The following is a 381,038-nucleotide window of genomic DNA, read 5'->3' on the forward strand; positions in this document are numbered from 1 at the left end:
TCAAAAATTCGATCCGGAACGTGGTTTCCGTCTGTCGACCTATGCAATGTGGTGGATCAAGGCGGCAGTGACCGAATATATCCTTCACAGTTGGTCGATGGTGAAACTTGGCACCATGGCAGCGCAGAAAAAGCTGTTCTTCAGCCTTCGTAAAGCCAAAAAGCAGCTTAACATCTATGACAATGGCGAACTGTCACCCGAACAGGCAGATGCCGTTGCCGAGAAGCTTGGCGTGACCGGTAAAGAAGCGCTTGAAATGAACCGTCGCCTTGCAGCGCGTGATTTCTCGCTTAACACACCAATGCCGAAAGACGAAGGCATGGAGTATCTTGATACTCTGTCGTCTGATGCACCAAGCCCGGAAAGCATCGTTGCAGATGCCGAGGAGCGTGTTTTACATAACGACATGCTGAAAAGCGCGATGGGTGAGTTGCCAGAGCGTGAGCGTGAGATTATCGAAGCCCGTTTCCTGAGTGATGATCCGATTACGCTTGAAAAACTTGGCGAACGCTTTGGCGTAAGTCGCGAACGTGTTCGTCAGCTTGAGGCGCGCGCATTCAAAAAAATTCAGGAATCTGTTCTGACGCAGCATGCTGCAGCGTGATCAGATTTCCACTAATCGATCAAAAGGCGGCATCTTCTGATGTCGCCTTTTTGTTTTCGTGAGGGTTGAATTTACCTACGTAAAGCGCGCGAGCGGGTAATGATGTCTTTGGTTTTGTCCCAAAGCCTGTAGTCATCAAGCTGCACGAAAGGCACCCAGCGGGCATCGGCAGCATCGCCGCCAGTCTTTAAATCGGTTTCTTGTGCTTCGGCGACAAAGTCGATCAGGGTATAGTGATATTGAACCTGCCCATTGCCATCTGGCGTGATCAGGTCGACTGTATCAATCAGAACCGGGGTTGATACGATGATACCGGCTTCCTCCAGGACTTCCCGCCGAACCGCATCACGCAATGTTTCACCAAGCTCCTGTGCGCCGCCGGGAATGCTCCAACTGCCTTTACTTGGCGCCTTGCCCCGTTTGATCAGTAAAACATTTTCGTCATTCCAAATAACAGCACCAACTCCGATGATCGGTCTGGCAAGGTAATCTCGCTTATCGTCTATATCAGACATCATCCTCATCTTCTATGTCTTCATCCGGATCAGGAACGTCATGGGCGACTTTTCCTGTCATTTCCCGCGCCCTTATGGCAGGTCGGCCAAGAAACTGATCTTCGGATTCCGGACGCAAAGACATCACGAAATCGACTGCTGGCGCGTCACCCAGGGCAAATTGACGTGCAGTTTTATAATCGGGCGCTGTTACCTTCGCTGTGCGGATACCGACAGAGCCATTATCATCGTATATGTATTCAACAATCCAGACCTGCAAAACAACTCCTTTTCAATGGCGGTTGATGCCGCCTGTTTTGTTTGGTTGCGCCACAAACTTGAATGCTGCTATCACTCTATAAATAGGAACTTTCCAGCTTAATAGTCGCAGCATTGCCATACTGTTAATGACAAATGGTGAATGCAAATATGTATTACAGGTCAAAAGATGTAATGCGATGTCTCTTCACAGGTGATCAATGACCGCCAATCACGATAACCAACATGATTCGGATAGCGAAAACGCCGGACATGCCCTTCCCAGTCCGGGCTTTTTTGCCCGTGTGCGTGCCTATTTTCTGACAGGCGTTCTCGTCAGTGCGCCACTTGTTATAACATTTGGTCTGGCATGGTGGTTTATAGAATTCGTCGACAGTAAGGTCATGCCGCTAATTCCGGGGCATTACAACCCGGTCTATTACCTGCCCGAAGGTTATCAGGAATACGGTATCCCGGGATTTGGTTTGTTGGTGATCCTGATTTTCATTACGGTTGTCGGCTGGTTCACCACCAACTTTGCCGGACGCGCGCTGATCAAGCTTTATGAACGTATTCTGGCGCGTATTCCTGCGGTTCGCAGCATTTATGGCGCGGTCAAACAGATACTTGAAACGGTGCTGGCCAATCAGTCAAATGCATTCCGTCAGGCTGTTTTGCTGGAATATCCGCGCCGCGGCATGTGGGCTATTGGCTTTATTACCGGCGAGACAAAGGGTGAAGTGCAGAACCTGACGGAAGATACGGTTATCAATATCTTTTTGCCAACCACACCAAACCCGACATCGGGGTTCCTTTTGTTCGTGCCACGCCGGGATATCGTGATCCTTGATATGACGGTCGAAGAGGCGATCAAAATGGTTATGTCAGGCGGGATTGTTACACCAACTGATCGTCGCAGTGCTGAACTTCAGGCCAAGCCGCGTGTTTCCGCAAAGACATACGAAGACGTAGATGTTTTGCGTGAAAAAGAAAACATACCGGTTCTGGTTTCCAAACATCCCGAACCGGGGAACGAGAATACCGATGACAAAAGCCGCGAGGATGCGTAAAGCGGTTTAATGGAAAACAAAAAACAAGGGCACCGCAATTTGCAAGCGCCCTTGTTTTTTAGCCGGACCGGAAATAGCGAACGGCTTCGTCGCGCTCGAAAAGATACAGCAACAACCGCAATGCCTCGCCGCGCGGCTTTTGCAGATCGGGATCAAGTTCGACAATCAGTCGGGCATCATCACGTGCAATTGCAAGCAAATCCCCATGCATCTCGAGACTGGCTAGGCGATAGGCTTGCAAACCGCTTTGCCGGGTGCCCAATACTTCGCCAGCGCCTCTCAAACGAAGGTCTTCTTCGGCAATGATAAAACCGTCTTCGGTTTCGCGCATGATTTTCAGGCGAGCTTTTGAAATTTCGCCTAATGGTGAACCGTAAAGCAGCAGACAGGTTGATGCCGCGTCTCCACGTCCGATCCGTCCGCGTAGCTGATGCAGCTGTGCCAACCCAAAACGTTCAGCATGTTCTATGACCATGATTGTCGCTTCCGGGACGTTGACACCAACCTCAATCACGGTGGTTGCGACAAGAATTGACAGATCACCGTGGGCGAAGCGTTCCATCACGGTGTCCTTGTCCTTGGCTTTCATTTTGCCGTGGATAAGCCCGACACGACTTTCGCCAAAAAGTTCGACCAGAATGCGATAACGTTCTTCTGCTGCCTGCAGGTCAAGGATTTCGGAATCCTCGACCAACGGGCACACCCAGTAAATCTTGGTCCCGGTGCGCATGGCGCGCCCGATGCCTGATATCACGTCATCCGCTTTGTCAGCGGGTAGGACACGTGTATCAACGGGCTTTCTTCCTGGTGGTTTTTCATCCAATCGCGATACTTCCATATCTCCAAAGGCCGTTAGGGTCAGGGTTCTGGGGATAGGTGTTGCCGTCATGACCAGGACGTCGACAGCCTGTCCCTTGCCAGCCAGCATCAAACGTTGATGGACGCCAAATCGATGTTGTTCATCGACAACGGCGAAAGCCAGATTGCGGAATTTCACGTCTTCCTGAAACAGTGCATGTGTACCAACGGCAATCTGAAAAGTGCCATCTGCAAAACCTTCGAGCGCAGCTTTACGACTTTTGCCTTTATTACGACCCGTCAGGATTGCGCAGGTCACACCGATCTTTTCAAGAAGCGGGGTGATCGTTTCAAAATGCTGACGGGCAAGAATTTCAGTCGGCGCCATCAAAGCAGCCTGACTGCCTGTTTCGATTGCATTCAGCATGGCCATCAGGGCGACAACCGTTTTTCCCGAGCCAACATCCCCCTGAAGCAGGCGTAGCATGCGTCCGTTGCCACCCATGTCTTCGTAAATGTCTTTCAGTGCGCGTTGCTGCGCACCTGTCATGGCAAAGGGAAGTTCTGCTTCAAGTGCCTTGCGCAAACGGCCATCACCGTTTGTTGCTCGTCCGCCCAGCTTCCGCATCTTTGCTCGAATAAGCGCAAGGGCAAGCTGGTTTGCCAGCAGTTCGTCATAGGCAAGTCGTTTGCGGGCAGGGTGGTCAGGTGACAGGTCGCCATCATTTTCAGGGTTATGAACCTGATGCAGGGCGGACTTCAGATCAGGCCATTTGTGCCGTGCCTGTAGGGCGGGGTCATGCCATTCCGGGAGCTCCGGTACCATCGCAAGAGCCGCACGAGTTGATTTGGTAAGAGTTTTACCCGTGACACCAGCTGACATCGGGTACACAGGCTCCACGGTTTGAATTTCATCACGCTCGGCCTCGGTACCAATTCGGTCAGGATGGGTGATCTGGTATTCACCGCGATAATGATCAATTTTGCCCGAGATGATACGCTTTTCACCAACCGGCAGAACTTCGTTCAGATATTTGGCCCTGGCATTGAAAAATGCCAAAACCAGAGGGCCACTTTGAGTTTTGCAAATGACCCGATACGGGCGGCGCCGATTTGGCGGTGCATCATGGCGTTCGATCCAGACATCCAGCGTAACAATCGATCCATCAATTGTTTCTGTTAGAGGCGGAGAAAAACGTCGATCAATCAGCCCCGATGGCAGATGCCACAGCAAATCGACCACATGTTCGCCGCCGATCAACCGCGCAAGCAAAGGCTTCAGGCGCGGACCAATGCCGGGCAGGCTGTCGATTTCAGCAAAAAGCGGGAACAATATTTCCGGGCGCATGACGGTTTCGTTGTGTTTTCGGATAAGAACGTTAATAGAACAAATCGGTTTAGGTGCTGGGTATACAACAAAATTATCGTGCGACAACCGACAAGTCACGAGCCAATGCAAATTGGATGGATGACAGCATGGACCAATTGGCGAATTTACCGTACAAACCATGCCACAAAAGACAAACTGTGCCTTTGGTTTTATGCCGATGCACAGTGATCAGAAAAGACAGGAGATGAACGTGAGTATCGACAGCAAAGAACTTGAAGTCCGACGCAAGAAATTGCTGTTTCGCGGCGGCCATCGCGGTACCAAGGAAAACGATATCCTGATCGGTCGTTTCATGGAGGCGCACCTTGCCACCCTGTCAGAAGAACAGCTCGAACGTTTTGAAATCCTGATGAATGATGTTCCCGATGCCGATTTCTTTAAGTGGGCAACGGGCAAAGAGCAGGCACCGGAGGAATATGATACCGACGTGCTGCACATGATTCAGGAACTTAGCAACGCCAGATAAGAAATTGAATAAATTAAAAGAAATCATTTCAACAAAAGGTCGCAAGCGGCTGTGTGGCGTTCCCGAGGGTGCCGACGCTTTATTGTTGCGCGAATTGCTGGATGCATTGGCAAACGACGCCACAATCCTGCATATCGTGCGCGATGACAAACGCATGGCCCAGCTTGCCGAGGCACTTGCTTTCTTTGCGGGCGAGGTCGAAGTCTTAACCTTGCCGGCGTGGGATTGCTTGCCCTATGACCGGGTTTCACCGATTGCCGAAGTAACGGCACGCAGGGTTGAAACATTGACGACACTGGCTGAGGATATCAAACCGGCCAGCGGGCAGGGACGTATCGTTCTGGCAACAGCAGCGGCAGTCATGCAGCGCGTCCCGCGGGTAGATGTTATGCGCGATGGCAAACTGACCTTTAAATCAGGACAGGAGCATTCGCGCGCCGATCTGACCGGCTATTTTGATCGGATGGGCTATAACCGTGCCGAACAGGTTATGGAGCCCGGTGATTACGCGGTTCGCGGCGATATTGTTGATATCTTTGCGCCGGGTATGAAAGAGCCTGTGCGACTTGATTTCTTTGGTGACGAGATCGAAAGCATTCGCCGGTTTGACGTTGAAACCCAGCGCACGGTCGGACGGATCAACGAAATCGCCCTTCTGCCCGTTGGCGAAGTGTTTCTGGATCACGAAAGCATTTCCCGGTTCCGCAGCGGATATCGCGAACTTTTTGGCGTCGTATCGCAAACTGATCCACTTTATGAATCGATCAGTAACGGCTTGAAATATGGTGGCATGGAGCATTGGCTGCCGTTGTTCCACGACGGTATGGACACTGTATTTGCCTATCTTCCGGGTGTAATGGTCAGCCTTGATCATCAATATGGCGAGGTCATCGAAAACCGCCTTGAGATGATTGACGATTATTATCAGGCACGCCTGAATATAAAGGGCGGCGGGCTTTCGGGGGACAATGTTTATAAACCTGTGCCGCCCGAGCGGCTTTACCTTGATCAGGCCGAATTTGACCGGATGCTGAATGATCGCACGGTTCTAGAACTTTCACCTTACTACGAAGAAGAAAGTGCTGAGCGTGCCGTTTTTGACATGGGGGCGCGTCCTGGGCGCGACTTTGGTGATGTTCGGGCACGGGCCGATACCAATCTTTATGATGAATTGCGTGATTTCATCGTCGCCCAACGTGGAAAGAATCAACAGGTTGTTATCGCAGCTTATTCCGATGGATCACGTGACCGTATGGTTTCGGTTCTGCGCGAACATGGTGTTGCAAAGGTTGTTACGGCAGAATGCTGGGAAGATGTTACGGACGATCTGACGCCAGAACAGCTTGCTGTTGTTATTCTCGATCTTGAACACGGGTTCCGCCGTGAAGGTCTTTGGATACTTTCGGAACAGGATATTCTTGGCGATCGTATGAGCCGTCCAGGCGGACGACGTCGCAAGGCTGAAAACTTCCTGCGTGAGGCATCCGAGATTTCAGAGGGGGACCTTGTCGTCCATCTTGACCACGGGATCGGTCGTTATCTTGGTCTTCGGACCGTTACGGCGGGTGGTGCGCCTCACGATTGTCTGGAACTGGAATATGATGGCGGCGACAAGCTTTTTGTTCCGGTTGAGAATATCGAAGTTCTATCGCGCTATGGCTCGGACGAGGGGCTGTCGATCCTTGATAAACTTGGCGGCGTCGCCTGGCAGGCCCGCAAGGCCAAATTGCGCGAGCGCATTCGCGATATGGCAGGCAAGCTGATAAAGGTTGCCGCCGAACGCCATCTGCGCAAAGGGGCGGCCTTGACCGCCCCCGAGGGAAGTTATGACGAATTCTGTGCAAGCTTCCCGTTTGCTGAAACCGAAGATCAGGCACGTGCCATTCGCGATACGCTTGACGATCTGGCCGCAGGAAAGCCGATGGATCGTCTTGTATGCGGGGACGTTGGCTTTGGCAAAACAGAGGTCGCATTGCGCGCAGCCTTTGCCGCCGTAATGTCGGGCAAACAGGTTGCGATTGTTGCACCGACCACATTGCTATGCCGTCAGCATTACCTGACCTTCAAGCAGCGCTTTGACGGGCTTCCGGTGCGGGTAGAGCAACTGTCGCGTCTGGTGACCGGCAAGAATGCCAAGCTGGTCAAGGACAACCTTGAAAGCGGGCATGTAGACATCGTGTGTGGGACACACGCGCTTTTGGGTAACGGTGTAAAGTTCAAAGATCTTGGGCTTCTGATCATCGATGAAGAGCAGCATTTCGGCGTCAAGCATAAGGAACGCCTGAAAGAGCTTAAAACCGATGTCCATGTGCTGACATTAACAGCGACGCCGATCCCACGCACATTGCAGCTTGCACTGACCGGGGTAAAAGAACTTTCGATTATTGCAACCCCGCCGGTCGACCGTCTTGCTGTTCGGACTTATATCACGCCATATGATCCGGTTGTCGTGCGCGAAGCGATATTGCGTGAACGTCATCGTGGCGGGCAAATCTTCTATGTCTGCCCACGGGTCAATGAACTTGGACGGGTTGCCAAGGAACTTGAAACACTTGTGCCTGAAATCAAGTTTGACGTTGCACATGGCCAGATGGGGCCTCGTGACCTTGAACAGGTGATGACCGATTTCACTGATCGCAAATTTGATCTGTTGCTTGCGACCAATATTATCGAGTCCGGCATCGATGTTCCGAACGCCAATACCATGATCATACATCGCGCCGACATGTTTGGTTTGGCGCAGCTTTATCAGTTGCGCGGGCGTATCGGTCGATCAAAACAGCGTGCCTATGCCTATCTGACATTGCCAAATGGCAAGAAGCTTACAGCAACTGCATTAAAGCGACTTGAAGTCATGCAGACGCTTGACAGTCTTGGTGCCGGTTTCAATCTTGCCAGCCATGACCTTGATATACGCGGGGCAGGGAACCTGCTTGGCGAGGAACAATCCGGTCATATCAAGGAAGTCGGGATCGAACTTTATCAGCAGATGATCGAAGAAGCCGTGGCCGAGGCCAAGGGCGAAATCGAGGCAGATGATGCGGCATCCTTCGTTCCGCAGATCAATGTCGGAATGCCGGTGCTGATACCGGATCGTTATGTGCCCGATCTTGGCGTGCGGCTTGGCCTGTATCGTCGTATTTCGGAACTGCGTTCCCGCGAGGAAGTCGATCAATTTGCGGCAGAGATGATCGACCGGTTTGGCAAGCTGCCAAAAGAGGTCGAAAACCTTTTGGACGTGGTCACGATCAAACAATGGTGCCGTACATCCAATGTTGAAAAACTTGATGCCGGCCCCAAAGGGGCGCTTATCACGCTTCGGAATAATGAATTCCCGAACCCGGCCGGTCTGGTTGGTTTTATCCAGCAACAGGTTGGCGTGGCCCGTTTGCGCCCGGATCACAAGATCGTTTATGCTGCGGGGTGGGATGGTCCGACAGATCGATTGGAAGGTTTAAAGCGCCTGATGCGTCGCTTGGCCGACATTGCTGCAAAAGCATAACGAAAAAGGCAGGTACCCGTTCAGGACCTGCCTTTTTTATTCCCAGACGGAATACATGTCAGATGGGTGTTTCTTCCTGACGCGCCAGACGGATCATGCGTTGCAGGATTTCGGGTTCCTGCGCGCCCGAAAGAGCATGGCGGCCATTAAACAGGAAGCATGGGACCCCGGTTACGCCCATTTGATGGGCAACCCGGTTTTCCTGCGATACGAATTCGCGATCCATGTCACCCCCAAGGTAATCAAGGATTTCGTTTCTGTCTTCACCATGGGTGACGGCAATCTCAACCAGAACATCAAGATCACCAATGTCGCGTCCATCAAGGAAGTAAGCCGTAAACAGGTCTTCAACCAGATCATTCCCGACAGCAGAGCGTTCGGCGCAAACTTTATAGATCAGGCGATGGGAATCTGTTGAATCCGGCGTCAGACGAATGGCATCGAAATTGAAATCGATCCCGACAGCCGCACCCGCAGCCTCAATCGCCTTGTAAACCCGAGTTGCACTTTCAGTGCCGCCAAATTTGGCCGACAGATATAATTTCCGGTCTATCCCGCCCGTTGGCATATCGGGGTTCAAAAGGAATGGACGCCAGGTAATTGGCATATGGTCAAGTTTTTCCCGGACAAGTGCCTTTTCCAAACGTTTCTTGCCGATGTAACACCATGGACACACGGTATCGATGATCGCCTCGATACGGATCGGCGCCATCGGTGCTTTGCTATGACCGGGTTGCCAGTTCATGTTTTATCCATTCAGGAACGAAGTACCCGCGGCCAGCGGCGCGATGCCAAGGTGATCCGCAACGGTTTGGCCAATATCGGCAAAACTGTCACGCATGCCAATCGGCCCGGGTTGAATGGCTGGACCGAATGCCAGAATCGGCACGAATTCGCGTGTGTGGTCATTGCCGCGCCAAGTTGGATCGCAGCCATGATCCGCGGTGATGATGACAAGGTCGCCCGGCTTTAAAATCGCGCGCAGTTCGGGAATGCGGGTATCAAACTCTTCAAGGGCATTGGCATAACCCGGCACATCGCGACGATGACCAAACTCCATATCAAAATCGACAAGATTGGTGAAAACGATGCTGTTATCAGGCGCCTGATCAATTTCAGTCATCATGGCATCAAAAAGGGCCACATTACCCGATGCCTTTACCTTCTTTGAAATGCCGCGCTGCGCATAGATATCGGCAATTTTGCCCACCGAGATGACCGTGCCGCCAGCCTCGCTAAACTTATCCAGTAGGGTCGGTCTATGCGGCGGGATCGCTATATCACGACGATTTGCCGTTCGCTTGAAATCAGCCGGACTGCAGCCGACAAACGGGCGGGCGATGACACGGCCAATATTATATGGTTCAACGAGTTTAAAGGCGATCTCGCAAACCTCGTACAACCGATCCAGACCAAAATGCTCTTCGTGGGCGGCAATCTGAAACACGCTATCGGCCGAAGTATAGCAAATCGGCATGCCGGTTTTGATGTGTTCTTCCCCGAGTTCGGCAATGATTGTTGTACCAGATGCGTGACAATTGCCAAGAATACCGGGCAACTTTGCCTGCTTGATCAGCGTATCGGTCAATTCTCTGGGGAAGGTCGGCACTTCAAGCGGGAAATAGCCCCAATCAAAATCAACGGGCACACCCGCAATTTCCCAATGGCCGCTTGGCGTATCCTTACCGCGTGACAGTTCCTGGGCATGGCCATAGGCGCCAATCATCGCGCCACCATGTTCAAGTCCCGGTGGGACACGACCGGTTGCATCCCTGGCGGCTTCGCCGAGACCTAACGCGGTCATGTTGGGAATATTCAGTTTTCCCTTACGAATATCATTGTCTGCCAGACCATTAGCACAGTTTTCTGCAATGTGACCCAAGGTGTCTGAGCCCTGATCACCAAACTTGGCTGCATCTGGGGCTGCGCCGATACCGAAACTGTCTGCAACAATGATGATGGCGCGGGCCATTCCGTCTTCCTTCAGCTGTGTCTGCCATTTGGATTGATTGGCAGATAGTCATTATGCTCAGTAGTTGCCAGTCGTTCTGGGTACCGATGCCTGATCAATACCGCAAGTTTCCAACAAGGCTGTCAGGACGCCGCTTGCACCGAAGCGGAACGTTGCAGGCTCTGCCCAGCCTTCACCCATGATCTCGTCCGCTATGGCAAGAAAGAGTGCTGCGTCATCGGTCGTTTTGACGCCGCCAGATGCCTTGAAACCACAAGCAAGACCATCTTCCTCCCGGGCATCGCGAATGGCCGAAATCATTGCTACCGCCGCCTCGGGCGTCGCGCCAACTGGCACTTTCCCGGTCGAGGTTTTGACGAAATTCGCACCATGTTTGATCGCAAGGCGGGCGGCATCATAGACCTTGGAAAGATCGTCAAATTCGCCGCTTTCAAGAATGACCTTCATCGTGGTCATCGGACCGCAAGCCATGCGGGTTGCTTCAATAACATCAACGACAGTCTGGATATCCCCGGCGAGAAAAGCCTTGTAAGGCAAAACCAGATCAACCTCGTCCGCACCCTTGGCAACGGCGTCTGCTGTTTCGTCGCCCACGCGCTGCGCATTGGTGCCACCGTCCGGGAAATTGACAACAGTAGCAGTTTTAACACCGCTTTGGCCCAGCGCCCGCCATGCGGTTTCGATAAATGGGGCATACACACAAACAGCGGCGGTATTCCCTGCCGGGCTTTGTCCGCGGTCACACAGTACTTCGATCTTTTCGACCGTGTCATCGTCATTCAGGCTGGTCAGATCAAGAACGGAAATGGCCAGTCGCGCGGTTTCCGCATCGCTTCTTGCTGCTGCTTTGGCAGATGTAATGACTTCTGAAACGGAATTCGGGTCGAACATGTCGATATCCTTAAAACGCGCGGGACGCGAAGTGTTGAATTCGGCACGGATTATACCGAACTCTTGCTATCGCGTCCCGTAAAGAAGGTCAACGTGCGGTCAAAAGAAGCCCTTCGCGACCAGGCAATGCTTTGGGCCCTGCGACAGAGCAAAGCAAACCGCCGGGGACCACAAGACGCCCACCGACACGTGCGTACATGAAACCGTCTGTACGACTGGAAAACGGTGTTTTGTCACCTGTTTCGCAATCAAGAACATAGCCCAGTTCCTGACCTGCTTTTACATGGACACCGGCATCGACGGAAAACACGATCATCCCGCCATGGGTTGCCGTTACGCGATCAACACCTGCAAGCGGTGTGGCCGTGCATTTTGCCTGGGGCAGGGGGCCGGGATCACCTGCGATAACGCCACGACGTTGCAGGAATGCAAACAGGTTCTTTGCATCCTGACTGGCAAGGTGATCATAAACGTCCTGTTCGCCGCGCAATTCAATTGTTGTTGAGAGCGTTGCCATTGGGATAGGGAACTTGTCACCATAGACACGACGCAGTTCGACCCACGGGCGGCTGAAAGCTTCGTCGAACGGGTTCGCACCGCTTTCCTCGGCGATCAGACATGCTTCCGCACCAATTTGGGCAGAGAGGTCTGCTGCATCAGGCCAGCTGGAATCGCTCGTGTAAAGGTGTATTGCAGCTTCCCAGTCGCAATGCAGGTCAAGAACATAGTCCGCATCAATTGCCAGTTCCGCCAGCGTCAGACGCAAATCCTCAAGATCGGTCAAGGGCCCGGCATTAACGCGATGCTCTTTGATCAGTCGGCGAAGTTCGACACGCACACATTCGACGTTGGCATCGGGATCCTGACCAAGTTTCCCATCAACAACCGCAATAAGTTCCTTGCACAGGTCAGGATAGTGCCGGTTGAAGTTCTGGCCGGTGCGCATTTCAAAGCGACCAAGCGGCTTCATGTCAACATATTGGGTGAAACCGATCGGGTTGGCGAATGGCACAACAACGATTTCCCCCTTGATCTGGTTGTTTTCTTCGGCCGTTTTCAGAAGAATTTCCAAATGGTGCAGGGCGATAACACCGGGTAGTTCATCGGCATGTAGTGCTGCCTGAAGATAAGCTTTCGGTCCTTTGCCTTGGGTGCCGTAGCGACGGACGGTAAGCGCGCGGGCAGTACCCATTTGGGGGCGAATCAGTTCAATGCGTTCTTGTTGCATGATATTCCTGTGGGAGTTGGTGGTGGCATTATCAACAGCACTTGCAAACTACTGGGTTGCTTGGCTGGCTGGGGCGCGTAGCCCCGAGCGATGCTTATCTTCGCTCGAGGGGCAGGCACAAAAGGCTGGATCAAATATGTCCGCCAGCTTTGGCCGGAAGGGATTTGTTTTCTTTCCGTTTTTCGTTTCGGCGAAGGTGCTTCTCGATCCCCTTGAAGCCAAAGGTGAGAACGTAAACAATGATCAGGTAGATCACACCGGCCGAAATAAAGGCTTCATATGGCAATGCAGTGCGAGCAACAATTTTGCGCGCGGCTCCGGTTAGTTCCATCATTGTCACCGTTGACGCCAGTGACGTTGCCTTAAGCGTGAAAATTACATCGTTGGTGTAGGCGGGCCAGATAATCTGCCACATACGCGGGAAGATGATCCGGCGATAAATGGTGGCGGGGGCCATTCCGCACGCGCGCGCCGCCTCAATCTCGCCATTCGGAACGTTCTGGATGCCGCCACGCATGATCTCGGCCATATAAGCCGCCGTGTTAAGAACAAACGTCAACAGACAGTACCAGTAAGGATCACGCAGATACGTCCAGGACCAGTGATCCTGAATACCATCAATGCTGGCGATCAACTGCCCGCAGCCATAATACATCATGAACAGCTGTGCAATTAGCGGCGTGCCGCGAAACACATAAATAAAGGCAAACGGAAGAGCCTGAACCCAGATCAGCTTTGACACCCGCGCAATCGCAAGCGGAATGGCAAGCAAGGTGCCAAAAACAACCGAAACGACAAGCAATTGCAGGGTCAGAAGGAAGCCCTGCCAAAGCCATGCATCGTACTTGGTAAGGACGTATATCAGATCTTCAAACATCGATCACGCCCTCGCAATGCCGCGGGAAGCCCGCTTTTCAAGTCGATTGAAGACAAATAGCGATACGGTGGTAAAGGCCAGAAACATTGCCATGGCGACCAGATAAAACGTAAAGGGCGCTTTTTCTGTACCTGCACCGACCGCGGCCTTGCGCAGAATTTCCTCGACGCCCACGACGGATATCAATGCCGTATCCTTGATCAGAACCTGAAACAGATTGTTAAGGCCGGGCAGGGCAAAACGCCAGAGCTGCGGCAATTTGATGCGAATGAATATCTGCGTAGGAGTCATGCCGCATGCGGTTGCCGCTTCTATCTGGCCAAGTGGAATGGACTGCATTGCAGCCCGGAATACCTCGGATGCAAAGGCCCCCTGAACAAGCGCAAGGGCAGCAACCCCCGACCAAAATGCAGGAATGTCAACGCGAACCGCCTCACCGCCGATCAGTTCGGCGAGGTTCTGAATGGCAATAGTACCGCCAAAATAGATCAATAAAATAACCAGAAGTTCGGGAATACCGCGAATAATAACGGTATAACTTTCCCCGATGATCCGAAGGGCCTTGTAACGCGACAGCTTTGCCGATGCGCCCAGCAAACCCAGAATAATCATGAATGGTAGCACGGTCAGGCAAAGCTGGACCGTCACAAGTCCACCTTCAAGCATCTGCCAACCGCGGCCGTATAAATCAAACATGCTATCTCCTGCAAACCTTCATGCCGCGCCAATATGGGGGCAATAAGGAAGGGCGGCACATTAAGTGCCGCCCTAAACTGCCTTCCGATCAATTCGGGTGCAGGTTGATTTCTTCGAAGTATTTTTTGTTGATTTCCTGATACGAACCGTTGGCAAGCATTTCTGCCAGTGCCTTGTTCAGGATCTCTTTCAGCTCCTGGTCTTCTTTACGGATACCGATACCAGTACCTTCGCCAAAGAATTCTTTAGGCGCAAAGGTATCGGAAATAAACGCATAGCCTTTGCCCGCATCCGATTTGACCCATTCAACCAGCACGCCGGAATCAGCAAGCGTCGCATCAATACGACCTGCTGTCAGATCGAGCAGCGCGTTGTCCTGCGTGTCGTACATGCGAATTTCCGCATTCGGGAAATTGTCTTCAAGGAAGGCCGAATGGGTGGTCGAACGCTGAACGCCAATGACCAGACCATCCAGCGCATCTTCAACTACAGCATCGTCTTTCCATGCCGTGACAGACATTCCTTCCTTGCCAACAAACACAGCCGGTGTGGTGCTGTAATAGTTGGTGAAATCGATCGAACGTTTGCGCTCTTCGGTGATCGACATCTGGGCGATGATTGCATCATATTTTTTCGCCAGCAGCCCCGGAATGATCCCGTCCCAATCCTGAGCTACGATCTCGCATTCGATGCCAGCGGTTTCGCAAAGTTTTACAGCGAAATCGACATCAAATCCCTGCAGGTTGCCGTCTTTGTCGACATAGTTGAACGGAGGGTATGCACCTTCGGTTGCGATGACGACTTTTTCCCAGGCTGCACTTGCTGCCGATGCACTCAGTGCGACACCCACGGCTGCAGCGGTTGCAACCTTGATCCAGTTTTTCATTCATAGTCTCCCTTGTTGTTGAGAACAGGCCGTGTCGACACTGTCCTTGTCGGAAGGTTCTTTAAGGGAACCGTCCTTTCCAGATCAGAAATCTCGCTGAAGGAATTGCTTCATGCGCTCTGATTTTGGATTTTCGAAAACTTCTTTCGGGGCACCAAACTCTTCGACCCGTCCCTGATGAAGATACATAACGTGGCTTGATACGCCTTTGGCAAATCCCATCTCGTGGGTTACAACGAGCATGGTTCGGCCTTCTTCGGCAAGGCCCGTCATAACGTGCAGAACCTCGCCAACCAATTCGGGGTCAAGAGCCGATGTCGGTTCGTCAAACAGCAGAACTTCGGGCTCTATCGCCAAAGCACGGGCAATGGCAGCGCGTTGTTGCTGTCCGCCGGAAATATGGCCGGGATAATAGTCGCGGCGTTCATACATCCCTACTTTGTGAAGCAGTGCATCAGCACGTTCTATTGCTTCTTTTTTGGGAATGCCAAGAACATGCACCGGTGCTTCGATCACGTTTTCAAGAATGGTCAGATGGCTCCAAAGATTGAAGCTTTGAAAGACCATGGCCAATTTGGTGCGAATGCGTTGAAGCTGTTTCTTATCGGCGGGCTCCTGACTTCCGTCTTTCAGGCCGCGCATTTTGATCAGTTCGCCGTGGACATGCACGGCACCGGAATTCGGTGTTTCAAGAAGGTTGATACAACGCAAAAAGGTACTTTTGCCAGAACCGGACGAACCGATGATCGAAATCACGTCACCGGTATTCGCGGTCAGATCAATACCTTTGAGGACTTCATGCTCCCCAAAGCTTTTGAACATCCCTTCGACCTTTAGGGCGGGTATGTTTGTGCTCATATCGAGATAAAAAGTCCCCTGTTGAAAGTTCTTGTTGTGTCGGGCCAGTCCGATCCGCATCAAATCGATGCTTCACCCCTTTGGACAATCCCAATCACATTTTCCCCTGAATAATTGCCTGTCTGGGCACCGTAATTCTACTGATTTTTTGCAGTTATATGAAGAAAACGGTCGTCACGGCATTATATTTGGTCGGGCTTTGGAAAGCTTGGCAAATATACTGCTGTGCCAAGTGGTTTTACGCAATAAAAATTCCCGCCATTGCCAAGGCCACCGAATCACCCATGGATCTGCTGTAAATTTTTGCACCTAAATCTTGGCGATTTGATTTTCGACCATTTTTACGGCAGCCAAATGGCAAATTAAAAGCCTGCACGATGATCAACACACGATGCCGGGACCAATTATGACGAAGGGTCAATTATCGCGAACCGTTTTAAGGAAGCCAATCACTTCCTGGCGAAGCTTTCCAGCCAAAGCCTGCATTTCATTTGACGACTGCAAAAGGGCACGGGCCTCGTCACTGACCATGGTAGAAGCATCGGAAACCGCCAATACGTTCCGCGAAACATCCTGCGTTCCCGATGCGGCTCGTTGCACGCTATCTGCAATTTCCTGTGTCGCAGCTCCCTGTTGCTCAACAGCCGCGGCGATCGCATTGCAGAACTCGTTAATCCGTTCGATTGTTGTGGTGATATCGCCGATCTCTGTTACCGAGCGGGTAGACGAGGACTGTATGCCATGGACCTGCGTCTGAATGTCGCCGGTCGCCTTGTCTGTCTGATTGGCAAGAGATTTGACCTCGCCGGCGACAACGGCAAAACCTTTGCCAGCATCTCCGGCGCGGGCAGCTTCGATGGTGGCGTTCAGGGCCAAAAGGTTTGTCTGCCCTGCAATATCTTGAATTAGGCCGACAACCTTTCCAATCCGTTCTGCTGCATCGGCAAGCTCCGTAATCGTCTGGCTGGTATTCTTCACACCGTTAACTGCCATGCTCGCAACCTGGATCGATTGCGTAACTTGCGCTGCGATTTCCCTGATGGCAGCAGATAATTCCTCGGTAGCGGATGCGACGGTCTGAACGCTTTCAGTCGTCTCGGCTGCGGCTTTGGAAACGGCAGCTGCCCGCATATTGGATTCATCGGCACTTGCTGTCAGCTGTTTGGCAACATGCTGGGTCTGCTCGGACGCATGTGCGACAGTTTCAACGATCGAAAGGACATTTTTCTCGAAACTGTCTGCCATTTGGTTGAGTGCGCGTCTGCGTTCCTCCGCCAGCCGTTTTGTGGCGGTCTCGTTCTCTTTGGCAAGGCGTTCCATTTCGATAGCATTGTCCTTGAATACAACAACAGCAGCAGCCATTGAACCGATTTCATCCTTGAGTTCGGTACCCGGTACTTCTACGCTGCGATCACCACTTGCAAGGCGTGTCATGGCATCTGTCATGCTCAGAACGGGTCTCGATACCCATTGGCGTACCAAAATCCCCAGAAGTCCCATTATGGCAAGGACCGCGATAATGGCTGTGATAGCGGATGTCTGCCGGAAGTTTGTCAGTGACAGGTAAGCAAGGTCACGGTCGATGGCAAAGCCAAGGTACCAGCTTACGGCAGGCAGACCTTCAACCTTGAAGAAAGTGAAAATTTGATCACCACTTCCATTCAGGACGTCATCCATGCCTTCCTGAACAGTCGGGGTACTCTCCGGAAAGGCTTCTGCAATTGGTTTGAGGGTTAAATTGGTATCAGGATGGATCAGGATAGTTCCCTGATCGTTAACCAGAAATCCGTACCCGATCCTGCCCAGATCAACGCTCCGCACCAGTTCCCCCAAGGTGGTGATGTCAATATCTCCCCCTACGACGCCAACGATTTTCCCATCAGAAGAAACCGGTGTAGTCGCTGTCACAATCAGCTTTCCAGTTGAGGCATCCGTATAAGGTTCGGTAAGCGTACTGCCACCTGCGGTAACTGCGTCCGAATACCATGGTCGTTTACGTGGATCGTAATCGGCAGGCAGTTCGTCCGGTGGAAACATCAGCATTTCTCCAGATGCACTGCCAAAATACGAGAACATGAATGTATTGGCGAGGGCAGGGCCGCTGACCAGATCCTTCACACTGTCACTGTCATTCTTCCGGGCAATATTTTGCCCAAGGCTCTCTACCAGCAACTTTCGGCCCTCAATCCAATTTGCGATCCCGGTTGTTGCCAGAGAACCCGTTTCAATCAGCTTGGATTGAAGTGAATCCTGAATTGCAGATCTTTGTTGAAGGTCGAAATACAGAATGAATGCCACAAATGTGGTCACAACAATCAGTGCCGCTGCCAAAAGAATACGGCTGCCAATATTCAGTGACATCAGGTTTTCTCCGCTGATACGCTCCACCCTGTTTTATCAGGTTGGCATCATGTACCCCGGTTACAAGAGAACTTAAGCACCCCAAACATTAGTAAAAGGCGCGTGATTTTATCTGGCTTAATCGTGTGATTGAACTGAACCGACTCATGCGTGCGAACAAACGCGATGACAAACACTTGTCTTAGCGCTGTTCAAAATTCGGCTAATAATAAGGGAGGTGGCGGAGAGACAGGGATTCGAACCCTGGGTACCCGTAAAGGCACGCCGGTTTTCAAGACCGGTGCATTCAACCACTCTGCCATCTCTCCGCATTGTGGTGGCGGTTATCGCCCTGCGAGCTCTCAATAAATTGCCGGGATGCACCTGTCAATATGCCAGTGTCGGCTTTGTTAAATTTCTTAGGGGGGTAATTTACGTTCAGGCATACTCGAGACATTTAACAAGTCTTAACGTGTAAGACGGTATCAGCATTATGAAGCGCACAAAATGAGTGCAGATACAAAGATGACTGGATCCCCTGTCAAATTGATTGGGAATTTTAAATTGAACCGGCACGAGGCGAGCAAAATGAATTATCGGACCATCGGGACTGTAGCGTCAATTATTAGCATGCTCGTGACGGCTTCACCTGTTCTTGCTCAAGCCAATACCGATGAATTACCGGCCTTTACGACCGAGGGTTTTGATGCGTGGCTGGCTGATTTCAAAAAGGATGCCGCGTCAAAGGGCATTTCCCAATCTACATTGGATGTTGCCTTTGCAAACACACAGCCGATCCCGAAAGTTATCGAGTATGATCGCAGCCAGCCGGAATTCAAACTGACCTTCGAACAGTATTTACAGCGTGTGGTCCCGCAGTCTCGAATAGACGAGGGACGCCGCAAATATGAAGAGAACCGTACCGTCATTGATGCTGCTGCCAAGAAATACGGTGTTCCGGGGCATTACCTGACGGCGTTCTGGGGAATTGAAACCGGGTTTGGACGTCATACTGGCGGATATTCGGTTGTTGACTCGCTCGCGACCCTCGCATTTGAAGGTCGGCGCGCAGAATATTTCCGCACGGAACTGATCAATGCACTTAAAATCATTGATGCAGGACATATCGCGGCTGAAAAGATGGAAGGGTCCTGGGCCGGTGCCATGGGGCAGGCGCAATTTATGCCCTCTACCTTCCTGAATTATGCGCGCGATGGAAATGGCGATGGAAAGATTGATCTTTGGGGCGCCAAGGAAGACGTGTTTGCCTCTGCTGCGAATTATCTGTCTACCGTTGGCTGGAAAACGGATGAACGCTGGGGCCGCAAGGTCAGCATTCCCGAAAATCTTGATAAATCAATGACAGGGCGCGAAATTCGCAAACCGATCAGCGAATGGCAGAAGATTGGTGTGCGGATGCCCGACGGTTCCAGCCTGCCATCAGCCGATATGGAAGCCGCAATTGTCATTGTAAATGACGGTGTCGGACCTGCTTATATGGTTTATAACAATTTCCACACCATTATGCATTGGAACCGATCTACCTATTTTGCAATTGCAGTTGGCACACTTGCTGATGCGATTGCGGGTCGCTAATTATTCTGGATTTATCAAATACAGGTTCAATATCTGGACGGGGACAACTGAATGCCGAGAAACGCGCGCAAGGCGCTTGTACAGGGCTGGAACAAAGGCCGTTGGGCTGCTGGTGCACTTGCCATGACCGTTTTATTGGCCGGTTGTGCTGAAACGCAACTTGCTGTCCATGGCGTCAAACGTATTGGAGGCTCCCAACAGCAGGCACCAGTGCAAGTTGGCTCTTACAAAATTGGCAATCCTTACGAGATAGCAGGGCAATGGTATTACCCGGCGGCCGATTACGAGTACAAGGAAACCGGTATTGCGTCCTGGTATGGCCCGAAATTCCATGGCAAGAAGACCGCGAATGGCGAAATCTTTGACCAGTACGAGGTATCTGCAGCCCACCGTACACTTCCAATGCCAAGTGTGGTGCGTGTGACCAATCTTGAAAACGGACGCTCGCTTAAGGTGCGCATCAACGATCGCGGACCGTTTGCGCATAGCCGTATCATTGATATGTCACGCCGCGCCGCCCAGCTTCTTGGGTTCGAGCAAAAAGGAACGGCCAAGGTTCTGGTTGAAGTGATCGAAGATGAGAGCCGGCAGATGGCTGCAATTGCGCAGGGTAAGGCTGCGCCTGCTGTGACAGTCGCAGAACAGCAGACTGTTTCCGCAGCCCCCCGCGATACGGTGGAGACGGTTCAGCTTGATAATGACGGGCCGATTACGGACAGCGGGGAACCAACGAAGTCGACCATCAGGTTAACGCCACCAGTTGAGAAGAGAGCAACCACACAATCTGTTGAGCAAACCGCACTTGACGGTACGGTTGATGAGGGTGCAGTCGTCAGGGTTGAGCCTGTTTCACCGTCTTCAATCTATGTGCAGGCGGGTGCGTTTTCTGTTTATGACAATGCCCTTAACCTTCGTAACCGCCTGTATGACATGGCACCAAGCAAAATAGAGCCGGTTGACGTAAAGGGAACCACCTTTTACCGCGTTCGCCTTGGACCGTTAAATACCGTTCCGGAAGCAGACATTTTGCTCGAGCGGGTCATTGCCACGGGGCAAAATGGTGCAAAAGTTGTCGTCGAATGCGCCGATGGCGCTTTGCAAAGCAGCGTTTCAGGTTGCTAGGAATTTGTCGAAAAGTCGAAGCGGTTGCACAATTTTGCCGGATTTGCGACATAGAGACCGATCTTTGTCCGCCGCAGCAACGGCGGTACGATTTTTGAATTTAAAGAATAAGGTTAGGACGTTATGAGTTTGATGCCGCCAATTCCGTTCAAGACAAAACTGAACCGGGTAGTGGCCGGGGCCGCAATATTCGGCTCGGCCATGGCGATATCCCTGACCAGTGTGCAGGCACTCGAAACAACTGCACGCGAAGCCTATCTGATGGATTACGACACCGGTACGGTCTTGCTTGACAAGAATGGTGACGCGCTTACCGAACCGGCATCAATGACCAAAATGATGACAGTTCATATGCTGTTTGATCGCATCAAAAGTGGCAGCGTATCGCTTGATGACACGTTTCATGTTAGCGAAAAAGCATGGCGCAAGGGCGGATCGAAAATGTTCGTCGAGGTAAACTCCGATGTTTCGATCAACGATTTGCTGCATGGCATTATTGTTCAATCGGGAAATGATGCCGCCATTGTCGTCGCCGAAGGACTGGCTGGAACCGAAGAAGCCTTTGCTGAGGAAATGACTGCCGAAGCCCGCAAAATCGGTATGACAAAATCCGTGTTTAAAAACGCAACCGGCTGGCCAGATGAAAGCCATCTGGTCACGGTGCACGATCTCGCTATTCTTGCACGCGACACCATCCGGAATTTTCCCGAGCTTTATGAGCTCTATGCCGTCAAGGAATTCACGTATAACGGTATTCGCCAGCCAAACAGGAATCCGCTTTTGGGCACCAGTGCCGGCGTGGATGGCATGAAAACCGGTCACACTGAAACGGCTGGCTATGGCTTGACCGCGACAGCAGAACGTGATGGTCGACGCCTTATTCTTGTGGTGAATGGTCTGGGTTCCGTACGTGAACGCCGGACAGAGTCCCAAAAATTGCTCGATTGGGGCTTCCGTGAATTTGACAATTACGACCTGTTTGATTCCGGTGAAGTTGTCAGCTCAGCCAACGTCTGGCTTGGTTCTGAAGCAAAAGTCGATCTGGTCACCGATCAGGACATTCTTTTGACTCTGCCGCGCACCAATCGTGACGACATGAAAGTTTCGGTCGTTTACGAAGGCCCAATTCCGGCTCCGATTGCTGCAGGACAGCAGGTTGCAACGCTTAAGGTCGAACTTCCGGGCGGAGAGCCGCATGAATTCCCGCTTTACGCGGCAACCGAAGTTGATCGCCTTGGCTTTATTGGTCGCATCGGTGCGGCAATCAAATACCTGCTTTGGGGAGCAAACGGGTGAGTGTGATGCCCGGTTTATTCATCAGCTTTGAAGGTGGTGAAGGCAGTGGCAAAACAACCCAGATACGTCGGCTTGAGAGCTGGTTCAGTCAGCGCGGACGCGCCGTTGTCGTAACCCGAGAACCCGGCGGTTCACCGGGAGCTGAGGAAATCAGAAATCTTTTGCTCACCGGCGACCCGGGACGTTGGGATGCCGTGACGGAGGCGTTGCTGATGTTTGCATCGCGTCGCGACCATGTTGAACGCACCATTCGCCCTGCACTTGGCGAAGGCAAGGTAGTGCTGTGTGATCGCTTTGCCGATTCCTCAGTCGCCTATCAGGGATATGGTCATGGTCTTGGCGCAGAATATATCCGCAATCTTTGGCACGTCGCGATTGGCGATTTCAAACCTGATCTGACACTGATTTTTGATCTACCGGTTGATGTCGGTCTGAAACGGGCGGGGGCTAGATTTGCCAATGTTAGTGCGGCAGAAGACCGCTTTGAGCGTATGGGATCAGATTTCCATCAACGGCTTAGACAGGGCTTTATCGATATTGCCCGTGAAAATCCGGAACGCTGTAAAATTATCGACGCCGACAGTGACATCGATACCGTTTCCGAACGCATGATTTCGGCGGTTTCTTCCAGATTATCCGCGCAGGGGACCGGATAATGGCTGTTGATGATCAGGAAGAAAATGGTACTTTCCCAACGCCCCGCCGCAATGGCCATTTCGTAGGTCATGACGACGCTGAAAAGACCATTCTGGACGCTTGGAACAGTAAACGCATGCATCATGCATGGTTGTTATGCGGCCCCCGCGGGGTCGGCAAGGCAACACTCGCCTATCGTATGGCGCGTTTCGTTCTTTCTGATGGTAATGAACAGGGCGGTGGGTTGTTTGGAGATGCTCCCGAAGGACTACATGTTGATCCTGAAAACCCTGTTTTCCGTCGCATTGCAGGGGGTGGGCATGGCGATCTCAAGGTTATTGAACGCCAGTATGACGAAAAGAAAAAGCGTCTGCAGGGGGAAATTACCGTTGATAGCGTTCGTACGGTTGGCAATTTCATGTCAAAAACCGCTGCCGAAGGCGGCTGGCGGATTGTCATTGTCGATGCTGCCGATGAATTGAACCGGAACGCGGCCAATGCGATTCTCAAGGTTCTTGAAGAACCGCCTGCGAACGCAATGATGATCCTGGTTGCGCATCAACCCGGCAAGCTTTTGCCGACGATCCGATCGCGCTGTCGCCGTCTTAATCTTGGTGTTCTTGAAGACCATCAGGTGATCGATCTTCTGGGGCGCTATTGCCCGGACCTTGATCTTGATGACCGGGATGCGTTGTCTGGTTTGGCAGAAGGCAGTATTGGCCGGGCATTGCAACTGCACGATGTTGGCGGGCTTGAGTTTTATACCGAAATGGTCCGTTTACTCGCGGCATTGCCGGATGCGGACGTGCTGGCACAGCATAAATTTTCAGAACGGTTTTCCCCGGCGGATCGTGATGCCGCCTTTGCCACGGTGACGAACCTCCTGCATTGGTGGCTCGGTCGTCTGATACGCTTTGCGGCAACAGGGCAGGCGCCGCGCGAAGTGATTGCAGGGGAATTGCCCGCGATGCAGCGCATGGCCGCTGCGCAACCGCTTGATCAATGGATTGAGGTGTGGGAAAAGATCAGCGAACTGATGAGTGCCACGCGTGGTTTGCATCTTGATCGCAAACAGGCTCTGCTCAATGCGTTCTTCATGCTTGAAGAAACCATGCGAAACTGAAAAAAGCACCAATCAACCGGAATTATGACCATAACGGCCCATTTCGGGCCGTTTTGTTTCACGACTTGCGCGAAGGATTTGCGATCATGACCGGGCACAAACAGCCCTATTACATCACAACACCGATCTATTACGTTAATGACAAGCCGCATATAGGACATGCCTATACCACGCTTGCCTGCGACGTTCTGGCCCGCTTCAAGCGCCTGGACGGTTATGACGTGATGTTCCTGACCGGCACCGATGAACATGGCCAGAAGGTCGACAAATCGGCTGCGGCCAAGGGGATCGATCCGCAAACCTTTACCGATCAGGTCTCGCAGAATTTTCGCGATCTTGCCGTTCATATGAATTATTCAAATGACGATTTCATTCGCACGACCGAAGAACGCCACAAGAAAGCCTGTCAGGCACTCTGGAACACATTGCTTGAAAAGGGCGAAATTTATCTTGGCTCTTATGACGGTTGGTATTCCGTTCGCGATGAGGCGTTCTACGGCGAGAAGGAACTGATTGAAAAGGATGGGGAAAAGGTTGCACCAACCGGTGCCCCCGTCGAGTGGGTTTCCGAGCCCAGCTATTTCTTCAAGCTGTCCGCCTGGGGCGATCGCTTGCTGAAATTCTATGACGACAATCCCGATTTCATTGCGCCACAGTCACGCCGTAACGAGGTGATCAGCTTTGTAAAGGGTGGCATGCATGATTTGTCGGTATCGCGGACCAGCTTTAAATGGGGCGTACCGGTACCGGGCGACGAAGATCATGTCATGTATGTCTGGCTTGACGCGTTGACCAACTATCTGACCGCGATCGGTTATCCGGATGCGGATCCGGCGAAACTTGCAAAGTTCTGGCCTGCAGATCTGCATATGGTTGGCAAGGATATCCTTAGGTTCCATGCGGTTTACTGGCCAGCATTCCTTTTGGCCGCCGGGATCAATCCGCCGAAACGGGTCTTTGCGCATGGCTGGTGGACCAATGAGGGGCAGAAAATCTCTAAATCGCTTGGAAATGTGATTGATCCCTACGACCTTACAGATCGGTATGGTTTGGATCAGACACGTTATTTCCTGCTGCGCGAAGTTCCTTTCGGTAACGACGGTGACTTCTCGCATCGTTCGATGGTCAACCGCATGAATAGCGAGCTGGCCAACGATCTTGGCAATATGTGCCAGCGCGTCCTTTCGATGATCCACAAGAATTGCAACGCTTCTGTCCCGACCGCAGGTGACTTTACCGAGGCTGATCTGGCCATCCTTGGCAAGGCCTATGGCATGCTTGATAACGTTCGCCCACTATTTGATGCACAGGCATTTCATAAAGGCATCGAAGCAATTTGGGAATTGGTTGGTGACGCGAACCGCTACGTCGATGAAATGGCTCCTTGGGGCTTGAAGAAGACCAACCCGGCGCGTATGGAAACTGTCCTGTATGTCCTGGCCGAAGTCATTCGTCATGTCGGTATTCTGGTACAGCCGTTGATGCCCGCATCTGCTGCCAAAATCCTTGACCAGCTTGTTCTACCGCTTGATCAGCGCGGATTTGAACAGCTTGGCGCAGATCACGCCCTGGTCGCAGGCGCCAAACTGCCAAAGCCGGAAGGCGTATTCCCGCGCTATGTCGAAGCCGAAGACGAAGGAGAGAAGGCATGAATGTCGCACTTGTCGACAGCCACTGCCATCTGGACTATCCCCAGTTTTCCGAAGACCTTCCGGGCACAATTGAACGTGCCCGGAATGCTGGTGTCGGTATGATGGTTAGTATCGGCGTCAAGCTTTCGACTTTCGAAAATGTTCGCGCCGTCGCTGCCAAAGCTGACCACATTTACTGCACGGTAGGTGTCCACCCGCACGAGGCGGGCGAGGAGGGGCTTTCATCACCTGATCGCCTGATCGAAATGGCATCCGATCCGAAGATTATCGGTATCGGCGAAAGCGGCCTTGATTATTATTACGATCATGCCCCCCGCGAAGCACAGCGCCAAAGCTTTCGCGCCCATATTGCCGCATGTCGCGAAACCGGTCTGCCATTGATTGTCCACACACGTGACGCAGACGACGACACGATGGATATCCTTGAAGAGGAATATGAAAAGGGGCCGTTTACTGGTGTCATTCATTGCTTTTCAAGTTCGGCGACACTGGCGCAACGTGCCTTGAAGATTGGTTTTTATATCTCGTGCTCCGGGATTATTACCTTCAATTCCGCAAAAGAAATCCAGGCAGCGGTCGCTGATGTTCCGCTTGACCGTTTGCTTGTGGAAACCGATGCGCCATATCTGGCACCAGTCCCGAAGCGCGGTAAACCAAACGAACCAAGCTATGTCGCACATACAGCGGCAAAACTTGCTCAGATCAAGGGCGTTGATGTTCATGAAATAGCCCGGATAACCAGCGATAATTTCTTCACACTATTCAAGAAAGCTGATCGCAAGAATCTTCTGTCCCCGGAGGCGGGCGAACAGTGACAAAAATCACCATTCTGGGCTGCGGATCATCAAACGGTGTCCCATCCGTTGGCTTGGGATGGGGAAAATGCAATCCGAAAAATCCGAAAAACCGTCGTCTGAGAAGTTCAATCCTGATCGAGCAGGCAGGTAAAAAAATCCTTGTCGATGTGACACCGGATTTTCGTGAACAGGCATTGCGCCATGACATCAATCATGTTGATGCGGTGCTGTTCACACATGCACATGCTGATCATGTCCATGGCATAGATGAGCTTCGCTGGATCAATGTCGCGATGCATCGACCGATCAATATTTACGCGTCTGCCGAAACCATCTCCGACATTGATCATCGTTTTGCCTATGTGTTTGAACCATTGGCCAACGGCACAGACTTTTATTACAAACCTGTGCTGATCCCGCATGTAATATCCGGGCCGTTTGAAGCGGCAGGGGTTCCGATAACCGTTTTCCTTCAGGATCACGGTTACGGTGAAACACTTGGCTTCAAAGTTGGGAAATTTGCCTATTCAACGGACGTGGTCAATTTCCCGGAAGAATCTCGAGAACATCTTTACGGGCTGGATGTCTGGGTTGTTGATTGCCTTCGTCATAAACCGCATGCGACGCACGCACATCTTGAAAAAGCGTTGCAGTGGGTTGAGGAATTCAAACCCAAACAAACTTACTTCACGCACATGAGCATTCTTTTTGATTACGATGAAGCAATGGCAGATACGCCGGATCATGTCGCGCCAGCGTATGATGGGCTGGTTATTGATCTGGATTGAAGGTCGGAAAGGTTGTTCGTTCTCCTATATCACAAAGTTCTATAATATATATTAGCCGCAAATCATGTGTTAATCCGTTGCTATCCTGTTCGCTACTCTAGGGTAGGGCGCAAAATCACGTAGGATATACACAAAGGTAGGATTGCGATCAGGCCGCAATCCCGTCCATTGCTTTGTGAATATTGTCATGCATCTTAATATAATAAGTCTCGGCGTCCGTTCCTTTGGTGCGCCAGTAATTGAGGTCTAGTAAAGCCTCAAATGGATCATTGCCGCCAAGCAAGGCTAACTTGATCATTATTTCATCACCGGGCAGGCCATGCCCGCGATGATAACGCGTCATGTTGATGCTATTGATGCCAAGTTCGCGGGCGACCGCATTGTTCGAATGCAGGTTTGAATGCCGTCTGGCGTCGTCAATGTAACCGCTGATTGATTTCATCGCTCATATCTCCGTTTCCCGCAAAGATTGTATCTCCAAAAAAACCCATTTGACAACATACGGGGAGTTGTGGAGTTCTATTTGCAAGTTGCATAGTGATACTGTGCAATGTGCGATCCGTACCCATAGGGGCACCCCGTTTCCCAAAGCTCGGTGCCCCGTCCGGTACAGAGGATCGCCGGACAAAGGGAAACGAAGATGACGCAATTAGAGCAAGATCAGGGCATTACGTCCGGGCCGTGCATATCCCCTTCAAAAAAAACCAGTTCGGCGCGTATGCGTTCTTTCCGGGCACTGGCCCAAAGGACAAGCGTTGCGCCGACTGCATGTATTGCCGCGATCCCGAAAAGAAGCCGACCTGCAATATGGTTGCGGCCTTTCCGGGCCGGTACAAGTCGGGGCCGATAAAGTCGGGTTCGGCAAGCTGCAAGTATTTCCGGCAGCGATAGCAGTTTCGCCCGTGTGAGGCTGGGGAGCCAAAATTCACGGGGGTTTGGAAGGGGCTTCTGCCTCTCCACAAGTGGGGAAGGTGGTTTTTGTCAAAATTCTGCCTTCCCCTTCTAAACCTCAAGAAAACCCTCTGCGCGAAGCGCCAATTTCCACATTCCACGAGGATGACGAACGATGAACCAGCTTAAATTTTCCGATGATCGCAAGCATGCATCCGGGCAGTTCTCGACGCTGCATTTCGGCCTTGATATTGAAATTCATGCCATTGATGGCAATTGGGATAAAGGCAAGCCGCCAGTCGGCACCGGCAAAGAGCCGGGGCGTCCGGCCTATGATGTGTTCGGCGCTGGCCGGGGTGGCGCGGTCAAGCTGGGCGCGGCATGGCTCAAAACCATTCAGAACGGCCCGAACACAGGGAAGCAGTTCCTTACCATGTCACTTGATGATCCCAGCTTCCCATCAGCGTTGAACCTGTCGGCGTTCGAAGGTGACGCGCCGGGTATCTATAATCTGAAATGGGAGCGCCCGCGTCAGGCGACCCAAGATGCCGCATAAGGGCAACGAGCAAGCCGGGGTTAACGCCCCGGCCTTTCGTATTCCAGACGGTTTTTCGCATGAGACAATGCCGATTTTTGGCGGTGCGTTCTCTCATGCGAAACACTGTTTCGTGGAATGGTCAGAAGATGGCGAGGAATACGCGGCTTTTCTGCCGACTGATCGCGCTTTCGACTGTCTGGCGGCATGTGAAGCCATGATGAAGGCTAAGAACCCGCCGATAGAGAGCGCGGAAATCTGGCCTATGTGCCGGTCTGTCACCAAAGGAAACCTTGACCGCCTTTGGAAGCAGGTGCGGCGGCTGCGTGAGCCGGGAAATCAGAAAACATGGTCAATCGAGTTTGCCCGGTTCGGGTATGGCGGAGGGTTTGAACGATAATGGGTGGTTGTCTTTTTACAGGTCCGGCAGGAAGTCAAAACAGCGCGAAAATTGTTTACCCGTCCGCGTGGGTGCTTGTTGATATTGACTTGAAAACTGGCGATGTCGCCGGGGTTGTGGGGCCGTTTTTCTCTGAATTTGAGGCGGATAATTTTGACCGGCAACGTGCTCAGGTGCGGTCCTTCCGTCGGACGCATAAGACGCGGATTTTTTCCGTGACATCACCATACGACGAAATGCGGAAAGGATGCGAACGATGAGCGGCGTAACGATAATTGCCTTTTTCGTTGGTGTTGTGATCGGTGCGGCGGTTGTTGCTGCCGTGTTCGCGGGCATCATTGATGGCTGGTTTAACAACTGAGGTGAAACATGGGTAACGGAATGGATGCACTGAGCCGGGAAGAACGCGAAGAAATGCGCGGTAATCGCTTTCCTGAATGTTGGTGCGTAATGGTTTCTCGGTCCAAAACCAGTTGGGGCTGGGGTGTTGTCGTTGTTTACGGGCCGGTTGCGCGGCAAGGCGCAGAGGCGCTTGAAAAGGTTTTGACTGGCGCGGGATTTTTGGCAGAAGCGGTCAAGATGTCAGGGCACACCGTTGATATTGCCGATTTGAGGAAACTGGTTGATTGACGGGCGAAGGGGGCATTTTTGTATCACGCCCCCTTCTGATTACAGGGTAGGGAAAATGGATTTAATCTACGCAGGGTTTGACGGTCTTGATGTGACGTTTCAGGGAGTCATCCCGCTTCGGGCGGTTGATGCTTTCGAAGCGGCCAAGGTGGCAGCACAGGAAACCAAACAGGAAACCTTTGCACAGGTCGGCAAATTCAAGGGTCATGTTGCCGAAACCGGGGCGCGTGGCGGCTATACGTATCGGGTTGATACCGGCAATCTTGGCTTTACGTGGTTCTTTTCCAAATCCCAGAAGCGCGAAGGCTGGAATATCCGGGTTTCCTGCAAGTCGGCAACCCTTGCGACATACGGCTTTGAGGGGGCCATAGGGCTTATGTATGCCGATCTTGAGGCCGTGGGGGCGACGGTCCTGCAAGAGGCCATTGCAAGGGTCGATTTCGCGATGGATTGGCGCATGCCCGGTGATTTCCGGCTTGATCCGCACCGCTTCGCGCTCCATGGGACAACCAAGGCCGACATGCACGGCGAGGAAATCGGGCAGCACTGGCAGAAACGTCAATGCACCGGCTTGACAATCGGTAAAATGCCGGGGCGGCAAATCTGCATCTATGACAAGCGCCGCGATATCGTCGCCAAACGCAAAGACGAATGGTGGAAAATCTGGGGGATTGACCGGGACGAATTTGAGAGGTCCGGGGATCAGATGTGGCGCATCGAATTGCGGGCCGGAAAGAAGCATTTAAAGGAACAATGGGGCGTTACGTCATGGGCCGATCTTCGCGCCAAATTGGGCGATATCTATGCGCATGCGCTCCTACGTATACGTTACAAGGCCCGGACATGGGATGAAGACGAAAATATCACCCGCATTGAGGACGATCATATGTGGGAACGCTGCCGGGCTGTAACGGGTGGAAGCCTGTTTGAGTACACGAGCAATTGCGGGCCGGGTGTCGTCAAACAGGTCATGCAGGAACAACAGCGCCAGACCATCGCCGCGATGATGATCGGCTTGTCAGCAAACCTTGCAGTTCTGTCCGGGGTGGACAAAGACCAGCTATGGGAATTGCCGCCCCTGATTTCAAAAATGATTGCCAGCAACATCCACGGGGAGGAAAGCGGAAAAGAGTTCAAATCGAAAATGAAGAAGGTCTATCGCCGATATGAAATCTATGACGAAGATGGAGTGATCCTAGATGAAAGAACGATTGGACAAATTGGTGGCGGCACAGGAAGCTGCACAGAAAGCGCCTTTGTTTAACAAGGCCCATCTGATCGACAAAGCATTAGTCGAATTGGGCGGGCTGTTGAACGAAATGGTCGAGCGGATCGAGCGGCTGGAAAATGGCAACCGTTGATCCGGGCACTGTGATTGAAGTTCGCGCTTGTTCAGGGTGTGGGAACCCGGTCTACGTCAAGGCGAACAAAAATCAGATTGCATATTACTTTTGCACACCTAACGACGACAACAACGGTCAAGGGTGTTCGCATCATGAAAAATGGGGACGGGTCGCATCAAACCAGAAATTGAGGGCGTATTGGGAAGCCAGACGCGCCCACGAGCGTAAGGGGGTTGATGATGACCGAAAAGACCGATTGGCTACCGGGAGCCAGCCAGACGAAGCCGAAAGCCGGGCCGACGAAAGCCAGCCTGAACCAGTCCACGAGCCTCAACGGGCCATCCTCGCCGGATTTGCCGAATACATCCGATCATGACGATATTGATGCGGGTGCTGAACATCTGGCGTCGTTCACGGTTGATCCGCTAGAAGGCGAGGCCGACGAATTTGGCGGGCTGGATGGCCTGTCAAATCTGGCCGATGACAGCGGCGAATTTATCAGTTCGGACGTGTTCTTTTCGTCCTTCTGTACCGCCTTCCAGATCGGCGCATGTGTGCCGCCATATCTGACCAGCCTCAAGATTGATGACAGCGAAATGGATCAGGCGCGCGCCGCGTCCGATGCGCTGTATGATATCTGTCTTGATACACCTTCCATGCATTTCCTTGTTAAGCCCGGTGGTGTGTGGTTTCAGCGCGTTGCCGCGATTTCGGCCTTTGCCTTGCCTAAGGCAATGGGGGTTGTTTCGGAAATCAAGGCGAAGAAGGCAAGGCCGGTCAATCAATCCCCTGGACAAGATAAAAAAGCCGAAAGGGCCAAGCCGGAACCAGCCAAAGAACCGCCTGCAAATGGTGGTCAATATGACTGGGCTCCGACGTAATGGCGGCGTTTTCAGAAGCGGGCCGGATTGGCATCTGGGGTCGATCCGGGTCCGGCAAATCGACGCGGGCAAAGCGTTTGATTGCGAAACGAAAGCGGGCCGTTGTCTTTGATCCTCAGGACGAATACCAGCACGAGCGCGGCTTTTTCCGGGTAACAACGATTGATCAGGTCCGGGCCTATATGGCGCGAAACTGGCGGCGCAATTTCCGGGTGGCTTATGTGCCGCCAGCCGGGCAGGAAATGGCCGCGCTTGATCGGCTATCAAAGTTGTTGAAAGTCGCCCAACGGCCATTTTTCGACGGGCACGACGAACGGCAAATCTGTTTGCTGGTCGAGGAAATGAACGAATGTTTCCCCGTGACAGGGATACCACGCGCATTCGGTGGGTTTGGTGATCTCTGTTCGCGGGGGCGGCATTCGGGGATTGAATTGATCGGCGTTTCACAGCGAATTGCAGAAGTCAATACCCGGTTTCGAGGTAATTGCACCGAAACTTATGTTTTCCGGCAAAAAGGGCCGCGTGATCTTAAGGCGGCAAGTGACGAGTTGGGCGGCGTGTCAACCGCAGAAATCCAAGCGTTACAGCCGCACCATTACATTCACGAGAAAAACGGGACCATTACCAAAGGGAAAAACTGAAAAATCGTGAATTTTCCTACGTAAGGTAATGTAACGTTACCTAGATTTGCCGCCCCCGAAATTGCGGCGTAACCCGGTTGTCAGACAGGCGACCGGGTTTTTTGTTTCCCCGGCTGTCACACAGGAAAAAGGGGTTTTCCGTGAGTGCAAAGAGTTTTGCAGTGGGCGTTGCTACCGCGCTGGTCGCGACGGTCATTTATGACAAATTCATCAAGCCGAACATGGCTTAGGGGGTCAATTTGAAGGGTGATATCAAAACGGTCGTTCTGACCGCGTTGGGCGTCATGGTTGCCGGTTACGTCATGAACATGATGTACGACGTGGCGATTGTGAAACAGGCCTCTGACGGCTTCGATAAGTAAGGGGGCGGCGCGTTGACCAATCGCATTTCCAAAAAAATGCCGAACGGCTCCGGTATCGGTGCGGGACAAACCGCAACGTTCAACCTGCCGAACGGCGTAACCTATCATCAGCTTTTGTTCCGCATTCAGGCCGATCTGGGCGCGGGCGTGGTTGATGTGCCGAAAGCCAGCCTTGGCACCGTGCTTGGTGAAATCCGGCTCTATATCGACGGGCAGGAAACCATTCGCATTGACGCTGCCGATCTGGCGGCAATTCTGACCTACAAGGGCCAGACAGTTAAGGACGGGGCGTTGCCGCTCATGTTCTCTGATCCGGCACAGCGCACCCCGATGGGTGAAGATGCGCCGGCTATCGGCACCGCCGATATTCAGTCACTTTCCCTTGAGGTTGATATCAAGGCAGGTGTTACGTCGCCGTCACTGGTCGTTTATGGCCTGCTGGGTCCAAACACACCGCTTGGTCAGTTCTACGCGATCAAGAAATATCCGTTCAACGTCGGTAATACCGGCATCCGCGAATTGCAGGATTTGCCGCGCTCTGACTATCACATCACGAAAATGCATATCAGCACGGATGATATTGATAGCGTTCAGGTCGAGGCAAACCAGCGAATTTTGCGTGACTTTGACCGGGTTGTTGGTGCGGCGGCGGCAATTCAGACCGGCAAGGTCTGGCAGACCGGCTGGACGCACATTGATTTCACGATCAGTGATCGTCTTTCCGACTTCCTGCCGATGCTGCTTGAAGATTTCCGGGTGCGTCTGGATATGACCGCTACAGGCAACTTCAACCTGTATACCGAGGAAATTCGCGGGCGCGTTGCCGCCTGACAGGTGGATGTAAACCGGGGCGCTAGCGCGTCCCGGCTGGCCTTAAGGGGGTAATATGGCTGAAACGACGCAAAGTGCCGGTGGGCTGGAAATTCTTGACAGTATTTTTGGGTATCTGAACAAAACCAAGAATGCCGTTTTTGAAACCTATTCCCAATGGCAAGCGACCTTTGGCAGCGAGAACGCCATGGATGGCGGGGGGGATTATGCAACGGGTGAAAATGCCGGTAGCTGGTCAAACCCAAATCCGTCACCGCCTGCAAGTGGCTCGGCAAATACCGGGCTCTATATCGGTGTCGGTGTGGCTTTGCTGGCCGGAATGATCGTTCTCACGCGCAAAAAATAGGGGGCGCATATGTTTCCTGCGCTTTCTGGTCTTACCGGAATGATGGGCGGCGGGGGTGGCGGCGGTAGCTGGCTGGAAACGTCCAGCGAAGCAACTGCCATGTCCAACGCCCGCGCAACATCCGGGCAGATTTACAGCTACAACACTGCGCCGTTTATCGTCGGAGGTGACGATGACAACGCGGTTTCAATGATCAAGATGGCCGTTCCGTTTGTGGCCGCTGGGGTGATGGCATGGCTGGTATTGAAACGGTGACGTTGGGGGTTGTGGCGTGGGATGACACGGCGGCGGAACATTTCCGCCCCGTTGTCCTGCCAGACAGCCCAACCGGCCTTGAGGGGCTGCAAAACGACGTGGAAGCGGGGGCGGCTTCTGTGCTGGCCGTTATGGCCGATGGGGAGCGTATCGGGTCGGTTTTGGTCCGGCTTCTGGCGGGCGGGGATGGTCTGCATTTCGTGATTGAATGCGCCAATGCCGATCTGCCGGGGTTTGATCTGGTCGAAACCTGCATGCCCGCCCTTGAGGGCTGGGCCGCAAAACTCGGATGTGTCGCGGTCGATGTACCAACGCATCGTCCCGGATTGGTTTTCAAGATGAAACGGCGCGATTACCAAGTGGTTCAAACCGTGATGCGAAAGGCGATTGCATGAGTTCCGCACTAAGCAATTCCAGTAGCAAAAGTAGCAGCACAACGACCAGCAACAACTATGACCAGCGGGCAGGGGCCGAAGATGGTTCTATCGCGGTTTCGGGTGGTGGACAGGTCAATATCGACGCGACCACGCCAGAGGCTTGGGATTTTGCCGCCGATGTGAATGCAGACGCGCTTGATCTAGCGGCTATCACGGTCGGATCGGCCTTTAGCGCACTGGAAAAGTCCAATCAGACGGTTGGCACCGCACTTACGGAATTGCGCAAGGCGAATACGTCTGACACCGCAAACACGCTGGAAATGTTGATCAAGATCGGCGTTCCGGTGCTTGGCGCGGCCTTCATCCTTCCAGCGATCTTTAAGAAATAGGGGCAGCATGGCCGATAGTTCATTTTTCCAAAGCTACAAAGGATCGGTTCAGCCGGGGGATTTGTTCACGATCCATCGCCGGGGCCGCTCCGTTGCCATGGTTGCTGCGTCCGATGATCTGGAAATCGTGATCAATGACGGGTCGCGTTCCCGGTTCTTTGCCGGTGCGTCCCTGAGCTTTGATGTCGAGTTCGAGAAAATCCAGATTTTCAACCCGAACGCAACGGCGGCGACCTTCGAACTATGGACCGCCATGGGCCGGGTTGATGACAACCGCCTGACCGCTTCGGGCGATCTGAATGTGATTGATCCGAACACGGGGGACAGCTTCGCCAACGTGATCGCCAAGAATGCCGAAATTCTGGCGATGATGCAGAGCGACACGGATCAAGGGCACCCGGTAAAGGTGTTAGGGGAGAATGCTGCAACGGCAGGTTTTATAGCGTCCTCTGTGGAAATCATAAGCCCATTGCTAAACACAAACGGGGTGATTGTTCGTCATGCTTCGATTTTGACAGCGGCGTCTTATGCTGCTGGGCTTTTTTATGGGGCGTCTGCACCGGGAAGCATGGTTTCAAATCATGCGTTAATACGAAGTTCGAACGCTGTGCCGGTCCATGATGGTCAGTTTTTGTTGTCTGCCGGTTTGGGGCTGTGGGCGTTATCCACTGTTGTGAATGGATATTACACCGTTAGCTGGGATTATTTGCCATGAGTGATATGGAAGTTTTAAGCCTTGCCTATCAGCGTCAGGCGCAGGGAGACACTCGTGATCTATCGGTTATCATAGCGGATATCCGGGCAGATCTTGCCACCATGCAATCGCCCGCGCCGGGGCCAACGGATGAAATCGGTTTCAAGTCCGAAGTGATCAAGGGTGTTCGCACTGAATACAAGATCATGGGTGATGGCTCTATGGTCGAGGTGACGTCATGATGAAAGATGCACTCCTTCTGGTCGGGGCTGGTGGGCTTGCTTTTGCAGCGTTTCAGGTTGCCAAGGGCAAATCGGTCACAACGATCGATCTGACCAATGCCGGACAAATCAGTCAGGAAGTCGACACCATCGCCCGGACGATCTGGGGCGAGGCGCGGGGCGAGGGTGAACGCGGCATGCATGCCGTTGCCAACGTCATTATGAACCGTGCGCGGGTTGGCGGATGGTGGGGCAATAGCCCGGTGGAAGTCTGCCTGAAGCCTGCTCAGTTCTCCGCTTGGAACCGCAATGATCCGAATTTTGACCTTGCCCGCAAGGTGACTACGCAGGACCCGCAGTTCCGTCTGGCCTTGCAGATTGCTGGCAGGGCGATTGCGGGCACCCTGGACGATATCACCGGGGGTGCAACGCACTATTTCAATCCGAATGTGGTCTTGCCGTCTTGGGCCAGTGCGCTAACGCGCCTTACCGATATCGGCAACCATCGCTTTTACGTTTAGGTGACGCATGGCGACCTTCGAACCGCATTACGATAGCGCATTGCATTCCGTGGAATACATGGACGGGCGCTGGATGACGTGCGGTGTGCTGGATCAGCATGCATGCATGAATTTGGCGCTTGATGCGGCGACAATTGAAGGTGAAGGCGATCCGGTGGGCGATCCGTTCGAAGATGATACCGGGTTGGTAATTGGTATGCCCCTTGAATACGAAACGATTGATTGGGGCGTGATTGCGCTCATGTGCGGCGCGGTGCTGTTCATGGCGGCTTTGGAAAGGGGGTAATCGTGCGTCTGGGCTTGCGATTGCAGATGATCAACAAACAGGAGGGTGATGACGACATGGCAAAAGGTAAAAAAGCCAATGGTCGGCTGAAAAAGGGCTATCGCTACGCCAAGGGCGGGCGCGTGGTCAAAGCGAAAGGCCGTAAGTAATGCCGTTGCCGCTGATTTATTTTGGCGTCGGCGTGCTGTTTGGCGGCGGGGGCGTCTGGCTTGCCGGGGATGCTGCCAAAAAGGTCGGCAATGCCGCCCTGATCGTCGGCGGCGTCTATCTCGGCGGCAAATACCTGAAAGCGTGGTGAATGGCTGATATCACGCTATGGCAGGTTCTATCCGGGGGCGGCGATCTGGCGACAATCGGTTTTCTGTACTTGAGGGTCGGCAACGATTCTGACGCAATCCTCCAAAATTTGCCTTAACCTATTGTATTTAAATTATTTTGGCGTTGTAGCTCATGGGTGAAACCTGCCGATCAAAATCAAGCGTATAATCGCCAAATCGGTTGATATGGTCCGTGCGGTATGGGGCCAGCCCTTTGAGAATATCGTGATCAATATGATGACCGCGCTCTTTGAGATCTTTAAGGGTTAACGTCATCGACTCCACATTGTGAAGAATGACCAGGTTGGCCACCAAGTGGTTATATTTGATCACCTTCCGTTGCTCGTGACGGATATTCTCGGCGATCACCCCCTCGCCGCCGAAGAACAGCCATTTCACGAACTGGTTGAACTCTTCCGTTTTGTTCGTCTCCGCATGAATGGTTCGCCGCAACTCCACGCTGCCAATGTAGTCCAGAAGAAAGGTTGTCCGAACGACCCTCCCCAGTTCCCGGAAAGCAAAGTAGAGTTTGTTCTTGAGGCTTGCGGTACCTAAACGTCGCAGTACCGTAGACGGTGCGATTTTTCCAGCCTTAATCGATAGCGCCACCCGGAGCATGTCCGGCACATGGGTTTCAATCAGTTTCCAGTTGATAGTCTCGCTGAACAAAGCATTGATGTGCTCATACCGTTGGCGTTTGTCAGACTTGTAGAACACCAGCTGCTTCAGATTCCGGATGCGGGGCATCAGGTTGATACCCAGCAGGTAAGCCAACCCGAAGACGGGCGCACTTTGCGCCTGAGTATCGCCATGCAAGGTGTCAGGCTGGATATCGGAGTCGTTTTTGATCAGTCCATCAAGGATGTAAATGGCCTCATAAACGCCGCAAGGAATGAAGTGGCTGAACAGCGCGATGTATTTGTCCGAGACGTGGTAGTAGCCCACCCCGCCATAGCCACCGTACCGTATGTGGTATTCCGATAGCAGATTCTGTTCGTACAGGTTCCATTTTGTGCCATCGGCGGCGGCCCGCTGGCCAGTTCCCCAGTGTCGCGGCAGCCGGTAGCGGTTGTAGGCATTGATAACCTGTACAATCGCCTGCTCCAGGCGCTCTTCGGTGACGTGCCGCAGGTTGAGCCAGGACACCTGCCGGCGATTAAGCGTCGTGATGGATCGCGCGGTCTGAGTTGGCCCGAGATTGCAGCCATAGCAAAATAAGGTCGAAACAAAGCGGGTACGGGGGTCGTCCAGCTTGCCCTCAAATCCGGAAAGTGGCCCAAAGCGTTTGTGGAGGCCCAGCCATTTTTCGGCTTCCACCAGGATGTCGAGAATGTTCTTTTCGGGCATATTTTGGGATAACTGCTTATCAATCTCAGCTAACCCATCCGGAGGCGCTCTACGGCGGTGCTTCCGGATCACCAGATCTTCACCATGGAAGACGGCGTATTCATTCTCCGGGAAGCCACGGTCAATGCGGTCGGCCGTTTCGCTCAACCGGGAGTGGGCTTGTACCACAAAAGCGGCTGGGTCGGATTCGATATCAATCATCGCACTGTAGTCCGCTATCTGGGCATCATAGACACTCCAATCCACCAGCTGATCGCGGTAGTCACTGTACTGGTCGCTATTCGCGACCGCGAGATCGCCGGAAATCAGTTCACGCTTCACCTGTGTCAGTACGCCCAGCTCGAAATACTTCCGGTAGACCATCCCGGGGGGCAGCTGGCTTGGCCCGGTCCCCAATACCAAACGGCGCCAACGCTCCGGTAGCCAGGACACGTCGACGGGTTGACTACTGAGGACAAGGCATTCCTTACGGCTGTGCCGGTGCTTTTTCAGAGTCGCAATCGCCTCAATCAAAGATTGATCGTGGCTGGTTGCCGCCAGATCCAGTAGTTCAAGGCAATTGAATAACAGGGGGCGTAACGGGCGGTAGGGTTGCAGCATGAACGGGATGAAGTTATTGCCAGCATAGGCCATGTGTTCCTCACACTCTGCCAGTAATTCATCAGGATCGCTCTGGATGGCAGCCGCCACTCGGGCACCTCGCTCGGAGTCCGTTGGCGCTTCCTGGACGGCGGTCAGTACGTCACGCAGTTGAGCCACCAGCCTGTCCATGCGTTTCATGTGATCCAGGTGATACTGGTTCAGGTTGGCTTCTGCCTTGGTTTTGATGTTGCGCATCTTGCGAACAAAGATGTCGACCGCATCGTCCATCGCGCGACGCAATTGGGCATGGACCAGCAGAACCATCAAAGCGTAGCGTTTGGTGCTTTGCATGGCCTTGATGTTGGCCGCGCCCAGCGCTCGTGCTTCCAGTATGAAGTGGTGATATTTGGCGGCGGGAATGTGATCAACAGCGGGCAATTGTTGACACCAACCCTGAAGCCATTCCAGGTGCTGAAGATACTTCTTCACTTCCGTATTGGTCGGCTTTTTGGGTTCCTGTTTCAACTTATGCCAACTGGTATGAGGGGAATCATCCGGCACTTGCAGCAACTGGTCAAATTCGTTTTTTTGATGCGCTGTCAAACCCACATTGAGCGTCCGAAAGTAACCGGTATTGACCGTGCTGCGAGCCTGACGCGCGGTCCGTTGCAACGTTGAAAAACCCGGTAACTCAAAACGCTGGCGCACCAGCTCTTCAATCACCACATTGATGATGTCCGCCAGGTCCTGCTTGGTGGTGGCCGCTTCACGCGCTAGTTCCCGTACAATTGCCTTGCCTTCAACGGTGAACGCCTTGATGCCCACCTGTTGACGAACCGTCTCCAGCATCCGCTGACGGGCGCCGCCATTGCGGTCGTAGACCCTGAGCTGGCTCAATGCGAGATGTGAAAGGTCGTCGCACGCCAGAATGTGCGTTGTAATGGATTGGGGAACGGCTTTGAGATGGACAAAGTAGCCCAGACGCTGCACTGTTTTCAGGAGAATGAGTAGGGCGCCACGAGCAGCCGGAGTTCGACCGTGCTTTCGGGCAAAGGATCGTTCCTGGGTAGAGGGTGTATAAATTTCTGCCAGTTCTTGATCCGAGACCACCGCCTTCAATCGCGGATAGGCGGTTTCATGGAGGCTACTCATACGCAGTTCTTCGCTATGGGGTTCCAGTGAAAGGCATTAGCCCACAGTACTTTCGCTCTTGAGGGGGGCATTGCTTATAGTAGGCAGCAATTCGTCAAGACCAAAGGAACCGCCCGTTATTTTGTGAACGCCACGCTCGCTTTACGTTACGGGATTATTCGGTCATCGATCGCCGGTTCCCCGATTTATTGAATCGTTACACCACACCGCAGACTGATTCGAGCTATGGCCATTGAGCATCTTTCCCCCCCCACTGATCATTCACACCTACCAACGCCTTTCTAGTGCCCAGCTAATCGCTCTGGCAGGGACCGGGCTAACGACGGTGGCGCTGGCGCCGCTGGCCCATGACTGACGGGCGGCAGTGCGGGCCAGGTGCTCGGCATTGCGCTGGCCCTGAAGATGATTGCCTACGCCCTAATAGCACCTCTGTTTGGGGCTGTTGCCCAAAAACTTCCCCGCCGTACTCTGCTGGTCACACTGGACATTCTGAGGGCCTGCGGGGTTGCCCTTTGTCACTGAGGTTTGGCAGGGGGCCCACTCTGGCTAGGGTAGGTACAAAATTTTCGCCCAACCCCTTCATGTAATGACGCAATTAAGGGGCACGAGATATTGCCCTCTTGGGCGCAGCACCGATCAACCATGGCGCTCAGTAAAACCTCAATTTGCTGTAGCTTTTCGATCTTCCCACGTACGTCGTGCAACTTGCGCTCCGCGAGAGTGCTGGCTTCCTGGCAGTGGGTGCCGTCTTCGAGTCGGAGCAGGTCGCTGACCTCATCGAGACTGAAGCCTAACTGCTGCGATGTTTTCACAAAGCTCAACCTGCCGATATCGCTGGGACCGTAGCGTCGAATACCCCCGAGAGGACGCTGGGGCTCAGGTATTAACCCACGTCGCTGGTAGTAGCGGATGGTCTCAACTGAGACGTTCGCCGCCTTAGCCAGCCCCCCGATGGTCAATGAGTTCATTTCATCCGGCATTTGCCTTGACTCCGTAGTTGACTACGGCCTCAAGCTTAACCTATCGAACAAGGCCGTAGAAGGTGTAATTGCAATATCAGAGTTGAATTCCGAGTCACAATCCGGTCGCGAGTCGTTAATCGCAGGCGGGGTTGCAGCCTGCTCGCGTCGGCCTGCTGTCTGGGCACCTTGGCCCTGATCGCCCTGGGGGGTTCCGGTGCCTGGATCGGCAACCTGGCGAAGTCTGCGAGGTACCGCAAGTGCGCACCGCTTCGAGACACCCCGCTACCTAGGTATCGACGAGCTGTACCTGAACCGCCGCTACCTCTGCATCCTGACCAACCTGGAGGAGCGTACCTTGTTAGACCTGCTGCCCGGTCGTCAGCAGGAGGCAGTGACGAAGCGGCTCATGAGCATGACCGAGCGCGACAAGATCGAGATCGTCAGCATGGACATGTGGAAGCCATATCGCCGTGCCGTCCAGGCGGCGCTGCCACAGGCCCGCATCGTGGTCGATAAGTTCCATGTTGTGCGTATGGCCAACGAAGCCCTGGAGAAGGTCCGCAAGGGGCTCAGGAAGGAGCTGAAGGCCAACCAACGCCGAACCCTCAAGGGTGACCGGAAGACCTTGCTGAAGCGGGCTCACGACGTCTCCGACCGCGAACGTCTCATCATGGAAACCTGAATGGGGGCCTTCCCCCAGCTCCTGGCAGCCTACGAGCACAAGGAGCGGTTCTACCACATCTGGGACTGTGCCAGCCGGCGAGATGCTGAGCAGGCGCTGGCTGCCTGGATTGACGACATCCCAGTCACCAATGCCTTCACGGAGTCGATCAACCGGCTGGCCAAGGACAAGAACCGCGATGGCCGGGGCTACTCATTCGAGGTGATGCGGGCCCGGATGCTCTACACCACCAAGCAGGGGTCAGTTCACGAAACGGAAAAAATTGTACGCTAAGCCTTTGGCATCAATGATATCGACACCATTTTTTCCACAATTCATAAAGTTGCGCAGTAATTAGTCGACGACTGGCCCTTGCTAAATAATTTTCATTTCAGCATGAGTTGTGCTTTAAAAATTCAATTCTGCAACTACACTCATTGGGCGAACAGAGCGAGAAATCCGCCGTTAATTCCAATAGCGGGTACGCGAATGAATATCCGTTATCGCCAGTTCTGGCAAACCTGTTTCTGCATTATGCATTGGATCGTTGGCTGACCGTTCGTCATCCGGATATCCCATTCTGCCGATATGCAGATGACGGAATACTGCGTTGTCGAAGTGAGCGTGAGGCTCAGTATCTGCATTCCCAGCTAGATATGCGTGAGGTGGACCCAATAGCTATTCACAGAGATGCCCAACAAACGAGTATACTGGCCTGTGTTTGTCCAGGCTGCTCGGATAAATCACCATCAGCTCCTTGCTAAGGCCAGGCTCACTCACGGGAATAGCCACCAGACTTCCATTTTGGACCTCCTCCCGTACAGAACTTTCAAGCACCAACGATGCGCCAAGTCCGACCTTAACCGCTTGCTTGACGGCTTCGGTGCTACCCAGCTGCATAGATACCGTCGGAAATGGCCCATGCTCACCGAAGTAGGTCGCCAAAAGCCGGCCAGTGCCGGTGCCGGGTTCGCCGCCGATCAGAGCCATGTTAGACAGCGTATCGCGGTCGATATCGGTTCGACGGGCTAACGGGTGACCAGGCGGAACGATTAGAACAACGGGCTCGTTACGCCACGCCTGAGCATGGAATCCGGGTAGATCATGCCACCACTCCATAATCGCCACGTCCAGCTCACCGTCCGATAAATGCCGTGCAATAGTCGGATTGGAATCTATTACCACATCCACCTCGGGCCCTACGCCCAGCTCCTTGTAACGACGGATGTAGGGCTGGAGCATATAAATCCCAATATTGGAGCTCGCCCCAACGCGAAGTCGAGCCTCCATAATGGAAGATCTCGCCTGCTCCTCCAGCCGGAGCAGACTTCGGGCAAAAGGCAACAAGGTTAAGGCAGCCCGGGTTGGCTCACAGCCAGAGCGCCCCCTGTGGACCAATAAAACGCCAAGTTGGTTTTCGAGTTTTTGAAGGTGCTGGGACAGTGTGGGTTGTGCGATGTCCAACTGGCGGGCTGCGGCCTGAAACCCGTTGTGGTCCAGCACCGCCACGAAACTCTTCAGCCAGACAAGATTCAGCATGGGCCGCTCTCGCGGCCACTGGGATCATTGATCGCATCACCCGGCCGCTCACCCCGAAGCACTTGCAGAATGTTCCGAGCAGCGCGTTGCTCGATAGCCAGACGCACCTGGCTGACTGCCGATCCGATGTGAGCAGTAAACAGCGTGTTGGGGTGGGCCCTGAGCCCCTGGGCGATCTCCCTCGGACGATCTTCTCTCGCCCAATCTTCCATCTCAAACACATCAGCGGCGTACCCCCCCAACTGACCGGATTGAAGCGCTTGCAGAACACTACCCTCATCCACCACAGATCCACGGCAGGGATTGATAAGGAATGCGCCCGGTTTCATTCCTGTTAGCGTTTCGCGATTAATGGTGTGGAGGGTTTGCTCATTGAGCGCCAGTGCCAGGATCACAATATCTGACTGGGCCAGCAGCATCTTGAGGGGAGTATGGGACAAACCCAGTGCCTGCTCATGCTGCACGGGTAAACGTTCCGGCTGGGAATAGATTAAATCCGCTCCCCATCCGTTCAGGCGCTGCGCCACCGCTTGGCCGATGGCCCCCATACCCACAATACCAATCCGTGAGCCTTCGATCCCCTGCCCATAGAAGCGTGGTGTCCAGCCAGTAAATTCACCGGATCGAACGAAGTGGTCCGCCGCCTTGACTTGTCGGGTGAGACTGATCGTCAGCCCGACCGTTAGCTCTGCAGTAGGCACGGTTAGCAAATCCGGTACAAATGTCAGCCAAACCCCATGACGCGTGCAGGCATCCACATCAAAGTTGTCATAGCCTTTCAGGGCTGCACCAATCACCTTCAAGCGCGGACACCCCTGTAGGAACTCCACTCCAACTCGGTCTGGCATGAACGCCATCATCGCATCAGCGTCTGCAACGCGCGCAGCCACTTCCTCCTGGGGCAACGTGGCGCCGGATTGGTTGGTGACCAGCTCGCAATCTTGGGCAAGTTCATCCAGAACACTGTCATGGATCTTATGGGTTATCACAACCTTGGGTTTCATCGACGTTCCTTATTTGAATTTCTTACGAAGGCGGCCACTGAGACTGTCCACGACGGTGACCATCAACAAGATGACAATGAGAATGGCGCTGACTTCCTGATACTGCATGATTCTCAGCGAGCCCATCAATTCGAAGCCAATACCACCGGCACCCACCATGCCCATTACGGTCGAGGCACGGAAATTGTATTCCCAGCGATAAATGGACACGTCCGCGAATTGAGGAAGTGCTTGTGGCAGCACGGCGTGATAGAGCACCTGCAAGCGAGTAGCGCCGGCAGCATCGGCCGCTTCCACTGGCGCCTCATCTACATGCTCAATCGCTTCGGCAAAAAACTTTCCAACCATGCCAATGGAGTGAAGACCGAGCGCCAGTACGCCAGGCAACGCCCCAAAACCAACAGCAGCCACGAAGATGATGCCCATGATCAGTTCCGGGACTGAACGCAAACCGTTTAAAAGGGTTCGAGTTACTTGGAACACCACCGGATGTGGAGAGGTGTTGCGCGCAGCCAGGAATGCCAGTGGCACAGACAAGGTTACTGCAATGGCAGTACCGGCAATGCTCATCGCAAGCGTGTCGATTAACGGCGACACCCAGCTGGCCACATTGGTGAAGTCAGGTGGAAGAGATTCGCCAATGAGTGTGCCTATGGCTGGCACGCCATTGGCAAGTGTATTGAAATTGAGCAGCCCTACGTACCAACTTGCGACAAAAATGATGAGCAGCACTAACAGCGACTGTCCGAGTTTTTTCCGCCAGCCTTTCGCGTGCTCATCCAGCACGGAGGCCGACGGGGCCGGCGACAGAGTCGCCGGTTCCGTCGTTGTATAGTTCATGGGGCACTCCTCACATTTTTGCGAAATCAAGATTGAGCAGGCCACCCATAGCGCGGATGACATCGTAATCTTCGTCGGTAATTGCCGCGAATCCCTCAGCCTTCAGGTTGTCGAGAATCTCCGGGTCATCGATCTGCAGAAAGGCTTTCTGAATGTTGCTCTTCAGCTCAGGGGCCAGGTTCGAACGCATGGCCCAGGGGTATTGAGGAAAGTCACCGCTGTAGCCCAGCACTTTGACCTTGCTCCGATCAATCAAACCGCGGTCCATCACATGCTCGAAGATAACTTCGGACAACCCTCCGGCGTCGGCATTGCCATTGGCGACGTTAACCGCAACAGCGTCATGGCTACCGACGAAATGAGCCTCATAGTCCTTTCCGGCTTCGAGCCCTGCCTTCTCAAGGAGTACGGTCTTGGGGATCAGGTGGCTGGAAGTGGATGCGCGGTCACCGTAGGCCATTTTCTTGCCTTTGATATCCGCGAAGGAGCCAACGCCAGAGTCCGCATTGGCAATAATGATGGAGCGATAAGTCGGCTTCCCGTCTACCACCATGGCGGCAAAGGGTTCAATGTCACTCTTACTCTTGGCCATCACATAGGACAACGGACCAAAGTAAGCCAGGTCAATTCGGCCAAAACGCATGGCTTCGATCATGGAGGAGTAATCGGTGGTAACAATCAGTTCTACTTCCTTACCAAGAGTGGTTTCCAGGTAATCCTTCAAAGGTTGGTTTCGCTTGATCAGTTCTGACGCGTTCTCATCCGGCAGCAAGGCAACTTTCAAAAGATCAGGGTCTGTATCTGCGGCATGGGCTGACCAATGGATGCCGAGCATCATTATCAGAGCCAGCAAAGAGTGAATCATTGTCTTCATTGTGCTATCTCCAGTACGTCTGTCGTTATCGGGGTGGTCTTAGGTTTATGGATGGCTGGTTTGCCTTCCGCAGCTACCACGCTGGGTGAACGGTGGTAAATCTCGTCCAGGTGTTTCGATTTCAGGTTTTCAGGAGCATCGTCAAAAACGATATGAGCGTTCGAAAGGCCGATGATCCGGTCTGCAAAACGCTGGGCGTATTCCAATTGGTGCAAGGAAATAACCGCGGTGATTCCATCTTCCTGACAAATATCGCGCAGTAGGCCGAGTACCTTTTCAGAAGTGGCCGGATCCAGGCTGGCAACGGGCTCATCGGCAAGAATCATGGATGGTTGCTGCACCAATGCTCTGGCGATTCCAACCCGCTGCTGCTGGCCGCCGGACAACTGATCTACTCGGGAAAGCGCTTTGTCAGCCAGACCTACGCGGTCGAGGCATTGCAGAGCCAACTCCAGGTCCTGCCGGGGCAGGGGAAGCAGGCTTCGCCAAGTACCGTGATACGCAAGTCTGCCTGTCAGCACATTCTGTAACGCGGTGTATCGTTCGATCAGCTGGTGATGCTGGAACACCATGGCGGTGCGGCTGCGGTGCTGTCGCAGGATTCTACGGTTGGTCAGTTCACCAAACTCGCCAGACACAACCTTCCCGGTTGTGGGCTTAACCAGGTGATTCAGTGAACGAAGCAGAGTGGATTTACCCGCGCCTGAAAGTCCCAGTAGCACGGTGAATTCGCCCTTGTGAAAGTGAACGTTGGTGGGTTTGAGCGCGAGGACGTTTCCCGGGTAGGTTACGCCCATACTCTCGACTCGAAGCATCACATTGGTTGATTGAGTTGGCGCCATAGGATCACCTTTTGCAATAAATAAGCTCGCCGTATTGCGAGTTACAATTGAACGGTAAAGCTGAGAGATGACACTGTCGTGTCACTGACGTGACAGGTTGATGAAGTGCTTTTGGTTCGCAAGGATTTTCCGAAGGGCTCTGTGAAATACATGGAGCTCAGCCAAAGTGGAACGAGCCACCCAGGAGCTTAAGCAACAAAAATTGCGTTCCACCGTCAGTCGGCGAATCTCACGGTACAGTTCGTCCGTGCTGAGTTCATCGAATTGCTTACCGACTATACTCTTGCCTTCGAGGAGGTCGGACGCGCTCTCCAATAGGTCGCGCTTCCAGGTGCTGACTATGGTGGGGTGGATCTGGAAACGGGCAGCAATTCAAGGTGTGGCCTTAAGGGTGGGCAAGGACAGCCTTGCACTTACTAATTCGAAATAAAGTAAGCAGGGCACTGTCACCGCATCACTGATGCTGCGCAAGCTCGGGAGCTATCCGCGTCAGAATGGCCTCGCGATCGCATTGCGCGAGCTGGGCCGCATTGAGCGAACATTATTCGCACTCGACTGGATGCAAAACGTCGAACTGCGTCGCCGCGTGCAGGTTGGTTTGAATAAGGGCGAGGCTAAGAACGCGCTGGCTCGTGCCGTCTTCCTGAACCGGCTCGGTGAACTCCGCGATCGCAGTTACGAGAATCAACGCTACCGTGCAAGCGGACTCAATCTCGTCGTCAGCGCTATTATCCTTTGGAATACGGTTTATATGGAGCGGGCGGTTCAAGCACTGCGCGAAGACGGCCGGGATATCGACGAGACGCTTCTGCGGCATCTTTCTCCCTTGGGCTGGGAGCACATCAACCTGACCGGCGACTATAAAGGATGTCAAACAACTATCCTGCTGCGCGGGATAAGGCAAGGCCCCGTGAATGATATGCGAGAAATCGTGAATCGGCTGGGCCTGACCGGAGAAGCGGAGGCCACGCTTCATGTGGCGCTATTGCGTGAGCTGGTCCAGGGTCGTCCTGTCACTCTTAAGCGGCTTGCAGCGTCGCTCAACTGGACGACGGACCAGGTGGTGCAGGTGCGGGAACAGCTGCCTTGCGGAACCGTCGAGTATGACGGTCAGGGGTTGGTCGGTTCGTAGCTAATCTGGGCCCAACCGGGCGCCCTTTCTCACCCAATGTGGTCCCACTGCTCAGGATAATTGCGGGCCCAACAGATTAGCTTTGTGAGCCACTACAGATACCTGTTCATCGTATTCTGAGTGCTTCCGGGCAGCGTAGCCAGCCGCGACCACACTCACCATTAGTCGGTGTCCCGGATCAACCTGGCGACTTTGGTCAGTAAGGTGTTTGCGGCGTTGTCCGTAAATTGCTGTCCTTCCTCGATGTAGCCCCGCACCGTCCCGTCATGCTTCCAGCCACCCTGGCGCTTGATCTGCGCAAAGTCGACCTTTTCCCGCGCGGCGGCGGTGGATAGACCGCGCCGGAAGCTGTGACTGCTCAGGGTCGGCACGAAGTCCAGGCCGCAGGTTTCCCCAAGCGCTTTCAGGATTCGGTTCACCGACCCGCCTGAAAGGGCCTGGGATTGCAACCGATCCCAGCGGTTGACGGCGCGGAAGACGGGGCCTTCGTGAATGCCGGCATGCTCTAGCCAGGTTTCGAGGGCGCTGACCGGGCAGACCAGCTCGTTGCCCCGAGGCAGGGCCCGCTTCAGGCCTTCACCGTGAGGGTCTGTTTTAGAGCGCGGCAGGGTCACCACCAGCCCTTCCGGCTCCCACGACAAGTGCTTCACCTCAATCGCTACCAATTCACTGCGGCGAAACGCCCCAAAAAAACCGACCTGCAGCAGGGCCCAGTCACGATGCTTCTTGAGCGAGTCAGGCTGTTGCTGGAGTGTTTCCAGGAAGGCCGCAATGTGTTCGAGGCGCAGCGCCCGGGCTTGCCGTTTCGGCCGACCATGGGCGCGACGAATCCCTTCCAACGTTTTGCGCACGCCGGGGTCTCGAGCGGGATCACGCAATCCCTGAGTCTGGTGCCAGCGCCCCAGGGCCGTCAGGTAAACATCCAGCGTGCGAGGATTAAGCGCGTCTGCCTGATCGGACAGATAGGCCGCAAGGGTCGCCGGCTGTGTCGGGAGACGTCCACCCCAGCGCTCAAAGCTGCGAATGGCCGCACGGTAGGTCCGCCGCGTGTTGTCGGTGGTGGCCATGTGGATGTACCGATTAGCCGTATCGGCTAATACGGTCTTTTCCGCGTTACGTAATGTGGACTTGACGGTGGGTTTTGGATCCATGACCGCTCCAATTCGAGGCGTGCTTTCAAGAGCCGCTGATGTACCGGCGTTACAGGAGCAGGATAGAACAGACCACACACTAACGCACGTTAACGCGCTTTAACGTGCGTTAGGCATCTTAAATAAATTTTGTTAATTATCGAATAAATAATGTAATATTACATATCACGTTATATGATAAAATGAGGCATGTCATGGCCCGCGCCGGAATTACTTACCAGGATGTCGCCAACGCTGCGCAACGCGTCCGCCAACGCGGTGACGAGCCCACTGTCGACCGGGTGCGATCGGAACTCGGTACCGGCAGTCGCAGCACTCTCGGGCCAATGCTGAAACGTTGGAAATCAGGCAGCGAAGCCGCAGCGGATCTGAACGGACTCCCGGCTGACTTGGTGGCCGCCGTGAAAGCCCTGCATGAGCGAGCTCAATACGCGGCCGATGAACGTATTACGCAGGAGCGCGAAGCGCACCAGACGCTGGAACAGCAATGGCGCACCGAGCTGGAAGAGGTGCGGCAGCGGTGCGAGTCACTGGAAGAGCAACGCTGCGGGCTGGAGAAGGCCAATGAAGCGCTTCGCAACGAAAGCGATGCCCAGGCCCACGCTCTTCAACAGGAACAGCTCCGGGCGGCCTCACTCACGTCCAAACTGGAGGCAAGTCAGGAGAAACTCAGTGAGACCACTGCAACCGTCCAAGAGATGAAGCAGGAAAACCGCGATATCCGCAGCCATTTCGAGCACTACCAGCAGGAGATTGCCGAGGATCGCCGTCATGAACGGGACCAGTTCCACAGGACCCAGTCAGGGCTGGAGGGTCAGGTGGATCAGCTGACGCAGCAGCTCCGTTCCAGCGAACAGGACCGCGACACGCTGAGACAACATCGCGACCAAATAAACCAGCGCTATGAGGCCAGTCAGGATCACGCTGAAAACTTGAAAGAAAAATTGCACGCGAGCCAGGCCGTCATAACACAATGGGCAACGCGAACAGAAACGCTGGAAGCGACAGTCGACCGCCTCCAGCTGGAGCGAGATAGCGACGCCGAACACAGGGAGAAGCTTGGTGCGGCCCTAACGGATTCTGAAAAACATCTCGCGGCCTGCCAGCAGCGGATCTCCGACCTCAGAGAGCGCGTGGCAGCGGCTGACGACCGAAACCAGTTCCTCAACGATCAGAATCGCGAATTACTGCAGGAAAAAGCTGTCCTCCAGGGTCAGTTGAAACAACTACAAACAAGCCTGGCTAAATAGCCCGCTATTGTCTCGGCCTGATCATCCCTGAGAGTTGCGAGTGATGCCAATCGCGCAAGGAGTAGTTAGATGTCTACCGTGATCTTTGGCAGGCTGCGAGCTGCGGCAAAACGCATTCAGCATGATGCGCTGACGGTTATTTTGTGGCGCGAGACCCGAATACCCCCCATAGTCGTTCGGCTGCTCGCAATCGCAGCGTACGCCATGAGTCCAATTGATCTCATTCCGGACTTCATGCCGATCCTGGGCTATCTTGACGACATTATCTTGGTCCCGCTGGGCATCGTCCTTGTCATCAAGCTGACGCCATCGAATGTGATAGAAGCAAGTCGCTCGAAAGCAGCTAAAGTGGCAATCAAGCCGATCAGCCACGTTGCGGCCGCAGTCGTTATTGGCACATGGCTTTTATGTGCCACGGCTTTTGGCTACTGGGTGTGGGAATACAGCAGGTAACGCATCGTCTGCACGTGATGAAATAGTTAATTTAAGGCTTGTAAAACAGATGGTTAATGCGCTTTTTGGAGGATTTCGTCAGAATCGTTGCCGACCCTCTACTTGATGTGGAAAATCGACCGCCGATTGCTGGCTGTTGAATTGAAATTAGAGGGGTAATCCAATGTGGGATAAAATCAAACAGCGGTTTGCAGAACCGTCTACCTATGCAGGGCTGGCCGCTGTGACGGTCGGCGTGGGTCAGGTCGCAAAGATCAATGAAGCGCCTCAGGTGGCCGAATTGATCGGGCAGGCTGGTCAGGCGGCGGTGACAGGCGACTACGTTACGGCGGTTGGCATGGGCCTGTTTGGCCTGCTGTCGATTTTCATGCGTGAAAAGGGCGGTCGTTAAGGTCTGCGCTAGCTGGCTCCGTGCATCAACTAACCCCGGACGTTGCCGCGTCCGGGGTTTTCTTATGGCCGAAGGATCGGTTTCAGTATCCGGCAAACAGAAACCTCATGTAATCCGGTCCTTTGCGCGATTTCCCGGTTGGTCAGGCCGCGCCGGGCGAGGGACGCCACCAACCGCTTGCGCCGGTCAATTGCTGCCGCGTCGCGTCGCCTGAGGTACTTTTTCCAGTAGTAATCAATCGTTTCCGGTGGTGTTTTGTAGTGGTGAGCCAATTTTTTTTGAACATACTTATACTCGTATTGATTGAGAAGGTCGGCCATATCGGGACCGATGCCGTGTAAGCTTTTTAGCCTGTGATTGATATCAATCAGGCTTTGTTCCCTCATTTCGATCTCTGCCGCTCTTGATCGGGCTTTTTTGGCAAATTCTTCATATGCTCGTGCCAGTGAGAGAAGCGATTTCGGGTCAAGCTGTTCTAAAAGAATAGTGTCCATGTGCTTCACTCTGTCTAGCGGGAGAGTGAAGCCTTTAGCCGATGGGTTTAACATTCTGTTAACGCTCAATCCGTTGGGAATGCTGGGAAACGGAGAGCGGCTAAAGTTCTATAATATATATTATGACAAATTAAACGTTATCTGTTTAATAAGAAAGTTCAGTCAAGATGTTGTTATAAAACATAATGCCTTTTCATGATCGGCGTTGTTAAATTTCTGCTCGACTATCATCACGACACATTCCAAGCTTTTCTTTTTGCGCCTGTCGTCTGTATTTTCGTACGCGAACCTCTTGGCTGCAGACCAATTAATGAGCGGATCTGGGTGGTTCACCACCCTTCTCTACGATTACCTCATGATCAAGCAGTGGTGCGACGTCATAGTCGCTGGCGTCCATCATACCGGAAACACGCTGCAGGGCTGCGACGAGGAAGCTTTGCTCCCACTCGTCAAGCGCCTTGAACTTATCAGAAAACCGATCATGAAGTGCCATTGGTGCACGACCCAGAACATTTCGACCATGCTCGGTCAATTGCACAAAGACCTTTCGTTTGTCTGTATTTCCGCGCGCACGCATCACGAGGTTTATCGCCTGAAGCCTATCGACAAGCGCCGTTGCGGAAGCCTGGGCAAGGTTGACCTTTCCCGCGATTTCCCCAACGGTCATTTCCCCGAATTCTTCAAGAGACTGGAGGACAATAAGTTGCGATGTCTTGAGGCCGGTGACTTTTCCAAGCTTTTTGGCGTGAATGTCGCTGGCACGTAAAATGCGTCGAATTGAAATGAGCGCTTCGTGCAACTTGTCCATGCGGCAATTTCCGGAATTTGTTGTTCTGATTTGACCAACTAATACCCCATAAAACTGATACTCTGCAACGTTTTCCGGACTCTTTGCATAGATGATCGAAATATATTTCAATCGAAATCCGTTGTATCATCTATGAAAATTTCTTTGATTTCCCCATAAGGCGAATGAGTCCACTAAAAATAGAATATCAAATAATATCAATATATTGAGAGATATCACGATTTCGTCACAGAGAGCATGTTGACCTTTTTGCATCGATATTCTATATATTTATCGCGACATGAAAGATCGTGTATCGAAATAATAGAGCAGATAGATCGATGAAAATTGCCACCACAAACGGCAATAACGACCGTAAAGCCAATTTGATGATCCGGAAACCCAAGGCCACAGACGGTGCAGCAGTCAATGAATTGATTGCTGAATGCAAGCCGCTGGACGAAAATTCTGTTTATTGCAACCTTTTGCAATGTTCGCATTTCGCAGATACCTGCGTGATCGCAGAACTTAACGGCGCGCCCGTAGGGTTCGTTTCCGGCTACATTGTTCCGGAAAATCCGGAACGTCTGTTTATCTGGCAGGTTGCCGTTTCACCAAAGGCGCGCGGCCTGAAGCTTGCGAAGTCCATGATTCTTGAAATCCTTGATCGCCCGATTTGCCATGACGTGACCGAGCTGCAGACGACCATCACGTCGTCGAATGCACCGTCACAGGGTGTTTTCCGTTCCGTGGCACGCGAACTGGAGGCCGAGGTCAAACGCAAGGTCCTGTTCGAACGCGAAACGCATTTCGATGGCGCATCCGCAAGTGAAATACTTTGGCAGATCGGCCCGTTCGAGCGTGAGGACGTTGCGCGCGTAGCAGCCTGATCGCCAGATCATCATTTTCCTGCTTTCTGCTGTCATTTAGTTGGAACAAACCGGCCTGCCCGGACGTTTGCTATGACAGGACCATTTTTTATTTTCCCAATCAAAAGAGGGAATTATGACTGTATTTGATCGTCTTGAATCGGAAGTCCAGAGCTATGCTCGCTCCTTTCCTGTTACCTTTGAAAAAGCGGAAGGTGCTTGGCTGACCGATACCGATGGCAAACGTTATCTCGACTTCCTTGCTGGTGCAGGTAGCCTTAACTATGGGCATAATCATCCTGTGTTGCAGGAAAAACTGATCGATTATATCAAATCGAACGGCATTACTCATGGCTTGGATATGCACACCAAGGCCAAGGCTGCTTTCCTGAATGCGATGGAAAGAAAAGTGCTGAAACCACGCAACATGGATTATAAAATCCAGTTTACCGGCCCAACCGGTACCAACGCGGTTGAGGCGGCCCTTAAGCTTGCGCGCCGTGTAAAAGGACGCGAAACCGTGATTTCATTCACCAATGGTTTCCACGGTGTAACACTTGGTGCACTGGCAATTACTGGTAACGAGCATCATCGTGGTGCTGCCGGGGTATCTCTTGATAATGCCGTGGCGGTCCCCTTCGATGGTTACATGGGTGACGGTGCCGACACGACTGAATATCTGGACCGTGTTCTGGGCGACAATTCAAGTGGTATCGCCCTGCCCGCTGCCATCATCGTTGAGACCGTTCAGGGCGAAGGCGGGCTGAACGCTGCTGATTTTGACTGGCTGAGAAAGCTGGAACAGGTCTGCCGTAAGCACGATATCCTGCTGATCGTTGATGATATTCAGGCGGGTTGTGGCCGAACAGGCACCTTCTTCAGCTTTGAGCCAGCCGGGATCAAACCCGATATGGTGACGCTGTCTAAATCGCTTTCGGCTTATGGTTTGCCGCTGGCCGTTGTTCTAATCAAACCGGAATATGATGTATGGCATCCGGGTGAACACAATGGCACGTTCCGCGGCAATAACCATGCATTTGTGACGGCGGCGGCTGCACTTGATCATTTCTGGTCGGATGACAAGTTCGCTAGCGATATCCGAGACAAGGCCGACTTCCTTGGCAAGCGCCTTGAACAGATTGCCGAACGCTATGGCGATGGGAAAATCTATCGCAAAGGTCGCGGCTTGATGCAGGGTATCTGCTTTGAAAGTGGCGAGGTCGCATCCAAGGTTACCAAGGAATGTTTCGCGCACAATCTGGTTATCGAAACCAGTGGCCCGGAAGACGAAGTCGTCAAATGCCTGGTGCCCTTGATCATTTCCAAAGAAGATCTGGCCCACGGCCTTGATATTCTGGAAATGGCGACCGCCAAGGCAATGGACAAGGAAATTGTTGCACCGAAGGCTGCTGCTGAATGATTTTAACTGGGCGACATCACGGTGTCGCCCTGTCCCACGGTTCTAATTAAATCAAAGAGTTATACATGATTGTTCGTACACTGAAAGAATGTGAAGCATCCGGTCGCCGTATCGTTGCCGATAACTGGGAAAGCACTCGTCTGTCGCTTGCTGATGATGGCATGGGTTTCTCGTTCCACATCACCACGATCTATGCCGGCACCGAGACCGAAATTTGCTACGCCAACCATTTCGAGACCGTCTATTGCATTTCTGGTAATGGCGAAGTCGAAACCATCGCGGATGGCAAGAAGTACAAGATCGTGCCTGGCACAGTTTACATACTCAATAAGCACGATCGTCATTATCTGCGTGGCGGCACCGAGGATATGGTGGTTGCCTGTGCTTTCAACCCGCCGCTTAACGGGCGCGAAACCCACGATGAAAATGGGGTTTACCCGCTTGATGGTGATGCACTCGCCAGCTAGGGCTTTTGCTTTGGGGCGGCCATCACGGACCGCCCCAAGCTTTGAATGAATAGACTTTTCAAGGAAACGCCCCCAAAGGAGGCACCATGCTTTCAGCCCAGAAAAAGACAGTCGCAAAAACGGACGCTGGGCATAGCGTTCACAAGATCGGCGGAACATCGATGTCGCAGGTCAATGCCGTGATGGACAACATCCTTGTCGGCAATCGTAGCGATGAAGAACTTTATAACCGCGTTTTTGTGGTTTCGGCTTATGGCGGTTTCACTGACATGCTGCTGGAAAACAAAAAGACCGGTGAAGCCGGCGTTTATCAGCTTTATGCGGGTTCGGAAACCGATTGGGCATGGGGCGATTCCCTGACCAAGGTTTCTGAAAAGATGTGTGCGATTAACGAAGAAATCTTTGGCGATGCGCCGGAGCTCAAGCTGGCAAATGCATTCGTTCAAGAGCGCATTGAAGGCACGCGCAGTTGTCTGATGGACCTGCATCGCCTGTGCAGCTTTGGGCATTTCAAACTTGAAAAGCATTTGCTAACTGTTCGCGAAATGCTCAGCGCGATTGGTGAATCGCATAGTGCCCACAACACCATGCTGTTGCTCCGTGCCAAGGGTGTTAATGCTGTTTTTGCCGACCTTTCTGGCTGGCGTGAGCCGGAAGCATCAACGCTTGATGGTCGTATCGAAAAGGTGTTTTCCGATATCGATATCGCCAAACAGCTTCCGATTGCTACCGGCTATGCCCAGTGCAGCGAAGGTTTGATGAGCATCTATGGCCGCGGATACAGCGAAGTGACGTTTTCTCGTATCGCCTGCCTGACACAGGCCCGCGAAGCGATCATTCACAAGGAATTCCACCTGTCGAGTGCTGATCCGCGCATCGTCGGTGAGGATGCCGTGCGTCCGATTGGTCGCACCAGCTATGATGTCGCCGATCAGTTGTCAAATATGGGTATGGAAGCCATTCATCCGCGCGCAGCAAAGGGGCTGCGTCAGAATGATATCCCGCTTCGTATTGCAAATACATTTGAGCCGGAACATCCGGGGACCGTCATTGACGATCATTGGGACCCGGATGACAGCCGTGTCGAAATCGTGACTGGCGTACCGACAGCATTCGAGATCGAAGTGTTCAATCAGGACATGGTTGGTGTTGCCGGTGGTGAAGAGACAATTCTGAGTGTCCTGAAACGCTTCAAGGTTCCAACCGTCACCAAGAACCTGAATGCAAACACGATCACGCATTATGTATCCGCACCGCTTAAGCAAATCCGCCGCTGTGTAGATGAGATCGAAGAGAAACAACCCGAAGCGAGTGTGAAAACCCGCAAGGTTGCAATTGTTTCTGTGATCGGTGCCAATATTGATCAGCCGGGCCTCTTTGCCCGTGCGGTTGGCATTCTTGACGCCGACGGCATTGAACTGGTCGCCAGCCACTATCCAAGTCGCCGTGTTGATCTTCAGTTCGTGGTTGCCGAAGGCGACTTCAACAAGGCAATCAAGGCGTTGCATCGGGGTCTTGTCGAAGGCAAGCGTAGCAAAGCTGACGATAAAAGCGCTGCCAAACCCGAAGAGCGTGCCGCAGCCTGATTAAATCAAGCGGCAATTACAAATCGAAACCCGCCAGTCATCTTCTGGCGGGTTTTGTTTTGCCTTGCTTTTCCGCGAGCTTGCCATGCAGGGTATGTCGCGTTACGACAGAATGAACAAGTCACAACGAATAAGCAGGACATTACGGACATGGCGAACCATAACAGCAAGGCAATCAATGCATTACTGGATGTCATGGCCAGATTACGTGATCCCGATGGCGGCTGCCCTTGGGACCTGGAACAGAATTTTGCGACCATCGCCCCCTACACAATCGAGGAGGCATATGAAGTTGCCGATGCGATTGCCCAGAATGATATGAGCGAACTGCGCGAGGAACTTGGCGATCTGTTGCTTCAGGTCGTTTTTCATTCGCAGATGGCCACCGAAGAAGGTCATTTCACCTTTGAAGATGTCGCAAACAGCATTGTTTCGAAAATGATTGATCGTCATCCGCATGTCTTTGGCGATGGTGATGCCATAACCACGGATGGTGTCAATCAGACATGGGAAAAGATCAAGGCCGAAGAACGTGCGCAAAAGGCTAAAACAAAAGGGCAGCAACGCCATAGCGCCCTTGACGGTGTGGCAAGCGCCCTGCCCGCGCTGATGCGTGCCGAGAAACTGACGAAACGGGCTGCGCGTGTCGGGTTTGACTGGCCATCCACGGATGAAGTTTTTGATAAACTGCATGAAGAAATCGGCGAGCTGCAGGCCGAACTGACTGAAAACCCTGATCAGGATCGGATTGAGGACGAACTCGGTGACATGCTGTTCGTCATGGCCAACCTGTCGCGCAAGCTGGGTGTTGATCCCGAAGTTGCCTTGCGTCGCGCAAACCACAAATTCACACGACGTTTTCATTTCATCGAAAACGAATTGGCACGCGATGGGCGAAGTGCAGGGCAATCCGATCTGGAAGAAATGGATGCGCTTTGGAATGCCGCCAAACAGGCGGAGCGCAATAGCGGTTGAAGGATAAAGAGCGAAAACTACTCGAACAAAGGCAGCAATAACTCGTTCATTTCCGCCCAAAGTTCAGGTGAGGATGCACACAGTAAACCTGGCGCATTGCCATTGGCGTGATATTCATTCGATCTGTCAGCGGTGATATATTTGGCAACACCACCAGCCTCCCGCACAAGCAACGTGCCGGGCGCATGGTCCCAGGGTTTCAGGTTGCGATAGGCGCAGAAATCAAAAAGTCCCCGGGCAATTTCCTGATATTCGGCCCCACAACAGGAATAGTGGGCAATCTCGTCAAAGAAATCGATATGACCATAATGATTGCGAATACGATCACGCGCGAACGAGATCAGAAATCCCTTGGCATCTTTGGCTGCCTGAATGTCTGAGCGAACCCGGACGGGGGCGGCATTATGATACGTCCCCGCCCCTTTTTCCGCGACCGTTGCCGAACCCTCAATAGGGTCAACGATCCACGCAGCAATAGTCTCGCCACCGTGATAAAGGGCAACCATGCAGCGAAACGGCTGTTTGTGGTGGGCGAAGTTTTTGGTGCCGTCTACAGGATCGATGATCCAGATCGTGGCATCTTCACCAAACACACGTTCCGGCAGTTTCGGGTCTGCATGCGCGGCCTCTTCACCCAGTGCGACACTGCCGGGCAAAAGATCGCAAAACCTCTTTGTTAGAACACGTTCTGCCTCGGTATCCGCAATCGTTACCAGATCCATTGCATGGGTTTTGGTATCGATATCGCCTTTTTCCAGCTGCCCAAAACGCGGTGCGATCTCTTCTGCCGATACTTCGCGGATAATCTCAGTCACCTTATCCATATCGACACTAAGCACACCTTGTTCCTTTCCAGTCTGAGTTCTAACAGGCAATTCTAGACCAAATGCAGATCAAACCCGGATTTGGCGCACCAATCTTCGAAACGACCGACGCGACTGTCATCAATTCTGACCTGCACCGAAATGCCGTCCTCACCGTCAATCCGTTTTAGCACTTCGCCCTGTTCATAGAGCCGAGCCAACGCCTTGCCATCCGAATAAGGGACAAGGAGCTCGAAAACAGGCATGTCTTCGGTCAGCCTATCCTCGATCAGAGCCAGCAACGCATCGCAGTTGGTGCCTTTGATCGCTGATATTGCAATCGTATTGGCATTACGTGCCGAATATTCCTGCACAGCGGTCAAATCTTCGCCTTCAAGCTGATCGCATTTGTTCAGCGCCTCGACCAGCTCTTCGCCGTCAATTGCCTTTTGCAGACCAAGCGCTTTTAGAACTTCCAGCACGTCAAGCTTCTGGGCTTCCGCCTCGTGCGAGGAGGCATCACGCACATGCACGATCAAGTCAGCTTCGAGAACTTCTTCAAGTGTCGCCCTGAACGCTGCCACAAGATCGTGCGGCAGGTCTGAAACAAATCCGACAGTATCGGACAGGATCACCTTGCGACCACTTGGCAGTTCAAGACCGCGCATGGTCGGATCGAGGGTTGCAAACAGCATATCCTCGGCAAAGACGTCCGAAACGGTCAACTGGTTGAACAGCGTTGATTTGCCAGCGTTGGTATAGCCGACAAGTGCCACAATCGGATAAGGAACACGTCGACGTGCCTCGCGATGAAGTTCGCGTGTCCGCTTGACTTCCTCAAGCTCACGGCGAAGTTTGGCCAGCTTGTCGCCAATCAAACGACGGTCTATCTCGATCTGGCGTTCCCCAGGACCGGCAAGGAATCCGCGACCGCCACGCTGGCGTTCAAGGTGCGTCCATGTGCGAACCAGACGGGACTTTTGATAGCTCAGCAACGCCAGTTGGACTTGCAGGCGCCCTTCACGAGTGCGCGCACGATCAGCAAAGATTTCAAGAATAAGACCGGTCCGATCAATAACCTTGCATTTCCATTCCCGTTCCAGATTACGTTGCTGGATCGGGGAAAGCTGGCCATTGATCATGACAATGTCGGCTTCTTCGGCTTTGATCTGATTTCCAAGGCGCTCAACGACACCGGTCCCAAACAGGGTGGCCGGACGTGTCTTTGCTATGGGCACAACCTCTGCGCCCACAACTTCAAAATCCAGTGCGCCGGTCAGGCTGACGGCTTCTTCCAGTCGCGACGACGCGTCGCGCCAGGATCCAGCTTGATCCGCACGTTTCAGTTCCGGATGGAAAACGAGGACCCGGGGGCTGTCATCGTCGCCGTTAGCCCCCGCAGTCAGAGATTCATCAGCTATTTTCTTCGTCCGTCGCAGGCTGGCTCGGATCAAACAGTTTAATCGGTGTCGTCGGCATTACCGTCGAAATCGCGTGTTTGTAAACGAGCTGGGTGTGAGCATCGCGCCGCAGCAAAACAGAGAAATTGTCAAACCAGGTAATAATGCCCTGCAATTTGACTCCGTTGACCAGAAACACGGTAACCGGCGTTTTGTTTTTACGGCAATAATTCAGGAATACGTCCTGAACATTTTGTGATTTTTCCGCCATTGGTTAGACCTAGCCTTCTTTTATGAGCGTTTTTATCGTTTCGGGCGGTCAAGGAAAATGCAGAACCGACGACTTTTCTGTCAATTACGGCTCCGGCCCCATTTTTATGACCTGATTGAACTATAAGACTTTCGCAAAGCTTTTTACAAGCCTTACAAGCGCTTCGCAATCGGGGAAATGCCAATCTGGTCCAAGATTCGCGGAATTCGTGGTGTCCCCGTGGCCGGTAACTTCGTCGCCGATCAGTATCGCGGTTGCACCAACATTGCGCGCGCACTGAATATCGACCACGCTATCACCCACAAACCACAGATTCTCATATTGCGCCGCAGCAGAGTCGCCCATCGCCAGATGCACCGGATCAGCCGCCGGTTTGTCTTTTTTTGCATCTGTAGCCCCGACCACACCACCGAAAAAATGCCCCCAACCAAGATAGGCAACTTCCGAGCGCAGAAAATCACCGTTCTTGTTGCTAACCACCCCCATATAGGCACCAGTATCACGAAGCGCACCCAAAAGATCATGCGCGCCCGCGAGTGGCGTAAGGGTTTCCAAGTGTATCGCCTTGAAATGGGTATAGAAACGGTCTTTGGCTTCTTCCCAGCGGTCGTCGCCAAACAGTGTTGGGAAACTGTCCCGCAATGAACGCGCGACCCGTGTTTTTGTCTCGGCAAGGTCCCACCGATCCTTTCCAAAATCATCAAATGTCAGATTAAGAGCCGCCTGAATGGTTTCCCAGCTATCGACCAGCGTGTTGTCCCAGTCGAAAATAACGGCTTTGGGCGGCAATAGCATTTTTTCTGACATGAATATATCCGGAACGCACGTTAATCTGATTTACAATAATAATTCTGCAAGCCTTTGAATTTTTAGAAATATTCCAGCCGTACAGCAAACATCTTTTCGACCTTTTTGATTTGCTCGGAGCCCGCAAAGACCACAATCCGGTCATTGGCTTCGATTACCGTATTGGCGCGTGGCATCACGACTTCGCCATCGCGCAGGATTGCACCAAACACGACGCCTGCCGGCATGGCAATATCCTTGATCGCCTTACCGACAATAGGTGCTGTCTCAAGTGCTTCTGCTTCCAGAACTTCTCCAAATCCTTCGGAAAGACTGTGCACCGCACGAATTCGCCCACGACGAACATGGTGCAGAATGGTCGACACCGTCGTCATGCGCGGGCTGATGACAACGTCAATCCCAAGCTCGGAGACCAAGGATGTATAGGTGCTTTTGTTAATTAGCGTCAGCGCGCGCGGGCAGCCATACCGTTTCGCCAGAAGCGATGACAGAATGTTGGTTTCATCATCGTTTGTCAGCGCGACAACCGCCTCGGCATTGCCGACATTGGCCTCTTCCAGCAGTTCGGGATCAAGCACATCCCCCCGCAGAACCACGCTTTTCTTTGGCAGTTTCTGAGCTACGAAACGGGCACGTTCCGGATCCGCCTCGATCAGGCGGGTGGTGACACCTGGGAAGTTCTGATTGATTTCCTCGGCCAGGAAAAGTGCGATGTTCCCCCCCCCGAAAATAACGATCCGTCGTGCTTCCGGGTCTTCGTGACCAAAGGCCGACATGGCGCGATCCACCTGGTCACTGGACACCGCCAGATAGACCAGATCGCCAGCCAGCATCTGATCATCGCCCTTGGGATAAACCGGTTTATCATTACGGATCATACCCAGGATCGAAATATTTAGGTCCGGGAACAACTGGTGCAACTGCCGAAGCGGTGTATTGATCACCGGACAATCTTCGTTGCAGCGAAGACCAAGGATTTTGACCTTGTCATCCGCAAACGGGATCATGTCGAATGCACCGGGCGCCCGTAAACGCCGTGCGACGGCGCGGGCTACTTCCATTTCCGGGGAAATCACAACATCAATCGGAAGTTTTTCGCGACCAAACAGGCTGGCCCATTCCGGTTGCAGATAGGTCTGGCTGCGAATACGGGCGATTTTCGTCGGCACATTAAACAGCGAATGCGCAACCTGACAGGCCGTCATGTTGACTTCGTCGGCAAAGGTCACCGCGATCAGCATATCTGCTTCATCGGCCCCAGCCTGCTGCAAGACATCAGGATGTGATCCAAAGCCGATGATACCCTTGACTTCCAGTGTATCGGAAATCTTGCGAACCAATTCTTCCGACTGGTCGATAACCGTCACATCATTGTTTTCGGCAGCAAGGTATTTGGCAATGTGGAAGCCCACCTGCCCGGCGCCGCAAATGATGACCTTCATTGTTTCGTCTCCCGTTCAAAAGTTCCGGATCGTATGAGGCGGCTTATTCAGCACGTTCTCCATTCACGCCCAGACTTTTGAGTTTTCGATGCAAGGCCGAACGTTCCATTCCTACAAAACTTGCGGTTTTGGAAATATTCCCGCCAAAGCGCTCTACCTGTGTCTGAAGATATTCCTTTTCGAACATCTCGCGGGCTTCACGCAGTGGCAATGCCATGATTTCACTGGTTTTATCAAAATTCAAAGATACAGGAACATCTTCAAACAGCTCGGCTGGCAGCATTTTACCGCTGATAATATCCGTACTGTCATCCGGCGCCATGATCATCAATCGTTCAATCACATTTCGCAGCTGACGAACGTTTCCCGGCCAGTCATAGGAATGCAACGCAGCCAATGCTTCCCCCGACAGTTTACGCTTTGGCAGGCCGGTCGCTTCGGCGTAACGCACAAGGAACCATTCGGCAAGATCCGGGATATCATCGCGACGTTGCTGCAATGACGGCACCTGCAAGGGTACAACATTCAGACGGTAGTATAAATCCTGACGGAAACGCTGTTCAGCAATACGCTCTTCCAGGTCGCGCGCAGTCGTCGCAACGACACGAACATCAACACTGACCGGAACAGAACCACCAACACGTTCAAAGGTTTGTTCTTGCAGCACACGAACGATTTTTCCTTGCGTTTCCAGTGGCATATCAGCCACTTCATCAAGCAAAAGCGTACCGCCATGTGCGAGTTCGAGCACCCCGGTGCGGGCTTCCCGATTGGCAGCCGCAACCGCACCAAACAGGGATTCCTCCATCGTTTCCGGCGAAATATTTGCGCAGTTCAGCACAACGAATGGTGCATCTGAACGGGCGGAATTTTTGTGGATCAGGCGCGCGACAACCTCTTTTCCCGAACCAGCAGGGCCTGAAATCAGGATACGGCTTCCTGTGCGGGCAACCCGATCAATGGCCTGGCGCAATCCGTTGATGGCACTTGAGCTACCTACAAGTTCGGTATCGCCCCCTGCCCGCATGGTTAGTTCGCGGTTTTCGCGGCGCAGGCGCGCATCATCGATGGCACGCTCAACCACCAGCAAAAGCCGATCCGTATTGAACGGTTTTTCGATGAAATCATATGCCCCGTTGCGTGAAGCTTCGAGCGCGGTTTCAATATTTCCGTGGCCGGAAATCATGACTACAGGGACTTCGCTATGCTCACGTTTGATCAGCTTGAGAGTCTCGATACCATCGTGATCGCTTTCATCCATCCAGATATCGAGGATAACAAGGCTCGGACGGCGTGCAGCAACCTCGGAAAGCGCTTCCTGGCTGGAGCCTGCCTGACGGGTCTTGTGTCCTTCGTCTTCCAGAATTCCGGCAATCAGAGCCCGGATATCTTCTTCATCATCGACGATCAGAATATCGTGCGCCATGTCTTGACCAATATGCCCGTATTTAAATTATTGCTGATGAAACAACCAGATCAGTTGTTCAAAGAATTGCTGTCCGCAGTATATTCAGCAGTTATGTGTTTGCCTGCGGTCGGAAACGCCAGCGTAATGGTTGCACCGCTCTCGACACCGTCGGCAAGTATAAGCTCTCCGCCATGGTCTTCCATGATTTTCTTGACGATTGCAAGACCAAGACCAGTACCTTTTGATCGTGTGGTCACGTAGGGTTCGGTCAGCCTTTCACGGTTTTCAACCGGTAGACCTTTGCCATTATCCGAAACTGTCACATAGATACGTTGATTTTCATCAGAACGTGTCACAGAAATTTCGATACGTCCTTGTGGAAGTTCGGTAACATCACCTTCCCGCCCCTCGATCGCCTCTGCGGCGTTTTTAAGGGTGTTGGTCAGACATTGGTTAACTTGACGCGCATCACAGGATACCTCAATTTCTCGACCTGCCTTTGCGTCGAAGTCATAGATGATTTTGGTGTAGGCCTGTTTTTGCAGGAACACGGCACCTTTCACCAGATCAACAATCTTTTCCGATTTCATCTTTGGCGATGGCATTCGGGCAAAGCTTGAAAATTCGTCAACCATGCGTCCGATATCTCCAACCTGACGAATAATCGTGTCGGTACAGGTTTTAAATACCTCGGTATCGCTTTGAATTTCCTTCAGGTATCGACGTTTAAGACGTTCTGCTGAAAGCTGTATCGGTGTTAGCGGGTTCTTGATCTCGTGGGCGATACGGCGAGCAACATCGGCCCATGCGGCCATCCGTTGCGCGGTTTGAAGTTCAGTGACATCGTCAAAAGTTACGACATATCCGAAAATAGACCGGTCTTCCGCACGCTCGATCGTGACGCGCGCCAAAAGCATAAGGTTCAAACCATCGCGCCGTATTTCGATCTGCCGTGATTTACTGCGATCCCCTTCCTTGCTGAGATCTTCGAACAGCACGGAAAATTCCGGGATAACCTCGCAGATCGACTGCCCGATAGCCCCATCCAGATCAATTCCCATCAGGTCCGATGCACTGCGGTTTGGAAGATTGATGTGACACTCTGCATCCAGTCCGATAACGCCTGCCGTCACACCACCCAAAATGGCTTCTGTAAAGCGCCGACGTTCATCATTCAGGCGGTTGGCTGCCACCAGTTCCGTCCGCTGCGTGTCAAGCTGGGACGTCATGCGGTTGAAGGCACGGGTTAATGCCTCAAGCTCGTCCTCCTGCCCCGCAAGTGGAACGCGGAAGGTTAAATCGCCATCGCTGACTTTTTCGGCACCGATGATCAACTGAGAAATCGGTTCAACCAATCGCGTTGCGACCATCAGCCCTAGCGTAACCGCCGCCAAAAGCAGAACAACCGCGATCAGAACAAAGATCATGACAAAGGTGATCACGATCCCTGACCGTTCGCCTTCAAGGTTTTCGTATGCGGTAACCGCTTTGCGGGCCTTATCGATACGTTCCAGCACATTGGGATCGACGAACCGGCCAACAAGAAGATACCCGTCAATGAAGCTATCAAGATGTGTCATTGCGCGGATGCGATTATCGGTATTGCCCAAAATCAGAACCACATCATTATTTCGGGCGCGATCATATACTTCCTGCGGGATTGGCGACAAAACCGGATCGTATGAGAAACTGTAATCGGATTGCGCCAGAACGGCTCCGCTTCCATCAATAATGACGGCTTCGGGCAAACCACGTGCATCTGCCTGCGCCGTCAGAATTCTGTTGATCCGCTCCCGGTCAGTTGCAAAGTTGACGCCAAGACGTTGAAGGTCATTGGCCGTTGCCAGAACGTCTGCCCGAATAAGTTCCTGATGTTCTTTCAGATATGCTTCGGCAATCACCATACTTTCTTCGACGGCGGTTCGGATGCGATCACTGAACCATCCCTGAATACCGAAATGCAGGAACAACGCGGAAAATACGGCAACGATAATCGCTGGCGTTACCGCGACCAGCGAAAACAGCAGAACCATTCTTGTATGCAGTTTGGCGCCGGCCGTACCACGACGTCGCTCTGCCCATATCTGGACGAGCTTGCGGGCAACCAGCGTGGCAAGAGCAAGAACAAGAACAAGGTCAATATTCAGCAAAAGGATGATCAGACGGGGTTCAGGCCGTAGCGGCGCGGTACCGGTCATCGCGAGATAGGTCGCAAGAACAGATACAAGCGCGGCACAGACCAAACCTATCGCAAACTTTCGCGATTGGCTAAGTCGCCCCAGGAACCTGACAAACCACGACTGCATAAGACGACTGGTGACGGGTCGTCCGGCTTCGGTCATTTTGCGCCCCTGACAACTTCCAGTCCGAGATCACGAATTTTCTTGCGCAGGGTATTGCGATTAAGCCCAAGAACCTCGGCTGCCTTCACCTGATTGCCCCTGGTCGCTTCCAGTGTAACAGTCAAAAGCGGGCGTTCCATTTCACGCAGAATACGATCATAGAGACCACTTGATGGCAAATCCTCGTCATGGGCATCGTAATACTCGCGAACATGACGTTCGATCGATTCAGCAAGTGACTGGGGCTCTCCGACTGGGGCTGACTCGCTGATGTTATTTTCGGAAAACTCGGTTTCGATAACATCGACACCAATCACATCATGCGAATATAGAGCCGTCAGACGGCGAACCATGTTTTCCAGTTCGCGGATGTTGCCCGGCCAGCGATGTACCTTCAAACGCGCCATCGCATCGGAAGAAAGCGTCTTGCGAGGAAGTCCCTCTTCGCTTGCCTGCATCAGGAAGTGATTGACCAGTTCCGGGATATCTTCAAGCCGCTCCCGAAGGGATGGCAAACGGATCGGCACGACATTCAGGCGATAGAATAAATCCTCGCGGAAAGTTCCTTCGCGGATCAGTTTGCGCAGATCGCGATGTGTTGCCGCAACAATACGAACATTAACGCGGATTGGCGTGCGCCCGCCAACACGGGTATATTCGCCTTCCTGAAGGACGCGAAGCAAACGGGTTTGCGCTTCAAGCGGCATATCACCGATTTCATCGAGAAACAGCGTACCGCCCTCGGCCTGCTCAAAGCGGCCAACCTTGCGCTCGTTGGCACCGGTGAAAGCACCCTTTTCATGACCGAACAACTCGCTTTCGATCAGTTCACGCGGGATTGCTGCCATGTTAATGGCAACGAACGGCCCATGACGACGACCGCCATATTCATGAAGTGCACGCGCTACCAGCTCCTTGCCGGTACCACTTTCACCAGTCACCATCACTGTCAGGTCGGTGTTCATCAACCGGGCCAGCGCACGATAGATTTCCTGCATTGCCGCGGAACGACCGATCAATGGCAGACGGTCATCACCTTCATCATCTGATGATTTGGCATTGTCGGCGGCTTGTGGTGTTTCAAGCGCACGATCAACAATGCTGATCAACTCGTTTAAATCAAAAGGTTTTGGAAGATATTCAAAGGCACCGCGCTGTGCTGCTTTTACGGCTGTCATCAGGGTGTTCTGCGCGCTCATGACGATAACGCGTAAATCCGGTCGAAGCTTGCGGATACGCGGCACCATATCAAGCCCGTTTTCATCTGGCATCATGACATCCGTAATCACCAGATCGCCGTCCCCATCGGCAATCCAGTCCCACAAGGTACGTCCGTGACCGGTACTGCGGACCTCGTGCCCCTGACGCGACAGAGCCTGCGTCAGAACAGTACGGATCGCACGGTCATCATCAGCAACAAGAATTCTGGCCGGGCTCGGGCTCATACGGTTTCTTCCTTGTTTTTCATTATATTATCCGCACTGACGTCTTCGGCCAACGTGCGGTTATAGATCGGCAGCATGATCTGAAATTCGGCACCGCCCCCCGGTGCGTCTTTCACTTCGATAACACCACCATGATCATTGATAATTTTTGCCACCAACGCCAACCCCAGTCCGGAACCGGTTGGTTTGGTGGTCACAAACGGATCAAACAGGCTTTCGCGCATATCGGGCGCAATACCCGGTCCATTGTCGCGCACCGACACAACCAGTGGCAAATGCACACGTGCATCGCCGCCAGCCACAGCCAGACGGATCCCATGCTGGTAACGCGTTGAAATCACAATATGACCGCTGTCATGGTCGACAGCCTCGCCGGCATTTTTAAGAAGGTTCAGAAATACCTGAATCAGCTGATCGCGGTTGCCAAATACCGGTGGCAACGACGGGTCATAGATTTCTTCAAATGCAAGGTGTTTGCCAAAACCGTTTTCAGCAAGCCTGCGGACATGTTCAAGCACGGTATGAATGTTAACCGCACCGCGTTCCATCGGCTTGTCGGAAAAGATTTCCATGCGGTCAACAAGGTCAACGATCCGGTCGGCCTCATCACAGATCAACCGCGTTAGTACCCGGTCGTCTTCATTCGATGTTTGTTCAAGCAACTGTGCCGCGCCACGAATACCCGATAGCGGATTTTTAATCTCGTGCGCAAGGATCGCTGCCATCGCACTTACCGAACGTGCCGAGTTCCGGCTTAACAACTGATTATCAATCTTCTGAGCGATAGAGCGCGGCTCGAACGTCAGAACAGCGCAATCAGGTTCATCTGGCATCGAGCCCACTGTCAGATTGACGGTATGTTTGCCAATCTTCGGGCTTTCGATCAGAAGATTATGATCCGCCACCAAGGTTGCTTCGTCGATAGCCTGACTGATCAGCGAGAAAACCGGGCTGTCACCGGGAATGAAGTCCTTGAGGTTGCTGCGGCACAAAACGGCGGCGCTGGTATTGAACAGCTGTTCCGTCGCCTGATTGACGAAGCGGATTTTGCCATCCCGATCAGAAACGACGACCGCACTAGCAATTGCATTAAGCACGCCAGTCGGGTCCACCCCGTTTCCTTTGCCAAATCCAAGTCTCATTCAAAGTTTCCCCGATAATATCGCTATTTAATTCTTGTTTTTCTCAGGCCGCGGCCTGTTTGTCCGCATTTTCGATCAATGGCTCGTAGAATGCCCTTATCTGATCCTTGACTTCAAATGGGTCACTTAACTCATTCACAATACGACGGAATTCAGTCGCGTTGCGTAAGCTGTTGCAATACCACGCCAAATGTTTTCTTGCGATACGGACACCTTGCTGACCGTGATGATCAATCATCGCATCATAATGACTAAGGATCGTTTGCAGTTGCACAGAAAGCGACGGCGCTGACAGTTTCTGACCGGTTTTCAAATAATGTGATACCTGTGCCAGAAACCACGGTCGTCCCTGCGCGCCACGCCCCACCATTACACCATCAGCACCGGAACGTTTCAGAAGCTCTGCCGCATCTTCCTCGCTATTGACGTCCCCATTGCCGATAACCGGGATCGATACAGCCTGTTTGACCAGTGCAATTGCGTCCCAGTCCGCATCGCCTTTATAAAACTGGCAGCGTGTCCGACCATGGATGGTCAACATCGCAATTCCCAGATCCTCGGCGATTTTTGCCAGACGCGGCGCATTACGATTGTCATCGTCCCATCCCAAACGCATCTTAAGCGTCACGGGTACGGAAACGGCATTGACGGTTGCCTCAATGATATCGGCAGCAAGATTCTCATCACGCATCAGGGCCGATCCGGCATAGCCCTTTGTGACCTTTTTGGCAGGACAGCCCATATTGATGTCAATGATCATAGCACCGCGATCTTCGTTCATCTTTGCGGCAAGCGCCATCTCATCGGGTTCAGTTCCGGCAAGCTGAACGGAAAGCGGGCTTTCGGCTGCACAATCGCCGTGCATTTTGCGCACTTCTTTTTGATGGCGCTGGATACGTGTCATGGCATCAGACGCAATCATTTCCGAGACAACCAGATGCCCGCCAAACTGGCGCACCTGTTGCCGAAAAGGAAGGTCAGTCACACCTGACATTGGTGCCAAGATGACATTCTCTGGCACATTTACAGAACCGATCTGCAAAGACATGAAGGAAATCCGATTGCCTAAAACTTGGGCAGATTAATGAAACTGGCTCGGCGTTGCAACAACTCTAAGCGAATTGGCGAATATAAGCCAACCAACACGGCCGCCACCTTTAAACAAGGCCCGGAATATTCATCCGATCAGATATCCCGAAACAAATCGAACGCCCGGGAATGCCAGGGTAAGCAGCAGCCATGCCCCCAGCACAAACCGAACAGCCATACGCCCGCGCAGAGTGGATTTTTCATGAATGAATATCAGGCCGCAAATCACGGCAAAACCAAGCAGGGTAAGAAGCATCTTGTGATCAAGATAGAGCAGCGACTGCCCCTCGACCTGACGCAATGCAAAACCGGTAATAATTCCGATCACAAGGACCCATGCCGACCATTTCAGAAAACTCACAAGCATGTGTTCGCTGTCGCGCAACGGCGGCAGGCGACGGCTCCAGCGGTTTGGACGGCGGTTTTTAAGTGCATCTTCCTGAACAACATAGCCCATGGCCGCAATTGCAGACAGTGTCACAAGCGCATAGGTTACAAGTGACGTTCCGATATGAACCCAAAGCCAGCCAGAATAAAGAACCGGTTCTGCAACCGACGGGTCAGCAACAGGTTCAAATACGTTAAAAACAGCTGCAACTCCGCCGAATGCCAAAAGATATCCACCGATATAACCGGCAAGACGCCAGATTTGTTTCGGCCCGTTGCATATGACAAGCCCGCCAAAGATCAGGATCACGGAAAGTTCCGACCAATGCAAAGCCGCTGTAAATCCGCGCGATTGCACTTCCTCGCCCGTCAGGCCAAGCACGATCACCGTACCAGCCGCGGCAACAAATATGGACAAAAACAGCCATATGTCGCGCTGCGGGTTGCGCCGCATGATTTGCGTGGTTAGCGGTAGCAAACATAAGATATGTAAGGCGGCAGCAATCATGTTCGGATCCGGCCTAAAGGCGTTTACATCATAACATCAGGCAAATGGCGACTTGGCAAAGTCATCGCAGAAAGATAGCCTGCGGCGCAATTCAGACAAGTCACGGCATCACGTTTATGACCAAAAAAATCGCAGTTGTCATCGTTGCAGCAGGCAGCGGTAGCAGATTTGGTGATCCGATACCAAAACAATATCATCTGCTTGGCGCAAAGACATTGCTGCGTCACTGCATTGAGAGCTTCGCTAAGTATGTGCCGTCCGAACTGATCAGGGTCATTTATAATCCTGACCATCAGGATTTGTACGATAATTCGGTTAAAGGCCTATCCTTGGACGCCCCGGTGCCCGGCGGAGTGACAAGACAACAATCTGTCCTGAACGGATTACGTTCACTGGAAAATGAAAACCCTGACCACGTGCTTATTCATGATGCGGCAAGGCCGGGCATTTCAGACGATGTTATCGACCGCGTCATCTCAGCTCTAGCGACATATCAGGGTGCCATTCCCACCCTTCCCGTTCTCGACACCATCAAGCAGACGGAATCCACCGGGATAATTAGACGAACCATTCCACGAGAACAGCTTCATCGCGCCCAGACACCTCAGGGGTTTCATTTCAAAACAATCCTTGATGCTCACCAACGGTTTGAGGGGCACGAATTCACTGATGATGCCGCCCTGCTGGAACAACTTGGCCTGGATGTGGTGTGCGTAGAGGGGGCTGGTTCAAACGACAAGATTACGCGCCCCGACGATATCGAACGCGCCCGTGACTGGATTAACCCTGTTCCAGCCTCAGAGAAAGACAGCGATATGACCCACGAAGAGTTCCGGGCCGGTACCGGTTTTGACGTTCATCGATTTGCCCCAGGTGACCATTGTATCCTTTGCGGTGTCAAAGTCCCCCACTCTGCACGCCTTGAAGGCCATTCAGATGCGGATGTCGGCCTGCATACGTTAACAGACGCATTGTTGGGTTCCATTGGTGCCGGCGATATCGGCCAACATTTCCCGCCTTCTGACATGAAATGGAAGGGGGCAGCATCGGATCAGTTTGTTCTTCACGCAGTCAATCTGATCCGCGAACGCGGCGGACGCATCGTCAATGCGGATATCACCCTGATTTGTGAGCGGCCCAAAATAGGACCGCATACACAGGCCATGCGCGAAAAGGTTGCTGAAATTCTTGGTATTGAAGTTGATCGCGTCAATGTGAAGGCGACAACGACAGAGCGCCTGGGCTTCACCGGACGCGAGGAAGGTATCGCGGCTCAGGCTGCGGTCAGCGTCGCCCTACCCGTCAAATAGCGTGTTCTTCCATTCAATAAGAAAGGCAGGGTGAAAATCCCGCCTTTCTTATTTTCGTTCAGACCTTATGCCGGAGATGAACCGTTCTCTTTTTCTGGCAATTGATGTTTCATCAGGACTGGAACCTGGGCCATGCCAAACACCATGGTCAGCGGCATAATCCCCCATACCTTGAACGCGACCCATGTATCAGTCGAAAAATTGCGCCAGACAATTTCATTGATCACGGCAAGAACGACGAAGAAAATGCTCCAGCGCCAGGTCAGGATGCGCCATCCTTCGTCCGTCGCCTTAAATGCACTTTCCAAAACCAATTTCAAAAACAGCTTTCCAGCAATCAAACCGCCAAACAGGATCGCTGCAAAAAGCAGATTGACAATCGTCGGCTTGATTTTAATGAACAGATCATTGTCGAGATAAAGCGTTAAGCCGCCAAACACGATCACGAAAGCGCCGCCAATCAACGGCATCACCGGAATGGTTCGGGCAATAGCATACGATACTACCAGCGCAACCACTGTTGCCGTTACAAAAACCGCTGTTGCAGTCATAAGATTGGTTGTCGCATTGACTGCGAAAAACAGGATCAGCGGCCCCATTTCAAGGGCAAGTTTTGTAAGCTGGTTCATTGGTCACTTCGTTAAATGTAAAATTTCGGCCATCCTAGGGGCCAAAGGCCATTGATGCAATCAATTCGGGATTGTTGCCCCTGCGACCTGACCGCGCAACCAATCGACATATGGTTCATTTCCCCTGCCTAATGGAATTTCCAGAATACAGGGAACATCATAGGGGTGATGATCTGTGATCCATTCCGAAAGCGCCGTTGCCGCTGCGCTGGTCGATTTCAGAATAACAATTATCTCGTTTTCTTCTTCGATATCACCATCCCATTCATAGATTGCCGTCATTTGGGGCATGATGTTCGCGCAGGCCGCCAATCTTTCTCGAACGGCACCGCCCGCAATCAAGCGGGCGACTTCCATGTCCGGCGCGGTCACATAAAGAAAGACCATGTCACTACGATCAAAGGACTTCGATGTCATGGTGATTGCCCCTCGGTTGATTATCCGTCACACTTACCTGCAATATATAGCTTCATCATCACATCGCGCCACACACAAACCTATTCTATCAATTCAGGGATGCCATGACGGGGAAAAAGCAGGTGAAACCGACACAAACACAACTCGATTGGTTGCGCCGTGGCCTTAGCCAGCCGGGTGGAAAGTTGCCGCTCTTTGACACCAATGGCAAGCAAATCAGTGAAAAAACAGTCAAAAGCTGCATTGATCATGGATGGGCTGCCCCATGGTTCGACAACCCGATCAAACCGGACTGGCTTATTTGCAAACTGACCGATGAAGGTCGTAGGGTTGCGACCTCCGTTGCTGATAAAAACGCATAAGGACATCCGGTCGCGATCCCGAACCGCTCCACTGATCTAATCAGCATATCCACGGGTATCAAGGTTAATTACCTTTTGCCAATGACTGTGCCCAATCATGTGTTCATTTGTCAGAAATACGGTTGCTGTTCTCACCCTCGCATGCTCCTTTGTCGCACACAGCGCCAAAGCGTCAGATACCGAGCACGCGTGGGATATATGGCATCGGCCAGGTGTGCATGCGCTAATGCGTCATGCCATTGCGCCGGGTACTGGCGATCCGGAAAACTTCACCATTGGCGATTGCAGCACCCAACGGAATCTTGACGAGACCGGTCGCAATCAGGCGCGTGCCATCGGCGAACGCGTCCGTGAAGCGGGCATTGAGTTGGATGTAATTCTCAGCAGTCAGTGGTGTCGCTGTTTGGAAACCGCCAGCTTGCTTGGCCTTGGCCCCGTGACAGAAGAACTGGCACTTAATTCGTTTTTCCGTGATAGCGGTACCAAGAAAACTCAAACAGACCAAATCATTGACCGACTTGGTGCACTCCCTGAAGGAATCAAGGCCCTGTTGATTACCCATCAGGTGAATATCACCGCATTAACCGGCATCTATCCGAGATCAGGCGAAATCATTCTGATCCGTGTTGACGAAAATAACACCGTGGAAATGCTTGCCCGACTGATGCCGTAGCCTCACCAGTACCAATGATCGTATATCAGATTTTGATGGAGAATAAATTGGTCGGAGCGAGAGGATTCGAACCTCCGACCCCCTGCACCCCATGCAGGTGCGCTACCAGGCTGCGCCACGCTCCGACCGTAAAGAATGCGTCGTTTGACGCGGCTCGATAAATAGCCGCGCAAGCCCAAAGACGCAAATGGTTTTTACGTATTTTTTTCCGACTGTTGCAGTGCCGACCTGAGGATACCTTGAAGCTCTTCCAATTCACCTAACAGGTTTGCAAGAACAGTCTTATCTGGTGTTCCTGCTGTGCCTGTCGAATAAGCCATATCTGATGCTTCATCCGATGGACCATCGACGGTTTCAGCCAGCGACGCCACCGCGACTTCCGAAGGCAACTGCCCCTTGTTCTGATCAAGCAACTTTTGCACACCCTTAATGGTGTAGCCCTGATCATGGAGCAGTGAACGAATATCAGCCAGCAGCACCAGATCTTCCGGACGATAATAACGTCGCCCGCCAGCACGTTTCATTGGTTTGATCTGAGGAAACTTGGATTCCCAAAAACGCAGGACATGCTGCTGCAGCCCCAGCTCTTTTGCTGCTTCGCTAATTGTACGAAACGCAGAGTCAGACTTTGCTGTGCGGCGGTTTTCCGCCTCAGCCCCCAAGTTATTTTTCATGAGTTCAGTTCTTAAGCGTTAATGCGTGCTTTCAACACCTGCGACGGCCGGAACACAAGCACTTTGCGCGGCAGGATTGGCACTTCTTCACCTGTCTTGGGATTGCGACCAATGCGCTGTCCCTTCTGGCGAACGGAAAAACTGCCAAACGAGGAAATCTTTACGACTTCATCCTTGATCAAGGCAGATGAAATTTCGTCGAGAACCGTTTCCAGCAACTGGGCGGACTCGTTACGCGACAAACCGACTTCCTGATAAACGGCTTCGGCAAGATCAGCGCGGGTAATCGTAGCTTCCGACATAACAGGCCGCCTCCTTAAAACGGGACTTTATACACAAGGCTATATCTGGTGGCGAAATCAGTCAATATCAACAGGATACATCGCTTTGCGGCAGAATGTTGTGTTTTTTAAGCAAATGCTTTGTTTTTGTCAGATATCCCACAGAATCCAGAGCTTACCAGCGAACCAGTGCTGCGCCCCAAGTGAAACCGCCGCCCATCGCTTCCAGAATTACAATATCACCACGCTTGATCCGGCCATCATGAACGGCTTCGGCAAGTGCCAGGGGAATCGACGCCGCGGACGTGTTCGCGTGACGATCAACCGTGATGACCACCTTGTCTTCGGAAATGCCAAACTTTCTGGCAGTGCTGTCAAGAATGCGACGATTGGCCTGATGTGGCACGAGCCAATCAATATCCGCGGCTTCAAGCCCGGTATCGGCAAGGACTTCGCGAATAACGCCTGCAAGGTTGGTCACTGCGTGGCGGAAAACTTCCTTGCCTTCCATCTGAAGAAAACCAACAGTCTGGGTCGTTGATGGACCGCCATTGACATACAGCAGTTCGTATTTACCACCATCCGAATGCAATCGACTTGCGAGAATACCCTGATCCTCGACGGTGCCCTTGCCTTCAACGGCCTGAACAACAACCGCCCCTGCTCCGTCCCCGAACAAAACGCATGTCCGGCGGTCTTCCCAATCCAGAATACGCGAAAATGTTTCTGCCCCGATCACGAGAACCGTTTTTGCCTGACCGTTCCGGATATACATGTCTGCAGTGGTAAGGGCGTAAACGAAGCCCGAGCAAACCGCCTGAACGTCGAAGGCAAAACCGACAACGCCCAGTCGATGCTGAACCTTTGTTGCCGTTGCCGGAAAGGTATTATCGGGTGTCGCGGTCGCAACGATAATCATGTCAATGTCCGCGGCAGTTACACCGGCATGTTCCATTGCACGTGTTGCAGCAGCAACCGCAAGATCACTGGTGGTTTCCCCTTCGGCAGCGATATGACGCTGTCGTATTCCCGTCCGCGCAACGATCCATTCATCAGATGTATCGACGCGCTTTGCCAGTTCATCATTGGTTACAACATTCGAAGGAAGATAAGAACCGCAACCAATAATGCGAGAACGAACAGTCATGATTTAAGAACCGCCAGTTTTAGTGGGAATAGTTGGGACAGTATCAGTCGACCTGGCCAGCTGCGAGGGCGATGGTTTCCTCATCGATCGGAGCTTTGGAAATCGCTTCTTCGAAGGCGGCAAGTTCACCCTTGATCGTTTCGTTCAGCCGGTTCGCAATAAGGTCGTGACAAACGCCAATGGCATTCGAGAACCCCAGCGCATCGGTGCCACCGTGGCTTTTGACGGCAATCCCGTTCAGCCCCAGCAGCATCGCACCATTGTAACGACGCGGGTCCATACGTTCCCGGAAACGCTGCAATGAACGACGGGCCAACAGATAGCCGACCTTCGCCCAGAATGAACTTTTGAAAGTTTCACGCAGAAAGTGCACCAGCAGTCGCGCCGTTCCTTCGGCGGTTTTAAGTGCAACGTTACCGGTAAAGCCGTCGGTCACAATCACGTCCACGGTACCCTTGGCAAGGTCATCGCCTTCAACAAATCCTTCGAAGCGGATCGGAAGGTCGATTTCACGAAGTATCGCTGCGGCTTTCTTGACCGACTCATTGCCTTTTAGTTCTTCAATCCCGACATTGAGCAAGCCCACAGAAGGCCTTTCAATACCAAACAGAATGCGTGCGAAAACCTCGCCCATAAGCGCGAACTGCACCAGGTTGTTCTCATCACATTCAATGTTGGCGCCAAGATCGAGCATGACAGTCTCGCCGCGCTGGGTTGGCATATAGGTCGCAATTGCAGGCCGGTCGATACCACGTACGGTTTTAAGGACGAATTTGGCCATAGCCATCAGAGCACCGGTATTTCCGGCAGATACGACGCCTTGTGCGTCCCCCTCTTTAACAGCATTGATGGCCAGTCGCATGCTGGAATCCCGACGCTGCCGCAAGGCAACAGACGGTTTGTCATCCATCGTCACTTCTTGAGAGGCATGACGAATTTGACTGACGGTTTCGAGCCCCGGATATTTGGCGAGCAGCGGTTTGAGCCGCGCTTCATCCCCAAACATCAAAAATTTAAGATGAGGCAACCGTTTCAGGGCAATTTCTGCACCCGCCACGACCATCTCAGGCGCGTGGTCTCCTCCCATCGCGTCAAGTGATATGCAGACCTGTTCAGGCAATGTATTCTCTTATGGTTGTTCTAAAACATCTGAACCGGAATTTACCGGCAGGCTTGCCTATCGGCTAAACTTGTCTTCGGCATGCCGGAAAGCCCGTAATTACCGGAATTCTCAGCCAGATACAAGGTAAAGCCGATATGCAATCAAAAGCGACCAGTGTCCGGCTTGCTCTTCGTCTTTTCGGTCAAAAGCGTAAAATGCCGGTCGTTACCGGCATTTTCCTGACATTTTACGTGACGAAAAACGCAACCAGAATGGTAATTTAGTTTTTCTTCTCTAGCTTGTCCTTAAGACCTGCGAGTTTTGCAAACGGGTTGGGACGCTCTTCTTCGTCTTCCGATTTGACCACGTCCGCAACTTTCGCGCCGTCCTTGCGCGGATAAGGGTTCATGGCGACAGCAAGAAACTGTGCGACAACTTCACCAACATCAATTTTGCCATCTACCAATGGCTCTGGCTGATCCAGAAGCGCCATAAGCTCTTCTTCGGAAAGATCATCCAGATCATCGGGATTCGAAGGAAGGTCATCTTCGGATACGTGCGGAGAAAACAGAACCTCCACCTCGTCTTCGATGGTTTCGGGGACCGGCTCGAGTGTCGCAACACAACGCTGAACAATATCGGCATGCATGGGACCACGAAGGGTGACTTCGCCATTGCCTGCCGTCGTAGTCGTCAGGGTTGCTTTCAAACTATTAATAGCAATCAGTTCGAAGCGTTCAGCAAGCGCCTCGCGCTCCTTTTCATTTGCTTCGATCTCGATCTTGCTTTTTTTCCCGACCTGTTCGTCCGTATTAACGATGCGGGAAAATTCGGGTGTAATCTGTTCAGGCATTGGGGCCTCTTTCTATTCGGTTGGTGCAACGGCGACTTCCGGCACAGCCGGAAAATGGATAACGCCGTTGTGTAATTCTTCGGTTTTCTGACGGTCAAGGTGTGCAAGGGCATCATTGATATAACCGACCATGGCCATCAATTGCGCATCACTAGCCTCGTTGTCGGCATAAAGATTGCGGTTGAGTGCGGCGGCAAGTTCTATGGCACCGGATTGAACACCCTCTTCGTAGGCGACAATGCGACCGTGATAGGACTCCGACATTTTCCGGATGCGCTTAAGGATTCCGACATCACCAATTCCCATCTCACGCATATTCTGGTCAAGATCGGAAAACATCACGTCAAAGATTTCCTGCGCCAGTTCACGACTTTCATTGTCTTTTTTCAGACGCCGAAACAGAACAAAGGCATGCACCAGAATCAGGTCAAATCGCCCTTCCATGGTATCTGCGACGCCAAGGCGTGTATAGAATTCAGGCTTGCGCGACTGCCCCACCATTCCAGTGTAAAGCGCAAAGGCAGCACTTTGTTTGCGGTCTTTTTTCTTCAACCAGCCGAACAACAGTAACACTCCTTCGTTGACATTCCAGCCATGGCACGCAGAATGCCGTAAATTTCCCGGGGCGGCATCGCCCCAACATTGCCCGGCAATATCATGCGCCCAGCGCTGAAACTCAAGGCAATTCCTTAATGACTTTAACTGGCTGATCGCTTTGGTGAGTTCCATGCATACAAGAACAACACGCCTTTCCCTTATGATGCTGGCCGGATTGGCAGTGGCATTTGTTGCTGCCTGCAGCCCGCGTATCGCAACGCGCGGTAATGCTCCTGAACCCGAAGTTCTCGAACAAATCATCGTCGGGCAATCCACAAAGGGTGATGTGACCGATCTTTTGGGATCGCCATCAAGCGTTGCCGCCTTTGACGAAAATGTCTGGCTTTATATTTCGCGCAGAACCGAAACAATTGCGTTTCTGGCACCGGATGTCGTTGAGCAAAAGGTCATTCTCGTCAGTTTTGATGCGGCAAACCGGGTCGATATCCTAAGCGAATATGACCTTGAAGACGGTAAACCGGTCATTCCGACGGATCGGATCACGCCAACCGCAGGCAAGGAAATTACAGTTCTGCAGCAGCTGTTTGGCAATCTTGGTCGCTTCAGCGAAACCAAATAAATTCCAAATTCGTTTTCAGGCTTTGAAATGGTCGAACCCGTCATTGGCGAGTTCGACTATTTTTTTGTCGGCTCCGATGAGGTCGACCTGTCCGGGCTGGTCCGTCACCTTGCCAATGACCGTGACATCGTTACCCAACGTTTTGATATCTGCTTGATCGGCGCAAATCAGAAGTTCGTAATCATCCCCGCCCCCCAGCACAGACGCCCATAGGGCGGGATCGGTATTTACCGCATTCATCGCTGCCTTTGATAATGGAATAAGATCCTTGTCAAAAACCATGCCGACACCAGACGCCAAACAAATCTTGCGACAATCCCCGGCCAATCCGTCCGAAATATCCATCGCAGCATAGCGGCCATAAGCATCAGCGCATTTTCTGCCAATCGTCAGGCGTGGTTGCGGTAACAGGTATCGCGACGAAAGATAGGCACTATCGGCGACGTCCAGCCCTATAAGGTCGCCCTGTAAGACCTTTAAGCCGAGTGCGCCATCGCCCAATGTACCGGTAACCGCAATCAAATCACCCGGTTTGGCCGCATCCCGGCGTATGGCGCGCCCAATTGGCACGGCACCGAACGCCGTCAGGCTGAAAAATGTGGGACCTGGTGTTCCAACAGTATCGCCCCCCAGAAGCGGTGTATCATAGGTAGCGCAATCCTGCCCCAAACCGTTCGCAAAGGAAGCGATCCAGTCTTCGGAAAGGTCGCGATTATAACCAGCCGTTAGCAGCACCCCCAAAGGATAAGCCCCCATAGCTGCAAGGTCAGACAGATTGACACGCATAACCTTGCGCGCGATGTCGGCCGGATCATCCTGACTGCGAAAATGTACATCGGCCACAAGTGCATCGACCGTAACAACAATTTCGTGCCCATCAGGTGGTGACAAAAGAGCCGCATCGTCCAGCAGGGACAATGCGGCTTTTGACTTTTGCGCGATTGGCGCAAAATGACGTGCGATCAGATCGAATTCTCCTGATCGCGCGACCATATCAATTCTTACCGGCTTCACCCGCACGAAGCGTTTTGCCGATCCGGTCAAGGACAGCGTTTACAAGCTTCGGCTCGGTTTCGTCAAAGAACGAATGGGCAGCATCCACATATTCAGTGATGACAACGCGCATCGGTACATCTTCGCGCATCATCAACTCATAGGTTCCTGCACGCAGAATACAGCGCAAAACAGTTTCAAGACGTTTGGTTGTCCAACCCTTTTCCAGAGCTGAGTCGATCAGCCCGTCAAGATCGACCGTGCGCGCAGTAACCCCCTGAACCAGGTCGGCAAAAAATCCGCGATCCGGATCAATCAGATTGTCATTGGGCTCATCAAGGTCGCGAATACCTTCGCCATCAAGGCGGAAATCCGAATATTCGCGCACGACGTCACCTGCCGAAAGCTGGGAAAGCTCTGCCTGGTAAAGCGCCTGAATGGCGGCAAAACGCGCAGCACTGCGTCGTTGGGCGGCTGATGCCTTGGGTTTATCAGTCATTACTTGTGATGTATTCCAAAATGGTTTTGAACTTCAATCATACGAAGAACAGCACGGGCGGCCTCGCCACCTTTATTCTTCTGATCTGCCTTGGCGCGTGCAAGTGCCTGGGCTTCATTTTCAACGGTCAGGATGCCATTGCCGATCGCCAGACGGTAATCAAGGCAAAGCTGCATCAATGCGCGATTTGCTTCTTCACAGATATGCTCGTAATGCGTGGTTTCACCGCGAATAACGCAGCCAAGTGCCAAGTAGCCATCATAGCGCGGACCAGTCGCAAGATCAGCCATGGACTGAACAGCGTAGCGGATTGCTATAGGAACCTCGAAGGCACCTGAAACAGAAATCCGGTCCCAGGTTGCACCGCCAGCTTCGAGCGTCGACGCAGCCCCTTTGACCAGATCTTCGACGATATGGGTGTAATAAGGCGCATCAACGATCAGAATGTGCGGACCGTTACTCATGTTTATTCCTCCGAGACAACAAGCGGACGCTGATCAACCAGATTTAGACCGAACCCGTCAAGTCCTACGATGTGTCTTTTGGTATTTGAAAGCAAAATCATATCGCGAACGCCAAGATCAAGCAGGATCTGTGCGCCAACACCATAGTCACGCAAATCAGAGTCGTCAGCAGATTTTGCGATTTCGTGACGCAGAGCATCTCCGTCCCCACCATTGACCTCGATAAGCTTTGCAATAGACGATGAAAGCGTATTGGGGCGCGGTTCACGGATGAGAACAATAACGCCACGCCCCTCCTCGCCAATCTGCCGCATTGCGGCCTGCAACTCGCCGCCATGCGCTCCTTGCCGGTCGCCAAGCACATCTTCAAGCACATTTAATGCGTGGACACGCGTCAGAACCGGCTTTGCATCAGAAATGTCGCCCTTCACCAAAGCAATATGTTCGGCATATGTGACATTGTTGACATACAGATTGAGCTCAAACTCGCCGCCATGCACCGAATTGATTTTTGTTGTCGCCTTACGCTGAACAACTCTTTCATGCTTCCGGCGATAGCGGATCAAATCGGCAATCTGGGCGATTTTGAGATTATGCTTTTTGGCGAACTCAACAAGTTCCGGCAAACGCGCCATTTCGCCGCTTTCGCTCATGATCTCGCAAATAACGCCAGATGGATTGAGGCCCGCAAGGCGCGAAATATCAACCGATGCTTCGGTGTGCCCCGCCCTCACAAGAACGCCACCTGGACGCGCGCGCAAAGGAAAGACATGCCCCGGGGTCACTATATCGTCGGAAGTTGATTTTGTATCAATCGCCACGGAAATTGTTCGCGCCCTGTCCGGGGCGGAAATACCGGTTGTCACACCTGTTGCCGCTTCGATCGAAACTGTAAACGCCGTTTCATGCCGCGTACCATTTCGCGCGCTCATCAACGGCAGCCCAAGATGATCGCAACGTTCGGATTCCAGCGTCAGACAAATAAGCCCACGGCCATGAGTTGCCATAAAGTTTACGGCATCCGGTGTTGCCATTTGGGCGGGAATAACCAGATCACCCTCGTTTTCCCGGTCCTCGTCATCGACAAGAATAAACATCCGGCCATTTCGGGCTTCTTCAATAACATCTTCAATTGGTGACAGATAACGATGCGGCATGGTCGTTCAATCCTTACCCAGCATGCGCGCGACATAACGCGCCAGCATATCAATCTCGAAATTGATCCGGTCACCTGGTTGTTTCGATCCCAGCGTCGTGTGAGTCTGGGTATGGGGTATCATATTGATACCAAAAGTGTTTCCGTCAACCTCATTGACAGTCAATGAAACACCTTCAAGCGTTACCGAGCCTTTTGACGCAATGTATTTCGCAAAAGCTTCAGGAACCTCGAATGTCAAACGAAGGGAATCACCTTCGGGAATGCGTTTTATCAGCGTCGCAACACCGTCCACATGACCGGATACGATATGCCCGCCCAACTCGTCCCCGATCCGTGTGGCCTGTTCCAGGTTTATGCGCGATCCGACGTCAAGATCGCCCAAAGTCGTCTTATCAAGACTTTCGGCAGATGCCTCGATGGCAAACCAGTCCGAACCAGTTTCGATAACGGTCATGCACGCACCATTACAGGCAATCGACGCCCCAAGAGCGATTTTAGAGGTATCAAAAGCGGTCGAGAATTCGAAACGGGTGTCGCCGCGTTTTTCGATTTTCCGAACAAATCCTATATCCGTAATGATGCCAGTGAACATTTATCTATTCCGTTATTTTTTCGTAAGTTATCGCAATATCTTTACCAACTGGACGAATAGATGTGCGCTGAAAACGTGGCATGTCTGAAAGGTGATAAAGCCCGAGCTCAGCGATCATCGCCTTGCCTTCGGCCCCGATCAGGGATGGTGCAATGAAATGAACCACCCTATCAATCAAATCTCGATGCACCAAGTCGGCAGCCAGATTGCCGCCACTTTCAACCAAAACACGCGTCAGACCCTGCTCGCCCAAACGTTTCATCACGTCATTTAGGTCGAAATGATCATTCTCGCACCCGGCAGTAAGTACTTTGACCCCGGTTTTTCCAAATTTTTCAAAAACTTCGTCAAGTTTGTCTTGGGATGTAATGATCCAGGTAGGAACTTTTTGGGCACCACGGACCAATTCCGCCAATACAGGTACATCGCCATTGCGATCAAGGACAACACGAACAGGTGATTGGGCTTCTCGTCCGGGGATACGGCATGTGAGAGTGGGGTTATCAACAATGACAGTCTTGGCACCAACAAGGATCGCATCGTGATTGGCTCTCAACAGGTGACCATACTCACGCGCAATATCCCCCGTTATCCACTGGCTCTGACCAGAGCGCGTCGCGGATCTGGCATCGATGGTGGATGCCAGTTTTAATGTAATGATCGGCCGACCGGAAACAATGCGCGATAGGAACCCGGCATTGATGCGATGGGCTTCGTCGCCATAAAGCCCTGTTTCAACCGTGATGCCCGCATCACGCAACATTTTGTACCCTTTTCCTGAAACACGACGATCAGGGTCTTCGAGGGCGCTGACGACACGCTTTACACCGGATTCGATCAGTCCCAACGCACAAGGCGGCGATTTACCAAAATGACTACAGGGTTCGAGCGTTACATAGGCAGTAGAGTTGCGTGCTTTATCGCCTGCCTCGTCAAGTGCGACACGTTCTGCATGTGGGCGACCGCCCGGCTTGGTAAAACCACGACCGACGATTGCCCCTTCAGAAGAAACCAGAACACACCCAACTGACGGGTTGGGCCAGACATTTCCCAGACCACGTTTTGACAGGCTTAGCGCAACCCGCATGAAATGCCGGTCGTCATCTGAAAACGCGGTGGCTGTCATTACTCTGTGTCCGCCTCTTCTTCCCCATCATGCATGTTTTCCACGAACTGCTCAAAGTCGCGGGCTTCTCGGAAATTTTTATACACCGAAGCATAACGGACATAAGCAACCTGATCGAGAGCGATCAAAGCTCCCATGACCATTTCACCGATTGTGTCGGTGGAAATGTCGCTTTCACCACTGCTTTCAAGGCGTCGTTGAATGCCGTTTAACGCCTTTTCGACACGTTCGTCCTCAATCGGGCGCTTCCGGCAGGCAAGAAAGATTGATCGCGCCAGTTTGTCACGATCAAACAATTCGCGTTGCCCGTCCTTTTTCACCACCATCAATTCACGCAGCTGAACACGTTCAAATGTCGTGAATCGCGACCCGCAGGCCGGACAAAACCGGCGTCTGCGAATAGCGTGATGTTCCTCGGTCGGACGGGAGTCCTTGACCTGGGTGTCTGTATGGCCGCAGAACGGACAACGCATTGTTTTTACTCTCTCCCGATATAATCAGGCATAAATCGGGAAGCGTTTGCAAAGGTCTTCGACCTTGGTGCGAACTGCCGTTTCGACCTGGGCATTGCCATCAGGATTATCAACAAGAGCATCAAGCACATCGCCAATCAGTTCCCCGATCTGCCTGAACTCCTCAACACCAAAACCACGCGTGGTGCCTGCCGGTGTCCCCAAACGAACGCCGGACGTGATGGTCGGTTTCTCGGTATCGAACGGAATGCCGTTTTTGTTGCAGGTGATTCCTGCACGCTCAAGCGCAACTTCTGCATTGTTGCCTTTGAGGCCTTTTGGACGCAGGTCAACCAGCATCAGATGCGTATCGGTGCCTCCGGTCACGATATCGAAACCACGCTTGACCAGAACTTCGGCCAATGCCTTGGCGTTATCGACAACCTGCTGCGCATATTCCTTGAATTCGGGGCGCAATGCTTCGCCAAAGGCAACCGCCTTGGCAGCGATAACATGCATCAATGGGCCGCCCTGCAAGCCAGGGAAGACTGCCGAATTGATCTTTTTGCCGATTTCAACATTGTTCGACAGGATCATACCGCCACGCGGACCGCGAAGGGTTTTATGCGTCGTGGTTGTCACGACATCGGCGTAAGGAAGCGGGCTCGGATGAACGCCACCGGCGACAAGACCGGCGAAATGCGCCATATCAACCATCAACAACGCACCGACCTTGTCGGCGATTTCACGGAAGCGTTTGAAATCGATCTGGCGCGGAATGGCTGAACCACCTGCAATGATCAGTGTCGGCTTGTGTTCCACAGCAAGAGCTTCGACCTGATCGTAATCAAGCGTCAGATCGTCTTCACGCACACCATACTGGATGGCATTAAACCATTTGCCAGAAAGTGCCGGGCGTGCTCCGTGGGTAAGATGCCCGCCAGCGTCCAGCGACATGCCAAGGATGGTATCCCCCGGCTTGCAAAGGGCAAGCATGACCGCACCATTTGCCTGCGCGCCAGAATGCGGCTGCACGTTGACAAATTCACACCCAAACAGTTCTTTTGCACGATTGATCGCAAGTTCTTCTGCAACGTCGACAAACTCGCAGCCACCATAATACCGGCGCGAAGGATAGCCTTCGGCGTATTTGTTGGTCAGAACCGTTCCCTGTGCCTCGATCACAGCCTTGGAAACAATGTTTTCCGAAGCAATCATTTCGATCTGGTTCTGCTGGCGATCCAGTTCATCGGTGATCGATTTGAACAGTGCCGGATCTGCTTCTGACAAGCTGGTAGAGAAAAAGCCTTTGAATGACATTATGGGGCCTCTCGATACAATGTGGCGGGGCCGAACGCAGCAAAGTTCGAAACCCGTACCGGGTTATTGCCAGGTGGCGAAAATCAGTCGGTAAGTGAAGAAAGTTTTTCAACACGCCGTTCGTGACGACCGCCTTCGAATTCAGTCATCATAAACGCGTTAACGCAATCAAGCGCCGTCGCATCACCCAAAAGGCGTGCGCCGAGGCACAGAACATTGGCGTTGTTGTGCTGACGGCATAGTTCGGCTGACAGGCGATCATGTACTAAGGCAGCACGAATTTGAGGATATCGGTTGGCAGCGATGCTCATACCGATCCCGGAACCGCATACAAGAATACCGCGTTCAGCCTTGCCATCGATAATCGATTTGGCAACGGCTTTCGCATAATCCGGGTAATCAACTGACGTAGAACCGTCGGTTCCAAGGTCGAGAACCTCCCAGCCATTTCCGGCAAGCGACTTGATGATTTGGGATTTAAGTTCAACACCACCGTGATCGGCAGCGATGGCAATGGTCTTGGCTGTCATATGCGAGCCCTTGGTAAATGCGCCAAACAGTAATTTGGAGCGCCTTTTAGCACATAGCTTTGCAACTGCCAACGCACAGCGGCCTATGTTGCCAAAGTTTTAAGTCAGCAACTTTTAAGCGTACAGAACAACACTTGACTACACTTAAAAAAGACATTCACCCCCATTGCGTTAGAAAATCATCAACTAAAGAAAAGCAACGACACATATACATTGATATAAACCCCACCATACGCTGTCGAACAAAATCGACGAAACAAAAGGTGTGGAATCTTTATCAATTAAACCGCATTACCGGTCATGCCTTTGCAGATTTTATTTGTTTCTCATCTCGCATAGGTTTCCCTCGTTTTGAAAATTTAAGTAGAATCGATATATTGAATAACAGTCTTGTTTGACTATATTCGTAAAATAATGCAAAAAGCATTGCCTATTCATAATAGCGAAGGAAATATTTTAAGATGACCGATGCTGAAAACAGCGTTCTGGACCGCGACGAACTGCTACAGATGACTGTTGATATCGTTTCTGCTTATGTCAGTAACAATGCAATTGCATCTGCACAGATTCCGGAATTGATTTCGACAATTTTCAATTCGCTTGACGTTCTGCGTGAAGACGAAACCATTGAAGAAGAAGAACCGCTCAAACCGGCTGTTCCGATCCGCAAATCAATTGGCGATGATTACATCATCTGCCTTGAAGACGGCAAGAAGCTCAAAATGCTCAAACGCCACCTTCGGACAACATACAATTTGACCCCGGAAGAATACCGGGCGAAATGGGGCCTGCCGTCAGATTACCCGATGGTTGCGCCGAACTATGCAAAACAGCGTTCGCAGTTTGCCAAGAAAATCGGCCTGGGTCGCAAGGCGAAGTAATCGCCTGCCCTTTGACCTAAAAGAAAAAGCGTTTTCAGCAATTTTCTGAAGACGCTTTTCTTTTATGTGGTCGGCAACAAAAAAGCCCGGCATTGCTGCCGGGCTTTCCGCTGATCAGAATATCTGATTAGTTGGCGTAATCGTAGCCACCGTCTTTCCATTCATAGAAGACGTAACCCGGTGCTGCGACGTCACCCTTGGCATCGAACGCAATCGAACCAAGAACGGTGTCGAATGTATCACCGCTATGCAGTGCTTCGATAACAGCTTCAGAGTCGGTGGTACCGGCCTTTTCAACTGCCTGTGCCCAAGCCTGAACCGCACCATAGGTGTAAAGGGTGTAACCTTCCGGCTTGTAGCCCTGACCTTCGAAGTATTTTACGAGTTCAGCGTTACGCGGGTCTTTTTCAAGCGCCGGACCGGCGGTGAAAAGTGTTCCGGCACCGGCATCGCCCGTGATCGACCAGTATTCGAGCGAGTTGAGCGCATCACCAGAAATCGCAACGGTCTCAAGACCCTGACTGCGCATCTGACGAACGATCAGGCCCAGCTCGGTGTGGTAACCGCCATAATAAAGGACGTCAACGCCTTCGGATTTCAGTTTGGTCACCAGAGCCGAGTAATCTTTCTCGCCCGGGGTGATGGCTTCGTACATGACTTCTTCAACGCCAGCAGCGTTCAGGTTTTTCTTGGTCTCGTCTGCAAGACCTTTGGAATAAGCCTGTTTGTCATGAACAATGGCGATTTTCTTGTCGCCATAGTTTTCAGCAAGATACTTGCCGGCAACTTCGCCCTGCTGGTCATCACGACCGCAAACACGGAAAACGTTGTCCATGTCACGTTCGGTCAGCTGCGGGTTGGTCGAAGCCGGGGAAATCTGCACGATACCCTCTTCGAAGTAAACTTCCGAAGCCGGGATCGAGGAACCCGAGCAGAAGTGACCAGCGACAAGAGCAACACCCTTGCTAACGAGCTGGTTTGCAACAGCAACAGCCTGTTTCGGATCGCAAGCATCATCACCGATTTCGAGAACGACTTTTTCGCCGTTAACGCCACCAGCAGCATTGAGGTCTGCAACCGCTTTCTGGGCGCCCTGGGTCATCTGTTCGCCAAAGGCGGCGTACGGGCCGGTCATCGGACCGACGGTCGCGATAACGATGTCTGCTTTTGCTGCACCCATCGAGAGGACAAGCGCGGAAGCAGTTGCCAGAAGGCCGAGCTTGGTTTTCGACATAAGAGAAGTCTCCCTGTTCCAAAGGTTGGTTCCGTCACCATGACAGAACCATCTTTTTCGGACCCTAAACCGGCTCGCTTTTTTTTCGATTACCGGTTTTGGCTCCCTGTACTTTAACACCCCAGAATTGGTGTGCAATAGTACTAAACATTGCATTGCCAACAATTTAGCAATGTGGTGGTGACAGTTGCCCATCACCACCGAAAAGATCAGACGTCCGCCCCGTCACGTGCGCGAAATCCGAAGGGTCCGACACGTTCATAAAGCCACGGATATTGCGACAGCATCTTGTTGACCCGCGTTACGCGGAAGGCGGCCGCCATAATCACAAACAGGATAACCGTATCGAAAATATATCCTGTAAGCGAAAGAAGCTCACCCTCGAACAGCGCAAACGTCATGAAACGGTCCGTCGCCCCCAGCAACAAGGCATACGGATAAAGCTGGTAGAACGGCCGCCATGTATTGGCGATCGCCTGCCCTGTCATAAATGCACAGAACCCCATCAGGATGACGGTAATTCCGATTGTGACACCAATGCTGGTACCTGTAATCGCTTCCATATCCGTCCTCCTAGTGGCCACCCTCGAGATAGGCGGCACGAACTTCCGGATTTGCCAGAAGTTCAGCCCCCGTACCCGAGAGAGTAATATTGCCATTGACCATCACATAACCGCGATGGGCAAGCTTGAGTGCGTGGAACGCGTTCTGCTCGACCAGGAAGACCGTGACCTTCTTCTCGCGGTTGATCTTCTTGATCGTCTCGAAAATCTGCTTGACGACAAGTGGCGCAATCCCGAGAGAAGGCTCATCAAGCAAAAGCAAACGGGGACGCCCCATAAGGGCACGACCGATTGCCAGCATCTGCTGCTCGCCCCCGGACATTGTTCCCGCACGCTGGTTGATGCGTTCTTTCAGGCGGGGGAACAGATCAAACACCATCTCCAGATCCTCTTCGAAATATTTCGGATCCTGGGTGCTTGCCCCCATCTGCAGGTTTTCATAGACAGACATGCGCGGGAAAATCCGACGCCCTTCAGGGGATTGCTGAATACCAAGACGACAAATCTCATGCGTTGGCATGCGACTGATATCCTGACCTTCAAACAGAATGCGCCCTTTTGACGCCTGCGGTGATCCGCAGCATGTCATCAGCAAGGTCGTCTTGCCGGCACCATTGGCCCCGATCAAGGTGACAATCTCGCCCTCGTTGACTTCCATATCAATGCCCTTGAGGGCTTCGATATTGCCATAGAAGGTGTGAACACCTTCAATCTTCAGCATGGACATATCGATCTGCTCCCTCGCTACGCATTCGGATCTAGATGAAGGTCGGCGGCGACTTCCGGCGGCAGTTCATCGTCTTCATCCTCACCGAGGTAAGCACGAATAACAGCCGGATCATTCTTGACGGCTTCCGGATTGCCATCAGCAATCTTCTTTCCGTAATCAAGGACGATCACATGATCGGAAATCTTCATGACGACGCTCATATCATGTTCGATCAACAGAAGGCCGATTCCCTGATCATCGCGGATGCTCTGTAACAGAACGTTAAGCTCCGCGGACTCACGAGGGTTAAGGCCTGCTGCCGGCTCGTCAAGACACAGCAAGGAAGGATTGACGCACATTGCACGCGCAATCTCGAGGCGACGCTGGGAGCCATAAGGCAGGTTCCCGGCATTCCAGTCAGCCTGTTCATACAGGCCAACCTTGTTAAGCCAGAACTTGGCGGTTTCAAGCGCTTCTTTCTCGGCACTGGTATAGCGACCAAGATTGAAAAGCCCTGCCAGCGAAAAGGCGGATGCCTCCATAAGCTGGTTATGCTGGGCGACAACCAGGTTTTCCAGAACGGTCATGCCCGTGAACAGGCGGATATTCTGGAAAGTACGTGCCACACCGTTGTTGCGTGGAATACGGAAACCTTCCATACGCTCCAGCAAACGCGGTCCGTCATTGGCATAAAGCGTCAGACGTCCCTCGGTCGGCACATAGAACCCGGTAAGACAGTTGAAGACCGTGGTCTTCCCTGCCCCGTTCGGGCCGATAATTGCCGTGATCTCACGCTTTCTTGCGGTGAACGAAAGATTATCAATCGCGACCAGACCGCCAAAGCGCATGGTTAGATGTTCGACTTCAAGCTGTACGTTGTCGGTCATTTGACTTCTCCGGCAACTTTTTCTTTCTTGCTCATATTCAGCAAAATGGTCGGGTCACGGAAAGACAGAAGACCGCGCGGACGCCACAACATGATGGCAACCATACCAGCTCCGAAAATCAGCATGCGATATTCGGCCAGTTCGCGGAACATTTCCGGGAAACCGATCATGACAATCGCGGCAAGAACCACCCCGATCTGACTGCCCATACCACCCAGAACAACGATGGCCAGGATCACGGCAGATTCAAGGAAGGTAAAACTTTCCGGGCTTATGAAGCCCTGACGTGTCGCAAAGAACGCGCCAGCAAAACCACCGAACATTGCACCAATCGCAAATGCCGAAAGTTTGGTATTCGTCGGGTTGATCCCCAGCGAGCGGCAGGCGATTTCGTCTTCGCGCAACGCTTCCCATGCACGACCAATCGGTAGTTTGCGAAGGCGTACGGTAACAAATGCGGTTACCAGTGCCAGCACAAGGATCAGGTAATACAGGAAGATCAGGCGATGCATCGTCGAATAGTCCAGACCGAACAATTCGTTGAATCCCATAACCCCTTCCGGCAAGCGTCGATCAAACTCGGCAAAGCCAAAGAAGCTGGGCCGGGCAATCGACGAAATACCGTCTGGTCCACGGGTCAGATCATACCAGTTGATCAGGACAACACGGATGATTTCACCGAAACCAAGCGTCACAATCGCCAGATAATCGCCACGCAGTCGCAATACCGGGAAACCAAGCACAATACCGAAACTTGCGGCAAAAATACCGGCCAGCGGCAGGCACAACCAGAAGCTCAGATCGAAATGCTGGGACAACAGTGCATAGGAATAGGCGCCGACCGCATAAAATGCGACGTAACCCAGATCAAGCAAACCGGCCAGACCGACCACGATATTCAGCCCCCAACCCAGCATGATGTAGATCATGACCAGGGTCGCGAGGTCGATAGCGGAGCGGTTTTCACCAAACAGGAACGGGAAGATAATGAAGAATACAATCCCCAATGCCCCGATCTTCTTGGTGTTGGTCCGATATGCCATCTGGATTTTTGACGAAAGCCTGGAGCCGCTTTCTTCCTCTTCGGCACCTGGCTTTTTTATGCTGAAATAGGCAATTGCGAAAACGATCGTGACGAAGGCAACAGCCACAATCACGCTCGTTGCACTGCCAAACGCCATATCAAGGAAGACTGGCGAAGCCCAGCGATCATCCATGTCGCGGAAGCGGACGAACATCTCGAATACCGCCACTGCGGCGGCGGTAATCAGCAAAGCCTGTCCCACACGCGAAATGTGTTCGCGGCGAAGGATCAATGCCAATCGACCAATGATTGTCGAGATGATGGCGGTAACCACCAGATCCCAACGAACAGCCAGTTCAAGCCCGGTCGGACGGTCAACCGTCTCGACACCAAGGATCATGACCGACATCAACAGTGCAATAACAGCAAAGAACGCGAGTTCCTTGACAATTTCCGCACCGGAAATCCGTGAAGAAGTGATAAGAGCGGACATCAGACTTTCTCGACCTCCGGCTTACCAAGCAGACCCCACGGACGGAAAATCAGCACGAGAACCAGAATACTGAACGTTGCGACGTCCTTGTATTCGATCGTGAGATAACCCGACCAGAATGCTTCGATCAGACCAATCAGAAGACCACCAAGCATTGCACCCGGAAGCGATCCGATGCCTCCCAGAACGGCAGCGGTGAACGCCTTAACACCGGCAAGGAAGCCGATATAGAAGTCGATCACACCGTAATACAGGGTCACCATCATCCCCGCGACTGCGGCAAGAGCTGCCCCCATGACAAAGGTCGTGGAGATGGTGCGGTCAACGTTAACGCCAAGCAGGCCAGCCATGGTACGGTCCTGCTCACAGGCGCGCTGAGCACGACCAAGCGACGTTTTCGCAATCAGTGTCGAAAACACAGCCATCAGAACAAACGTCAAAAGGATAATGACGATCTGCATGTAGCTGAGCTGAACATTGAAATTCGGGCTTTCCATCAGGATGATGCCGCCCTCGATCAATGGCTGCATCGGTTTCACGCGCGCACCCTGCGAAATCTGAACAAAGTTCTGCAGGAAGATCGACATGCCGATGGCCGAAATCAGCGCTGCGAGCCGGAATGACCCGCGCAGCGGCCTGTATGCAATCCGTTCAACGCCCCACCCGTAGATCGAAGTGAGCACCATTGACACAAACAGCATCAAAAGAAGTGTAAGCGGAAGGATACCGCTAATCCCTGCTGCCTGACAGATCAGGAAGGTGATCAGGGAATGAAACGCGCCCAGCATATAGATTTCGCCGTGCGCAAAGTTGATCATACCGATGATGCCGTAAACCATCGTGTAGCCGATGGCGATCAAACCGTAGATGGCTCCCAGCGTCAGACCGTTGATCAATTGTTGTAAAAAATAAGCCCAATCCATTGCACAACCTTAGATTTGGCACAGACAAACGAGGTCTTCGACCGACTGGCTGAAGGTGCAAAACAAGATACAGTTGTATTGATTGGATGAGACCAAGTCTCCCCATTGCCCCCTAGCAAACCTCCGAAGCCTCCGTCTTTTTGTTATCGGGTTTTCCCCGGTTCTAGCCTTTGGACACGACCATTCTTATTGTGGTTCTTTATCCAAAAGCGCGATTAGAGCACAAACCTTAGACACATGAGGTCGAAGGCTGCAAGCGGCTTTGATAAATTGGTCAAAAACACCAAATCGTATTTCATTCTTAGAATAAAACACCAACGCCACCGAATGCACCGGCCCTTATATTGTATATTTTATCCCTTATTAAGGACGTATTCAAGTTTTTGTACCGCGACGCGCTTTAGTTGCTCCGGATTCCTTGAAACCGGCCCTGCCACGGTCACCTCGATTCCCGTTTTGCCATCAATTGCCGTGCAGCGCAGATAGCTGCCAATCTGTCGCAATTCGAAATAAACCTCGCGCGGCGCATTGCTTCTGGTTGTCATTCATCAATCCGGAAAATTCTGTTCAGCACTTTGCCCGTTAGACAGCACAAATCTAACATTAATGCAGGCCACGGTATTCATAAAAAAACAGGCCCGGTATTTGCCGGGCCTGAATGATACACCTCATAATGCCGTAGCGTTACTTGTCGCCATCCAGCATTTTGACAATAGCCGAGAAATCCATCCCGCCATTTCCGCTATTTGAATAAAGCGCATACAGGCTTTCAGCCAATGCCCCCATTGGCGTTGTTGCCCCGGCGGATGCCGCCGCCTGTTGCGCCAGTTTCAAGTCTTTCAGCATCATGTCCACCGCAAATCCCGGTTGATAGTCACGATTTGCCGGAGACGTCGGAACCGGTCCCGGCACGGGACAATAACTTGTAAGCGACCAGCACTGGCCGGACGCCTTCGATGAAATATCAAACAGCTTCTGCGCATCCAGCCCCAAACGCTTTGCAAGCATGAAGGCCTCGGATACGGCAATCATACTGACGCCAAGCACCATATTGTTGCAAATCTTTGCCGCCTGCCCGGCCCCGCTTGTGCCTGCGTGAATGATATTGCTACCCATTCCCTCAAGAACCGGTTTCGCACGATCAAAATCACCATCATCGCCACCAACCATAAAGGTCAGTGTTCCGGCAGTAGCCCCCGCAACCCCGCCAGAGATCGGCGCGTCAACAGAGCCAAGACCTTTGGCCTTCGCCAGATCGGCAGCTTTGCGTGCGGCATCAACTTCGATGGTGGAGCTATCAATCAAAAGTGTGCCCGCCCTGGCGTTGGCAATCACGCCGTCTGGTCCGTCATAAACCGACAGCACGTGCTTTCCAGCAGGAAGAACCGTGACAACGAACTCGACATCCTTTGCCGCATCGGCAACCGTCGATGCCTTGGTGGCACCCTCTGCAACCGCCTTGCTGACCGCGGCTTCGGACAAATCAAAGACCTTGAGTGCATGCCCAGCCTTAATCAGGTTGGCCGCCATCGGCCCTCCCATGTTACCCAGACCAATGAAACCGATTTTCGCCATTTGGAGTCTCCTCTGATCTCTCGATTGCGAGATTATCTTTTGATTTGTTGATGTTACAGAGCTGTTCAGAACTGCAGTTTTAGCTCTTTGTCTTCGGGTAAAAGGTCAAAATATGCGGCGACCTCACGAGGATCGACTTGCCCGATATCGGCATGTTGCCATCTTGGACTGTGATCCTTGTCGACGATCACGGCACGAACCCCTTCAAACAAATCTGGTTTGCGAACGGTCCGTTGCGACAGACGGAACTCCATCATCAGGTCCTGCGCAAGTGTCATATCGCGCGCTTGACGGATTTGATCAAAGGCAACAGCAACTGCTATCGGTGATTTGGTGCGCAATATCTTGGCCGTTTCCCGGGCGAAGTCTGACGGAGATGTATCAAGTCGGGCAAAAACGTCGCTAACCGTCTCGCTGCCAAACAAGTCATCGACTTCACCCCGAACCGATCCAAGAATGCCGACACCATCATCAGAATGATGTTCATCCAGAATCCGTTGAACGGCCACGAAGCCATCGCCGCCTTCCGAAATCTTTGCCAGTTCACCTTTCAAGGACGCGATATTTTCACTTTGTGTTCGATGCGTAGCCAAACCCGCATAAATGCAATCTGCCGCTTTGATCCGCGCGCCCGTCAGGCCAAGATACATTCCGACTTCGCCGGGACAGCGAGAAAGGAAGTACCCGCCGCCAACATCGGGAAAGAACCCGATCCCAGTCTCGGGCATTGCAAACAGGGTGCGCTCGGTCACCACACGGAAACGTCCGTGCACGGAAACGCCGACACCTCCCCCCATCGTAATGCCGTCCATCAAGGCAACATACGGCTTGGGATAATTTGCAATGTAATGGTTAAGGCGATATTCCCGCCGATAAAAGGCATCAAGAAGTTCTTCGTCGTCGCGCTGCCGCGCGTCATAAAGCCCCCGTATATCGCCCCCGGCACAGAATGCCTTTTCGCCAGCGCCCTCAATTACAACGACAGCAACCGTCGGGTCCGTCTCCCACGCGCGAAGTTTGCCTGTGATCGCATCAACCATCGGCAGATCAAGCGCATTCAATGCCTTGGGCCGGTTTAACAGGATATGACCGATGGCCCCGTCTTTCGAGAAAACGACGGATGCTTCATTGTCATGCGGTGAACTGGTCGCGTTTTCACTGCTCATAAATCAATCCTTCAACGCGGCACGAGAGATGATCAGGCGCATGATTTCGTTGGTACCTTCCAGAATCTGGTGAACCCGAAGGTCGCGCAGAAGCCTTTCGACCGGGTATTCGCGGATATAACCATATCCACCATGAAGCTGTAGCGCTTCATTACATACCCTGAACCCGATATCCGTACCGAAACGTTTCGCCATTGCACAAAACTGTGTGGCGTCCGGTGTCTTGTGATCCAGTTTCCAGGCCGCTTTGTGCAGCATCAGCCGTGCCGCTTCGAGCTCTGTCACCATGTCGGCATATTTGAACTGCAATGCCTGAAACTGATCAAGGGTTTTGCCAAATTGCTTGCGAACCTTGATATGGTCGCGCGCATGCTCCATTGCGGCCCGTGCACCACCGATGGAGCATGCCGAGATATTAAGTCTGCCGCCATCAAGACCCATCATGGCAAACTTGAAACCTTCGCCCTCTTCTCCCAACCGGTTTTCCACCGGAATTTTGCAATTACTGAAAATGACGGCTGATGTCGGCTGACTGTTCCATCCCATCTTTTCTTCAAGCTTGCCAAATGACAGGCCTTCGGCATCTTTTGGAACGATAAAGGTCGATATTCCCTTCGGGCTGTCATCGCCGGTTCGCGCCATGACAATGTAAACATCACTGCGCGATCCCCCGGAAATAAAAGCCTTTTCGCCATTAAGGATGTAATGCGCACCGTCGCGCGCAGCACGCGTACGTAACGAACCTGCATCTGATCCCGCTCCCGGTTCCGTCAGGCAATAGCTGGCGAAGTGTTCCATGGTAACGAGTTTTGGAAGATATTTTTGCCGCTGGTCTTCATTGCCGAAACGGTCAATCATCCAGCATGCCATATTGTGGATCGAGATATATGCCGCCGTTGACGGGCACGCGCTTGCCAGTTCTTCGAAAATCACCGCGGCATCCAAGCGACCAAGGCCCGATCCCCCGACATCTTCGCGCGTGTATATCGCAGCAAAGCCAAGTTCGGCTGCCTTGCGCAGGGTTTCTTCAGGGAAAATATGCTTTGCATCCCACTCGCCCGCATGCGGTGCCATTTCGTTTTGTGCGAAATCGCGGGCTGCCTGTGCAAATGCCTGCTGGTCTTCAGACAGGTTGAATTCCATTGGATCGCCACCTCTGAATGTTTTGGTATTTTCCCTTTACGTAAACGTGAATTCGGTTCTTTGTCAATTCATTCGGTATAACAGTACCGAATTATGTGAATAATTTCGCCTCCGACAGTTTCAGGGGCGAATTTGCGAATTTTTGTTCCAATTTCTTGTCGGCTCGCAGCGAATATGCATTACTCCGGTGAAACCAATGCAACTTAAAAATCAGGGGAAACGACATGTCAGGTTCCACAAAACCGGAAACTATTGTTCTACACGCCGGATACCGCGCAGACCCGGCAACCGGATCGGTTGCCGTGCCGCTTTATCAGACAACGAGCTACCAGTTCCGCGATACCCAACACGCGGCCGATCTTTTCGCGCTGAAAGAACTGGGTAACATCTATACCCGCCTGATGAACCCGACCAACGATGTGCTGGAACAGCGAATTGCTGCACTTGAGGGTGGCGCAGCAGCCGTTGCCGTCGGCTCTGGTCAGGCTGCATCAACCTTTTCCGTTCTCAATATCGCCCAGGCGGGTGACAATATTGTAAGTTCCACAGACCTTTACGGCGGTACTTGGAACCTTTTTGCCAATACATTCAAACAGATGGGTATCGAAGTTCGCTTTGCAGATCCATCTGACCCGGAAAACTTCCGGCGTCTGACGGATGACAAAACGCGCGCCTATTACGCCGAAACCCTGCCAAACCCTAAACTTCAGGTCTTTCCGATCAGGGAAGTCGCCAATATTGGTGACGAGCTTGGCATCCCGTTGATTATGGACAACACCGCCGCACCGGTGCTGTGCCGCCCCATCGATCATGGCGCGACGATTGTCATGTATTCGACCACCAAGTTTATCGCTGGCCACGGTACGTCTGTCGGCGGGATTGTCGTCGATTCCGGCAAGTTTGACTGGGAAAAGCATGCCAAACGCTTCCCGTTACTGAATGAACCGGATCCCAGCTATCACGGTGCGGTCTGGACGCAGGCCGTCAAACCCATCGGCCCGGTTGCTTATGCGATCAAACTGCGCTGCACATTGCTACGCGACGTTGGCGCGGCCGCCTCGCCTTTCAACTCGTTCCAGACCATTCAGGGCATGGAAACGCTGCCGCTGCGCATGGAACGCCATTGCGAAAACAGCGCCAAAGTTGCCGACTTCCTGTCGTCCCATCCCAAGGTTTCCAAGGTGATCTATCCGGGCAAACAGGATGGCGAAAGCCGCCGCCGTGCCGATACCTATCTTAAGGGCGGATATGGATCGCTGATGGGGTTTGAGCTTGCAGGTGGCAAAGAAGCCGGCGAGAAATTCATCAACAGCCTTGGCCTGTTTTACCATGTCGCCAATATCGGTGACACAAGATCACTTGCCATCCATCCGGCCACGACAACGCACAGCCAGCTTTCCGAACAGGATCGCCTTTCATCTGGCGTGACGGACGGTTATGTCCGCCTGTCGATCGGTATCGAACATATTGATGACATTCTTGCCGATTTGAAACAGGCACTCGATAAAGCCTGATCCATCATATCGTTGAATATGAAACCGGCCCTGTTTTTACGGGGCCGGTTTTTTGTTGACCATTTTTCCGATCAAAGGTAAACGCGCATTATCGGCAAAACATGCAAAACAGGCAAATCAATGTCGAGTGTCAATTCGCGCCAGCGTGAAATCGAAAAACTGCTTCACAGCCAGGGCACAGTTCATATTCATGACCTGTCTGCACTTTTTCATGCGTCCCTTGATACCATTCGGCGCGACCTGCGTCAGATGGAAGATGCCGGAAGTCTCAGGCGTATTCATGGGGGTGCCACATTACCAAGTACTGCCCGCGAAGGATTCCATGACCGCGCACAGGATTTAAAGCCGGAACGATCCGAAATCGCCCGCAAGGTCGCCCATGACCTTGTTCCGGATCATGGTGTGATCTTTTTTGATAGTGGTACAACCATCTATGAAGTCGCCAGGAACCTGAAACCGACATTTTCCGGCACCGTGATCACGGTCAATCCCCTGATTGCCATTGAACTGGCCAATCACCCGAATGCGAATATCATCATGATTGGCGGCATGGTTCTAAAACGTGATCTGGCGATCTGCGGACCGACGGCCATTGATGAAATACGCAACTACAATGCCGATCTTGTGCTGCTGGGCACCTGTGCCCTTCATCCAGAACTGGGTTTGACCACCAGCACAGCCGAAGAACGCGCCACCAAGGCAGCGATGCTGGCGCAATCTGCCGAAGCGATTGCCGTCACCACTGCCGACAAACTCGAAACCAGCTTGCCATTCAGGGTCTGTGACCTTGATGCGATTTCACATCTTGTAACCGGACGGAAGCTGTCGAGCGGTTATCTGAGCAATTACACCGAACGCGGGATCAATGTGATCCTTGCCTGACGGATGCGGAGCCCCACATGCCCATCTCCAACCAGATTGCCCACAACCGGATCCGTGCCATTTTCTTTTTGCATGGTGCGGCCTTTTCAAGCTGGGTCCCGCATATTCCGCTGGTGCAGGAGCGCCTTGGATTTGGTCACGATGATCTTGGTGCCATATTGCTGGCGGCCGCAGTTGGTGTTCTTGCCGTTATGCCTGTTGCCGGTCGTCTATCGGACAAGTTTGGCAGCGAACGGGTCGCACGCTATTCCGGGGTGGCTTATTTCATTTCCGTTGGTATTCCGGTCTTCATGCCAAGCTTCATGTCGATTGCGATTGCCATGTTCGCACTCGGTTTTTGTGGCGCGTTCCTTGATATATCGATGAATGCCAATGGCCTGAATGTTGAGCGGGCCAAAAAACGCAGCGTCATGTCCGGCTTGCACGGTTTCTGGAGCCTCGGGGGTTTTGCCGGTGCGGGCACGACGGCGGCCTGGTTTGCCCTGCCCCTGTCGGTTGAATGGCATCTTCCGGTCATGCTGACCCTTTTCCTGATTCTGCATCTGGTCCTTCAACGCCAGTTGATGCCTGATGCCGCCGTTCCCCATCCAGTCCAAACGCATGACGGATCATCTGCCAAACAGCGCGCGATGTTTCTGACCCTGCTGCCATTTGGGGCCTGCGCCTTCATCGGCCAGTTTGGTGAGGGTGTGATTACCGACTGGGCAACGGTTCTGATGAATACGGAACTCAATTCCGGCCCGACAATGGCGGCCGTCGGTTTTGCCTGCTATTCGGCGACCATGGCAATCACGCGCCTTTCGGGCGACTGGCTGGTTACGAAATTTGGCCGCCCGCAAATCCTGCTGTCCAGTTCGGCATGCGCATCCTTTGGCCTGTTTGTTCTGGCACTTGCGCCGCATTACGTCGTTGCCTGGATCGGGTGTGCCATCGCCGGGATTGGGCTGGCTGTCATCCTGCCGCTTCTGATTTCTGCGGCGGCGGAGGCAAGTGGCAGAAGCGGCGGTGCGGTCGTTTCAACCATTGCAGCAACCGGTTACACGGCCCTGATGGCCGGGCCACCGGTAATCGGGGCAATCGGCCAACAGGTTGGTCTGGTTACGGCTTTTGTCCTGACGGCAAGTTTTCTGTCTTTAATCATCCCGGTCTATCTGCTGACCATGCGTAAACGCCTTTATCGCACCAGCAACAGTTGATCCGCCGTCAATTCTGCCCCATAAATTGGGCACCTCATTTCTGAATTCAGAATGCCGCCCCACTGACAAGAGAACAGATCATGGCCAAAACAGTCACCTATGGCACTTTCCCGCGCACCCGCCTTCGCCGGACCCGCATGAGCGACTGGTCGCGTCGCATGGTGGCGGAAACCCGATTGACCGCACATGATCTGATCCTGCCGGTGTTTGTGATTGACGGCAAAAACGAACGGACACCGATCCCATCAATGCCCGGTGTCGAACGACAAAGCGTTGACGTGCTTGTTGAAACGGCAAAACATGCGCAAAAGCTTGGCATCCCTGCCCTTGCGCTTTTCCCGTATATTGATGCCAGCCTCAAAACCAAGGATGCGCGCGAAGCATATAATCCCGACAATGTGGTTTGCCGTGCGACAAAGGCGATCAAAGACGCCTGCCCCAATCTTGGTGTCATTACCGACGTTGCCCTTGATCCGTTCAATGCGGATGGTCAGGACGGGATCGTGATTAACGGTGAAATCCTTAATGACGAAACGACCGAGGCCCTTGTGCGCCAGGCACTGGTTCAGGCACAGGCCGGATGCGATGTCGTCGCCCCGTCCGACATGATGGATGGCCGTATCGGTGCCATTCGTGATGTTCTGGAATCCGAAGGGCTTAAAAAGGTCCAGATCATGGCCTATGCGGCAAAGTACGCATCGTCCTTCTATGGCCCGTTCCGCGATGCAATCGGATCGGCTTCTGCCCTGGGCAAGGCGGACAAGAAAACCTACCAGCTTGACCCCGCCAATAGCAGCGAAGCGATGCGCGAAGTCGCCTATGATCTTGAGGAAGGTGCCGACTCCGTCATCGTGAAACCGGGCTTGCCATATCTCGACGTTCTGTATCGGGTGCGCGAAGAATTCGGCGTCCCTGTTTTCGCCTATCAGGTATCGGGCGAATACGCCATGTTGCGGGCTGCGGCCCAGAATGGCTGGCTTGATTATCTTGGCTGCGCCATTGAAACGCTATCCTGTTTCAAACGTGCCGGCGCGTCAGGAATCCTGACATACAGTGCGATTGACGTAGCCGAGGCAATTTAACAAGGGAACTTTTTCCGTTTTTCTGGAAGAAAGTTCTTGATTTGTTCTTTGTGTTGTGGCATAAAGATAAAGTCAACAGGACAAATGGGTCCGGAGACAAAACCCGCAAAGCGTGATTCGCTTTTGCGGGTTTTTGCGTTTCAGGCGGCAAAAATGGGAATGGGATGATGATGAAGCAGCTATCTGATCGTCTGAAAGGACGACGGCGGTATCGCCAAATGGGCATCACTGGCGCATGGAAAAGTCATTACGGCGGTGGTGCGTTTGGGCCGTGAGGCCGGGGGAAATTTACGAAAACTGTGTTTATCATGACGGGAGAGATGTGCCCTTGGGGCAAGGGTGTTTGTTCGGGACGGCGAGAGCCGGGCAGATGTCAGCCCATCCCGCCGCTACCCAACCGGTCGATGAAGTCTGGCAATGCCGAGGATCAGCAGGCCCGAATTGCGTCTGCATTGGATCGGCTGGTCATCAATGGCGGGATTTGTGCCTGCCCTGCGACAACGCCTTCGTCCTTGGGGCGAGGTGCGCTTGTAGTGTCCATCGAAAGCCCGAGGCGTTTGTTCGGGGCAGCAGGGACTGGGCGTGGTCGGTCTGGTGCAATCCAGTTCTGTCCAGCCTACCCGGTCGGTAGCGTTTGGCTATGCCGAGGGGTAGCGGGATCGATTGCCAGTGGGCCGAAGGAGCGTTCGAAGATGCCGAAAGGCTGGTCATCGATGGCGGGAGGTGTGCCTGCCGTGCGACAACGCTGTTGCCCGTGGAGTGAGGTGCGTTTTGGCGCAACCGAGAGCGACGGGCGTTTGTCCGGTCTTCCGGTCGGTGGCGTTTGGCGATGCAAAGGGCAGCGGGGTTGGCTTGGCTGGATTGGTTTGTTGGTTGATCAAATCGTCATTCCGGGCGAAGCGCAGCGCAGACCCGGAATCCATGCCCTGTTGAAAGAGGCTGGATTCCCGCCGTTACGGGAATGACGATCAGGTCGGGAGTACCTTGTCTGCGGCCCTTCTTACCGGGCCGTTTGATCCATCATCAGGCGCAACAGGCTTCACTTTCTGCACCTGGCACGGCAAGACCATGACCGATGGCGCGCGCACAAAAATGCGGACGCAGACCCGACTTTTCAAACAGGCTTTCGATATCGTCCTGGCCGTCAAGGAATCCCCCCTGATGCACCAGAAGTGTCTTGATGCCGGCTGCCAGCCCGCCCAGCACATCGGTATGGATTGTATCGCCTACCATCAGGACCCGATCCCGGCTGATATCGGGATGACGGTGCAGGACTTCATCAAACACATGGCCATAGGGTTTGCCAACGCAATCCGGTATTACATTGCAACGATCCGCTGCCTTATGGGCGAAATATCCGGACTCAACCGACAGGAATGCCCCCATCGGCGCGCAGATGTCGGGATTGCCGACCAGAATGGGGCGCGGATTGGCGGCAAGGCTTTCTTCCAGATGATTCTGCTGGATATCGGACCAGTTTTCAGAATCAATAAGAACAAAGCCGTCAACCGCATCATAAAGCGCGCGATCCGCACCAAGCGGTTCCACCCTGCCCGGCAGAATGTCAAATGGCCAGTGAACCGGTGCCATGGCTCCCCAATGGGACAGATCCCTGTAGGTTTCCATCATCGGGGCCACGAATTGCTGGCTGCTGATCAGGTTTGTCGTGTTGAAATCGAACCCGCGCCCGCGATGCCGTGCAAGGATCGCCTCGGCTGAACTCGATGCATCATTGGTGACAACGGCAAGTTTCTTTCCCGATTTCTGAAGTGCAGAAACGGTTTCGACCGCGCCGGGAATGGCTTGCGCCCCGCTGTTGAGCACACCAAAAGCATCGAACACGATCAGATCAAATTGGTCCGCGATTTCCAGAAGGTTTCCAACATACTGTGTTTTTGCAGGAACAGATGCCGGATCAACCTGCGGCAAACGCGGCGCATATTGCAGATAAGCGGCGATTGCCTGCTCAAAGCTGAGCTTCGGGCGGTTGATACTCATCTGTCCGTGTCTCCTGTCCGATAGAAAGCCATCCGTGAATTCGCCTGAAGGCATCAATCCGGATATGTTCGTATGAAAATCGCGATTGCTGTTGTAGCGGTTCCGCTTTCAATTGGAAAGCGATTGGTAATTTAATTAGCTATGCGCTGAAAACATAGCAATAAACAACGAAGTAAATCTGTATTATGACGTTATTTAAGCGTTTTCGTTGCAAAAACATGACTTTCTGCGCTTTCCAGCCTCCAGCCATGCAAAAAACGCATTGGATTTCACAATCAACCGGGCGTAGTTTGCACTCACGAAATAAAAACGATGTATCGACTGGCTGATGCGAAAAAATGCAGATGATCATTCGGTACATATCAAGCAGACCGACACGTCAAACCAGTTAACTATTCCTTCATGGAATATCTTCGGTGAGCACATGCCGGTTATCTGAATGACAGTGCCAATTTGAAATTGGCCGGTTTGAAATAGGTGATGAAATGATCGTAACCAAGATTTTTGCTTTCCTGCGCGCCCTTCGTGTTCAGTACCAGACCCAGACTGCGCTCCGTAAACTTGATGCACGTGAGCTGGCAGATATCGGCCTGAACCGTGACATGATTGACGATGTCGCACATCGCGTTGCTTTCGGTCGCTAAGCCAGACCGTAGCCGTCCAAAAGAAAAGCCCCGGCATTGATTGCCGGGGCTTTTCTTGTTTTCGGGATAATGTGCTGACGGGGCAAGCTGTCCCTCGCCCCGTTGTAGCGCCCCGTTCTAGTTGGCAAATACCGCGCTATAATCCTCTCGCAGGATATTCTTCTGTACTTTTCCCATCGCATTACGCGGAAGTTCGGACACGAAGAAAACGCGCTTGGGTACTTTGAAATTGGCAAGCTGCCCCTTGATCGCATTGACCACGTCATCTTCGGACAGTTTATCGCTGCTGCGGACGATCACGGCCACGACGGCCTCGCCAAAATCCGGATGCGCAACGCCGATCACGGCACTTTCGACAACACCATCCATCTTGTCGATGACCGTTTCGATTTCTTTGGGATAAACGTTAAACCCGCCGGAAATCACAAGATCCTTGGCGCGACCAACGATATGGACATATCCCTTGGCATCGATTTTCGCGATGTCACCGGTAATGAAGAACCCGTCTTCGCGGAATTCCTCGGCCGTTTTTTCCGGCATTTGCCAGTATCCGGCAAAAACGTTCGGCCCGCGTGCTTCCAGAACGCCGATCTCGTCGGTTCCAAGCACATTCCCTTTATCGTCACAGACCCGGACTTCCACATCCGGCAGGGCCGGGCCGACCGTATGCACGATCCGTTCCCCATTGAGCGGATTGGACGTAGCCATTCCCATTTCAGTCATGCCGTAACGTTCCAGCAACGCCTTGCCGGTCCGTTCCCTGAAGGCGACAAATGTTTCGGGCAACAAGGGTGCCGATCCTGAAATGAACAGCCGCATGCCCGAGGTCACATCGGCATTGAAATCATCACCGGATAACAGCCGGACATAAAATGTCGGCACGCCCATCATGACGGTACTGCGCGGCAACAGCGCCATGACCTGATCGCGATCAAACTTCGGCAGGAAGAACATTTTCGATCCCGACAGCATCACGCAATGACACGCAATGAAAAGCCCGTGCGTATGGAAAATCGGGAGCGCATGTAAAAGAACATCGTCCGGACCAAAGCCCCACAGCTTTTCCAGGGTCGCGGCATTTGACCATAAATTGGTCTGGGTCATCATGGCCCCCTTTGGCTTGCCCGTCGTCCCAGAGGTGTAAAGAATGGCCGCAAGTTCATCATCTGCACAGGCAACCGGGGTAAATTCGGCGGGGAAATCCGCCGCCTGATGGATCAACGTCCCCTCGCCCGTCGTGCCAAGTGTCAAAACCTTTTCAACACCCTGTGCGTCGGCAATTGCAGTTACTTCATCTTCGCGGTGTGGCTGGCAGACAAAAACAATAGGTGCCGCGTTCCCCATGAAATAGGCAAGTTCACCTGCCTGATACGCGGTATTCAGCGGCAGATAGACCAGACCTGCGCGGATACAGCCGAGATAAAGGAACAGGGCTTCGGGGGATTTATCGACCTGAACCGCGACGCGATCACCTTTTTTGGCACCAAGGGCTGTTAACAGCCCGGCAATACGTGCGGACGCCGCATCGGCATCACCGTAGCTGTATGTTGTGCCCTCTGCCGTTTCGATCAGGACCTTGGACAGGTCGGATGGAAATCGGCTTCGTATGCGCATGAAAAGGCTGTTGGTCACGGCGTATCTTCCCTGTTTCAGATCTTGTGCCGGGCATTCATGCTGCCCGGTGTCATACCGGGCAGCATAGTGCACACAAGAATATCCGCAAACAAGTACTGTTTTACCGCTATGACCGATTGTGGTCAGCCGACCTGCGGAAATTCGCCATCAATGAACGGGAATGTTTCGCCAACCGTCACCAGTAATTCCGGGTAAAAACCGTTGAAATGGGTGGCCAGCGCGTTGCTGTAGGCACCGATATGACCAAACTCGATCCAGTCCCCTTCGCGGATGTCGGCGGGCAAGGTTACCGTTGCCGGAAGCACATCCATATTGTCGCAGGTCGGGCCATAGATCGTAAAATCAAGGGTATCGGTGTCGTTGAAATCACCGCCGATCCGCATCGGTCGTACCGGGAAACGCAACTGCCCGGTGACCGCCTCGGAAAGGCTGCCATAGACTCCGTCATTGATGAAGAGCTGGTCCTCTTTACGCAGATGCACCTGCGTGATCAGCGACACGCCACTCGACACCAGTGCGCGGCCCGGCTCGCACATAAAGGTGGTATCAGGCAGGCCAAGCCAGCGAATGCAGTCCTTGATTTCCTCCATGAAGACCTCAAGCCCCGGTGCGCGCTGGTTCATATATTGGCCGGGGAACCCGCCGCCAACATCGATATAACGGACTTTTACCCCGGAAAAATCAACAACCTGCCGGATCAGTTCGACGGCAATGCGATACCCGTTGGGTGTCGTGCATTGCGACCCGACATGGAAGCAAAGCCCGGCGGTATAGCCATAGCCATCAACTTTCTTCAAAAGTTCCGATGCCGTCATCGGACGGGCACCGAACTTTGCCGAAAGGTTATAGGCCGCCCCTGCCGGCGGGGTTGCCAGGCGGACATGAATGACCAGATCGGTCTCGCCGTCGGTTTCGGCGCGGACTTTTTCAAGTTCATCCTCGGTATCGATCACGTAATGCTTTACGCCGAAAACACGGTGCGCGCTGCGAATGGCATCCCGGCTTTTGACAGGATGCATGAAATAGACGTTCATGCCGGGAAACTGGCGGCGGACAAGGGCAATTTCCTCGGGCGATGCGGTATCGAAATGACGAACACCGCCTTCATGAAGGTAGCGCATGATTTCCGGATGCGGATTGCATTTGACCGCATAAAGGACATTGCCGGGAAACATATCGACAAACCGTTTGGCCGATTCACGCAGGATGTCAGGGCGCAGGCAATAAACCGGGTAAGAAGGCTTAAGTTCACGAACAACATCAAACGTCGTATCGAAATGGCGCGGCATGGGTATCCCCTTGTCCTTACGGAATTGTATCTGTGGCGCATTCACAATTCGAAATGCAGCCCGCGTTTAAGTAACCCTATCAACCCTGCCCCTGACTGTCATGCCTAACATGGTGAAAGGACCTTGCCTTTCCGGTATCGGATCGATAAATTGGTAAACCAATACCGAATAACCGTTTATTTTGCGACGCAGCCGGAAAACGGGCGCGCAGCTATATGACAGGGAGCCTGAAATGTCTATCGAACCCGTGCTTGATCCCCACAAACTGGTCAAGGAACTTGATGGCCGTCACCTGATCGACGGGGAACTTGTACCGGCCAGAAATGGCAGAAATTTTGACGTGCTGAACCCGGCAACCGGCAAGGTTATTGCGCAGGCTGCCGAAGGTGACGCCGATGACGTCGATTTCGCGGTTTCGGTGGCAAAGAAGGCCCAAAAGGATTGGGCAAACCGCCCTGCCCGCGAACGCGGTAAGCTGGTGGCGGAATGCGGGCGTATCCTGACCCAGCATGTCGAGGAACTCGGCCGGATGGTGGCCCTTGAGTCCGGCAAGGCGTTGCGGACGGAAAGCCGGGTCGAGGCATCGGTCCTGGCCGACATGTTCACCTTCTTTGGCGGCCTTGCTTCGGAACTGAAGGGTGAAACCATTCCGTTCAACCCGAACATGATGACCCTGACAACGCGTGAACCGGTTGGCGTTGTCGGTGCGATCATTCCGTGGAACGTGCCGCTGCTTCTGATGGCGATCAAGGTCGCCCCGGCCTTGGTCGCGGGCAATACCGTTGTCGTTAAATCGGCAGAAGACACCCCCTTTACCGTCCTTCGCGTTTGCCAGATCATGCAGCAGGTCTTGCCAAAGGGTGTTTTGAACATCCTTTCCGGTTTTGGTCCGGGATGTGGCGGCCCGCTGGTGGCGCACAAGGATGTCAAAAAGGTATCCTTTACCGGATCGGTCGAAACCGGTCGTACGGTTTACCGCGCAGCGGCGGAAAAACTGATCCCGGTCACGCTGGAACTGGGTGGCAAATCGCCGATGATCGTGATGGATGACGCCGATCTGGACAAGGCCATTGCCGGGGCAATTGGCGGCATGCGCTTTACCCGTCAGGGCCAGAGCTGCACGGCGTCGTCGCGCATTCTGGTACATGAAAGCCTGCATGACGAATTCGTCAGCCGTCTTCTGGCCAAGGTCAACACCCTTAAAATGGGTGATCCGCTGGACGAGGAAACCGATATCGGCACCATCATCAATCGCAAACAGCGCGACAAGGTGTGCGGTTATATCGAGATCGGCGAGGAAGAAGGTGCGACCAAAAATGAACTCAGCGCCCTTCCGACCGATCCGGCACTTGCGGACGGCATGTTTGTCCGTCCGGTTGTCTTTACCAATGTCAAACCCGATGCGCGGATTGCCCGCGAAGAAATCTTTGGCCCTGTTGCGTGTGTGTTCAGGTTCAAAACCTTTGACGAGGCGATTGAGCTTGCCAATGACAGCGACTTTGGCCTTGCCGCAACCGTCTGGACCAAGGACCTTAAAACCGCGCTGACGGCCACCAAACGGCTTGAAGCGGGCTTTGTTCAGGTCAATCAGAACCTTGTCGTGCAGCCAAACCTGTCATATGGCGGCGTCAAGCTTTCGGGTCTTGGCAAGGAGGCATCGCTTGAAAGCATGCTTGAACATTTCACGCACAAGAAAACCATCATCATGAATATGGAATAACCCTGCCTGCGTTCCCAAACCGGCCGGGTTGCAAATGTTGCAACCCGGCCTTTTTGTTTGCAAACTTGACCTTGCGCGCCTAATCCGCAAAGCTGCATCACGATTACCGACCCATAACCCGGAAAGAACATGGCTATGTCTGCTTGCCTTGACATCCTCGCATCGCATCCCCGTCCGACGCTTCGTGCCGGTGCGATGGCCATGGTTATCGGGATTTCCGCCCTGCGAATGTGATCCCTGTCATCCGCGGATGACAGGCTTGGTTAAACATCCGAATTTTGCCCACACATGATAAAATGCCAGCACATCACGTAAAGTGCGGCTGGCCGCAGGAGTATGGAAATGACCGTTTCCTATCACGACATCGTACGCGCATCCGGCTTGCTTGAAGGCATCGTCAGCAAAACGCCATTGGTAAAATCGCAAACACTTTCAAATATTTGCGAGGCCGAAGTTCACCTGAAACTTGAAAACCTGCAATATACGGCCTCCTTCAAGGAACGCGGCGCTTATATCAAACTGGCCAGCCTGACGCCTGAAGAACGCGCGAAGGGTGTCATTGCCGTATCGGCCGGAAACCATGCGCAAGGTGTTGCCTATAACGCCAAACGACTTGGCATTCCGGCAACCATTGTCATGCCGAAAAACACACCCTTTACCAAAGTCCGTCACACCCGTTCACACGGGGCGGAAGTTGTCCTTGAAGGCAGTGTTTTCGCCGAAAGCCTTGAAGCCGCATCGAAAATTCAGAAAGAACGCGGCCTGACCTTTGTGCATCCGTTTGATGATCCGCATATCATTGCCGGTCAGGGGACTGTCGGGCTTGAAATCCTTAATGATGGGGCGGACATCGACACCATTATCGTCCCCATTGGCGGCGGCGGTCTTGCGGCCGGTATTGTTACGGCCATCAAGGCCCGACGCCCGGATATCGAGGTGATTGGTGTCGAGACCAAGCTTTATCCTTCGATGTATGAAGGCATCAAAGGCCTGCCGCTTTCGGGCGGTGGTGTGACGATTGCCGAAGGCATTGCGGTCAAGCAACCGGGTGGCCTGACCCTCGAAATCTGCAAGGAAAAGCTTGATGATGTGCTGCTGGTCGAGGAAAGCTCTATCGAGCGTGCCATCCAGATGCTGATCGAGATCGAGAAGACGGTTGTCGAGGGTGCGGGTGCGGCCCCTCTTGCGGCTCTACTTGACCATCATGACCGTTTCAAGGGCAAGAAGGTCTGCATGATTGTCAGTGGCGGCAACATCGATACACGCCTTCTGGCACAGGTTCTGATGCGTGGTATGGCGCGCGAAGGCCGCCTTGTGCGTGTGCGTATCGAAATTCCCGATGTTCCGGGCGCACTTGCAACCATCAGCGCGCTGATCGGCGACGCCGAAGCCAACATCATCGAAGTGTATCACCAGCGTCACTTCTATGATGTGCCGGCAAAGCAGACCGACGTCGACATGGTGCTGGAAGTCAGAGACACCTCGCACGCGGAACAGGTGATTACAAAACTGACCGGTGCCGGATTTGGCAGCCGCCTTCTGGGCAACACATCGCTCGACTGAAATTACAAGGGCCAGCGACAATGCCGTTGGCCCTTTGCTCATTTGCCAAGGGAGCGATAACGGCCACCATAATAAAGCAGAGGATCACCGGTATTCCCCAGCGAGATATCCTGCACATGCCCCACAATGATGCTGTGATCTCCGCCATCGTGAATTGCATGTCGTTTGCAGGAAAATGTCGCAAGATTACCGATCAGCTTTGGCACACCATGGCAATCATCTTCGAAAACAAGGTCTTCCCAACGGTCGTGAACCGGTGATGAAAACAGGTCAGACAGGTCACGTTGATCCCGATTAAGGATATTGATGCAAAAACGGTCACACTCACCTGCAAACAATGAATGTGTGGCCGCGCGCTGGTCTACTGAAAAAAGTACCAGAGCCGGATCGAGCGACACCGACGCAAACGAATTGATCGTAATGCCTGCTTTTGCGCCATTATTCGCCCGTGCCGTAACAACCGCAACACCGGTTGCGAATTGTCCCAGACAGTCCCGAAAATCGCGCGATGAAAATGACATATTGAAGAATGCTCTTGCTGATAAAACCTATTGGACATGCCCTGCGTACAGGATCAGGGAAAATGGCGGGAAAAACTTGTGCTGTCAAACCCCACGCGTCAGCGTTTTAAACGCTATATTAATAAGATTAAAAGTTAATATGAATCATATAAATACAAGCGCTGCGACCCTGAAACTCCGGCTTACCGGAAGGCTGTCCATAATGAGGAATTTACGGTTGCGGCGTATTTTGGGGTTAATGGGGACTGCATAATGTTTCTGATTATCGGTTACGTCATAGTACTTGGCTCGGTACTTGGCGGGTATTTACCACACGGGTCATTTAGCATTCTCGTTCAACCTCTTGAAGTTCTGATTATTTTCGGGGCTGCGTTTGGTGCCTTTCTGACAGCCAATCCGCTAAGCGTTGTCAAACGATCCTTCAGCTATACCCTGCGTGCCATGAAAGGCCCCAAGAAGAAAGCTTCCTATCTTGAGCTTTTGACCTGCCTTTATGCTGTTTTTCGTCTCGCCAAATCAAAGGGCGATCTGGCGCTTGAAAGCCATGTGGAAAACCCCGAAAGCTCAAGCCTTTTCGCAAACTTTCCCGGCGTCACCAAAGACCATCACGCCCTTGAGTTCATGTGTGATTATCTTCGGTTGCTGACCCTTGGCACCACCAATGCGTACGAACTCGAAGCCGTGATAGATCAGGAACTGGAAACCCATCACGAGGAAGAACACGCGGTTTCCGATGCGGTTCAAACAGTTGGCGACGGTCTTCCCGCGCTGGGTATTGTCGCGGCCGTTCTGGGGGTTATTGTCACCATGAGCTCCGTGACGGAACCGCCTGAAATTCTGGGCGGCCTGATTGCGGCAGCACTGGTCGGGACATTCCTTGGTATTCTTGGCGCTTATGGTTTTGTCGCGCCGACGGCATCCATCATCAAGAAAACCGTTGATGCCGACGCGAAATACTACAGCTGTATAAAGGCGGCACTTATCGGACACATGCAGGGTTATGCGCCGCAGGTTTCGGTAGAATTTGCACGAAAAACCCTGCCACATGATCTTCGGCCAAGCTTCAAGGAACTTGACGAAGCTTTGCAAAATGCACCAACCGCTTGATTTTTGAATAATCCATTTCCGGTTTAGAGAAAAACGCGACGCATGCCTGATATCGTTATAAAGAAAATCAAGAAAGGCGGTCACGGCCACCATGGTGGTGCATGGAAGGTTGCGTATGCCGACTTTGTGACAGCAATGATGGCGTTCTTCCTGCTGCTTTGGCTGCTTAGCAGTGCCACTGAAGAACAGCTACAGGGCGTGTCGAACTATTTCACCCCGGAAACGATTTCTCAAAGCGAGTCCGGTTCCGGCGGCATTCTGGGTGGCCAAAGCCTTGCAGAACAAGGTGCCTTACGCTCTGAAACGGGCGCGCCGACGGTCAGCATTGATATTCCCCCGGTGAAAACACCGGAAGAAATGGCCGAGCAACGTCTTGCCGAACAGGAAGACAAGGAATTCAAGGAAGCGGAAGAAGAACTTCGCAAGGCGCTTGAAAGTTCACCTGATTTGCAGGAACTTGCCAAGAATATCCGGATCGAAGAAACCGACGAAGGTCTTCGCATTCAGATTTTGGATGAAGACGGCACCGCAATGTTCCCAAGCGGTAGTGCCGTCATGGCCGACCACACCAAACTTCTGCTGTCAAAGGTTGTCGAAGCTATCCAGGGTATGCCGCAGGATATTTCGATTGAAGGCCATACCGATGCCGTGCCCTTCTCGACAGTCACTGGTTACAGCAACTGGGAACTGTCCTCGGACCGCGCCCTGGCAACCCGCCGGGAACTTGAAACGCAGGGCCTTGCATCCGGCCGCTTCGCCAAAGTTGCCGGCCTTGCCGATACGGACCCGCTGCTTCCCGAAACGCCGGAAAACGAACGCAACAGACGCATCAGCATCACGCTTCTGCGCGGAACCGGTGAACGCCCGGCCGTTGATGGCGAAACCTCCGCCCCTGCGCAGTCTGGCACCCCATCCACCGAACAGGGATCAGGACAAGAATCGGGCAATTCAGCGCCTTCAAACCGGCGCCCCAGCTTCTCTGTCCCTTCAAACCGCTAGGGAATTTTATGGCGAGCTCAGACAATCGTCGGGTTCGCCCTTTAAACCGTCATGATTCATACCTAATCTCATATTATCAGAAGAACCTCTGAAGCCGGGGCAAAACGGTAAATGACAGTCAATCAAAGGCGACTGACACAGCATTACTTCATGACCGCTCCCATGCCATGCCCCTATCTGCCTGGCAGGTTCGAGCGTAAGCTGGTGACAGAACTGCGCGGTCCCGAAGCAAATAACGTTCATGATCTGCTGTCTCGCGCCGGTTTCCGCCGCAGCCATTCTATTGCCTATTTGCCTGCCTGCAGCGAATGTGACGCGTGTGTTCCCGTCCGGGTACGTTCCGAAGATTTCCGCACGACCAGATCGTTTCGTCGTATCGCGGCAAAAAACAATGATCTGATCCGGGCCGTCTCGCCATCCGTCGCCACACAGGAACAGTTTCAGCTTTTCAGTCAGTATCAGGACGCCCGTCACGGCAATGGCGATATGGCGCGGATGGATGCCCGCGACTATCGGGCCATGATCGAAGACAGCACTGTCGACACCTCCATTTTTGAATATCGGCGCCAGAATGGCAGCCTGATCGCGGTTGCACTGGTCGATAACCTCTCTGATGGCCTGTCTGCCGTATACAGCTTCTTTGATCCCTCCGAACAGCGCCGCGGACTTGGAACCTTTATCATTCTTGATCTGATAAAAGAGTCCCAAACCCTTGGTTTACCCCATGTTTATCTTGGTTACTGGATCGGAGAGTGCCGAAAGATGTCCTACAAGATGCGCTTTCAGCCTCTGGAAGGTTTTCGGGGCGGAAACTGGGTTAGCCTTCCGGCCAGTGACGGTATTGACGGTTGATCTTTGGCTCGCGATACCCCGCCGCAACTACTAGACCAAAGTAGTAGTTCCCCCATCGATCCCCGGTTGCCACATTCTACAGACGCATATAAGCTTTGCTCCAAAGCCGCATGACGGCTTTGAGGCAATAAATCATGAGCTTGCATCTTTGGGAGGCTGTAATCTATGAAACGTCGCCAATTTCTTTCCGGCGCTGCGGTAGCCGGTGCGACCGCGGCGGTCGCGTCTACCTTTGCCAAACCGGCAATCGCACAGGAAGTCCGTGAGTGGCGCATGGTCACGACCTGGCCAAAAAACTTCCCGGGTTTGGGGACCGGGGCGAACCTTTTGGCTGAATATATAAACAAGGCATCAAACGGCCGCATGAAGGTGACCGTTTTTGGCGCGGGCGAAATCGTTCCCGCCTTTGAAGCCATTGATGCTGTCGGTAATGGTACCGTCGAAATGGGCCATGGCGCGCCTTATTACTGGAAGGGTAAAGTCGATGCCACCCAGTATATCGCAGCGATGCCATTCGGACTGAACGCTCAGGAACAGAACGCATGGTTCCAGTGGGGCGGCGGTCAGGAACTTGCGGACAAAGTCTATTCCGAACTGAACTGCAAATTCTTCCCGTCCGGCAATACCGGCACCCAGATGGGCGGCTGGTTCAACAAGGAAATGAATACGATTGATGACTATAAAGGTCTGAAAATGCGTATTCCGGGCCTTGGCGGTGAAGTCGTCAAAGCTGCGGGAGGTAACGTTGTGAACCTTCCGGGTGGCGAAATTCCGCCTGCCCTTCAGTCCGGTGCAATTGATGCGACCGAATGGGTTGGTCCGTATAACGACCTGGCGTTTGGTCTCTATAAATCAGCCAAGTTTTATTACTATCCGGGCTGGCATGAACCGGCGACCGTTCTGGACAACTTCATCAACCTTGATGCGTGGAATGCCCTTCCCGACGATCTCAAGGCAATCGTCGAGCAGGCCAACCGTGCTGTGAACCAGATGGTTCTGTCGGAATTCACCGCGCGGAACAATCAGGCGCTCCAGACCCTGCGCGACAAACACAATGTCGATGTTCGCCCGTTCTCGGACGACATTCTGACCAATCTTGGCGCATTGTCGGGCACGGTTCTGCGTGACCTCGTTGCATCAAATCCGCTGTCGCAGGAAGTGTTCGAAAGCCTGATCGCGTTCCGTACCCAGTCGATTGGCTGGTCGAAATTCTCGGAATCGGCTTTTGCCCAGGCACGTATCCTGCCGTTCAAATACTAAGTTTTCAGATATAGAAACCGAAAAGGGTCGGCATTTGCCGACCCTTTTTGCATGACAGGTTTTGGCGGGCCTGCGGTTACTTGAACAGCAAGTCCGGAAGCCATGTCGCCAGTGCCGGGAACGCCGCAACAAGCCCCAAGCCCAGGACCTGGATCAGGACAAACGGGACAATCCCGCGATAAATGTCCCAGGTCTTGATTGCCGCTGGGGCCACCCCGCGCAGATAGAACAGCGCAAAGCCGAACGGCGGCGTCAGGAAGCTGGTCTGCAGGTTGATGGCAATCATCACACCAAGCCAGACCGGATCGATATCCATCTTGAGCAGGATCGGGCCAACGATTGGCACAACCACAAACACGATTTCAATGAAATCAAGGAAGAAGCCCATGACAAACATCAGCAGCATGACGACCAGCATGGCGCTGAAAACACCGCCAGGAAGGTTATGCAGCAGTTCTTCGACCAGATGATCCCCGCCAAGGCCACGGAAGACCAGCGAGAACACCGATGCGCCCAGCAGGATCACGAAGACCATGGCACTGATCTGAACCGTCTGGCGTGTCACATGGCGCAACACGTCCCATGACAGGCGTTTATAGAACGCCGCCAGAATGACCGCACCAACACCGCCAAATGCGGCGGACTCAGTCGGTGTTGCAATACCTGTAAGGATCGAGCCCAGCACGGCAACGATCAGCAACCCCGGAGGCATCAGCGCGCGCAGAACTTCACCCCAAAGGCCATCCGGCCGTTTGTCGGTCACCAGCGGCGGTGCCGATTTGGGGTCAATAAAGGCCTGAATGATGATCCAGCAGATATAAAGCCCGACCAGAAGCATGCCGGGAATGAATGCACCGGCAAACAGGTCGATAACCGAAACCGGCTCCGGGGCCCAATTGCCCAGCGAACGTTGTGCTTCGGCGTAAGCGCCTTGCAGGATATCACCGAGCAAAACCAGCACGATCGACGGCGGTATGATCTGCCCCAATGTGCCGGATGCACAGATTACCCCGGTCGAAAGACGCGGACTGTATCCGGCCTTTTGCATCGCCGGAAGGCTGAGAAGCCCCATGGTTACAACGGTTGCCCCAACGATACCGGTCGAAGCCGCCAGCAGCATCCCGACCAGCACAACCGAAATGCCAAGCCCCGCCCGCATGGTGCCAAACAGAAGCCCCATGGTCGTCAGCAGCTTTTCGGCAATCCGGGCACGTTCAAGCATGACGCCCATGAAAACGAAAAGCGGGATCGCGACATAAAGCTCGTTGGTCATCACACCGAAATAGCGTGACGGCAACGACCCCAGAAGCGGCATGTCAAACACGCCCATCGAATTACCGATCAGCGCAAAGACAAGCCCCGTTCCTGCCAGGGAAAACGCAACCGGGAAACCGAGAAGAAGAACGCCGCAGGCTACTGCGAACATTACAAGGCTAAGAATTTCCCCCGACATCAAACGCCCTCGTGCTCTTCTTCTTTGATTTCAAATTCTTTATGCCCGGTCAGCACGAGAATGCTGCGCGCGGCGAGTGACAGCCCCTGCAAAGCAATCAACACGCAGAAAACGAGAATAACCGATTTATAAAGGAACAGCCCCGGCAAGCCGCCGGTTTCATGTGACCCTTCAAGACGAAGCCAGCTGGTCATCACATAGGGGTAACTATAGATATAGACCATAATGATCACCGGCAGCAGCAGCAGCAGGGAACCAAAGAGATCAACCCATGCCTTGTAGCGCGCCGAAGCCGGACGATAGAAGACGTCCACTCGCACATGACCGCCATGTAGCAGCGTGTAACCGGCACCGACCATAAAGACGATACCATGCAGCCACATATAGCTTTCCTGCATCGAAACCCAGCCAATGGAAAAACCGTACCGTAATGTCGCGACCAGGAATGTGATCACGACCATCGGGATTACCAGCCAGGCCACGCCACGTCCGATCCAGTCATTCAGACCGTCAACGAAACGGACGAAACTCCCTAGAAAATTCACGTTTTCACTCCCACGCCCTTTTGGAACTCACAGGGAAATTGCGGGCTCCCTGCCAATCAGGATGCGAAGTTACATATTTACGCCTTAAAACGCTATATATTTTGCCCGTTTCCCGCCTTGTTCAGCATCCTGAATAAAATCAAACCGCGTTTTCACCCGTGATTGACAAATTTCGCCCGGAAACGAGAAAAGGGATAAGAACATCCCTGCCCTTATCCCTTTGGAATCTCATCCATTCTGCGAAGGATGCGTTATTCGAACCTGTTTGACCGCGGGAACCCGGTTGGCGGCATACGCCCGGCACCGGCGCGCTTGCCAATCCATTCTGCAAGCTCGGTAACGGTACGTGTACGGCCCTCGCTGCCGCCCATGGTCCAGCTCAGTCCTTCTTCAAGATTGAACAGGACCAAATCAGCCATGCCACCCTGACGGTATTTCTGCAGGATAACACCGCGCCCGCGGGTCATTTCAGGGACTTCGGAAACCGGATAGATCAGAAGTTTACGGTTTTCGCCCAGAACAGCGACATGATCCTTGTCGACCGAAAGGCAGATTTTGGCCTCTTCATCCTTGCCAAGGTTCAAAATCTGCTTGCCGTTCTTGGTCTGGGCAACCACGTCGGCCTCTGCCACCTGGAAGCCGCGGCCGGCCGAGCTTGCAACAAGCAGGTTCCGGCCCGGCTTATGGATGACCATTGCGACAATGTCATGTTCCTGTGGCAGATCAATTGTCAGCCGGATCGGCTCACCATGGCCACGCCCGCCCGGAAGCTTGTCACATGACATCGTGTAACAACGGCCTTCGGTGCTCATGATCAGAAGCTTGTCAGTGGTGAAGGCTTTAAGGGCAAAGCGCCCCTCGTCACCATCCTTGAACTTCAGATCACTCGTATCGGCGGTATGCCCTTTAAGGGCTCTGATCCACCCCATTTTCGAACAGATCACCATGATCGGCTCACGCTCGATCAAGGCTTCAAGGGGCACTTCGATTTCTTCCGGCGCATCACCGATTTCGGTACGACGCTTGCCAAGGGCTGTCTTCTTGCCGAATTTCTCGCGCATTTCCTCGACTTCGTCGCGGATTTTTTCCCAACGCAGCGTTTCGCTGGCAAGAAGCGCTTCGAGGCCTTCTTTCTCTTCGGTCAGTTTGGCATGCTCGTTTTTGATTTCCATCTCTTCGAGCTTGCGCAACGACCGCAGACGCATATTAAGGATCGCATCCGCCTGAACTTCGGTGAGATTGAAGGTCGTCATCAAGGAAACCTTCGGCTCATCCTCGAACCGAATGATCCGGATCACCTCGTCCAGGTTCAGATAGGCAACAAGATAACCATCAAGAACTTCAAGGCGATGATTGATCTTGGCCAGTCGATGGTTGGAACGACGGATAAGAACATCCTGCCGATGCGCCAGAAACGCACGCAGCACTTCGCGCAGGTTCATCACGCGCGGCGTATTGTCCCCGTCCAGCACGTTCATGTTCAGACCAAACCGGATTTCCAGTTCGGTATTCTTGAACAACATTTCCATCAGATGTTCCGGCTCGACAGCACGGGTGCGCGGTTCGAACACCAGACGGATCAGGTCGGTCGACTCATCACGGACATCGGCCAGAAGCGGAAGCTTTTTCAGCACCATAAGGTCTGCAATACGTTCGACCAGTTTGGCTTTCTGAACCTGATAGGGAATTTCGGTCACAACGACCTGGAACAGTCCATGACTGAGCTTCTCGACTTCCCATCTGGCGCGCAGACGGAATGAACCGCGCCCGGTGGCATAGGCCTCAAGAATGTTTTCGCGCGGCTCAACCAGAACCCCACCGGTCGGGAAGTCCGGACCCGGCACACAGCGCACGAGTTCCGCAATCGAGGTATCAGGATTATCGATCAGCTTGATCAGGCCGGCACATAGTTCGCCAGCATTGTGCGGCGGAATGTTGGTTGCCATACCAACCGCAATACCGGCCGCACCATTGGCCAGCAGGTTCGGAAACGCTGCCGGCATGACAATCGGTTCGTGATCCTCGCCGTCATATGTCGGGCGGAAATCAACCGCATCTTCGTCAAGGCCATTCATCAGTGCCGCGGCAACGGCTGTCATGCGGGCCTCGGTATAACGCATTGCCGCTGCGTTATCGCCGTCAATGTTGCCAAAGTTCCCCTGCCCGTCGACCAGCGGATAACGGACGGCAAAATCCTGTGCCAAACGCACAAGCGCATCATAGACAGACTGATCACCATGCGGGTGATATTTACCGATCACGTCACCGACAACACGGGCGCATTTCTTGAACCCCTGCGCCGGATCAAGTTTTAGCTGGCGCATGGCATACAGCAGACGCCGATGCACGGGTTTCAGACCATCGCGTACATCGGGAAGAGAACGCGACATGATCGTCGACATGGCATAAGCGAGATAACGTTCGCTCAACGCGTCGGCAAGGCGCGTTTCCCTGATTTGGCCGGCATTGGCCGGATCGGAAGTCTTGGTGCTCATGAACGATTTTTCTTGTTGTTTGGCAGGTTGCAATCAATTCGGCAATTCAGTCCGGTGTCCGGCGCTCAATCACCATTTTGGCAACATACTACGGTGGGTACGGTTATGGTCAACACAAGTCCGCATCAAAGTACGGTATTTATTTTTCATCGGCGTCTACTGCGCGCCAGATATGGCTCACCAGCCGGTCGCGCGCGGCAACGGGCTTCACACCCTTTGCCTCAAAAATATCGCGATGAATGAAAAATCCGGTCAGTTTGATCCCTTGGCGAAACTGTTCATTCAATCCCTGATCGCGGCTGCTTTGTGCGGCCCTGCCTGCGGCAAGGAATGCCGGTAACGGCAACAGGCGATCACGATATGCCGTTCCTGCGGCCTCGGAAACAGCCCGACCGCTTTTGGGGGATACAAAGCAGAGGTCATCGGCAACATCTGTTGCTGCACAACGATCAAGGCTGAGCCCATAGCCAAGCTCGTCAAGCAACCCGACTTCCCATCGGATGTAAGACGCCAGCCATTGCTCCGTCTTAAGGGCGGAAAGCAGTGCAACCGTCCCCTGATACAATGTGGTGTGCGCTTCGCGTTCGGGCAATGTGACTTCCAGCATCGCACAGGCCGAACTCAACGCCATCAAGGGCCCGGGGGATAGCAGCAAATCGGCAACATGCGCGCCCGTCAGTTCGCAACGGAACTGCCCCAGATGTTCTGATAATCTGGCAGACCATCCGACACGAACTTCATTCCCCGGCTCCAGCGTACCGCGCATTGATTTGCTGGTGGCACCGCGCACCATGCCTGCATATCGACCATAGTCGCGCGTCAGCACCGACAAACGGACCGAGTTCTCACCGAGCTTGCGCGTGGAAAGGACGATCGCATCATCACGCCAGTCCATCCTGCACCTCTAGAAAAAACCGCGCGGCACGATCAGACGGGTAACAAGGAAGAAAAGCCCGACAAGGCTGGATGCAAGACAGATGAACGCAACAATAAAAACAATACGTTTCAATGTGTTGCTGCTTGAAACGTGATCAATTGCATCATTAATCGGGTCATTTTCGTGCCTGGTCATTACGACGGTCCATTTCCATTCAAACGCCAAAGCAACCCAAGAACGAAGGTGGCAATAGCCGCCAACAACGCCAGCAGATTAACCGGGCGCGAAAGGAATGATTTGTCGCGCTCGATATTTTTACCATCATGCCGGTAACGAAACGGTCGCCGGGCGACACGTGCAACGATCATCGCGGCAACGGCGCCAACGACGATCAACACTATTCCCCATAAAGATCCGTTTTCCATATCCAAACCTGCAGGCAGGGCAAATGTGCGCGAAACTTACGCGCCATGTATCAAGCGTTGGGATCAAGTCCCCACATCGCAAAGCGATTGGGATCATCGCCCCAATTTTCGCGCACCTTGACGAACAGGAACAGATGAACCCGACGTTCGAAAATCGCTTCAAGTTCCTTTCTGGCATCACTGCCAAGGGCCTTGATACGCTTACCACCCTTGCCAAGGATGATGGCTTTCTGGCCTTCGCGCTCGACGAAAATCGTCTGCTCCAGCTTGACGGAACCATCCTTGCGTTCTTCCCACAATTCGGTTTCGACCGTTGCGGAATACGGCAATTCCTGCTGCAGCTGATAGTAAAGTTTTTCGCGCGTTATTTCTGCCGCCAGCAACCGCAACGGCATATCCGAAACGTCGTCTTCGGGGAACATCCACGGACCATCGGGCATCTTGGCCGCAAGGAAATTCACCAGATCCTGCGTACCAGAACCCTTTTTGGCCGAAATCATGAAGACATCGGTGAAAACTTCCTCGGCAAAGAATTCCTGCGACAGACGCAGCAGCTTTTCCTTGTCGGCCACCTTATCGACTTTGTTCATCGCCAGAATGGCTTTGCGATTCTGGGATTTGAGCTGATCAATGATCGCGCGCACCTCGTCGGTGATCCCTGCCCCGGCATCAATCACCAGAACAACAAGATCGGCATCATCCGCACCGTTCCAGGCGGCTTTGACCATTGCACGGTCCAGACGGCGCTTCGGCGCAAAGATGCCCGGCGTGTCGATAAACACCAGCTGCGCGTCATCGGTCATGACAATGCCGCGCACGCGCGTGCGTGTTGTTTGCACCTTGGGCGAAACGATGGATACTTTTGTGCCAACAAGCTGATTGAGCAATGTCGATTTTCCGGCGTTTGGCGCCCCGACAAGTGCGACAAAGCCGCAACGCTGCTGATAAGGTAATCTGTCTTCGTTCACCGGAGTGGGAACCTCATTCATGGTTCAGTGTATCCAACATCAATTGAGCAGCCAGTTGTTCTGCCTCGCGTTTCGATTTGCCCTCGGCCTTTACACTTTCACCGTCTCCGGTGCTCAGTTCAATGGTAAAGACAGGTGCATGCGCGGGGCCCTGACGACCGACCATTTCATATTTTGGCAATGGCTTGCCACGTCCCTGCAAAAGTTCCTGCAATCGGGTTTTTGCATCTTGCGGCGGCTTGGGCGCTTCATCGAGAAGCGGCAGCCAAAGCCGTTCGATAAATTCTCTTGCCGGTTCCAGACCACCGTCAAGATAGAGTGCGGCAATCACCGCCTCCATGCAATCAGATAAAATGGCGGGATTGGTATCCGCACCGGCGGCACGTTCGCCTTTTGCCATCTGGATATGGCTGCCAAGGCCGATCTGCTGTGCCAGTCTGGCAAGCGTTTCACGACGCACCAGCGCGACAAAACGCTTGGCCATCGCGCCTTCGCGCTCGCGCCCGAAACGCGTATAAAGCATTTCGGCAACAACCAGCCCCAGAACCCTGTCGCCCAGAAACTCCAGCCGTTCATTGCCGCCGCTTAACGCATCCTTGCCTTTTGCGGCACTGCGATGCGTCAACGCAACCCGAAGCAAATCGGGTTGCGCAAACTCGTGATCAATCTCGGCAATCAATGGCACCGTTTCGGCCATCAGTTGACCCCCTGGAACAGCCGGTCAAACCGGATGCTGCCCAAGTCATAGATCGGCTGTGAACTGTCTTTGGAATAGAACAGGAATTCAGCACGTCCCACGAGGTTTTCGATCGGGACAAACCGGAAGCGCGACGGGAAGGCCCGGCTATCGGCCGAATTGTCGCGGTTATCGCCCATCATGAAGAAATGCCCTTCGGGGACGGTAAACGGTTCGGTGTTATCGCTTGGCCCCTGATCGCCAAAGATCTCGAGGATACGATGAACCTTACCATTCGGAAGTGTTTCGATATATTGCGGAACGGCAATCGCCTGCCCGCTGCCATCGGTCAGGATATAGTCTTCGATCCGGTCACGTTCTACCGTCTGGCCATTAATCAGCAAACGGCCATTGGTGACCTGAACCGTATCGCCCGGCAGGCCGATCACGCGTTTGATATAATCCTGCGACGGATCAGCAGGCAGTTTGAAAACCACCACATCGCCGCGTTCCGGTTCGGACGACATGATGCGACCGGGAATCAGCGGCACGCTGAACGGCAGGCTGTGCTTTGAATATCCATAGGAAAATTTCGACACAAACAAATAGTCACCAACCAGCAAGGTCGGGATCATCGAACCGGATGGAATATTAAACGGTTCGAAGGCGAATGTCCGAACCAGAAGCGCGATCACAATGGCCCAGAAAACGGTTTTGAAGGTGTCCAGAAGTCCACCCGTTTTCTTCTTTTGCACTAGCTTTTCCATTCAGTATTTAAACCAATCACTTTTTGCCAATCAATCGGCCGAAATTACAACGACCGCATTCGCCAGCGGGTATTCGTCTGTCAGCGTTACATAAACTGATGCAACTTTTCCCTCTGGCGTCAATTCTTCAAGTCTTTTCAGCGCCCCGTCAATCAGGACCATGTCGGGTTTGCCGCTCGGCTGGTGCACAACACCCATCGTGCTGTGATACACACCACGACGAAACCCCGTACCCAGCGCCTTGGAACAGGCTTCCTTTGCCGCAAAGGACATCGCCAGTGACGACGCCGTGCGGTGCGGGCGACGTTTGGCACGCGCGATCTCGACGTCGGTGAAAACACGGTTCATGAAACGCTCGCCATGGCGTTCCAGCGCGGTTTCAATCCGCCGGATATCACACAGATCGGTGCCAATGCCAATAATCATTATTGGTCGCCACTTTCCTGACGTGCCTCGTCCATCAACCGGCGCATTTCCGCGATACTGTTTTCAAGCCCGGTGAAGACGGCCTCGCCGATCAGAAAATGCCCGATATTGAGTTCGGCAATCTCGGGCATCGCCGCAATTGGTGAAACGGTATCAAAGCCAAGCCCATGCCCGGCATGAACTTCAAGGCCGATACTTGCGCCATAACGCACGGCATCCCTAATGCGGTCCAGTTCGCGCGCCTGTGCGGCACCGGTTGCTTCGCAATAGGCACCCGTATGGATTTCAACAACAGGCGCGCCAAGATGTCTGGCCGCATCGAGCTGCGCCTTCGATGCTTCGATAAACAGCGATACCCGAATACCGGCAGCCCCCAGTTCGGCAACATATCTTTTCAGGTGATTGTGACCACCCGCCGCATCCAGCCCGCCTTCCGTCGTGCGTTCTTCACGCTTCTCCGGAACAATGCAGGCGGCATGGGGTTTTGCCGCAATCGCAATGGCCAGCATTTCATCGGTTGCCGCCATTTCGAAATTCAGCGGAAGATCAATTTCCGCACGCAACCGCTTGATATCATTATCGGATATATGGCGACGATCTTCGCGCAAATGGGCCGTAATACCGTCAGCGCCGGCCTTTGCGGCCAGTTTGGCAGCCCGGACCGGATCGGGATGCGCCCCACCCCGTGCGTTACGGATCGTGGCAACGTGATCGATATTCACACCCAGTCTTAATTTCGCACTCATTGCGTTTCGTCCTGCTTTTTGGTGGCACTGGCCGCTGCCGAACCGATTTTCTTTTTGGCACTTTCAAGCATCGGTCCAAGACCGTGGCGTTCGGATGTTTTCATCCGGCGCAGAATGCGATTGTGACGATAGATGACCACTGCCCGACGTACCGGGAAGTAAAACAGCATCCAGACGACAAGTGAAGTGGGAACACACCCGACCATCATCGGCCAGATAATATCGACGATACTGTCCCACAACTGGCCAAGCCGGGCCTGATCGACCGTATCCCAGTGACCGAAAATCAGGCCACCACCGATATAGCTTAATCCCATGACCACAAAATCCCAAAGGACCGCCATGTTGAAATGCACGGTATCCGCGGCACGATCAACGCCAAGGATCCAGTTCCCGCACGTATATAACCACAGCCATATGAAGGGGAATGTCCAGGGATTGCCGACAATGGTGCCAAGCAATGACGCCACCAGATTGCTGCGCGTCAGCATGCTGAACAATGCCGAAAGGACAAAATGGAAGCCGATAAACGGAGTAAAGGATATTGCCGCCCCAATGGCAAAGCCCGAAGCAATGCTATAGGGCGTCCCGGGAAGTCGCGCGACCCGATGGGCGAAATATCGCGAAGACCTACGCCAGCCGCCGCGCGGCCAAAGCACATTTCTTATGCGTTGAAAAGATGTCGGTTTGATACGGCGCCGGAACATGCAGGATCAATTCATAGGCCAAACGGGACAGGCATAAAACAGGTGTGGCATATGCGTAAGTGTTAGCCGCCCGAATGGCAAGGGTTTTGCGCCCGATTTGACCAAAAGGCGAACTCCTTCACAATCCTGTTTCATCCGCGTGCACGCTCGACGGTGTTGACCACAGGTGTCGCGCGCAATGCCGCGATAATGTTGGTCAGATGTTTGACGTCAACCACATCAATATCGATCAGCATTTCAAAGAAATCCTGCGTGCGGTTGGTGAAGCGAAGGTTGGTGATGTTGCCGTGGTTCTTGGCAATCACACTGGTAATGGAACTTAATGCCCCCTGTTCATGGCCAACCGTAAGGCCAAGGCGGCCGATGAAATGTTCTGGTTCACCGTCATTATCCCAGCCGACATCAAGCCAGCGTTCCGGCTGTTCGGTAAAGGTTTCAAGCGTATCGCAATCAATCGTGTGAATGGTAACGCCCTTGCCGGTCGTGACGATCCCGACAATGCGGTCCCCCGGCAGCGGATGGCAGCAACCGGCATAATGCACGGCCATTCCCGGTATCAGCCCCTTAAGCGGTATGGCGTGATCATGCTTGCGGTTTCGCGCACGCTCATGCGGGATCACTTTCCGGGCGGTTTCGACGTCCTTTGAGCCCGGGAACACCGCATGCACGACTTCCCGACCGGTATGATGTCCCGCACCAACAGATGCCAGAAGCGTATCAACACTCGGCATTTTGAAGATTTTCAATACGCCATCAATAGCCTTGTCGGAATAGTCATACCCTTCCTGGCGGAATGCCTTCTGCAGGATGGCTTTCCCAAGGTCCTTGTATTGATCGTCCTGTTGTTGCCGGATAAAGCGGCGAATACGCGCGCGCGCCTTGCCTGTAACAACGAAGCGCTCCCATGTCGGATTCGGGGTCTGCGCCTTCGAGGTGACAATTTCGATCTGATCGCCATTGTTCAGCGTCGTGCGCAACGGCACCATCGCGCCGTTGACCTTCGCCCCGACACAGGTGTCGCCGATATGGGTGTGGATCATGTATGCGAAATCAACCGGCGTCGCACCAGCAGGCAGGGCAATCACATCGCCCTTGGGGCTGAAACAGAATACCTGATCCTGGAACATCGCCAGCTTGGTATGTTCCAGAAACTCTTCGGGCTCGGATGCGTGTTCAAGGATATCAAGCAGATCGCGCAGCCAGCGATACTGAACGCCTTCCTTGTTTTCATCCCCGCTGCCCTGTTTATAGGCCCAGTGCGCGGCAACACCGTTCTCGTTGACCTCGTGCATCTGTCGCGTGCGGATTTGCACTTCGATGCGATGGTTTTCAGGGCCAAGGACGGTGGTATGTATCGACCGGTAACCGTTGGGCTTGGGCGTTGATATGTAATCCTTGAACCGGCCCGGAATGACCTTGTAATTGGCATGCAGATAGCCAAGAACCTCATAGCATTGCGGCATGTCATCGACCAGAACGCGGAACGCCATGATGTCTGACAGCTCGCCAAACGTGATGTTCTTGCGCTGCATCTTCTGCCAGATCGAATATGGCCGTTTTTCACGTCCGTAAATATCGACCGACAGCCCCTGGCGGCTGATGACGTCTTTTAGCTCGGTAACGATGCGGTTGACGACATTGTCGTCCTTCTCGCGCAGGAATTCCAGCCGGGCGCGGATCGAATCACGTGCTTCGGGATTGATATGCTGAAAGGCAAGATCTTCAAGTTCTTCCTTGATGTCATGCATACCGATGCGTTCGGCAAGCGGGGCATAAATCTCAAGCGTTTCTGCCGCAATCCGCACCCGTTTTTCCGGCTTCGGGATGTAATGCAGCGTGCGCATGTTATGCAAACGGTCCGCAAGCTTCACCAGAAGAACACGGATGTCCTCGGACATCGCAAGCAACAGCTTGCGGAAATTCTCCGCCTGCTTTGAATCGGCAGATTTCAGTTCAATCTGTGTCAGCTTGGTCACACCATCGACCAGCTTCATGATGTTGCTGCCAAACAGCTTGGTAATTTCCTGCGGCGTTGCGTCGGTGTCTTCGATGGTGTCGTGCAGCAGCGCCGTGATGATCGTGTCGCAATCCAGCTTGTAGTTCGTCAGGATACCTGCAACTTCGATCGGATGGGAAAAGTACGGGTCGCCATTGGCACGCTTTTGCGAACCATGTTTCTGGGTCGCATAGACATATGCCCGGTTCAGCGATGTTTCGCATGCATCCGGATCATAGGCCTTAACCCGTTCCACAAGTTCGTATTGGCGCATCATTCAGTGGCTTCTCCGTATTCATCCAAAGGCCGAAATCCGGCCCTTTCATAAGATAGTACGATTTGGATAAAAAAAAGCCACGGAAGATAATCACCGTGGCTTTTCTTTTGAACTTTGCCTCAGAACAAGGTTTCTTTGGCCTTATTCGTCTTCGTCAGCAGACGGAATGGTCACACCAACCGAGGCATCCTGAATTGCTTCTGCCATCAGTTTCGGACCAAAATCGTCTTCGGATTCTTCGGGTTCATCGACTTCAACATGCCGCTGCAGGCCGGAAACCATGCCATTGCGCAGATCGTCATAATCAACGGTCTGTTCTGCGATTTCACGCAAAGCGACAACCGGGTTCTTGTCGTTGTCACGATCAATGGTCAGTTCGGCACCGGCCGAGATGTTGCGTGCACGCTGAGCTGCCAGCATCACGAGCTCGAAGCGGTTCGGAATCTTTTCAACGCAATCTTCGACGGTAACGCGCGCCATAAATGTCTCCAGAAATACTTTTGGGGTGTCCAGACCGGACTTTATAGCGTCGCATTTGCTTTGTTGCAACAGCGAAGCCATCGGGATGAACAGGTTTTTAGCGGATTTTTTGCATATCAGGATTGTTTTCGGATTTCCTGATCCGTCGGAAGGTCCGATATCAGATCGTTAATCGACCGATGAAGTTGCGGATGATGCCATTCGGGCACGATATCGCGCAGCGGCAGCAGAACGAACGCCCGTTGGTGCATGCGGGGATGGGGCACCTGAATGCCGCCCTCCTCGATCAGCAGATCATCCCCATAGGCAATCAGATCAAGATCAATCACCCGTGCTTCGTTTCTTTCGCGTCGAACGCGGCCAAATTCCGCCTCGACATGGTGAAGACGTGCCAGGAGATCATGCGCACCCAAAGCGGTTTCAAGCCGCGCAACGCCGTTGACATACCAAGGCTGATCCGAAACCGGAACCGGTGCCGTCTCGTAGAACGGAGATACGTTTGCCACAGAAATGTCGCCATCCTCGGTCAATCGTCTAAGGGCTGCTTTCAATGTATCGGCTGGTGCCCCATATTCCTCCGTAGGAAGATTGGCTCCAAAGGCGATCAGAATCACCCTGTCATTACGGGCAGTATCGTTGTTCATGGTCGACTTGCTCACGAAACTGGCTGTTGCACATCATTTGCGGGGATGCTGGCGCATAACTAAGGAAGCGATCCCGTTGTGTCCACGATATTTTCGCCCTTTCTTTGTGTGCAGTTGCACGGTAAAAAAGTCGGCGTTTCCCGAATTTTGGAAACGGCATTATTAAAAAGCTATGTTTGAGGAATTTTCAGATGATTTTTTACCCGCAGGAACGCATCGGGCTGTTCATTGACGGCTCGAACCTCTATGCCGCGGCCAGGGCCCTTGGTTTCGACATAGATTACAAACGCTTACTTGATCTTTTTGCACAAAAAGGTCAACTGATCCGGGCCTTTTATTACACCGCACTGATCGAAGATCAGGAATATTCCCCCATCCGTCCGCTCGTCGACTGGCTTGACTATAACGGCTATACCATGGTCACCAAACCGACCAAGGAATTCACCGATGCCGCAGGTCGCCGCAAGATCAAAGGCAACATGGATATCGAGCTGGCAATCGACGTGATGGAAATGGCACAACATCTTGATCATGTTGTCATTTTCTCCGGCGATGGCGATTTCCGCCGCCTTGTTGACGCTGTTCAGCGCAAAGGCGTTCGTGTCACTGTTGTGTCGACCGTGAAATCAAATCCGCCAATGGTTGCCGATGAATTGCGTCGTCAGGCCGACAACTTTATCGAGCTGACGGAACTGGAAGGCACAATCGCCCGCAAGATTCAGCAGCGTCGCGAAGACGATCATCCGGATTTTGACGATCATCCGGAACATCCTGATCTGAATGAAATTGATTTCGATTAATCACCTTTTTCAACCAAACGACCGGGCGCAGCACGCATTGCGCCCGGCAAACTGTCGGACACGTCATGACCACCTATCTGCAACCCGACAGGGACTGCGTACTTTGCCCGCGCCTTGTTGAGTTCCGCCGTGCCAATCAGGCAAAGTTTCCCGATTTTTATAACGGTCCCGTCCGCCCGTTCGGCCCCCTTGACGCACGTCTGCTTGTCGTCGGTCTTGCCCCGGGGTTAAAGGGGGCGAATGCAACCGGCCGTCCTTTCACCGGTGATTATGCCGGTGATCTGCTTTACGGCACGCTCAAGAAATTCGGCTTCGCCACGGGCACCTATGCAAAGCGCCCCGACGACGGGCTTGAACTGGTTGATTGCCGGATCACCAATGCCGTCAAATGCGTACCGCCTGAAAACAAGCCGACAGGCCCCGAAGCCAATACCTGCCGCCCCTTCCTGATCAGTGAATTTGCCGCGATGAAAAACCTTTCGGCCATTCTGTGCCTTGGACAGGTGGCCCATCAGGCAATGCTGCGCACCTTTGGCCTGAAACTTTCATCCCTGAAATTCGGTCATGGGGCATCCCATCAAATGGAAAACGGGATTACACTGTTTGATAGCTATCACTGTTCGCGCTACAACACCCAGACCTATCGCCTGACGCCAGAGATGTTTGAAAACGTCTTTGTCGATATCCGCGCACATCTGGACCGTTAAATTGCCCGATACAATACCCCTAACCGGCTTGCTCGACCGACCTGCGCAACGTCTGCCGATTGACGTTCTGCGGGAAGTTTTTGGCTATGACAGTTTTCGCGGTCAGCAGGCCGAAATCATCGATCATGTGATTGCCGGAAACGATGCACTGGTCCTGATGCCGACCGGTGGCGGCAAATCTTTGTGTTATCAGATCCCTGCCCTTTGTCGTTCGGGAACGGCAATTGTTGTATCGCCCCTGATTGCCTTGATGAAGGATCAGGTCGATGCGCTAAGCCAGCTTGGGGTCAAGGCGGCCTTTATCAATTCAACACTTTCCCCGGACGCGGCGCGCGAAATCGAAACCCGCGCAATTGATGGCGATATCGATCTGCTTTATGTCGCCCCAGAACGGTTTGCGACGGATCGTTTTCTGAACCTGCTTGACCGGATCAGCATATCGCTGTTTGCCATTGACGAAGCACACTGTGTTTCGCAATGGGGGCATGATTTCCGCCCGGAATACCGTCGGCTTGACCTTCTGCCAACGCGTTTCCCGCATGTACCGCGGGTTGCCTTGACCGCAACCGCGGACACGCCAACCCGCAAGGACATTGCCGAAAACCTGCATCTGACAAATGCGCAATGCTTCCTGACCGGCTTTGACCGCCCGAACATTACCTATCGGATCGAGACAAAGGGAAATTCAAAGCAGCGCCTTCTGTCGTTTCTGAACCGTGAGCATCCCGAAGATGCCGGGATTGTCTATTGCCTGTCGCGTCGCAAGACCGAGGATGTCGCGCAATGGCTTACCGATAACGGTCGCCCGGCCTTGCCTTATCACGCAGGTCTGACACAGGAAACAAGACAGCTTCATCAGGACAGGTTCCTGCGCGAAGACGGTCTGATCATTTGCGCTACGGTCGCCTTTGGCATGGGGATCGACAAGCCGAATGTCCGTTTTGTCGCCCATCTGAACCTGCCCAAGAGCATGGAAGCCTATTATCAGGAAACCGGCCGTGCGGGCCGCGATGGTCTGCCAGCCAATGCATGGATGAATTACGATCTGTCCGATATCGTTTCCATTCGTTCCATGCTGGCATCATCCGATGCGCCCGACAGTCAGAAACGCATCGAAAGCCGCAAACTCGATGCGCTGGTTGGCCTTGCCGAAACCACCAGATGCCGCCGACAGGTGATTTTGTCCTATTTCGGCGAAGAAGACACAAAACCCTGTGGCAATTGCGATACCTGCCTTGAACCGGTCGATACCTGGGATGCGACCGAGGCATCGCGTAAGGCACTTTCGGCGGTCTATCGTACCGGACAGCGGTTCGGACCAGCCCACATCATCGAAGTCCTGATGGGACGCAAGACCGAAAAAATCCGTCAGAACAACCATGACGATCTGTCCGTCTACGGTATTGGCAAGGATGTCTCACAGCCGCAATGGCGGTCGGTTTTCCGCCAGTTGCTTGCCATGGGATATCTTCAGGTCGATGTCGAGGGACACGGTGGCGTTTACCTGACCGAAGAATCCCGCCCCGTCCTGCGCGGCGAAAAAGTCGTTGAAATGCGCAAGGACCCGGGCGAAAGCAAACGCACCATGACCAAACGGCTGCGTGATTTCGATACCGAGTTCGAGAACGAGGAAGATCGTGATCTTTGGGAGCGCCTGCGCACCCTGCGGCGCGAGCTTGCCACCAGCCAGAATGTTCCGCCTTATGTCATTTTCAGTGACAGAACCCTTTGGGAAATGGTCCGCTTCAAACCACGGACATTGCAGGATATGGCATCAATCAACGGGGTTGGCGTCAAGAAACTCGACCAGTACGGTCTTGTTTTCCTTGATGTCATGGATGGTCGGCGCTGATCGGGACCGGCATCAAGACCCTGACAGTGCTTCCTTGATTGCACTCACAACCACATCATCTTCCGGCTTGATCCGGGTGGCAAAACTGGCAACCAGATTGCCGTTCGGATCGACCAGATATTTGTGGAAATTCCATTTCGGGGCCTGATCGCTGCCAAGTTCGGCCTCCGCCCATTTAAAGAACGGATGCGCATCTTCTCCGCGAACCGACTGTTTGGTGGTCATCGGGAAATCGACATCAAAATTGACGGTACAGAAATCCTTGATTTCGCTGTCATCGGCGTATTCCTGCCCGCCGAAATCGCCCGAAGGAACCCCCAGAACAACCAGTCCGTCGGCCCGATAGTCCGACCATAGCGCCTGAAGCCCGGTATATTGCGGGGTGTAACCACACATCGACGCCGTATTGACGACCAGAACCGCCTTGCCGCGATAATCCGCAAGGTCGATTTCGCCCCCGTCAATCGACGGGAATGAAAAATCATAGGCGTTGGTCGCTTTATCGCTGGCCATGGCAGAATTTCCAATCATCAGGCAAATGAAGCCGCACAAACCGGTATTCAACAGATTCCGCATTCCGTTTCCGAAAGTTCTGGTTTTCCTAGCCATATCGCTCTTCCGTCCATGGATCGGCATTATTGTGATAGCCACGTACTTCCCAAAATCCGGGTTTGTCGGTTTTGGAAAATGTTATCTGCTTCACCCATTTTGCACTTTTCCAGAAATACAGCTTGGGGATGATCACCCGAACCGGGCCGCCATGTTCCTCGGTCAGTGGTGCGTCTTCCCAATGATGGGCCAGCAACACGTCATCATCGATAAACTGATCAATCCGAACATTGGTCGTATAGCCGTCATGGGCGGTGAAAAGCACGTGGCGGGCATCTGATGTCGGCTTTACCAGATCGGCAAGCGATAAGGCTGACACACCCTGCCAGTGATTGTCGTAGCGCGACCAGCTGGTCACGCAATGAATATCGTTTTTGGCCATAAAGGGCGGCAGATCAAGCAATTGTCCGAAATCAAGCGTGACGGGGTTTTCAACCGCACCATCAATCGTCAGGCGAAAGTCATCCGTTCCGACATGCGGCGTAATGCCAAGATCAAGCACCGGCCAGTCCTTTACCTCGCGCTGGCCGGGTGGCAGGCGATTTTCATGTGCATGATCGGCCTGCCCCGTCAAAAGACGGCCGTTTTCTGCCCATTTCTGTTTCGCTTCGATCAGCTTTTCCTTGATCTTGCCACTGAAACCATCAGCCATTCATCATCCTCCCTGACCACATCATACGAAAAATGGCGCAGTCATGTTCACCATGTCTGCGCCATTTATGCATTCTATCGCCATTGGCAAGCAATACACATGCTTGCGAGGCAGGACTATTATCCGAAATCCCGCATGATCCGGGCCTTGTCACGCTGCCAGTCACGTTCCTTGACCGCCTCGCGCTTATCAGCCTTTTTCTTGCCTTCCGCTATCGCCAGTTCAAGCTTGGCGATGCCGCGATCATTGAAATAAAGCTTCACCGGAACAAGGGTGAACCCCTTTTTGTTCAGGGCGTCGCTCATTTTCGTGATTTCGCGTTTATGCAGAAGCAGTTTGCGCGGACGGCGTTCTTCATGGCCGAACGGCATCTTGCTTTGATATTCTGGAATATAGGCATTAATCAGCCAGATCTCGCCGTTCTTTTCTTCGGCATAGGATTCCTGAATGTTCCCCTTGCCGTCACGAAGCGACTTGACCTCGGTCCCGCGCAGGGCGACCCCGGCTTCAAAAGTTTCCGTCAGGAAAAAATCAAACCGGGCCCGCCTGTTTTGCGCGACAACCTTATTATTGCTGTCTTCTTTTTTCGGTGCCATTACAACAACTTGTAGGCCGAAATTAATCCCTTAGGACAAAATTCCGGCAGTGCGCAGCGCGGATTCAACGCGCTGCTTGGATTCTTCGGTAATCTCGACCATCGGCAGACGCATGTGGCTGCCGCAAAGGCCAAGAAGCTCGGCTGCATATTTGACCGGTCCCGGGCTGGTTTCGCAGAACATCGCCTTGTGAACCGGCAGAAGTCGATAATTCAACTCCTGAACCTTGGCAATGTTCCCGGCCGCCCATGCAGCGTGCAATTCCGCGCAAAGCTTCGGCGCGATGTTGGATGTGACCGAAATGCAGCCATGCCCGCCCTGCGCCAGGAACGGAACAATGGTGCCGTCTTCGCCCGACAACTGGCAGAAATCCGCCCCTGCCGCCAAACGCGTCAATGCCGGACGTTCCAGATCGCTGGTCGCGTCCTTCACACCGACGATACGCGGCAGTTTCGAAAGCTGTGCCATCGTATCAACCGACATGTCCACGACCGACCGGCCCGGAATGTTGTAGATCACGATCGGAATATCGGTCGCGTCATGAATAGCCTTGTAATGCGCATACAGGCCACGCTGACCGGGTTTATTGTAATACGGTGTTACAACAAGTGCCGCATCCGCACCGGCATTCTGGGCATGACGGGTCAGCGAAATCGCTTCGGCGGTCGAATTTGAACCCGTTCCGGCAATAACCGGGCCGCGGCCCTTGGCAACTTCAAGTGCCAGTTCGACAACGCGGTGGTGTTCCGCATGGCTCAAAGTCGGCGATTCACCCGTGGTTCCGACCGGCACAACACCGGTCGTGCCCTGTTTAAGCTGCCAATCCACAAACGACTGGAACGCTTTCTCATCGATTGCACCATCCTGTGTGAACGGTGTAATCAAAGCGGTAATCGAACCCTTAAACATCGATATCTCCAAATCTTATCGTGGATTGAAAGCGACGCGAAAATAGCGGCTGTTAAGGCATCCGGCAAGCGTCTGTATACATTAAAGCGCGCCTTGTTTGATCAAGGTTACTCTTTCGTCTTACGACCGATTGGCAATTGGCTGTTTCACTGCCATAATAAGGGTGTCTGGAGCGCATTACCTGCCGTAAGGCAAAAGGGGAATTTTAAATGGCGCATGCGTCTTTCCGCGGTGTTTCGATCTGCGCATTGGCACTCGGTATGTTCACTTTGCTGACGCCGATTGGCGATAAGGCATTGGCCGCAAGTCAGGATAAAAATATCCTGACCGAACTGCCGCCATCACCGGCGTTTTCGTCGGTTAGCCGTGCGCGGCTGAATGTTTTTCTTGATGCGCTGGAAGACGGCCGCACAAAAACATTCGAAAAACTTCTTCCCAACTTTGACGACCCGCTGCTTCAGAAAGCCAGCGAGTGGATGTGGCTGATCAGCCCGAATTCCGGCCGCAGTTTCGAAGAAATCACAAATTTCATTGATGCCAATCCGAAATGGCCCAGTCAGTCACTGCTGCGTCAGCGCGCCGAAGAAGCCATGACTGATGCCGTTCCAGACGATGTCGTACTGGCATGGTTCAAGCGGTCCGCACCGGTTACGGCAGACGGTGCCACCCGCCAGATAAAGGCGCTTCTGGTGACCGGCGAAATTGAAGCCGCAACCACCCTCATACGCAACAGCTGGGTGAATGAAAACTTCGGCACCGGTCAGGAGAAGCGTTTTCTGGATCGATACGGCAAATATATCGATCAGGAAACCCATCAACAGCGCCTTGACCGCCTTCTGTGGGAGGGGCGTCTTGGACCGGCAAGCCGCACTGAAAAATATGTCAGCAAAGATTATCTTTTGCTGGCCAAGGCACGCGCAGCCTTGCGGTCGCTCGACCCCGGTGTTGACGGCGCAATCAACCGTGTCCCCAAGAAATACCAGAACGATCCGGGCCTTATCTATGAACGCGTTCGCTGGCGCCGGATAAAGGATCGCGATCAGGAAGCGCGTGACCTGCTGCTCTCGCAGGCCAATGATCTCGCCTATATTTCAATCCGGCCGCAATACTGGTGGATTGAAAAGGCGATTCTTGCGCGCCGCGCCCTTCAGAAGGGGCATATTACCGATGCCTATCGTCTGGTTGCCAATCATGGCCAAAGTGATGCAGGCGATATCGCCGAGGCAGAATGGTTTGCCGGATGGATCGCTCTTGAATTCCTGGGCGATGCCCGCATCGCGCTGACCCATTTCCAGAACCAGTATGACGTCGTGCAATACCCGATCAGCCGTGCACGCGGGGCCTATTGGGCCGGCCGGGCCAACGATGCGATTGGGGACAAGGAAAAGGCGCGCGAATGGTACAGGCTGGCAGCCGATCATGCCCATACCTTCTATGGCCAGCTTGCCATTGATGCACTGGGTGCCAAGCCCACCTACTCTGTTGAACAACCCGTCCCGACGGAACAGCAACGCGCCGATTTCGAATCGCAGGAACTGACACAGGTTACCCGCAAACTTGGCGAGATGGGCCTTGGCAACATCATTCGTCCGTTTGTCATGGCGCTTGTTTATGCGCATGACGAGCCGGAATATCTCGCCATGGCAACCGATCTTGCGCGCGAATATGGCCGTGCCGACCTTGCAATCATTGCCGCCAAACGCAGCATCCGGACCGGTAGCGGATATCTGGATGCCGCCTATCCCATTCATGAACAGGTACCGCTTGGTCACAATCCCGACCCCGCACTGGTCCACGCAATCATGCGTCAGGAAAGCCTGTTTAACCCCGAAGCCGTTTCGTCGGCCGGTGCACGCGGCCTGATGCAGTTGATGCCTGCAACCGCCGAACGCATGGCCAAGGACCTTGATCTTGAATACGAAACCGCGCGTCTGACGGCCGATCCGGGCTTCAATATCTCGCTGGGGCGCGAATATCTTTCGAAACTTCTGGATCGCTGGGATGGTGAAGAAATACTGACCATCGCCAGCTATAACGCCGGTCCAAGCCGCGTAAGACAGTGGATTGCAGAATATGGTGATCCACGAGACGCCGATGTTGACCCGGTCGACTGGATCGAAATGATCCCCTATAGCGAGACACGCAATTACGTCCAGCGCGTTATGGAAGGGACCTATGTCTATCGCCGCCGCTTCGCACGCGACGAAATCGCAATGGGTCAGCAGGATGAAACACCCTCAAATTCCCAGTGATCTGATCCAGCAACAGCGATCCGTTAGAGACAGTTGAACCGTTTGCGGTTTGCCAAAGCGAACACCATATTCGATCAAACCAAGTCCGACAGATGAGGCCAGAGCAAATGTCAGAAAATGCACTTACTTCCTGCCGCGCATTCGTTTTCGATGCCTATGGTACCCTGTTCGACGTTGGATCGGCCGTTGACCGGTTCAAGGAAACCATCGGGGATGAAGCAGACCGGCTTTCAAGTATCTGGCGCCAAAAGCAGCTTGAATATACATGGCTGCGCAGTCTGATGGGCGACTTCACTGATTTCTGGAATGTCACCGGTGACGCTCTTGATTACGCCATGGCAGCAACCGGAAAAAAAGACCCCGCCCTTCGCGCAAAACTCATGGAAACCTATCTGTCGCTTGATACTTTCCCCGAAGTTGTTGAAACCCTGAAAACACTTAAATCCCAAGGGCACAGGCTGGCGATCCTGTCGAACGGCGCCAAACATATGCTGATTTCAGCCGCAAAGGCATCCGGGATTCTGTCACTGTTTGACCAGATCATCTGTGTGGATGATATCAAAACGTATAAACCGCACCCCGATGTCTATCAGCTTGCGGTTGACCAGCTCGAATTGACGCCCGCCGAAATATCATTCCAGTCGTCTAACGGATGGGATATTGCCGGTGCCGGGCATTTCGGGTTCCGCACGGCCTGGATCAACCGGACACAGCAGCCAACAGAACGCCTGTCTCATAGCGCAGACGTGGTTTTAAAAGGTCTGGACGAGCTGCTGCCGCTGGTCGCGCAGCCGGAAAAAACCTGAAAACCGGGCCCGCGAAGCACGCCAATTCCGATCAGACCGAATAAAGAAAACCCGGAAAAGCGATTTGCCGCTTTTCCGGGTTTTATATTCTTTGCTGGCCTGCGGGAAAGATTGCCAACACAAACCTTTTATTGTTTGTGTTCTTTCTTCACGTTCGCGGCAACGATCTGACCGGCCTGAATGACGGTAAGACCGCCCTCTTCGACGGCACCTTCAATGCGACGGCAATGGCCTTCGATGTGGGCACCCGGTTCGATCGACAGGCTTTCATGAAGGATATCGCCCAGCATACGGGCCGTTTCCGCCAGTGAAACGTCCCGGGCGCGAACCTGACCGGTGACAGAACCACAAATGCGAACCTTTTCGGCGACAATCTCGCCGCGGACTTCGCCGTTCTGACCAATTGTCAGGGTACGCGTGCGAATGTCGCCATTCACAAAACCGTCCACCTGAACATCTGATTCAGAGATCAGATCACCGGTAACCCGAAGATCGGAATTGATAATCGACAGACCGCCTCTTTTTTCGGTCGCCGAATTATGGGAATTAGTCGTTGTCTGCTGTCTCTTGCTCGTTTTTGAAAACATAATGTCCCGCCTCAATAAACTTGATGGGGTCTACCTGCTTGTCGTGAACCAGAACTTCATAGTGCACGTGGCTGCCGGTACTACGGCCGGTACTTCCCATCAATGCGATTTTGCCCTTTAAATTCACTTCGTCGCCCTTCTTGACGAGGACCTTGTATAGATGTCCGAAACGGGTTCGAAGGCCGTTACCATGGTCAATTTCGACCATCTTCCCGTATTTTCCGCTCCATCCGGCGAACACCACCTTTCCGGGGGCCGTCGCATAGATTGGTGTTTTCATGGGCCCGGCAAGATCAACGCCGGAATGAAAAGCCCACTTGCCGTTGATAGGATCCTTGCGCTTCCCGAAAGAACTGGACAGGTAATAGGAATCCGCAGGCTCCCCCAACGGGGTTCTTTTTATTCTTTCATGCAGACTTACCAGTTGATCCATACGATCACCAACGGCAAGTGCCACATTTACAAACTGTTCGTCCTCGAGGTTCTCGGGCTCGAACGCCACAAACGGTCCCCCCACACCACCGGCAACTTCGCCGCTTCCAGACGCCTGCGGCTTCATGGGCGGCGTAATAACCTCGTCCATCGTAAGACCGGTCATTTCCAGCACCGATTCCAGCTCCAGAATGGTGCTGTCGGCGGTTTCCGCCACGCGCTGCATCGCCTGCTTCTGGATGGTATGCAGATCGGCAATCCGCTGACGTGCTTCACCAAGTTCCGATTGCAGTTTTTTCGAACGCTGCATTGCCTGATCACGTTCACGCATAACCCGCGACATGACGGTTTCGACAGTTTCCAGTTCGTCGCGCAACGCAAGATTGCGGTTGGTAATCCCGTCAATCTGGGTCTGTAGCGCGTTCATCTGATTATCCATGGATGTCCGCAAGGCGGAAATCTGGACTTTTTCCTTTTCACTGACCGCCAGTTTCGAGGTGTAATCCTGAACCCGGGCCTGCAGCATCAAATTCTTTTCAGCCATCGATAGAAGATTACGGTGGGTATCTTCCATCTGTGAGGTGATTTCACCAAAACGGCGCTGGCTTTCGGTGACACGTGCGATCAACTGATTGTAGGAAAGCTCGCTGCGAAACAGCTGTTCTTCACGCGCGGCAAGCCGTTGATCAAGATACCAGGAATAACCCGATACCCCGACCGTCCAGGTGATCGCAAGGACCCCGACCGATGCCAATGTCAGTTGAGCGTATTTGCCAATCCGCACTTGAGAAACGGAATCATTTGACCGCACAAGGATGTGCCGGTCCGGAAACCATTTTTCAATCAGGCGACGGCCACGTTCGAACGCCGACATACTCAGTGTCTAACCCCTATTTACCCAACATTGCCCGTTCGATACGAAATCGACGCACAACCGTTTTTTTCAGACCCCGGCTGAATATCTATTTTCTTTACGCTACCTGTTAGCGCGAAGACAGGCAAGCACGTTAACACATCCTTAAGGGTAAAAAAATCATCTGCTTTGCACTTCAATATGTTACTCAATGATCTCCCGATGAATTCAACAGCGTTCAAAACATGCGTTTATCCCAATTCATGCTGACCTGTGCTGCAACATGGTTTTACAGCGGACGAACCACCAAGGCACCTGGCACGATGGGATCGCTGGCCGCTGTTCCTGTGGGCTGGGCAATCGCCGTTTTGCTGGGATACCCGGCTCTGTTGGCCGGAATTGTCATTGTGTTCCTTGTCGGAATTCCGATTTCCCATAAATACAGCGAGATGATCGGGGTTCACGATCCCGGTGAAATCGTCATCGACGAAGTTGCAGGGCAATGGCTTTGCATACTTGTCGTTCCGCTGGGCAACGGGCTTGCCGATCTCGGCTGGCTGGCGGCGGCATTTGTCATGTTCCGGTTTTTCGATATCCTGAAACCCTGGCCGATCCGCTGGATCGACCGCCGGATCAGCGGCGGTTTTGGCATCATGCTTGATGACATCCTTGCGGGCATATTTGGCATGTTTGTATTGATCGCCGCCCGCTACTTTGCAGGAGTTTGACCGCCCATGAACATCGAACCGGATATTCTTGCGCGCGCAGAAAACCTGATTGCCCTATGCAAATCCAAAGGCGAAATGATCGCAACCGCAGAATCCTGTACCGGCGGGCTTATAGCTGGCGGGCTAACGGCCGTTGATGGCAGTTCGTCCGTTGTCGATTGCGGCTTTGTGACTTATTCCAACGAAGCAAAACACGGCCTGATCGGCGTACCGCAGGAATTGCTTGATACCTATGGTGCCGTCTCAGAACCGGTCGCGCGCGCAATGGCCGAAGGCGCACTGATCCGCGCACCACTGGCAACACTGGCTGTCGCGGTTACCGGCATCGCCGGACCGGGCGGCGGGTCAGATGAAAAACCGGTTGGACTTGTCCATCTTGCGTGCGCCGGAAAAGGTCGGCCTACCCTGCACCGTCGCCGGGTCTATGACGGTGATCGCCACGCGGTACGCAAGGCAACCATCATCGACGCCTATGAAATGCTTTCGGAAATGGTTGGCAAAACCGGTTAATCAGGTTGGCGCGTCATCGCCCCTGCAGCGTGAATGCAACATGCACTCACTGATCTGACAGGGCCTTGTCCGGCGCGCCATAAACCTGATGGGCGCGGGTTTCAAATGCACCGACCATCAATTTGACGGCCTCGTTGAACACGACCCCGATCATCTTCTGCAACAGGGCAGAACGGAATTCGAAATCGACAAAGAAGTCGAGCCACGTTCCCCCGTCTTCCGCCGGTTCAAACACCCAGTGATTGTTAAGGTACTTGAACGGCCCCTGCAGATATTCGACATCGACCCGATCCGGGCGCTGTAGCGTGACTTTTGATGTGTATTTTTCGCGAAACATTTTGAAACCGATCACCAGATCGGCATGCAAAACATCGCCATCGCGCTTGCGCACACGGGATGCCACACACCATGGCAGAAATTCCGAATAGGAATCGATATCCGCGACGAGGTCAAACAGCTGTTCCGGCGTATAGGGCAGTTTCCTGCGCTCCGCATGCGTCGGCACCCTGATCTCCTTTGTCGTCGCGTTTATCGGTTTGAAATGCGGCGCACTTACTGCGCCGCTGTTGTTGCCTGCATTCTGGCTTTGGCTTCGTCAGCAGCCGCAAGCTTTCTTTCGCGTGCCTTGCGCAGTTCCTCGAAGTCACGGTCTGCATGATAGCTTGAACGCGTCAGCGGCGTTGCCGACACCATCAGGAAGCCCTTGCCGCGCGCCATCGAGGCGTAATCCTTGAACTCGTCCGGCGTCACGAACCGGTTAACCGGTTCGTGCTTGAGCGTCGGCTGCAAATACTGGCCAATCGTCAGGAAGTCGACATCCGCAACCCGCAGATCATCCATGACCTGTGCCAGTTCATGGCGTTCTTCACCAAACCCGACCATCAGACCCGATTTGGTAAAGATCGTCGGATCAATCTGTTTGACGCGATCAAGAATGCGCAGCGACTGGTAATAGCGCGCGCCCGGCCGGATCGAGGTATAGAGTCTGGGAACGGTTTCAAGGTTATGGTTGAAAACGTCCGGACGTGCACGGGCAACGATTTCAACGGCACCTGGCTTATCGCGGAAATCGGGGGTCAGAATTTCAATCGTAGTTTCCGGCGATTTATGGCGGATCGCCTCGATCACGCGGGCAAAATGTGCGGCCCCACCATCGGCCAGATCATCACGGTCGACCGAGGTGATCACGACATGTTTAAGCGCCATGTCGGCAACCGCCATCGCAAGGTTTTCCGGCTCGAACGGGTCAAGCGCACCGGGCATGCCGGTCTTGACGTTACAGAACGAACAGGCACGCGTGCAGGTATCCCCCATGATCATGAAGGATGCGTGTTTCTTCTGCCAGCATTCACCAATGTTCGGGCACGCCGCTTCTTCGCAGACGGTATGCAAATTCAGGCCGCGCGCAAGTTCGCGCGTTTCCTGATACCCCTTCGAGGTTGGCGCCTTGACACGAATCCATTCCGGTTTGCGTCCGGACGGACGATCCGGGCGTTTCTGCTTTTCCGGGTGACGAAGTGCCTGTGCTTCGTTGCGCGCCGTCGACATAGAGTTACCTCCGAAGGATTGGACGGGCGGCAATGTGCCGCCACGTCACGCATTTGTCAAACCGACAATCGTCCAAAGCGGTCATACCGGGCATGTTTGCCCGGTACAACGCTATATTCTAGAAGTGGATCGCACGCCCATAGGCGTCAAGGACCGACTCATGCATCATTTCCGAAAGGGTCGGATGCGGGAATACCGTATGCATCAGATCTTCTTCGGTCGTTTCGAGGCCCATGGCCACGACAAAGCCCTGGATCAGCTCGGTCACTTCGGCACCAACCATGTGCGCACCAAGCAATTCACCGGTCTTGGCATCAAACACCGTCTTGACCAGACCTTCGGCCTCGCCCAGTGCAACCGCCTTGCCGTTCCCGATGAACGGGAATTTGCCGACCTTGACGTCGTAACCGGCTTCCTTCGCTTTGGCTTCGGTCAGACCGACACTTGCCACCTGCGGATGGCAATAGGTGCAACCCGGAATCTTGCGCGGATCAAGCGGGTGAACCCCTTTGACCCCGGCAATCTTTTCAACGCAGATCACGCCTTCATGCTCGGCCTTGTGCGCCAGCATCGGCGGGCCTGCGACGTCACCAATGGCATAAATGCCCGGTTCTGCCGTTGCCGAATACTCGTTCGTATCAATGACGTTGCGATCAACCTTGACCTTGGTGGTTTCCAGACCGAGATTTTCGGTATTGCCGATCACACCAACCGCGGAAATCACGCGATCAACGGTCAATTCCTGTTTCTTGCCGTCCTTGGTTTCAATCGTGACGACAACATTGTCGGCGTTGCGCTTAAGGTTTGCGACCTTGGCTTCTGTCAGGATTTTCATCCCGTCCTTGGTCATCATCTTCTGCGCAAGGGCGGCCACTTCCTTGTCTTCGACCGGCATGATCTGCGACATGATTTCGACCACCGTCACTTCCGCACCCATGGTGTGATAGAAGCTGGCAAATTCGATACCAATCGCGCCTGAACCGACAACCACAAGGCTTTTGGGCATCTTATCAGGCGTCATCGCCTTTTTATAGTCCCAGACCACCTTGCCATCGGCTTCCAGCCCCGGCAGGGAGCGCGCCCGTGCACCGGTCGCGATAATGTAATTCTTTGCGGTATAGGTACCGGCATCCTTGCCTTCGACCTTGATCTTTTTCGGACCGTCGAATTTGGCTTCGCCGTTGATCACGGTGACCTTGTTCTTCTTCAGAAGATGGCCAACACCACCCGAAAGCTGCTTGGAAACACCGCGCGAACGCTGAATGACTGCATCCAGATCAAAGGAAGGCTTTTCGCATGACAGACCGAATGACTTGGCATGCTGCATGTTGCGATAGACTTCTGCCGAACGCAGCAGGGCCTTGGTCGGAATACAGCCCCAGTTCAGGCAGATGCCGCCAAGATGTTCGCGTTCAACAACCGCGGTTTTCAGGCCAAGCTGTGCGGCACGAATGGCCGTGACATAGCCACCGGGGCCCGCGCCAACAACGATTAAGTCGAAATTGTTATCCGCCATCGTAAGATCTCCTTCGCCTGCCCGTCACCGGTCACAGGTCTTGAAATTCAAATGCTTGCGGGGACTATTTAAAGTCCCCGCGCAATTTCCGAACCTCAGAGCAACATGCTCAGCGGATCTTCGATCAGCTTTTTGAATTCAGCCATGAATTCAGCACCGACCGCACCATCGACCACACGATGGTCGACCGAAAGCGTGCAGCTCATGACGGTGGCAATAGCCAAGGCACCGTCCTTGACAACCGCGCGCTGTTCACCGGCACCAACGGCCAGAATGCAGCCCTGCGGCGGGTTGATGATGGCAGAGAATTCCTTGATGCCAAACATGCCAAGGTTAGAGACAGAGAAAGTCCCGCCCTGGAATTCTTCTGGTTTCAGCTTGCCTTCGCGTGCCTTGCCAGCCAGTGCCTTCATCTCGGTCGAGATTTCGGCAAGCCCCTTGCCACCCGCATTGCGGATAACCGGGGTGATCAGGCCGCCCTCGATGGCAACCGCCACCGAAATATCCTGCTGCTTGCACTGCAGGATGGCCGCATCGGTCCAAACCGCATTGGCTGCCGGTACGCGTTTAAGCGCAATGGATGCGGCACGAATGACGAAATCATTGACCGATACCTTCACACCCTCGCCGGCCTTCTCGTTAAGCTGCTTGCGGGTGGCAAGCAGATTGTCGAGTTCGCAATCGACCGTCAGGTAGAAATGCGGAACCTGCTGTTTGGACTGGGTCAGACGACGGGCAATAACCTTGCGCATCGAGCTGTTCGGGATTTCTTCGTATTCCGGCAAACCGGTCAGATCCGGGTTCCAGCCAGACGCCGCCGGTGCCTGCGGGGCTGCCGCCGGTTTCTCGCCAGCAGGAGCCGAAGAAGCAGCAGCAGAAGCAGCTTTATCGGCCGGTTTGGACGACATCGCGGCTTCGACATCGCGTTTCACAACACGACCACGCGGGCCCGAACCTTCGACCTTGCCAAGATCAACGCCTTCATTGGCTGCAATACGACGCGCCAATGGGCTTGCCTTGATACGATCCCCACCGGAAACAGGTGCCGCAGGTGCCAGGCCTTTTGCCGGGGCGGCTTCTGGCTTGGACGCTTCCTGTTTCGGTGCCTCGGCTGCTGGTTCGGCATCGCCGCCGCCAACAGACGCCGAAGACGTATCCGCCCCGTCAAGGGCGCTGGCATCTTCGCCTTCTTCCAGAAGAAGTGCGATAACCTCGTTCACGGCAACGCCTTCGCTGCCTTCGGAAACAAGGATTTTACCGATTTTGCCTTCGTCGACGGCTTCAACTTCCATCGTGGCTTTATCGGTTTCGATTTCGGCAATGACGTCACCTGACTCAACGGTGTCGCCTTCCTTGACAAGCCATTTCGCCAAGGTGCCTTCGGTCATGGTCGGCGACAGGGCCGGCATCAATATCTTAACAGGCATGAACGCAATCTCCCGGTAACGGGGCGGCGCGGGTTTGCCGCGCCCTGCCCCTGTCCGTTTTACTTAGCGATAGCAAACGGCCTTGGCCGCATCGACGATGTGTTGCTCCTGCGGAAGTGCAAGCACTTCGAGGTTGGCAGCATATGGCATCGGAACATCTTCACCGGTAACGCGCGCAACCGGCGCATCAAGGTAATCAAACGCATGTTCCATGATGACCGATGCGATCTCGGCACCGATACCGGCAAAGTGCCAGCCTTCTTCGCAGGTCACGAGACGGTTGGTTTTCATGACCGAGCGAACGATGGTGTTCACATCAAGCGGACGGATGGTCCGAAGGTTGATGACTTCGGCGGAAATGCCCTGCTCTGCAAGCTGTTCTGCCGCTTTCAGCGCCTTGCCGACCATGATTGAAAACGCAACGATGGTGACGTCCGTCCCTTCGCGTTCGATCTTTGCCTGACCAATCGGAAGAACGAAATCTTCGTCGTCCGGCACTTCGAAGCTCTGTCCGTAAAGGATTTCGTTTTCAAGGAAGACAATCGGGTTCGGATCACGAATAGCGGCCTTGAGCAGCCCCTTCGCATCGGCCGCCGACCAAGGTGCTACAACCTTAAGCCCCGGGCAATGTGCATACCAGGATGCATAGCACTGCGAATGCTGTGCGCCCACACGCGACGCGGCACCGTTCGGGCCACGGAACACGATCGGGCAGCCAAGCTGGCCACCGGACATATACAAGGTCTTCGCAGCAGAGTTGATGATCTGGTCAATCGCCTGCATGGCGAAGTTAAAGGTCATGAACTCAAGAACCGGTTTCAGGCCCATGAATGCCGAACCGGTTGCAAGGCCGGTAAAGCCATGCTCGGTAATCGGGGTATCGACAACACGCTTGTCACCGAATTCATCAAGCAGGCCCTGGGTGACTTTATAAGCCCCCTGATACTGCGCGACTTCTTCCCCCATGACATAAACGTTCTCATCGACCCGCATTTCTTCGGCCATGGCATCGCGCAGGGCTTCACGAACGGTCTGGGTCTTGAACGAGGTATAGGTTTTCTCGTCCTTGGTCGCGTTCATGACGCTCATGGCACGCGGGTCCTGTTCGGCGCGTTCAATCGCACCGCTTGCAGCAACAGGTGCTGCATTGGACGAACTGGCCGGTGCCTTTTCTTCTTCCTTGGCTTCGGCCGGCGCGGCGTCGGCTTTCGGTGCAGAAGACGCCGAAACATTATCAAGGGCAGAAGCATCCTCGTCTTCTTCGAGGATATAGGCGATCACAGCATTCACCGCGACGTTTTCAGTCCCTTCGGCAATCACGATCTTGCCGATGGTCCCTTCGTCAACGGCCTCGACTTCCATCGTGGCCTTGTCGGTTTCAATTTCTGCAATCACGTCACCGGAGGCAACAGTGTCGCCTTCCTTGACGGTCCATTTGGCAAGAGTGCCTTCTGTCATGGTCGGCGACAGCGCCGGCATCAAAACTTCAATCGGCATTGTTCCCTCTCTCCCGGGAAATATCGGTCAAAAGCGGTTCGCGGGTGTCGCGATCACGCGTCGATCAGAATATCTGTGAACAGTTCGGAAACATCCGGTTCCGGGCTGTTTTGCGCAAACTCCGCCGCTTTGGCGACTTCCGCTTTCACATCCTTGTCGATGTCCTTGAGGCCAGCCTCGTCGATGATATTGCCATCGATCAGCAGCTTTTTGACCATATCGATCGGATCGTGCTCTTTACGCATTTTGTCGAGCTCGTCCTTGGTACGATATTTCGCCGGGTCGGACATGGAATGCCCGCGATAGCGATAGGTCTTGAGCTCAAGGATATAGGGCCCTTTGCCTTCGCGGCAATGCGCAACGGCACGTTCACCGGCATCCTTGACCGCCAGAACGTCCATGCCATCAACCTGTTCACCCGGGATACCATAGGCAGAACCGCGCTCGTAAAGGTCCGGGCTGGCCGAATGGCGCTGTGCCGACGTTCCCATGGCATACTGGTTGTTCTCGATGCAATAGATCACCGGAAGCTTCCAGAGCGCTGCCATGTTGAAGGATTCGTATACCTGCCCCTGGTTGACGGCACCGTCCCCAAGATAGGTCAGGCAGACACGGTCCTGACCGCGATATTTGTAATTGAAGGCAATACCGGTGCCGAGCGAAACCTGCCCGCCGACGATACCATGCCCGCCATAGAAGTTCTTTTCCTTGGAGAACATGTGCATCGAGCCGCCCTTGCCGTGCGAATAACCGCCTTCACGGCCGGTCAGCTCTGCCATGACCCCTGCTGGGTCCATGCCACAGGCCAGCATATGGCCGTGGTCGCGGTAACTGGTGATCACACCATCATCGCCGGTAATGGCAGCCTGCATGCCGACAACGACAGCTTCCTGCCCGATGTAAAGATGGCAGAAGCCACCAATAAGCCCCATGCCATAAAGCTGACCGGCTTTTTCTTCAAAGCGACGGATCAGCAGCATTTCACGGTAATATTTGAGGAGATCGTCACTGCTCGCCTGATTGTCGGCGCGCGTCGTGGCGCGTTTGCGTTTTGTGGTCGCCATGTTTCCTCCCGGTGGATGGCTGTCGCTTAAGCATCATGTATGAGCGCTTAATTCGGTACTGGACCACCGAAATGACTACCCAAAACTACGTGTCGAAGCAAGCAATCTAACCACCCGTAAACTGTTGTTTTGCAACGCACAATCACAAATAAACCAAATAATGGTTAATTCATGTTTTTTTGCATATATACATAATTCAAGCGTTTCCAGTGACTTGAGGAACCGGCTTCATTCCCGTTCATTCCATCAGGTCACAAATGCTATGCTTTCCTGAAAAGAATATCACAGATCCGACACGTTTATTTCGCAACTGCCAGAAGAAACAAAAGGTTGCGTTGCCCTGATCACAAACTATTGCAGGTCACAAATCAACCAAAAGACAGTTGAAACAACGCTGTATGAGAGGATGTCAAACTCTCGCCAAGCAGCCCGGGCTGTAAAATCATGGGAAATACAGCCCCGGACGCGCGCATTTTCAATTTTGGAAGTTGATCGCGCGCATAAAAACCCAGCCGGATTCTAAGCACAAATCTGCCGCGACCGATTACTGGCTGGCAGCAACCGTTTCGTCGGCCGGGTAGCCATTGTGATGGAAGATAATCAGATCATCCGGGTGCGCGGCATTCAGCATCGCGCGCGCACGTTCATCGAGCAGATCAGGATCAAGATGCTTCGGGCGCATCGCAATCACGCGCTGCTCGAGATGCTTGCGCTTGTCGATGATTTCGTCACGCACTTTTGCGATATCGGCCACGCGGTCCTGCATCGACCAATAAGCCAGCAAACCACGATTACCTTCGACACTGTGGAAGATGAAATAGACCATAATGGTAAATGCAATAACCGGTGCAATAGCCTGACCTAGTCGGCGAATAACCGGTGACGTTGAAGACATTTACCCCTGCCCTTTGCGGATACGAGACGAACAACAGAAAAACACCATTCCGAAACCGGAACGGAAAAACTGCGTGCGTTATTTCCCTTTGAACCCAAAGGCATAAATCTCGCAGCAGACAGAACTCTCGCAAAAATACTCTCACAGCTAATCACAACAGGGTAAAAATAAGCTTAAAACAGCAATGCTAATACAGGGCAGTTACGCTCAATTAGCTGATCCTGAACAACAAAAAAAACCGTCCCGGAATGACGGGACGGTTTTTCAGGTTCAGTCCTGCAATCGAACCTTATTTCAGGATCGAACGCCCCGGATAATAGGCACCGGCCCCCAGCATCTCTTCGATGCGGATCAACTGGTTGTATTTCGCCAGACGGTCAGAACGTGACAGCGAACCGGTTTTGATCTGCCCGCAATTGGTGGCAACCGCAAGATCGGCGATGGTCGAATCTTCGGTTTCGCCCGAACGGTGTGACATAACCGCAGTATAGCCAGCACGATGGGCCATTTCGACGGCCTCAAGCGTTTCGGTCAGCGAACCGATCTGGTTGACCTTCACGAGGATCGAGTTGGCAACGCCCTTCTTGATGCCATCGGCAAGGCGCTTCGGATTGGTTACGAACAGATCGTCCCCGACCAGCTGAACCTTTTTGCCGATTTCCGACGTCAATGCCGCCCAACCGTCCCAGTCATCTTCAGACATGCCGTCTTCGATCGAGAAAATCGGATACTTGCTGACCAGATCGGCCCAGTATTTGACCATGCCGTCTGCATCAAGGGTCTTGTTCTCGCCCGCCAGAACGTATTTGCCACCTTTGTAGAATTCGGTCGATGCCGCATCAAGGGCAAGGACAACGTCTTCTTCCGGACGATAACCGGCAGCTTCGATCGACTTCATGATGTAGCTGATGGCTTCTTCGCTCGACCCGATATTCGGGGCAAAACCACCTTCGTCACCAACAGAAGTGCTCAGACCATCTGCTGACAGGGCCTTTTTCAGGTTATGGAAGATTTCCGCACCCATGCGGATTGCGTCCGATCCGGTTTCTGCCGAAACCGGCATCACCATGAATTCCTGAACGTCAATCGCGTTGTCGGCATGTTCACCGCCATTGATGATGTTCATCATCGGCACCGGCAAGGTGCGGGCGAAAGCCCCACCAACATAACGATAAAGCGGAAGGCCCGCTTCTTCAGCCGCAGCCTTGGCAACCGCCAGCGAAACACCCAGAATGGCATTCGCGCCAAGACGGCTCTTGTTCGGCGTCCCGTCAAGATCGATCATGATGCCATCGACCTCGACCTGGTCTTCGGCATCCATACCGGCCAGGGCTTCGAAAATCTCGCCATTGACGGCGGCAACCGCTTTGGTCACGCCCTTGCCAAGATAACGGTCTTCCTTGTCACGCAGCTCGACGGCTTCATGCGCACCGGTGGATGCACCCGACGGAACGGCTGCACGACCAAAGGCGCCACTTTCCAGAGTTACATCAACTTCGACAGTCGGGTTGCCACGGCTATCGAGGATTTCGCGGCCGCGGATATCGATAATAGCGGTCATGACGGAAACATTCTCCTCACTGAGATTATCTGCACCCCAATCGGGTGCTTTGGTTACAGCATAAAAGAAATGCCGCCATCATGTCTGATGGCGGCATTTGCATATCAATCCTTGAACATGTCCAGACGAACCGGATTGGCTTTTGCCACTTTGTCCAGTTCCATCAGAACCGACAAAACTTCCGGAAGCTTGTTCAAGGGAATCTGGTTCGGGCCATCGCTGATGGCCGCATCCGGGTTATCGTGGGTTTCGATAAACAGGGCGGCAATGCCGACAGATACAGCCGCACGCGCCAAAACCGGCGCAAATTCGCGCTGTCCACCTGACGTTGTCCCCTGCCCACCCGGCTGCTGAACAGAATGGGTCGCATCAAATACGACCGGATAGCCCTGACGGGCCATGGTGGGAAGTCCACGGAAATCGGTTACCAGCGTGTTATAGCCAAAGCTGGTCCCGCGATCACAAAGCATGATGTTTTCGTTGCCGGTTGACGCAATGTTGTTCGCAACATTCGCCATGTCCCAGGGTGCCAGGAACTGGCCCTTTTTGACATTCACCGCGCGCCCGGTTTTACCCGCGGCCTGCAAAAGATCGGCCTGACGGCACAGGAACGCCGGAATTTGCAGAATATCGGCAACTTCGGCGACCGACGCACACTGATCTGGCAGATGAACGTCGGTGACAATCGGAAGGCCGGTCTTTTCCTTGACCTCTGCCAGAATGTCGAGACCCTCGACCAGTCCAACCCCGCGCCTCGACGTGCTGCTGGTGCGGTTTGCCTTGTCAAACGAGCTTTTGTAAACAAGCCCGATCCCGAGCCCCTCGGACAATTCCTTAAGCGCTGCGGACATTTCCAGTGCGTGCTGACGGCTTTCGATCGCGCATGGCCCCGCCAGAAGCGCAAAGGGCCTGTCATTGGCGAATTCGATATTGCCGACTTTGACAGTTTTGATTTCCGTCATTTCGAAGTCTTTCATTCAGGCTGTTTGATCAAACCAGACGGCTGCGCTCTTTGGCGGCCTTGATATAGGACACAAACAGCGGATGCGGATCAAGCGGACGCGAACGCAGTTCCGGGTGGAACTGAACGCCGATGAACCACGGGTGATCCGGGTATTCGACGATTTCCGGCAAACGCCCGTCCGGCGACAGACCCGAGAATTTAAGCCCTTTTTCCTCAAGCTGCGCCATGAAGTTTACGTTAACTTCGTAACGATGGCGATGGCGCTCAAGAACGGTCTCACTGCCATAGATATCACGCGCACGCGTACCGTCGACCAGTTTGCACTCGTAGTTGCCAAGGCGCATGGTGCCACCAAGATCATCTTCGCCGCTACGACGCTCAACCGAGCCACCATCTTTGGCCCATTCGGTCATCAAGCCCACAAGCGGTGTTTTCGTCGGACCGAATTCCGATGAAGATGCATCCTTAAGGTCCGCAAGATTGCGGGCCGCTTCAAGAACCGCCATCTGCATACCAAAGCAAATCCCGAAATACGGCACCTTGTTTTCACGGGCATAGCGCGCAGCGGCAATCTTGCCTTCCGTGCCACGCTCGCCAAATCCGCCCGGCACCATGATCGCGTCCAGTTTGGACAGGATTTCGCTAACATCGCCTTCTTTTTCAAGCGCGTCAGACGCAATCCATTCCAGTTTGACACGGACCTTGTTGGCGATGCCGCCATGGGTCAGTGCTTCGGTGAGCGACTTATAGGCATCGGGCAACTGAATATATTTGCCAACGATCCCGATAGTAACCTCACCTTCCGGATTACGGATGATGTTGCAGATTTCTTCCCACGGCCCCAGATCCGGGTCCTGTGCCTGCAGGCCGAAGTGATGAAGCACTTCGTTATCAAGACCATACTGGTGATAGCTGATCGGCACCTGATAGATATTGTCGACGTCATAGGCCGGAATAACAGCGGCTTCGCGCACGTTACAGAAACGTGCAATCTTGCGGCGCTCATTGACCGGAATTTCACGGTCACAACGGCACAGCAGGATATCGGGCTGAATACCAACGCTTTGCAGTTCCTTGACGGAATGCTGGGTCGGTTTGGTTTTAAGCTCGCCCGCCGACGAAATATAAGGCACCAGCGTCAGATGCATGAACAGCGTGCGGCCATCGCCAAGCTCGTTGCCCATCTGGCGGATCGCTTCAAGGAACGGCAGACTTTCGATATCGCCAACCGTACCGCCGATCTCGACAAGGACAAAATCCTCGGTCGCATCGGACTGAACGAATTCCTTGATCGCATCGGTAATATGCGGGATCACCTGAACGGTCCCGCCCAGATAATCGCCGCGACGTTCGCGCGCAATCACGTTGGAATAGATGCGACCGGTGGTCACGTTGTCGGAACGACGCGACGAAACACCGGTGAAACGTTCATAGTGACCAAGATCAAGGTCGGTCTCCGCCCCGTCTTCGGTCACATAACATTCGCCATGCTGATACGGGCTCATGGTGCCCGGATCAACGTTGATATACGGATCAAGCTTGCGCAGGCGAACAGTGAAACCACGTGCCTGAAGCGAGGCCCCCAAAGCAGCAGATGCCAGGCCCTTGCCCAGCGAAGAAACAACGCCACCGGTGATAAAGATATAACGGGTCATGTCTTTGCCTCATCTCAAAGCAAAACGCCGCAGTTCGATGCCGCTCAGTGCATCACGAACCGGGGAATACAACAATCAAAAATTGAGGCGGCAATTTTGCCGCCTCTGGTCGTCGGTTTGTTTTTTAGCGGGTCGGAGCCGCCGGTCCGGTGTCCTCGGCGGGCTGTTGTTCAGCTGCCGGGGCCGGAGCCTGATCCAGTATGGATGTCGGCTGGGTATGAGTGTTGGACAACAATGCCAGGGCAAGGCTTGTAATCATGAATGCCCCGGCAAGAATAGCGGTCGTACGTGTCAGAAGGTTTGCTGCGCTGCGCGAGCTCATGACGCCGAAATTACCGCCGCCGCCACCGCCGCCGCTTCCGCCGATACCAAGCCCACCGCCCTCGCTGCGCTGTACGAGAATGACGGCAATCATGCCAAGCGCAAGAAGAAGGTGAATTACCAGAATAACAGTTTGCATGGTCTCGAAACTCTTGTCCTAAAACTTCCGATCCGAACATTATTATGGCCGGATCGGGCAAAAATTTGATGCGTATTTAACGTGTTTTATGACAGTTGGCTAGGCGCAACTTTCAATAATTTTCCAAAAATCGTCAACCTTGAGGCTCGCCCCGCCAACCAGTGCACCGTCAACATCGGGCACAGACAGCAATTCAGCCGCATTGGACGGCTTTACCGAACCACCATACAGAATTCTGAATTTGTCACCATCATCAAATCGTGCCGTCAGCCCTGCACGAATTGCAGCATGAACTTCGGCAACTTCATCAACGCTTGCCGTGCGCCCCGTGCCAATCGCCCAGACCGGCTCATAGGCAATGACGGTATTTTCCGCTGTCGCCTCATCAGGAACCGAAACCGCAATCTGGCCATTGACCACCGCAAGCGTCGCACCAAGATCGCGTTCCAGCTCGGTCTCGCCAACACAGACCACCGCAATCAGACCGGCATCATGGGCTGCCATTGTTTTCTGGCGAATAACGGTCGAACTTTCACCGTGGTCGGCCCGACGTTCGGAATGCCCGACAAGAACATGGGTCGCGCCGATATCGGCCAGCATCGGGGCCGCAATATCCCCGGTATGCGCGCCCGAAACGGCAACATGGCAATCCTGACCGCCAACCTTGACGGCACTCTTGGCCGTAACACCGGCAACATCGGAAATCAGGGTTGCTGGCGGACAGACCAGAATATCACATGCCAGATCACCTTTTGCCTTTGCGCGGTCAGACAGTCCGCGCGCAAGTGCAAGCCCGTCGGTGCGCAGGCAATTCATTTTCCAGTTTCCGGCGATCAGGGGACGGCGCTGTGACATATGTATATCTACCTCTTGCTGCGACGGGTTTTGGATCAGGCAATGGCTGGGCCATGCGGGAACCGATCCGACAAGTATTGTTACAAACACGGTTCGATGCGGGTTTTAGCACGCGCTCAGGCCCCGGCCAAGCCCCGGAAAACACTGTCAACCGAACTTCGGGCACGGTCAATGCAATCGGATGTTGCCGCCCTTACCTCTCGCCATTAAGATGCGCGGCAATTGCGCCGGGATTTTCGTTATGTTCCGGCAGATAAAAGAAACGCTGCCGGTACATTGTCATCTGCATTGTCATCGGCACCAACCACGAATTGTTAGGCTTATCATATGCTTGCTGGCATTCGCTCTTTTTCGAAATCAATCTTTGCCAAGATCATCCTCGGCGTGATTGCAATCAGCTTCGTCGGATGGGGCCTGAATGCGTCGATGCTCGATCTTGGAACATCGCGTCAGGTTGCTGAAATCGGCAGCCAAAATATCAGCCCCGCCGAACTGGATCGCGCCTTCCAGCGCAGTATCCAGAACATGCGCAGCGTTTTCGGTCCGAATTTCGACCGTCAGCAAGCCATCCAGATGGGCCTTTTGAACAATACGGTTCAAAATCTGGTTTCCCAGAAAATCCTGCGTGAAAACGCCAAGGAAATGGGCATCGGCATCAGCAACGAAAAAGTGCGCGAGACGATTTTCGCCTCTCCGGGCTTCCAGAATGAAACCACCGGCCAGTTCGACCGCGAACGTTTCCTTCAGGCGCTGTATTCCAGCGGATATACCGAACCGGAATTCATCGAAGGTGTTCGTGGGGACATGATGGGCCAGCAGGTTGTCGGCAGCCTCGCCGGTGCCGTCAGCGTCCCTGACGTCATGGCACAACAGATTGCCGCCTACCGCAACGAACAGCGCAGCGGCAGCTTCTTTGCCCTGAATGCTTCGGAATTCGACACGATCGAAACGCCCGATGACGCGACCCTTCGTAAATATCACGAAGACAACGCACCGCAATTCACCGCCCCCGAAAGCCGCGATGTGACCCTGGTCACCCTTTCGGCGAAGGATCTGGCGGCAAATATGGATGTCACCGAAGAAGAAATTCTCGAGGCATATAACCATCGCCTGCCGGAATTCCAGACTCCGGAAAAACGCGTTGTCGAACAGATCCTGTTTGCCCCCAATGAAAAGGAAAGTGCCCAGGAGGCCTATAAGGCGCTTCAGGGTGGTGCCGATTTCATGCAGGTCGCAACCGACGATGCCGGTATGGATCCGTCGATTGTCAAACTTGGTGAATTCACCGCCGACAACATCCTTCCCGATCTGCGCGATGCGACGTTTGGCCTTGAAGAAGGCGCATTTTCCGAACCGGTCGAAACAGCCCTTGGCTGGCATATCATTCGCGTGACCGGCATTACGCCGGAACAGACCGAAACCCTTGATCAGGTTCGCGACGATGTCGAGGCCGGTGTCCGGCAGTTCAAGGCCGAAGACGCGATCTATGATCTTGCCGCCAAGCTTGATGATGAACTTGGTGCCGGGACCCCGCTTGAAGAAGCCGCAAACGCGGTTGGCGCAAAAACCTATAAACTGAACGACGTTGTGCGTGGCGAAGGTCTGGGTACTGAAATCACCGACAGCGGTGAGATCAATGCCAAGATTTTCGAACTCGGCAAGGGCGAGGAAAGCTTCCTCGAAGAAACCTCGACCGGTGTTCGTTATGTCGCACGCGTTGATGACGTCACCCCGTCGGCACTGCGTCCGTTTGAAGACGTGCGTGATGACGTTGTTACCGCATGGAAAACCGATGAACGCAACCGTCTGATGCTTGAAAAAGCCGATCAGCTTGCCGCATCGATCAATGACCAGAATGCCGATATCGCAACGCTCGCTACTAGCGACAGTGCCGAACTCGAACAAAGCGGCCTGACCAAACGTACCGGTCAGGGCCTCCAAGGCAATGTCAGCCCGGCGGTAGCCGCAGCCCTCTTCACCCTTGAAGAAGGCAAGGCAAAGGCCGTTCAGTCCGGCGACAATGTTCTGGTTCTGAAACTTGATCAGATCAAAGCTGGCACCATTGCCGAAGGCGCTGCCGACCCTGTCGTGACCGAACTCAAACAGGGCCTGAACGAAGACATCCTTGCAGAATATCTTGATTACCTGCAGGACGAGATTTCGGTCAGCGTCAATAACAGCGTGATCAACGGTCTTTATCCGCAAACCGCGGCCAACTGATCCCGATCAGAAATGGGGGCGGCCTTTCATCGGGCCGCCCTTTTTCGTTAAACTCTGCGCTGCCTCATACCGCCCACCCCTAATCGACCAAAATTGGACAGACCATGGAAATCAAACCGGATTTCAACAGTTTCAAGCAGAACTACAATAACGGCATTTCACAGGTTCTCTGGACCTCGCTGACCGCTGATCTTGATACGCCCGTCTCGGCGTTTCTCAAGATCGCCGAAGGCATGCCCAACACCTATCTGCTTGAATCTGTCGAAGGCGGTGCCGTGCGCGGACGCTATTCATTCCTTGGCCTGCGCCCCGATCTGATCTGGCGCTGCTTTGGCCAAAAGGCAGAACTGAATCGTCGCGCCCTTGCCGATGCCGATGCGTTCGAAGATGAACCCGATGCACCGCTTGAAAGCCTCAAAAAGCTGATCGCCGAAAGCCACATCGCCCTGCCCGACAATCTGCCACCCATGAGCGCCGGTCTTGTCGGCTATATGGGTTATGACACCGTACGCCTGATGGAAAAGCTGCCCGATAGCAACCCGGATGAACTCGGCGTCCCTGACGGCATCTTTATCCGCCCGACGGTCACCGCAAGCTTCGATACCATCGCCGATACCGTTACCGTCGTAACCCCGGTCCGCCCCGAAACAGGCATAGATGCCGATGCGGCCTATGATCTGGCCTGTGCGCGCCTCAATGATGTCGTCCAGCAGTTCCAGCGCAACCTGTTCCTTGATCGCCGGTCCAAATCCGCCCCCGATACCCTGCCCGACCCAAAGGTCAGCGTCGACGAGGCCGGTTTTCACAAAATGGTCGATCAGGCCAAGGAATATATCCGCGCGGGCGATATCTTTCAGGTCGTGCTCTCGCAACGCTACACGCTGCCCTATCAATTGCCGCCCTTCGCCTTTTACCGCGCCCTTCGCCGGATCAATCCGTCACCTTTTATGTTTTATCTTGATATCGGCGGGTTTCAGGTTGTCGGCGCCAGCCCGGAAATCCTTGTCCGCCTGCGCGACGGCGAAGTCACCATTCGCCCGATTGCCGGAACGCGTCGGCGCGGCAAGACACCCGATGACGACAAGGTCATGGCCCAGGACCTGCTTGATGATCCCAAGGAACGTTCGGAACATCTGATGCTGCTTGACCTTGGGCGCAATGATGTCGGCCGTGTGTCCAAGCCCGGTACGGTGCGCGTCACCGACCGCGAACAGATCGAATACTATTCCCATGTCATGCATATCGTCTCGAACGTCGTTGGTCAGATCGACGACAAATATGATGCGATGGACGCGCTCAAGGCCGGTTTCCCTGCCGGAACGGTATCGGGCGCGCCAAAGGTCCGCGCCATGGAAATCATCGATGAACTGGAATCGGTCCGACGCGGCATTTATGCAGGTTGTATCGGCTATATCTCCGCCGATGGATCGATGGATACCTGCATCGCGCTGCGCACTGCGGTCATCAAGGACGAACAGATTCATATCCAGGCCGGTGCCGGGATTGTCGTAGACAGCAAACCGGAACTCGAACACAAGGAATGCCAGAACAAGGCAGGCGCGCTTATGGCCGCCGCCCGCGAAGCCCATCGCTTCGCCTGATTTCCTGCATTTTGGAACAAAAGAACAAGGCCCGCTTCATCTGCGGGCCTTGTTCTTTATCAACCTGTCGCACTCGGACTTGTTCGTCGCAGGATGTCGGTCACCGGCACCAGAACAAATCCCTTCGCCTGAATGGCGGGAATCCATTTTTGCAGGGCCTCCAGCGTCAGGTCACGCGGATGGCCAATCGCAATCGCAAATCCCTGATTGATTGCAACCTTTTCCGTCCGCGCCAGCATTTCGGCAATTTTGGTGGCATCATCGGCGTCATCAATGAACACGTCGCGCTCAAGCGCCGGGACATCATATTGGCGTGCCATCGAAAATCCGACCGACTTGGCACTGGTTTTGGAATCAAGGAACAGAAGCCCGCGTGATTTCATCACCTCCATCACCACCTGCATGCGTTCCGGGTCGGATGTGAATTTGCTGCCCATGTGATTATTCACACCGACATAGCCATAAAACCGGTCCAGCATCCAGGTCATCTCGCCCAATATCTTGTCGCGGTCAAATCCGGTGCGCAACGCATGCGGACCTGGATCGACCAATGCCGACGACGGCTCCATCGGCATATGAAGCATCACTTCATGCCCCCGCCCGCGCGCATCATTCACCTGACGCTGAAGGTCGCGCGCATAGGGCAGATAGGAAATCGTCACCGGTCCCGGCAACTCGATGGTGCGTGCGGTGCGCGGCTGATCAAGGCCCGCATCATCAATCACAATCGCGATAACCGGTGCGGTTCCCGTATCAGGGGTAAGGGCTGCGAATTTCTGCCATGGCGGCGGACCATCACTATGCGCGCCCCCGCTGATCCCGCCGGTATCGGGCGACACGGCAGGTTCAGGCGACTTTGTGACCGGTGCCTTCTGCGGTTGTCTGGTTTCGGGCGCAGTTTTTTCACCCGGCACACGTTCACCGACCATATATCCGGTCCGGTCGCGATTGCCGTTGCTTTCGCTGAAATCATAATTGCGGCTTTCCGGTACCGGGGCCGGTGCTGGCGTATATTCCGGTTCTGAATTGGCGGCCCGTTCGCCAAGATCACGCGACGCGCGATCCAGCTCAAGCATACTGCCTGCTGCAATGAATGCCGAAATGGTGCCCGCCACAATCGCACCGCCCAGCATGAAACGGCCAATGCCGCCCGATTTCCTCTTCGGTGCAGCCTTGCTACGGCCTGTTTTTCGCGGTGCCGCTTTTTTCTTTTTGGCGGGTTGTGCCCGGCGTGCCACGCTCTGGTCTCCAGTCTCGTTTGCTGGGTCGTGTTACCCATATGGTGATTATACGCCAATTATCGCGGCTTGTGTTTGGAAGCTTTTAAACCCGATCAGGTTAGCACCCTGTTAAAGCCGCAAACAAAGACCGCAAACAATGGCAGGAAAATGGTTTTTGCAATCGCTTGACGTAGCGGCAATGCCGTTTATTCTCTGCCCGATCTGATATTCACAGCCCGGCGCCACGATGTATCTCCTCATCGATAATTACGACAGCTTCACATTCAATCTGTGGCACTATCTGCGCGAACTCGGTCCCGAGGTCGACGTCCGCCGCAATGATGAAATCTCGGTTGATGATGCGCTGGCTTTAAAGCCCGAAGGCATCGTGATCTCGCCCGGTCCCTGCGATCCGGATCGCGCGGGTATCTGTCTTGATCTGATCAGGGCATCGGCGGGCAAGGTTAAGCTGCTTGGCGTCTGCCTTGGTCATCAGGGCATCGGTCAGGCCTTTGGCGGCAATGTCGTGCGCGCGCCCGAATGCATGCATGGCAAAACCGATGCGATGGTGCACGAAGGCAAAAGCGTGTTTAACGGCCTGCCCAGCCCGTTTGAAGCGACCCGTTACCATTCATTGGTTGTTGATCGCGCAACCCTGCCCGATTGCCTTGAAATCACGGCGGAAAACGGGGATGGTCTGATCATGGGGCTGCGTCACAAACAGCATCAGATTCATGGTGTCCAGTTCCATCCCGAAAGCATCGCATCCGAACATGGCCATGCCCTTTTGAAGAATTTTATAGACTTCCCCGGCGCATGAAACCGCACCGGACCGCTAACCGAGGAAACCCGCATGTCGACTGAATATGACCTGAAGCCGATCCTGGCCAAAGTCGCAAATGGCGAAAAACTGAACGAAGAACAGGCCGAACAGGCCTTCGACGTTCTGATGTCCGGTCAGGCAACGCCGTCGCAGATGGGGGCTTTCCTGATGGCGCTGCGCCTGCGCGGTGAAACGGTCGATGAAATCACCGGGGCGGCGCGTGTCATGCGCTCCAAGGCGACCGGCATTATCGCCCCGCCCAATGCGGTTGATACCTGTGGTACTGGTGGCGATGGCAGCGGCACCTTCAATATCTCGACCGGGGCGGCAATCGTTGCGGCGGCCTGCGGCGCCATCGTTGCCAAGCACGGCAACCGCGCGGCGTCGTCAAAATCGGGATCGGCCGATGTTCTGATGGCGCTTGGCGTCAATCTCGATGCCGATATGGCGCTTCTTGAAAAGGCGCTAAAGGAAATCAATCTGTGCTTCATGATGGCAACGCGCCATCACTCGGCCGTGCGTCACGTGATGCCGACCCGCGTTGAAATGGGCACGCGCACGATCTTCAACCTGCTGGGACCGCTGGCCAACCCGGCCAAAACCAAACGCCAGGTCATGGGTGTTTTCGCCCGTGAATGGGTCGAACCGATTGCCCATGTGCTGAACCGCCTTGGTTCCGAACATGCATGGGTTGTCTATGGTCATAGCGGCCTTGATGAAATTTCAACAACCGGCCCGACCTTTGTCGCCGAAGTCAAAAACGGCACGGTTACGACCTTTGAAATCAACCCCGAAGATTACGGCCTTGAAATCGTCACCCTTGATGCGCTTAAAGGCGGCGACGCCCAGACAAACGCGCAGGCCATTCTCGATCTTCTTGCCGGTAAAAAAAGCGCCTATCGCGATATCGTTCTGCTGAATGCCGCAGCCGCCCTTGTGGTGACCGACATCGCAACCGATCTTGCCGATGGCATCGCAAAGGCCCGCACCGCAATCGATTCCGGCAAAGCCGCAGAAACCCTGCAGGCACTTGTCCGCATTTCCAATCAGGGGACCGCAGCGTGAGCGACGTACTCGAACGTATCTGTAACGACAAACGCGATCATATCGCTGCCTGCAAGGCGCGAAAGTCACTTGCCGACCTCGAAACCGCCGCCAGATCGCAATCCGCCCCACGCGGCTTCATTAGGGCGCTTGAAACATCGGTTGCGGATGGTCGTTACGGCCTGATTGCCGAGATTAAAAAGGCATCCCCGTCCAAGGGCCTGATCCGCCCGGATTTCAATCCGCCCGTTCTAGCACAGGCCTATAAGGCCGGTGGGGCAAGTTGCCTGTCGGTCCTGACCGACATCCCCTATTTCCAGGGCGATGACAGCTATCTGATCGCGGCACGTGCCGCCGTTGACCTGCCGGTCCTGCGCAAGGATTTCATGCTTGACCCCTATCAGGTGACCGAAGCCCGGGCGTTGGGTGCCGATTGCATCCTTCTGATCATGGCAGCCCTCGAAGACGCTCAGGCCGCCGAGCTTGAAGACGCAGCAAACAGCCTTGGCATGGATGTCCTGATCGAGGTGCACAACGCCCCGGAACTCGAACGCGCCCTGAAACTGAAATCAAAGCTTCTCGGCGTGAACAACCGCAATCTGAAAACGCTCGAAGTCTCCCTGACCACGACCGAAGAACTCGCTGGTATGGTCGATGACAGCCGGATGCTGGTCGCCGAAAGCGGCCTGTTCACACACGATGACCTCGCCCGCATGGCAAAGGTCGGCGCGCAATGCTTCCTGATCGGCGAAAGCCTGATGCGTCAGGACGACGTAACCGCCGCCACCCGCAATATTCTTGGCCTCGCGGCCTGATACCGTTACAGGATACAGGCATGGCAGACAAACTTTCGCATATCGACGCTGCTGGTAATGCCGTCATGGTCGATATTTCGGCCAAGACCGATACCGCGCGCGTCGCCATCGCAAAGGGCCGTGTCCTGATGTCGGCGGAAACGGCCCGGCTGATTGCCGAACGCGGCCATAAAAAGGGCGACGTTCTTGGCATCGCCCAGCTTGCCGGGATTATGGGGGCCAAGAAAACCGCTGACCTGATCCCGCTTTGCCATCCCCTGCCTCTAACCTCGGCCGAAGTCACGCTGGAACTCGCAACTGACACCGATGCGGTAGATATTGTCGCGACATGCAAAACCACCGGCAAAACCGGGGTGGAAATGGAAGCCCTGACCGCCGTTTCCGTTACCGCACTTACCGTGTTCGATATGTGCAAGGCGGTCGATAAAGCCATGCGGATTACCGATATTCGCGTTGTCCACAAGGAAGGCGGAAAGTCGGGTACTTTCACCGCCGACTGATCCCTGGAAATACCCAAATTTCGTTTCTTGACCGAAAGAATGCCCTTAAACGGTGATTTTTCGGGTTGTGGTGCTTGACGAACAAGCAGAACCAAAGTAGAACATTTATGTATTCGGTTTGTTCTTATTACTGGTTCGGAAAAAATCATGCTGACGCGCAAGCAATACGAATTGCTGGTCTATATCGATAATTACCTTCGCGATCATGGCATCTCGCCCTCTTTTGACGAGATGAAAGAAGCCCTGAGCCTGAAATCCAAATCCGGCATTCATCGCCTGATCACCGGGCTTGAGGAACGCGGTTTTATTCGCCGTCTCGCCCATCGGGCCCGCGCGCTCGAAGTCCTGCGTCTTCCGGATAATAATGATGACGACGCCGCGGAAACGCCCAACAATGTTACCTCTATCGCCTCCGCGCGAAAGGCTGCGCATCGGCCGGCAACCGTGCCTTCGGCCTTTTCGGAATCGGGTGAATCCGTTTCCCTGCCGCTGTTTGGCCGGATTGCGGCGGGTACCCCGATCGAAGCCCTTCGCGATCAGACCACAATGGTGCAGGTCCCGGCAGCGCTTCTGGGAACCGGCGATCACTATGCGCTTGAAGTTTCCGGTGATTCGATGATCGATGCCGGTATTCTCGATGGCGACACCGTCCTGATCCAGCGTTGCGAACAGGCCAATGATGGCTCCATCGTTGTCGCACTGGTCGACGACGCCGAAGCCACTCTGAAACGCCTGAAACGTGGCCGTGGCGAAGTTCTGCTGGAACCGGCCAATGCGCGTTATGAAACGCGCGCGCTGTCGCCTGATCGTGTCCGCATTCAGGGACGTCTGATCGGTTTGCTCCGCCAATACTGATAGAATACCGAATAAACCGAACAAACCGAAAGAAACGCCGTCGGCCTTGCCTGGCGGCGTTTTTTATTTGACCACCCTGCCCCCGATGATAATCCACGGCCAGATGCCGGACGTTTCACGCACGGTTTCGATCACCGGGGCAGCATCGGGCCGCAACGCAACCGAGACGCCCCCCTGCCACCACAACAGGTCATCATCGATGACAGTCACATCCGGCGCACAGATATCACGCGGCATATCGCGTTTCAGGCTGATGATCATATCGCCATGGCGGCATGCATAGAACGGATTGGCAAGATCATTGGCAATGATCACCTGCCGTCCGGCGATCCTGACGGAACAAACCGTTGCGTCGCATTTTTCGATGACATTGCCGGCATCATGATCGGCGATACCAAATCGCGCCATCCAGACCGACTGCTGAAAATCCGAAATGCCTTCGGGCAGGACAAGTTTGTCGCGCACCCTGTCGCGAATTGCCCAGCTTTCCTGATCCCCCGAAACCAGAATATCCGCCGGGCGATACAGGATTTGCGCCGCAATCGCCACGCATAACGGAATGACAGCCAACCGGGCAATCGCGTTCCCCCGCCAGACCAGCCACCAGGCCATCGCCATCATGATGCCGATGGCAAATACGGCACTAAACTGCTCGACATGCCAAAGCCCCCAGGCCTGATCGGCGGCAAGGCTTGCGGTTTCAATCAACAATGTCAGTCCCGGCTTCATCAACCACAATGCCAGTCCCCCGGCTCCGAACGGCATCAGAACAAGCGTCGCCACAATCAGCGGCATCACCCAGAACGCCATCACCGGAATGGCAATCAGGTTGGACACGATCCCGATCATCGAAATCCGCCCGAAATGAAACCCGATGATCGGCGCGGTCACCGCCGTAACCAGCAACCCGGTCATCACCAGCCCGGCAAAAAACAGCCAAAGCCGGAATAGCCATGACCGATCCCCCGACTTGTCAAACCATCGCCTGCCCGGACCATCATAAAACGCCACCAGAACCGACACCGCCGCAAAGGAAAGCTGAAAGCTTGGCCCCAATACCGCATCGGGCCGCAGGATCAGAACAACCAGCGCCGCAAACGCCACCAACCGCAACGATATCGCCCGCCGATCCAGCAGCAACGCAATCCAGACAATCGTCAACGTCACAAAGGCACGCTGCGTCGGCACACTGGCCCCTGACAGGCCAAGATAGATCACGGCTGCTCCCATCGCCCCGATAGCCGCCCATTTCTTGATCGGAAACCGCAGCGCAAGGGCGGGAATGGCCGCCATGCCAAACCGCAGGAAAAAGAAAACCGTCCCGCTTAAAAGCCCCATATGCAGCCCGGAAATCGCCAGAAGATGCGCCAATCCCGATTTGCGAAGATCATCGGCAATTTTCGCACTGACATCGCCGCGTTCGCCGACAATCAGTGCCTTGGCAATCCCGGCCTCTGCGCCGGTAAGGCTCTGATCGATTGCCGTCATGATCGTCAGGCGCAGACTTTCGATCCGGTCCGAAACCGGCTGCATCATTCCTGTTTCGGCCTTCTTGGTCACACTATATTTATGGCCGAAAACAAACCCGGTCGCCCCGATCCCGTCCAGATATAATCCGCGTGAAAAATCCGGGTCGCCCGGCGCGGAGGCCGCGCGCAACGGAAACAGCCGTGCCGTTGCCACGATATGATCCCCAACGGAAAGCTCATCCCCACCCGGAAGGCTCAATCGCACCTTCCAGTCAAATGCCCGGTCCTCAAGCCCCGCGATCCGCATTGGTGCCACGGTCATGCGCATCCGCCCGCCCCGTGGTTCCAGAAGCGTGATGTCGCCCTCGATCTCTGTCATGTAAAGCGTCTTGGTCAGAAGCCCGGATGGCGCCCTTTCAAGATGGATGGATGCAATCAGCAACCCGCCACAAAAACCCGCCAGCAGCAGAATGCCAAAGAATGGCAAAACCCAGCGTCGCGAAATCCACAATCCGGACAGCAAAAGAATCACCGCAAGGCCGGCTTGCTGTACCGTCAGGCGCGCAGGAAGTGAAAAATACGCCGCACATCCCAACCCGAAGAATATAACCGTGCACAGGATCCAGGAATTTCTGCGCGCGGCCAACAACAATCCTGTTTGCGAAAATATTCTCGCAACATATTGATTTTTATTAATTCCATCACGACTTATTCGACGAATGTACAATAGCCTGCCCGGCGCACAGTTTCTATCTATCATCGGCTGTGGTGCAACACCGCCGCATATGTGTTATAGCGTGCACGCCAAAAGTCATTACGACAAGCAACAACATCCAGCCAACGGATAGAGTGAATGACGGTTGTTACCCGTTTTGCCCCGTCTCCGACCGGGTTTCTACATATCGGCGGCGCACGCACCGCCCTTTATAACTGGCTTTATGCCAAACACACCGGCGGCAAATTCCTGCTGCGCATCGAAGACACCGACCGGGAACGGTCCACCCCCGAAGCCGTCGATGCCATCTTTGATGGGCTAAGCTGGCTTGGCCTGACCGCAGACGAAGAACCGACCTTCCAGTTCGCCCGTCGCGACCGCCACGCCGAAGTCGCCCATGAACTGATCAAGGCCGGGAAAGCCTATTATTGCTATTGCTCGCAGCAAGAACTTCAGGAAATGCGCGAAAAGGCCCGCGCCGAAGGCCGCCCGATGAAATATGACGGCACCTGGCGCGACCGCGATGCATCCGACGCCCCGGCTGGCGTCAAACCTGTCGTGCGTCTGAAGGCACCGCAGGACGGCGATGCCGTGATTTCCGATCAGGTACAGGGCGATGTCCGCGTTGCCAATGAACAGCTTGACGATTACGTTATTCTGCGTGGCGATGGCACCCCGACCTATATGCTGTCGGTCGTTGTCGATGACCACGATATGGGCATTACTCACGTGATCCGTGGCGATGACCATCTGACCAATGCGTTTCGCCAGAAGGCGCTTTACGACGCGATGGGATGGGATGTCCCGACCTTTGCCCATATTCCGCTGATCCACGGCCCGGACGGCGCCAAGCTGTCCAAACGTCATGGTGCGCTGGGTGTTGATGCCTATCGCGATGAAATGGGTTTCCTGCCCGAAGCGGTAAACAACTACCTGCTGCGTCTTGGCTGGGGTCACGGGGACGAGGAAATCATTTCCCAGGAACAGGCCATTGAATGGTTTGACATCAAAGATGTTGGCAAGGGTGCGGCGCGTTTCGACTTCGCCAAACTGACCAACCTCAATGGCGTTTATCTGCGCCAAGCGGATGATACCCGCCTTGCAAACGACATTGCACCGCTGATCGCAAAACAGATTGGCGTCGATGCAATTGACGCAGCGCAAAAAGAAATCTTGATCAAAGGCATGTCAGGGCTTAAAGAAAGAGCCAAGACACTCATCGAGCTCGCCGACTCTTCGGCCTTCTATGTTACGGACGGCGTCATGTCGTTTAACGAGAAAGCTCAGTCCCTGATTGATAGCGCCCCCGAAGGCCTGTTTGCCGAACTGGCAAAGGAACTCGACGCGCTTGAAAACTGGACAGAAGAGAACGTTGACGCAAGCGTTCGCAACATTGCCGAAAAACTCGATCAGAAACTCGGCAAAGTCGCGCAGCCCTTGCGGGCCGTGCTCACCGGTTCCAACTCATCGCCTGGCATCTTCGAAGTAATGATCGTGCTTGGCAAATCCCAAACGCTGAAACGCATCCGCAAATTCGATGCCCAATAACAGCGTAAAATAAAAAACTTAAACACTGAATTTGCGCTTTGTGCGCCGCAGCACTATGCTGCACACAACTTGAAAACCGTGTTCGTTCAAACAGGGAAGGAAAAATAGTCATGGCTCAGAATTCCAAGACTTCCCACACCGTGACACTGACCGACAATGCCACTGGCAAGTCGATCGAATTGCCGGTGATCGAGGGTAGCGTTGGTCCGTCTGTAATCGACATTCGGAAACTCTACTCCGAAACCGGATATTTCACCTATGACCCGGGCTTCACCTCGACCGGCTCCTGCCAGTCCGAGCTGACCTATATTGACGGCGATGTCGGCATCCTGCGTCACCGCGGCTATGCCATTGATGAGCTTGCCGAACAATCCGATTTCCTCGAAGTTTGCTATTTGCTGATTTACGGCGATCTGCCGAATGCAAAAGACAAGGCGCAATTTGAAAATGACATCACCATGCACACCATGGTGCATGAGCAGATGCGCAATTTCTATAACGGTTTCCGCCGCGACGCCCACCCGATGGCCATTATGTGCGGTGTGGTTGGCGCGATGTCTGCTTTCTATCATGACAGCACCGACATCAACGACCCGAACCAGCGCCTGATCTCGGCCTATCGCCTGATCGCGAAAATGCCGACCATCGCTGCGATGGCGTATAAATACTCGATCGGTCAGCCGTTCCGTTATCCGAACAACAAACTCGGCTATGCAGAAAACTTCCTGCAGATGATGTTCGGCAACCCGTGCGAAGACTATGAAGTCAACCCGGTCCTTGCGCGCGCAATGGATCGTATCCTGATCCTTCATGCCGACCACGAACAGAACGCATCGACCTCGACCGTCCGTCTGGCCGGTTCTTCTGGGGCAAATCCGTTTGCATGTATCGCTGCCGGTATTGCCTCCCTCTGGGGTCCGGCACATGGCGGTGCGAACGAAGCCGTTCTGAAAATGCTCAACGAAATCGGCGATGTGAAAAACATTCCGGAATTCGTCAACAAGGCAAAAGACAAGAACGATCCGTTCCGTCTGATGGGCTTTGGTCACCGGGTTTACAAAAACTACGACCCGCGCGCCAAGGTCATGCAGGAAACCTGCCACGAAGTTCTCAAGGAACTCAATGTACAGGACCCGCTGCTTGACGTTGCACAGGAACTCGAACGCATCGCACGCGAAGACGAGTACTTCATCGAGAAGAAACTCTATCCGAACGTCGATTTCTATTCGGGCATCATCTTCAAGGCGATGGGCATCCCGGAAAGCATGTTCACCGTGCTGTTCGCAGTTGCCCGTACCGTCGGCTGGATCGCCCAGTGGAAAGAAATGATCGAAGATCCGTCGCAGAAAATCGGCCGTCCGCGCCAGTTGTTCACCGGTGTTTCCGAACGTCCGTTCGTTCCGGTCAACAAGCGTTAATCTGCGCCACGATTGATACAGAAAAGGCCCGGATCATTCCGGGCCTTTTTGCGTTTTGATCAATTGGGTGCTGCGTTACCAGGAGCCGGTGTTTTCCATGCTGGCCCATGGCTCGGCCGGGGCAAGGCTTTCGCCCTTTTGCAGGAATTCAATCGAAATCCCGTCCGGCGAACGGACAAACGCCATATGGCCGTCACGCGGCGGACGGTTAATGGTGACACCCGCATCCATCAGCTTCTGGCAAAGCGCATAAATATCGTCGACCTCATAGGCAAGATGGCCGAAATTGCGCCCGCCGGAATAGCTTTCCGGGTCCCAGTTATAAGTCAGTTCAAGTTCCGGGGCCTTGTTGACCTTGGCACTGGCTTCATCGGCAGGCGGCGCAAGATAAATCAGGGTGAAACGCCCCTTCTCGCTTTCAATGCGCCGGGTTTCTTTCATGCCAAGCAGTTCGCAGTAGAAACGCATGGATGCATCCACATCCTCGACACGCACCATGGTGTGCAAATAACGCATTGGAAAAGCCTCCGTCATTGATTGGTCAATGACGCCAAACTATGCGTTATTGCCCGCTAATGCCAGTCTTGGCAGATGAATTTTTCTCTATGATTTCAAGGATGACGTCCGCGGCCTTCTCGCTCGGCGGCCGGTCGCCAAAGCCAAGCATGGTTGTGGCCGCGTCGAACCCGTCCAGTTGCGCCGCCCGACCTTCGCCGTCGGCCATAAGCGATTTCAGAACCGGCACGATACGGTTCGGCCTGCAATCCTGTTGCAGGAATTCCGGCACAAGCTTTTTGCCAAGCACCAGATTGACGATGGTCACCGTATCAATCCGCAACAATCGCCGCGCAATCCATGCCGTAATCGGGCTTAATTTATAGCCGATCACATGCGGCACCCCCGTTATCGCCAGTTCAAGCGACACGGTCCCGGATGCCGCAAGGGCCGCATGGGACGCGGCAAACGCATCGCGCCTGTCCTGATCCCCGGTCACGACAATCGGGCGCAGCGGCCAGTCGGCAACCGCATCACCGACAACCTGTGCAACCTTGCTCACCGTCGGCACAACAATTCTTGCATCGGGGAAATCCTCATCCAATCGTTCGCAGACATCTCGGAAAACCGGCAACAGACGGGTGACTTCCGAATTGCGACTGCCCGGAAGAACCGTCAGGATTTTGCAGTCCGCTGCGATACCGTGCTGTTCACGGAATCGGTCCGCATCGCCGCCATGCCGTTCCTCGACCGCGGAATGCCCGATAAAGCTGGTCGGAAGCCCGACCCGCTCGAAATAGGGCGGCTCGAACGGCAGCAACGCCAACAAATGATCGAGGAAACCCGCAATCTTCTTTGCCCGCCCCGGCCGCCATGCCCAGACCGACGGCGCAACATAATGCACCAGCGGAATCCCCCTGCCTTTCAGCTTCTTGCCAACGCGAAAACTGAAATCCGGGGCATCAATGGTGATGACCACATCAGGCTGCTGCTCAAGGGCATATTCCGCCGTCTGGCGGATACGTTTTAACAAATGCGGAATATGCGGCAGAACCTCGGCAAGGCCCATAACCGACATCTCATCCATAGGAAACAGGCTCTCAAGCCCCTCACCCGTCATGCGCGGGCCACCAACACCGATGAAACGGATTTCGGGATGACGCGCCTTTATGGCCGACATCAACCGACCACCCAACTGATCCCCGGATGCCTCGCCGGCCACCAGCATGATTTTCGCGGTCTGGATTTTTGGTTTATTCATCCTGTGCCGGTTCCTGCACCGAAATCCCGACAATGAACAATCCAAGTTCATCGGCACGTTTGACGGTTTTCTTGCGATCAATGATCATCGTGCCACCCGCAAGCAACGCAATGCCGCGCAATCCGGCATCATGCGCATTTTCCACGGTCGAAACACCAATCGCCGGAAGGTCAAGACGCCTGTCCTGCTGCGGCTTTGCCGACTTCACCAGAACACCGCCAACACCTTCGCGGCGATAGCCGGCAGACCGCCGGATCATTTCATCCGTGCCTTCGATGGCTTCAAGTGCCAGAACAAGCCCCTGCTGCACGACACAGCCCTGTCCGACATCGGCGGCACCCAAAACCCGGGCAACCTTCAGACCGTGCTGTGCATCGGCCATCGCCTGTGCATCGGGCTTCACCTTGCCCAGAACACCTTCCTCAACCGCGAGGTCGCTCAAAATCTCGTGTGCGCCGACCAGACGGAAACCGTCACGTTCAAGCTCACCGGCAACCAGACGCAGCAAACCATCATCGCCAAGCGACTTCATCCCGACTTTCATCAGCAATTTCGCCGCCCGCCAATCGGGCCGGATCGATGCAAATGATGGACGCGCAACCTTGCCCGCAAGGACAACATCACGGCATTCTTCGGATTTCAGACGATCAAGGATTTTCGCCGCCGCCCCGATGCGAAGCGACGTATGGGGATATGCATCCAATGCCGGATCATCGGCATGGGCATCAAGCTTCACGATAAAAACATCCCGCCCGGCAGCCGTCGCCGCAGCCGCCAAACGGGCGGGAAGCGCACCACCCCCGGCAATGATACCAAGCTTTGCTGCGGGGTTATCCTGCGGAGCTGTCATATTTCGGCGTACATACGGAACGCATGCTTTCCGCTTTCAGGAAGGTGATGATTTCCATGACCGGCCCGACATCCTCGAAATCTTTCGAGACTTCCTCAACCCGCTCGGCAAGCGTACCTTCCTGCGCAAACAAAAGACGATACGCCTTGCGAAGCGCATGAATGGTCTCGCGATCAAATCCGCGGCGCTTCAACCCGACAAGGTTAAGCCCCGAAAGATAAGCACGGTTACCAATCACCGAACCATAAGGAATGATATCGCTTTCAACACCGGTCATGCCGCCGATCATCGCATGTTTGCCAATGCGGACAAACTGATGCACCGCCGAAAGACCGCCGACAATCGCAAAATCGTCGACCATGACATGGCCAGCAAGGGTCCCGTTATTGACCAGAATGCAATGATTGCCAATATGGCAGTCATGCCCGACATGCGCGCCTGCCATAAACAGGCAGTCATCGCCAATCGTGGTCTCCATCCCGCCGCCTTCTGTGCCGGGATTAAGGGTCGCCCCTTCTCGGATCTTGTTGCGTTTGCCAATGATCAGACGCGAGGGTTCGTTCTTGAATTTCAAATCCTGCGGCGCATGACCAACTGACGCAAACGGAAAGATCGTACTGTCTTCACCAATTGACGTAATTCCGGCGACCACGACATGGCTGTGCAGCTTGACGCGATCACCCAGAACCGCCTGCGGTCCGACAACACAGTACGGACCGATTTCTACATCCTGGCCAATCTGGGCGCCGTCTTCGACAATGGCGGTTGGATGCACTTTTGACATTATCAGTTGCCCCGGATCATCGCGGCGATGGTGGCTTCTGCAACGACCTGATCGTTAACGCGGACTTCACTTTCAAACTTCCAGACCGGGCCACGGCTCTGTTTTTTCTTCACATGAATATGCATGACGTCACCCGGCACAACCGGCTTGCGGAACCGAGCGTTATCAATACTCATGAAATAAACCAGCTTGCCTTCGGCATCCTCACCAAGGGTCTGAACCACAAGAATGGCCGCCGTCTGCGCCATGCTTTCGATGATCAGAACGCCAGGCATGATCGGCTGTTCCGGGAAATGGCCTGTAAATTGCGGCTCGTTCATCGTCACGTTTTTGATGCCAACGGCGGAATCGTCGACAGCAATATCAACAACCTTGTCGATCAGCAGGAACGGATAACGATGCGGAATCATTTCCAGAATGCGCTGAATATCAACACTTACCAATTCGGTCATAGGTATTGCCCTTACTTCTTTTTCCGTATCAGCCGCGATAAGGCCACGGTCTGTTTATGATATTCCATTACCGGCACAGCGGGGCTGCCGCCAACGGTTTCGCCCGCGCCGATATTTTTCATGACACCAGATTGCGCGGCAATTTTCGCGCCATCACCAATTTCAAGATGTCCGGTAATCCCGGCCTGACCCGCGGCAACAACAAAATTGCCAAGCTTGGTCGATCCTGAAATCCCGACCTGGGAAACGATAACACATCCCATGCCAAGTTCGACGTTATGGCCGATCTGAACAAGGTTGTCGATACGGCAACCATTGCCAATCACCGTATCAGGCCCCGCCCCCCGGTCGATTGTCGAATTGGCCCCGACTTCGACATCATTGCCAATCACGACACGGCCAAGCTGCGGCACTTTAAGGTGCCCCTGTGCGCCCATGGCAAATCCGAAACCATCCTGCCCGATGCGAGCCCCCGGATAAATCAGGCACAGATTGCCAATCAGGCAATGGCTGATTGTCGCCCCGGCACCGATCCTGCTTCCGGCCCCGATCACGACACCTTCACCGATCACCGCATTGCTGGAAATGATGACGCCATCGCCAATTTCGCAATTCTCGCCAATCACGGCCCCGGCGTCGATCTGAACACCTTTGCCGATCATGGCGGTATCGGCGACAATCGCGTGCGGTGAAACAACACCATTGGCGGCGTCAAACGGATAATATGCCGTTGCCGCCTTGGCATATGCCCGGTACGGATCGCTGGTCGTGAACAGCACCATATCGGCAGGCGCACGATCAACGAACTCTGGCCGGACAAAACACCCGCCGGCAGAACTGCTGACAAAGGCATCAAGATATTTGCGATTGTCAAAGAAGCTCAGGATCGATGCATCCGCATTCTGAAGCGGTGACACATCATCAAAGCGGCGTGACGGATCAGGTGCATTCACCAGTTCCGCTCCGGTCAGTTCGGCAATTTCCTGAACGCTGAACGGTCCCTTGCGTTTGAAAAACCGGGAATCAGCCATCAGGAGGCTTCCTTGAACTCGACGGTAAGGGTCGGCATGGCCTTGTTCACAAGGTCAAATACTTCCTTGGACGCATCCATGGCGTTGGCATGCAGGATCACCTGACTTTTGTGCAGTACCAGCGTTGCCTTGCGCTGCTCGGCAACATCGGCAATTACTTCAATCAGCGTTTTCTGGAATTTCACGCGCGATTCATTAAGCGCCTGATCCAGAATACGGTTGCGCCCCTGTGCAAACTTCTGAAAATCGGCAACTTTCTGCTGAAATTCTTTCTGTTTCTGCTGAATAACATCGGCAGACAGAAGGGTTCGCTGCTGGGCGATTTCCTGCTCTTCCTTCCGCAGACCCTGCTGGCGCTTTTCGATTTCCTGCTGATAGGCTTCCTGACGCGTTTTGATCTGCTTTGTCATATCCTGCATGGCAGATGCTTCACGCATAATGCCTTCAAAATCGACAATCATCACAACGGCCTCTGTATTTCCGGCAGCATTTTCCTGCGCCGACGCCATTGTTACTGATGCGAATGCCAGAACAATCGCAAGGAAGGCGGTCTGGATAGATTTCATCATTTTCATCAGAATCTGGTTCCGAAACTCAGTCGGAACACTTCCTCTTTGTCGAAGTCTTCTTTGAGAACAGCCTGCGAAAGGTCAACACCAATCGGGCCAAACGGAGATTCCCAGCCTACCCCAAAACCAACAGACGCCCTGAGCGAACCTTCATCATAGATTTCACCAGGCCGTGCGCCATCAACCCCCTCGGAAGCACCGAAATCACTGAATACACGACCGGTAAGTGCAAATTCGGACGGCAACCCTAACGGGAAGTCCATCTGCACGGTACCGGTATAGAAGAATTTGCCGCCAACCGCATCTTTCGTTGCAATATCGCGCGGCCCGACACCGGCCGATTCAAAACCACGAAGGTTTGCACCACCTGTAAAGAAGCGCTGCGAAATACGCGTATCGTCGCCAATACCAAAGATGTAACCGGTCGACGCCTTGGTCGACAGCACCCACGTCTTTTCGCGATCAAGCGGATAGTAGTACCCGCCATTCACGCGTGTACGAAGATAGGTTTCCGAACCGCCAAGCCCGGCGAAATCGTTGGAAACCTGAACGAAATAGCCTTCTTTCGGCGTAAGCGTGCTGTCGCGCTGATCATAGGTAAGCGTCTGACCAATCGTTGACTCGGAAAACTCGGGGTCTTCTTCACGAAGCAGACGCGATGCGTCGCTATCGATGTCGGAATATTCGTTAACCGCATACCCGTAACGCACCGACTGCGACAATGCTTCGGAATAACGGAAACCGGACCGCAAACCGATACCGGTCTGCTTTTCGTCATATGAACTTTCGTCCTGATTGTCTTCTTCGCGGCGATAGATATCAAAGCCCGCACTGACATCCCGATCAAGGAAGTACGGCTCGGTAAAGGACAGATCGACCTGCTGGCTGGATGACCCAATCGTAAAGCCAAGACGCAGGTCCTGCCCTTTGCCAAGCAGGTTGCGTTCGCGGATACCGGCCTGACCGAAGGCACCATCATCCGTGCCGTACCCGGCACCAATCGAAAACTCGCCGGTCGACTTTTCTTCAACATCAACCTCAAGAACCGTCTGGTCGGGCGAACTGCCCGGCAGGGTCTTGACGTCAACCGATTTAAAGAAGTTCAGGTTTTCAACACGCTGGCGCGAACGTTTGAGTTTCGAACTGCTGAACGCGTCACCTTCAACAAGGCGGAATTCACGACGGACAACTTCGTCAAGCGTGCGGACGTTGCCAACCACGTCGATGCGTTCGACATAAACCTTCGGACCTTCGGCGATGGTGAAGGTGATATTGATAACGCCGGTCTCGCGGTCACGCTGGATATTCGGGCGAATATCAATGAATGCATAACCCTGGTCACCGATGCTGTTGGTCAGGGCATCAATCGCATCATCAACAAGGTCGGCATTGTACCAGTCGCCTTTTTCAATCTCGATCAGGGGCGTCAATGTCGCCGGATCGATCTTGTCGATCTGCGATACGATATTGATATCGCCAAACTTGTAACGCTGACCTTCGCTGACCGTGTAGGTGATAAAGAAATCAGACCGATCAGGCGTCAGTTCGGCCACGGAAGACAGAACCTGGAAATCGGCATAACCGGCTGAAAGATAGTAACGACGCAGAAGTTCGCGGTCGAACGTGACGCGATCCGGGTCATAGTTATCGTCAGAAGTCAGGATTTTCCACCAGGCGCTTTCGGTTGTCCGGATAACTTCGGACAATTCACCATCGTCAAATGCCTTGTTTCCAACGAAGTTGACCTTGCGCACCCCGGTGGCCTCGCCCTCGTCAATTTCAAAGACAAGGTCGACACGATTCTGTTCAAGCTGAATGACTTTGGGCTCAACGGTCGCGGCAAACCGGCCGGAGCGACGGTACAGCTCAAGAATACGCTGCACATCAGCCTGAACCTTGGTGCGGGTGTAAACGACACGAGGGCGCAACTGAAGTTCCGTACCAAGCACGTCGTCCTTCAGGCGCGTGTTGCCCTCAAAGGCGATCCGGTTGATGATCGGGTTTTCAACCACATTGATTTTCAGAACGCCCTGATCAAATCCGATCGACACGTCGGCAAACAGGCCGGTTGAAAACAGCGACTTCAGCGATTCGTTGATTTTTTGCGGATCGTAGGGATCGCCCTCTTTTACCGACAGGTATGCGTTAACCGTCTCGCTTTCGATACGGTTATTGCCGTCAACACGGATCTCGCGAATAACGCTTGATCCCTGCGCGTAGGCCACTATCGGAATTATGGTTGGCGCGGTTCCACCAAGCAAGACTGCTGCTAACGCAGCCGCTTTTACATTACGCAGCAAATTCAACCCCCTGATGCCGTATATCATCAGCCTACCAGGCCTTTGAAGAAATTCCAGACGCCCAACTGCGTCAGGTCGTTCCAAGTTGCAAAGATGATTAAGCTGAATACCAAACCTGCCCCAAGACGGAAACCATATTCTTGTGCTTTTGCGCCCAAGGGCTTACCGCGAATGGCCTCAATCGCATAAAACACCAGATGACCACCATCCAGAACCGGAACAGGCATCAGGTTAATCAACCCAAGGCTGATCGAAAGATACGCCATAAAGAACAGAAGCGGTCCAATCCCCCCCTCGGCAACCTCGCCCGACATCTGCGCGATGCGGATCGGACCGCCAAGTTCGGAACTGTCACGTTCGCCCGAAATCATCTCACCCAATGCCGACAATGTCTGCGAAATCAGATTCCAGGTCGATGAAAACGCCTTGCCGGTCGCATCGATAATTCCATCGCGCTGGGTTTCAAACGCACCGGCGGTCACGCCCAGACGACCGAATGTCTGTACGTCGTCACCTTCACCAGTCGTTACGGCTTCCGGCGTCACCTGAATGTCGATTTCCTGCCCGTCACGCATTACCGAAAGCGAAACCGGCGCACCGGCATTGCCCCGGATCACGTCCGAAAGCTCGCTGAACCACGCAATCGGCTGCCCATTGATCGCATTGATCCGGTCATGGGGCTGCAATCCGGCAACCGCCGCCGGGCTGCCGTCAACCGCCTCGCCCACCACCGGCAGGGCGCGCTGCTGGCCAACGGCGGCAAACAGAACGGTGAAAACCACAATCGCAAACAGGAAATTGGCCAACGGACCGGCAAAAACGATGGCCGCACGCGACATCAGGCTTTTGTGATGAAACGCATGCTGGCGTTCTTCTTCATTAAGGTCGTCGCGCTGCCCCGCACTGGCCGGGTTCATGTCGCCAAACATTTTGACATACCCGCCAAGCGGCAAAAGGCTGACTTTCCAGCGCGTGCCCTTTTTGTCGTACCAGCCAAAAAGCTCCGGACCGAATCCGATTGAAAACGCTTCAACCTTTACACCATTGCGGATCGCAACCCAGTAATGCCCATATTCATGAACAAACACCAGGACCGAAAGAACAAACAGAAAAGCAAGAAGGGTTTCCATGAAAGACGTTCCTTTTTCGGGGCGAACCCCGCATTTTTGGTATTCAAAGACCGGTTTTGATCAGACCCAGCGTTTCACGACGGATCATATCATCAAGATCAAACATCTGGTCGAGATCTCGTAACGGTGATGCCGCAATCCTGTTCATCATGCGCTCGACCGTTTCGGCAATTTGCAGGAAGGTAAGCTTTCCGCCCAGAAACGCCCCCACGGCAATCTCGTTTGCAGCATTCAATACCGTCGGCACCGTCCCCCCCGCACGCAGCGCTTCGCGCGCCAGACGAAGAGCCGGGAACCGTTTCATATCCGGCGCGGTAAAGTTCAACTGTCCGATCGTGGCAAAATCAAGACGCGCTACATCGACACGTATTCTTTCCGGCCATGAAAGCGCATAGGCAATCGGGGTCCGCATATCGGGCGATCCCAATTGCGCCAGTACCGATCCGTCGGAATATTCCACCATGCTATGCACGACAGATTGCGGATGCACGACAACCTCGATGCGTTCTTCAGGCACCGGAAACAGACGACAGGCCTCGATCAATTCAAGGCCCTTGTTCATCATGGTTGCCGAATCAATCGAAATCTTGGCCCCCATATCCCAGTTGGGATGGGCCAGCGCCTGCTTTGGTGACACCGATTTCATATCGTCAAGCGACCATTCCCGGAATGGCCCGCCAGATGCCGTCAGAAGAATACGGTCAACCTTGTCGACCGACTTCTGTTCAAGCACCTGGAAAATCGCACTATGTTCGGAATCAACCGGGATCAGCGTCGCCTTGTATTTCGCGACTTCCGCCATCATCAGATCACCGGCACAAACCAGCGTTTCCTTGTTGGCAAGGCCAACCCGCGCCCCGCGGCGAATGGCCGCCAGCGTCGCCTTAAGGCCTGCTGCACCAATGATCGCGGCAATGACGATATCAGACGGGCGCGATGCCGCTTCGACCAATGCTTCATCACCGGCCGCGACCAGAATGTCCGTGCCAGACAGGGCGGATTTCAGGTCTTCATAAAGGCTTTCATCGGCGATAACCGCCATCGCAGCACCAAGTTCAATGGCGGCCTTGGCCAACCCTTGAACATTTCGATGGGCCGTAACGGCATCCACGGCATATTTGTCTGAATGTGCTTTCAGGATGTCTACGGTGCTGCTGCCGACCGATCCGGTCACGCCAAGCACGCAGACTGATTTCTTAATTGTCATCAAACACCAGCATAGCGGATTTCTGCAACCAGGGACCCTGCCCTAGCGCAACGACAATCCAATGAAATACACAATAACAAACGCGACAGGAAAAACCGACAACATCCCATCAGCACGGTCAAGCACCCCGCCATGCCCCGGGATCAGGTGGCTGCTGTCCTTGACCTTGAAATGGCGCTTAAGCGCTGATTCTCCAAGATCCCCGATCTGTGCCACAATCGCCAGAACCCCGCTTGCCAGCACGATGGAAACCTGAATGGCATTGCCGCTGAAATAGGTGATCAGCCCGCCGATCAGCATCGCACACAACATGCCGCCAATAAGCCCCGCCCAGGTTTTCTTGGGGCTGAAACGCGGCGCCAGTTTCGGGCCGCCAATCGCCTTGCCAAAGGCATAGGCCCCCGTATCGGTCGCCCACACAAGAAAGAACAGCCACATGATCAACAGCAGACCATCCCCATGCATGCTGCGCAGCCAGTGCGCCGCCAGTGCCGCAAGCGAGATATAGATAATGCCAAATGCCGCGAGAAACCGATCCTTGCCCGGCCGCAATGCCGCGGTTACCGCCCCGACCAACACCGCCGGAATGATAAGAAGATATTCCCCGGTCGTCATGAACAGCATCGAAACGGCAAGGGATACCGCGGCAACAACCGAAACCGAATTGACATGCCCCGGAACGCACATCCGCGTCCATTCCCACATCATGCCAACCGAAAACAGAAAAACGAGAATCTCGAAATACGGTGACCCGAACCATACCGCCGCAACCGCGACCGGTGTCATCACCAGCGCGGAAACAACCCGTGGCTTCAATCCTGAATTTGTATCTTCCTGGCGTCGGGCTTCAGATGACTGCACCAAAACGCCGCTCCCGTCCGGCAAAGTTTTCTATCGCTTTTTCAAGATGTTCGCGTCCGAAATCCGGCCAAAGGACGTCATCGAACACAAACTCGGTATAGGCCGACTGCCAAAGCAGGAAATTGCTGATGCGCTGCTCGCCACTGGTCCGGATCAGCAGATCCGGATCGGGCATCCCGACCGTCATCAGATGCGCTTCAACCACGCTTTCATCAATGGCATCGGCCTGAATTTCTCCAGCCGCGACTTTTTGCGCGATCTGGCGCATGGCATCGGCAATCTCGGCCCGCGCACCATAGCTTAGCGCAATGGTCAGGTTCAAACGGGTATTGCCCTGCGTGCGTTCCTCGGCGTTGGCCAGAAGCACGCGAATATCATCGTCAAAACGGGTCCGGTCACCGATGATACGGATACGGACCCCATTTTTGTGCAGGGTCGCCAGTTCACGCTTGATGAACAGGCGAAGCAACCCCATCAGGTCGCTGACTTCACTTTCCGGCCGTTTCCAGTTCTCGGTCGAAAATCCGTAAAGTGTCAGATACTCGATACCGATTTCGGCTGCGGCTTCGACGGTGCGACGCACGGCCTCTACCCCCGAACGATGACCCATCGTACGGGGCTTTCCGCGCAACTTTGCCCAGCGCCCGTTGCCATCCATAATGATGGCAACATGACGCGGCACAGCTCGCAGATCTGAAGGGTTGGGTTGAGATGCCAGCACCGTCATGATCAGACTTGCATGATTTCCTGTTCTTTATGGGCAAGCACTTCGTCGATCTCGCTGATAACCTTGTCGGTCAGCTTCTGGATCTCTTTTTCCTCGTTATGGAGGTCATCTTTCGAGATCACGCTGTCTTTTTCCCATTTTTTGATCTGGTCAATACCGTCACGGCGGACGTTACGAACCGAAATCTTGGCCTGCTCGGCATATTTTCCGGCAACCTTGGACAGCTCCGCACGACGTTCCTCGTTCAATGCCGGGATCGGCACCCGAACAAGCGTCCCGTCGGCCGCCGGGTTCAGGCCAAGGCCCGAGTCACGGATCGCTTTTTCGACCGATTTAACCATGCTCTTGTCCCAGACCTGTACCGAAAGCATCCGCGATTCCGGAACACTGACAGACGCAACCTGGTTAAGCGGGGTCGGCACGCCGTAGGCTTCAACCATGACCGGTTCTAGAAGGCTTGCACTGGCACGCCCGGTCCGAAGTCCGGTAAATTCCTTGTGCAAAACTTCAACAGCCCCTTCCATACGGCGGGCAAGGTCCTTTTTTAGGCCAGCAACGTCAGACACCTTTAGTCTCCATTCGAAATAATCGTAAACTTACCTTTTGCACAAACCACATCGGCAAAGGCGCCGGGATTATGCAAAGAAAATACAATAACCGGAATATCATTTTCGCGTGCCAGAGAAATAGCCGATGCATCCATGACACGCAAATCTTTGGCAAGAACGTCCATATAGGTCAGGGAATCATAGCGTTCCGCGGTCGGGTCGATCTTAGGATCGGCGGTGTAAACGCCGTCAACCTGCGTCCCCTTAAGCAACGCGTCACAGCCCATTTCAACCGCGCGAAGTGCTGCTGCCGTATCGGTGGTAAAGAACGGGTTGCCGGTCCCGGCCGCAAAAATCACCACCCGGCCCTTTTCCATGTGGCGCACCGCACGACGGCGGATATAAGGCTCACAAACCGATGACATCGGAATGGCCGACTGCACACGGGTCTGGACCCCGTGCCGCTCAAGCGCGTTCTGAACGGCCAGTGCGTTCATGATGGTGGCCAACATGCCCATATAGTCGGCCGTGGCACGTTCCATGCCCTGGGAGGCACCCTTGACCCCGCGGAAGATGTTCCCTCCGCCAATCACCATGCAAACCTCGGCACCCATGTCATGAACGGCTTTGATTTCGCTTGCGATCCGGTCAACCGTCTCGGGATCAATCCCGTATTGCTGTTTTCCCAGAAGCCCCTCACCCGAAAGTTTCAGAAGGACACGACGAAATTTCAGTTGGCCGTTTTCTGCCATGTTGGATTGCCTCTTACTGCCGATATTTCAAACTGTCCCGAAACCCGGTTCAGCAAAATTCAGATATAAAAAGACCGGCGAGTAACAGGGCGATTATGCGCTGCCGACCTCGCCGGTCTGGGATCATACACGAAATGGCACGCGACGCACCATTTCGATCAGATGTTTATTTCTTAAGCTGCTCAGCAACTTCTGCAGCAAAGTCTTTTTCTTCGCGCTCAATGCCTTCACCGAGTTCGAAGCGCACAAAGCCCTTAAGGGTGATCGGCTTGCCAGCGTCTTTAGCAGCATTTGCAATCACGTCTTTGACTTTGCTTTCGCCGTCAATCACGAAGGTCTGTTCAACCAGAACGACCTGCTCGTAATATTTACGGATACGACCTTCGATCATCTTTTCGATGATTTCAATCGGGCGGCCCGATTCTTTGGCCTGTTCGGTCAGAACGGATTTCTCGCGCTCGACCAGTTCCGGATCCAGATCGTCAACCGTGGCCGAAGCCGGGTTGGTTGCAGCAATATGCATTGCGATCTGTTTGCCAAGGCCTTCAAGAACGCTCGCATCCGCTTCGGATTCAAGCGCAACCAGAACGCCGATTTTGCCGAGGTTCGGTGCAATCGCGGAATGGATGTAGGACGCAACAGCGCCCTTCTCGACCGAGATACCAGCCGAACGACGCAGGTTCATGTTTTCGCCGATGGTGGCGATCATGTGGGTAACCTGTTCTTCTACGTTGCGCGACGTACCCGGGAACGGGGTTGCTTTCAGCGCATCGATATCACCATTGGCCGAAACGGCCTGGTTTGCGATTTCTGCGACGAATTTCTGGAAGTCTTCGTTACGCGAAACGAAGTCGGTTTCGGAGTTGAGTTCGACAACGGCACCGGAAGTACCGTTAACAGCAACACCCACCAGACCCTCAGCAGCAACACGGCCTGCTTTCTTGGCAGCAGCAGCAAGACCTTTGGTACGAAGCCAGTCAACAGCAGCTTCAAGATTACCTTCGGTTTCGGACAGCGCCTTTTTGCAATCCATCATGCCAGCGCCGGTGGTTTCGCGAAGCTCTTTAACCAGAGCAGCGGTAATAGCCATTTTTAAAGCCCCTATTACGCGATCAGTGAACACCTAAAGAAACGGCGGCATGCTAGCCGCCGTTTCATCAGGTACAAAGTGAAACTTATGCGGAAGCTGCTTCCTGTGCGGCTTCTTCAACAGCAGCGGCTTCAGCCGGGACTTCTTCGGCTTCACCGAGGTCCGCGCCAGAAGCAGTCATTTCCTGCTGGATGCCGTCCAGAACTGCGCCAACGAACAGGTCGCAATACAGCTGGATCGCACGGATCGCATCGTCGTTACCCGGGATCGGGTATGCAACGTTTGCCGGATCCGAGTTGGTGTCCAGAATAGCAACAACCGGAATGTTCAGGTTCTTGGCTTCGTGAACAGCAAGCGCTTCCTTGTTGGTGTCGACCACGACGATGATGTCGGGAAGACCACCCATGTCCTTGATCCCGCCAAGCGCGCGTTCAAGCTTGTCGCGCGAACGGGTCAGGTTCAGGATTTCTTTTTTGGTCAGACCTTCTGCACCGGCAGACAGGATTTCTTCCTGTTCTTTCAGGCGTTTGATCGAGTTGGAAACGGTGTTCCAGTTGGTCAGCATACCGCCGAGCCAGCGATGGTTCACATAGTACTGACCGCAACGCTTTGCAGCTTCTGCGATGACCGGCGAAGCCTGACGCTTGGTACCGACGAACAGAACGCGACCACCACCAGCGGTGACGTCACGAACCGCCTGCATCGCACGATGCAGCATCGGAACGGTTTCCTGAAGGTTCAGGATGTGAATGTCGTTGCGTGCGCCAAAGATGAACTGCTTCATCTTCGGGTTCCAACGGCGGGTGTGGTGACCAAAGTGGACGCCAGCTTCCATCAGCTGACGCATGGTAAAGGTTGGCAAAGCCATGATAAATTCCTACCTTTTTCCGGTTAATACCTCCGCGGAAGGGAATTTCACGCCGTCTTGCGTGAAACACCGGATGGACGAATTTCTGCATAACGCATTATTCGCCACGCTCCCGCGTGCGATGTTCGGGGCGGGTTTTAGCCCCCTCCTGCAAAGAATGCAAGCCTTAAAGTACGCTCAAACCGCGTGAAAGTGAACCCGAAGCACGATCACAATTTCACAGCACACGCACCAATCAGATTTCCTCGGCCAGTTCGACACCCGGAATGGCCCCGACCGCCCCGATAAGCGACGGTCCGACCTTATAGGTATCTTCAAGCTCGACCTCGGCAATACGGCCATCGGCACATACCGTCGAAAGACTGACCAGACCGCGCCCTTTCCCCGCTTTTTCAAGCAGTTCTCGGATTTCCACCACCGGATCAGGACGGTTCAGGCGAATGCGAATGCCCTCGGCTGCCCCGGAAACGGCATGCTCAAGGTCTTCAACCTTCTGCCCCTGAATGCGAAGCTGCCCTTCGCGCATTTCGGCCGCCACCACAAGCAATACCGGACGCCCGGCATTGATGATTTCCTTATAGGCCGCCCATGCCTCGGCCCAGAAGGCGACTTCAAAGCTGCCCGTCGGATCGGAAAACATCACGAAGGCGAATTTCGATCCGTTCTTTTTCGAAATCATTTCACGCGCATTGATCAGGGTCCCGGCAAGCTTGATCGATCCCTTGTTCTGGGCACGCATACGGGCCGGAAGCTCCTTGATAGGTGCAATACCGATCCGCTGAAGACTTTTGCCAAAGGTATCAAGCGGATGCGCCGACAGGTAAAAACCAACCGCCGAAAATTCCTCGGTCAGTTTTTCCATCGGCACCCAATCGCGTTCATCGGGCAACCGGATGGCATCCTTGCCAAATCCGGTATCCTCGCCAAACATCGAAATCTGGTCATTGTTGCGCGCCTGCATTTCGCGCTGGGCAACCGCCATCACCCGGTCGACATGCTCGAACATGACCTTGCGGTTTGTCGTCAGGCAATCAAGCGCGCCTGCCCGCACAAGGTTTTCAAGCAACCGTTTATTGACCGCACGGCTATCGATGCGCGATGCAAAATCGGTCAGGTCCCGGAACGGACCATTGGCCTCGCGCTCCGCCACAAGGCTTTCCATTGCCGCATCACCAACGTTGCGCACGGCCGCCAGTGCATAACGGATTTTGCGCACCCCATCATGATTTTCGACCGAAAACGCCACTTGCGAATTATTGATGCAGGGCGGCAGGATTTCGATGCCAAGGCGTTCGACCTCCTGCTTGAAAATCGCAAGTTTTTCGGTGTTGTGCATATCAAGCGTCATCAGCGCGGCCATGAATTCGACCGGATAATTCGCCTTGAGATACGCTGTCTGATACGCCACCAGCGCATAGGCCGCCGCGTGCGATTTGTTAAAGCCATAGGATGCGAACTTGGCGACCTGATCAAAGATGTCGGACGCCTGCCCGCGTGGCACCCCGTTCTTTTCCGCCCCGTCAACAAACAGCGAGCGCTGCAATTCCATTTCCTCGGCGATCTTTTTACCCATCGCACGACGCAAAAGGTCTGCACCGCCAAGCGAATAGCCCGACATCGTCTGGGCAAGCTGCATGACCTGTTCCTGATAGATCATGATGCCATAGGTTTCTTCGAGGATCGGCTGCAACATCGGGTGCATGTAATCCGGCTCTTCCAGACCATGCTTACGTGCGATGTAATGCGGGATATTGTCCATCGGCCCCGGACGATACAGCGCCACGACCGCGATGATATCTTCAATCGTATCGGGCTTAAGCCCGCGCAAAACATCCTGCATGCCCTGGGATTCAAGCTGGAACACACCGACCGTCTCGGCCGCCGAAAGCAGCTTGAACGCCACCCGATCATCAAGGGGAATGGCACTGATATCAAAGTCTTGCGGGACGTCTTTTCGAAGACGCATTAGATTGACGGCCTCGATAATCACCGTCAAAGTCTTAAGACCAAGGAAGTCGAACTTCACCAGACCGGCATTTTCAACATATTTCATGTTGAACTGGGTCACCGGCATATCGGACCGCGGATCACGATAAAGCGGCACAAGTTCGTCAAGGTCACGGTCGCCGATCACAACCCCGGCGGCGTGGGTGGACGAGTTACGATAAAGCCCCTCGATCTGCATCGCGATGGAAAGCAGCCGGTCAATATCCGGGTCTTCGCGCGCAATCCGGCGCAGGTCCGGCTCCATGTCGATGGCTTCCTTAAGCGGGATCGGCTTGGCCGGATCACCCGGAATCATTTTACAGATTTTATCGACATAGCCATACGGGATGCTCAACACGCGGCCGACGTCGCGCACTGCGGCCTTTGCCTGCAACTTACCGAATGTGATGATCTGCGCCACACGGTCATGTCCGTATTTGCGCTGAACATATTCAATCACCTCGCCGCGCCGGTCCTGACAGAAATCGACGTCAAAGTCGGGCATGGAAACACGTTCCGGGTTCAGGAAGCGTTCAAACAGCAACGAGAAATGCAACGGATCAAGATCAGTAATCAGAAGCGCATAGGCAACAAGCGACCCCGCACCCGAACCACGCCCCGGCCCCACCGGGATTTCATGGTCCTTCGCCCACTGGATAAAGTCCGCAACGATCAGGAAGTAGCCCGGAAACCCCATCTGATTGATGATGCCAAGCTCGTATTCAAGGCGCTCCCAATAGGGTTTGGCGATTTCTTCCTTCTGCGCATCCGTCATGTCCTCGGTAAAGACATATTTCGCAAGGCGGCCCTTAAGGCCCTCCTCGGACATATGGCGCAGCTCATCGACCTCGGTGCGGCCTTCACCACAATCAAACGGCGGCAGGATCGGGTCGATCTTTTCGACATGCCACGAACACCGCTTGGCAATCGCCAGCGTATTGTCGCAGGCCTCGGGAATGTCGGCGAAAAGATCGCGCATCTCGGCGGCGGTTTTAAACCGGTGTTCGGGCGTTAAACGCCACCGGTCTTCCTGCCCCACAACCGCGCCCTGCCCGATGCAGATGAACACATCGTGGGCTTCATACATTTCCGCCTTGGGGAAAAAGCAGTCATTGGTCGCGACCATCGGGATATTATGCTCATAGGCCAGCCGGATCAGCCCCGGCTCGACCTTTTCCTCGATCGGTTCGCCATGGCGCTGCAATTCGATATAAAGCCGGTTGCCAAATATCCCCGAAAGCTTGTTCAGGCAATCGTTCGCCGCCTCGTGCTGCTCCTCGGCAATCAATCGTGCCAACGGCCCGGTCGGCCCGCCGGTCAGGCAGATGATGTCGGAACTGTATTTTTCGATATGATCATAAAGCGCCTTGGGCTCACTTCCCGCTTCACTGGTCATATGCGCGCGCGAAACGATCTTCAGAAGGTTGAAATACCCGCGGTCATTCTTCGCAATCAGGACCAGATTGTCCGGGTCCGGTTCGCGTGAAATCTTGCCGATCACCGGCTGATCGCCAAACCGTTCCACCCCGATCTGCACGCCAAGGATCGGCTGGATACCCGACCCGCTCATCACCCCTGAAAAATCGAGCGCGCCGAACATGTTGTTGGTATCGGTCATCGCAACCGCGGGCTGGCCATCCGCCTCGCACAGCTTTGCCAGTTCCTTCGTCGTGATGGCACCTTCGGCAAGCGAATAGTTGGTGTGAACACGAAGATGGACGAAACCGTTTTCCATTGCAGAAAATCCCGGACGATAAATGGCAAAGGCAGGAAACCGGCCACCCCGGATCACTCCGGGGCGCGGTGCTCTGCCAACTTAAAGAATTTCGACGGATTACGAAAGAGTATCGGGATCAAGTTCGACCAGATGCCCGTCACGCAGGGTCACAACCCGGTCCATCTGCCGCGCCAGTTCCGGGTTATGGGTCGCAATCAGCGACGCCAGACCGGTTTCCCGCACCAGTGTCATCAACATCCCGAACACCGTTTCCGCCGTATGCGGATCAAGGTTGCCGGTCGGCTCGTCGGCAAACAGCACATCGGGCACATTGGCAAGCGCACGCGCAATCGCCACCCGCTGCTGTTCCCCGCCCGAAAGCCGTGCCGGGCGATGTTCTGCCCGTTTCTCCAGCCCAAGACAGCGCAGCAGTTCAAGCCCGCGTTCGGTCGCATCCGCCCGTTTCAGGCCATTGATCATCTGCGGAATGACGACATTTTCAATCGCCGAAAATTCCGGCAGCAGATGATGATACTGATACACGAACCCGATATGCTTGCGGCGCATTTCGGTGCGCGCCAGATCGGAAAGATCCGTGCTGCGTTTTCCGCCAATCGAAACCATGCCGCCATCGGGCTTTTCAAGCAGCCCCGCAATCTGAAGCAGGGTTGATTTACCCGCCCCCGACGGCCCGACAAGGGCGACGATCTCGCCCTGATGGATTTCCAGATCGACGGATTTCAGGATTTCAAGCTGATCGGGGCCCTGATTGAACACCCGATCAATCTTTTCAAGCCGCAACACGACTTTCTGCGCCCGCTCCTTGGCGGTTGTCTTGATCATGTCACTCATAACGAAGGGCCTCCACCGGATCGAGGCGCGATGCACGCCATGCCGGATAAACCGTCGCCAGGAACGACAGACTAAGCGACATCACACAAACCAGCACCACTTCGCTGATATCCATGTCTGCCGGGAGCTGCGACAGGAAATAGATTTCCGCATTAAACAGATCGGTCCCCGTCAGGGTCTGGATGAACTGGCGGATATTTTCGATATTCAGGCAGAACAAAACGCCAAGGATCAGGCCGCTTAACGTGCCAAGCACCCCGATGGATGCCCCTGCCAGGAAAAAGATGCGCATCACCGATGACCGTGTCGCCCCCATGGTCCGCAGGATCGCGATATCGCGTCCCTTGTCCTTCACCAGCATCACCATGCCCGAAATGATGTTGAATGCCGCCACCAGAATAATCAGTGTCAGGATCAGGAACATCACATTACGTTCGACCTGTAATGCATTGAAAAACCCGGAATTTGACTGCTGCCAATTGACCAGCCGAAGCTGCTCTCCCGAAAGGTTCGACAACAGGTCGTTCATGCTTGATGACAGGCGTGACGGGTCTTCAAGCATCACTTCAAAATGGCTGATTTTTTCCGGCAGGCGGAAATAAATCTGTGCGGCCTGAAGCGGCATGAAGATAAAGCCGCTGTCATATTCATACATGCCGATATCAAACAGCCCGACCACCTTATAGGCCCGCACGCGCGGCACGGACCCGAACGCCGTCACGTTGCCCTTGGGCGAGATCAGATTGACATTATCCCCCACCCCGACGCCAAGTTTCATGGCAAGACGCGCGCCCATGATCACGCTATCGTCCCCCTTGAAATCATCAAGCGATCCGAAAACGATGTTATCGGCAATCGTCTTGCGCTTGGCGATGTCTTCGGCACGGACCCCGCGCACGATGGCCCCGGTTGACCGGCCGTTATTCGATGCCAGCACCTGCCCCTCGACCACCGGGGTCACAAGGGTCACATTGCCGGTTTCCGCGATCTTCTTTTCAATCGCATCATAATTGGGCAGGCCATCGGGGCTTTGCGCGTAAACCGATATATGTCCGTTCAGCCCCAGAATACGTCCAAGTAATTCGGCCCGGAACCCGTTCATGACCGACATGACGATAATCAGGGTCGCAACGCCCAGCATGATGCCAAGCAGCGAAAAGATGGCGATGACGGAAACAAAGCCCTCTTGCCGACGGGGACGTAGGTAGCGGAAAGCCACCAGACGTTCGAACGGACTGAACATGCGCAAAAGATCCTCGTGGAAGCGTGTCGGAAAGAATTCCGGAAATCAGGACGGGGCAGCCAAGACTGCCCCGTTTGCAAAGTCGTAATCAGGCGCCAATCTGGTTAAGTGCCGCCTCAAGCGTGACTTCCGTCCGCTCGCCCGATTTGCGGTTTTTAAGCTCGACCACACCGGCCTTGATGCCTTTCGGGCCAATCACGATCTGCCACGGCAGACCGATCAGGTCCATATCGGCAAACTTGCCGCCCGCGCGAATGTCGCGGTCATCATAAAGCACTTCGATACCGGCATTATGCAGCTTGGCGTAAACATCTTCGCACGCCGCATCGCATTCATCATCCCCGGTCCGAAGGTTGATCAGGCCAACCTTGTAGGGTGCAACCGATTCCGGCCAGATGATGCCGTTTTCGTCGTGCGATGCCTCGATCAGCGCACCAACAAGGCGCGAAACGCCGATGCCGTAGGACCCCATCTGTACCGGTACTTCCTTGCCATCCGGGCCAAGCACGGTCGCACCCATCGGTTCGGAATATTTGGTCCCGAAATGGAAGATATGGCCAACTTCGATCCCGCGCGTCGCGATCATGTCGTCACCGGAAATCGGGCTGTTGGCCGGATCATGCTTGTCTTCGGTCGCGGCATAATCTTCAAGCGTCGTCTGGACCCAGTTTTCAAGCCCGGTACGATCATTCAGATCAACACCCTTGCCCGTCAGGTCCTTGTCCAGCCACTTCTTGTCGCAGAACACTTCGCTTTCGCCGGTTTCCGCCAGAATGATGAATTCATGGCTAAGGTCGCCGCCAATCGGGCCGGTATCGGCCACCATCGGGATCGCCTTGACGCCAAGTCGTGCAAAGGTCCGGCAATAAGCCAGGAAAATCTTGTTATAGGCGTGCCGCGAACTTTCGTAATCGATATCGAACGAATAGGCATCCTTCATCAGGAATTCGCGCCCCCGCATCACGCCAAAGCGCGGGCGGATCTCGTCGCGGAATTTCCACTGAATGTGATAGAGCATCTGCGGAAGCTGCTTATAGGACCGGACATCCTTGCGGAAGATATCGGTGATCGCTTCCTCGTTGGTCGGCCCGAACAGCATGTTGCGATCATGACGGTCGGTAATGCGCAGCATCTCAAGGCCGTAATCCTCATACCGTCCGCTTTCCTGCCAAAGCTCGGCTGGCTGGATGGTCGGCATCAGCAATTCGTTAAAGCCAATCGCGTCCTGCTCTTCGCGCACGATCTGTTCGATCTTTTTAAGCACGCGATAGCCAAGCGGCAGCCAGGAATAAATCCCTGCCGAAAGCTGGCGCACCATACCGGCACGCAGCATCAGTCGATGGGAAGCGATCTGTGCTTCTGCCGGCGTTTCCTTGAGGGTTGGCAGAAAGAACTGGGAAAGACGCATCAATGCCTCGTGATGATCAAAGCTGAAAAATATCAGGTATACAAAAGACCTTGCCCGGAAAATGCGACAGCACAGCCCGAAACGCAAGCCGGAACTTGCTTTATATCGGCAACGGGTGATCTAACTGCCAATCGTGGCAGGTTTGCGAAGACACACGGGCTTTTTCAGGTACAACCTTAACGGAACCCTGCCGCCCGGCACGCCGCGGCCAATTCATCCTGCCCCGCCTCGTTGCCAAGCGGGATATCATTGAAATACACCCGCCCGTTGCGGTAGGTGATCCTGCCGATATTGGACTCGCCGCTGATCCCGTCCGGCACGGAAATACCGGCATATTCAAAGAAATCAATCGTCACCGGAAATTCGATTTCCTTGGGCAGCGCATCCAGGATCGGGCTGCCGCCATCCAGATCGGCCGGGGCGACCTTGCGCCCATAAACATCCACACCGGGCTTATAGGCCACATCGTCATCGGGCACATGGCTGACCAGTTGCTGACAGGCCGACCGCGTGACCGTGATGGTTGGCTTTGCCTTCTCAGCATCCGCAGCACCTGCCCCATCCGGCGCGGCATTTTCCCCTGCCTTCGGCCCCGGCAAGGGGGAGTCGCTTTGTGCCCAAACGCCCCCCGCACCGGTCATGATCACGCCAGCAACAAGCATCGAAAGCATGAGATTCACAGGATAATTCCCGATTTTCATAGGGCGGGTCATTACAAAACTCTTCATATCGCCGGTCCATCCTATTTATGTGCGGTGCAGCATCGATTCATCTGTGAATTTTGGTCAAAACATCTTGCACAAAAGTGAAATATGTGGCTTTTTGATCCTCCGCTAACGGCGCAAGATCGTTGCGGAAGACGTATCGCAGCCGCTCATAAAATTGCGGGAGGCTTTGTTGCCAATAAGCATACAAGAAGCAGGCGCGACGTCGAAATAAAACCTGTGCCAAGTGCCCAGGTCTTAGGAGGAAGCAAAAAAAGATTACGGGAAAACAGCTATAAAAATAGCATCTTAGCAAGATCCTTGTGATCTTGCTTTTTTTTTGGCTTTTCCCGATTGATGCCTTTTCCGCCCCCCCTTCCCCGATATTTTGTGCAGTCCGGCCAAACAAAAACCCCGCAACAAAAATGTGCGGGGTTTGTTTCTGAATGCCGTCGCCCGATCATTGCGGCGGGCGGACTTCGATCATGCCACTGGTAATCACGAAATACGCCACCAGCCACAAAATCGCCGAGATCAGGCTGGTTGCCAGAACCTTCTTCCACATATGCGGCTTTTGCGGCGCGCCACTATCATGGCCGGGCTGAACATTCTCTTCGCGCTTCACGCCGAACGGCAACACCATGAACAGCACCAGCCACCAGATCACGATGTAAACAAGGATCGCGGAAAACCAGTTCATGCTGCACTCTTTTCTTGGTTGCGGGAAGAAGGGCCGATACGGCGGGAAAGAAACTTAAACCTGTTCAAGCTCAACAAGCGTCCCGTTAAAATCCTTGGGATGCAGGAACAGAACCGGCTTGCCATGCGCCCCGATCTTCGGCTCCCCCGTGCCCAGCACGCGCGCACCGTTTTTCAGAAGCTGATCACGCGCCGCCAGAATATCCTCAACCTCATAGCAGACATGATGAATGCCGCCCGATGTGTTTTTATCAAGGAACCCCTGTATCGGCGATCCCTCACCCAGCGGATAGAGCAATTCGATCTTGGTGTTGGGCAGTTCGACAAAAACCACAGTCACCCCATGATCTGGTTCGTCCTGCGGGTCGGAAACCTTCGCCCCCAGTACATCACGATAAAGCCGGATACCTTCCGCAAGGTCCGGCACCGCAATCGCCACATGGTTCAGCCGTCCAATCATGTTCTACTCCTGCAATGTGATCTGCCCGATCACCGACAATCTAGGATGCACATCACGACAAAGACAACCGCCCATTTGGTCGCATGCCGCCTTCCCAAACTGCCTAGCCCTGCTCGTTCACCCGCACAAGATGCACCTCGATCATTGGCCGCTTGCCAAGCCGCTGACGCACCGGACGACGCAGGGATTGCCGGATCGCAAGGATCACCGCCGCATCGTCAAGCACCTCGTCATCATTCAACTGATCAACCCGGTTGCCGATCTCGGCTGCAAAATGATCAAGGCGGACATCATCGCCGACCTCGTCAAACAGGCTCGGTGCCGTAATCATCGGCTCGCCGACCATCTCGCCAAACTGGTTCAGCACCACGGTCACAAACATCACACCGTTCCACACAATGCGATTACGGTTGCGGATGGTTTCGGAATCCCGTTTCAGCAACCGCCCGCCATCAAGGCAAAGCACGCCGCTTTCGGCAACGCCAATCACGTGCGCACTGCCCGGCGACAGGCGAATGACCGTCCCGTCATGCGGGATCACCTGCTCAGGGATCTGGCATTCCGCGCCAAGGGCCGCCTGTTCACACAGATGGCGGGTTTCGCCGTGCACCGGCACAAGGATTTTCGGACGTGTCAACTGATACATCCGCGCCAGATCCTGCCTGCCCGGATGGCCCGAAACATGGATCGGCTCATCACGCGCGGTAATCACGCGGATACCGCGCCTGATCAAAAGGTTCTGGATATAACCGATGGATTTTTCATTGCCCGGAATTTCGCGCGCCGAAAACACCACCGTATCGCCCGGATCAAGCTGCACGGTCGGATGATCGCCCTTGGCAATACGCGACATTGCCGCACGCGGTTCGCCCTGCGACCCTGTACAGATCAGCAATACCTGATCCTTGGGGACCTCCATCGCGTCTTCATCGGTCAGAAGGTTCGGATAGGATGTCAGATAGCCAACCGCTCGTGCGGCTTCGGTCACACGGTTCAATGACCGCCCGGCCAACCCGACACAGCGGTTGTTTTCATGTGCCGCTTCAACAATCGACTGCAACCGCGCAACGTTGGTCGCAAAGCACGCAACCGCAATCCGGCCCTGCGGCGTTTCGGCAAACAGTTTTGACAGGTTCTTGGCTACATCGCCTTCCGATCCGGCTTTGCCTTCGGAAAAGACGTTGGTGGAATCACAAATCAGCGCCATGACCCCTTCATCGCCCAGCGCCTCAAGCTTCTTGACGTCGGATGCCTCGCCAATCTGTGGCTCGGGGTCAAATTTCCAGTCGCCGGTATGCACCACAAGCCCCTTGGGGGTGCGGATCGCAAGCGCGTTGGGTTCAAGGATCGAATGGGTCATGGTGACGAATTCGATGTCAAACGGCCCCTTTTTGAACCGCCCGCCAAGCTCGATCACATGGATCGGCACCTGATCGGCAAAATCGGTTTCCGCCAGTTTGGCCTTCAGGAACTCGGCGGCAAACGGGGTGGCATAGATCGGGCATTTCAACCGTGGCCAAAGATACGGCACCGCGCCAAGGTGATCCTCATGCGCATGGGTCAGTACAAGGCCAAGAAGTTTGTCTTTGCGTTCCTCGATAAAGGTCGGATCGGGCATGACAACATCGACACCGGGCAGACCTTCCTCGCCAAAGGAAACGCCCATATCGACCATCAGCCACTGATCGTCATATCCGTACAAATTGAGGTTCATGCCAATTTCGCCAGATCCCCCCAGCGGCACAAACAGCAATTCGTCTTTCGGCAAATACAAATCCACGGATGATCACCCTTGTCTTTCAGCGGTGAGAAACACGATCACGGGGCGCACCCGCGTCACTTCACAGTCAATGTCGGTTAACAGTCTAGTTCGATTTTTCGCTGTTGCGGCGATAAATCATCAAAAGCCCCAGCATGGTCAGATCGCCATGCAGATGTTCGATCTCGTCAACCGCCTTGGTAAATAACGGTGCCAGACCACCGGTCGCGACAACTTTCATGTTATCAACGCCCTGCTGCATGCGAATGCGCGCCAGAAGCCCCTCGATCATCGCAACATAGCCCCAGTAAACCCCGGACTGCATCGCCTCGATCGTGTTCTTGCCAATCACATTGCGCGGGGCCTCGATGGCGACCATCGGCAACTGGGCTGCTGCCATATGCAGCGCCTTGATCGAAAGGTTAACACCTGGCGCAATCACACCGCCAAGATAATTGCCTTCTTCATCGATCACGTCAAACGTGGTCGCCGTCCCGAAATCCAGAACCACAAGCGGCCCGCCAAAAAGCTTGTGGGCTGCAACCGCATTGACAAGCCGGTCGGCCCCGACCTCGCTTGGCCGGTCCATGATGATCTTCATATCCAGATCAACCGCCGGGTCGCCCACCAGCATCGGCTCGACATTGAAATAACGTCGGCACAGGGTTTTAAGGCTGAATTCCGCCGCCGGAACCACGGTTGCGATGATTGCGCCCGTAATCGCATCTTTCGGCACATCCGACAGGGTAAACAGATGATGCAGCCACACGCCAAGTTCATCAGCCGTGCGTTCAACCGTCGTCGAACAGCGCCACTGCCCCTTGATCGTATCGCCGTCAAACACCGCGAAAACGATGTTGGTATTCCCGGCATCAATCGCCAGCAACATGATGTTTCGTCTCCCCGTTATCGTCCCGTGTTATTTATGCTTTAAAAAACACTTCGCCAGCGCCGATGCGATGTTCCATCCCGCCCGTTTCTCTTAAAACAAGCGATCCGTCGTCATCAAGCCCGACAAACATGCCCTCAAGCGTCCTTTCGGTCAGGCGCGCAATCACCGGCGCACCAATCCCGTATGCCCGCCGAAGCCAGGCGTCACGCACCGGGGCAAAACCCTGCGCTTCCCATACGGGCAACCAGTCTGCCACCCTCCCGACATAGGCCGAAATCAGTTCGCCCACCGAAACCGGCGCGCCAAGCGCTGAAAGCGACGTCGCCGGGCGTTCGGCATCATCGGGATAAAACGCAACATTCACCCCGGCTCCGATCACCAGATAATCGGTTTCCGAACCGTTATTCGATGCACTTTCCAGAAGAATACCCGAAATCTTGCGACCATTGACCATCAGGTCATTGGGCCATTTGCAATCCGGCCTGACCCGATTGCCTGTCACCAGCTCAATCGCCTCGGCCAGGGCAACCGCAATCAGGAATGTCAGTTTTGCCGCTTCAAAAAGCGGGCAATCCGGACGCAGCAAAAGGGAAGAATAAAGATTGCCAACCGGGGATGTCCATGCGCGGCCGCGCCGTCCCCTGCCCGATGTCTGTTGGCGGGCCCAAATAAGGGCGCCACTTGGGGCGCCCTTATCAGCAAGGCGTTTCGCCTCTTCATTCGTGCTGTCGATCACTTCCAGTTCATGAAGATAAAAACCTTCAGGAAGCCGGATCGTCGGCTTGGTCATCCTTACTGCCCGAGCAAGGCCGTCGCGGCAACGCCGGCACTATCCATCAACGGGTTCGGGAAGAAGACGAAAGCCAGAAGAATGACCGTCGCAACAGCCATGATCACATTCATCTCGGTGCCGTTCTTGTCGAACGCTTCGACCGGCTCGTCGAAATACATCACCTTGATGATCCGCAGATAGTAATAGGCACTGACGACCGAGGTCACCAGACCGATCACCGCCAGCGTCACAAGACCGGCATCAACCGCTGCCTTGAACACATAGAACTTGCCAAAGAACCCTGCAAGCGGCGGAATACCGGCCATCGAGAACATCAGGATCGCGGCCACCGCCGCCATCAGCGGCTTGGTCTTGGCCAGACCGGCCAGATCGGTGATTTCCTCGACCATGCGGTCATTGCGACGCATCGACAGGATCACGGCAAAGGTGCCAAGGTTCATCACAAGGTAAATCCCCAGATAAACCAGAATACCCTGCACGCCCTCTGCCGTACCGGCCGCAAGGCCAACCAGTGCGAAACCAACGTGACCGATGGATGAATAGGCCATCAGACGTTTGATATTGTCCTGGCGAAGCGCCGCGAACGAACCCCATGCCATCGACAGGATCGACACCAGAACGATGATCTGCTGCCAGTCTTCGACAACACCGGCAAACGGGCCAACCGCAACACGCACAAACAGCGCCAGACCGGCAATCTTCGGCGCAACCGCAAAGAACGCCGTAACCGGGGTCGGTGCTCCTTCATAGACGTCCGGGGTCCACATATGGAACGGAACCGCGGAAACCTTGAAGCACAGACCGGCAAACATGAAGGCCAGACCAACCAGCGTTCCGACCGAAAGGCCGCCATTGCTGATCACATCGCCCAGAACGACGAAGTTGGTCGAACCGGTAAAGCCATAGACCATCGACATGCCATACAGCAGCATACCCGATGCAATCGACCCCAGAACGAAGTATTTCAGGCCCGATTCCGTGGCGCGAACGGTGTCGCGGCGGATCGCCGCAATCACGTAAAGTGCGAGCGACTGAAGCTCAAGGCCAAGATACAGCGACAGCATGTCGGTCGCCGATACCATCGCCATCATGCCAAGTGTGGCAAGCAGGATCAGGATCGGGAATTCGAACCGCGACATGTTTTCGCGTTCGGCGTAATTCATCGCCATCACGATACCAATCGACGAACCGATCAGGATCATCACCTTGGTGAATTTGGCAAAGGCATCTGCCGTGAACTGGCCATAGAACGCCACCCCGCCGTCACCCAGAACCACCAGCACAAGGGCGATGATCTGGGCTGCAACCGCAAGCCATGAAACGGTGCGGAAAGCCTTGTCCTTGCCGGCAAACACGCCAAGCATCAGAAGGGCTAGGGCCGAAACGGCCATAAAGATTTCGGGCAATGCCGCCCCGAGGTTGAGCATAGAAACTCCCATGTTCATTCCCCTCAATTCGCCGCCAGCTGCGCAGCCTGAGCTGCGGCAGCCTGCGCCGTTTCGACCTGGTTGACGAGGTGTTCAACCGAAACATGCATGATGTCGAGGAAGGAGACCGGATAGACCCCCATCCACAGAACGATGATCACAAGCGGTGCAAAGATCAGCCATTCACGCGGGCTCATATCAAGGATCGACTTAAGGTTTTCCTTGGTAAGGGCCCCGAACACGATGCGGCGATAGAGATACAGCGCATAAGCCGCACCAAGGATCAGACCGGTTGCGGCAAAGAATGCCACCCAGGTATTGGCTTCGAACGCGCCCAGCAATGCCAGGATTTCGCCAACGAAACCACCCGTCCCCGGAAGACCGACAGACGCCATCGTAAAGAACATGAAGATAACGGCATAACCAGGCATACGGTGCACAAGACCGCCATACGCATCGATCTCGCGGGTATGCATGCGGTCATAAACCACACCAACACACAGGAACAACGCGCCCGATACCACACCATGGCTCAGCATCTGGAAGATCGAACCTTCGATACCATGCTGGTTAAAGGTGAAGGCACCAATCGTGACAATCCCCATATGGGCCACCGACGAATAGGCAATCAGCTTTTTCATGTCCTGCTGTGCCAATGCGACCAGCGACGTATAGATGATCGCCACAATCGACAGCGTAAACACCAGCGGGGCAAAGGTTTCCGACGCCAGCGGCATCATCGGCAACGAGAACCGCAGGAACCCGTAACCACCCATTTTCAGAAGCACACCGGCAAGGATCACCGAACCTGCCGTCGGTGCCTCAACGTGGGCATCGGGCAACCAGGTATGAACCGGCCACATCGGCACCTTGACGGCAAAGGATGCAAAGAACGCCAGCCACAGCCAAAGCTGCATATTATAGCTGAACCCGTGCGCCATCAGTGTCGGGATGTCGGTGGTGCCTGCTTCGAAATACATCGCAAGCAGCGCCACCAGCATCAGAACGGAACCCAGCAGCGTGTAAAGGAACAGCTTGAAGGCTGCATAAACACGACGCTGACCGCCCCAGACACCGATGATGATGAACATCGGGATCAGAACGCCTTCGAAGAACAGATAGAACAGCAGACCGTCAAGCGCGCTGAACATACCGACCATCATCGTTTCCAGGATCAGGAACGCGATCATGTATTCCTTGACACGTTTCTGGATTGCTTCCCATGCCGACAGAATGCAGATCGGCGTCAGGAAGGTCGCCAGAAGCACGAACAGCATCGAAATGCCATCCACGCCCATGTGATAGGAAATGTTCAGGCCCGGCATCCAGTCGGCTTTTTCAACGAACTGGAAATCGGCCGTGGTGCTATCGAAATTCACCCACAGCATCAACGATGCGAGGAAGGTGAAACCCGACGTCCACAAAGCAACCCATCGGGAGTTGCGGGCGACATTCGCCTCTTCCCCGCGGATCAGCAGCACGAACAGTGCGCCGATCAGCGGTAAAAAGGTGACGATCGAAAGAATTGGATAATCGCTCATCGCCCGTTAACCCATCTTCCAAATTGTGTAAGACACCAAGGCGGCAATACCGATCAGCATCGCAAACGCATAGTGATAGACGAAACCGCTCTGAAGGGCGCTGACGCGACGTGCAATGTTACGGCATGCTGCGGCGACACCGTCCGGACCGACACCGTCGATCAGCGCGCCATCGCCCGATTTCCAGAAGCCATAGCCAAGATAGAAGGCCGGCTTGACGAAAATCTTGTCGTAAAGCTCGTCGAAGTACCATTTGTTCAGCGCAAAGCGATACAGACCGTTGAAGGTATTGGCCAACTGCCGCGGCAGCGACGGAACCAGCTTGTACATCACAAGTGCGATGACAAAGCCCGATACCATGGCAACAAACGGTGCCAGTTTGACCCAGCCCGGAACATGGTGTGCATGTTCAAGAGCCTGATGACCTTCGGCCATGAAGATCGCGCCGTTCCAGAATGCCAGCATCTCTTCATAGTCACCACCACCGAACCAGTCCTTGGCGTACCAGCCGGCAAAGATCGCACCGATGGTCAGGAACAGAAGCGGCAGCGTCATGACGGCCGGGCTTTCATGGACATGGGCCATGGTCCGCTCGTCCGCACGCGGGGTGCCAAAGAAGGTCATGAAGATCAGACGCCAGCTATAGAACGACGTCATCAGTGCCGCCAGGATACCGGCCCAGAAGGCATAAGTCCCGACCGCGGTATGAGCCGCAAACGCGCTTTCGATGACAAGGTCCTTGGAATAGAAGCCCGCAAGACCGGGGAAACCGGTAATCGCAAGCGTGCCAACCATCATCACCGCAAAGGTCAGCGGAACCATCTTATAGATGCCGCCCATCTTGCGCATGTCCTGCTCGTCGGACATCGCATGGATGACCGAACCGGCACCAAGGAACAAAAGCGCCTTGAAGAAGCCGTGCGTCATCAGGTGGAACACGCCCGCCGAATAGGCCGACACGCCACACGCAAAGAACATGTAACCAAGCTGCGAACAGGTCGAATAGGCGATCACGCGCTTGATGTCGTTCTGAACGCAACCAATGGTCGCTGCAAAGAACGCAGTCGATGCGCCGACAACGGTAATGATCGCAAGCGTGGTTTCGGCATATTCAAAGATCGGCGACAGGCGCGCAACCATGAACACACCGGCCGTCACCATGGTTGCCGCGTGAATAAGGGCGGAAACCGGTGTCGGGCCTTCCATCGCATCAGGCAACCACGTATGCAGGCCAAGCTGTGCCGATTTGCCCATCGCACCGATGAACAGAAGGAAACAGGTGATCTCAAGGGCCGAGAATTCATGACCAAGGAACAAAAGCGTCGTTCCGGCAACTTCTTCGGCATTGCCAAAGATCACGTCGAACTGAACGCTATCGAACAGGACATAAACCGCAAAGATACCCAGCGCAAAGCCAAAGTCACCGACACGGTTAACGACAAACGCCTTGATCGCGGCGGCCGATGCCGACGGCTTGGAATACCAGAAACCGATCAGAAGATAGGACGCAAGCCCCACCCCTTCCCAGCCAAAGAACAGCTGGATCAGGTTGTCGGCAGTCACCAGCATCAGCATGGCAAAGGTAAACAGCGACAGATACGCCATGAAACGCGGCTTGTCGGGATCGTGCGACATGTAACCGATGGAATAGATATGCACCATCGACGATACACCGGTCACAACAATCAGCATGACACAGGTCAGCGTATCAAAACGAAGCGCCCATTCAGCCGTGAAGTTACCCGAAGAAATCCAGGTAAACAGCTGAACCGTCACCGGGTTGCCGCCAATCGCAACATCGACAAAGGCGAAAATCGAAATGATGAAGGCCGTAACGACACCGCCCACCGTAATCAGCTGGGAAATGCGATCAGACGTCGAAACACCATGATGATGGCTGCTGTCATGCTCGGCACCGGACGCGGACGACATGGCACCGGCCAGCGTAATGATGCCGGCAATCGTGGCAGCGATCAGGGGCAGGAATACAATCAGAGGATACATATCTGCCTTACCCCTTCATCATGTTGATGTCTTCAACCGCAATCGTGCCGCGGTTACGGAAATAGACCACCAGGATCGCAAGACCGATCGCTGCCTCGGCGGCGGCAACGGTCAGGACGAAGATGGTGAAGACCTGTCCGACGAGGTCGCCAAGGAACGACGAGAACGCGACAAGGTTGATATTGACTGCCAGCAGCATCAGCTCGATCGACATCATGATGATGATGACGTTCTTGCGGTTCATGAAGATGCCAAAGATCCCGAGTGTGAAAAGGATCGCCGCGACGGTCAAATAATGTGCAAGACCGATTTCCATCAGATCCCCCTACCGACCGGAACTTTTTTGACTTCAAGCGTGTCAGCGCGATCGCGTTTGACCTGCTCGGAGATTTTCTGACGGCGGACACCCTCGCGGGTACGCAGCGTCAGGACAATTGCGCCAATCATCGCAACAAGCAGCACCAGACCAGCAGCCTGGAAGATGTATGCGTAATCGGTGTAGATCAGTTGGCCAAGCGCCTCGACATTGGTCAGTCCGGCGGGCGTCGGATGCGCCAGAACGGCGATCTTGTCATCTGACAAAGCCCAGCCCGCGCCGACAAAGGCCAGTTCCACAAACAGCACCAGCGCGATCAGAACCCCGATCGGCAGATAGTTGAGGAAACCTTCGCGCATCTCGACAAAGTTGATGTCGAGCATCATGACGACGAACAGGAACAGAACCGCGACCGCGCCGACATAGACGACGACGAGCAGCATGGCGAGAAACTCAGCACCCAGCAGGACGAAAAGCCCGGCTGCGTTAAAAAATGTCAAAATCAGCAGCAGTACCGAATGCACCGGGTTGCGAACGGTCACAACCGCAGTCGCGGACAGAACCGCGACAGTAGCAAACAGGTAAAAAGCCAAAGCCTGTACGACCATAAGGTACCCCCTTGGCGAGCCGCCCTGCCCCAACAGCAGAAAGCGGCCCATGAACTCTCTTTATACGATCAGACGCGACACTTACCGATAAGGTGCGTCTGCCTCCAATCGTGCAGCAAGCTCGGCTTCCCAACGCTCGCCATTTGCCAGAAGCTTATCCTTGTCATAGAGAAGCTCCTCGCGGTTTTCGGTTGCGAACTCGAAGTTCGGACCTTCAACGATTGCATCCACCGGACAGGCTTCCTCGCAGAAACCGCAATAGATGCATTTCGTCATATCGATATCGTAGCGCGTCGTACGCCGCGAACCGTCGTCGCGCGGCTCAACCTCGATGGTGATGGCCTGCGCGGGACAGATCGCCTCGCAAAGTTTGCACGCAATGCAACGCTCTTCCCCGTTGGGATAACGGCGCAGCGCATGTTCGCCACGGAAACGCGGGCTCAGCGGACCCTTTTCATACGGATAGTTCAGCGTCACCTTGGGCTTGAACATGTATTTCAGGGTGAGCGCCATACCGGAAACGAGTTCCACCAGCAGGAAGCTCCGGGCCGTCCGATCAATAAATGACATCGTTTACCTCTCTCTCTCCGATGCGCGGCGATCAGGCCGGGACCTTGTCAAAAGCAACCAGGAACGTGGCGACCAGCATGACCCAGGCAAATGACAGCGGCAGGAAGACTTTCCAACCCAGACGCATCAGCTGGTCATAGCGGTAACGCGGGAATGTCGCACGCACCCAGAGGAAAATGAACAGAACGAAGCAGATCTTCAGAATGAACCAGATCGCGCCAGGGATGAATTCCAGCACCGGCAGCGGCGCGGTCCAGCCGCCCAGGAACAGAACGGCGCAAAGACCGCTCATCAGGATCATGTTCGCGTATTCACCCAGGAAGAACAGCGCAAAGGTCATTGCCGAATAATCGACGTTATAACCCGACACCAGTTCGGCTTCCGCTTCCGGAAGGTCAAACGGCGCACGGTTCGTTTCGGCCAGGATCGACACGATGAAGACCACAAACATCGGCAGGTGATAGATGAAGTTCCATTCCCAGATGCCGCCAACCTGACCGCGAACGATATCGCTAAGGTTAAGCGACCCGGTGGTCAGCAGAACCGAAATGATGATCAGGCCAATCGAAATCTCGTAGGACACCATCTGTGCGCCGGAACGCAGCGCACCAAGGAAGGCGTATTTCGAGTTCGACGCCCAACCGGCCATCACGATACCGTAAACACCCAGCGATGAAATCGCGAACAGGTACAGAATGCCGACATTCAGATCGGCCAGAACCATGCCCTCGTCGAACGGGATAACCGCCCAGGCAATGATCGCCAGAATGAAGGTCAGCATCGGGGCAATGATAAACACGCCCTTGTTGGCACTGGTCGGAACAATCGTTTCTTTCAGAAACAGTTTCAGACCATCGGCCAGCGGTTGCAGAAGACCAAACGGCCCCACAACGTTCGGGCCTTTGCGCAACTGCATCGCACCGATGACCTTGCGCTCGGCATAGGTCAGATAGGCGACAGCAACCAGCAGCGGGACAACAATCGCCAAAATCTTGGCGACGATCCAGACCAGCGGTTCAATATATCCGTCCCAAAGAAGTTCCATCGGTCAAACCGTATCTTTTGCGTTTCGTCCCTGAATTGGGACACCCCCTTGCGGGACGGGCGACGATGTCATCGCCGCCCCCAAACTCAGGCAACCTTCTCGGCAGCCGCATCCTTGACAAAGGCCTCTGTACATTTGGCCATCGTCACCGATGCACGGCTGATCGGGTCGGTCATATAGAAATTGCGAACCGGCGAGGTAAAGCCATCAGACTTCATATCGCCTGCCTTGCCGAAATCGGTCCACTCTGCCTTGGTGACAGCATTCAGCGAGGCGAAAGTCGCGCTGAGTTCAACCATGCGCGAACGCACGGCATCAATGTTGTCATACGGCAGGGCCTGACCAAGTGCGCCTGAAAGCGCACGGACAATCGCCCAGTCTTCCTTGGCCTCGCCAACCGGGAAAACAGCGCGCCAGCCCTGCTGGGCGCGGCCTTCGGTATTGACGTAGGTACCGTTCTTTTCGGTATAGGCAGCACCGGGCAGGATCACGTCGGCAGCCTGCGCACCGGCATCGCCCATCGCCCCCTGATAGACCACAAAGGCCTTCTCAAGTTTCGACATGTCGATTTCATCGGCACCCAGAAGGTAAACAACCTCGACATCGCCTTTTGCCGCGGCATCAAGGATGTCATTGGTCGCAAGACCGCCCTCGCCCGGGACAAAGCCCAGATCAAGGCCACCGACGCGCGATGCGGCGGTGTGCAGAACGTTGAAACCGTTCCAGTCGCCAGAAACCATGCCGTATTTTTCGGCAATCGCCCGGACGGTCGCCAGAACCGCATCGCTGTCCTCACGGTTAAGCGCGCCCATGCCAACGATGATCATCGGCTTTTCGGCGGCTTTCAGCACCTTGGCGAAATCGCTTTTGCCATCCAGCACCGCCGAAAGCGTTTCTGCACCGGCGCCAAGATAGTCGTGCTTATAGGTCGGGTCCCAGCTTTCGCCAATGATGCCAACTTTGAAATCACCGGCCGTCGCACGCCAGCGCTTGCGCAGACGCGAATTGATGATCGGCGCTTCGGCACGGATATTCGCACCAACGATCAGGCAGGCGTCGGCATCATCAATGCCCGAAATCGTGGTGTTAAAGATATAGGACGCACGCGGACCGCCAATTTTCGATCCGTCCTGACGGCAATCAAGGTTCGGCGACCCAAGGGTCCCCATCAGATCCTTTAACGCAGTCATCGATTCACAATCGACCGTATCACCGGCGATTGCGGCAATCTTCTTGCCATCAAGCCCGGAAACCTTTGCCTTGATCGCGGCAAACGCCTCGTCCCAGCTGGCGGCTTTGAGCTTGCCATCAACACGCACATACGGACGATCCAGACGCTGGCGTTTCAGACCGTCAATCGCATAACGGGTTTTGTCCGATATCCATTCTTCGTTCACATCGTCATTGGTACGCGGCAGAACGCGCATGACTTCGGCACTGCGGGAATCGATACGGATGTTCGATCCGACCGCATCCATCACGTCGATGCTGTCGGTTTTTTTCAATTCCCACGGACGCGCGGTAAACGCATAGGGTTTGGATGTCAGTGCACCAACCGGGCAAAGATCGACCAGGTTCCCCGAAAGTTCGGAATTGATCGATGCTTCGATATACGGCCCGACCTCGGTATCCTCGCCGCGGTAAACCGCACCCATGGTGCCGACACCGGCGACTTCCTCGGAAAAACGGACGCAACGGGTGCAATGAATGCAACGGGTCATGATCGTTTTGACAATCGGACCCAGTTCCTTGTCCTTCACCGCACGCTTTTTCTCGGCATAGCGCGACGCGTCAAAACCATAGGCCATCGCCTGATCCTGAAGGTCACATTCACCGCCCTGGTCACAGATCGGGCAATCCAGCGGATGGTTGATCAGCAGGAATTCCATCACGCCATTGCGGGCTTTCTTGACCAGATCGGAATCCGTCTTGATCACCATTCCATCTGCCGCAGGCATGGCACAGGACGCGACCGGCTTGGGTGCGCGCTCCATTTCAACCAGACACATACGGCAGTTGCCGGCGATTGACAGGCGCTCGTGATAGCAGAAACGCGGAATCTCCTTCCCGGCCTCTTCACAGGCCTGAAGGACTGTCGCCCCGGCTTCTACTTCAACTTCTATACCGTCAACTGTCAGTTTCGGCATGTCTCAATCCCTCTCAACAGGCCCCTCTCAGGCCGCGATCCGTGCGCGATATTCCTTGATCCGCCGTTCCATTTCGGGACGGAAGCGACGGATCAGACCCTGGATCGGCCATGCAGCTGCATCGCCAAGCGCACAAATGGTGTGGCCTTCGACCTGTTTGGTCACATCCCACAACAGATCAATTTCATCAAGCGTGGCCTGTCCCCGGACCATGCGCGCCATGATGCGCGCCATCCAGCCCGTGCCTTCACGGCACGGCGTACACTGGCCACAGCTTTCATGCTGATAGAATTCCGACAGACGCGCGATGGCGTAAACGATGTCGGTGGACTTATCCATCACAATCACCGCTGCCGTACCAAGGCCCGATCCCACTTCACGCAGGGCATCGAAATCCATCAGCACATCGTCGCAAATGTCTTTGGTCATCAGCGGAACGGACGAACCGCCCGGAATGACCGCCAAAAGATTGTCCCAGCCGCCACGAACACCGCCGCAATGTTTTTCGATCAGCTCACGCAGCGGGATGCTCATGGCTTCTTCGACCGTGCACGGCTTTTCGACGTGACCGGAAATCGCAAACAGCTTGGTGCCGTGGTTGTTTTCACGGCCAAAGCTGGTGAACCATGAACCGCCACGGCGCAGGATTTCCGGCACCACGGCAATCGATTCGACATTGTTCACCGTCGTCGGGCAGCCATACAGACCGGCATTGGCCGGGAATGGCGGCTTCAGACGCGGCTGGCCTTTCTTGCCCTCAAGGCTTTCGATCAGCGCGGTTTCCTCGCCACAGATATACGCCCCTGCACCAAGATGCAGATAAAGGTCGTAATCCCAGCCGGAACCGCAGGCATTCTTGCCAAGCAGACCGGCTTCATAGGCTTCGTCGATTGCACGCTGAAGGTTCGATGCCTCGTGATAGAATTCCCCACGAATATAGATATATCCGGCATGGGCATTCATCGCGAAGCTGGCCAGAAGGCAGCCTTCAATCAGAGTGTGCGGATCATTGCGCATGATCTCGCGGTCTTTGCAGGTGCCAGGCTCGCCCTCGTCGGCATTGACCACAAGATAGCTCGGGCGACCATCAGATTCCTTGGGCATGAACGACCATTTCAGGCCGGTCGGGAAGCCTGCGCCCCCGCGACCACGCAGACCGGATGCCTTCATCTCGTTGATGATCCAGTCGCGCCCTTTTTCAATCAGGGCCTTGGTGCCGTCCCAGTTGCCACGTGCCTGTGCCGCCTTAAGACCGAAGTCCTGAAAACCGTACAGGTTGGTAAAGATACGATCCTTATCCTGCAACATCTCAGGCCTCCCCTTCGCTTGCATCAGCAGACTGATCGGCAGCGCCGCAGCCACAGAATGCCTTCAGAACCTTGGGTCCACCAATCGGCTCGCAGCCGCGACGACCGATCTGCGGACCGGCTTTCGGCTTTTCACCCTTTTTCAGGGCATCAAGGATCGACTTGGTGCTATCGGCAGTCAGGTCTTCGTAATAATCGTCGTTAATCTGCATCATCGGTGCGTTAACGCACGCGCCAAGGCATTCAACCTCGATCAGGGTAAACTGGCCGTCTTCGGTGGTTTCACCGATTCCGATGCCCAGTTCCTTCTTGCAGGTATCGACAACATCGGCCGAACCGCGCAACCAGCACGGCGTCGTGGTGCATACCTGGATGAAATTCTTGCCCACCGGGGCAAGGTTATACATCGTATAGAAGGTCGCCACCTCATAGACGCGAATGGCCGGCATTTCGAGCATGTCGGCAATGTAATCCATTGCAACAGTCGGAACCCAGTTCCCCTCGGTCTGACGCTGTGCCAGATCAAGCAGCGGCATGACCGCGCTCTGCTGGCGGCCTTCCGGATACTTGGCGATAATCTTTTTTGCCCGCTCCATGTTTTCCGGAGAAAACGCAAAGCTGACAGGCTGAAGCTCTCTCGGAGCTGGTCTTCTCAAATGGCTCATCGGTCAATCTCACCGAACACGATATCAAGCGACCCGATATTGGCAACGACGTCGGCCAGCATGTGGCCTTTGGACATGAAGTCGATGCCCTGAAGGTGCGGGAACCCGGGTGCGCGAATTTTGCAGCGATACGGACGGTTCGAGCCATCCGAAATGAGATACACGCCAAACTCGCCCTTCGGGGCCTCGACCGCGGCATAGCATTCGCCCACCGGAACGTGGAACCCTTCGGTAAAGAGTTTGAAGTGATGGATCAGGGCTTCCATCGAGCGTTTCATTTCTGAACGCGACGGCGGCGCCACTTTGTTATTTTCAACGATAACAGCACCATCAGGCATTTCTTTAATGGCCTGCTTCATGATCCGAAGCGACTGGTTCATTTCTTCGAAACGCACCAGGAAGCGATCATAGCAGTCGCCGTTTTTGCCGATGGGAATATCGAAATCGAAATCTTCGTACGAATCATAGGGCTGCGATTTCCGCAGATCCCACGCCATCCCCGATGCGCGGATGTTCGGCCCGGTAAAGGCCCAGTCAAGGGCCTCCTCGGGCGAAACGATCCCGATATCAACAGTACGCTGTTTGAAGATACGGTTGCCGGTCAGGATGCGGTCGAAATCCTTGACGAATTTCGGGAACTGATCGCACCAGGCATCAATATCGGCCAGCAACCCGGCCGGAAGATCGGCAGCAACGCCGCCCGGACGGAAATAGTTGGCATGAAGACGGGCACCGCACGCACGCTCATAGAATTCCATGAGCTTTTCACGTTCCTCGAAGCCCCACAGCAGCGGGGTCATCGCACCAACGTCAAGCGCAAAGGCGGTCAGGTTCAGAAGATGGTTCAGTATACGACCCATTTCCGCGTACAGGACGCGGATATACTGGGCGCGTTTCGGCACCTCGACACCCATCAGCTTCTCGATGGCCAGGCAATAGGCATGTTCCTGGTTCATCGGCGCGACATAGTCGAGACGGTCGAAATACGGCGTCGCCTGAATATAGGTTTTATATTCGATCAGCTTTTCCGTACCGCGGTGCAGAAGGCCGATATGCGGATCGGCGCGTTCGATAACCTCGCCGTCCATTTCAAGAACCAGACGCAGAACGCCGTGCGCCGCAGGGTGCTGCGGGCCGAAGTTCATGGTCATGTTTTTGATTTTCTGTTCCGACATCAGGCCTTGCCCTCCGCCTTTTCATCGCCGGGGAGAACATGCTGGATGCCTTCCCACGGGCTTTCGAAATCAAAGTTACGGAAATCCTGAACCAGTTTTACCGGTTCGTAGACAACGCGCTTCTGCTCGTCGTCATAGCGAACCTCGACATAACCGGTCAGCGGGAAATCCTTGCGAAGCGGATGACCTTCGAAACCGTAATCCGTCAGGATACGGCGCGGGTCCGGGTGATTATCAAAGAAGATGCCGAACAGATCCCACGTTTCGCGCTCGAACCAGTTGGCGGCGCTGTAAACGGAAACGGCACTTGGCACCGGGGTTTCTTCGTCGGTGCTGACCTTGACGCGCACACGCAGGTTATGCTTGAGCGACAGCAGGTGATACACGACGTCGAAACGCTGGGCGCGTTCGGGATAATCAACCCCGCAAATGTCAACAAGCTGCTTGAACAGACAGCCCGCATCATCGCGAAGGAATGTCAGAACTTTAAGAATAGCATCGCGTTTGACCGCGATGGTCAGTTCGCCATAACGGTACTGGGTTTCCAGAACCTTGTCGGCAAACTGGGACACCACTAGATCTTTAAGATCTTTCAGCGCGGCGCTGTTATCGCTGAGCACTTCGCTCATGCAAGCCCCCTATAAGGATCAGCGTGTCAGGACACCGGTACGGCGGATTTTCTTTTGCAACTGCATCACGCCGTAAATCAGCGCTTCGGCTGTCGGCGGGCACCCGGGAACATATACGTCCACCGGCACAACGCGATCACAACCGCGCACCACCGAATAGGAATAGTGATAATACCCACCACCATTCGCGCACGAACCCATCGAAATCACCCAGCGCGGCTCGGCCATCTGGTCGTAAACCTTGCGCAATGCGGGGGCCATTTTGTTGGTCAGCGTCCCGGCAACGATCATCACGTCGGACTGACGCGGGCTCGGACGGAACACAAGACCATAACGGTCAAGGTCGTAACGCGATGCGGCGGCATGCATCATTTCCACAGCACAGCAGGCCAGACCGAACGTCATCGGCCACAGCGAACCGGTGCTCGCCCAGCTTGCCAGCTTGTCGAGATTGGCAAGGACAAAGCCCTTGTCATTCATCTCGTCGAACACGCCTTTAAGCAGGGTATCCTGATCCTGACCGGGTGCCAGGGGTGCGCCTGTATTGGTGCTCACTCCCATTCCAAAGCTCCCTTCTTCCATTCATAGACAAATCCGACCGTCAGCACAGCCAGGAAAATCACCATAGAAAAGAAACCGAAGGTGCCGATGTCACCAAGGGTCACAGCCCACGGGAACAGGAACGCAACTTCGAGATCGAAAATGATGAACAAGATGGCGACCAGATAGAACCTGACGTCAAACTTGATGCGCGCGTCCTCAAACGGCGCAAATCCGCATTCGTATGCGGACAGCTTTTCAACATCAGGAGCCTGCTTGGCCAGAACCAGCGACGCGATGACGATAACCGCCGAGAGACCGACGGCGATCCCGATGAAAATCAGGATCGGAAGATATTCCGAAAGAAGCTCTTGCATCTCTCTGACCTCTCAAGAACAGGCCTCTTTTGACCCGACCAGGTCCCCACCCGGCCTATACCGGCGCACCATAACGTATGCACCGCACAAGTTCCAGCCCCGTAAGCGGTTTTAACACCGCCTAAGGCCGGAAACTTCCTAATCTTTTTGCCATTCCCTGCTCTCCGATATCGGACCGCGCAACGCCATGATCAAGTCCCTTTCCTGCAAAGCAACATCGGCTGCGCAGGAAAAAGCGATCGCGGAAAGGACGAAACGCCCGACGAAAGACAACAGATAGGTGATCATGGCGGGAGCGACGGGACTTGAACCCGCGGCCTCCGGCGTGACAGGCCGGCGCTCTAACCAACTGAGCTACGCCCCCAAATGACCAGCTATTGGCGCGCCTTTGTTAGACCAGCACCTATGCCAAGTCAAGCTGATACCAGCGTTTTCAACCATCTCGTCAATTGCGCCAGAGATCATCACCCTGTGAAACATGTCACAGCCCCCGGATTTTCGACAAATATCGTTTTTCCAATCACTTCCATGCATGGTTTCGCCGGTTACCTTTGCATCCTGTGCACGGGTTTTATAGAATTGTTGATAAATAGAATATATTCTTTGCCGTAGGGACAGGAGCCTGAAGACAGGCATGTTCGCGCAAGCGCACAAACCAGACGAATAAACGCAGTGACGGAGAAGACCACCAGTGGGGCGCGTTAAAGAAGAATACAGGTCGCTGGCCGGGCCGGAAAAAGCCGCGATTCTGATGTTGGCACTTGGTGAAGAACACGCCACCAAAATGTTCAGCATGATGGATGACGAGGAAATCAAAGAGATTTCCCAGACCATGTCGGGCCTTGGCACCATCAGCTCCAATATCGTTGAACGTCTGTTTGTCGAATTCGCCGATCAGCTTTCCTCGACCGGTTCGCTTGTCGGGTCGTTCGATACGACCGAACGCCTGCTGTCCAAAGTACTGCCCGAAGACCGCGTTAACGGCATCATGGAAGAGATTCGCGGCCCCGCCGGCCGCACCATGTGGGACAAGCTCAACAACGTGAACGAAGCCGTTCTCGCCAACTATCTGAAAAACGAATATCCGCAGACCGTTGGCGTGGTGCTCTCGAAACTGAAATCGTCTCACTCTGCGGCCGTTTTGTCGCTATTGCCGGAAAACTTCTCGATGGAGGTCATCATGCGTATGCTGCGCATGGAGGCCGTCCAGAAAGAGGTCCTCGACAATATCGAGAAAACCCTGCGCACAGAATTCATGTCGAACCTTGCGCGCGGCTCGCGCGGCGACAACCACGAACTGATGGCCGATATCTTCAACAGCCTGGATCGCCAAAGCCAGGATCGCTTCCTCACCGCCCTCGAGGAACGCAACCGCGACTCTGCGGAAAAGATCAAGGCGCTCATGTTCACCTTCGAAGACCTGGCCCGTCTCGACAACAACGGCGTTCAGACGCTGCTGCGTCAGGTCGAAAAAGACAAACTCGCACTGGCCCTCAAAGGCTCGACCGATGCGATGCGCGACCTGTTCTTCAAAAACATGTCCGAACGTGCCGGCAAGATGATGCGCGAAGACATGGATGCACTGGGCCCCGTCCGCCTGTCGGATGTCGAAGAATCCCAGATGATGATCGTCCAGCTCGCCAAGGAACTCGCCGCACAGGGTCAGATCGTCATCACCGAAGGGGGTGGCGAGGACGAAATGGTCTACTGACCTCCGGCATCCGGCCTGAACCGCGAGCCAGATTTCCCCCGAAACGGGACGGCAGCTTGTCGTCCCTTTTTTTGTCTTTCATTTTGCGAATTTGACAAACTACTTCCGTAATGACTTTTGCCATTTTCGGGCTTGCGGCCCCTGTTTCGGATGCCTTGAATAACGGCTGGCATCGCGCCGTGACTTTATCTTCCTCCGCTCACATGACAGTCCAATATACCGCTGCATGAAATCTTCATGCCCGCCGGGTTCGGAACGCGGGTTCAACAAACACCCCGCCAGCCCCGCGCCTCGGCCATTGCCCTGACGGCATCACGGCCCTTCGTCATCGACATTCGTGATCATGGCCCTCTTTCCTTTTGGAACAACACATGCGCCGTCCGTTCCGTTTGCACTGCAAACATCCTGTGACGGCGTCATGCCGGAATTGTCTGGGAAATTATTCAGAAGCCTGAAATCAGAAAATTCCGGCCTCTCTCGCCCGCGATTCAGGCGCAATTATCAAGTTGATAAAATATCTTTGCCACAACAAAAGGAACAAATCAAGAACAAAATTGAGGGGCAATGATAAAGGCAGGATACAAAGCCATTGTAGTGTGCAGGTCCGATGATCGATTTCTATCAGGAAAACAGGGCCATTGAAAAATGTAGCCCGCCGCATCCCAGGCGATGAAAATTTCCGGCCTTTCGGATCCAATCACCCTGCCCGATACTCTAGTCGGCAGCCCTATCCGATGATCACATTCGGCACCGGATCAGTAATCGATCTGATTTCCCAGCGCAGCCTGTTCTGCCCGCCTGTCTCAATGAACTCGGCGGCGTTATGGCTGCGAATTCCGGCCGTGGTGCGCAGTTCGATCTTGCCGGTCATCTGGTAGCCCAGTGCGGTCAGACGTTCTTCATACTGATCGGGAACAAAGCCGCCGCGTATTTCAACAGTGTTCGAATCTGCGCGGAAAAACATTTCAAGGATTCGCGAATTGCGCCGGACAAACACAAAGCTTTTATCGCGCATGATGTTGCTGCGCCGTTCATAGACGATATTAAATATCCCCTTGCCCTGATAGGTCAGCTGCTTGACGCCGGAATCGCGTTTCAGGTCGGCCAGAACCTTGGCAACCCGTTCCTCTTCCTCGTCGGCATCAATTTCTTCGTTCAGAAGGGCCTCGGTAATTGTCGGCTGAACCAGAAGCCCGCGATAGCTGAACCGGTAATCGCCATTCTGTTCGACATTAAGATCAATGGTGAAGGCTTCGGGAAGATAACAGCTAACCAGCATCAGGTGCGCTATAATCGCCACCAGAGCCCCACGGGCGATTAATTGGCCCCGATGGGCAGCAACCCTGCGCAACGACGCTACAAGCACGGAAAACGGGATTTTGGAAATCATGGTCATCGCAGCGTCATCCTGACTTTGGGGGGCTTGATCAAGCTTGCCTGTCAGGCGCAATGGCGTCAACCGTTGCATCACGTTCCGATTCTTCAAAAGGATTCGGGGGTGCACTGCGATAGGACGCTGATTCGCAAAAAGAAAATCGAATTGCCCAGAAACGCAAAAAGCCGGCACGAAACCGACTTTTGCAAGAATGGTGGGTGATGAGAGATTCGAACTCCCGACCCTCTCGGTGTAAACGAGATGCTCTAACCAGCTGAGCTAATCACCCGTATTTTGATGCCCCGTTTTGCGGAAGCGGGCGGAACATAACATGCTTTTTTGAAAAAGCAATGCCGGTGACGCTCGTCACCGGCATTTTTTTTCAGAACATCGTCAAACTTAGTTGACGGCGTCCTTAAGACCCTTGCCAGCCTTGAATTTAGGCTGTTTCGATGCCGGAATGTCGATTTCTTCACCGGTGCGCGGGTTGCGACCTTTTGAAGCAGCGCGAGCAGCGACAGCGAAGGTACCGAAACCGACGAGACGAACTTCGTCACCGCCTTTGAGAGATTCGGTAATGGAATCGAAAACAGCGTCAACGGCTTTAGCAGCGTCTGCTTTGGACAGATCGGCTTTAGCAGCTACACTTCCAACGAGATCGTTTTTATTCACTTCCTGGCCCCCTTATTGGACGTTCGGAGTTATGAGGAAATTTGGTTTGCCCCAAACCTGTTGCATCGGCAGTGTAAGCAGGTAGCCAACATCCCGTCAATGCGACAGTCGCAGTTTTCTGCGGTTTCGAACGTTTTTTTGATTTTTTTCGCCTTTACAGCAACACGGCTGTGGATCATTGCCGATTCTGGGCCAAAGTTATCCACAGAAAAGGGGGGATGACAGCGCCATCCCCCCTTGAATTCAGACCTTTTTGACGTCAATCAGTGCGTGGTAACACCACCGACTTCCGATTCTTCGCCGTCCTTGGTTTTGACAGCGACGTCATCCACTTCTTCTTCCCACTCGATGGGAACCAGCGGATTGACCAGCGCATGGCTGAGAACCTCGTCAACATGGGAAACCGGAATGATTTCCATGCCACGTTTGACGTTGTCCGGAATGTCTTCCAGGTCCTTTTCATTTTCCTGCGGGATCAGGACGGTTTTGACACCGCCGCGCAATGCCGCAAGAAGCTTTTCTTTCAAACCACCAATCGCAAGCACACGACCGCGAAGCGTGATTTCGCCCGTCATCGCGACATCCCGGCGAACCGGATTGCCCGTCAGAACCGAAACCACCGACGTCACCATGCCAACACCAGCCGACGGACCGTCTTTTGGTGTCGCCCCTTCCGGAACGTGAACGTGAATGTCACGTTTCTGGAACAGGGTCGGCTTGATCCCGAACTGGGTGGCGCGCGACCGGACAAACGAGGTTGCCGCCTGAATCGATTCTGTCATGACTTCACCGAGCTTGCCGGTGGTTTTCATGTTGCCCTTGCCCGGTACGGTGACCGATTCAATCTGCAACAGATCGCCGCCGAATTCGGTATAGGCCAGACCAGTAACAACACCGACCTGATCTTCGCCTTCGGTTTCGCCATAACGGAACTTGCGAATCCCGGCATATTTGCCAAGCGTGCGCGGCGTTACGCGAACGGTTTTCAGGTTCTCAAGCATGATGCGCTTGGTCGCCTTACGGGCAAGCTTTGCCAGCTCACGCTCAAGGCTACGCACACCGGCCTCTCGGGTGTAGTACCGGATCAGATCCCGCAATGCGTCGTCCGAAATGCTCCACTCGCCTTTTCTCAGACCGCTTTCCTTGACCTGTTTCGGGATCAGGTGGCGCTTGGCGATTTCAACCTTTTCATCTTCGGTGTAACCCGAAATCCGGATGATCTCCATACGGTCGAGCAACGGCTGCTGCATGCGCAGGCTGTTGGCGGTCGTAACGAACATCACATCCGAAAGATCGTAATCGACCTCAAGATAGTGGTCGTTAAAGGTCGAATTCTGTTCCGGATCAAGAACTTCAAGCAACGCCGAAGCCGGATCGCCGCGGAAATCCGAACCCATTTTTTCAATCTCGTCGAGAAGGAAAAGCGGGTTGGAATATTTCGCCTTTTTCATGCCCTGGATGATTTTGCCCGGCATGGAACCGATATAGGTCCGGCGATGACCCCGAATTTCAGACTCGTCACGCACCCCGCCAAGCGACATGCGCACGAAGGTACGACCGGTCGCATTGGCAATCGATTTCCCAAGCGAGGTTTTACCAACACCCGGAGGACCGACAAGGCAGAGAATCGGGCCTTTGACTTTTTTGACGCGCGCCTGAACGGCAAGATATTCAAGGATGTGTTCCTTGACCTTTTCAAGACCGTAATGCTCCTTGTCGAGCACCTTCTTGGCCTTTTTCAGGTCAAGCGAAACCCGCGAACGTTTGTTCCACGGAATAGACACCATCCAGTCAAGGTAGTTGCGCACCACGGTGGCCTCGGCGGACATCGGGCTCATATTGCGCAGTTTCTTAAGCTCGGCCTGGGCTTTTTCCTTGGCTTCCTTCGGCATCTTGGCCTTGTTCAGCTTCTCTTCGATTTCAGAAGCTTCATCCTTGCCATCTTCACCCTCGCCCAATTCCTTCTGAATGGCTTTAAGCTGCTCGTTCAGATAGTACTCGCGTTGGGTTTTTTCCATCTGGCGCTTGACGCGGTTGCGGATTTTTTTCTCGACCTGCAAGACGCCGATTTCCGATTCCATGAAACCGAAAATGCGTTCCAGACGATCCCCGACAAGGGTGGTTTCCAGAAGTTCCTGTTTCTCGGAAATCTTGAGCGACAGATGCGACGCCACCGTATCGGCAAGCTTCGCAGGCTCTTCGATCTGATTAACCGATACCAGAACTTCCGGCGGTATCTTCTTGTTCAGCTTGATATACTGTTCGAACTGGGTCACGACGGAACGCGCAAGCGCTTCAAGCTCGCTATCGTCCTCATCCGCTTCCTCACGAACAGCGGCATAAGCCTGGAAAAATTCAGGATTGTCGACGAAACCGGAAATCTCTGCGCGCTTGCCACCTTCAACAAGCACCTTGACCGTCCCGTCGGGCAGCTTCAGAAGCTGCAACACGGTTGCGACAGTACCGATTTCGTACAGATCCTTGACCGACGGATCATCAAGACCCGCGTCTTTCTGGGTAACAAGCAGAATCTGCTTGTCTTCGCGCATTACATCTTCAAGTGCGCGCACTGATTTTTCACGCCCGACAAACAGCGGAACAATCATGTGCGGGAACACTACGATGTCGCGCAACGGCAGTACCGGGTAAATTTCGCCACGCGCCAATTCAACCATTATGTTCTATTCCCTATTCTGAGCCAAAACGTTGCTGGGGTCCTGCCATAGGCCCCGCCAGTAACGCGAACATTCAAAAGATAATCTGAAATTCCCGCACCGCAATAGGATGCCGGTGCGGGATCAGAAATCAGGCACTGTGTTCGACACCTTCACGTCGTTCTGCATGGATCAGCAAAGGTTTTGCCTTTCCTTCGACGACATCACGGTTGATCACGATTTCCTCGACGCTTTCAAGGGTCGGCAGATCAAACATGGTATCAAGCAGGATACCTTCCATGATTGACCGCAGGCCACGCGCACCGGTTTTACGCTCGATCGCCTTTTTGGCGATTCCCACCAGCGCATCAGGCTGGAAGGTCAGTTTCACGTCTTCCATATCGAACAGACGCTGATACTGCTTGATAAGTGCGTTTTTCGGCTCGGTCAGAATCTTGACCAGCGCATCCTCGTCGAGGTCTTCAAGCGTTGCCAGAACCGGCAGACGACCGATGAATTCCGGAATAAGGCCGAATTTCAACAGATCCTCGGGTTCGACTTCGCGCAGGACTTCGCCTGTACGACGGTCTTCGGGGCTGCGGACATCCGCACCAAACCCGATAGCACTGCCCTTGCCACGCTGCGAAATCACCTTATCCAGACCAGCGAAGGCACCGCCCACGATGAACAGGATATTGGTGGTGTCGACCTGCAGGAATTCCTGCTGCGGGTGTTTACGGCCGCCCTGCGGCGGAACCGATGCAACCGTACCTTCCATGATCTTCAGAAGGGCCTGCTGAACACCCTCGCCCGACACGTCACGCGTGATCGACGGGTTGTCGGACTTGCGCGAAATCTTGTCGACCTCGTCGATATAGACGATGCCACGCTGTGCACGCTCGACATTGTAGTCAGCCGCCTGAAGCAGCTTGAGGATGATATTCTCGACGTCCTCACCGACATAACCTGCTTCGGTAAGGGTCGTGGCATCTGCCATAGTAAACGGCACATCAAGGATGCGCGCAAGCGTCTGCGCCAGAAGCGTCTTACCACAACCGGTCGGACCGACCAGCATGATGTTCGACTTGGCAAGTTCGATGTCTTCGTTCTTGCTGGCATGATGCAGGCGTTTGTAGTGGTTGTGAACCGCGACAGAGAGAACTTTCTTCGCATGGCCCTGACCGATCACATAATCGTCAAGAACCTTGCAAATCTCTTGCGGAGAAGGCACCCCGTCAGCCGATTTGACGAGATGGGTTTTGTGCTCTTCGCGGATGATGTCCATGCAAAGCTCTACGCATTCATCACAGATGAATACGGTTGGACCGGCGATGAGCTTGCGAACCTCGTGCTGGCTCTTTCCACAGAAAGAACAATACAGAGTGTTCTTGGAGTCCCCGCTATTCGATTTGCTCATACAAACCCCAATTACGTTTGACGTTATCTTTTATCGCCATGTTAGCCGGTAAACGATACCGATCTCAACGTTTAATCTACGCTTATCGGCCATATGGCCACATGTTTGATATGGGAGCGCACCCAAGGATGCGAAACCCCTGTTCATTATCACCTGAACGTTATGGAATTTCGCATGTTCCAAACAATGTCACAGAACCTACTTATACGTCCTGTCTATGACCAGAGGATGAATGTGCGCAAGCCATAAAAAAAACGCCCCGGCAAAACACCGGGGCGTTTTCATCGGATCGTTATGCAACGATCAATCTTTTTTCGCATCAGACTCCGGCTTCGGACGCGACGTTACCACCTCGTCAATCAGGCCGAATTCCTTGGCCTGATCCGGGGTAAGGAAGTTATCACGCTCCATCGCGTCTTCAATCGTCTTGAGATCACGGCCGGTATGTTCGACATAAATCTCGTTAAGACGCTGACGCAATGCCAGAATTTCGCGGGCATGGATTTCGATATCCGATGCCTGCCCCTGGAACCCGCCGGACGGCTGGTGAATCATGACGCGCGCATTCGGCAGGCAGTAACGCTTGCCCTTTGCACCGGCCATCAGCAACAGCGACCCCATGGAAGCCGCCTGCCCCATGCACACCGTGGAAACATCGCAACGGATGTATTGCATGGTGTCATAGATCGCCAGACCCGACGTCACAACCCCGCCCGGGGAGTTGATATAAAGCGAGATATCCTTGTCCGGGTTTTCCGATTCGAGATGCAGCAACTGCGCGCAGATCAGTGACGACATGCCGTCATGGACCTGGCCGTTGATGAAGACGATCCGCTCCTTGAGAAGACGGGAAAAGATGTCATAGGCCCGTTCACCACGGCTGGTCTGTTCAACCACCATCGGTACGAGCGAGTTCATCTGTGCTTCAATCATCGACTGCAATCTCCTTGCTGCATCCTAAACCGGTATGTCGGACGGATTACTTCTCTTCCGATTTATCGGCTTTTTTCTTGGCAGCCGGCTTCTTGTCAGCAGATTTCTTGGCCGGAGCCTCTTTGTCTGCATCTTTTTTAGCCGATGCCTTCTTGGCAGCCGATTTCTTCTTCGGAGCTTCGTCTTCCTCTTCCGGTTTCAGAAGGTCTTCGACCGAAACGGTCTTGTCTTCTACCTTGGCGAGTTCGACGATGTAATCCACGACCTTGTCTTCATATACAGGGCCCTGAAGCGCCTGCAAGGCCTGCGGGTTATTTTTGTAGAATTCAATAACCTGCTGTTCCTGACCCGGATATTTCTGGGCCTCGGCAACAAGGACCTTGTTCACGTCTTCCTGGGTAACCTGGATTTCGTTTTTACGGCCGACTTCTGCCAGAAGCAGACCAAGAAGAACACGGCGTTCTGCAATTTCGCGGAACTCGTCGGTCAGTTCTTCTTCGGACTTGCCTTTGGTCTCGTCATCTTCCTGACCCGCATCACGTGCCTGTTTGATCTGGGCAATGATGCCTTCCAGCTCGTTCTCGACCAAGCTGGTCGGCAGTTCGAAGCTGTGGTTTTCGGCCAATGCATCAAGCAGCTGGCGTTTCAGTTTCTGACGGGCAACCGATTCGTACTCGCGACCGAAATCCTTGCGGATCGCGTCTTTGAGGGCGTCAAAGCTTTCCTGGCCGAGTTTCTTGGCGAGTTCATCGTCAAGAGCAGCCGGTTTCTTTTCTTTGATTTCCTTGACGGTTACGTCGAACTCGGCATCTTTGCCTGCAAGTTCAGCCGCACCGTAGGCTTCCGGGAATTTCACTTTGACGACAACTTCGTCACCGGCATTAACGCCGGTAAGCTGGTCTTCGAAACCTTCGATGAACGAACCCGAACCAAGTTCAAGTTCGTAATCTTCGGCTTTACCGCCTTCGAAAGCTTCGCCGCCGATTTTGCCAAGGAAATCGATGACGACAACGTCACCGGCTTTCGACTTGCGCTTGCGTGCGAGCGGCTCGGTGGTGCCTTGCGCTGCTGCAATACGGTCAAGCGTTTCGTTGACTTTCACATCGTCAAGTTCAACGACTTCGCGGGTCAGTTTCAGCTTTTTGAAGTCCATCGGTTCGATGGCCGGAATGACTTCGACAGCAATGGCGAACTCAAGGTCCTTGCCTTCGTCAAACGAGGTCACTTCGATTTTCGGCTGAACGGCCGGGCGCAGGTCATTATCGTTAAGAACCTTGCCGGTGTTTTCATTTACAGCGGCTTCGAGAACTTCGCCCATGACAGCCTGGCCATAGCGCTGGCGCAGCAGTTTCGCCGGAATCTTGCCCGGACGGAAGCCCGGCAGGCGAACCTGGTCTTTGATCTCGTCGAGTTTGGCGACGACTTTTTCTTCGATCTGAGCGGCGGGCACAACGACTTTGAACTCGCGCGCCAGGCCTTCGTTTTTGGTTTCAGTAACCTGCATAGATAACTCTTTTGCTTGGTTCGAATAATGTCCGTTACGCGACGCAGTCCGGACCTCAGAAAGTCAATATGACTAAACGAATATGCATCCTGGTCTTAATTTATGGTCAGCTTATGGTACGGGCGAAGGGACTCGAACCCCCACGGATTGCTCCACTGGAACCTAAATCCAGCGCGTCTACCAGTTCCGCCACGCCCGCACACAAGCATACCAAACACACCGGAAGTACCGGTGTGGGTGCGCCTTAATACAAACTTCGATCATGTCATGCAAGCATCGCCTTTTAGACAGATGCATTCAGGTGGAAAATTAATTTGAAACGGGCCGGTTTTCTGCGTTCTACAAGATTGTTGGAAGGTTCAAAAAACTGCCCGAAAAAGCATCTTCGCCCATCAAACATCGGCTTCAGGGGGCCGAACGCAGCCGATTTGCGATAGAACTAGCGCCTCATCCAGACATCACTTGGGCACGCCACGCCAAAGCTGCCCCAGCAGAACCGGCAGATGATGCGGAATATCCTCGGCAATCAGACCGGGACCAATATCCCCCCCGGCACGCGCATGAAGCCACGCCCCCATGCAGGCAGCATCAAACATTTCCATCCCCTGTGCCATTAACCCGCCGATAATTCCGGCCAGTACATCCCCAGATCCGGCTGTTGCCAGCCACGGCGCATCGATCGTGTTGATTGCCGCCCGGCCATCTGGGGCGGCAACAACCGTATCCGCCCCCTTGATCAGGACGGTCGCACCGCTTCGCTTGGCTGCGGCCCGCGCCCGGCTTAGCTTGTCGCCTTCGATATCAGGAAACAGACGGGCAAATTCGCCTTCATGCGGCGTTAACACCGTTGGCCCCTGAATGGCAAAAAACAGCGTGCTGGGCTGTTCGGCGAAACTGGTCAGCGCATCGGCATCCAGAACCGTGCACCGACAATAATGCAGCAACGTAATGATCCGGCTGCATGTTTCATCCCCAACGCCGAATCCCGGCCCGATCACCAACGCGTTGTGACGACAATCCTTTAACAGGTCATCAAGGGTCGCAATCGGTGCCGTCATGATGCCGGGGCTATCCGCGGCATAAACCGAAAGGCTTGCGGGTTCTGCCACAACTGTAAGCAACCCTGCCCCGGCACGGCGCGCAGCCCTTGCCACCAGCCGGCCTGCCCCTGTCATGGTCGCCCCGCCAATCACCAGCAAATGCCCCCGATGATATTTATGCCCATCCACACCTGGCCAGTTGATGCCCGCCCGCCACACACCGGGCTCATTACATACAAGCATCGGACGGATATCGCGGATCGTCTGATCGGCGATACCGATGTCACGCACAATCACCTGACCGCACAGAATGCGACCGGGCAAAAGATAGTGCCCCGGTTTCGGACGGCAGAATGTCACGGTGACGTTCGCCTTGACGGAAATACCGCGAACTTCGCCGGAATTGCCATCAACCCCGCTTGGCACATCAACCGCAACAACCGGCACGCCGGAATCGTTTACAGCCTGCACCAGACTGGCAAGATCACCCTCAATTGGCCGCGCAAGCCCCGCGCCAAACAGACAATCAACCACCAGATCGGCCCCGACCAGCAATGCAGGCGAAAGCCGCTCGACCGCCCCTTCCCAGCGTCCCGCATTCAGGGCGGCATCCCCGGTCAGCTTTTCAACATCGCCAAGCAGCCCCAACCGTACCGACCACCCGGCATTGCGTAAAAGGCGGGCAATAACAAAGCCATCGCCGCCATTGTTCCCCGGCCCGCATAACACCGTTGCGGCACGCGTCGTCCACCGCGACACGATTTCGGCAACAACAGACGCACCGGCATTTTCCATCAAAACGTCGCCAGATGTGCCAGCTTCAATGGTTCTGCGGTCGGCTTCGTACATCTGTTCAGTAGTGAGGACTTCGAACATTTTCACCTGTCACATTCGGTACATTGGCGTGCTTGCCGGATCATCCGGAAAACGAACAGACACCGGTAGCTATTTGTTTTCCCGATCAGTATATTGCAAACGCAATCGCGAGTCAGAGACTAACGCGTACTTAACGATCCGTAACGAGGCTTTTCCGGTATGCATGTTGTCGTGATGGGCGCTGGCGTCATTGGGACGACGGCGGCCTGGTATCTTTTGGAAAACGGCCATCAGGTTACGGTCATTGACCGACAGCACGCCGCAGGTCAGGAAACCAGCTTTGCCAATGGTGGCCAGATTTCCGCCTGCCATGCCACACCGTGGGCAAATGAACATACCCCCGCACAGATACTGAAATGGCTTGGCCGCGAAGAAGCGCCGCTGTTGTTCCGGATGCGCTGGGATCCGCAACTGTTTTCATGGGGCCTCCGTTTCCTGCGTAACTGCACCGATAAACGGGCACGCGTGAACCTTGAAAAGGCACTGCGCGTTGCGACATACAGCCGCGCCTGCCTAAAAGACCTGCGCAGCAGCCTTGGCCTTGAATATGACCATCTCGAACAGGGTATTCTTCACGTCTGTCGAAACGAAGACGAACTGGCAACGGTCGAAAAGGCAACCCGCCAGATGCAGGAATTTGGCCTGAACCGTCGCATGGTCAGTGCCACCGAATGCCTTGAAATCGAACCAGCCTTGCGCGACAGCAATGCCAAAATCATCGGTGGCAGCTTTACCCCCGATGATGAAAGCGGGGATGCGCGAAAATTTACCGAACTTCTGGCAGACCGCTGCCGTGCACGCGGTGCCATCTTCAGGCTCGACACCACCATCACCGGACTTAAACAGGATCAGGGCCGCATTGCCGCCGTCAGCACCGATCAGGGCGATATTTCCGGTGATCGTTACCTGATGTGTCTGGGCAGTTACAGCCCGCTTCTGTTAAAGCCGCTTGGCATCCATTTGCCGGTTTACCCGTGCAAGGGATATTCGATCAGCATCGATACCACTGGCCATAACGGCGCCCCCCGGGTGGCCCTGATTGATGACAGCGTGAAGATGGTCTATTCGCGGCTTGGAAACCGGCTCCGCGTCGCGGGAACGGCGGAACTGGACGGCTATAATCTTAGAATGTCGGAACGACGCCAAAAAATAATTGCCGACAAGGCATTCGAATTGTTTCCAAATTCCGGTGATCGTTCAACAATCGAGTTCTGGTCGGGACTTCGTCCTGTAACACCTGATTCTGCCCCTGTTATTAGTGATACCAAATATGATAATCTGTATCTTAATACGGGGCACGGGACTTTGGGGTGGACGATGAGTTGTGGTTCTGGAAAGGCTGTTGCCGATCTCATTGACGGACGCAAACCCGATATCTCGCTTCTTGGACTGGGTATCGACCGTTTTTAAACGATTGATTGCTGGATAACGATGGGACCAGGGGCCGACATGACCACAGACTCCCCGATTGACGCGGAAACCGCGCCATTGGCAGATCAAGTCGTTCTGAACGCACTGCCCTATGCCGCCGTCATCTGCGAGCGTAGCGGCAAGGTTTTGCAGTGCAATGACGCCATGGCGAACCTGATCGGTGTTGCCCGCGACCGCATGATCGGGCGCAAGGCGGGCTTTCTGTCTGCCGGACTTCTCAATGACATTGATGATGTCTTTGCATCCGGTCGGACATGGCGCGGCGATATCGTGCTGGTCAATGCCAGCGATGAAAGCCACATGTGCGATCTATCCATCGCCCCGCTGGAATATTTCCGCGAAAACGAAACACGCACAGCTGTCCTGATGACGCTGCTTGAAAATGACAGGCAGCAACAGGCCGAGCGCACCTTGATGGAACAGAATCGCGAACGCTCGGACGCCAATGCTTCAAAATCCGACTTCATTGCCAATATGGGGCATGAACTGCGCACCCCGCTTAATGCGATTATCGGCAATTCCGAATTGATCGCCGAAGGCGTGCTGGGCGATATTTCCGACAGCTATCGTGACTGCGCACGCGACGTCTACGAGGCCGGAACGCATCTGCTTGAACTCGTGAACAATGTTCTTGATGTCTCGAAGCTTTCGAATGGCTCGATGGCTTTGCAACTGGCAGAAGACGATATTGTTTCTGTAACGCAGGAAGCAACAAAACTAGTCAGCGACGACATCAAGAAACGGCATCACAAACTGATCCTGAATTTGCCGCAAAAACCATTGATGATGCCATGTGATCGCCTGAAACTTAAGCAAATCCTGATAAACATACTCAGCAACGCCGCCAAGTTCACCCCCGACAAGGGAGAGATTTCCGTAACATTGACGGTCTTGGACGACGAAATCTGTTTTGCCATTCAGGATAATGGTGTCGGCATGAGTCCGAACGACATTCCACGTGCGCTTGCCCGGTTCTCCCAATTGCACCCATCAGGGGTCAAGGAAAGTGCCGGAACGGGACTTGGTTTGCCGCTGGCCAAGCTTTTGGTTGAATTGCACGGTGGACGACTAAGCATCGAAAGCGACCTTGGCAAGGGCACAACAGTACGAATCACCCTGCCCCGCGTTTAGGTTTTATGTCGTAAAAACATGAAGGCCCGGCAGAATATTGCCAGGCCTTGTGCTTTATTGGGCGGCCGACTTGTTCATCTGATCGTGACGCATCTGGATTTCTTTGGGCCAGCGGCTTTTGATATAGGACAGGGATGCTATGATTTCCTCATCCGTCAGAACTTTTTCAAAGCCGGGCATCGCAGACTGATAACCATCACCGATCATTTTCGCCGGACCATATTTGGTCAATGCAAACAGCAAATCATCCGGGTGATGCCAGGTATGGCCGGTTTCATCATGGGGAGGTGCAGGCAGCAAACCATCGTCGCGTCGTTCGCGCCAGTTTGCTTCCCCTTTAAAATCACGACCGTGGCAGGACGCACAATTGGCGTCATAGATTTTCTTGCCCATTGCAACCAGTTGCAAATTATCGGGTTGCAAGCGAACCTGCGCCGCATCTTTTTTAGGGTAGGCACCTGAAAAGACAACAGCAATCACCACGATTGCGGACACGGCCACAGCTCCGCCGAGGGCAAAAATCGTTTTCTTCTTCAACGAATGTCTTCCTTCCTTCTTCAGATTTAAGCAGGCTATCCCGCGAGATCGTTGATGATAGGACAATGAGGACGATGATCGCCTTGGCATTCGTCAACCAGATGCGACAAGGTCTTTTGCAGACTTTGCAGTTCTGCGATCTTGCGTTCGATTTCGATCAGATGTGTTTTGGCAATCTGCTTCACATCTGCCGAAGCACGGTTGCGGTCCTCGTAGAGCGACAGTAACACCCGGCAATTCCTCTACCGAAAAGCCAAGCCCCCGGGAACGCTGCAAAAAGCGCAATTTGTGCAAGTCATCGTCGCTGTAGTCCCGGTAGCCGTTTTCAAGCCGACCGGGCTTTACCAGTCCGATATCCTCGTAATAACGGATGGTTTTCGCCGGAAGACCGCTATCGCGGGATGCATCGGAAATATTCATGGTTTTTCTCCGCGGACTTTCCAACCTCGCAGCAACAGCGAGTTGCTGACGACCGAAACCGAACTCAACGCCATCGCAGCCCCCGCAATCGCGGGGCTCAGGATACCGAACGCCGCCAACGGCACGCCGATCACGTTATAACCAAACGCCCAGAACAGGTTTTGTGCGATCTTGCGCCGTGTTGCGATCGACACATCAATTGCCCCCTCGACAAGTGCCGGGTCGGACCGCATCAGGGTAATGCCCGCCGTCTCCATGGCCACATCGGTACCGCCCCCCATCGCAATACCGACATCCGCCGCAGCCAAGGCTGGCGCATCATTGATACCATCGCCGACCATGGCAACATGACGGCCAGCCTTGCGCAGTTTTTCGACCTCGCGCGCCTTGTCCTGCGGCCGGATACGACCGCGGCCTTCTTCAAGGCCAAGCTGCTCTGCAACATAGGAAGCAACATCTTCACCGTCTCCAGACAACATGATGCTGTTGATCCCACGCGCTTTCAGATCGGCTATCGCCTGCTTTGCCGACGCACGAATCCGATCTTCCAGCGTGATGAACCCGGCGAACCTGCCGTCAATCGCAACCAGAATGACGGTCTGGCCGCGCCCTTCGTAATCGGCAATCTGGCTGCCAAGATCACCATCTGGCAATCCAATACCAAGATCGGCAAGCATTGCCTCATTGCCTATAACGACATTGTGGTCTTCAACCTTTGCCTGAACACCGGCACCGGTTTTGCTGCTAAAATCAGTGATGTCAGGAATTTTAATTTCCTGTTTGCGTGCGGCATTGACGATTGCACGCGCCAGCGGATGTTCGCTTGCGGCCTGCACGGCGGCAGCCATACGCAGCAGTTCGGCTTCATCTGTGCCCTCTGCGGGTTTGATGTCTCGAACTGTTGGCTTGCCTTCGGTCAGGGTACCGGTTTTATCAAAAATGACGGTATCAACATTGTGTGCCTGTTCCAGCGCATCGAAGTTCCGGATCAGGATACCGCTTTTCGCCGCGGCCCCCGTGCCCGCCACCAGTGCGGTTGGTGTCGCAAGCCCCAATGCACAGGGGCAGGCAATAACAAGAACCGAAACAGCGGCCACAATCGATACTTCCATCGTGGCACCGAATAAAAGCCATCCGCCAAAGGTAACCAAGGCAATCAAGACGACTACGGGCACAAAAATCCCGGAAACTTTATCGACCAGTTTCTGAACCGGTGCCTTTCCGGTCTGGGCATGTTCAACCAGCCGAATGATCCGCGACAGCGTTGTATCTTCGCCGATTGCTGTGACTTCGACATCAAGCCGCCCGGTACCATTGACAGCACCACCAACGACCATATCCCCTGCCACACGCGCGATCGGGCGTGTTTCTCCGGTGATCAGGCTTTCATCAAGCTCACTTTCACCTGCTGAAACCTTGCCATCAACGGGAACACGTTCACCTGGCAAAACCCTGACGGTGTCACCGATAACAAGCTGGGCGATATCGATTTCAATTTCGCCTTTGGTTTCGTCAAGTTTACGCGCACGGCGCGGACGTAGCGCCATCAGTTCACGAATAGCCGCCGACGCACCGCGTTTGGCGCGTTCTTCCATGATTTTACCGGCAAGGATCAGGGTGATGATCGCGGCGGATGCCTCGAAATAAAGATGCGTCTGCCCGTCATGACCAGCCACAATCATGTTATAAAGGCTCAGGAAATAGGCGGCCGACGTGCCAAGTGCGACCAGCACGTCCATATTGGCACTGGCGTTACGCAACGCCATCCAGGCGCCGCGATAAAACCGCCAACCGATCAGGAACTGCACCGGGGTCGCCAGCGCCAGTTCTACCCACGGGCTCAAATAAAAATCGACCCCCAGATACATCCAGATCATCTGGGCCACCAGCGGCGCGGTCAGGACAATCGAAGCCGCCAGCCACCAAAGCGACTTGTCGGAATTCTTTTGGTCTGCGGGATCCTGCCCGTTTTCCTGACCCGATTTGCCTCGTGAAACAGCGTGATAACCGGCCTTTTCAACAGCCGCGATGACATCGGCGTCACCAACCTGTCCCGGTAAGGTATGAATATCGGCCCGCTCCAGTGCGAAATTGACACTGGCTTCCGTAACGCCGGGCAGTTTGCTCAATGCCTTTTCGACGCGAAGCGCGCAATTGGCGCAGGTCATGCCATCAATATCAAAAGACCGGCTTTCATCGGCAACAGAATAGCCCGCAGAACGGATGGTATCGGCCAGTTTGCTAACTGATGTCTGATCACGATCAAAGGTGACATGGGCAGAATTCAGCGCAAGGTTCACCTCGGACGATACACCGGGCAGCTTGCCCAATGCCTTTTCAATCCGACCGGCACAGGATGAACAAGTCATCCCGCCGATTTGCAGGGTCACTTCGCCACGCGCCCCTTCGTCCGTCGGTTTTTTCAAACCGGGGGCACCATTGCCACGAATTTCAGGGATGTCGGGTTCTGATCGCCTGTCCATTTAGGTCACCATTCCATGATCAATAACTTGATATGGGTGACCATAGAGGTTCCAGCAACTGGAAGGTCAAGCATAAAACGGGCGGATTGATTTTGCGTTATCAATTCACCCGCAAATATCTGATAAAAATAAAAAAACCCCGGACAATACCGGGGTTTTCAAATGACATTTGGCAACCTTAACCGTGCGGGTTCGGCTCACCAACTGCGCGGAACTGGATATAGTTCGGCAAGCCCATCATATCGATCAGACGGATCTGCTGTTCAAGCCAATATGCATGGTCCTCTTCGCTGTCATCCAGCAGCGTGGTCAGCATATTGCGCGTCTGATAATCTTCTTCCTTCTCGGCAAGTTTAATCGCCTTTTTCAGAAGATCGATCACATGATATTCGTGTTCGAGATCGTTTTTCATCATCTCAGGCACGGTTTTGCCGATCTTGATCGGACTGCGCGACGCGGTATCGGGCACACCTTCAAGGAACAGAATACGTTCGATCAGGCGTTTCGCATGTTCGAGTTCTTCGTCCTTTTCATGATGCATACGAGCATAAAGTGCATGCAAACCCCAATCGAGATACATCTCGGCATGGGTGTTGTACTGGTCGGCGGCGGACAATTCAGCCGTAAGCTGCTTGTTCAGCGCGTCGATAACCTTCTTGTTACCCTTCATGGCGTTTAAGCTCCTGATGTGTTAGTCGCCGTCGCCAGAACGGCTTTGAATATAATTCTGCATACCGACATTTTCGATCTGCCACTGCTCCGTTTCCAGCCAGTCGACATGTTCTTCCTGATCTTCAAGGAATTTGACCAGCAGATCGCGGGTTACAAAGTCTTCGGCCTTTTCGCAGGCGCTAATCGCCTCGCGCAGAAGCGGCAGGCTTGCCAACTCGAACTTCATGTCGCAGGAAACGATTTCCTCGACATTCTCGCCGATCATAAGCTTGTTCAAATTCTGAAGATTGGGCAGACCTTCAAGGAACAGAATGCGCTCGATGGTGTCATCGGCACGTTTCATTTCCTTGATCGAAAGTTTGTATTCGTACTCGCCCATTTCTTCCACGCCCCAGTCGCGGAGCATACGGGCATGCAGGAAATACTGGTTAATCGCCGTTAACTGGTTGGTCAGCACGCGATTAAGATAACTGATGATCTTGGGATCACCCTTCATGGTGGCACTCCTGATGATTGGGCTGTCCAAATAGTGGGATCGACCATTCCCCTTTTCAAGGGAAAACCGCGCCTTTGATTACCATTATCAATAATTTAGCCGATTTTTTTGCAAATTTTCAGATCATGGCACACAAGTAAAAATCATTCGCGCAGCAACCATTGCGAATGAAAATCGGTCCGCCCGTTTTCGGTTGTTTTTGTTTGCTTCAACCAATCTCTGGGACCTTTTTTCACGTACGAGTCGGAAATATGATTTTCGCTGCCGGAGGTCGCCCGTTAAATGTCTGCCATCAAATCAATCCGTTTCATACTTGGTGATCAGCTGTCTGTTTCACTGGCAAGTTTAAGGGATGCCGATCCTGATCACGACTTGATTGTAATGGCGGAACCGAACAGCGAGGCAAACTATGTCGCCCATCACAGGCAGAAAATTGTCTTCATTCTGTCTGCGATGCGTCATTTCGCTCATGAATTACGTGAAAAGGGTTTCGCGGTTTGTTATTTCGATTATGAGAACCAGCCGACCAATAGCTTTAGCGATGCCCTGAAACTGGCATTGAAAAATCATCCGGTAAAACAGGTAATCATTACAGAGCCCGGCGAATGGCGGATACGCACGGAAATCGAAACATGGGCGGACAAGTTCGGTATCGTCCTTGATGTTCGCGACGATGATCGTTTCTTTGCCCCACTTTCGGTATTTGCGGAATTTGCTGAAAACCGCAAGGAACTCCGTATGGAGTATTTCTATCGGCAACTGCGACGCACAACCGGTATCCTGATGGAACCGGATGGCAAACCGGTTGGCGGTCAGTGGAATTTTGATCACGATAATCGCAAACGCCTTCCCGATGATCACAGGCCGCCAAGCCCCCTGACTTTCAAACCGGATAGCATCACGCAGGCATTGCTCAACCGGGTTAAACAGGATTTCCCGAATGCCTGCGGGGATCACGAAAGTTTCGGCTGGGCGGTTACCCGACGCGATGCGCTTACAGTCCTTGATCACTTTATAGAACATCGATTGCCGCTATTTGGTGACTATCAGGATGCGATGACTGTAAAAAGCAGCACTGTTTATCACTCTCTTCTAAGCGGCTATATCAATGTCGGCCTTTTGCTCCCCGATGAAGTATGCCGTGCCGCTGAAAATGCCTATCGCGTCGGCAAGATACCAATCAACGCTGCCGAGGGCTTTATTCGTCAGATCCTTGGCTGGCGCGAATATGTGCGCGGGCTTTACTGGCAGATGGGGCCCGATTACGGAAAAGGCAGTTATTTCGATGCCAGACGCCCCCTACCCGCCTTTTTCTGGGATGGGAATGTTGGGATGAACTGCCTGCATCACGCCATCACCGAAACGCTGGACAATGCCTACGCGCATCACATTCAGCGATTGATGGTGATTGGCAACTTTGCGCTTCTATCCGGTCTGGATCCAAAGGAAGTCTGTGAATGGTATCTGGCAGTTTATATCGACGCATTTGAGTGGGTGGAACTTCCCAACACCTTTGGCATGGCACTTTATGCCGACGGGGGAAAAATGGCGTCCAAGCCCTACGCTGCGAGTGGAAAATACATCAACCGGATGTCTGATTACTGTACGGCTTGCCAGTACAGTCCCAATAAGAACACAGGGCCCGATGCATGCCCCTTTAACGCACTTTACTGGCACTTCCTGGATCGTAACGTCGATAAACTCGGCAAAAATCCGCGCCTTGCTATGCCATATCGCAATTGGTCGCGTATGAATGGGGACTGTAAAACGGCACTAATCGAACAGGCCGAACATTTCCTGACACAGATCGATACCGGAAAAATCCCAAAGCCATCACATCAGGCAAGCCTGTGGTAGCCGGGATCATCTGAAATACAGCGGCGTATTCAGAAGACAGAAAAACAAAAAGCCGGACGATTTGCCCGGCTTCTGCTTACACAGCGGCCTATAAACTGGCGCTGTCGAAATTTATTCTGGCTTAGGCGATCGCGTCACGAGCGGCTTTGCGCGCGACATCTTTAATCTGCCAGTGAGAAATTCCGACATCATCCAGGTCACGCTTGTCGAGATTGTAGAGTTCATTCGCAACAGAGCGTGCATAGGCCCAACGGCGAACAGCAACGAGAATACTGGACAAGAACATGTTGAACCTCCTTGGGTTAAGAAAAAGAACGCTAGCCTGCGGGGCTTCCGCTTTTATCCGGCGCGTTCAGCACTTCACTTTCTGCAATGCAATATGCCTGTTAGTACCACATCTCTCAACCACCAAAGAATGCATATCATCTATTCCAAAACGTCACAATTGAATGGGTTCAACTCCCAAACTTATGGAGTCAGTAAACGTTAAAATCGAACCAAATCATATATTTCAGGTCCAGACATTCATGCGGCGATGCAATATAATCACATAAGACATATCTGATCATTCGACCTAAAACGCCTCCTTTGCGCATGGATTGTCTGCCAATTGGTCGCGCACGCCTGTTGCCAATTCAAAGAACTGTTCCCTTACAGCACCAGCATACGGATTGGCATTTTCAATCGCCCAGAAAACACTAGGCGCGTCATAACGGACCATTTCAGTAGCTTGGACCAGTAGATCAAAACTTGCTGTTGTCATGCGTGCTGGCAATGGGCCCATCTGCACCAGAACCTTGGCAATCAAGTGTGTCACGCCCTGCACGACCGCCGCCTCGCGGTCATGTGCCTCCGGGGTGACAACAAATACCTTAAGGCCCAGAACGTGGCGTAGAAATGCACCAACCCGGCAGAATTGACGTCCCCGAACCGGGCATATCGCGATCTTGAGTCCTGAAATGCCAGCCCGTGCACTTTGCGGCCCAAATAACGGATGAGTTCCAATAATATCGACATGATCGGGAAGCCCTTCGAGCATCATGCGCGCCGGTTCCATTTTAACGGACCCCACATCCAGAATAATGGCTCCCGCACGCACATGCGGTGAAATGGTCGCGATTACCGATCTCATTGCCGTTACCGGGACGGCCAAAATGACGATGTCGCATTGTGCAACCGTCACAACATCCGCCGCCCGCAAATTTAATTCCGAAGCAGACGCAGATACGGCATCTGCATTGATGTCATGTACAAAAAGCGCGAAATGATCCATCAGATGCCGGGCTGTCAAACGCCCAAAGGCGCCGAACCCGAAAATCCCGATGGTCGGGTGATCTGGAAATAAAAAAGGCATCGTCTGTCTCCGAAGAGCTGCGATGCCGGTGCCTGCCTTATAAATCAACCGCCGACGACGCAGCGGTTGAACATAGAAAAACGCTCCCGCCTTATGTGGCAGGGCCGTAATAGAAATCAGCAAACAGGCAAATAACGTTTTTCATGGCGGCGATTAATAATGCCAAACCGTTCCATGTCAAGGCATCTTGGCATCTCTGGCACGATGCCAAGAGCAGCACAGTATCAATACTAAAGTCCCTCACCCTCTCGCAGAGCTTTTCACGCCTTCTCCGGAGGACGCATGCTGAATTCAAATTGCACCGGCACACCTTTTCCAAGCTGTTACAAATACGGACACATTTCATTCAGTTGTGCATCATTGGAATAACTGTCTTGCGGCGAAATACGCTAATTTTTCTTGCTGCCATGCAATATAATTCAGGACTGTCATGCTATTTTTGTAACAGTTTGTTTCAGTTCGCATTCTGGAAACGCCCTGTTACAGTTTTGTGAGTGCAAAGGGTCCCCCTTGGCAGCATGTTGTCGCTGCAATTGGTTTAAAGCCAGGGAGGAAACCTAAATGAATCTGCGCAAAACCATTCTCGCCACCGGTGTGGCGTTCTCTGCTCTCGCGACTGCAAGCTTTGCACATGCCGAACCGACTGCCGAAGTCCTGCATTGGTGGACCTCGGGCGGTGAAGCCAAAGCGGTCTCTGCCCTGAAAGAAGATTTCGAAGCACGTGGTGGCAAATGGGTTGATAGCCCGGTTGCCGGTGGTGGCGGTGACGCAGCCATGACCGTACTGCGTTCGCGCGTTCTGTCGGGCGATGCCCCGGCCGCTGTTCAGCTTAAAGGCCCGGCTATCCAGGACTGGGCAGAACAGGGTGCACTTGCCGATCTGAATGACGTTGCCGAAGCAGAAGGCTGGGACAAAGTCATTCCGCCAGCTATTCAGAGCGTCATGAAGTATGAAGGCGATTATGTTGCCGTTCCTGTAAACATTCACCGTGTTGACTGGATCTGGGCAAACCCGGAATTGCTGGCCAAAGTTGGTGCCACCGAAGCGCCGAAAACCTGGGACGAATTCAACGCCCTTGCTGACAAGCTCAAAGCGGCCGGCATCACGCCTGTCGCCCATGGTGGTCAGCCGTGGCAGGATGCAACCGTCTTTGAAACCGTCGTTCTTGGGCTTGGCGGCCCGGAATTCTATCAGCAAGCCCTGGTTGATCTCGACGAAGACGCGCTGAAATCCGACACGATGAAAGCCGTGTTCGACCAGATGCGTAAAATCCGCGGTTATGTCGATGCCGACTTCCCGGGTCGTGACTGGAACCTTGCAACAGCTATGGTCATGAATGGCAATGCCGCCATGCAGATCATGGGGGACTGGGCAAAAGGCGAATTCCTTGCTGCTGGCAAAGTCCCGGGCAAAGACTTCATCTGTTCGGCAACCCCGTCCGAACACGGTTACCTGTTCAACGTTGACAGCTTTGCGATGTTCAATGTTTCGGGCGATGACAAGGTAGAAGGCCAGAAACTGCTTGCAGAACTGATCGTTGGCCAGAAATTCCAGGAAACCTTCAACCTTCTCAAAGGCTCGATCCCGGCACGTCTTGGCGTTCCGCTCGACAAATTTGACGATTGTGCAAAGAAATCCGAGGCTGACCTTCTGGCTGCCCAGGACGCAGGCGGGTTCCTTCCGTCGATGGCACACGGCATGGCTCTTCGCGGTCATCTTTCGGGTGCGATCATTGACGTCGTAACCGCACATTTCAACTCCGACATGTCGTCTGATGAAGCCGTCTCGCGGCTGGTCGAAGCTGTTGAACTGGCCAAAGACTAATCTCATCTGACCTGTACAGTCACATTGACTGACGACGCACCGGCCCCGGACATTTCCGGGGCCGGATTCCCGCTACTTTAATTGTTTGAGGCAAAGGGTATGGGGGCTTCTTCAAGCACCGAAAGCAACCTGACGGCCAGCATCCAGCGTCATCTTTCCAAGATCGTTGTTGCACCGTCCTTTGCTGCGTCCCTGTTTTTCGTCTACGGGTTCATCCTGTGGACAGGCTATATGGCGTTTTCGAAATCGCGCATGCTTCCGGTCTGGGATTGGGCCGGTCTGCGGCAATACGAACGTCTGTGGCAAATGGAACGCTGGCATGTTGCCATCGAGAACCTGCTGATTTTCGGCGGTCTCTTTATTGTTATCTGCCTGTTTCTTGGCTGCCTGCTTGCAGTTCTTCTTGATCAGCGCATCCGCGCCGAAGGCGTCCTTCGCACAATTTTCCTGTATCCGATGGCCCTGTCCTTCATCGTGACGGGTACCGTCTGGAAATGGCTTCTCAATCCGGGCCTTGGCCTGGAAAGCATGATGCATGACCTTGGCTGGACCAGTTTCAAATTCGACTGGCTGGTCAATTCGGACATGGCGATCTACACGGTCGTGATCGCAGCCGTCTGGCAGGCATCGGGTTTTGTTATGGCAATGTTCCTTGCGGCATTGCGCGGCGTCGATCAGGACATCATTCGCGCAGCCTATATGGATGGTGCCAGCCTGCCCCGCATCTATTTCGGGATTATCATTCCGTCGATCCGTCCGGTTTTCCTAAGTGCGATTGTCGTTCTGGCCCATCTGGCCGTTAAAAGTTTCGACCTTGTCATTGCACTTACTGGCGGCGGCCCCGGTTATTCGTCCGATCTTCCGGCAACCTTCATGTACACAATGGCCTTCCAGCGCAACCAGCTGGGCGTTGGTGCAGCAAGTGCCATGATGATGCTGGCGACCGTGATGGCGATCATTGTGCCGTATCTGTATTCCGAACTGCGCGGAGGCAAGAAAAATGGCTGATATTCAGCATTACAGCCACGACGCAGGCTGGAAACATACCATACTGCGCGGGTTGCTATATCTCGTTCTGATCCTGTTCGCAGCCTACTATCTGTTCCCGCTTTTCGTGATGATTTCGACCTCGTTGAAGTCGCTCGATGAAATCCGGGAAGGCTCACTCATTTCGCTGCCGCGCGTCATCACGTTCGATGCCTGGAACTATGCGTGGAATGAAGCCTGTGTCGGCGTTGAATGTTCAGGCATCAAAATTTACTTCTGGAATTCGGTCAAAATGGCGGTTCCGGCGGTTCTGATTTCGACCTTCCTTGGTGCGATCAACGGATATGCCCTGACCAAATGGCGTTTTAAAGGGGCTAATATCGTCTTTGCCCTGCTGCTGTTTGGTTGCTTCATTCCGTTCCAGGTTGTGCTGCTGCCGATGTCACAGGTTCTGGGGTCACTTGGCCTTGCCAGCTCGACCACCGGTCTTGTTCTTGTGCATGTCGTTTACGGCCTGTGCTTCACCACCCTGTTCTTCCGCAATTACTATGTTTCGATCCCGGATGAACTGGTGAAGGCAGCCACCATCGACGGCGCAGGTTTCTTCACCATTTTCTGGCGTATCATTCTGCCGATTTCGACACCGATCATCGTCGTGTCGGTCATCTGGCAGTTTACCCAGATCTGGAATGACTTCCTTTTCGGTGCTTCCTTCGCCTCTGGCGATAATGCGCCGATGACTGTCGCACTCAACAATATCGTCAACACCACGACCGGCGTGAAACAGTACAATGTCGATATGGCCACAGCCCTGCTGACCGGCCTGCCGACCCTGCTTGTTTATATTCTGGCCGGAAAATACTTCGTACGCGGCCTGACCGCCGGTTCGGTGAAGGGATAAGCAAATGGCATCACTCACCCTTGATAAAGTTCGCAAGGCCTTCGGTCCTGTCGAGGTTCTCAAAGAAATCAATATTGCTATTGAAGACGGCGAGTTCCTGGTTCTGGTCGGCCCGTCGGGTTGCGGCAAATCGACCCTTCTTAACCTGATCGCAGGTCTTGAAGGTTCCAGCGACGGGGAAATCCGCATCGGTGATCGCGTGATCAACGATGTCCACCCCAAGGACCGAAACATCGCCATGGTGTTCCAGTCCTATGCGCTTTACCCGAATATGACCGTTCGCAAGAACATCACCTTCGGCCTTGAAATCCGTGGTGTTTCGGCAGCAGAACGCGACAAGGCGGTTGCAGATGTCGCCAAACTGCTACAGATCGAAGCCCTGCTGGATCGCAAACCATCCCAGCTTTCGGGGGGACAGCGTCAGCGCGTTGCGATGGGCCGTGCACTGGTTCGCGATCCGGACATCTTCCTGTTTGACGAACCGCTGTCGAACCTTGATGCCAAGCTGCGCGTCGATATGCGCACCGAGATCAAGAAACTGCATCAGCGTCTGGGTGCCACCATCGTTTACGTCACCCACGACCAGATCGAAGCCATGACCCTTGCCTCGCGCATTGCTGTCATGAAAGACGGCATCCTGCAGCAGTTCGATACGCCGCAGAACATCTATGAACGCCCAAACAACATCTTTGTTGCTGGCTTTATCGGTTCGCCGTCGATGAACTTCATCAACGCAACCCTGATCAATGACAATCGCAATCTGGCCGTATCGATCAAACGCGATAACGACCCGATCATTCTGCCGCTGAAAGATGCGCCGGAAAGCTATCAGAGCTATGTCGGGAAAGATGTCGTTTTCGGCATCCGTCCGGAAGGCTTGACGCACAAGCGTACCGGTTCTGATGAACCGGGCAGCCAGTATGTCAATTTTGACTGCAAGGTCGAAGTTATTGAACCGACCGGTGCTGACACCATGACCGTTGTCGAAATCGGCGGGAAGGAAATTGTTGCACGTGTCCGGCCTGACCGTTCACCGCAACCGGGCGAGATGATGACATTCTCGGCCGACATGTCTCAGATCAGTCTGTTTGATCCGGTAACGGAACTTCGGATCTGATCTGATCGGCGGGCGGTTCTGGGGGCCGCCCGCCGTTCTTGTATATGGTACGACCTTCGAACAAAACGGCCCGGAATTCCCGGGTCGTTTTGCTTTCAACCTTTGTCGACGCGCCGCGGCAAAGCAATCGTGACTTCCAACCCGCGTCGGGGCAAATTGCGTAATCGTATCGTCCCATCATGGGCATCGATGACCGTTTTCACAATCGACAGACCAAGGCCGCTGCCACCGGTGGTGCGTGCGCGTGATCCTTCGACACGGAAGAACGGCAGAAAGACATCCTCCTGATGTTCCGCGGCGATGCCCGGTCCTTCGTCCCGAATGGACACCAGCACCGTATCGGCCGTCGCATCCAGACTGACATAGGCACGGTAACCGTATTTCAGCGCATTCTCGATCAGATTGGTGAAGGCACGTTTTAATGTTCCGGGCCGGCAGGTCAGACGGATGCTGCGCTTGTCACCAAACGAATGCGCCTCGTCCCCGCCGCCAAATACGGTGTGAACCGAACTGAAACGAAGCGGCTGCGGTCCCTCGAAACTTACCGGACGGCCAAGATCGGCATAATCGTCACAAATCGCTTCGAGAACCGATGTGAAGTCAACTGTGCGCTCTTCTTCCTTGCTAATCCAGTCACCAAGGAAATCGAGTGCATCGTTGAGAAGCCCGTCCATTTCGTCAAGATCGCGCAACACGGTTTCACGCAATTCTTCATTTTCGATAAATTCTGCACGCAGACGCAGGCGCGTGCTGGGCGTGCGCAAATCGTGTGAAATTGCGGCCAGCATACGGGTTCTGTCACCCAGCATCCGTGAAATCCGTTCTCGCAATCCATTATATGCTGCGGCCATTGACCGGGCTTCGGTCGGGCCGCGCTCCTCCACCGGGGGGCCTTCAACTTCATCCCCCTGGCGAATGATCGCCTCGGTCAAATTCTTGAAGGGACCGGCCAGAAGATCGGCCAAAGCGGCAAACACCGCCAACACGGCAACAACCCCGACCAGAAAGATCAGAAAAACCATGGATGGCGATGCATAGTCGGACCACAGCACCGGATGAGACAACAGCATTCGCATGCCGGATGGCAACATGATTTCAACGCGAGCCTCAAGTCCCTGACGCGCTATTTCGCGCGATAGGCCGGCAAAAAACAGACTGGGATTTTCGGCGGTTTCAATCAGGTGGCGCTGTTCCGCGCCAAGACGCCCGCGCCGAAAATGGACCTTTACCGATGTCGGCCAGCCCGTATCGGCCAGACGTGCGGGCATTGCGATATGTTGTGCCGGGCGCGAAAACAGAAGAATGGTACCGATATCGTCAGATGGCAGAACACGAACAGAAAGCCCATCACGCGCGGCTATATCAACGATATTTCCCTGTAACTCCGGACTTTCGGCAATCAGGATCAATTCGCGAATGGTAAAGCCCAGAGTATAGGCTCGGCTGATCCGCTCGCTCCGTTCGATGATGTATTTCGATGCGATTGAACTGATGCCCGCGATGATGACACCGCCGACCATCATGATCATAAAGATGCGTCCGCCCAGCGTGCGGGGCTTGAACCGCCGCATATATTCGGAAAACGCACCAATCTGATCTGTCATGGATCGAATTCCTAGACGGTCCTCGTATCGGCACAGAACTGATAGCCGATCCCGCGCACCGTTTTAATCAGTTTGGGGTTTTTGGCATCTTTTTCAATTTTCCGGCGCAGGCGACTGATCTGGATATCGATACTGCGGTCAAACGGGATAGAGCTTTGCCCGCGTACTATATCAACAAGCTGTTCACGCGAAAGCGCACGCTTGTTATGCTTGACCAGCGCCAGCAACAGCGAAAATTCCCCGGTCGACAAATGCACCGCCACATCATCAATATCGCGCAATTCACGTGATCCGATATCGAGCGTCCAGTCGGCAAACAGGATTTTCTGGGTTTTGGTTTCTTCGTGATGGACCTGTGTCACGGTACCAGTTTCAAAACGGCGGAAAACGGCACGAATACGGGCCAGCAATTCACGCGGATTGAACGGCTTGGTCAGATAGTCATCTGCACCCAGTTCAAGACCAAGAATACGATCTGTATCCTCGCCCACCGCAGTCAGCATGACAATCGGCACCTTGGAATTGCGGCGCACATCACGGCAGAGCGCAAAACCATCCTCGCCGGGCAACATGATATCAAGGATCACCAGATCGATATTCCAGTCACGAAGCGCACGATGCATCTCCGCCCCGTCGGAAACGGTGGTGATACGAAACCCGTGCTGGAGCAGGAATTTTTTCAGGAGCTTCTGGATTTCCTGATCGTCATCGACAACCAGAATATGGGGTTCACGTCGCGTACTCAGTCTCCGCCTCCCTTCGGTCGACAAGCCCGGAACCGGACCGTGGCGCGGAGTTTAGTGCATAACGTTACAGGATTGAACCATTTTACCAAGCACCGGACATAATTGAAAAAGCCGAGGACAAAATCCCCGGCTTTTCAGGTGAAATCTCTTTATATACAGCAGCTTAAAAACCTATTTCAGGTCATAAACTTTTGTACTGCCCGATACTTCGCTTGCCACGATCAGCATGGCATTGCCGGTGGGGCTATCCTTTGCTTCGACAAACAGCATACCTTCCGGGGCAAGTTCACCTGCGGTGTCTGCTTCCGGATTGCCGGAAAAACGACGATCTGAATGATAGGTGACAAATTGCGGATTAGTCGGATTGGTCAGATCATAGACCATAAATCCGCCCTGACGTTCCAGACCGATAAAGGCATAAGGTGTGCCATTAACGTAGCCGGTTGCCAGACCTTCGGGTTCCGGACCCTTGTCATCCGAACGGTTATCGCGGCTATAGTTTTCAGTGTTCGATGCGTTGAAAACTCTCTCGTAATTGGCCGCCATGAACTGTTCGAACTTGTCGCCACTGTCAAAGACCATGTCGCCATTCGCATTCAGGACCGAAAACGAACGTGCCCCATAGCTGTAGATCACATCGAAATCGCCATCACCATCCGTATCGCCCTGCGCAGTGGTCGTTTTCAAGCGACCGAGGTTTTCATCTTTTTGCAGGGTTGCGGCATTCGGGAAGGCGACCGGATCAAGGGTCAGTTTTCCGACGCGGGTTTCTTCGCTGTAGCCGTCATAGTCGCGTGAGTCGCCTTCGTTTGCCGTCAGGACCCAGGTTTTGCCGCCGATTTCGATAGCATCGATCGTGTCTGGCATATACATGCCCATCACAGGCCATGTACGGATGTTGATTTTGCCGTCCTTGTCGCTGGCATCAAATGCGTTGACCGAATGGTCCTTGAAACCAAGACCGGCAACCCGGACAACGTTTGCGGTTTCAATATCAATGATCGCCACCGCATTGTTTTCCTGAAGTGAAACATAAGCCGTTTTGCTGTCTTTCGAGACGGCGATATATTCCGGCTCGACATCCTGTGCCACAGTCGACGTTCCCGGGTTTGATGTCCGCATGCCATAAGGCAGGTCCACATCATTCAGGAAGCCAAAGTTTACCGTGCGAACATCGGCATCTGACAGATCGGTGAGATTTCCCGATACCGGGATAATCGAAACACTGCCTTCCGGGTCGTTGTCAAATGCATCGTTCGGCTCGCCTTCGTTCGCGACCAGAACGTGCTTGCCATCCGGAGTAAATTTGATCATGTCGGGCAATGCACCGACAGTTACAGCCGCAATGAAATCACCATCCGTGTTAAAGAACACGGCCTTGCCCGGTGCCTGTTTGTCGTCATTCTCGACAGCCGCTGCGACAATATTGCCATGAACGGCAACGCTGTTTGCCGCCTTACCCCATGTCGAAAGCTTGACCGAACCGATTTTTGCAAGTGTTTCAGGGTCCGACATATCAAGAATATCAATCGACTTGTCGCCACCATTGACCACGAATATGCGTTTGGTCACCGGGTCAAAAGCCGGAATTTCCGCGGCCCCTTCGTCAAACATGCCGGTGCGATAGTCGCCCATCGGCACGATTGAAAGCGGCTTGGCGGCAGGCGACGCCGTATCAACGGCCATTACCATGTTTTTTGACGTTGTCGTGGTGCCGCAGGCACCGAGCATAACCGAAAATGCCACCGTGGCCATCAAAGAATAACGCATATTTCCCCCTGAAAACTGGATGAACCGTGGCAGACAAACTGCGGACAATGCGTAACGGTTTAATGACCTGACGATGACAGTTTCATAAATATCTTCGGGGTGTTGATGCTCCAAACAACGACTTCTGACGTAAGGAGGAAAAGGTTCACAAGGTTCGAACAGGAACAACAAAATGGCCCCAATGAATATTGCCGTGATCGGTGCGGGAATGGCCGGCCTTCGGGCGGCGGCCACACTTCATGCAGTCGGCTTTTGCGTAACGGTTTTTGAAAAAAGCCGTGGTGCCGGAGGGCGACTTGCAACACGTCGTACCGAATTGGGCAATTTCAATCATGGCGCCCAATATGTCACGGCGCTGCATCCGGAATTTCAATCATTCCTGCAACAGGCCGAACATCAAAAATCCGTTCGGAAATGGCAACCACATCTCCTTCGTGGTGAAAACGCAACCGCAGGGGCACCGGCATCGGCTTTGAAACGTACAAATACGGCCGCAGATATCTGGTATCAGGGGTCACCGCAAATGAACAAACTGATCACCCCGCTGCTTGATCCGTTTGAAATCCGCAAAGAACACCGTATTACCTGTATCGAAACCGCCGGACCACGCAGCTTTATCCTGCATGACGATCTGGATGGTGAATTCGGGCCATTTGACGGTGTGATTGTTACCGCCCCTGCCCCGCAAACCGCAGAGCTTCTGCAACCACTTGCCCCAAGATTTGATCCCATTGCGGATGTGGAAATGGCACCGTGCTGGGCAGCAATGATTGCATTTGCCAAACCGTTGCCCACGGCATTTGATGCCATGATCCATCCCGATCCTGCGATCAGCTGGGCGGCACGCAATGGCGATCACCGTGATCTGATCCATCGACCTTCACCTGATCTTTGGGTTCTGCACGCAAGTCCGGAATGGTCACGTGATCACCTGGAAGAAGACAAGGAACGCATCGCATTCCTTCTGCTTGAAAAACTGCATAAAGCTAGCGGTGCAAAACTTCCCGATGTGGTGTCCGTAAACACGCATCGCTGGCGATATGCCCGCACGATCAAATCGCTTGGAAAAAGTCATCTTAGCGGCATGAACGGGCGCGTCATTGCCGCGGGCGATTGGTGTCTTGGTGCAAGGGTGGAAGCCGCATGGCGCAGCGGAAAATGCGCGGCCCATGCCATGATCGAGACACTGATCGGGTAATTTGGGATGCGCCGAAATGCCAATGGTCAAAGGCCGACAAAATCAGACCTGCCACACAAAACCTGCCTGACCTGTAATCGACCGTTTGCCTGGAGGCGCAAATGGCGTAATTGCTGGGACGATGTCAAATATTGCTCTGCCCGTTGTCGGGATCATCGAGCAAATATCAGGGGCGGTGCCAGTCAGGCTGACACCGCCCCATAAATCCACAGATTTGTCGGATCAAAATTAACCCCGAAGGGCATGCAACTGATGGATCAGACCGGCGGTTGAAGCGTCACGGCTATCGGCAGTTTCATTCCCCTGAACCATTGGCAGCAATTCCTTGGCAAGCTGTTTGCCAAGCTCAACACCCCACTGGTCATAGGAATTGACGTTCCAGATAATCCCCTGAACAAAGATTTTATGTTCATACATTGCAACCAGACGTCCCAGCGTAAAGGGATCAAGCTGCTTGTAAAGGATCATTGTGCTGGGTTTGTTCCCGGCAAAGATCTTTTGCGGTGCCAGCACATCAATCTCGGCCGGGGTCAGATTGCCACCGGCAAGTTCGTCACGTACTTCGGCCTCGGTCTTGCCGCGCATCAGGGCTTCGGCCTGTGCAAAGCAATTCGCCACCAACTTGTCATGATGGTTTGCCAATGGATTCAGGGCATTCGCCGCAACGATGAAATCAACCGGGATCAGTTCCGTGCCCTGATGGATCAGCTGATAAAAGGCATGCTGGCCATTGGTACCCGGTTCACCCCAGATGATCGGGCCGGTTTCGTAATAGATCGGCTTGCCATCGCGGGTAACCGACTTGCCATTACTTTCCATATCGGCCTGCTGCAAATAGGCTGGCAGGCGTGAAAGATGCTGGTCATAAGGCAGGATTGCCTGACTGGAGGCTCCCAGAACATTGCGATACCAGACGCCGATCAATGCCAGCGTCACTGGAATATTCCGGTCAAGCGGGGCTGAACGAAAATGATTATCCATCGCCTGCGCACCGCGCAGCAATTCTTCGAATTTCTCGTAACCAACCGCCAGAATGATCGGCAAGCCGATAGCCGACCAAAGGCTGTACCGCCCACCGACCCAGTCCCAGAAACCGAACGCATTGTTTGTATCAATACCGAATTCAGCAACCTTGTCCAAGGCAGTCGATACCGCGACAAAATGCTTGGCAACCGCGCCCTCGTCTTTCAGCAAACCAACAAGCCAGTCGCGCGCCGAATAGGCATTGGTCAGGGTTTCGTCGGTTGTGAAGGTCTTGGATGCAATGATGAAAAGCGTCGTTTCCGCATCAAGGTCTTTGAGCGTATCAACGATATGCGCGCCATCGACGTTGGAAACGAAATGGCAGCGAATACCGTCGATATGATACGGACGGAGTGCCTCGTTCACCATGACCGGGCCAAGGTCGGAACCGCCAATCCCGATATTAACGACATCGGTGATCGCCTTGCCGGTATGGCCTTTCCAGTCGCCGGTATGCACACGCGCGGCAAAGCGTTTCATGCGTACCAAGACGTCCTTGACATCGGGCATAACGTCCTTGCCATCGACCATTACCGGATTGCCATCCAGATTGCGAAGTGCCGTATGAAGAACAGCGCGATTTTCGGTGATATTGATCCGATCACCGGCAAACATCCGTTCGCGCCAGTTTTCAACATTGGCAGTTTCCGCCAATTCACGTAATGCGGCCATCACATCATCGGTGATCAGATTTTTCGAATAATCGATAAACAGATCGTCCTGCGTGACCTGGAAACGCGCAAACCGCGCCGGATCATCGGCAAAGGCTTTGCGTAAATTAAGGTTCTTGGAAACTTCCGCGCCCAGTCGATCAAGCTTTTCCCAACAGATCGTCAGATTTTCTGTGGACATTCCACCCTCGGCTTCAAACAGATAGCAAACAATATCGACGTCATGTCAAAACACTAACACGCCGATGCGACCATTTGTGGGACAGTTTGTGGGACATTTTGATGGCAATCCGGCGGGAACAGGATTGCCATCACCACGGATATTAACCGGTTAATCCGTTTGCAGAAAGAAACTCCGAAACCTGCGCTTCGGTCGGGAGGGCAGCAATCGCACCGCGTTTGGTGGCCGTTATTGCCCCGACCGCATTGGCAAAACGGCATGCTGCCTCGACCTTTTCCGCAGATTCCAGCAATTGCGGATCTTTCAACAAACGCGACAGGAAGCCGGCAGTAAAACCGTCCCCTGCTCCGGTCGCGTCGACAGCCGTGACCTTGAACGGATCGGCCGAACCTTCGAAATCAGGTGTAAAGAACCGGCTGCCTTTCGGGCCCGACGTCACGATCATCAGTTTCCAGTGATCGCACCACAATTCACGAACGCCTGCTTCAAGATCATCCTTGCCGGTGATAAAGGCGACTTCGTCGTCAGAAATTTTCACAATATCCGCCTTGGTAATCGCAAGACGCAGCATATCACGGGCGGCATCCGCACTGGGCCAAAGCGGCAGGCGCAGGTTCGGATCACATGAAATGATCGCGCCGTTTTCACGTGCAATGTCGATGGCAGCAAGCGTCGCCGCGCGCGGATCATCGTCGATCATGCAAAGCGTGCCATAGTGAAACAGCGCGCATCCCCTCAGCATGTCCTGATCCAGATCGGACGGCGACAACAGCATGTCGGCCGACGGGCTGCGATAGAAAGAAAATTCACGTTCGCCATCGGCCCGCAATGAAACAAACGCAAGGCCCGTCAGGGCTTCCTTGGTCAGGACAATGCCCGATGTATCGACATTGTCGGCTTTGAGCGTATCGACCAGAAAATGACCGAATGCATCATCGCCAAGCTTGCCGATAAAACCCGTTTCAATTCCAAGCCGCTGCAATCCCACAGCCACATTGCCCGGCGCACCGCCTGCGGCCTTGGCAAATGCCGGCGCATCGGCAAGGCCGGTGCCAGTTACGGTCGGAACAAAATCGATCAGCAATTCCCCAAGGCAAACTGCTTTTGCGCTCATAGCGTTTCTCCGTTTATATCGCCCGGCAATCGGGTTGCGGGCATTATCATTTGCTGTGGGACGCGACGTTTTTAAATCGATTCAATTCATCAGGCAAAGGAAAAGCCACTTCGCGAACAAAGTGGCTGATTTCCGGGCATTATACTGCAACTTCAGGCAGCTCTTCCAAATGCCACTTCACGCGCACGACCAAGTGATGTCATCCATTCCTCGAAATGATCATCATGTTCAAGCTGATAGCGATAATGCCGGTTAAGGGCAGCCGTCAGCTTACCGTCCCGACCAAGCAGATTATCAGCAAAGGCAATCATCCGCGAATTTGGCCAGGCAATCGGACGCATGGCACGAAGGGTTGCAAAAAGTTCATCTTCGTTTGCATCGGGCTGGGTTTGCGCCATTAGCGTCAGCATCGCTGCTGTCGAACGTGAAACGCCCATATGGCAATGCACCAGCAAATGGCCGTCCTTACGGGCATCGACGGTGTTTTTGAGTCCCTCACCAAAGGCGAGAACCTCTTCGACATGGGCGACCATCGGAGCCATCTGACCGGGCAGTTCATCAATGATATCGTGGAACCGCAAAATGGTACGTTCATGGGGGGCATAAGCCGCGAATGCATCGGGGTCCGGTCTTTCCGGATCAAGGACCGAAAGCACATGCGAAACCGACCGGGTTTGATGGGTTGGCAGTTCATCAATGCCACAAATCGTCAAAAGCGAAATAGAAACCGGTTTCATGTCTTTCCTCCAATACACTGATTAAGCGCAATAACATCACAGCAGCCGTAAAAAGCAAAGGGCCGGTACTGTTAAAATACCGGCCCGCTTTGAAATCTTTGTGATCTTGCTATTACGGCTTTCGGTTCACCGCATGGATATTCAGCATTTCCCAAGCAATCGTCGCACCGGCAAGCGATGTGATGTCCGATACATCATAAGGCGGGGAAACTTCCACCACGTCCGAGCCGATCAGATTGATACCCCCCGCAAGACCGCGCAGGATCGAAACCGCCTGATGGCTGGTCAGGCCGCCCAGAACCGGCGTGCCGGTACCCGGTGCATAGCACGGGTCAAGCCCGTCGATATCAAAGGTGATATAGGCGTGATTATCACCCACCACGTCCTTGATTTTGGCCACGATCTGATCAATCGACATCGCCTGCACATCTGGCCCGTAAAGGATGTTGTATCCGTGGGTCGATTCATTGTGCGTACGGATACCGACCTGAATGGATTTCGACGCATCGACAATGCCGTTCTTCGCCGCATGCCAGAACATGGTCCCGTGATCGATCCGATCACCATCGTCTTCCCAAGTGTCGGAATGGGCGTCGAACTGAATAAGCGAAATCCCCTTGCCGTACTTTTCAGCATGGGCCTTCAGGATCGGATAGCTGATGAAATGATCACCGCCGATCGTCAACATCTTTGCCCCGGAACTGACGATATCGCGTGCGTGATCCTCGATCATTTCCGGGATTTTATGCGGATAACCGGGATCGATGACCATATCGCCATAGTCGATCACGGCCAGTTCCCCAAAGATATCGCGCCCGGACGGAAAATGTGGTGCCCATGCAAGATTGACCGACGCACGGCGCACCCCCTGCGGGCCAAGGCGCGTACCAGGGCGGCTCGACGTTGCAAGATCAAAGGGAATACCGGTTACCGCAACATCAATGCCCGTAAGATCACGGGTATATTTGCGGCGCATGAATGACAGCGCGCCGGAATACATCGGCTCGCTGGTATTCTGATGCACGGATTTCGCAGTAAAAGCGTTGTCGCCGCCTTTGGTATCAATAACCCCGGTACTGCTCATAATTCGTCCCCTTGTCCTTTCCGAACCTCAGGCGTCGCCCAGTGCAATCCAGGTCGACTTGATTTCACAATATTTGTCCATCGCATGCAGCGAACGGTCACGACCGGTGCCCGATTGCTTGTAACCGCCAAACGGCATGGTGATGGATCCACCGTCCCAGCAATTGACCCAGACAAGACCGGCACGCAGTTTTTTCGCGGCCAGATGCGCCTTGTTGATATCGCGCGTCCATACGGCTGCGGCAAGTCCATATGGCGTATCATTTGCCGTCTGAACAGCCTCTTTCCAATCCTTGACCGAAATCACCGACAAAACCGGGCCAAAGATTTCTTCCTTGGCGATTGTCATGTCGTTTTTGACCGCATCAAAAACGGTTGGTTCGACATAATAGCCACCGGACTCGGTGCGTGCACGCTTGCCGCCGGTGCAAAGTTTTGCACCCTCTGCCGCCCCCTTCTCGATATAGCCCAGAACGCGGTTCATCTGATTTTCATCGACAATCGCGCCCATCTGACTGTTCGGGTCCAGGGGGTCACCCGGCTGCATTTTGCGCCCTGCTGCAACCACTTTCTCGATGAACTCATCCTTGATGCTTTCTTCGACAATCAGGCGCGAACCGGCCGTGCAAACCTCGCCCTGATTATAGAAAATTCCGCCTGCTGCCGCTTCGGCCGCCGCGTCCATATCCGGACAATCGGCCAGAACGATATTCGGGCTTTTTCCACCACATTCCAGCCAGACGCGTTTCATGTTCGACTGACCGGAATATTGCAAGAACAGTTTTCCAACTTCGCCCGAACCGGTAAAAGTCACGCAATCGACATCAGGATGCAGACCAAGCGCCTTGCCCGCTGTCGGGCCAAAGCCGGGCAGAACGTTCAGAACCCCAGCCGGAAGACCGGCTTCGACCGCCAGCTCCGCAACACGGATCGCGGTTAATGGCGACTGTTCAGCAGGTTTGAGAATGATCGAGTTCCCCATCGCCAGTGCCGGGCCCAGTTTCCAGACCGCCATCATCAGCGGGAAGTTCCATGGCACGACTGCCGCCACCACGCCCAGCGGTTCACGCGTGATCATACCGATTGCGCGTGCTTCGCCCGGTGAAATCTCGTCATAAATCTTGTCAATCGCCTCTGCGTACCAGCGAATGCATTTATAGGACAACGGAATGTCATCACCCGCCGCAAGGCTGATCGGTTTGCCCATATCAAGACTTTCAAGTAGCGCCAGTTCGGCTGCATGCTTTTCCATCAGATCGGCAAATTTCATCATGACGGCCTTGCGCTTGCCCGGTGATGCTTCCGACCAACTGCCTTTTTCAAAGACCGCACGCGCGGACTGCACCGCGCGATTGACGTCTTCAACATCGCATTCGGCGACTTGGGTCAAAATCTTGCCGTCGCGCGGGCTGATGCAATCAAACGTTTTACCCGATGCCGCATCGACATAAACGCCATTGATAAAGGCCTTGTTGCGGATCGTCAGGCTGGCGGCCTGTGCTCTAAGCTGTTCGAAATTCAACTGGTTTGTCATCGGAAATCCTCCTGACGGATCGCGCGTGCTGTTTGTTCCGCGCGATATTCAAACATGATGATTGTGCAATCAGTATGACGGTGGTGTCGCGGCACTGACGACTTCGCATTCAATGTCGCCCGCGTTACGAAACCGGTGCGGGATTTCCGCATTGAAGTAATAGGCGTCACCTGGTCCAAGAACCTGAACCCGTTCGCCCACCGTGACCTCAAGCTTGCCACGGACGACAACACCGGCCTCCTCACCCTTCTGGACGATCAGATTGTCGCCGGTATCGCCGCCGGGCGGATAAATTTCATGAAGGACGCGCAGATTGCGGTCCTTGCGTGTTGCGCCGACAAGACGCATCGACATGGTGCCATCGGAAAGCTCGACGAGTTCTTCCTTGCGAAAGAAAATCTCCTCGCCGTTTTCCAGATCAATCGTAAAGAAGTTGATCAGGCTCATAGGGATGCCTGCCAGAACCTTGGCCAGACTGTCGACCGACGGGCTGACCCGGTTCTGTTCAATCGTCGATATCGTGCTGTTGGTGACACCGGCGCGGCGCGCCAGTTCACGCTGGGATAGCCCGTACATGGTACGTACTGCTTTCAGGCGATCCCCAACCTTTTGTGACATCCGGTCTCTTCCCTGTCGGTCGCTCTTATCGGCGACCATTTTGCAAAAGTGGCGTTATACCGCGTCAAGATACCAGCGGTATTCAAGCGGCGTGACCTCCGAGAAGAATTCGTCATATTCGGAACGTCGGCAGATATCGAACACCTCGACAAACCGTTCCCCCAGATATTCCTTGACGATGTCACCCTCGACAAAACGATCAAGTGCAGAAATCATGCTGCGCGGGACGATCTTGCCGCCATGCTGTTCATAGCCGTTACCAACAATCGGATCACCTGGATCAAGCTTGTTCTTGATGCCGTAATGCATCCCTGCAAGAACGCAGGCCAGAACCAGATACGGGTTGGCATCCGCGCCCGACACACGATGTTCGATACGCGCGGCTTGCGGGCTACCGGCTGGGATACGCAGGGCAACCGTACGGTTGTTAAGCCCCCAGTTTGGAGACATCGGCGCATAGGCCTTGTTCTGGAACCGGCGGTAGGAATTCGGATTTGGCGCAAAAATCGCCATGCTTTCAAACATCGACGCCTGCAAGCCGCCAATAGCGTTCAACAGGAGGTCCGAAACATCCTCGTCGCCCTTGGGCGACAGGGCGTTGTTTCCTTCCTCGTCACGCAGCGACACATGAACGTGCAATCCGTTACCCGCCTGATCGGAATAGGGTTTTGCCATGAATGTCGCGGTTACACCATGATCCCAGGCAATACCTTTGACAACGCGCTTAAGCTGCATCGCGTGGTCTGCCGCCTGCATCGGATCATTGACATGACCCAGATTGATCTCGAACTGGCCGGGGCCAGCTTCGGCAACGATTGTATCGGCCGGAATGCCCTGACGGTTCAGTTCGGCAACCGCGTCATGAAGGACTTTTTCGAAATCCTCGATCTGCTGGAGGCCATAGACCTGCACACCATCCGACGCGATCCCGCCGCCAAGCGGTGCGGGTGGCAAGGGTGCGGCAGTTTGTTCGTTCTGATCGGCAAGATAGAATTCAAGTTCCAGCGCCACGGTCGGATAGAAACCATCCGCTGCCAGACGATCCACAACCGCCTGCAAAACGTTGCGCGGATCGGCAAAGAATTTTGTACCGTCCAAGTTATACAGGCTCATCATGACCTGTGCCAACGGTAGCTCACCATAGGGAACCGCATGCAGGGTTCCCGGGATTGGCTTGGCGATATTGTCCTGATCACCACTGGACCAAAGCATGCCGGTACCTTCCGGGTTGTCGCCGGTGATATCCACCAGACACACAGAACCCGGCATGTTGATGCCTTCATGGAAGCTTTTAAGAAACTTCTGCTTGCTGATTCGCTTGCCCCGGAACACCCCGTTCACATCAGGAATGAGTAATTCGACAAGTTCTATATCCGGATTTGCTTCAAAGAATCGTTGAGCTTCCGCCCTACTGTCTTCGACGAACGACTTGTTCATCGTCTAATACTCCCAGAAAAGCCTGTTTATTTCACTTTTCATCGTGCCCCGCCCAATGATTGCGGTCAAGCCCCTCGTTCGATATATCGTGCAAATAATGCACTGCAAAATAAACGCACGACATCATTGCATTGGATATTAATAATGGTTTGAAACAACCAGTGCATATCAAATTTGGCGCCAAGACGACAAAATTGTTTCATAAAATTTCCCCTTGCAAAGGTGTTCAAAAAAACGAACACTTGTCTCAGATGTTCAACATATCGCACAAAGCAGGCGACCATCGCTGTCAGGAGACGTTATGAATAATTTCGACAAAACCGCCTATTGGCAGGATATCGATCAGCAGCACCACATTCATCCGTTTACCGATACGGCCGACCTTAACAATCGTGGCACACGCGTGATTACACGCGCCAAAGGCGTCTTCATCGAAGATTCGCATGGTAAACAGTATCTGGACGGCATGGCTGGCCTGTGGTGCGTCAATGTCGGTTATGGCCGCAAGGAACTTGCCGAAGCCGCCTATAACCAGATGCTGGAATTGCCCTACTACAACAACTTCTTCCAGTGCGCGAACACGCCTGCGATCGAGCTTTCCAAAGTTCTTGCAGAAATCACGCCCGATGGTTTGAACCACGTATTTTATGCCAACTCCGGGTCGGAAGCGAACGACACGGTCGTGCGCATGGTGCGCCAGTACTGGAAGCTTAAAGGCCAGCCGGAACGCACCTACATCATCAGCCGCAAGAACGCCTATCACGGCTCGACCATTGCCGGGGCATCGCTTGGCGGGATGGCCGGGATGCATTCACAGGGCGGGCCGATGCTGCCTGATGTTGTGCATATCGATCAACCGTACTGGTACGGCGAAGGCGGCGATCATAACCCCGAAGAATTCGGCCTGATTGCCGCACGCAAGCTTGAAGAAAAAATCGAAGAACTTGGTGCCGACCGCGTCGGCGCCTTCATCGGCGAACCGATCCAGGGTGCCGGTGGCGTGATCATTCCGCCATCAACCTACTGGCCGGAAATTCAACGCATCTGCAAAAAATACGACATTCTTCTGATTGCAGATGAAGTCATTTGCGGATTTGGCCGTACCGGCAACTGGTTTGGCTCCGACACGTTCGATATCAAGCCGGACCTGATGCCAATGGCAAAGGGCATGTCGTCGGGTTACCTTCCGATTTCGGCCGTTATGGTCGGTGAACGGGTTGCTGACGTCCTGATCAACGAATGCGGCGAATTTACCCACGGCTTCACCTATTCCGGCCACCCGGCAGCCGCCGCCGTAGCCTTGGAAAACATCAGGATCATTCGCGATGAAAAGCTTGTTGAACGTGTCCGCGATGATATCGGTCCGTACTTTGCCGAAAAACTTAAAACCCTTGCCGATCATCCGCTGGTCGGGGCGGTTGAAACCGTCGGCCTGATTGCCGGTATTCCGCTGGTCGATAACAAGGCGACCCGCAAACCGTTCGATAAACCGGGCACGGTTGGCACGATCTGCCGGGATGCCTGTGTTGAAAATGGCGTTATCATGCGAGCCTGCGGTGATCGCATGGTGGCATCACCTCCGCTTTGCATCACGCACGGCGAAGTCGATGAGCTGGTCAAACGCGCACGTGCCGCGTTTGATGCAACAGCCAGGAAAATCGGCAAAATGTAGGTTCCGATTTAAATCAAGACATTACACAAACACCCGGCGGGATATATCATTCGCCGGGTGTTTGTGATTTTGCCTCGAAACACTGCTGAAATGCCCCATCTCAAAAGAGTCCGCCATGCTCAAACGCCTTTATCAATCCCCCGCCTATCAAACCGCCACCCTGCCCGACAGCTATTGGGTTGCCAGTGCTGGAAATCTGCCCGAATGTGATCAAATGCCCGATGAGGGCACCATCACGGCCGATGTCGCGATCATTGGTGGTGGTTATTGCGGCCTGTCAGCTGCACTGGAACTGGCAGAAAGCGGCATTGATGTTGCGGTATTCGATGCCGGGCGTTCCGGATGGGGCGCATCAGGGCGCAATGGTGGATTTTGCTGCATGGGCGGAAGCGGCAAAAGCTATGCCCAGCTTTCAAAGAAGTTTGGTGATGACCAAACACGCCATTTTGCCAAACTTCAACACAGTGCGATTGACCTTGTCGCATCGCGGCTTGAAGAGTGGAATATTGATGCTGATCGTCATTCGGACGGGGAAGTCATACTGGCGCACAAAGCCAATCGGGTGGCGGAATTGCGCAAAGAGGCCGAGGAAAATAATCATTTTACCGGTATCGAAAGCGAATTCCTGACCAAGGACGAGCTTCGCGAACGCGGTCTTTGCGCGCAGGAAACCCATGCAGGATTGCACGTCAAAAAAGGGTTTGGCCTGCATCCGTTGAAATATCTGGCCGGACTGCATCGTGCCTGTGTGACCAAAGGTGTTCGGATATTTGAACAGGCGACCATTGAAGACCTCCAAGACACCGGGGACGGTTACATCCTGACCTGCAAAAATGTGCGAATTTCGGCGAACAAGGTCGTCATCGCAACGAATGGATACAGTGCCGAAAACCTGCCAGACTGGATCGGCGGGCGATTGATGCCGGTCTTTTCGGGTATTCTTGTCACCCGACCGATGTCAGATCATGAGCTTGCAGTGCAAGGCTGGACCAGCGACCTGATGGCGTTTGATACCCGCATCTTGCTGCACTATTTCCGTAAACTCCCTGATAATCGGTTCATGTTTGGCGGCCGCGGCGGCATCACGGCAATCCCCGCCGCATTTGATGATGCAAAACAGCATCTGTTGGCGCATTTCCGCCGGATGTTCCCCGCATGGCAGGATGTCGAAATCACCCATCACTGGAACGGTCTTGCCTGCCTTTCGCAGTCGTTCCGCCCCTATCTTGGTCGGGTTCCGGGGCATCGGGACGTCTGGACGGGACTTGCATGGCATGGCAACGGCGTCGCACTTGGAAGTCTGGCCGGGAAAATGCTGGGTCAGCAAATTCTGGGCACCAAGGGCCCGGATGACGTCGGTGCCATCATGGGGACACCGCCGGATCGTTTCCCGTTATCAAAGTTTCGCCGGATCGGCCGCAGTCTTGCCTATCGCTATTATGGTCTGCGTGACGAGTTTGCGTAATCAGTAAAACTGACCTATGTCATGTCGCGGATATGGCCTTTGCGCTATTGCCCGGATTAATCCTTATCGAGCACGAGACGAGCATGTCAGATCAACCGACCCTTGCCGAAATCAAAGAACGGCGTGAAATCGCGACCCGCAAAATCCGCGAGGAAACCGGTATTGATCACCAAATGATCAAAGATATCGTGCATGGCTTTTATGCCAAGGTACGCGACGACGCGATGCTGGGCCCGGTATTTGCCGAGAAGATCACGGATTGGGATCACCATCTGGAAAGGATGTGCATGTTTTGGGCATCTGTCGCACTTGCCAGTGGCGCCTATGACGGTCGCCCGATGCAAAAGCACCTGACACTCAGGATCGACCGCACCCATTTTGATCGCTGGCTTGAATTATTTGCCGAAACACTGGCAGAGCATTGCGAAACAGCTGCCGCGCGTCACTTCATGGAACGCGCCCTTCGGATTGCATCCAGTTTCGAAATCGGGATTGCTGCGCATAACGGCGTCATTCTGGGTAAAGGCGAACGTTACGATCCGGTTTCGGCATGGTCCCCGAAATAGGCCAGAACTCATAGTAATCAGCACACTGCAAAACTTTTTGTCAGCTTTCTTAAGACCGACATGTTGACAACATTGTCCTGCTCTGAACAAAATATTTTTACGTGTTATTACTAGACGGGGGCAATCTTCGCGCGCACTGAACTGGCAAATCAAAGGGCTTATATTGGCAGCCCTGCAAGATTGCTATGTGCCAGACCGATTGCAGAGTACGACGGACGAGAGCGGAGAAAGACGATATGTGGTCTTGGATTGGCGTCAGCGCAGTCATCATTCTAGCCCTGATTACCTATACGATTTATGGTCACAAACGTCATCTCAGCCCGACAAAGGGTAAGAAAATCGATCTTTCTCAACGCCCAAACAGCGCGCTTCTAATCATTGATCTGCAAGAAGACTTTACGCTGGCCACCGGCAAAAACGCCTATGAACCTGCCGCGGTCGAAAAAACGATTTCCGCGATCAATGAACTTGTTGAAATTGCCAACAAAACCGGTCAATCGGTGATCTCTGTCCGTCAGATATTCAAAGGCTGGTACATCAATCTTCTGGTTAGTCTGTTCAATAAGGGGCGCGGCTGCCAGAAATCACCGGGCCTTGATCTTGATGCCCGCCTGAACGGCGATATCGATCATGACATTACCAAAGCCCGCGCCGATGCCTTCAGCGCGCCTGAACTTGAACGCGTTCTTGAACGCCAGAAAGTCGGCAAGCTGCAAATCGTCGGTCTGGATGGAAATTACTGCGTCCAAGCAACAATGCAGGCCGCAATCGACCGCGGATATGATGTTTCATTCACCGATGCTGGCATTTTGGCGGTCAACCCAGGAATTTGGCAAAAAACTAAGGCCCGCCTCGCGGCGAGTGGTGCCAAAGGCACCAGCACACAAGCCCCCGCCAAGGCATTCTGAAACTTTACAGTCTGTCGCGGATTGAATACCAGGTCATGGCAAGAACCAAAAACGGATAGCGCAACGCCTTCCCGCCCGGGAAGCTTGGAATTTTGATGTTTGACATCACATCAAACCGCTCCATCGTGCCCGATATCGCATCGGCCATGATCTGCCCGGCCAGTGTCGCCATGGCAACCCCATGCCCGGAATAGCCCGTCGCGGTATAGACGCGGCCCTCTACCTTGCGGAAAAACGGCATGCGGTTCATCGTAATCGCAAGCGTCCCGCCCCAGCCATAATCGATTTTCACATCCTTAAGCTGCGGATAGACTTCCAGCATATACGGCGCAACAAAGGATTTTATATCCTTGGGGAAGTGATAGCTGTATGTCTCGCCACCGCCAAACAACATGCGTTTATCAGCCGACAGGCGATAATAATTGATCACGAATTTTGAATCCGCCACCGCCACATCATCGCGGATCAGTTCGCGCGCCAGATCATCGCCCAATGGCTCGGTCGCAATAACGAAATTGTTGATCGGCATCACCCGTCTGGCAACCCGGTCTTCCAGCCCGTCAAGATACCCGTTGCAGCCCAGCACCATCATGTCGGCAGTAATACGATGCCCGCCCGCCGTTGTGACAACGACCTTTTCAACATTTTCATAGCCGGTAACCGTCGCGTTTTCAAAAATCCGCGCCCCGGCGGCACGTGCCGCATCCGCAAGTCCAAGCGCGAAGTTCAGCGGATGAAGATGCCCCGCCTCCATATCAAGCGACCCGCCATGATAAAAATCCGACCCCAGCATGTTGCGGATTTCATCCCGGCCAACGGCACGAATGGCGTGGTAGCCATATTCGGTCCGGAGTTTTTCGGTATATTCATGCGTGCCTGCAACAAATCGTTCGCGATGATCGGCATGCAGAATGCCCGGTTTCCAGTCACACTTGATGTCATGCCTGGTAATCAGGCTTTTGACGATATCCTTGGATTGCTCGGCAATATCCCATAGCTTTCTGGCATCGTCGCGACCGACCATCTTTTCAAGATCGTCCTGTTCACGGCGCTGTCCCGATCCGACCTGCCCGCCATTGCGTCCTGATGCCCCCCAACCGACCCGATGCGCTTCGAGCAACACCACACTATACCCGCGTTCCGCCAGATGAAGTGCCGAGGACAGTCCGGTAAACCCGCCGCCGACAACAACAACATCGCAAACCTGATCCCCATCCAGTTCGACAAAGGGTTCGGTCTTGTTGGCCGTCGCGGCGTAATAGGACGACGGATATGCACCGGACTTGTCATTTGCGGTTAGGAAGCTTGGGGTAAACACGCGATGCCTCGGATTGGTTGTCTTGAGATTTATAATCCTCTCATGGTGCCGGAATTGATCGGACCATCAAGGGAAAACTGGCTAGAACCAGCCTTCGCACATGCTTTTCACCGATTATGTCAAAACAGGCAACAACCGGAACAAAGGATTGCGCAAAAACCGGTTTATAAGGGTAATTCAGCGCACCTGCGTTACCGCTTCAACCATCCTAAGGGCTGTCTTGGTGGCCGCACATCCACCACGTGCCGTGCAACGCAAATCCGGATGCATCATTGCGCCAATTTTAACCGTCTGATCGACCAGTTCGTCATATCCCAACACCGCATCAAACCCGGCCATAACCGCCATTGCCGATGAAAAGGCGTGTGATACCCCGGCGACATTGCGCGCATGGCACGGGATTTCAACATCCCCGCCAACCGGATCACATACAAGGCCCAGGGTATTCATCAAACACATGCTGGCAGCATCAAAACATTGTACAGGTGTTCCGCCAAATGCCTGCGCCACACCCGCGGCCGCCATTGCCGCCGACGCACCGGTTTCCACCGAACAGCCCCCGCATTCGGCGGCAAAGGTTCCGCGCGCGGCAAACACGGCACCCACCAGCGCCATCACCTGCAACGCATCGGTCGCCCCATCCAGATCAATGCCATGCCGGATAAGGCCATAAAGCGTGCCGGGAACAACCCCCGCGCTGCCGGCCGTCGGTGCGGCACAGACCAGCCCGCGATTGGAATCCCGTTCCATCGCCGAAAGGGCACCTGCAATCGCATCCTGCAAAACCGCCCCGCCCAGCCCTGCGGGCAAATTGGCGTCGCGAACCTTGCGCGCCCGAAGGGTTAAAAACCGCATCACATTGTCTTCGGGTTTGGCATCAAATCCTTCGGCCACCACGCGCAACATCAGTTCACACCGTTCACGGAAAAGTTCGCGCGTTGCATCACGTGACAGTCCAAGACGCCTGGATTCCAGAACAAGTCCCGCCTCGGCAAGCGATCCGCCCTGCTGTTCGGCCACGGCAATCACCGCATCGCTGGTCGAAAACAGATCGTCAGTCGCACACACCGGATATTGCGAGGCCGCGGCGAAACGAACGTCTTTGATATCGTCCTGATCACGCAAAGAGGCTATCAGCTTTGTATCAGGCAAGGCCTGCAAGGCAATTTCGCAGCGGTCATGATCCGGGTCGACCGATATTCCGAGCAACCTGTTGCCATTCAAAGCAAGCCCGGCGGCAATATCATCCGACCGCGCACCGATATCAGGGCCCCAGACAAACACGCTTGCGGTTTTGCCAGTCAGAAAGACCGGTTCGCCATTCATCGCATCGATGTAATACATCCCGCCACCAACCGATGCACCGGCATACAGATCGGCACGATCCGCGCCATTCCGCTCGGTTACGGTCAGTTCAAGGTCAACCCGGTTGGGATGGTTGTTGTTTTCAAGTTCGACGATTTCGACAGCGAAGAGAAATCCCTCGCCCCGCGTCACACGCGGTAAAATGTCACGGTAATCTGTATCCGTCAGCGCCGCCCCGGCAAAACCGGCGGCAAAATTTTCATCCGAACTTTGTGCCTGATACACGGGCGCAAACGACCCGCGCGGATCGAAACGGACAATCGCCTTTTTCAAAACCTCCCCATTGCTGCACGATAATTCGCGCGCGACCTTCGCCATCATATAAGGTGCTGCGCAATGGGAACTTGATGGGCCGCGCATCACGGGGCCGATCACGGAATTAAGCAGACTGATTTCTTGCATGGCGGGGCAATCCGGGAAAATTGCATGTGATTTTCCCAGATGATCGCGCGCAAGATGGACGAAAGCAATGACCGAAACGAAAAATCCCCGGTCCTGAAAGATCAAAGACCGGGGATAAGCAGTATCAGCGCTGTTTGGTTTCCCATTCAGGATGGACGAAATATGGCGCATTTGATGGTGGCAACGGATCGCGTCCGCGAATGATATCTGCGGCCTTTTCCCCGATCATGATGGTCGGAGCATTCAAATTGCCCGATGCAATGGTCGGCATGATCGAACTGTCCACCACGCGTAGACCTTCGATACCATGCACGCGCGTTTTTTCATCCACCACTGCCATATCGTCGCTGCCCATCTTGCACGAACAGGACGGGTGATAGGCACTTTCGGCGTGATCGGCGACCCATGCATTGATTTCATCATCGGTCTGGATGCCCCTGCCCGGCGAAATTTCAATACCGCGCAGGTCCTTGAAGGCATCCTGTGCGAAAATCTCGCGGGTCAGACGCACGGATGCGCGCATTTCTTCCCAGTCTTCCGGATGGCTCATATAGTTCGGATCAACAATCGGGCGCTTTGCCGGATCGTTTGATGCCAACCGGACCGTGCCGCGCGATTTGGACCGCATTGGACCAACATGCGCCTGGAAGCCATCCTTTTCGGCGGCTTTGGATCCGTTATAGTTAATCGCAGCCGGTATAAAGTGATATTGAAGGTCAGGATGCTGAACACCCGCTTTTGACCGGATAAACCCACCGGCTTCAAAATGGTTGGTCGCACCAAGCCCGGTTTTGAAAAGATACCATTCCAAGCCGATCTTGAATTTGTTCCACGGATCAAGCTTGCTGTTCAGACTGATCGGCTGGGTGCATTCCATCTGAACGTAAAGTTCCAGATGGTCCTGAAGGTTCTCCCCAACACCGGGAATATCTGCCACCACATCAATCCCGTGTTCGCGCAGATGTGCGGCCGGACCAACACCCGACAACATCAAAAGCTTCGGTGAATTGATTGATCCTGCCGAAACAATCACCTCGCGCTCGACCGTCGCGCGTTTGAGTTCACCACGGTGGGTGAAATCAAGTCCGATGGCGCGTTTTCCATCAAAAACAACGCGCTGCGCCAGTGCCTTGCCATGAACTGTCAAATTCGGACGTTTCATTGCCGGATGCAAATAGGCCCGCGCGGTTGACCAGCGGCGGCCCTTGTAAACCGTCATATCCATCGTCCCCAGACCTTCCTGGCGATAGCCATTCTGGTCGGGAGTAAATTCATAACCCGCTTCCTGCCCGGCCTTGATCCACGCCTTGTGCAACGGGTTTTTGCAAGCCCCCGTGGTGACATGCAGCGGGCCATCTCCGCCATGATATTCGTCACCATTGGTGTCTTCATTGCGCGTATCGGCCTTGCGGAAATACGGCAGGCACCGCGCATAATCCCATTCTTTCAGCGCCGCATCCTGTTCCGCCCAGCGATTGTAATCAAGCGCATGACCACGAACATAGGCCATGCCGTTGATCGAACTGGAACCACCGAAAACACGCCCGCGCGGTGTTTCCATACGGCGATTGTTAAGGTTCGCCTGCGGCGTCGTCCAATAGGCCCAGTTATAGGTTTCCGACTGCATCGGATAGGAAAGTGCGGTTGGCATATGGATGCGCCAATCCCACCAATGATCAACCGGTCCGGCTTCAACCACCAGAACCCTGACTTCCGGGTCCTCGGTCAGGCGACTGGCCAGAACGGCACCGGCAGAACCGGAACCGACAATAACGTAATCGTATTTTTCCGTGGTAGTCGGCGTATTCATGCTTTTTCCTTATCTTCAACAGGTTGCAGGCAGCCATTCACAGTCAGGAACCATGATCAATAAGGCGCCTCGACGTCACCGGTTTCGACATAGACGGATTTAATCCGGGTATAATGCTCAATCGCGGCGCGGCCATTTTCACGACCCACCCCGGATTTCTTGACCCCGCCAAACGGCATTTCAATCGGCGTGATATTGTAGGTATTGATCCAGCAGGTCCCCGCCTCAAGACGGGCAACAACCCGATGCCCGCGCGAGAGATCGCGGGTAAACACGCCGGCGGCTAATCCATATTGGGTATCATTGGCGCGTTTAATGACCTCATCCTCATCCTTGAAGGTCAGGACCGACATCACCGGCCCAAAGATTTCCTCGTGCACGATGGTCATGTCATCGGTACAGTTGGTAAAAATGGTCGGGGCAACGAACAGCCCACCTTTAGGCATATTTTCACTAACTGCATGACCGCCCAGAACGCATTTCGCGCCCTCGCCCTTGCCAGCTTCAATATAGGACATGATCTTGTCGAACTGGGCCTTGGTCACGATCGGGCCGACTTGGGTTTCCGGTTTTTCCGGATCACCAAGAACAAGGTTTTTGCTCCGCACAATCAGCTTTTCAATGAACGCCTCGGCAACGCTTTCATGGACGAAAACGCGCGTACCGTTCGAACAAATCTGCCCCGATGAATAAAAATTCGCCATCTGCGCGCCCGATACCGCGTTATCCAGATCGGCATCTTCAAACACGATCATCGGCGATTTGCCGCCAAGCTCCATGGTAACGGCCTTCATGCCGCCCGCTGCAACCGCGGCAACCTTGGCACCGGTTTCGGCAGAGCCGGTCAATGAGATTTTATCAACATCGGGATGTTCAGTCAGCGCCGCACCACAGGTACGCGCGCCTTGGACGACGTTGTAAACACCATCCGGAAGGCCTGCTTGCTGCAATGCCTCGGCCACCGCAATCGCCGAAAGCGGGGTGACTTCGGAGGGTTTGTAAACAACCGCGTTTCCGCACGCCAATGCCGGTGCGGCTTTCCAGCAGGCAATCTGGATCGGATAGTTCCATGCACCAATGGCACCGCAAACGCCAACCGCCTCGCGCCGGGTATAGGCAAAATTGCCGCCAAGATCGATATGCTCGCCCGATAGGCTTCCGGCCACACCGGCAAAATATTCAAGACATTCGACACCGGAAATCACATCCACGATTTCAGTTTCCTGAATGGCACGGCCCGTATCACGGGTTTCTACCAGCGCCAATTCATCGTTGCGGTCCCGCAGGATTTGGGCCGCCTTGAACAAAACGCGCGCCCGTTCAGCCGCGGGCGTGTTTTTCCAGATTTCAAAACCGGCACGTGCGGCCTTCACTGCGGCATCAACATCGGCAGCGGTGCTTTCCTTACCCTTGGCAAGGACCTTATTGGTCGCGGGGTTCAGCGTGACCATTTCCGCTCCCGAACCGGCAACTTTTTTGCCGTTGATAAAGTTCTGGATCTGATAAAGGCTCATGTCGAAACTCCTGCAGGCCACACCGGAAACGGGCAGCCCTTTTTTTAAGTGTATGTCTCTTGACTAGCGCGCGGGCGAACTCGCCAGATGCAGGTGCATGGTATCAAGCACCATTTTCCGCGCCGCCGCGACATTGGCGCGCCCCGGTGTCAAACCGGACCGCACCCAGATGCCGTCGATCATGGCAGCAGTGACCGCCGCAATTTCTTCGGCCCGCTGATCGGTTGTCAGCCGGCGCAACTCATGGCGTAAATTCGATGCCAGTCGCTTGAAATAAACCGCATTCAATCGGCGCAGCGGATCGGAAAACGGCACCTGCGACCAGAATGACAACCACGCACCAATCACCTGCGGCGTGAATTGTTCTTCGTTGAAGTTGGTATCAACAATCGCTTCAAGACGTTCGTGGGGTGTTTTCGCCTTGGCAACGCGGCCCAGAAAATCGCTACGCAATTCCTGCATCAGGAAACGCATCGTTGCTTCCAGAAGCGCATTCTTACCGCCGAAATAGTGCGAAATAATTCCTGACGACATCCCCGCCGCCCCGGCAATCCGACTGATCGTGGTATCGGCAAAACCAAAGCGGTGAATGGTCTCGATCGTGGCATCGATCAGTTGCCTGCGGCGTACAGGCTGCATTCCAACCTTGGGCATTACTAATCCAATTCTAAGCGATCCGAAGGACTTAGGCCTGTTTGATGACGCAAATGCGACTTTTTCGCCCTTCGCAATTGACCTCGGGGGAATATGCTGTATTTTAATTGAACAATCAATCAATAAAAAACGCCGTCTTTTGTGGCGCGACGTTAACAGGGAAAGTGCCTTGGTTGCGCGGCTTTATGGCTGTTTTTATGATTATTCCGGTCTATGTGACCGGGTTCAGGGGACCCGATCACATGGTTTTGGACGGGTGTTGGCGGTGCCAGATGCGCATCGTTTAACATGCGTCTGGCCTCCGGAACCGAAAGTCTGATGGCGGCGATATTGCCACCATCAGTAACCGCTAGGTCCACACAAGGGAGAACCATAAACATGACCACACGTTCCACCATTGGCCGTCTTCTTGGCACCACTGTCATTGCCACCACCCTTCTGGGGGCGGCCGGTGCACAGGCGGCTGATAGCGATGCTTGCAAAACCGTAACATTTTCTGATGTTGGCTGGACCGACATCACCGCGACCACGGCAACCGCATCGGTTATTCTCGAAGCACTTGGCTATGACGCTGAAACCGAACTTCTTTCCGTTCCTGTCACCTATACCAGCCTTGCCAACGGGGACGTGGACGTCTTCCTCGGTAACTGGATGCCGACAATGGCAGCAGACATTGCGCCTTACCTGGAAAAGAAAACCGTCGTCAGCACCGGTGCCAACCTTGAAGGCGCTAAATATACGCTGGCCGTTTCGAAAAATGCTTATGATGCGGGCCTCAAGGATTTCGCCGACATCGCCAAATTCAAGGATCAGCTTGATGGTGAAATTTACGGGATCGAGCCGGGCAATGATGGCAACCGCCTGATCCAGGACATGATCGACAATGACCAGTTCGGCCTCAAGGACTTTGAACTTGTTGAATCTTCCGAACAGGGCATGCTGGCCGAAGTCAAACGCAAATCGGCACGTGACAAATTCATCGTTTTCCTTGGCTGGGAACCGCACCCGATGAATGCCAAATATGACATGGCCTATCTTGATGGTGGCGATGACGTATTTGGTCCTAATTTCGGTGGTGCCACGGTTCATACCAATCTGCGTGCCGGTTACACCGATGAATGCCCGAATGCCGGTAAATTCGTCACCAACCTGAAATTCAGCCTCGATATGGAAAACCAGATCATGGATGCCATTCTGAACGAAGGCACCGATCCGGAAGATGCCGCAACCGCATGGCTTAAAGCCAATCCGGATGCCGCGATGGCCTGGCTTGACGGTGTCACCACCTTTGACGGTGGCGATGCCAAGGCAGCGCTTAAAGATGAACTCGGTCTCTAGGGTCCAGCTTCAAATACATAATGCCGGTACGTTGCCCCCATCACAGGCAGCGTATCGGCACATTTTCTTTGTTCAAATAATGGAAAAATCCAATGGAATGGCTCACGGAAACTAAAATTCCGCTGGGACGGTGGATTGCATCCCTTATGGATGCGCTTAACGAGCATGCCGACTTCGTGTTTTACACCATCTCGGACGTTCTTGAATTCATTATCGAAAACACGGTCGATCTGCTGGTCTGGTTACCGCCGTTTCTGATTATCGCGCTATTTGGCGTGCTGGCTGCATGGCTGCACAGATCATGGAAACTGACGGCCTTCACGGTTCTTTCCCTGCTTCTGATCGTCAATCTTGGCTATTGGGAAGCCACCATGGAAACGCTCGCACTTGTGATCTATGCGACGCTGTTATGTATGGTGATCGGGGTACCGCTTGGCGTAGCATCGGCACATCGCCCATGGCTTTATCAGGCATTGCGTCCGGTTCTTGACCTGATGCAGACGATACCGACCTTTGTCTATCTGATCCCGACCCTGATCCTGTTTGGTCTTGGTGTGGTTCCGGGACTGATTTCGACCGTGATCTTTGCCATTGCCGCCCCGATCCGCCTGACGCATCTTGGCATCGCCAGCACGCCAAAGGCACTGATTGAAGCTGGTAGAAGCTTTGGCTGCACGCCGCGGCAATTGCTTTTCAAGGTCGAACTGCCATCTGCCATGCCATCGATCATGGCGGGCCTTACCCAATGCATCATGCTGTCGCTGTCCATGGTGGTGATTGCCGCTCTTGTCGGGGCAGATGGACTTGGCAAACCGGTTGTTCGCGCCCTTAACACGGTCAATATCGCCCAAGGCTTCGAGGCCGGCCTTGCAATTGTGATCCTGGCCATTGTGCTGGACCGCATCTGCCGCCGCGACAAATCAGAAAATACGGGGCAGTAATCATGAGCAATGCTGTTGAATTTGATAATATCGACGTCATTTTCGGGGATAAGCAGGCTGAATCACTTGCCCTCCTCGACGCCGGTAAAAACCGTGACGAAATAGCCAAGGAAACCGGCAATATCCTTGGTGTTGCCAATGTCAGCTTTGATGTCCCGCAGGGTGAAATCTGCGTTCTGATGGGGCTTTCGGGCTCGGGTAAATCCTCGTTGCTGCGCTGTGTAAACGGGCTTAACCGCGTTTCACGCGGATCGCTTCGGGTACATGACGGAGACTGGATGGTCGATGTCACCAGTTGTGATGCCAATACGCTACGCGATCTGCGTCGTAAATGCGTTGCCATGGTCTTTCAGCAATTCGGCCTGTTCCCTTGGCGCACCGTCGAAGACAATGTCGGATTTGGTCTTGAGCTTGATGGCATGGGTCTGAAGGAACGCCGTGAAATCGTCCGGGAAAAGCTGGCCCTTGTCGGGCTGGATCAGTGGGCGGGAAAATATGCCCATGAACTTTCAGGCGGCATGCAGCAGCGTGTCGGCCTTGCCCGTGCCTTTGCCACCGATGCACCGATCCTTTTGATGGATGAACCGTTTTCGGCCCTTGATCCGCTGATCCGTAACCGCCTGCAGGACGAGCTTCTTGATCTTCAGGAAAAGCTTAATAAAACCATCCTGTTTGTCAGTCATGATCTGGACGAAGCCATGAAGCTTGGCAATTCAATTGCCATCATGGAAGGTGGCTATGTCGTACAGCATGGCACGCCCGAAGACATCGCCCTGCGTCCCGCCAATGAATATGTCGCCGATTTTGTTGCCCATATGAACCCGGTCAATATCCTGCGCGGTCGCGCCATCATGCACCGCATTGACCGCGATCAGCGCAACACGACCGGCGAACTTTCCGTCGAAGACGAAGATATCCGCATCACGCTTCAGGACGGCATCATTCGTGCCGCCAATAGCGGCGAACATGGCGAGTTGAAGCTGATCCAGTATGACGGCAACCTGCCGGACGATCTGGACGGGACCGACAATTCGGTCATCTTCGTTGCCGATGATACCGTACTTCTCAAAGACCTGATCGAAATGCGCAGCATCACCCAGAATCCGGTGCTTCTGACCCGCGAGGGACGCATTTCCGGCACATTGGGCCGCAAGGAATTCTTTGAAAGCCTGACGCAGACAGCAACCGTCGCAGACTGATCATCAAAAAAGGCGCCCCGCAAACCGGGCGCCTTTTAAATACCATTTCAATTTCGTCTTTTATCCACCGGTTACCGGCGGAAACAGCGCGATTTCGCTGGCACCACGAACATCACGTTCGCCTTGCGCATATTCCTGATCAACCGCAACCCGGATGATCGCCGGATCAGCCAGCGCATCAGCGAAATTCGCCCCCCTGCCCGGCATCCATGCCAGAAGGTCGGCAACGGTTTTCACATTTTCCGGCAGTTCAACCTCTTCCTCGGCCATGCCGATACGGTCTTTGACCCAGGAAAAATAAACCAGCTTCATCTTCTATCCCGTTTGCTTGAAATCCGTGTTTGGCCACATGCTTGCGCAAACACCCGCAATCCGCAAGCCCCGATCACATCCTGTTTACGGATAAACAAAATAACCACCCGGCGCATTGCCAAGCCGCCCGGTCAGATTATCGATGAAAAACCGCTCCGCCCGGCCAAGCGACATGCGCGGATTGGTCACCAGATAGATATCAATTGCCGGCGGCGCATCATAGGGTGGCAGGCGCCATAACTGCCCGCGTTCCATCGCGTTTTGCACCACATGGATCGGCAACGGACCAATACCAAGCCCGGCATTGATCAGGCGGCGTACTTCTTCCAGATGCGGGCTGGTGGCGATCACCTTGCCTTTCATGCCTTCGCGCGCGCGCAATACCGCAACCGGGGCCAGCGCATCGGAAAGCTGATCGGTGGAAAACGACACGAATGCCTCGCTGCGCAAATCGGCAAGTGTCAGGTTTTCCCGGCCAAACAAATGATGTGTCGGCCCGCAAAAGAACCCGAAATGCTCGCGATACAGTTTGCGATATTCCAGCCGGGGATGCTGCTCATTCACCAGACAAATGCCGAAACTTGCCTGCTGGGACAGGACCTGACTTGTGACATGGGCGGATGTCGCGACGTTGATTTCATAGGTGACTTCGGGATGTTCGCGATTGAATTCAAACAACGCATCGTCAAGCGGCGGAAACACCACATGACTTGCCAGCCACAAATGCAAATGCCCGCTAAGCTGATTGCCACTGTCCGACATCACATCGGAAAGTCGGCCAATCGCCCCGCAAATCTCGCGGCATTCGTGATAAAGCGCCAATCCCTGTTCGGTGACCTCAAACCGGCCGCGTTCCCGGTCAATCAGGCGCGCGCCGATCTGATCTTCAAGCCGTTTAAGCGCATTGCTGACACTGGGCTGGCGCAAAAGCAGCCGGTTGGCCGCCCCTGTGATCGACCTTTCTTCGACAATCACCGTAAAGGTATGCAACAGGTTCCAGTCGAATTGCCGTTTTAAAAGGTCGCTCATTTCCCCACCCATAGCGATTGGCTATGTAATCCATTCTACTTATCTATTTGCGCTATGCGCAAGTCTGGGGTGAAATGAGCAGACATATTCATTCACGGCCAGATAACCGCGCATGGCAAGCAATTGCCATAGCACAATAACGGGAGGCAAAAATGGCCGCAGATGTAGCCGGGGCACGCAGAACGCCCTGGGTCCTGCTATCGCCGTCACTGGCGACGATATCGCTGTTATTGATCATCCCGATGATGTTCATCGTGGTTTATTCATTCTGGCTGCGCACCGCGACCGGTGCTGATCAGGTCGGATTTTATCTTGATAACTGGGTCGAAGTCCTTGGCGACAGGTTTTACCGCGACATCCTGTTTCAGACCTTTGCCATTGCCTTTTACACCACGGTGATCTGTGCGCTGGTCGGCTATATCCCGGCCTATTTCGTTGCCAACACCCCGATGAAATCGAAGACTTTCCTGCTGTTGATGCTGATGCTGCCCTTCTGGATCAGCTACATCATCCGCACCATGTCGTGGATCAACATCCTTGGCACGTCGGGCGCGCTCAACACATTGATGATCTCGCTTGGCATCATCGATGAACCGATCCAGATGCTCTATAACCAGACGACAGTTATTCTGGGCCTTGTGCACTATCTGCTGCCCTTCATGATCCTGAATGTCTATGTCAGCCTGGATGGTATCGACAAGAACCTGACTGAAGCAGCCAAAAGCCTTGGCTGCACCGGCTGGCAGGCCTTCCGCGAAGTCACCCTGCCGCTGTCCTTCCCCGGTCTCGCCGCCGGATCGCTGTTATGTTTTGTTCTGGCCGCAGGCACCTATATCACCCCGATCGTTCTGGGCGGGCCACGCGACGCGATGTTTGCCAATCTCGTGTTCGAGGCCATCGTCACACAGCTTAACTGGCCTCTGGGCTCCGCCCTTTCGCTTGTTCTGCTGGCCCTGCTGGGTGCGCTGGTTGTCATTTACACCCGTTATCTTGGCGTCGATCAGATCGCCAAAAGCTTCAAATAGGGGAATGTAATGATGTCCGGCTGGTCCCTGATCCGTATCGCCACAATCCTTGTTTATCTGTTTCTGTTCGCGCCGGTCGCGGTCGTCATCCTGTTGGCATTCAACGCCAACCAGTTCGGCAGTTTCCCGATCGAGGGCTTTTCAACACGCTGGTTCGAAGCATTGTGGAACAACGATGCCATTATCCGTGCATTCAAAACATCTCTGTTGCTGGGCGCGCTGACCAGTGCAATTTCAACGACGTTTGGCACGCTCGCGGCACTTGCCATGGTCAGGTACGATTTTCCGGGGAAGCGTTCAATATCAACGCTTCTGGTTGCTCCAATCCTGATCCCCGAGGTCGTCCTGGCTGTGGCTCTTTTGCTGTTTTTGCAATTCCTCTCCATGCCCAAAAGCTTTGGCCTGCTTCTGATGGGGCATGTCGTTTTCACCCTGCCCTTTGTGGTTCTGGTGGTTCAGGCGCGCCTTGTATCGATCCGGCGCGACGTCGAAGAAGCCGCCATGAGCCTTGGCGCAACTCCGATCCAGACTTTCTTTGAAATCACCCTGCCGCTGATGATGCCGGCTGTCATGGCCGGGATGCTGTTTTCATTCACCATTTCGTTTGACGACATTACCGGCACCCTGTTCTGGAAACCAGGCGGGGTTGAAACCGTCCCAACCCAGATTTTTGCCATGCTGCGCAATTCCATCAGCCCGGAAATCAATGCACTGGGCGCTGTGATGGTGATCTTCACCATCGCGCTGCCATTGATTGCCACCGCCATTGCACGCATCGCATCAGCGCGAAAAATACGGGCACAAAAAGCCGCTGCCTAACAAACAACAGATACCGCGGGAAACCGCCAAAACCAACAACAAGACCATAAAAAAGAAGACCATAAGACCGACAAGAAAACGGATAAAAACCTTTATCAGGAGGCCTTAAATGGACGAGACGAAACGCTATGAACGCCTGCTAACCCGCCTCAAAGACGGTGATATCAACCGTCGCACTTTTCTAACCGTTCTGGGGGCTGCGGGTGTCACCGCCGGGATCACCGGTGGCCCGATGGGCATGCTGACCCGCAACGCCATTGCCGCAACACCAGAACAGGTCCGCTTTGACGGCTGGGGCGGTGTGGTATCCGAGGCATTTGAAAAATACGCATTTGCCCCCTATACCGAAAAAACCGGGATCAAGGTCGTATCGGGCACCTTTGGCGGTGCGGACGAATATATCGCCCGCGTCAAGGCGGGCCAGCCGGGCGAGTTTAACCTTGCCCACCTGTCGGGTGTGTTTGACTATGCCCGATATCATGGTCTGGAACTGACGTCCGAGCTGAACGAAGCCAATATTCCGAACCTCAAAAACGTCATTCCCGGCCTGATCGAACCGCTGCGCAAAATCACCGGCGGTACCATTTCGGCGGTTCCCTATGATTACGGCACCACCGGCATTGCCTATAACCGCAAATATATCAGCGACGATGAAGCCAAGGCCAAAGGTGCCAAGCTGATGGTCGATGAAGCTTACAAAGGCAAGATCGGCGGCTGGGGCGAATGGAAAACCCGCGTCTGGTACGGTGCCCTGCAATCCGATCAGGACCCGAATGCGATCAAGGATATCGACGCCGTCTGGGACATGATCCGTGCCCATCGCGATCTGGCCCTGAAATACTGGAGCTCAGGGGCCGAACTGATGAGCCTTCTGGCCGAAGAAGAAATCTATGTCACCGAAGGCTGGTCCGGGCGCATCAAGGCATTGCAGGATCAGGGCCACGATATCGGCTATCACGACCCGAAAGGCGGTCTTGGCTGGCAGGAATGCCTGTTCGTTCTGCGCGGAAGCCCGATGGCAGCCTGTGAAGAACTTCTGAACTTCATGCTCGAACCCGAAGTCGCGATTGCGGTTGCCGAAGGCCAAAGTTACCCGCCTGCTCTTGATCCGCAGAAAGTCGAACTCGGCAAAGTCATCCCAACCCTGCCCGCGTTTGATCCATCCGGCACGCTCAAGGAACTCAGCTTCTTTGATCCGGCCTATTGGAACGAAAACGAAGCCGACTGGTCGAAAACCTTCTCGCGGGTTCAGCGCGGCTACTAAGCCGGACTGATCGCATAAACCGGAACCCCGGTCGTTGTTTTTAAATAATGGCCGGGGCACCACCGCCTTTTTCTGACAGGGTTATTTGTGATGGCTGACATCGAAAATGCGGTCGAACTGCAAAATGTCGTCAAGCGTTACGGCGAATTTACCGCCGTGCAACGCATGGATCTGACCGTGCCTGACAACAGCTTCGTGACCTTTCTGGGTCCATCGGGCTGCGGCAAGACCACGACACTTCGCATGATTGCCGGGCTGACCGACATTACCGAAGGCGATTTGCTGATCCGTGGCAAACGGGTCAATGCCCTGCCGATCCACAAACGCAATCTGGGACTGGTGTTTCAGAACTACGCCCTGTTTCCGCACAAATCGATTTACGACAATATCGCCTTTGGCCTGAAATATCGCAAGGTGTCCAAATCTGACATCCGGGAAAAGGTCAATCGTGCCCTTGATCTGGTGCAACTGCCCCATGTTGCCGACCGGTATCCCAACCAGCTTTCCGGCGGGCAGCAGCAGCGCATTGCCCTTGCGCGCGCCATCGTGATCGAACCCGATGTGCTGTTACTTGATGAACCGCTATCTGCCCTTGATGCCAATCTGCGTGAAGAAATGCGGGTCGAACTGAAACGTATTCAGCGCGAACTGGGTATTGCCACCGTTTTCGTCACCCACGATCAATCCGAAGCCCTTGCCATGTCCGATAAATTGGTGGTGATGAATAACGGTGTCGTCGAACAGGAAGGCGCGCCTGAAGACGTCTATAACAATCCCGCATCGGCCTTTGTTGCCGATTTCCTTGGTCATTCCAATATCATTCCTGCTGCCCTTGTTGGCGCACCGGATGCGGCCTTTACCAAGGTTGCCCTGCAAAGTGGTGAAACATTGCTGACCACATCCGAACAAACCGCCAAAACCAATGGTTCAAAAGACGTCCGCGCCGTTATCCGCGCTGAAAAAATCAGCCTGTCAGATCAGAACGGTGCGACGGACGGTGTGATCGCCATCCCCGGCAGGATCAAAACGGTGGATTATCTGGGGCAGCAGGCCCGCTATTTCGTCACGGCCAATGGTCGTGACTGGCAGGTGATCAACCCGATTGATGCCCGCCCCCATCACGAAGGTGCCGATGTGTTCATGCACATTGCCGCCCGAAATTGTGTGTTGTTGCCCGGTCATCACGACTGACCGGATCTGGAGTGCCACCCGAAGTGACGCATGATACCCCCAACAAAACCGGCCATAACCGGGAATCCCGCCTGTTTTATCAAAGCCGTTCGCGTCGGCCGCTGATCGACCATGCCAAGGGCGTCTATATGTGGGATGTCGATGGCAAACGCTATATCGACGCCTCCAGCGGTGCGATGGTCAGCAATATCGGCCATAGCGACCCGCGCGTGATTGCCGCGATGAATGCGCAGCTTGAAAAGGCCAGCTTCGCCTATCGCCTGCATTTTGAAAATGATGCGGCCGAAAATCTGGCATTCCGCCTTGCCGAACGCGCACCGGGCGATCTTGAACGGGTATTTTTTGTCTCTGGCGGGTCAGAAGCCGTCGAAAGCTGCATCAAGCTTGCCCGTCAATATGCCCTGGCAAAGGGGCAAGCCCAGCGGACCAAGATCATTTCGCGTTTCCCCAGCTATCATGGATCGACCCTTGGTGCGCTTGCCATCACCGGCTATACGCCGATGCATGCGCCCTTTGCCCCGATGATGGTGGACCAACCCAAAATTCCGGCCCCGACCTGCTATCTGGATCGCGATGATCTGAGTGATCATGAACGCGGCCTGAAATACGCCAACATGCTTGAGGCAGAAATACTCAAACAGGGCCCTGAAACCGTTCTTGGTTTCATCATGGAACCGGTTGGCGGGGCTGCGACCGGCGCACTGGTTGCGCCTGACAGCTACTATGCCCGCATTCGCGAGATCTGCGATCAATACGGCATTCTTCTGATCTATGACGAGGTCATGACAGGTGCCGGACGCACCGGAAAATATTTTGCCGCCGAACATTGGGGCATCACGCCTGATATTCTGGCCGTATCAAAGGGACTGGCGGCGGGTTATGCCCCGCTGGGGGCGATGATTGCGCCTGATCGTATTGTCGGCCCGGTTCTTGATCATGGTGGCTTTATCCATGGTTACACCTATGCCGGCAATCCGATGGCCTGTGCAGCGGGCAATGCGGTCCTTGATGTGATTGATGAAGACAACCTTCTGGAAAATGCGACCCAAAGCGGGGCGGCATTAAAGGCCGAACTTGGCAAACTTGCCGATAAATTTCCGATCATCGGCGATGTGCGCGGACTTGGGTTGCTTCTTGCGGTCGAACTGGTCAAAGACCGCGAAACCATGGAACCGATTGATCCTAAACATCTTGCGGCTGCCCGCCTTGTTGATATTGCCTATGACAAGGGCCTGATCATTTACTGGCGTCGCACCCGCGGCGGTTATCGCGGCGATCACGTGATGGTCTGCCCGCCCATGACGATCACACACGATCAGTTTGACGACATCCTCATTCCGTTGCGCGCCGCCCTTGGCGAGCTTCAGGACGAACTCACCCTTGCCGGAGCCTTCGCATGAGCCGGAAAGTCATCATCACCTGCGCCATCACCGGATCGGTTCACACCCCTTCCATGAGCCCGCACCTGCCAATCACCCCCGACCAGATTGCCGATCAGGCGATTGCGGCGGCAAATGCCGGGGCTGCCATCCTGCATCTGCATGCACGCGATCCCGAAACCGGCTTTCCAAGCCCGGAACCCGCAATTTTCAACCAATTCCTGCCGCGCATCAAATCGGCCACCGATGCGGTGATCAATATTTCGACCGGCGGCGGCATGACCATGACGGTCAAGGACCGTATTCGTGCGGCAAAGCAGGCAGCACCCGAAATGGCGTCATTGAATATGGGGACGATGAATTTCGGCCTGTTCCCCGCCCTTGCCGGGCGCAGCGACTGGCAACATGACTGGGAACCGAAATTTCTCGAAGACAGTCGTGATTTCGTTTTCAAAAATACCTTTGCCGATATCGAAACCATTCTGGCAGATCTCGGCGATGCCAATGGCACAAGGTTTGAATTTGAATGTTATGACGTCGGGCATCTTTATACGCTGGCCCATTTTGTTGATCGCGGCCTGATCAAAGGGCCGATTTTCATTCAGTTCGTTCTGGGTGTTCTGGGTGGTATCGGGGCCGATCCCGACAATCTTGCCCATTTGAAACGAACCGCCGACAAACTTTTTGGCGATCAGTACCAGTTTTCGGTTCTGGGTGCCGGGCGACATCAGATGCCGCTTGCCACCATGTCGGCCACCATGGGCGGTCATGTCCGGGTCGGTCTTGAAGATAATCTGTATTTGCGCAAGGGCGAACTCGCCCCGGACAACGCATCGCAAGTTCGCAAAATCCGCGACGTTCTGGACGGGTTATCGCTTGAAATCGCAACACCGGACGAAGCCCGCGCCATGCTGGGTCTGAAAGGTGCCAATCAGGTCGCCTTTTAGGAAACAACAAACTGCCACCAACACCACGACGCAAAGCCAACGAAAGGCGGCGCCCATGATGCATGCCTATTTCTCAGCCGATCAGCTTCGCCATCACGGCCAGACATTCATGGTCGCGGGCGAAGCACGGCCAATCCCCGAAGTCCCCGAACGGGCGGAAATACTGACCACTGCCGTCAAACGGCTTGGCCTTGATTTGCGCACCCCCGATGATTTCGGCATGGGTCCGATTGCCGCCATTCATGCGCCGGAATATCTGAAATTCCTGCAAACCATCCATGCCGAATGGAAGGCTGTTGGTGGGTCTGATCTGGTGGTGCCCGGTATTCATCCGTTTGACCGGCTTGGCCCCTATCCAAGATCACCGGCGGGCAAGGCCGGTTTTCATATGGGCGATACATCCTGCCCGATATCGGCAACCACATGGCAATCGGCCTATGCCAGTGCGCAAACCGCCATTGCCGCCACGCGCCAGGTCCGCGATGGCAATGCCAGATCGGCCTATGCCCTTTGCCGTCCCCCCGGCCACCATGCCAGCCGCGATATCGCCGGTGGTTTCTGTTACCTGAACAACAGCGCGATTGCCGCACAGGAACTGCGTGCCAAATACGACCGCGTTGCGATCCTTGATGTCGATCTGCATCATGGCAACGGCACACAGCATATTTTCTATGCCCGTGATGATGTCATGACGCTGTCTATCCATGCCGATCCACGCGATTTCTATCCGTTTTTCTGGGGCCATGCCGAAGAACGCGGCCGTGATGCCGGGCTTGGTTTCAACCACAATTATCCCCTGCCCCTTGGCAGCGGCGATGACGCATTTCTGGCCGCCCTTGATCGTGCGCTTGCCATGATCGATCATTTCAGCGCCGATGCGGTTGTCATCGCACTGGGTCTGGATGCATCATCGGATGATCCGTTTGGCGGACTGGCTGTCACACCCGGCGGATTTGCCAAAATCGGCGAAAAAATTGGCGGCATCAATCTGCCAACCGTGCTAGTGCAGGAAGGTGGTTATGTCAGTAACACACTGGCTGAAAACCTTTTTCAGTTTATCAGCGCCTTTCACGCCACCACCGCAGGGAGCCCCGAATGAAAACATCCGATATCCTGATCATTGGCGGCGGTATTGCCGGCATGTCAGCAGCCTATTTTCTCGCCAAACGTGGAAAATCCGTCACGGTTCTCGAACGCGAAGATCAGCCCGGCTATCACAGCACCGGCCGGTCCGCCGCACTCTATAGCGAAACCTATGGCCCGAAAATCATCCGCAAGATGTCGACCGCCAGCCGGGACTTTTTCCTGAACCCGCCCGTAGGTTTCACCGAAAATCCGATCCTGACTCCGCGTGGTGTGATCCTGACCGCCGCCCACGGCAATGAAGGCGCGATTGACGAACTGCTTACCGAAGGCCGCGCGAATGGCGCGAATGTTGTCGCCCTGACAGCCGATGATATCAAAAAACTGATCCCGATCCTTAATACCGATCTGATCGCGTGTGGCGCCCTTGAAACCGATGCGATGGATATTGATGTTCATGCGCTGCATTGGGGCTTTATCCGCCATTTCAAAAAGCTTGGCGGTGATCTGGTGGTCAAGGCCGATGTCACCGCAATTGCAAAAACCGCAACCGGTTGGCAGGTCACGGCAGGCGGCGAAACCTATGAGGCGCAAATCCTCGTTAACGCATCCGGTGCATGGGCCGATGAAATCGCAAAACTGGCGGGCGTTACCCCGCTGGGCATTACCCCCAAACGCCGCACGGCGGTGATGGTTGATCTGCCATCTGATGTCAATGCGCATGGCTGGCACATGGTATCTGATGTCGGCGAAGGCCTGTATTTCAAGGAAGATGCTGGTCGCCTGCTGGTGTCGCCGTCCGATGCGACGCCGACGGTTCCCCATGATGTCCAGCCCGAAGAACTCGATATCGCCATCACGATTGACCGCCTGATGACGGCAACCACGCTTAAGGTCAATCGCCCCGGCGAAGCTTGGGCTGGCCTGCGCAGCTTCTTTGCCGATGGCGATCCGGTATCGGCATTCGACCCGGTTGCGGATGGCTTTTACTGGCTTGCCGGTCAGGGCGGCTATGGCATTCAAACCGCCCCAGCCATGGGCGAATATGCCGCCAGCCTGATTTGCGGCGATGGCGTGCCGGACCGGATGGTGAAACTTGGCGTGACCGAAGATGCCCTTGCCGCCACCCGTCCCGGCCTTGGCCAAACCGCTTAAGGATTGAACGGAAATCGTGCCATGACCCATTTTGATCGCAATGAACTGCGCAGTGCCGTTGCCAATCGCCGGGATCGTGCGATTGACGACCTTTGCGCTTTGGTTCGCCATGACAGCCTTCTGGGCAATGAAACATCGGCCCAGAACTGGGTCGCGGATCGTTTCGCCGATATGGGGCTTTCGGTCGAACGGGTTGCGATCAATATTGACGCATTGCGTGATTTACCGGGCTTTTCCCCACCGGTTACGACGGAATATAACGGACGGGAAAATATCGTCGGTATTCATCAACCGGCCAAACAAACCGGACGCAGCCTGATTTTAAACGGGCATATTGATGTCGTGCCGACCGGGCCAGTGGCGCAATGGCGACGCGGACCGTTTGATCCCTATGTCGAACGCGACTGGCTTTATGGCCGCGGGGCTGGCGATATGAAGGCCGGCATCATTGCCTATTGTAACGCCCTTGCCGCCCTTCACGATCTGGGGCTTGAGCCCGCCGCCCCGGTGATCCTGCAATCGGTTGTCGAAGAAGAATGCACCGGCAATGGTGCCTTAGCCTGCCTGCATGCCGGATATCGTGCCGATTGTGCGATCATTCCCGAACCGTTCAATCAGACGCTGATGACCGCCCAGCTTGGCGTGATGTGGTTCCAGCTTCATGTCACCGGAAGTCCGGCGCATGTTCTTGATACCTCAGCCGGAAGTAACGCCATCGAGGCCGCCTTTGGCTTTTTCGAAACCCTGAAAGAAGTCGAAGACATCTGGAACCACCCCACCCACCGTCATGCGGCCTATGGTGCGCATATCCATCCGGTGAACTTCAATCTGGGCAAGATCGAAGGCGGTGAATGGGCATCAACCGTGCCGCCGGTTTGTTCGGCCGATATCCGTGTCGGGTTCTATCCCGGCATGGAATTGGCCAAGGTGCGTGAAACCATCGAAGAAGTTGCACAAAGTGCGATGGAAAATCACCCGGCCTGCAAGGGGGCAGAATTCGACATCACCTATCGCGGTTTTCAGGCCGAGGGATGCGTCATGGACGAAACCCATCCGATGATGACCATGATCGGCGACATTCACCACGAGGTCACCGGCAATACGATCAAAAACTATGCTTCCACTGCAACAACGGATGCGCGGTTCTTCCAGATTTACGGCAATATCCCGGCGACCTGTTATGGCCCGAAAGCCGAACGAATTCATGGCATTGACGAACGGGTCTCGATTTCCAGCATGATGGAAGTCACCGAGGTCCTTGCCCTGTTCATTGCCGACTGGTGCGGCGTTACCAAACGTGATAATCACGCCGCATAATCATACCAAAACCCAATCATATCTTGATATCAGGAGACTTTGATGACCGTTCAGCGTTTTCACACCGGCCCCCGTATGAGCCAGGCCGTTGTTCATGGCAACACCATCTATCTTGCTGGCCAGGTTGGCGAACCGGGCAGCGACGTCACCAACCAGACCAAGGAATGCCTTGCCAAGGTTGATGCGCTTCTGGCCGAATGCGGCGCGTCAAAGGAAAACATCCTGTCGACCACCATCTGGCTTGCCGATATGGCCGACTTCGCCAAAATGAACGAAATCTGGGATGCATGGGTCCCGCAGGGTCACACCCCGGCACGTGCATGCGGCGAAGCCAAACTTGCCACCCCGGACTATCTGGTTGAATTCATCGTGGTTGCGGCAAAACCGTAATCCGGTCACTTCCGACTCGAAGGCAAAACGCCCGGCTGATTTCGCCGGGCGTTTTTATTTTGGCCATTTGCACGGGAATATGAATTCTACCGATCCCGCTCGTCCCGTGTCACGATCAATGACTTGGCTTCCAATGTCCGATGTACCGGGCATTTATTGGCAATCGCTATCAGCTTTTCCCGGACTTCCTCGGTAAAATCACCATGCAGGGTAATGATCCGTTCGAACCGGTCGATCTTGCCGCCCTTTTGTTCGAACTCTGCCCCGCATTCCATACAATCGCTTGCATGGATTTTATCATGTCGGACTTCGACCCGAATGCCATCGACCGGTATCTGTTTCTGATCGGCATACATACGCATCGTCATCACCGTGCATGACCCAAGGGCGGCCGCCAGAAAATCATAAGGTGACGGTCCGCTGTCAAACCCGCCAACATCTTCGGGCTCATCGGCCAACATACGATGATGCCCGGCCAGAACCATCGCCTGAAACTTGCCAAGTCCGGTTTCACGCACCACGACGGCACCGTCTGGCACTTCGTCATTTACCGGGTCTTCGTCGGTAATATAACGCCTGGCCCAGGCGCTGATCACCTCGGCGGCATAGGTCGCATCATCGGGATCGCGTAACAAATGATCCGCACTATCAAGCGACACAAAACTTTTCGGATGCTTGGCGGCATCAAAAATCCGTGCGGCATTTTCAATACCCACCGTCTGATCCATCGGCGCATGCAGCACCAGCAACGCCTTGTGCAATCTGCCGACCGATTTTTCAATATTGTGGGCACGCAGATCGTCAATGAAATGCTTCTTGATCACAAATGGCCGCCCGCTTAACGAAACTTCGGCCTGCCCGTCCCGTTCGATATCTTCAAGGTAATCGGCGAAATTATGGGTCACATGCTCGACATCGGCGGGCGCACCAATCGTTGCAACTGCGGTTGCTTCGGGCACGCTATCGGCCACGGCCAAAACCGCCGCCCCGCCCAACGAATGCCCGATCAGCAAACGGGGGGCGGCAAATTCATGCCGCAGGAAATCGGCCGCACGTTTCAGGTCATCCAGATTGGATGTGAAATTGGTCGATGCAAAATCACCGCCCGATCCGCCAAGCCCGGTAAAATCGAACCGCAAAACGCCAATCCCCTGCATGGTCAGCGACTGCGCGATCTTGCGCGCCGCCGTCAGGTCCTTACTGCACGTAAAACAATGCGCAAACAGCGCATAGGCCCGAACCGGCCCCGTTGGCAAATCCAACCGTGCCGAAAGCTGTGCCCCCAGTGCACCTTCAAAGCTAAGCTTAATCGGCCTTACAGCCATATCGGACCTCCGCCGCCGGTATTTGGCGAATTCATTGTTCATTTACGCGCATTCTAGGCTAGCATGCTGTCTTCGCCACCACGAAACCAAGGGTAATACAGTATGACAATACTGGAAACCAAAAGAACGCTTGTGCGTCACGGAACCCACAACGACGCCCCCTTTATCATGCAACTGCTGAACGAACCGGGCTGGATACGGTTTGTCGGGGATCGCAACATCCATGATCTTGATGCCGCCCGAAAATTTATTGATGACCGGCTTCTCAGCAGCTATCTGAAACACGGTTTCGGGCTTTACATCGTGGACGAAAAAGCAACCGAATGCAGTATCGGGCTTTGCGGATTTGTCAAACGCGACACGCTTGATGCACCCGATATCGGTTATGCCATTACCGAAAGCCATCATGGCATGGGTTATGCGTTTGAAGTCAGTACCGCCCTGATCGACTATGGCCACGATACGCTGGGCTTTGATCGGATATTTGGCTATACGCTGCCGGAAAATACCGTATCGCTTAAACTTCTCGCCAAACTGGGCCTGACCTATGAACGCGATCAGGACGTGAACAACAGCGGTGAAATCTGCAAGCTGTTTGTAAAGGTCGCCTGAACGCAAAAACCCGCATCACTGGATGCGGGTTTGCTCATTTCGGAGCATTGAAAATCGTTATTCCTTGCGGCGAATACCGATCTTGCGCCCGACACCCGTTGGCACCGGCAAATCGCGATGCGCCTCACGGATCAGATCAAGCGTCTTTTGAATGTCATCGGGAAATGCCGCCGAACGGCGCGTTTCCATATCGATATGCATCGTGATGATTTCATTGGTCGCCGACAGCCACCCTTCGGTCCCGTGACGCAATTCGTGATACATGTGAATGCGTTTGTGATCGCAATCCAGAATTTGCGTATGGATCACGAACGGGTCGTTAAGGTGAATTTCCCGGTCATAGGTGATGTGCATTTCAAGCGCAAAGGTCGAAAACCCGCGCCGTTCGGGATAAGTCCGCCCCATCCCGACCCCGTCCAGAAACGCCACAGATCCCAGATCAAAACCAACCACGTAATACCCGACATTCACATGCCCGTTAAAATCGATCCAGTCCTGCGGCACCGTCCCGCGATAGCTTTCCAGCATCTCCGGGGCAAAAAGGTCGGTACTGATCATTTACCGGCCTTTCCCACCGCATCGACAACCGCGACTGCCGCAACAAAATCTTCCAGCGAATGACCAACCGATTTGAAAACCGTACATTCCGTATCTGTCTCGCGTCCCTTGACCTCACCACGCGTCAGGCCGAACAGATCGCCGAGAATATCGGATTTTGAAATCGATCCGGCATTTAGCGGCTGCACCACATCACCGCCCTCGGCCGCGGCCCCTTCAAAACTATCAACATAAATCCGGCATTTCTGCATCAGGGCATCATCGGTTTCGCGCATGGTCGGCTTGAACGCCCCGACCAGATCAACATGCGTCCCCTCGCGAAGCCATTCGCCCCGCACCAGCGGCTCGGTCGAAAGTGTCGCGCATGAAATCAGATCGGCGGTCTTGCAGGCCATTTCCAGATCATCCGTGCCCACCGCTTCAAAACCAAGGGTGGCGGTTTCGGCGGCTAATGCGCGGGCCTTGTCGCCATTGCGGTTCCAGATCGTGACCTTTTTGATCGGACGCACCGACGCATGTGCATTGATCAGATTGGGTGCCATCGCCCCGGAACCGACCATGACCATTTCGCGCGTATCTTGGCGCGCAAGGTAGTCCGCCGCCAATGCCGATGCCGCCGCCGTCCGGCGTGTGGTCAGCTTGGTGCCATCAATCACGGCCGATGGTTGCCCGGTCACCGCATCCAAAAGGATATAAGTCCCAGAAACAGCCGGCAGGTTACGCGCTGAATTCCCCGGCACAACGGCCGCAACCTTGACCCCGGCCGCGCCATCCTTTTGCCAGGCAGGCATGATCAGGAAAGTCGCGTCATCCTCATTGCTGCGTTCCATGTTGAAATGGCTGCGTAGCGGCGCTTCGCAGCCATCGGCAAATCCTTGACGGAGCGCTTCAACCAGATCGCGGGGCGAGACGAATTTATCGATTTCTTGGGCGGATACGAAACGCATGGGCCTTCCTGTAAATTTATTTTCGATTTCAGCGTGGTAGCGTTGATATCTTATACCACGTCAAAGGACATGCGTCACAGGATCGCACACTGTTTTTCACTTTGTTTCAGGTGAAAAATCTTCCCGAAATGGGTGAAATTAACGCTGCAAAAAACGTTTGAAATGGCCAAACAGTGAACCGGTGCCAAGATAAAGTTCTTCAAGCACCGTGAAATGGTTCGCCCCCCATGCCTTATAAACCGGAACATGCAGTCCTTCCCGACTGCAATAGGCGGCATAAGCATCGCTTTGGCGGACAAATTCCGGGCTTTCGTTACTGCCGACCACGACCATCATTTTGATGTCGTGTGGGACGGCATCAAGCATCGGTGAATTATCCGCTGCCGTCGCGGCATTAAGTTGCAGGTCGTTGTTGATACTGGTGAACCGGATCGGTTCCAGATCAAAAACCCCGGAAACCGGAACAACCGCACAAAACGGATAGGCATCATTAAGGGTATCTTCCCAATGATGAACCGCGAGCCGCGCGACAATCTGCCCGCCTGCCGAATGACCGGAAATGCTGATACGATCCCGATCCCCGTTAAAGTCGCCGATATTCTGGTAAATGAAGGTCATGCAACGGATCGCCTGACGGGTGATTTCCGCCACCGTCACATCCGGGCACAGATCATAATTCGCACAAATGACAGTAAAGCCCGCGGCGTTGAGGTCGCGGGCAACAAACGCATAGTCCTTTTTGTCCTGGCTTCGCCAATACCCACCATGGAAAAACACATGCACCGGTGCGTCCGGCTCGGCTGCCGGATAAACATCCATGGTTTCCTGGGGCCCGCCCCCATAACGGATATCGGTCATGTGGTGGACACTTGCCCGTGTATCGTCGGACAGACGCACAAACCGGTCAAAACAGGTCATATATTCCGGCACGGTTTCGCGCGGATTATACTGCCATTCAAGCTCGGCAAGGGTAAAACCACCCCAACTCATCTGAACCTCGTTTGCGTTGCCCGGACCGGAATTATTATCGGCAGATCAAACCTGTCCGATAATCTTTCTTTATTTTTCAGGTTTTTGCAAACGCTACGCACAAATCCATCACGCAATGCGATACAAATGCGGTCGTGATTGCAAGACCTGAAAGGCAATGGCAGAATATCGAAAATCAATTTTAAAATCAGCCGGATAGACCATGAGCAACCGCAATATCCAAAGCCCGTTCCCCGCCGATGATGCGGATCGTAATCAGATTTGGGAAATGCTGGTGCCACGCGACATCGCGGCCTTTGTCGCGGCCGACTGGTCCATGGTGCAAGATGACTTCAAGGCAGACGGTTTTTACGCGATTGATGCCTGTAAATCCGACGATCCGGATGACTGGAAAATGATGTTTCCCGATCTGGCAGCCTATCGTGACGAATGGCTGCGTCAGGCGATTGTCGCACAGGAAATCGATTATGCCGAAGACCTGTTTGACGGCGTTTTTCGTGCCACCGACCTTTCGAAAATCGATATCACCGGCAATCGTGCACTGGTGCGCAAACATTTCAACGGCACCATAAAAAAAGCAGACGGATCAACCGACCGTCTGCTTTGGAAAACCCATTATTACTGCGAAAAACAGATCGATGGAAAATGGCTGATTACCGGTTTCACCGGCTATCTGCCCAATCACGACCCGGCATAGATACGCTTGCCTTACAGCACGCAACCACGCGCGGCAACATCAACCGTTTCGATATCGCCATTACGCACCAGATGCACCTGATCCAGCATGTTACTGACAACGCAGACATGATTCGGGATGATTTCGATCCGCTGGCCGATTTCAAACGGTTTTGTCGCCGGATCGAAATGCAAAATGCCGTGTTCCTCGGACAGAGCCTTGACCGCAACATCGGGATGCCCCACGACATAGCCGTATCCGTCAAGGCCCAGCAAATCGGATGTCAGAACCTTTGACCCGGCATCAATGATCGCCCGGCCCGGCGTTGGCAAGGATACGATTTCCGTCAAAACCCGAAGCGCACAATCATCTTCCTTGCAAACCCCACGCGCCATCAGGGATCGGTCATTATAAATATAAGTCCCGATGCGATGTTCGGTCACAGACGGCACTTCATGGGCCAACCACATATCGGGCGTCCCACCGGAACTGCGCACTGGGCATTCAAGGCCAATCGCATCCAGTTCCTTCATGGCCGTGGTGAAAAATGCCTCAACCTTGGCACCACCACCGGTCGCCGGATAGGTCATCAGACCGATAAATTTCACGCCCGGAAGCGATTGAATTTTCTTTGCCAGTTCAACGGCCTCTGCCGGGTTTTGCACCCCGCAACGTCCGCCACCGGTATCGCATTCGATCAGAATTTCAAGCGGCTTGGCACTGTCGGCAAAGGCCCTGGACAATCCTTCGACCACAACCGCATTGTCGGCCACCACGCGCAGGCTTTTGATCCGGTCAAACAAGGCCCGCAGACGGGCCAGTTTGCGTTCGCCCAATACGTTATAGGTCAGAAGAATATCATCCAGCCCTGCATCTGCCATTACCTCGGCCTCGCCGATTTTCTGGCAGGTGATGCCAATCGCCCCGGCCTTCATCTGCTGGGCGGCGAAGGCCGGAATTTTATGGGTTTTGATATGCGGACGCAGCCCGATCCCGTGTTTGTCGCAATAGGCCTGATAGCTTTCGATATTTCGGTCAACGATATCAAGATCAACAACCGCGCACGGCGTATCAAGTTCGGGATATTGGGGCATTCCGGTCATCGGGGCAGCGTCCTTATCAAATCAGGTGGTGGCAGCAATCAGCTTGCAATTGCCGCAAACGGGTCATCAACAATCGGCCATATCGGGCGTGTCAGATGACGATATCCATTGGTTTTCGGATCGGACGGATAAGGTCCGTGGACATCGACATAAATGATCTCGCCCGCGATCTTGGCGAACGCATCGTAGAAGTGATTGGTCGATTTGATAAACAGATATTTTTTCGCCGTCGGATCAATGCCCATATTTGAAAACAGGCTGGGATCGAAACTTTGCGATCGGTTGGAATTCAGGATCACCTCGCCTCCGTTCGGAAGCTCGATCACCGCGCAATCGCCCAGCGGCACGATGCTGTCACCAAAATACTGCCATGAATCACGGCGGATTTTTTTCACCCGCACTTCGGCATCAATCGGTGCCCCCGCATGTGCACCGGTTTTCCCGCCGAAGCGTAACGGCAATGTCGCGCCCTCGCCGGCCGATATGCAAATCCGAACCGCCATCGGATCCCAGATGGTGCCAACCGCAAAATCGCCAAGCCCGCGCGCCATTACGGCACGCAGCAAAATCGTGCTGTCACCCGGCACACCGCCGCCCGGATTATCCCACACATCGGTCAGAACAATCGGCCGTGCATCGCTTGCCAATGCCTGATCAAGGGCGACATCCGGGGTTACAAAACTTGGCCGTGTCGTACCACGGAACCCGAAAAGCTCCTGACCCAGCTTTTGGGCGAGCTCGCTTGCCTTGGCCGGATTATTGTTGGTGGTCACAATCACCTTGGCACCAAGATCGGGCACGTCGCCGGCCATAAATCCGTGAATAAACGATACCGAAAGAACATCACCGGCCCCCTCCATCGCCCTGGCGCGGTCAATAAAGGATCGCATCGGTTCGCGTGACGTCGGTAGAACTTCGATCATATGGCAGTCAAAAACCGCCTTGGTCGGCTTGATCTCGCCGCGAAGCGTGCGCAATACCAGATCAACCACCGAACGCCCGGCATCGACAAAATCGGTATGGGGGAATTCCTTGAACGCGACGATAATATCAGCGTTCGCAATGCGCTGCTCTGTTAGGTGGCTGTGCGGGTCATAACTTGTGCCGATAATAACGTCGGGCCCGACAATGTCGCGAACACGCGAAATCAGATCGCCTTCGCAATCCAGATATCCTTGCGCCACCATCGCCCCGTGCAGGCCCAGAATAACCGCATCAACCGGCATGGCCGCACGCAACTGGCCCAGAACCTCGTCGCGCAATTGTTCATAGGTTTCCCGATTAACCAAACCGCCCGGCTCGGCCCAGGTGGCGGTTCCCTCGATCAGGTCCCAACCTTCCTTTGCCGCCCGCACGCGCGCCTCGGTAAAGACGGCACTACACAGCGTCGGGGTCACCGGATGCTGTCCGGGCGGTGCATAGAAGCTTTCCTTGAAATCGGAAAAATCGGTGCGCAACGGCGAGAATGTATTGGTTTCGGTCGCAATAGAGGCGCAAAAAATCCTCATGACCCCATCCTTTTTGTTCTTTGTAATCATCATATTTTATGTGCAAAAGAAAAATGCGTGCGGGTGAAGCACCACCCGCACGCGCATGGATTATTCCATGTAGCGGTGGGCGTTGGCCTTATCGACTTCCGTCTGGAACAGTTCGAGAAGTTCAACGCCTTCCGTGCCCAAAGATTCCTGAACGTGTTTGACCACGACCGGCTGGGTCACATCTTTAAGCTTCTGACGCTCTTGCGCGCTCAATGCCGTGATTTCCATTTTGTCGGTCAAACCGGCAAGACCACGATCAGATGCCTCGATCACGCGCGATACACCACGGCTGGCAACAACGCAGGACTGTGCGGCATAACGAACAATCTTCTGCTGATCGGCAGTCAGATCATCCCAGAATGCTTTCGACAGCATAAAGGTGTAGGGCGAAAACAGGTGGTTGGTCAGGGTCAGATAGCCCTGCACTTCGTTGAACTTGGCAAAGGTCACGGTCGGAACCGGGTTCATCTGACCATCAATCACGCCCGTCTGAAGACCGGCATACACTTCGCCCCACGCCATCGGATAGGCTTCTGCACCCAGTGACTGCATGATTTTCTGATGCGACGGCAGCGACATGGTGCGAACACGAATGCCTTTGAAGTCCTCAAGCGTCGCAATCGGATGCTTGGAGTTGGTCACGGCAAAGAACCCGCCGGTATCCGGGAAACCAAGAACCTTGACATCGCCAAGGGTGCTTTCGATATCGCTTGCCAGTTTCTGACCAAACGGACCATCAAACACGTCATAAGTCGATGCGTTGCTGTCAAACGCGAATGCAAGGTTCAGGACGTCGATACGCGGATAATAGGATGCAATCGCCCCGGTCGAGGTCAGGGTCGCCTGAATAAGGCCATCACGGACCATCTGCACATGTTCGGCCGCCGAACCAAGCTGGTTGGACGGATAAACCTCTACCTTGATCTCGCCATTGGTGTCGGCTTCGACAATGTTGGCGAAAACAGCGGTGCAGGCATGCGCCGGGTTTTCAAACGGGTCTTCCTTGTTGTCATGGGCAAATTTCAGAACCTTGGGTTCCGCATAAGCCAATGACGTGGTGCTGGCCAGCATGGCCGTCGCAAGGGCAAATGCCCCGAAACGCTTCATCGTATTCATTCTACCTCTCCTTGATTAAGGCCTTTTATTTCTGTCCACGGTCTTGGTTTTGATGCCCCGATCCGGACCTGATCGGGGCGTTTCATTGCCGCCGGTTACCGGAAGCCCAGCAATCGCGGGATCGCGAGGGCAAGATCGGACCAGAAGGCAAACAGGAACAGCACACCCAGTTCCGCCAAAAGGAACGGCCAAAGCTGGGCGGCAATTTTTTCAAGCTTTTCACCCGTGACAGACGACAGCACGAAAAGGCAGGCCCCCACGGGCGGCGTCATCAACGAGATATTGAGTGCAAGAACAAAGATGATCCCGGCATGGATCGGGTCCATGCCGATCTGAACCGTCAACGGCACCAGTACCGGGGCCAGAATGATCAGGATCGCATTGATATCCATGACCATCCCGATCATCAGCAACAGGGCGACAATCATGAAAATGACCATATAGGGATCAGACGACAGGCTCAGCACAAGGCTTGCGACTTCCTGCGGAATGCGATTGAAGCTCAGCCACCAGCCAAGGATCGACGCAAAGGCGATGATGATGAAAATCACCCCCGTAACGCGCGCGGTGCGGATCAACATCTTGAAGAAATCGGCAAATGTCAGCGCACGGTAAATAAAGATACCGATAAACAGGGCATAGGCGACGGCGACCGATGCCGCCTCCGTCGGGGTGACAATCCCGCCCAGAATGCCGCCCAGAATGATCAAAGGCATGATCAGGGCCGTGATAGATGATTTGAAAATCTTCCAGATTTCCAGAAGGTTCGCCCGACGTTCGTTTTTCGGCAGGTTCTTGGACCGGGCGGTTACCGCAATCACCGTCATGCAGATCAGACAGATCATCAGCCCCGGCAGAATACCGGCGGCAAACAGCCCGCCAATGGAAACCCCCATCAACGATCCATAGACCACCATCAGACCGGATGGCGGAATGGTCGGGCCGATGATCGATCCGGCGGCCGTCACCGCACAGGCATAATCGCGGCGATACCCCCGTTCCACCATGGCTGGTACCAGTGTCTTGCCAAAGGCCGCCGCATCAGCGGTCGCCGCCCCGGTCAACCCGGCAAAGAAAACCGACGCCAGCATATTGGTATGCGCCAACCCACCACGAAAATGCCCGACAAGCGCCTGCGCAAACAGGACAAGGCGGCTGGTGATGCCGATATGGTTCATGATTTCGCCCGCCAGAATAAAGAACGGCATGGCAAGAAACGGGAATACGTTCAGACCGTTAAAGACCTTGCTGGGCCCCTGAACAAGGAACATGCCCCCGCCCATGTCATAAAGGCCAATCACCCCGGCAACGCCAAGGGCAAAACCAATCGGCATGCCCAGAACCATCAGAACGACAAAAGCAATACCGACGATCATTCTGCGCCCTCCGCCAGATCAATGGGAACAAAACGTCCCTGATCGCGAAGTGCGACCAGCAACAGCTGAATGGCAGCAAGAAGTGACGCAACCGGCACCGCCGCATAAGGCAGTGCCAGCGTCATGCCAAAAATCATCGCCTGACGGCGCATACCGCCCACGGCAAAATCAAAGCCATAAATCGCCAGATACAGAAACGCACACAGCGCAATCAGATCGACACAGAACAGAACCGTGCGCTGAACCGGCTTTGGCGTATTAAGGATAAACATCCCGATGCCGATATGTTCACGCCGCGCAATCCCGGCCGATACCGCCAAAAGCGCAGCCCAGATCATCAGATAGCGCGCAAGCTCCTCGGGCCAGGGCAGTTGCCAGTGAAAAATGTATCGATCAATCACGCCCAGCCAGACATCCAGCACAAGGGCCAGCATCAGGACGGCAATCACTCGTTCGACCAGCCAGTTTAACGACCGGCTGATCATTGCGGCTGTGGTTTCAACACGGCGCAGCGCCATCTTACTCAATCTCTCCGCTGATGAATGTTTTGTGTAATTTTTCTACACATTGAGGATATTTTTGTAGCTTGTCTACATATTTTTGCACCATAATCTTAGATATCACCCCAAATGTTCCGAGACGAATGATATTATAGGTAGTTAAACTACATTTTTACCTATATTATTGGGTCACCTGCCCAAAACCACCGTAAGACAACAACGGCGATCAAGCATTTCGGCAATCAACGCCCTACCCGCTTTGCGGTTAAATCCGGCAGGATGGGCAATCTCGGGATCAAGATCGCAGCTATCGCCTGCAAACTGAAAAAGTGATATTTATCAGCGGGGTGTTGGCAACAACACCTCATATTCGAAAATGATCGGAACGCTTGCATGCAACCTACTGTCGATATCATCAGCCTCCTGCGTCGAAAGGCCGGAACCTTTCCCGCACGCGAACAACGGGTTGCCGACTACGTTCAGGATCATTTGCAGGACGTCACCACCATCGCGCTTTCTGATCTTGCGCAAAAGGTCGGCGTCAGCGAACCGACCGTGATCCGGTTTTGCCGGACCCTTGGGTGCGACGGGTTTCGTGATTTCAAAATACGGCTGGCGCAGAACCTTGCCGTCAGCATGCAATACCTGGCCCCCGAAGACCTTGCCGACGACACAACAGCCGCCGACGTGCTTTCCAATCACGTGCTGGGCGTGATTGTCGATAACCTGCGCCTTTTGCGTGAACAGCTTTCAAGTACTGAAATCGACAAGGCCGCCGATATTCTGGCCAATGCCCGCCAGATCGCCTTTATGGGCGTTGGCGGCGGCTCAACCACGGTTGCCTTTGATGCCGCCAACCGGTTTTTCCGGCTTGGCATTCCCGCACAGGCACAAAGTGATGGTTACCTTCAGCGCATGCTGGCCTCAACCTTTGGCGAGGAAGATGTGCTTTTTGCCATTTCCACCAGCGGCCGACCGACCGAACTGATCCACAGTGCCGCCATTGCCCGCCAATATGGCGCAAAGGTCATCTCCATGACCCACCCGCAAAGTCCGCTTGCCGCCGAAAGCGACCTTGTGATTGGCATTGATATGCCTGAAAACCCTGATATTTATAAGCCAACGGCCACCCGGCACGTTTTTCTGGCAACCATCGATATCATTGCCACTGCGGTTGCCCGGCGCACGCCGGACCGAACGCTTGAAAAACTTCGCCGGATCAGGTCATCTTTGCTGACTCTCAATCCGCCGACAGGTCGCCAGCCCATCGGCGACTAATCACGCCACCATCCCATCGAGGCCCCAATGACCCGTACTGCCTTTATCGGCGAATGCATGATCGAGCTTGCCGGAACATCCCCCGGCAGCATTTTTGGCGCGGCGAACCTTGGCTTTGCCGGGGATACGCTAAATGGTGCGACCTATATGGCACGCACCAGCCGCCTGCTTGCAGCGCCTGATACAGATGTTGCCTTCATCACGGCATTGGGGACCGACCCCTATAGCGATGCGATGATTGCCGCGTGGCAGCACGACAATATCGACACATCACTGGTCCGCCGGATCGATGGCGCCCTGCCCGGTCTTTATGCCATTCAGACCGATGAAACCGGCGAACGCAGCTTTTCCTACTGGCGCAATGATGCCGCGGCCAAACAGATGCTTCAGGGCGGCCACGATGCCGTGTTGCGCGATGCGCTTCGCGGGTTTGACTGCCTTTATCTTTCGGGGATCACGCTTGCGATTCTGTCGGAAAAGGATCGCAAAACCCTGATCGATATCGCTGCAAACTTCGCCAAACAGGGCGGCAAGGTCTGCTTTGACACCAATCATCGCCCGCGCCTTTGGTCCGATCAGGACATTGCAATGGCAACCTATCTGGCGATGGCCCCCCATTGCCACACCGTCCTGCCGACATTTGATGACGACAGCGCGCTATTTGGTGACGCCACCCCCGATGCCACGGCCAACCGCTGGCATGCGCTTGGCGCAACAGAAGTCGTTGTAAAATGCGGCGGCGAACCAACCTTTTATTCGATCAAGGATGGTGAAACCGGCACCGTCACACCGCCCAAGGTCACTGATATCATCGATACGACATCGGCCGGGGATTCGTTTAACGGATCATACCTTGCTGCCCGCAATGCCGGGCGTGACGTGCCCGCCGCGATTGCGGTTGCGCAAAAGGTTGCCGGCCGCGTGATTTCACGGCGCGGTGCGCTTGTTGATATCAGCGATATCAAACTCGATCAGTAATCCAGCCGGAACTGAACGCCAGCCTTGCTGTCGATTTCGGTGGTTTCACTGGTGACACTGATATTTGGTGTCAATTCAATCTCAACCTCGACCCCGCTTGACCCCGGGGTCGTTCCGGTCTTGGTCCCGACATAGACCCCGTCCGTCAGGTATTTTCCCACCTTGACGTTCGGGCCGTCTTCGCCGCCGCCCACCTGCAAAACATCAGCCCCGATAAAGCGGCGGATCGACCCAACAATATCAAGGCCACCGCCACCACCCGAAAGCTCGTTCACCGCACTGGCAAGCTGCACGGCCTCAATCGCACTCAGGCTGCCTTGGGACTTGCCAAACAGGACCTGCGACAGGATTTCATCCTCCGGTAGGGACGGATTGGATGTCAGAACCAGTTCCGGGTCGCTTGCCGGGCCTTGGAACCCGGCGGTTACGGTCAGATCATCAGTGGTATAAACCCCTGCGATATCGAGTAACGGATCGGGCGGTGTCGCACCGGAAAACGTGATCTTGGAATCCTTGATCACGAATGTCTTGCCAATGATATCAAGCTGCCCGCGAAGCGCCTGCAATTGCCCGACAATGATCGGCTCTGCAGTTGTCCCGCTGATATCAAGCTTGCCACCCCATTCGGAATCAAGCCCCCGCCCGCGCACAAACAAACGCCCCGGAATATCAACCGTCACGTCAAGATTGCCGACAAAACCCGATGCGGCGTTTTTCTTTTCCTCTTCTTCCTCACGCTGCCTGGAATCTTCGATATTCTCGACATCAAGCGTCGAGACCGACACTGGCAGCGCAAGGGTCAGGTCGACTTCGCCACGGCGCAGCGTCACGTTGCTTTGGATATCAGCAGTCTGTTCGGTTCCGGTAACAGATGCCGTCACATCAGCCCAGAATTGCAGTTCATCCTTACGCGACAGGGCTGCGTTATCAACCTTAAGCTCCGCCTTGTAGCTGACAAGCGGATCGCCACCCAACGTCACCTCGGCCGCCCCGCTAATCCGGCCATTGCCGCCATCGGTTGCCGAGATTTCCGAAACCCGCAAACCGTTCTGATCAAAATCGCCATTGATCGTGATCTGCTTTAACAGCGTGCCATATTCCAGATGCTCATACGCCCCACCCGAAAGGGCGATGTTGCCATTCCAGTCAAGCGCATCGAGTGTACCCTTGGCAACCACATCAAGTTTGAGATTGCCAGACATGACATGATCAGGGGCTGGGACATAAGGCCAGAATTGCGCGATTTCGCCATCAACCTTGACCAGCGCATCAATCGGAGCCACCAGATCAAGGGTGTAATCCTGTTTGAGTATGGAAATACCAAGCGGCACGGTGCCGCGCGCCTCTACAATCTGGGCCTCATCATTGCCAAGGGTCGCATTGCCATCGAACTGACCGTCACGCAACGCCAGATCAAGCACCATTTCAAATGGCTTCAGGTCCTTGACCGCGACGGTCGTGATCTTGCCAATCCCGCCCGAAACGGTCGCCACCGGCAGTTCCCCGGTACGTTCCGACATCTCAGCGGTGATATTCATTGTGCCGTCCAGCCCGCTCAGGCCAAACATCTCTCCCCACGGGCCTAGTACCAGCTCGGAAATCTGCGCTTCGGCCGCAAAGCTTTTCTTTGGCGTCAGATCAAGCTTGGCAATCACCTGCCCCGCGCCGACATTCAATGCCGCATCAAGCTTCTGCTGCCCTTTGCCAGTTTGACTAAACAGCAATGGTTCACGAAGGGCGATGTTCTGGCTGCCGATATTGATATCAAGCTGATCGGCACGAACATTGATGCCATCCGAAAGCCCAAGTTCGACGGTGCTATCGAGTTTAATCGGAATAGTGTCGCGAAGCTGACCATTGGCATTCGTCGCAATTCCAATGGCCGAAAGATCGCCGGAAATCTCGGTCTGCAACTCATTAATCGCAAGCGGCGCAAAACGAATATCACGCCCGTTCAGGGTCAAATCAAAACCGGGCTTTTCAAACGCGTTCAGGATCGAACCGGCAAGAACGATTTCTTCGATTGCGGGCGGCTCTGTCCCTTCTTCGGCGGCAAGCCGAATGCCTTTGATGTTCGCATTCACATCAATCTGCTGCTGGCCCGATTTCGGCACAAACGCCACATCGGCGGTTAGCGCACCATTCGTCACCGACGCCCCGAAATCCGACAGCATCACCGCATCGAGTTTACGCACCGAAAGCTTGCCACGCATCGGCACCGCGTAATCTGGCAACATCAGGCTACCGACAAGCTCAAGCCGCTCACCGCTCAGGGCAATGTTATCCACCCGCAACCCATCGGCGGGCAAAACCACATCTGCCGCCAGATCGTAATTGCGCCCCATCAAGGCAAACCCGGCCTTGTTGATCAACGATAATACCGCCTGATCGGACCAGCGCATTTCGCTCACAAGATCAAGTTTTTCAAACTTCTGCCCACCGGCCAAAACCGATGGCGTTGAAAGTTTGATGGTCCCGACCGGTGCCGCGATATCCCCATCAAGATTGATCGCAACCGTCGCCGGGGCGATGGAAACACCGATATCAGGTGGCACCACGCCGGGCTGAACCGAGAGTTCAGATTTAACCGACAAATTACTGAATTCATTTGAAATATCGATCTGCACCGGGCCGGAAACCATCGCCGCGGCAATCTGATCAAGCGTGATCGACAGATCAAATGCATCATTAACCGCAAGCTTGCCGTCAATGGTCGGCGCAGCCCCGACAATACGATCAAGATCGGCAATGCCAAACCCGGCCTGATCGGCCTTGATTGCAATATTCGCCGTCCCGCCCTGCTCAACCGACCATGCCAGATCGCGTATCGCAACCTGCCCCGTCCCGGTCAGATCAAGCCCCGAGATCGGTGCAAAAATCGCAAGATCACGGATATCGGCAATCAATTCGCCATCCGTCACCGCCATCACGTCATTGATATCGGTCTTGCCGTCAACCGAAATGCCCGGCGTTGTGATATTGATGTTGCCAAGTGCAAAATTGCTGAAATCCGGTGCGATTGCCGCATCAAGGGCAACCTGCTGCGCATTGCCCAGCATCGCACCAAGATCGGCATCCTGCCAGTCATTGCCCGAAACATCGACCCGGCTTTGAACAGAAAACCCGTCCTCATCACCACGAAGATCGGCATCAAGTGCCAGCGTCGCGATGGTTGATACCGGCGTTACGACCTTATCCCCACGCAGCATCACCGTCACATCAGGCAATTCAAGCGGCCCTTCGGCATGGGCGGTCACATCAAGCCCGCCCCATGTCACGGCATCCTCGATCAGGGCCGATGTCGCCGGATCAATATCCCCGTGCAGATCGGCCAGAAGAGTACTCTCATCAAAATCGATTTCCGCCGTCGCGCCAATCGTCGCAAGCCCGGATTTCGCGATATCGCCGCGCGTGACCGAAAGGATATTGGCATCCGCATCAAACTGCCCGCCAATGCCCAAATCAAGATCACCCTGCAACGGGTCGGGAAGCTGATCGGCCAGTTCTCCCTGCGTTGCCAGAACACCATCAAGGTCAAACCCGATCCGGCTTTCATCAAGCCGCAAGCCCAAATCACCGCCAAGCGTCACAAGGTCACTTGCCGCAAGTTCAATCCGCCCTTTCCAGCCTGTCGCCGGGCCATCACCCTTCAGGCTGATCGTGATATTTGGCGCATCTTCGGGTGCCAACCCGGCAAGGGTCATGACCAAGCCTGCACGATCAAGCTCGCCTTCGATATCGGCCTTTAATCGCTGCGCATCGGCGTCAAGATCAAGCTCGACACGCAGCCGGTCAATGCTGTCATCAAGCGGTTGCAGATCAAGTGACAAGACCGCTTCAAGGTTTTCGCGAATTGCCGCACTGGCGCTTAGACCATATTCAAAGCTTTTGCCGCTGGCAGGGTCGGAAATACGCACATTGCCAAGCGCCAGTTTGCCAAGCTCGATGGCCAATGGCGGCGCAAAACCGCCTGATGCGGCCTCTTCGTCCTCTGCCGTTTCATCTACGCCCGACATATCGGGCAAGACCACATCAATCGCGACACTTTCAATCCGATCAATCCGAAGCGTCCCACCCAAAAGGGCCAGCGGGGACCAGTCAAACCCGAACTGACTGACATCCACGGCCAAGCCGGATGACGGCATCGACATCGACAAACGATCAAGCGAAAGCCCCGTCCAAAGGCTGCCCTCGATCCGGCCCAGTTCGAAATCGCCCTCTATCGTCTTTGCAACCGTAGTGTTTAACCACGGCGTTAGCGCACGCAATACCGGCCCGGTCCCCGCAATACCGACAATCAGGATCACGGTCAGCAAAAGGCATATGAACGCAATCGTGCCACGCCGCACCCATTTGGCGACCTTTCCGCGTTTGGTGGCTCTCGATGGTTTCGGATTTTCAGGCGACGTCAAAATGCTTGTCCAAGGCTAAGATAAATCTGGAAATCGTCATCAACATTGTCACGCTTATCAAGCGGCACGGCGACATCAAAACGAAGCGGCCCGACCGCCGTGTAATAACGAAAACCAAGCCCTGCCGCCCAAAGCAGATCAAGGTCTTCGGGGTCACTTGCCTCAAACACGTTGCCGCCTTCGATGAATGGCACGATGCCAAAGCTTTCCGTCAGACGTGCGCGGAATTCGATCCCGGCTTCAAGCACCGAACGCCCGCCAAGCGGATCACCATCCTCATCAATCGGCCCGACTTTCTGATATTCGTAACCGCGCACCGATCCGCCGCCACCGGAATAAAACCGTTTGTTGGCCGGAAGGTCCGATCTGTCTTCGCCGATGATCATCCCGGCACGCCCCCGCCCCGCGATGACATAATCGCCTTCTTCGTCAAAGGCATAATATTGCGACCCGTTCAATGAAACGGATGTGAATTGCGCGCTCGGGCCGCTCAGACTGCTATAGGGCGATAGGTTGAATTCAAGCCGGTTGCCCTCGGTCGGATCAAGCGGATTATCGGTGCTGTCGCGCCGCAAAACACCCCGTAACCCGCCAAGATAGAATTGCTCATTGGGCGAATCTGCCCCCGTCAGGTCGGAATATTCCGCCGTTGGGCCAAGCGTAACCGACCAGTAATCGCCAAACTTGCGTTCAATACCGACAAAGCTTTCGACCAGTTCGCCGTCATAGGCATCCGTGCTGTAACTCTTGGCCGAAGCATCCGCGACCAGCGCCTGACGCCGCTTAAGAAACTGCGGCTTGCGGAATGCAGCTTCAAGGCCCTGGCTTTGCCCCGACCCTTCGATACCAAGTCTGAGCCGTTCGCCCGCCCCGAACAGATTGCGGTTTTCCCAGAATGCATTCGCCCCCGGCCCGTCGGCAGTTGAAAAATCAACCCCGCCACCAATCGTGCGATGTTTGCGTTCGTGCACTTCGATCTCGATGGGGATTTCACCATTTTCGGCAACCGGCCCGACCGGTTTGACGATCACACTGTCAAACAGGTTGGATTGCGCCAGATCGCGGCGCGTCGTTTTGACTTCTTCGGGGGAATATTTCTGCCCTGGTTTCCAACTGCGATAACCGGCGATGAAATCCTCATCAACACTTTCAGCCCCTTTGACATTGACCTTGCCAAAATTGGCTTGCGCACCGGTGATCAGTTCATAGGTCACCGAAATGGTCTTTTCGGTGGTATTGGCGATCACGGTTCGCTTGCCCGCTTCCACCAATGGATAACCTCGATCACGCATGATATCGACGGCATATTGTTCGGCCAGAATAATCGGATCTGCGGCTGCACGCTGTCCAAGGTGCAAATTCGACCGCTCAAGCTCCTCATCCGTGGCCTCGCGTTTGGTCGTATGGTCCGGACGGACAATTGAAAATTTCACTTCAGACAGAAGATAGGGCTGCTTGACGTCGACCTGATAAATCAGATCGACCGGATCAGGTTGTTCCCCACCCGCCGGAGCGCCAGCAGCCGGCTCGCTTGTCGCGCTGACAACGTCATCGCCATCGCCGCCATTTTCGTCGTCCGATATGGTCGGATCATCGGGTTCGGCCTTGCGGATATTGAACGCGACCTGCCCGTCATAAAACCCGAAGGCCCGCAAAACGGTCTCGAACCGCTCCACATCATCCTCCGCCCGGCGCTCAAGCCCGGCAAGTGATGGCGTGGGACGCGATTGCAACCGGATCGATGTGCTGACTTCGCGCAACGCATTGATCAGCTTTTCCTCCTGCGGATCAATACCTTCTATCTTGACCTGATAGGGGATCTGGACACCCAACACATCCTGTGCTGCACTATCGCTGTCCTTACCGAACCCAAATTCGGATAAGACACCATCCCCTGAACATCCCGAAACGGCTGACCCCATCAGCAGAACAGACACAACACCAATGCCACGCAGTCTGGATTTGCGGCTGTAGCGTTTACCCCTGTTCACCAAAGACGTCCCCAATATTTTCACTCGGTCCCGATAGACTTATGCAACGGTCGGCTGCATTCGTCGCGCAGTCCGATCCATTTATTGTTTTAAGGCACTTGCCAAGCGCCTGCCATCTTTTCATTCTATACACTGGTCGAAGACGCCAAGGCTCAGAAAGCATGAAATAATGGCATGGCTGTGATCGTTAAACGCACTTGTCATAAAAATGTGCCCGGCTTACTCGAAGTTGAAGGCTATTTTTTTGCCATTGCCACCCAAAAAGCCGGAGGCCCCTAAGTGAACTCCAACGCGACATCAAATTCCTCCCTGCCCGTTATCATCCGTACGGCGACCCGGTCCGATCTGGATGGCCTTTGCGCTCTTGAAAGTGGCAGCTTCACAAGCGACGCGATTTCACGATCGGGCTTTTCGCGCTTCCTGCGCCAATCTTCCGCCCGTCTTCTGGTCGCCGATGCCGGCGAAAGCGGAACACCCGATATCGTCGGTTATGGCCTGCTTTTGCTGCGCGCCAATACGACAACGGCACGGATTTATTCGCTGGCAATTTCCGATAAGTGGCGCGGCAAGGGCCTTGGCACCCAACTTCTGGCCGGGCTTGAAAACCTGGCGATTGATGCCGGATGTGTGCGTATCCGCCTTGAAGTCCGTGTTGAAAACAGCAATGCCCGCAATCTTTATGATCGCCATGGCTATCAACAGATTGCCGATCTGCCCGGTTATTACGAAGACGGGGCCGATGGCATTCGCCTGCAACATGATCTTTATGATATTCCGACCGAACGGTCCCCTGCGGTTGCAACCGGTGCCCCCCTGATCCTTGTGGACCGCCTCAAGGATCTGCCGTTTCAGGTGCCCGGTGCGCGCATCATGCGGGTGCGCGAATATCTTGCGCTTGACCACGGGGTCCGCAACCGGCGTGTGATCAACCTGTGTCAGTCCTATGAATATCTGTCACGCGGCTATTATTGCAGCTTGCTTGCCGCCGCACGCAGCGAACGCGTGATCCCCGAAGCCGACGTGCTTCTGGATCTGAACTGGAAACGGCTGCAAAAAACCGCCCGCGCGGAAATGAGCTCGCAAATCGTCGAAGCATTGACCAAACCCGGCGATCACCCGACCAGAATTGACGTCTTTTTCGGCCGCACCGTCGATAAGCGTTTTCGCGATATCGCGCAACGCGCCTTCGATCAGTTCCGCTGCCCGATCCTGCGCCTGCATCTGAACCCGTCGGATAAGAAAATCCTGCGCGAAATCGAAGCCCCAGCCCTAAGCCAACTGGATGCCGAAGACCTGCCCGCCTTTGAAAGTGCCATTCGTGCCTATCTGCGCGGTCGCGTGCGCAAACCGGCATCTGGCGGCAATCCGCCAAGTGCGCTGGTGGCAATCCTCCATGATCCCGATGCGGTTCTGCCGCCATCCGATAATGACGCATTGGCCCTGTTCGTTCAGGCCGCAGCCGACCTTGGTGCCAAGGCCGAACTGATCACCGCCAAGGATTTCCACCATCTGTCGGAATTTGATGCGCTGCTGATCCGCGAAACCACCGCCCTTGATCATCATACCTATCGTTTTGCCAAGCGCGCGCGCAAGGAAGGCATTCCGGTGATTGACGATCCGGACTCAATCCTGCGCTGCACGAACAAGGTCTATCTTGCCGAATTGCTGCGCACGCACCGCATCCCGGCCCCGCGCAGCATGATTTTCGATAAACGCCGCATTGCCGAAATCGGCAAGCTGTTCAGCTTCCCCTCGGTCCTGAAGGTGCCCGATGGCTGCTTCTCGCGCGGGGTGCGCAAGGTGAAATCGCCCGAACATCTGGCCGAAGTCGCGACCGAAATGTTCAAAAACTCGGAACTTCTGGTCATTCAGGAATATGTCGAAACCACCTTTGACTGGCGCATCGGCGTTCTGGGGGGCGAGCCGCTCTTTGCCAGCCGCTATTTCATGGCGCCGGGCCATTGGCAGATCGTCAAACATGAAGATGATGGCAAATCGTTTGAACAAGGCGGTTTTGAAACCGTCGCGGTTGAAGACGCCCCAGCCGATATTGTTTCAACCGCCCTTGCCGCAGCCCGCCTGATGGGCGATGGGCTTTATGGTGTCGATATGAAGGAAACGCCGCGCGGCCCGATGGTGATCGAGGTCAATGACAACCCCAGTATCGATGGCGGGGTCGAGGATGTGGTGCTGGGTATGGATTTGTATCGCCGGATCATCGCCCATCTTCTGGGCAAGATCGCACGCCCCTGAAGGTCTTCGGACACTCGAAATGACAAACAAAGGATCGGTTTATCCGGCCCTTTTTTCGATGAACACTGCCGCCTGAAGCTTGTCCCGGCCATAGCGCGCCATAAGGTCAAACTCGTTGCGCAGGATCGGTGTCGATACGCAATCGCTGCCACTAAACGGTTCGTGATCCTCGCCAATATCAGGATCGGTGACATAGACATACCGGTCATCAAATCCCGAAACCACGACCCAATGCGGGATTTTATCGCCGTAAATCCGATACTGGCTGATCAGAACAAGCGCGATCTTGCCCTGTTTTGACCGTTCCTCGATTTCCGCAATGCTAAAGGGCCCGGTGGTTACCGGAATGCCTGCTTCACGTGCCTGACGGGCGAAATCATAATGCACCAGCTCCACGACCTCGCGGTTTTTGGGTTTGCGCACGGTATCAACAAAAAGCGGCCCGTCCCGGCTGCTTAAAACCTCGACATCAAATCCGCGCCGATGTGCCGCCAGTCCAAGACCAAGTGGCCCGCACCCGCCATGCCCCGACGTCATGAAAATCGTCGTCGCCTCGCGCCAAAGCGCAATCTCCTGATTGCGATCCATTTCAATATCGGGATCAAGCGCATTCATCGCCATCATCAACGCCGCCGGACCACAGGTAAACGGCAATGTCTGATGATAAAAATGGATCGGTGATGGCCGACGCAATGATTGCGGCACCAGAACCCGTTCCATACGCAACGCGTCGGAATGGTCGGGATAATAATCCGGATAAAGCGCAAATTCGCGGTAACCTGCCGCCTTGAACAGACGGATCGCCGTATCGTTATCCAGATTGACTTCAAGACGCAGGATCGGCGCGCCGAAATCAAGGCTCAGCTCCTCGGCCCGGTTCAAAAGTGCGCGGCCAATACCCAGCCCACGATGTTCGGCCAGCACCGCCATGGAATAAAGCCGCGCCATCGCAACGTTGGACCTGAAAATCACCAGCGCATAGCCAATCACCAACCCGCCCTTCTCGGCAACGCACAGACGCGCGGTCTCGATACCAAGGAAACGCTTGAACGCGCGGCGTGACAGACGGTCGATGGCAAAAGATTGGTTTTCGATGGCACAAAGGGCATCCAGATCGCCCTCGACCGCCATACGAAGTGATAAGTCGCTCAAAACGGCACCTTCAAACACATGGCATGCGCGCCATTGTCGCGCGCCGTGACCATATCGTTCTAATCTCTCGAAACTTAAAGTGCAATTTTGGCAGATGTGTCACGCAAAAACGCTATCCTGCCTCTACGGTCGCGATGCCGTCGCCATCCTGATCCGGGTTGATGATCATTGGGTCAAGGGCGGCAATCGCGGCATATTGGGATAAAAACACCTGCCCGCTCAGATGCGATAAAAACGCGGTGCGCGCCAACCGGTCCATCACCGGTCCCTTGACCTCAGATAGATGGAATTTAACCCCGGCATCGCGCAGACGCAGATTGATATCTTCAAGGCTTTCAAGACCGCTGGCGTCAATTTCATTAATCGCCGGACACATCAAAATCACATGCGCCAAACCCGGATTCTTCGCCACCAGATCATAAATCCGGTCTTCCAGATAACGGCTATTGGCAAAATAAAGACTTTCATCGGGGCGCACTGTCAAAACCCGCGTGCCGGTCAAAACCTGATGACGATGGATATTGCGAAAATGTTCGGTTCCAGGCACCAGACCGACCACCGCAATATGCGGGCGGCTGGTGTGATGCAGATGCAAAATGATCGACAGCAGCACACCGCTGATCACCCCCGGCTCGACACCAAACAAAAGCGTTACGGCAATGGTTGCCATCATCGCGCTGAAATCGCGTTTCGAATAAACCCAGACCCGCCGGATCGCCGCAATATCCACAAGGCTTAATACCGCGACAATGATGGTTGCGGCCAATGTCGCATGTGGCAGAAAATACAAAAGCGGCGTTAAGAAAAATGTCGCCGCCCCAATCGCAATTGCGGTTATCAAACCGGCGGCGGGTGTTTGCGCCCCGGCATCGAAATTCACCACCGACCGGGCAAACCCGCCCGTCACCGGATATCCGCCCGAAAAACCGGCGGCGATGTTCGATGCGCCAAGGGCAATCAATTCCTGATCGGGAACAATGCGCTGGCGGCGCTTGGCCGCCAATGTCTGGGCAACCGAAACCGATTCAACAAATCCGATCACGCTGATCAGCAATGCCGGCACCACAAATTGCACGACAAGTTCCGGATCAAAGGATGGGATCGACAGCCCGGGAAACCCGACCGGAACATCGCCAACAATCCGCACGTCCACCGCCGCCAGATCAAACTGCCAGACCAGCCATGTTGTGACGATCACCACCAGAACCGGCCCCGCCTTGGTCAAGAACGACGCCCAAACCCTGGCCATCCCCAACCGCACCAGAAGCGACCCCATCGACATCCGCACCCAAAACAGGAAAATCAGGCTGCCAATCCCGATCAAAACCGTCGAAAGGTTGCTGTCTGCAACGGATCGCACAATCGCAATCGCGGTCTGCACCGCATTTCCTGACGGGATCTGAAGGCCCAGAATATGGCGTACCTGCCCCAACGCGATCAGGATGCCCGATGCGGTAATGAAACCTGATATGACCGGATGGCTCAAAAAGCTGGCCAGAAATCCCAAACGGAAAATCCCCATCGCCAGCAACATCAAACCCGACATCACCGCCAATGTCACCGCCGCCATCAAGGCATTAACGCCCTCGGGCAATTGGGCCGCCCCAATGGTCGATGCCGTCATCAATGAAATGACCGCAACCGGCCCGACGGCCAGGGCACGGGACGTGCCAAACACCGCATAGGCAATCAATGGCAGGATGGAGGCATAAAGCCCGACTTCGGGCGGCAATCCCGCCAGCATCGCATAAGCCAGACTTTGCGGGATCAACATTACCGTCACGATCACCGCCGCCGTCATATCGTTGGCGGCGTCGTGTCGGTTATAGGTCCGTCCCCAGTCAAGGATCGGAAAATAACGGTGCAACCGTTTCACATTCGGCACTCCGGGCCATCAAGGCCACAAATCACGTCGGCCCGTTTCCGCCAATGGCCGCACCGCTGAATTATCAGCTCCGTGCGGCAATCCGCGGTGCCAGACCAGACATGTCATACCCCGCATCCGCGGCCGTTTTGACAATATCCTCGACCGGCATCTTCCCGGCATTGGCAAGCGACCACAAAATCGCGCAACGCGTTCCGGTCCGGCAATAGGCAAAGACGGGTTTGGGGGATTCGTTTAACGCCTTGGCAAAGGCATCGGCATCGCCGTCCTGCACATTGCCACTCATCACGGGTTGAAACACCGCCGTAAGGCCAAGTTCCTCGGCCCGCGCCTTGACCGCACTAAACGGTGGCTGGCCAGGATCTTCATTGTCCGGCCGGTTGCAAATGATCGTCTTGAAACCGGCTTGGGCAATGTGATCCAGTGCCTCAATCGGCATCTGGGGCGATACGGTAAGATCGTCATTCAGGCGTTTCATCGTCCTTGCATCCATTCTTTCGCGTCGGAAACGTCCCGCCTTTGCCCTCAAAGGCTGTTAAGCGGGATCTTGAGATAACGGATGCCATTATCTTCGGCTGGTGGCAACTCCCCAGCGCGCATATTTACCTGAACCGATGGCAGGATCAGGCGCGGCATATCCAATGTCGCGTCCTTGGCCTTGCGCATTTTGGTGAATTGATCCTCGCTGATACCTTCGCGGACATGGACATTATGGGCGCGTTCTTCGGCCACCGTGGTTTCCCAGATATAAATATCGCGCCCCGGTGCCTTGTAATCATGGCAAAGAAACATCCGTGTTTCTCCCGGAAGGGCCAGAATCTTTTGCACCGACCGATAAAGTGTCGCCGCATCCCCACCCGGAAAATCACATCTTGCGGTGCCGAAATCGGGCATGAACAACGTATCACCGACAAAAACGCTATCACCAATCACATAGGACATGCAGGCGGGTGTATGCCCTGGCGTATGCAGCGCACGCGCCGAAAGCCCGCCGATTTCAAACGTTTCCTCATCCTCGAACAGATGGTCGAACTGACTGCCGTCGCGCTGGAATTCCGTTCCGGCGTTAAACACCTTGCCAAATGTTTCCTGCACCACACTGATCTTTGATCCGATACCCATGCGCCCGCCCAACTTGTCCTTCAAATACGGGGCCGCCGACAGATGATCGGCATGGACATGGGTTTCAAGTATCCATTGCACCGTAAGCCCTTCCTCGCGGACAAAGGCAACAATCGCATCGGCGGAAGCGGTATTGGTTCGGCCACTTGCCGGGTCATAATCCAGAACCGAGTCAACAATCGCGCAACAACTGCTTTGCGGATCGCGCACCACATAGCTGATCGTAAAGGTCGCCTCGTCAAAAAATGCCTTCACCACCGGCATTTTCGATTTGTCCGCCCGAAGCGACGGTTTGCCTGATCCGATACTCATGCCACTCCTCCGGTATTGTCGGACGCCGATAATGCTAGTTCGTGGATGTCTGACAGGTGCAAATACCCAAAATGCGATACAGCAGGCAGAATCGCATAACCCCGGTCAACAGGATGACGGCGCCCACAATCATCGCAAGCCAGCCAAAACCGCCAAGGGTGGCAAACGGACCGGCCTCGGTCGCAAGGATGAACGGCAATACAATCAGGACAAGACCAAGGATGATCCGTACCACACGATCAAATGTTCCAACATTGGCTTTCATCGCGAAACTCCGCTTTTTAAATGGATGAATAATCTCTGGCTCAAAGGTTATAATTAAACATTATAATAATCAAATGTAATTTTATCATTTTTTTGTGTTAAAAATGATCCATCGCAATGCAATGCACAAAACCGCCCGGTTGCGGTCCTTTCCCGCGCGTGCTAAGCCCCTCTCAAATCAAAATTTCTGGGGATGGATCATGGCCGACAACGTTGCATCACAACCCGAAAACGCCTCAACATTTGATTGGCCAGTCTGGCAGGCGCAAAATCCGGCGGGCACATTTTCCCAGTGGCTCAAGGCGTGTGTTGCCGATGATTGGCACAAGGTCACCCACCATCCCTTTACCGATGCCTGGGGCAAGGCCGCAGTTCCCGACCGCAATCTCAAAAACTATCTGATTCAGGACCACCGTTTCATCGACCGGTTTGTTGCCCTTCTGGCCGGTGCCGTATCACGTGCGCCAACGCTGCCGGACCGCATCCCGGCCTGCCAGTTTCTCGCCCTTCTGACCGGACCGGAAAACACCTATTTCGAACGATCACTTGATGCGCTGGGCGTCACCGAACAGGAACGCCGCGAAATGCCGGATTGGGACGTCACCGCGGCCTTCAAGGATCTGATGCGCACCGCCATGGAAAGCAACGACTACGCCAGCATGCTGGCGGTTCTGGCCGTGGCCGAAGGCACCTATCTTGGCTGGGCGGATCGGGTTCACAATGAAATCGAAAGCCACCCCAAAGAATTCTGGTACGCCGAATGGCTTGATCTGCATATCGGGACCTATTTCGAAAGTGTCGTCGCCTTCCTCAATGATCAGCTCAATAAAACCGGACCGACACTCGATGACATGGCCCGTGCAAACTGTCTTTCCTGTTTTCGCAAGGCAACCGAACTTGAAGTCCGGTTCTTTGACGCGGCATGGGGTTCACAGAATTGATCACCATCCGCCCGTATCGCGCAACCGATGCATCGGTGCTGACCGAAATTTACACCCGTTCCGTCATGGAACTGGGATCACGTGCCTATAACCCTGATCAGGTCGGCATCTGGACGTCTCTCGCCCCAACCGCAGAACGGTTTGCCGAACTGATGGATGATGGTCGGCTGCGCCTGATTGCGGCCGATGCAAACGACCGGGCCGTCGCCTTTTGCGATCTCGAAGCCGACGGGCATCTCCATTTTCTGTATGCCCTGCCCGAACTTGCCGGGACCGGTGCGGTCAGGATACTTTATGACGCCCTTGAAAAAGCGGCACGTGACCGCAACATCGCAAAGCTCTATTCCGAAGCCAGTGAACTCGCCAAGGGCTTCCTGTTAAAACAGGGCTTTCACGTGGTTGAACGCCGCGATTTTGAAGTCGCCGGGGTCCCGATACATAACTACGCCGTTGAAAAACGCCTGCGTCCTGTGACCTGATCGCGGGCAAAATCAAAAGGCGGTCATTTCCCGACCGCCTTTTCATGTCAACTGTCCTTGATCGCCCGACGGGCGGTTGTCACCACCCGCTCGACAAAGGCATCGGCCTGCCCGATATAATTCGCCGGGTCGCGCAGCTTGGCCCAGTCGATCCCGACATCGGTAAGTCCGGGCAATTCATCAAACAGATTGCTTTGATTGGCGGCAGACCGCGAAAGCGCATCCTTGACCAGCTTGTCCGCCCCGTCACGTCCAAGATGCTCGGCAAGCGCAAAGGTCGCGGCCTCCGCCAGCATCGCCCCGCGTGACAGTTCAAGATTGGCCGCCATCCGGTCAGCATTGACCTTAAGGCTCGGCACCATATCAACCGCCTGCGCCAAGCCCGCCGCCGTCGCCATGACCATCTGCGGCAAAGTCAGCCACTCCAGCAACCAGCTTGCCCCGGATCGTTCATGTTCATGTATCTGGCTTTGCGCAAATGTGCCAAGCTGGCCTGCATTGAACCGCGCCAATGTGATCAGCATTTCGGCCTGCACCGGGTTGGATTTATGCGGCATGGTCGATGATCCGCCGCCCTTGCCCGGCTGGACTTCGGCAATTTCGGATTGCGCCAGCAACACCAAATCCTGCCCCATCTTGCCAAGCGCACCGCTCAGCGCGGTTAACTGTGCGGCAAAATCGACCAGAACATCGCGCTGGCTATGCCACGGCATATCGGTTGGGGGCAGTTCAAGTTCATCGGCCAGATTGCGTTCAACCTCAATCGCCTTATCCCCGATGGATGCCAGCGTCCCCGCTGCCCCGCCAAAACTTAACCGGAACAGATCGGTACATAACGTATCAATCCGCTGATCAATCCGCACCAATGGTGCCAGCCATCCGGCGGCCTTAAGCCCGAATGTGGTCGGCACCGCCTGTTGTGAACGGGTCCGCCCGATCATGACCGTTGCCCGGTGGGTTTCGGCCTGTGCAATCAATGCCTTGATCAGCTTGCGCGTCCGGCGGCGAATAATCCCCACCGCATCGCGAAGCCGCAACACAAGCCCGGTATCAACCACATCCTGACTGGTTGCGCCAAAATGGACATAGCGCGCATCATCCCCGCCGACCTCGGCCTTAAGCGCCTTGACCAATGCCGGAACCGGCACACCGGCACTTGCCGATCCTGCCGCCAATGTCGCGGGATCGGGGCGAAATTCGCGGCACACATCGGCAATACGGTTCGCACTTGTTTCCGGGATCACGCCCGCGCGTGCTTCGGCCGATGCCAATGCCGCCTCGAACAGCACCATTGATGCAATCTGTGCATCATCGGTAAACAGGGCGGCAATTTCCGCATCGGCAAACAGATTGCCAAGCATCGCAGAATCAAAGGGCGAAATCGTCATCTGGTTTGGTCCACCGTTTAAACAGGTGTTATTTCAGGTCGTTAGTGTCGCGCTGCGACTGCGTTCGGTCAACAACACAAAAAGAAGCCCCTGCCCGTTCTTCCAACGGTACAGGGGCCTTCTTGAAAGCAAACGATCAATCAGACCGCTTCAAGCACAATGGCAATGCCCTGCCCGACGCCAATACACATGGTCGCCAGCGCATATTTGCCGCCACTACGTTTCAACTGCATCGCAGCCGTCCCGGTGATACGTGCGCCCGACATGCCAAGCGGATGACCAAGCGCAATCGCCCCGCCATTCGGGTTCACACGCGCATCGTCATCGGCAATGCCAAGATCGCGCAATGTCGCAAGCCCCTGCGATGCAAAGGCCTCGTTCAGTTCGATCACGTCAAGCTGATCGGTCGTAAGGCCAAGACGCGCCAGAAGCTTCTTGCTGGCCGGTGCCGGGCCAAAGCCCATGATGCGTGGCGGAACACCCGCCGTCGCACCGCCAACCACCCTGGCAATCGGTTTCAGGCCGTATTTCTTGACCGCCGCCTCCGATGCAATGATCAATGCCGCCGCGCCGTCATTAACCCCCGATGCATTCCCCGCCGTTACCGAACCACCTTCGCGGAACGGGGTCGGCAGCTTGCCCAGCTTTTCAACCGTGGTGCCCGGACGCGGATGTTCATCCTTGTCAACGATGATCGGGTCGGCCTTGCGCTGCGGAATGGTGACCGGCGTGATTTCCGCGGCCAGATTGCCGTTTTCCTGTGCTGCCACCGCCTTGTCCTGCGAACGGGCGGCAAAGGCATCCTGATCGGCACGGCTGATCTTGAAATCCTCGGCCACGTTTTCACCGGTTTCAGGCATGGAATCAACGCCGTACTGCTTTTTCATCACCGGATTGATGAAACGCCAGCCAATCGTGGTGTCATGGATTTCCGCATTGCGTGAAAAGGCCGTTTCGGCCTTTGGCATCACGAACGGTGCACGTGACATGCTTTCGACACCGCCGGCAATCATCAGATCGGCTTCACCCGATTTGATCGCGCGTGCGGCCATGATGATCGCATCCATGCCCGACCCGCACAGACGGTTGACCGTCGTGCCGGTAACATTTTCCGGCAATCCGGCCAAAAGCGACGACATGCGCGCCACGTTGCGATTGTCTTCCCCGGCCTGATTGGCACATCCGAAAATAACGTCATCGACATCGCCGAAATCAACATTCGGATTGCGTTCGATCAGTGCCTTCAGCGGAATGGCACCAAGGTCATCGGTGCGTACCGATGAAAGGCTGCCGCCAAAACGGCCAATCGGGGTGCGGATAAAATCGCAGATATAAGCATCAGCCATATGTGGGGTCCTTACTGCTGGCCTTCATGGGCCTTGGCGGTGCGGGCATGCAGGTCACGCAGGACCTGAAGCTCGTGCGCGTCGGGCACCGGAGTTTCGGCGACTTCATCAGCAAATTCAACAGTCCAGCCGGTGTTTTCGATAATATCTTCGCGCGTCACGCCCGGATGGATCGATGTCACGATGAAATGCTTGCCAACCGGATGCGGTTCCATGATGCAAAGATCGGTAATCAGTCGCGACGGGCCTTTGGTATCGACACCATAAGACGCGCGGTCATCCCCGCCCTTGCCATGACCAAGCGAGGTCACGAAATCGATCTTTTCAACAAAGCCACGCTTGCTTTGTTTCATCACCAGAAACACCTCGCCACAGCTGGTCGCGATTTCCGGTGCCCCGCCACCGCCCGGCAGGCGGACCTTGGGATCATCATAATCGCCGATCACGGTGGTATTGATATTGCCGTATTTATCAAGCTGTGCCGCGCCAAGGAAGCCCACGGAAATCTTGCCGCCCTGCAACCAGTAACGGAACATTTCCGGCACCGGCACGGTATTGACGGCCGTTTCGCAAAGCTCGCCATCGCCGATGGATAGCGGCAATACGTCCGGCTTCGTGCCAATCGTACCGCTTTCATAAATAAGGGTCAGTTCCGGCGCATGTGTCAAACGTGCAAGGTTGCACGCTGCCGACGGCATGCCAATGCCGACAAAGCACACATCGTCATTCTTGAGTGCGCGCGAGGCAGAAACCGTCATCATTTCGGTAGGGGTATAGTCAACCATGATCTTTCCTCCGCTTACCCTTTGTTCGCTTCGCGCTTGGCGGCGAAATCTTCAGGGCCGCCCTTCATGACATGCTCATCGATCCACGCGCTAAAGCTGTCACGATCATTGGCGATCTTGTCCCACGCCTTGTAAAACGCGTTGTCGCGCTTGTAATAGCCTTGGGCATAAGACGGATGTGCGCCACCCGGCACCTCGACAATCGCGGTCACTGCCCAGTTCGGCAGCATCACGGCGTTGTAGGGAACATCGTCAAAGTTATCGACGATCTCCTCGACCGTAATGATCGACTTTTTGGCCGCCAGAACGGCTTCTTTCTGAACCCCGACAATGCCTTCAAACAGGACATCGCCCTTTTTATTGGCTTTCTGGGCATGGACCACGGCAACATCCGGGCGAATGGCCGGAACAGCGGCCAGGCTTTCACCAGTGAACGGGCATTCGATGAATTTGATATTCTTGTTCACGCGCGGCAATTCCGCCCCGCGATATCCCTTGAACACCGCACATGGCAAACCTGCCGCCCCCGCGTCATAGGCATTGGCCATTGCCGCGTGGCTGTGTTCCTCGATCTCAAGCTTGTGCGGCCAGCCTTCCTGAACCGCATCGCGCAACCGGTGCAAAGACCCGACACCGGGGTTCCCGCCCCACGAAAACACCAGTTTCTTGGCACAACCGGCCCCGATCAGCTGATCATAGATCATGTCGGGCGTCATCCGGATCAGGGTCAGATCCCTGATCCCCTGACGAATGACCTCGTGCCCGGCGGCATGCGGGATCAGATGCGTGAAACCTTCCATCGAGACGGTATCGCCATCCTTGATGCAGGATGCGACAGCCTCTTTAAGCGACATGAAACGTGCAACCACGGTAAAACTCCTGTGGTAACCAGAACAAGAAAACGCGGCATATCTCAGCCGGATGCGTTGGAATGATTTGGATGGCTGCGCCTACCGGCTTTCCCCAAAGCAGCGAACACAGCCATCCGGACCGAAGCGACTTACACGTCGAAGAACACGGTTTCCGCGTCCCCCTGCATGTGAATGTCGATCCGGTATTCAACCCCGGTACGGGTTTCGACACGCTTGGCAATCAGCGTGTCACGGCGATCAGCGGGAACCGATTGCAGGATATCATCCCTGGCGTTCAATGCCGCCTCGTCATCGAAATAGAAACGGGTAAAGGCATGAACCAGCATGCCGCGCATGAACACGATGACATTGACAAACGGGGCCGTACCGTCGGCAACAACACCCGGTTTGACGGTGTCAAAGTAAAAGCGGTTCTGCGCATCCGTGCCGGTGCCACAACGGCCAAGCCCCCGGAAACCCGATGACGCAACATCAACCGGATTTTCGGCATAGTTTCCCTTGGCGTCGGCCTGCCAGATTTCGATCATCGCGTCATTGACGACATCGCCGTTGCCATCAAGAACACGGCCAGTGATGCGGATATGTTCGCCTTCCGCGTCCGGTCCGGCGATGGTCGTGTCGGCAATGTCGGTAAAGTCGTATGCATATTGCCCGGCGGTCAGGCCATAGGCGAAATACGGACCAACCGTCTGCGAGGGGGTTTCACCATATGCCATGACTTAACTCTCCATCGGGGTGGCATTGCGTCCGCGCAGGACGACGTCAAACTGATAACCAAGGGCAAAGCCTTCCTCGGTCTTCTCGATCGAGAATTTCGCAATCAGGCGTTCGCGTGCCGCGGCGTCCTCGGTACCCAGGAAAATCGGATCAAGTTCCAGCAACGGATCGCCGGGAAAATACATCTGGGTCACAAGGCGCGTGGCAAAACCCGGCCCGAACAGGGACAGATGAATATGGTTCGGACGCCATGCATTGAAATGGTTGCCCCACGGATAGGCTCCCGGCTTGATCGTATAGAAAACATAATTGCCGTTGGCATCCGTCATGCACCGGCCCGACCCGCGAAAATTCGGGTCAAGCGGCGCATCATGCTGATCCACCTTATGCACATAACGCCCGGCTGCATTGGCCTGCCAGACTTCCACAAGAATATCGGGCTGCGGGCGGCCATCGGTATCCATGACCTTGCCATGCACCACAATGCGTTCGCCCAGCGGTTCGCCATTGGTGATACCGTTTTTCGTCAGATCGAAATCAAGCTTGCGAACTGATGCCGGGGCAAAACGCGGGCCAGTGCCCTCGGTCAGACCGGATTTGATGGCAAGCGGGGCGCGCGTCGGACCGCGCAGAATGGTGGATTTGTAACCGGGCGCGATAAAGGGGGCGTGGGAACCCCAGTCACGCGGTTTGAATGTGGACATGGCGTTACTCTCCCTTGGCGGCCGCATCGATCTCGGCATAGGTTTGTTTGGCAATGCGGAACGCCGTATTGGCGGTGGGAACACCGGCATAGACCGCAACATGCATCAGAACTTCACGGATATCTTCACGCGTGGCACCGGTATTAAGCGTTGCACGGATATGCATCGCCAGTTCTTCTTCATGGCCAAGCCCGGCCAGAAGCGCGATGGTCACGATGCTGCGTTCGCGCTTGGTAAACGCATCGCTGGTCCACACACCATTCCAGACATTCTCGGTGATGTAACGCTGAAAACCGGCATCGATTTCCGTGACATTCGCCGATGCACGATCCACATGGGCATCGCCCAGAACGGAACGGCGGGTTTTCATACCGACTTCATACCGGTTCTCAGACAAGGTTCTTCTCCTTGATAAATCGGTCGATCAACCGGGAAAGCAATTCCGGGGTTTCAAGGCACGGCAAATGCCCGACCCCGTTTATAAGTTCGAATTGGGCACCGGGGATCATCCCGGCCATCTCGCGCACGACATCGGGCGGTGTCGCCAGATCGTCCGATCCGCAAATACAAAGGACCGGCACCGAAATCCGGGTTGCCGCATCGCGAAGGTCCCCATCACGAAGCGCGATACAGGTTCCGACATAACCCTCCACCGTGGTGCGCACCAGCATGTCGCGATACATCGCGGTTTCAACCGGACGGTCACGGCGATATGTCGGCGACAACCACCGTTCGATGATCGCATCGCCAAGAACCTCGATACCGCCTTCCTTGATGGCATTGATGCGCGTGTTCCAGCCATCCGCATCGCCAAGTTTCGGCGCAGTATCACACAAGATCAGGCCGCGAACGCGCTCCGGCGCCAGTTCGGTGACTTTCTGCGCAATCAGTCCACCGACGGACAAACCGCAAATAATCACGTCTTTGACGCCGAGATAATCCAGAAGCCCGATCAGGTCATTGGCATGCAGGTCGATATTGTAATCCGCCCCGCCAATGCCCGATAAACCATGCCCGCGCTTGTCATAGGTTATGACGTTAAACCGGTCGGCAAAGGCCGGGGCAACATCGTTCCAGATACGCAGATCCGTACCCAGCGAATTTGAAAACACCAAAGCCGGGCCATCTTTCGGGCCGGTCTGGCAATAATGGATATGTGTCCCGTTGATCGGGGCGACTTGTAAACTCATGTCATTTCCACCCTGACTTGTTACGCCCAATCTGGCAGGCGACTTTGGTTATGTAAAATGAGGATTTGCGTTAAATGCATAACTATACAATTATATAAAACAGGAATATTTGATTTCTGGAATGGTAACCATGCTTGATCAACGCATTAAATTCCGCCATCTGACCTGCTTTCTGGAGGTCGCCCGCCAGCGCAGCGTCGTCAAGGCCGCCGACACATTATCGATCACCCAGCCAGCGGTTTCCAAAACCATCCGCGAACTTGAAGAACATCTTGACGCCCGCCTGTTTGACCGGTCCAAACGCGGCGTCACCCTGACCGATTTCGGTAAGGTGTTCCTGCGTTATGCCGGGGCCAGCGTCACCGCCCTGCGTCAGGGTGTCGACAGCATCAGTCAGGTGCGCATGCAGGGCGGGCTTTCGATCAATCTTGGCGTTCTGCCAACCGTCGCCGCCAGCGTCATGCCAAACGCCATCCGCCGGTTCAAGGCACTCAGCCCCGACACAACGGTCAAGGTCGTCGCCGGGCCAAACGTCATGCTGATGGGGCAATTGCGTGTCGGCGAACTTGATCTGGTGGTCGGTCGTCTGGCCGAACCCGATCAGATGTCGGGCCTGTCCTTCATACATCTATATTCCGAACATATCTCGCTGGTTGCGCGGCCCGGTCATCCATTGCTGGCCGATAAAAACCCGGACATTACGCGCATTCGCGAATTTACGGTTCTGGTGCCGCCCAAACAGGCGATCATTCACTCGACTGTCGACAAAATGCTGATTGCGCATGGCATCGGTGCCCTGCCCGACCGGATCGAAACCGTTTCGACATCTTTTGGCCGCGCCTTTACCCGCGAAACCGATGCGATCTGGATCATCTCGAACGGGGCTGTGGCATCCGACATTGCCGAAGGTCATCTTGTCGAACTGCCGATTGATACCAGCGATACCTTTGGCCCGGTGGGTCTGACCACCCGTATCGACAGCCCGATTCCCCCCCCGGTCGAAATCCTGATCAATGCGGTCCGCGAAGAAGCCGCCCGGCATCATGCAACCCATGCCCGCCACGATACATAATCATATGGTTATGAAAACAAGCGCCAATATCATTATACATAACCATGCGACGACCATTAGATTGATTACAAATTGGCATGGCAGCTGTGCATAAACGGCAAACATGCGAACAAAAAGAATAACAAAAACAACAAGAAAAAAACTTCAGGAAAACTTTGCAGATAAAAAACGCATCATGGCTGAGACGTTTGATGGCGTTTGGCAACGCCACGGGACGTTCAAAGGAGGAAAGAATGAAACACATCACGAAACTGCTGACAGGTGCCGCCGTTGCGACCATGGTGTCGTTTGGCGCCCACGCACAGGAAGTCACCCTGACGATCCAGCACTTCCTGGGCCCGAAAGCACCGGCACAGGCCCAGATGATCGAACCGTGGGCCAAAAAGATCGAAGAAGAATCCAACGGTCGCATCAAGTTTGAAATTTTCCCGTCCATGTCGCTGGGTGGCAACCCGCCGGAACTGTATCGTCAGGTCCGTGATGGTGTCGCCGATATCGTCTGGACCCTGCCGGGTTACACCCCGGGCGTCTTCCCGCATACCGAAGTTTTCGAACTTCCGGGTGTTCATCTGGGGGATGCACGCGCGACCAACCTCGCGATCTGGGACCTGATGGAAGACATGGCACCGGACCTTAAAGACATCCATCCGCTCGCCGTTCACGTCCATGCCGGTCAGGCCATCCACCTGACCCAGAAAGAAGTCCGCACCGTTGCCGATGTCAAAGGCCTCAAACTGCGCACACCGACCCGTACCGGTTCATGGGTGATTGAATCCTGGGGTGCAGAACCGGTTGGCATGCCGGTCCCGGCCCTGCCGCAGGCCATGTCGCTTGGCGTGGTTGACGGCGGCTTGGTTCCGTTCGAAGTCGTTCCGCCGCTGAAACTGGCTGAACTGGTTTCCTATTCCGTCGAAGGCCAGGGCGTTAATTCTCGCTTTGGTACCTCGGTCTTCCTGTTCGCCATGAACAAGGACCGTTACGAAAGCCTGCCCGACGACCTGAAAGAAATCATCGACCGTAACTCCGGCCGCGATTTTGCCGCCCAGATCGGTGATGTTTTCAACAATGTCGAAGAAGTCGGCAAGAAAATGATCAACGATGGCAAGGGTCAGGTTGTTCAACTGACCCCGGAAGAAAAAGCGACCTTTGACAATGCATCCGCATCGGTTGTTGATCGCTGGATCGAAGAAGCCAAATCGAACGGCATCGACGGTGCTGCATTGGTCGAAAAGGCCAAGGCTGCCGTTCTCGCCCATACCGAGCAGTAATCTTTCCAGATTACTGGCAAATCTGACAGGGTTACGTATCATCACGTTACGTAACCCCGTTTTCCCGCAAGATTGCCCGCGAGAATGAATGACAGATGAAACACGTGCTTAACAAGGCCGCATCATGGCTTGCCGTGGCGGGTGGTTTTTTGGCCCTGCTGATCGCGGTGGTGACCATCGTCAACGTTACCGCATTCGGCCTGGACAAACTCGCGCGCCTGTTTGGTGCGAATTTCCCGGCAATTATCGGCTACGAGGATTTCGTCAGCATGGTTGTCAGTTCGGCGGCCCTGATGTTCTTCCCCTATTGCCAGACCCGTTACGGCCATGTCGCCGTCGACGTGTTTATCAAAATGTTTCCCAACTGGTTCGCGCGCGGTGTCGATATCGTATCGGGCATCCTGATGACGCTGCTGGCCCTGTTCCTTGGCTATATGATGATCAACGGCCTGATCGAAGTCCGCAGCGACAATACCCTGTCGGCAATTCTGGGTTGGCCGATCTGGCCGTTCTATGTGCCGGGCATCGTATCGATGTTCCTGTGGGCGCTGATTGCCGCAAGCCAGATTTTCGAAAGCGAGGCCACGGCCAATGTCTGAACGCGAATTAATCGGCCTTGGCGGTCTTGTACTGCTGTTCTTTATTCTCGCACTGCGCGTTCCGGTCGGGCTTGCCATGATCGGGATCGGGATCGGCGGCAACTATGTGCTTAGCCTGTTCTTCCCCTTCCTGCGCTTTGAACCCTATCTGCAACAGTTCAAATCCCTGTTTTACGGGATTGTCTCGAACTATGAACTCTCGGTCGTGCCGTTATTCGTCCTGATGGGCTACCTCGCCAGTCAGGCCAACCTGTCGCGCGATCTGTTTCAGGGCGTCAATGCCATTCTGGGCCGGTTCCGGGGTGGCGTTGCCATGGCCGCCATCGGGGCCTGCGCCGGGTTTGGCGCGGTTTGCGGATCATCGCTTGCCACCGCCTCGACCATGGGCAAGGTCGCCCTGCCCGAATTGCGCCGCCTGAATTATTCGCCGCGCCTTGCCACCGGTACGCTGGCGGCGGGCGGGACACTTGGCATCCTGATCCCGCCGTCTGTCGCACTGGTGATTTACGCCGTCACGGTCGAGGCATCGATCATCCAGATGTTTCAGGCCGCCATCATCCCCGGCCTGATCGCGGTTGCGTTCTTTATGGGTGTGATCGCCATTCAGGTCCGCCTTAACCCAAGCCTCGCCCCGATCCCCGAACCGATGGCACCGGCGGAACGCCGCGAAGCATTGCTGCGCCTGATCCCGGTGATAGTGATTTTCGGATCAATCATTCTGGGCCTTGGGGCCGGTCTGTTCACCCCGACCCCGGCGGCCGGTGTGGGCGTGTTTGCCATTCTGGTTTACGGCGCCTATATGCGCCTGCGCGGCAAGGGTGGCCTGACATTTTCCGGCCTGAAACAGTCGCTGCGCGATACGGCTGTCACCACCTCGATGATCTTCTTCATCCTGCTGGGGGCCGAAATCCTTAAAGGTTTCTTCAGCCGTGCCAACCTTCCGGCCTATATGGCCGAGGCCGCCGCCACCAGCGGCCTTGATCCCTGGCTGATCATGGTTCTGATGCTGCTCGCCCTGATCGTTCTGGGCTGCTTCATGGAAAGCCTGTCGATGATCGTTGTGATCATCCCGTTCTTCTGGCCGGCCCTGGTCGATATCAATGGCGGTGACTGGGCAACGGCGGCAACCGCGGCCTATGGCATGGGGGCCGAAGACCTCAAAATCTGGTTCGGTATCCTTGCCCTGATTGTCGTGGAACTGGGGCTGATAACGCCCCCGGTGGGGCTGAATGTGTTCATCATCAACGCCCTTGCCGATGGCGTCCCCATGAGCCAGACCTTCCGCGGCGTCATGCCCTTCTTTGCCGCCGAGATCGTCCGCATCATGTTGCTGATCTTTGTCCCGGTGCTGACATTGTTTGTGCCAACATTCCTCGGCGGTTAGCAACGCGCATCATAAGCTTGCGAAAAGCCCGCCCGCTGTGGCGGGCTTTTCTTTTGGTCAAACCCGAAAACCGCTAGACTATCCCAAAGCAAACAGCAAAACATGATCATGGTCGCAACCCGAAACAGCATTCCGGTCTATAAACTTTACGGCGAAACCGGCGATACCGTCCCCGGAACCGCCGAACAGATTGCCATTTCCGAACCGGAATTCTTCCATCTCGAAAGCATCCCGTCGCGCTCCAAACTGCATGACCTGCACATTCAGCCGCACCGTCACGCCAATCTGTTTCAATTGCTTTACATCACGCACGGCCACGCCGGGATCGAATTTGACGACCGGCAATTCACCATGCAGGTCGGCCATCTGCTGACCCTGCCGCCCGGCACCGTGCACGGCTTTCGCTTCAGCCCCGATATCGACGGCTGGGTCATTTCACTGACCGACTATCATTTGCAGGAAATTCTGGCCCCTGCCCCGAAATTGCTTGCACGCCTTGACCGACCACTTTGCGTTGATGCATCGGCAACCGCCGATCAGCCAAGCCCGACCGATTTCCTGATCCGTCAACTGGTCGCGGAATATTTCGGACATAATACCGGGCGGTTATATGCCCTGCGCAATATATTGGGGTTGCTGTTGCTCGGCATCGGGCGCGATGCACCCTCGGGTGATCCGGCACGGCTAAGCCGCAAGGAACAGAAAACCGCCAAGTTCCGCAAATTCCAATCCCTGATCGAAACCTTCTACAAACAGCACAAGCCGCTGGAATTCTACGCCCGCGAAATCGGCATCACCACCACACAGCTCAACCGCATCGCCAAGGACATCTATGGCATGACCGCCATCGAAGTCCTCCATCACCGCCTGATCCTTGAGGCCAAACGCACCCTGATCTATACCGACATCGCGGTTCAGCAGATCGCCGATGAACTGGGCTTTCGCGATGCCGGATATTTTTCGCGCTTTTTCGCCAAAAAGGCCGCGATGTCACCGGTTCAGTTCCGGCAGGATCACCGGTAACTCCGGCCAAATCCGGGACCGGTCAAAGCCAGCCACCCGTGCCGCTCAGATGCTTGGGCAAATCACCAAGCGGCACATTGGTCAGGTCCTTGACGATTTCACCATCAAGTGCCTCGGCCAATGGCTTGGGCATTTTGGTGCGGACCTCACCCATCACCTTGGGCGGCGCAATGACGATCAGATTGTCAAACCTGCCCTGCTTGCACTCATCGGCAAGATATCTGACGACATCATCGACAAATTCCTTCTGGGCATGTTCATGCGGATCGGATGCCGGGGGCATGGCGTGGCGTTGCTGATTACCTGCCGGATTGGCAAAACCGCGTCCCGGTTTGTCGCTGGCGATTTCCTGACTGGACCGATTGTCGGCCCGCATTTCCTCGACCGTTTCCAGATGACGGCCTTCGGCATCGCGCGTAACCGCAATCACATGCGCCTTGCCACCGTCGGCCACGAGAATCCACTGGTTCTTATGCATTTCAACCTGCCTTTTTGTTGGGACTGTCCCCGGAACGTTACGGGGACAGCTTTGGTTCCATATCAAGGCAGATCAAACAGTCCGAAATCGATTATCGCCAGCCCAGCAACCAGCGATCCAACCGCCCAAGCAACCACGAAACACACAACCCCAAAAGCGACAGAACCACCACACCGGCAATAAGCTGATCAGTCTGATACAGGTTCCCCGCCGCCAGGATCAGTGCGCCAATCCCGTATTGCGCCCCGATCATCTCTGCCGCAATCAGAAGGATGATCGCGATCGAGGATGAAATACGGAACCCCGACAGGATGGTCGGCAAGGCACCGGGCAGGATGATCTTGCGGATCACCGACCACATCGGCAGATCAAAGCTTTGCCCCATGCGGATCAGGTTGCGCTGCACATTATCCACCCCGCCAAAGGTATTGATCACGGTCGGGAAGAACACGCCAAAGGCAATGGTGGCAAATTTCGATGGTTCACCAATGCCAAACCAGATGATGAAAAGCGGCAAAAGCGCAATCTTCGGGATCGGGAAAAGGGCCGATACAAACGCCACACCGGGCGAGCGCGCCCAGCTGAACATCCCGACCAGAAAACCGACAAAAAGCCCTGCCACCGTCCCCATGATCCAGCCGCCAACAAGCCGCTGCAACGACGCGCCAAGATGCAGCCAAAGATCACCCGTGACGATCAATTGCCAAAGCGCCTTGGCCACCGCAACCGGGCTTGGCATCGCAAGTTCGCTGATCACACCCGTGCTTGATCCCAATTGCCAAAGCGCAATCACGGCAACAAAAAAGCCCCACGCTGCAACCGGATTGGCCTTCGGGTTAAAGCCCGTGGCACGAAACCGCACATGACTTGCCGGCGATGCCGTGCTTTGCGGGGCGGGCCGGACTTCGCTGATATCATGCGACATTTTCAAGCTCCTTATCGGCCGCAATCGCCTCATCCCGGATCAGGTTCCAAAGGGCCTGCTCATGCGCGATCAGTTCCGGCATGCCTTCGCGCCGCTCTGCTATCGGAATATCGATTGTATGGATTTCCTTGATCGTGCCGGGGCGACGGCGCAATGCCACCACCCGGTTGGCCAGCCGCACCGCTTCGTTCAGGTTATGCGTCACATAAACCGCCGTCATGCCGGTCCGCGCAAATAACGCGGCAAATTCATCAAGCAGCAAAATCCGCGTCTGCGCGTCAAGCGCCGATAACGGCTCGTCCATCAACAAAACCGCCGGGCGGACCGCCAATGCCCGCGCAATCCCGACCCGCTGCTTCATCCCGCCCGAAAGCTGTTTGGGATACGCATCGCGGAAATCCGATAAATTGGTCTGCGCCAGAACCTCCGCCACCCGCGCCTCAAGGTCCGCCTTGGATAATCCATGATCTTCAAGCACAAGGCTGATATTGCCCGCCACCGTCCGCCACGGCAAAAGCGCGAAATCCTGAAACACATAAGTCAGCGGGTTAAGGCACCCTTCCGGCGTCGCCTTGTCACAAATCAGAATCTCGCCGCGTGTCGGGGCCAGCAACCCGCCAATAATCGACAATAATGTCGATTTGCCGCAGCCCGACGGCCCGATCAGGGCGACGACCTCGCCCGGTTCGATCCCGAAATCGATATCGCGCAGCGCCTCGACCTGATCATATGAATGGCAAATGCCCTTGATTTGCAGCCGCATGGCACAATCCGTTTATCTGAAATCTAAAAATGAAACGACCGGGCCAGTCTACACCGGCCCGGTCGGGAAAATATCGGCTTACTCGGTCAAGGCCGGGATAAAGCTGGTATCGATGAATTTCGCCGGATCGGCATCAGCCGAAACAAAGCCGCGATCCTGATACCATTTGACCTGCGCCTTCACATCGGCAACGTCAAGCTTGGCTTCTTCGGTGATGAACATCGCGCCATCACGAATTTTCGGATAGGCCTTGTCCGCCGGATCGTTGGCATAGACATATTTATGCACGATCTCCAAAATCTCCTGCGTGGTGTCGCTTTCAACAAGCTTGCCATCCGCATCCGTCGCCAGAAGGGCCGCACGGTAATCCGCCACACCCTTCTGATAGGCGCGCACGAACTTTTCGACCATCTCGCGGTTTTCTTCGACATTCTCGGTCGATGTAAACAGGCCACCGACCTGATAAGGCACGTAATCCTTCACCCAGCCGATAATATGTGCCGCCCCCGCATTGGCCAGCGGCTTTGCGATATGCGGCACGATGATCATGCTGTCGACCTGCCCGCTTTTAAGCGCGCCAATCATGTTGGGTACGGACTGCAACGGTTTAAGCGAAACACTTTCCGGGTCAAACCCGGCCTTCTCGGCGACATTGCCAATCATGTAATGGAAGCTTGATCCGACCTGCGACAGGGCAAAGCTATGACCGGGCAATTTATCAACCGATGTCAGACCGGCATCAAACGCCGCATTGGATGCCAGAATGGCCGATCCGTCATAACCCGGATCTTCATGCAACTGCGCACCGATAACCTTAAGCGCCCCCTTGGCCGCAAGGTTAAAGAAACCGCCCGTGAACGCCGTCACGCCAAAATCGGCATCGCCCGATGCAATCGCAACCGCGACGGGCTGGGCCGCCTGAAAGATCGAAATCTCGGCATCAAGGCCCTCGTCGGCAAGGTAACCCTTTTCCTTGGCAATAAATAACGGCGCGCTTGAAACAAACGCCAGTGCGGCAATCTCGACCTTCTCATTGGCTTGTGCGGCCTGTGCGCCAAACGCCACAAGCGCGCTCGCCCCCATCGCCAGTGCGACAACCGATCCACGCGCCAGCCGCGCCGCGCCCGCCATTCCCCTCATCGAAACCATGTTTCCTCCACAGGATCATTATTTTTGAATGCGTTATAACCTTCGGAATTTTGTTAGCCGATTTATCGACAAATTGCCAATCTTTGCCGCATTTTTCCGCCAAAAGGGTCGATTTCACCCTTAATGCGCAAGTCACCCCGCCCCCTATTTCCGCCAAGGTCGAATTTGCGCGGCTCTCCCGACATTGCCGTACCACGCTCTCCCATCTTTCTAGCACCCCTCCACGGTCGTTCCCGCGAAAACGGGAACCCATCGGGCCACAACCTCCATCACCGAAATCGGAGAAACCCCGCACCGCAAACTGGATGCCCGCCTTCGCGGGCATGACGGGGATGGGTCAAGCCCCCGATACTTGCCTTGCGCAAAACAACCGTCGCCCCGCCTCTCTATCGCCACTGCCACGGTGCCTGCCCCGCCTCGCTTCCTTTACCATCGCCCGCCCCTCTACCGTCACTCCCGCGAACGCGGGAGTCCATCGTGCCACCCGCTCCCACGCCGCCGCCTGTAATCCCGCAAATTGCCATCCCCCGCCAAACCGGCTAAAACCGCCAGACATAACCCCGCACCCAAAGGCCACCAATGTCATCAAACCCGGATACCCCAGCCCCAAAACCAAACGGCAAAACCGCGATGATCATCGGCGCGGGTCCGGCGGGGCTGATGGCGGCCGAACGCCTCGCCGGGTCCGGTCATGCGGTCACGATCTATGAAGGCATGCCAAGTGCGGGGCGCAAATTCCTGATGGCGGGGAAATCGGGGCTGAACATTACCCATGCCGAAGACCTCGAAACGTTTTTGTCGCGCTATGGCACCTCACGTGCACGGCTCGAACCGCACTTACGCAAATTCGGCCCAACCGAAATACGCGACTGGTGTGCCGGGCTTGGCATCGAAACCTTTGTCGGGTCATCGGGCCGCGTTTTTCCGACCGCGATGAAGGCAAGCCCGCTTTTGCGCGCATGGCTTAGGCGTCTGGATGGCTTGGGCTGCAAAATCCATTACCGCCATTACTGGACCGGCTGGGATGAAACCGAAAATGCCGTTTTCAAAACCCCGGACGGCGAAGTGACCGCCAAGGCCGATATCACCGTTCTGGCATTGGGTGGCGGAAGCTGGAAACGGCTGGGGTCGGATGGCAAATGGATGGAAATCCTGAAATCCGCCGGGATCAGATGCAACCCGTTCAAACCGGCTAATTGCGGCTTTGACGTCGCCTGGACCGACCATCTGATCGATAAATGTGCGGGGTCGCCTGTCAAGGCCGTGACGCTGACGGTCGCAACCAAATCCGGCCCGCAAACCGTGCGCGGCGAATTCGTGATTTCCAGAACCGGGATCGAAGGCAGTGCGGTTTATGCCATCTCGGCGGCCCTTCGCGATCAATGGCTTGAAACCGGCGATGCCACCGTCACACTCGACCTGACGCCCGACCGCGACCTGGCCGACGTCACCGCGCGCCTTGCCAAACCACGCGGCAAAAACTCGCTTGGCAATCACCTGCGCAAAACGCTCGGTCTGGACGCCACCAAAACCGCCCTGATTTTCGAAACCACCCCCCGCGAAACCCTGAACGACCCCGCCAAACTCGCAAGCGCGATCAAGGCCCTCCCGCTTAAAATCACCAAACCCCGCCCGATTGACGAGGCGATCAGCACGGCGGGCGGTGTGGCATGGGAAGAACTCGACGAAAATTTCCAACTCAAAAACCGCCCCGGCACCTATTGCCTGGGCGAGATGGTCGATTGGGAAGCACCGACGGGGGGGTATTTGTTGACTGCATGCTTAATGCTAAATACTACTTATGAGGGTAATTTAATTTGAGGTAATACACATATGACACTTGTCTTCACGTGGGCCAAATATGGAGCTCTAGTCGCCGACTCTTTACTAACATCTCCCCACAGCGATCAAACTAGAAAGCACGACTTTCCATTAATTCCGCAATCATCTGCGCGACTGTCCGAGTTGGGTTTGGATGGCATATATCGTAACATGGCGACAAAAATAATGTCCCTGTCTCCAGAGCTTGTACTCGGCTGTGCAGGCACAATGATAGATTCACTGAAGCTTCACGATATTTTGCAAGATGATATGCCTGATGCAAGCGTGTCCGATGTTGAAAGTCGACTAATAAATATTGCAAAATCAAACCAGTTAGACCTTACCTGTACTGGCGTAATAGCAACCGTAGAAGGACCTATATGCTTCTGCTTTGACTTTGGAACAAAAGAATTTTTACACGGGGGCGGCTATGCTATTGGCTCCGGCAAGGAGTATTATCGGGAATTCAATGAGTCGTCACCAATATACTCCAAAAACCCATATCAAGATCTTGAAGTAGTATATTCACGTGTATCTGCACTCATGGCGAACCATTATTTCTCAAACGAGCAACTTATGGTGAACGTTGGGGGAAACTACTCAAGCAAAGTTTATAATGGTAAGACGTTTCAGGATCCGCCACCAACGCTACATTTATTCATGACTTTTGATACAGATGACGATGGAAAGATAGTCGGGTACGGAGATTACTTTTTTGTACATCAGATTCAAAAAGACACTGAATTACTGACGAGAAGAATGCTTAAATTAAGAGGTATAGACACTCCTAAAAACAATTCTGAGATTGATGTGATTGAGACAATTTCGCCATTTCTACGAAGGAAGAATGCTTTTTCCTTCGAGGAGCTAATGTCTCCGTTCACCGCTAAATTATTCCACATAAACTGCCGCGTTCTTCACAAAGGAAGAATCCTAACATCGTCTTTGAGCTATCACGAAAACCATCCGAATCTACCAATCAATGTGGTTCCTGACACATCAAACGGCCACCAAATTGACATAGACGAGCTTCTACCGGAGATAGCTGTTTTTCATGCGTTATCTCAGGTCTACAAAAAATAAAACTGTCTAAGCAATCAGGTTAGGTCGAACCTCGCCGTTGGACATGTTATTCTCCCAACGGCGAGAGCTTATGACACGCATAACCTGAGGCAAATAACGAAGCGAAGTTCAAATTTCACGGCAGTTTCTTTGATAGTGGGCGTGCACAACGTTCGATGGAACCGATTTAAGTTCCGTTCACCCCGAATGATACACCTCTAATATACCCCCGAACACTACCCCTAAGGACAGCCCCGAAAACAAGTTGACAAAATCAACCACATTTTATATTGGTTGATAAAGTCAACCATATAACCGTGCCCGCAACCGCAATATCGGGTGGCATTTTGCCCCGTTTGCCCGCTCCTCGCGCCGCCTCTTGCGACCGCACGCTTTGTTTTCGGAATGTTGCCCCACATGAAGATATCAAAAACCATCCACGCCGACGGATTGCCGCAGCCCCAGCGGTCCTTCGCCATGATCGCCGTGTTACTGACCGTCATGATGGCAGTCCTTGACGGCTCGATCATGAATGTCGCCCTGCCCGCCATAGCACAGGATCAGAATGTCAGCCCGGCGCACGCCATCTGGGTCATCACCGCCTATCAATTGGCGGTCGTTGTGGCCCTGCTGCCGTTATCCGCCCTTGGCGAAGCGATTGGCTTTCGCAAGGTCTATCTGGCCGGAATGGTGATTTTCGGCATTGCGTCCGCCCTGTGCGCCTGGTCGCCCAATATCGAATTCCTGACTTTCGCCCGCGTGCTGCAGGGTCTGGGGGGTGCGGCACTGATGAGCATCAACGCAGCCCTGATGCGCCACAGCGTCCCGCAGGCAAAGCTTGGCCGGGCCATCGGGCTGATTGCCATGGTGGTGTCGATCTCCGCCGCCGCCGGGCCGACCATCGCCTCGGCCATTCTGGCGGTCACGACATGGCACTGGCTGTTTCTGATCAATATTCCGATTTCGATCATCGCCATTATTCTTGGCACCTTCGCCCTGCCCTATACCAAACCAACCCGCACCCGGTTTGATTACATAAGCGCATTCCTGAACGTGCTGGCCTTTGGCGGGCTGATTTCGGCGCTTGGCAATGTCGGCACCCAAAGCCACCCGATGCTGATCGCGGGCCAGTTCGTGATTGCGATCACCGCCGGGTTCTTCCTTGTCCGTCGGCAGTTTTCGCGCGAACGGCCGATGCTGCCGCTTGATCTGCTGGCCCGTCCGGTCTTTGCCTGCTCCATCGGGTCATCGATTGCGGGCTTTTGCGCGCAATTCATCGCCTTTGTCGCACTCCCATTCTATTTCCATGACGTGCTGCACTATAGTGCTGTCGATACCGGCCTTCTGATGACGCCGTGGCCCGTCGCCACCGCCATCATCGCCCCCATCGCCGGGCGGCTGGCCGATAAATATTCGCCGATCCATCTGACCGGGATCGGCATGGGGATTTTTGCCATCGGCCTGTTTTCCGTCACCCTGATCCCGGCCGGAAGCCCCCATACCGCCCTTGCGATCATTGCCTGCCTGATGATCTGCGGCGTTGGTTTTGGCCTGTTCCAGTCGCCCAACAACCGCCTGATGATGACAAGCGCCCCACGGGACCGAAGCGGCGGTGCCGGCGGGATGCTGGCAACCGCCCGCCTGACCGGGCAATCGGTCGGGGCGGCATTGGCCGCAATCCTGATCGGCACGGGGGGCGCGTTTGATCTGACGGCAATCATGGGGGTTGCGGCGGGCTTTGCCCTGATATCCGCCGCCATTTGCGAGGGCCGCAAATATGCGATCCGCACCGGCATCATTGCCCCGCATGGCTATGAAGCCGACGCAAAGCCATCATAACAACCCCCGCAACACCTTGCGCCTGTGCGCGGCAGAAACATATCGATGAGTAAGCCCATGGAAACGCCAATGGAAACGCCAACGGAAACGCCAACAACCAACCCCGCAAATGCGCATGTCCCCGGCGAAACCCTTCACCGGCTTGTCCATGCCTTCAAGCGTGCCATGCGCGAAGGTTTGCAGGATGCCGATATGCCCTTGCCGATTTCGCAGATGCGCACGCTGAAATGGATCATCAAAAGCCCCGGCGTCACCGCACAGCAAATCGCCGCCCGCACCGGGCAGGACAAGGGCCGCATCACGCGGCTTGTCAAGGAACTCGAAGAAAACGGATTGATCGAACGCCGCCCCCATCCCGAAGACGGGCGAAGCCAGACCCTGCATTTGACGCCAAAGGGCGATGCGCTGATGGAAGAATACCGGGCCGTAGAAGCCAAAATCCGCACGCGCATGGCCACCGGTTTAAGCCAGAAACAAATCACGGATTTCAACGAAATTGCCAGCCTGATGGCCGACAATCTGGAATCCTGAAAACAGATAACTCCTACAGGAGCTTGGAATGAACAGACCAGCACCCCGCGATCTGACCGTCATCCGCAAAACCTATGTCACGCCCAATATGCTGCGCGTGACGCTTGGCGGTGACGGCATCGCATCCTTCCCCGACGATCAGGAAAGCGCCTATGTCAAACTGATCTTCCCGATTGACGGCGATGAAAAGGACCGCGTTCTGCGCCGGACCTATACCGTGCGACATGACCGCATCACCGATCAGGGCCGCGAGATCGATATCGATTTCGTCATGCATGGCGATGGTTCCGATGATAACGATCATGGCGGCCCGGCCTCTAACTGGGCGGTCAATTGCAAGCCCGGCGATCAGATCACCATCGGCGGCCCCGGCCCGAAAAAGCTGGTCGATATCACCGCCGACTGGTTCCTGATCGTCGGCGATATGACGGCCCTGCCCGCCATTTCGGTCAATCTGGAAATTCTGCCATCCGATGCACGCGGTTACGCCGTGATCGAAATCGCGTCCGAGGCCGATATGCAGGATTTGGCAAAGCCCGAAAACGTCACCATCGAATGGGTGATCAACCCACATCCGGGCGAAAATGCCAATGCCCTGCCCGATGTGGTGAAAAAACTGCCCTGGGCTGATGGCCGCCCGTCGGTCTGGGCCGCATGCGAATTTACCGCGATGAAAATGCTGCGCGATCATTTCCGCAATGATCGGGGCTTGGGCAAGGATGATCTTTATATCTCAAGCTATTGGAAACTTGGCCTGAACGAAGACAACCACAAGGTCATCAAGGCCAAGGATGCCGAGGCCGCATAATTCCGCCCCAAAAGATTGAAAAACACGCCACGAAACAAAACCCTGATCTTGCGCTAGATCAGGGTTTTGCTCTTTGAAACCCGCTAGATTGCAATACTGATCCAGTCTGGGGGATGGCATGCTCAACTCTTTGCGGACACTTTATCGCGACAACCCGAAAGAGGCGCATCTGGCGGCCCTTGTTCTGGCGGGCTTTCTTGCGATCTATTTTATCCCTGCTGGCACCCAACGTTTTGACAATGCCGTCCTCGAAGCCGTCCGCCTGACCAACTGGTATGCGCGCGAACATGTCATCCTGTGTCTTCTGCCCGCCTTTGTGATTGCCGGTGCGATGGCGGTTTATATCAGTCAGGGATCGGTCATGCAGTATCTTGGCCCCGATGCATCCCGGCCGATTGCCCTGGGCGTTGCCGCGATTTCGGGGACGCTTCTGGCGGTGTGTTCCTGCACGGTATTGCCCCTGTTTGGTGGCATTTACAAACGCGGGGCCGGTCTGGGCCCGGCCATTGCTTTCCTCTATTCCGGCCCGGCGATCAACATCATTGCCATTGTGGTCACGGCCAAAATTCTTGGTGCGGAAATCGGCATTGCACGCGGTGTTGGCGCAATTGCTTTTGCCATTGTGATCGGCATGATCATGCATCTGATCTATCGCCGCGAAGAAGCCGCAAGGGCCAAAACATCGGCGCGTGGCTTTGCCGCCACGGATACCGAAAAGCCGCTTGGCACCACCATCACGTTTTTCGCCCTGATGATTGCGGTTCTGGTCTTTGCCAATTGGGCGCCGGTTGAAAATTCGATCTGGATGGCGGTTTTCAACCATAAATGGCTGATTACCATTGTGCTTTCGGCCGGGCTTGCGGTGTTGCTGATCTGGCAGTTCAACTGGTCGGCAACGCATCTGCTGCTACTGGCCGGGCTGGTCATCCTTGCCGCCCTGATTGTCCCAGATGCGCCGCAACTTGCCTTTGCCATCGGGATTGGCGGCATGATGCTGATCGCACTTTCGCGCCCGAAAGACCGTGAATGGGCCGATCAAAGCTGGGATTTCACCAAACAGATCCTGCCGCTTCTGGTGATCGGGGTGTTTGTCGCGGGCCTGCTGCTGGGCCGTCCCGGCCATGACGGCCTGATCCCCGCCCGCTGGGTCAATGCAGCCGTCGGCGACAATTCCCTGAAATCGACAATCCTGGCCTCGGTCCTTGGCGCATTCATGTATTTCTCGACCCTGACCGAAGTCCCGATTGTACAGGCATTGATGGGGGCCGGAATGGGCAAAGGCCCCGCCCTTTCGCTTCTTCTGGCCGGTCCGGCCCTGTCGCTCCCCAATATGCTGGTGATCCGGACCGTCATCGGCACACAGAAAACAATGGTATATTGCGCGCTTGTGATCGTCATGGCGACGATCACCGGCTTCATCTATGGCAATTACTGGCCCGCAAACTGATCGAAAAAGGAACCCCGCCATGAAATTGAAAATTTACGGCAGCGGCTGCGCCAAATGCCAGACACTCGCCAAAAATGCCACCGCCGCCGCACAGGCGCTTGAACTGGACTATGACCTTGAAAAAATCACCGATACCAACGCCATCATTGATGCCGGTATCATGCGCACCCCGGCATTGATGGTCGATGAAAGCATTATCGTCGAAGGCAAGGTCGCCACGGCGGATGAAATCCGCCAGTTGCTTCAATCGCGCTAAAGCGGCCCCATAGCCGGGATGCTGCCTCAGATATAGCGCGAATGCAGACGCGCCATCCGGCGGCGGGCAAAAAAGCCGGTATGCTGGGTGGTCTGGACTTCTTCGGGGCGCAATTGGCCGTTTCGGTCGTAAATAAAGCTCCGGCTGGCCCCGATCACCCCTTTTTCCGAGCTATAAACCCCGATCACGATAATCTCGACCCGGCAATCCTCGCCGTTGCGGACCGGATTGCTGGCCGCCGCATCTTCGTAATCACGCCGGGTCGCGTGATCAAACCGCCTTAGCAGGCGTTGCATCGCGCCCAGTTCAATACACCGGCCTGATGGCAACGGCCCCTGCAATGTCACCTCGTCAAGCCGTGCCGAAAGGGCCGTCTTTTTATTCTGGTCATTCTGTTCACTCTGGCGCGTGCCATCATCCGGGTCGGCATCGGTCACAAGCTGGCAAACGCGGTTTTGCCCGCCACCAAGGCACATCACCACCGTTTCGATATGGATCGCTTCCTGACTCATATTGCTGATCAGGAACCGCGCATTTTCCGAATTCCCCAGCATCTGGTTGATCACGATTTTGGGCCGCCGCACCCGGCGGTAATTCTGAAACAGCAATTGCGCATAGAAAATCCACACCAGCAAGGTCGCAAGGCTGACCGCGGTCTGAAGCAATGTGCTGTGCTGTTCGATCCAGTCAATCATGCCTGTCCTTTGAAATGAAACAAACCGGGTAACGGGTACGCGCCCCTTTTCCAACGTGCCCGACCCGCTTTTGTTTCCCGCGAACGGCCCCCGCACAAAACACCAATCCCCAAATGCAAAACGCCCCGGCCATCGGCACGGGGCGTTTGTATCGGCAATGTCGCAACCTTAAACGGCTGGCGGCAGGTCTTCTTCAAGGATGACGATATTCAGCGAATAGCTGACTTCGCCTTCGTCCTCGTCACGGTGCACAACACCGACAAACTCGTCGCCAACGCGCATCTCAATCGGGTGGCCTTTGCGCTTGGGCGCATCGACGGCAATTTTCGGATTATCAAAAGTACGGCGCAGATAATCTGTAACGCGCGCGATTTCGGTCGGTGTCATGTAACTGGTCCCTTGCTTGTGCCAGGTCGGCTTTGGTCTTCGACCGCGTTCCGTACAAATGGCGCACCCTCTGCGCCCGCACGTCCCCGAACGGGTCTTGCTAAATGAATGACGGGCATTGTCCTTTCACAAACTGTGCCATGAAATCAACCCCGCTTGCGCAAAAAAGGCCCCAAAGGACGCAATTTTTTGCGCGATCCCGTCTTGTCCGTCTTTTGAACATAGGAAGTCGATACGTGAATGTCTAACGCATGACAATCCGCTTTGTGCCCGATAATCGGTTGCAATGCATTTCCCCAGGCGCTAATCGACTTATATGACTGATCACGATACCCGCCCGGTTTTATACAGTTTTCGTCGCTGCCCCTATGCGATGCGCGCCCGCATGGCCCTGCTGGCAAGCGGCACCGATGTCGAACTGCGCGAAGTCGTGCTGCGCGACAAACCGCAATCCATGATCGATGCCTCCCCCAAGGCCACCGTGCCCGTCCTGATCCTGCCCGATGGCAGCGTGATCGACGAAAGCCTTGAAATCATGGTCTGGGCACTGGCCGAAAATGACCCGGAAAAATGGCTGGAGCCCGAAAGCGGCACGCTTGAAGACATGCTCGCCCTGATTTCGCAAAATGACGGCCCGTTCAAACATCATCTCGACCGCTATAAATATTTCAACCGCTACGAGGATGCCGATCCGGCCGAACATCGCCGCGATGCCGAAAAAATCCTCAACCGGCTTGATGGCCGTCTGGCGGTTGGCAAATACCTGTTTGGCACCCGCCCGGCCCTTGCCGATTTTGCCATTGCGCCCTTCATCCGCCAGTTCGCCAATACCGACAGGGACGCCTTTGATGCCGCGCCCTTTGTCCATCTGCAACGCTGGCTGGATGATTTCCTGAATTCCCGCTGGTTTGCCGATGCGATGGTCAGATATGACCAATGGTACGAAGGCGATGAACCGGTGATATTCAAAGCAGCCTGACCGGTTGCCGCCTGCCTGTTTCCATCTGATGAAAAAGCCGTCGTATAGATGGAGTGACTGTTGCACAATCAGGGCGTGCAACAGGGCATGAATTCTACGGGATTATACTTCTGTTACCATTCACGGGCTGGTCATGGGGGGCGGCTTGTGATAGCAAGCGGGAAATCATCCCACAACGCTTCAGGACCGAGATTGATGGCCGATTATGATGTCAAGCCGCTGATAACGGCGGACGAAATTGCCACGCAGATCGATGCGCTTGCCGCCAAGATCAATGAAAACTTCAAAGATACTGAAAAACTGATCGTTGTCGGTCTGCTGCGCGGATCGTTCGTTTTCATCGCCGATCTGGCCCGCAAGCTGACCGTTCCGGTCGAAGTCGATTTCATGGTCGCGTCTTCGTACGGCGATTCCACCGAAAGCTCGCGTAATGTCCGCATCGTCAAGGACCTGGATGGCCAGATCCGCGGCAAGGACGTTCTGCTGGTCGAAGACATCATCGATACCGGCTATACCCTGTCCGAAGTCGTCCGCCTGCTTAAAACCCGCGATCCGAACCGGCTTGAAATCTGCACGCTGCTAAACAAGCCATCGCGTCGCGAAGTCGAAATTCCGATCCATTATTGCGGCTTTGACATTCCCGATGAATTTGTCGTCGGCTATGGCATCGATTACGCCCAGGCCAACCGCAACCTGCCCTTTATCGGCACGGTGCATTTCCACGGCGAATAAGCTTTCGGAAATCTGAAATGAAAATGGCGGGAACCATCCGGTTATCCCGCCATTTTTGACTCTGATGTCGTGCTGCTGTTTTCCGGCTGGTCTGGCGTCCCCGGTTGTGCGGCGGGGCTTGTTGTCGCTCCAACCGGCCGGTCAAACACGCCAAGGGCCGATAAATCGGCAAACAGGCGCTCCAGACCGTCCTGCATGTGCCGCTTGTCGCCCTGCCCGGTTGCGTAACCGGCGCGGGCCGCATGGATCAGCATATCAAACAGAACCGCATCTTCATCGCGTGCCGGTTTGGCACCTGCCTTGTCTTCGCGTGCGATCCCGTCACTTGTGTCGCGTTGCAGAACAATCGCCAGCGCCACCAAGCCAAGTGCGACCAGAACCGTCCCAAGACCAAGGGCGGCACCAAGTGTCCCGAACTGTGCGGCCAGATAGATAAACACCGCCGCCAGCAGGAACCCGATCCCGATCAGGATCGTCACCCCGATAACCGCAAAGACCGCCAGCTTTACGGCGGCGGCCTTTGCGATTTCAGTGATCGCTTCAACAAGCTGATCGATCATTTACGAAGCAGACCGCCAACCAGCATGCCAATGCCGAACGTCACCGCAACCGAGGTCAGCGGGCGTTCGCGCACCTGATCAACGGCAACGCCGCGGGCATGGTCAAACTGGTCATGAACCTGGCCCGAAACCTCGCGAACACGCTCTGCGGCGGACTGGGCAACAGAATTGGCCCGGTCACTGCCCATCGTTCTGAGCGTCTTGGTGACTTCGGCAAGATCCTTGCGCAAAGCCTCGACATCGGCCTGAAGTTTTGCATTATCCGTATCAGTCTTGGTCACCATCATAAAACTCCTGTGGTTATCCATTAACTTATTCGACACTTGCTTAACGAACCGGACCCCAAAGAAGTTCCACACAAGATTGTGATCATTTGGAGGCACCCGCGTCAAACCGCGGCATTCTGCGCCCCGGGCCAACATATTTTTCCAATAGAAATCCGCTTTTGACAAAAAAGAACGGCCCGTCGTGGGAACGGGCCGTTCATTCCTTGCAGATATCCGGGCGGATTACGGAGTGTGGGGCTCCAAACCATGCCGATCAGCAAGATAATCAGTAAGGCAAACCGACATAGTTTTCTGCAAGCGTCGTCAAACCTGCCTTCGATGACAGGATATATTCCAGTTCGGCGCGACGGATACGACCGTCAAAATCGTGATGATCATCAAAGGTGTGCAGCATCGTTGTCATCCACCAGCTAAACCGCTCCGCCTTCCAGACGCGCGCAAGCGCTGTATCGGAATAGGTTTCAAGCAAATCATCACGGTTCTGCTTGAATTTACCGATCAATGCTTCTGACAGGTAATGCACATCACTCGCCGCAAGGTTAAGCCCCTTGGCCCCGGTCGGCGGCACGATATGCCCCGCATCCCCCGCCAGGAACAGACGCCCGTGGCTCAACGGCTCGGCAACAAAGCTTCGAAGCGGTGCAATGCTTTTTTCAAACACCTCGCCCTCATTGACCAGCTCCCCGTCCGCCTCGCCAAGGCGGACCCGAAGCTCGCTCCAGAACCGGTCATCGGACCAGTCTTCGATCTTATCGCTGCTCGGCACCTGCACATAATGGCGCACCACACTTTCGGATCGCATCGAACAAAGCGCAAATCCCCGGTCGTGGCTCGCATAAATCAGCTCGTCCGCCACCGGCTTTGCCTTCGCCAGAACGCCCAGCCAGCCAAACGGATACACCTTTTCATAAGTCTTGAGTTTCGATTGCGGCATCGTCTGCCGCCCGACCCCGTGGAAGCCATCACAGGCCGCAATATAATCACAGCTCAGTTCAACCGGATTGCCATCCTTGACATATCGAACACGCGGCTTGCTGGTTTCGATATCATGCAGGCTGACATCCTCCGCCTCGAACACGATCTCGCCGCCATGATCAAGGCGCGCCTGTATCAGATCCTTGGTCACCTCGGTCTGGCCGTAAATCATCACGGTCGAACCACCGGTCAGTTCTTCGATATTCACATGCTGGCGCTTGCCATTGACACTGATATAGATGCCGCCATGAATGATGCCCTCGCGCTTCATGCGGGCATCAACGCCGACCCGCTCCATCAGGCCGACCGTCCCCATTTCAAGAACACCGGCCCGAATGCGCCCCTCGACATAGGCGCGGTCCTTGCGCTCAAGGATAATGCTGTCAATTCCCTGCACATGCAGCAGATGCGAAAGCAGCAACCCCGAAGGACCGCAGCCGATAATGGCAACAGGGACATGCATGACGTAAACCTCACTTGACTATTCTTGTTGGTTTTGCGGAACAAGAACCGTTCCAATAAGGAAAGAATACGTCTGATTTCACATGGGAAGAATGGACAAACCGGGAAAAGGATAGGACAAATCGAACATCTATACCGCAATGGTTATCGCAACATATCCCGATGGTTTTGATCAGGACGCTGATGGTCAAGGGATCATCAAAAGGCGGTCAAAAACCGCCAACCTGATCTGCCCCCACCTGATCTGCCCCGCTCGGATTTCCCGGCACGCGCCCCTGCCCGTTAACCGTCATTTTCGGTCCGGGCGTGGCACTTGCGGTTTGTTCGCACACTCCCCAACCCCGGCACATGGCCCGGCCTTCGGGGGTATCAAGGAACCCGTCAAACGCATCGCGCAACACTTTGCCTTGCGGGTGATCCCGGGAAAACAGGATGAACATGGTATCTGACTGCACCGGATCGGTGATGCCATAGCGTTTCACCGCATCCTCGCCCAGAACCCGCGCCATATCCATCAGGCCGACATCCTTTTCGTCAAAATAGATATCAGCCCGCCCGGCATCCAGAAACCGCCATGCGGCTTCCGATGACGTGACAATATCAGCCTGAATGCCCAGACGGCGAAATTCAACCTCGTACCAATAACTGGCAACCCCGACCGGACGCAGCCCCAGGGGGGCAATATCGGCGATTGCGTTAACATCAAGCCCGACCGGAAACCTGTCCTTGCGATAAAATCCGATCTGTCGCGCCCTTGCGATTGGATAGCGCGGATAAAGCACCTCGGCCGCGCGTTCGTCGGTCCAGATCCAGCTGAATGTCGCGGCATATTGCCCCGCAATGGTCTGCTCATAAGCACGCCGCCACGGCACAAAAACATACCGCACCCGGTATCCCATCGCCTCGAATACCTCGGTCACCCGCTTGGTGTGAATGCCGTATCCGGCGGCATTTTCCGTAATCATCGGCGGCCATTCGCCTACCGCAAACAGAACTTCGGGCTTCTGCGCCGATGCTTCTGTGGTTTTGCCGACTTCCTGCGCGACCGCCCCTGTCAAACCCGGGACCATGCCGCAAACCGCCCCCCACACGATCTGCATCATCAATGCTAGTACCGGCAAAACAATACCCGTTCGTCTTTTCCCCACACCATACTCCTGCATGGTTCCGGCATATGCTGCCGCCTTACCCCGATAGGTCACTTTATTGTTTTTTCTGAACTTATCTTATGTTGATAAGCCTGACGGATTATTAAACGCCAAATTCGCTATTTTTCATACGCGCGATCACGATACCGGATCAAAATGCCTTTAATTTCATCAACATGTAACGACGCATAAAGTTTAACCTTTCCACTGTCGCCCTGTCTTGACCTGTATGCTAAGGTAAGTTCCGGTTATTGCACCGGCCCCGTCAAAAGCCTTTTGAAACCGACCAAACGGGACAATGACAGAACACAGCCACTGCGCCATTTTCACCGATCTTGACGGCACTCTGCTTGATCATGACACCTATTCCTGGGCCCCGGCAGCCCCGGCGATTGAACGCATAAAAAAGCTCGGCATTCCGCTGATTGCGATCTCGTCAAAAACGCTGGCCGAACTTTCCCATCTCAATGCCACGGATCATCTGTTTGATGGATTGATTGGCGAAAATGGCGGCGTGATCCGCCTTGGCAATCAAACCGAACAACCCGGCCCCGCCACCGAAACCATTGATGCCGCCCGCGATGCCATCCGGGCGGCCCTCTCCATTCCCGTCACCAGTTTCCGCAGCACATCGCCCGAAATCATCGCCGCCCAAACCGGCCTTTCCCCCGATGATGCCGCGCGCGCCGGACTTCGGCACTGCTCCGATCCGCTGATCTGGGCACCGATGGACAAAGATGTCACCATCGCGCGTGCCATTGCCGAAACATTTGGCCTCAAACTGGTCAAGGGCGGGCGCTTTCACACCCTTTGCGGCCCGACCGACAAGGGGGCCGCCATGGCGCGCATGCTGGAACTATTGGCGCAAAACGGCGTTCTGCCTTCAACGGGTTTAACGCCTTGCACAATCGCCTTGGGGGATTCCGCCAATGACGCCACCATGCTTGCCGCGGCCGATATCGCAATCCAGATACCGCAAAAACACGCAATCACAACAACCGCATTGATACAGGATCCAAAACTGATCATCGCGCCTGAACCCGGCCCTTCGGGCTGGAACGCAGGCGTAAACTCCCTTCTCGATCAATTGACCAATACCAATAACAAAAGCGAGGTACTTCATGGCTGATTTTCATCAGGGCGGGCCGATCACGACCCTGCACCGCATCATCGACCGCAACCCCGAAGAACTCGCTTATGAAATGACCGCCTTCGCCCGCCAGCGTCGGCAAACCCTGATCCTGCCCTGCCTGTATTCCGAACTTGAAACCCCGGCCATGACCACCATCCTTAATGGATTGAAACAGGCCACCTATATCGATCAGATCGTTGTCGGGCTGGACCGGGCGGACGCCACGCAATACGCCTATGCGCGGGAATTTTTCAAAGACCTGCCGCAACATGTCCGCATCCTCTGGAATGACGGCCCGCGCCTGCGCAGCGTCCATGATCGTCTGGCGGAATATGATCTGGCCCGCTATGAACCGGGCAAGGGCCGCAATGTCTGGTACTGCCTTGGCTATACGCTGGCATCGGGCCGAAGCTCGGTCATCGGCATTCATGATTGCGACATCGCAACCTATAAGCCCGATCTGCCGGCCCGTCTGATGTATCCGATTGCCAACCCGGCGTTTAATTTCGCCTTTGCCAAGGGTTATTACGCCCGCGTTGCCAATGGCACGCTCAAGGGCCGCGTCTGCCGCCTGTTTGTCACCCCGCTGATCCGCGCACTTAAACAGGTCGTCGGCAAAACCGAATTCCTCAATTACCTTGATTGCTTCCGCTATTCGCTATCGGGGGAAATGGCGATCCGCACTGACGTTGCCTATGGGCTGCGTGTGGCATCCGACTGGGGCCTCGAAGTTTCTATGCTGTCGGAAATGTATCGCAACCACACGGTTCACCGTCTGGCACAGGTCGATATCGCCGATATCTATGATCACAAGCACCGCGAATTTGACCCGGCTGAAAAGGATGATGGCCTGTCACGCATGGCAAGCGATATCGCCAAATCCCTGTTCCGCAAACTCGCCACCCAGGGCACGGTTTTCTCGCATGAAACCTTCCGAACCCTCAAGGCAACCTATTATCGCACCGCCCTTGACCTGATTGAACAATACCGCGCGGACGCGCTGTTTAACGGCCTTAAAATCAATCGCGACGAAGAAGAAAAATGCGTCGAGGTGCTGGCCGAAGTCATCATGAGTGCCGGCCAGCATTACCTTGATAACCCGCTCGAAAGCCCCTTCATTCCAAGCTGGCAGCGCGTTGAAAGTGCGATGGGCGATATCTTCGAACAGCTCTCGGCTGCTGTCGAAGACGACCTGAACGATGCAGGGATCGGCACTTGACGCGCACCTGCCCATCGCAATAGGTCAAATATGATACTGGCATTCATAATCAAACCGGATGCCAAGTATCTGATCAATCAGGTCCCTGTCCCGATTGCGCGTGCGCACCGGTAACAAAACGCGCAACCAGTGCTGATCGGTGCGCACGGCAAGGGTGACATGATAGAATTTCGGCTCCCCGCACATCATCGTGTTGAACAATGCCGCCGTCAGGCAGGTGCCGTATTTCATGTCGATCTCGCGCGGGCTGGCGCGCTGGAAACTCTCCCGGTTCAGGGACACAATCGACGGGGCATCGATCCGCACCACGAAATCTTCCTTGATCGGCATATATTCATAGATGGTGATATCGTCGAGCCAGCGGTGCAACCGCTCTGCGCTCAGAATGTCGCGCGACGGCACGATCTGCTCCGGGTCTTCTGCACGCGCCTCATGCCAGAGCCGGACCAGATCCGCAACATGCGGTCCGATATTTTCGGGCAATTCATCAAGTTCGAAATCTGTCGTCTCGGCCATTCTGTTGCGTGACCTTCTGCTTCTCCCACATTAGTAAAATTGGGAATACAAGGTGAAATAACAAGATGCGGCTGATTAAATCCGCCGCCTCATACCTTGTGCAGAAAATGCACCACCAGAACCTGAATGACCGGATCACCCTTCCGGCATCTTGTGCGCACCGGCAACATCAACCGCAACCAGTTTTCCCATTGCTTGCGCTCGACCCCGATCATGTGGATTTGCGCCTGTCCGGTTTTGATCACTTCGCACAGGGTCGGATAGACCGTTGTTCCGAAATCCAGATCGATCTGGCGCGGGGTTGATCCCTGATAATTCTCGCCACTGGCCGCGATCATGTTCGGCGCATCGCGGCGAATGACGAAATCATTGCGATCGGGCTGATATTCGTAAATGCCGATATCATCGCACCATGGGGCCAGCATGTCGGAATCCAGATCACGCCGGTCGGGAATATCCCCGTCACGGCAGGCATCCTGCCAAAGCGCAAGCAATCGGGAAACCTGCCCGTCCACATCGTCTGGCAAGTCATCCAGCCGAATTTCCTGCGCATAGGCCATCGCGCAACAAGCTCCCCGACACGTCCATTCTATCGATATCGATCATAGGAACGCATAAGGCTGCAATGCAAGGCGCAAACATCAGTTTTTTCTGATTTTAAGTAACGCAACACAGCAATCAGGCCGAAAACCCACCTCAAACCGGCATCGCATCGCGATAACGTTGCAACAACCGGCTATCAATGCGATTGCGCCCGTCGATATTTGAAATCCACACGATCTGATAGGGGGCTAGCGCAAGGATACCGTTGAAATCCTCGATCACCTGCTGGGACAGCAGGTCGGTCCAGCCCTCGGTCATGATCAGGTTGATCTTCGAAAGATCAAGGTCCTGCACCTGATCGGTCAGGTTGAACACACAGAAAATGCTTTGATCGTTCAGATGGCTTTGCCGCCACACGCCCAGCAATTCCGGGCCAAGGTTCAGGGTATATTGCGTCGCATTGGGATGAAATGCCGGCTGCCCCATGCGGATCGACATCAATGCACGCAACTGGTCAAACGCTCGCTTGGCGATGCCTTCTTCCGATAACCGTTCCTCGGCCTCCTCAAGCTGCCAGATTTTGCGGTTAAGCCTGCGCGGAATGCCGGTTTCCTCATATCCCGTCTGATCATTTTCGGTGGCAAAGATCGTCTGCACGTAAATCGCCGGAACGCCCTCAAGCGACATGGCAATCGCCTGGCTCATCACAAACCGTTCCAGTCCGTATGTGCGATCCCCGCCAAAACTCTCCGCCAGCATGCTAAACAGCGTGACGTTAAGTTCATAGGCCTTCTGCCCGCCGCCCTTAAGCGACCGGTAACTGACCTGCCCGCCCATCTTGCGCGCATGGTCGGTCATCACCTCGATATCCGCATCCGGGATCAGGTTCTCGGCCGGGCGCAATCCAATACCATCATGGCTGGCGGTGAAATTGAAAAACGTGCAACCCGCCGGTGCTGGTGGCATCGACATGATGCATTTGCGGATATAATCGCTGCGCCCCGATAACAGCGCATGAATGATCACCGGCGGCAGGCTGAAATTATAAATCAGATGCGCCTCGTCCTGATTACCGAAATAGGACAGGTTTTCAAGCAGCGGCAGATTGGTTTCGGTAATGAACAAAACATCGGGATGTACCGCCGTGGTCGCCAGTCGCAATGCCTTGATGATCTTGTGCGTCTGATCCAGATTGATCGAACTGGTCCCGGCCACCTTCCAGATAAAGCCGATGGCATCCAGCCGCACGACCCGGACGCCATGTTTAAGATATTCCAGAACGATCTTCAGGATTTCAAAAAACACATCCGGGTTGCCGTAATCCAGATCGACCTGATCATAGCTGAACGTGCACCAGACATGCTTTTCACCATCCGATGTCGTGACCTTGCTTAACAGCGGATGGCTGCGCGGGCGCACCACATCGGAAAGATCATCATCGGGACTGGCGGTTTTGATGTAATCGACACCGGGCTTTTCCCCGGCAAGAAACTGTTTGAACCACACATGGGACGCCGAAATATGGTTCGCCACCAGATCGGCCATCACGGTCGCATCCTTGGATAATGCCTTCACATCATCCCACGTGCCAAGTTCCGGGCGCAACGTACTGAAATCGCTGACCGAAAAACCATCATCGGACGTAAAGGGGTGAAACGGCAGGATATGAATGCCCGTCAGCCAGTCCTTAAGCCACGTGCGATAAAAATCGCCAAGACTTTCAAGCCCATGATGCCCGTCGCGCGAAATACTATCACCATAGGTAATCAGAAACGCATCGCGCTGATCCCATTTGCGAAGATATTCCTCGCACGGCTCCGCCCCATCACCCTCAAGCGGCAATCCCAGCACTTCAAACACCCGGCGCACCAGATCGGCGTGATCATGTTCCGGATACACATCCGCAAGCAGATTGCGCATTGCACTTGCGAACGCAATACGCCCCGAGGTTCCGATAACGCGATCCATGCTGGCTCCTTTGGGCAGGCAAATCAGGAATTCACCTTAATCAAATAATGATTTTGCCTATGATGCAAGCAACGATTTCAAAGTGCTAACAAAGCAGGCAGCCGAACCTTTCAAAAGCTGATCCCGGCCCAAAGACAATCAATCACGCAACAAAAAACCTACCCGGCACATGGCCGGGTAGTGATTGAAATCTGAAAATCCGCATCCGGCAGAAGGCATTCCGGGTTCTGTTCATGACTACTCGGCAACCGCCCCTGCAACAAAGCCGGCAGACGGCACAACCGATGACCGACGCTCAAGCTGACGCCGCAACACCGGTCGCACGAACAAAATCGCAACGAACAGCCCGGCCGCCAGACTGATGCCATAAAACAGCATGAAGTGCTGATAACCCAGCCACGGCGCAACCACGCGTGCCGCCCCGAACGCAGATGCACAAAACCACGACACGGAACTTACCGCACCAAGGATCGTGCATATCAAAAGCCTGACCGATGACGCTTTTTCCTGTTTGTCGGCGAATACAGGAAAAGCATAAAGGTGAAGGAAAAAGCCATTGATCGTCAGGATAGTGACGACCGTAACCTTGGAAAATACCTTGCCGTTCGCAGTGATGGCGGCAACATCAAACCCGATGCCAAGCCCGATCAATGCCACCCCGGACACCCAAAGCAGCCCCAACAGCCAAGCCGTGTAAACGGCATCCCTGCCGAGGTCATACCTGCCTTCCTGATACTGACCACGCAGCATCGCAATGTCTGCCCGCGCCACCAGAACAAACGCAAATGCGAATGCAAACAGGTGCATCATCAAAACGGACTGCCGTATCAACGGCACTAAAAATTCATGGGGATCAACGCCCAGCACGATCTTACACTCCTTGTGCCCCTCCCCTATTTCGCTCCTGCACAAAATTTACGTGTGTCAGACCATAAAAAAAATTCTATATTTATGATTATCTCATTCAAAAAAGTTGAAGCTTCATGTCCGGCATCACCCTTGATCAATTGCGGGTCTTCGTCACCATTGCCGACCTCGGAAGCTTCGCCGCCACCGCGCGGCACCTGAACCGGACACAATCTTCGGTCACCTACACGATCCAGAAACTCGAAGAACAGACCAATCTTGAACTGTTTGACCGGACGGCCTATCGCCCGACCCTGACCAAGGCGGCACACTCCCTGCTGCCCCACGCGCGCAAGGTCATGGCGGATATTTCAAATTATCGCCAGCACGCCAAAGGCATCGCGAACGGGCTCGAAGCCGCGATCACGATCACAATCAGTCAATACGCGCCAAACGCTCCGCTGATGGAGGTTCTGTCGGTTCTCGCCCGGAAATTCCCGACAGTCCGCGTAAGCCTGTCAACGGTAACGATCCAGACAACCGAAGTCCTTGATAACGGCGCGTCCGATCTTGCGATTTTGCCGGAATTCATTCCCTTTGGCTCCGACTACGCCCGGGCCGCCTGCGGTCGCGTCAGAATGTGCGCCGTGGCACGACCGGACCATCCGCTCGCCTGGTTTCCGGGAAAAATCCATATCGATGCGATGCACGCCCACACCCAGATCATCACATCGGCGCGCGATGCCCCGACCCTGCAACGCAATCATGCCGTTCAGGCCCTGAATTACTGGAAGGTCAATGACCTTGAAACCAAACTTGCTATGATTTTACGCGGGATTGGCTGGGGCGGCATGCCCGAACATATGGTCGCCGACCATATCCGCAACGGAACCCTCGCCCTGCTCGATCCCGAAAGCTGGGATGGACTAAATCACATGCCGACCCTCGATATTGTCGTCGCCCACCGTCAGGACAGGCCGCTTGGCCCGGTTGCACAATGGATTTTTGACCAATTGAAGGAAGCCCAGCAGTAATCAACCCCGTCGCGCCTGCTGCCGAGTTGCAAAATCAGTCGCCGTCAGATGGATCTTCGGGCCTATAGATTACATTTTCCGCGCCCTCGCCCCCCATGAAGACGACAACGACACGTGCAGGCACATCACCGTCATTGATCCCTTCATGCCAGTAATCCATTGCCTCAAGCACGCCTTCACCGGCGCGATATGTGGTTTTTCCCCCGTCGCCGTAATCAACCGTGATCTGCCCTTCAAGGATATATCCATAGGTCGGCACGCCATGCTTGTGCCAGCCGGTTTTCTGCCCCGGCGCCATCGTCGCCAGCACCGATCTGATCCTGGCCTTTCCCTTGGGATAGCTCACCTGCTCGCCGACAAAATTCACACCGCTATCAAGCAGCTTCACCCCGTCATGAACATCCTTGGCGGGCACGCTTTTCTCCGGATGTTTTTCCATCAGATTTTCCATGTTCTGCGAACGCTCCCGCGTCGATTGATTCCGTAATCGGTAAATCATAGGCCGATGATGCGCCTAAATCATAAAAAACCGGGCATCATCACCACGACACCCGGTTTTCATCAACGGTTCAGTATCGCCAACCTTTACGGCGCAATCGTCACCTCAACCAGCGCATGGGTGCGGTTGGTATCGATATGCGCAATCGCACGGCGCAGGATTTCCGGCAAATCGGCCGCCCGTTCGGCCTTGGCGGTCCATGCCCGGCTGGCTTCCGCAACCTTGGTGAAATCGGGGCTCGGTTTAAGCCCGGTCAGGGGCATCTGGTTGGTTTTCGCGGCATAGCCATCGGGATACATCCCGGTCACCGACTGGCGCACCGCCCCCCATTCATTGTTGTTCAGAACAAGGATCAGGATCGGAAGCTCCAGCGCCTCGGCAATCTGGTGGCACGCCGTCGGATTGGCAAACATGTATGATCCATCGCCCATGGTCGCGATCACCAGCTTGTTTTTATCGGCCAACTGATAGCCCATCGACGCCGGGAAGGACCAGCCAAGCCCGCCGGAATGCGGTTCCTGATACCAGCTACCATGTTCCGAAAGCGAAAGCGGCTCCAACGGGCAGCCAAGCTCGGAAAACACCGTTGCCGACCGCCCGGCAATCGCCTCCGAAAGGCACCGCGAAACAAACGCCTTGCTCATCGGGTCAACCGATCCGGCATCCGCCGCCGCCAGCACCTTTTTGCGCGTCCCCGCATTGATCGCCGCGACCTTTTCGCGCCGGTCCGCACAGGTTTGGCGATGATCGCCATGATGATGATCCAGCACGTCGGCCAGCGCCATGATCACATCGCCGGTTTCCCCGGCAAGCGAAAGATCGGCGGCAAAATTGCGCCCCGGAAAACGCGAAAAAAGCGGGTTCTGCCCGATCTGGATCACCTTGCAATCATCGCGCAATTTATGGATCTCCGGCGACCACGGGGCCAGACAATCAATCACCAGAACCGCATCAGCGTCTTTGAGCCACGGTGCCGGGTCCATCCCCGCCATCATCGGATGATCGGTGCCAAGGGCAAGCTGGATCGCCCAATATTGCACCACCGGAATGCCCCACTGATCCACCAGTGACGACAGGCGATCAAACGCCTCGACCGTGCCCGTGCCGCGCTGCGCGATGATCACCGGATTTTTCGCATTGGCAAGGATGCGCGCCGCATCCTCAAGGCTTTCCTTGGGCGGCATCACCCGGACCGGCTGCATGCGAAGCGGCGCGTCAATCGCATCCCCCGGACAGGGTTCGCACAAAACCTCGCGCGGTAGGGACACATAAACCGGCCCCTTGGGGACCGAGGACGCGATTGCATAGGCCCGATCAACAACATCGGGCACCTGTTCGGGGAATTTAAGCTCGTATTCCCATTTCGATGCCTCGCGCACCATCGCCGCCTGATCACGCATTTCCTGGCCCCAGCCAATCGGCACGGTCCGCGCGCCAAGCCGCCCCTGTTCCATCACGGGCGTGCGTCCTGACATCAGGATCACCGGCACATGCTCCGTCGCGGCATTGATCGCGCCAATCGCGCAATTAGCCAACCCGACATTGGTATGCGCCATCACTGCCTGGGTTTTGCCGGTCGCAAGGTAATAGCCATGCGCCATGCCCATCGCGGCATTTTCATGCGGCATGACAAGCGCATTGGGAAGCTCGATATCCTTCGCATTGGCTTCGGCCAGCCCTTCGATGATCGGCGGAAAATCGGTGCCGGAATTGGCAAAGATATAATCCACCCCGATCGCTTTCATCCGCGCCAGAACGGCCCCGCCCGCGGTCAGCGTGATGTGCGCCTTGTCATTTTTCATTTGACGTTCCTGCCATATTTCTATATTTGAAATTTGATTTATAATATAGTTTATTCTTGAAATCGCGCTCCCGTCAAGGCACCGCGACGCAAAATCATGCGCGTGCAACATATGCCACCCGGGCAAAGGATACGGATCATGACAAGCCAGCTAAACGGATCGGTGCTCAAGGCCTTCCGCATTCTTGAACTGTTTGCCGAGGGACGGTCTGAACTGACCGCCAGCGACACGGCGGCGGCCCTTGGCATCAACATGATCACCGCCCACCGGTTCCTGCATACGCTGGAACAGGCAGGCGCACTTCGCATGGTCGCGCGCGGGGTGTTCCGGCTGGGCTATGTCTTTGCCGATCTGGGGGATCGTGTACTGCGCGATGGCAGCCTGCCCAACCTGATCCAGCCGGTGCTGGACGATCTGGCGCGCCGCGTGGGGGATGCCTGCATGGCCACCGAATTTGACCGCGACATGGCGGTCTGCATCGCCAAGGCCCTGCCGGATCGGTCGCTTTATGTCGATATCCGCATCGGATCGCGCCTTGATGCCTTTTGCACCGCCCATGGCAAACTCTGGCTGGCCTTCATGGGAAGCGATGAACAGGATCGTTATTTTGATCAGGTCCGCCTGACCGGCATGACCGAACGCACCATCACCGATCTGGCGGCGCTCAAATCGGAGCTTCGCACCATCCGCGAACAGGGTTTTTCAACAAATAACGGCGAACGCGAAAGCGACATTTACGCCGTCGCCGTCCCGATCCTGACCCAGCATGGCCGCATGGTTTCCGCCATTTCGGTATTCGGCGCATCCCCGACCCTGATCGAACAGAAACGCGATCACGTTCTGGCGGCCCTGCACGACGCTGCCGAAAACGGCACACGCGCCCTTTACGGGCATTTCTGATCGTCACAATCGTTCAAGACGACATCCGGCAAACCATGCAACATTTCCGGCAGTGGCCCCAAAACCGGAAAGGCGTGCAACATGGTGATTGAAAATCTGCTGCTGCTTTGGCTGGCGGCCCTGCCGCTGATGGGCAGCCCCGGCCCCGCCACCATAAGCCTGGCCGCAAGTGGCTCGGCCTTTGGCATTCGGCCAAGCCTTGGCTATCTCGGCGGGATCATCATCGGCACCACGGCCGTTTTGCTGCTGGTCGCCACCGGCATTGCGACCGCCCTTCTCGCCCATCCAATTGCCGGTCAGGTCCTGACGGCGATTGCCGCGCTTTATATCCTTTATCTGGCATGGAAAATCGCCACCGCCCCGATCAGGCCCGCCCAAGGAACAGCCAGCAAATCGCCCGAAACCACTCCTGAACCCAAAGCCCCCGATTTCCGCGGCGGTGTGATGCTGGCAATCGCCAATCCCAAGGCCTTCGCCGCCATCGGCGCGGTCTATGCCGCCCATGCCATCGCGCCACATTCCCTATGGCTGGATAACACCCTTAAAATCGCCGCTCTGGCGCTGGTGATCGTGCTGGTCAATAGTCTGTGGCTGGTTTTCGGGGCGGGCTTTGCGCGCCTGCTATCCGATCCGCGTTTCGGGCGGATCATCAATATCCTGTTTGCCGCCCTGCTGATCGCATCCCTCGCCATGGCCCTGCTGTCGATGCCATAGGAACAATCGCACAGGCCGGTTCAGGCAACCTGAACCGGCTCCCCGTCACGGGCTGGTTTGGTGCTGCGGATCGTGCCCGGCGATTTGCCCGTCGTGCGTTTGAACGCGCGGCTGAATGCCGCCTGCGAGCCATAGCCAAGCCGCTCCGCCACCACGTCAATCGCCATGCGATCACGCGTGATCCACTGGCTGGCAAGGCGCATGCGAAGCTCGGTGACATAGCGAAGCGGCGTCACCCCGGCGACCTCAAGGAACCGTTCGGCAAAGACCGAGCGTGAACTGCCCATTTCCGATGCCATCATCTCGACGGTCCAGTTCCGGCCCGGATCGCGATGGATGGCGGCAATCACACGCCCCATGCGCGGGTCGCGCAATGCCTCGACCCAGCCTTGCGCATCGCCGCATCCGCATTCGACCCAGTCACGCACGATTGATGCCGATACCACATCGGCAAGCCGCGTCAGGATCCCGGCAAAACCGGCGCGCTCGGTCGAAACTTCGCGCGCCATGGCTTCCAGCACCGGTAAAAGTTCGGGGTTTCGATCAATAAGGGTGCCGACCTGCATCACCTCTGGCATCATGCTGACCAGCGGATGCATCCCGCCAAGGTCAAATTCCATGCAGCCGCTGAAAATCAGGGTATCGGTGCTGCGGCACTGCTCCGCCTTGCAGGCATGAATATCATCCACCCGGCGGCAGATCGTCGTGACACTGTAATCGGTGACATCAAGGCACGGGATGGATGGATCAGACAGCAGCGCATGAATGCCCCCGCGCGGCAAAAGCACCGCATCACCGGCCTCAAGCGTATGGACAACCCCGCTATCGGTGCGCAGGTAAACCCGCCCGCGCGCGATGAAATGGAACTGTGCGCGCGTCGGGTCCTCGCCAAATCGCACGCCGAATGGCGGGGAAATCTGGATGCGGTTGTAATGCAGCCCGTCAAGCCGCATGCCGAGCAAAAGCTCGCTGATCAGGTCACTGGAAAGCATCTGCATGTCATCAGTTCCGGCATCTTTCGGACGATTGATCAATAATCAAGGAGAAACTGGCATAGCCCGTCCGGCACGTCCACTCTATTCTGTTTGCAATGCACAAACACTCTATCCGAGAGGACATTCGATGACTGAGACAGTAAATAAGCCCACGGCTGCTGCTGCGCAAGGCGCGCCGGCCTGGTGGGCGGTTATTTCCATGACATTGGGGGTTTTCGGGCTGGTCACCGCCGAATTCCTGCCCGTAAGCCTGCTGACCCCGATGGCCGATGACCTGCAAATTACCGAGGGTCTGGCGGGTCAGGCGATGTCAACCACCGCCATTCTCGCCCTGATCACAAGCCTTCTGACCGCAACCGTAACCCGCAGCATTGACCGCCGCTATGTCCTGCTGGGCTTTTCGGTGCTTCTGACCATCTCGAACATCATGGTCGCCACCGCGCCAAGCTTTGCGGTGCTGCTGGCCGGTCGTGTTCTGCTGGGGATCGCACTTGGCGGTTTCTGGACCATGTCGGCCGCCACCGTCATGCGCCTTGTCCCGGAAAAAAGCATTCCGCGCGCGCTCTCCATCCTGTTTAGCGGTGTTTCGGCTGCCACCATCTTTGCCGCTCCGCTCGGAAGCTATCTTGGCGATGTGATCGGCTGGCGCGATGTGTTCCTGCTCGCCTCCCTGCTCGGCGTGCTCGCCCTTGTCGTGCAGTTCCTCACCCTGCCGAAAATGCCGCCGCGGGGCCGTGCAACACTACGGACATTGGTCGAGGTCATCAGCCGCCCGCGCATGAAATTCGGCCTGTTTTCGCTCGTCCTGATCATTACCGGCCATTTCGCGCTCTTCACCTATGTCCGGCCGTTCCTTGAAAACATCACCGGCGTTGCGACGGCGGGCGTTTCGGGCATTCTGCTGGGCTTTGGTCTGGCCAATTTCATCGGTACCTATGTCGGCGGCGCGCTGGTTGCCCGGTCGCTTCGCATGACGATTGCCCTGATGCCGATGATCATGGGCTTGGCCGGGATCGGCATGGTGTCCATCCAGGGCGCGATTGTCCCGACCACCGTGCTTGTCGCGATCTGGGGCATGGCCTTTGGCGGGGTGCCGGTTGCATGGTCAACCTGGATCACGCGCACCGTGCCGGACGAAGCCGAAAGCGGCGGCGGCCTTCTGGTCGCGGGTTTCCAGCTTGCCATTGCGACGGGCTCTGGCGTTGGCGGCCTTCTGTTTGACGCCAGCGGCGCGCTGGGCGTCTTCACCATCGCCGGCATGTTGCTGGTGGGGGCCTCGATCATCGTGACACTGGGTCTGCGGACCGCCCCTGTTCCCGCAACCGAACAGGCTTAAGCATCGCCCCACCCCCACCCTGATGCTTGACGCGCAGACCCAGCACCCCGGCAGTTCCCCTGACTGCCGGGGTTTTCTTTATGCAGCCCCCCATCACGCTGCCTTCAACCAATCAAATAAATGCACGCGGAAGTTAATATGCATCAGCTCCGTTCCACCTGAACTAGTTTAAGAATCACTGCGTTATCAACAATCCCCGATAACGTAAAGGAGTCTGACATGTTGTGGAATGGATCGAAGATCACTGGCTACGCCATCTCGGCAAGTGACGGCAAAATCGGCAAGATCAGCGACTTTTTCTTCGATGACACCAACTGGCTCGTCCGGTGGCTGGTTGTCGATACCGGCAATTGGCTCTCCAGTCGCAAGGTTCTGCTGCCGACATCGGCAATGGACCACCTCGATACCGACAAAGAGGAATGCTCCATAAAACTGACAAAGAAGCAGATCGAGGAAAGCCCGAAGGTAGACACGGACAAGCCCGTGTCGCGACAGATGGAAACCGACGTTTACGGTTACTACGGATACAGCCCGTATTGGAATAGCGGCTATGGCATGACCGGCGGTGCGGGCATGGCCGGTGGTTACGGTTACATGGGCGGAATGGGCGGCGCGATGCCGGTTTCATCCGCCTCAAAGCAGCGCGAGGAGGAAATGATCCTTGCCCGCAAAAACAGCGGTGACGTGCATCTGCGCAGCGTCGAAGAGGTCACCGGCTATCACATCAATGCCACCGACGGCGAGATCGGTCACGTCGAGGACGTCATCATCCAGGATGCCGATTGGGGCATTCATTACCTCGTCATCGATACCAAAAACTGGTGGGCCGGCAAGAAGGTGCTGATCTCCCCGCGCTCGGTAAAGGACATCAATTCGGAGGACGAACTGGTGAATATCAGCGTCAATCGCCAGAAGATAAAAGACAGCGAGGCCTACGACGCCTCTGAAATGATTGATCCGGCCTTTGAAGAAAAATTCCGGGCCTATTACGGCATCACCTCGGTCGCCGCCTGATCGCGCTAAGGCGTGATACTGGCCGATCACTGGCACGGCAACGGACCGGGCGGTGTTCCCGGTCTGGTTCTGACGATACTCATCGCGTTCCGGCCTGTCCGCGCCGTCCGGGGCCGCGCCGTCCGGGGCCGCGCCGTCCGGGGCCGCGCCGTCCGGGGCCGCGCCGTGTGACCCTAAGAACGTCTCTCATTCATAAGGACTGCCACCATGACAAATATCCGAACCATGCTTGTTGCGCTCGCCCTCACAGGGGCGACCGCCCTGCCAATCTCGATCACCACGGCCCCGCTCGCACATGCGGCTTCGGTCGAGGAACTCAACACTGAATCAAATCAGTCCCTGCAAAAGCTCTATGGCACCCACCCGGTCGCCCAACAGCTTTCCAAGGATGCCAAGGCGATCCTGGTGTTCCCGCGCATCATCAAGGCGGGTCTGGTCTTTGGCGGTGCCTATGGCGAGGGCGTCCTTCTTGAGGACGGCAAGATCGACAAGTATTACAACTCCGTTTCGGCCTCCTGGGGCCTTCAGGCCGGCGCGCAATCCTTTGGCTATGCCGTGTTTCTGATGACCGACAAGGCGATAGACTATCTCGACAAATCCAACGGCTGGGAAATCGGCGTTGGCCCGACCGTGGTGGTGATGGACGAAGGTGCGGCCAAGAACCTGTCCACATCAACCCTAAAGGATGATGCCTATGCCTTCATCTTCGATCAGGAAGGCCTGATGCTCAGCGTCAGCATCGAAGGCACCAAGATTTCCCGCATCAAGCAATAAACCCGCCCAAAAAACGCAAGAATGAGCAAGGAAATGCGTCATGCAAATTCAGGTCAATACCGACAATAACATAGCGGGCGGAGAAGAACTCTCCGCCCGCATTGCGACCCGGATCCACAACCATCTGGATCGCTACAGTCGACACATCACCCGTATTGAAGTCCACCTTTCCGATGCAGATGGCGACAAATCCGGCCGGTCCGACAAGCATTGCCTCATCGAGGCCCGCCTGGAAGGACGCCAACCCGAAGTGGTCAGCGAACAGGCCGCCACGCTTGAAGGCGCATATTCTGGTGCGGCCAGGAAAATGCAGCACGCTCTGGCGACAACGCTGGGCAAGCTTGACCATGCCAAGGGTGCCGAAACCATCCGCACCGGCGAAATGTAACATTGCGCGATGACTTTGGCCTTCCGGCCTTTCCATGGCAAAGTCTGGGGCTGGGGCTGGGGCTGGATCAGGCTTGCCACCATCACCCGCCCGTTTCAGATGCAGAAGGCAGGCCAGGTTCATCGGCATGCGCCCCATGCGCATCAAGCCCGGCCAAAAGCCCGGCTTCTGAAAAAGGCAGCTTGACCTTTCGGGGTGTTTTGCCCGAAAGCTGCCCGGCGGCGAGGTTGCCCCGGCGTTTGACTTCACTTTTCATAATGATGATGCCCTGTCTGAATAGACCGCAACGCACACGGAAATAGTATGCCGCTTGTCCGAAACCGGTAATCAGCTAAACAATTCGCTATGCGATCCAAGGCGGGCAAGCCTGAGGATGTCGGCCCCGTCTTTCCGGTGGATCAGCAGCAGATCGGGCTTCAGGTGGCATTCCCGGTAGCCGCGCCAGTTCCCTGAAAGATCGTGATCATGATATTGCGCATCCAGCGGTTTGTCCGCGACAAGGTCCTCAAGAACCGGCATCAGGATCGCATCAATATCTGATCGAAAACGGCCCTTTGCCTCACGTTTATAGTCGCGCTTGAATCTGGTCGAATACTCAATCGTCCTCATGCAGCCCTGCCATCAGGGCATGGACACTCTTGGATTTTTTGCCGCGACCGGCTTCCAGTTCTTCGATGGCCTCCCGCGTTTCCGCGTTGGGCACCTTGACATCAAACGGCAGGCGCTGCTCGTCGGCAATGCGCAGCATCAGCAACCGGATGGCATCGGAAACCGTCAACCCCATCGCATCAAGCGCGCTGGTTGCCCGCATTTTCGTGCCGCTGTCAATTCTTGCCCGGACATAGGTTTCGGTGGCGGACATCGGAAATCTCCTTATAAACGACGTAGTCTTATTGTAGTCCTCACCGGACGATTCCGCAAGCCGGAACCAGAAACATCCCCTCCCAATCCCCCATCATTCCGGCGCTAGGTGGGAACCCATCTATCAAAACGCGAGGCCCCAAACAAAACCCGGCCCAGTCTCCCGAGCCGGGTGGTTCAAACCCTCAAGTCATTCGCCGCATGAGACGGTCATAGCCAAATCAAACGTTATCTCCCTTGGCATAGACACACCACCACAACTAACTTCTCAAAATTATTACTACCAACAGATACCCAATATTATTTCGTTATGTGTTTTTTCATTTCAGATATCTTCGAATTCACTGCATAAATATGCCCTTCCACTGCTTCCTTACTTTTAAGCGCCCCCGAAAGTAACTCACTCTCAATCGCGACAATCTCACGTTCCAGAAAGTCTATTGCATTTTTTAGATGCTGCTGCTGCATTTCGGCTATTCGAATTGCGGACGTGGTCTCTGGAGTTCCCGGAAACCATAGCCCAACTCCCGCGTAAGCATGTCCATAATCGGATCGCAGCTCATCTCTTTCGATCTGGTAACGAGAACGTCTTCCCATCTGTTCTATTCCTTTTTGATGCATTCATTAAGCGTATCGCTAAGAGACCAATCATATGAGCCCATCAGCTATCTAGTCTTCAATACACGAGCTCACTCAGTCGGAATCAATAAAACACATGGATCACCTTCCGGTGTAAGGATCGTTGTTCGTTGTCGTCCTCGTGTGACACTTACACGAAAATTCTGACGACTACCTTCGCTAGCTTCGGCGCGGTCGTTGTTGCGCACAATACGATCTAAATTCGCTACAATCTTTTTGTTTGCGAAACGCGGCCATCCCTCGAAAATGATGACCTCGTCGAATTGTTTGCCCTTGGCTTTGTGCATGTTCATGACCACAACACCGCTCTCCGGCTTCGCACTTGCAGCAAAGTGCTCCTGAACAAACGCCTGCTGAACAATCGCTAATGCATTTGCGTATGCCCCATTATTATCACGCCAATCCTGCGTAAGATCCTGGCGAAGCTGCGTACCGCGTTCCAGCAGACGAATATTTCGAACTTCTATGCCGACTTCCCTAAGACGCGTGCATTTTCCATTTTCCAATACGGCTCTGACCACTCGCCAGTCTGTATCGGGGTCTCCGGTCAACACGGTCTTGCAGGCCGCATCATAGACTTCGAAGGTCGCACGCAAGATGCTTTTAGCTGGAGGTTCCTTCCCCATTTCAATCGCTGAACACCACTTCTTATAAGCTTTACGTAGACTCTCCGCTTCCTTCAGAGCACCTTTAGAAGGTTGGTTTCCACCCTTCCCTTGATAGTAATTGCATAAGAGGTCTAAAAAAAAGTTCAGTCGCACGTTCCTGTCGGGCTGCAATAAGTGTGCGACAATTTCGGAGCCGAGGATGGCTGCTTCCAGTTCGACAACAGCGGTATGTGCGATGGCCTGCATGCTGGCTGGCGGATCTCGAAGCCTCTCAGACACGAGGCGCGTCATCTTCTTCGTAGGAACCAGTATCGCCAATGACCAGTCTGACTTTCCGTTATCTACGAGACGCTTTCGAGCGGCATAAGTGCATGCCACCAGCTTAGATATCGCTTGATCCACGAACGGCGGGAAGCACTCGACGTAGACGCCTCTGTAGCCTTCTTGATCAAATTTACCGGTCAAAATGTCATTACCAAACTTGGCAATGTCGGTACCTGCACTGCGGTGATTGGTGCCGCTGAAATCAATGTCGGTAGTAATGAAGGACTGATGAAAGTGATTAAGGCGCTCTGGGTCCGCACCAATAAAGTCAAAGATGCGCTGCTCTGGATCAGCAAGCGCAATTAGACGTGCAAATGCTCCAAGCGCTTGGACAACATTCCATTGCTCGGCATTAGTGTCCTGAAACTCGTCGAGAATAACGACAGGGTACATCGTAGCGAGGAGCCGCCGCAGTCGCTCGCTTCCGTGGAGAAGATTACCAACTAACGGAGAGAAGAGATCAAAGCAAATTCGCCCTTCTTCCGTCGCAAGCCGCAGCCTTTCCGCAGCTTCGGCGGCCATCTTCTCCTCTTTCTCCTGTACCGAAAGTTTGCTGTCTGTGTCGAACCCACTCCGTATCGCCGAAAGGGCAATCGCTTCAGACGGTGGCGTGAGAATTTCCAGTCTGCGCGGCAACCCTATGAGGTAGCCATGCGCCTTGAGAATACGCCAGAAAAAGGAATGATAGGTTTCAACCTCGATGCGCCCTTTGGCGTCATGAGGAATACTCTGTTCTTCCTCAATCGCTTCAACGACGCGAGCGACACTGGCGCGAGCAAAGCTAAGAAATAGCACCTTCTGTTGAGGTCTAAGGTCATTCTCGGCAATCTGAGCAGCCTTCAGAATTGATATTGTTGTTTTACCGGAACCCGGTCCGCCAGTAACGAGTAAATGCCCTTCACTCTCCAAGACCTTGTGCTGCTTCTCAGTTAGCTTCATGAGCAGCAGCCTCTAGCTCGGCATCGTCAGGAGTAGAATCTACATCTCCATCGGCTGGAACAGGATCGCAGGCCTCCATCAATTTCTTGCAAGCTTCACGTAACCATTGAGGAATCTCCGCCTCGTCGCATTGCGCCAAGAAGTCTGCTAACCCCCAGTTGCCTTTAGCCCAAGAGAAATAATCAGCAAGTGCTTTGCGGGATTCTGCAATCGGGTCTGGATATTTTTGTTGAATGTGAGGAGGCCATTCCAACGTACCCGCAAATCTATTGAGGGCTTCATCCGTAGTGCCTTCGAGGACAAGGTCCTCAATCCGCTTCTTCTCATGCATGAGAAGAAGCTCGACCTCAGCATTGATCAATGCCTCGCTCTCAGCGCTCTGTTTATCACAGAGGGCGAAAGTCCGCTTTCCCAATGACCGAAAAAGCTTGGCCATATTCGCAATCTTGGAATCACTACCTGCATTTAACGTACATATCCCCAAGGCCTCAAGCGACTTGTAGTCTGCTGGATTCAGTTCAGCCAAGCGCCGACAAACAACTGGAAAGGCTGTGGTTTCCGTCTCTCCTTCAGCTATAAGCACACGGCGAGACAGGAGCCCCTCGCAGAACCTCGTGCGAAAATCTTGTCGATATGCCTTTAACTTTAAGTTCTCGGGTAGACTGATGGGTTGACGAGTCAGATTACCTGCTGCATCTCGACCGAGCACTACAGTCTCACTCAAATCGAATTCCTCAAGAACGTAAGGCGAGTGTGAAGTAAAAATGGCCTGCGAAGCGAGAGAGCGAACTTCGTGCACAATACGTTTTTGTGCATAGGGTGGAATAGCAGTCTCTGGCTCTTCCATCGCGAAAATCACATTCTGCTTGCCAGCGGCAATCTGTGACAGCATGGCTAGAACCAGCATGTTGATTGTACCAGTTCCCTGTCGATAGAATGGCGCGGCATGGTTGCCTTCACCTGTAGCAATGAACGCAGTAATGACCTTTCGTAGATGCTCGCGAGTAAGGTTCGAGACCTTGAGGTGCGGCTGGACCCCCCACTCTTTGGGGACATAATTCTTCAGGGCTGTGTTGATGCTCTCCAAAACACCGGAGATACCGACCCGAGGGTCTTCCGCGACAGTAAACTCCGCCAGCTTACCGATGGTGTCCTCCCACATCTGCGGGCGAACTTCCTTTAACCGGAGGATAATGTCCAAGAGGCTCCCGCGTTCTAGGCTTAAGGCCCGACTTCCCGTGCGAAGGGAACGAAGGTACAGAAAACCGCAAACCTGTTTGTCCTTCTTGCGGAACTCAACCGGGCTACCGCTTTCACTCAGACTACGCGTAAAGTACGTCTTGCCCTGAAAGTCGTCTTCTTCGGAATCATACCAGCCGTGGAACGTCACTCGCAGTGCTTCAGTAATGTGGCCGGGATCAATCCCCTCAGGGGCGGGATCGTCGTAGAATTTGTCTTCTTTCGTGTCCCAGAACTCGACATATTCGCCAAAACGCGCTTTCTGCTCTTCGGAGAGATCAACAATAGAAACTTCGACTTCGATGAGAGGTGCTTCGGCGCGTTCTGCTTCTTGACCTTCGACGGCTACAGCGGCTGCGGCTTGTTGCACACCAGATACTAACACCTCCTTGGCTTGGGCAGAGTCATCCGAGGCTTTCACAAGGTATTTCCCTTGATGAAAATCGTGTTCATCAATAGGAGGAAAACGATTAAGTCGATCTGGCCCTAAAGCTAAGTCTAAAGCCTCTAAAATGGTTGTCTTACCCGTATTGTTGTCACCGATCAGAACTGCGTGCTTCGGCAACAACACCTTGGCAGTATTGATACCTCGAAAATGACTGATATCTATACGACAGACTCTCATATGCCCCCCCCCCTAGTAGTAATTTATCCTAAACAACTACTGGAGTGCTGGTCCACATCCACTAAGGGTAGTTCACCTAGGCAAAAGTAGTGGGTTCACAGGTCCGAGCAGAAAAATTGATAGCTTATGATGGTAAATAGCTTTCTTTCCAAATGAGAAAATTACCGGGCACGCTTTGGAAATTAGGATTCTTGCTCACCCAACCAAACAAAACCCCGGCCCAATAACCTGAGCCGGGGCACGAAGTGCTCTGGAGGAAGACGGGGCCTTTATCGTGGCCCTGTCTCGTCCTGATATCCCTTGCCGATCAGATCGGCTTGATCGTCACCTTGCGTTTTCTACCTGCACTTTCAGGCGGTTGCGCATCAAGCTGCCAAGAGGCCTAGGCCTGACAATCTCATTCAGCTAGCCACCCTGTATTGCAACGCTATTGGAAAAGCTAAACTGCCATTTCATGGCCGTAGCAATCGACGCCGCTCGGTCTCCTGCTTTACAGCCTCTCTCTCAGAAGCCACACGATCATATATTTTTTCCCATTCAGGATAGTTCACCTTCGTCATCATTCCCTGAATGGTAGCTAGAACGGAAACCAAAATGTCATTTTTTTGCTTCAGATCATCCATAGAGCATTTTTCCAAATCAACTTCTCGAACATTTTCCAGTTCTAGCTTCGGTAAATTCTGGGGAATTTCATTTTGTTCGTAAGCTGCGGCAATTAATTCTACCAGCATATCGAGGGGAATTTCCGGTGAGCCACGCGAAATCTTACCGCTGCTATCTTTATATGCATATTTAATGGAGCGATGCTCGTATCTCCCCTTATCCCAAGAGGCCCACCCAATACGAAGTTCACCATCACGAAACGGAATCTTGTATGTAACAATCATCGAATCCTCACAGTATGACAATAGTGTAATGATACTATTGTCATACTGTGATCACACTGTAAAGACTTTCGATATTTGAGACGTACAATGTAGCAACATATTTTCTCTCATTTTGTATAACTCCCCCCAAACAAAACCCCGGCCCAATAACATGAGCCGGGGCACGAAGTGCTCTGGAGGGAGACGGGGCTTTTATCGCGGCCCCTTGGTAAAACCCTGATATCCCTTTGGCCGTTAGACCAATCAAATCAATCAGATCGACCTGATCGTCACCTTGCGTTCCGCCTGCGTTTTAAGCCGGTTGCGCAATGCGCGGCCAAACGGGGCGGCCTCGATCTCGAACTCGTCGCCATCCTGCGTTTTGATGCCATCGGCAAAACTAAGCGTCGCCGTGCCAAAGAAATGCGCATGCACATCACCGGGGCGGCAGAACAGATCATATTTGAAGTGATGATATTCAAGATTGGCAAGCGAGTGAGACATATTGTCCTCGCCACTCAGGAACGGCTTTTCCCAGATCACCTTGCCATCGCGATAAAGCCGCGACGTGCCCTCAACATGGCTTGGCAGATCGCCCAGAAGCAGTTCCGGCCCCATCGCGCACGCACGCAGTTTCGAATGCGCCAGATAAAGGTAATTCTGGCGTTCCATCACATGGTCGGAAAATTCATTGCCAATCGCAAAGCCGATGCGCACCGGGGTGCCTTCGGGGTCAATCACGTAAATCGCGGCAATTTCGGGTTCCTCGCTGCCATCAAGGGCAAAGGACGGGCTTGGGATATCCGCGCCCGGATTGGCAACGACCGATCCATCCCCCTTGTAAAACCATTCCGGCTGCACGCCCTGTTCGCCCGCGTTGGGCTTGCCGCCCTCGACCCCCATGCGAAACATCTTCATGGAATCTGTTTCGTCGGCGGCCTTGTTATCGGCCTTGTGCATGTTGGCGCGCGCCGACGCAGAGCCAAGGTGGGTCAACCCCGTACCGGTGACAAAGAAATGCGCCGGATCGGCATGGGTGATCGGCGGCAACAGACGGCCCGATTTGGCGACCTCGTCATAATCAACGTTGGTGTCACCCAGGCGGGCCTTTGCCGCCTCGATCATCGTGACCCCTTGCGAAATCGCGATGCTGGCAAGCTCGCGCGTGGAGGCAACCGCCTTAAGCGGGATCAGGGTTTTGGCATCCTCGACCACGGCCACATGCTGCGCGCCGCTCGTATCCTTGTATTGAACCAGTCTCATGAAATCTGTCCTGATAATCTGCTTGATAATCCGTAACGGTGTAAAATCCGGGGTGGCGTTTATCCCCCGCCCGGATCAGACCCAGCCGCCATCAACGATAAAGTTCTGTGCCGTGACCATGCGGCTTTCATCCGAGGTCAGGAAAAGCGCCATGCGTGCGATGTCGCTTGGCATCACCCTGTTTTTAAGGCACTGGCGCTCGTCAATTTCGCGCTCGGCGGCTTCATCGACCCAAAGGTCAAGCTGGCGCTGCGTCATGACCCAGCCGGGCACCAGCGTATTGACCCGGATGCCATCCTTGCCAAGGTCACGCGCCATGCCGCGTGTAAGCCCATGGGTTGCGGCCTTTGCCGTGGTATAGCCCGGCATGCCGCCCTGCCCCATCATCCAGCTCACCGACCCGAAATTGACAATCGCGCCACCCCCGGCCTTCTGCATCATCGGGGCGACCGCCTGAATGGCAAAAAACGACGGGCGGATATTGATCGCCTGGCGTTCATCCCAATATTCCGGCGTTACGTCCTGCCATTTATGGCGGGTGTCATTGGCGGCATTATTAAGCAGTGCCGTGATCGGGCCGTTGGCCTTGGCAGCCGTTGCCACCGCATCCTGAAGCGCCTTGATATCGGTAATGTCGCATGTGATGAAAAGCGGCTTGTTTTTCGCGGTCTTAGCCAGCTTTTCAACAAGCGCATGGCCTGCTTCCTCGGCAATGTCGACAAAGGCGACTTTCGCGCCCTGCTCGACAAAGGCGGTGACAAGCGCCTCGCCAATGCCCGTGGCACCGCCGGTAATGAAAACCGATTTATCGGCAAGGCTGGTATAGTTCGTTGGCATGCGATCGGACATGATCGTCGGCTCTCCCGTTATCTGGTCTTTATGTGCCGATCCCCTCCGGGTACCGGTCCGTCCGGCACGCCATGATCGGGATCAGGATTAAACTGGCAGGTTTGCACCCCGCCCAAAATACTGTACGGGATACTTGATGGGGCATCGCATGGGATGATCACCGCATGGATGCATGCGAAAAATCCACAATCGCACCTCTTTCGGGCCGGATTATGATACCCGTTTACAATACCCGTTCCCGCGCGATGGGCCGCTTCCTCCTGACAGTCTTGTTCTTTTATTCTTCATACAATAACATTAATTATCAGGATGTCGCTTGCTGTCAAGCCGCAAACCGGCAAAACAAGGCCTGATACAACACTCAACTGATTGCTTCTTGTTTGGTGATAAGTGGTCTATAAAAATGACACCTCTGATGTGGTGCAAACAGTCCCCGAAAAACCGCACCGAAATAATTATATGCGTTGCAGCACAAGGCATTATCGGGCGCGCAGAAGTTGCCCTTAAAATAAATTCATATTATATGAATAATGTCAGAGTGCGGTCACCGATCCAGCCACCGCCGTCCGCAGATATCAAAAGACCGCACCGGAGGAATTTGAATGCCATCGTCCATGTCAAGAACCTATGCAAGGCGCAGCCTGCACAGCATCGTTGCCCATGATCTGGGAACCCGGATCGTCTCGGGCAAGCTGGCACCGGGCGATGTCCTCCCGACCGAGGCAGCCTTGAGTGAATCACTCGATGTCTCGCGCACGGCATTGCGCGAAGCCATCAAGATCCTCTCGGCCAAGGGGCTGATCGAAAGCCGTCCGAAAACCGGTACGCGCGTCAAACCGCGCAAAAGCTGGAACCTGCTCGACCCCGATGTTCTGTCATGGCATTTCCCCGATCCCGATCCGGCGTTTCTGTATGGCCTGTTTGAAACCCGCATGATCATCGAACCCAACACCGCCGCCATGGCCGCCGAACGCGCGACCGAGGAACAATTGGCCACGATCGAGGCCGCCTATACCGGCATGGAAAATGCCGAACTGGGTACCGAGGCCGTCTATATCACCGACCTGATTTTCCATCAGGCGATTTTGGATGCGTCGGGCAATGATTTTATGAAATCGTTCGGCATGCTGATTGAAACCGCCCTGATCGGATCGTTCCGCCTGTCATCGGGCGGGCCAAAGGCGCATGTCAAATCCCTGCCCGACCATTTCGCGGTCTACCGCGCCATCGCGCACCGCGAACCCGGCGACGCCCGCGAAGCCATGCGCAACCTGCTCAGCCGCACCATGCTGCAACTCCGCCAGCAGCTCGGCATGAAAAGCGAACATGACTGGGACGTGATCGGGCTTTGATACTGCTTTGACCGGTCTGTGATATCGCTTTGACACCGTCTTACGGCCCCGGCGATGTCATCGCCCTCAAACAGCGGCAAAAGACAAAAACGGGGCTGTCATCAGGACGGCCCCTTTTGCATTCCTCATACAAATAAAAAGCCATTTTTCGCCTCATAACGACCAAAACCCGTATTCCTCACATAAATAAAAGCCGGTTTTTCGCGCCTGGAATGGCCGCGCGCGATCCTCGACACGCCCCTTACCGATCCATTATTCACCAAAATTGAAAAATCGGATCGATTATGAAAAATAACTTCATAAAAAACCGGCCCCAAACCCCGCATTCTGACCGCCGGAATAAACGCCCCTGAAAACAATTCGGGCCGAAGCAGCCCTGCCGCCCCGGCCCGAATTCCCCCACCCGAAAAGGCTAAATCCGGCTCACCCCGCCCCGGCACGCATGCCCGAAAATGACCGGGTAATCAGGCGTTGCAGCACGATAAAGCCAAACAGAAGCGCCCCGATCATGATCTTGGTCCACCAGCTATTGAGCGACCCGTCAAACGCGATCAGGGTCTGGATCACCCCCATGATGATCCCGCCAAAGAACGTGCCCACCACAAAGCCCATGCCCCCGGTCAGAAGCGTCCCGCCAATCACCACCGCGGCAATCGCGTCAAGCTCGACCCCGACGGCTGCCAACGGATAGGCAGACGCGGTATAAAACGCGAAAACAACACCGGCCAAGGCACTGAAAAAGCCCGATAAAGTGTAAACCCGGATGATCGTGCCCTGCACCGGAATGCCCAGCAATTCTGCCGACTGACGATCCCCGCCAATGGCATAAACATTGCGCCCGAACCGGGTGTAATGCGCAATCACCACCCCGGCAATCACCGTCAATAACATCAAAAGCGCCGCCGCACTGATCCAGCCACGACCAGGCAGCGGGATTTTAAATCCGCTGAAATCGGCGACAAACGGATGATCAATCGGCACGGAATCAAGGTTGATCAAAAAGCACATCCCGCGCAGGAAAAACATCCCCGCCAGGGTGATGATAAAGGGCTGGATATCGAACTTGGCGATAATCACCCCCATGAAGGCCCCGAAAAGCGTGCCGACCGCAATCGAAATCACCACCGCCACCAAGGGATGCATGCCAAACCCGGTCACCAGTTCGGCCATCAGGACGCCGACAAAGGCAATCATCGACCCGACCGAAAGATCAATCCCGCCCGACAGGATGACGAATGTCATGCCGACCGCGGTAATGATCAGAAACGCATTATCGGTCAGAAGCGCACCCAGAACATAAGTATCTGAAAACGCCCGATGTTCGGCAATCCCGTAACCGTAAAGCAGGGCCAGCACCGCCAACGTGGCGAGCAACGGGTAATAACGTTCATTAATTTTCATCGGAATTCCCCCGCACCTTCCGGCTGCCGATCTTTTCCCACGCCTTGCCCGCCAGTTCGCGTGATTTCGGTGCCTGCACCAGCAGAACCACCATCACCACCGCCGCCTTGACGATCAGGGTATATTGCGACGGCAAACCCGATAACAGAATGCCCGTGGTCAGCGACTGAATGATCAGAACCCCGATCACCGTCATGCCGATAAAGAACCGCCCGCCCATCAGCGACGCACCGCCAATAACAACCGCCAGAATGGCATCCAGTTCAAGCCAAAGACCGGCATTATTGGCATCCGCCCCGCGAATGTCGGCGGCAATGATGATCCCGGCAAAGGCCGCACACAGCCCCGAAATCGCATAAGCCAGAAGCTTGATCCCGCGCGCATCAATGCCCGCAAGCCGACTGGCGCGCGCATTGCCGCCAACGGACTCAACAAACAGGCCAAGGGCGGTTTTGCGCATCACGGCGTAAAGCGCCCCAATCACCACCGCGGCAATGATCACCCGCCACGGAATGCCCAGCAGATACCCGCTGCCGATCCCTTCGAAAAACGCCCCGTGGAAGGTCACGATCTGCCCGTCGGTGATCATCTGCGCGATCCCGCGCCCGGCCACCATCAGGATCAGGGTCGCGATGATCGGCTGGATATCCAGATAGGCCACCAGCATCCCGTTCCACAGTCCACACAGCACCCCGGCGCCAAGGGCTGCCAGGATGATGACCGCCGGATGCAGATCGGTATCACGGATCAGGACCGCCATGACGGCGGCTGAAATCGCAATCACCGAACCCACCGAAAGATCAATGCCCCGCGTGCCGATGACCACCGCCATGCCGACCGCCACAAGGGCGGTTGACGCGCCGCGATGCACCACATCAACAAGCGACCCGTAAAGATGCCCGTCAACAATGCGAATATCAAAAAAGTCCGGCGATATGATGCCGATACCCAGAATGATCAGCACAAGGGCCGCCACCGGGCCAAACCACTGCCGGCTCAGCAAAGAAGATGCAGACATGGTGCTGCTTTCCCGTAATTTCTTTTTGTCCTGCAAGCTGGTCATCGTGCAATCGCCTCGATGATCCTGTCCTGCGTGATTTCGGCACCCGTCAGTTCGGAAACCTTTTGGCGGTCGCGCATCACCGCCACCCGGTCGGCAAAGGCAACGATTTCCTCAAGCTCGGATGACGCCACAAGCAGGGCCAGCCCCTCGTCACAAAGCTCCTTGATCAGCTTGATGATATCGGCATGCGCGCCCACATCAATGCCGCGTGTCGGCTCGTCAAGAATAAGGAAAATCGGCTTGGACACCAGCCACCGCGCCAGAATGACCTTCTGCTGATTGCCACCGCTCAGTTGCCCGACAGGCTTTTCGCTATCAGGTGTCGCAATCCCCAGCGCCCTGATCATCTCATCGGCGGTTTTCTGCTGCTCGGCGCGTGCAATCGGGCGCAGCCAGCCCCGCCGCCCCTGAAGCGCCAGCATGATGTTTTCACGCACGCTAAGCTCGGCAACAATGCCATCCTGTTTGCGGTCCTCGGGGCAAAGCCCGAAACCCGACCGGATGGCATGGCGCGGGGACCGCAGCATCACCGGCTCCCCGTCAAGGAACACAAGGCCGCTATCGGCCTTTTTCGCCCCGAAGATAAGCTCCGAAAGCTCCGTCCTGCCTGATCCCAGAAGCCCGGCAAGACCAACAATCTCGCCGCCCGAAAGGTCAAGCGTCACTGGCTCCAGCACGCGCTTCTTGCCCAGATTCTTGATCTGGATCTGGCGGCCCTTGCCGGTGAAATTGCTTTCATCCTGATGGCGGTGCGAACTGACTTCTGCCAGTTCCCGGCCCAGCATGTGATTGATCAGGTCAATCTGCGCCAGTTCCTTGGTGACAAACGTGCCAACAAGCCGCCCGTTGCGCAGGACCGTGATGCGGTCCGTGATTGCATAAACCTGATCCAGAAAATGGGTAACAAACACAATGCCAAGCCCCTTGGCACGCAATTCGCCCATGATGCGAAACAGGGTGCGGATTTCCTCGGCATCAAGGCTTGCGGTTGGTTCGTCAAGGATCAGAACCCGCGCATCAAGTGCCACCGCACGCGCAATCGCAACCAATTGCTGGATCGCTACCGAATAGGACCCCAGCGGCCGGTTGACATCAATATCAAGCCCCAGCGTTTCAAGGGCTGCCTTGGCATCACTTTCGGTTTTCTTCCACGAAATAAACCCGAATTTCAATGTCTGGCGTTCCAGCATCAGGTTTTCGGCAACCGACAGCGTGGGAACCAGGTTCACTTCCTGATAAACCGTCGAAATGCCAAGCGCCTGCGCATCACCCGGATGATTTGGATGGATTTCCTGCCCGTCAAGCAGGACGGTTCCGGCATCGCGCGGATGAACCCCGGTAATCACCTTGATCAGCGTCGATTTCCCGGCACCGTTTTCACCCAGAAGCGCGTGAATTTCACCGGATCGCAAATCGAAATCGACATCCTGCAAGGCTTTGACGCCGGGAAAAAACTTTCCCGCCCCGCGTACTGACAGCACGGATTGCGTCTTCTCAGACATGGATAGCCCCTCTCCCTTTATGTTCACTGGCCGGATGTGGCCGAACGCACCCTTGCCATCGACAAGGATGCGCCCAGACATCACGCCAGTTGCGTCACCCCAACCGCACGGTAAGGCGCACGGTCGTGGATAACGGCCTTACTTGCTGCGCATTTTGTATTCTTCGGCAGCGGTATCAGGCAGATAAAGCGGACCATTGGCCTTGATCCATTTCGGTACTTCCTTGCCTTCTTTGGCTGCGGCAATCGCATCAAAGGAAGGTCCGCCAAGATGCGGGTTCAGCTCGATGGTGGCGTTGGTGTCGCCATCGGCCATCGCCTTGAAGATATCGGGAACCGCATCGATTGATACGATCAGGATATCATCCCCCGGGTTCAGACCGGCTTCCTTGATCGCCTGCACCGCACCCAGCGCCATGTCATCATTATGCGCATAAACCGCACAGATGTTTTTGCCGCCATCTTCGGCTTTCAGGAAGCTTTCCATGACTTCCTTGCCGCCCGAACGGGTGAAATCGCCCGACTGGGACCGGATGATATTGATCCCCGGGAAATTGCCGACAACGGACTCAAAACCTTCCTTGCGGTCATTGGCAGCCGACGAGCCAACCGTGCCCTGAAGCTCGACCACATCGCAGACACCATTGGTTTCCGCCGCCAGCCATGCGGCGGCAAGTGCGCCTTCCACCACGAAGTCGGATGCAACCTTGGTCAGATACAGGCTTTCATCGGCCGCAACGCCACGGTCGACCAGAACGACGGGAATACCGGCATCCTTGGCTTCCTGAAGCACCTGATCCCAGCCGGTTTCAACAACCGGTGCCAGCAGAATGCCATCAACGCCCTGGGCGATGAAGGAACGGACTGCCTTGATCTGGTTTTCCTGTTTCTGCTGCGCATCCGAGAATTTCAGATCAATGCCGCGCTTTTCCGCTTCGGCCTTGATCGATGCCGTCTCGGACGTGCGCCAGCCGCTTTCCGACCCGATCTGCGAGAAGCCGATCATCATTTCGGCCTGTGCCGCAAAGGACAGACCAAGTGCAACACCAAGGGCTGCCGTCGACACCGCAAGCTGCTTGAGACTTTTCATTATTTCCTCCCTAAAGGCTGTTTTATTGCTAAAAGCCATATAGTAATACAATATGATTTGAAGGAACTCAACGGCCTAAATGCGCCTCCCCACTTTCGCGTATAAAGCGCGGTTGACAGCGGCCCAAAAACCCGCAAAGTCAAAATAAAACAGGGACTTCCAGATGAAACGAGGCGACATGTCCAAAAACCCGACCGCAATCCCGATACATCCGGCCCCGGCCGGAACCCTGCAAATCAGGACCGCAAAAATGCGAATCCTGCTCTCCCCCTTTGGGGCGCGCATCCGGGCGCTTTGGCTGAGAAATGACGACGGCACGGAAACCAATATCGCTGTCGGCCTGCCCGATGATGATGCCTATGCCACCCATGACAGCTATATCGGTGCGGTGTGCGGGCGCTATGCCAACCGCATTGCCAATTCGGCCTATATCGCCCCGAATGGTGACCGGGTGACACTGGCTGCGAACGAAGGCCCGACGCACCTGCATGGTGGCGTTACCGGCTTTGACCGGCACGACTGGTCGGTCGTACAAAACACCGATCACGAAATCGCCTTTCACCTCGAAAGCCCGGACGGGGATCAAGGCTATCCGGGGAATTTCGCGGCGACCGCAACCTATTCAATTGTCGCTGAAAATCGCCTGCGCCTTGAAATCAAGGCGACCTGCGATCAGACCTGCCCGGTCAACATGACCAGCCACGCCTATTGGAACCTGACGGGCCGATTTGATAAATGCGCGGCCCTGCATATCCTTGAAATCGATGCCGATGCCTATCTTCCGATTGACGACCGCCTGATCCCCCTTCCCGGTCGCTGCGACCTTGCCGGAACCGGCTATGATTTCCGAAACCCCGCCGTAATCGCGCAGAACCTCCTGAATGCCGATCAGGGCTTTGATCACAATTTCTGCCTCAATGGCACACGCGGCACCCTGCGCCCCATCGCCACCCTGTCCGATCCCGACAGCGGCCGGACGATGAAACTGTTCTCAACCGAGGCCGGATTGCAATTCTACCTCTCCCAGCATTTCACCAATGCTATGAAAACGCCGGACGGCAAAAGCCTTCACAAATCCGGCGGCATCGCCCTTGAACCCCAAACCTTCCCCGACAGCCCCAACCGCCCGGACTTCCCGAGCCCGTGGCTCAATCCGGGCGAGACTTACCGGCATGTGATCGAGTGGGAGTTTTCCTGACAGCATAAGCCCCGCAATTGCGGGGCCTTTTCGCCATTCAAACACATGTACAACAAACTCAAAGCGCCGCAACCACCCCATCCGCCCGCGGATCGGTGGCCCCTTCCATCACGCCATTGGCGCGCAGCAAAATGCCGCCCGCATGGCCCATCATGTCTTCGAAATCACCCACCACCTCAACCGCATGACCGGCTTTTTCAAGCTGCGTGATCAGGGCCGGATCAAACCGGCTTTCAAGTTTCAGCGTCGTGGTTTCCGCCCCCCATGTCCGGCCAAGCAGCCAGCGCGGCGCGGTGATGGCCGCCTGCAAATCCTGTCCGAACAGGACATTGCGGGTAAACACCGCCGCCTGGGTTTGCGGCTGTCCCTCGCCCCCCATTGTGCCGTATGTCAGCACATCGCCATTGTTCAGCCGCGCCATCGCCGGGTTGAGTGTGTGGAACGGTAACCGGCCGGGGCCGAGCTGGTTGGGGCCGTCACGCAGTGTAAAGCTCGCCCCGCGGTTCTGCCACAGCACCCCGGTTTCGGGAACCACAACGCCCGATCCGAATTCCCAGAAAATGCTTTGGATGTAACTGACGACCGTACCGTTTTTATCCGTCGTCCCCATCCAGATCGTATCACCCGGCTTGGCGATATGCGGCCATGGCAATGCGGTTTTCATATCGATCTTTGCCGCCTCGGCATCCAGCATCGCATCGCTCAGAAGCGACATCGGATCAATATCCATCCGGCCCGGATCGCCGATATAAGCATCGCGTTTGATAAAGGCACGCTTGGTCGCCTCGATCACGCCGTGGATATGATCAAATCCCTCGCCAGCTTTCACCCCCAGCCGGTCAAACAGGCCAAGGATCATCAGCGACGCGGCCCCCTGCGTTGGTGGCACCATATTGAAAACGGTGCCGCTTGATAGCTTCACCGAAAGCGGTGTGGTGGTTTTGGCGTGATAGGCTTCAAAATCGGATAACCGAAGCGGACTTCCCGCCGCCTCAAGCCCGTTGGCATTGGCGCGCGCGATATCACCCCGGTAAAAATCATCAAGCCCCGCCGTGCCAAGCTGCTCCAGCGTTGCGCCAAGGGCAGGTTGCTTCAACACATCGCCAATTTCGGGCACACCATTCGCGGCATAGGCTGCAACATAACCCGGCGCACCCAGAAGTTCCGGCAGCTTGTCGCGCGTCAGTTCATGCTGCGATTTCGTGATCGGCACACCGGCCCGCGCATGATGCACCGCATCGGCGACAAGGCGCGCGATGGGCAATGTACCGCCCAGTTTCCTTGCGATTTTTGCCGCCTCCATCCAGCCACCAATCGCCCCGCCCACGGTCAGTGCTGCCAGCGGCCCGCGCGCCGGGATTTTGTCATGGCCAAGGTCACGGTAAAATTCAGGGCTCGCTAGCCCTGCCGCCCCGCCGCACGCCCGGATCGCCACCGGGTCCTTGCCCGGTTCGGCAATCAGCCAGAACCCGTCACCGCCAATCGCATTCATATGCGGATAGACAACCGCAATGGTGGCCGCCGCCGCAATCATCGCCTCGACCGCGTTGCCGCCATCGCGCAAAACATCTCGCCCGGCCTGGGCAGCCAGATGATGCGGGGCTGTGACCATCCCGCCAAGGCTTGTTCTGGTTCTAAGCATTTCGGGGCCTCCTGATGGCGCAAAAATCTTTGGCATGCCGTATGTCCGGCATGTCCTGTTGTTCTTTGAAATCTATCGTGAAAATGATCCGGGTATCAGGCGATTTTCACATCGTGGACAAATCGCCTGATATTTCGGATCAGGACCTACCTGTTGCCTACCAGCCAATAAGATCCGGCAGCCAGCTTGTCAGTTCCGGGAAGATGAACAGCAGCACAAGGGCCAGTGCCTGAATACCGATAAACGGAATGACCCCGCGATAGATATCCATGGTCGACACCGATTTTGGCGCGACACCTTTCAGGAAGAACAGCGCCCAGCCAAAAGGCGGCGTCAGGAAGCTGGTCTGCAGGTTCATCGCCACAAGGATCGCAAGCCACGCCATGTCGATGCCGCTATTCATGAATACCGGCAAAAACATCGGCAGCGCGATATAGGAAATCTCGATCCATTCAAGGAAGAACCCGAGAACAAAGATCACCGCCATCATGAACAGAAGGTTGCCCATATCGCCCCCCGGCACCCATTCAAACATGGCATGCACCAGTCCCTCGCCGCCAAGCCCCCGAAACGCAAGACCAAAGGGCTGCGCGCAGATCAGGATGAAAAACACCATCGCACTGGTGATCAGGGTATCGCGCAACACATCGCGCATCACCCCGAAATTAAGCCGCCTGGTAAACAGCGCCAGAAGCAGCGCGCCAAGCGCGCCCATTGATGCGGCCTCGGTCGGGGCGGCAATCCCGCCAACAATCGACCCCAGAACCGCAAAAACAAGCGCCAGCGGCGGTAGCACGACCTTGGCAATCTTGAGCATAAGATCGCGCGTGGCGAGCGCATCGCGCTCGTCCTGCGGGATCGCGGGCACCATGTCGGGTTTGAAAATACCGAGTATCACCAGATAAAGGGCCAGCATCCCGGCAAGGATAAGCCCCGGCACCATCGCGGCGGCAAACAGCGTCCCGACGGATTCACCAAGAATATCGGCAAGCAGGATCAGAACAAGACTTGGCGGAATGATCTGCCCCAGCGTGCCCGATGCGCAAATCACACCGCACGCCACCCCCTTGTTATAACCGCGATTGATCAATGGTTGTAACGACAGCAAGCCGACCGTCACCACCGTCGCCCCGACCACGCCCGAAGACGCCCCCATCAGAACCCCGACAATCACAATCGCAAGCCCCATGCCGCCGCGAAGGCGGCCCATGGCATGGCCGATCACATCAATCAGTTCTTCGGCCAGTTTCGACTTTTCAAGCATCACCCCCATGAAGATGAAAAGCGGCAGGGCCAGAAGCGTATAGTTGGTCACAACCCCGTAAATGCGCGCGGGCAATAAATTGAAAAGGCCGGTGCCAAATCCCAGAATGCCAAAGGCAAAACCCGAAATCGCAAGCGATATCGCCACCGGCACCCCAAGCACGAGGAAGCCGAAAAAGCCGCCGACCATGCCAATGGCCAGCCATTCATTACCAGTCATGTTCGATTATTCCCCAGGCACTTCGGTGGCGGTTTTATGGGTGGCGTATCCGGCATCATCGGGCTCATCGGCGGCTTGCCCCGCCCCGGCCACCTGCCGGAAATTGATCAGGGCCTGCGCAATCGCCTGCACGAACAGCAACCCGAACCCGACCGGGATAAACGCCTTAAGCAGGAAACGATAAGGCAATCCCCCCGGATCGGGTGAACCTTCGCCCATCATGATCGACTGGTTCACATAGGGAATGGCAAACCAGATGATCGCCGCACCAAGAATGACCATCAGCACCGCCGAAAACAGATCAATCATCGCGCGGGCCCGGTCGCTTAGCCGGTCATAAAGGAAATCGACCCGTACATGGCCGCCATGCCGCATGCCATATGCCATCCCCAGAAGGGCAATCGGTGATACCAGATGCCATTCAAGTTCCTGCATGGCGACACTGCCGGTATTGAACACATAGCGCAGCAAAACATTGCCGCCGACCACCAGAACAAGCGCAAGACCGCTTAACGCGGCCGCCCATCCGGCAAAATCAACGATATATCCCAACACACGGTCGGGAAATGGTTCGGGAAGCGGTTCTGACAACGGTTCTGTACGGGTCGAATTCATGTCAGCTCATCCCGTCTTTGGATGAAATGATGCCGTGATAGGGCTTTTCACTCACCGCGGCCCATTCACGGTGCGTATCGCGGAACGCCATAAACGCATCATGGACCTTTTTGGTCAGCGGGTCCTTGGCGGCTTCGGCTTCCAGCGTGTCGTTGGTGATGCCTTTAAGCTTGTTGACCACATCATCGGGAAGGGTTTGGGCAATGACGCCCTCGTTCTCGACCAGATCACGAAGGGCCGCGGCATTGTTGGCCTCGCACCAGGAATGACTGTCAAGATTGCATGCCTGGGCGGCGTTTTTGACAATCGCCTGAAGATCGGCCGGAAGGCTTTCCCATGCTTTCTGGTTGATCAGAAGCTCGGTCACGTTGGACGGTTCGTGCCAGCCGGTGGTGTAGTAATATTTCGCTGCCTTCTGAAGGCCCAGACGCCGGTCCTGATACGGGCCGACAAACTCGGCGGCATCAATCACGCCACGTTCAAGGGCCGGGAAAATCTCGCCGCCCGGAAGCAGCTTCACCTCAACCCCGATCTGCTGATAGACCTTGCCGGCAAGACCCGGAATACGCATTTTCAGGCCATTGAAATCATCAAGGCTTTCAATCGGTTCGCGGAACCAGCCGGTCATCTGAACGCCGGTATTGCCCATCGGGAACGCAATCAGGCCATAGGGCTGATACAGTTCATGCCAAAGCTCAAGCCCGCCCGCATGATACAGCCACGCATTCATTCCCTGGAAATTCAAACCAAACGGAACGGTGGTGAAATACTGTGCGGCAAAAATCTTGCCCGCCCAGAAATAGGCATTGGCCGCATTCATCTCGACCGTACCGGCCTGAACGGCGTCAAAGCCTTCAAGGGCGGGGATCAGTTCACCAGCGGCAAAATGCTGGATGTTCAGACGCCCGCTCGACATTTCCGTCACACGTTTGCAGAAATCCTCGGGGCTGCCCGGGCCGGTCACGTAAAACGGCGAACCCGGACCATAGGCGTTGGTCATCTTCCAGTTAAAGCTCTCCTGGGCACGCGCGATATGCGGCGTCGCAAAAACAGCCGCCCCGGCCGCCGCCCCGACTACCGCCGTGCCGAGTGCCGATTTCGTCAGAAAGTCGCGTCTTTTAAGGTTGGTCATCGGTGTCTCCCTGATAGAGAAAGCGCAATACGCGGATAATATCATCGAACGGATCTTGGCCCGCATTGTGTATACACCGTGCAACCGACGTGCCATCTGTTATATTTCAATAAGTTAACTTATTTCAAGCCTCAACAGACCCTCTTTTGCTGTTTATTTTTTAATCATATTTAATTGCTGCACTACATACATGCATATTAATTAAACATATTGCAGGGTGACGCCGGGGACGGAATCCCGCACGCGACAGTTGCGCTTGGATTTTGCGGGAAATATCATGTATACGTCGGTTGTATAGGGTGCCCAAAAAGCACGAAAAGAGCACCAAGCATCAATCAACAACAAGATCAAAGGGTCGAAACGGCACATGATCCATCTGCAGCAGGCCCCGCAACCTTCACCCGAACCGGTCGGCATTGCGCAAAAACTCTGCCAGTCTCTCGAAGACGATATTGTCACCGGCGTGCTTGTTCCCGGTGCCCGGCTTGAAGAAACCCAGCTTGCAAAACGCTTTGGCGTGTCACGCACCCCGGTCCGCGAAGCCCTGCAATTGCTGACCGCGACCGAACTTGCCGAAAAAATCCCCAATCGCGGGGTTTATGTCTCGCTGGCAACGCCGGAACGATTGACCGCAATGTTTGAAAGCATGGCCGAACTCGAAGCCACCTGCGGGCGGTTGGCTGCCAAACGCATGACAAGTGGCGAACGCCACGCGCTCGAAGAACTCCATCACGAACTGGCCCATGCCATGCGCTCGGGTGACAGCCCGGCTTATGAAAGCCAGAACCGTGAATTTCACAATGCGATCTATGCCGGAACCCATAATGACGTGCTGGTCGAAGTCACCCAGGCCGTGCGTCGGCGGGTTGCCCCCTTCCGCCGGGTACAATTCAACAGCCTGCCCCGCCTTGCCTCCTCGCACGAGGAACATCAGGGCATCGTCGATGCCATCCTGCGTGGCGATCACAAGGCCGCCGAAGAACTGCTTTACGCCCACATCATGTCGGTCCATGACGTCAGTCAGGAATATCTGGCAACACTCCGCGCCGAAAGCGACCATCGCGCGCTTCTGATCGCCAAATAAAAAACCTCACCGGTCACGCATCCGCCGCGCCAGAACATGATCAAGCGAAAATTTACCCGCCCCCGTGATCACCAGCATCAGCAACACAAAAACCCATAACATCCGCTGATCGATCAACTGATCGGGCTGCCCGTCAAAAAGCGCGCCCGCCGCCGCACCGTGGGCTGTGATATCCACCACGGTCTGCACCGCCACAAACCCGATCATGCCAAGCGCCCCCAAACGCGTAAACAGGCCCAGCACGATCAGAACCGGCAAAACGAATTCCGCCAAAGTCCCGGCAATCACAATGATATGCCACGGGAAAAACGGAATGGCCGCCGTGTCATATAAATACTGATCGGCAATCGACGGCACGATCTGCGCAAACGCCCCGGCACTGGGGAAACTATCCCCCGCCACCTTGGTCATTGCGCTATTGAGGTAATAAGGCAGCAAAATCGCGGCAAACCACAAACGTGCCGAAAGCCCGATGAACCAGCCATCGGTCCGCGCTTCAAGTGCACCAAACAGGCACCTATGCAGCCCGGTCATTCTTTTGATCGCTGTTTGCATTTTATGTCTCCCTCAAACCGGCAAACGCCCCGGCGGCAATCAGTTGGGCAAAGGTGGATGTCACATCAAATTGCGGATCGCGGGCGATTGCGGCAGCAAAGGCATCGGCAACCTGTGCCTGATCCAAAAGCCTTCCTGCAAAAATAGCCCCGGCATCGTCCAGCAGGATTTGCTGCACCGTCATGTCAGGCCGGGTGATCAGGATATTTTCCCCGCATTGCACAATAGGCCGCTTTTCCGACCCTTCCTGCTGGCATTGCCAGATCGCATGGATGGGAAAACCGGACCGCACAAGAAAGCAGGCCGAATGACGCACAAAGGCAACCGACGCCAGATCATTCACAATGCCTTGCAGCATTTCCGACGTGGTCACCGCATCATCGGCCGCATGCAGGGCTTCCAGCCTTGCGCGTTCCAGCCGCGCCATATCGGAAAGATACGGCACTGACGCCGCGACATCGAAACCATCAATGAAATCGGCAAAACCGGCCCCATAAAGCGCAAGCGACCCGGGGCGTGCTTTCTCGCCCCGGAAAAACACCTGCGCCATCGCCCGAAAGAATTCCTCCCCCACCAGCTTCGCCACCACCGGATAAGCCGCGATTAACGCATCGCCAAGCCCGCGATGGACATTGTTGCGATAAATCGCAAACCGTTCCGCCATCGCCGGGTCAAGGCCATCGGGCCGCGCAGACGGGTCTGCTGCCATCAGGGCACGGGAAAATTCCCCCTGAAGAGTCCGCGCCTCAATCATAACGCCACCCGCATCGGGCCAACTTTCGAAAACCGCTCAATGCGCCGATCTGCAAGCGCCGCCTCGGCCCGAAGCGTCGCCCAATCGGGCACATCATTATCCCATTCAATCAGGGTCGGTCGCGCGCCAATCCGCGCAATCAGGCGATCAAACAGCGCCCAGACCGGATCGGCCACCGGTCGGGAATGGGTATCGATCAAAACCTTCTCATCAGCATTGGCATCAACCTCATGCCCGGCCAGATGGATTTCCCCGATCAGATCACCGGGGATCGCATCGATATAATCCCCCGCGTCAAAGCCCAGATTGCAGGCCGAAATGTAAATGTTGTTTACATCGATCAGCAATCCGCAACCCGAACGCCGTGCGGCCTCGGTGATAAAATCAATTTCCGGGATCGAATTTTGCGGCAATGCAAGATACGAGGTCGGATTTTCAATCAGGATTTTGCGCCCTGTTGCCGTCTGCACCTCGTCAATCGCCTCAACCAGTTGATTAAGCGACTGTTGCGTCATCGGTGTCGGCAAAAGGTCGGCCATATAAAGCCCGCCATGGCTTGACCATGCAATATGTTCCGACAGCATGGCGGGCTCAAACCGGTCCACCAGACGCTTGAGATCGGCCAGATGGTGGGGATCAAGCCTCTCCCCGCCGCCAAGGGACAGTCCAACCCCGTGCATCGATAATGGATAATCGGCGCACAAGGCTTCGAGCACCGCCAGGCGCGGCCCACCGGCCACCATGTAATTTTCCGGATGGATTTCAAACCAGCCGACCTGCTTGGGCTGGCCGATCACGTCATCGGCGTGTTCGCCCTTGAAGCCGACACCGGCCCGATTTGGCAATCTGTTGCTGCTTTGGCTATTGATCATGGCAAGCCCCCGAAAAAAGGATGCCGACCCGCATTGGCGGATCGGCATGATCACATCAGGACTTCGGCAGATCGCGCTCAAGCGCCTCAAGGCTTCCCATAACCTTGCGCCCATCGGCGGTCGTAAAGCTCATATCCGCGCATGTCCCGGCCGGGACCAGCTTCCAGGCATTGCCCTGATAATCAACTTTCGATGTCCCGGCACATGTGGTGCCCGGCCCGGCGGCACAGTCATTCTGCCCGGCAAGCGATACGCCAAAGCATTTCTCCTTGGCACCCTCTGCCTGCGCAGAATGAACAGAAGCAAGCGAAACAGCCGCCGTCAGCGCTGCGCCCAATACCAATGCATTTTTCATGATGTCATCCCTTTTGCGTGAAACCCGATCGCCGGTGTTGGCGATGTCTTTCTGGTAGCAGCCGGGCGGATCATCGTCATTGCAACTTCGGCACACGAAATATCAAGTCAGTGTGAGAGTTTCCCGGCATTTCATCACGGATGCGTGAAATCATCACCTCACTTGCGTCGAACAAACACCGGACTCGCACCGCAAAATCCCCAACGCGGATAAGCGGACTCCGATATCGGGAATCCGAAATCGGACCTCGTCAGCCGCCCCCAAAACCCGAAAACTCAATTTCATTTCCATCATTATTATCACTTTCAGGTGATCACCACTCTTCCTCCCAAGCCACAATTACTGGCAACAAAAACCTCACACGACCACCATGAACCCGTCAAATGGCGCCGAATCACATTCAAGAAACAATCTTTTTAAAACAATTAATTAGCTCCACATTTCACGGCTTTCTCCCTCCTGCCGGACGCCTGCATCAGATAGGACAAAGACCTCCCCCGCGCCACAGATCATCAAACACGGAATTTTAGTTCAAATTTGATAATTTTGATAAAATTGATAATTTATGTTGCCTCTTTTTACACAGCACCCTATGGAGATTCCTGTTTGCCATAACCCGGTGTCATAGAGGCTCACATGAACCAGATCAGCGAAGACATACAGATCCACACAGACGTGCTTAGAAACCAGAATGAACTGCGCAACAATCTGCGCTCGCATTACGACTTCATCGTCTGCGGCGCGGGATCAAGCGGCTGCGTCATTGCCGCACGGCTTGCCGAACGCGAAAACATCCGCGTCCTGCTGCTCGAAGCCGGTGGCGACGATACCGCCCCCTCCGTCATGGAACCTGCTCAATGGCCCGTAAACCTTGGCAGTGAACGTGACTGGAGCTTCATGGGGCAACCCGCCCCATCGCTCAACGGGCGCAGATTGCCGCTCAGCATGGGCAAGGGACTGGGCGGCGGATCAAGCATCAACGTGATGGTCTGGTCGCGCGGCCACAAAGAGGACTGGGACTATTTCGCCGCCAAATCCGGTGATCCGGAATGGGGCTATAAATCGGTTCTGGAATATTATCGCCGCATCGAAGACTGGCAGGGCACGCCGGATCCGGCGCGCCGCGGCAAAGGCGGCCCGGCCTATGTCGCACAACCCTCTTCCCCGCAACCCATTGCACAGACCATGGTCGATGCCGCTGGTCTTTTGGGCATACCGGTATTCGATAGCCCGAACGGGCGGATGATGGAATGCACCGGCGGGGCGGCGATTGCCGATCTGCGTATCAAGGATGGCAAACGCCAGTCCGTTTTCAGGTCTTATACCTACAAGGCCATGCACCAGCCAAACCTGACGGTCCTGACCGGCGCGCTTGTTTCCAGCCTGATATTTGACGGCAACAAGGCCGTCGGTGTCGAGGTCATGCTCGACGGTAAAATCCGACAGTTCCGCGCCACCTGCGAAACGATCCTGTCTCTTGGTGCGGTCAACACTCCCAAAGTGCTGATGCAATCGGGCATCGGTCCCGAGGACGAGCTGAACAGACATGGCATCAAGGTACGTCAACACCTGCCCGGCGTCGGTCAAAACCATCAGGATCACATCGCCTTTGGCTGCACATGGGAATATCGCAAGCCCGAGGACGTCGGCGGCGGCGGGTGCGAGGCAACCGTGTACTGGAAAAGCAACTCCCGCCTCCAGCAACCCGACATCCTTCAATGCCAGCTTGAATTCCCCGTTCCCTCACCTGCCGAAGCAGAATTGGAAACCCCTGAACATGGCTGGACAATGTTTGCCGGACTGGCCCAACCCAAAAGCCGCGGACGGCTGCGCCTATCCGGTCCGACCATGTACGATAATATGCTTATCGAACCAAATGCGCTCAGCGCCCCCGAAGACGTGACAGCAGCCCTTGCCGCGGTCGAATTGTGCCGCGAAATCGGCAACCATTCGGCATTCACTCCGCTGGTTCGCGGCGAAACCGCGCCACGATCGCGCAATCATGCTGGCCTTGTCGAATTTGTCCGCAACTCGGCCGTCACATACTGGCATCAATCCTGTACCGCAAAAATGGGTCTCGACAGAATGTCCGTGGTTGACGCCCGGCTCAGAGTCTATGGCATCGAAAACCTCCGCATCGCCGATGCCTCGATCATGCCGCGCATCACGACCGGCAACACGATGGCGCCCTGCGTTGTCATCGGCGAACGTGCTGCGGACATGATCCTTGCCGCACACGATACGCAACTTGCCGCCGGAATAAAGCAACAGCGCCCTGATCCCTCATAGCCCCCCGCTGTTGCTTTTCGTGAGGCCGGAAAGATTTTCTTTTCCGGCCTCACACCCTTAATGACCTGCCCTTTGATGACCGACACTCGCGCCAACGGCAACGCCACCGGGAAAGATCGCGCAGGCAGCAACCTTCGGCCATAAGGAAGCTTCCTCGCCAGAAGGGCGCAAAAGTAGTCCCGCGACGATCAAACCGCGCCGTCAAACTTTCCATTTCTTGCACTTTTGGCAAATTTTGCTATTTCATTGCTTATAAGAAATGGGTGATTGATGTGAAAGATATCCTGACGACAGCCAAGGCGGCGGAAATTCTGGGCGTATCCATACGCACCGCCCAGCTCTGGGTCGAAAGCGGCCAGCTCCCTTCATGGAAAACCCCCGGCGGGCATCGTCGCATACCGCGCCAGGCGGTCATGGATCTGGTGGAACACAACACGCCCGAACAATACCTGCCGCTAAGCGCCCGGGCCATCATCCTTGCGGGCGAAGGTCGGGCTCCTGACTGGCGCACACATGGCCTGAAGGGATCGGGTCTTTTACTGGACGTCACCGAAGACGCGCTGGAAGCCCGGAAATGGCTCTCCTTTACCTGCCCGATGCTTGTTCTTATTGAAAATGCCACGTCAGGTAACAACAGAAAACTGCTGGCCGAGCTGCAAGCTGATCAGCGCTTCCGGCAGACGATCATCATCTCATCGGCTGAAAACACGCAAAACACGGAAAACGCAGTCAATCCCATCGGCCATGACCGGCTGCAATTGCCCCTCTATCCCGATGTCGCGGCCACCAGTGCCGCAATCCTCAAACATCTGACTGTGTCAGCCAAAAAAAGAGCCGCCCCCACGGGCTATCCGCTCCCCTGGAACGAGCGCGTCCGGCTCGAAGCCGTAAGACAGTCCGGCCTTGTCGGCTCCGGCCCGGAGGCAAGCTTTGACAACCTGGTCAATCTGGCCGCATTCGCCACCCGATCGCCGGTTGCCATGTTCACGCTGGTAACCCAGACGGAACAGTGGTTCAAATCCCGCACGGGTTTCGAAGGGGACTCTACCCCGCGCGAATGGGCGTTTTGCAACAAAACCCTTTACGAGAACGACCTGACAGTTATCGAAGATCTGACGAAAGACCCTCATTTTTCGACCAATCCGGCCTTGTCCGAGCCCTTCGGATTTCGCTTTTATGCCGGGGCCCCCGTGCGCGACCCGCTCGGCTTTGCCCTTGGGTCGGTCTGCGTCATAGATAAAATTCCCAGATCATTGAGCCAGCCGGAACGCGATGCGCTCTCAACAACCGCCGATGCGGCATCAAACCTGATCCGGCTTCGCGCTCTTGAACGTGAAATCGAACGGCATCGGGAAATATAACCGCCTTTCGCGCAACCAGACCGGCATGAAACGACAAAACCCCTGACCAGTAAAGGCCAGGGGTTTTGCGAAGTCGTTGAACAGGGAATATGGAGCTGTGTTTGGAAGGCCCGGCGGTGACCTACTCTCCCGTGCCTTAAGACAAAGTACCATCGGCGCAGGCAGGTTTCACTTCTGAGTTCGGGATGGGATCAGGTGGTTCCCGGCCGCTATGGCCACCGGGCCGTCGAAACACAGCGAAGAGATCGGAGTTTTTGTGATGCGATATTGGTTGTTTTGTATTTTGCTTTGGCGGGTTTTACCGCTGCGCAAGAAGTCAGGACAGTCAATTAGCAAGAGGGATCAATCAAGCCGATCGATCAATTAGTACTGGTTAGCTTCACGTGTTGCCACGCTTCCACACCCAGCCTATCAACCTGGTGGTCTTCCAGGGATCTGATAGGGATACCTAGTCTTGAAGGGGGCTTCCCGCTTAGATGCTTTCAGCGGTTATCCCTTCCGCACTTAGCTACCCGGCGATGCTCCTGGCGGAACAACCGGTACACCAGAGGTGCGTCCATCCCGGTCCTCTCGTACTAGGGACAGCTCTTCTCAAGTATCCTACGCCCACGGCAGATAGGGACCGAACTGTCTCACGACGTTCTAAACCCAGCTCACGTACCACTTTAATTGGCGAACAGCCAAACCCTTGGGACCTGCTCCAGCCCCAGGATGTGATGAGCCGACATCGAGGTGCCAAACACTCCCGTCGATGTGGACTCTTGGGGAGTATCAGCCTGTTATCCCCGGCGTACCTTTTATCCGTTGAGCGATGGCCCTTCCACGCGGGAC

366 protein-coding genes, 5 tRNA genes, 2 rRNA genes and 4 pseudogenes (2 of these 377 cut by a window edge) are annotated in these 381,038 nt (G+C 54.5%); 136 read left to right on the plus strand and 241 right to left on the minus strand.

Annotated features, from left to right (window positions below):
• A protein-coding gene (rpoH, locus tag IT971_RS10160) for an RNA polymerase sigma factor RpoH (RefSeq protein ID WP_037992565.1) crosses the window boundary here: on the plus strand, window positions 1-604 show its 3' portion. It extends 266 nt beyond the left edge of the window; 604 of the gene's 870 nt are visible here — the last part of the coding sequence; its start codon lies off the left edge, out of view; its stop codon occupies window positions 602-604.
• 71 nt (window positions 605-675) lie between these two features.
• On the opposite strand, the gene IT971_RS10165 is transcribed toward rpoH, so the two are convergent.
• Together IT971_RS10165 and IT971_RS10170 are read right to left on the minus strand one after the other, a co-directional pair.
• Entirely contained in the window at window positions 676-1,122 is a 447-nt protein-coding gene (locus tag IT971_RS10165) for an NUDIX hydrolase (protein WP_007089588.1), read from the minus strand.
• Window positions 1,112-1,378 carry a hypothetical protein gene (locus IT971_RS10170; protein WP_063094137.1) on the minus strand — a complete coding sequence of 89 codons (267 nt, stop codon included), beginning with the start codon at window positions 1,376-1,378 and terminating at the stop codon, window positions 1,112-1,114. The genes IT971_RS10165 and IT971_RS10170 overlap by 11 nt, the downstream gene beginning before the upstream one ends.
• 199 nt (window positions 1,379-1,577) lie before the next feature.
• On the opposite strand from IT971_RS10170, the gene IT971_RS10175 reads away from it, so the two are divergent.
• Window positions 1,578-2,426: a DUF502 domain-containing protein gene (locus tag IT971_RS10175; RefSeq protein WP_007089586.1), complete on the plus strand. Its 849-nt coding sequence runs from the start codon at window positions 1,578-1,580 to the stop codon at window positions 2,424-2,426.
• Between the two features lie 58 nt (window positions 2,427-2,484).
• On the opposite strand, the gene recG is transcribed toward IT971_RS10175, so the two are convergent.
• Window positions 2,485-4,572: an ATP-dependent DNA helicase RecG gene (gene recG / locus IT971_RS10180; protein ID WP_063094139.1), complete on the minus strand. Its 2,088-nt coding sequence runs from the start codon at window positions 4,570-4,572 to the stop codon at window positions 2,485-2,487.
• 226 nt (window positions 4,573-4,798) lie between these two features.
• Between recG and IT971_RS10185 the strand changes: the two genes are divergently transcribed.
• A complete protein-coding gene (locus tag IT971_RS10185) occupies window positions 4,799-5,080 on the plus strand; it encodes a succinate dehydrogenase assembly factor 2 (protein ID WP_063094141.1) in 282 nt (93 codons plus the stop codon).
• 4 nt (window positions 5,081-5,084) lie between these two features.
• A complete protein-coding gene (gene mfd / locus IT971_RS10190) occupies window positions 5,085-8,582 on the plus strand; it encodes a transcription-repair coupling factor (RefSeq protein ID WP_063094143.1) in 3,498 nt (1,165 codons plus the stop codon).
• A gap of 58 nt (window positions 8,583-8,640) precedes the next feature.
• On the opposite strand, the gene IT971_RS10195 is transcribed toward mfd, so the two are convergent.
• The 11 genes from IT971_RS10195 to IT971_RS10245 all read right to left on the minus strand — a co-directional run bounded on the left by IT971_RS10195 (window position 8,641) and on the right by IT971_RS10245 (window position 18,659).
• Window positions 8,641-9,327, minus strand: coding sequence for a DsbA family oxidoreductase (locus tag IT971_RS10195; protein ID WP_063094145.1), 687 nt, complete (start codon window positions 9,325-9,327; stop codon window positions 8,641-8,643).
• 3 nt (window positions 9,328-9,330) lie between these two features.
• Window positions 9,331-10,554, minus strand: coding sequence for a phosphopentomutase (locus IT971_RS10200; protein ID WP_063094147.1), 1,224 nt, complete (start codon window positions 10,552-10,554; stop codon window positions 9,331-9,333).
• Between the two features lie 57 nt (window positions 10,555-10,611).
• Window positions 10,612-11,445 (minus strand): deoxyribose-phosphate aldolase, encoded by an 834-nt coding sequence (gene deoC, locus IT971_RS10205; protein ID WP_063094149.1) that lies wholly within the window; start codon window positions 11,443-11,445, stop codon window positions 10,612-10,614.
• A gap of 88 nt (window positions 11,446-11,533) precedes the next feature.
• Entirely contained in the window at window positions 11,534-12,673 is a 1,140-nt protein-coding gene (locus tag IT971_RS10210) for a succinylglutamate desuccinylase/aspartoacylase family protein (RefSeq protein ID WP_063094151.1), read from the minus strand.
• Window positions 12,674-12,803: 130 nt separating this feature from the next.
• Window positions 12,804-13,550, minus strand: coding sequence for an ABC transporter permease (locus IT971_RS10215; protein ID WP_063094152.1), 747 nt, complete (start codon window positions 13,548-13,550; stop codon window positions 12,804-12,806).
• A 3-nt stretch (window positions 13,551-13,553) separates the two neighbouring features.
• On the minus strand, window positions 13,554-14,246 hold the full coding sequence (locus tag IT971_RS10220; RefSeq protein ID WP_037992577.1) for an ABC transporter permease: 693 nt from the start codon (window positions 14,244-14,246) through the stop codon (window positions 13,554-13,556).
• 88 nt (window positions 14,247-14,334) lie between these two features.
• On the minus strand, window positions 14,335-15,132 hold the full coding sequence (locus IT971_RS10225) for a lysine/arginine/ornithine ABC transporter substrate-binding protein (RefSeq protein ID WP_063094154.1): 798 nt from the start codon (window positions 15,130-15,132) through the stop codon (window positions 14,335-14,337).
• An 84-nt stretch (window positions 15,133-15,216) separates the two neighbouring features.
• Complete coding sequence (locus IT971_RS10230) at window positions 15,217-15,978, minus strand: ATP-binding cassette domain-containing protein (protein WP_199486234.1); 762 nt, start codon at window positions 15,976-15,978, stop codon at window positions 15,217-15,219.
• 250 nt (window positions 15,979-16,228) lie between these two features.
• Window positions 16,229-16,411 (minus strand): hypothetical protein, encoded by a 183-nt coding sequence (locus tag IT971_RS10235; protein WP_063094156.1) that lies wholly within the window; start codon window positions 16,409-16,411, stop codon window positions 16,229-16,231.
• Window positions 16,408-18,351 carry a methyl-accepting chemotaxis protein gene (locus tag IT971_RS10240; protein WP_063094157.1) on the minus strand — a complete coding sequence of 648 codons (1,944 nt, stop codon included), beginning with the start codon at window positions 18,349-18,351 and terminating at the stop codon, window positions 16,408-16,410. Before IT971_RS10240 ends, IT971_RS10235 begins: the two co-directional genes overlap by 4 nt.
• A gap of 218 nt (window positions 18,352-18,569) precedes the next feature.
• Window positions 18,570-18,659 (minus strand) — tRNA-Ser (locus IT971_RS10245).
• Between the two features lie 259 nt (window positions 18,660-18,918).
• Here IT971_RS10245 and IT971_RS10250 point away from each other — a divergent pair.
• The 8 genes from IT971_RS10250 (at window position 18,919) to IT971_RS10285 (ending at window position 27,340) form a co-directional block, all read left to right on the plus strand.
• The gene (locus IT971_RS10250) at window positions 18,919-19,926 is read left to right on the plus strand and encodes a lytic transglycosylase domain-containing protein (RefSeq protein WP_063094159.1); all 1,008 of its coding nucleotides are present in this window, start codon (window positions 18,919-18,921) and stop codon (window positions 19,924-19,926) included.
• A gap of 51 nt (window positions 19,927-19,977) precedes the next feature.
• Complete coding sequence (locus IT971_RS10255; RefSeq protein WP_037992582.1) at window positions 19,978-21,048, plus strand: septal ring lytic transglycosylase RlpA family protein; 1,071 nt, start codon at window positions 19,978-19,980, stop codon at window positions 21,046-21,048.
• 123 nt (window positions 21,049-21,171) lie between these two features.
• A complete protein-coding gene (locus IT971_RS10260) occupies window positions 21,172-22,344 on the plus strand; it encodes a D-alanyl-D-alanine carboxypeptidase family protein (protein WP_063092008.1) in 1,173 nt (390 codons plus the stop codon).
• A 5-nt stretch (window positions 22,345-22,349) separates the two neighbouring features.
• On the plus strand, window positions 22,350-23,000 hold the full coding sequence (gene tmk / locus IT971_RS10265) for a dTMP kinase (RefSeq protein ID WP_063092007.1): 651 nt from the start codon (window positions 22,350-22,352) through the stop codon (window positions 22,998-23,000).
• Complete coding sequence (locus IT971_RS10270; protein ID WP_063092006.1) at window positions 23,000-24,103, plus strand: DNA polymerase III subunit delta'; 1,104 nt, start codon at window positions 23,000-23,002, stop codon at window positions 24,101-24,103. Before tmk ends, IT971_RS10270 begins: the two co-directional genes overlap by 1 nt.
• 86 nt (window positions 24,104-24,189) lie before the next feature.
• On the plus strand, window positions 24,190-25,755 hold the full coding sequence (gene metG / locus IT971_RS10275) for a methionine--tRNA ligase (protein WP_063092030.1): 1,566 nt from the start codon (window positions 24,190-24,192) through the stop codon (window positions 25,753-25,755).
• Window positions 25,752-26,570, plus strand: coding sequence for a TatD family hydrolase (locus IT971_RS10280; RefSeq protein ID WP_063092005.1), 819 nt, complete (start codon window positions 25,752-25,754; stop codon window positions 26,568-26,570). The genes metG and IT971_RS10280 overlap by 4 nt, the downstream gene beginning before the upstream one ends.
• Window positions 26,567-27,340, plus strand: coding sequence for an MBL fold metallo-hydrolase (locus IT971_RS10285; RefSeq protein WP_063092004.1), 774 nt, complete (start codon window positions 26,567-26,569; stop codon window positions 27,338-27,340). Before IT971_RS10280 ends, IT971_RS10285 begins: the two co-directional genes overlap by 4 nt.
• A 148-nt stretch (window positions 27,341-27,488) precedes the next feature.
• Here IT971_RS10285 and IT971_RS10290 read toward each other — a convergent pair whose 3' ends face one another.
• Entirely contained in the window at window positions 27,489-27,782 is a 294-nt protein-coding gene (locus IT971_RS10290; RefSeq protein WP_063092003.1) for a hypothetical protein, read from the minus strand.
• Between the two features lie 624 nt (window positions 27,783-28,406).
• Between IT971_RS10290 and IT971_RS10295 the strand changes: the two genes are divergently transcribed.
• The 18 genes from IT971_RS10295 (at window position 28,407) to IT971_RS10370 (ending at window position 37,241) form a co-directional block, all read left to right on the plus strand.
• Complete coding sequence (locus IT971_RS10295) at window positions 28,407-28,787, plus strand: DUF736 family protein (RefSeq protein WP_063092001.1); 381 nt, start codon at window positions 28,407-28,409, stop codon at window positions 28,785-28,787.
• Window positions 28,777-29,166, plus strand: coding sequence for a hypothetical protein (locus tag IT971_RS10300; protein WP_063092000.1), 390 nt, complete (start codon window positions 28,777-28,779; stop codon window positions 29,164-29,166). Before IT971_RS10295 ends, IT971_RS10300 begins: the two co-directional genes overlap by 11 nt.
• A 369-nt stretch (window positions 29,167-29,535) precedes the next feature.
• Entirely contained in the window at window positions 29,536-29,796 is a 261-nt protein-coding gene (locus IT971_RS10305; protein ID WP_139190023.1) for a hypothetical protein, read from the plus strand.
• Between the two features lie 55 nt (window positions 29,797-29,851).
• The gene (locus IT971_RS10310; RefSeq protein WP_063091997.1) at window positions 29,852-31,060 is read left to right on the plus strand and encodes a hypothetical protein; all 1,209 of its coding nucleotides are present in this window, start codon (window positions 29,852-29,854) and stop codon (window positions 31,058-31,060) included.
• 315 nt (window positions 31,061-31,375) lie between these two features.
• Entirely contained in the window at window positions 31,376-32,020 is a 645-nt protein-coding gene (locus tag IT971_RS10315) for a hypothetical protein (RefSeq protein WP_110252360.1), read from the plus strand.
• Window positions 32,020-32,661 carry a helicase HerA domain-containing protein gene (locus IT971_RS10320; RefSeq protein WP_063091995.1) on the plus strand — a complete coding sequence of 214 codons (642 nt, stop codon included), beginning with the start codon at window positions 32,020-32,022 and terminating at the stop codon, window positions 32,659-32,661. The genes IT971_RS10315 and IT971_RS10320 overlap by 1 nt, the downstream gene beginning before the upstream one ends.
• A gap of 239 nt (window positions 32,662-32,900) precedes the next feature.
• Window positions 32,901-33,023 carry a hypothetical protein gene (locus IT971_RS22535; RefSeq protein ID WP_255356837.1) on the plus strand — a complete coding sequence of 41 codons (123 nt, stop codon included), beginning with the start codon at window positions 32,901-32,903 and terminating at the stop codon, window positions 33,021-33,023.
• Between the two features lie 12 nt (window positions 33,024-33,035).
• Window positions 33,036-33,854: a major capsid protein P2 gene (locus IT971_RS10325; protein ID WP_063091994.1), complete on the plus strand. Its 819-nt coding sequence runs from the start codon at window positions 33,036-33,038 to the stop codon at window positions 33,852-33,854.
• A gap of 55 nt (window positions 33,855-33,909) precedes the next feature.
• Window positions 33,910-34,200, plus strand: a complete 291-nt coding sequence (locus IT971_RS10330) for a hypothetical protein (RefSeq protein ID WP_063091993.1) — start codon at window positions 33,910-33,912, stop codon at window positions 34,198-34,200.
• Window positions 34,201-34,209: 9 nt separating this feature from the next.
• Window positions 34,210-34,455, plus strand: coding sequence for a hypothetical protein (locus IT971_RS10335; protein ID WP_063091992.1), 246 nt, complete (start codon window positions 34,210-34,212; stop codon window positions 34,453-34,455).
• Entirely contained in the window at window positions 34,434-34,850 is a 417-nt protein-coding gene (locus IT971_RS10340; RefSeq protein ID WP_063091991.1) for a hypothetical protein, read from the plus strand. Before IT971_RS10335 ends, IT971_RS10340 begins: the two co-directional genes overlap by 22 nt.
• Complete coding sequence (locus IT971_RS10345) at window positions 34,847-35,221, plus strand: hypothetical protein (protein WP_063091990.1); 375 nt, start codon at window positions 34,847-34,849, stop codon at window positions 35,219-35,221. Before IT971_RS10340 ends, IT971_RS10345 begins: the two co-directional genes overlap by 4 nt.
• Window positions 35,222-35,228: 7 nt before the next feature.
• Window positions 35,229-35,936, plus strand: coding sequence for a hypothetical protein (locus IT971_RS10350; RefSeq protein ID WP_063091989.1), 708 nt, complete (start codon window positions 35,229-35,231; stop codon window positions 35,934-35,936).
• A complete protein-coding gene (locus tag IT971_RS10355; protein ID WP_063091988.1) occupies window positions 35,933-36,157 on the plus strand; it encodes a hypothetical protein in 225 nt (74 codons plus the stop codon). The genes IT971_RS10350 and IT971_RS10355 overlap by 4 nt, the downstream gene beginning before the upstream one ends.
• Entirely contained in the window at window positions 36,154-36,657 is a 504-nt protein-coding gene (locus IT971_RS10360; protein WP_252724177.1) for a cell wall hydrolase, read from the plus strand. Before IT971_RS10355 ends, IT971_RS10360 begins: the two co-directional genes overlap by 4 nt.
• A gap of 7 nt (window positions 36,658-36,664) precedes the next feature.
• Complete coding sequence (locus tag IT971_RS10365) at window positions 36,665-36,943, plus strand: hypothetical protein (protein ID WP_063091987.1); 279 nt, start codon at window positions 36,665-36,667, stop codon at window positions 36,941-36,943.
• 26 nt (window positions 36,944-36,969) lie between these two features.
• Entirely contained in the window at window positions 36,970-37,092 is a 123-nt protein-coding gene (locus IT971_RS22540; protein ID WP_255414985.1) for a hypothetical protein, read from the plus strand.
• Window positions 37,092-37,241, plus strand: a complete 150-nt coding sequence (locus tag IT971_RS10370; RefSeq protein WP_156487977.1) for a hypothetical protein — start codon at window positions 37,092-37,094, stop codon at window positions 37,239-37,241. The genes IT971_RS22540 and IT971_RS10370 overlap by 1 nt, the downstream gene beginning before the upstream one ends.
• Before the next feature lie 127 nt (window positions 37,242-37,368).
• Here the strand turns inward: IT971_RS10370 and IT971_RS10375 are convergent, their stop codons facing one another.
• Together IT971_RS10375 and merR are read right to left on the minus strand one after the other, a co-directional pair.
• Window positions 37,369-40,341, minus strand: a complete 2,973-nt coding sequence (locus IT971_RS10375; RefSeq protein WP_063091986.1) for a Tn3 family transposase — start codon at window positions 40,339-40,341, stop codon at window positions 37,369-37,371.
• 515 nt (window positions 40,342-40,856) lie between these two features.
• Window positions 40,857-41,321 carry an Hg(II)-responsive transcriptional regulator gene (gene merR, locus IT971_RS10380; protein WP_063091985.1) on the minus strand — a complete coding sequence of 155 codons (465 nt, stop codon included), beginning with the start codon at window positions 41,319-41,321 and terminating at the stop codon, window positions 40,857-40,859.
• A gap of 82 nt (window positions 41,322-41,403) precedes the next feature.
• Here merR and IT971_RS22395 point away from each other — a divergent pair.
• Both IT971_RS22395 and IT971_RS10390 read left to right on the plus strand, forming a co-directional pair.
• Window positions 41,404-41,558 (plus strand): annotated as a pseudogene (locus IT971_RS22395) (mercuric transporter MerT family protein); the annotation flags it as partial.
• A 7-nt stretch (window positions 41,559-41,565) separates the two neighbouring features.
• Window positions 41,566-42,249, plus strand: a pseudogene (locus IT971_RS10390) (transposase); the annotation flags it as partial.
• Between the two features lie 393 nt (window positions 42,250-42,642).
• Here IT971_RS10390 and IT971_RS10395 read toward each other — a convergent pair.
• Genes IT971_RS10395 through phnC form a run of 5 tightly spaced genes read right to left on the minus strand, consistent with a single transcriptional unit; the run spans window position 42,643 to window position 47,063 of the window.
• The gene (locus tag IT971_RS10395) at window positions 42,643-43,503 is read right to left on the minus strand and encodes a LysR family transcriptional regulator (protein ID WP_011783503.1); all 861 of its coding nucleotides are present in this window, start codon (window positions 43,501-43,503) and stop codon (window positions 42,643-42,645) included.
• Complete coding sequence (locus tag IT971_RS10400; RefSeq protein WP_011783502.1) at window positions 43,497-44,507, minus strand: phosphonate dehydrogenase; 1,011 nt, start codon at window positions 44,505-44,507, stop codon at window positions 43,497-43,499. The genes IT971_RS10395 and IT971_RS10400 overlap by 7 nt, the downstream gene beginning before the upstream one ends.
• 9 nt (window positions 44,508-44,516) lie before the next feature.
• Complete coding sequence (gene phnE, locus IT971_RS10405) at window positions 44,517-45,347, minus strand: phosphonate ABC transporter, permease protein PhnE (protein WP_011784781.1); 831 nt, start codon at window positions 45,345-45,347, stop codon at window positions 44,517-44,519.
• A gap of 10 nt (window positions 45,348-45,357) precedes the next feature.
• Complete coding sequence (gene phnD, locus IT971_RS10410) at window positions 45,358-46,221, minus strand: phosphate/phosphite/phosphonate ABC transporter substrate-binding protein (RefSeq protein ID WP_063091984.1); 864 nt, start codon at window positions 46,219-46,221, stop codon at window positions 45,358-45,360.
• A complete protein-coding gene (phnC, locus tag IT971_RS10415) occupies window positions 46,218-47,063 on the minus strand; it encodes a phosphonate ABC transporter ATP-binding protein (protein ID WP_011784779.1) in 846 nt (281 codons plus the stop codon). Before phnC ends, phnD begins: the two co-directional genes overlap by 4 nt.
• Window positions 47,064-47,496: 433 nt before the next feature.
• Here phnC and IT971_RS10420 point away from each other — a divergent pair.
• Both IT971_RS10420 and IT971_RS22400 read left to right on the plus strand, forming a co-directional pair.
• Window positions 47,497-47,925: pseudogene (locus tag IT971_RS10420) on the plus strand (Tn3 family transposase); the annotation flags it as partial.
• Between the two features lie 57 nt (window positions 47,926-47,982).
• The gene (locus tag IT971_RS22400) at window positions 47,983-48,195 is read left to right on the plus strand and encodes a hypothetical protein (protein WP_223305241.1); all 213 of its coding nucleotides are present in this window, start codon (window positions 47,983-47,985) and stop codon (window positions 48,193-48,195) included.
• Window positions 48,196-48,356: 161 nt separating this feature from the next.
• Here the strand turns inward: IT971_RS22400 and IT971_RS10425 are convergent, their stop codons facing one another.
• A complete protein-coding gene (locus IT971_RS10425) occupies window positions 48,357-49,346 on the minus strand; it encodes a site-specific integrase (protein WP_063091982.1) in 990 nt (329 codons plus the stop codon).
• Between the two features lie 194 nt (window positions 49,347-49,540).
• Here IT971_RS10425 and IT971_RS10430 point away from each other — a divergent pair, with 194 nt between their 5' ends.
• The 3 genes from IT971_RS10430 (at window position 49,541) to IT971_RS10440 (ending at window position 51,440) form a co-directional block, all read left to right on the plus strand.
• Window positions 49,541-50,596: a DNA-binding protein gene (locus IT971_RS10430; protein ID WP_023007038.1), complete on the plus strand. Its 1,056-nt coding sequence runs from the start codon at window positions 49,541-49,543 to the stop codon at window positions 50,594-50,596.
• A 69-nt stretch (window positions 50,597-50,665) separates the two neighbouring features.
• Window positions 50,666-51,049 (plus strand): YkvA family protein, encoded by a 384-nt coding sequence (locus IT971_RS10435; RefSeq protein ID WP_023007037.1) that lies wholly within the window; start codon window positions 50,666-50,668, stop codon window positions 51,047-51,049.
• 163 nt (window positions 51,050-51,212) lie between these two features.
• Window positions 51,213-51,440 carry a hypothetical protein gene (locus IT971_RS10440; protein WP_063091981.1) on the plus strand — a complete coding sequence of 76 codons (228 nt, stop codon included), beginning with the start codon at window positions 51,213-51,215 and terminating at the stop codon, window positions 51,438-51,440.
• 62 nt (window positions 51,441-51,502) lie between these two features.
• On the opposite strand, the gene IT971_RS10445 is transcribed toward IT971_RS10440, so the two are convergent.
• Both IT971_RS10445 and IT971_RS10450 read right to left on the minus strand, forming a co-directional pair.
• Window positions 51,503-51,934 (minus strand): hypothetical protein, encoded by a 432-nt coding sequence (locus IT971_RS10445; RefSeq protein WP_063091980.1) that lies wholly within the window; start codon window positions 51,932-51,934, stop codon window positions 51,503-51,505.
• 307 nt (window positions 51,935-52,241) lie between these two features.
• Window positions 52,242-52,853, minus strand: a complete 612-nt coding sequence (locus IT971_RS10450) for a MarR family winged helix-turn-helix transcriptional regulator (RefSeq protein WP_252724178.1) — start codon at window positions 52,851-52,853, stop codon at window positions 52,242-52,244.
• 209 nt (window positions 52,854-53,062) lie between these two features.
• Here IT971_RS10450 and ectA point away from each other — a divergent pair, with 209 nt between their 5' ends.
• The 5 genes from ectA (at window position 53,063) to mazG (ending at window position 58,038) form a co-directional block, all read left to right on the plus strand.
• Entirely contained in the window at window positions 53,063-53,611 is a 549-nt protein-coding gene (ectA, locus tag IT971_RS10455) for a diaminobutyrate acetyltransferase (RefSeq protein ID WP_063091977.1), read from the plus strand.
• 115 nt (window positions 53,612-53,726) lie between these two features.
• On the plus strand, window positions 53,727-55,010 hold the full coding sequence (ectB, locus tag IT971_RS10460) for a diaminobutyrate--2-oxoglutarate transaminase (protein ID WP_063091976.1): 1,284 nt from the start codon (window positions 53,727-53,729) through the stop codon (window positions 55,008-55,010).
• Between the two features lie 65 nt (window positions 55,011-55,075).
• Complete coding sequence (locus IT971_RS10465) at window positions 55,076-55,477, plus strand: ectoine synthase (RefSeq protein ID WP_007089562.1); 402 nt, start codon at window positions 55,076-55,078, stop codon at window positions 55,475-55,477.
• A gap of 86 nt (window positions 55,478-55,563) precedes the next feature.
• Entirely contained in the window at window positions 55,564-57,063 is a 1,500-nt protein-coding gene (locus IT971_RS10470) for an aspartate kinase (RefSeq protein ID WP_063091975.1), read from the plus strand.
• A 150-nt stretch (window positions 57,064-57,213) separates the two neighbouring features.
• Entirely contained in the window at window positions 57,214-58,038 is an 825-nt protein-coding gene (mazG, locus tag IT971_RS10475; RefSeq protein ID WP_063091974.1) for a nucleoside triphosphate pyrophosphohydrolase, read from the plus strand.
• Between the two features lie 17 nt (window positions 58,039-58,055).
• Here mazG and IT971_RS10480 read toward each other — a convergent pair whose 3' ends face one another.
• The 11 genes from IT971_RS10480 to ccsA form a co-directional block, all read right to left on the minus strand.
• Entirely contained in the window at window positions 58,056-58,862 is an 807-nt protein-coding gene (locus IT971_RS10480) for an inositol monophosphatase (RefSeq protein ID WP_063091973.1), read from the minus strand.
• Between the two features lie 53 nt (window positions 58,863-58,915).
• Complete coding sequence (gene hflX / locus IT971_RS10485; RefSeq protein ID WP_051682440.1) at window positions 58,916-60,247, minus strand: GTPase HflX; 1,332 nt, start codon at window positions 60,245-60,247, stop codon at window positions 58,916-58,918.
• Window positions 60,248-60,254: 7 nt separating this feature from the next.
• Window positions 60,255-60,512: an RNA chaperone Hfq gene (gene hfq, locus IT971_RS10490; protein ID WP_007089557.1), complete on the minus strand. Its 258-nt coding sequence runs from the start codon at window positions 60,510-60,512 to the stop codon at window positions 60,255-60,257.
• Between the two features lie 120 nt (window positions 60,513-60,632).
• Window positions 60,633-61,319, minus strand: a complete 687-nt coding sequence (locus IT971_RS10495; protein ID WP_063091972.1) for an HAD family hydrolase — start codon at window positions 61,317-61,319, stop codon at window positions 60,633-60,635.
• A 62-nt stretch (window positions 61,320-61,381) separates the two neighbouring features.
• The gene (gene trkA / locus IT971_RS10500) at window positions 61,382-62,761 is read right to left on the minus strand and encodes a Trk system potassium transporter TrkA (RefSeq protein ID WP_007089555.1); all 1,380 of its coding nucleotides are present in this window, start codon (window positions 62,759-62,761) and stop codon (window positions 61,382-61,384) included.
• Between the two features lie 43 nt (window positions 62,762-62,804).
• A complete protein-coding gene (locus IT971_RS10505; RefSeq protein WP_007089554.1) occupies window positions 62,805-64,187 on the minus strand; it encodes a sigma-54 dependent transcriptional regulator in 1,383 nt (460 codons plus the stop codon).
• A 50-nt stretch (window positions 64,188-64,237) separates the two neighbouring features.
• Entirely contained in the window at window positions 64,238-66,511 is a 2,274-nt protein-coding gene (locus tag IT971_RS10510) for a PAS domain-containing sensor histidine kinase (protein WP_175494877.1), read from the minus strand.
• The gene (gene ntrC, locus IT971_RS10515) at window positions 66,508-67,956 is read right to left on the minus strand and encodes a nitrogen regulation protein NR(I) (RefSeq protein ID WP_007089552.1); all 1,449 of its coding nucleotides are present in this window, start codon (window positions 67,954-67,956) and stop codon (window positions 66,508-66,510) included. Before ntrC ends, IT971_RS10510 begins: the two co-directional genes overlap by 4 nt.
• Window positions 67,953-69,098 carry a nitrogen regulation protein NR(II) gene (locus IT971_RS10520; protein WP_037992596.1) on the minus strand — a complete coding sequence of 382 codons (1,146 nt, stop codon included), beginning with the start codon at window positions 69,096-69,098 and terminating at the stop codon, window positions 67,953-67,955. The genes ntrC and IT971_RS10520 overlap by 4 nt, the downstream gene beginning before the upstream one ends.
• Window positions 69,099-69,141: 43 nt before the next feature.
• Window positions 69,142-70,146 carry a tRNA dihydrouridine synthase DusB gene (dusB, locus tag IT971_RS10525; RefSeq protein ID WP_063091971.1) on the minus strand — a complete coding sequence of 335 codons (1,005 nt, stop codon included), beginning with the start codon at window positions 70,144-70,146 and terminating at the stop codon, window positions 69,142-69,144.
• Between the two features lie 129 nt (window positions 70,147-70,275).
• Window positions 70,276-71,028, minus strand: coding sequence for a cytochrome c biogenesis protein CcsA (gene ccsA, locus IT971_RS10530; protein ID WP_223305101.1), 753 nt, complete (start codon window positions 71,026-71,028; stop codon window positions 70,276-70,278).
• Window positions 71,029-71,198: 170 nt separating this feature from the next.
• On the opposite strand from ccsA, the gene IT971_RS10535 reads away from it, so the two are divergent.
• On the plus strand, window positions 71,199-72,392 hold the full coding sequence (locus IT971_RS10535) for a bifunctional 2-C-methyl-D-erythritol 4-phosphate cytidylyltransferase/2-C-methyl-D-erythritol 2,4-cyclodiphosphate synthase (protein ID WP_063091969.1): 1,194 nt from the start codon (window positions 71,199-71,201) through the stop codon (window positions 72,390-72,392).
• 65 nt (window positions 72,393-72,457) lie between these two features.
• Here IT971_RS10535 and IT971_RS10540 read toward each other — a convergent pair whose 3' ends face one another.
• On the minus strand, window positions 72,458-73,021 hold the full coding sequence (locus IT971_RS10540) for a septation protein A (RefSeq protein WP_007089547.1): 564 nt from the start codon (window positions 73,019-73,021) through the stop codon (window positions 72,458-72,460).
• 60 nt (window positions 73,022-73,081) lie between these two features.
• A complete protein-coding gene (gene cutA, locus IT971_RS10545) occupies window positions 73,082-73,438 on the minus strand; it encodes a divalent-cation tolerance protein CutA (RefSeq protein ID WP_063091968.1) in 357 nt (118 codons plus the stop codon).
• A gap of 104 nt (window positions 73,439-73,542) precedes the next feature.
• On the opposite strand from cutA, the gene IT971_RS10550 reads away from it, so the two are divergent.
• Complete coding sequence (locus IT971_RS10550) at window positions 73,543-73,800, plus strand: hypothetical protein (protein ID WP_007089545.1); 258 nt, start codon at window positions 73,543-73,545, stop codon at window positions 73,798-73,800.
• 226 nt (window positions 73,801-74,026) lie between these two features.
• Window positions 74,027-74,473, plus strand: coding sequence for a histidine phosphatase family protein (locus IT971_RS10555; protein ID WP_063091967.1), 447 nt, complete (start codon window positions 74,027-74,029; stop codon window positions 74,471-74,473).
• Window positions 74,474-74,521: 48 nt separating this feature from the next.
• Here IT971_RS10555 and IT971_RS10560 read toward each other — a convergent pair.
• The 7 genes from IT971_RS10560 to IT971_RS10590 all read right to left on the minus strand — a co-directional run bounded on the left by IT971_RS10560 (window position 74,522) and on the right by IT971_RS10590 (window position 79,094).
• A tRNA-Pro gene (locus IT971_RS10560) sits at window positions 74,522-74,598 on the minus strand.
• A 69-nt stretch (window positions 74,599-74,667) separates the two neighbouring features.
• Window positions 74,668-75,147 (minus strand): MerR family transcriptional regulator, encoded by a 480-nt coding sequence (locus IT971_RS10565; protein ID WP_051682434.1) that lies wholly within the window; start codon window positions 75,145-75,147, stop codon window positions 74,668-74,670.
• 11 nt (window positions 75,148-75,158) lie between these two features.
• Complete coding sequence (locus IT971_RS10570) at window positions 75,159-75,449, minus strand: integration host factor subunit alpha (protein ID WP_007089542.1); 291 nt, start codon at window positions 75,447-75,449, stop codon at window positions 75,159-75,161.
• 154 nt (window positions 75,450-75,603) lie between these two features.
• The gene (locus IT971_RS10575) at window positions 75,604-76,575 is read right to left on the minus strand and encodes a beta-ketoacyl-ACP synthase III (protein ID WP_007089541.1); all 972 of its coding nucleotides are present in this window, start codon (window positions 76,573-76,575) and stop codon (window positions 75,604-75,606) included.
• A gap of 43 nt (window positions 76,576-76,618) precedes the next feature.
• Complete coding sequence (gene plsX / locus IT971_RS10580) at window positions 76,619-77,695, minus strand: phosphate acyltransferase PlsX (RefSeq protein WP_037992611.1); 1,077 nt, start codon at window positions 77,693-77,695, stop codon at window positions 76,619-76,621.
• A 262-nt stretch (window positions 77,696-77,957) separates the two neighbouring features.
• Entirely contained in the window at window positions 77,958-78,530 is a 573-nt protein-coding gene (locus IT971_RS10585) for a DUF177 domain-containing protein (protein WP_063091966.1), read from the minus strand.
• Between the two features lie 12 nt (window positions 78,531-78,542).
• Window positions 78,543-79,094, minus strand: coding sequence for a ubiquinol-cytochrome C chaperone family protein (locus tag IT971_RS10590; RefSeq protein ID WP_065702205.1), 552 nt, complete (start codon window positions 79,092-79,094; stop codon window positions 78,543-78,545).
• Between the two features lie 163 nt (window positions 79,095-79,257).
• On the opposite strand from IT971_RS10590, the gene IT971_RS10595 reads away from it, so the two are divergent.
• Window positions 79,258-79,707: an outer membrane protein assembly factor BamE gene (locus IT971_RS10595; RefSeq protein WP_007089537.1), complete on the plus strand. Its 450-nt coding sequence runs from the start codon at window positions 79,258-79,260 to the stop codon at window positions 79,705-79,707.
• A 15-nt stretch (window positions 79,708-79,722) separates the two neighbouring features.
• Here IT971_RS10595 and thiL read toward each other — a convergent pair whose 3' ends face one another.
• The 9 genes from thiL to rpiB form a co-directional block, all read right to left on the minus strand.
• Window positions 79,723-80,700: a thiamine-phosphate kinase gene (gene thiL / locus IT971_RS10600; protein WP_063091964.1), complete on the minus strand. Its 978-nt coding sequence runs from the start codon at window positions 80,698-80,700 to the stop codon at window positions 79,723-79,725.
• Between the two features lies 1 nt (window position 80,701).
• The gene (nusB, locus tag IT971_RS10605; RefSeq protein WP_007089535.1) at window positions 80,702-81,199 is read right to left on the minus strand and encodes a transcription antitermination factor NusB; all 498 of its coding nucleotides are present in this window, start codon (window positions 81,197-81,199) and stop codon (window positions 80,702-80,704) included.
• Window positions 81,199-81,663, minus strand: coding sequence for a 6,7-dimethyl-8-ribityllumazine synthase (gene ribH, locus IT971_RS10610; protein WP_063091963.1), 465 nt, complete (start codon window positions 81,661-81,663; stop codon window positions 81,199-81,201). Before ribH ends, nusB begins: the two co-directional genes overlap by 1 nt.
• Before the next feature lie 2 nt (window positions 81,664-81,665).
• Entirely contained in the window at window positions 81,666-82,820 is a 1,155-nt protein-coding gene (ribB, locus tag IT971_RS10615; RefSeq protein ID WP_063091962.1) for a 3,4-dihydroxy-2-butanone-4-phosphate synthase, read from the minus strand.
• 6 nt (window positions 82,821-82,826) lie between these two features.
• Window positions 82,827-83,414 carry a riboflavin synthase gene (locus IT971_RS10620; RefSeq protein WP_063091961.1) on the minus strand — a complete coding sequence of 196 codons (588 nt, stop codon included), beginning with the start codon at window positions 83,412-83,414 and terminating at the stop codon, window positions 82,827-82,829.
• A 4-nt stretch (window positions 83,415-83,418) separates the two neighbouring features.
• Window positions 83,419-84,540 carry a bifunctional diaminohydroxyphosphoribosylaminopyrimidine deaminase/5-amino-6-(5-phosphoribosylamino)uracil reductase RibD gene (gene ribD / locus IT971_RS10625; RefSeq protein WP_063091960.1) on the minus strand — a complete coding sequence of 374 codons (1,122 nt, stop codon included), beginning with the start codon at window positions 84,538-84,540 and terminating at the stop codon, window positions 83,419-83,421.
• Window positions 84,540-85,013, minus strand: coding sequence for a transcriptional regulator NrdR (gene nrdR / locus IT971_RS10630; protein ID WP_007089530.1), 474 nt, complete (start codon window positions 85,011-85,013; stop codon window positions 84,540-84,542). The genes ribD and nrdR overlap by 1 nt, the downstream gene beginning before the upstream one ends.
• Before the next feature lie 24 nt (window positions 85,014-85,037).
• Window positions 85,038-86,312, minus strand: a complete 1,275-nt coding sequence (gene glyA / locus IT971_RS10635; RefSeq protein ID WP_007089529.1) for a serine hydroxymethyltransferase — start codon at window positions 86,310-86,312, stop codon at window positions 85,038-85,040.
• A gap of 83 nt (window positions 86,313-86,395) precedes the next feature.
• On the minus strand, window positions 86,396-86,842 hold the full coding sequence (gene rpiB, locus IT971_RS10640) for a ribose 5-phosphate isomerase B (protein WP_007089528.1): 447 nt from the start codon (window positions 86,840-86,842) through the stop codon (window positions 86,396-86,398).
• A 461-nt stretch (window positions 86,843-87,303) separates the two neighbouring features.
• Here rpiB and IT971_RS10645 point away from each other — a divergent pair, with 461 nt between their 5' ends.
• Window positions 87,304-87,723: a MucR family transcriptional regulator gene (locus IT971_RS10645; protein WP_007089527.1), complete on the plus strand. Its 420-nt coding sequence runs from the start codon at window positions 87,304-87,306 to the stop codon at window positions 87,721-87,723.
• 127 nt (window positions 87,724-87,850) lie between these two features.
• Here the strand turns inward: IT971_RS10645 and IT971_RS10650 are convergent, their stop codons facing one another.
• The 10 genes from IT971_RS10650 to IT971_RS10695 all read right to left on the minus strand — a co-directional run bounded on the left by IT971_RS10650 (window position 87,851) and on the right by IT971_RS10695 (window position 97,440).
• Window positions 87,851-88,957: a branched-chain amino acid ABC transporter substrate-binding protein gene (locus tag IT971_RS10650; RefSeq protein WP_007089526.1), complete on the minus strand. Its 1,107-nt coding sequence runs from the start codon at window positions 88,955-88,957 to the stop codon at window positions 87,851-87,853.
• A 209-nt stretch (window positions 88,958-89,166) separates the two neighbouring features.
• Window positions 89,167-89,520, minus strand: coding sequence for a DUF6867 family protein (locus IT971_RS10655; RefSeq protein WP_007089525.1), 354 nt, complete (start codon window positions 89,518-89,520; stop codon window positions 89,167-89,169).
• Window positions 89,521-89,530: 10 nt separating this feature from the next.
• A complete protein-coding gene (locus IT971_RS10660; RefSeq protein ID WP_007089524.1) occupies window positions 89,531-90,241 on the minus strand; it encodes an ABC transporter ATP-binding protein in 711 nt (236 codons plus the stop codon).
• A gap of 23 nt (window positions 90,242-90,264) precedes the next feature.
• Window positions 90,265-91,116, minus strand: a complete 852-nt coding sequence (locus IT971_RS10665; protein ID WP_007089523.1) for an ABC transporter ATP-binding protein — start codon at window positions 91,114-91,116, stop codon at window positions 90,265-90,267.
• Window positions 91,113-92,633 (minus strand): high-affinity branched-chain amino acid ABC transporter permease LivM, encoded by a 1,521-nt coding sequence (gene livM / locus IT971_RS10670; RefSeq protein WP_063091959.1) that lies wholly within the window; start codon window positions 92,631-92,633, stop codon window positions 91,113-91,115. Before livM ends, IT971_RS10665 begins: the two co-directional genes overlap by 4 nt.
• Complete coding sequence (locus tag IT971_RS10675) at window positions 92,633-93,556, minus strand: branched-chain amino acid ABC transporter permease (RefSeq protein ID WP_007089521.1); 924 nt, start codon at window positions 93,554-93,556, stop codon at window positions 92,633-92,635. The genes livM and IT971_RS10675 overlap by 1 nt, the downstream gene beginning before the upstream one ends.
• Window positions 93,557-93,909: 353 nt before the next feature.
• Window positions 93,910-94,101 carry a hypothetical protein gene (locus tag IT971_RS10680; RefSeq protein ID WP_007089520.1) on the minus strand — a complete coding sequence of 64 codons (192 nt, stop codon included), beginning with the start codon at window positions 94,099-94,101 and terminating at the stop codon, window positions 93,910-93,912.
• Between the two features lie 139 nt (window positions 94,102-94,240).
• Window positions 94,241-95,131 carry a 3-hydroxyisobutyrate dehydrogenase gene (gene mmsB, locus IT971_RS10685; RefSeq protein WP_063091958.1) on the minus strand — a complete coding sequence of 297 codons (891 nt, stop codon included), beginning with the start codon at window positions 95,129-95,131 and terminating at the stop codon, window positions 94,241-94,243.
• A gap of 65 nt (window positions 95,132-95,196) precedes the next feature.
• Window positions 95,197-96,297, minus strand: a complete 1,101-nt coding sequence (locus IT971_RS10690; RefSeq protein WP_063091957.1) for an enoyl-CoA hydratase/isomerase family protein — start codon at window positions 96,295-96,297, stop codon at window positions 95,197-95,199.
• Window positions 96,298-96,300: 3 nt separating this feature from the next.
• On the minus strand, window positions 96,301-97,440 hold the full coding sequence (locus tag IT971_RS10695; RefSeq protein WP_007089517.1) for an isobutyryl-CoA dehydrogenase: 1,140 nt from the start codon (window positions 97,438-97,440) through the stop codon (window positions 96,301-96,303).
• Window positions 97,441-97,664: 224 nt separating this feature from the next.
• On the opposite strand from IT971_RS10695, the gene IT971_RS10700 reads away from it, so the two are divergent.
• From IT971_RS10700 to hemB, 4 genes are all read left to right on the plus strand, one after another.
• Window positions 97,665-98,954 (plus strand): O-acetylhomoserine aminocarboxypropyltransferase/cysteine synthase family protein, encoded by a 1,290-nt coding sequence (locus IT971_RS10700; RefSeq protein ID WP_063091956.1) that lies wholly within the window; start codon window positions 97,665-97,667, stop codon window positions 98,952-98,954.
• Window positions 98,955-99,074: 120 nt separating this feature from the next.
• Entirely contained in the window at window positions 99,075-99,836 is a 762-nt protein-coding gene (locus IT971_RS10705) for a DeoR/GlpR family DNA-binding transcription regulator (RefSeq protein WP_063091955.1), read from the plus strand.
• Between the two features lie 17 nt (window positions 99,837-99,853).
• Window positions 99,854-101,032 (plus strand): MFS transporter, encoded by a 1,179-nt coding sequence (locus IT971_RS10710; RefSeq protein WP_063091954.1) that lies wholly within the window; start codon window positions 99,854-99,856, stop codon window positions 101,030-101,032.
• Between the two features lie 80 nt (window positions 101,033-101,112).
• Entirely contained in the window at window positions 101,113-102,114 is a 1,002-nt protein-coding gene (gene hemB, locus IT971_RS10715; protein WP_007089513.1) for a porphobilinogen synthase, read from the plus strand.
• A 1,023-nt stretch (window positions 102,115-103,137) separates the two neighbouring features.
• On the opposite strand, the gene IT971_RS10720 is transcribed toward hemB, so the two are convergent.
• On the minus strand, window positions 103,138-104,112 hold the full coding sequence (locus IT971_RS10720; RefSeq protein ID WP_063091952.1) for an HAD-IIA family hydrolase: 975 nt from the start codon (window positions 104,110-104,112) through the stop codon (window positions 103,138-103,140).
• Between the two features lie 485 nt (window positions 104,113-104,597).
• On the opposite strand from IT971_RS10720, the gene IT971_RS10725 reads away from it, so the two are divergent.
• Window positions 104,598-104,756, plus strand: coding sequence for a DUF1127 domain-containing protein (locus tag IT971_RS10725; protein WP_082242478.1), 159 nt, complete (start codon window positions 104,598-104,600; stop codon window positions 104,754-104,756).
• A 117-nt stretch (window positions 104,757-104,873) separates the two neighbouring features.
• Here IT971_RS10725 and IT971_RS10730 read toward each other — a convergent pair whose 3' ends face one another.
• Together IT971_RS10730 and IT971_RS10735 are read right to left on the minus strand one after the other, a co-directional pair.
• Window positions 104,874-106,388, minus strand: a complete 1,515-nt coding sequence (locus tag IT971_RS10730; RefSeq protein WP_063092027.1) for a malonyl-CoA synthase — start codon at window positions 106,386-106,388, stop codon at window positions 104,874-104,876.
• Window positions 106,389-106,513: 125 nt separating this feature from the next.
• Window positions 106,514-107,680: a type III PLP-dependent enzyme gene (locus IT971_RS10735; RefSeq protein WP_037991212.1), complete on the minus strand. Its 1,167-nt coding sequence runs from the start codon at window positions 107,678-107,680 to the stop codon at window positions 106,514-106,516.
• 232 nt (window positions 107,681-107,912) lie between these two features.
• Here IT971_RS10735 and IT971_RS10740 point away from each other — a divergent pair, with 232 nt between their 5' ends.
• Window positions 107,913-109,400 (plus strand): aldehyde dehydrogenase family protein, encoded by a 1,488-nt coding sequence (locus tag IT971_RS10740; RefSeq protein ID WP_063091951.1) that lies wholly within the window; start codon window positions 107,913-107,915, stop codon window positions 109,398-109,400.
• 342 nt (window positions 109,401-109,742) lie between these two features.
• Window positions 109,743-110,963, plus strand: coding sequence for a threonine ammonia-lyase (locus IT971_RS10745; protein ID WP_196871226.1), 1,221 nt, complete (start codon window positions 109,743-109,745; stop codon window positions 110,961-110,963).
• A 38-nt stretch (window positions 110,964-111,001) separates the two neighbouring features.
• Here the strand turns inward: IT971_RS10745 and IT971_RS10750 are convergent, their stop codons facing one another.
• Window positions 111,002-111,484 (minus strand): flavin reductase family protein, encoded by a 483-nt coding sequence (locus IT971_RS10750; RefSeq protein ID WP_063091949.1) that lies wholly within the window; start codon window positions 111,482-111,484, stop codon window positions 111,002-111,004.
• Window positions 111,485-111,736: 252 nt separating this feature from the next.
• Between IT971_RS10750 and motA the strand changes: the two genes are divergently transcribed.
• From motA to IT971_RS10770, 4 genes are all read left to right on the plus strand, one after another.
• On the plus strand, window positions 111,737-112,591 hold the full coding sequence (gene motA / locus IT971_RS10755) for a flagellar motor stator protein MotA (protein ID WP_007089504.1): 855 nt from the start codon (window positions 111,737-111,739) through the stop codon (window positions 112,589-112,591).
• A 42-nt stretch (window positions 112,592-112,633) separates the two neighbouring features.
• Window positions 112,634-113,590 (plus strand): flagellar motor protein MotB, encoded by a 957-nt coding sequence (locus IT971_RS10760; RefSeq protein ID WP_063091948.1) that lies wholly within the window; start codon window positions 112,634-112,636, stop codon window positions 113,588-113,590.
• Window positions 113,591-113,701: 111 nt separating this feature from the next.
• Window positions 113,702-114,442 (plus strand): arginyltransferase, encoded by a 741-nt coding sequence (locus IT971_RS10765; protein WP_063091947.1) that lies wholly within the window; start codon window positions 113,702-113,704, stop codon window positions 114,440-114,442.
• A 165-nt stretch (window positions 114,443-114,607) separates the two neighbouring features.
• Window positions 114,608-115,702 carry a TRAP transporter substrate-binding protein gene (locus tag IT971_RS10770; protein ID WP_037991225.1) on the plus strand — a complete coding sequence of 365 codons (1,095 nt, stop codon included), beginning with the start codon at window positions 114,608-114,610 and terminating at the stop codon, window positions 115,700-115,702.
• A gap of 76 nt (window positions 115,703-115,778) precedes the next feature.
• Here the strand turns inward: IT971_RS10770 and IT971_RS10775 are convergent, their stop codons facing one another.
• The 15 genes from IT971_RS10775 to folK form a co-directional block, all read right to left on the minus strand.
• Window positions 115,779-117,155, minus strand: coding sequence for a TRAP transporter large permease subunit (locus tag IT971_RS10775; protein ID WP_063091946.1), 1,377 nt, complete (start codon window positions 117,153-117,155; stop codon window positions 115,779-115,781).
• On the minus strand, window positions 117,155-117,700 hold the full coding sequence (locus IT971_RS10780; protein WP_037991226.1) for a TRAP transporter small permease subunit: 546 nt from the start codon (window positions 117,698-117,700) through the stop codon (window positions 117,155-117,157). The genes IT971_RS10775 and IT971_RS10780 overlap by 1 nt, the downstream gene beginning before the upstream one ends.
• Window positions 117,701-117,951: 251 nt before the next feature.
• Window positions 117,952-120,195 carry a DNA topoisomerase IV subunit A gene (parC, locus tag IT971_RS10785; RefSeq protein ID WP_063091945.1) on the minus strand — a complete coding sequence of 748 codons (2,244 nt, stop codon included), beginning with the start codon at window positions 120,193-120,195 and terminating at the stop codon, window positions 117,952-117,954.
• Between the two features lie 139 nt (window positions 120,196-120,334).
• On the minus strand, window positions 120,335-121,090 hold the full coding sequence (recO, locus tag IT971_RS10790) for a DNA repair protein RecO (RefSeq protein WP_007089497.1): 756 nt from the start codon (window positions 121,088-121,090) through the stop codon (window positions 120,335-120,337).
• Window positions 121,091-121,099: 9 nt separating this feature from the next.
• On the minus strand, window positions 121,100-121,267 hold the full coding sequence (locus IT971_RS10795) for a hypothetical protein (RefSeq protein WP_156487976.1): 168 nt from the start codon (window positions 121,265-121,267) through the stop codon (window positions 121,100-121,102).
• Window positions 121,267-121,470, minus strand: a complete 204-nt coding sequence (locus tag IT971_RS10800) for a hypothetical protein (RefSeq protein ID WP_007089496.1) — start codon at window positions 121,468-121,470, stop codon at window positions 121,267-121,269. Before IT971_RS10800 ends, IT971_RS10795 begins: the two co-directional genes overlap by 1 nt.
• 77 nt (window positions 121,471-121,547) lie before the next feature.
• Complete coding sequence (gene era, locus IT971_RS10805) at window positions 121,548-122,486, minus strand: GTPase Era (protein ID WP_007089495.1); 939 nt, start codon at window positions 122,484-122,486, stop codon at window positions 121,548-121,550.
• Entirely contained in the window at window positions 122,479-123,162 is a 684-nt protein-coding gene (gene rnc, locus IT971_RS10810; RefSeq protein ID WP_007089494.1) for a ribonuclease III, read from the minus strand. The genes era and rnc overlap by 8 nt, the downstream gene beginning before the upstream one ends.
• Window positions 123,162-123,896, minus strand: a complete 735-nt coding sequence (gene lepB / locus IT971_RS10815) for a signal peptidase I (protein WP_007089493.1) — start codon at window positions 123,894-123,896, stop codon at window positions 123,162-123,164. Before lepB ends, rnc begins: the two co-directional genes overlap by 1 nt.
• A gap of 42 nt (window positions 123,897-123,938) precedes the next feature.
• Window positions 123,939-124,334, minus strand: coding sequence for a holo-ACP synthase (gene acpS / locus IT971_RS10820; RefSeq protein ID WP_007089492.1), 396 nt, complete (start codon window positions 124,332-124,334; stop codon window positions 123,939-123,941).
• Complete coding sequence (locus IT971_RS10825) at window positions 124,334-125,080, minus strand: pyridoxine 5'-phosphate synthase (protein WP_007089491.1); 747 nt, start codon at window positions 125,078-125,080, stop codon at window positions 124,334-124,336. Before IT971_RS10825 ends, acpS begins: the two co-directional genes overlap by 1 nt.
• Entirely contained in the window at window positions 125,077-125,739 is a 663-nt protein-coding gene (locus IT971_RS10830) for a DUF2062 domain-containing protein (protein WP_223305105.1), read from the minus strand. Before IT971_RS10830 ends, IT971_RS10825 begins: the two co-directional genes overlap by 4 nt.
• A 179-nt stretch (window positions 125,740-125,918) precedes the next feature.
• Window positions 125,919-128,060 (minus strand): bifunctional (p)ppGpp synthetase/guanosine-3',5'-bis(diphosphate) 3'-pyrophosphohydrolase, encoded by a 2,142-nt coding sequence (locus tag IT971_RS10835; RefSeq protein ID WP_007089489.1) that lies wholly within the window; start codon window positions 128,058-128,060, stop codon window positions 125,919-125,921.
• A 141-nt stretch (window positions 128,061-128,201) separates the two neighbouring features.
• Window positions 128,202-128,540 (minus strand): DNA-directed RNA polymerase subunit omega, encoded by a 339-nt coding sequence (gene rpoZ / locus IT971_RS10840; RefSeq protein ID WP_007089488.1) that lies wholly within the window; start codon window positions 128,538-128,540, stop codon window positions 128,202-128,204.
• 116 nt (window positions 128,541-128,656) lie between these two features.
• A complete protein-coding gene (gene folK / locus IT971_RS10845) occupies window positions 128,657-129,184 on the minus strand; it encodes a 2-amino-4-hydroxy-6-hydroxymethyldihydropteridine diphosphokinase (RefSeq protein WP_037991235.1) in 528 nt (175 codons plus the stop codon).
• Window positions 129,185-129,375: 191 nt separating this feature from the next.
• On the opposite strand from folK, the gene IT971_RS10850 reads away from it, so the two are divergent.
• The 3 genes from IT971_RS10850 (at window position 129,376) to recQ (ending at window position 132,543) form a co-directional block, all read left to right on the plus strand.
• Complete coding sequence (locus IT971_RS10850) at window positions 129,376-129,984, plus strand: NYN domain-containing protein (protein ID WP_007089486.1); 609 nt, start codon at window positions 129,376-129,378, stop codon at window positions 129,982-129,984.
• 65 nt (window positions 129,985-130,049) lie between these two features.
• Entirely contained in the window at window positions 130,050-130,691 is a 642-nt protein-coding gene (locus IT971_RS10855) for a uracil-DNA glycosylase (protein WP_063091944.1), read from the plus strand.
• Window position 130,692: 1 nt separating this feature from the next.
• The gene (gene recQ / locus IT971_RS10860) at window positions 130,693-132,543 is read left to right on the plus strand and encodes a DNA helicase RecQ (protein WP_063091943.1); all 1,851 of its coding nucleotides are present in this window, start codon (window positions 130,693-130,695) and stop codon (window positions 132,541-132,543) included.
• Between the two features lie 12 nt (window positions 132,544-132,555).
• Here recQ and IT971_RS10865 read toward each other — a convergent pair whose 3' ends face one another.
• The 4 genes from IT971_RS10865 to dapA all read right to left on the minus strand — a co-directional run bounded on the left by IT971_RS10865 (window position 132,556) and on the right by dapA (window position 135,309).
• On the minus strand, window positions 132,556-133,056 hold the full coding sequence (locus IT971_RS10865; protein WP_139328143.1) for a glutathione peroxidase: 501 nt from the start codon (window positions 133,054-133,056) through the stop codon (window positions 132,556-132,558).
• 88 nt (window positions 133,057-133,144) lie between these two features.
• A complete protein-coding gene (locus IT971_RS10870) occupies window positions 133,145-133,804 on the minus strand; it encodes a sulfite oxidase-like oxidoreductase (RefSeq protein WP_063091942.1) in 660 nt (219 codons plus the stop codon).
• A gap of 119 nt (window positions 133,805-133,923) precedes the next feature.
• Window positions 133,924-134,400, minus strand: a complete 477-nt coding sequence (gene smpB, locus IT971_RS10875; RefSeq protein WP_007089481.1) for an SsrA-binding protein SmpB — start codon at window positions 134,398-134,400, stop codon at window positions 133,924-133,926.
• 30 nt (window positions 134,401-134,430) lie between these two features.
• Complete coding sequence (gene dapA, locus IT971_RS10880) at window positions 134,431-135,309, minus strand: 4-hydroxy-tetrahydrodipicolinate synthase (RefSeq protein WP_007089480.1); 879 nt, start codon at window positions 135,307-135,309, stop codon at window positions 134,431-134,433.
• 209 nt (window positions 135,310-135,518) lie between these two features.
• On the opposite strand from dapA, the gene IT971_RS10885 reads away from it, so the two are divergent.
• Together IT971_RS10885 and IT971_RS10890 are read left to right on the plus strand one after the other, a co-directional pair.
• Window positions 135,519-137,561, plus strand: coding sequence for a lytic transglycosylase domain-containing protein (locus tag IT971_RS10885; RefSeq protein WP_037991246.1), 2,043 nt, complete (start codon window positions 135,519-135,521; stop codon window positions 137,559-137,561).
• Window positions 137,562-137,668: 107 nt separating this feature from the next.
• On the plus strand, window positions 137,669-138,367 hold the full coding sequence (locus IT971_RS10890; protein ID WP_063091941.1) for a haloacid dehalogenase type II: 699 nt from the start codon (window positions 137,669-137,671) through the stop codon (window positions 138,365-138,367).
• Between the two features lie 128 nt (window positions 138,368-138,495).
• Here IT971_RS10890 and IT971_RS10895 read toward each other — a convergent pair whose 3' ends face one another.
• A complete protein-coding gene (locus tag IT971_RS10895; protein ID WP_007089477.1) occupies window positions 138,496-138,954 on the minus strand; it encodes a polymer-forming cytoskeletal protein in 459 nt (152 codons plus the stop codon).
• Window positions 138,914-140,260, minus strand: coding sequence for a M23 family metallopeptidase (locus tag IT971_RS10900; protein WP_063091940.1), 1,347 nt, complete (start codon window positions 140,258-140,260; stop codon window positions 138,914-138,916). The genes IT971_RS10895 and IT971_RS10900 overlap by 41 nt, the downstream gene beginning before the upstream one ends.
• Before the next feature lie 224 nt (window positions 140,261-140,484).
• Between IT971_RS10900 and IT971_RS10905 the strand changes: the two genes are divergently transcribed.
• Window positions 140,485-140,967 carry a phosphatidylglycerophosphatase A gene (locus tag IT971_RS10905; RefSeq protein ID WP_007089475.1) on the plus strand — a complete coding sequence of 161 codons (483 nt, stop codon included), beginning with the start codon at window positions 140,485-140,487 and terminating at the stop codon, window positions 140,965-140,967.
• Window positions 140,968-140,973: 6 nt separating this feature from the next.
• On the plus strand, window positions 140,974-141,477 hold the full coding sequence (locus tag IT971_RS10910) for a CinA family protein (RefSeq protein WP_063091939.1): 504 nt from the start codon (window positions 140,974-140,976) through the stop codon (window positions 141,475-141,477).
• 46 nt (window positions 141,478-141,523) lie between these two features.
• Here the strand turns inward: IT971_RS10910 and IT971_RS10915 are convergent, their stop codons facing one another.
• The 12 genes from IT971_RS10915 to tpiA all read right to left on the minus strand — a co-directional run bounded on the left by IT971_RS10915 (window position 141,524) and on the right by tpiA (window position 154,919).
• Window positions 141,524-141,982 (minus strand): type II toxin-antitoxin system RatA family toxin, encoded by a 459-nt coding sequence (locus tag IT971_RS10915; protein ID WP_063091938.1) that lies wholly within the window; start codon window positions 141,980-141,982, stop codon window positions 141,524-141,526.
• Between the two features lie 47 nt (window positions 141,983-142,029).
• The gene (lipA, locus tag IT971_RS10920) at window positions 142,030-143,025 is read right to left on the minus strand and encodes a lipoyl synthase (protein ID WP_007089472.1); all 996 of its coding nucleotides are present in this window, start codon (window positions 143,023-143,025) and stop codon (window positions 142,030-142,032) included.
• A gap of 118 nt (window positions 143,026-143,143) precedes the next feature.
• Entirely contained in the window at window positions 143,144-144,541 is a 1,398-nt protein-coding gene (gene lpdA / locus IT971_RS10925; RefSeq protein WP_037991253.1) for a dihydrolipoyl dehydrogenase, read from the minus strand.
• A 95-nt stretch (window positions 144,542-144,636) separates the two neighbouring features.
• Complete coding sequence (locus tag IT971_RS10930) at window positions 144,637-145,968, minus strand: pyruvate dehydrogenase complex dihydrolipoamide acetyltransferase (RefSeq protein WP_063091937.1); 1,332 nt, start codon at window positions 145,966-145,968, stop codon at window positions 144,637-144,639.
• Window positions 145,969-146,031: 63 nt separating this feature from the next.
• Complete coding sequence (locus IT971_RS10935) at window positions 146,032-147,465, minus strand: pyruvate dehydrogenase complex E1 component subunit beta (RefSeq protein WP_063091936.1); 1,434 nt, start codon at window positions 147,463-147,465, stop codon at window positions 146,032-146,034.
• 53 nt (window positions 147,466-147,518) lie between these two features.
• Window positions 147,519-148,529 carry a pyruvate dehydrogenase (acetyl-transferring) E1 component subunit alpha gene (gene pdhA / locus IT971_RS10940; RefSeq protein ID WP_007089468.1) on the minus strand — a complete coding sequence of 337 codons (1,011 nt, stop codon included), beginning with the start codon at window positions 148,527-148,529 and terminating at the stop codon, window positions 147,519-147,521.
• Window positions 148,530-149,073: 544 nt separating this feature from the next.
• On the minus strand, window positions 149,074-149,424 hold the full coding sequence (locus IT971_RS10945; protein ID WP_051682326.1) for a septum formation initiator family protein: 351 nt from the start codon (window positions 149,422-149,424) through the stop codon (window positions 149,074-149,076).
• A gap of 289 nt (window positions 149,425-149,713) precedes the next feature.
• Window positions 149,714-150,985, minus strand: a complete 1,272-nt coding sequence (eno, locus tag IT971_RS10950) for a phosphopyruvate hydratase (RefSeq protein ID WP_007089466.1) — start codon at window positions 150,983-150,985, stop codon at window positions 149,714-149,716.
• Between the two features lie 104 nt (window positions 150,986-151,089).
• Window positions 151,090-151,947 carry a 3-deoxy-8-phosphooctulonate synthase gene (gene kdsA, locus IT971_RS10955; RefSeq protein ID WP_037991591.1) on the minus strand — a complete coding sequence of 286 codons (858 nt, stop codon included), beginning with the start codon at window positions 151,945-151,947 and terminating at the stop codon, window positions 151,090-151,092.
• 28 nt (window positions 151,948-151,975) lie between these two features.
• On the minus strand, window positions 151,976-153,604 hold the full coding sequence (locus tag IT971_RS10960; RefSeq protein WP_063091935.1) for a CTP synthase: 1,629 nt from the start codon (window positions 153,602-153,604) through the stop codon (window positions 151,976-151,978).
• A gap of 124 nt (window positions 153,605-153,728) precedes the next feature.
• The gene (gene secG, locus IT971_RS10965; protein WP_007089463.1) at window positions 153,729-154,064 is read right to left on the minus strand and encodes a preprotein translocase subunit SecG; all 336 of its coding nucleotides are present in this window, start codon (window positions 154,062-154,064) and stop codon (window positions 153,729-153,731) included.
• A 99-nt stretch (window positions 154,065-154,163) separates the two neighbouring features.
• Window positions 154,164-154,919: a triose-phosphate isomerase gene (tpiA, locus tag IT971_RS10970; protein WP_063091934.1), complete on the minus strand. Its 756-nt coding sequence runs from the start codon at window positions 154,917-154,919 to the stop codon at window positions 154,164-154,166.
• Between the two features lie 327 nt (window positions 154,920-155,246).
• Between tpiA and IT971_RS10975 the strand changes: the two genes are divergently transcribed.
• Complete coding sequence (locus tag IT971_RS10975; RefSeq protein ID WP_063091933.1) at window positions 155,247-157,139, plus strand: peptidyl-prolyl cis-trans isomerase; 1,893 nt, start codon at window positions 155,247-155,249, stop codon at window positions 157,137-157,139.
• A gap of 104 nt (window positions 157,140-157,243) precedes the next feature.
• A complete protein-coding gene (trpE, locus tag IT971_RS10980) occupies window positions 157,244-158,740 on the plus strand; it encodes an anthranilate synthase component I (protein WP_063091932.1) in 1,497 nt (498 codons plus the stop codon).
• A 59-nt stretch (window positions 158,741-158,799) separates the two neighbouring features.
• Here the strand turns inward: trpE and IT971_RS10985 are convergent, their stop codons facing one another.
• On the minus strand, window positions 158,800-159,978 hold the full coding sequence (locus IT971_RS10985; protein ID WP_063091931.1) for a divergent polysaccharide deacetylase family protein: 1,179 nt from the start codon (window positions 159,976-159,978) through the stop codon (window positions 158,800-158,802).
• A 229-nt stretch (window positions 159,979-160,207) separates the two neighbouring features.
• Here IT971_RS10985 and IT971_RS10990 point away from each other — a divergent pair, with 229 nt between their 5' ends.
• From IT971_RS10990 to lexA, 5 genes are all read left to right on the plus strand, one after another.
• Entirely contained in the window at window positions 160,208-160,780 is a 573-nt protein-coding gene (locus tag IT971_RS10990) for an aminodeoxychorismate/anthranilate synthase component II (protein WP_007089454.1), read from the plus strand.
• Between the two features lie 33 nt (window positions 160,781-160,813).
• Window positions 160,814-161,848: an anthranilate phosphoribosyltransferase gene (trpD, locus tag IT971_RS10995; protein ID WP_063091930.1), complete on the plus strand. Its 1,035-nt coding sequence runs from the start codon at window positions 160,814-160,816 to the stop codon at window positions 161,846-161,848.
• A complete protein-coding gene (trpC, locus tag IT971_RS11000; RefSeq protein ID WP_063091929.1) occupies window positions 161,845-162,642 on the plus strand; it encodes an indole-3-glycerol phosphate synthase TrpC in 798 nt (265 codons plus the stop codon). The genes trpD and trpC overlap by 4 nt, the downstream gene beginning before the upstream one ends.
• Before the next feature lie 20 nt (window positions 162,643-162,662).
• A complete protein-coding gene (gene moaC / locus IT971_RS11005; RefSeq protein WP_007089451.1) occupies window positions 162,663-163,142 on the plus strand; it encodes a cyclic pyranopterin monophosphate synthase MoaC in 480 nt (159 codons plus the stop codon).
• Window positions 163,143-163,289: 147 nt separating this feature from the next.
• Complete coding sequence (lexA, locus tag IT971_RS11010) at window positions 163,290-163,997, plus strand: transcriptional repressor LexA (RefSeq protein WP_007089450.1); 708 nt, start codon at window positions 163,290-163,292, stop codon at window positions 163,995-163,997.
• A 63-nt stretch (window positions 163,998-164,060) separates the two neighbouring features.
• Here lexA and IT971_RS11015 read toward each other — a convergent pair whose 3' ends face one another.
• Complete coding sequence (locus IT971_RS11015; protein ID WP_063091928.1) at window positions 164,061-166,112, minus strand: ComEC/Rec2 family competence protein; 2,052 nt, start codon at window positions 166,110-166,112, stop codon at window positions 164,061-164,063.
• A gap of 207 nt (window positions 166,113-166,319) precedes the next feature.
• On the opposite strand from IT971_RS11015, the gene gltX reads away from it, so the two are divergent.
• Together gltX and IT971_RS11025 are read left to right on the plus strand one after the other, a co-directional pair.
• Window positions 166,320-167,729 (plus strand): glutamate--tRNA ligase, encoded by a 1,410-nt coding sequence (gene gltX, locus IT971_RS11020; protein ID WP_063091927.1) that lies wholly within the window; start codon window positions 166,320-166,322, stop codon window positions 167,727-167,729.
• Window positions 167,730-167,839: 110 nt separating this feature from the next.
• Entirely contained in the window at window positions 167,840-169,147 is a 1,308-nt protein-coding gene (locus tag IT971_RS11025; RefSeq protein ID WP_007089447.1) for a citrate synthase, read from the plus strand.
• Between the two features lie 75 nt (window positions 169,148-169,222).
• On the opposite strand, the gene IT971_RS11030 is transcribed toward IT971_RS11025, so the two are convergent.
• The 41 genes from IT971_RS11030 to IT971_RS11230 all read right to left on the minus strand — a co-directional run bounded on the left by IT971_RS11030 (window position 169,223) and on the right by IT971_RS11230 (window position 211,300).
• Complete coding sequence (locus IT971_RS11030; RefSeq protein ID WP_063091926.1) at window positions 169,223-169,663, minus strand: VOC family protein; 441 nt, start codon at window positions 169,661-169,663, stop codon at window positions 169,223-169,225.
• Between the two features lie 46 nt (window positions 169,664-169,709).
• On the minus strand, window positions 169,710-170,903 hold the full coding sequence (lpxB, locus tag IT971_RS11035) for a lipid-A-disaccharide synthase (RefSeq protein ID WP_063091925.1): 1,194 nt from the start codon (window positions 170,901-170,903) through the stop codon (window positions 169,710-169,712).
• Entirely contained in the window at window positions 170,896-171,753 is an 858-nt protein-coding gene (locus IT971_RS11040; RefSeq protein WP_063091924.1) for an LpxI family protein, read from the minus strand. The genes lpxB and IT971_RS11040 overlap by 8 nt, the downstream gene beginning before the upstream one ends.
• On the minus strand, window positions 171,734-172,537 hold the full coding sequence (gene lpxA / locus IT971_RS11045; RefSeq protein ID WP_007089443.1) for an acyl-ACP--UDP-N-acetylglucosamine O-acyltransferase: 804 nt from the start codon (window positions 172,535-172,537) through the stop codon (window positions 171,734-171,736). Before lpxA ends, IT971_RS11040 begins: the two co-directional genes overlap by 20 nt.
• A 2-nt stretch (window positions 172,538-172,539) precedes the next feature.
• Window positions 172,540-172,989: a 3-hydroxyacyl-ACP dehydratase FabZ gene (gene fabZ / locus IT971_RS11050; protein WP_007089442.1), complete on the minus strand. Its 450-nt coding sequence runs from the start codon at window positions 172,987-172,989 to the stop codon at window positions 172,540-172,542.
• Between the two features lie 11 nt (window positions 172,990-173,000).
• Window positions 173,001-174,020 (minus strand): UDP-3-O-(3-hydroxymyristoyl)glucosamine N-acyltransferase, encoded by a 1,020-nt coding sequence (gene lpxD / locus IT971_RS11055; RefSeq protein WP_063091923.1) that lies wholly within the window; start codon window positions 174,018-174,020, stop codon window positions 173,001-173,003.
• Window positions 174,020-174,595, minus strand: a complete 576-nt coding sequence (locus tag IT971_RS11060) for an OmpH family outer membrane protein (RefSeq protein WP_063091922.1) — start codon at window positions 174,593-174,595, stop codon at window positions 174,020-174,022. Before IT971_RS11060 ends, lpxD begins: the two co-directional genes overlap by 1 nt.
• On the minus strand, window positions 174,595-176,916 hold the full coding sequence (bamA, locus tag IT971_RS11065) for an outer membrane protein assembly factor BamA (protein WP_063091921.1): 2,322 nt from the start codon (window positions 176,914-176,916) through the stop codon (window positions 174,595-174,597). Before bamA ends, IT971_RS11060 begins: the two co-directional genes overlap by 1 nt.
• A complete protein-coding gene (rseP, locus tag IT971_RS11070; RefSeq protein ID WP_063091920.1) occupies window positions 176,916-178,019 on the minus strand; it encodes an RIP metalloprotease RseP in 1,104 nt (367 codons plus the stop codon). The genes bamA and rseP overlap by 1 nt, the downstream gene beginning before the upstream one ends.
• A 43-nt stretch (window positions 178,020-178,062) precedes the next feature.
• Window positions 178,063-179,226: a 1-deoxy-D-xylulose-5-phosphate reductoisomerase gene (locus IT971_RS11075; RefSeq protein ID WP_037991289.1), complete on the minus strand. Its 1,164-nt coding sequence runs from the start codon at window positions 179,224-179,226 to the stop codon at window positions 178,063-178,065.
• Window positions 179,227-179,268: 42 nt separating this feature from the next.
• On the minus strand, window positions 179,269-180,087 hold the full coding sequence (locus tag IT971_RS11080; protein WP_223305109.1) for a phosphatidate cytidylyltransferase: 819 nt from the start codon (window positions 180,085-180,087) through the stop codon (window positions 179,269-179,271).
• The gene (locus tag IT971_RS11085; protein WP_063091919.1) at window positions 180,074-180,814 is read right to left on the minus strand and encodes an isoprenyl transferase; all 741 of its coding nucleotides are present in this window, start codon (window positions 180,812-180,814) and stop codon (window positions 180,074-180,076) included. The genes IT971_RS11080 and IT971_RS11085 overlap by 14 nt, the downstream gene beginning before the upstream one ends.
• A 2-nt stretch (window positions 180,815-180,816) precedes the next feature.
• A complete protein-coding gene (gene frr / locus IT971_RS11090) occupies window positions 180,817-181,338 on the minus strand; it encodes a ribosome recycling factor (protein ID WP_215905855.1) in 522 nt (173 codons plus the stop codon).
• 44 nt (window positions 181,339-181,382) lie between these two features.
• Window positions 181,383-182,114, minus strand: a complete 732-nt coding sequence (gene pyrH / locus IT971_RS11095) for a UMP kinase (protein ID WP_037991293.1) — start codon at window positions 182,112-182,114, stop codon at window positions 181,383-181,385.
• A 166-nt stretch (window positions 182,115-182,280) separates the two neighbouring features.
• The gene (gene tsf / locus IT971_RS11100) at window positions 182,281-183,204 is read right to left on the minus strand and encodes a translation elongation factor Ts (protein ID WP_007089432.1); all 924 of its coding nucleotides are present in this window, start codon (window positions 183,202-183,204) and stop codon (window positions 182,281-182,283) included.
• 85 nt (window positions 183,205-183,289) lie between these two features.
• Window positions 183,290-184,072 (minus strand): 30S ribosomal protein S2, encoded by a 783-nt coding sequence (gene rpsB, locus IT971_RS11105; protein WP_063091918.1) that lies wholly within the window; start codon window positions 184,070-184,072, stop codon window positions 183,290-183,292.
• 235 nt (window positions 184,073-184,307) lie between these two features.
• Window positions 184,308-187,793 carry a DNA polymerase III subunit alpha gene (gene dnaE / locus IT971_RS11110; protein ID WP_063091916.1) on the minus strand — a complete coding sequence of 1,162 codons (3,486 nt, stop codon included), beginning with the start codon at window positions 187,791-187,793 and terminating at the stop codon, window positions 184,308-184,310.
• A 99-nt stretch (window positions 187,794-187,892) separates the two neighbouring features.
• Complete coding sequence (locus IT971_RS11115) at window positions 187,893-188,627, minus strand: ABC transporter ATP-binding protein (RefSeq protein ID WP_037991295.1); 735 nt, start codon at window positions 188,625-188,627, stop codon at window positions 187,893-187,895.
• On the minus strand, window positions 188,620-189,870 hold the full coding sequence (locus tag IT971_RS11120) for a lipoprotein-releasing ABC transporter permease subunit (RefSeq protein ID WP_007089427.1): 1,251 nt from the start codon (window positions 189,868-189,870) through the stop codon (window positions 188,620-188,622). Before IT971_RS11120 ends, IT971_RS11115 begins: the two co-directional genes overlap by 8 nt.
• An 88-nt stretch (window positions 189,871-189,958) precedes the next feature.
• Window positions 189,959-191,278 carry a proline--tRNA ligase gene (gene proS, locus IT971_RS11125; RefSeq protein WP_007089426.1) on the minus strand — a complete coding sequence of 440 codons (1,320 nt, stop codon included), beginning with the start codon at window positions 191,276-191,278 and terminating at the stop codon, window positions 189,959-189,961.
• A 176-nt stretch (window positions 191,279-191,454) separates the two neighbouring features.
• Window positions 191,455-191,949 (minus strand): hypothetical protein, encoded by a 495-nt coding sequence (locus IT971_RS11130; RefSeq protein ID WP_223305244.1) that lies wholly within the window; start codon window positions 191,947-191,949, stop codon window positions 191,455-191,457.
• Between the two features lie 493 nt (window positions 191,950-192,442).
• Window positions 192,443-192,682: a DUF1467 family protein gene (locus tag IT971_RS11135; protein ID WP_007089424.1), complete on the minus strand. Its 240-nt coding sequence runs from the start codon at window positions 192,680-192,682 to the stop codon at window positions 192,443-192,445.
• A 54-nt stretch (window positions 192,683-192,736) separates the two neighbouring features.
• Complete coding sequence (gene mce, locus IT971_RS11140) at window positions 192,737-193,141, minus strand: methylmalonyl-CoA epimerase (RefSeq protein WP_037991302.1); 405 nt, start codon at window positions 193,139-193,141, stop codon at window positions 192,737-192,739.
• 103 nt (window positions 193,142-193,244) lie between these two features.
• A complete protein-coding gene (locus IT971_RS11145) occupies window positions 193,245-194,921 on the minus strand; it encodes a ribonuclease J (RefSeq protein WP_175484476.1) in 1,677 nt (558 codons plus the stop codon).
• Window positions 194,922-195,006: 85 nt separating this feature from the next.
• Complete coding sequence (locus IT971_RS11150) at window positions 195,007-195,789, minus strand: type III pantothenate kinase (protein ID WP_063091914.1); 783 nt, start codon at window positions 195,787-195,789, stop codon at window positions 195,007-195,009.
• Between the two features lie 34 nt (window positions 195,790-195,823).
• Window positions 195,824-196,582, minus strand: a complete 759-nt coding sequence (locus IT971_RS11155) for a biotin--[acetyl-CoA-carboxylase] ligase (protein WP_007089420.1) — start codon at window positions 196,580-196,582, stop codon at window positions 195,824-195,826.
• Between the two features lie 2 nt (window positions 196,583-196,584).
• Window positions 196,585-198,024: an NADH-quinone oxidoreductase subunit NuoN gene (gene nuoN / locus IT971_RS11160; RefSeq protein ID WP_063091913.1), complete on the minus strand. Its 1,440-nt coding sequence runs from the start codon at window positions 198,022-198,024 to the stop codon at window positions 196,585-196,587.
• Between the two features lie 11 nt (window positions 198,025-198,035).
• Window positions 198,036-199,553 carry an NADH-quinone oxidoreductase subunit M gene (locus tag IT971_RS11165; protein WP_007089418.1) on the minus strand — a complete coding sequence of 506 codons (1,518 nt, stop codon included), beginning with the start codon at window positions 199,551-199,553 and terminating at the stop codon, window positions 198,036-198,038.
• A 6-nt stretch (window positions 199,554-199,559) separates the two neighbouring features.
• Window positions 199,560-201,557, minus strand: coding sequence for an NADH-quinone oxidoreductase subunit L (nuoL, locus tag IT971_RS11170; protein WP_037991317.1), 1,998 nt, complete (start codon window positions 201,555-201,557; stop codon window positions 199,560-199,562).
• A gap of 7 nt (window positions 201,558-201,564) precedes the next feature.
• Window positions 201,565-201,873: an NADH-quinone oxidoreductase subunit NuoK gene (gene nuoK, locus IT971_RS11175; RefSeq protein ID WP_007089416.1), complete on the minus strand. Its 309-nt coding sequence runs from the start codon at window positions 201,871-201,873 to the stop codon at window positions 201,565-201,567.
• A complete protein-coding gene (locus IT971_RS11180; protein WP_007089415.1) occupies window positions 201,873-202,481 on the minus strand; it encodes an NADH-quinone oxidoreductase subunit J in 609 nt (202 codons plus the stop codon). The genes nuoK and IT971_RS11180 overlap by 1 nt, the downstream gene beginning before the upstream one ends.
• An 81-nt stretch (window positions 202,482-202,562) precedes the next feature.
• Complete coding sequence (gene nuoI, locus IT971_RS11185; RefSeq protein ID WP_007089414.1) at window positions 202,563-203,051, minus strand: NADH-quinone oxidoreductase subunit NuoI; 489 nt, start codon at window positions 203,049-203,051, stop codon at window positions 202,563-202,565.
• Window positions 203,052-203,082: 31 nt separating this feature from the next.
• Entirely contained in the window at window positions 203,083-204,096 is a 1,014-nt protein-coding gene (nuoH, locus tag IT971_RS11190) for an NADH-quinone oxidoreductase subunit NuoH (RefSeq protein ID WP_007089413.1), read from the minus strand.
• 86 nt (window positions 204,097-204,182) lie between these two features.
• The gene (nuoG, locus tag IT971_RS11195) at window positions 204,183-206,243 is read right to left on the minus strand and encodes an NADH-quinone oxidoreductase subunit NuoG (RefSeq protein WP_063091912.1); all 2,061 of its coding nucleotides are present in this window, start codon (window positions 206,241-206,243) and stop codon (window positions 204,183-204,185) included.
• A gap of 27 nt (window positions 206,244-206,270) precedes the next feature.
• The gene (gene nuoF, locus IT971_RS11200) at window positions 206,271-207,551 is read right to left on the minus strand and encodes an NADH-quinone oxidoreductase subunit NuoF (protein WP_007089411.1); all 1,281 of its coding nucleotides are present in this window, start codon (window positions 207,549-207,551) and stop codon (window positions 206,271-206,273) included.
• A gap of 1 nt (window position 207,552) precedes the next feature.
• Window positions 207,553-208,215, minus strand: a complete 663-nt coding sequence (gene nuoE / locus IT971_RS11205; protein ID WP_051682327.1) for an NADH-quinone oxidoreductase subunit NuoE — start codon at window positions 208,213-208,215, stop codon at window positions 207,553-207,555.
• Window positions 208,212-209,390 (minus strand): NADH-quinone oxidoreductase subunit D, encoded by a 1,179-nt coding sequence (locus IT971_RS11210; protein ID WP_063091911.1) that lies wholly within the window; start codon window positions 209,388-209,390, stop codon window positions 208,212-208,214. The genes nuoE and IT971_RS11210 overlap by 4 nt, the downstream gene beginning before the upstream one ends.
• Window positions 209,390-210,019, minus strand: coding sequence for an NADH-quinone oxidoreductase subunit C (locus IT971_RS11215; RefSeq protein WP_007089408.1), 630 nt, complete (start codon window positions 210,017-210,019; stop codon window positions 209,390-209,392). The genes IT971_RS11210 and IT971_RS11215 overlap by 1 nt, the downstream gene beginning before the upstream one ends.
• A gap of 18 nt (window positions 210,020-210,037) precedes the next feature.
• Complete coding sequence (locus IT971_RS11220; RefSeq protein WP_007089407.1) at window positions 210,038-210,580, minus strand: NADH-quinone oxidoreductase subunit B family protein; 543 nt, start codon at window positions 210,578-210,580, stop codon at window positions 210,038-210,040.
• Window positions 210,571-210,936 carry an NADH-quinone oxidoreductase subunit A gene (locus IT971_RS11225; RefSeq protein ID WP_007089406.1) on the minus strand — a complete coding sequence of 122 codons (366 nt, stop codon included), beginning with the start codon at window positions 210,934-210,936 and terminating at the stop codon, window positions 210,571-210,573. The genes IT971_RS11220 and IT971_RS11225 overlap by 10 nt, the downstream gene beginning before the upstream one ends.
• A gap of 287 nt (window positions 210,937-211,223) precedes the next feature.
• Window positions 211,224-211,300, minus strand: a tRNA-Asp gene (locus IT971_RS11230).
• Window positions 211,301-211,627: 327 nt separating this feature from the next.
• Between IT971_RS11230 and fliG the strand changes: the two genes are divergently transcribed.
• The gene (gene fliG, locus IT971_RS11235; protein WP_063091910.1) at window positions 211,628-212,647 is read left to right on the plus strand and encodes a flagellar motor switch protein FliG; all 1,020 of its coding nucleotides are present in this window, start codon (window positions 211,628-211,630) and stop codon (window positions 212,645-212,647) included.
• A gap of 727 nt (window positions 212,648-213,374) precedes the next feature.
• Here fliG and IT971_RS11240 read toward each other — a convergent pair.
• The 9 genes from IT971_RS11240 to IT971_RS11280 form a co-directional block, all read right to left on the minus strand.
• A complete protein-coding gene (locus IT971_RS11240) occupies window positions 213,375-214,115 on the minus strand; it encodes a hypothetical protein (RefSeq protein WP_223305111.1) in 741 nt (246 codons plus the stop codon).
• Window positions 214,116-214,234: 119 nt separating this feature from the next.
• Window positions 214,235-214,311: transfer RNA gene (locus IT971_RS11245), tRNA-Val, on the minus strand.
• Between the two features lie 110 nt (window positions 214,312-214,421).
• On the minus strand, window positions 214,422-214,694 hold the full coding sequence (locus tag IT971_RS11250) for an HU family DNA-binding protein (protein ID WP_007089403.1): 273 nt from the start codon (window positions 214,692-214,694) through the stop codon (window positions 214,422-214,424).
• Window positions 214,695-214,957: 263 nt separating this feature from the next.
• Window positions 214,958-217,369, minus strand: a complete 2,412-nt coding sequence (gene lon / locus IT971_RS11255) for an endopeptidase La (protein ID WP_007089402.1) — start codon at window positions 217,367-217,369, stop codon at window positions 214,958-214,960.
• A 130-nt stretch (window positions 217,370-217,499) separates the two neighbouring features.
• Window positions 217,500-218,765: an ATP-dependent Clp protease ATP-binding subunit ClpX gene (gene clpX, locus IT971_RS11260; protein WP_007089401.1), complete on the minus strand. Its 1,266-nt coding sequence runs from the start codon at window positions 218,763-218,765 to the stop codon at window positions 217,500-217,502.
• 303 nt (window positions 218,766-219,068) lie between these two features.
• A complete protein-coding gene (clpP, locus tag IT971_RS11265) occupies window positions 219,069-219,698 on the minus strand; it encodes an ATP-dependent Clp endopeptidase proteolytic subunit ClpP (protein WP_007089400.1) in 630 nt (209 codons plus the stop codon).
• A gap of 46 nt (window positions 219,699-219,744) precedes the next feature.
• Complete coding sequence (gene tig, locus IT971_RS11270; RefSeq protein WP_007089399.1) at window positions 219,745-221,202, minus strand: trigger factor; 1,458 nt, start codon at window positions 221,200-221,202, stop codon at window positions 219,745-219,747.
• A 114-nt stretch (window positions 221,203-221,316) separates the two neighbouring features.
• Window positions 221,317-221,401, minus strand: a tRNA-Leu gene (locus IT971_RS11275).
• 259 nt (window positions 221,402-221,660) lie between these two features.
• Window positions 221,661-223,118, minus strand: coding sequence for a bifunctional ADP-dependent NAD(P)H-hydrate dehydratase/NAD(P)H-hydrate epimerase (locus IT971_RS11280; protein ID WP_063091909.1), 1,458 nt, complete (start codon window positions 223,116-223,118; stop codon window positions 221,661-221,663).
• 159 nt (window positions 223,119-223,277) lie between these two features.
• On the opposite strand from IT971_RS11280, the gene IT971_RS11285 reads away from it, so the two are divergent.
• Both IT971_RS11285 and IT971_RS11290 read left to right on the plus strand, forming a co-directional pair.
• Window positions 223,278-224,528, plus strand: a complete 1,251-nt coding sequence (locus IT971_RS11285) for a D-amino acid dehydrogenase (protein ID WP_063091908.1) — start codon at window positions 223,278-223,280, stop codon at window positions 224,526-224,528.
• Between the two features lie 39 nt (window positions 224,529-224,567).
• Entirely contained in the window at window positions 224,568-225,680 is a 1,113-nt protein-coding gene (locus tag IT971_RS11290) for a PAS domain-containing sensor histidine kinase (RefSeq protein ID WP_063091907.1), read from the plus strand.
• A 54-nt stretch (window positions 225,681-225,734) separates the two neighbouring features.
• On the opposite strand, the gene IT971_RS11295 is transcribed toward IT971_RS11290, so the two are convergent.
• The 5 genes and pseudogenes from IT971_RS11295 to bfr (IT971_RS11315) all read right to left on the minus strand — a co-directional run bounded on the left by IT971_RS11295 (window position 225,735) and on the right by bfr (IT971_RS11315) (window position 230,288).
• The gene (locus IT971_RS11295) at window positions 225,735-226,217 is read right to left on the minus strand and encodes a cytochrome c (RefSeq protein WP_063091906.1); all 483 of its coding nucleotides are present in this window, start codon (window positions 226,215-226,217) and stop codon (window positions 225,735-225,737) included.
• A 35-nt stretch (window positions 226,218-226,252) separates the two neighbouring features.
• A pseudogene (gene cueR, locus IT971_RS11300) lies at window positions 226,253-226,637 on the minus strand (Cu(I)-responsive transcriptional regulator).
• Window positions 226,634-229,120 (minus strand): heavy metal translocating P-type ATPase, encoded by a 2,487-nt coding sequence (locus tag IT971_RS11305; RefSeq protein ID WP_074624812.1) that lies wholly within the window; start codon window positions 229,118-229,120, stop codon window positions 226,634-226,636. Before IT971_RS11305 ends, cueR begins: the two are co-directional and overlap by 4 nt.
• 178 nt (window positions 229,121-229,298) lie before the next feature.
• Window positions 229,299-229,790 (minus strand): bacterioferritin, encoded by a 492-nt coding sequence (bfr, locus tag IT971_RS11310; protein ID WP_007089392.1) that lies wholly within the window; start codon window positions 229,788-229,790, stop codon window positions 229,299-229,301.
• 21 nt (window positions 229,791-229,811) lie between these two features.
• Window positions 229,812-230,288, minus strand: a complete 477-nt coding sequence (gene bfr, locus IT971_RS11315) for a bacterioferritin (RefSeq protein WP_037991343.1) — start codon at window positions 230,286-230,288, stop codon at window positions 229,812-229,814.
• A 282-nt stretch (window positions 230,289-230,570) separates the two neighbouring features.
• Between bfr (IT971_RS11315) and IT971_RS11320 the strand changes: the two genes are divergently transcribed.
• The gene (locus tag IT971_RS11320) at window positions 230,571-232,145 is read left to right on the plus strand and encodes a cryptochrome/photolyase family protein (protein ID WP_063091905.1); all 1,575 of its coding nucleotides are present in this window, start codon (window positions 230,571-230,573) and stop codon (window positions 232,143-232,145) included.
• A 121-nt stretch (window positions 232,146-232,266) separates the two neighbouring features.
• Here IT971_RS11320 and IT971_RS11325 read toward each other — a convergent pair whose 3' ends face one another.
• Window positions 232,267-232,431, minus strand: coding sequence for a DUF1127 domain-containing protein (locus IT971_RS11325; protein ID WP_007089389.1), 165 nt, complete (start codon window positions 232,429-232,431; stop codon window positions 232,267-232,269).
• 288 nt (window positions 232,432-232,719) lie between these two features.
• On the minus strand, window positions 232,720-233,499 hold the full coding sequence (locus IT971_RS11330; protein ID WP_037991353.1) for a prephenate dehydrogenase: 780 nt from the start codon (window positions 233,497-233,499) through the stop codon (window positions 232,720-232,722).
• A 561-nt stretch (window positions 233,500-234,060) separates the two neighbouring features.
• On the opposite strand from IT971_RS11330, the gene IT971_RS11335 reads away from it, so the two are divergent.
• The 4 genes from IT971_RS11335 (at window position 234,061) to IT971_RS11350 (ending at window position 238,328) form a co-directional block, all read left to right on the plus strand.
• Window positions 234,061-235,323 (plus strand): ABC transporter substrate-binding protein, encoded by a 1,263-nt coding sequence (locus IT971_RS11335; RefSeq protein ID WP_063091904.1) that lies wholly within the window; start codon window positions 234,061-234,063, stop codon window positions 235,321-235,323.
• Window positions 235,324-235,422: 99 nt separating this feature from the next.
• Window positions 235,423-236,331 (plus strand): carbohydrate ABC transporter permease, encoded by a 909-nt coding sequence (locus IT971_RS11340; RefSeq protein WP_007089386.1) that lies wholly within the window; start codon window positions 235,423-235,425, stop codon window positions 236,329-236,331.
• Window positions 236,324-237,211 carry a carbohydrate ABC transporter permease gene (locus IT971_RS11345; protein WP_063091903.1) on the plus strand — a complete coding sequence of 296 codons (888 nt, stop codon included), beginning with the start codon at window positions 236,324-236,326 and terminating at the stop codon, window positions 237,209-237,211. The genes IT971_RS11340 and IT971_RS11345 overlap by 8 nt, the downstream gene beginning before the upstream one ends.
• Before the next feature lie 4 nt (window positions 237,212-237,215).
• Window positions 237,216-238,328, plus strand: a complete 1,113-nt coding sequence (locus tag IT971_RS11350; RefSeq protein ID WP_063091902.1) for an ABC transporter ATP-binding protein — start codon at window positions 237,216-237,218, stop codon at window positions 238,326-238,328.
• A 95-nt stretch (window positions 238,329-238,423) separates the two neighbouring features.
• Here the strand turns inward: IT971_RS11350 and IT971_RS11355 are convergent, their stop codons facing one another.
• From IT971_RS11355 to IT971_RS11365, 3 genes are all read right to left on the minus strand, one after another.
• Window positions 238,424-239,932 carry an ATP-binding protein gene (locus IT971_RS11355; protein WP_063091901.1) on the minus strand — a complete coding sequence of 503 codons (1,509 nt, stop codon included), beginning with the start codon at window positions 239,930-239,932 and terminating at the stop codon, window positions 238,424-238,426.
• Between the two features lie 11 nt (window positions 239,933-239,943).
• Window positions 239,944-240,702 carry a response regulator gene (locus IT971_RS11360; protein ID WP_223305113.1) on the minus strand — a complete coding sequence of 253 codons (759 nt, stop codon included), beginning with the start codon at window positions 240,700-240,702 and terminating at the stop codon, window positions 239,944-239,946.
• 147 nt (window positions 240,703-240,849) lie between these two features.
• Window positions 240,850-242,448: a choice-of-anchor I family protein gene (locus IT971_RS11365; RefSeq protein ID WP_223305114.1), complete on the minus strand. Its 1,599-nt coding sequence runs from the start codon at window positions 242,446-242,448 to the stop codon at window positions 240,850-240,852.
• A 172-nt stretch (window positions 242,449-242,620) separates the two neighbouring features.
• Here IT971_RS11365 and IT971_RS11370 point away from each other — a divergent pair, with 172 nt between their 5' ends.
• Together IT971_RS11370 and IT971_RS11375 are read left to right on the plus strand one after the other, a co-directional pair.
• A complete protein-coding gene (locus IT971_RS11370) occupies window positions 242,621-243,646 on the plus strand; it encodes an NAD(P)/FAD-dependent oxidoreductase (RefSeq protein ID WP_063091900.1) in 1,026 nt (341 codons plus the stop codon).
• 6 nt (window positions 243,647-243,652) lie between these two features.
• Entirely contained in the window at window positions 243,653-243,850 is a 198-nt protein-coding gene (locus tag IT971_RS11375; protein ID WP_074624813.1) for a DUF2256 domain-containing protein, read from the plus strand.
• Between the two features lie 24 nt (window positions 243,851-243,874).
• Here IT971_RS11375 and pgi read toward each other — a convergent pair whose 3' ends face one another.
• The 7 genes from pgi to IT971_RS11410 form a co-directional block, all read right to left on the minus strand.
• On the minus strand, window positions 243,875-245,521 hold the full coding sequence (gene pgi / locus IT971_RS11380; protein ID WP_063091899.1) for a glucose-6-phosphate isomerase: 1,647 nt from the start codon (window positions 245,519-245,521) through the stop codon (window positions 243,875-243,877).
• A 142-nt stretch (window positions 245,522-245,663) separates the two neighbouring features.
• On the minus strand, window positions 245,664-246,635 hold the full coding sequence (locus IT971_RS11385) for a PfkB family carbohydrate kinase (protein ID WP_063091898.1): 972 nt from the start codon (window positions 246,633-246,635) through the stop codon (window positions 245,664-245,666).
• Window positions 246,636-246,787: 152 nt separating this feature from the next.
• The gene (locus tag IT971_RS11390; protein WP_063091897.1) at window positions 246,788-247,372 is read right to left on the minus strand and encodes a tyrosine phosphatase family protein; all 585 of its coding nucleotides are present in this window, start codon (window positions 247,370-247,372) and stop codon (window positions 246,788-246,790) included.
• Between the two features lie 112 nt (window positions 247,373-247,484).
• Window positions 247,485-248,456: an agmatinase gene (speB, locus tag IT971_RS11395; protein ID WP_007089376.1), complete on the minus strand. Its 972-nt coding sequence runs from the start codon at window positions 248,454-248,456 to the stop codon at window positions 247,485-247,487.
• Window positions 248,457-248,483: 27 nt separating this feature from the next.
• Complete coding sequence (locus tag IT971_RS11400; protein ID WP_037991369.1) at window positions 248,484-249,989, minus strand: aldehyde dehydrogenase; 1,506 nt, start codon at window positions 249,987-249,989, stop codon at window positions 248,484-248,486.
• A gap of 69 nt (window positions 249,990-250,058) precedes the next feature.
• A complete protein-coding gene (locus IT971_RS11405) occupies window positions 250,059-250,607 on the minus strand; it encodes a cupin domain-containing protein (protein ID WP_037991371.1) in 549 nt (182 codons plus the stop codon).
• A 54-nt stretch (window positions 250,608-250,661) separates the two neighbouring features.
• Window positions 250,662-252,044 (minus strand): glutamine synthetase family protein, encoded by a 1,383-nt coding sequence (locus tag IT971_RS11410; protein ID WP_007089373.1) that lies wholly within the window; start codon window positions 252,042-252,044, stop codon window positions 250,662-250,664.
• A 301-nt stretch (window positions 252,045-252,345) separates the two neighbouring features.
• Between IT971_RS11410 and IT971_RS11415 the strand changes: the two genes are divergently transcribed.
• The 4 genes from IT971_RS11415 to IT971_RS11430 all read left to right on the plus strand — a co-directional run bounded on the left by IT971_RS11415 (window position 252,346) and on the right by IT971_RS11430 (window position 256,655).
• Window positions 252,346-253,716, plus strand: a complete 1,371-nt coding sequence (locus IT971_RS11415; RefSeq protein WP_063091896.1) for an aspartate aminotransferase family protein — start codon at window positions 252,346-252,348, stop codon at window positions 253,714-253,716.
• Window positions 253,717-253,831: 115 nt separating this feature from the next.
• The gene (locus IT971_RS11420; protein ID WP_063091895.1) at window positions 253,832-255,181 is read left to right on the plus strand and encodes an FAD-binding oxidoreductase; all 1,350 of its coding nucleotides are present in this window, start codon (window positions 253,832-253,834) and stop codon (window positions 255,179-255,181) included.
• A gap of 83 nt (window positions 255,182-255,264) precedes the next feature.
• Window positions 255,265-255,747 carry a group III truncated hemoglobin gene (locus IT971_RS11425; RefSeq protein WP_037991379.1) on the plus strand — a complete coding sequence of 161 codons (483 nt, stop codon included), beginning with the start codon at window positions 255,265-255,267 and terminating at the stop codon, window positions 255,745-255,747.
• Window positions 255,748-255,983: 236 nt separating this feature from the next.
• Window positions 255,984-256,655 (plus strand): cysteine hydrolase family protein, encoded by a 672-nt coding sequence (locus IT971_RS11430; protein ID WP_063091894.1) that lies wholly within the window; start codon window positions 255,984-255,986, stop codon window positions 256,653-256,655.
• A gap of 4 nt (window positions 256,656-256,659) precedes the next feature.
• On the opposite strand, the gene IT971_RS11435 is transcribed toward IT971_RS11430, so the two are convergent.
• The 5 genes from IT971_RS11435 to betI form a co-directional block, all read right to left on the minus strand.
• The gene (locus tag IT971_RS11435; protein ID WP_063091893.1) at window positions 256,660-257,973 is read right to left on the minus strand and encodes an FAD-binding oxidoreductase; all 1,314 of its coding nucleotides are present in this window, start codon (window positions 257,971-257,973) and stop codon (window positions 256,660-256,662) included.
• Between the two features lie 177 nt (window positions 257,974-258,150).
• Window positions 258,151-259,740, minus strand: coding sequence for an L-serine ammonia-lyase, iron-sulfur-dependent, subunit alpha (locus IT971_RS11440; protein ID WP_063092020.1), 1,590 nt, complete (start codon window positions 259,738-259,740; stop codon window positions 258,151-258,153).
• Window positions 259,741-259,864: 124 nt separating this feature from the next.
• On the minus strand, window positions 259,865-261,550 hold the full coding sequence (gene betA / locus IT971_RS11445; protein WP_063091892.1) for a choline dehydrogenase: 1,686 nt from the start codon (window positions 261,548-261,550) through the stop codon (window positions 259,865-259,867).
• A 56-nt stretch (window positions 261,551-261,606) separates the two neighbouring features.
• Entirely contained in the window at window positions 261,607-263,064 is a 1,458-nt protein-coding gene (betB, locus tag IT971_RS11450; protein ID WP_063091891.1) for a betaine-aldehyde dehydrogenase, read from the minus strand.
• Between the two features lie 63 nt (window positions 263,065-263,127).
• Entirely contained in the window at window positions 263,128-263,718 is a 591-nt protein-coding gene (gene betI, locus IT971_RS22405) for a transcriptional regulator BetI (protein ID WP_007089364.1), read from the minus strand.
• A gap of 378 nt (window positions 263,719-264,096) precedes the next feature.
• Between betI and IT971_RS11455 the strand changes: the two genes are divergently transcribed.
• From IT971_RS11455 to choV, 3 genes are all read left to right on the plus strand, one after another.
• Window positions 264,097-265,056 (plus strand): choline ABC transporter substrate-binding protein, encoded by a 960-nt coding sequence (locus tag IT971_RS11455; RefSeq protein WP_063091890.1) that lies wholly within the window; start codon window positions 264,097-264,099, stop codon window positions 265,054-265,056.
• Window positions 265,057-265,148: 92 nt separating this feature from the next.
• Window positions 265,149-265,997, plus strand: coding sequence for a choline ABC transporter permease subunit (gene choW, locus IT971_RS11460; protein ID WP_063091889.1), 849 nt, complete (start codon window positions 265,149-265,151; stop codon window positions 265,995-265,997).
• Between the two features lie 2 nt (window positions 265,998-265,999).
• Complete coding sequence (gene choV / locus IT971_RS11465; RefSeq protein WP_063091888.1) at window positions 266,000-267,196, plus strand: choline ABC transporter ATP-binding protein; 1,197 nt, start codon at window positions 266,000-266,002, stop codon at window positions 267,194-267,196.
• A 60-nt stretch (window positions 267,197-267,256) separates the two neighbouring features.
• On the opposite strand, the gene moaD is transcribed toward choV, so the two are convergent.
• Window positions 267,257-267,508 (minus strand): molybdopterin converting factor subunit 1, encoded by a 252-nt coding sequence (gene moaD / locus IT971_RS11470; protein ID WP_037991388.1) that lies wholly within the window; start codon window positions 267,506-267,508, stop codon window positions 267,257-267,259.
• Between the two features lie 84 nt (window positions 267,509-267,592).
• Window positions 267,593-268,537 carry a LysR family transcriptional regulator gene (locus IT971_RS11475; protein ID WP_223305116.1) on the minus strand — a complete coding sequence of 315 codons (945 nt, stop codon included), beginning with the start codon at window positions 268,535-268,537 and terminating at the stop codon, window positions 267,593-267,595.
• A 152-nt stretch (window positions 268,538-268,689) separates the two neighbouring features.
• On the opposite strand from IT971_RS11475, the gene IT971_RS11480 reads away from it, so the two are divergent.
• The 10 genes from IT971_RS11480 to IT971_RS11525 all read left to right on the plus strand — a co-directional run bounded on the left by IT971_RS11480 (window position 268,690) and on the right by IT971_RS11525 (window position 279,107).
• Window positions 268,690-269,562, plus strand: a complete 873-nt coding sequence (locus tag IT971_RS11480; protein WP_063091886.1) for an ABC transporter permease — start codon at window positions 268,690-268,692, stop codon at window positions 269,560-269,562.
• A 9-nt stretch (window positions 269,563-269,571) separates the two neighbouring features.
• Window positions 269,572-270,381 (plus strand): ABC transporter permease, encoded by an 810-nt coding sequence (locus tag IT971_RS11485; RefSeq protein ID WP_037991397.1) that lies wholly within the window; start codon window positions 269,572-269,574, stop codon window positions 270,379-270,381.
• A 109-nt stretch (window positions 270,382-270,490) separates the two neighbouring features.
• Window positions 270,491-271,645, plus strand: coding sequence for a PotD/PotF family extracellular solute-binding protein (locus IT971_RS11490; protein ID WP_007089356.1), 1,155 nt, complete (start codon window positions 270,491-270,493; stop codon window positions 271,643-271,645).
• Between the two features lie 90 nt (window positions 271,646-271,735).
• Window positions 271,736-272,836, plus strand: coding sequence for an ABC transporter ATP-binding protein (locus IT971_RS11495; protein ID WP_063091885.1), 1,101 nt, complete (start codon window positions 271,736-271,738; stop codon window positions 272,834-272,836).
• A gap of 23 nt (window positions 272,837-272,859) precedes the next feature.
• Window positions 272,860-274,236 carry an aspartate aminotransferase family protein gene (locus tag IT971_RS11500; protein ID WP_063092019.1) on the plus strand — a complete coding sequence of 459 codons (1,377 nt, stop codon included), beginning with the start codon at window positions 272,860-272,862 and terminating at the stop codon, window positions 274,234-274,236.
• Window positions 274,233-275,162: a 3-keto-5-aminohexanoate cleavage protein gene (locus IT971_RS11505; protein ID WP_063091884.1), complete on the plus strand. Its 930-nt coding sequence runs from the start codon at window positions 274,233-274,235 to the stop codon at window positions 275,160-275,162. The genes IT971_RS11500 and IT971_RS11505 overlap by 4 nt, the downstream gene beginning before the upstream one ends.
• A gap of 55 nt (window positions 275,163-275,217) precedes the next feature.
• Window positions 275,218-276,261 carry a histone deacetylase family protein gene (locus tag IT971_RS11510; protein ID WP_110252363.1) on the plus strand — a complete coding sequence of 348 codons (1,044 nt, stop codon included), beginning with the start codon at window positions 275,218-275,220 and terminating at the stop codon, window positions 276,259-276,261.
• Window positions 276,258-277,400, plus strand: coding sequence for an FAD-binding oxidoreductase (locus IT971_RS11515; RefSeq protein ID WP_063091883.1), 1,143 nt, complete (start codon window positions 276,258-276,260; stop codon window positions 277,398-277,400). The genes IT971_RS11510 and IT971_RS11515 overlap by 4 nt, the downstream gene beginning before the upstream one ends.
• A 21-nt stretch (window positions 277,401-277,421) precedes the next feature.
• A complete protein-coding gene (locus IT971_RS11520) occupies window positions 277,422-278,717 on the plus strand; it encodes an ArgE/DapE family deacylase (RefSeq protein WP_063091882.1) in 1,296 nt (431 codons plus the stop codon).
• A 42-nt stretch (window positions 278,718-278,759) separates the two neighbouring features.
• A complete protein-coding gene (locus IT971_RS11525; RefSeq protein WP_037991412.1) occupies window positions 278,760-279,107 on the plus strand; it encodes a RidA family protein in 348 nt (115 codons plus the stop codon).
• Window positions 279,108-279,193: 86 nt separating this feature from the next.
• On the opposite strand, the gene IT971_RS11530 is transcribed toward IT971_RS11525, so the two are convergent.
• Window positions 279,194-280,432, minus strand: coding sequence for a bifunctional alpha/beta hydrolase/OsmC family protein (locus tag IT971_RS11530; RefSeq protein ID WP_037991415.1), 1,239 nt, complete (start codon window positions 280,430-280,432; stop codon window positions 279,194-279,196).
• 102 nt (window positions 280,433-280,534) lie between these two features.
• Here IT971_RS11530 and IT971_RS11535 point away from each other — a divergent pair, with 102 nt between their 5' ends.
• The gene (locus tag IT971_RS11535; RefSeq protein ID WP_037991419.1) at window positions 280,535-281,044 is read left to right on the plus strand and encodes a GNAT family N-acetyltransferase; all 510 of its coding nucleotides are present in this window, start codon (window positions 280,535-280,537) and stop codon (window positions 281,042-281,044) included.
• Window positions 281,045-281,101: 57 nt separating this feature from the next.
• On the opposite strand, the gene IT971_RS11540 is transcribed toward IT971_RS11535, so the two are convergent.
• The 3 genes from IT971_RS11540 to IT971_RS11550 all read right to left on the minus strand — a co-directional run bounded on the left by IT971_RS11540 (window position 281,102) and on the right by IT971_RS11550 (window position 283,539).
• On the minus strand, window positions 281,102-281,602 hold the full coding sequence (locus IT971_RS11540; protein ID WP_051682330.1) for a thioesterase family protein: 501 nt from the start codon (window positions 281,600-281,602) through the stop codon (window positions 281,102-281,104).
• Window positions 281,599-282,549, minus strand: a complete 951-nt coding sequence (locus IT971_RS11545) for an ornithine cyclodeaminase family protein (RefSeq protein WP_063091881.1) — start codon at window positions 282,547-282,549, stop codon at window positions 281,599-281,601. Before IT971_RS11545 ends, IT971_RS11540 begins: the two co-directional genes overlap by 4 nt.
• Window positions 282,550-282,687: 138 nt before the next feature.
• The gene (locus tag IT971_RS11550; protein WP_037991425.1) at window positions 282,688-283,539 is read right to left on the minus strand and encodes an alpha/beta hydrolase; all 852 of its coding nucleotides are present in this window, start codon (window positions 283,537-283,539) and stop codon (window positions 282,688-282,690) included.
• A gap of 202 nt (window positions 283,540-283,741) precedes the next feature.
• On the opposite strand from IT971_RS11550, the gene IT971_RS11555 reads away from it, so the two are divergent.
• Entirely contained in the window at window positions 283,742-284,236 is a 495-nt protein-coding gene (locus IT971_RS11555; protein WP_063091880.1) for a hypothetical protein, read from the plus strand.
• A gap of 11 nt (window positions 284,237-284,247) precedes the next feature.
• Here the strand turns inward: IT971_RS11555 and IT971_RS11560 are convergent, their stop codons facing one another.
• The 5 genes from IT971_RS11560 to IT971_RS11580 form a co-directional block, all read right to left on the minus strand.
• Window positions 284,248-285,318, minus strand: a complete 1,071-nt coding sequence (locus tag IT971_RS11560) for a D-TA family PLP-dependent enzyme (protein ID WP_082822585.1) — start codon at window positions 285,316-285,318, stop codon at window positions 284,248-284,250.
• 38 nt (window positions 285,319-285,356) lie between these two features.
• Window positions 285,357-286,826: a M81 family metallopeptidase gene (locus IT971_RS11565; protein WP_063091879.1), complete on the minus strand. Its 1,470-nt coding sequence runs from the start codon at window positions 286,824-286,826 to the stop codon at window positions 285,357-285,359.
• A gap of 90 nt (window positions 286,827-286,916) precedes the next feature.
• Window positions 286,917-287,972 carry a DctP family TRAP transporter solute-binding subunit gene (locus IT971_RS11570; RefSeq protein WP_110252364.1) on the minus strand — a complete coding sequence of 352 codons (1,056 nt, stop codon included), beginning with the start codon at window positions 287,970-287,972 and terminating at the stop codon, window positions 286,917-286,919.
• Between the two features lie 95 nt (window positions 287,973-288,067).
• Window positions 288,068-289,348, minus strand: coding sequence for a TRAP transporter large permease (locus IT971_RS11575; RefSeq protein ID WP_063091878.1), 1,281 nt, complete (start codon window positions 289,346-289,348; stop codon window positions 288,068-288,070).
• The gene (locus IT971_RS11580) at window positions 289,345-289,866 is read right to left on the minus strand and encodes a TRAP transporter small permease (protein WP_065702006.1); all 522 of its coding nucleotides are present in this window, start codon (window positions 289,864-289,866) and stop codon (window positions 289,345-289,347) included. The genes IT971_RS11575 and IT971_RS11580 overlap by 4 nt, the downstream gene beginning before the upstream one ends.
• A gap of 375 nt (window positions 289,867-290,241) precedes the next feature.
• Between IT971_RS11580 and IT971_RS11585 the strand changes: the two genes are divergently transcribed.
• Together IT971_RS11585 and IT971_RS11590 are read left to right on the plus strand one after the other, a co-directional pair.
• Window positions 290,242-291,126 carry a MurR/RpiR family transcriptional regulator gene (locus tag IT971_RS11585; protein ID WP_063091877.1) on the plus strand — a complete coding sequence of 295 codons (885 nt, stop codon included), beginning with the start codon at window positions 290,242-290,244 and terminating at the stop codon, window positions 291,124-291,126.
• Window positions 291,127-291,153: 27 nt separating this feature from the next.
• Window positions 291,154-292,104, plus strand: coding sequence for a sugar kinase (locus IT971_RS11590; RefSeq protein WP_063091876.1), 951 nt, complete (start codon window positions 291,154-291,156; stop codon window positions 292,102-292,104).
• Here IT971_RS11590 and IT971_RS11595 read toward each other — a convergent pair.
• Window positions 292,098-296,516 (minus strand): translocation/assembly module TamB domain-containing protein, encoded by a 4,419-nt coding sequence (locus tag IT971_RS11595; protein ID WP_063091875.1) that lies wholly within the window; start codon window positions 296,514-296,516, stop codon window positions 292,098-292,100. The two genes, IT971_RS11590 and IT971_RS11595, sit on opposite strands and share 7 nt — an antisense overlap.
• Window positions 296,513-298,507 carry an autotransporter assembly complex family protein gene (locus IT971_RS11600; RefSeq protein ID WP_063091874.1) on the minus strand — a complete coding sequence of 665 codons (1,995 nt, stop codon included), beginning with the start codon at window positions 298,505-298,507 and terminating at the stop codon, window positions 296,513-296,515. The genes IT971_RS11595 and IT971_RS11600 overlap by 4 nt, the downstream gene beginning before the upstream one ends.
• A gap of 279 nt (window positions 298,508-298,786) precedes the next feature.
• Here IT971_RS11600 and IT971_RS11605 point away from each other — a divergent pair, with 279 nt between their 5' ends.
• Window positions 298,787-300,760, plus strand: coding sequence for a GNAT family N-acetyltransferase (locus IT971_RS11605; RefSeq protein WP_007089333.1), 1,974 nt, complete (start codon window positions 298,787-298,789; stop codon window positions 300,758-300,760).
• Between the two features lie 39 nt (window positions 300,761-300,799).
• On the opposite strand, the gene IT971_RS11610 is transcribed toward IT971_RS11605, so the two are convergent.
• From IT971_RS11610 to IT971_RS11630, 5 genes are all read right to left on the minus strand, one after another.
• Complete coding sequence (locus IT971_RS11610; RefSeq protein ID WP_223305118.1) at window positions 300,800-301,912, minus strand: peptidase C39 family protein; 1,113 nt, start codon at window positions 301,910-301,912, stop codon at window positions 300,800-300,802.
• A 112-nt stretch (window positions 301,913-302,024) separates the two neighbouring features.
• Entirely contained in the window at window positions 302,025-303,788 is a 1,764-nt protein-coding gene (locus IT971_RS11615) for a SulP family inorganic anion transporter (protein ID WP_065702206.1), read from the minus strand.
• A gap of 73 nt (window positions 303,789-303,861) precedes the next feature.
• On the minus strand, window positions 303,862-304,275 hold the full coding sequence (locus tag IT971_RS11620; protein ID WP_051682338.1) for a TIGR01244 family sulfur transferase: 414 nt from the start codon (window positions 304,273-304,275) through the stop codon (window positions 303,862-303,864).
• Window positions 304,276-304,322: 47 nt separating this feature from the next.
• Complete coding sequence (locus tag IT971_RS11625) at window positions 304,323-305,231, minus strand: MBL fold metallo-hydrolase (RefSeq protein ID WP_063091872.1); 909 nt, start codon at window positions 305,229-305,231, stop codon at window positions 304,323-304,325.
• 34 nt (window positions 305,232-305,265) lie between these two features.
• Entirely contained in the window at window positions 305,266-305,496 is a 231-nt protein-coding gene (locus IT971_RS11630; protein ID WP_037991445.1) for a DUF2892 domain-containing protein, read from the minus strand.
• A gap of 199 nt (window positions 305,497-305,695) precedes the next feature.
• Here IT971_RS11630 and IT971_RS11635 point away from each other — a divergent pair, with 199 nt between their 5' ends.
• Both IT971_RS11635 and IT971_RS11640 read left to right on the plus strand, forming a co-directional pair.
• Entirely contained in the window at window positions 305,696-306,436 is a 741-nt protein-coding gene (locus IT971_RS11635; RefSeq protein ID WP_063091871.1) for a TenA family protein, read from the plus strand.
• Window positions 306,418-306,915 carry a GNAT family N-acetyltransferase gene (locus IT971_RS11640; protein WP_063091870.1) on the plus strand — a complete coding sequence of 166 codons (498 nt, stop codon included), beginning with the start codon at window positions 306,418-306,420 and terminating at the stop codon, window positions 306,913-306,915. Before IT971_RS11635 ends, IT971_RS11640 begins: the two co-directional genes overlap by 19 nt.
• Window positions 306,916-306,962: 47 nt before the next feature.
• Here IT971_RS11640 and IT971_RS11645 read toward each other — a convergent pair whose 3' ends face one another.
• The 8 genes from IT971_RS11645 to pcaD form a co-directional block, all read right to left on the minus strand.
• On the minus strand, window positions 306,963-308,303 hold the full coding sequence (locus IT971_RS11645; protein WP_063091869.1) for a 3-carboxy-cis,cis-muconate cycloisomerase: 1,341 nt from the start codon (window positions 308,301-308,303) through the stop codon (window positions 306,963-306,965).
• Window positions 308,304-308,443: 140 nt separating this feature from the next.
• A complete protein-coding gene (gene pcaF / locus IT971_RS11650; protein ID WP_063091868.1) occupies window positions 308,444-309,649 on the minus strand; it encodes a 3-oxoadipyl-CoA thiolase in 1,206 nt (401 codons plus the stop codon).
• Window positions 309,650-309,660: 11 nt separating this feature from the next.
• Window positions 309,661-310,434 (minus strand): CoA-transferase subunit beta, encoded by a 774-nt coding sequence (locus IT971_RS11655; protein WP_037991458.1) that lies wholly within the window; start codon window positions 310,432-310,434, stop codon window positions 309,661-309,663.
• A gap of 14 nt (window positions 310,435-310,448) precedes the next feature.
• Window positions 310,449-311,303: a CoA transferase subunit A gene (locus IT971_RS11660; RefSeq protein ID WP_063091867.1), complete on the minus strand. Its 855-nt coding sequence runs from the start codon at window positions 311,301-311,303 to the stop codon at window positions 310,449-310,451.
• 131 nt (window positions 311,304-311,434) lie between these two features.
• Window positions 311,435-312,022, minus strand: coding sequence for a protocatechuate 3,4-dioxygenase subunit alpha (pcaG, locus tag IT971_RS11665; RefSeq protein ID WP_037991462.1), 588 nt, complete (start codon window positions 312,020-312,022; stop codon window positions 311,435-311,437).
• A gap of 3 nt (window positions 312,023-312,025) precedes the next feature.
• Window positions 312,026-312,727, minus strand: coding sequence for a protocatechuate 3,4-dioxygenase subunit beta (gene pcaH / locus IT971_RS11670; RefSeq protein WP_063091866.1), 702 nt, complete (start codon window positions 312,725-312,727; stop codon window positions 312,026-312,028).
• Between the two features lie 4 nt (window positions 312,728-312,731).
• Window positions 312,732-313,124, minus strand: coding sequence for a 4-carboxymuconolactone decarboxylase (pcaC, locus tag IT971_RS11675; RefSeq protein ID WP_037991466.1), 393 nt, complete (start codon window positions 313,122-313,124; stop codon window positions 312,732-312,734).
• Window positions 313,117-313,917: a 3-oxoadipate enol-lactonase gene (pcaD, locus tag IT971_RS11680; RefSeq protein WP_063091865.1), complete on the minus strand. Its 801-nt coding sequence runs from the start codon at window positions 313,915-313,917 to the stop codon at window positions 313,117-313,119. Before pcaD ends, pcaC begins: the two co-directional genes overlap by 8 nt.
• 130 nt (window positions 313,918-314,047) lie before the next feature.
• On the opposite strand from pcaD, the gene pcaQ reads away from it, so the two are divergent.
• From pcaQ to IT971_RS11705, 5 genes are all read left to right on the plus strand, one after another.
• Window positions 314,048-314,989, plus strand: coding sequence for a pca operon transcription factor PcaQ (pcaQ, locus tag IT971_RS11685; protein WP_063092015.1), 942 nt, complete (start codon window positions 314,048-314,050; stop codon window positions 314,987-314,989).
• Window positions 314,990-315,222: 233 nt separating this feature from the next.
• Window positions 315,223-316,257 (plus strand): TRAP transporter substrate-binding protein, encoded by a 1,035-nt coding sequence (locus IT971_RS11690; protein WP_063091864.1) that lies wholly within the window; start codon window positions 315,223-315,225, stop codon window positions 316,255-316,257.
• Between the two features lie 95 nt (window positions 316,258-316,352).
• Window positions 316,353-316,856, plus strand: a complete 504-nt coding sequence (locus IT971_RS11695) for a TRAP transporter small permease (protein WP_007089315.1) — start codon at window positions 316,353-316,355, stop codon at window positions 316,854-316,856.
• A complete protein-coding gene (locus IT971_RS11700; protein ID WP_063091863.1) occupies window positions 316,849-318,240 on the plus strand; it encodes a TRAP transporter large permease in 1,392 nt (463 codons plus the stop codon). The genes IT971_RS11695 and IT971_RS11700 overlap by 8 nt, the downstream gene beginning before the upstream one ends.
• A gap of 102 nt (window positions 318,241-318,342) precedes the next feature.
• Window positions 318,343-319,263, plus strand: coding sequence for a helix-turn-helix domain-containing protein (locus IT971_RS11705; protein WP_063091862.1), 921 nt, complete (start codon window positions 318,343-318,345; stop codon window positions 319,261-319,263).
• 22 nt (window positions 319,264-319,285) lie between these two features.
• Here IT971_RS11705 and IT971_RS11710 read toward each other — a convergent pair whose 3' ends face one another.
• From IT971_RS11710 to IT971_RS11725, 4 genes are all read right to left on the minus strand, one after another.
• On the minus strand, window positions 319,286-319,741 hold the full coding sequence (locus tag IT971_RS11710; protein ID WP_063091861.1) for a host attachment protein: 456 nt from the start codon (window positions 319,739-319,741) through the stop codon (window positions 319,286-319,288).
• Between the two features lie 91 nt (window positions 319,742-319,832).
• Window positions 319,833-320,666 carry an ABC transporter permease gene (locus IT971_RS11715; RefSeq protein ID WP_110252366.1) on the minus strand — a complete coding sequence of 278 codons (834 nt, stop codon included), beginning with the start codon at window positions 320,664-320,666 and terminating at the stop codon, window positions 319,833-319,835.
• Window positions 320,656-321,429 carry an ABC transporter ATP-binding protein gene (locus tag IT971_RS11720; RefSeq protein WP_063091860.1) on the minus strand — a complete coding sequence of 258 codons (774 nt, stop codon included), beginning with the start codon at window positions 321,427-321,429 and terminating at the stop codon, window positions 320,656-320,658. Before IT971_RS11720 ends, IT971_RS11715 begins: the two co-directional genes overlap by 11 nt.
• Window positions 321,430-321,507: 78 nt before the next feature.
• Window positions 321,508-322,569 (minus strand): ABC transporter substrate-binding protein, encoded by a 1,062-nt coding sequence (locus IT971_RS11725; RefSeq protein WP_231885419.1) that lies wholly within the window; start codon window positions 322,567-322,569, stop codon window positions 321,508-321,510.
• A 588-nt stretch (window positions 322,570-323,157) separates the two neighbouring features.
• Here IT971_RS11725 and IT971_RS11730 point away from each other — a divergent pair.
• From IT971_RS11730 to IT971_RS11760, 7 genes are all read left to right on the plus strand, one after another.
• A complete protein-coding gene (locus IT971_RS11730) occupies window positions 323,158-324,399 on the plus strand; it encodes a TIGR03862 family flavoprotein (RefSeq protein WP_063091858.1) in 1,242 nt (413 codons plus the stop codon).
• Window positions 324,400-324,570: 171 nt separating this feature from the next.
• Window positions 324,571-325,482, plus strand: coding sequence for a hypothetical protein (locus tag IT971_RS11735; RefSeq protein ID WP_139190025.1), 912 nt, complete (start codon window positions 324,571-324,573; stop codon window positions 325,480-325,482).
• Window positions 325,483-325,878: 396 nt separating this feature from the next.
• The gene (locus tag IT971_RS11740; RefSeq protein ID WP_065702008.1) at window positions 325,879-327,300 is read left to right on the plus strand and encodes an MFS transporter; all 1,422 of its coding nucleotides are present in this window, start codon (window positions 325,879-325,881) and stop codon (window positions 327,298-327,300) included.
• Between the two features lie 45 nt (window positions 327,301-327,345).
• Window positions 327,346-327,831: a MarR family winged helix-turn-helix transcriptional regulator gene (locus IT971_RS11745; protein ID WP_223305121.1), complete on the plus strand. Its 486-nt coding sequence runs from the start codon at window positions 327,346-327,348 to the stop codon at window positions 327,829-327,831.
• 28 nt (window positions 327,832-327,859) lie between these two features.
• Window positions 327,860-328,639 carry a siderophore-interacting protein gene (locus IT971_RS11750; RefSeq protein ID WP_063091855.1) on the plus strand — a complete coding sequence of 260 codons (780 nt, stop codon included), beginning with the start codon at window positions 327,860-327,862 and terminating at the stop codon, window positions 328,637-328,639.
• A gap of 118 nt (window positions 328,640-328,757) precedes the next feature.
• Entirely contained in the window at window positions 328,758-330,086 is a 1,329-nt protein-coding gene (locus tag IT971_RS11755) for a permease (RefSeq protein ID WP_063091854.1), read from the plus strand.
• A gap of 19 nt (window positions 330,087-330,105) precedes the next feature.
• Entirely contained in the window at window positions 330,106-330,342 is a 237-nt protein-coding gene (locus IT971_RS11760; protein ID WP_063091853.1) for a thioredoxin family protein, read from the plus strand.
• A gap of 26 nt (window positions 330,343-330,368) precedes the next feature.
• On the opposite strand, the gene IT971_RS11765 is transcribed toward IT971_RS11760, so the two are convergent.
• A complete protein-coding gene (locus IT971_RS11765) occupies window positions 330,369-331,037 on the minus strand; it encodes a hypothetical protein (RefSeq protein ID WP_063091852.1) in 669 nt (222 codons plus the stop codon).
• Window positions 331,038-331,205: 168 nt separating this feature from the next.
• Window positions 331,206-331,424 (minus strand): DUF3126 family protein, encoded by a 219-nt coding sequence (locus tag IT971_RS11770; RefSeq protein ID WP_007089297.1) that lies wholly within the window; start codon window positions 331,422-331,424, stop codon window positions 331,206-331,208.
• Between the two features lie 316 nt (window positions 331,425-331,740).
• Between IT971_RS11770 and IT971_RS11775 the strand changes: the two genes are divergently transcribed.
• Window positions 331,741-332,403: a glutathione S-transferase gene (locus IT971_RS11775; protein ID WP_063091851.1), complete on the plus strand. Its 663-nt coding sequence runs from the start codon at window positions 331,741-331,743 to the stop codon at window positions 332,401-332,403.
• 195 nt (window positions 332,404-332,598) lie between these two features.
• A complete protein-coding gene (hpt, locus tag IT971_RS11780) occupies window positions 332,599-333,135 on the plus strand; it encodes a hypoxanthine phosphoribosyltransferase (RefSeq protein WP_063091850.1) in 537 nt (178 codons plus the stop codon).
• Window positions 333,136-333,176: 41 nt separating this feature from the next.
• On the opposite strand, the gene IT971_RS11785 is transcribed toward hpt, so the two are convergent.
• The 4 genes from IT971_RS11785 to IT971_RS11800 all read right to left on the minus strand — a co-directional run bounded on the left by IT971_RS11785 (window position 333,177) and on the right by IT971_RS11800 (window position 336,621).
• A complete protein-coding gene (locus IT971_RS11785) occupies window positions 333,177-333,695 on the minus strand; it encodes a hypothetical protein (RefSeq protein ID WP_063091849.1) in 519 nt (172 codons plus the stop codon).
• Window positions 333,692-333,982 carry a YqjD family protein gene (locus IT971_RS11790; protein WP_252724150.1) on the minus strand — a complete coding sequence of 97 codons (291 nt, stop codon included), beginning with the start codon at window positions 333,980-333,982 and terminating at the stop codon, window positions 333,692-333,694. Before IT971_RS11790 ends, IT971_RS11785 begins: the two co-directional genes overlap by 4 nt.
• A gap of 265 nt (window positions 333,983-334,247) precedes the next feature.
• The gene (gene pobA, locus IT971_RS11795) at window positions 334,248-335,420 is read right to left on the minus strand and encodes a 4-hydroxybenzoate 3-monooxygenase (RefSeq protein ID WP_063091847.1); all 1,173 of its coding nucleotides are present in this window, start codon (window positions 335,418-335,420) and stop codon (window positions 334,248-334,250) included.
• 208 nt (window positions 335,421-335,628) lie between these two features.
• Window positions 335,629-336,621, minus strand: a complete 993-nt coding sequence (locus tag IT971_RS11800; RefSeq protein WP_110252367.1) for an ABC transporter substrate-binding protein — start codon at window positions 336,619-336,621, stop codon at window positions 335,629-335,631.
• Between the two features lie 244 nt (window positions 336,622-336,865).
• Here IT971_RS11800 and IT971_RS11805 point away from each other — a divergent pair, with 244 nt between their 5' ends.
• Both IT971_RS11805 and IT971_RS11810 read left to right on the plus strand, forming a co-directional pair.
• Window positions 336,866-337,696 (plus strand): mannosyl-3-phosphoglycerate phosphatase, encoded by an 831-nt coding sequence (locus IT971_RS11805; protein ID WP_063091845.1) that lies wholly within the window; start codon window positions 336,866-336,868, stop codon window positions 337,694-337,696.
• Window positions 337,689-338,918, plus strand: a complete 1,230-nt coding sequence (locus IT971_RS11810; protein WP_037991522.1) for a glycosyl transferase — start codon at window positions 337,689-337,691, stop codon at window positions 338,916-338,918. Before IT971_RS11805 ends, IT971_RS11810 begins: the two co-directional genes overlap by 8 nt.
• 24 nt (window positions 338,919-338,942) lie before the next feature.
• Here the strand turns inward: IT971_RS11810 and IT971_RS11815 are convergent, their stop codons facing one another.
• From IT971_RS11815 to IT971_RS11830, 4 genes are all read right to left on the minus strand, one after another.
• Entirely contained in the window at window positions 338,943-339,434 is a 492-nt protein-coding gene (locus IT971_RS11815; RefSeq protein WP_063091844.1) for a hypothetical protein, read from the minus strand.
• An 89-nt stretch (window positions 339,435-339,523) separates the two neighbouring features.
• A complete protein-coding gene (locus IT971_RS11820; RefSeq protein WP_063091843.1) occupies window positions 339,524-339,994 on the minus strand; it encodes a hypothetical protein in 471 nt (156 codons plus the stop codon).
• Between the two features lie 136 nt (window positions 339,995-340,130).
• Window positions 340,131-341,945: an alpha-amylase family glycosyl hydrolase gene (locus IT971_RS11825; RefSeq protein ID WP_063091842.1), complete on the minus strand. Its 1,815-nt coding sequence runs from the start codon at window positions 341,943-341,945 to the stop codon at window positions 340,131-340,133.
• Between the two features lie 237 nt (window positions 341,946-342,182).
• The gene (locus IT971_RS11830) at window positions 342,183-342,755 is read right to left on the minus strand and encodes a hypothetical protein (RefSeq protein WP_065702009.1); all 573 of its coding nucleotides are present in this window, start codon (window positions 342,753-342,755) and stop codon (window positions 342,183-342,185) included.
• Between the two features lie 173 nt (window positions 342,756-342,928).
• Between IT971_RS11830 and IT971_RS11835 the strand changes: the two genes are divergently transcribed.
• Window positions 342,929-343,825 carry a LysR family transcriptional regulator gene (locus tag IT971_RS11835; RefSeq protein WP_063091841.1) on the plus strand — a complete coding sequence of 299 codons (897 nt, stop codon included), beginning with the start codon at window positions 342,929-342,931 and terminating at the stop codon, window positions 343,823-343,825.
• Window positions 343,826-343,859: 34 nt separating this feature from the next.
• On the opposite strand, the gene IT971_RS11840 is transcribed toward IT971_RS11835, so the two are convergent.
• Window positions 343,860-344,264, minus strand: a complete 405-nt coding sequence (locus IT971_RS11840; RefSeq protein WP_158526659.1) for a cupin domain-containing protein — start codon at window positions 344,262-344,264, stop codon at window positions 343,860-343,862.
• Window positions 344,265-344,410: 146 nt separating this feature from the next.
• Window positions 344,411-346,126, minus strand: coding sequence for a thiamine pyrophosphate-requiring protein (locus IT971_RS11845; protein WP_063091839.1), 1,716 nt, complete (start codon window positions 346,124-346,126; stop codon window positions 344,411-344,413).
• 138 nt (window positions 346,127-346,264) lie between these two features.
• On the opposite strand from IT971_RS11845, the gene IT971_RS11850 reads away from it, so the two are divergent.
• Together IT971_RS11850 and IT971_RS11855 are read left to right on the plus strand one after the other, a co-directional pair.
• Window positions 346,265-347,026 carry an IclR family transcriptional regulator gene (locus IT971_RS11850; RefSeq protein WP_063091838.1) on the plus strand — a complete coding sequence of 254 codons (762 nt, stop codon included), beginning with the start codon at window positions 346,265-346,267 and terminating at the stop codon, window positions 347,024-347,026.
• 81 nt (window positions 347,027-347,107) lie between these two features.
• Window positions 347,108-347,740 carry a LysE family translocator gene (locus tag IT971_RS11855; RefSeq protein WP_063091837.1) on the plus strand — a complete coding sequence of 211 codons (633 nt, stop codon included), beginning with the start codon at window positions 347,108-347,110 and terminating at the stop codon, window positions 347,738-347,740.
• A 20-nt stretch (window positions 347,741-347,760) separates the two neighbouring features.
• On the opposite strand, the gene IT971_RS11860 is transcribed toward IT971_RS11855, so the two are convergent.
• Complete coding sequence (locus IT971_RS11860) at window positions 347,761-348,738, minus strand: AraC family transcriptional regulator (RefSeq protein ID WP_063091836.1); 978 nt, start codon at window positions 348,736-348,738, stop codon at window positions 347,761-347,763.
• A gap of 124 nt (window positions 348,739-348,862) precedes the next feature.
• Here IT971_RS11860 and IT971_RS11865 point away from each other — a divergent pair, with 124 nt between their 5' ends.
• The 4 genes from IT971_RS11865 to IT971_RS11880 all read left to right on the plus strand — a co-directional run bounded on the left by IT971_RS11865 (window position 348,863) and on the right by IT971_RS11880 (window position 352,247).
• Window positions 348,863-350,071: an MFS transporter gene (locus tag IT971_RS11865; protein WP_063091835.1), complete on the plus strand. Its 1,209-nt coding sequence runs from the start codon at window positions 348,863-348,865 to the stop codon at window positions 350,069-350,071.
• A 219-nt stretch (window positions 350,072-350,290) separates the two neighbouring features.
• The gene (locus tag IT971_RS11870; protein WP_065702010.1) at window positions 350,291-351,085 is read left to right on the plus strand and encodes a PRC-barrel domain-containing protein; all 795 of its coding nucleotides are present in this window, start codon (window positions 350,291-350,293) and stop codon (window positions 351,083-351,085) included.
• Between the two features lie 207 nt (window positions 351,086-351,292).
• A complete protein-coding gene (locus IT971_RS11875) occupies window positions 351,293-351,859 on the plus strand; it encodes a YSC84-related protein (RefSeq protein ID WP_063091834.1) in 567 nt (188 codons plus the stop codon).
• Between the two features lie 40 nt (window positions 351,860-351,899).
• A complete protein-coding gene (locus tag IT971_RS11880) occupies window positions 351,900-352,247 on the plus strand; it encodes an HPF/RaiA family ribosome-associated protein (RefSeq protein ID WP_063091833.1) in 348 nt (115 codons plus the stop codon).
• 82 nt (window positions 352,248-352,329) lie between these two features.
• On the opposite strand, the gene IT971_RS11885 is transcribed toward IT971_RS11880, so the two are convergent.
• From IT971_RS11885 to IT971_RS11925, 9 genes are all read right to left on the minus strand, one after another.
• Window positions 352,330-352,503, minus strand: a complete 174-nt coding sequence (locus IT971_RS11885; protein WP_175494879.1) for a hypothetical protein — start codon at window positions 352,501-352,503, stop codon at window positions 352,330-352,332.
• Between the two features lie 71 nt (window positions 352,504-352,574).
• Window positions 352,575-352,856 carry a type II toxin-antitoxin system YafQ family toxin gene (locus tag IT971_RS11890; protein ID WP_063091832.1) on the minus strand — a complete coding sequence of 94 codons (282 nt, stop codon included), beginning with the start codon at window positions 352,854-352,856 and terminating at the stop codon, window positions 352,575-352,577.
• Window positions 352,843-353,109 carry a type II toxin-antitoxin system RelB/DinJ family antitoxin gene (locus tag IT971_RS11895; RefSeq protein ID WP_063091831.1) on the minus strand — a complete coding sequence of 89 codons (267 nt, stop codon included), beginning with the start codon at window positions 353,107-353,109 and terminating at the stop codon, window positions 352,843-352,845. Before IT971_RS11895 ends, IT971_RS11890 begins: the two co-directional genes overlap by 14 nt.
• Before the next feature lie 299 nt (window positions 353,110-353,408).
• Window positions 353,409-353,705, minus strand: a complete 297-nt coding sequence (locus IT971_RS11900; RefSeq protein WP_063091830.1) for a hypothetical protein — start codon at window positions 353,703-353,705, stop codon at window positions 353,409-353,411.
• A gap of 92 nt (window positions 353,706-353,797) precedes the next feature.
• Window positions 353,798-355,618, minus strand: a complete 1,821-nt coding sequence (locus IT971_RS11905; protein WP_063091829.1) for a UvrD-helicase domain-containing protein — start codon at window positions 355,616-355,618, stop codon at window positions 353,798-353,800.
• Window positions 355,605-357,482, minus strand: a complete 1,878-nt coding sequence (locus IT971_RS11910; RefSeq protein ID WP_063091828.1) for an ATP-dependent endonuclease — start codon at window positions 357,480-357,482, stop codon at window positions 355,605-355,607. Before IT971_RS11910 ends, IT971_RS11905 begins: the two co-directional genes overlap by 14 nt.
• Before the next feature lie 452 nt (window positions 357,483-357,934).
• On the minus strand, window positions 357,935-358,369 hold the full coding sequence (locus IT971_RS11915) for a hypothetical protein (RefSeq protein ID WP_063091827.1): 435 nt from the start codon (window positions 358,367-358,369) through the stop codon (window positions 357,935-357,937).
• A 252-nt stretch (window positions 358,370-358,621) separates the two neighbouring features.
• The gene (gene araD1 / locus IT971_RS11920; protein ID WP_063091826.1) at window positions 358,622-359,611 is read right to left on the minus strand and encodes an AraD1 family protein; all 990 of its coding nucleotides are present in this window, start codon (window positions 359,609-359,611) and stop codon (window positions 358,622-358,624) included.
• A gap of 75 nt (window positions 359,612-359,686) precedes the next feature.
• The gene (locus IT971_RS11925; protein WP_063091825.1) at window positions 359,687-360,460 is read right to left on the minus strand and encodes an SDR family NAD(P)-dependent oxidoreductase; all 774 of its coding nucleotides are present in this window, start codon (window positions 360,458-360,460) and stop codon (window positions 359,687-359,689) included.
• 602 nt (window positions 360,461-361,062) lie between these two features.
• Here IT971_RS11925 and IT971_RS11930 point away from each other — a divergent pair.
• A complete protein-coding gene (locus tag IT971_RS11930; RefSeq protein ID WP_082822678.1) occupies window positions 361,063-361,812 on the plus strand; it encodes a FadR/GntR family transcriptional regulator in 750 nt (249 codons plus the stop codon).
• A 423-nt stretch (window positions 361,813-362,235) separates the two neighbouring features.
• On the opposite strand, the gene yjfF is transcribed toward IT971_RS11930, so the two are convergent.
• From yjfF to IT971_RS11950, 4 genes are all read right to left on the minus strand, one after another.
• Window positions 362,236-363,213 (minus strand): galactofuranose ABC transporter, permease protein YjfF, encoded by a 978-nt coding sequence (gene yjfF, locus IT971_RS11935; protein ID WP_037991563.1) that lies wholly within the window; start codon window positions 363,211-363,213, stop codon window positions 362,236-362,238.
• Window positions 363,203-364,231 carry an ABC transporter permease gene (locus IT971_RS11940; RefSeq protein WP_051682342.1) on the minus strand — a complete coding sequence of 343 codons (1,029 nt, stop codon included), beginning with the start codon at window positions 364,229-364,231 and terminating at the stop codon, window positions 363,203-363,205. The genes yjfF and IT971_RS11940 overlap by 11 nt, the downstream gene beginning before the upstream one ends.
• Before the next feature lie 41 nt (window positions 364,232-364,272).
• On the minus strand, window positions 364,273-365,778 hold the full coding sequence (locus IT971_RS11945; protein WP_063091824.1) for a sugar ABC transporter ATP-binding protein: 1,506 nt from the start codon (window positions 365,776-365,778) through the stop codon (window positions 364,273-364,275).
• Between the two features lie 138 nt (window positions 365,779-365,916).
• Window positions 365,917-366,867, minus strand: a complete 951-nt coding sequence (locus IT971_RS11950; protein ID WP_063091823.1) for an ABC transporter substrate-binding protein — start codon at window positions 366,865-366,867, stop codon at window positions 365,917-365,919.
• A 178-nt stretch (window positions 366,868-367,045) separates the two neighbouring features.
• Between IT971_RS11950 and IT971_RS11955 the strand changes: the two genes are divergently transcribed.
• A complete protein-coding gene (locus IT971_RS11955; protein ID WP_223305246.1) occupies window positions 367,046-368,065 on the plus strand; it encodes an aldose epimerase family protein in 1,020 nt (339 codons plus the stop codon).
• Window positions 368,066-368,123: 58 nt separating this feature from the next.
• Here IT971_RS11955 and IT971_RS11960 read toward each other — a convergent pair whose 3' ends face one another.
• The 4 genes from IT971_RS11960 to IT971_RS11975 all read right to left on the minus strand — a co-directional run bounded on the left by IT971_RS11960 (window position 368,124) and on the right by IT971_RS11975 (window position 372,937).
• On the minus strand, window positions 368,124-369,707 hold the full coding sequence (locus IT971_RS11960; protein ID WP_063091821.1) for a gamma-glutamyltransferase family protein: 1,584 nt from the start codon (window positions 369,705-369,707) through the stop codon (window positions 368,124-368,126).
• A 157-nt stretch (window positions 369,708-369,864) separates the two neighbouring features.
• Complete coding sequence (locus tag IT971_RS11965; RefSeq protein WP_063091820.1) at window positions 369,865-371,190, minus strand: TRAP transporter large permease subunit; 1,326 nt, start codon at window positions 371,188-371,190, stop codon at window positions 369,865-369,867.
• A gap of 6 nt (window positions 371,191-371,196) precedes the next feature.
• The gene (locus IT971_RS11970; RefSeq protein ID WP_063091819.1) at window positions 371,197-371,805 is read right to left on the minus strand and encodes a TRAP transporter small permease subunit; all 609 of its coding nucleotides are present in this window, start codon (window positions 371,803-371,805) and stop codon (window positions 371,197-371,199) included.
• A gap of 1 nt (window position 371,806) precedes the next feature.
• Complete coding sequence (locus IT971_RS11975; RefSeq protein WP_074624814.1) at window positions 371,807-372,937, minus strand: TRAP transporter substrate-binding protein; 1,131 nt, start codon at window positions 372,935-372,937, stop codon at window positions 371,807-371,809.
• A 367-nt stretch (window positions 372,938-373,304) separates the two neighbouring features.
• Between IT971_RS11975 and IT971_RS11980 the strand changes: the two genes are divergently transcribed.
• Window positions 373,305-374,021: a GntR family transcriptional regulator gene (locus IT971_RS11980; RefSeq protein ID WP_063091818.1), complete on the plus strand. Its 717-nt coding sequence runs from the start codon at window positions 373,305-373,307 to the stop codon at window positions 374,019-374,021.
• 6 nt (window positions 374,022-374,027) lie between these two features.
• On the opposite strand, the gene IT971_RS11985 is transcribed toward IT971_RS11980, so the two are convergent.
• From IT971_RS11985 to IT971_RS12000, 4 genes are read right to left on the minus strand one after another with little or no spacing between them, the layout of a single operon-like run.
• Window positions 374,028-374,576: a DoxX family protein gene (locus tag IT971_RS11985; RefSeq protein WP_082822679.1), complete on the minus strand. Its 549-nt coding sequence runs from the start codon at window positions 374,574-374,576 to the stop codon at window positions 374,028-374,030.
• Window position 374,577: 1 nt separating this feature from the next.
• Window positions 374,578-375,330, minus strand: coding sequence for a DNA-binding domain-containing protein (locus IT971_RS11990; protein WP_063091817.1), 753 nt, complete (start codon window positions 375,328-375,330; stop codon window positions 374,578-374,580).
• Entirely contained in the window at window positions 375,327-376,202 is an 876-nt protein-coding gene (locus IT971_RS11995) for a DUF692 family multinuclear iron-containing protein (protein ID WP_063092011.1), read from the minus strand. Before IT971_RS11995 ends, IT971_RS11990 begins: the two co-directional genes overlap by 4 nt.
• 55 nt (window positions 376,203-376,257) lie before the next feature.
• Window positions 376,258-376,557, minus strand: coding sequence for a DUF2282 domain-containing protein (locus IT971_RS12000; protein ID WP_063092010.1), 300 nt, complete (start codon window positions 376,555-376,557; stop codon window positions 376,258-376,260).
• Window positions 376,558-377,193: 636 nt separating this feature from the next.
• On the opposite strand from IT971_RS12000, the gene IT971_RS12005 reads away from it, so the two are divergent.
• Together IT971_RS12005 and IT971_RS12010 are read left to right on the plus strand one after the other, a co-directional pair.
• The gene (locus IT971_RS12005) at window positions 377,194-378,846 is read left to right on the plus strand and encodes a GMC family oxidoreductase (RefSeq protein WP_007092464.1); all 1,653 of its coding nucleotides are present in this window, start codon (window positions 377,194-377,196) and stop codon (window positions 378,844-378,846) included.
• Between the two features lie 272 nt (window positions 378,847-379,118).
• Entirely contained in the window at window positions 379,119-380,207 is a 1,089-nt protein-coding gene (locus IT971_RS12010) for a helix-turn-helix domain-containing protein (protein WP_139190026.1), read from the plus strand.
• 108 nt (window positions 380,208-380,315) lie between these two features.
• Here the strand turns inward: IT971_RS12010 and rrf are convergent.
• Window positions 380,316-380,430: ribosomal RNA gene (rrf, locus tag IT971_RS12015) — 5S ribosomal RNA — on the minus strand.
• 119 nt (window positions 380,431-380,549) lie between these two features.
• Window positions 380,550-381,038 (minus strand): 23S ribosomal RNA (locus tag IT971_RS12020) (it continues 2,261 nt past the right edge of the window).

The organism is Thalassospira sp. B30-1 (assembly GCF_015767575.1).
GTDB lineage: Bacteria > Pseudomonadota > Alphaproteobacteria > Rhodospirillales > Thalassospiraceae > Thalassospira > Thalassospira xiamenensis.

Coding starts and splice junctions, on each gene's coding strand:
- recO (WP_007089497.1), bottom strand. CDS start 121,090: ATGGACTGGCGTGATGATGCGATCGTCCTTTCCACGCGCAAGCTCGGT.
- IT971_RS22400 (WP_223305241.1), top strand. CDS start 47,983: ATGCGAGAAATCGTGAATCGGCTGGGCCTGACCGGAGAAGCGGAGGCC.
- IT971_RS10825 (WP_007089491.1), bottom strand. CDS start 125,080: ATGAGTGCGAAATTAAGACTGGGTGTGAATATCGATCACGTTGCCACG.
- IT971_RS11815 (WP_063091844.1), bottom strand. CDS start 339,434: ATGGCCGAGACGACAGATTTCGAACTTGATGAATTGCCCGAAAATATC.
- IT971_RS10335 (WP_063091992.1), top strand. CDS start 34,210: ATGTTTCCTGCGCTTTCTGGTCTTACCGGAATGATGGGCGGCGGGGGT.
- IT971_RS11870 (WP_065702010.1), top strand. CDS start 350,291: ATGTTGTGGAATGGATCGAAGATCACTGGCTACGCCATCTCGGCAAGT.
- IT971_RS11515 (WP_063091883.1), top strand. CDS start 276,258: ATGAAAACATCCGATATCCTGATCATTGGCGGCGGTATTGCCGGCATG.
- IT971_RS11840 (WP_158526659.1), bottom strand. CDS start 344,264: ATGGAAAAACATCCGGAGAAAAGCGTGCCCGCCAAGGATGTTCATGAC.
- IT971_RS10540 (WP_007089547.1), bottom strand. CDS start 73,021: ATGAACCAGCTTACAAAACTTGCCCTTGAAATGGGGCCGCTGATCCTG.
- IT971_RS11635 (WP_063091871.1), top strand. CDS start 305,696: ATGGCCGACAACGTTGCATCACAACCCGAAAACGCCTCAACATTTGAT.
- nuoI (WP_007089414.1), bottom strand. CDS start 203,051: ATGTCATTTATTGATCGGACGGCCCGGAGCTTCCTGCTGGTGGAACTC.
- IT971_RS11885 (WP_175494879.1), bottom strand. CDS start 352,503: ATGAAAAGTGAAGTCAAACGCCGGGGCAACCTCGCCGCCGGGCAGCTT.
- IT971_RS11290 (WP_063091907.1), top strand. CDS start 224,568: ATGACCACAGACTCCCCGATTGACGCGGAAACCGCGCCATTGGCAGAT.
- pcaD (WP_063091865.1), bottom strand. CDS start 313,917: ATGAGTTTACAAGTCGCCCCGATCAACGGGACACATATCCATTATTGC.
- IT971_RS11575 (WP_063091878.1), bottom strand. CDS start 289,348: ATGATCGTCGGTATTGCTTTTGTCGTTCTGATGGTTCTGGGCATGCCG.
- IT971_RS10960 (WP_063091935.1), bottom strand. CDS start 153,604: ATGACCCGTTATATCTTTATCACCGGTGGCGTTGTTTCTTCGCTGGGC.
- hfq (WP_007089557.1), bottom strand. CDS start 60,512: ATGGCGGAAAAATCACAAAATGTTCAGGACGTATTCCTGAATTATTGC.
- IT971_RS10510 (WP_175494877.1), bottom strand. CDS start 66,511: ATGACCGAAGCCGGACGACCCGTCACCAGTCGTCTTATGCAGTCGTGG.
- IT971_RS10250 (WP_063094159.1), top strand. CDS start 18,919: ATGAATTATCGGACCATCGGGACTGTAGCGTCAATTATTAGCATGCTC.
- rpoZ (WP_007089488.1), bottom strand. CDS start 128,540: ATGGCGCGCGTTACCGTCGAAGATTGCGTTGAAAAGATTCCGAACCGC.
- hemB (WP_007089513.1), top strand. CDS start 101,113: ATGGCCAAAACAGTCACCTATGGCACTTTCCCGCGCACCCGCCTTCGC.
- IT971_RS11765 (WP_063091852.1), bottom strand. CDS start 331,037: ATGATTGACTGGATCGAACAGCACAGCACATTGCTTCAGACCGCGGTC.
- IT971_RS10935 (WP_063091936.1), bottom strand. CDS start 147,465: ATGCCGATTGAAGTTTTGATGCCGGCGCTGTCGCCGACCATGACAGAA.
- nuoL (WP_037991317.1), bottom strand. CDS start 201,557: ATGTATCCTCTGATTGTATTCCTGCCCCTGATCGCTGCCACGATTGCC.
- IT971_RS11740 (WP_065702008.1), top strand. CDS start 325,879: ATGAAGATATCAAAAACCATCCACGCCGACGGATTGCCGCAGCCCCAG.
- IT971_RS11085 (WP_063091919.1), bottom strand. CDS start 180,814: ATGACGGTGCTGGCATCTCAACCCAACCCTTCAGATCTGCGAGCTGTG.
- IT971_RS11900 (WP_063091830.1), bottom strand. CDS start 353,705: ATGGGAAGACGTTCTCGTTACCAGATCGAAAGAGATGAGCTGCGATCC.
- metG (WP_063092030.1), top strand. CDS start 24,190: ATGACCGGGCACAAACAGCCCTATTACATCACAACACCGATCTATTAC.
- IT971_RS10885 (WP_037991246.1), top strand. CDS start 135,519: ATGGCGCATGCGTCTTTCCGCGGTGTTTCGATCTGCGCATTGGCACTC.
- IT971_RS11220 (WP_007089407.1), bottom strand. CDS start 210,580: ATGGGAGTGAGCACCAATACAGGCGCACCCCTGGCACCCGGTCAGGAT.
- IT971_RS11865 (WP_063091835.1), top strand. CDS start 348,863: ATGACTGAGACAGTAAATAAGCCCACGGCTGCTGCTGCGCAAGGCGCG.
- IT971_RS10795 (WP_156487976.1), bottom strand. CDS start 121,267: ATGACCAGGCACGAAAATGACCCGATTAATGATGCAATTGATCACGTT.
- IT971_RS10470 (WP_063091975.1), top strand. CDS start 55,564: ATGCTTTCAGCCCAGAAAAAGACAGTCGCAAAAACGGACGCTGGGCAT.
- IT971_RS10395 (WP_011783503.1), bottom strand. CDS start 43,503: ATGCTGAATCTTGTCTGGCTGAAGAGTTTCGTGGCGGTGCTGGACCAC.
- IT971_RS10165 (WP_007089588.1), bottom strand. CDS start 1,122: ATGATGTCTGATATAGACGATAAGCGAGATTACCTTGCCAGACCGATC.
- IT971_RS11120 (WP_007089427.1), bottom strand. CDS start 189,870: ATGTTCAGTCCGTTCGAACGTCTGGTGGCTTTCCGCTACCTACGTCCC.
- IT971_RS10645 (WP_007089527.1), top strand. CDS start 87,304: ATGACCGATGCTGAAAACAGCGTTCTGGACCGCGACGAACTGCTACAG.
- IT971_RS11820 (WP_063091843.1), bottom strand. CDS start 339,994: ATGGCCTATGCGCAGGAAATTCGGCTGGATGACTTGCCAGACGATGTG.
- IT971_RS11115 (WP_037991295.1), bottom strand. CDS start 188,627: ATGAGTGACATGATCAAGACAACCGCCAAGGAGCGGGCGCAGAAAGTC.
- IT971_RS11945 (WP_063091824.1), bottom strand. CDS start 365,778: ATGTCTGAGAAGACGCAATCCGTGCTGTCAGTACGCGGGGCGGGAAAG.
- IT971_RS11745 (WP_223305121.1), top strand. CDS start 327,346: ATGAGTAAGCCCATGGAAACGCCAATGGAAACGCCAACGGAAACGCCA.
- nuoG (WP_063091912.1), bottom strand. CDS start 206,243: ATGCCGAAACTGACAGTTGACGGTATAGAAGTTGAAGTAGAAGCCGGG.
- IT971_RS12005 (WP_007092464.1), top strand. CDS start 377,194: ATGAACCAGATCAGCGAAGACATACAGATCCACACAGACGTGCTTAGA.
- IT971_RS11950 (WP_063091823.1), bottom strand. CDS start 366,867: ATGAAAAGTCTCAAGCAGCTTGCGGTGTCGACGGCAGCCCTTGGTGTT.
- IT971_RS10665 (WP_007089523.1), bottom strand. CDS start 91,116: ATGACCGACAACGTACAGCTTGAAGTCGAACATCTAACCATGCGCTTT.
- IT971_RS10440 (WP_063091981.1), top strand. CDS start 51,213: ATGTGGGATAAAATCAAACAGCGGTTTGCAGAACCGTCTACCTATGCA.
- IT971_RS11345 (WP_063091903.1), top strand. CDS start 236,324: ATGGCTGATATTCAGCATTACAGCCACGACGCAGGCTGGAAACATACC.
- pyrH (WP_037991293.1), bottom strand. CDS start 182,114: ATGGCAGAAAACGGCCAACTGAAATTTCGTCGTGTCCTTCTGAAACTT.
- IT971_RS10900 (WP_063091940.1), bottom strand. CDS start 140,260: ATGTCGGCGTTCGAACGTGGCCGTCGCCTGATTGAAAAATGGTTTCCG.
- mmsB (WP_063091958.1), bottom strand. CDS start 95,131: ATGGCGAAAATCGGTTTCATTGGTCTGGGTAACATGGGAGGGCCGATG.
- IT971_RS10290 (WP_063092003.1), bottom strand. CDS start 27,782: ATGAAATCAATCAGCGGTTACATTGACGACGCCAGACGGCATTCAAAC.
- trpD (WP_063091930.1), top strand. CDS start 160,814: ATGTCGACTGAATATGACCTGAAGCCGATCCTGGCCAAAGTCGCAAAT.
- IT971_RS10195 (WP_063094145.1), bottom strand. CDS start 9,327: ATGAACTGGCAACCCGGTCATAGCAAAGCACCGATGGCGCCGATCCGT.
- IT971_RS11985 (WP_082822679.1), bottom strand. CDS start 374,576: ATGCAAACAGCGATCAAAAGAATGACCGGGCTGCATAGGTGCCTGTTT.
- ccsA (WP_223305101.1), bottom strand. CDS start 71,028: ATGCGGCGCAACCCGCAGCGCGACATATGGCTGTTTTTGTCCATATTT.
- IT971_RS11790 (WP_252724150.1), bottom strand. CDS start 333,982: ATGATGGTGACCAAGACTGATACGGATAATGCAAAACTTCAGGCCGAT.
- tsf (WP_007089432.1), bottom strand. CDS start 183,204: ATGGCTATTACCGCTGCTCTGGTTAAAGAGCTTCGCGAAACCACCGGC.
- IT971_RS11485 (WP_037991397.1), top strand. CDS start 269,572: ATGATGTCCGGCTGGTCCCTGATCCGTATCGCCACAATCCTTGTTTAT.
- IT971_RS11525 (WP_037991412.1), top strand. CDS start 278,760: ATGACCGTTCAGCGTTTTCACACCGGCCCCCGTATGAGCCAGGCCGTT.
- IT971_RS10660 (WP_007089524.1), bottom strand. CDS start 90,241: ATGCTGAAGATTGAAGGTGTTCACACCTTCTATGGCAATATCGAAGCC.
- IT971_RS11180 (WP_007089415.1), bottom strand. CDS start 202,481: ATGGTCGTACAGGCTTTGGCTTTTTACCTGTTTGCTACTGTCGCGGTT.
- IT971_RS11810 (WP_037991522.1), top strand. CDS start 337,689: ATGGCTGATTTTCATCAGGGCGGGCCGATCACGACCCTGCACCGCATC.
- IT971_RS11240 (WP_223305111.1), bottom strand. CDS start 214,115: ATGCAACGGTTGACGCCATTGCGCCTGACAGGCAAGCTTGATCAAGCC.
- bfr (WP_037991343.1), bottom strand. CDS start 230,288: ATGAAGGGTGATCCCAAGATCATCAGTTATCTTAATCGCGTGCTGACC.
- betI (WP_007089364.1), bottom strand. CDS start 263,718: ATGCCCAAGGTTGGAATGCAGCCTGTACGCCGCAGGCAACTGATCGAT.
- secG (WP_007089463.1), bottom strand. CDS start 154,064: ATGCAAACTGTTATTCTGGTAATTCACCTTCTTCTTGCGCTTGGCATG.
- trkA (WP_007089555.1), bottom strand. CDS start 62,761: ATGAAGGTCATCATTTGCGGCGCCGGGCAGGTGGGCTTCCACATTGCC.
- IT971_RS10360 (WP_252724177.1), top strand. CDS start 36,154: ATGATGAAAGATGCACTCCTTCTGGTCGGGGCTGGTGGGCTTGCTTTT.
- eno (WP_007089466.1), bottom strand. CDS start 150,985: ATGACCGCTATTATCGATATCCGCGGCCGCGAAATCCTCGATAGCCGT.
- IT971_RS10295 (WP_063092001.1), top strand. CDS start 28,407: ATGAACCAGCTTAAATTTTCCGATGATCGCAAGCATGCATCCGGGCAG.
- IT971_RS10585 (WP_063091966.1), bottom strand. CDS start 78,530: ATGCCTGAACAGATTACACCCGAATTTTCCCGCATCGTTAATACGGAC.
- acpS (WP_007089492.1), bottom strand. CDS start 124,334: ATGATTATTGGCATTGGCACCGATCTGTGTGATATCCGGCGGATTGAA.
- IT971_RS11755 (WP_063091854.1), top strand. CDS start 328,758: ATGCTCAACTCTTTGCGGACACTTTATCGCGACAACCCGAAAGAGGCG.
- IT971_RS11480 (WP_063091886.1), top strand. CDS start 268,690: ATGGCCGCAGATGTAGCCGGGGCACGCAGAACGCCCTGGGTCCTGCTA.
- livM (WP_063091959.1), bottom strand. CDS start 92,633: ATGTCCGCTCTTATCACTTCTTCACGGATTTCCGGTGCGGAAATTGTC.
- IT971_RS11725 (WP_231885419.1), bottom strand. CDS start 322,569: ATGAGGGGAATGGCGGGCGCGGCGCGGCTGGCGCGTGGATCGGTTGTC.
- IT971_RS11390 (WP_063091897.1), bottom strand. CDS start 247,372: ATGAAACCGGTTTCTATTTCGCTTTTGACGATTTGTGGCATTGATGAA.
- IT971_RS11570 (WP_110252364.1), bottom strand. CDS start 287,972: ATGAATACGATGAAGCGTTTCGGGGCATTTGCCCTTGCGACGGCCATG.
- IT971_RS11340 (WP_007089386.1), top strand. CDS start 235,423: ATGGGGGCTTCTTCAAGCACCGAAAGCAACCTGACGGCCAGCATCCAG.
- nuoF (WP_007089411.1), bottom strand. CDS start 207,551: ATGTTGCAGGATAAGGATCGTATCTTTACCAACCTGTACGGTTTTCAG.
- IT971_RS11805 (WP_063091845.1), top strand. CDS start 336,866: ATGACAGAACACAGCCACTGCGCCATTTTCACCGATCTTGACGGCACT.
- IT971_RS10705 (WP_063091955.1), top strand. CDS start 99,075: ATGTCGAGTGTCAATTCGCGCCAGCGTGAAATCGAAAAACTGCTTCAC.
- IT971_RS10430 (WP_023007038.1), top strand. CDS start 49,541: ATGGCCCGCGCCGGAATTACTTACCAGGATGTCGCCAACGCTGCGCAA.
- IT971_RS10700 (WP_063091956.1), top strand. CDS start 97,665: ATGTCAGGTTCCACAAAACCGGAAACTATTGTTCTACACGCCGGATAC.
- clpP (WP_007089400.1), bottom strand. CDS start 219,698: ATGATTGAAGCACAGATGAACTCGCTCGTACCGATGGTGGTTGAACAG.
- IT971_RS11225 (WP_007089406.1), bottom strand. CDS start 210,936: ATGCAAGAGCTTCTTTCGGAATATCTTCCGATCCTGATTTTCATCGGG.
- IT971_RS10520 (WP_037992596.1), bottom strand. CDS start 69,098: ATGAGACTTGGATTTGGCAAAGGAAACGGGGTGGACCCGACTGGCGTG.
- IT971_RS10375 (WP_063091986.1), bottom strand. CDS start 40,341: ATGAGTAGCCTCCATGAAACCGCCTATCCGCGATTGAAGGCGGTGGTC.
- gltX (WP_063091927.1), top strand. CDS start 166,320: ATGACGGTTGTTACCCGTTTTGCCCCGTCTCCGACCGGGTTTCTACAT.
- pcaG (WP_037991462.1), bottom strand. CDS start 312,022: ATGGCATATGGTGAAACCCCCTCGCAGACGGTTGGTCCGTATTTCGCC.
- IT971_RS11875 (WP_063091834.1), top strand. CDS start 351,293: ATGACAAATATCCGAACCATGCTTGTTGCGCTCGCCCTCACAGGGGCG.
- IT971_RS10690 (WP_063091957.1), bottom strand. CDS start 96,297: ATGAGCAGTGAAAACGCGACCAGTTCACCGCATGACAATGAAGCATCC.
- IT971_RS11585 (WP_063091877.1), top strand. CDS start 290,242: ATGCAACCTACTGTCGATATCATCAGCCTCCTGCGTCGAAAGGCCGGA.
- bfr (WP_007089392.1), bottom strand. CDS start 229,790: ATGAAGGGTAACAAGAAGGTTATCGACGCGCTGAACAAGCAGCTTACG.
- IT971_RS10835 (WP_007089489.1), bottom strand. CDS start 128,060: ATGATGCGCCAATACGAACTTGTGGAACGGGTTAAGGCCTATGATCCG.
- IT971_RS22540 (WP_255414985.1), top strand. CDS start 36,970: ATGATCAACAAACAGGAGGGTGATGACGACATGGCAAAAGGTAAAAAA.
- IT971_RS11355 (WP_063091901.1), bottom strand. CDS start 239,932: ATGACAGATCAGATTGGTGCGTTTTCCGAATATATGCGGCGGTTCAAG.
- yjfF (WP_037991563.1), bottom strand. CDS start 363,213: ATGAAAATTAATGAACGTTATTACCCGTTGCTCGCCACGTTGGCGGTG.
- IT971_RS10735 (WP_037991212.1), bottom strand. CDS start 107,680: ATGCCGCGCCATTTCGATACGACGTTTGATGTTGTTCGTGAACTTAAG.
- IT971_RS11855 (WP_063091837.1), top strand. CDS start 347,108: ATGGTGATTGAAAATCTGCTGCTGCTTTGGCTGGCGGCCCTGCCGCTG.
- IT971_RS11385 (WP_063091898.1), bottom strand. CDS start 246,635: ATGAGCGCAAAAGCAGTTTGCCTTGGGGAATTGCTGATCGATTTTGTT.
- ribH (WP_063091963.1), bottom strand. CDS start 81,663: ATGAGTAACGGTCCGCACATTCTGATCGTTGATGCGCCTTATTACACC.
- IT971_RS10710 (WP_063091954.1), top strand. CDS start 99,854: ATGCCCATCTCCAACCAGATTGCCCACAACCGGATCCGTGCCATTTTC.
- IT971_RS11760 (WP_063091853.1), top strand. CDS start 330,106: ATGAAATTGAAAATTTACGGCAGCGGCTGCGCCAAATGCCAGACACTC.
- IT971_RS10675 (WP_007089521.1), bottom strand. CDS start 93,556: ATGGATTGGGCTTATTTTTTACAACAATTGATCAACGGTCTGACGCTG.
- moaD (WP_037991388.1), bottom strand. CDS start 267,508: ATGAAGCTGGTTTATTTTTCCTGGGTCAAAGACCGTATCGGCATGGCC.
- IT971_RS11915 (WP_063091827.1), bottom strand. CDS start 358,369: ATGATTGTTACATACAAGATTCCGTTTCGTGATGGTGAACTTCGTATT.
- IT971_RS11550 (WP_037991425.1), bottom strand. CDS start 283,539: ATGAGTTGGGGTGGTTTTACCCTTGCCGAGCTTGAATGGCAGTATAAT.
- IT971_RS10620 (WP_063091961.1), bottom strand. CDS start 83,414: ATGTTCACTGGCATCATTACGGATATAGGATTTGTTCGGAAAATCGAA.
- IT971_RS10750 (WP_063091949.1), bottom strand. CDS start 111,484: ATGTCATTTTCATCGCGCGATTTTCGGGACTGTCTGGGACAATTCGCA.
- IT971_RS11860 (WP_063091836.1), bottom strand. CDS start 348,738: ATGCAGATGCTTTCCAGTGACCTGATCAGCGAGCTTTTGCTCGGCATG.
- IT971_RS11130 (WP_223305244.1), bottom strand. CDS start 191,949: ATGCTTTCGATGCTTGTTGCTGGCGTGATCATGACCGGTGCGGGGGGC.
- merR (WP_063091985.1), bottom strand. CDS start 41,321: ATGCCGGATGAAATGAACTCATTGACCATCGGGGGGCTGGCTAAGGCG.
- frr (WP_215905855.1), bottom strand. CDS start 181,338: ATGGAAGGGGCTGTTGAAGTTTTGCACAAGGAATTTACCGGACTTCGG.
- IT971_RS10505 (WP_007089554.1), bottom strand. CDS start 64,187: ATGGCGCACGATATTCTGATCGTCGATGATGAAGAAGATATCCGGGCT.
- motA (WP_007089504.1), top strand. CDS start 111,737: ATGTTTCTGATTATCGGTTACGTCATAGTACTTGGCTCGGTACTTGGC.
- lon (WP_007089402.1), bottom strand. CDS start 217,369: ATGGTTGAATTGGCGCGTGGCGAAATTTACCCGGTACTGCCGTTGCGC.
- IT971_RS11710 (WP_063091861.1), bottom strand. CDS start 319,741: ATGCATAAGAACCAGTGGATTCTCGTGGCCGACGGTGGCAAGGCGCAT.
- IT971_RS11705 (WP_063091862.1), top strand. CDS start 318,343: ATGATCATGGTCGCAACCCGAAACAGCATTCCGGTCTATAAACTTTAC.
- IT971_RS10745 (WP_196871226.1), top strand. CDS start 109,743: ATGACCGTTTCCTATCACGACATCGTACGCGCATCCGGCTTGCTTGAA.
- IT971_RS11060 (WP_063091922.1), bottom strand. CDS start 174,595: ATGAAAATGATGAAATCTATCCAGACCGCCTTCCTTGCGATTGTTCTG.
- IT971_RS11835 (WP_063091841.1), top strand. CDS start 342,929: ATGTCCGGCATCACCCTTGATCAATTGCGGGTCTTCGTCACCATTGCC.
- speB (WP_007089376.1), bottom strand. CDS start 248,456: ATGAGCAGTACCGGGGTTATTGATACCAAAGGCGGCGACAACGCTTTT.
- pgi (WP_063091899.1), bottom strand. CDS start 245,521: ATGTCCACAGAAAATCTGACGATCTGTTGGGAAAAGCTTGATCGACTG.
- IT971_RS11620 (WP_051682338.1), bottom strand. CDS start 304,275: ATGAAACGCCTGAATGACGATCTTACCGTATCGCCCCAGATGCCGATT.
- IT971_RS11975 (WP_074624814.1), bottom strand. CDS start 372,937: ATGACCAACCTTAAAAGACGCGACTTTCTGACGAAATCGGCACTCGGC.
- hpt (WP_063091850.1), top strand. CDS start 332,599: ATGGCCGATTATGATGTCAAGCCGCTGATAACGGCGGACGAAATTGCC.
- IT971_RS11830 (WP_065702009.1), bottom strand. CDS start 342,755: ATGATGCACCTGTTTGCATTCGCATTTGCGTTTGTTCTGGTGGCGCGG.
- IT971_RS10345 (WP_063091990.1), top strand. CDS start 34,847: ATGAGTTCCGCACTAAGCAATTCCAGTAGCAAAAGTAGCAGCACAACG.
- clpX (WP_007089401.1), bottom strand. CDS start 218,765: ATGAGCAAATCGAATAGCGGGGACTCCAAGAACACTCTGTATTGTTCT.
- IT971_RS11905 (WP_063091829.1), bottom strand. CDS start 355,618: ATGAAGCTAACTGAGAAGCAGCACAAGGTCTTGGAGAGTGAAGGGCAT.
- IT971_RS12000 (WP_063092010.1), bottom strand. CDS start 376,557: ATGAAAAATGCATTGGTATTGGGCGCAGCGCTGACGGCGGCTGTTTCG.
- IT971_RS10370 (WP_156487977.1), top strand. CDS start 37,092: ATGCCGTTGCCGCTGATTTATTTTGGCGTCGGCGTGCTGTTTGGCGGC.
- tpiA (WP_063091934.1), bottom strand. CDS start 154,919: ATGTCACAGCGCCGTCCCCTGATCGCCGGAAACTGGAAAATGAATTGC.
- IT971_RS10270 (WP_063092006.1), top strand. CDS start 23,000: ATGGCTGTTGATGATCAGGAAGAAAATGGTACTTTCCCAACGCCCCGC.
- IT971_RS11750 (WP_063091855.1), top strand. CDS start 327,860: ATGAACAGACCAGCACCCCGCGATCTGACCGTCATCCGCAAAACCTAT.
- IT971_RS11075 (WP_037991289.1), bottom strand. CDS start 179,226: ATGACAATTAAGAAATCAGTCTGCGTGCTTGGCGTGACCGGATCGGTC.
- cutA (WP_063091968.1), bottom strand. CDS start 73,438: ATGACATCGAAGTCCTTTGATCGTAGTGACATGGTCTTTCTTTATGTG.
- deoC (WP_063094149.1), bottom strand. CDS start 11,445: ATGTTCGACCCGAATTCCGTTTCAGAAGTCATTACATCTGCCAAAGCA.
- lpxA (WP_007089443.1), bottom strand. CDS start 172,537: ATGTCAAAAGTGCATCCAACCGCCATTGTCGAAGACGGCGCCCAGATT.
- IT971_RS11165 (WP_007089418.1), bottom strand. CDS start 199,553: ATGAGCGATTATCCAATTCTTTCGATCGTCACCTTTTTACCGCTGATC.
- IT971_RS10850 (WP_007089486.1), top strand. CDS start 129,376: ATGATTTTTTACCCGCAGGAACGCATCGGGCTGTTCATTGACGGCTCG.
- dapA (WP_007089480.1), bottom strand. CDS start 135,309: ATGTTTAAGGGTTCGATTACCGCTTTGATTACACCGTTCACACAGGAT.
- IT971_RS10655 (WP_007089525.1), bottom strand. CDS start 89,520: ATGGAAGCGATTACAGGTACCAGCATTGGTGTCACAATCGGAATTACC.
- IT971_RS11400 (WP_037991369.1), bottom strand. CDS start 249,989: ATGACAAACCAGTTGAATTTCGAACAGCTTAGAGCACAGGCCGCCAGC.
- IT971_RS10770 (WP_037991225.1), top strand. CDS start 114,608: ATGAAACGTCGCCAATTTCTTTCCGGCGCTGCGGTAGCCGGTGCGACC.
- IT971_RS10280 (WP_063092005.1), top strand. CDS start 25,752: ATGAATGTCGCACTTGTCGACAGCCACTGCCATCTGGACTATCCCCAG.
- IT971_RS10775 (WP_063091946.1), bottom strand. CDS start 117,155: ATGTCGGGGGAAATTCTTAGCCTTGTAATGTTCGCAGTAGCCTGCGGC.
- IT971_RS10200 (WP_063094147.1), bottom strand. CDS start 10,554: ATGGCCCGCGCCATCATCATTGTTGCAGACAGTTTCGGTATCGGCGCA.
- IT971_RS11960 (WP_063091821.1), bottom strand. CDS start 369,707: ATGCTTAGAACCAGAACAAGCCTTGGCGGGATGGTCACAGCCCCGCAT.
- nuoE (WP_051682327.1), bottom strand. CDS start 208,215: ATGAGCCATTTGAGAAGACCAGCTCCGAGAGAGCTTCAGCCTGTCAGC.
- IT971_RS11210 (WP_063091911.1), bottom strand. CDS start 209,390: ATGTCGGAACAGAAAATCAAAAACATGACCATGAACTTCGGCCCGCAG.
- IT971_RS11715 (WP_110252366.1), bottom strand. CDS start 320,666: ATGTCGCATGATATCAGCGAAGTCCGGCCCGCCCCGCAAAGCACGGCA.
- IT971_RS10725 (WP_082242478.1), top strand. CDS start 104,598: ATGATCGTAACCAAGATTTTTGCTTTCCTGCGCGCCCTTCGTGTTCAG.
- IT971_RS11475 (WP_223305116.1), bottom strand. CDS start 268,537: ATGAGCGACCTTTTAAAACGGCAATTCGACTGGAACCTGTTGCATACC.
- IT971_RS10565 (WP_051682434.1), bottom strand. CDS start 75,147: ATGAAAAATAACTTGGGGGCTGAGGCGGAAAACCGCCGCACAGCAAAG.
- IT971_RS11560 (WP_082822585.1), bottom strand. CDS start 285,318: ATGACCGGAATGCCCCAATATCCCGAACTTGATACGCCGTGCGCGGTT.
- tig (WP_007089399.1), bottom strand. CDS start 221,202: ATGCAGGTTACTGAAACCAAAAACGAAGGCCTGGCGCGCGAGTTCAAA.
- IT971_RS10320 (WP_063091995.1), top strand. CDS start 32,020: ATGGCGGCGTTTTCAGAAGCGGGCCGGATTGGCATCTGGGGTCGATCC.
- IT971_RS10870 (WP_063091942.1), bottom strand. CDS start 133,804: ATGGCTGATGGTTTCAGTGGCAAGATCAAGGAAAAGCTGATCGAAGCG.
- rpiB (WP_007089528.1), bottom strand. CDS start 86,842: ATGACAGCCAAGACCATTGCCATCGCTGCCGATCACGGTGGTGTTGAA.
- IT971_RS11280 (WP_063091909.1), bottom strand. CDS start 223,118: ATGTTCGAAGTCCTCACTACTGAACAGATGTACGAAGCCGACCGCAGA.
- IT971_RS11580 (WP_065702006.1), bottom strand. CDS start 289,866: ATGGCGCTGCGCCGTGTTGAAACCACAGCCGCAATGATCAGCCGGTCG.
- IT971_RS10930 (WP_063091937.1), bottom strand. CDS start 145,968: ATGCCTGTTAAGATATTGATGCCGGCCCTGTCGCCGACCATGACCGAA.
- parC (WP_063091945.1), bottom strand. CDS start 120,195: ATGAGCACCAAGACTTCCGATCCGGCCAATGCCGGCCAAATCAGGGAA.
- pobA (WP_063091847.1), bottom strand. CDS start 335,420: ATGCATGTCCCTGTTGCCATTATCGGCTGCGGTCCTTCGGGGTTGCTG.
- IT971_RS10225 (WP_063094154.1), bottom strand. CDS start 15,132: ATGAAAAACTGGATCAAGGTTGCAACCGCTGCAGCCGTGGGTGTCGCA.
- recG (WP_063094139.1), bottom strand. CDS start 4,572: ATGCGCCCGGAAATATTGTTCCCGCTTTTTGCTGAAATCGACAGCCTG.
- IT971_RS11365 (WP_223305114.1), bottom strand. CDS start 242,448: ATGCGTTATTCTTTGATGGCCACGGTGGCATTTTCGGTTATGCTCGGT.
- IT971_RS11425 (WP_037991379.1), top strand. CDS start 255,265: ATGTCAGATCAACCGACCCTTGCCGAAATCAAAGAACGGCGTGAAATC.
- IT971_RS11535 (WP_037991419.1), top strand. CDS start 280,535: ATGACAATACTGGAAACCAAAAGAACGCTTGTGCGTCACGGAACCCAC.
- IT971_RS11825 (WP_063091842.1), bottom strand. CDS start 341,945: ATGGATCGCGTTATCGGAACCTCGGGGCGTATTGCGTTCGCAAGTGCA.
- IT971_RS11990 (WP_063091817.1), bottom strand. CDS start 375,330: ATGATTGAGGCGCGGACTCTTCAGGGGGAATTTTCCCGTGCCCTGATG.
- IT971_RS11775 (WP_063091851.1), top strand. CDS start 331,741: ATGACTGATCACGATACCCGCCCGGTTTTATACAGTTTTCGTCGCTGC.
- IT971_RS11655 (WP_037991458.1), bottom strand. CDS start 310,434: ATGGTTGACTATACCCCTACCGAAATGATGACGGTTTCTGCCTCGCGC.
- IT971_RS11785 (WP_063091849.1), bottom strand. CDS start 333,695: ATGATCGATCAGCTTGTTGAAGCGATCACTGAAATCGCAAAGGCCGCC.
- IT971_RS10255 (WP_037992582.1), top strand. CDS start 19,978: ATGCCGAGAAACGCGCGCAAGGCGCTTGTACAGGGCTGGAACAAAGGC.
- IT971_RS10215 (WP_063094152.1), bottom strand. CDS start 13,550: ATGTTTGAAGATCTGATATACGTCCTTACCAAGTACGATGCATGGCTT.
- araD1 (WP_063091826.1), bottom strand. CDS start 359,611: ATGAGACTGGTTCAATACAAGGATACGAGCGGCGCGCAGCATGTGGCC.
- IT971_RS10310 (WP_063091997.1), top strand. CDS start 29,852: ATGGATTTAATCTACGCAGGGTTTGACGGTCTTGATGTGACGTTTCAG.
- IT971_RS11490 (WP_007089356.1), top strand. CDS start 270,491: ATGGACGAGACGAAACGCTATGAACGCCTGCTAACCCGCCTCAAAGAC.
- IT971_RS11545 (WP_063091881.1), bottom strand. CDS start 282,549: ATGCGTTTCGTATCCGCCCAAGAAATCGATAAATTCGTCTCGCCCCGC.
- IT971_RS11925 (WP_063091825.1), bottom strand. CDS start 360,460: ATGTCCGATCGCATGCCAACGAACTATACCAGCCTTGCCGATAAATCG.
- IT971_RS11135 (WP_007089424.1), bottom strand. CDS start 192,682: ATGAACTGGTTTTCCGCGATCCTTGTTTACATCGTGATCTGGTGGCTG.
- nuoH (WP_007089413.1), bottom strand. CDS start 204,096: ATGGAACTTCTTTGGGACGGATATATTGAACCGCTGGTCTGGATCGTC.
- betB (WP_063091891.1), bottom strand. CDS start 263,064: ATGAGCCTTTATCAGATCCAGAACTTTATCAACGGCAAAAAAGTTGCC.
- IT971_RS11880 (WP_063091833.1), top strand. CDS start 351,900: ATGCAAATTCAGGTCAATACCGACAATAACATAGCGGGCGGAGAAGAA.
- IT971_RS11930 (WP_082822678.1), top strand. CDS start 361,063: ATGCCATCGTCCATGTCAAGAACCTATGCAAGGCGCAGCCTGCACAGC.
- betA (WP_063091892.1), bottom strand. CDS start 261,550: ATGAATACGCCGACTACCACGGAAAAATACGATTACGTTATTGTCGGT.
- IT971_RS11965 (WP_063091820.1), bottom strand. CDS start 371,190: ATGACTGGTAATGAATGGCTGGCCATTGGCATGGTCGGCGGCTTTTTC.
- IT971_RS10185 (WP_063094141.1), top strand. CDS start 4,799: ATGAACGTGAGTATCGACAGCAAAGAACTTGAAGTCCGACGCAAGAAA.
- trpE (WP_063091932.1), top strand. CDS start 157,244: ATGGAAATCAAACCGGATTTCAACAGTTTCAAGCAGAACTACAATAAC.
- IT971_RS10695 (WP_007089517.1), bottom strand. CDS start 97,440: ATGGAATTCAACCTGTCTGAAGACCAGCAGGCATTTGCACAGGCAGCC.
- choW (WP_063091889.1), top strand. CDS start 265,149: ATGGAATGGCTCACGGAAACTAAAATTCCGCTGGGACGGTGGATTGCA.
- IT971_RS11555 (WP_063091880.1), top strand. CDS start 283,742: ATGAGCAACCGCAATATCCAAAGCCCGTTCCCCGCCGATGATGCGGAT.
- IT971_RS11030 (WP_063091926.1), bottom strand. CDS start 169,663: ATGCGTTATTTGCACACCATGGTGCGTGTCGAGGATGTGGATGCATCC.
- IT971_RS11350 (WP_063091902.1), top strand. CDS start 237,216: ATGGCATCACTCACCCTTGATAAAGTTCGCAAGGCCTTCGGTCCTGTC.
- lpxD (WP_063091923.1), bottom strand. CDS start 174,020: ATGGCTGATTCCCGGTTTTTCAAACGCAAGGGACCGTTCAGCGTTCAG.
- IT971_RS10865 (WP_139328143.1), bottom strand. CDS start 133,056: ATGGCCAGCGATAAAGCGACCAACGCCTATGATTTTTCATTCCCGTCG.
- IT971_RS11910 (WP_063091828.1), bottom strand. CDS start 357,482: ATGAGAGTCTGTCGTATAGATATCAGTCATTTTCGAGGTATCAATACT.
- IT971_RS10720 (WP_063091952.1), bottom strand. CDS start 104,112: ATGAGTATCAACCGCCCGAAGCTCAGCTTTGAGCAGGCAATCGCCGCT.
- IT971_RS10550 (WP_007089545.1), top strand. CDS start 73,543: ATGACGGGGAAAAAGCAGGTGAAACCGACACAAACACAACTCGATTGG.
- IT971_RS11495 (WP_063091885.1), top strand. CDS start 271,736: ATGGCTGACATCGAAAATGCGGTCGAACTGCAAAATGTCGTCAAGCGT.
- ntrC (WP_007089552.1), bottom strand. CDS start 67,956: ATGAGCCCGAGCCCGGCCAGAATTCTTGTTGCTGATGATGACCGTGCG.
- IT971_RS11890 (WP_063091832.1), bottom strand. CDS start 352,856: ATGAGGACGATTGAGTATTCGACCAGATTCAAGCGCGACTATAAACGT.
- IT971_RS10650 (WP_007089526.1), bottom strand. CDS start 88,957: ATGTCGAAAACCAAGCTCGGCCTTCTGGCAACTGCTTCCGCGCTTGTC.
- IT971_RS11430 (WP_063091894.1), top strand. CDS start 255,984: ATGTGGTCTTGGATTGGCGTCAGCGCAGTCATCATTCTAGCCCTGATT.
- IT971_RS11330 (WP_037991353.1), bottom strand. CDS start 233,499: ATGCCTTTTTTATTTCCAGATCACCCGACCATCGGGATTTTCGGGTTC.
- IT971_RS10575 (WP_007089541.1), bottom strand. CDS start 76,575: ATGACTGTTCGTTCTCGCATTATTGGTTGCGGTTCTTATCTTCCTTCG.
- IT971_RS10895 (WP_007089477.1), bottom strand. CDS start 138,954: ATGTTTTCAAAAACGAGCAAGAGACAGCAGACAACGACTAATTCCCAT.
- IT971_RS10495 (WP_063091972.1), bottom strand. CDS start 61,319: ATGTCAGAAAAAATGCTATTGCCGCCCAAAGCCGTTATTTTCGACTGG.
- IT971_RS11770 (WP_007089297.1), bottom strand. CDS start 331,424: ATGACACCGACCGAAATCGCGCGCGTTACAGATTATCTGCGCCGTACT.
- IT971_RS10555 (WP_063091967.1), top strand. CDS start 74,027: ATGCGTCATGCCATTGCGCCGGGTACTGGCGATCCGGAAAACTTCACC.
- IT971_RS11375 (WP_074624813.1), top strand. CDS start 243,653: ATGCGCCGAAATGCCAATGGTCAAAGGCCGACAAAATCAGACCTGCCA.
- ectA (WP_063091977.1), top strand. CDS start 53,063: ATGAAAATTGCCACCACAAACGGCAATAACGACCGTAAAGCCAATTTG.
- IT971_RS11955 (WP_223305246.1), top strand. CDS start 367,046: ATGTCCAAAAACCCGACCGCAATCCCGATACATCCGGCCCCGGCCGGA.
- IT971_RS11410 (WP_007089373.1), bottom strand. CDS start 252,044: ATGAACAAGTCGTTCGTCGAAGACAGTAGGGCGGAAGCTCAACGATTC.
- IT971_RS10425 (WP_063091982.1), bottom strand. CDS start 49,346: ATGGATCCAAAACCCACCGTCAAGTCCACATTACGTAACGCGGAAAAG.
- IT971_RS10260 (WP_063092008.1), top strand. CDS start 21,172: ATGAGTTTGATGCCGCCAATTCCGTTCAAGACAAAACTGAACCGGGTA.
- IT971_RS11025 (WP_007089447.1), top strand. CDS start 167,840: ATGGCTCAGAATTCCAAGACTTCCCACACCGTGACACTGACCGACAAT.
- smpB (WP_007089481.1), bottom strand. CDS start 134,400: ATGGCACCGAAAAAAGAAGACAGCAATAATAAGGTTGTCGCGCAAAAC.
- lexA (WP_007089450.1), top strand. CDS start 163,290: ATGCTGACGCGCAAGCAATACGAATTGCTGGTCTATATCGATAATTAC.
- IT971_RS11440 (WP_063092020.1), bottom strand. CDS start 259,740: ATGCAAGAAATCAGTCTGCTTAATTCCGTGATCGGCCCCGTGATGCGC.
- dusB (WP_063091971.1), bottom strand. CDS start 70,146: ATGTCTTTGCAGATCGGTTCTGTAAATGTGCCAGAGAATGTCATCTTG.
- IT971_RS10315 (WP_110252360.1), top strand. CDS start 31,376: ATGATGACCGAAAAGACCGATTGGCTACCGGGAGCCAGCCAGACGAAG.
- IT971_RS11370 (WP_063091900.1), top strand. CDS start 242,621: ATGGCCCCAATGAATATTGCCGTGATCGGTGCGGGAATGGCCGGCCTT.
- mazG (WP_063091974.1), top strand. CDS start 57,214: ATGGCGAACCATAACAGCAAGGCAATCAATGCATTACTGGATGTCATG.
- IT971_RS10355 (WP_063091988.1), top strand. CDS start 35,933: ATGAGTGATATGGAAGTTTTAAGCCTTGCCTATCAGCGTCAGGCGCAG.
- nusB (WP_007089535.1), bottom strand. CDS start 81,199: ATGACTGATAAACCCAAGGCATCAGCCGCCCAACGACGCAGTGCTGCG.
- rpsB (WP_063091918.1), bottom strand. CDS start 184,072: ATGGCTTTGCCAACCTTTACCATGCGTCAGCTGATGGAAGCTGGCGTC.
- IT971_RS11940 (WP_051682342.1), bottom strand. CDS start 364,231: ATGTCTGCATCTTCTTTGCTGAGCCGGCAGTGGTTTGGCCCGGTGGCG.
- thiL (WP_063091964.1), bottom strand. CDS start 80,700: ATGGTCGCGCGATCAGGAGAATTCGATCTGATCGCACGTCATTTTGCG.
- IT971_RS10535 (WP_063091969.1), top strand. CDS start 71,199: ATGACCAAAAAAATCGCAGTTGTCATCGTTGCAGCAGGCAGCGGTAGC.
- IT971_RS11540 (WP_051682330.1), bottom strand. CDS start 281,602: ATGATCAGTACCGACCTTTTTGCCCCGGAGATGCTGGAAAGCTATCGC.
- IT971_RS10240 (WP_063094157.1), bottom strand. CDS start 18,351: ATGTCACTGAATATTGGCAGCCGTATTCTTTTGGCAGCGGCACTGATT.
- pcaQ (WP_063092015.1), top strand. CDS start 314,048: ATGCTTGATCAACGCATTAAATTCCGCCATCTGACCTGCTTTCTGGAG.
- nuoN (WP_063091913.1), bottom strand. CDS start 198,024: ATGGGAGTTTCTATGCTCAACCTCGGGGCGGCATTGCCCGAAATCTTT.
- IT971_RS10340 (WP_063091991.1), top strand. CDS start 34,434: ATGGCTGGTATTGAAACGGTGACGTTGGGGGTTGTGGCGTGGGATGAC.
- IT971_RS11150 (WP_063091914.1), bottom strand. CDS start 195,789: ATGTTGCTGGCGATTGATGCCGGGAATACCAACATCGTTTTCGCGGTG.
- IT971_RS11625 (WP_063091872.1), bottom strand. CDS start 305,231: ATGAGTATCGGATCAGGCAAACCGTCGCTTCGGGCGGACAAATCGAAA.
- ectB (WP_063091976.1), top strand. CDS start 53,727: ATGACTGTATTTGATCGTCTTGAATCGGAAGTCCAGAGCTATGCTCGC.
- IT971_RS11335 (WP_063091904.1), top strand. CDS start 234,061: ATGAATCTGCGCAAAACCATTCTCGCCACCGGTGTGGCGTTCTCTGCT.
- pdhA (WP_007089468.1), bottom strand. CDS start 148,529: ATGGCGACCACAAAACGCAAACGCGCCACGACGCGCGCCGACAATCAG.
- IT971_RS10330 (WP_063091993.1), top strand. CDS start 33,910: ATGGCTGAAACGACGCAAAGTGCCGGTGGGCTGGAAATTCTTGACAGT.
- lpxB (WP_063091925.1), bottom strand. CDS start 170,903: ATGAATAAACCAAAAATCCAGACCGCGAAAATCATGCTGGTGGCCGGC.
- IT971_RS11695 (WP_007089315.1), top strand. CDS start 316,353: ATGAAACACGTGCTTAACAAGGCCGCATCATGGCTTGCCGTGGCGGGT.
- phnD (WP_063091984.1), bottom strand. CDS start 46,221: ATGAAGACAATGATTCACTCTTTGCTGGCTCTGATAATGATGCTCGGC.
- IT971_RS11970 (WP_063091819.1), bottom strand. CDS start 371,805: ATGAATTCGACCCGTACAGAACCGTTGTCAGAACCGCTTCCCGAACCA.
- rnc (WP_007089494.1), bottom strand. CDS start 123,162: ATGGCCGAAACGGTGCCATTGATTGCCGAGATTGATCACGAGTTTGCG.
- phnE (WP_011784781.1), bottom strand. CDS start 45,347: ATGAACTATACAACGACGGAACCGGCGACTCTGTCGCCGGCCCCGTCG.
- IT971_RS10300 (WP_063092000.1), top strand. CDS start 28,777: ATGCCGCATAAGGGCAACGAGCAAGCCGGGGTTAACGCCCCGGCCTTT.
- IT971_RS10760 (WP_063091948.1), top strand. CDS start 112,634: ATGCCTGATATCGTTATAAAGAAAATCAAGAAAGGCGGTCACGGCCAC.
- IT971_RS10350 (WP_063091989.1), top strand. CDS start 35,229: ATGGCCGATAGTTCATTTTTCCAAAGCTACAAAGGATCGGTTCAGCCG.
- lipA (WP_007089472.1), bottom strand. CDS start 143,025: ATGTCGACGGCGCGCAACGAAGCACAGGCACTTCGTCACCCGGAAAAG.
- IT971_RS11645 (WP_063091869.1), bottom strand. CDS start 308,303: ATGACGATTTCGCCCTTTGATTCTGCGATGCTTGGCAATCTGTTTGCC.
- IT971_RS10945 (WP_051682326.1), bottom strand. CDS start 149,424: ATGTCTTCAACGTCACCGGTTATTCGCCGACTAGGTCAGGCTATTGCA.
- IT971_RS10435 (WP_023007037.1), top strand. CDS start 50,666: ATGTCTACCGTGATCTTTGGCAGGCTGCGAGCTGCGGCAAAACGCATT.
- IT971_RS11700 (WP_063091863.1), top strand. CDS start 316,849: ATGTCTGAACGCGAATTAATCGGCCTTGGCGGTCTTGTACTGCTGTTC.
- IT971_RS11325 (WP_007089389.1), bottom strand. CDS start 232,431: ATGTTCTTGTCCAGTATTCTCGTTGCTGTTCGCCGTTGGGCCTATGCA.
- IT971_RS11565 (WP_063091879.1), bottom strand. CDS start 286,826: ATGAGGATTTTTTGCGCCTCTATTGCGACCGAAACCAATACATTCTCG.
- era (WP_007089495.1), bottom strand. CDS start 122,486: ATGAATGAGGTTCCCACTCCGGTGAACGAAGACAGATTACCTTATCAG.
- IT971_RS10175 (WP_007089586.1), top strand. CDS start 1,578: ATGACCGCCAATCACGATAACCAACATGATTCGGATAGCGAAAACGCC.
- IT971_RS11590 (WP_063091876.1), top strand. CDS start 291,154: ATGACCCGTACTGCCTTTATCGGCGAATGCATGATCGAGCTTGCCGGA.
- phnC (WP_011784779.1), bottom strand. CDS start 47,063: ATGGCGCCAACTCAATCAACCAATGTGATGCTTCGAGTCGAGAGTATG.
- IT971_RS11720 (WP_063091860.1), bottom strand. CDS start 321,429: ATGCGGCTGCAAATCAAGGGCATTTGCCATTCATATGATCAGGTCGAG.
- IT971_RS11505 (WP_063091884.1), top strand. CDS start 274,233: ATGAGCCGGAAAGTCATCATCACCTGCGCCATCACCGGATCGGTTCAC.
- IT971_RS10595 (WP_007089537.1), top strand. CDS start 79,258: ATGCATACAAGAACAACACGCCTTTCCCTTATGATGCTGGCCGGATTG.
- IT971_RS10570 (WP_007089542.1), bottom strand. CDS start 75,449: ATGTCGGAAGCTACGATTACCCGCGCTGATCTTGCCGAAGCCGTTTAT.
- IT971_RS11995 (WP_063092011.1), bottom strand. CDS start 376,202: ATGATCAATAGCCAAAGCAGCAACAGATTGCCAAATCGGGCCGGTGTC.
- lpdA (WP_037991253.1), bottom strand. CDS start 144,541: ATGGCGGATAACAATTTCGACTTAATCGTTGTTGGCGCGGGCCCCGGT.
- ribD (WP_063091960.1), bottom strand. CDS start 84,540: ATGACAGCCACCGCGTTTTCAGATGACGACCGGCATTTCATGCGGGTT.
- glyA (WP_007089529.1), bottom strand. CDS start 86,312: ATGTCATTCAAAGGCTTTTTCTCTACCAGCTTGTCAGAAGCAGATCCG.
- IT971_RS11640 (WP_063091870.1), top strand. CDS start 306,418: ATGGGGTTCACAGAATTGATCACCATCCGCCCGTATCGCGCAACCGAT.
- IT971_RS10990 (WP_007089454.1), top strand. CDS start 160,208: ATGTATCTCCTCATCGATAATTACGACAGCTTCACATTCAATCTGTGG.
- IT971_RS11730 (WP_063091858.1), top strand. CDS start 323,158: ATGTCATCAAACCCGGATACCCCAGCCCCAAAACCAAACGGCAAAACC.
- IT971_RS11215 (WP_007089408.1), bottom strand. CDS start 210,019: ATGAGCGAAGTGCTCAGCGATAACAGCGCCGCGCTGAAAGATCTTAAA.
- mce (WP_037991302.1), bottom strand. CDS start 193,141: ATGATTGGACGGCTGAACCATGTGGCGATTGCGGTGCCGGACCTTGCG.
- IT971_RS10765 (WP_063091947.1), top strand. CDS start 113,702: ATGACAGTCAATCAAAGGCGACTGACACAGCATTACTTCATGACCGCT.
- IT971_RS11040 (WP_063091924.1), bottom strand. CDS start 171,753: ATGACAGCTCCGCAGGATAACCCCGCAGCAAAGCTTGGTATCATTGCC.
- IT971_RS10905 (WP_007089475.1), top strand. CDS start 140,485: ATGCGTTTATCCCAATTCATGCTGACCTGTGCTGCAACATGGTTTTAC.
- IT971_RS11455 (WP_063091890.1), top strand. CDS start 264,097: ATGACCACACGTTCCACCATTGGCCGTCTTCTTGGCACCACTGTCATT.
- choV (WP_063091888.1), top strand. CDS start 266,000: ATGAGCAATGCTGTTGAATTTGATAATATCGACGTCATTTTCGGGGAT.
- folK (WP_037991235.1), bottom strand. CDS start 129,184: ATGAACAACGATACTGCCCGTAATGACAGGGTGATTCTGATCGCCTTT.
- IT971_RS10680 (WP_007089520.1), bottom strand. CDS start 94,101: ATGACAACCAGAAGCAATGCGCCGCGCGAGGTTTATTTCGAATTGCGA.
- IT971_RS10445 (WP_063091980.1), bottom strand. CDS start 51,934: ATGGACACTATTCTTTTAGAACAGCTTGACCCGAAATCGCTTCTCTCA.
- IT971_RS11735 (WP_139190025.1), top strand. CDS start 324,571: ATGGCGACAAAAATAATGTCCCTGTCTCCAGAGCTTGTACTCGGCTGT.
- moaC (WP_007089451.1), top strand. CDS start 162,663: ATGGCAGACAAACTTTCGCATATCGACGCTGCTGGTAATGCCGTCATG.
- IT971_RS11510 (WP_110252363.1), top strand. CDS start 275,218: ATGATGCATGCCTATTTCTCAGCCGATCAGCTTCGCCATCACGGCCAG.
- IT971_RS10400 (WP_011783502.1), bottom strand. CDS start 44,507: ATGAAACCCAAGGTTGTGATAACCCATAAGATCCATGACAGTGTTCTG.
- IT971_RS11405 (WP_037991371.1), bottom strand. CDS start 250,607: ATGTCACAAAAGGTTGGGGATCGCCTGAAAGCAGTACGTACCATGTAC.
- IT971_RS11850 (WP_063091838.1), top strand. CDS start 346,265: ATGACAAGCCAGCTAAACGGATCGGTGCTCAAGGCCTTCCGCATTCTT.
- rseP (WP_063091920.1), bottom strand. CDS start 178,019: ATGGAAACCCTTCTTGCTTTTCTGTTTGTTCTTTCGGTCCTGGTGTTT.
- IT971_RS10480 (WP_063091973.1), bottom strand. CDS start 58,862: ATGGATAAGGTGACTGAGATTATCCGCGAAGTATCGGCAGAAGAGATC.
- tmk (WP_063092007.1), top strand. CDS start 22,350: ATGCCCGGTTTATTCATCAGCTTTGAAGGTGGTGAAGGCAGTGGCAAA.
- IT971_RS11520 (WP_063091882.1), top strand. CDS start 277,422: ATGACCCATTTTGATCGCAATGAACTGCGCAGTGCCGTTGCCAATCGC.
- IT971_RS11980 (WP_063091818.1), top strand. CDS start 373,305: ATGATCCATCTGCAGCAGGCCCCGCAACCTTCACCCGAACCGGTCGGC.
- proS (WP_007089426.1), bottom strand. CDS start 191,278: ATGCGTCTTTCCCAGTTCTTTCTGCCAACCCTCAAGGAAACGCCGGCA.
- IT971_RS10465 (WP_007089562.1), top strand. CDS start 55,076: ATGATTGTTCGTACACTGAAAGAATGTGAAGCATCCGGTCGCCGTATC.
- kdsA (WP_037991591.1), bottom strand. CDS start 151,947: ATGACGGAAATCAAAACTGTCAAAGTCGGCAATATCGAATTCGCCAAT.
- dnaE (WP_063091916.1), bottom strand. CDS start 187,793: ATGGAAAACGGTTTCGTCCATCTTCGTGTTCACACCAACTATTCGCTT.
- IT971_RS10365 (WP_063091987.1), top strand. CDS start 36,665: ATGGCGACCTTCGAACCGCATTACGATAGCGCATTGCATTCCGTGGAA.
- IT971_RS11285 (WP_063091908.1), top strand. CDS start 223,278: ATGCATGTTGTCGTGATGGGCGCTGGCGTCATTGGGACGACGGCGGCC.
- nuoK (WP_007089416.1), bottom strand. CDS start 201,873: ATGGAAATCGGTCTTGCACATTATTTGACCGTCGCGGCGATCCTTTTC.
- IT971_RS10210 (WP_063094151.1), bottom strand. CDS start 12,673: ATGCAACAAGAACGCATTGAACTGATTCGCCCCCAAATGGGTACTGCC.
- IT971_RS10740 (WP_063091951.1), top strand. CDS start 107,913: ATGTCTATCGAACCCGTGCTTGATCCCCACAAACTGGTCAAGGAACTT.
- IT971_RS11630 (WP_037991445.1), bottom strand. CDS start 305,496: ATGAAAGCCAATGTTGGAACATTTGATCGTGTGGTACGGATCATCCTT.
- IT971_RS11415 (WP_063091896.1), top strand. CDS start 252,346: ATGAATAATTTCGACAAAACCGCCTATTGGCAGGATATCGATCAGCAG.
- bamA (WP_063091921.1), bottom strand. CDS start 176,916: ATGATATACGGCATCAGGGGGTTGAATTTGCTGCGTAATGTAAAAGCG.
- IT971_RS11320 (WP_063091905.1), top strand. CDS start 230,571: ATGTCTGCCATCAAATCAATCCGTTTCATACTTGGTGATCAGCTGTCT.
- IT971_RS10855 (WP_063091944.1), top strand. CDS start 130,050: ATGACCACCTATCTGCAACCCGACAGGGACTGCGTACTTTGCCCGCGC.
- IT971_RS10890 (WP_063091941.1), top strand. CDS start 137,669: ATGTCAGAAAATGCACTTACTTCCTGCCGCGCATTCGTTTTCGATGCC.
- IT971_RS10305 (WP_139190023.1), top strand. CDS start 29,536: ATGGGTAACGGAATGGATGCACTGAGCCGGGAAGAACGCGAAGAAATG.
- IT971_RS11530 (WP_037991415.1), bottom strand. CDS start 280,432: ATGGCTGTAAGGCCGATTAAGCTTAGCTTTGAAGGTGCACTGGGGGCA.
- IT971_RS10220 (WP_037992577.1), bottom strand. CDS start 14,246: ATGTTTGATTTATACGGCCGCGGTTGGCAGATGCTTGAAGGTGGACTT.
- ribB (WP_063091962.1), bottom strand. CDS start 82,820: ATGCCGCATCGTTATCTGTCACCAATTGAAGATGTTATTGAAGAAGCC.
- fabZ (WP_007089442.1), bottom strand. CDS start 172,989: ATGACCGAATTGGTAAGTGTTGATATTCAGCGCATTCTGGAAATGATT.
- IT971_RS10975 (WP_063091933.1), top strand. CDS start 155,247: ATGCTTGCTGGCATTCGCTCTTTTTCGAAATCAATCTTTGCCAAGATC.
- IT971_RS11690 (WP_063091864.1), top strand. CDS start 315,223: ATGAAACACATCACGAAACTGCTGACAGGTGCCGCCGTTGCGACCATG.
- pcaH (WP_063091866.1), bottom strand. CDS start 312,727: ATGTCCACATTCAAACCGCGTGACTGGGGTTCCCACGCCCCCTTTATC.
- nrdR (WP_007089530.1), bottom strand. CDS start 85,013: ATGCGTTGTCCGTTCTGCGGCCATACAGACACCCAGGTCAAGGACTCC.
- IT971_RS11305 (WP_074624812.1), bottom strand. CDS start 229,120: ATGGACAGGCGATCAGAACCCGACATCCCTGAAATTCGTGGCAATGGT.
- IT971_RS11895 (WP_063091831.1), bottom strand. CDS start 353,109: ATGTCCGCCACCGAAACCTATGTCCGGGCAAGAATTGACAGCGGCACG.
- IT971_RS10910 (WP_063091939.1), top strand. CDS start 140,974: ATGAACATCGAACCGGATATTCTTGCGCGCGCAGAAAACCTGATTGCC.
- IT971_RS11420 (WP_063091895.1), top strand. CDS start 253,832: ATGCTCAAACGCCTTTATCAATCCCCCGCCTATCAAACCGCCACCCTG.
- pcaF (WP_063091868.1), bottom strand. CDS start 309,649: ATGGCTGATGCTTATATCTGCGATTTTATCCGCACCCCGATTGGCCGT.
- IT971_RS11155 (WP_007089420.1), bottom strand. CDS start 196,582: ATGACCAAGCCGACGATCCGGCTTCCTGAAGGTTTTTATCTTCATGAA.
- IT971_RS11845 (WP_063091839.1), bottom strand. CDS start 346,126: ATGAAAAATGACAAGGCGCACATCACGCTGACCGCGGGCGGGGCCGTT.